The following is a 453,962-nucleotide window of genomic DNA, read 5'->3' on the forward strand; positions in this document are numbered from 1 at the left end:
ACCGGAAGCCTCATCCTGGCCGTTGGCGGCGCTGTATTTCTCGCGGAGCTCGCGGCCGTGCCTGATGTCTTCCTCTTCCTGTTTCTGCAACTTTTCGCTCTTCTTCGTGTCCCGCGGCGGCAGCTGAATGGTTTCCTCCGCCTCAATGCCGGCCTGCAGCTGCCTTCCCCGCTCCATCTCGGCGTCGAACTCCGCGCCGAATAGCAGGGACATGTTCAGGATCCACAGCCACAGGAGCATGACGATGACGCCGCCAAGGGCGCCATAGGTCTTGTTGTAGTTTCCAAAGTTGCCCACGTAGAACCCGAAGCCAAGGGAGGCCAGCAGGAAGACGAACAGTGCGATGCCGGAGCCCATGCTCATCCACTTGAACTTGGGCTGCTTGACGTTGGGTGTTGCGTAGTACAGTACGGCGATGATGGCGACGATAAGCGCGATCATCACCGGCCACTTGGCAATGTTCCATACGGTCAGGAAAACGCCACTGAGGCCGATCAGGCCGCCCACGGCCTCTGCCACCGGGCCGCTGAGCACCAGCATGCCGGCCAGGACGGCAACAATAACCACAGCCAGGAGCGTGACCACCAGCATTGTGCCGCGCAGCTTGATGAAGGGCCTGCCTTCATCCACCTCGTAGACACGGTTCATTGCCCGGCCGAACGCGCCCACGTACCCGGAAGCCGACCACAGTGCGGTGGCAAGGCCGATGACCAGGGTGAATCCTGCCGCTGGGGCGTTTGCCAGGTCTTGCACCACCCCGCCTACCGTGTCAACAGTCTCGGCCGGGACAAAACCGCTGACGATTTGCAGGAGCGCATTGGTGGTCTTCTGCGGGTCGCCAAAGAGCCCTATCAGGGACACAAGCGCCAGGATGGCCGGAAACAGCGACAAGACCGCGTAGTAGGTCAGGGCTGCGGCGAGGTCAGGGCACTGGTCCTTGGTGAACTCGCGCAGCGTCTTCTTGGCGATGTATTTCCAGTTTGGCTTGTCTAATTCCTTGGGGCTATCCGGCTTCCTGGAGTCGTCCGGATCCGGTGCCTGGCCCGCCTTGGCGGTGCTGGTTTCGGAAGAGTCGTGAGTGGCCATGGGGTGTCCTCTCGATTGGGGCCTGAACCTGACAGGCCGGCTCCGCGGGTTGGCGGGGCCGGCCTGTCAGTGGTGCTTATGTGCCTTTGCGGCGCGCCTATTGCCATGCGGGTGCCACGGCGGGCCGTTGGGTGTTTGGCCTAGGTGTTTTTGACGTTGGAGGTGGCGTCGGTGGCGCGGTCTTTGACGTCGGTGGCGGCGTGTTGGCCTTCGGTTTTGACGTTTTGGGCGGCGTCGGTGGCGGTGGCTTTGACGTTTTCCATGGCTTGCTGGGCGGGTTCCTTGAGGTCCTGGGCCATGTCCTTGGCGGCGTCGGTGACCTGGGTGGCGAGGGGCTCGGCGGCGGTCTTGAGCTGCTGGGCTGCCTCGCGTTCCTTGTCGCTGGCGGGGATCAGGGAGGAGATGAGCATCCCGGCGCCGAACGCGATCAGGCCCGCGGCCAGGGGGTTGCCCTGGGTTTTGGCTTTGACCTGGTCCGGGGCGTTGGAGATTGCGGTGCCGGCGTCGGACAGCGTGGAGGCCACGTTGTCCCTGGCCCCGTGCAGGGTGTCCCCGGTGGAGTGCATCGCGTTGCTGGTGTGCCCGGCGCCGGAGTGCATCCGGTCCTGAACGGTGTTGGTGGCTGAGTCTGCTGTGCCCATGATTTTCTCCTTCACGCCGGTGACCGCGTCTTTTACTTTGTCGGTTTGGCGGTGGACGATGTTGGACGGGGTGACTTTGTCGGCGACCGCGTCAACGTTGGTGCCCAGGCGGGCGCGGGTGGCTTCTATGTCTGAACGGATTGCGTCCGGATTATCGCTCATCGGTTTACCTCACCTGGTTTTAGGGTTGGGGGAATTTCGGACAGGGTCTCGCCGGTCTGGGGCAGGCCCTTGATCTGTTTGAGTTCCTTGCGCCCGATCGAGGCCAGGACCGCGGCGGTGATGCCCCAGACCACGGCGACGATCAGGGCGGCCCAGCCCAGGGGCATCAGGGCGCCGAGGGCGAACATCAGGGCCAGGGACAGGAAGACGAGCACGAAGTGCCCGGCCACGCCTGCGCCGGCGAGCATGCCCGAGCCCTTGCCGGCCTTGGTCGCGGATTGTTTGAGTTCGGCCTTGGCGAGTTCCACTTCCTGGCGCATCAGCGTGGACAGGTCGCGGGTCACGTCCCCGAGCAGCTCACCCAGCGAGGCGTTATCAGCCTTCAGGTGCGCCTCACTCGGCGGCATCTCCGGAATAGAACTACTCATCACAGCCCGCCAGACTGGCCATCCCTGGAGCGGTCCCGGGTGAGGGGATCACCTGCCATAGGATCGTCGGCGAGGTCTCGGTTGCCAAGCGGATCGTCGGCAACCCGGTTTCCGGACCACGGTTCTTCAACCAGCTGGGGGCTGTCCAGTGCGCTGGCCGGACGCGTTGGCTCCCCGTAGCCGCTGCCGGGAGCGCCGCCGTCGTACCCTGCGGTGGTGGTGGCCGGCCCGGGAAGCTGGACCGGAGGAGGCGGCACTGTCCCGCCTGCCGGTGCATACGACTCGGTGTACTGGTCCCCGTACTGCGTACCGGAATACCCGGCGCCCGGGTACTGGCCGGCAAGGCCGGCCGTGGTGGTGCCCGTGCCGTACGAGCTTTCGGGGGCCCCTGCGGTCAGTCCGCGGGTGAGGCGTCCGGCCAGGACGCCTGCGCCGGCTGCGACCAGCAGGAACGTGCCGGGGCGGTTGCGGGCGAACCTCTGGACTTCGCCGAGAAGGTCCCCCGGCTGCTTGGTCTCAAGCCAGGAGGCTACCGTTTCGGTGGTGCTGGCAGCCTGACGGACCAGGTCGCTGGCCACGCCCTGCTGGTCCGGTGCAGCGGCCATGCTCTGCAGCTGGCTGGAAATGGAGCGGATGCCTTCCGCTGCCTTCTGCTGCTGCGTTCCCGCCTGGCTTGTCAGGCCCGACTTCGCCTGGTGCAAAAGATCCTGCGCACTGGTCTTCGCCTCGGAGGCCACATGCGCGGCTTCCTCCTTGGCGGTCTGGGCAACGCCCTGGGCGGAATCCTTGGCCGTGCGCGCAACGTCTGCTGCTTCTTCCCTTGCCGCATCCTTGCGGGAAGCCCCGGAGATGTCGCCGGTCTGGGTTTGGCCATAAGGGGGAGTGGCGGCGGACGGGAAGGTGGCGGCGGACCGCTCACCCGGAATTCCTGTGGAGGCCGGCGGGGCCGTGTAGGCGGGGTCCTCGGGCCATTGGTTCTCTGTCATCTTCGCTCTCTCTTTCCAAGAAGGCCGGTTGTTGATCAAGAACCAGCAATACTGGCCGTAAAATAATAAGCATGATTACTAATAAAAGGTAAGTACCCTTGCTAAGCGAGTTGCATTAGGTTCCAAAAGAGTCGGCCGGTAAGGCGATCGCCTGCCGGGTACATCGAAGTGGAAAGTGGTGGGTAGGTTGGAAACAGCTCCATGGATTTGGGTATTGGTTGCCGTCGTTGTGGTGGTGCTGGTGGTTCTGCTGTTGCTGGCAAGCGGGCGGCGCCGCAAGGCGATGCAGCAGAAGCGGGATGACGCACATCGGGAGAAGGCGGCTGAAATCCGCCGCGAGGCCGAGGCCAAGGAGCTCGATGCCCGCGAGCGCGAAGCGAAGGCGATCCGGGCCAGGGCGGATGCGGAGCAGGCACAGGTGGATGCGGCGCGGTTGCGCCAGCAGGCGGACCAGCAGGCCACGGAGGCCAAGTCGCTCCGCGACGACGTGAACGAACGGACACGCAAAGCCGACGAGCTTGACCCTGACGTCACCTTGGACCCCGACGGCAGGGGCGACCGGCGCGACCGTGCCCACCGCGACGGTGCCCACCGCGACGGTGCCGGCCATGCAGACCGTGAGTACGCCGACCGTGAAGATGTCCGCCACGCCAGCCGCGAGGGTGCCAACCGTGAGGGCGCCGCAGGCGGCCGGGCTGACACTGCCGGGGGCCCGGCATTACGTGATGAAGCCAGCCCCGACGCTGAGCGCACCGACGCGGACCGCACCGATGTTGACCGCGCCGACGTTGACCGGGACGGCCGGCGCAACGAGGGCCCCAATCCTGCCGGGGGTGCCCACGGGGACAGGCAGAATCCCCGCCCGGGCATCTAGTCCACGGGCGAAGGAACGTTCCTCGGTTTCAGGACGGGGGAGGGAGCAACTCCTTCCCCCGTTCCCATGCCCGCCAGTACCTCGGTGACTGCCTCGGTGGATGAGAGCCGGGGTTCCCAGCCAAGTATCCGCCGTGCCCGGCCAGTGTCCATGACGGGGGCTCCGGCCGCCATCTCAATCCACCCGGAGTCTGTGGGCTGGAGCCGCAGCCTCCATGCCGCACCAACGACGGCGTGGAGCAGTCCCATGGGGATGGGCAGGATCCTTCGGGCCCGCAGGATGCGGGCAAGTTCCTGGGGTGTCAGGACGGGTTCGGCTGCAACGTTGAATGCCCCGGAGGCGCGCTGGTCAATGACGCGCCAGTAGGCATCAGCCACATCGTCGGCGTGGACCGCCTGGAAGATGAGGTCCTCCGGGACTGGCAGGACAGGCACCCGCAGCCTCCCCGGCAGGAGCCTTGGGATGAGCGGCCCCAGGAAATATCTCCCGATCTCGCTCCCGGCGTCGCGCTGGAAGATCAGGGCCGGGCGCAGCCTGGCTACGGAGATGCCCGGCTCCGCCGACATGAAAGCGTCCAGGGCTTCTTCCTGCTCCGCCTTGTGCCGGCTGTAGTGTGAACCCGGCATGCCCCGGGCAGGCCACGACTCATCCGTCCGGCGATCCTTGGGAGCCTTGCTGTAGGCGCCCACGGACGACGCGCAGACCACCTGTGTCACGCCGGCCTTCCCGGCTGCGGCAAGGACGTTCCTGGTGCCGGTGACGTTGGTCCGGTACAGCTGCTCAAGGTCCCGGTTGGGCTGGATCTGCCATGCCAGGTGAACGACGGCGTCCACTCCTGCCAGCGCAGCGTCCAGCAGGGGCCGGTCGCTCGCCAGGCCCACGTCAAGGGTGTGCCACTCCACCCCTGAATAGGGTGCCCGGCTGGTGTCAGGGCGGCGCCTGCTGATCCCCGTCAACTGCAGGCTTCCCGGTTTTTGGGACAACTCCGCCTGCAGCTTGCGCAGCAGGGCCGTTCCCGCGTTTCCGCTGGCTCCGGTGATGGCGATGTGCATTGGCAGGGACTCCTTGGCGTGGCCGGCTAGTACCGCTTACAGGGCGAGCCTATAACCGGGAGGGATTGTTTTATAAGCAACCTTATGATTTCCTTCTTCTGAGTCTTGCCGCAGGCTTTCGGACCCCCGACCCGAGGGAACCAACGACAATGCCCGAATACCTTCCCGCACTTGCCGCGGATACTACGGCCGCCCACCAACATCAGCCCGAATTCATGGGAAATAGCCCGTCCCGGGCCAAAATGGGACGGCTGCGCCAGACCTTCGAAAACGATCTTGTGCTTGGCTACCTGGACCTGGCCGAGGCCCTGGCCGCCCGCTTCGAGGCCCGCGGACGCGAGCGGGCCGACCTGAACCAGGTGGCCTATCTGGGGCTGGTCAAGGCGGCCCGCGGCTTTGACCAGTCAAAGGGCGAGAGCTTCCCCGCCTACGCTGCCCCCACCATCACCGGGGAACTCAAGCGGTACCTCCGCGACCGCACCTGGGTGGTCCGGCCGCCCAGGCACATCCAGGACCTGCGTTCCCGGATGTTCCGGGCCGAGCCGGAGCTGACCCAGTCGCTGGGACGGAACCCCAGTGTGGCCGAACTTGCAGGGGCGCTCGATGAGGATCCGGCCGCAGTGCAGGAGGCCATCTCGGCGTCCAGCAGCATGCACCCGGACTCCCTGGACGCCGTCAACCCGCATTCGGACGCGCCGTCCATCGGTGAAGTGCTGGCATGCCCCGAAACGCCGCTGGAACGCCTGGAGGAGCTCGCCTGCCTGCGCGACGCGATCCAGGATCTGGACACAGCGGACCGGGAGCTCCTCTACCGCCGTTACTTCTGCGAGGAGACCCAGGTGCAGCTGGGGAAGCGGCTGGGCATGTCCCAGATGCAGGTCTCACGGCGCCTTGCCAAAGTCCTGGTGGAGCTCCAGCGAAGGCTTGAGGGAAGCTTGCACCCGCGGGAACTGGACGCAGTCCGAGGGAACGCAGTCCACGGAACCGGAAGCCATGGCGCAGGTAGGGCAACGGCCTCCGAAGCGTGCTTGCGGGCCCTCCACGGGCCGGGCAATCCTGCCTGGCCGGGCCGGAACCCGGCCCGCAGGGGCACCGCCCAGGCCAGGAAGAAGTAGCAGCCACGCTCCCGCCGGAGCACCGAAGCCGGCCCTCCCCGGGACCGCACGGGAGAAGCCGCAGCAGGCAATCGCAGCGCTATCTTGCCTGCTCAGTGGCTTGGCGCCAAAAGCGGCCGGCAGGTGAGAAAACCGTCCGGCCCCGTTTAGGGGCAGCGGCAGAGGGGAACAGGGAGGGCATGGGAAGCACCGCAACATCCAGGCTCAGGGCTGTCCTTTTCGACCGGGACGGAACGCTGGTGGTCGACGTCCCTTACAACGGGAACCCCGACCTTGTCCGGCCAATGCCCGGCGCCAAAGCCGTGCTCGACGCCCTGCGCTCCGAGGGCATTGCCACCGGCGTCGTCAGCAACCAGTCAGGCATTGCCCGCGGCATGATCACTGCCGCCGAAGTGGCCAGTGTCAATGCAAGGGTGGACGAACTGCTGGGCCCCTTCGACGTGTGGGAAGTCTGTCCCCATGCCGAGCAGGATGGCTGCCCTTGCCGGAAGCCGGCGCCGGGCATGGTCCACAGCGCATGCCGGAAACTCGGCATCCGGGAGGCTGAGGCCGCGCTGATCGGTGACATCGGCGCGGACGTCCGGGCCGCGGAGGCAGCCGGCGCCACTGGAGTGCTGGTCCCGACGCACGTGACCCTTGCCGGTGAAGTGGCTGAAGCCCGCCTGGTGGCGCAGGACCTTGCGGGCGCCGTGCTCCTGCTGCAGGAGGGGCGGTAATGGGGCGCGTCCTGGTGGCGCGCCTGGACAGCATGGGCGACGTCCTGCTGGCCGGTCCTGCAGTCAGGGCCGTAGCCAACGGCAGGATCCCGGACGGCAGCAGGCCCAACCACGTCGTCTTGCTGTGCGGCAGGCAGGGGGAGGCGGCGGCCGGCGTGCTGCCGGGAGCCGCTGAGGTCTACAGCTGGGACAGCCCGTGGATCATGAATCCCGCCCCAAAGATGACCGGACCGCACGCCGACAGGCTGATTGAGTATGTCCGGAACTCCAGGATTACCGAAGCCGTCATCCTCACCTCCTTCCATCAGTCGCCCCTTCCGCTGGCGCTTTTGCTGCGGCTGGCGGGCGTTGAGCGCATAACGGGGGCTTCCACCGACTACGCGGGATCCCTCCTGGACGTCCGGCTCAAACCGGGGGAGGACTTCCCCGAGGACCAGCCCGAGGCGGAACGCGCCCTGGGCATCGCCGAGGCCGCCGGCTTCAGGCTCCCGGCCGGCGACGACGGCAAGCTGCACCTGGCGTCCGTGCCGGATGTCCGGGACCTGGTGGGCGGGGAGCCTTATGTGGTGGTCCACCCCGGCGCGGCCGTTCCCGCGAGGGCCTGGCCGCCGCTGCACCACGCGGCCGCCGTCGAACTCCTCCAAGGCGCAGGGCACCGCGTGGTGGTGACGGGCGGTCCGGGGGAAACGTCGCTGACCGCCACGGTGGCCGGGCCCTCAGCATTGGACCTTGGCGGCCGAACGGACCTGCACACACTGGCCGGTGTCATGGCAGGGGCGGAGGCGGTGGTCACCGGCAACACCGGTCCGGCGCATCTCGCGGCCGCCGTGGGCACACCCGTTGCCTGCCTCTTTTCGCCGGTGGTTCCGGCCATCCGCTGGGCGCCGTACGGGGTTCCGCTGGAACTCCTGGGGGACCAGAACGCAGCCTGCCGGATGACCCGCGCCCGCGTCTGCCCGGTCCCGGGCCACCCCTGCCTGGACTCCGTTTCCCCCGAGGACGTGGTGGCGGCGGTGGAGCGCCTGATGGGCGGAGTGAGCTCTTTCAGTACCCACGTCAGCACCCGTAGAAAGGCCCGCAACAGATGAAGATCCTGCTCTGGCATGTCCACGGTTCCTGGACGGACGCCTTTGTGCGCGGCCGTCATGAGTACCTCCTTCCCGTCCTGCCGGGCGGCGGACCCTGGGGGCTTGGCCGTGCCGGCAGGGACTGGCCGGCATCTGTGCGGGAGGTGGACCTCGCGGCGCTGGACGCGGAGGAGGTTGACGCCGTCGTCCTTCAACGCCCGGAAGAAATCGACGAAGTTGCCCGGCTGCTGGGCCGCCGGCCAGGCGCGGACCTGCCCGCCGTGTATGTGGAGCACAACACCCCCAAGGGCGATTTCCCCAATACCCGCCACCCCCTCGCGGACCAGCGCAGCATCCCGTTGGTCCACGTGACGCACTTCAACAGGCTGGCCTGGGACAACGGCTCTGCGGCTGCAACGGTGGTCGAGCACGGAATCCCGGACCCCGGACAGCTCTACACAGGGGAACTGCCCGAACTGGGGGTGGTGGTGAATGAACCCATCCGGCGCGGACGCGTTACCGGAACGGACCTGCTGCCCGCCTTCGCGTCGGTGGCGCCGCTGCAGGTCTTTGGCATGAAGACCGACGGCCTGGCCGCCGCCACCGGGATAGCAGAGTCCCGGCTGATCCCGAGGGGCGACCTGAAGACCCGGGAACTGCACCGTGAACTGGCCAGGTGCCGGGTGTACATCCACCCGATGCGCTGGACCTCCCTGGGGCTGTCCCTCCTGGAGGCCATGCACCTGGGCATGCCGGTGGTTGCCCTGGCCACCACCGAAGCGCCCCGCGCGGTGCCGCCGGAAGCCGGCGCCGTCTCTGCCGACATCGACGAACTGCTCCGCTGCGCGCAGCGGCTGGTGGCCAATCCGGAGGAAGCACGACGGCGGGGCGTCGCCGCCCGCGAGGCTGCACTGGAACGCTACGGCCTGGGCAGGTTCCAGGACCGCTGGGATGAGGTCCTGGCGGACCTCGTTGTCATCAAGTCCAGCCACCGCCACAACGAACGCCCGGACGAGCGGATCCTTGTTCCGGCGCGGGAGAGGAAGACCCCATGAGAATCTCGATGATTTCCGAGCACGCCAGTCCCCTGGCGGCACTCGGCGGAGTGGACGCCGGCGGGCAGAACGTGCACGTCGCGGCGCTGTCCGAAGCCCTTGCCAGGCGGGGCCACCACGTCACCGTCTACACCCGCAGGGATGCAACGGGGCTTCCCGCCAGGGTCCGGGTGGGCAGCCGCCTTGAGGTGGTCCACGTGGATGCGGGACCGCCGCGCCATGTCCCCAAGGACGAACTGCTGCCCTTCATGGGCGAGCTGGCCGACGGCGTGGCCGGGGACTGGAGCCCGCGGCCGCCGGATGTGGTGCACGGCCACTTCTGGATGTCCGGCCTGGCCGCCCTGGACGCAGCAAGGCGCCCGGATGCCGGGTACCGCATTCCCGTCATCCAGACCTTCCATGCCCTCGGCACCGTCAAGCGGCGGCACCAGGGCGCAGAGGACACCAGCCCGCAGGAACGCCGCTGGCTTGAACCAGGCGTGGGCCGGTCCGCGGACCGGATCATTGCCACCTGCTCGGACGAGGTGTTTGAGCTCAAGGCCATGGGCATCAGCACCGCCAAGATCTCGATCGCCCCCTGCGGTGTGGACCTGGGCTTTTTCTCCGCTGAGGGACCCGTGGATGCCCGCGCGCGCCGGCACCGCATCCTGTCGGTGGGCCGCCTGGTGCCGCGCAAGGGCGTGGATTTGGTGATCAAGGCGCTGCCGTACCTGCGCGAGGCGGGGTTCGACGACGTCGAGCTCCTGATAGTGGGCGGCGGCGGGGACTCCGGGGCGCTCCATGCCGATCCCGAAGTGCGCCGCCTGATGGACCTTGCGGCCGAATTGGGGGTCTCGGAGCAGGTGAGGCTGCAGGGCCAGGTGCCGCGGGGGGCGATGCCGGGGATTTTCCGCAGTGCCGATGCCGTGGTGTGCGCCCCCTGGTATGAGCCCTTCGGCATTGTTCCGCTGGAGGCCATGGCCTGCGGCGTCCCGGTGGTGGCCGCGGCCGTGGGCGGCCTCCGTGACACCGTGGTGGACCACGGGACCGGGCTGCACGTGCCGCCGCGGGATCCCGAGGCCATCGCGTCCGCCCTTGCCATGCTGCTGGACAACCCCACGCTGCGGGCGGAGCTCGGAAATGCGGGCAAGCTCCAGGCCCGCACCAGGTACTCATGGGACCGGGTGGCCGCCGAGACCGAAAAGGCCTATCAGCTGGCGATGGCAGGGGCTCCCGCCGGCCTTGCCCCGATGGAAGGAGCGGCACTGTGACGGCGGAATGGTCCCTTCGTGAAACCGACCTGCGGATGTTGGCCGCCCCGCCGGCCCTGCCCGCGGCGCTGCCCGGATCCGGCTTTGTGGACCCGGTCAGCTCGGACATCGTGTTGACGCACCTGGACAACGTGATGCCGGCGCTGGATTCGCTGCGGAGCCAGTCCAGCCGCCTTGCCGCCTGGGGCGTGGAGCTGGCCCAGCGCCTGCTGCGCGGGCAGCGGCTGCTCGCAGCCGGAAACGGCGGTTCAGCGGCTGAAGCGCAACACCTGACTGCCGAGCTGGTGGGCAGGTTCGACGGCGAACGCGTCCCTTTCTCCGCGATCTCGCTGCATGCCGAATCCTCGGCAGTAACCGCGATCGCCAACGACTACGGCTTCGACGACGTCTTCGCGCGGCAGGTGCGCGCGCACGGCCGGTCCGGTGACGTGCTCATGCTGCTGTCCACCAGCGGCAAGAGCGCCAACCTGCTGCGCGCGGCGGAAGTTGCCGCCCGGCTGAACATCACCACCTGGGCGCTGACCGGCGTCGGCCCCAATCCGCTGGCCGATGCCTGCGATGAAGCCGTGATGGTCGACGCCCTCAACGCCAACGCCCAGGAAGGGCACCTGATCGCCCTGCATGCGATGTGCCGCGCCTTTGACCTGGAAGTGGGCCGGCGCAGCGGCGCCGATGCCGCCCTGTCACTGCGGGGAGGCCGGCCATGAGGATCGTCGTGGTGGGCGACGTCATGCTGGACGTGGACCTGTCCGGCGACGCCACCCGGCTCAGCCCCGATGCGCCCGTTCCCGTAGTGGACGTTTCCGGCGTGAAGCGGCGTGCCGGCGGTGCGGGCCTGGTGGCGCGGATGCTCGCCCAGGACGGCTGGCCCGTGACGCTGGTGACGGTCCTGGGCGATGACGACGCCGGCCGACAGCTGGAATCGCACCTCACCGGAGTGCGGCTCGTTTCCGGTCCCAGCGGTTATGCCTCGCCGGTCAAGACCCGGGTCAGGGCAGGATCGCACCCGGTGGTCCGCTTCGACCAGGGCTGCGGGGAGGTCCCCATCCCGGACGCCAGCCCGGCCATGCTCCGCGCCGTCGAGATGGCCGGCGCGATTGTCGTGGCCGACTACGGCAGGGGCCTGGCGGCAAATCCGCAGCTCCGCGACCTCCTGGCCCGGCTGGCCGGCACCATCCCCATCATCTGGGATCCGCATCCCGCCGGCCCGGATCCCGTGCCGGGCGTCGCCGTGGTGACCCCCAACCTCGCAGAGGCGAGCAAAGCGGCCCAGGCATTGGCGGGGGAACGCCGGCAGGCCCCGGTGCCCGGCGGCCCTCGCCGGGATGTCCACGGGCTGGAAGGGCATTCGCCGGACAGCCGGCCGGAGGACCCGGCTGTCCGGGCCGGAAGGATCCTATTGGAGCACTGGCAAAGCCGCGCCGTCCTGGTGACCAAGGGCGAACACGGCGCGGTGCTGCTGCGGGCAGGCGGTAATTCCCCGGATCCCGTGCCGGCGCCCCGGGTGGAAGCGGGCGATCCCTGCGGTGCGGGCGACCGGCTCGCGGCCAGCCTGGCCGTGCACCTCCTGGCGGGCAGGGACCTCGGGGAGGCCGCCAGGCTCGCAGTCCATGATGCCGCCGACTTCCTGGCCAACGGGGGAGTGTCCGCCTTGCCGGACCCCGGCTCCCGCCCCGACGCCGACGCCGCTTCCGAGGCCGGCTCCGACGCCCCGATTGCGGCACCGCTGAGGCCCCCGACCCCTGTGGGCGGCAAGCGGCGGATCAGCGAACCGCTCCTGCTGGCCCGGGTGATGCGGGACAACGGCGGCAAGGTAGTGGCGACCGGCGGCTGCTTCGACCTCCTGCACGCAGGCCATGTCAGGTCCCTTGCGGCCGCGCGCGAACTGGGGGACTGCCTGATCGTCTGCCTCAACTCCGATGATTCGGTGCGCCGGCTCAAGGGCCCGGACCGGCCCATCATCGGCCAACAGGACAGGGCCGAGCTGCTGCTGGCCATGGAATGCGTGGACGCCGTGATGATCTTCGATGAAGACACCCCGGAAGCGGCCCTGGAGCGCCTTCGCCCCGACATCTGGGTCAAGGGCGGCGACTACAAGGGCGCCCGCCTCCCGGAGGCCGACCTCGTGGAGAAGTGGGGCGGGCGCTGCCTAACCGTTCCCTACCACCCCGCCCGTTCCACCACCGGACTGGCCCACGCCCTCGCCAAGGTGAGCTGACCGGCCGCCGGCCGCCCACCCGCCCCAAAGTTTGTATTCCCCAGTGAAAGGAACACCATGACTGCAGAAGTGAATGTGACTGCCCCGAACACCCCCGGCCGCGTGCTCGTAACGGGAGGTGCCTCCGGACTGGGGGCCGCCGTCGTCGACGCCGTCCTCAAGGCGGGCGGCACGCCCGTGGTGCTGGACCGGGACATCAGCAACGTCTCCGGCGTGAAGGCCTTTGAAGTGGACGTCGCGGACCGTGCGGCCGTGGAAGCCGCCGTCAAGGAAGCCGCCGAATCGCTGGGGGGACTGGAAGCCGTAGTCACCGCAGCCGGCATCGACCGCTGCGGCAAGCTGGCCGACGTCGAAGCCACCGAGTGGGAGAAGGTGATCGGCGTCAACCTGATGGGCACGGTGTCCGTCGTCCGGGCTGCGCTGCCCTACCTCAAGGCGACCCACGGCCGGGTGGTGACCGTTGCCTCCACCCTGGGCAAGCGCGCGGTGGCCGATGCGACGGCCTACTGCGCCTCGAAGTTCGGCGTGGTGGGCTTCAGCCACGCGCTCGCTGCCGAGACCGGCGGAGAGATTGGCGTGACCACCATGATCCCCGGCGGCATGAAGACGCGCTTCTTTGATGACCGCACCGAGCAGTACAAGCCCCAGGACGATTCCCGCCTCAACGACCCCGCCAATACGGCGCAGGCCATTCTGTTCGCGCTGAACCAGCCCACGGGCTGCGAGGTCCGCGAAATGCTGGTCTGCCACGAGGAAGAGGGCTCCTGGCCCTAAAGGCAACAGACCACAAGACCGGAAACGACGGGAGGGACACCATGCCTACCACTGCCATCGAAACAACAACGGACCAAAAATCAGCCGCGCCGGCCGGAATCACCATCCGCAACCCGCGCACCGGCGAGGTCCTCTGGACCGTGCCCGAGGCCGAACCGGACGCCGTGGCCCGGGCGGTGGAGGTCGCCCGCAGCGCTTCGCCGGACTGGGCTTCCACTGCCCCGGCTGAGCGGGGGGCCGCGCTCAAGGCGGCAGCACGCGCGCTCGAGGCTGCCGCCCGGGAACTGGCTGGACTGAATGCCAGCGAAACGGGCCGGCCGGTGGACGAGTCGCTGGCGGGGATCGCTGCCGGAGTTTCCACCCTGGAGCAGTATGCCGAACTCGGTCCGGTCCACCGCGGACTCAGCCTTCGCGGCAATGCACTGGCCTCGGATTACACGGTGGCGGAGCCGCGGGGAGTGGCAGCGCTCCTCACGCCGTGGAATGATCCCGTGGCCGTGGCGTGCGGCCTGATCGGCGCGGCGCTGGTCACCGGCAACACAGTGATCCACAAACCGAGCGAACGCTGCCCGCGGCTCGGCGAAGCCCTGGGGGAGGTCCTGGCGCCGGCGTTCCCGCCGGGTGCCTTCCAGACAATTTCGGGCGGGGCAGGCGTTGGCGCGCTTCTGGCACAGGCGGAAGTGGACGTCATCGCGCACGTGGGCTCCAGCGCCGCCGGTGCCCGCATTGCCACGGCCGGAGCCCTGACCGGCGCGCATGTCATCCGGGAAAACGGGGGGAACGATCCCCTGCTGGTGGACCGCGACGTCGATCCTGTGTGGGCGGCGGAGCAGGCGGCAATCGGTGCCTTCAGCAACAGCGGCCAGATCTGCGTGGCGGTTGAACGGATCTACGTCCACGAGGACATCGCCACCGAGTTTTGTGCCGCCCTGGAGGCGGAGGCAGCACTCCGCAACGGCAACAGCACGGTGGCCCCGCTGGTGGACGGGCGGATGCGGGACGCCGTCCACGCCCACGTGGCCGACGCGCTGCAGCAGGGCGCCCACGCTGTGGAGGGCGGCGCCCTTCCGGACGGTCCGGGCTCCTTCTACCCAGCCACGGTGCTGACCGGATGCACCGAGGCGATGGAGGTCATGAGGGAAGAAACGTTCGGGCCGGTTGCCCCGGTGCAGGTGGTGGAAACGTTCGACGACGGCCTGCGGCTCGCGTGCAGCGGCAGGTATGGACTCGCTGCCACGGTCCTGTCCGGCAATATCGCCCACATCCAGCAGGCGGTGGCCGCCCTTCCCGTGGGCACCGTCAAGATCAACGAGGTGTTCGGCGGTGCCCCCGGCGGCGCGGCCCAGCCCCGCGGCATCAGCGGCGCCGGTTTCGGCTACGGCCCGGAACTGCTGGATGAATTCAGCCGGGTGAAAGTAGTGCACATAGCAGCGCCGCCGGCCGCGGACCCCCGCAAGGACCGGTCGTGAGCACGTTGCCGGAAGCCGGGGACCTCTCGCAGCAGCGGGCACTCGCCGAGTGGCTTCCCGGTCGGCTGGCGGCGGAAAAGCCGGCCATCCTGGTGATTGGTGACGTGATGCTGGACGGCTGGTGGAGCGGCAGCATCGAGCGGCTGTGCCGTGAGGCACCCGCACCGGTCGTGGACATCCAGTCCCGCGAGTCAGTGCCCGGCGGGGCGGCCAACACTGCAATGAACCTGGCCGCCCTCGGGGCGAGGGTGTCCGTTGCCGGCATCATCGGAACGGACGACGCCGGCGCGGACCTCCGGAACCAGCTGGTGGCGGCGGGGATCGACGTCACCTACCTGCTGGACCACCCGGACATGGTCACCACCACCAAGATCCGGATCAGCAGCGGCGGCCAGGTGATGCTGCGCATCGACGACGCGGCCAAGTCCGTGCCCGTCGAAGCGCTGGCGGAGCTGGCCGCGTCGGTGCGGGCCGCCGTCGAGCACCAGGACTCGGTGTTGGTCTGCGATTACGGCACCGGCGTCCTGGCGGACCCTGTCCGCCGTGGCCTGGAAGAGGCCCTGGCGGGCAAAGGGCGCGGGGATGGCGAAGGGCGCCCCATGCTGGTGGTTGATTCGCACGATCCCCGACCCTGGGCGCCGCTCCGTCCGGACCTGGTGACGCCCAACGCGCAGGAAACGGCGCGGATGCTGGACGTGCGGCTGCCCGAGGGGCAGGACAGGGTGGCCGAGGTGGGCAGGCACGCGGATGAGCTGCTGCAGGCTACGGGCGCAAGGGCGGTGGTGGTCACGCTGGACCGTGACGGCACCGTCCTGCTAAGGCCCGACGGCGTCACGCACCGGACGTGGGCCCGTCCGGCGGCGGAGAAGCAGGCGTCGGGAGCCGGCGACACTTTTGTGGCCGCCCTGACCCTGGCCCGCTCAGCGGGCCTGCCGTTGACGGCGGGCCTGGACCTCGCGCAGTCCGCTGCGGACGTGGTGGTGCACCAGCCAGGCACGTCGGTCTGCAGCACGGCACAGCTCAGCCGCTACCTGAAGGCATTCGCGGACACCGCCCTGGGTGCGGATGAACTGGAACGGCAGCTGGAACTGCACCGGGCCGAGGGCCAGCGGATCGTGCTGACCAACGGCTGCTTCGATGTGCTGCACAGCGGCCACACCCGGTACCTCAACCAGGCCAAGCAGCTGGGCGACATCCTGGTGGTGGCGCTCAACAGTGACGGCTCCGTCCGGCGGCTCAAGGGCGCGGGACGGCCCATCAACGGGGTGGCGGACCGGGCTGCCGTGGTGGCGGCCTTGAGCTGCGTGGACTACGTGACCGTCTTCGATACCCCCACCGCGGCCCCGCTGATCCGGCAGCTCCGGCCCGAGGTGTACGCCAAGGGCGGGGACTACACCCCGGAGATGCTGGCCGAAACCCCGGCCGTGGAGGAGTACGGGGGCCGGGTTGCCATCCTGGATTACGTGGCGGAGCGCTCCACCACTGCCGTGGTGAACCGGATCCGCGAAGGTGAAGGGGCCGTGCAGACCAACTAGGGTTGGAGGTTCGAACTGGTTGGTCGGACTGAAGCGGGGCACGGGTAATGGCGAAACGCGGAAAACCGGGGGGCCGCGGCAGCCGTCCGGCGGCGGGCGTGGTGGAAGTGCCGAAGGGGACCCGTCCGAACGGTCCGGTGGAGGGTGTCTACTACATCGACACCGGGGACTGCGAGCTGATCGCGGACCAGGACAACTCCACCGGCTGGCTCCTGAAGATCAACGGCGTCATGAGCTCGCACATCGACCTGGCGGACCCGCTGTTCCTGGACTTCGAGTACATGCGCTGGATGGCCGCGCTGATCGAGTCCCGCTGGCCGCCGTCGGGCGCTTCCTCCGGTGGCGTGCAGAAACGTGAGGCCCCAAAGCTGCGCGGCCTGCACCTGGGCGGCGGCGCCTGCTCGCTGGCCCGCTATTTCCATGCCGTCTACCCGGACGCCCGGCAGGTGGTGGTGGAGCTGGACGGCAAGCTGGCCGGGTACGTGCGCGGCTGGTTCGACCTGCCCAAGGCGCCGCTGCTGCGGATCCGCGTTGGGGAGGCCCGGGAAGTCACCGAAACCTTGACGGCGGATACGCGCGACTTCATCATCCGGGATGTTTTCGCCGGGGCCGTGACCCCGCGCCCGCTGACCACTGCCGAGTTCAACCAGCACATCAAGCGCGTCCTGGCGCCCGGCGGGCTGTATGTGGTGAACTCCGGCGACGCCCCGGACCTGAAAAACGCCCGGGAGGATGCCGCCACCATCGCGGCCTCCTTCAAGCACACCGTCATCATCGCGGACCCGGCCATGCTCAAGGGCCGGCGCTACGGCAACATGGTGATGGCCGGCAGCGATACACCGTTCGGCGACGATCCGAAGCTGGCCCGGCGGCTCCTGGGCGGTGCCGTCCCGGCGCACCTGTGGGACGACGCGCAGGTCAGGGCCTTCGCGGCCGGAGCCCCGGTCCGCCACGACCCGCCCGCCCCGTCCATTGCTCCGTAGCTGCCGTTTTGAGGCCTGAAAACGGCAGTTACGGAGCAATGGAGGAGGGTTTGCCCCGGCCCAGCAGCTTCTCCCGGTGCGCGGCCACCTGTTCGCGGAGCGCCTGGACTACTGCCGCCACCGCAGGCCTGCGCAGCGAGTCCGGCCGAAGCACCATCCAGTAGGGGAGCAGTTCGGCGATTTCGGTGGGCAGCAGGCGGACCAGGTCGTCGTGGAGGTCGCCCATGAAGCAGGGCAGGAAGCCGATCCCCGCTCCGGCCCGGGTTGCCTCCACGTGGACAAAGACGTTGGTGGACGTCACGCCGTCGCGCATCCCGGGCACCAGCCGGCGCGGCGCGTCGAGGTCGTCCACCTGCAGCATCGAATCCACGAAATAGACCAGCGGGTGCTCGTTGAGTTCGGCCACGCTGGCCGGGGTTCCGTGCTCGGCGAGGTAGGCCCGCGAGGCGTACATCCCCAGCATGTACTCGCCCAGCCGCACCGCTTCGGCCCGGTGCACCTGCGGTTCGCCGACCACTACTTCAATGTCCAGCCCCGAGCGCTGCTGCAGCGCCCGCCTGGTCATGGTCACCACCTCTACACACAGCCCCGGGTGGTTCCGCCGCAGCCGCGCCACGGCAGGAGCAGCGATGTAGGCGCTGAACCCGTCCGTCGCGGTCATGCGTACGACGCCGGTAATAGGGTCCGGTTCCTTGCCGGCAGGTCCCAGCGAACCCATCGCCGCCTCCACCTGTTCAGCTACCTGCACCGCCCGGGTGCCCAGGTCGGTCAGTTCCCAGCCGCCCGCTGCCCGTGCCAGCACCCTGCCGCCCAGCGACTTCTCCAAAGCGGCTATCCGGCGGGACACGGTGGTGTGGTTCAGTCCCAAGGATTGTGCCGCCGTCGTGAATTTCGCTGACCGTGAGACGGCCAGCAGGACCAGCAAGTCGTCCGGATTAGTTTCCATATCTGCAATTCTGCACACAAAGGGTGCCTGTTTGGCCATTGAATCGGAAAGTTTCTGCGGCGATACTCATCTGAGCCCATTGAGTGCTGTGGATCACAGCGCGTGTCGACGTGGACACTAAGGAGAAAACATATGAGCGTAGGACAGCGCTCTGCATCATCGGCCGAGGCCGCCCCTAAGGGCGCCGGCCTCAAGAAGATCGTCGCAGCCTCCATGGTTGGCACCGTCGTGGAATGGTACGAGTTCTTCCTCTACGCCACCGCAGCAACCCTCGTGTTCGGCAAGTACTTCTTCCCTGCAACCGGCAACGAGCTGGACGGCATCATCCAGGCCTTCATCACCTACGCCGTGGGCTTCGTCGCCCGCCCGCTCGGCGGCATCGTCTTTGGCCAGATCGGCGACAAGCTGGGCCGCAAGCCCACCCTGCAGCTCACCATCGTGATCATCGGTGTGTCCACCTTCCTGATGGGCTGCCTCCCGGGCTTCGCCGAGATCGGGTACCTCGCACCGGCGCTGCTGGTGTTCCTCCGTTTTATCCAGGGCTTTGCGCTGGGCGGCGAATGGGGTGGCGCCGTGCTTCTCGTCGCCGAGCACAGCCCCAACAAGTCCCGCGGTTTCTGGTCCAGCTGGCCCCAGTCCGCCGTTCCGGTGGGCAACCTGCTGGCCACCTTGGTGCTGTACATCATGTCCTCCACCCTCAGCCAGGAGGCATTCCTGGGCTGGGGCTGGCGGGTGGCCTTCTGGCTCTCGGCCGTGATCGTCTTCGTCGGCTACTACATCCGCACCCACGTCACTGAAGCGCCCATCTTCCTGAAGGCCAAGGAACTGGTGGAGCAGGAGCAGGCCGTCAGCTACGGCGTCTTTGAGGTGGTCCGCAAGTACCCCAAGGGCATCCTGCAGGCCATGGGGCTGCGCTTCGCGGAGAACATCATGTACTACCTGGTGGTCAGCTTCGCGATCGTCTACCTCAAAAGCGTCCACAAATACGACACTTCCTCGCTCCTGTTCGCCCTGCTGATTGCCCACGTCATCCACTTCCTGGTGATCCCGCAGGTGGGACGGCTTGTGGACAGTTGGGGCCGGAAGCCGGTCTACCTCATCGGTGCCGTCGCCGGCGCCACCTGGCCCTTCTTCGCCTTCCCCATGTTCGACACGAAGAATGCGGTCATTATTGTGCTCGCGGTGACCATCGGCCTGTGCCTGCACGCGTTCATGTATGCCGGGCAGCCCGCCATCATGGCCGAGCTCTTCCCAACCCGGATGCGCTACGCAGGGGTGTCGCTGGGCTCGCAGGTCACCTCGATCGTCGCCGGCTCGCTGGCCCCGCTCCTGGCCACCCAGTGGCTTAAGGACACCGGCTCATGGGTTCCCACCGCCATCTACCTGCTGGTGGCATGCGCCGTCACCATCGTGGCGGTGTTGAGCCTCAAGGAAACCAAAGGCATAGCCCTTGAGGACGTGGACAGGGCCGACGCCGAACGCGAAGGCCTGGCGGTAGCAGCCGCCACGCGCTGAGCTGCTTGGGTTTGGCCTGCTCCGGTGCTGCCGGAGCAGGCCGGTTCGTTGACAATTTTTGAACTGGAAGGCTGGGTTAATGGAAAACACGCTGAACGGCCGCAAGGCACTGGTTACCGGTGGAGCAGGCGGCATCGGCGCTGCCAGTGTCCGCGCCCTCGCCGCGCGGGGGGCCAAAGTGGTGATCGCGGACGTAGATGAGGAGGCTGCGGCAGCACTCGCGGACGAGGTGGGGGGCACCTCCTGGGCCGTGGACCTGCTGGACGTGGATGCCCTCTCGGCCCTCAGCCTGGACTGCGACATCCTGGTGAACAACGCAGGAATCCAGCGCATCAGCCCCATCGAGGAGTTTGAGCCGGCCGACTTCCGCCGTCTCGTCACCCTCATGCTTGAGGCGCCGTTCCTGCTGATCCGTGCGGCGCTGCCGCACATGTATGCCAACAACTTCGGCCGGATCATCAATCTTTCTTCGGTACATGGAATACGGGCGTCCCCGTTCAAGAGCGCATACGTGTCGGCCAAGCACGGGCTGGAAGGGCTGAGCAAGGTGACGGCGCTCGAGGGCGGGGCACACGGCGTCACCTCCAACTGCATCAACCCGGGCTACGTGCGCACGCCTTTGGTGGAGTCGCAGATAGCAGACCAGGCCAAGGTCCACGGCATCCCCGAAGCCGAGGTGCTGGCGAAAATCATGCTGACCGAGTCCGCCATCAAGCGTCTCGTGGAGCCGGAAGAAGTGGCCTCCCTGGTCGCTTGGCTGGCGTCCGACCACGCCGGAATGGTGACCGGCGCCAGCTACACCATGGATGGCGGCTGGTCGGCGCGCTAGCAGGGCTCTGTTTGGCACCCAAAAAGCTGGGCCGGCCCGCGGGGCTAGTCCAGCTTTTTGAGCTGCCGGTGGTCGTAGAAGAACACGCCGTGGACGGTGTCCACACCCACGGAAGTGCCCTGCAGGAACACCACCAATCCCTCGCGGCGCCCCTTGAAGGGGTCGTCCGCCACTACGGCATCACCGATTTTGTAGGGAGACCGGGGGGCGAAGGACCTTGTAATCCGGTTCCATGCCTGCACCAGCACGTGGCCCAGGCTGACGGGCTGGCCCAGGCTGGACGGGTCCAGGACAACGGTTTTGACCATGCGTACCACTCCTCGAAAGCGGCAGAGGCCGCTCACCCGCGGTGCAGGTTGCCGGAACGCTCCCAGCAGAGGGCGGCCCTCCCATTCCGGCTAAGCACCTTACGCCTAAGCTAGGCGCTATTCACATCAGTCACACCAGTAACAAGTACTCATTTCCTGGCGGCGCCGACACTTGCCTTCGGATCCCCTGGTTCAACGTTGGCCGTTGACGATGTCGTCCGCGTTCTCGAAGGCCCACGCCACCAGCGGAACCAGCAGGGCACTCAATTCGTAGCCGCGTTCGGTGAGGCTGTAGTCCACCCGCGGCGGAATCACCGGCTGCGCCTCCCGGCGGACCAGGCCGTCCCGCTCCAGCGTCTTAAGCGTCTGGGCCAGCATCTTTTCGCTGATTCCCTCGGCCCGGCGCCGCAGGTCGCTCCACCGCTGCTCACCCTCGGACAGGGCGAGCAGGATCAGGACGCCCCACTTGCTGGTGATGTGGTCCAGCACTGTCCTGCTGGGACACCCCGCCGGGAAGACGCCGTCGGCAAGGGCCACGGGAAGGGGCGCCGCCTGCACGGCGGTCCTGGCGGCACTAACTTTCATGTCAGTACCTTACCTTAAAGTGCGTACTCTCTTTCGGGAAGTATTCCGGAATGGGTGTGGTTGTGAACCATGGCAGACACCCCATCGGAAGGAATTTTCATGAGCATCGTCATCACCGGAGCAACGGGCCAGCTGGGCCGCCACGTCGTCGAAGCACTGCTGGAGCGCAACGTTCCCGCGAAGGACATCGTGGCTGCGGGCCGTTCCGTGGAAAAGCTGGCCGGCTTCGCCGAGAGGGGCGTTCGGGTCAAGGCCATGGACTACGCAGATGCCCGTTCAGTGGCGGCAGCCCTGAAGGGCGCCCAAAAGGTGCTCCTCATCTCCGGCAGCGAGGTGGGCCAGCGGGTGGAGCAGCACCGCACAGTGATCGAGGCGGCTAAGGCAGAGGGCGTTGAGCTGCTGGCCTACACCAGCATCGCCAATGCCGACACCACCGGCATGAGGCTGGCGGCTGAGCACCAGGCCACGGAAGCTATTTTGCGGGAGTCCGGCGTTCCTTTCGTCCTCCTGCGCAACGGCTGGTACCTGGAGAACTACACGGACCAGCTGCCCGGCACGTTGGCACAGGGTGGCCTGGCCGGCAGCGCCGGAGACGGCAGGGTCAGCGCAGCGTCCCGCGTTGATTATGCCCACGCCGCTGCTGCTGTGCTCGTCGCCGAAGACCAGGCGGGCAGGATCTACGAACTGGGCGGTGACAACGCCTTCAGCATGGCGGACCTTGCAGCCGAAATCACCGCTGCCACCGGCAAGGCCATCATCTACCAGGACCTTCCCGCGCCGGACTACGCGGGAATGCTGGCCGGGTTCGGAGTGCCGGAAGCATTCGCGGATATCCTGGCCGATTCCGATCTCGGCATTGCCCGGGGCGACCTTCTTGTCAGCACCGGGGATCTGCGCAGGCTGATCGGCCGCCCGGCAACGTCGCTGTCCGAGGCTGTGCGCGCGGCCGCTGCGGCTGCCTGACCCCATCCCCCGCGCAGCCCCGACGCTCTCTCACTTAACGCGCACTTTGGGCCAACGCCCTCTCACTTAACGCGCACGTTGGGCCAACGCCCTCTCACTTTCCTCAAGCGAGTGAGCGAGCGTTGGGTCATAACCGGCATTAAGTGAGAGAGCGTCGGGTGGGCGTTGGGCCGGGAGGTTCTTTGCTTTAGGGGCCTGTGGTGACCACCGGCAGCGGCGATGTTTCGTCCACAAGCTCCGCCCGCCGTCGTCCGTCACCCCTTACCCACAGCCGGTACGCCAGGACTAGCAGCGCCAGCCAGGTCCCGCCCACGTAGAGCGCGATGCGCGAGTCCTCGAACGCACCCAGGACGGCGATCACCAGCGCCATAAAGGCGATGGTGAGAAGGGAGGCGGCGGGCCACCACGGCGAAGGGAATTCCGACGGCGGCAGGCCAGCCCGCGCGATTTCCCGCTTCATGGCGACGTGCGAGGCGAGGATCATCACCCACACCCAGACGGTGGCGAAGGTGGCGATGGAGGCTATGAGGACAAAAACGTTTTCCGGGATGACGGCGTTGAGGACCACGCCCACCAGGAGGATCGCGGCCATGATCACCACCGTCATCCAAGGGACGCCGTGCCTGGACACTTTGCCGAAGGCGGAGGGAGCGTGGCCTTGGCGGGACAGGCCGAAGAGGATGCGACCGGCGCCGAAGATGTCGCTGTTGATGGCGGACAGCGCCGCGGTGATCACCACGGCGTTGAGGATGTGAGGTGCCGCCGGGATGCCCAGCCCGCTGAAGATCTGGACGAAGGGGCTGCCATTGCTGCCGATCCCGTCCCAAGGGAAGAGGCTCATGAGTACCGCCAGCGTCAGGACGTAGAACAGCAGGACGCGCACCGGAACAGTATTGACGGCCTTGGGGATGACCTGTTTGGGGTTGGCGGCCTCTCCGGCTGTGATGCCGAGCGTCTCGATCCCACCGAACGCAAACATCACGACGGCGAAGGATGCGAGCAGCCCCTCAAGGCCGAACGGGAAGAATCCCCCGTGCTCTACAAGGTTCCCGAGGCCCGGCGCAACAGTTGAGCCTCCGGCCTGGAAGCCGAAAACGATGATGGCCGCACCGCCGGCGATCATGGCGATGATGGCCGCCACCTTGACCAGCGAGAACCAGAACTCCAGCTCGCCGAAGACCTTGACGCTGAGCAGGTTGAGCCCGGCGAGGAAAAGGATGATGGCCAGGATCCAGATCCAGCGTTCAACCTGGGGGAACCAGAAGCCCATGTAGATGCTGAATGCGGTGACGTCGGCGATGGCCACGATCGCCATTTCGAAGACGTAGGTCCAGCCGGTCACAAAGCCGGCCAGCGGGCCGAGGTAGCGGCTGGCGTACTGGCCGAACGAGCCGGAGACGGGATGCCGCACGGCCATCTCGCCGAGGGCCCGCATCACCATGAACACCGCCGCGCCGCCGATGATGTAGGCCAGCAGGACGGCAGGGCCGGCTTTTTGGATGGCCGAGGCCGAACCGTAGAAAAGGCCCGTACCGATCGCCGAGCCCAGCGCCATGAACCGGATGTGGCGCACGTTCAGGCCCCGATTGAGGACGCTTCCGACGGCGGATCTTGCGGTTTGCTGTGCGGCCGGACTTTCGTTCCGGGTTGGGCCTGGTGCTTGTTGCATGCGAATAACCTTCTCGTCATTGGGAGGGGAACCGCTAACCAGCAGACCACTTTGCCGGGCGACGTGATGAGCCTCACGGGGCCTCGGTGTCTTTCATTCCAGATTGGACGGGTCGCTGCCTTTCGGTTTCGGACAGCGCGGGCCATGGACGGGTTATCCACATACGCACGGATACTGGATGATCCTCGCAGGCCCCTCCGGGACGCTGGAGTCATGGGAAGCAAAGCAGACTGGGAAACGGAACACAGAAAAGCTCTCGAGGCAATCCTCCGGGCACTCTATGGTGCCTTGGTGCGGGATGCCGCAGCAGAAAATAGTCCGCCATCGGCCTATGGTCGTACCGTGGATGCGGTTGCCGCGAAGGGCTTTAACTTGGCCCAGCTCGCAGAGTATGTACGCATTCAAGCCAGGATCGAGGCTGTGAAGGTCACGCTCTACGCAGGATATCCGGGTACCCCGGATCCGGTCCCTCCAGCGCCTTCATCGCCGGGGAATGGCCACACTTCAGGGCTCGAAGGTGAGCCCGCGCTCGGCGGCGGCCGCCTCAAGGATCCGGACGGCCTTCGGGCCGATGCCGTGCATTGCCAGCAGCGCCAGGCGGCCCAACGAGGCGGCCTCGGCCAGTGAGGTGACGCCCGCCCGCATCAGGGCACTGTTGGCAGGCCGGCCAACAGGGGGCAGGTCCCCGATCTGTGCAGGAACATCCCGCGTGCTCATGCCTGCCTCGCCGCGGTTTCGATGACTGCGCAGTGGGCGGCCCATTCCTCCGGGCTGCGCCTGGTGAGGTTCGGATCCCCTGGACGCTGCCCCGCCCTGCCGTCGATGAGTTCTCGCAGGATGTCTGCATGGCCCAGGTGATGGGCACGTTCGGCAACCATATGGACCAGGATCTGGTGCAGGGTGACGTTGCGCCGCTCCTCAGGCCACCATGGAACTGCTCCGGGGGCGTCAGCGGGCAATGCTTCGATGGTTGCGTCGCTGTGCGCCGCGGCGAAGTGGTGCAGTTCGATGATGTCCGCTCGGGACTCGTCAGCGGTCGCCCACATGTCCGAATCCGGTGCGGCGCCGTCGTCCAGCCATGGGAGGTGCCTCCCGCTGGGGCGGCCGAACACCACGCCGAAATAGTCCACCTCCACGCTGGCCACATGTTTGACCAGGCCGAGCAGGTTGGTGCCGGTTGGCGTCAGTGGCCGGCGGACGTCGTATTCACTCAGGCCATCCAGCTTGCCGAGCAGGTTGTCACGCCTGACCCGGAGGTAGTGGTGAAGGGTCTCTTTTTCATCCATGACGGGACTTTACCCAACTGCAACGGCTCCAGCGGCTTCGTTCGGGGTCGTGGACGGCCTAAGGCCCAGCGCAGGGCAGCAAGGTTGATGGACGGGCGGCAACTGTCCGGTATACCAGACCTATTGGCCGCGTTCCTCCGTGTGACGAGCCCCCCGGTGGCGCAAGCTTAAGTACGGGATCCCGGATATCGCCGGGCTTTACCGAGGGGCGATGAGGAGGACCGGTGTTAACTACCGAACCAGGGCCGCAGGCCGGCAACGGGATGAAAGCTGCGCCAAAGGCGGCCTCAAAGGTGACGTCCAAGGTCCCTGCCGCCGAAAACACGCTGCGCATCCTCAAACTGCTGGCTTCGCGGCGGGGGCCGATAGCGGCGTCGCAGATCGCTTCATCCCTGGGCCTGCCGCGCTCCAGTGTCTACCACCTGCTGGGCGTAATGGAGGCGAACGGTTTTGTGCTCCACCTGCATGAGGAACAGCGCTACGGGCTGGGCATCAGCGCCTTTGAACTCAGTTCCGCTTACTCCAGGCAGGAGCCCCTGTCGAGGCTGGGCCGTCCGCTGCTTGCCTCCCTCGTGGATGCGGTTGGCGAGAGTTCCCACCTGGCCGTGCTTCATGGCCGGGACGTGCTGTACATCGTGGAGGAGAGGGCCAAAAACCGCCCCTCCCTGGTGACGGACGTCGGCGTCCGGCTTCCCAGCCACCTCACCGCCAGCGGCCGTGCCATCCTTGCGGCGCTGCCCAAGTCCCAGGTGCGTGCGCTGTACCCCAATGCCGCGGCCTTTACCGCCAGGCATGAGGTGGAAGGCGCCATCATGAAGTACTCGGCACTGTCCTCCCACCTGGACCAGGTCAGGCAGCGCGGCTACGCCACCGAACACGGCGAGGTCACGCCCGGTTTCGGCTCCATCGCCGCCGCGGTCACGGACCACCTGGGATGGCCGACGGCGGCAGTCGCCGTGACGTTCCTCGAGGACAAAGTGCCGGCGGAGCAGTGGCCGGTGCTGGCCGCGCGCGTCCAGAAGGTGGCCGACGAACTCTCGGTCCGGCTCCACGGCCGCCCCGCAAAGTAGCCCGGCGCCGGGAGGGGAACAGGTCTGGAATCCCGGACAGCACCCCCTCGAAAGCCCTGTCCGGGCCGTCACGGACGGGCTTTAGTTGATACAGAACCTCTTCGCATCACCGCGAACACCAGACTCGCCCTACACACGAAGGAGCCACCATGGCACCCGCCGATTTCACCACCGGTGCCCGCCCGGTCAAAGCTGCCCGCGGCACCGTGCTCACCGCCAAGTCCTGGCAGACGGAGGCCCCGCTGCGCATGCTGATGAACAACCTGGACCCGGAGGTGGCCGAACGCCCCGATGACCTGGTGGTCTACGGCGGCACGGGCCGGGCCGTCCGGTCCTGGGCAGCGTTCGACGCCATCACCCGCACCCTGGAAACCATGGAAAAGGACGAGACCCTCCTGGTCCAGTCCGGCAAGCCGGTGGGTGTCTTCCGCACCAACGAGTGGGCCCCCCGCGTCCTGCTGGCCAACTCCAACCTGGTGGGTGACTGGGCCAACTGGCCCGAATTCCGCCGGCTCGAGGCCGAGGGCCTGATGATGTACGGCCAGATGACCGCCGGGTCCTGGATCTACATCGGCACCCAGGGCATCCTGCAGGGCACGTTCGAGACCTTCGCAGCCGTTGCCCGGAAACTCGCCGGGGATGAGAACGGCACCCTCGCCGGGACCCTGACCCTGACCGGCGGCTGCGGCGGCATGGGCGGCGCCCAGCCGCTCGCCGTCACCCTGAACGAGGGCGCCTGCCTGATTGTCGACGTCGACGAGACCCGCCTGCGCCGCCGCGCCGGCAAGCGCTACCTCGACGAGGTCGAAACAGACCTCGACGCCGCCATCACCAAGGTGCTCAAGGCCAAGGAAGAGCGCCGCGGCTGGTCCGTGGGCTACGTGGGCAACGCCGCCACCGTCTTCCCCGAAATCCTGCGCCGCCACAAGGCCGGCGAACTCACCGTCGACATCGTCACCGACCAGACCTCGGCGCACGACCCGCTGAGCTACCTCCCAGAGGGCATCACCGTTGAGGAATGGCACCGCGAAGCCGCGGCTGACCCGGAGGGATTCACCAAGAAAGCCCAGGCCTCGATGGCCAAGCACGTCCAGGCCATGGTCGAGTTCCAGGACGCCGGCGCCGAGGTCTTCGACTACGGCAACTCCATCCGCGACGAAGCCCGCAAGGGCGGGTACACCCGCGCCTTCGAATTCCCCGGCTTCGTCCCGGCCTACATCCGCCCGCTGTTCTGCGAGGGCCTCGGCCCGTTCCGCTGGGTTGCCCTGTCCGGCGACCCCGAAGACATCCGCGTCACGGACGAAGCCATCAAGGAACTGTTCCCGGAGAACAAGCACCTGCACCGCTGGATCGATGCTGCCGCGGAGCGCGTCGAGTTCGAAGGCCTGCCGGCCCGGATCTGCTGGCTCGGCTACGGCGACCGCGCCAAGGCCGGCCTGCTCTTCAACCAGCTCGTGAAGGACGGCAAGGTCAAGGCCCCCATCGTCATCGGCCGCGACCACCTCGACTCCGGCTCCGTCGCCTCGCCGTACCGCGAGACCGAGTCCATGGCCGACGGTTCCGACGCGATCGCTGACTGGCCTCTGCTCAACGCCCTGCTCAACACCGCTTCCGGCGCCACCTGGGTCTCAATCCACCACGGCGGAGGTGTAGGCATCGGCCGCTCGATCCATGCCGGCCAGGTCTCCGTCGCCGACGGCACCGACCTCGCCGCGCAGAAGCTCGAACGCCTCCTTACCAACGACCCCGGCATGGGAGTCATCCGCCACGCCGACGCCGGGTACGACCGCGCCCTCGAGGTCGCCAGGGAACGCGGCGTCCGCATCCCCATGAACGAGACACACTAACCAACCCCACATCGATTGCTCCGTACCTGTCGTTTAGAGCCCGCAATACGACAGGTACGGAGCAATCGATCCACAGAAGTAGGAACCATGACCGCAATAACCCACGAACCGCTGACCGTCACCCTCGGGTCCAGCGGCGTTACGCCCGAGGACGTGCTCGCCGTCGCGCGCCACAACGCGAAGGTGACCATCTCCCCGGAAGCCCTGGACACGGTGGCAAAAGTCCGCGCCCACATCGACGAGCTCGCAGCCAGCGACGTCCCGGCCTACGGAATTTCCACCGGCTTTGGTGCCCTGGCCAACCGGCACATCCCGAATGAGCTGCGCACCCAGCTGCAGAAGAGCCTGATCCGCAGCCACGCAGCCGGCATGGGACCGGCAGTGGAGCGCGAAGTGGTGCGCGGCATCATGTTCCTGCGAGCCAAGACCCTGGCGTCCGGCCGCACCGGCGTCCGGCCCGTGGTCCTGCAGACCATGGTGGACGTGCTCAACGCCGGCATCACGCCGCTGGTCCGCGAGTTCGGTTCGCTCGGCTGCTCGGGCGACCTCGCACCGCTGTCCCACTGCGCCCTGGTGCTCATGGGCGAGGGCGAGGCGGAAGGACCCGACGGCGTGACGTACGGCGGCCGCGGCGAACAGCCTGTCGCGGTACTGCTTGCAGAACACGGCATCGAACCGGTCACCCTCGCGGAAAAGGAAGGCCTGGCCCTGGTCAACGGCACCGAAGGCATGCTGGGCATGCTCCTCATGGCCATCGCGGACCTTCGCCAGCTGCTGACGACGGCGGACATCACCGCGGCGATGAGCGTCGAGGCGCTGCTGGGCACCGACCAGGTGTTCCTGCCGGAGCTGCACGCCGCGCTTCGTCCGCATCCGGGGCAGGCCGCCAGCGCCGACAACATGCTGCGTGTCCTGTCCGGTTCCCCCATCGTCGCTTCCCACAAGGTTGGCGACAACAGGGTCCAGGACGCCTACTCGCTCCGCTGCGCCCCGCAGGTTGCCGGCGCCGTGAGGGACACAGTGGACCACGCGGCCCTGGTGGCGTCCCGCGAACTGGCGGCCGCCATCGACAACCCTGTGGTGCTGCCTGACGGAACGGTCAGCTCCAACGGCAACTTCCATGGTGCGCCGGTGGCCTACGTGCTGGACTTCCTGGCCATCGCCGTCGCGGACCTGAGCTCCATCGCGGAACGCCGGACGGACAGGATGCTGGATCCGGCCCGCTCCCACGGCCTGCCGGCCTTCCTTGCGGCCGACCCCGGCGTGGACTCAGGGCTGATGATTGCCCAGTACACCCAGGCCGGCCTGGTCTCGGACAACAAGCGGCTTGCTGTTCCCGCCTCCGTGGACTCCATCCCCAGTTCCGCCATGCAGGAAGACCACGTCTCGATGGGCTGGCACGCCGCACGCAAGCTGCGGAAGGCGGTGGAGAACCTGCGCCGGGTCCTCGCCATCGAGCTGGTGACGTCGGCACGCGCCCTGGACATCCGCAGCCGGCTCTCCGGTGGGGTCCTGACGCCGGGTCCGGCGGGCGCCGCCGTCGTCTCCGCTTTGCGCGGCGTGGTGGACGGGCCGGGGACGGACCGCTTCCTGTCACCCGAGCTCGAGGCTGCCGACAGGCTGGTGGCCTCGGGCGAGGTGCGCAGGGCGGCCGAATCCGCCGTCGGAATCCTCGCCTGAATCCGAAGAATCTTCAGGGCGTGCGCACTCGGCGTCCACTTGGTGGAATTTCATCCGACACGTTCCACCGCGGGGCGCCGAGTGTAGTAGAACTGAAGATGTAGTGAAAGTCACATCAAAGAGGCTGTGGCGCAGAACGTATACAAAGGGGTAGAAGTTCAAATGAAAGCTCGTGGGGCAGTCTTATCAAGGCGAAACGCCCATTCCGCCGCTGTTTCCGACTGGAGGACCCTCAAGGCCGGGGACCACGTGGAGATCATCAAGCATGCGCACGTGGTTGCCGCCGGGGAGGTGGAGGAGGTGTCCCAGAGCGGAAACGTTCTGTGGCTGGTGCCGGCCGGTCCGTCGGAGAAGCAGCTCTTCCTCAAATCCGACGGCGTGCAGGTGCGCCGCGGCTAGCGGCCCCAGGAAGCACAACAACAGAAATCCCCGCCTACTGCTTGCGCAGGGCGGGGATTTCTTTTTGTCCGGGGCATGCCCCGGCAGGATTGCCGGTCAGGCGGCGATGGCCTCGTAGGTTTCGCCGAACGGTACCGATTCGTCCAGGGCTACGGTGTAGCGGCCCGGATGCAGCCGGGTGACCAGGATGCCGCAGGAGGCTTCCTGCGCGGCGACCCCGATCAGCTCGGACACGGCCTCTTCCAGGCCGGCGTGGACTTCGCGCGCGTTGGAAAACTCCAGGTCGATGGACCTGGCTGCCGAGGCGTCGGCGCGGGAGGAAACGGCGGGGACGCGTTCCAGGGTGGCTGTAGTCATTTGGGAGAACTTTCTGTGTTTCATGCCTAAGGGCCCTGCCATTCTACCGGCTGCTCCCGCAAAATGTCAGATGACTGCTCTTTGGCTGCCCCGCTTGCCCCCGTTTTCACCGCCGGGAACGCATCACCGCGGCAGCGTTAACCGGCCTTCACCGCCAGGACCGGGCAGTCGGCCTCCAGCAGGATCCGCTGCGACACGCTGCCCATGATGAGCTTGCCCACCGGCGTCCGCCGGCGCAGTCCGATCACGATCAGTTCGGCATTGTGTTCCTCCGCGGCGTCCAGGACTTCGGCCGCGGCGTCGTGGCCGCGGACCGGCTGCTTGATCACGTGCTGGATGCCCTGGATGGCCAGGCGGTCCTCGATGCTTTGGATCTCCGGCTCCTGGGCATACCGGTTGTCCACCAGCGCGTCGCCCTTGGACGAGTTGATGACCAGCAGCGTGGTGTTGCCCTTTCGGGCTTCGGCAATGGCCTGGGTCAGGGCAGCTTCACCCTCGGGGGTTGGGACGTATCCCACCACGATCGTCATGGTATCTCCTTGTGTTTGCAGGATGCGGGGTTAGGGTGCCGGTGGGGACTAGCCGCTGGTGTCTGCTGCGCCGGAATCGGCGGGAACCAGGGAACGGCCCGCCGGGCGGTTCCGCCGCACCAGTTTGTAGAGCAGCGGCCAGAGCAGGATCAGCCCCACAATGACGTAAATAACGACGGCGATCGGCTCGCTGAAGAGCCCTGCCGGGTCGCCTGCGCTGAGCTGCAGGGTCTTGCGGAGCTGGCCTTCGATGCGCGGCCCCAGGATAACGCCAAGGATGAGCGGCAGCACCGGCAGCCCGAACCGGCGCATCATGAACCCGAGGGCGCCGAGCACCAGCAGGATCACCAGGTCGAACGCCTGCAGGTTCACCGAGTAGGCGCCCAGCGTGGCAAAGAAGAGGATGCCGGCGTACAGGTACGGCCGGGGGAGCTGCAGGAGCTTGGCCCACAGGGGTGCCAGCGGCAGGTTGATCAGCAGGAGCAGCAGGTTGCCGATGAAGAGGCTTGCGATCAGCGCCCACACCAGCGGTCCCTGGCTGGAAAACAGCTGCGGACCAGGCTGGATGCCGTACGAGGTGAAGGCTGCGAGCATGACGGCGGCCGTGGCGTTGGTGGGCAGGCCCAGGGCCAGCATGGGCGTCAGGGTGCCGGCGGCGGCAGCGTTGTTGGCTGCTTCCGGCCCGGCGACGCCCTCGATGGCGCCCTTGCCGAACTCTTCCGGGTGCTTGGTGAGGCGCTTCTCGGTGACATAGGAAAGGAACGTGGGAATCTCGGCGCCGCCGGCGGGGAGGGCGCCGAACGGGAAGCCGAAGGCGGTCCCGCGCAGCCACGGCTTCCAGGAACGGCTCCAGTCCTTCTTGCCCATCCAGGGCCGGCCCACCGGGATCACATGCAGCGGAGTGCGGCGCAGGTGGGCGGCAACCCACAGGGCTTCGCCCACGGCAAAGATGGCCACGGCCACCACCACGATGTCCAGGCCGTCCGCGAGCAGCGGCTGGCCGAAGGTCAGGCGGCGCTGGCCGGTGACCGAGTCCATGCCCACCAGGCCGATGGCCAGGCCAAGTGCCAGCGAGGCGAAGCCGCGGAGCCGGGACGAACCCAGGACCGCGGTGACGGCCAGCAGGGCCAAAACCATGATGGCGAAGTAGCTGGGCGCACCCAGGCTCACGGCGAACTTCACCACGATCGGTGCGCAGACGGCCAGCAGCGCCGTGCCGATGGTGCCCGCAACGAACGAGCCGATCGCCGCCGTCGCAAGCGCCTGCGCCGCCCGGCCCGCCTTGGCCATCTTGTTGCCCTCGATGGCGGTGACCACGGAGGACGATTCGCCGGGGGTGTTGAGGAGGATCGACGTGGTGGAACCGCCGTACATGCCGCCGTAGTAGATGCCGGCGAACATGATGAAGGCGCTGGTGGGCTCAAGGGCGTAGGTGACGGGCAGGAGCAGGGCCACGGTCATGGCCGGGCCGAGCCCGGGGAGGACGCCGACGGCGGTGCCCAGGATCACGCCGATCACGGCGTAGAGGAAATTCATGGGGGTGAGGGCGGTGGCGAAACCGTCCATCAGTGAGGACCAGACGTCCATCAGAGGATTCCTTCCAGGAGTCCGGCGGGCAGGGCGATGCCGAGGCCGAGGTAGAAGCCGTAGAAGGTCAGCAGGGACAGGGCTACGGAGATGAGCCCGTCGCGGATGTAGTGCCGGCTGCCCAGTGCCAAAACGCTGCCCCAGAACAGGACGGTGCCGGAGATGACCCAGCCGGCCCAGTCGATGAGCAGGATGTTCAGGATGAAGGCTCCTGCCAGGGGCAGGATGGTTTTCCAGTCGGCGGGGTGGGTGAGGTCAACATCCTCGCCGCCTTCCGCCTCGCCCTGGCCGCCCCGCATCACGTTGATGGCCAGCAGGACAGCGCATGCCACCAGCAAGCCGGCCACGATGTACGGAACTGTTTTGGGACCCACGGGGTCCGACTGGGAGTACGGGGTCACCAGGCCGTTGGCGTCCAGGAAGACAAGGACGCCGGCCGCGCCGAGCAGGAGGGAAACTCCCAGCTCGGCGCGGCCCTTAAGGCCTGTGGTCAGCGAGGTCACGCCAACCCAAGCTTGGTGAGGACGTCCGCCACCCGCTTGTCCTGCTCGGTAAGGAACGTTTCGAACTTTTCGCCGGTGATGAAGGCGTCCGTCCAGCTGTGGGTCTTCAGCGCTTCCTTCCAGCCCTCGGTCGCGTGCATCTTCTCAAGGGCGGCGATCAGGGATGCCTTGTCCTTGTCGCTGATGCCCGGAGGGGCCACGATGCCGCGCCAGTTGGTGAACACGAGGTCGATGCCTGATTCCTTCAGCGTCGGGGCGTCGACGCCCTCGAGCCGCTTTTCGCCGCTGGTGGCCAGGACCCGGACTTCACCGGACTGGATCTGCTGCAGGTATTCGCCGGCACCCGAGGCTGCAAAGCCAAGCTTGTTGCCCAGGATGGCGGGCAGGAGGTCCCCGCCGCCGTCGTAGGAAACGAAGTTCACCTTGGTGGCGTCGATGCCCACGGCGCCTGCAAGCTGCATGGGCAGCAGGTGGTCCGGGCCGCCCGGTGAGGAGCCGCCGCCTACGGAGATGGAGCCCGGGTCAGCCTTCCAGGCCTTCACCAGGTCGTCGATGGTCTTGTACGGGGAATCCTTGCTGACCATGATGGCGCCGGGCTCTTCGATGAGCCGTGCAAGCGGGGTGGTTTCGGTCAGCTTGGACTCGGACTTGTTGGTGTAGCTGGCGCCCACCACGCCAAGGCCCATGAGCATGGCGAGGTCGCCGTTGCCCTTTTCGTTGACAACGCGGGCAAGGCCCACGGTGCCGCCGGCACCGGCGAGGTTGAAGACCTCTGTGTTGGTGGAGATCTTCTCGTCGTCGAGGACCTTGGCTGCGGCGCGTGCGGTGGTGTCGTAGCCGCCGCCCGGGGTGTTGGGGACCATGATCTGCAGTCCGGTAATGGGCCCGGCAGCAGCGCCGGAGCTTTCCGAACCGGTGGAGCTCTTGCCGGTGGCACCGCAGCCGGTGGCCATCAGGGCGATGCCGGCAGCGACGGCGGCGACTCGCAATGCGCGGATCTGGCGCATGGTGTTCCTCTTCTCAGTAATGCAATTCTCTACAGGATGATCAGCGGACCTGATCTGTGCTTCCGATGCTAGGGCCCGCCGTGACGGACCTCACTCTTGTGTACGCAGAGAAAGTTAAGTTCATTGCGTTCACGTTTCCGGCGCCCCACAGGACAACCACCTCGGCGCCGTACAATGCCCCCGCCGGCGCCTCCCGCCGAAGCCAGGGCGCCGGTGGGATATAGTTCCCGTTACTGCCGCAGGGCCGGCCCGCGCGCCAGGAACAGGCACGGCGCCGGGAACACGCACGGCACCAGGAACAGGCATCAAGAAACAAAAGGAACCCCCGCAGTGACTCGACGAAGAGGAATGTCCCTCGCCGGGCAGTACCTTGTGCTGCAGTTGCTGATTGTCCTGGCCGTGCTGGTGGCGGTGGTGGCCATCTCGCTTGCCCAGTCCGCTGCCGCCTTTGAACGGACTGAAGGCCGCAGGGCCCTCTCGGCCGCGGAAGCGCTCGGCAACAATCCTGCGGTGCGGGCGCTGCTGCCGGACGCCGAGCCGCGTGTCGGTTCAGCGCTTCCCGCTGTAGCCGAGTCGGTTCGCACCGTCTCGGGCTCGTCCCATGTCACGCTCGCGAAGCTGGACCGCACGGTGGTTGCGGCGTCGGATCCGAGCCTGCTGGGGGAGCCGCTGGAACTGGGCGCCAGCAGGGTCATGGAAGGGCGCGCCTGGACCGGTGTGGTGGACCAAGGCGGCAACGCCGTCCTGTCCGCGCACGTTCCGGTCCTCGATGATGCTGGAAAGATGATCGGGATTGCCGCCATCGGCCGCAACTATCCGTCCACCCTTGAACGGCTGGGCGACGCCGTCCCCAACCTCCTGACGTACCTCGGCGTAGCCAGCGTCCTGGGAGTGGCGGGGTCCCTGCTGCTCTCCCGCCGGGTCAAGCGGCAGACCTTGGGCATGGAGCCCAGCGAGATCACCGGGCTGGTGGAAAACCGGGAGGCGATGCTGCACGGCCTGAAGGAAGGCGTGGTGGCGCTGGACCCCAATGAGCGCATCACGGTAGCGAACGACAGTGCGCGGGAACTCCTTGGGCTGCCGCCGGACTGCGTGGGCAGGAAGCTCGGATCCCTTCCCGTGGACCCGGCGCTCAAGGTGGTCCTGACCCGTGAGCAGCCGGACCCGGACCAGCTGGTCCTGGTGGGGGAGCGGCTGGTGGTGCTCAACCGTGTTCCCATCCGGTCCCGCGGCCGGGACATCGGCTCGGTCACTACCCTCCGGGACCGGACGGAGCTGTCCTCCCTCGAACGTGAGCTCGGTGCCACCCGGACCGCCACGGACACGCTGCGTGCCCAGGCCCACGAGTTCGCCAACCAGCTGCACGTCATCTCCGGCCTGATCCAGATCGGCGAATACGATTCCGTGGTGCAGTTCGTCAACGGCGCCACAGTGGACCGGACCAGGCTGAACGACGAAGTGACCAGCCGGATCCAGGACCCTGCGCTCGCCGCACTGCTGATTGCCAAGTCCAGCCTCGCCACGGAACGCGGAGTGGCGCTGCAGCTTGACCCGGCGTCCGCCCTGGCACCGGTCAGCGACGAACTGTCCCGCGACCTCACCACGGTGGTGGGGAACCTGGTGGACAACGCGTTCGACGCCGTGACGGGACTTCCGGAGGCCGCCGTCAGGGTGCTGGTGGAGGACGGCAAGGACCACGTCACCGTCACGGTGCGGGACACCGGACCGGGCGTTCCGGGCGACGCCGTGGAGGACATCTTCCGCCAGGGGTTTTCCACCAAGGAGGCGGGCCCGGCCGAGGGCCGCGGATTCGGGCTGGCCCTCTCGAGGGTGGTCTGCCGGCGCTCCGGCGGGGACCTCACGGTGGCCAACGACAACGGAGCAGTCTTCACCGCACGGCTGAGGAAAGGGGCAGTGAAGCCATGATCAACGTGCTGATCGTCGATGACGACTTCATGGTGGCGAAGGTCCACGCCGGCTTCATCCAGCGGACGCCGGGCTTCGCCGTGGTGGGCGTGGCCCACACCGGTGCACGGGCAGTGCTCGAAACGGAACGGCTGCAGCCGGACCTGGTGCTGCTGGACATCCACCTGCCGGACATCAACGGGCTGGAGCTCATGCACCGGCTGCGCGAGGTGGCCCCGGAGCTCGACGTGCTGGTGATCAGCGCCGCCCGGGAAGTGGAGACCGTCCGCAAGGCCCTCCGCGGGGGCATCGTGCACTACCTCATCAAGCCGTTTTCCCAGTCGGACCTCCAGGAGCGGCTGGAGCACTACCGGAGCGCCTACCATGGCCTGGACTCGGCCAAGGATGTGGCCGAGCAGTCGGACGTCAACCGCGTCTTCGGCCTGGACCGCACGGAGCGGCCGCTTCCCAAGGGCTGCAGCATCGAAACGCTCAAGCTCGTGGAGGCCACCCTCAACGCCGCCGAAGGTGACCTCTCCGCGGCCGAGGTCGCGGAGCAGCTGGGAACCTCCCGCGTCAGCGCCCGCCGCTACCTGGAATACCTGCACGACGAGGGGACGCTGGAGGTCAGGCTCAAGTACGGCGTGGGCCGTCCGGAGCGGCGTTACGTCCTGAAAGGCAGGTAGCCCGGCCCCGGGGATGCGCCCGGTTCAGCGCAGCAGGGTGTCCAGCAGCCGCGCGGCAACCCGGGCGGTCCTGCCATCGATATCAAATTCCGGGTTCAGCTCGGCGATGTCGAGGTGCAGCAGCTTCCCCGACCCCGCCACCTGCCGGCACACTGCGCTGATGACGGGCAGCGGCACGCCGAACGCTGCGGGTGCACTCACGCCCGGCGCCACCGCGGCCGGCAGCACGTCAAGGTCGATGGTCAGGTACAGCACGTCGATGCCGGCCAGGAACCCCGCCACGAAGTCCCGGACGCGCTCTGCCCCGCAGTCCTCGTCCGGCAGGTACTGGACGCCCAGCTCCCGGGCAGTATCGAAGAGGGCGCGCGTGTTGTTGGGTTCGGAAATTCCGACGACGGCGTAGCGGAAGTCGCGCCCGGCGGCGGCTTCCGCGCGGGCCATTTGGAGGAACGGCGTCCCCGAGCTGGGTGCGGGCTCGTCCCGCAGGTCGAAATGGGCGTCCAGGTTCAGGATGCCAAGCCGCTGGCCGCCCTGCACCGCGGCGGACGAGCTGACCCCCAGGTAACTGGCATACGCGGTTTCATGGCCGCCGCCCAGCACCGCGGGGAGTTGCCCGGCGTCGAGCAAAGCAGCGACAGCCCTGCCGGCGCGTTCCTGGCCGGCTTCAAGGGCGCCGCCGGACACCACAACATCCCCTGCGTCGGCCACGGTCCGGTCGAGGTGGAACGCCAGGGGGCCCAGGGCCTGCCGGATGGCTGCCGGCGCGGCCGCCGCGCCGGTGCGGCCCTTGTTCCGGCGCACGCCCTCATCGCTGGCGAAGCCAAGCAGGACGGCCGGTTTTGGCGTGTGGACCGCGCCTTCGCCGCCCGCACCCGCCTCCGCCCCGCCGTGGTAGGGAACCATCGCCTGCCACCAGCGGCGGTGGCTGGCGGCGTCGCCGTCGAACCTGCCCGTCCAAGGCTGGGGCGGGACATCAACGGCAGGTATCGGAGGGGTCATATCCCAAGCTCACCGTAATTGGACAGCGAAAACCAGCAGCGCCGCCGTCGACCTGTCTGGAATCGAAGATCATCAGCGCCTGCCGGCAGCAGGGGCTATTGTGGATCAGTCCCTCCCCGGGGACCGAACCACCTTGCCTGCGCCGAACGGGCGCAAAAAACAGGCCGGAGAACAGCTTTATGTTTGAAGCCCCCAACATCCTGTTTGCCGCCGCCGGCGTCGCAGTGTTCGTGGCCGCAGTGCTCCCCAAGCTGCTGCGCAACATGCCCTTTTCCATGCCGATGGTCTTCCTCGGAGCGGGTATGGCTGCTTTCGCCCTGATCCCCACCCTTCCCGACCCGGACCCCTTGGCGCACAGCGACTTTGCCCTTCATCTCTCGGAAGTGTGCGTGATCATCTCGCTGATGGGCGCCGGACTGGCGCTGGACCGGCCGGTGGGCCGCCAACGCTGGGCCACCACCTGGCGGCTGCTGGGAATCGCGATGCCTCTTTGCATCATTGGGCTCACGCTGCTGGGGCTGTGGTTCCTGGGCCTGGGCCTCGGTGCAGCACTGCTGGTGGCCTCAAGCCTTGCACCCACGGACCCCGTCCTCGCCTCCGAAGTGCAAGTGGGTGAGCCCGCCGACCACGACGACGGAACCGACAAAGAGGACGAGGTGCGCTTTGGCCTCACCTCGGAAGCAGGACTCAACGACGGGCTGGCCTTTCCCTTTGTCTACCTGGCAATCGCCATCAGCATCGTTGGGTCATCCCCGTTGGCGTGGTTCCCGGAGTGGTTCGGCGTGGACGTCCTGTGGCGGCTGGCTGTCGGACTGCTGCTGGGCTTCCTGACCGGAAAGTTGCTGGCACGGATTTTCTTTTCTGCCCGCGCAGACAGCCTGCGGCTGTCCAACCATTCCGAGGGCTTCGTGGCCCTCGCCGCCACGTTCCTGACCTACGGTGCCACGGAGATGGTGGAGGGCTATGGCTTCATCGCGGTCTTTGTCTGCGCTGTGACCATCCGGGCCGCCGAGCACACCCATGGCTACCACCGGGTGCTGCACTCCTACGTGGAGCAACTGGAGCGGCTCCTGACGGTGGTGATCCTGGTCCTGCTGGGCGGTGCGATCGCCCGCGGGCTGCTGGAAGGGATCGGCTGGGCCGAGGTGCTGGTGGCACTGGCATTCCTGCTGGTGATCCGCCCCCTGGCGGGCTGGGTGGGGCTGCTGGGCGGCAAGACCGGCCCGCGGGAGCGGATTGCGCTCTCCTTCTTCGGGATCCGGGGGATCGGCTCGCTGTACTACCTGTCCTATGCGCTGGGCAAAGGAAAGTTCGCTGACCAGGCGGAGTGGCTCTGGGCGTTCGTGGGGCTGGTGGTGGCGCTGTCGATCGTGGTCCACGGCGCCACCACTTCACCGCTGATGAACCGGCTGGACAGGCTCCGCGAGAAGAAGGCCCGCGCAGTGTCCGGTGATGAGGGGCTGGCCCCCAACACCCCCGTGTAGGTCGGCGCAGCGCCGTGCGGGGGTGTGGGTTCCTGTCCGGGCAGCCGCGCTACATCCCCAGGGCGGCCTCGATGGGCCCGACGGCGAAGAACAGCAGGAAGGCAGCCGCCACGGCCCACATCAGCGGGTGGATCTCCTTGACGCGTCCCTGCACGGTGCGGATCAGCACGAAGGCGATAAACCCGGCGCCCAGGCCGTTGGCGATGGAGTAGGTGAACGGCATCAGCGTGAAGGTCAGGAACGCCGGGATCGCAATGCCCCAGTCCTGCCAGTCGATCTTCCCCACCTGGGACACCATCATGAAGCCCACCACCACCAGAGCCGGGGCCACGGCCTCGAAGGGCACCAGGTTGATCAGGGGGGTGAAGAACATCGCCACCAGGAACAGGAGTCCGGTAACGATCGAGGCAATGCCCGTCCGCGCGCCTTCGCCAATGCCGGCGCCGGCTTCCACGTAGATCTGGTTGGAGGACACCGAGGCGCCGCCGCCCACGATGGCGCCGAGGGCGTCCACCTGGAGGACGCGGTCCACGTCGGGGATGTTGCCGTGTTCATCCACGGTGCCTGCCTCGTTGGCCAGGCCCACCATGGTTCCCATGGCGTCGAAGAAGATGCTGAGCAGGATCACGAACGCCAGCAGCGTGGCTGCCACGAAGCCGAGGTGCTCAAAGGCTCCCAAGGGGTTCGCCTTGCCAATCAGGGACAGGTCCGGGGCGGCCCATCCCGTGAATTTGGGCGCCACCAGGGACCAGCCCTGCGGGTTGAAGGTCTTGCCGTCGAAGCTTGGTCCGATGTGCAGGGTCATCTCCAGGAGCACGGAGATGACGGTGGAGGTGATAATGCCGATCAGGATGGCGCCCTTGACCTTGCGGACCACCAGGGCGATGGTCAGGACCAGGCCGAACACGAACACTGCCGTGGGCCAGCCCAGGAGCTTGCCGTCGAAGCCAAGTCCAACGGGCACGGTGGTGCCGGCCACGTCGGGGATGCGGCGGACGAAGCCCGCATTGACCAGCCCGATGAGCGCGATGAACAGCCCGATGCCCACCACGATGGCCGTCTTGAGTCCGTCCGGTACTGCCTTGAAGACGGCGGTGCGGAACCCGGTGAGGACCAGGATGAGCATGGTCACGCCGGACAGGACCACCAGGCCCATCATGTCCGGCCAGGTCAGTCCCGGATTGGTGGCAACGGTGACGGCGACGAAGGCGTTGACGCCCAGGCCCGTGGCCAGCGCGAAGGGGTGCTTTGCCCAGGCGCCCATCAGGATGGTGAGGAGGCCCGCCACGAAGGCCGTCACGGCGGCGACTGCGGTGAACCCCAACGTGGTGCCGCTGGAGTCCGGGCCGGAGAGGATCAGGGGGTTCAGCACCACGATGTAGCTCATCGCGAAGAATGTGGCGAAGCCGCCGCGGATCTCGCGGGAAAGGTTGGAACCGCGTTCGGTGACCATGAAGTACCGGTCCAGGGCAGAGCCTTGCTTAAGCATTTGTCCTCCGGGGGAGTCTGTGGGGATACCTGAATCCTATGGGGGCGGCGGCCGGGCGGCAGGCAATTTCGCCTAGTCTGTAAGGAAGCCAATACAAGGAGCCCCCCAGCATGCGTCCCGTCCGCCGCCGAATCCTGACCTTTGGGCTCGGATTCCTCGTTTCCGCCGCCGCCGTGATGGGCGTTGCCGGTCCCGCCGCCGCGCATGATGCAGCCGAGTCCACCAGCCCCGCCCAGGGCGCCTCGGTCACCGCGCCTCCGGAACAGGTTTCGGTCACGTTCAACAAGAACCCGCTTGGGATTGGCGCGTCCATCTCCGTCAAGGACGCCGCCGGCGCCGAGTGGGCAGAAGGTCCCGTGGAGATCGTGGACAACGTGGCGTCCCGGAAGGTCAGGGCGGGAGCCGCGGCCGGGCAGTACACCGTTGCCTGGCGCGTGGTCAGTTCGGACTCGCACCCCATCGAGGGGACGTTTGTTTTTACGGCCGCTTCCGCCGCGCCGGGCACGTCACCGGCGGCAAGTCCGACGGCGGCCGGTACAGTTCCTGCCACCGCTCCGGCCGCTGGCAACGCCCCCGCCATGGGGACCGCCAGGCCCGGAACCACCGCCGAACCAGCGGACCCGGCGGACGCGGGGGAGCCGTTCCAGTGGAGCATCGTCATTTTCGCCGCCGTGGCGGCGGGGCTGCTGGCCACCCTTGCCGTCCTCGCCCGGCGCAGGCTCACGGCGGGCACGGACGAGGAGGGCTGACGGGCGCCGGCGGGGGCCTTGGCGGGCGCTAGCAGGGCAGGGCCGCGAAGCTCCCGGTGCCCGGAAAGGCAACGCGGTCCGGATGCACTTTGGCGGAAATCGCCTGGCCCACGGTCTTGGCCTGGCGCAGGACCTCTTTGGGCGACGGCGTGATGAGCTCGCCCACGCCCACCAGATAAATGCCGATTGCCCGCATGGCAGCGGTGAGGTTGCGGCCCACGGCGATCCCGAAATCGTTGATCATGCGCCGCAACTGGCTGTGCGCGCAGCGGGTCAGGACAATATGGTCCGCGACCAGGATGCCCGAAGGGGTGTGGACTTCCCACCGCGGAGCGGCGGTTCCCGTCGCAGTCCCGGCCAGCATGGTCAACTGGACGGCGCGGGTAGTGTGCCGCACGTCCACGGCGTGGCTGGCGGCGTAATTGCGCAGGTGCCGCAGGATCTCGTTCCGTTCACGAAGGGTGACGGAGTCCGCCGCGTCGCAGCGTTGAAGCGAAGCTGTGTTGGCCGGCTGTGCGGCGCCAAGGATGTCCAGTCCGTCCACCACTATCGAGTCCACCCCGCGGCGGCACAGCTCGGCGGCCACGGCAAGGCCGGACAGGCCCGTGCCAATGATCACAGTGGTGGTCTGCTCGGTCCCGGCATTCCCAGGCATGCTTGACACTACAGGTTCCCTCCTTCGAAGTTTCGGCAGGTGCAGGCGTCCTCGCCCGCGCGCGTCCCGTTACCCCCAAAGTCCGGCCGCAGTACGTTGGCGGGCACCCTGACGGAAAGAGGCAGTAGGCGTCCCGGACCAACAATGTCCTGAAGACTACAGAACATTTCCTGCGGTGGATAGCCCAAGCCGAAAACACTTTCCTGCCGGTTGAAGGCGCTTTCCCGGACGCCCTGGAGTTCCTGTGGATAACCGGACCTTCCGGGCCATGGACAGGCTTGCTATGGCAGGGGCGACGGAGAATAGTGGGAAGCGGAAGCAGGCCTTTCTTCCCAGCTCAGGCCGGGGTAAGGGTGCACGGGGAACGGTCCGGTTTCTGGCAGAATAGCCGCAACATCAGGCAGTATCGCGAGGAGGCGGCCCCATGGGCGCACCAGAGTTGCATCCGGACCCTCAGGACGGCGGCAGCACTGCTGCTCCCGAGGGAATCGTTGTTGGCGTGGACGGGTCGGACCACGGCCAGTGCGCGCTTGTATGGGCCGCGCGCGAGGCCCGGCGCCGGCGCCGTCCGCTGCATATCGTCACCGCGTACTCCGTACCGATCTTCGCCGCGTCGGGCCTCGACGGCGGCTATGCAACCGTGGACGATTCCGTGATCCGCGAGGGCGCCGAGGCGGTGGTCAAGCAGGCCCTGGACAAGATCTCCACCTACGACATCGATGTCACCGCGTCCGTGGAGAACGGCGATGCCTCCGGCGTGCTGCTGGAGATGTCCAGGACTGCCGAGCTCCTGGTGTTTGGCACCCGCGGACGGGGCGGATTCGTGGGCAGGCTCCTCGGCTCGGTGAGCAGCGCCCTGCCAGCCCACGCCAAATGCCCCACCGTGACGGTCCCGCTGATCTGCTCGGACCGGCTGGGCGAGACCACGGAGGACAGGCGCATCAAAGCCGAGCAGGCCAAAGCCGGGCACCAGCGCGTGGAGAACGTGGTGGTGGTGGGTGTTGACGGCTCGGAGCAGGCACGGGTGGCCGTCCTGGAGGCGGCAGAGGAGGCAGAACGCATGGGCGCCACGCTGCGCGTCGTCTGCGCCGTCCCGCAGTACAGCGGCTCGCTGGCATGGGTGCCGGCCCCCATGGACCGCAAGGCCCTCTTTGCCGACATCCAGGTGACCCTGGACGCCGGCATGGCCTGGCTGCGCAGCCACTTCCCCAATCTCCATGCCGAATCAGAGCTGAAGGACGGCTCGCCGGTTGACGTCCTCGTCGAGGAAAGCCGGCATGTGGAACTTGTGGTTGTGGGTACCCGCGGCCGGGGCGGCTTCACGGGGATGCTCCTGGGCTCAACGTCCGACGGCATACTCCACCATGCCAAGGGCCCCGTCATGGTGGTGCCGGACCGTGAGGACCGCCGCCTGGCGGACCGTGCCAAGTTCGGACCGGTTCTCGGCTCATCCTGACGAGATCCTGCTGCCAGGAGCTTCGCGATGGCTGCCGACCCATCAGGAACGGCCGGGCAGGGACCCGGCCAACAGTCCGGGGACACCGCCCCTGCCTTGATCCTTCGCCTCAGCCAGGTGGACGGGAGCATGCTTCCACAGGTCGGAGGCAAGGCAGCCAACCTCGGTGAGCTGATAGCAGCCGGGTTGCCCGTGCCGGACGGGTTCTGCCTGACCACAGCGGCCTACCGGGAGGCCACCAGGACCGTGCAGGACGGCGCGCTCGCAGAGCTGGGCAGACTCCAGGCTGTCCTTCCCCCTGGAACGCCCGGCGGGACCACGGAACTTGCCGGGATGGCCGGCAAAGCACGCGAGTCCATCCGCGCCACCCCGGTTCCGCCGCGGATCGTTGCCGCCGTCGAGCAGGCATATGAGGCGCTGGGAAAAGCGGCTCCGGTGGCGGTAAGGTCCTCCGCCACGGCAGAGGACCTTCCGTTCGCGAGCTTCGCCGGGCAGCAGGATACCTACCTGAATGTCATAGGCATCGGCGCCGTCCTTGAGGCCGTGCGGGACTGTTGGGCATCCCTCTGGACAGACCGGGCAGTGGCCTACCGGGCCGCGCTGGGGATCAAGCCGCACGAAGTAGCCCTCGCCGTCGTGGTCCAGCGGATGGTTGACGCCCGGGCCGCCGGAGTGATGTTCACGGCCAACCCACTGACCGGCAGGCGCCGGGAAGCTGTCATCGATGCTGCCCCGGGGCTCGGCGAAGCGGTGGTTTCGGGAGCGGTCAATCCGGACCACTATGTTGTGGACACCGAAATGTCCCGGGTCCTCGAGCGGAAACTGGGGGATAAACGCCTCATCGCCCGGCCCCTTCCCGGCGGCGGAACCGAGGTACGGGACATGCCGGGCCAAGCGGACGCAGCCAGCCTTACCGACGAACAGGCCATTGGGCTTGCAGCCCTGGGCATGCAGGCTGAAAGGCACTTCGGTTCGCCGCAGGACACCGAATGGGCCATCGACACCGGCGGGGCGCTCTGGCTGACGCAGTCGAGGCCCATCACCACACTTTTCCCGGTGCCGGAACGCCAGTCCGGAGGTGGAGGAACCAGGGTGTACTTGTGCTTCAGCCTCGCCCAGGGCCTCACCCGCCCCCTCACTCCCATGGGCCTGGCTTCACTGCGGCTCGTTGCCTCCTCCGTGGCCAAAGCCGCAGGGTTCGCAGTCCCGGACCCCCGGCGCGGTCCACCACCGTATGCGGAGGCAGCCCAGCGACTCTACTTCGATCTCACAACGCCGGTCAGGAGCAGCGTGGGGCGGCGGCTCCTTCCACGGGTCTTCGACGTCATGGAAGCCAGGTCCGCCATGGTGCTGCGACAGGTCTTTGCGGACCCCCGGTTTTCGGTAACCCGCAAGACCCCGCTCGGACTCCTGCGCCATGTCCTGCCGGCAGCGGTGCGGGCCCGCGTCCCCGAGGCCGTGCTCCGGGGACTGTTCCGGCCCAAGGCGGCGCTGCGCCGGCTGGACCGCTTCACCCGGCAATTCGCCGAGGATCTCGAATTGGAGGCCGGGGCGGGACCCATTCAGCGGCTCGACCATGCGGAGCGGCTCCTGGGCGGCCGGCTCTTTGCGGTGGTTCCCGCCATCCTGCCCTTGGCCGCGTTGGGATTCGCCATGCTGTGGCTGGCCGGAAAGCTCCTCGGCGGCCGGGACCGCTGGAAGGACCTGGAGAAGGTGCTTCGGGGCCTGCCGCGGAACGTGACCACGGAGATGGACCTGGACCTGTGGCGGCTTGCATCAGCAATCAGGGACGACCGCGAGTCACGCACGGCCTTGGCGGAAGGGCAGCCATCCGAACTGGCGGCGGAGTTCAGGGCCGGCAACCTCCCTGTCGTCCTGCACGCGGGCCTGGTGCGGTTCCTCGACCGCTACGGGCAGCGGGCCGTGGCCGAAATCGATGTGGGCATGCCCCGGTGGTCGGATGATCCCACGCACATCCTGGGTGTCCTTGCCAACTACCTGCGCCTCACTGATCCCGGCATGGCCCCGGACGTGCAGTTCAGCAGGGCGAGCGCCGAGGCAGAGGCCCAGGTGGAGCGCCTGGTTGCCGAGGCCCGGAGCCGCGGCAGGGTGCGCGCGCTGCTGGTTGCTGCCGCACTGCGCCGCACCAGGCTCTTCGCCGGGCTGCGGGAACTGCCCAAGTACCAACTGGTCCTGGGCCTCGCCGAAGTACGCAGGCAGGTGGCCCACGTGGGAGCTGTGCTGGCATCCGCCGGCCAGTTGGAGCACCCGGACGATGTCTTCTTCCTCGATTTCGAGGAAGTCCGGCGTGCCCTGGACAGCGGGGACGCGAATGCAGCCAGCCAGCCGCGAAAGCTGCCCGGACTCGTCCTGGAACGGCGCGCCGCCTACGCCGGCGAACTTGGCCGGCGGCACGTCCCCAGGGTCCTGCTTTCGGACGGAACCGAGCCCGAAGTGCTCCATGCCCCGGCTGCCGGAGCGGCCGCCGGGGCCGGGAACGGCGCGCTGTCCGGCAGCCCCGCATCAGCGGGCTCGGCCACCGGTCCCGCCCGGGTAATTCTGGACCCCATGGGTGCCCGCCTTGAACCCGGGGAGATCCTGGTGGCGCCGTCCACCGACCCCGGATGGACCCCCTTGTTCCTGACTGCCGGCGGCCTGGTGATGGAAATGGGCGGGCCTAACTCGCACGGTGCCGTGGTGGCCCGGGAGTACGGCATTCCCGCCGTGGTGGGCGTTGCGGAGGCCACCTCGCGGCTCGCCACCGGACAAAGAATAACGGTCGACGGCGGCGCTGGAACCGTCGTGCCCGCCTAGCCCCCTGCGGGCCGCCCGGCACGTGTAGGGAGCGTTCCTGAGGCGTACCCTTGGATTATGGGCTCCAAGGACGGAGACGGCCGGACAATGAGCGGCCGGTATGCGCTACCCGGACGCGGCGAGGTCGCGGGACGCGGCATGAACCGGTCCTTTCTGCGCTGGGTTCCTGCCGCGGCCGTCCCTGCAGTGATCGCGGCTGGGGTGCTGGTGGGATCCTTCCCGGCACGGGCCGGCGATCCCCTTCCTGAGAAGACCCCGGCCGAAGTGATCGCCCTGCTCGGTTCCCACACCGCGCACACTTTTTCGGGCACACTGGAACAGTCCTCGGACCTGGGGCTGCCGGAGTTGCCGGCAACCGGTCCTGCATCCGGGCCCGCCTCGGCCGGCGGGGCAGCGTCCGCGATCGAGTTCCTTACCGGCCGCCACACTGCACGGGTCTTCGTGGACGGCAAGGACAAAGCACGCGTCCAGGTAGTGGACCGGCTCGCGGAACGGGACATCATCCGGCGCGGCAGTGACGTCTGGTTCTACTCGTCCAAGGACAATACTGCGGCGCACCTGGCACTGCCGGCCCATGCCAGCGACCTGCCGATGATGGACCCTGGCCATCAGCTTCCTGGCACTTCCCCCACTGATCATGTCCCGGACGGGATGCCCGTTCCGAAAACACCCCAGGAACTGGCAGGGAAATTCCTTGCCGCGGCGGACAGCTCAACTGCCGTGACAATCGGCCCTGACCTCAACGTTGCAGGCCGGCGCGCATACAACCTCGTCCTCGAGCCGCGCACGGAGGGAACACTTGTTGGCAAGGTAGCCATCGCCGTCGACGGGGAGAACGGCATGCCGCTCTCCGTGAAGGTCACCGCGCGCGGCGCGGAGGCGCCGGCGTTCAGCGCCGGATTCACCAGCCTCTCCCTGGAAGCCCCTGATGACGCCCTCTTCAGCTTCGTCCCGCCGCCGGGCAGCACGGTGAAGGAGCTGCAGCCCCCGCATCCCACGCGCTGGCCACTCAGCTCCGGGTTGCCCGGCAACCCCGGAATGCGCCTCACCCCGGACCAGCTCGTTGCCGATGTCCAGGGCAAGGCCCGGCCCTACCTGACGGGGTCGGGCTGGGAGACCGTGGTGAAACTTCCGGCAGGAACCGAAGCCGGAACAACCCTTAGCCAGGTGCTGGCGCAGAATCCGGTGCTGGCCCAGGCCGCCGTCGTTGTTCCTGGCGGGCGGGTGCTCTCCACTGCACTGTTCACCGTCCTGCTCACCGACGACGGCCGCATCTATGCGGGCATGGTTCCGGCGGGCACACTGCAAGCCGCATCCTCGGCCCCGTGACGGGCGCATCAGGGCTTCGTGGACCCTGGGCGTACGGCCTGACCATCGAAACACGGGGATTGACAAAGCATTTCGGCCAGCAGGTAGCCGTGGACAGCCTGGATCTTGCCGTGCCGCCTGGTGCCGTCTTTGGCTTCCTGGGGCCCAATGGCTCCGGAAAGACAACCACCATACGGATGCTGCTGGGCCTCGCGGCCGCTTCCGCCGGCACGGTCAAACTGCTCGGAAAGGAGATGCCGGGCAGTTTCCAGGATGTCCTGCCGCGCGTTGGGGCGCTCGTGGAGGGGCCGGCCTTCTACCCGTTCCTGTCCGGAACGGCGAACCTGCACCGGCTCGATGCCGCAGGCCGGCACGCCGACCCCGCAACGCGAAAGGCAAGGGTGGGCACGGCGCTGGAACGGGTAGGGCTCAGCCATGCCGCCGGCAAGCGTGTCCATGCCTATTCGCTGGGCATGAAACAACGGCTGGGGATCGCCAACGCCCTGCTGTCGCCCCGCGAACTGCTGGTGCTGGATGAGCCCACCAACGGCCTGGACCCACAGGGCACACGGGAAGTGCGGAACCTGGTACGGTCCCTGGCAGCTGACGGAACCACCGTTTTCGTCTCCAGCCACCTGCTGGCCGAGGTGGAACAGATCTGTACCCATGCCGCCGTCATGAGTGCGGGCAGGCTCGTTGCCCAGGGTCCCCTTTCGGACCTGCGCCGGTCAGGCAGTTCGCGCATGCGCCTGGTGACCCCGGACGCGGGCCAGGCATCCACCGTCCTGGTCCGGCTGGGGCTGGCCCCGGAGGAAGGACCGCCCCAGCCGGACGGGCAGGTGCTGACGGCCGACCTTGCCCGCAACGGCATCGGAGCGGCACACCCTGCCCCGGAGGAGCTGGTGGCCGCGCTGGTGCAGGCGGGCGTCCGGGTCCGCGGCTTTGCGGTGGAACGGGAGAGCCTCGAGGACCGGTTTGTCGCCTTGACCGGGGAGGGGTTCGATGTTGCCCAGTAGCGTGCCGGACCAGGACGTGCCGGACCAGGACCAGGAAACATCCGCCGGGGCCGTGGCGCCCCCGCGCGGAGCCGGCTGGTCTCTTCTCGGCTCGGAAATCGCGGTGCTGTTCCGGCGCCGGCGAACCTGGGCCCTGCTGCTGGCACTTGCCGCCATCCCGGTCCTGATTGCGGTGGCCGTCCGGGTCTCCTCGGCCGTTCCCCCCGGGCGGGGTCCGGCCTTCCTGGACCGCATTACGCAGAACGGCCTGTTCGTGGCGTTCACCGCCATGCTGGTGTCCGTCCCGCTTTTCCTGCCGCTCACGGTCGGGGTGGTGGCGGGCGACACCATCGCAGGCGAGGCAAACCTGGGAACGCTCAGGTACCTGCTGGTTGCCCCGACGGGCCGTGTCCGGCTGCTCCTGGTGAAATACGCCGGCGCGCTGGCCTTCTGCCTGACTGCGCCGGTCACGGTGGCCCTCGCCGGGGCCGCCATCGGGGCAGCGCTTTTCCCTGTGGGGCCGGTGACCCTGCTGTCAGGGGACGTCATCCAGCCTTCGGAGGCCGCGCTCCGCCTCCTCCTGATCGCCGCATACCTGGCTGTCTCCCTGGCCGGGCTGTCCGCGATTGGGTTGTTCCTGTCCACCCTCACCGTGGTTCCGGTGGGTGCCATGGCCGCCACGGTGGTGATCTCCGTGGTGTCCCAGGTCCTCGACCAACTGCCACAGCTCGAATGGCTGCACCCGTGGCTCTTCAGCCACTACTGGCTGGGCTTCGGGGACCTGCTCCGCCAGCCCGTACTGTGGGACTCGTTCGCCAGCAACGCACTGCTGCAGGCGGGATACGTGGCCGTGTTCGGCGCGCTCGCGTACGGCCGGTTCGTCACCAAGGACGTCCTGAGCTAACTGCGCGCCTTTGGTGGCGGCCGGCCTAGTAGCGCGCGGCGTACGGGTAGAGCTGCATCCCGGCCATGGCGCTGAGCTGGGTCACCCCGATGCCCTCCTGCGGGTTCAGCGCGTGGACCACCTGCCCGTTCCCGAGGTAAATGGCTACATGGTAGAAGTTCGACGGCGAGCCCCACACCAGCAGGTCCCCGCGCCGTGCCTGGGAGAGGGGAACGTGCGTGGAGGCGGATGCGTACTGCTGTGCGGCCGTGCGCGGGAGGTTCTTTCCGGCGGCGGCGAACGCCGCCTGCACCAGGCCTGAGCAGTCAAAACCGTAGGGGCCGGTTCCGCCCCATTGGTAATAGTAGGGCGCGCCTACCTTCCCCAGGGCGGCCGAGATGGCCGCCTCATAGGTTCCTCCGCCAAGGGACGGGGCGGGTGCCGGGGCGGGGGCGGGCACCGCGGGGGCTGGAGCCGGGGCGGGCGCCGGTGCAGCAGGCGGGGCGGGCGCCGGCGCTGGAGCCGGCGCAGCGGGCGGGGCGGGCGCCGGCGCTGGCGCTGGAGCCGCCGCGGGCGGGGGAGCCGCGGGAGCGGGAAGTGCCGGTGCCGCCGGTGCTGCAGCGGCAGGCCGGTCGCCCGCGGTGGTCCGCTGCTCAGGGGCTGCCGCCTCTGCCGCCGCTTTTTCGGCCGCAGCCGCCAGTGCCGTCAGCCGGGCCTCTTCCCGTTGCCGGTCCAGGGCGTCCACCCGGGCCGATTCCAGTGCCACCGTGGTGTTCCGGAGTTGGGCCAGCTGGTCCACCAGGACAGTGCGCTGTGCCTTGGCGTCCGCCACTGCCTTGGCGGAGGCTGCGTTGGCTTCGTCCGCCTGGGACTTCCGGGTTTCGGCTGTTCGGGCGGCCTCGTCCGCGGCCTTTGTGGCTTCTTCTGCTGCCGCGGTCAGGGAACGTGTTGCTTCGGCGGCGGCGTCTGCAGCCTCAAAGGCCCGGCTCCGGCTGGCCGAGAGCGCCTGTAGGGTGGCTGCCTGCTGAAGGGTTTCTCCGCCGCCGCTGGCCAGCGTGCCAAGCGTGGGGTTCAGGCCGCCGTTGCGGTAGAGGTCGCCGGCCAGCTGCCCCACCTGCCTGCGGGTTTTGTCCTGCTGCTCCTGCGCCGTCGCAGCCCTGGCTGACGCCGCTGCCGCTGCGGAGCTGCGCTGCTGCAGCTCCACAAGGGCTTCGCTGTAAGCGTTGTTGGCCTGCATTGCCACGGCAAAAGCGGCTTGCCGGGACTCAGCGGCGGAGCCAAGGATCCGTTCGATCACTGCCACCTGGTCCGCGGCGGCGGCCTCGTTTGATTTCGCTGCGGCGATGTCGTCCGCCGAGGGGACTTCCGGCGAGGCCGGGATGGAAAAAGAGGGCCGTTGCGGGGCGGGCAGCGCGCCTGCGGGCGCTGCCGCAGTCCCCACCATCACGACGGCGGCACACACCACGGCGGACTTGCCCAGGGTAGTGCGCAGCGACTTGCGAAAGGAATTGTTTGAAACCATCTGCAGGAACCTCGAAGCGGTAGGGCTGGAGGTCCTGGTGGAGGCACAACTGTGCCCCTCTGATGCCCGCCAGCAGTCCGAGGTTACGCGACCCCTTGCACTTTGGCAACAAGAGTCACATCACTAACATAAAACACATCAGTGTCATTTGACCGGACCCGCGGAACGGCGTGTCGCGTCGGACGTTCCGGTTAACCCGGCGGCATGGCTTGGCTAGGCGTGCTGATGGGCCTCGTGCTCGGAATGCGTGGCGGGTTCCAGCTGGAAGGTGCAGTGGTCCGTGTCGAAGTGCGAGCCCAGGCAGGTGACCAGCTTGTCCAGAAGCTGGTCCGCGCCGCGTGCGTTGAGCACCCCGTCCTCCACCACCACATGCGCGGAAAAGACCGGAACGCCGGATGTGATGGTCCAGATGTGGATGTCGTGCACGTCCGTGACGCCTTCGACGGAAAGGATGTGCTCACGGATCATCTGTACTTCCACCCCCTTGGGGCTGGCCTCCAAAAGCACATCCACCACGTCGCGGAGCAGGGACCAGGCCCGAGGCAGGATCAGCAGGGCGATCACCACGGAAGCGATGGTGTCCGCGGCCTGGAAACCGGTCAGCATGATCACCACGGCGGCAGCAATGACAGCGAAGGATCCCAGCAGGTCACCCAGCACTTCCAGGTAGGCGCCGCGCACATTGAGGCTCTCCTGGTGGGCGCCGTGCAGGATCAGGAGGGAGGCCACGTTTGCTGCCGCGCCGAGGATGGCGGCGAAAAGCATGATGTTGGTCTGCACCTCCGGCGCCGCGCCGATCCGGCGCACCGCTTCGGTGAAGATGACAACGGAGATCACCACCAGGATCAATGCGTTGGCCAGCGCGGCAAGCACCTCTGCTCGCTGGTAGCCATAGGTTCTCTGGTCGCTGGCAGGCCGTCCCGCTATCCACGCGGCCAGCAGGGCGATCGTCACGCCCGCCGCGTCAGAGAGCATATGGCCCGCATCGGCCAGCAGGGACAACGATCCGGAAAGGACGGCGCCCACCACCTGGACCAGGACCACGGCGAGCGTGATCACCAGGACAGCCACCAGCCGTTTCCGGTGCCGGCCGGTCGCGGTGATTCCGTGGGTGTGGCCGTGGTCGTGTCCCATGCCTACAAGGCTAGCCCCAGCCGAGCTCGTGCAGCCGGTGGTCGTCTATCCCGAAGTGGTGGGCGATTTCGTGCACCACTGTCACCGCAACTTCGTGGATGACGTCCTCCCGTGAGGAGCAGATCTCCAGGATGGGTTCGCGGTAGATGGTGATCCTGTCCGGCAGCGAGCCGGCGTCCCACCAGGAATCACGTTCGGTCAGCGGCACGCCTTCGTAGAGCCCCAGCAGGACCGTGTCCGGGTCCTCTCCGGGTTTTGGCACGTAGTCGTCCTCGATGAAGACCGCCACATTGTCCATGGCGGCCGCCAGCTTCTCCGGGATGCTGTCCAGGGCGTCCTGGACGGCGGCCTCGAACTCGTCCTCGGGCATGGTGAAGCGAAGGGGCTCGCTGGGGCCTTCAGGAACGGTCGGCAGTCCCGGCGGCAGGCTGGCTGGCATACCTGGATTCTAGCGGGAAGCGGACGGCCCGGCCCCGCGTGCAGCCTTGCTCCTGCGCCGGGTCAGACCCACGCCAACCAGGCAGACCAGTCCGCCAACCAGGCCCAGGACGCCGGGAATTTCACCGAGCAGCAGCCAGGAAATCAGGATGGTGGTTCCGGGCACCAGGTACGTGGTGGCGGCCAGCTTCCCCGCATCCACCAGTGAGAGCGCGTACGCCCAGGTGGTGAAGGCGATCGCTGTTGGAAAGACGCCAAGGTAGGCGAGGCCCCAGGTTGCCTGCGGCGGCGCGGCCTGGACCTCGGCTATGAGCTGGCCGGTAAAGGGCAGGCAACACACCGCGCCCACAAGGATCCCGAACCAGGTGGCTTGTGCTGCAGGAAACTTCCGCAGCACCGGCTTCTGGATGATGACGCTGACTGCGGCGAGCACGGCGGCAAGGAGGCATAGCAGCACGCCTGCCACGTCCGCCGTCGTGCGTTCCCCTGGCGCGGAAGCCTGGCCGGAGCCGAAGGCGATCAACGCCACCCCGGCGAAGGCAACCAGGCTCCCGATGAGCAGCCACCGCGGGAAGCCTTCCTTGAGGAAAATGCCGGCCATGATGGCCACCAGGATGGGGTTGACGTTGATCAGCAGGGCGCTGGTGCCGGCATCAAGGATGTGCTCTGCGGCGTTCAGCGCCGCGTTGTACCCACCGAACCACATCACTCCGTAGGCGAGGATGGGCCACCACTCCCTTCCCCGGGGCAGCAGCCTGCTCTTCAGCAGTTGGGGGAGGACCAGCAGGGCCAGTACGACGGCGGCAATCACCAGCCGGCCGAGCGTCAGGGAGCCGGGGGAAAAGTGTGGGCCTATCGCCCGGATACCCACAAAGGCCGATGCCCAAAGGACTACGGTCACCACCATGGCGGCCACTCCGAGAGCCTTCACCCGGGCGGCGGCGGCTTGGGGAGGTGCAGTGGCGGCAGGGCTGGCGGGGCTGGTTGAAGGCATGAAGCAAATCTAGCCGCGGGCAGGCAGCACTGGCTGGCGGAAATCGGCCATGTCTGGGCAACTTCCTGCCAAAAAGGCGGGCAGCCGTGCAGCCCCGCGACACGGCGCCTCGGCTAGGATGCGGTTTATGGTCTCAAGCCCGGCTCCACCCCGCGATTCTGCACGCCTTGCCAGGAAGGTGACCTGGATCGTCCTCGCGCTGATCGTGGCGGGCTGTGCTGCCTGGTACTCGGTGCTGACGCTGGGGAAGTCACCGGAATCCGCCTCCCAGCCAGGCGGCTCCCAACAGCTGGTCCGGACGGACAGCCACCGGTTGACCAGCCCGGCGGTGGAGAAGGCGCAGCTCGTGGAATTCCTTGATTTCGAATGCCCGTCCTGTGGCTCCATCCATCCGGTGGTGGAGGAATTCAAGGCGGAGTTCGGCGACAGGATCACGTTCGTCCACCGGCACTTCCCCCTGTCGGCCCACCCGAATTCGGGGCAGGCGGCCCTTGCTGCCGAGGCCGCCGGCCAGCAGGGGCACTACCAGCAGATGGCCGACAGGCTGTTCGAAACCCAGTCCCAGTGGGCCGGGAACCAGCAGTCCCAGGCCCCCCTCTTCCGCACCTACGCCGAGCAGTTGGGGCTGGACCTTTCCCGCTTCGATGCCGCCGTCGCCGACCCCGGGACGGAGGAGCGCATCCTGGCCGACGTTGCGGACGGCAAGGCGCTCGGCGTGACTGGAACGCCCACCTTTTTCCTGGACGGCGAAAAGCTCACGCTCACCACCAAGGCCGATTTCCGGCAGAAGCTCGCCGACGCCGTCAAGTAGGACCCGTTCGGCCAGGCCTACCGGGCGCCCGCCCATTCCAGCAGGCGTTCCACCGGCCAGGTGGTGATGATGCGGTCAGCAGGGACTCCGTTCCGCTCGGCACGCTCCGCTCCGTACTGCAGGAAATCCAGCTGGCCCGGCGCGTGGGCATCGCTGTCGATCGAGAACAAGCAGCCGGCCTCGAGCGCCAGCTGGATCAGCGCGTCCGGCGGATCCTGCCGTTCCGGCCGTGAGTTGATCTCGACTGCCACGTTGTGTTCAGCGCAGGCGGCGAACACCTCCTTGGCATCGAAGTCCGACGGCGGCCGCGTCCCCCGGGACCCCTCGACGAGGCGCCCTGTGCAGTGGCCAAGGATGTTGGTGTGAGGGTCCTGGATGCCGCCGAGCATCCGCCGGGTCATGGTCCTGCTGTCCGCGCGGAGCTTTGAATGGACGCTGGCCACCACAATGTCCAGGCGGTCCAGCAACTCCGGTTCCTGGTCCAGGTCCCCGGACTCCAGGATGTCCACCTCGATGCCGGCCAGCAACCGCACTGGGTCCGCCGCCCGGGCGTCATCGACCGCGGTGCGGATGCCGTCGTTGATCGCGTCCACCACGTCCAGTTGCTGCAGGAGGCGCTCCGCTGAGAGCCCGTTCGCGATGGTGAGGTTGGGGGAGTGGTCCGTCAGGGCAAGGTATTCCCTGCCCAGCACCCCGGCGGCCGCCACCATCAGCTCGATGGGGGAGCCGCCGTCGGACCATTCACTGTGGCTGTGCAGGTCGCCCCGCAGGGCGTCCCGGATGGAGGCCCCGGCGGAAGCCAGCGGCTGGGCGCCCTTCTCGCGGAGGTCGGCGAGATAGTCCGGGACCTCTCCCTCTACCGCCTGCCGGATCACCTGGTACGTCCGGTCGCCGATGCCCTTCATCGACTTCAGCTGGCCGTTGCGCGCACGCTCGGCCACTTCCTCCGGCGGCAGCGGGCTGATGGCCGCGGCCGCCTTGCGGAACGCCTGGACCTTGAAGGTGGCGGCGCGTCCGCGCTCCAGCCAGAAGGCAATCTCGTTGAGCGCTGCTACGGGATCCATCCGTCCATCTTGGCCCGTCCAGCCCGCCCGGCGGCGGTGTTTTGGCCGATTTTGGATAATTCCTGCCTAGGCCCTATAGTTTTAGAGTCCAGTTCGGAGAAACGCAAAGGACAAAGACGGAAAGCCTCGCTTGACGCCTTTTATTTTGTTCCGAACGGGTTCTGGCCCCCATCGTCTAGCGGCCTAGGACACCGCCCTTTCACGGCGGCGGCACGGGTTCGAATCCCGTTGGGGGTACGCAAGGAACTGGTCAGGCAGGCAGAAAATGTCTGGTAGGCTGGAAGCCTTGAAAAAAGCGGTAGAGATACCGCGGAAGCAAGAAACGCAAGGCCCTGTAGCGCAGTTGGTTAGCGCGCCGCCCTGTCACGGCGGAGGTCGCGGGTTCAAGTCCCGTCAGGGTCGCTCTGATTGTTGGAAGCAATTCCGGCTCTCATGGTGACTAGTCACCTAGGCTCTGTAGCTCAGTTGGTAGAGCGTTCGACTGAAAATCGAAAGGTCACCGGATCGACGCCGGTCGGAGCCACCACTGGGAAGCATCAGTTCTTCGGAACTGGTGCTTTTCTGCTTAACGGCAGCCCCTTAACGCTTGCCCCGATGTTCCACCCTTGACCTGATGTTCCCGGCCCCGTCCGCGGGCCCCCGCGGGGCCTGCCTTCTGCCGTAAGCCCCGGGCAAGGGATAGGGTTGGGAGCAACAGAAGGGGGAGTGCCTGATGGAATACCAGAACCCACAACCCGAGGCGGCCGTCCAGGGCCGCGCCGTGCCGGTCCCGGCGTCCGCGCTGGGCCGCACCGTGATCTCCGAAGCAGCAGTGGCCAAGGTGGCGGGGATCGCCGCCCGTGCCGTCCCCGGGGTCTATTCCCTGGGGTCCGGACCGTCACGCGCACTGGGCGCCATCCGGGACGCAGTCGGCAGTTCGGACCATGCTGCCGGGGTGCATGCGGAAGTCGGCGAAACCCAGGTGGCCGTGGACATCAGCCTGGTGGCAAGCTACGGGACTCCCCTCCACTCCCTCGCAGACCAGGTCCGGGCCGCCGTCTACCGCGCGGTGGAGGAACTGGTGGGACTCCAGGTCATCGAGGTCAACGTGGAGGTCACTGACGTCTACGTGCCGCCGCCCGTAAAGCCAACTACCCCCGGCCCTACCGAAAGGGAGGCACTGCTGTGAACCTCACCGTAGCCGGTATGGCGATGGGCGCGTTCGTCGCCTTCATGTCCCTGCAGTTCGGCCTGTGGGGCTTCCTTATATCCCTGCTTTTCATGGCGGTCGGGGCGCTGCTGGGCCGTGCCGCGGAGGGCAAACTGGACCTGCGCGGCGTGCTGGATGCCATCATCGGCCGGCGCTCATCCTCATGAGTTCGCCCGCGCCGGCCGTGCGGGCGCAGGTGCTCAACGGCCACAACCGGATCAGTACGCAAGCCCTGACAAGCCTTGCGAAGGCGGCCGCCGCCCAGGCCCTGGGCGTCGACGCCCAGGACGTCAGGGCGGACTGGGCTGACGACGACGGCCTGCTGGCACTGTCCCTCGTCGCGCCGATCAGCGCACCGCCGCTGCGGGCGGTAGCCCTCGACCCCAACCGGGTGGAGGCCTTCGGAGGCTCCATCTGGGACCGTGGCGTCAGCGCCAAGGCCCACATCCTTGCTACCGTGGCCGAGCTCAGCGGCGCACAGCTGAGCCGGGTGGATATCAGGATCAGCGGCGTCAGGATCAGCCAAGGGGGGCGGGTCCAGTGAACCGAACCCGGCAGGGGAGCAGCGCTGAAGCTTCGAACCCGCAGTCACGCGTCCGCAGGGCAAACGGGCCGGACATGGACCGGATTTTGCGGCGGGAAACCCATTCATCACGGGCAGCGATGGCAACTGTCGCCGCCGTCGTCGTCATGGTGCTGGCCGCGTACGGACTCCTGGAAGCTGCCGTGCACGTTATTGGCGAGCCTCCGTGGCTCATCGATCCCCAAGCGGCGGCACAGCGCATCGTTGCCCTGCCCGCAGGGATTTCCCCGCTGCTGCTGGGCGCGATCGGTGCCGTGCTGACGATGGTTGGCCTGGTCTTCTTCCTCAACGGAGTACTGCCCGGACGGCGTGCCAGGCACCTTCTGGTGCCCGGCGGACGTGCCGGGGCCGGACCGGCTGTGGTGGTGGATGATGAGGTCATCGCCTCCTCGCTGGCCCGGCGGGCCCGCCTGACCGCCAACGTGACACCCGAGCAGGTGATGGTGGTGGTCTCGCAGCGGCAGGTTGTGGTGAATGTCCGGCCAACGTCCGGCGTGCCCGTCCGGGAGGAAAGCGTGCTCGCCGCGGTCCAGGACGAGCTCAACGCAATGGGGCTCGATCCCGCACCCGGGGTCCGCATTAACGTGGCGGTGTCCGGGGTGATCGGGGCATGAACAGCACGCCGAGCCTCCTCAACAGGATCCTGCTCGCTGTCCTGGGCCTTAAGTTGCTGGCCATAGGAGTGCTGTTGATGCTGCTGGCAACGGTGCCGGCGGTCGGGCCGTGGTGGCACTCCTGGTCCGTGGGCCTTTGGGACACAGCCAACAGCGCCTTCAACGCCACCCGTCTTCCCGGCCGTTCGGAGAGCTGGCTGTGGATTGTGGTGGCCTTGGCCCTCCTCCTGCTGATCGGCCTCATGGTTGCCTGGATCGCGCAGCAGGGCAAGGGCCGTTCCAACCTGCTGGCTGCCGAGTACGATCCCGGCGACGTTCCCGGAGACGTCCGGATCAGCGGGGGAGTGGCTGAGCAAGCCCTCAAGCAGGCCCTCGCCGGCCGGCCGGACCTGGCCGGTTCCACTGTGGTCACCTATGACGTCAAGGGGTCCCCGGCCCTGAAAGTGCGGCTCCTGCCCCGGCAGGGCGTGGCACCGCACCTGCTCGCAGCTGAGGTGGCGGAACTGCTGGATTCCCTTGAAGCCGTGGTGGGCAGGAAGATTCCTGTCCTCATCCACATCGGCGCCGGGGCGCGGACGCGCTTCGGCAGGGCCGAGCGCGTCCGCTGAAAGACTAGTTCCGGGTGAGGTAGACGGCGCAGTCCACGGGCACCTCATCCATTTGGCCCCATTCCGAGGCCGGCTCCGTGCCGCTGGACAGCTCCACGGAATAGCCCTCAGGGATGGGCGCGGAGGCAAAGCCCATGTTGGCCAGGACCAGCACATCTCCGTTGTGGAAGCCCAGCAGGCCGCTTTCCGGAGCGTGGACCTCGGCCCATTCAAGGGAACCCTTGCCCAGGTTCCGGGCGGACCGGAACGCCAGTGCAGCCCGGTACAGCTCCAGCGTGGAGCCTTCCTCGATTTCCTGCTGGTCCGCTGCGAGCGGACCGAAGCTTTCGGGCTGCGGAAGCCAGGGCGGGGCCGCTTCGCCCTGGAAGGACTGTGAGAAGCCATAACCAGGTAGTTCCGCCGCCCAGGGCAGCGGGACCCGGCAGCCGTCGCGGCCGGTTTCTGCCCCCTGCGTCCTGAAAAAGGTAGGGTCCTGGCGGGCCTCCGGGGGGAGCGTGGTGTGCTCAGGGAGCCCCAGTTCCTCGCCCTGGTACAGGTAGGCGGAACCCGGCAGCGCCAGCTCCACCAGGGTGGCCGCCCGGGCCCGGGCCAGTCCAAGGGCGGCATCCGGCTGCTCATCGTCCGCTGCGATGCCCTTGGGAAAGGTGGTGGGATCCTTGAGGCCGAACCGGGTGGAATGGCGGACGGTGTCGTGGTTGCTCAGCACCCAGGTGCACGGTGCCCCCACGGCTGCGGCGGCCTTCAGGGATGCGTCGATCGCCTCTGACATCCGTTCTGCATCCCACCCGGCCATCAGGAAGTCGAAGTTGAAGGCCTGCTGCATTTCGTCCGGCCGGACGTAAAGCGCCAGCCGCTCTGCTGGTTCCACCCAGGCTTCGGCCACCATCATCCGGTCGCTGCCGTACTCCGACAGGACGCGGTGCCAGTCACGGTAAATCTCGTGCACTCCGTCCTGGTCGAAGAAGGGCGACGGCGGATAAACGGGAGATACGGCGCGGTGGGGTTCTTCGGCATTGGTATGTGCGCCGGGCGCATCGCCTGGCAGCGACGGTTCCCTGTGCACCTCCACTTTGCCCTCAGCCGAGGTACCTTCAACCATTGCCGCCACCCCGTCCCAGTCGGGCAGGCCGGCCTCCTTGACCATGCCGTGCGCAACGTCCACCCGGAAACCGTCCGCTCCGCGGTCCAGCCAGAAGCGGAGTACGGAGCGCATCTCCTCCTGCACTTCCTGGTTGTCCCAGTTCAGGTCCGGTTGCTTCGTGTCGAACAGGTGGAGGTACCACTCGCCCGGGGAGCCGTCCGCTTCGGTGATCCGGGTCCAGGCCGGTCCTCCGAAAATCGATTTCCAGTTGTTCGGTGCCCGGTTGCCGTCGCCGGATCCGGGTACTTCGTCCTTCCCGGGGCGAAAGATGTAACGGTCGCGTTCAGGGGATCCCGGCGGCGCAGCGAGGGCCTCCCGGAACCACGCGTGTTCGTCAGAGGTGTGGTTGGGGACCAGGTCAACGATGACCTTCATGCCCCGCCGGTGAGTTTCATGCAACATCGCATCGAAGTCCGCCAGGGACCCGAACAGGGGGTCAACCTGGCGGTAATCGGCCACGTCATAGCCGCCGTCGGCCTGCGGCGACTTGTAGAAGGGGGACAGCCAGATTGCATCCACGCCCAGCCGTTCCAGGTAGGGCAAGCGGTCCATCACCCCGCGCAAATCGCCCATGCCGTCGCCGTTGCCGTCCGCGAAAGACCGGGGGTAGATCTGGTAGACGACGGCGTCAGTCCACCATTCATGGGAAGCGTCGGAGGCAGGAACGGCCGGGTTGGACATTTGGTTCCTCTCAGATAACTTTTTGATGTAAACGCTTGCATAACCACGAGCAACCTTACTAGTGTGATGGTCACCACATCAACCTCACCTAGCAAGCGCACTGCCGACTTACTTGTCACTCAGCGAGGAGCTTCAAGCCAATGAAAACCCCTAGATTCCTACTGCCGGCTGCAACCGCCGGTGTCCTGGCCCTGTCCCTGACCGCATGCGGCGGCGGAGGCGGCGGCGGGACCACTGGCGGCGGCGGTACCGACGCCGAAAAGAACCTGGACAGCCGGGGTCCCATTACGTACGTCCAAGGCAAAGACAACAGCAATGTGGTGCGTCCCCTGATCGAAAAGTGGAATGCTGCCCACCCGGACGAGAAGGTCACGTTCAAGGAGCAGACGGACCAGGCCGACCAGCAGCATGACGACCTGGTACAGAACTTCCAGGCCAAGAACGCTGACTACGATGTGGCAAGCGTGGATGTCGTGTGGACCGCCGAGTTCGCAGCCAAGGGGTGGCTGCAGCCCCTCAAGGACAAGATGGCCGTAGAAACCAAGGGAATGCTTGAACCCACGGTCGAAGCCGGTTCGTACAAGGGCACTCTGTACGCAGCCCCGGTGTCTTCCGATGGCGGCATCCTGTACTACCGCAAGGACCTTGTGCCGGAAGCACCCAAGACGTGGGACGAGATGATGGGGATGTGCTCCATCGCTAAGCAGAACAACATGGGCTGCTACTCGGGACAGTTCAAGCAGTATGAAGGCCTCACGGTCAATGCTTCCGAGGCCATCAACTCGGCCGGCGGATCCGTCCTTAATGACCAGGGCAAGCCGAACCTGAACACCCCTGAGGCAGAAAAGGGCCTCAACAACCTGGTTGAGGCCTTCAAGAACGGGAACATCCCGGCCGAGGCCATCACCTACCAGGAAGAGGAAAGCCGCCGCGCTTTCCAGGAAGGCAAGCTGCTCTTCCTCCGCAACTGGCCCTACGTCTACAACCTGGCCACCACTGAAGGTTCCTCCAAGGTGAAGGACGTGCTGGGCATGGCTGCCCTGCCGGGCAAGGACGGCCCCGGTGCCTCCTCCCTCGGCGGCCACAGCGCAGCCATCAGCGTCTACTCGGACCACAAGGCAACTTCCCTGGACTTCGTGAAGTTCCTGATCGCGGAAGAGCAGCAGAAGTTCTTCGCCACGAAGGGTTCGCTGGCTCCGGTCTTCGGTGCACTGTATGAAGACAAGGAACTGGTTGCCAAGCTTCCGTACCTGCCGGTGCTGAAGACCTCCATCGAGAACGCTGTTCCCCGTCCGGTAACCCCGTTCTACCCGGCTGTTACGCAGGCGATCCAGGAAAACGCCTACGCTGCACTGAAGGGTGAGAAGCCGGCCAAGGACGCGCTGTCTGACATGCAGAAGTCCATCGAGTCCGCTGGCGCAGGATCGTAGTTTAGCCATGGCAACCGAATTGGGCCCGACGCCGGTAAAGCCGGCGTCGGGCGCCCCCGATGTACACCACGGTCCCAAAGGTGTAGGCGAAGACAACGCGATCCTCAGCCAGGGCAAATGGGCCTCCTGGCTGTTGGCTCCAACGATCATTGCCCTGGGCATCGTCATTGTTTACCCCATCATCAGCGCCATTGTGATGTCCTTCCAGAAGGATGCGGGGCTGGACCCGGTCACCGGGCTGTTCACGGCCGGGGGCCCAGCGGGTATCCAAAACTACGTCAACTGGCTGGGGCAGCAGTGTGCCGCCCCGAACGGTGGTACCGTCGCTTGCCCGCCGGGCACCCTTGGCGGCCAGTTCTGGACCGCCACCGGAACCACCTTCCTCTTCACGGTCATCACCGTGGCCTTTGAGACAGTGCTTGGCTTCTGGATGGCCATGATCATGGCGCGGACGTTCAAGGGCCGCGGCCTGGTCCGCGCAGCCGTCCTCGTTCCGTGGGCCATCCCCACCGCTGTCACGGCCCAGCTGTGGCTCTTCATGTTCGACTTCAACGGCATCATCAACAAGCTGTTCAACGTTTCCATCCTGTGGACAGGCAGCGAGTGGCCGGCCAAGTGGGCAGTGATCATCGCAGACACCTGGAAAACCACGCCGTTCATGGCGCTGCTGATCCTGGCCGGCCTGCAGATGATCCCGGCAGAGGTCTACGAGGCCGCAAAGGTCGATGGCGCAAGTGCCTGGCAGCGCTTCCGCCTCATCACGCTTCCGCTGGTGAAGCCCGCGCTGATGGTGGCCATCCTGTTCCGCACCCTGGATGCCCTGCGTATGTTCGACCTTCCCTACATCCTGACCGGCGGTGCCAATAACACCACCACACTGTCCATCCTGGTGATCAACCAGATCAGGCAAGGGTTCAACTCGGCAGCTGCCTTGTCCACCATTACGTTCATCATCATTTTCCTGGTCGCATTCATCTTCGTCCGCTTCCTCGGTGCGAACGTCGTGGAACAAAGCGGAGCCACCGGTAAGGGGAAGAAATGACAACCACAACTGCCTCCACGGCATTGCGGGCGCAGCAGGACAAGGGCCGCAAGGCCGCCCAGACCCGGGAAAAGTGGGCGAGCGCCCGTACGTACATCAGCGCCGTCGTGATCCTGATCTGGTGCCTTGCACCGGCTTACTGGATGGTGGTGACGGCGTTCCGCGAGGTCGGCTTCACCTACGACACAACGCCTTGGCCGACGCACGTGACCATGGACAACTTCACCACTGCGTTCGATACGTCCTTCGGCAACCAGTTCGGCCGGGCCCTTGGCAACAGCATCATTATCGGTGTGACGGTCACAGTGATCTCGCTGGTGATCGGCGTCTTCGCCGCCTATGCACTGGCACGCCTGAACTTCCGGTTCAAGTACCTCGTGCTGGGGTTCATCCTGGGCGCCTCCATGTTCCCCGGTGTTGCCCTGATCACCCCGCTGTTCCAGCTTTTCACCAACATAGGCTGGATGGGCACCTACCAGGCCCTGATCATCCCGAACATCTCCTTCGTCCTGCCGCTCACCGTCTACACACTGACCTCCTTCTTCCGCGAGATGCCGTGGGAGCTTGAGGAATCAGCCCGCGTTGACGGCTGCACGCAGGGCCAGGCGTTCCGGAAAGTGATCATGCCGCTGGCCGCCCCGGCCATCTTCACCACGGCGATCCTGGCCTTCATCTCCTCCTGGAATGAATTCCTCATCGCCAGCCAGTTGTCGAATGAGGCAACGAAGCCCGTCACGGTTGCCATCGCCAGCTTCGCCGGCGCGCAGCCCAACCAGATCCCCTACACCGCCATCATGGCCGCGGGCACCATTGTCACCATTCCTCTGGTGATCCTGGTGCTTGTCTTCCAGCGCAAGATCGTTGCCGGCCTGACGGCTGGTGCGGTCAAGTGACACGCGACGCTTCCCGCCCCCGCACCCCGGGGGCGGGGGGTGGCCGCCGGCTCCTGAGGTCCGGCGAGGATTTTGACATCATCATCGGGTTCCTCGGCTTCTGGGCACTGGTCCTTCTTGTGGTCACCGTCTGGATGGAGGTGACTGCGCAGCCCGCCCTTGGCTGGGCACTGGGCCTGCTGGCAACGCTTTTGGCGCTGTACGGAATGGTGCGGCTGCGGCGGCGCCTGCCGGAACGGAGATGATACAGCTGGATCCGCTGCCGGCGTCCACCCGGCGCGGTAACACTGCGATGCACGACTGTGTCCAAAATACGATTGGCACGGCGGTATCGCATTAAGCAGGGCGGACACCTGCAGGGAGTACATGAGGGGACACCGTGGCACGCACAACTGAAAGGTCTCAACGGGGAGGCCACAGCGGGGTCAGCATTGAAGACGTAGCGGCCGCCGCAGGAGTGTCCACCGCCACCGTGTCCCGGGCGGTCCGGGGACTGCCCCGGGTGTCCCCGGCAACGCGGCAAAAGATCCTCGACGTCGCAGGAGACCTGGGATACGTTGCCTCCTCCTCCGCGTCCGGCCTGGCCACGGGACGCACCAGGACCATCGGGGTGCTTGCCCCGTTCGTGAGCCGCTGGTTCTTTTCCAAGGCCATCGAGGGCGCGGACCGCGAACTGCACGCCCGCAACTACAACCTTTCGCTGTTCAACCTCGGTGGACACGGGAGCAACCGGGAGCGGCTTTTCAGCAAGACCATGGTCTATAAGCAGATCGATGCCCTGCTGGTGTTGTGTATGGCGCTGACCCACGAAGAGCTGGACCATCTGCAGAAGATCGACATTCCGCTGGTGGTGGTGGGCGGCCATGTCGAAGAGTGCGCCTATATCGGCATTGACGACTATGCCGCTGCATCTGCTGCCGTCCGCCACCTGATCGACCTGGGCCACCGGGATATTGCCCTGCTGCACGGGGACGACGAGACAGACCTGAACTTTGATGTTCCCCGGGTCCGTATCCTTGCGTTCAAGGACGTCATGACGGCCGCCGGCCTCCCCACCCGCCGCGAGTGGGATGAATGGGGTGACTTCACGGTCCGCAGCGGCCAGGAAGCCTTGCGCCGGCTCTGGTCCAAGCCGGGGAAAAAGCCGACTGCCATCTTCTGCGCCTCGGACGAGATGGCCATGGGCGTCATTTTTGAAGCGGCCCGCATCGGCGTGCGGGTCCCGGAGGAACTCTCCGTGGTGGGCATCGATAACCACGATTTCGCCGACGCCATGGGACTGACCACCGTTGGCCAGCGGCCCGATGAGCAGGCAGAGCTGGCCACCAAGATGCTGCTGGACGAACTGGACGGGCAGATCGGCTCCGTGCGGTCCGCCGTCGCGCCCCATGAACTGATTGTCCGAAGGACCACGGCGCCGCCCCAGTCCTGAACGACTGGCCCGCGCGGATGGCGTCAGGAAGCGCGCGCCAGCTGGCGGATGGGGATCCAGCGGGACGCCAGGCGCCGGTAGGCTGCAGCGGCGCCGGTCATGTCCCCCTCGGCGAGGCACTCAATGCCCAGCCGGATATCCATGGGCGAATCGTCCGGGTACACCTTGTCGGCAACAGCCCCATAGTCAAGCTCCACCATCGAATTGACGTGGAACAGTTCCAGCCATTCGGTGAGCTGGGCGAGGTCGTCCAGCATGTCCAGGTCCGGTGCGGCCAGGGCAAGGTTCGCCACGGCGTAGCGTGCCCGCTCCAAGGCGTCGGTAATGGGCGCCCACACCCGGACGGTGACGATCCGGCCGCCGGCCTCCACCACGTCCTTGTGGTCCGATTCCATGAACAGGGAGAACCAGCTGAAGGGGATCCCCCAAGTGGATGCACGGGTGTGCACCCGGACGGATCCGTCGCGGGCTTTGACCTGGTCTATCCGTTCCTGATGCTTGTCCCGCTGCTCCTCGGGGATCAGCAGTTCGGCCAGCGGACCGTGGATGCCCTGCATCAGGGCGTTGGCCGCCAGGCCGGCCCTGAGCACCAACTGGCTGGGGCAGTACAGCAGCACCGGCTCCGCGTCAGCATTGTCGTCGTCGGATGTTTCGCCGGGGGTTCCCGCGGATGATGCCGGGGCAGTGGTGACACGGACCAGGTCCGTGCGTCCCGTGGGGAAGGGGTCGCCGCCGGAGCGCGTGATGCGTCCCAGCGAGGCCAGGAGTTCCGCATTTTCGACGGCGGCGCGGGAGGCCGAGCGCGCGCCCTCCGCCTGGATTGCCTGGCGCTGCTCCTCGGGGAAGGCTTCCAGCGGCTCGTAGACACGCAGGGTGGACGAGAATGGCAGGCCGGCCTGGCCCCGGTAGAGGTTTCCGGTCATCTCGGCCTCCCAACGTGGGTCCAGGATGCTGACATCAGTCCGCCAGTTCCACCAGCACGGGGGCGTGGTCCGAGGCGCCCTTGCCCTTGCGCTCCTCGCGGTCGATCGAAGCGCCGGTCACGCGCGCCGCCAGGGCCGGGCTGGCCAGCACGAAGTCGATCCGCATGCCCTCTTTTTTGGGAAAGCGCAGCTGGGTGTAATCCCAGTACGTGTATACGCCCGGGCCCGGGGTGTAGGGGCGCACTACGTCGGTGAAGCCTGCCGACTCGAAAGCGTGGAAGGCGGCTCGCTCGGGCGGGCTGACGTGGGTGTACCGGTTGTTGACGAAGAGGTCGATGTCCCAGACGTCCTCGTCGAACGGGGCGATGTTCCAATCGCCCATCAGGGCCACCTGGGCTTCGGGGTTCTGCGTGACCAGTTCCTGGGCGTGCGTCTTCAGGCTCTCCAGCCACTTGAGCTTGTACGGCATGTGTTCGTCGTCCAGGGAACGGCCATTGGGGACGTAGAGGCTCCAGATGCGGATACCGGCGCAGGTGGCGGCCATGGCCCGGGCCTCCTGCACGGGGTCCTTGCCGGCCTTGCCGAACGAGGGCTGGTCCAGGAAGGTGCGCTCCACGTCGTCCAGCCCCACGCGGGAAGCGATGGCCACCCCGTTCCACTGGTTGACGCCGAAGTGGGCAACCTCGTAGCCCATCCGCTCAAAGAGTTCCCACGGAAAGTTTTCATCCTTGCACTTGGTCTCCTGGATGGCCAGGACATCGCAGTCGCTGCGCTGAAGCCAGGCTTCGACGCGGTCGGCGCGGGCACGGAGGGAGTTCACGTTCCAGGTAGCAATCTTCACAGTTCCTAACCTACCTTGAGCGCCGGAGATGCGGACCGGGGCAGGGCTCCGAAACGGGGCACAACGGCGCGGACACGCCCGCGCGGTGGGTCCAATCCGCCGGAATCGGGCACCACTGTGCCGTACGACGGCGCAGACCGCCACCCTGCCACGGGCCAGGGCGGCGCGTATGGAAATTAGTAGGAAGTCCGAGTATATTCGCAAACAGGAATGACCTGGATCACATGCGAAGGAGCCTGCAGTCATGGTCCGCGAACTGTCCCATTTTGTCGGCGGCCACCATGCTGCCGGCCTGTCAGGCCGATTTGGCGACGTCTTTGATCCATGCACCGGCGAGGTCCAGGCCCGGGTGCCGCTCGCCGGCCGGGACGAGGTGCAGAACGCAGTAGCTGTCGCGGAAAAGGCGCAGGTGGAGTGGGCGGCCATGAACCCGCAGCGGCGCGGCAGGATCATGCTGCGGTTCGTGGACCTGGTCAACCAGTACATCGATGGGCTCGCCCGGCTGCTCTCCTCCGAACATGGGAAGACCCTCGCCGATTCGAAAGGCGACATCCAGCGCGGCCTGGAAGTGGTGGAGTTCGCTGCCGGCGCGCCGCACTTGCTCAAGGGCGAGTTCTCCACCGATGCGGGCCCGGGGATTGACATCCACTCACTGCGCCAGCCCCTTGGCGTGGTGGCGGGCATCACGCCGTTCAACTTTCCAGCGATGATTCCGCTGTGGAAGTCCGGCCCCGCCCTGGCGGCCGGCAACGCCTTCATCCTGAAACCCTCCGAACGCGATCCCTCCGTGCCCCTCCGCCTGGCCGAGCTGTACGCCGAGGCGGGCGTTCCGGACGGGGTGTTCAATGTGGTGAACGGAGACAAGGAAGCAGTGGACGCCCTGCTCGAGGATCCCCGGGTAAAAGCCGTGGGGTTCGTGGGCTCCACCCCCGTGGCCCAGTACATCTACGCCACGGCTGCGGCCCACGGAAAGCGGGCGCAGTGCTTTGGCGGTGCCAAGAACCACATGGTGGTCATGCCTGATGCGGACCTGGACCAGGCGGCCGACGCCCTCATCGGAGCGGGATACGGCTCAGCCGGCGAGCGCTGCATGGCTGTTTCGGTGGCCGTGCCGGTAGGGGAGGAGACAGCCAACCGGTTGGTGGCCAGGCTCCAGGAACGGATCAAGGCGCTCAAGGTGGGCCCAAGCCTGGACAAGGACACGGACTTTGGCCCGGTGGTCACGGCTGCCGCCAAGGAGCGCATCGAGGGCTACATCCAGGCAGGGGTGGATGAAGGCGCCACGCTGCTGGCCGACGGCCGGGGCTTCAGCGTGCAGGGACATGAAGACGGCTTCTGGATAGGGCCCACCCTTTTCGACCACGTCAGCAAGGACATGGCGATCTACCGCAATGAGATCTTCGGTCCCGTCCTCAGCGTTGTCAGGGCGGCTGATTATGATGAAGCCCTGCGGCTGTGCACTGACAACGAGTTCGGCAACGGCGTCGCGATTTTCACCCGCGACGGTGACGCCGCCAGGGATTTCGCCACCCGGGTGGACGTGGGCATGGTGGGCGTCAATGTGCCCATCCCCGTGCCCATCGCGTATTACACGTTCGGTGGCTGGAAGGCGTCAGGATTCGGCGACCTCAACCAACACGGCGCGGACGCGTTCCGCTTCTACACCAAGACCAAGACGGTGACCACGCGGTGGCCGTCAGGAATACGCAACGGAGCCAGCTTCGTGATGCCGGAAGGAAGCTGATGGCGGCCAGCATGGCAAACAGCGCAGCAGACGGTGCCGGGAGCCCCTCCGGAGCTGCAGGCAGCAACGCCGAGGTGCTGTTCGAGCGCCGCGGCCGGCTGGGGGTGGTGACCCTCAACCGGCCCAAGGCGGTGAATGCGCTTACGGCGGGGATGGTTGGCGCGCTTTTGGAGCAGCTCACCCTGTGGGCGGACGACGACGGCGTTGCCACGGTCCTGGTGCAGGGCGCCGGCAGCCGTGGCCTCTGTGCCGGCGGCGACATCGTGGCAATCTACGAAGACATGCTGGCGGGCGGTGGCAGGACGGCGCATTTCTGGGAGACGGAGTATCAGGTCAATTCCCTCATTGCCCGGTATCCCAAGCCCTATGTGGCATTGATGGACGGGCTGGTGTTGGGCGGGGGCGTTGGCATTTCCGCGCACGGGTCCGTCCGGGTGGTCACCGAGCGCACCCGGACGGGGATGCCGGAAACCACCATCGGCTTTGCCCCCGACGTGGGCGGGACCTTCCTCCTGTCCCGCGCCCCCGGGGAAGCCGGAACCCATGCCGCCCTGACGGGCGCGCATCTGACCGCAGCGGACGCCCTGTTCCTTGGCCTGGCCAGCCACTTTGTCCCGTCCGAAAAGCTGCCTGCCCTGGTGGCGGCGCTGGAGGACGAGACGGCGGACGCCGCCGTCGGGCGTTACCGGGTGGAAGCCCCGCCCTCCGTGCTGGAGGGGCAGCGGGACTGGATCGACAGCTGCTATGCCTCGGACGACGCCGAGGACATTGTGCGGCGCCTGCGCGGCTACCAAGGGGGCAAGAGCGCCGAAGCCCTGCAGGCCGCCGATACCATCGAGGCGAAGTCGCCCACGTCGGTCAAGGTCACGCTGGCCTCCCTGCGCAGGATCAGGGGCCGGACACTGGATGAGGCCCTGGCCCAGGAATACCGCGTGGGCCTCCGGTTCCTGTCTGCGCCGGACTTCCGGGAGGGCATCCGGGCGCAGGTGGTGGACAAGGACCGGAACCCCCGCTGGAAGCCGCCCACCCTGGCCGAGGTGGAACCGGGCCTGGTGGACCGCTTTTTCGAGCCGCTGGGCAGCAGGGAATTGGACCTCAACAGCGTGGACCTGCAGCTAAAGGAGCCTGACCATGCCTGAAAAGTACACTGTGGCGTTCCTGGGCCTCGGCCATATGGGCGGGCCCATGGCCGTGAACCTGGTCAGGGCCGGCTACCCCGTGACCGGCTTCGACGTTGTGCCGGCAGCCCTTGAAGCCGCCCAGGCCGCCGGCGTCCCCACTGCGGCGAGCGCGGAGGAAGCAGTATCCGGCGCGGATGTGGTCCTCACGATGTTCCCCAGCGGCCGGCATGTATTGGATGCCTACCGCGGCAACGCCGGAGAACGGGGGCTGCTGGCGGCGGCGAAGCCCGGAACCATGTTCCTGGACTGCTCCACCATCAACGTCGACGAGGCCCGCGAAGCGGCAGCCCTCGCTGTGGGCGCCGGCCACCGGTCAGTGGACGCTCCGGTCTCGGGCGGCGTGGTGGGCGCGGAAGCCGGCACCCTGACCTTCATGGTCGGCGGGGAGGACGAGGGCGTCGAGCACGTCCGTCCGCTGCTCGACGTCATGGGCAAGCGCGCGGTGCACTGCGGGGGGCACGGCGCGGGCCAGGCTGCCAAGATCTGCAACAACCTGATCCTCGGTGTTTCCATGATCGCCGTCAGCGAAGCTTTCGTCCTGGGGGAGAAGCTGGGCCTGAGCCACCAGGCGCTGTTTGATGTGGCGTCTGCAGCGTCCGGGCAGTGCTGGGCGCTCACCACCAACTGCCCGGTCCCCGGCCCCGTTCCCACGAGCCCTGCCAACCGCGACTACCAGCCCGGTTTTGCCGGAGCCCTCATGGCAAAGGACCTCAACCTCGCCCTCAACGCGCTCAAAAGCACCGGGGTGGCGGCGCGGATGGGCCCGCTCGCAGCAGAAATCTACGATACGTTTGCCGCGGGGGAGGGCGCCGGCAGGGACTTCTCGGGCATCATCACGGACATCCGCAACATGTCCGGGCGCCCGGACGGCGCGGAACCAGACAACTCAAGAACCAGTGCACTGCAGGACGCGTCAGGCGGTGCACCACCAAGCGCAGCACGCAGTGCCGCGCAGGACGACGGGAGCCCGGAGTGACGGAATACACGAACATCCTCGTGGAACAGCGGGGCCGGGTAGGGCTGGTGACGCTGAACCGGCCGCACGCGCTTAATGCCCTCAACAAGGACACCATGGAGGAACTCGTGTCCGCCGTGAGGATCATGGACGCAGATCCGGGCGTGGGAGCCGTGGTCATCACGGGTTCCGGCAAGGCCTTTGCTGCCGGGGCGGACATCAAGGAGATGGCGGACCAAAGCTACATCGATATGTATGCAGCCGACTGGTTCCGCGGCTGGGAGGATTTCACCAGGCTCCGCATTCCCACCATTGCCGCGGTCTCTGGATTCGCACTGGGGGGCGGATGCGAGCTGGCCATGATGTGCGACCTCATCATCGCCGGGGACAACGCCAAGTTCGGCCAGCCGGAGATCAACCTGGGCGTCCTGCCGGGCATGGGCGGTTCGCAGCGGCTGACCCGTGCGGTGGGCAAGGCCAAGGCAATGGACCTGATCCTTACGGGACGGTTCATTGGAGCGGAGGAGGCGGACCGCTGCGGCCTGGTGTCCCGGGTGGTGCCTGCCGAGGATGTCGTGGAGGAGGCCCTCAAGGCCGCTGATGTGATCGCGTCAAAGTCCAAGCCCGCGGCCATGGTGGCGAAGGAAGCCGTGAACGCCGCCTTCGAAACCGGGCTGGCCCAGGGTGTCCTGTTCGAGCGCAGGCTGTTCCACTCCCTCTTCGCCACAGAGGACCAGAAGGAAGGCATGGCGGCATTCAGCGAGAAGCGCCAGCCGGAGTTCAGGCACCGGTAAGGATAGGTCCCAGCCTGTTCACAGGTGCGTAAGGTAAACAAGGCAGGGCAACCTTGAACCGGATGGGGGAGTGGCATGTGGGCATTGGCGGGGGATGCAGGCGGCTCGACGGATAACCTCACCGGCCTGGTAGGCGTCGCCGCCCGCGCCATAGAGCAGCTTGGCGAGTGGGGCGTAGGTGCTTTTACCCTCGCCGAAACTGTGGTGCCGCCCATCCCCAGTGAGGTGATCCTGCCTCTGGCCGGCTACCTTGCCAAGCAGGGGTCCCTGAACCTGGTAATGGTGTTCTTGGCAAGCACGCTTGGGGCCTACCTCGGAGCCTTGTTCCTCTATTGGCTTGGCGCCAGGCTGGGCCTGGAGCGCTCCATCCGGGGGTTGTCCAGGCTTCCGTTGGTGGACCGGGAGGATTTTGAACACGCGGCAGGCTGGTTCCGCCGCCACGGCAGGTCATCGATCTTTTTCGGCAGGCTGCTCCCCGGCATCCGCAGCCTGATCTCGCTCCCGGCAGGGGCATCGCGCATGCCCATGGGCACCTTCAGCCTGTTCACCCTGGCCGGCAGCGGTCTGTGGAACGGGGCACTGATTGGCCTGGGCTACCTCCTGGGCACCCAGTACCAGCTCATCGAGCAGTACTCCAAGTTCCTGAACTACGCGGTCTACGCTGCCCTGGCGATTGCCGTGGCCGCCCTCGTGGTCCGGCGGTTCAAGCGGGAGAAATACCGACGCTGACCAGGATTTCCCCTAGACCCGCATGATCCTCAATCCTCAAAATCGCCGGCGTTCCGGCGGAAGGCCCGGAGGATCCGGATCAAGTGCTCCACGTCGCCGGGATCAAAGCCGGGGGCGCTGAACACCTCGGCGTTGAGGGCCGCCGTCGAACGCTTTGCCAGGGTGCGCCCCTCGGTGGTGAGTTCGATCAGCGTGGTCCGGCCGTCCGTAGGGTGCGGGAAACGGGCCACCAAGCCGGCGCGTTCCAGCCTGTCCACTGCATTGGTGATGGACGTGGGATGGACCTGCAACAGGGCGCTCGCCTTGTTCATGGGAAGCGAACCCTTCCTGGCGAAGCTCAGCAGCGCCAGGAGTTCATAGCGGGCAAACGTGAGGCCGAACGGTTTGAGGATGGACTCGATCCTGGCCAGCAGGATCTGCTGGGTGCGCATGATGGCCGTTATGGCCGCCATCGGAGCGGCCACATCCCCCCAGCCGTGTTCTTCCCAGTTCCGCTGGGCTTCGGCAATGGGATCGCGGGAGAGCGGGGCAGGCATGGAACACCTTTCCTCGGGGTGATGCGGCTCACTTTTTCCTGGCCTTGTGAATATACTAGGACATCCAACGGTTACGTGAGCGGAGGGGACTTATGCCAGTGCAGCCGCAAGGTCCCACCGACGCACTGCCCTTTCCTGACGCGGACCTGATGTACGTGGCGGACCTCCTGCCGCACCACGAACGCGAGAGGTTCCTCAGCGTCCGCGAATTCCTGCAGGCACGGGTGCGCCAACAGTCCATCCAGTATTGGAACCGCGAAGAGTTCCCCTTCGGCCTGCTGGCGGAACTGGGCAGGCATGGCCTCGGCGCGCTTCAGGTGGACGGCAGTTCGGTTCTTTTCAAGGGCCTCATGTACGTGGAAATGGCCCGGGCGGATGTGTCCCTCTCGGCGCTGGCCGGGATCCACAACGAACTGATCGTGGGCACCCTCAACGAGTTGGGCTCCCAGGAGCAGAAGCACCGCTGGCTGCCGGGACTGGAAGCCTTTACCAGCCTGGGGGCCTTTGCCCTGACGGAACCTGGCCATGGTTCCGACATCTCCGGAGGGCTGGAGACGTCCGCCAGGCTGGACGGCGATGAATGGATCCTGAACGGCGCCAAGCGCTGGATCGGTGCAGGAACCATCGCAGACTTTGCCCTGGTGTGGGCCCGGGACATGGCAGACCAGCAGGTCAAGGCCTTCATTGTGGAGACGGACCGGCCCGGCTATGCAGCCACCAAGATCTTCAACAAGATAGGCCTGCGGATCATGCAGAACGCAGACATCACCCTGCGCGACGTCCGCATCCCGGCTTCCAACCTGCTGCCCGGGGCCACCGACTTCGCCAAGGCGAACGACCTGCTCCGGGACTCCCGCGCTTGGGTGGGCTGGCAGGCCGCCGGAATCCAGCTTGCCGCGTTCGACGTTGCGCGGGCCTACTCGCTGAGCCGCCGGCAGTTCGGCCGGGAACTGGCGCGGTTCCAGCTGGTCCAGCAACAGCTCGCTGACATCCTGGGCAATGCCACCGCCTCGCTGGCACTCATGGTGCAGCTGGCCCGCATCCAGGAGGAGGGGAAGCTGGAGATGGCGCAGGCCGCCATGGCGAAGGCCACCACCACCAGGCTTGCCCGGGCATCGGTGGCCATGGGACGGTCCTTGCTGGGCGGCAACGGAATCAGTGCCGACTATGAGATGGGCAAGCTCTTCGGTGACGCTGAAATCCTCTACACCTACGAGGGCAGCTACGAGATCAATTCCCTCATTGTGGGGCGTGCCGTCACCGGGAAGTCGGCCTTCGTCTAGCGGGCCCTCCTGTTTGGCGGCGCCGGGTCCTGGAGGTTCCTGTCGGCGTACACCAGCAGTGCGTCACGAACAAACGCCGCCCCTTCTTCACCCCCGTAATTGGCGGCGAACCTGGCATCGGCCACGTACATTTCCGCCAGTCCGCTCACGTACCCCTTGAGGTCCCCGCCTTGCCCGGCTGCGGGTGTCCCGGGAATGGCTGACAGCCATTCGACCTGCCGCCGGGCCAAGTCCTGGGCCTCAGCGCCATCCGGGGCGGCCCCTGAACCAGCCGCGGCGATCCAGTCGCCGCCGAGCTTTTCAGCAGCGGACTTCCACTCCTGTTTCCCCGCTGCATCCATGCCCCGCCACCAGGCATCGCTCTTTGCGTAGGCATCCTTGCCCCAGCGCTCCTCCACCTCGTCCTTGTACTGTGTGTGGTCAAAGCCGTCGAACATCTTTTCCGCCACCATCCCGCCTCCTCTTTTAATCGTTTCGATTGTTTGCCGGACGGACGCCATCTGCCGCGAAAGCCGATCCTGTTCCTGGCCCAGCCACTCCAGGTGGTGGCTGAGCGCTTCGACCGCGTCTGTCTGCCGGCGGAAGACTTCGGCAATGGCCGGCAGGCCCAGCCCAAGCTCCCGCAGGAGGAGGATCCGCTGCAGTTGCAGGAGGGCGGCGGCGTCGTAGTACCGGTAGCCGTTGCTGCCCACGCGGCTGGGCTTCAGCAGCCCAATGTCGCCGTAATGGCGCAGCGTACGGCTGGTGGTTCCGGCCATCCTGGCGATGTCCTGGATGGCCCAGTCCGGGCCGGCCTTACCTTCCGCTGCATCCATGCTTCGAGCGTAGGGGTTGACGCTGCGTCAAGGTCAAGCAGGTTGTTCGGGAAAACCATGGCCGCGCGGACGGTGCCGGGCTGACCGGTTCCGGGCCTGCGCCACAAGCCTCCTGAACGCGAAAATGAAGACTGCCTCGATGGCGAGCATCAGTCCCACGAGCAGCCATTGCCCGCGGGCGGCGAAAAAGATGCATCCGGTCAGGGCCAGGATGGTCCCCAGCGCGAGGGTGTAGACGGCAAATCCGATGGCGACGCGTGCGCTACGCACACCGGTGCGGAAACCGAAGCCGAGGGGTTCCCCGCCGGGGTGCCCGGGAACGCGGTCAGGCACGGCCGGTCCCAGCCTGTCGAACTCCTCCCAGGGATCCTGGCCCTGGTCCTGTCCTATCACCCTCCAATTGTCCCAAACCCCAGCCGGAATCGGGGGAGAAGCGACGGGGCTGACGTGGGGGAGCAAAACAGCGGCCCCTCCAGCATGATGCTGAAGGGGCCGCTGCCTGGTACAGGGTTTCCCCGGCAGAGCCGGAGGTCACCTAAGCCTTAGAGCGGGCGGATGTTCTCTGCCTGCGGGCCCTTGGGGCCCTGGGTCACATCGAATTCAACCTTCTGGTTCTCATCGAGTGAACGGTATCCGCTGCTGGCGATTGCCGAGTAGTGGGCGAAAACGTCAGCGGACCCGTCATCGGGGGCAATGAAGCCAAAACCCTTTTCGGCGTTGAACCATTTAACTGTGCCTGTTGCCATGGCTGCATTCCTTCGTGTGACTCTGATTCTCTCCCCGGGCAATAAGCCCGAAGTGCGCGGAGAACGTCCCCCGCAGTCCCCAACGTACGGGGCGGAAGCCGCGCTTGCAAGGGTTGGGCAACATTTGGCGAGGTCAACGCATGCCTTCGCGTCGGATGGCGGTGGCAATTGCGGCCGCTCTGGTGTCCACCCCGAGCTTGGCGTAGATGTGGGCCAGGTGCGTCTTCACCGTGGCTTCCGAGATAAAAAGGCGCCGGCCGAGTTCGCGGTTGCTCAGTCCCTCCGTGAGGAGGCTCAGCAGTTCGGCCTCCCGGGGAGTGAGGATTTCCTCCGGATTGCGCAGTTGCTGGAACAGCCGCGACGCCACGGGCGGGCTCATGACGCTCTTGCCCTGGACCGCTCCCCGGATGGCAGCGAAGATTTCCTCCGGAGCTGCATCCTTCAGCAGGTATCCCATGGCGCCGGCATCGACTGCCCGCACAATATCCGCGTCGGAGTCGTACGTGGTGAACACGAGGATCGCCTGGCCACTGTTGCGTTTGCGGATCTTCCTGATGGCCTCGATCCCGTCCATGCCGGAACCCATGGCGAGGTCCATGACCACCACGGCCGGGGAGTGCTCCTGCACCCGCTCCACCGCTTCTTCCCCGGATGCTGCCTCTCCGATCACCTGCAGGTCGGGCTGCGTCCCCAGGAGGGCCCGCAGCCCGCTCCTCACCACCAGGTGGTCGTCCACCAGCAGGACGGTGATCGCGCTCATGCCGGTGCCCCTGCAGTGTCCGCAGTGCCCTGTCCGGCGGAGGGCAAAGGCAACTGGGCGGCCACGATGGTCCCTTCCCCGGGCGCGCTTTGCACCGAAAGAACGCCGCCCAGCTGCTCCACCCGTTGCCGCATGGCCCGCAGCCCATAACCGCCGGCGTCCGACGGCGGTGCTGCCGCCGCCGGGTCGAAGCCTGCGCCGTCGTCGTAAATGTCCAGGGTGACCGCCTCCGGAAGGAAGCCGAGGGTCACGGCGGCTGCGCCCGCGGAGGCGTGCAGCCGGATGTTGGAGGCGGCGCTCTGCACTACCCGCAGCAGCGCGTGGCGGACCTCCGGGGACACAGGACGTGGCTCCCCGGTGACGAGGAGCCTGGCCTCCGGAACATATTGCCGTGCCGCGAGGAGCAGGGCTTCGGGCAGCGGGGACGCGTCCAGGCCCGGGGACGCGAGCTCGTGCACCAGGCTGCGGGTTTCGGACAGGTTGCCCCGCAGCAGCGCAGTGGCTTCGCGGAGATCCCGCCGCGCCGCGTCACTTGGCCAGGCCCGCCCTGCGGCCTCGAGAAGGAGCAGGCTGCTGGCCAACCCCTGGGTGACGGTGTCGTGGATTTCCCGGGAGACCCGTTCCCGCTCGGCGATGGTGCCCGCGCGCCGCTCGCTCGCCGCCAGCTGTTCCTGGGCCAGTGAAACCTCGGCGTGAAGGCGGCGCTGCTCCTCGGCGTCGTGCTGGATCCGGTCATAGATGAGCGTCAGCATGGCGCCCACGGCCAGCGGGCCGAGGAGCATGGCCAGGTCCGTGCCGCCGCTCATCCGGAACAGGCCGGCAGCGGTGGCAGCGGCCGTGATTCCAGCCGCGGCGTACGCCGCGGCGCCGGCCAGGGCGTAGCGGCTGAGGAAGAAGAGCGCAAACGAGCACCAGGCAAAGCTCGGAGCTGCAACCACCAGGACTGCCCAGACTGCCACCAGGGCGAACATCCATGGAGCCCCGGGGTGCCCGCGCCGGGCCAGCACGGCCACGACGGCGTACAACAGGCAGGCGACGGCGGCCAGTCCGAGGACCATCAGGTTGTCCGCCGGGCTGTGCCGCATCACGTAGCGGACCAGCGACGCCACCAGCAGCAGCGCGAAGCCAAGATGAACGGCCAAGCCGATGCCGGCCAGGGACGCCCGGCCCGGCAGGCCGCCTGCGGACGGTACAGCGGACGGGGTGCTGGACCGGACCAGGGAGGGTGGTTGGCTCCCTGCGGAGGCCTCGGCCGGGGATGGAACGGACGCTCGGGTGGGCATGGGGATTCCGGTTCGGGATGGAAGGAACGGTATCCACCATGTTATTGCCCGGGTCCCTGCGGCGTCTCTCCGCCTTTTGGCTGATACGGCTGGCTTTATGGAGCAGCGGTAAGCAGCCGAAGGCCCGATGGCAGGAGGCATCCGGGGCGGAAGGATGGAAAACGTACCCGCTTCAAGCGATGGCCGACCAAAGGAAACACCATGAAAAAGTCCACAAAAGTAGTCGCCGCGGCAGCCGCCGGCGCCCTTGCCCTGACCGCCGGGGTGACGGCTGCCGCGAATGCGGGCGCCGGGCCTGCCCCGTCGGCCGTCCCCGCCGTTGACATCCAGCCTGCGCCCGCCAACGTGGTGCAGCAGAACCGCATTTCGGTGGGCGCCTCGGCCAAGGCTGTCCAGGCCGCGCTGGCTAAGTGCCAGGCGGACAACCTGCCGTTCGTGACTGTGGCGGTGGTGGACCGCTTCGGGACCGTACAGGCACTCCTGCGGGGCGACAATGCGGCCGAACACACGATTGAGGCCGCCCGGGAGAAGGCCTACACGGCGGCAGCCTTCGGGACCCCCACCAGCGAGCTCGCCAAGCGGATCAACGGAACGGGCCCCAGCATCGCGGACCTTCCGGGCACGCTCTTCCTGGCCGGCGGCCTCCCGCTGAAGGTCAACGGTGTTTCGGTGGCCGGCATCGGCGTCGGCGGCGCTCCGGACGGTGCCCTGGATGAAGCCTGTGCTGCAGCCGGCGCTGATGCCATCGCTGCCGCTGCTGCCGGCCAGTAGGCTGGGCGGCGCGGAATGATGCCGGTTTTGAGGTCCGGGGCGCTTGGCCTGGTCCTTTCCCTGGCCTTGTCCATGACGGCGTGCCAGGCGGGGCCGAAGGAGGCCCGCCCGCCGCAGGCTGCTCCGCCGTCGTCCCCTGGAAGCACGAAAGGGGGGCCTCCTGCAACGGCGCCTGCCGCGCCTCCCCCGCCGGCCCTGTCCGCCGGGGAACAGGCGCAACTCGACCAGGACCTCGTCACTGCTGCCAAGGCCAACGACGTCCCGTTGGTCAGGGAGCTGATTCGCCGCGGCGGGAACGTCAACGCCAAGGACGCACTCCAGGACTCGGCTTTCCTGTACGCGGGCGCCGAAGGATTCAACGAGGTGCTCGGATTGACGCTGGCGGCCGGAGCCGACGTCGCCAGCACCAACCGTTACGGCGGCACCGCACTGATCCCGGCCAGCGAGCACGGCCACGTGGACACTGTCCGGATCCTGATCGACGCCGGCGTGCCTGTCAACCACGTCAACAACCTGGGCTGGACCGCCATGCAGGAGGCCATCCTGCTGAACAGCGGCGGTCCCCGCCAGCAGGAGGTGGTCAGGCTTCTCCTTGCAGCCGGCGCCGACCCGGAAATCCGCGATCCGGAGGGCAGGACCGCCCTCCAGAATGCCGAACGCCTGGGCTTTACGGAGATCGCCAACCTGCTCCGTCACCGCGGCTAGGAGTTCAGGCGGCCTCGAGCACGCTGACGTAGTTGGCGATGCCCACGCCGCCCATGTTCTGGACGGCAGCCCGGCGGGGGGCGGCGAGCTGCATGTCGCCCGCGGTCCCCGTGAGCTGCATGGCGGCGATGACGTGCTGGGAGACTCCGGTTGCGCCCACGGGGTGGCCCTTCGCCTTGAGGCCGCCAGAGACGTTGACGGGCAGCTTGCCGTCCCTGTACACCCAGCCTTCTTCGATGGCCCGGGCGCCCTGGCCGGGCTCCGTCAGGCCCATGGCCTCGTACATCAGCAGTTCGGCGATGGTGAAGCAGTCATGGACTTCGGCGAAGTCCAGGTCCGCCAGCCCGACGCCGGCCATCGCCAGCGCGCGCTGCCACGAGGCGCGGGTGGCCTCGAAGGCCACGGGGTCACGGCGGGCCGCGGGGAAGAAATCGTTCGCGTGGCCAAAGCCTGCGAGCCGCACGGGCGCAGTGGCACCGCCGGTTGCGGAGGTTGACAGCACGACGGCGGCGGCACCGTCCGAGACGGGGGAACAGTCCGTGCGGCGCAGGGGATCGGCCACCATGGGGTTCTTGTCCGAGACGGTGCGGCAGAAGTCCTCGCCGAGGTCCTTGCGGAGCTGGGCATAGGGATTGTCCACGCCGTTGCGGTGGTTCTTGGCGGCGATACTGCCCAGGACGTCGCCCAGTTTCCCGTCGCCGTACCGCTTCCCGTAGTGCTTGGCCACCTCGGCGAAGAGCCCGGTGAATCCAGTGGTGGACGCCTTGCCGGCCATGTCATAGTCGGCGCCCAGCAGACCCGCCCCCACAACTTCGGCGCCCGCGTGGGTCATCTTCTCCGCGCCGATCACCAGCACGGTCTTGGCCGTGCCCGCCAGCAGCGACTTGGTGCCCTGCTGGAAGGCAGCGGAACCAGAGGCGCAGGCGTTCTCCACGCGCGTGGCGGGGACGTTCGCCAGGTCGGGGGAGACCTGCAGCGCCAGCGACGACGGGAACGCCAGCGGCATCATGCCGGAGTTGAACTGCCCGAGGTAAATCTCGTCGATCTGGCCGGGCTCGATGCCGGCATTGCTGATGGCTTCGGCGGACACCTGGACGATCAGGGATTCCAGGGTCTCGTCCGTCAGTTTGCCGAATCGGCTGTGGCCCCAGCCCGTGAGCAGGACATCCTTGCCGAACTGTTCCTTGAGGCTCATGCTGAAGCTCCTTCCAGGGCTGTTTCTTCCAATGCGACAGCGAACTCCGCTTCCGTCTTTTCGCGGATCTCCTCCACGGTGACCCCCGGCGCGAGGCGGGTCAGCGTGAGCTGCCGGCCGCCTCCTGGTGCCTGCCCGTTCTTCACAAGGTCAAACACTGCGAGGTCGCTGATGATCCGGTCCACCACGCCGAGGCCGGTCAGTGGAAGCGTGCACTCCCGCACGATCTTGGCCGAACCGTCTTTGGCGTTGTGTTCGGTGAGGACCACCACCCGCGGCGTACCGGCCACCAGGTCCATGGCCCCGCCCATGCCCTTGACCATCTTGCCGGGGATGGTCCAGTTGGCGAGGTCGCCGCTGCCGGAAACCTGCATGGCGCCGAGGATGGCGACCTTCACGTGGCCGCCGCGGATCATGCCGAAGGAGGTGGCGGAATCGAAAATGCTTCCGCCCGGCAATACGGTGACAGTCTGCTTGCCCGCATTGATGAGGTCGGCGTCCTCTTCGCCCTCGTACGGGAACGGTCCCATGCCCAGCAGCCCGTTTTCGCTCTGCAGCACCACCCGCACGCCCTCGGGCAGGTTGTTGGCCACCAGCGTGGGGATGCCGATGCCCAGGTTGACGTAGTCGCCGTCGTTCAGTTCTTCGGCTGCGATGGCAGCCATTTCATCCCTGGTCCAAGCCATGATGATGTACTCCTCGGTGGGTTCGGTTTTCAGACGGCCAGTGGTTCGGCAGCTACGGACATGACGCGCGGCCGGACGGTCCGCTGCTCGATGTCCTTGATCCGGCTGCTGGCCTGGACAAGCCGCTGGACGTACACGCCGGGCGTGACGATGTGGTTGGGGTCCAGTGCGCCTGGTTCAACGATGACTTCCGCCTCCGCGATGGTCAGCAGCCCTGCCGTTGCAATGACGGGGTTGAAGTTGCGGGCGGTGTAGCGGTACGTGAGGTTACCGTCCGTGTCCGCGGTGTGCGCGTGGACAAGCGCGACGTCGGCCCGGATGGCCCGCTCCTGGACGTATGTTTCGCCGTCGAACACCTCGTGCGGCTTGCCTTCGGCAACCAGGGTTCCCACGCCGGTCCTGGTGTAGAAAGCAGGGATGCCGGCGCCGCCTGCGCGCAGACGCTCGGCCAGGGTTCCCTGCGGCGTGAACTCAACCTCAAGCCGTCCGGCCAGGTACTGCTCCGCAAAGAGCTTGTTTTCGCCCACATAGCTTGCGATGACCTTGCGGACCTGGCCGGCCTCGATCAGGATGCCCAGGCCCTTGCCGTCCACACCCATGTTGTTCGAGACCACCGTCAGGTCCTTCACCCCGGAATCGCGCACCGCTGCAATCAGGTCTGCGGGTATGCCGCTGAGGCCGAATCCGCCCACAGCCAGGGTTATGCCGTCCCGCAGGCCCCCTTCCAGTGCGGCGGCGGCAGTTGGCTGGAGTTTGGTCATGGCGTCTCCTCATTGAGTGTCCTGCAGTCATCCACTTTGTGGACAGTTGGTCTGGAAAGGGACAGTACGGGCAGTCTTTGGGGGTGTCAAGGCGGTCGCAGCATGCCGAAACTAGCCCGTTCTACAGTGTGGACGGTACGCTAATCACAATCCACATTATGGACATCAAAGGAGTGAAATGAGCCAAATTCCCGTGCAGGGAGCCCAAGTGGTAAGCCGCATCGCCGGATTGCTGCGGCTGGTCGGTCGCAGCGCGGAGGGGATGTCCCTGGCCGCGCTGGTGCAGGAATCAGGCCTCACGAGGCCCACGGTCCACCGGCTCCTCTCCTCCCTGGCTTCCGAGGGGCTGCTCGACCACGATGCCGGAAGCGGCAACTGGGTTTTAGGGCCCGAGATCCTCCTGATGGGATCAGTGGCGTCGGCTAGGTTTCCGCTGGAGGACATCGCCAGGCCCAGCCTCCGCCGGCTTGCCGAAGCCACCGGCGAGAGTGCGTTCTTCTCCATCCGGCGTGGTTCCGAAACGGTGTGCCTGCTGCGTGAGGAAGGCAGCTTTCCGGTCCGGTCCTTCGTGCTGCACGAGGGCGTGCGGTTCCCCCTCGGCGTGGCCTCCGCGGGCACAGCAATCATGGCCTTCCTGCCCGAGGCCGAGCAGGAGGAGCTGTTCAGCCACTGGGTGGAACACGCCGGCAGTTTCGCCGCCGCCCACACGGAGGAACTGGTCCGGGCCAACCTTGCCCGGACCCGGCTGGCGGGCTACTCGGTGAATCCCGGGCTGGTCCTGGAAGGCAGCTGGGGCATGGGCGCGGCGGTGTTCGATCAGGCCGGCCGGCCCGCCTGGGCCCTCTCACTCACCGGAATCGAGCCGCGGTTCAAGCCCGACCGGCAGGAAGAACTGGGCGGCCTGCTGATGGCGGAGGCCCACCGGATCACGCAGCAGTTGGGCGGCGAGAAGGCCCGCCTGCCCCGCTGAGTCTCGCCTGCCTTCCAGGGCAAAGCACGACGCCGCACCGACCCTCTCGGTGCGGCGCGCCGTCGTGCCTCCCCTGATGGGGGGGAGGCTGCGGCGGGCTACAGCCCGGCCCGCGGCTCCTCCGGACCCTCGCTCTTCCACCAGGTGTCAAAGATGGTCACGGGGACCGTGCGCTTGTGCCGGGTGCGCAGGTACTTTTCTTCAATCGACTTGGCCACGGACTCGGGAACATCCCGGCCTTCCAGGTAGTCGTCGATCTGGTCATAGCTCAGGCCCAGCTCGTCCTCATCGGTGCGGCCCGGCCTGTCGTCCAGCAGGTCCGCGGTGGGCACCTTTTCCCATACTCGGGCCGGGGCGCCGAGCTCGGCCAGCAGGGCACGGTTCTGCCGCTTGTTCAGGCCGAACAGCGGCAGGATGTCCGCGCCGCCGTCGCCGTACTTGGTGAAGAAGCCCGTTACGGACTCGGCGCCGTGGTCCGTGCCAATGACCAGGTAATTGTGTTCTCCGGCAAGGGCGTACTGGGCGATCATGCGGGTCCGCGCCTTGGTGTTGCCCTTGTGGAAGTCGGAAATTTCCGTTCCAACGGTTTTTTCGAACTCATCCTCGAAACCGTCAACCGCCGCGGAGATGTTGAACGTCCACTCCGTCTTGGGCTTGATGAAGTCGAGGGCAGCCTGGGCGTCTTCCTCGTCATGCTGGACGCCGTAGGGCAGGCGAACCGCCACGAAGTTGGCTTCCACCCCCTCGGCCTCTAGCTCCTCGACTGCCAGCTGGGCCAGCTTGCCCGCCAGGGAAGAGTCCAGCCCCCCGGAAATGCCCAGAACGAAGCCCTTGGTATGGGTGGCCTTCAGGTAATCCTTCAGGAACGTGACGCGCTTGCGTACCTCCCCGGCAGGATCGATCCGGGGCTGTACGCCCATTTCTTTGATGATGCTGGCCTGGAGTTCGCGCATGGGGACCAGCCTAGCCAGCAGTGTCAACAACGCTCAAGCATCCACACCGGGCCGCCCCCACTAAACTGGAGTCCATGACTTCCCCCAGTGACACTGCAGTGGATACTGCAGCCGCCCGCGCCCGACTGCTGGAACTGATCAAGGAACTCGCCGTGGTCCGCGGCAAGGTGATCCTCTCCAGCGGAGCCGAGGCTGACTACTACATCGACCTGCGCCGCATCACGCTGCACCACGAGGCCTCCAAGCTGGTGGGCCAGGTGATGCTGGCCCTGGCGGACGACGCCGGGATCGACTTTGAGTGCGCCGGCGGACTCACCATGGGCGCGGACCCGGTGGGTACCGCGGTCATGCACGCTGCAGCGGACGCAGGTCGGACCGTCGACGCGTTTGTGGTCCGCAAGGCGCAGAAGTCCTATGGCATGGGCCGGCAGGTGGAGGGCCCGTCGGTTGAAGGGCGGAAAGTGCTGGTCCTGGAGGACACATCCACTACCGGCGGCTCGGCCCTGACGGCCGTGGAGGGCGTCCGGAAGGCTGGCGGCAACGTGGTGGCTGTGGCCGTCATCGTGGACCGTGATACGGGCGCTAAGGAAAAGATCGAAGCGGAAACCGGTGTGCCTTACCTGTTCGCCTTCGGCAAGGATGAGCTGGGGCTTTCCTAGCCTTTCCCGTTACGTTCGCCTCGCGGGCCGGCCTTGGGCCGCCCACGGTGTGGACCGGGCCGTGGGGCTGCTCTATCATTTGCGGTAACCCTCTATCCCGTACGGAGAACGTGCACCATGCTCCCCCCTGAACAGCCTTTGAGCACCACCGACCAGGTCCAGAACCTGATCCTGGAGAGTGCCGACTTCGAGGACTTCCTCAACGAGCTCGCCCGCTTTTCCGCGCACCAAATGGCCGGCGACGGCGACGACGCGCTCTGCGGCATCACGCTGCTCCGCGACCGCAAGGCTGCCACCATCGGCTGGAGCAGCGATTCGGCCCGGGAAGTGGACCAGATCCAGTATTCGCTCTCGCAGGGACCGTGCCTCACCGCCGCCCAGGAGGAGCGCGAAGTCCACGTTCCGGACCTGTTCGAGGAGAACCGCTGGGGCCCTGACTACGCAACAGCCGTGGCCTCCCACGGCCTCCGGTCCGTGCTGTCCCTGCCTTTCAACCTGCAGGGGGAAGCGAAGGCGGCCCTGAACCTGTACTCCGATGCCCCGCACAAGTTCGATGAGCGTGCCACTGCCAGGGCGCGTGAATTCACCCGGGAGATCTCCCAGGCGCTGCGGCTGGCCGTACGCTTCTCGCTTCACACCGACAGCGCGGCAAACCTCCGGGCCACCCTGGAGTCCCGCACCATCATCGACATCGCGATCGGCATTGTGATGGCCCAGAACAGGTGCAGCCAGGAGGCTGCAGTCGCCATCCTGACAGAGGCGTCCAGCAACACGAACACCAAGCTGAGGGACATTGCCAAGTCCTTGGTTGATTCGGTTGGCGGTGCCGGCACCCGGACCCACTTCCAGGAACCGGGGAAAGTCCAGGCGGACCAGAGCGCATAGCAGGCTCCCTTCCTTGTTACTGACGGGTTGTGCGGGGCTTCGGGGGAGGTTACGCTTACCGAGGTTGAGCCGTCGGCCATAGACACCTCTTTTGGAGTACCTATGGACCGCGCCCTAAATGCCTTTATTAACCTCGATGTCCCCGGCGACATTGTCCGGATCGGTGTCCGGGGAAGCCTGAATCAAGGCTCCCGGCCCGAACTTGCCCACATTATTCGACGGATCAGGCGGATGGGCATCCGCTCCCACATCCACGTTGACCTTTCCGGGGCTGAGCTGGTGGAGTCCGCCGCCCTCGCCGGCCTGCGGAGCGACCTGAATGCCATTGACACCGGTACGCTGCCTGGAATCTACGGCGACGGCGTTTCCCTGGATGTCTCCCGTGGCAGCGGGGATCGGGCCGGGGGCAACGATCCAGATGGACCCGAGCTTGCACTCATCGAAGGGCTGGCCGACGGGGGCGGGGACGCCGAGGACCTTGCCGAGGAGTTTCCGCTGGTGCCCGTCGGCCGCCTGGAAGAGTTGTGCGGCCGGCCCTTGGAAGAGTATTCGGAAGCGGAACTGCTGACCGCGAGTGACTCCATCTTTGCCCTGCTGGACAGCCCGAAGGCGTTCCCGGGTTCGGACCTGCTGGGCCGCTACAACGACATCGGAGAAGAGCTGCGGCGACGCCAGGAGGATTCCGGCGCAGCACTTCCAGCCTCGGAGGGGCAGGCGGCCAGCTGAGCGCCGCTGGCTGCATGGCGTCACTCAATGGTTACGGGCGCCGTCTTGCGGCGGTAACTTCAGGTGTGCCTACGGTAGAGGCGTGCCGTATGAGGGGGAGGTAAGTCCGCAGGACCGGCCCGGGGTTCCGGGGGCCCGGCTGCTGGCGGAAGGTGCTGCCCTCAAACAGTTTTCCCGGCGCGGGTTCCTGTCGGGAGCCGGTGCGTCGGGACTGCTCGCTGCGGACATGCTGCTGACCCGCCAGGTGCAGTCACAGCGCCGGACCAATAGGATCCTGCCCGTTGATGACGGCTTCGCCGATCTCTACTACCGCGATGCCAGTTGGTTCCTTTTTCCCGGCTATAAGACGAGCTGGGAAGAAGCCCAGTGGATCCTCAACTCCCTCCGCGGCGCGCTGAACAAGCGCGCACGGCTTGCCGCCGTCGGGTATTCCAACCAGGGCCTGGACATTGACGAGATCGTGATTGCGGTCATCGAACATGTCCGGGCGCAGAAGCTCACCAAGTTGTTCTTCTACGGCCACAGCTTCGGCGGGATGGTGGCCACCCAGGTGGCCGCGCGCCTGCGGGAGATCCATGGCGTGGAGGTGCAGTTCATCGTTCTCGATTCCAGCCCCTACAGCAAGCATGACGTCCTGGACCAGAGCTGGTTCGACGGCGTCGTGTTCCTTTATGAGCGCGGTTTCCGGTTCCCGTCCACCCTCCGCGGCGGCTACGAGCTGGGGGAGCGGGTCATCCATAAGGACGAACGGAGCTGGCGCCAGATCCTTGACCAGACCCTGGAACAGCTGTCGCCGATCGCCCCGTCCAGCGTGCTCATCCAGTCCGAGTCGGCGTACATCTACCACTTCGAGGGCAGCCGGTTCGCGGACAAACTGGGCGGCGCCAAGATGGCCTACATCGGCAACCCCAGCGACCGCACCGTCCGGTACCAGACGGCCGTGGAGGCCTGGGCCGTAGCTTTCAAGGCGAACATGGTGTCAAGCTCCCTGCAGACAGAGGGCGCCAGGCCGGCCCATGCGAGCCCGGGCTGGAACCCCGGCGTCTACCGGCCCATCCTGGAAGAACTGCTGGATGAGCACTTCCCGCTGCCGCGCGGCGGCTCCCGGGTGACGGTGTTCTAGATCTGGTTCTTCAGGTCCGCCACGGAGTTCAGGATCTGGTTCGGCCGGAAGGGGTAGGCAGCGATGTCGTCCTTGTGGGTGATGCCGCTGAGGACCAGGACGGTGTGGAGCCCCGCCTCCATGCCCGCGATGATGTCCGTGTCCATCCGGTCCCCGATCATGGCGGTGGTCTCGGAGTGGGCGTCGATCTGGTTCATCGCCGAACGGAACATCATGGGGTTCGGCTTGCCCACGATGTACGGCTCACGTCCGGTGGCCTTGGTGATCAGGGCCGCGATGGCTCCGGTGGCAGGCATGGGGCCGTCTTTGGAAGGGCCGGTTGCGTCCGGGTTGGTGGCGATGAACCGGGCGCCCGCGAGGATCAGGCGGATGGCCATGGTGATGGCTTCAAAAGAGTACGTGCGCGTCTCGCCGAGCACCACGAAGTCCGGGTTCTGGTCCGTGAGGATAAAGCCTGCCTCGTGCAGCGCCGTCGTCAGTCCTGCCTCGCCGATGGTGTAGGCGCGGTTTCCGGATTCCGAGCCCCGCACCTGGTCCTTGAGGAACTGCGCGGTGGCCAGGGCGGAGGTCCAGATGTTCTCCTCGGGGATTTCGAGGCCGGAGGAGCGCAGGCGCGCAGCAAGGTCGCGCGGGGTGAAGATGGAGTTATTGGTCAGCACCAGGAAGCGCTTGGAGGTGTCCACCCAGCGCTGGATAAGCTCAGCGGCGCCGGGGATCGGCTGGTTCTCGTGGACCAGCACGCCGTCCATGTCCGTCAGCCAGCATTCAATCTCCTGGCCGCTGCGGTATACCGCCGGTGATCCTTTGACCTTGTCCTCGTCTGCCATGCCTACCTCCGCGTGTGATGCCTGTGATGAAAGCCCGAAAGGTCCAGTCTAGTGTTGAGGGGTGAACCAAACGCCCGGCATGACGTCCGACCCCCAGCAGCCCGAACCTGAGGAGGCTGCCCCTGAAAAGGCGGAGGTCGGCGTCGGGCCCTGGGAAGGCGAACTGCCCGAAGGCGACCACTGGGACCCCGATCTCCTCGCCGACGGCGACCGCCGCAACGTCCTGGACAAGTACCGCTACTGGAAGCACGAGGCGATTGTGGCGGAGCTGGACTCCAGGCGCCACAACTTCCACGTCGCCATCGAGAACTGGCAGCACGACCTCAACATCGGCACCGTGGTGCGGACGGCCAACGCGTTCCTCGCCAAGGAAGTGCACATCATCGGACGACGCCGGTGGAACCGGCGGGGCGCCATGGTCACCGACCGCTACCAGCACGTCCGGCACCACCCCACTGTGCCGGACTTCGTGGCCTGGGCGCAGGGGGAGGGGCTGGCGATTATCGGGATCGACATTTTCCCGGACTCCGTGCCGCTGGAGACGTATGAATTGCCCAGGGACTGCGTCCTGGTGTTCGGCCAGGAAGGACCCGGGCTGACGCCGGAGGTCCACGAGGCTGCCGTGGCCACCCTGTCCATCGAGCAGTTCGGCTCCACCCGGTCCATCAACGCAGCCTCTGCCGCGGCCATCGCCATGCACGCCTGGGTGCGCCGGCACGTGTTCAACCAGCACGTGTAGCTTGCGCCGGGCTTGCGGGTTTGGGATGCGGGCGTAACCGGGAGCACAGGCTGCACGGAAATGACTAGGATGGTGCTAGCCGTAAGCGGTACTCCAGGGTTACCAACCCAAAGACGAACCTCAGCATAGGAGTCAGCATGCCCATTGCAACCCCAGAGATCTACTCCGAGATGATCGACCGCGCAAAGGCGGGCGGCTTCGCATTCCCGGCCGTGAACGTGACGTCCTCGCAGACGCTGAACGCCGCCCTCCGCGGCTTCGCCGAAGCTGAGTCCGACGGCATCGTCCAGGTTTCCACCGGCGGTGCGGCTTACTGGTCCGGCGCGTCCACCAAGGACATGGTTGCCGGTTCGCTGGGCTTCGCGGCATTCGCCCGCGAAGTGGCGAAGAACTACGGCGTGAACATCGCGCTGCACACCGACCACTGCCCGAAGGACAAGCTGGACGGCTTTGTCCTGCCCCTGCTGGCCGCTTCCGAGGCTGAGGTCAAGGCCGGCCGTAACCCGCTGTTCAACTCGCACATGTGGGACGGCTCCGCCGAGACCCTGCAGGAGAACCTGCGCATCGCCCGCGAGCTGCTGGAGCGAACTGCTGCCGCCAAGATGATCCTCGAGGTGGAGATCGGCACCGTGGGCGGCGAAGAGGACGGTGTTGAGAACGAGATCAACGAAAAGCTCTACACCACCGTCGAGGACGCCCTGGCTACCGTTGAGGCATTGGGTGCCGGCGAGAACGGCCGCTACATCACCGCACTGACCTTCGGCAACGTCCACGGCGTCTACAAGCCCGGCGGCGTCAAGCTCCGCCCGGAGATCCTCAAGGACATCCAGGCCCAGGTGGGCGCCAAGATCGGCAAGGACAACCCGTTCGACCTCGTCTTCCACGGCGGTTCCGGCTCTTCGGACCAGGAAATCGCGGACGCCGTCTCCTACGGCACCATCAAGATGAACATCGACACCGACACCCAGTACGCCTACACGCGTCCCGTGGCACACCACATGTTCAAGAACTACGACGGCGTCCTGAAGGTTGACGGCGAAGTGGGCAACAAGAAGACCTACGATCCCCGCGTCTGGGGCGCAGCCGCCGAGGCAGGACTGGCGGCCCGCGTTGTGGAAGCCACCAAGCAGCTCGGTTCCGCCGGAAAGACCTTCTAGGAATGTCCGATGAGTTCCGTAGGAACCTGATGGGCCCCGAGCCCACGCTCCTGCCTGCCGAGACTGAGGTCTACCAGCAGCTCGAAGCGGGCCAGGAAGCCCTGGACCTGGTGGCCAAGCACCCCACATCCTCGCTGTTGTGGGCAGTGCTGGCGGAAGAGGCCTGGGCAGAAGGACGGACCATCGATTCCTACGCCTACTCGCGCGTGGGCTACCACCGCGGCCTGGACTCGCTGCGCCGCAACGGCTGGCGTGGCGTCGGTCCCATTCCCTGGGAGCACGAACCCAACCGGGGTTTCCTGCGGGCACTGTACTCGCTCGGCCGCGCCTCGGCTGCGATTGGCGAAGCGGAGGAGCCGGAACGGATCGAGAAGTTCCTCAACGATTCCGACCCGGCGGCCAAGGCGGCCATCGAAGGCAAGTAACCCGCGTTTATTAAAGCGCGACGGCGGGCGGTCACCTTTTCGAGAAAAGTGGCCGCCCGCCGTCGTTCGGCTTAAGGGTCCGGAGCCGGATTAGCTTGCCTTTTGCAGCCCTGTCCGCGCCATCGCGTCCGCGTAGGCGACCCGCATGTCCTCGAGGTACTCCTCCTGGCGGGCAGGTGAACCGGCGAAGGCGCGGCCGCTGAGGGAGCGCACCTTGTACGTCTTCAGGCCGCGGCGCCAGAGCAGTGGGACTTCGGTTTTCAGGAGCAGGTTGGCCAGGCGGTTGGCTTCCGTGCCGTGGGCAACGATGACCGACGCGCGGGGAACCACCGCCAGGAACTTCAGCAGCGGCTTAAGGCCTGCCGAGATCTGGTCCGGGGTGAATTTGCCGTTCGCCTCGCCCGGGATGTGCCACGGGTGGACGTTCCACGGCATCACGAACTCGGGACGCAGGCCCAGCTTCCACTGGATACCCAGCATCCGGGTGGCGGCGTCCTCGTCCCCGGGGGTGATGAAACCGGACTTGTCTGCCTCGCCGATGTTCGAGTACAGGCTGATGATGCGGCACTCGTCCACATCGTGCATGGGATCGACGTAGGGCACCACGGTGCCGGGCTTGGCATCCTGCAGGGAATCGCACAGTTCGTTGACGGCAGCAACGTTGGGTTCGTAGCGGCGGCTCAGGAGTTGCTCATGGAAGGATTCGGGTGCCAGGGCTGTCATGAAGTGCTTGATCTCCTGCGGGGATTGATGGTGCTTCCGCCGGCGAAAATGGGCGCACGGTGGCACAGCTCATCAACGGCGGTTAATTGGGGTGGGCCGATTCCTGGTCGGCCTTTACCAGTTTAGCAAGCCCAGGCAAACGAAACGCCGGTCGCTTCGAGCCAATACTCATTGGCAGTTGGCCAAAGCCGCCCGGGATGGCTCCGGACGCCGTTCTTTTCGGAACGTAATAACTGCCTGCAGGATCCAGTCACATCCATTGACAGGATTCATCCAGGTTGGTTGGCTTTTGTCACAGCCCGTGATGGGGGACATGGCGGGCTGGTCGCACTCCACCTGCACCGGAAGAGGTACCGCACCGTGAGAAATACCCTGGCAACTTTCAGGACCCTGGCAGTATCGGGAGCCCTGGCCCTGGCGGCACTAGCTGCGCCCGCACCCGCGCTCGCCGTCGGAGAGGGCCCCAACTATGACGGCAACGGCCAGATCACCACATCGAAGCTTGCCACCTACGACCAGATGGTCTCGTTCCTCAAAGACCAGGACGCCCGCCAGTCCGCCATGGAGCTGGAAGTCATCGGCCAAACGGTGAAAGGCCGGGACATCCACCTGGTCAAGTACATTTCGGACCCGGCCAAGCCCACCATCCTCTACCTGACGCAGCAGCACGGCAACGAGCAGCTCACCACCGAAGGTGCGCTGGAGTTTGTCAAGCACCTTGGCACCGGCAAATCGCAGGATGTCCTGGACGGAGTGAACATCCTCATCGTGCCCATGCTGAACGCGGACGGCGCCATGGGCGATGTGAACTTCCCGCTGGACGACTACCTGGCCAAGGGCGACCGGAACATGACCCGCTACAACGCGGAGGAGGTTGACCTCAACCGGGACCACGTGGCCAAGGTCCAGCCTGAGACCCAGGCGCTGCACAACAACGTGATGCGCAAGTACAACGTGGACTACATGATCGACCTGCACCACCAGGGCACCCGCAGCCAGCGGGACGGTGAACTGGTGTCGGGGTCCATCCTGTACCCCACCACCCCCAACGCTGATCCGGCCGTGGTGGAAAAGTCCAAGCAGCTGGGCGCCGTGGTGTTCCACAACGTTGATTCCACCGGCTGGGGCCACCTGGGCAAGTACGTGGGCGGCAGCGCTGAAACCATCAGCCGCAACGGCATCGCAGTGGAATACGGGATCGCAACACTCCTGTTCGAGATGCGCGGCATGTCCGACCACTACCTGGACGGCTACGCCCTGGGGCTCCGGAGCAACGGCTACCTGATCAAGCAGACCGTGACCACGCTGACCGCCACCGCCGCTGCCATTGCTGACGGTTCAATTGCCGACGCCGACACCTCCTTCTGGGACAGCCTCGCCACCCAGGCCTCCCGCCCGGGAGAAGAAGCAGACGACGAGTAGCAGCCCACGCTGACAGTCCGCCGCGGTCCTTACGCAGGAGCCTTTTACCCTGCAGGAAGGACCGCGGCGGCCAACGAGTGGACAAAGTCCCTCATCGGCTAAACTTGGGTGGTAAGAGCCCCGGAACTCTTGCGTCGCTGCACCGCCCCGCGGACCAGCGAAGGCCGGTACGTTCGGGGCATTCTCATGAACGGCGCTGCGCAGGACCGCCACTCAGTGGCCAACCGGGCAGCCCGAACGAATGGGGGAGGATCCCATGCCAGCAATTGTGATCGTAGGAGCCCAGTGGGGCGACGAAGGAAAAGGCAAGGCCACCGATCTCCTGGGCGGCCGTGTTGACTACGTCGTCAAGCCAAACGGCGGCAACAACGCCGGGCACACCGTCGTCGTAGGCGGTGAAAAGTACGAACTCAAGCTGCTGCCGGCAGGCATTCTCAGCCCCAACGCTGTCCCCATCATCGGTAATGGCTGCGTGGTCAACCTCGAGGCCCTCTTCCAGGAAATTGACGGCCTGCAGGCCCGCGGGGCCGATACCTCCAAGCTCCGCGTCTCGGCCAACGCCCACCTGGTGGCCCCGTACCACCAGGTGCTGGACAAGGTCACCGAACGCTTCCTCGGCAGTCGTGCCATCGGCACCACCGGCCGCGGCATTGGCCCGGCCTATATGGACAAGGTGGCCCGCCTGGGCATCCGCGTGCAGGACGTCTTCGACGAGTCCATCCTCCGCCAGAAGGTGGAAGGGTCGCTGCGCCAAAAGAATGAACTCCTGGTCAAGGTCTACAACCGCCGCGGCGTGGTGGTGGACGAGATCGTGGAGTACTTCCTGTCCTTCGCCGAACGGCTCCGCCCGCTGGTCATCGACAGCACGCTGGTCCTGAATTCGGCCTTGGACGAGGGCAAGGTTGTCCTGATGGAAGGCGGCCAGGCGACGTTCCTGGACGTGGACCACGGGACGTACCCGTTCGTCACCTCCTCCAACCCCACGGCAGGAGGCGCCTCCGTTGGCTCGGGCATCGGGCCTACCCGCATCTCCCGCTCCATCGGCATCATCAAGGCGTACACCACCCGCGTTGGCGCCGGCCCGTTCCCCACGGAACTCTTTGACGAGATGGGCATGTACCTGCAGAAGACGGGCGGCGAGTTCGGCGTCAACACCGGCCGTCCCCGCCGCTGCGGCTGGTACGACGCCGTCCTGGCCCGCCACGCCTCCCGCGTCAACGGCTTCACGGACTACTTTGTCACCAAGCTGGACGTGCTCACAGGCATCGAGCAGATCCCTGTGTGCGTGGCCTACGACGTGGACGGCGTCCGGCACGATGAAATGCCCATGACGCAGACCGAATTCCACCACGCCAAGCCCATCTTCGAGTACTTCGAGGGCTGGACCGAGGACATCACCGGCGCCCGTACGTTGGCTGACCTGCCGGAAAACGCGCGTAACTATGTGCTCGCCCTTGAGAAGCTGTCCGGCACGCGCTTCTCCGCAATCGGCGTGGGACCGGACCGGGACCAGACCATCGTGGTGAACGACCTCATCAACGACTGACCGGGGCAGGAATTACGACGGCGGCGGGCCACCCACACGGGTGCCCGCCGCTTTTGTTTTTCCAAAAGTCCGCCAATTTACACAGGGTTTACGCGGTAGCTCTTGTGGGGCGGGGCACCTGGACGACAGACTTATCAGCACCACGTGATGCGATCACCAATTCGTTCGACCAAACCCGCGGGCACAGGCGCAGCGATGTGCATGGACCGGTTCGTGACAAAGACGTCGCTGGACAGGATCCCGCAAACCGGGAGGATTTATCATGGCCGGAAAGTTCGAAGCTTTTGTTGACTCAGAGTTGTTTTTCAGGTTCAGGCTTCTGGCCCCGGATGGAACGGTGATGGCCGTATCCGGGCCCTTTGAGGACAAGTCCGCCCTCGCGGCCGGAATCTCCGCCGTCCGCGAATGCGCGGGCACCGGACTGGTCACCGATCTTTGCCCTGCCGGGGCGGTCACCAGGCCCGCCCCCGCCGCGGCGCCGGCACCGGTCCCCGCAAAGCCGCAGCCCGACTGCGAAGACCAGCGTGTCCCGGCCAGGACGCACCCTTTTGCCATCGTTCAGGGGTCCCGCCGGCAGGCAAACCCGCCGCGCTGGACCACGGCAGCAGCCCGCTGAACCTGCAGCCGGGCCGCCGTCGAAAAAAGTTCCAAAAGTTTTTTCGGAAACGCGTAACCCTTCCGCCCTTCCGGGCGATTACCTCTATGTAGCGCCGGTCTGGAACTTGTCCCCCATCACGTTCCAGGCCGGCTCTTTCACTTTCCGAGGGCAGGGGCAGCTGCCTTGTGGGACCGGCGGAGTACGCGTGGCGGTCCCGGACGGTGATTACTGAGGGGTAAAGTTGTGCGGGGAACCGGGCCTTACGCAGGCCGGACAGCTTCTCCGCTCACACGAACCCCTTTTTGACTGAAAGCACTACGTCCGTGACTGATGCCCTGACAGACGAGGACCTGCGGGACGGGCCCGCCGGGGCAGCCGTCTTCAGCCTTGTCTACCGGACGTATGCATCCCAGGTCCTGGGCTACCTGACAGCCCGGGGAGTCGAAGATCCGGAGGCGGCCATGCAGGAAGTGTTCCTTTCCATCCTGCCGCGCCTCGACTCTGTGCACGGGGGAGCCGCAGGACTCCGCACATTCATTTTTTCGGTGGCCCACGCCAGGATGGTGGACGACCACCGGCGCCAAAGCCGGATGCCCGCCAAACTGCCGTTTGAGCCGGAGCTGGACCAGCGGGAAGATTCGTCGGCTGAATCAGAAGCCCTTGAGCGTATTTCGCCGCAGGAAGTCCTTGGACTGCTTGATTCCTTGCCGCAGGACCAGCGCGACGTACTGTCCCTCCGCCTTGTGGCCGGACTTACTGTCGAGCAGGCAGCGGACGCCATGGGCAGGAGCGAGGGGTCCGTGAAGCAGCTCCAGCGCCGGGCGCTCCTCAAGCTGCGGGACCTTGCGGAAGTGAAGGAGTACCTGAAGCCATGAAACCACAAGCGCGTCACCTCGCCGCCGTTGCGGAGGAGATGCTCCTCGACGCAGGCCTGGCACAGGACGCGGAACTTCGCCGCGCGCTCCTCGCCATAGGCCAGTTGGCGGACCTGCCTGTGCCGGTTCCATCGGGACGGCTGGCAGCGCTGCTGGGCGCCCCCGTTCATGCGGCACTGGATGATGCCCCCGACCGGCGCCGGGATGACACAGCGGACGGCCCGGGTGACGAGCTCGGCAGGCGCCGCCGGCTCCGTTCACACCGTCCGACGATCGTCGGGTTGGCGCTCGTGGCTGGAATGGGCATGGGTGTGGGTACTGTTGCGGCCAGCCCGGCCGGCTCCGCCCCTGCCGGCAGCCTCTCGATACAGCAGATGCTCAAGGACTGGGCGCCGTCCTGGACCATCCGCACGCCCCAGGCCACCACCTCAGGGTTCCTGCAGAAGGGCAATCACGATGACGGCACCGACGTCCCTGCGCAGCGTGACGCCGGGCTGGCCGGCAACGAAGCCCCGCTGGCCGAGGATTCTCCGCTGGCCCTGCAGTCACAGCGATCCGGGCAGGTTTCCTCGCCTCAATCGCCCGGGCAGGTCCGGAACGGTTCGGGGGTACCTTCCGGCGTTAACGGACCGGGCCTGGCGAAGAAGGAACCGGGGAAGAACGGCGGCGAGGCCGCTCAAAACGGCGGGTCAGATGCTGCTTCGCCGGACAGGGCGGACCCGGGCACCGCACCGGATGCAGGCGAAGAAGAATCCGGGCGCGGGGTTGGCCCTGCATCCGGAATTCTTGCCGAGTCCGGCCAGCTGGCAGCAGCACAGCGAGGCGCTGATTCCACTGTCGCAAAGGTCCTGCCGGGGGCCAAGTGGCTGGAAAAGTTCATTCGCTAAGCGGTCCCTGGTTGGCGGGGTGTTGGCCTTACCGCCTGCTTCTCCGCGTAGGCTGGGCCCATGGGCCACACTAACGATCCCGCAGTCATTGAACGCCTGATGCGCACCAAAGGGCGCTGGGCCATCGTTGGCCTCAGCACCAACGAGTGGCGGGCCGCCTTCGATACCGCGCTGTTCATCAGGGACCGCCTGGGCATGGAAATCATCCCGGTCAACCTCCCCGGAGACGCCGTCCACGGCGAAACCGGGTACCGCAGCCTCCTGGACATTCCGGCGTCAAAGCAGCCCATCGACGTCGTCGACTGCTTTGTTAACTCCCAAAAGGTGGGGGCCGTGGTGGACCAGGCGATCGCGGTGGGAGCAAAAGCAGTGTGGATGCAGCTGGGCGTCATCGACGAGGCTGCGGCGGAGCGGGCCAAGGCGGCGGGACTGGACGTCGTGATGGACAGCTGCCCGGCCCAGCAGGCCTGGAAGTTCAACCTCTGACAGGGGAAACTTTCAGCCCTTCATGAACTCCGGATAGTGCCGCTCGGTGACGTCCGGGTGCGCGCGCATCCTGCCCTTGAGCATATTGAGGCCGAATGACGAAAGCAGGGGATTGGCCGGATCATCGGTGATTCCCCTCGCTGCCGCCTTCAGCTCTGGTGGCAGCGGGACAGGATCGATCACGGCATCAAGCCGCGGCGACCAGAAAAAGGGCACGGAATAGCGGTCCACCCCTGGCGGAGGAGCCTGCACGCGATGGATGGTGGCCGCCAGATACCCTTCCGTGGCCACCTCCAGCATCTCGCCAAGGTTCACCACCAACGCTCCGGGTACCGGCTCCACAGGAACCCATTCGGTGGCTCCGGGCGGCAGGACCTCCAACCCGCCCACGCCGTCCTGGAGCAGCAGGGTGACGAACCCGTAGTCGGCGTGCGAGCCCACGCCCTGGTCGCCGGCGGCCTCCACCACTCCTCCCACGTAGTGCACCAGCTTGCCCATCCATGCCGGCGACCCCTGGAACGGCTCGTCGAAGTAGTCCTCCGGAAGCTGCAGGGAAACGGCGATCGCCCTGAGCAGTTCCATCCCCACACGGGACATCAATTCCGCCCACGCCATGGCGGCGGGCCGGAGTTCGGGAAAGGATTCGTCAGGCCAGAGGTTGGGGCCCTGCAGGAGCCAGTACGGCTGGTCCACCGGATACTCCGCTACCGGCGTCCGTTCGGGCGAGTAGTCGATCTGCTCCCGGGCGTCAGCCTTTCCCTGGGTCACTTCGGTGCCCATCCGCGTGTAGCCGCGGAAATGTGGCGAAAGCCGGTTGTCCAGCTTCATGCGTTCTTCCAGCGGCAAGTCAAAGAACCGCCTGATGACGTCCAGGAGGTGTTCAGCCTGCCCGCTGGCCGCGCCGTAGCCGGTGATCTGGAAGAAGCCCACGTTATGGGTGGCATAACGCAGCTGCTCGATGAAGTCCGGGTGGAATGACCCGTCGGCCTGCCGCGCCGTCGCCAGGTCCAGAACAGGTATGGCCCCCTGATCGTGTGACATCTTCGCAGACTAGCACCGGACGCGATGGCTTTATAGGCTTCCTCCATGGACCCGGACGCTCTGAGGAAAATCTGCCTCTCCTTCCCCGGCGCGTACGAGGATTATCCGTTCGGGCCTGAGACCGCCGTCTTCAAAGTCCGCGCCGATGTTGCCGGCAACGGCCGGAACGGGGGCAAGGTTTTCGCGCTCTCCTCAATGGACACGAAGGACGGGTACGTGAACCTCAAGTGCGAGCCGGGCCTGGCGGTTCAGCTCCGCGCCGCGCACCCTGAAATTAACGGGGCCTGGCACATGAACAAGACCCACTGGAACGGGGTGCAGCTGGACGGGGCATTGCCGGACGGCATGATCAGGGACATGGTGGAGGACTCCTATGACCTGGTGGTGGCAGGCCTCACCAGGAAGCAGCAGGAACAGCTGGGCTGGGCCCGCCTGGACGGCGCGGATGGGCAGTAAGGGCGGGGCGGCCGGAGCGCTCAACTATCCCGGCATCGGAAGCACGGAGCAGGGCACCGCGCCTGCGGGCTACCCCGCCGTGCTGAAGGAGGTCAGGGTGGGCACGGGCCTTGCCGTGTACCGGCGCATTGCGGACGGCATCCTGGGCTGGGAGCTGCAGCGGAGGGCAGGGCTCCGCGTCCGTGCCGATTCCCCCGTGGCGGTGCCCGGGGCGCGGGTGGTGAGCGGCTTCGGCGCCGGGCCCTTCCGGCTGGACGCGCCATGCCAGGTGGTGTGGGTCCGGGCACCGGCCGGGGAGGACATGCCGCAGTCCGCCGGATTCGGGTACGGAACGCTGCCCGGGCATCCGGCAAGGGGCGAGGAATCCTTCGAGGTGGAAATCAGCGCCCGCGGGGAGGTGTTTCTGCGGATCCGGGCGTTCAGCAAACCTGCCAACTGGTTCTACGCGGCCGGCGGCATCGTCACGCGGGCGGCGCAGCGCTATGTCACGTCCCGGTACATTGAAGGGGCACGCACTCTCGCCGCGGAAGGAACACCAACGTGATCTTCATTGTCGTTAAGTTCAAGGTCAAGCCTGAATGGTCCGGGCGGTGGCTCGACCTGGTTGCCGACTTTACCCAAGCCACCAGGGAGGAGCCGGGCAACCTGTGGTTCGACTGGTCCCGCAGCGTGGAGGACCCCAACGAGTTCGTCCTGGTGGAGGCCTTCAAGGACGACGCCGCCGGAGACCACGTCAACAGCCCGCACTTCAAGCAGGCCATGGCGGACATGCCCCAGGCGCTTGCCGAAACACCCCGGATCATCAGCCGCCAGCTCGACGGCGAGGGCTGGGACCAGATGGGCGAGCTCGCCATCTAACCTCCATCGATTGCTCCGTACCTGCCGTTCTGGCACTCCTAAACGGCAGGTACGGAGCACTCGATAGCATGAAGGCATGTGGATCGGCTGGATCGAATTCGACATCCTCCTGGGCGACGTCCAAAGCCTTAAGGAAAAGCGCTCCGTGATCAGGCCGCTGCTCGCCGAGATCAGGAGGCGTTTCGACGTCTCGGTTGCCGAGGTGGGTGATCACGACCAGTACCGGCGCTCCCAGGTGGGCGTCGGCCTGGTGGCAGCAGACCGCGCCCACCTCATTGAGGTGCTGGACGCCGTCGAACGCTTCGTGGCAGCCCGGCCCGAGCTGGAACTGCTCAGTGCCCGGCAGCGTGACCACCACAGCGAGGACTAACCCCATCGACTGCTGAGTACCTGTCGTTTTCACGCGCGAAAACGACAGGTACTCAGCAGTCGATGAGGGGTGTGGATAACTTCTGCGGCCTGTCCCCGATTCTGGTCTCATGGACCGATGAAGACGCCCCGCCCGTTGCCGGACGAACTCCGGACCGGCCCCTTCACCCTTGCAGATGCGGCGCTCGCAGGAGTGTCCCCGCGGCGCTGGCGTCATGGGTCGTTGGTGCGCCATGGCAGGGGCATCCGCATGGAACGCACGACGGCGGCGCTCCCCTTGAGTGCCAGGGTGCGGCCCTTCCTTGAGGTCAATGTGCGATGTGCCGCCTCGCACCTCACTGCGGCGGAGATCCTGGTCCTGCCGCGACGCCGGCAGAAAGGGAATCCGGAAATGTTTCACGTCATCAGGCCGGAGGGTGCGGCCCACCTCAACAGGCCGCATGTCATCGTGCACAGAATGAAGCTTTACAGCGACGAGGTGACGGTAGTCGATGGAATTCCCGTGACCACTCCGGAGCGCACCTGGCTGGACATGGCGGAGATGCTGACGGTGGACGAACTCGTGGTCATGGGGGACAGCTGTGTGCGGGTGCCCAGGCCGGAGCTCGAGGGCCGGGACATGCCGTTGTGTTCCATCGGCGATCTTCAGCGGATGATCAACCGGCACAAAGGCAAGCGGGGACTCCGCAAGGCCAAAGAAGCCATAGAGCTCATCAGGGTGGGCTCGGATTCGCCCCAGGAAACACTGCTTCGGCTGGCCGTAGCACGGGCCGGGCTGCCCGAACCCGAGCTGAACGTTCCCGTCATCTCGGAGGACGGCATGAGGCACCACGAGCCGGATCTCTCCTACCGGAAGTACCGGATCGGGATCGAATACGAGGGCGAACACCACGGCGAAGAGGGACAGATTGTGCGGGACATCGACCGGTCCGAGCGCTACGCAGCCCTGGGCTGGACCGAAGTAAGGATCTCGAAGCGCCACATGTTCAACGATGCGAAACCTGCGGTCGCCAAGATCCGGGCAGCGTTGATCCAGGCCGGCTGGCGTCGAGGCGATTAAAAACGACTGCTCCGTATTTGTCGTTCTGAGGGTTCAAAACGACAAATACGGAGCAATCGATCGGAGGGGAGGGTCAGCCGAAGTACTTCGGCAGGGTCCCCTCGTGGGCTTCACGGAGGGCGTCCAGGGACAGGGACTCCACGCCGTTGATCTCCAGGGTGCCGCTGGCCGCATCCACCACGCCGATACGCGTGTGGGCGAAGCCGCGGGCGGTGCACATGTCCGTGAAGCGGACTTCCTCGGAGCGCGGGACGCCCACAACGGCGCGGCCCTGGGACTCGGAGAAGAGCGCCGTGAACAGGTCCACGCCGTCCCGGTCCAGGACATCCTGCAGCGCGATCCGGGCACCCACGCCGTAGCGCAGTGAGGACTCCACCAGGGCAGCTGCGAGGCCGCCCTCGGAGAGGTCGTGCGCGGAGTCGATCATGCCGTCGCGGGACGCGTTGATCAGGATCTCGCCCAGGGCGCGTTCGGCCTCGAGGTCCACCTTGGGCGGCTGGCCGCCCAGGTGTCCGCGCATGTTGGCCCACTCGGAACCGTCAAGTTCCGCGCCGGTGGTGCCCAGCAGGTAGATCGCCTGGCCATCCTCACGCCAGCCCGACGGCGTGCGGCGGGCGACGTCGTCGAGCTTGCCCAGCACTGCCACCACCGGGGAGGGATGGATGGGCGTGGTGCCCGTCTGGTTGTACAGGGAGACGTTGCCGCCGGTCACCGGGATGCCCAGCACCATGCAGGCGTCGGACAGGCCGCGGATGGCCTCGGCGAGCTGCCACATGACATCCGGGTCCTCGGGGGAACCGAAGTTCAGGCAGTCACTGACAGCCATCGGGACGGCACCCGCGGTGGCAACGTTGCGGTAGGCCTCAGCCAGCGCCAGCTGCGCGCCGTGGTACGGATCGAGGTAGGTGTAGCGGCCGTTGGCGTCGGTGGCCAGGGCAACGCCCAGGCCGGTCTCCTCGTCCACGCGCACCACGCCGGCGTCGTCGGGGAATGCCATGGCGGTGTTGCCGCCCACGTAGCGGTCGTACTGGTTGGTGATCCAGGACTTGGAGCACATGTTCGGGGACGCCACCAGTTCGGTGACGGCCGCGGCCAGCTCAGCGGGGGCAGCCGGGCGTCCTGCGTCCTGAACGGAACCGGTGAAGGTGTCCGCCTGCACGGCGTCCTGCCACTCGGGGCGGGCGAACGGGCGGTCGTAGACCGGGCCGTCGTGCGCCACGGTGCGGGGATCGACGTCGACGATCACCTCGCCTTCCCAGGTGATGATCAGGCGGCCGGTATCGGTCACCTCGCCCAGCCAGGAGTACTCCACGGCCCACTTGTCCATCACGGCCTCGAACGCCTTCACGTTCTCGGGCGTGACCACGGCCATCATGCGTTCCTGCGACTCGGACATCAGGATCTCGCCCGGGGTCAGCGTGGGGTCGCGCAGCAGGACGGAGGTCAGCTCAACCTGCATGCCGCCGTCGCCGTTGGAGGCCAGCTCGGACGTGGCGCAGGAGATACCCGCGGCGCCAAGGTCCTGGATGCCTTCCACCAGCGAGCCCTTGAAGAGCTCCAGGCAGCATTCGATGAGGACCTTCTCGGCGAACGGGTCGCCCACCTGCACTGCGGGGCGCTTGGAGGGCTTGGTGTCGTCGAAGGACTCGGAGGCCAGCACCGAGGCGCCGCCGATGCCGTCGCCGCCGGTGCGCGCACCGAACAGGACCACTTTGTTGCCCTTGCCGGAGGCGTTGGCCAGGCGGATGTCCTCGTGCCGCATGACGCCGACGGCCAGGGCGTTGACCAGCGGGTTGCCCTGGTAGACGGAGTCGAACACCATTTCGCCGCCGATGTTGGGCAGGCCCAGGGAGTTGCCGTAGCCGCCGATGCCGGCCACTGCACCATGCATGACGCGGGCGGTGTCCGGGTGGTCGATGGCGCCGAAGCGCAGCGGGTCCATGACGGCCACGGGGCGGGCACCCATGGAGATGATGTCGCGGACAATGCCGCCAATGCCGGTGGCTGCGCCCTGGTAGGGCTCAACGAACGACGGCGAGTTGTGCGATTCGATCTTGAAGGTCACGGCCCAGCCGTCCCCCAGGTTGGTCACGCCGGCGTTTTCGCCGATGCCCACCAGCATGTCCTTCTTCATTTCCTCGGTGACCTTCTGGCCGAACTGGCGCAGGTGGTTCTTGGAGGACTTGTAGGAGCAGTGCTCGCTCCACATGACGGAGTACATGGCCAGTTCCGCGCCGGTGGGGCGGCGGCCCAGGACCTTGACGATCTCGTCGAACTCGTTCTGCTTCAGGCCCAGCTCGGCCCAGGGCAGCTCCGTGTCCGGCGTCTTCGCGGCGTGCTCGACCGTGTCGATATTGAACTTCTTGGTGGTTTCCGTGGTCACTTGTCGCCTCCCACAATCTTGTTCAGGACGGAGGTGAAGAAACCGAGGCCGTCGGTGTCGGACCCGGCGATACCCGTCTCACGGGACACAACAGTCTCGGGGCCGAAGCCGACCTCCACGGCGTGCTCGGGGTGCGGCATGAGGCCCACCACGTTGCCGGCGGCGTTGGAGATGCCGGCGATGTCGCGGCGTGAGCCGTTCGGGTTGAAGCCCACATAGCGGAACACCACGCGGCCCTCAGCCTCAAGGGCGTCCAGGGTCTTTTCGTCCGCGATGTACTGGCCATCCTGGTTCTTGAGCGGGATGGTGATTTCCTGGCCCGCCTGGTAGTCCAGGGTCCACGCGGTGTTGCTGTTCTCGACGCGCAGCACCTGGTCGCGGCAGAGGAACTTCAGGTGGTCGTTCTTGATCATCGAGCCGGGCAGCAGGTGCGACTCGGTGAGGATCTGGAAGCCGTTGCAGATGCCGAGGACCGGCAGCTTGGCGTCGGAGTTGGCGGCGTCGATGATTCTGGACATCAGCGGCGCGAAGCGGGCAATGGCGCCTGCGCGGAGGTAGTCGCCGTAGGAGAAACCGCCGGGAATCACCACGGCGTCCACGTCACCAAGCTGGGAGTCGCCATGCCAGAGTTCGACGGCGGTGCCGCCGGCCAGGCGGATTGCGCGGGCAGCGTCGCGGTCATCGAGCGTTCCCGGGAAGGTGACGACGCCGATCTTCGCGTCCGCGAGGCGCGCATCTGCGGCGACGGCGGTTGCGCCGCCGATCAGGGGAAGTTCAGTCATGTCAGGCCTCGACGACCTCGACGTTGACGACGTCCTCGATGACGGGGTTGGACAGGAGGGTCTCTGCGGCATTGCGTGCCTGGGCCAGGATTTCCTCGGTCACCTCGCCGTCGACGGTCAGTTCGAACCGCTTGCCCTGGCGGACAGCGCTGAAGCTGGTGAAGCCCAGACGGGGGAGAGCGCCGACGATCGCCTTCCCCTGCGGGTCCAGAATCTCGGGCTTGGGCATGACGTCAACAACGATCCGGGGCATCCGGTAACTCCTGTGCGTGAGCTTGGGTAAGGGCGCAGCGGAGTGGTGCCGTCTCACGCCGTACCGGGGTGTCTGGGACATGCTGTGCCAGGCACTGTTTCCTAGACCTTGTGGACGGGCGCTCCGCGAGCTTGCTAGCCCATTCTACCGGCCGCAGCGCCCCACCCTGTATTCGGGCGATTGACGGTGGTTCCGGGGTTGATTTCGGCGTGACTACAGGTATCGGCGGGAGTTCTGGAGTTGTGCGTCCTGCGTCACTAGGATTGCTGGATGGCTGAGAATTCGAAATCCCTGCTGTTGCCAGTGGTTGCCGCAGCAGTGTTCGCCGGGCTGGGCCGGATGGTGCTCCAGAAGATCAAGGCTGACCGGTTCGCCCGGGAGAACCGGGTGGCAGGTCCCGTGGATGAAAAGACCAGGCAGTGGATCAGCGAGGTGGTCCGCACCCCGCGCCGGTAGCGGGAGGCGTTTGCCATCTGAGAACTTGTAAGGGCGTCTTCGGGGCGCCCTTTTTGATGCTCCGCCGCAGTCTCCTGTCTCCCGTGTGACTGGCCAAAATATTGGTTTTGTGTCCTATGTCATATTCAGCTATCACTCTGTACTCTTTGAACCGACTGGTCTCATGGAATGACAAGATCTGTAATTCCGTGTGCCAAGTCAGTCGTTTCGGGCCCCCAACCGTGGCTGGGCCGGTACATCGTGAAAGGTTTGCACGTGAGATCTACTGGAAAGAGCCCCATCCGGGGCGGGGGATTCCGGAAGGCAGCGGCGCTTGCCGTGGGCTTGCCGCTTCTCCTCACCTCGATGGCCATCAGTCCCGCCACCGCGGCGCCTGCCGGGCTGGATCAGGCAGTCGCTGCCAAGGAAACTGCACCTGCCGAATTCAAGGACGGCCGCTACATTGTGGTCCTGGCGGAAGCAGCGGCCGCCGCCTACGAGGGCGGCACCCCCGGGCTGGGCGCAACTAAGCCCGATAACGGGCGGAAGCTGGACTCCGGCAGCGCCAGCTACAGGGCCTACGACGCACACCTGCGCAAGCAGCAGCGGGAGGTGGCGGCAAGCCAGGGGGTGACCCCGGGAAAGCAGTACACGGCCGCCCTGAACGGCTTCACCGCCGAGCTTACTGCCGCCCAGGCCATGGAACTTTCCAAGGATGAGCGCGTGATGGTGGTTGCGCCCGACGTGGAAAACGCTCCTGACTACACCACCACCGACTTCCTCAAGCTGACGGGCCCCGACGGCGTCTGGGCCAAGCAGTTCGGCGGCGAAGCCAACGCCGGCAAGGGCGTGGTGGTTGGCGTCATCGACTCGGGCTATGCACCGGACAACCCGTTCCTCCAGGGCGAACCGGTCCAGCCCCTGAGCGGCCCGGCCCAGGTGGGCGTACCGTACCGCACCGCGGAAGGCCGGATCGCCATGCTCAAGGCTGACGGCACCACCTTCGAGGGTGAATGCCAAAAGGGCCAGGGCACCGGAGCGTCGTTCGACGGCTCCCTGTGCAACTCCAAGGTCGTTGGCGCGAGGTACTTCGCCGATTCGTTCCTGCAATACGTAGCCCCGCAGAACCGGGCCCCGGAGGAACTCATCTCCCCGGTCGACGTCGGAAGCCACGGAACCCACACGGCCACCACCGCTGCGGGTAACGCGAATGTGGAGCAGGTGATTGACGGCGCAAACTTCGGCAAGAGCTCCGGCGTTGCCCCCGCCGCGAAGGTCTCGGTATACAAAGTCTGCTGGGAGGACACCAACCCGGACACCGGCGGCTGCTATTCCTCCGCTTCCGTGGAGGCGGTGGAGGCCGCAATCAAGGACGGCGTGGATGTCCTGAACTACTCCATTTCCGGCAACAACAACAACACCACCGATCCCGTCGCGTTGGCGTTCCTCAATGCTGCCGCTGCAGGCGTCTTCGTGTCCGCATCAGCCGGCAACTCCGGGCCCACGGTGTCCACGGTCAACCACGCCTCACCCTGGCTGACCACGGTTGCCGCATCCACATTCCCCAGTGACCTGCTGGGCACCGTCAAGGTCTCGGACGGCTCGCTCTACCGCGGAGCTTCGATCATGAAATCCGAGGTTGCGGACAAAGCGGTTATCGTCGCCTCGGCCGCGGCAGCAGCCGGAGCCACCAACGCCAACCTGTGCGCCCCGGGCTCCCTCGACGCGGCCAAGGTTGCAGGCAAAGTGGTGGTCTGCGACCGCGGCGTGGTGGACCGGACGGCCAAGAGCCAGGAAGTCCAGGACAAGGGCGGCGTCGGCATGATCCTGGTGAACCTCACCAGCAGCTCCGAGGATGCGGACAACCATGTGCTCCCCACCGTTCATGTCAACGCACCCAAGAGCCTGGAACTGAAAGCCAAGCTGGAGTCCAACCCCGCCTTGACAGTCAGCCTCGTCAAGGGCGACCTCACGGGCCTGCCGGCGGCGCCTGCGCCCCAGGTCGCCGGGTTCTCCTCCCGTGGACCTACCCTCGCCGCCGGCGGTGACCTGCTGAAGCCGGACATTGCGGCTCCCGGCGTGAACGTCCTTGCCGGTGTCTCCACTATCGGCAACAACGGTGACCAGTTCGGCTTTATGTCCGGAACCTCCATGGCTGCGCCGCACATCGCCGGATTCGGGGCCCTGGTGCTCAGCAAGCAGCCCAAATGGACGCCCGCGATGGTCAAATCGGCCATGATGACCACCGCTTACCCGCTGGTGAAAGCCGACGGTACGCCCAATACGGATCCGTTCCAGGGCGGCGCCGGCCACATCGACTCCACCCGGGTCCTGGATCCGGGCCTGGTCTACAACTCAGGCACCAAGGACTGGCTCGGCTTCCTTAACGGCCAGGGCGTGGACACCGGTGCTCCGCAGGCCGGCTCCATTGCGGCCCGCGACCTGAACGTTCCGTCGATCGCGCTCGGCAGCCTGGTTGGGGAAGTACAGGTCAAGCGACAGCTCACTGCCCTGGTTCCAGGAATCTACCGCCCGGAAGTCAACATGCCGGGATTCAACGTCCAGGTTGAGCCGAACGCACTGAACTTCGCCAAGGCCGGCCAGACCCGCGAGGTCACGCTGACCATCCGGAACGTCAGCGCTCCGGTGGGCAAGTTCAGCAGCGGCACCCTGACCTGGAAGGGCCCGCGTACCGTGAGCTCTCCCATCGCAATCCGGCCTGTTGATGCGCAGATCGCCCCGTCCTTCTCTTTCAGCTCCGCTTCCGGCAGCGGGACCGGCACGATGGAACTGGTGTCCGGTTCGGACAGCCCGATCAACGTCGGGGTGGAAGGGCTTGCTCCGCTGAGCCAAACGGCCATTTCCAAGACTCCCGGCGCGTACGCCCCCCGGAACGACGCCCACAACGCGCTGCTTCAGGTGGCAGTCCCGGAGGGAGCCTCTTTCGCCCGCCTGGGCGTCCAGGCGCAATCGGACGACGTCGACTGGGACATGGTGGTCTACGCACCGAATGCTTCGGGCGGCTTGACGGCCACCCAGGTGGCGACAGCTTCGGCCAGCGAGTTTTTGGACCTTGAATCGCCCCGTGCGGGCACGTACTACGTGGTGGCCAACCTGTACTCCACGCCGGACAATGGACCGGCCACCGCTTCCGTCCAGGCAGTGACCTTCGCGGGCGATGCCGGCAACCTCGCGGTGGACCCGAATCCGATCGTGGCCCCGAACGGCACCGCCACCTCCGCCACGCTTTCCTGGACCGGCCTGTCCGCAGGTGCCTACGTTTCGCGGCTCAGCCTGGGCGGGAACGGCATCAGGACGTGGGTCAACGTCCAGGTGGGCGCCGCGCCCACTGCCCCGGCAGGGGCTCCGCAGGTCGCGGTCGCGGACGCAGTACCAGCGTCATAGGAACCTCCCCTTCTTGTAAGGAAAAACAGGATCCCCGGGCGGTCGAACCGTCCGGGGATCCTGCTTTGTGTGAAGGGCCGTGCCGCATCGGGGTCCTAGGTGTTGCCCCATGCCCCGCCGGCACTGCCCAGCAGCGGTGCCATCGCGTTCCAGCGCGCGATTTCGCAGCCGTCCGTCCGCCTGAAAATGGAACTGACAGGGCGGCCATGGAAAATTCCAGTGACCACGGCGATCTGCGGCCCGCCGTACTGCTGGGTGCACAAGCGTGGTGGTCCGGGCTTGGGAAAAAAGATGTCCTCGCCGTACTTCTCCACGGCTGCGAGGGCAGCTTCGGGGTCCGGCAGCGTGCTCCCGGGCTGGTTACGTCCGTCGTCGGCTATGAGCCGAAATACGTGCTCGACGGCGGCCGGATCCTCCTTGAGCCTGACAGTGAGATCGATCATGCGGTCACGCCGGGAACGGTCGGGGACAGTGCGTCCAGCGCAACGGCCAGCCTCTCGCGTAGGGCTGCTGCCTCGGTGGCGAAGGAGCGCTGGTGCTCCACGTAGGCTGCCTTCCCCTGGGGCGTCTCGATGGGAATGGCCGGATAGCCCCACCCCGCCAGGTCGTAGGGAGAAGCCTGCATGTCCATGGCGCGGATCCGCCAGGACAGCTCGAAGCATTCCATCACCAGTTCGCTGGACAGGGCCGGCAGCAGCTTGTAGGCCCACTTGTACAGGTCCATGTTGGCGTGGAGGCAGCCCGGCTGTTCCTGGTGGCGCTGGCTGTCCCGGCTCGGCGCAAACTCATTCAGCGGAACGGCGTCCGGCGTATAAAAGCGGAAGGCATCGAAGTGCGTGCAGCGGATCCTGTTGTCCTCCACCACCTTGTCAGTGCCTGCCGAACCCAGCCGCAGCTGGAGGTATTCATGGCGCAGGTCGAACTTGTCCTGGCGGTAGACCATCGCCCATTCGTGCAGGCCAAAGCAGCCGAACTGGGCCGGGCGTGCGGCGGTCCCCCGCACGATGATGCCGGCAAAGGCAACAGCCTCGCTGCGTTCGGCAAGAAAGGCGTCCCGGTCAAAGGTGACCGCGGTGCTTCCTTCCGGCAGCCCCAGGAAGGCAAGCTCGCCGTCGTCGAGCGTCCTGTAGTGCTTCCAGGCCGTACGTGCGGCCGCTGCCCTGCCCGCCAGGACGTACCCGGCGCCGGGGTGCCAGCGCCGCAGCTGGCCCGGTTTCTGGGTGTAGTAGGTGAACAGGAAGTCTTCCACCGGGTGCTTCTTGCCCGCAGACCTGCGGGCAAGGTAGGGGTCGGCGTAGCGGCTGACGCGCTGGTGGTGGGCCTCCTCCAGCGGCCGCCAAACATCCGCCGCCAGAAGCTTAAGCTCCACCGGCGGCACCCAGGACATCCTTCGCAGCGTCCCAGGCGCTGATTTCGCATCCGTTGGTGCGGGAGAAGGCAGCGTCTACCGGCACGCCGTCCACAACACCAGTCACGGTGGCTTTCTGCGGGCCGCCGTACTGTTCAGTGCAGGCCTGGTCCGTTGCCGGAGCGGAGGGGTTTAACAGCCCGGCGTTTTCCTTCAGCGCAGCGCAGGCCGCATCAGCGGCCGGGTGGACGCTTTCAGCAGCAGGGACACCGTCGGCGCAGACCAGGGTGTAGCTGATCTCCGGTTCCCCCTCGGCTGGAACGACGATGATGGCAAGTTCGGCGTTACCCTTGCCCGGTCCTGACGGCGCCGGCGAAGGCTCGGGAGCCGGGGCAGGGACGGAGGTCTCGGCGTCGGCAGACGGGCTGCCGGACGGCTGCGGGGAACTGGTGGCGGAGGAAGAGGGAGATGCGGAGGGTCCGCCGGTCGGGGTGCTGCCGCCCTGGCCCGGGGAACAGGCCGGGAGCAGCGCCGCTGCCAAGAGCAAGGCAAGCGACTGGACCTGAATTCTGCGGGTGGAGAACATTCCTGCGGGCCTCGCCCCTGTGGAGATCATCGTGCTGGACATCATGCTCGTGGGCGTCCTGTCCCGGGATCGCGGCCTTCCCTTCATGCCGCTATTCTACTGCCGGTCCTGCATCTGGCCGGTGTTGGAGGTGGCCGCAATGAGCCCCATCATGGCCGCATGCAGTTCGCCGACCTGGTCCCTGCTCAACCCCAGCCGTTCCATCATGGTCCCAGGAACATTAAGCGCCTCCTGCCGGAGCGCGGCGCCTTCGGGGGTCAACTCGACGGCAAGGGCGCGCTCATTTCCGTCTGCCCGCCGTCGCGTAATCAGGCCCGCGGCCTCAAGCCTGCGGAGGAGCGGGGAGATGGTGGCCGGTTCCTGGGCGAGGGCCTCGCTGATATTCCGGACAGTCCGGGGGCTCGCTTCCCACAGGCACAGCATCACCAGGTACTGGGGGTGGGTCAGGTTCAGCTTCTCCAGCACCGGCCGGTAGGCGCCCACAACGCTTCGCGCCGCCACCGTCAGGGCGAAACACAACTGGTGTTCCAGAAGCAGGTCCTCGTCCTGCCCCTGGTCACTGTCCGTTGCCGTTGTCATGGATCCTCCGATTGTTAGTGCACTAATTATTAGCGTACACTTTCAGCGGTAGGCATGTCAGGTAAGGAGCCAGTTTCATGGGTAAGGGCAACTCAGCAGGCAAGGAAAACGCTTCGCAGCGCTTCATGCGGGCCACCGGCAGGCTCCGGGCCATCTTCGGCCCCGCGAACCGCTCATCCCTGGGCCACGCCATGACGGATGAAAACCGCAGGCTGCTGGCCCAGCGGGAGGCTGAGACCCAGCAGTGGGAGACCGTGAAGCGGCCGGACGGCAGCACCTACGTGGTCCCCAGGAATCCAGAGGACAAATCCCTTCGCTGACCCCGGCAATGCTGTCCGGGCCGGGAGCCTTTTCCGGCCCGCAGGCATAAAATAAGGGCACTGGCTCCTGCCGGCAGGAGCGCTTTCCCCGATGTCCGGGAAGGGGGTGGAAACAGTGGCACATGTACTCAGTGGTTTCATGAATCTCACCGAGAGGCTGCGGTTCGTCTTTGGCCCGGCCACGCGGCTGGACCCGGATACGCCTGTGGTCCACAAGCATGACGCTTTCGAACAAGCCTCGGAGGAGGACCTCTCGCACTTCGTCGTGGAAACCGATTCGACCGGCCATCACTACGCTGTGCGCCGGGAAGACCTCGAGAAGGAAAGCTGAACCGCCGGCTCAGCCGGGGCATCCCAAACGCAGGAAAGCCGGGCTTCCTCCGAATATCGGAAGGAGCCCGGCTTTCCCGCGCCTGCGGCGGCCCGGCTTGGGGCTGGCTTGCCGGCCGTACTAGCGGCCGGTGCCGCCATAGACCGTCGCTTCGTTTTCGCTGTCCAGGTCAAAGGCCTTGTGGATGACGCGCACAGCCTCGTCCAGGAGATCCGCGTGGGTCACAACGGAGATGCGGATCTCGGAGGTGGAGATCATGTTGATGTTGATACCGGCGTCGGAGAGCGCTTTGAAGAACGTTGCCGAGACGCCGGGGTGCGAGCGCATGCCTGCACCGATGAGCGACAGCTTGCCGATCTGCTCGTTGTACTCGATGCTCTCGAAGCCGATCTGGTCCTGCGCCGCATGGAGGGCCGCCAGCGCGTCGGCGCCTTCCACGATGGGGAGGGTGAACGAGATATCCGTCCGGCCCGTGCCGTGGGTGGAGACGTTCTGCACGATCATGTCGATGTTCGAGTGGGCGTCGGCGATGACCTGGAAGATCGCTGCCGCCTTGCCCGGAATGTCCGGAACGCCAACAACCGTGACCTTGGCTTCGGAACGGTCGTGCGCGACGCCGGAGATGATTGGCTGCTCCAAGGCAACTCCCTCTTGTGTGGTGATCTTGTCTTCGGCGCTGGGGATGACCCAGGTGCCTTCGTGCTGGCTGAATGAGGAACGGACGTGCAGGGGAACGCCGAACCTGCGGGCATACTCCACGCAGCGCAGGTGGAGGATCTTGGCGCCGGACGCTGCGAGCTCCAGCATTTCCTCACTGGAGATCCGCTCGATTTTCTGGGCGGAGGGAACTACTCGGGGATCGGCGGTGTAGATGCCGTCCACGTCCGTGTAGATCTCGCACACGTCCGCCTCGAGGGCCGCCGCCAGCGCCACGGCGGTGGTGTCTGACCCGCCCCGGCCGAGGGTGGTGATCTCGTTGGTGGCCCGGCTCATGCCCTGGAATCCGGCCACAATGGCGATGTTGCCCTTGTCCAGCGCCGTCCGGATCCGGTGGGGATCCACATCGATGATCCGGGCCTTGCCGTGGATGCCGTCAGTGATCATGCCGGCCTGGGAACCGGTGAAGGACTGGGCGGAGGCGCCCAGTTTATTGATGGCCATGGCCAGCAGCGCCATGGAGATGCGCTCGCCGGCGGACAGCAGCATGTCCATTTCGCGGGCCGGGGCGGAGTCTGTCACCTGGGCGGCGAGGTCCAGGAGTTCGTCCGTGGTGTCACCCATGGCGGAGACGACGACAACCACCTCGTTGCCGGCGGCCTGGGCGTCCACCACGCGTTTGGCAACCCGCTTGATTCCGTCCGCGTCCGCCACGGAGGATCCGCCGAACTTCTGCACGATGAGCTGCTTTGTCACCGCACGGCCGGTGGGTAGCCCCTGCGGCTGCGTTGCGTTGTGCACTTCGGTAGTGGGCGTACTCATGCGCGTACCTTCACTGGATCGGTAGGAGTTTGGAGGCCAGGCAGCCTGACGCCTGGTCGGCGCGACTTCTCCCCACAGTTTATCGCCGCCCGCTGCCGGGGGTTGAATTGTGACCATTTCCGGCCGGCTAAGCAGCCCCGGGAGGGCAGGGACGGCGTAGGCTCAGAGCGTCAGAATGCAATGACTGTGGGGGCAGGTGCAGATAGATGGCAATGATTTCTGAGGTACCGGGAGATTCGGGCGGGCCGGTGTCCGACGACGGAATATCGGCACGGGGTGTCAGCCGAAGCTTCGGCGCGGTGCGCGCCGTCGAGCACATGGACTTCAATGCTCCGGCAGGGAAGGTGACCGCCCTGATCGGCCCCAACGGCGCCGGCAAAACGACGCTCCTGCTGATGCTTGCATCGCTGCTGGCGCCGGATGAGGGGACCATCAGCGTGGCAGGCCTGGATCCACTCCGCCACCGCGCGCAGGTCAGAAGGCGCCTGGGCTGGATGCCCGATACGTTGGGCGTGTGGGAGTCTTTGACCGCCCGGGAGATCCTGACCCAGATGGCCCGTTTCTACCGGCTGCCGGCCGAAGGCCTCGGGCAACGGGTGGCCACCATGCTGGAAAGGGTGCGGCTGGACGATCTCGCGGACCAGCCGGCACGGGTGTTGTCCCGCGGGCAGCAGCAGCGGCTGAGCCTCGCCAGGGCACTCATCCACGACCCTTCCGTCCTGCTCCTTGACGAGCCCGCCTCGGGCCTGGACCCGGGCTCGCGGGTGGAGCTTCGCACTATGCTGCGGCAGCTGGCGGCGGAGGGCAAAGCCGTGGTCGTTTCATCCCACGTCCTCGCTGAACTTGACGAGATCGCCGACGGCGCAGTGTTCGTCAACAAGGGCCGCACAGTCCGCCAGCAGACCACGGCGGAAGCAGCCGCCGCGGGCCGGCGGTACGCGATTTCCGGATCGGATCCGGCAGCACTGGCCGCAGGGCTAACGGGGCTGGGAATGGCGTTCCGCGTCGAGGATGGCCGCCGTCCGGGCGTGAGCCTGGTGCTGAATAACGACGGCGATGCGGAGCGCCTCCTGCGGGACCTGGTGCTGGCCGGCGTCGGAATCATTTCCTTTGCCCCCGCCAGCGGGGCCCTTGAAGAGACCTACATGAACCTCGAGGGCGAGCGGCAGTGAGCCAGGCAACCGACAACAGGCAGGACACCTCCGGAAGCGGCGCATCAGCCGCCTATCTTGCGGGAATCAGGAATGTGGTGGTCCTGGAACTGAAGCAGCGCCTGCGTTCGCGCGGCTGGTACATCATGCTGGCCATCTGGTTTGTCCTGACCGGTGTGGTCACGCTGCTGACGTGGGCCAGTTGGAACGCTTCCCAGGCTGCCCAGCGGGCGTATGGAGGCTATGTTCCGCCGGAGCAAGCCGGCCCGGGTTCCATGATCTTTGAAGTGGTGCTGGCATTTGTCTTGTTGTTCGCATTGCTGGTGGCGCCCGCCTTGTCCGCCAATGCCATCACCGGGGACCGGGCGGGCGGCACCCTGGCGATCCTGCAGGTCACCCTGCTCGAACCCGGCCAGATCCTGTGGGGGAAGTTTTTTGCCGCCTGGCTGGCAGCCCTTGCCTTCCTGGTGGCCAGCGCGCCGTTCCTGGTCATCGGTGTGGCTCTTGGGGGAATGACGCCGGGTCACGTGCTGGTGGCACTGCTGATGCTGGCCGTTGAAGTGGGTATCGTATGCGCCCTGGGCGTAGGGATTTCAGCTCTGGCCGGGCGGCCCTTGTTCTCCATCGTGGTGACTTACCTGGCGGTGGCCGGGCTGGTTTTCGGCACGCTGATTTCCTTCGGGCTTGGCACAGGCCTGGCCCAGGGCACCGTCATGGCCAACAACCCGCAGTACCGCCAGTACGCACCCCTGGAGTCCGGGCCGTTTGGGCCGGAGTACACCTGCTCGGGCCCGCTCCGGGAACAGCCTGCCCTCCGTACCGAGCGGGTTGCCTGGCTGCTGGGCATGAACCCCTTTGTGGTGGTGGCCGATGCCATCCCCTACCGCGACCGCACAGCGCAGACGGGTTTCGCCTCCGTCGGGACCATCGAAGGAATCAGCCAGGGCGCCCGGCAGGCCATGGCCGGCCCGGACGGCACCGTCCCGTGCGCCAACGGACTGGTCCAGCCGCCATACCTGGGGCAGAAAACACCGCTGTGGCCGCTTGGGCTGGGGCTTCAGCTGGTGCTGTCCACCCTGCTGATGTGGCTGGGCTGGCGGGCGCTCCGGACGCCAGCGCACAAGCTGGCCAGGGGCGTGCGCATCGCCTAGTCCGGCTCTGGACAGCGCTGGCGTGTTGGGCAACGATAGGACCCAGCCGGCACGTTCGCCGGTCTGAGCCGGGGCTGGGGCCTGTCCGTGGAAAGGCGGGGCTTCCCCATGGCCGACGACGACCAGCCTGCTGTGCATCCAGCCCCCGAACCCTTTTACGAACCGATAGGCGCGAACCCCGGCGGTACGGGCAGCCCCAGCTGGGAGGATGACGACGACGGCGGCCGGGAACAGGTGCGCGGCGGCCGGCCGGGCATGCAGCCGGCGTTGGCTGATGTGGTCCGCAGCATCCGTACCGCCAGGTTCTGGGCGCAGGCGGGCGGCGCTGTCGGAGGAACCTGGGCTGCTGCCGCCGCCGCCGTAGTGATGTTTGCGTCGCTGGGACAGGGGAGTGGCGGGTACAACGCCCCGATGCTGGTGTACGCGCTCGCCGCAACCCTCGTGCCGTCCGTCGCGGCCTTTCTCGCGGTGGCCTGGGGCATGCAGTGCCATGGACAAGCTGCCGCAGCCCGGGAGCCGGCCGTGGGCGGCAGGATCCTCCCGGCGTTGCTGGCCACCACATTCCGTGGGCTCGTCCTGGCCGCCCTAACGTTCTGCGTACTGATGCTGCAGTCGCTGGCGGCCGGTGGATCAGGCGCTGTGGCGGCAGCTGCTGCCGGGGTCACCGCTGTTGAGGGCGCCGTTTTCGGCGCCGTTGGAGTGGGGGTGGCGGCTGCGGTTCGGAAATCGGGACCGGCCCGTGTGGCGGGCTGGGTATTAGCGGGAATCCTGGTGGCTGGCTCGGCCGGTGCTGCTGCCGCCCTGGTGCCGTTGGTCCGGGCGGTGGAACCAGTAACCGTCGCTATGAATGTGCAGTGGGGGCCCGCCGGCACACGCCAGGCCTACGAGTGCTCGGGAGTCCCGGCCGGCGTAGCCGAGGTCTACCATACCGAGCGCATCATGTGGCTGGCCGCCATCAGCCCGTCGGTGGTTTTCCTGGCGCTGGGCGCTGACACCGATCCGGCCGGGGCTGTCCTGGGATGGGTGCCGGCAGCCATTCAGGAAGCAGGGGACGGCACCCAGGTCCCCTGTGTGAACGGGGAACCGCTGACCAGGGATTCGGCCCGGATACCGCTGCCTGTGGTGGGAATTGCCGGCCAGGCCATAGTGGCTGGAGCGCTGCTGGCCGCCGGAAACAGGGCGGCTGTTTCGCGCCGGCGTCCGCGGCCCTGACGCAGGCCGCGCGTGTGCCTCGTGCCGCGCTTACCCGGCCCAGGTCAGGTGAGGGCGTTCCGGCGGCCCTCGAACGCCCTGCCAAGGGTGACCTCATCCGCGTATTCCAGGTCGCCGCCCACCGGCAGCCCGGAGGCCAGCCGGGTCACGGTGATGCCGATTGTCTTGAGCATACGGGCCAGGTAGGTGGCAGTGGCCTCGCCCTCAAGGTTGGGGTCGGTGGCGATAATGACTTCCTGGATGGCGCCGTCATTGAGCCGGGTCAGCAGCTCGCGGATGCGGAGCTGCTCGGGTCCGATGCCCGCAATGGGGTTAATGGCGCCGCCCAGCACGTGGTAGCGGCCCCGGAACGACCGCGTGCGTTCCACGGCCAGGACATCCTTTGATTCCTCTACAACGCAGATCACCGCCGGATCCCGGCGCGGGTCACGGCAGATGTTGCACAGTTCCTGCTCTGTGACGTTGCCGCAGACGGTGCAGAACTTGACCCGTTCCTTGACAGTCGTGATCGCTTCAACCAGGCGCTTCATGTCCTGGGGATCAGCTTCGAGGATGTGGAACGCAAGCCGCTGGGCGGATTTGGGGCCCACCCCCGGAAGGCGTCCGAGCTCATCAATCAGCTCCTGGACAGCACCTTCGTACACGTTTTCCCCTTAATTTGGGATGGATTGCGGGCAGGGCAAAGACTTAGGGCGGGGCCCCGTTTGACCGGGCAACCGTCAATATCGCGGCGTGATGGGACTTCCGTCGGGGGAGCGCTCCTCAATCAGCTTCCCGCCCAGAATACGCTCCACCGCGGCACGTCCGAACACGCCGGACTCTTCGATCGTCTCATCATCTGCGCTCGGGATGTCCTGGACATAGGTGGCAGCAGCTGCCACGGCACGGGCCGGGGCCTTGGCGCGGCCGGCTTCCGCTTCAGGGCTGTTGGAAAGTCGCTGGTAAAGGCTTTGCCGTGCCTGGGCTGCGGCAGCCGAGGACGGCTGAGGAGCCTTGGCCGGGACAGCCTGGGTTGGAGCGGCTGCGGGAGCCGGGGAAGCTGACGCCATGGCGTACTCCGGCGCCCGCGCGGTGTCCGGTGAGGAACTGCCCCCGCCCGGTTCGTCCGTTCCAAACCGTCCGGCGCCTGGAGATGGTGAAGACGGAGCCAGGCCCCAGTCCGGCTCCGGGCTGGCGCCGGCCCTCGTGACGGGGATTGAGGGTGGCACCTGGGCGGTGGCGGGCTCGTAGCGCGGTGTGGCAACCGGCCCGGTTGGTGCCTCGTCCGGCGCCGCCGGGGAGGCTGCCCTGCCCACGTTGCTTTCTTCGCCGACCACCCAGATCCCGGGAGCCTGTTCCACGGCGCGGGTCCAAGGATCATGCGGTGGTGCAGCCGTGCTGGCGGCAGCATCAGGCCCGTGAGGCTGGACGCCCGGGACGTCAACGGGGCCGGAGGTGGCCGGCGACGGCCCCTTTACACCGGAACCGGTGCCGGGGGTGCCCGACGGGCCTGAAGCGGCCGGCACTCCCGAGGGCCGGGACCGGTTGGACGGGGCCCAGTCCAGGGGAGGTTCTTCGTCCAGAGGCGGAGCGTCCTCGTCCCTGGCCGGACCCCAGTCGTCGTCGGAATATGAATAGTCTTCCTCCACGGCGGCGCGGGGCACCGAAACCGGGGCGGAGCCTTCGCCGGCCGCGACCTGCGCAGCGGGTTGTCCGGATGCGGGCCGCACGGCGCCGCTTCCGGGAAGCGGGGCCGAAAGTGCCGCGGCTGCTGCCTGGGGCGCCACGCCTTCCGGCGCAACGCCGTCGGCCTGGCCCGGATCAGCCGGCCCCTGCCCAGGACGTGCCTTTTGCTGGTGTTTTGCGTCCGGCACAGACTGCTGCGGGCTCGCGGAAACGGGCCCGCCTGGGGGGCCCGGCTGCCGTGCGGCATCGCTGCCCGTCGGGGCAGAAGCCGGTGCCAGCCCCCAAGCGACGTCAGCCGAAGTTGTCGCCGCCACCCGGCTGGCGGGCACTTTTGGGTTTGGGTCAGAGCTCGCCTGCGTGCCGCCACCGGCCGACGCAGTGATTTGGCAGTCGATGCCTACGGTCTTGTGGATGGCCTGGCGCAGATTCTCCGAATGGTCCGCCCGGCCGAAGGCTCCGGCAAGTCCGGACGTGGTGAATGCAAGGGTGAGGCTGTGGCCGTCGAAGGCAGCAACCTGGGCATTGGGTTCAACGAGCGCCCAGGTGCTGCGCTTGATTTTGGACAGGGTCTGCAGGACGTCGGGCCAGGCGCGGCGCAAGACCTCCACGTCCCCCATGGGTCCGGGCGCAGCAGCGGGCGCCGGCGGCGCGGACGACGTCTCCGCCTGGCCGGTAGACGGGGATTCTTTGGGCTCGGAGGCGGGCGTCTTGCCGGAAGCCTGCGCCGGGCCGGAACCCGGAGTCTGCATGGCACCTTGCGCCGGGCCGGACGCAGCGTCCGGCCCCACCTGGGGCTGCGGCGAGGCAAAGCCCGGGTCGCGTCCGGCTGGACGATCCGAAGAGGCGGGCGACGGGAGGTTCCCGGCCGAATCTTCTACCGGCCAGTCGCTGGTGCTGACCCGCGGGGCGGTCAAGGGAGAGCGTGGTCCGCCGACCGCAGGGGAAGCCTCCCCGACGGAGCCCGCTCCGGCAGCTGCCGGCGGGGCCGGGGCGCTGGGCGCCGGGCCCGCAACGGCCGGAGCTGCGGGCGCCGCTTTCGCGGCATCCCGAGCCGGACCATTGGCACCGGCGGCGCCAGTTGAAGATTCAGGAGCAGAGGGCCTTGTTTCCGGGGCAGGGGCATTGGACGCCGGGGGAGCGGCAGGGGCGGCGGCCGGTGTGGAGCCGTCCGCAATTGACCCTGCGGGAGCACCGACGTCGTTCCCGGCGTAGTTCAGCCTGCGCTCCACGCGGTCTATCCGGGCGGCCATGCCGCGCTCGTTTTGCTCCGAGCTGGGCAAAAGGATCCGGGCGCACAGCAGCTCAAGGTGCAGCCGCGGGGAGGTGGCGCCGGTCATCTCGGTCAACGCGGTGTTGGTGACGTCCGCGGCGCGAGACAGCTCGGCCGCCCCCAGGTTGTGGGCCTGGTTCTTCAGGCGGGCAATCTGGTCCGCGGGCATGCCGCGGAGAATGGTCTGGGCGCTTTCAGGCATCGCCTGGACGATGATGAGGTCGCGGAACCGCTCCAACAGGTCCTCAACGAAGCGGCGGGGATCATGGCCGGTTTGGATCACCCGGTCCACGGCACGGAAAACGGTAGCGGAATCAGAAGCGGCAACGGCCTCGACCACGTCGTCGAGCAGTGAAGCGTGGGTGTATCCGAGCAGCGCCACGGCAAGTTCGTAGTCCAGGCCGTTCGGCCCGGCGCCCGCCATCAGCTGGTCCAGGACGGAGAGCGAATCACGGACGGAGCCGCCGCCGGCACGGATCACCAGGGACAGGACGCCGGGGGCCACCGGGACGTTCTCCTGGCTGCACAGGAGCTCCAAGTAGGCCATCAGCGGTTCCGGCGGCACCAGCCGGAACGGGTAGTGGTGGGTGCGGGAGCGGATGGTGCCGATGACCTTGTCCGGTTCCGTGGTGGCGAAGATGAACTTGATGTGTTCGGGTGGTTCTTCCACGATCTTCAGCAGAGCGTTGAAGCCTGCGGACGTGACCATGTGGGCCTCGTCAATGATGAAGATCTTGTAGCGGTCCCGTACAGGTGCATAGGTGGCCCGCTCACGGAGGTCCCGGGCATCGTCGACGCCGCCGTGGCTGGCGGCGTCAATCTCTATGACATCCAGCGAACCGGAGCCGCCGCGGGCCAGCTCAACGCAGCTGGGGCACGTGCCGCAGGGGGTGTCAGTGGGGCCCTGGGCGCAATTGAGGCAGCGCGCCAGGATCCGGGCCGAGGTGGTCTTGCCGCAGCCCCTGGGGCCGGAGAAGAGGTAGGCGTGGTTGACCCGGTTTTTCCTCAAAGCCGTCATCAGCGGCTCGGTGACATGCTCCTGCCCGATAACGTCAGCAAACGAATCCGGACGGTATCTGCGGTAGAGGGCGGTAGTAACTGTCACAGAGAAAACCCTACCAATCCGGGCCGACATCCTGCCGCCCTGTGGGGGAATAGTAAAGACCCCCCATGCACCCGCCAGAGCCCATTTACCCTTGCTACCTTCCGGTCCTGGGGGAGTTCAACAGGATGACGCCACATGAGGGGCCGTCAGACACTTTACCTGAACTTCCGGCCCGACTCGAATCGGCCTTCGATCAGCGCCAGCCCTCCACCGGCCAGCTCATAAAGGCTGGTTCCTCATAGGGATGCGCAGCCCGCAGCGCTGCAACGACAGCGCCCAGCAATGCCTGGTCAACCACGCATTCAATCTTGTCCTCGGCCGCCTCCTCCGGTTTCCCCACCTGCCCAAGGTACGGTTCGGAGCCTTCCAGGGGAGTAAAACGGCCCGTCCCGGACATGATGAACGAACAGTGCGAGTAATTGCCGATCCTGCCGGCTCCGGCGTCACCGATCGCCGCAAGGACCCGTTCCGTGTGGGAACGGGGGACGTAGACCACCAGCGCATGCAGCTTATTCATGGTTTCCATCGTGCCCGAATGCAGCCGGCAAACGGACAACACCCGCCCGGGGAATCATGTCAAGATGCCCGCCTAGGTTGGTTCGTGGAATCATTTGGTTTTGCCCGGATGGCGGGTTGGGGTTTGGTGCCTTGTTTCGCGGTTGTCAGGGTTAGCAGTTCGGCGCTAAGTGCCTGGATCTGACGTTGGATGGCGGCCGGGTTCAGGGGCTTGTTTTCCCGCCGTAGTCGGGTCTTCACGTCCCGGGAGACGGTGCCGGTGTCGGCCAGGACGCGTTGGAACGGAGTCGCTGGCCGGTCGTATGTCTTGCTGGTCTTCGCACCGGTGCGGACCTTTGCCAGGAGCTTTTGCTGCGGCCCGAAATGATTCGTCAGCAGCCGCTGGCGCGCCCAGATCCGGTTCAGCAGTTCGAGCTCGGCGGCGGTGTCGTAGCGGTGGTAGCCGACGGTCTGGCGGACGATGTGCCAGTTTTTCTGTTCCACATGCGCGCCGTCGTTCTTGTTCCCGGAGCGGGACCGGGTGAACGTCAGGTTCTCCTGTTCGCACCAGGTCAGCAGCTCCCAGTTGATGAACTCCGCGCCGTTGTCCGAATCGATGCCGAGGATGGGGAACGGGAACGCGGCGGTCGCGTCTTTGATGGCGGCAAAGACCCATTTCTGGGCTTTGTTCCTGACCGAGCGCGTTCGGTCCAGCCGGTGGCGATGTCGGTGATATCCAGCGTGAAGCAGAATTCGCCCCGGCTGTTGCCGCCTTCGTGGCCGACCAGATCGATCTCGACGAACCCCGGCACCGCGTCGTTCCATTCGGCCCAGGTCCGCATCGGGATGGAGTCTTTCAGCAGTGTCCCCGGCTTGGTGTGGGACCGGCCCCGGGGATCGAGTTTTGCCCGGTCCGCCTTGAGCCGGCGGTCAATTGTCGCCGGTGCGATGTGCAGCAACTGCGCCGCCGTAGCGTCGTCGATCTGCAGCTCCTTGAACCGGCGCAGGCGTGGCACCAGGTCCGGCAGCGCGGCCGCGAGCAACCGCCCGCACGGGGTCCCCTGCACCGCCCAGCAGAACCGAAGCGCCTCGATCACCGGCTCCCCGTAGAGCGGAGCCCGCGGCGCCCGGGGCCGGACGGGCTTGAGCACCAGCGCCAGTCGCAGCGCTTTCCGGGCATGGTCCCGGTGCCAGCCCGTCATTGCGCACAACTCGTCAAGAACCTGCTTCTTCCCGGCCCGGTCCGAGCGGGCATAACGGGTGGCAATCGCCTTGGTGACAGCCCTGCGTTCACTCATCGAAAGCTCCATGGCTCACACTGCCGAAGCGGCGGGCGCCACCACGGCGGACACGCCGCTACGCGGGCATTCTCAGATGATTCTTCGAATACCGCTACGCGGGCATCTTTGATGAGTCAACGCGACCCGTTGCTTATCCCGGCAACTCCCCTGAATATGGGTACATACACCGATTGGGGCAATCTCCAGATTGTGAGGTGCGTGGCCTGGCTGAACGGGCCGGACCCGGCAGCTCAACGGTGTCCGGGGAATGGGCGCGTTGGGGGCGTCCATTTCGTGGTTAAGGAGCAGGGCCGCTGTCCTTAGGGCCCGTGGAGGACCAGCCGGTTTCGGCCAATTGGGCGATGCGGAAAACATCAGGTAACCTAGTATCTGCTTTTGATTCAGAAGCAGCTGGAGAATTCGCCTAGCGGCCTATGGCGCACGCCTGGAACGCGTGTTGGGTTAACGCCCTCGGGGGTTCAAATCCCCCATTCTCCGCCGGTGAGGACCTTGCCCCCGTTCAATCGGGGGCAGGGTCCTTTCTTTTGTTGCAGCGATCATCCCGCCTCCGCGGACGGCACGCCAAGCCGGCGAAGCCGTTCCCTGGCGGCCAGCTCGCTTGGACCCCTGCGTCCCAAGGCCAGGCGTACGACGGCGAGAACCAGCTTTGTCGCGAGCCTCACCGGCAGCGGCAGGGGACCCAGCCGGGGAACGTCCAGCCCGAGCATCCGGCGGTACCTTGGCTCCAGGCTGTACACGGCGCCCGCGAACAGGATCCGGTAACCCGGCCGGAGCACCCTGTTCAAGGGCGGGTTGCGGACGAATTCCACTGTCTCTGCCACGCGGGCGTCAACGCGGAGATCACCGCTTTCGTACCAGCGGTCCAGTTGCCTGTGCAATTCCGCCTCGGTGAGCGGCGGGTCTTCCACTCCCATCAGCCGGCCGGCCTGGGCCCACTCCCGGACGTACGCGTCCGGTCCGCCGGGAATCGTGCCTCCCCACAGCTTGTGGGCGGTGAGGAAGGCGTCAGTGAAGGCCAGATGGATCCAGCTGGCCAGTTCCGGATCGTTGGCGCTGTAGGTGCGCTGCGCCCCCTGGCTGTCGCGGTAGCTGCCCTGGACGGCCTCGTGCAGCCGGCGCACCCTCCGTGAGGCGTTCTCGGCGGCCTCCTTGGAGCCATAGGTCACTGTGAAGATCCAGCGGATGGTGTTGGCCAGCCTGCCCAGCGGGTCCTCGCGGAAGTTTGAATGTTCGTGGACGCCGGCAAGGGCGCCGGGGTGCAGGGACTGCATCAACAGAGTGCGGATTCCGGCGACAATGGGCGACATTGAACCGTGCACTGCCCATACCGCGGAACCGGGCAGGTGGTACCCCGGGTCATCGCCCTCCGCAAGATCCAATTGCCACTGCTGAACGCCTTCGGAACCGTTGCTGAAGGTTCGGACCAGGCGCTTCTTGATGGGACTGAGAATGTTCTTGATGGTGCACGCCCTCCTGTGGAGAACTCGGCTGTAGAGCTTATCGTAAGCACCTTTTTAGTGCAGCCGCAGCGACTGGTCCTGTACCACCTGGCGGCGCTGGAAACGGCAGTCTCCACAAAAAACCCCGCAGTGTCCCCGCTCCGGGGTTCACAGGGCTGCGGCCATATGCTCTCATGGTAGGTACCGTCAAGACGCGTGCGGGTGGCCAAGTCCTGGAGTCAGTCTTGTGGGCAATCACGCGGTATCCGGGAAGGACGATAAGAACGCCAAGGGCTTTTGCCTGCCTGTAGCGCGGGCACTGGCCGCCACGGGGGCGCTCGCCATTTCCGTCTGCGCCTTCAACCTCTCCGGCAGCGCTCCTGAAACGGGAACCGCAGCGGCATCCGTTGCCCGTCCGGGCGCCGGTGCTGCGGGGAATTCGACTGGTCTCAGTGCCGGCACCGTCGCTGGTACTGAGGCCACTGGATTTGCCGCCGCGGTACCTCCGTCGGACAGCCTTGTGGCGGCTCCCCGGACAGCCGCGGTCCTGGCCGCTCCCCAAGCCGAAATTGCCTTTCCACGCCCGCTCGTAGGAAGTCTCGGTGAGGATGCTCCGGCGCCGGTCACGGTAGGGCTCTCAGGGGTGGGAAGGCCGCCGGCAGGCTATCTCATGGCGCCCCTCAAACTGCTGATTCCCTCGTCGCCCTTCGGATTCCGCGTAAGCCCGTTGTCCGGGCTGGCAGGGGACTTCCATCTCGGCCAGGACTATTCGGCCTCCTGCGGCACCGCGGTGTACGCGGCGGATTCAGGTGTGGTCCGTGCCGCCGGATGGCATCCATGGGGCGGCGGCAACCGGGTTGAGATCGATCACGGCAACGGACTCGTCACCACCTACAACCATCTCGAGTCCATTGCCGTCCGCAGCGGTGACTTCGTCAATGTTGGGCAAGCCATTGCCCGGGTAGGCACTACCGGGTGGTCGACGGGATGCCACCTGCATTTCGAAACAATCCTCAACGGACGCCACACGAATCCGCTGAAATGGCACCTCATGGCGGTACGCCCGCTTGGCGCCGGGCCCGCTGAGCTGCTGACCTACCTGCCAGTCCCCGGTGTTGCCTCCACGGGGCCCATACGCTGGACCATTCCGGTGGGGCTGGGCAGCGAGGCTCCCTCGGCCGCCCCCTGGGCAAATGTCCCGACGACGGCGGCTGGCTCCTCTGCGCGGCCAGCATCCGCGTCGCTGTTGGTGGCGACGGTCGACACCGGCACGCCGTCCCCCACGCCGACGGAAACTGGAACGCCGTCGCTCACTGACATTGGGACGCCGTCGCCGACTGAGACTGGGACGCCTGCGCCGACTGAGACTGGGACGCCTGCGCCGACTGAGACTGGGACGCCTACCCCGACCGAGCCGGCCCCGGTTGAGCCCGCGCCGACCGAGCCTGCGCCGGTTGAGCCGGCCCCGACCGAGCCTGCGCCGGTTGAGCCTGCCCCGATCGAGCCTGCGCCGATTGAGCCGGCCCCGGTTGAGCCGGCCCCGGTTGAGCCGGCCCCGGTTGAGCCGGCCCCGATCGAGCCTGCCCCGATCGAGCCTGCCCCGATCGAGCCTGCGCCGGTTGAGCCGGCCCCGGTTGAGCCTGCGCCGATTGAGCCGGCCCCGGTTGAGCCTGCGCCGATTGAGCCGGCCCCGGTTGAGCCTGCGCCGATCGAGCCGGCCCCGATCGAGCCTTCCCCGACCGAGCCGGCCCCCATCTAACCGGCGGCATCGGCAACCAGCTCCTCATCGGCGCCCTGAAGTGCGCCGGAAATCCGTGCTGGAAACGCCAAGCCCGGACCAATACCGTGATCCATTGGCAACGAATTCCATGCATGGACAACTTCTTGGGGAAGCCGCCTGTAACTGACCTGTACCGGGTTCCGCTGACCCTGAACGACGGTTCCCCGACCGATTTTGGCAGGTTCAAGGGCAAAGTGGTGATGGTGGTCAACGTTGCCTCCAACTGCGGGTTCACGCCCCAGTACACGGGGCTGGAGACGCTGTATCAAAAGTTCCGGGACCGGGGGTTTGAAGTACTCGGCGTCCCGTGCAACCAGTTCGCAGGGCAGGAACCGGGCAGCGACAGCGAAATCGCCGAATTCTGCCAGCGCAACTTCGGGGTCACCTTCCCCCTCACCCTCAAGGCGGACGTCCGCGGCAGGAACCAGCACCCCCTTTACGCGGAGCTCACCAAGTTCAAAAGCGGGCTGCTGCCCGGATTGGTGAAATGGAACTTTGAGAAGTTCCTGGTCAACAGGGACGGCCAGGTGGTGAACCGCTTCGCGCCAACCGTGGAGCCCGATTCGGCGGAGGTTATCGACGCCGTCGAGGAGGCCCTCTGTTGAAAAAGGGGCGCTTCGCCGAACCGGACGGCCGAAAAGCGCAGTTCTTTCATTTTTTTTCACATCAACTACGGCGATTCACCCAAAGTTTGCCAAATGTCTGATTGGATAAACATTACTGAAGGGTACAAGGGAAGCGCCGTTTCCCACCGACCACAGAGGCAGCAATGGAGCACATCGAGGCCGAACATCCCCGGCCACGCCACTTCCTACTCCACCTGAGCGATCCCCACTTGATGGGAGGTCCGGATCCCCTTTACGGCGTCGTTGACAGCGAAGCACGCCTTATCCAGCTCTTCGAAGAGGTGAAGGCGTCCGGGGCGCGTCCGGAGGCCGTGATCTTCACCGGCGACCTCGCCGACAAGGGCGATCCGGGAGCCTACGTGAAACTGCGGGCAATCGTTGAGCCCGCCTGCGAGGAACTCGGCGCCGAGGTGATCTGGGCGATGGGTAACCACGACAACCGCGAAAACTTCCGGGCGGGACTGTTGGACGAAGCCCCCAATGACGCGCCGGTGGACAAGAGCTACTTCGTCAACGGGCTGCGCGTCATCACCATGGACACCTCAGTTCCCGGTTATCACCACGGCGAGCTGAGCCCGGCGCAGCTGGACTGGCTGACGCGGGAGCTGGACACGCCCGCTCCTGACGGCACCATCCTGGCGCTGCACCACCCGCCCATACCCTCCGTCCTGGATCTCTCGGTCCTGGTGGAGCTGCGTGACCAGGCGTCTCTTGAGGCAGTAGTCCGGAACTCTGATGTCCGCACCATCCTCGCGGGCCACCTGCATTATTCGACGACGGCGAGCTTCGCCGGCATCCCGGTATCGGTGGCGTCGGCCAGTTGTTACACCCAGGACCTCAATGTTCCCGTTGGCGGCACCCGGGGCCAGGACGGCGGGCAATCCTTCAACCTGGTGCATGTTTACGAGCACACCATCGTCCACTCGGTGGTTCCGCTGGGAAGGTCCACGACAGTGGGGGAGTACGTCTCGCCGGAAGAAACCGAGTTCCGGCTGGCCTCAGCCGGGATCCGGATTCCGGAAACCGCCAAGCAGCGGAACAGCGCGAAGCTCAAGCAGCCGAACAGCGCGAAGCTCGGGCTCCCCACAAGCCGGTAGGCCGCCCGCCTACTTTTCCCAGGGCGCCTTGATGGGGAAGTACTTCTCCAGGAAGTCCGTCACCAGTGCGGCGCGCTCGTCGGCATCCACCTCGGGGAAGCTGCCATCGTTCAGGCAGAAGAAATCCATGTTCCGCTTGGCCAGCAGCTTGGGCAGGTAGTTCAGTCCCGTCCGCATGGTGGTGTCCACGTAACGGACCTTCGCCGCCGTCTGGGTTACTGCCCGGCCCGTGAGCAGGGCGTAGTAGTGGTAGAAGGAGTTGGTCACGGAGATGTTGTCCGCCGCCCTGAAGCGGCTGGCCGCCGTCTTTCGGAATTCCTCCGGGAACTCGCGCTCCATCTTCGCCACCACGCTGCGCCGCAGCGGCGCTGCGGTGTGCTCCAGGTGCCGGGTGGTGATGCGGCCGAACCTGTTCCACAACAGCTTGCGGTTGACGCGGGCCGCGTTCTCGAACCCGCTGCGCTCTGCAGCGTTCTCGCCCAGGCCGATCCGGGTTTCGGCCTCGATGAACTTGGTGATGCCTCCCGGGGTGAAGAACAGGTCCGGGCTGACCGGCCGGCCGAAAAACATGTCGTCATTGGAGTACAGGAAGTGCTCGGACAGGCCTTCGATGTTGTGGAGCTGGCACTCCACCGCCTGGGAGTTGTGCGTGGGCAGCACGGAGGGGTCCGAGAAGAACTCCTCACTGCGGACGATGGTCACGGACGGGTGTTCCGCCAGCCACGCGGGTGCCGGTGAATCCGTGGCAATGAAAATGCGGCGGATCCAGGGCGCAAACATGTAGACGGACCGCAGCGCGTACTTGAGCTCGTTGATCTGCCGGAAGCGGGCCTCGTGGTCATCGCCCTCGCCCAGGACAACGTCCTTCTGTTGGGCCCGCCGGGCGGCTATGTACTCAGGGGAGCTGCCGTCCACCCAGGAGAACACCAGGTCGATGTCGAAGCTGATGTCGCTCGCGTGGTCCGCGAACATGTTCTCGATGGTGGGCCAGGTGTGGCCGTAGCGTTCAACGGTGCCTCGGACGGCGTCCTGCCGGAGCAGGGTCCTGCGTGTGAGGGAGTTCTCGATCGGCAGGATGATCTCGTCGCCCTTGAAGGACCAAAGCTCAATCTGGACACCCGCGGAGGCACCGAACTCGAAGCCGCCGGCCGGCTCCACCCGCGGCCGGTACAGGCGGAAGATGCGCGCCTGCCGGTTGGAGGAGAGTTCACCGTCCGCAACCAGGAGGGAGGTTTTCTTCTTGGCGTCCACGGTCATGGAGTAGAAGGGTTCGTCCTGGCAGGCTTCCACCAGGGCGGCCCGGAGCTTCTTCCTGTCTTTCCAGTCCAAGGCAATGACAGGGCGGTCGTTGTTGCCCCTGACCAGCAGGTATGCCAGGCCGGCGTTGGCCAGCACATTCCTGACGAACAGCAGGTCCTCCACCATGGCCTGGTAGGGAGTCCTGTTGTAGTTGATCAGGGCGATGCGGCCCTTGTGCGTAATGACATCAGGGCGCGGGTTGAGGCGCTGCTCAGCTTCTGCGGAGGTGATCTCTGCGTGAAATTGTTCCTCTACGGATGCCTGGCCGCCGTAGTAGACCTCGTCTTGAACCGGTGCTTCTGTAATGGTGGTCTCCGTGCTGCGTATTAGTTAGCGTTCCTATGTGCATGATAGCCCCGCCGGTAAAACGGCAGGGGTTCGGGCAGCCGATGCCCGGAAGGGGCTCAGCCGCCCAGCGCCTCCCGCCAGCTGCGGAGGAAAGCACCGCCGGCGTCGTCATGGATTACGGACGCCGGAAGCCCCAGGTCCTCGGCGGTCAGGACTTGGTACGGTTTTTCCGGGATGCCGTCCGCGGGCCGGACATCCACGTGCTTGACCGGGTGGTCGTTGTGGTGAAGCCAGTCAGCCATGGCATAGTCCGTGCGCGAATCGCCAACGGTCCGCCAGGCCTCCGGGGTGATGCCCTGTGCCGCGAGCAGCTCCACTGCCCGGCTGGCTCCCAGGTCCTTCCCAAGCCGCACCGATTCAATGTCCGTGGAAATGATGGTGGGGTCCACCCGGTAGTCCACCTCGTCGTCGGAATTGGGGGCGTGGTGGTCCAGCCGCACCACTCCCAGCCCGTGGCGGGCCATCAGGTCCATGGCGTCGGCGTCGAAGAGTTTTTGCTCCGCCAGGTACTCGGCACTTGGCACCTCGATGTGCTGCTCCACGGACACCATGGCCCGCTTGGTTTCGTCAAAGAACATGTGCGCTGCATAGTCCTCTGCCACCATCCGCCGGATGTCGTCCCCGTAGGCTGCCGGCACGGCGAGTTCGCGGTCCACGTGGATAGGGCCGGGCCCGGCCGCGGTGTAGCTGAACCAGACGGCGCCCTTCTCGCAGACGGCGTGGATGATGGTGCCTGACGGAATCCCGGCGGCGATCATGGGTTCCATGACCTGTTCCCTGATGAACGCGTCAGAGCGCCCGGTGTTGAAAACAACGGGGATGCCGGCGGCGGCGAGGGCCACCAGGTCGTCGATGATCTCCCGCTTCACATCGCGGGTGACCGGACTTGCCACCGGCCCGTCCACGTCGAGCAGGAGTGCCAGAGGCGGTGTGGCTCGTGCATGGGCTCCTGGTGCGGGCACGGCGGGGGACTCGGATACTGTCATACATCTATTCTCTCAGCAGTGCCGGGGGCGGGCTGTTCCTGGCGGGCCTTGGGCACCGCATGTGACACATGGTCACTGTTTGGCCACAACCTGCAACAGGCACGCCCGGGCACTTTCGCTGGACGTGCAGGATGCCTAGTGTGGCAAGGTGATATTCAAAGCTGTGGGCGAGGGCCGCCCTTACCCCGACCATGGTTACATGACGCCGAAGGACTGGGCCTCGCTCCCGCCGCGGCCCGTCCGGCTGGATGAGCTGGTGACCACCAAACGCACCCTTGACCTGGAAGCGCTGCTGGCCGAGGACTCCACCTTTTTCGGTGACCTATTCCCGCACGTGGTGCAGTACCAGGGAACCCTGTACCTGGAGGACGGGCTGCACCGCGCCGTCCGCACCGCCCTGCACCAGCGCACCGCAATCCACGCTCGCGTCCTGGTGATAGATGGCTAGGAAAAAGCAGCAGGACGTCAGTGTCCTCCACGGCCACCACGTTGTCACCGGCCCCGAACTGCGGGCCACCTTTGAAGCGGCCCGCGACGCCGACGATACAGCGCGCGTGCGCCGCCGGGCGCTGCACGGGGTTGTCCTGGTCCTCCTGATCGGCCTCATCGTTGCGGCCATCATCACCGCGCTGGCCATCATCGACGAACGGCTGAAGTTTCCTGCCGCAGCGCCGGCCGAGGAGGCCGTTTCCACCTGCCCGGCCGCCACCTTTGACTACACCCCCCACGAGCAGATCAACCTCAACGTCTATAACTCCACCAGCAGGCCCGGGCTGGCCCGCTCGGTGGCGGATGAGTTCCTGGCCAGGAAGTTCGTAGTGGGCGCGGTGTCCAACATCGACGCAGGCTACCGTGGCATTGCCGCCGTGGTTTCCGGGGCGGCCGGGCAGGCCGCTGCCTTCAGTGTCCAGCGCAACCTGCCGGGTTCGGACTACTTCCAGGACAGCAGGACAGACGGAAGCGTGGACGTGATCCTCTCCCAGGACTACAAGGCGCTGGCCCCGCCCGAGCTCGTTGACCAGACGCCCGGAAAGCTGGGTTGTCCGCGGGAAAGCCGCCGGGTTGCCGACGACGACAAATGGCCAGTCATCCCCTCTGCAGCGCCCACTCCGTGACGCGGGGTTGGCCGCCCGCCCACTGTGGTGCTGCTTAGCCAGCCACCGCGGGAAGCGGGGCCAGCCGGACGGGGCGGCCGTCGTCGTCGAACCTTGCCCCGGCCCCGAGCTGGATGAAGCGGACCGTCCTGGCCACCCGGGCTTCCAGTTCGGCGGGCTCATCGCTGCCCCTGGCCGCGCTGGAGGACAGCGTGCCCAGGATCAGCTGTGCCTGCTGGTTGACGTCCGCCACAGGAAGGTAGCCCTGCTCCATTCCGTCCCGCAGGATCCCCTGCAGCAGGACGCTCAGCTCGCCCACGTGGTTGGCGAGTTTGGCAAAGGACGACGGCGAGAGCACCGCTCCCATGGCAGGCCCCGGCGGGAGGTGGCGGCGGCTGAGGTCCACCACCTGCGCGCGGACGTACAGCGCGAGCCTGTCCACGGGGTTGTCCAGTCGTCCCAGGGAGTCCCGCAGTTCGGAGAGGAACTTCTCAGTCTCATCCAGGGCGTAGGAAATCAGCAGCTCTTCGATGTCCGCGTAGTAGTTGTAGACGGCGGTCCGGCCCACCCCGGCGTGCCGTGCCACGTCCGTCATGGTCAGCCCGGGCAGGCCATGGGAGAAAAGGAGTTCGCCGAAGGCCGTAAGGATGCGGCGCTGGGTGTCCGCTCGCTGCTCGGCATTACTGGCCGCTGAAATCCTGGGCATACAGACACTTTACCGCCATGTGTCAGTAAACGCCCCGCCCTTTCCTGCCGCACTTTCCTACGCCGGGCAGCCGTCCGGTCCGCAGGCCTCCCCCTCGCCGGAGTTGACCATGACAAGGGGATTGGCTTCCTGCCATGCCTGGTTCAAGGCGGCAGTGAAGGTCTCAACGGGTTGTGCCCCGGAGAGTCCGTACTTCCGGTCGATCACGAAGAACGGGACGCCGCTGATGCCCAGGGACCGGCCCTCCTCGAAATCGAAGCGGACTGCGTCCGCGTACTTGTCCGTGGTGAAGAGCTCATCCACTGCGCCGGGGTCGATGCCGAGTTCGACGCCGAGCGACGCAAGGTACTGCCGGCTGCCGATGTCCTTGCCATGCTCGAAGTGGTCGCTGAGCAGGCGTTCCTTTGCAGCATCCTGCTTGCCGTGGGCAGCGGCAAGGTGGATCAGGCGGTGCGCGGTGAAGCTGTTGGCCACCACCACCGAGTCGAACCGGTAATTCAGGCCCTCGGCCTTCGCCTGGCCGGCAACGTGGCCGAACATCGCCGAGACCTGCTCTGCGGGGATGCCCTTGCGGGAACTCAGGTACTCGAGTTCCGTGCCGTCATAGTGCTCGGGAAGGGTGGGGTCCAGCTGGTAGCTGCGCCAGGTCACGTCCACGTAATCACGGTGCGGGAAGGCCGCCAGGGCAGCTTCGAAGCGCCGCTTGCCAATAAAGCACCACGGGCAGGCAACATCGGACCAGATCTCTATCTTCATGTTGGACGTAACCGCGGATTTCGGGCCGCCATTCCGGAGCCCGGTGTTAGTTGCCGCACAGTGGGTCTTGTCTGCCGCCAATCCTGCGCCATAGTCTGAGTTGAAGGCTAAGCAGATGCCACCGGATGATTCTGAATTAGACCGCGGGACATATCAGGTTCCGCGGACAGTATTGCCCGGCCCGGCTGGGGAGCCAGGCCCGTTCTAGGCGAGGCCAGGAATGCGGATAGGACTGGTTGCAGGACCTTGGATCCCTGTTCCACCGGTAACGTACGGTGGCATTGAAAGAGTAGTGGACAGCCTCGCCAGAGGCTTTGCGGCGGCCGGGCATGACGTCGTGTTGGCAGCTCCCTCGGACAGCACATGCGCTGTCCCCCGGGCTCCGGGCATGCGGCCTGCCCACAGTGACGGACTCGGTTTAGCCATCTCTGAGCTGAGCCACGTAGTCCGGGCGTACGCAGCCATGGGGGACGTGGATATCATCCATGACCACACCCTCACCGGCCCCCTGTACGTGGAGCGGCCTGACCAGGTCCCGGTGGCAACGACAATCCACGGCCCGCTCAGTGCGGACGCAGTGGATATCTACCGTGCCATCGGCCGGAGGGCGGCTGTGATCGCTATCTCCCGGGACCAGTGCTCGCGCGCACCGGAGGTGCCGGTGACGCGGGTCATCCACCACGGGATGGACGTTTCCTCCGTTCCGATGGGGTCGGGGACCGGCGGCTACCTGTGCTTCGTCGGGCGGGCCTGCGCCGATAAGGGACTGCTGGAGGCCATTATGATCGCCAGGGAGGCGGGACTGCCGCTGCGGATAGCGGTCAAGATGCGCGACCCCGACGAAATCCGGTATTTCCGTGAGGTCATCGAGCCCATGCTGGGGCCCAATGAGGACTTCGTCGGCGAAGTGGACGACGCCATCAAGTATCGGCTGATGGGCGAGGCGCTGGCCTTCCTCAACCCGATTCAGTGGTCTGAACCTTTCGGGCTGGTCATGATCGAGGCGCTTGCCACAGGCACCCCTGTAATAGGCACCCGGATAGGTTCCGCACCCGAAATTATCGACCATGGCCGGACCGGGTACCTGGGAAGCACGGAGCAGCTGGCGGGCTTTGTGCATGAGGCGGAGAGCCTCAGCCGTGCAGCTTGCCGAAAGGCCGCCGCGGAACGGTTCAGCGAGGAACGCATGGTGAACGAGCACCTCCGGCTCTTCGAGAAGCTGGTCGCAGGGGAGGCTCCCCCAGGGGTTCCGGATGCGATCGGTTTGCACCAGAATCTTTAAGGGACGGTCTTCCGAACCGCGGTAAGTCCGCCTCCTAGCGAAGGAGCCCTTTCCCTTGACTGCATGGAACGCCGACACCGAGGCCGCCGCATCCGAATCAGGTTCGGTGACGGTGCTGGAAGGATCCTCGTTCTGCATCTCATCCGGCACCGGGGACATCAGTTCAGACACCGGCACGAACGGTGCTTTCTACCAGGACACGCGCATCATTTCCCACTGGATCCTCCGAGTTAATGGCTCCTTGCGTGAACCGTTGGCGGCGCAACGGCCCAAGCCCTTCGAAGCCACCTTCGTTGGGAGGGCCCAGTGGCCGGACGGCCGGTTCGACAGCCCGCTGGTGGTCCGTCAAACCCGCCACATCGGCCCCGGCCTGCAGGACGACATCACGCTGGAGAACTACTCGGCTGAGCCTGTGGAATGCGACATCGAACTCCTCGTTGGTGCAGACCAGGACGATCTTTTCGACGTCAAGGTGGGCCGCACGTCAAAGCATGCCGAGGCCGTCCGCACGGTCCGCGACGGCCAGCTCGTGATTGAAAGCGCCCGCAACGGCCAACGGCGGGGAACGGCCGTCCGGGCCCGCGGCGCCGCCGTCAGCACAGACGGGCTCCGCTTCCGCGCCACCATTCCACCCCGCGGCAAGTGGGCTACCAGCATCATTGTGGTCCCCCTGATCAACGGGCAGGCCCCCGCCGACGCCTTCAGCGAGGACGGGCTGCCGCACCACCGGGAGGGCGCCCGCCGGCACCGGCACTGGGAGCAGAACGTCCCGCTGATCACCGTGTCGGACGCCAACCTGCAGGATCTGCTGAACCGCAGCCAAAGCGACCTGGGATCCCTGCGGATCTTCGACCCGCACCATCCGGAACGGGTAGCCGTCGCCGCCGGCGCCCCCTGGTTCATGGCGCTCTTCGGCCGCGACTCCATCCTCTCCTCCTACATGAGCCTGATGGTGGACCCCAAACTGGCGGCCGGGACGTTGCAGACCTTGGCCGGCCTCCAGGGGACGAAGGTGGACACGGACTCCGAGGAAGAACCGGGGCGCATCCCGCACGAGGTGAGGTTGGGCGTCACCGCGGGGCTGGCGCTGGGGGGCAGCGCCTACTACGGCACCGCTGACGCCACGCCGCTGTTTGCGGCCCTGGTTGGCGAGCTGAGCAGGTGGGGGCAGTCAAAGGACATTGTGGAGCCGTTGGTGCCCCACGTGGACAGGGCTTTGGAGTGGATCGAGAAGTACGGGGACCGCGACGGCGACGGGTTCGTGGAGTACATCCGGCCCAACGACCATGGACTCGTCAACCAGGGGTGGAAGGATTCCTGGGACGGCATCAACTTCGCGGACGGGACCATGGCGGAGGCGCCCATTGCCCTCTGCGAAGTCCAGGCCTACGTTTACTCCGCCTATGTGGGCCGGTCACTGCTGGCCCGCTGGAGCGGCGACCGCGCCCTGGAACAGCACTGGGCTGAACGCGCCGCGGATTTGAAGGCCGCCTTCAACGAGAAGTTCTGGCTGCCGGACAAGGGTTACTTCGCCGTGGCGCTGGATAAGGACAAGCGGCCGGTGGACGCGTGTACTTCAAACATGGGGCACTGCCTCTGGATGGGCATCGTGGATGAGGACAAGGCGGCTTCCGTGGTGGAGCACCTGATGTCCCCGCAGATGTTCACCGGCTGGGGAATCCGCACCCTCAGCTCGGACATGGGCGCCTACAACCCGGTGAGCTACCACAACGGCTCGGTGTGGCCGCATGACACGGCCCTGGTGGCAACCGGGCTGATGCGCTACGGATTCGTGGAAGAGGCGCGCCGGGTGGCCACCGGCATCTTCGAGGCAGCTGAGCATTTTGACGGCAGGCTGCCCGAACTGTTCTGCGGTTTCGACCGCGGCGAGTTCTCCGGACCGGTGGCATACCCCACCGCCTGCTCGCCGCAGGCATGGGCGGCGGCGGCGCCCATACAACTGGTCCGGGCCCTGCTCCGCTTCGACCCCGTCTTCACGCACGGGGTAGTGCACCTGGCGCCGATCCTTCCGGAGGAGGTGGGCGAGTTCCGGGCTGAAAACGTGCTGCTGGACACCGCCCGCATCAACATCAGGGCGTCCGGGACCCACGGCACCGTGGAGGGGTTGCCGCCGGGCCTCAAGCTCCTGGCGGAACCGCGCCCGCCACTGGCTTACCCGGCTGAGTACGTGTAAGAGGGCAGCGGGGGGGCTGGTCACAGGAGGGCTCGCTCCAGCACGAAATCGTGCTCCACGGTATTTCCCAGCCGGAAAGACTTGGTTCCCACCCTGCGGAACCCTGACTTCTCGTAGAAGCGGATGGCCCGCGCGTTTTGGCTGTTGACCCCGAGCCACACACCGGCTGCGCCTGATCCGGCCGCCGCCTGGAGGCTGGCGTGCATCAGCTCCGCAGCGGCGCCCAGGCCGTGGTGCCCGGGATGCACATAGCACTTGCTGAGCTCCACCGACGGCGTCAATGTCAGCACCGCGGACACATCCGGGTCCGCCGCGGGACGGTTCACCAGGAGGCTGTACCCGCGGAGGGCGCCCTCCCCGTCTATCACCAGGACGGTGACGTCCGGGTCACTGAGGTACGTCCGGAAGTGCTGTTCGCTGAGGGTGTTCGCCAGATGCGCTGCTATGTCTTCAGGCGACGTCGACGGCGGGCACGCCAGCGGAAAGGTGACGGTTGCCAGGGCTGCCAGCGCCCCGGCGTCGTCTGTTGTTGCCGGGCGGATGGTGTGGGTCATGCAGGGATTCTACGTGCGTGCCCCCCGGGAGCTACTGCTTGAAGGCGGCGTCGAAGGACGTGCTCGACGGCGGGAAGTCGAACTTCTTGAGGGCCGCGAGGGCTTCGGGGGCGCCGTGCAGGCGGTCCATGCCGGCGTCTTCCCATTCGACGGAGATAGGCCCGTCATAGCCGATCGCGGACAGGGCGCGGAACGAGGCTTCCCAGGGGACGTCGCCGCGGCCGGCGGAGACGAAGTCCCACCCGCGGCGCGGATCGCCCCAGGGCAGGTGGGAGCCCAGGACCGTGTTGCGGCCGGTCTGGCGGATCTTGGTGTCTTTGCAGTCCACGTGGTAGATCCGGTCCTTGAAGTCCCAGATGAAGGAAACGGGGTCCATTCCCTGCCACATCATGTGGGAGGGGTCCCAGTTCAGGCCGAACGCTTCGCGGTGTCCGATCGCCTCGAGGGTGCGGACGGTGGTCCAGTAGTCGTAGGCGATCTCGGACGGGTGGACTTCGTGGGCGAACCGGACGCCGCATTCGTCGAAGACATCCAGGATGGGGTTCCAGCGGTCGGCGAAGTCCTGGTAGCCGGCGTCGATGACCTTTTCCGGGACGGGCGGGAACATGGCCACGTACTGCCAGATGGAGGAGCCGGTGAAGCCGACGACGGTGTCCACCCCGAGTGCCTTGGCGAGCCGGGCGGTGTGCTTCATTTCCTCGGCGGCCCTCTGGCGGACGCCTTCGGGGTCGCCGTCGCCCCAGACCTTGGCGCCCACGATGTCCTGGTGGCGGAAGTCGATGGGGTCATCGCACACGGCCTGGCCCTTGAGGTGGTTGGAAATGGCCCAAACCTTCAGGTTGTACTTTTCCAGTACGGCGAGCTTGGACTCCACGTAGCCGGGTTCGTCCCAGCGCCAGGCGTCCAGATGGTCCCCGGAGACGGCGATTTCCAGGCCGTCGTAGCCCCAGCCGGAGGCCAGTTTGGCCACCTCTTCGAAGGGCAGGTCGGCCCACTGGCCGGTGAACAGGGTAAACGGGCGGGGCATGTCAGGCTCCTTGCGGGTGGGTGGCGGTGGCGGCCGGGTTGGCGGGGGCCAGTTGGATGAGGGCGCTCTTCGCGGCGGCGGATTCCTCCACGGCGTCCAGGATGCGCTGGACGGCCAGCCCGTCCTCGAACGACGGCGACGGCGCGGTTCCGGAGCTGACGGCAAGCAGGAAGTCGCGGACTTCGTGGGTGAAGGTGTGCTCCCAGCCGATGATGTGGCCCTGCGGCCACCACGCCTTAAGGTACGGGTGCTCGGGCTCGTTGACAAGGATCCGGCGGAATCCCTGCTCCCGGGCGGGTGCGGTGGCATCCAGGAACGCAAGCTCATTGAGGTTTTCCAGGTCGAACCGGAGGGCGCCCTTGTCGCCGTAGACCTCAAGCTGGAGGGAGTTCTTCCGTCCGGTGGCCACCCTGGAGGCCTCCACTGAGGCGACTGCTCCCGAGGCGAGGGACAATGTTGCCCAGGCGGCGTCGTCGACCGTTACATCCTCAAGGCCGCCTGCGGGACCGCTCGTGCCGGGGCGCCTGTTCACGAAGGTGTGCAGGCGGCCGGTGACCTCGGTGACCCGGTCCCCCAGGAGGAACAGCACCTGGTCGATGGCGTGGGAGGCGATGTCACCCAGGGCGCCGGAGCCGGCTGTTTCCTTCTTCAGCCGCCAGGTCATGGGCGCCTGGTCGTCAGCCAGCCAGTCCTGCAGGTAGGCGGCACGGACGTGCCGTACCGTGCCGATCCTGCCCTCGGCGATCAGCTCCTTGGCAAGGGCAAGGGCAGGCACCCTGCGGTAGTTGAACCCGACCATCGACTGGACGCCCCTGGCCCGTGCGGCCTGCGCCGCAGCGGTCATTGCCTCGGCCTCCGCCAGGGTGTTGGCGAGGGGCTTCTCCAGCAGCACATGCTTGCCCGCCTCAAAGGCGGCGATGGCGATTTCGGCGTGCATCCATCCCGGGGCGCAGACGTCGATGATGTGGATGTCGTCCCGCTCCAGGACAGTGCGCCAGTCGGTGGCCGTTTCCGCCCACCCGTACCTGCCGGCAGCCTCCGAGACGGCGGCGGCATCGCGGCCAACCAGGACCTTTTGTTCAAACGCCGGGACGTCGAAGAAGCTGGCCACGTTCCGCCACGCGTTGGAATGTGCCTTGCCCATGAAGGCGTAGCCGATCATCGCCACACCCAGTGGCGCCGTGGTTCCCGGTTCCCGGCTCATGCGCCCTCCCCCAGGGTCAGCGTCTCCGGTGCCCAGTCCTCGGGGAGCGGAGCAGAGGCCGGGGCGGAGCTTTCCACGTCCACGAACGTTCCTGAATCCATGGATTCCGAGATGGAGACCATGGCGTCCAGCACATGGTAGGCCAGGCTGCCGGGGGCGCGGTGGGGGACGCCGGCACGCAGCGAACGCGCCATGTCCAGGACGCCCATGCCGCGGCCGTTCGCCGGGCCCGTGGCCGGGATGGTGGTCCAGGCTTCGTCGCCCGCGCGCCAAAGCCTGACGTCGCCGTCGAAGTTGTTGGGATCCGGCAGGGAGATAGTGGCCTCCGTGCCTGTAATCTCCACGAATCCCATCCGCGTGCGGGGAGATTCGAAGGAGAAGACGCTGTGGGAGGACGCGCCGCTTTCGAATTGCGCCATGGCCGAGACGTGCGTGGGGACTTCCACGGTGAACTCCTCGCCGGCCTTGGGTCCGGAACCGATGACGCGGATGTCCTTGGCCTTGGAGCCGACGGCGGCCACCTTGCGGATGGAGCCGAAGGCCTGGACCAGGGTGGTGAGGTAGTAGGGGCCCATGTCGAACAGGGGGCCGGCGCCGTACTGGAACAGGAAGGCGGGGTTGGGGTGCCAGGACTCCGGACCCGGCGTCTGGAAGGTGGTCATGCCGGTCAGGGGCGTGCCGATGTCGCCGCGCTGGATCAGGCGCAGTGCAGTCTGGAGCCCGGCGCCCAGGAACGTGTCCGGGGCGCAGCCCAGGCGAATCCCCGCGGAGTCTGCGGTTTTGAGGAGCCCCAGGCCTGATTCGCGGTCAAGGGAAAAAGGCTTCTCGGTCCAGACGTGCTTGCCGGCGTGTACGGCTGCTGTGGCCACTTCGACGTGGGCTGCGGGAATGGTCAGGTTCACGATGATCTCGACGTCGGGGTGGTGCAGTGCTTTTTCCACCCCGCCCCACTCGGGGATGCCGTATTCGTTGGCCCGGGCTTCGGCGGCTTCCTCGAAGAGGTCCGCGATGACGTGGACCTTGAGGTCGGGGAACGTGGTGAGGTTGTCCAGGTACTGCTTGCTGATGTTGCCCGCGCCGATGACGCCGACGCCCACCGGGCCTTTGCTGGGGGAGGGGGTGCTCATTCGCTGGCTCCTGCGCTGTTGAGGAATGCCAGGCTCTCGGCGATGCCCTGGAAGATGTCTCCCTCGTAGTCGTCGAATTCCACCACGCCCACCTCCAGGGCCTTTGCTGCGGCGATGACGTCAAGGACCTGCACCTTGCCCTTGCCGGCCGGTTGCTGGGCCTTGGTATCCGTGGTCAGGGGGCCGTCCTTGATGTGGATCAGCTTTACCCGGTCACCAAGCCTGGCGAGGATGTCCACCGGATCCTGCCCGCCCACGGCCACCCAGTAGGTGTCCACTTCCAGGACCAGTTCCGGGTCAAGCAGGTCGGCGAAGTATTCCAGGGCGGTCCGGCCTTCGACGAGTGACTCCAACTCCCACTGGTGGTTGTGGTAGCCAACCCGGATGCCGTACTCGGCGCCCTTTTTGGCGGCTTCGTTCAGCTTCTCCGCCGTGGCACGGATGTCCTCGGCCGTCTGCCAGCGGTCGGCGGGGATGAACGGGTCGATCACCGTGGTGATGCCCAGGTCCCTGGCCGCTGCGAAGATTTCGTCCTGGTCCTGGCTGAGCAGCGGGGCATGGCCGGACGGCGCCGTCAGTCCGTTCTCTTTCAGGGCACTGCCCAGCTCCTTCGCGGTGGCCACGAAATTGTAGGGCTCCACCTGGGTGAAACCGATGTCCGCGACCCTGCCGATGGTTCCGGGAAGGTCCTCTTCCAAGGGCCGCCGAAGAGTGTAAAGCTGAAGCGAGTAGTCCATGGCCTGCCCATTCCTTGCTGCTCGATGTTGCATGCGCCGCAGCACATGAGTTGGGTTTTTTACAAATTACGGCGACTTTTGGCGCAAGTCAATCAAAAGTCAAGGATTACTCGAACCAAAGTATTTCCGAATGTGCTATTCCTTAGGTATGGCGATCGTTCCGAGGCAACAACCGCGTCTACAGCAGGAAGCCGGGCTGCTTTCGCGCACCGGTGACCTGTTCCAGCTGCTCCGTGACGGCAAGCCCCGCACGCGGTCCGAACTGGCGGACCTGACCGGCCTTGCCCGGACCACTGTTGCCTCCCGGATTGATGCCCTCCTTGCCATGGGCCTGGTGGGTCCGGCCGGCGAAGCGGCCTCCTCCGGCGGGCGGCCGCCGTCGAAATTTGCGTTTAACGCGGGGGTCAGGCTGGTGCTCGCCGCCGACATAGGCGCAACCCATGCCTCGGTGGCGGCCACCGACCTGAATGCCACCATCCTTGCCAGGCACTCCGAAGCGATCGATATTGGGGAAGGTCCCGAAACCGTCCTGAACCGCGTCATCGAAATAGGGCGCAAGCTGTTGGAAGACGTCGGGCGCCGCGTCGGCGATCTTGCCGGAGTGGGGATAGGACTCCCCGGTCCTGTGGAACACAGCACGGGGCGGCCGGTGAAACCTCCCATCATGCCGGGCTGGGACGGGTTCGATGTGGCCGGATTCGTTGGCCGGCAGCTGGGCACGGTCGTGCTGGTGGATAACGACGTGAACATCATGGCGATCGGTGAGCGGTACGCCCACTGGCAGGAATTCCAGAACGTGTTGCTGGTCAAAGTGGCCACGGGCATCGGTGCCGGCATCATCAGCAACGGCCAAATCCAGCGTGGCGCAGATGGTACTTCCGGCGACCTTGGGCACGTCCGGGTCCCCGACGGCGAGGACGTGCTGTGCCGCTGCGGCAACAGCGGATGCCTCGAGGCCCTGGCATCCGGACCTGCCTTGGCCGGTAAGCTGCGTGCGGAAGGAATCGAGGCCACCACCAGTACAGACGTGGTGGAACTCGCGGCCAAGGGAAACGTCCAGGCCATCCATGCGCTGCGGCAGGCCGGACGGGACCTGGGGGAGGTACTCGCAATTTGCGTGAACCTGCTCAACCCTTCCGTCATTGTGGTGGGCGGAAGCCTGGCACGCGCCGGCGACCAGCTGCTGGCGGGGGTACGCGAGGCGGTTTACCGCAGATCGCTGCCGCTTGCCACGTCCCGGCTCCGCATCGAGCAGTCCAAAGCTCCGGCAGACGCCGCAATACTTGGTGCCAGCCGGATGGTGATTGACCACGTCCTCTCGCCCGAAGCGGTGGAAACCGCCATCCGGACGTCCACCCAGGCTGATTAGGCGCGTCCCCCCCAATTTCCAGGCCTGTACAGTCCGTGCACCCAAGCGCGTAGGCACGCAAGCACCCAAGCACGCAGGCCTCGCCGCGGCATGCCCTCGAATACCGGCAGATGTACCCCGGGATCCAATCGGATACCGAAAAATCCCATCCGATTCTTGTTGACATGGGTCACACTCCATGGAAATCTGCTTACAGCGGCTCGCTTACATACTTTTGACCTATAGCGGTTGAAAGTTGCGGCTGACCGCTTCATCGTCCCGCTGTCCGGTACCTGCGGCCGTCCGATTATGGCCGTGGACCGAATGGGCGGACCAGGCCACCCCGAAAGGAAACTCGTGAAGGCATCCATGCCAGCAAGACGCCGTCGTCTTGCCCAGAGTGTTGCAGCAACCGTAGTTGCCGGTGTCATGCTCGCGGGCTGCGGAAACCAGCCGGCGTCGAAATCGGAATCGACCCAGGCTCCGGCCGCGGCCGTAGCCGATCCCAAGAGCGCAGAAGGCGCCAAGGGAAACATCCATTTGTGCGGCGGCAAAGACGCGAGCGGCATCCACAAGAACACCACGGCGGCCTTCAATGCCGCCAACCCGGGCATGACGGCGAAGTACACGGAGATCGGTGCCACGACGGACGAATCCCGCACGCAGGCCGTCCAGCGCCTTGAAGGCAAGTCCACCGAGTGCGACATCTTCATGACGGACGTGATCTGGACGGCCGAGTTCGCCTCCCAGGGCTGGCTGCTTGACCAGACCGAACTGGTCGAAGGAATCAAGGACAACCTCATCACGTCCACGACGGAGACGGTGAAGTACGACGGCAAGTACTGGGCCGCACCCTTCTACACGAACGCCGGCCTGATCTACTACCAGAAGGACAAGGTGGCCAAGCCGGAAACCTGGCAGCAGCTCTACAAAGAGGCAGCCAAGGCCCCAGGCAACGGGCTGGTCTACCAAGGCAAGCAGTATGAAGGCCTGACTGTGAACTTCCTCGAACTCCTCTACAGCGCCGGCGGCGAGGTCCTGGATGCCAACGGCGAAGTGGCTGTGGACAACGACACCACCCGCAAGGTCCTGAACTTCATGGCCGACGGCATCAAGAACGGTTCCGCGGACCGTGCCGTGCTGACCTACAACGAAGATCCCGCACGCCTGGCCTACGAGTCCGGCAACTTCGGATACCAGCGCAACTGGCCCCACGTCTACCGCCTCCTGAACGCCACCAACCTGGCAGGCACCTTCGGCGTGGCACCGCTGCCCTCCTTTGACGGCTCCGCCAAGCCAAGCGGCGTCCTGGGCGGCTGGAACTTCGCCATCTCCGCCCACTCCACCAACCCGGGCGCAGCCGTGGCCTACATCAAGTTCGCCACCTCCCCGGAGTGGCAGAAGCACGTGGCCATGGACAACTCCCAGGCGCCGGTGAACGAGGCCGCCTACTCCGCCCCCGAAGTCCTGGCCAAGATGCCGTTCGCGAAGGAACTGCTCGACTCGGTCAAGGGTGCCAAGCCCAGGCCGGTCTCCCCGGTGTACCCGCAGATTTCCCAGGCCATCAACAAGAACGTCTACGCGGTCCCGTCCGGCACGGCCACAGCGGATGACGCAACCAAGCAGATGGCTGAAGAGATCAAGACCGCCAAGGCGACCTTCTGACCATGGCACCCCCTGTCCTGACTTCCGGTCGTGGCCGCGTGAGCGGCCACGACCGGGCGGAACGCCGCCTGGCCATCAGGATGACGGCACCGTCCCTCATCCTGATGGCCCTGGTGGCCGCTGTGCCCATCGGCTACGCACTGTGGCTCTCGCTGAACCAGTACAGCGTCCGCCAGGCCGGCCTGTCCCGCTTCGTCGGCCTCGATAACTACATCGCGGCATTGGCGAGCAAGGAATGGTGGGCGGCCTTCGGCCAGACCTTCCTCTTCGCCGGGCTCTCGGTGTCGCTGGAACTGGTGCTGGGAACGGCCATGGCCCTGCTGCTGAACCTTGCCTTCCGGGGCCGTGCGCTGCTCCGCACCATCGTGCTGCTGCCGTACGCGATCGTCACAGTGGTCAGCGCCATCACCTGGGAGACCATGTTCGAACCAAACCTGGGGCTGGTGACCACGGTCCTTTCCGCCCTGGGCCTGCCCGCCGGCGACATCGTCTGGCTGGGTGAACCTGGCTACGCCATGGCCGTGGTTGTCCTGGCTGACGTCTGGAAGACCACTCCCTTCGCGGCGCTCATCATCCTGGCCGGCCTGCAGGTCATTCCGGATGAGACCTACGAGGCGGCTGAACTGGACGGCGCCAGCAAATGGCAGACCTTCCGGGATGTCACCCTGCCCCTGCTGAAGCCCGCGATTGTCCTGGCGGCGATCTTCCGCACTATGGATTCCCTGCGCGTCTTCGACCTGCCGTTCGTCCTGACCCGCGGCGCCAACGGTACCGAATCAATGTCGATGCTTGCCTACAAGGAGCTGCGGGAAAACCGACTGGTGGGTGAGGGCTCAGCGCTGTCCATCCTGACGTTCCTGACGGTCATGGTGGTCTCCATGGTCTATATCCGCTTCGCAGGCAGCAACATCCGCGCCGTCGCCAAGGAGAACTGATGGGTACCCTGCTTGCCGACCGTCCCGCCGATACGTCGGCCCGGTCCAAGGCACCTCGCCGACGTTTGCGGGGGGAAGCCAAACTTCACCCGCTGACGTGGCTCTTCGTCCTGGCCGTCATGGCCTTCTCGCTGGTTCCGTTCTACTGGCTGGTCAATACGTCCCTGAAGAAAGGCGCCAGCCTGGGCAAGGGGGAACTGTTCCCCGCCGAACCCTCGCTGGATAACTACCTGACGGTCCTCCAGAACGCCGAATTCCTGCTGGCGCTGCGGAACTCGGTGATTATCGCCGTCGTCACCACCACGCTGGCGCTGGTGTTCGCATCCTTTGCCGCTTACGCCCTGGCCCGGCTCAAGATGCGCCGGAAGGCGCTGATCCTGACGCTGATCCTGTCCGTGACCACTTTTCCGGCGATCGCCATCGCGGCGCCCATGTTCGCGATCTGGCGGGAGATCGGGCTCTACGACACCCTCGTCGGCCTCATCATCCCCAAGATGACCTTCGCTCTGCCGCTGGCCATTTACACCCTGACGTCCTTCTTCCGGGAAATCCCGCGGGAGCTGGAGGAATCCGCGTACATGGACGGAGCTTCCCCTTTCCAGGCTTTCCGAAAGGTGATCCTGCCGCTTGCGGTGCCGGGCCTGGCCACCACGGCCATCCTGGTGTTCATCTCCGTCTGGAACGAGTTCCTCCTGGCCGTCACGCTGACGACGTCGCCGGACGCGCGCCCGGTCCCGGTTGCCATTGCCTTCTTCAACGGTGCCAGCGAGTTCGACCAGCCCATGGGCACCATCAGCGCCGCGTCCGTCCTGATCACACTGCCCCTTGTCATCCTGGTCCTGGTCTGCCAGAAGAGGATTGTCTCGGGCATGACCGCCGGGGCCGTCAAGGGCTGACTTCCCAACCCCATTTCCATCGCACGAAAAAAGAGAAGGATCTACCTGTGAGCAATCAGCAGCCGGAAACCCTGAAGGTGGGGGTGGTTGGCATCGGATGGGCCGGTCAGCAGCACATCAAGGCCTACAAGGGCATGGATGGCGTGGAACTCGTAGCGGTCGCTGCCATGGAGGCGGACCTCCTGGCCAACCTGAAGGACGAGTACGGCATCCCGCACACGTTCGCCCGCTGGGAGGACCTGATCGACATGGAGGGGCTGGACGCCGTCAGCGTGGCCGTGCCCACCTTCCTGCACGCACCCATCGCCATCGCGGCTTTGGAAAAGGGGCTGCACGTCCTGAGCGAAAAGCCGCTGGCTCGCAACGGCGTCGAAGGCCAGGCGATGGTGGACGCCGCACGCAAGGCCGGCCGCGTGCTGGACGTCGCCTTCAACCACCGCCGCCGCGGCGACATCCAGAAGCTGAAGGGCATCATCGACGACGGTGAGCTCGGCCGGCCGTACTACGCTAAGGCCTCGTGGCTCCGGCGCTCCGGCATCCCCATGCTGGGCAGCTGGTTCACCAATCCGGAGCTGGCCGGCGGCGGTCCGCTGGCCGACATCGGCGTGCACGTACTGGACTACTCCCTGCACCTGCTGGGGGAACCCAAGGTCCTGTCCGTCTCCGCCGCCACCCACTCCGAACTGGGCCCGCGCGGGCTGGGCGGCAACGCCCGCTACTCGGCGATGAAGTCCAGCCACAAATTCGAGGTGGAGGATTTCGCCACCGCGTTCATCCGGCTCGAAGGCGGCGGCACGCTCATCCTCGAGGCGGGCTGGGCGGCCTACCGCGAAGAGAAGGACCTCCTGGACTTCACCGTGTACGGGACCGACGGCGGCGCCGAACTGCGCGCTGTAGGCGCTTCGATGGCACCGGTTGCGGACCTGAGGATCTTCAAGGAGAAGGACGGCGAAAACGCCGACTACGAGGTGGTGGCTGAGCCCGGCCGCGCCCACGACGCCGTCGTCGAGGACTTCGTCAACGCCGTCCGCGGCGGCCCGGAGGCGTGGGGCGCGCATGACGGCTCGGTGGCCCTCAGCCGGGCCCTGGTCCTGGACGCCTGCTACCGGTCCGCACTCGAACACCGGGAAGTTGCGCTCTGACATGACGGACAAACTCAACATCCTGGTCTGGAACGAGGGCGTCCACGAGGCGCAGAATACGCCAGCCTCCATGGCGGAGATGTACCCGGACGGGATCCACGGCGCCATTGCCGCGGGCCTGCGCGGACACCTGCCGGATTCGCAGGTGGCCACCGCAACCCTTGCGGACCCCGAGCACGGACTCAGCGAGGAGGTGCTGGCGGGAACGGACGTCCTCCTGTGGTGGGGACACAAAGCCCACGCCGAGGTCAGTGACGACGTCGTGGATCGGGTGCAGCGCCACGTCCTGGGCGGAATGGGCCTGTTGGTCCTCCACTCCGGCCACTTCGCCAAGATCTTCACCCGGCTCCTGGGCACCACCTGCTCGCTCAAGTGGCGCAACGACGGTGAACGCGAGACAGTGTGGACGGTCAAACCGTCCCACCCCATCGCGCAGGGCGTTCCCAATCCGCTGATCATTCCCAAACAGGAGATGTACGGCGAACTCTTTGACATTCCGGACCCGGACGACCTCATCTTCATCAGCTCCTTTGAAGGCGGCGAGGTGTTCCGCTCCGGCGTGACCTTCACCCGCGGCAAGGGCCGGATTTTCTATTTCAGCCCCGGCGACCAGGACTACCCGGTTTACCACCAGGCTGAAATCCGGCAGGTGCTGGCCAACGGCGTCCGCTGGGCCGCCCAGCCGGACGTCTTCCGCGAGCAACCCGGGGTGGCTAACGCCCGGCGCGGCTGGTACCTCGGGGACGCCTGAGGCACTGCCAAAGAAGTCCGACGGCGGACCGGTTGCCTTTAGATGGCCGGGCCGCCGTCGTCGTTTCCGTCCCCGGGGCGCGGGGGCTAAGGCGTGAGCGTGCGGACAGGCGCGCCCGCCAGCCAGGCCGTGACGTCCTCGAAAGCCCCGCCGTAGAACTGTCGGTAGCTTTCCCGTGTGACGTAGCCGAGGTGCGGAGACAACACGGTGTTGGGCGCCGCGAGCAGAGGGTGCCCCGCCTGCAGCGGTTCCTGGTCGAACACATCCAGCGCCGCCCCGCGGATCCAGCCTTCGGCGAGGGCCTTCAGCAGGGCGTCCTGGTTGACCAGGGGCCCCCGGGCGGTATTCACCAGGATGCCCTCAGGTCCCAGCAGACGGAGTTCCGGCTCGGCCACAATGTTTTCGGAGCGTTCGGAGAGCCGCAGGTGGAGCGTGGCAACATCCGAGAGGCGGAAGAGTTCCTTCTTGGACACCAGGCGGGCGCCGGCCTCCTCCGCTGCCGCGGCCGTCAGGTTCTGGCTCCAGGCCAGGACCTCCATTCCAAAGGCCTGCCCGTACGCCGCGATCCGTCGGCCAATCTTGCCAAGGCCCACCACGCCCAGGGTCTTACCGGCCAGCTCGAAGCCAACGGTGGTCTGCCAGGAGCCTGCACGCAGGGAGTTCTCTTCGGCCGGCAGGTTCCTGGCGAGGGCCAGCAGCAGGGCCCACGTCAGTTCGGGGGCGGCGGCGGGCGAGCCCGGTGTGCCGCAAACGGTGATGCCCTGCTCGGCAGCGGCGGCCACATCCACGGCGGCATTCGCCATGCCGGTGGTCACCAGGAGCTGGAGATTTGGAAGTTTTTCCAGCACCTCCCGCGGAAAGGCGGTCCGCTCGCGCATGGCCACCACCATGGTCACATCCGCCAGCGCGGACACCAGGGCCTCCGGCGAGGCGAAGGGTTCACGGAAGGTCATGGTGGCGACGCCCTCGGCTTCCAGGGCAGCCCAGTCGGCAAAACCATGGGCCACGCCCTGGTAGTCGTCGAGGATGGCGAGGCGGTGCTTCATGGCATTGTCCTTCGTCCCGGGTAACCTTGGCGTGATGTTCATCGTAAGGCAGCGGGTCCTGGCCTTTCCTGGAAGCCCTGCCACTTCCGGCGTGATAGCAATGGGAGTGATGAAACCACCCCCAAACCGGTTCCTGGCCCCGTGAACGGCCGGATCCTCGCCCGGATTCCCAACAGCTGGATCCTGCTGGCCTGCATAGGCCTGCTGGCCCTGAACCTGCGGGGCCCTTTTGTGGCGGTCGCCCCCGTAGTGGACCTGATGCAGGCGGAACTCAACTTCTCGCCGGTCGTGTTGGGGCTCCTGACCAGCATCCCGGTGCTGTGCTTCTCCCTTGCCGCTCCGCTGGCCTCCCTGGCCGCGAGGAAATTCGGTGCCGAGTTCGCGGTGACGCTGACCATCCTCGGCGTGCTGGCCGGCGTCCTGGTGCGTTCGGCGGGAGGGCCCGTGCTGGTTGTGGCCGGGACGGTGCTGATTGGCCTGGCCATCACGGTGGGCAACATCGCGGTGCCGCTGATCATCCGCCGCGATTTCGGGCGGGCCCGGCAGGGGACCGCGATGGGCATCTACACCGCGGCGTTGAACATCGGCTCGTTCCTGACCTCGGTGGCCACGGCACCGCTGGCCAGCCTGGCCGGCTGGCGGTTCGCGCTGGGATCGGTTGCCGTCCTGGCGGTGGTGGCGGTAGTTTTCTGGACCCTCGCCGTGGGCGTGCGCCGCGCCTTCTTCATTGCCCCCGACGACGGCAAGGGCACGCGGTTGCCGCCGGTCGACGGTGCGCGGTGGACCACGGCCGGCCTGACGGCCGGCTTCGCTGGACAGGCCTTCTCCTATTACGGGGTAACCGCCTGGCTGCCGAAGATCCTGGCCGACGAGCTGGGAATGGCCCCTGCCGCGGCCGGTGCCGGATCCTCGCTGTTCCAGATCCTCGCGATCGCCGGCAGCCTGGGTGTGCCACTGGCGGCGCGGTTTGCCCGTACGACTACGGTGGCCGTGGCCCTTGGCCTGATGTGGCTGACGGTCCCCTTGGGCCTGCTGCTGGCCCCCGAATGGTGGTGGCTTTGGTGCTCCCTGGGCGGCGTAGCCCAGGGTGGCGGCATCACGTTGATCTTCATCGCCATCATCAAGATCGCGCGGGACCAGGCGTCGGCAGGGAAGATGTCCGCCGTCGTCCAAGGCGCCGGTTATGCAATCGGTGCGGCCGCTCCTCCGCTGCTGGGGTACCTGCACGGGCTGACCGGTTCCTGGACCGTGCCCATGCTGTTGATCCTGGCGTCGGTGCTGACGTTCTTCCTCACCACCACCCTTTCCGTGCGGAAGGTGCCGAAGAACCGCTGAGGCGAGCGGCGCCGTCGTCGTAAGCTCTCCGTGCCTTCCGACGCTCTCTCACTTAACGCGGGAAATAGTGAATCGCTCTCTCACTTTCCTAAGAAAAGTGAGAGAGCGATCCGGGGTTTCCCGCATCAAGTGAGAGAGCGATCGGGAAACGTAAGGGAGGTGCTCCGTCGCCGGGCCGGCCCTCCGGCTTTCGGAGGTGCCTGTTGCGGAGGGCGTGCCGGCCCGGCGGACGGAAGTCTTGTTCGAACCTACGCTGCCGCGAGTTCTTCGGCGGTGGCTTTTTCGCGGGCTTCGGTGAGGTAGCGGGCGTAGGCGGGGAGGGTGAGGAAGGACGGGAAGTCCTGGGCCAGGGTGACTTCTTCGAAGATGTCGCGGGCGTCTTCGAAGCGGTCGCCGTCGAAGCGTTCGAGCCGGGCGAATTCCTCGTCGAGGAGTTCCTCGATCCAGTGGTGGGTGATGATTTCGCCGTGGTCGGTGATGGCGCGGGCGTAGATCCATTGCCAGAGCTGGGAGCGGGAGATTTCGGCGGTGGCGGCGTCTTCCATGAGGTTGTGGATGGCTACTGCGCCGTTGCCGCGGAGCCAGGATTCGATGTAGCGGATGCCTACTTCGATGTTGTTCCGGATGCCTTGTTCGGTGATGGTGCCGGTGGTCGCGGCGACGTTGATGAGGGCGGCGTCGTCGGGGGTGATGTCCTCGCGGAGCTTCTCCAGCTGGTTGGGCTTGTCACCGAGGATGGTGTCGAACACGTCGCGGCAGACGGGTACGAGGTCGGGGTGGGCCACCCAGGAGCCGTCGAAGCCGTCGTTGGCTTCGCGGGTCTTGTCCGCGCGGACTTTTTCGAGGGCGTTGGTGTTCGCTTCGGGGTCTTTGCGGTTGGGGACGGCTGCGGCCATGCCGCCGATGGCCATGGCGCCGCGTTTGTGGCAGGCGCGGACCAGTTGTTCGGTGTAGGCGCGCATGAAAGGCTGGGTCATGGTGACCTGGCTGCGGTCGGGGAGGACGAAGCGGGGGCCGCGGGTGCGGAAGTTCTTGATGAGGGAGAAGATGTAGTCCCAGCGGCCGGCGTTGAGTCCGGCGGCGTGGTCGCGCAGTTCGTAGAGGATTTCCTCCATTTCGAAGGCGGCGGTGATGGTTTCGATGAGCACGGTGGCGCGGATGGTGCCCTGGGGGATGCCGAGGAGGTCCTGGGCGAGGATGAAGATGTCGTTCCAGAGCCGGGCTTCGAGGTGGTTCTCGATCTTGGGCAGGTAGAAGTACGGGCCTTTGCCCTGGGCGAGGAGGCGGCGGGCGTTGTGGAAGAAGAACAGGCCGAAGTCCACGATGCCGCCGGCGACGGGTTCGCCGTCGATGAGCATGTGCTTTTCGGGCAGGTGCCAGCCGCGGGGGCGGACCACGATGGTGGGCAGGTCGCCGGCGGGGCGGAGTTTGTATTCCTTGCCTTCGGGGGTGGTGAAGTCGATGCGGCGTTCCAGGGCGTCGGTGAGGTTCAGCTGGCCCTTGATGACGTTGCGCCAGGTGGGGGTGGAGGAGTCTTCCATGTCAGCGAGCCAGACCTTGGCCCCGGAGTTCAGGGCGTTGATGGTCATCTTCTGGTCCACCGGTCCGGTGATTTCCACGCGGCGGTCCTCCAGGCCGGGGGCGGGGGGAGCGACGCGCCAGGAGGGGTCGTTGCGGATGTGCTCGGTTTCGCGGAGGAACCTAGGGTCCTGCCCGGCAGCGATCTCCGCCCGCCGGGTCCGGCGGGCCTGCAGCAGTTCCTGCCGCCGGGCCGCCGTCGCCCGGTGCAGCCTGGCCACGAACGCCAGGGCGTCCGGGGTGAGCACCTCGTTCTGCCGGCAGATCGGCTGGGCGGTCAGGGTGATGCCATTGATCGTAAAAGAGTCGGTGAAGCTGTTCATTTCAGTCTCCTGGTGCAAGGCCCATCTGGGTAGCAGTAGGTGTCGTTTTGAGCCTTCAAAACGACACCTACTGCTACTTACTTGGGAAAGATTTAGTGGAACTGGCCCTCTTCGGTCGATCCGACCAGGGCGAGGGTGGATGCGTTCGGGTTGAGCGCGGTGGCGATGTCGTCGAAGTAGCCGGTGCCGACTTCGCGCTGGTGCTTGGTTGCGGTGTAGCCGCGGGATTCGGAGGCGAATTCCTTCTCCTGGAGCTCGACGTAGGCGCTCATCCCTTCCCGGGCGTAGCCGTGGGCGAGGTCGAACATCGAGTAGTTCAGGGCGTGGAAGCCGGCCAGGGTGATGAACTGGAACGTGAAGCCCATGGCGCCGAGTTCACGCTGGAACTTCGCGATCGTGGCGTCGTCCAGGTGCTTGCGCCAGTTGAACGACGGCGAGCAGTTGTAGGAGAGCATCTGGTCGGGGAACTCGGCCTTGACGGCCTCGGCGAACGTGCGGGCCAGTTCCAGGTCCGGGGTGCCGGTTTCCATCCAGATCAGGTCCGAGTACGGGGCGTAGGCCTTGGCGCGGGCGATGCAGGGTTCGATGCCGTTGCGGACCTTGTAGAAGCCTTCCGGGGTGCGGACCGGCTGTCCGCCCTCGCGGAGGATGAATTCCTGGTCGCGTTCGTCGACGTCGGAGGTGATCAGGGTGGCGGCCTCGGCGTCGGTGCGGGCAATGACCACCGACGGGGTGCCGGCGACGTCCGCGGCGAGGCGGGCCGCGTTCAGGGTGCGGACGTGCTGCTGGGTCGGGATCAGGACCTTGCCGCCGAGGTGGCCGCACTTCTTTTCCGAGGCGAGCTGGTCCTCCCAGTGAACACCCGCGGCGCCGGCCTGGATCATGGACTTCATCAGCTCGTAGGCGTTCAGCGGGCCGCCGAAACCGGCCTCAGCGTCCGCAACGATCGGGACCAGCCAGTCCTCGACCGTCCGGATGCCCTCGGAGAACTCGATCTGGTCGGCCCGGAGCAGGGCGTTGTTGATCCGGCGCACCACCGTCGGGACCGAGTTGGCCGGGTAAAGCGACTGGTCCGGGTAGGTGTGGCCGGAGTTGTTCGCGTCGGCTGCGACCTGCCAGCCGGAAAGGTAGATGGCCCGCAACCCGGCCTTGACCTGCTGCACGGCCTGGTTGCCGGTCAACGCGCCGAGCGCGTTGGTGTAGCCGCCGGTCTTGTGCTCCTCGGTGAGCTGCTTCCACAGCTTCTCCGAACCGCGGCGGGCCAGGGTGTGCTCCTCGGAGACGCGGCCGCGGAGGCGGACGACGTCGGAGGCTGAGTAGTCCCTGGTCACACCTTCCCAGCGGGGGTTGGCGGCCCACTCGAGCTCCAGGGCGGCGGCCTGCGATTCTGCGTCCTGGCCGGGCGTCTGCTGGGTGGGCTCAAATGCTGCAGTCATCGTTGATCTCCTTGATTGAGCTCCGGATGGGGTAGGTGGGAACCTCGCCGTTGAGGTTCCCACCGGCTTTTCCGGTGCGGTGTTTCTTTCCGTGACACTTACTTTTCCGCACTTCCAAGAGGCTTACTAGAGATAAATGATGGAAAGAAATGCACTTCTTCACGTATTCTTTAGAAATGTCGCCTGGAAGCTGGAACCGCGAAGCCGCGCCGCCCACCCCGTCCGCCGCGTCTGCCGGACTGGACGTCATCAGCCTTGGCCGCCGCGTGCGCCACCTGCGCAAGCAGGCTGGACTGACGCTCGACAACCTCAGCGCCGCCGTCGGTACTGCGCCCAGCCAGTTGAGCCTGATCGAGAACGGCAAGCGGGAACCGAAGCTCGGGCTCCTGCAGCACTTGGCGTCCGCCCTCAACGTCAGCATCGACCAGCTGCTCGGTGCCGAGCCTCCCAGCCGCCGGGCCGCCTTGGAGATCGAGCTCGAACGCTACCAGCGCAGTCCGCTCTACGAGACGCTGGACCTGCCCAAAATCCGCATCAGCTCGCGGCTTCCGATGGACGTGCTGGAGGCCCAGGTGGGGCTGCTGCATGAGCTGGAGCGCAAGATGAACGAGCAGGTGGCCACCCCCGAGGAAGCGCGCCGGGCGAACGGTGAACTGCGGGCAATGATGCGCGAGCGCGGCAACTATTTTCCGGAGTACGAGGCCGAGGCGCAGAAGGTCCTCAAAGGCGTTGGCTACACCACCGGTCCGCTCAGCCAGCACGTCATCGCGGACATCGCCGAGAACCTCGGATTCACCCTGCACCACGTGGGTGACCTGCCGCATTCCACCCGTTCCGTGACCGATTTGAAGAACCGCAGAATTTACCTGACCCAGAACCAGCGCCAGGACCACGACCCCCGGTCGGTCCTGCTGCAGGCCCTGGGCCACTACGTGCTGGGACACGAAACCCCGAAGAACTACGGCGACTTCCTGGCCCAGCGCGTGGCAACGAACTATTTTGCCGCAGCGCTCCTGCTGCCGGAAAAGGCAACCCTGGAATTCCTGCAGAAGGCGAAGGCCGCCAAGGAAATCGCCGTCGAGGACATCAGGGACGCTTTTGCCGTGTCCTATGAAACGGCAGCCCACCGGTTCACGAACCTTGCCACGCAGCACCTGGGCATCACCACCCATTTCCAGAAAACGCACCAGAGCGGAATCATCTACAAGGCATACGAGAACGACGGCGTGGCGTTCCCGCAGGACCACACCGGCGCCATCGAGGGCCAGCCGTCGTGCAAGGCCTGGACTTCCCGCGCAGTGTTCGACGTTCCGGACAAGTTCAGCGCCTACAGCCAGTACACCGACACGCCATCCGGGACGTACTGGTGCACCGCCCGCACCGAACGTTCAGCCAGCGGCGAGTTTTCGCTCAGCATCGGCGTGCCGTACCAGCACGTTAAATGGTTCCGCGGACGGGAAACCACCGCGCGGGCCAAGTCCACCTGCCCCGACCCGAACTGCTGCAAACGGCCGCCGGCCGAGCTCGCCTCGCAGTGGGCCGGCAACGCCTGGCCCTCCGCCCGGGCCCATTCGCACCTGCTGGCGGCCATGCCGCCCGGCGCCTTCCCCGGCGTCGACGAAACCGAGGTGTACAGCTTCCTTCAGGCGCACTCGGGAACGTGACCCGGACGCTCTCTCACTTGATGTGGATTTCCCTCGGACGCTCTATCACTCTCTTCAGGAAAGTGGACCAGTTCAAAGTGAGCGAGCGTCCCGGGTTTTCCAGCATTAAGTGAGAGAGGATCGGGTCACCCGTGCAGCTCGCGGTAAGCGTCCGCCGCTGCCGGGTGCAACGGAATGCCGGCCGTGTTGATCAGGGAATCCGGGCTCAGGAACTGAACTCCCAGGCTCGAGCGGGGGATGAGCTCCTCCGCATGGCCCACCAGCAGTTCCACGGTTCTTTTCACGGTGCGGGCGTCCAGGTCGCTCCGGCACAGCAGCAGGTTGGTCACCCCCACTGTCCAGACGGCAGGGACGCCCCCGTAGGCGCCCGCCGGGATCAGGACCCGGTCATAAAAGACGCCGTACCTGGACCGCAGCGCCGGCAACAACAGGGAAAGATCGAGGAAGTTAAGACCCACGTCGTCATGGGCAGCAGAGATGGCGGCCGTGGGAACGCCCCCGGACCAGAACAGGGCGTCCACTGACCCCGCACGCAGTGCCGCGAGGCCGTCATTGAGGCCCAGGTTCAGGACGGTGACGGCTTGCCCGGCAGCTCCGGCCCCGCCGGCAGCGACGGAACCAAGCCCCGCGGCCTCAAGGAGGCGGGGAGTGGTGAGGGACGTCCCCGAACCCGGCTCGCCCACAGCCACCGTCCTGCCGGCCAGCTCCCCGATGCCCCGGATCCCGCTGGCCTTCCGGACCACGCAATGGACGTAGTTTTCGTACACCCGCCCGAGAGCCGTAATGCCGGCGTCGGACGTGTTCTTCCCTGCTTCCCTCTGCGCGGCGGCATCAGCGAGGGCGACGGCGAACGTGGCTTTCCCGGCAAGGAGCTGTCCGAGGTTGTCCAGGCTGCCCCCCGTGGTCAGGGCCGTGGCCTGCCGGGCCACCCCATGGCGCTGCAGGGACGCGGCAAGCAGGGTGGCGAACTCCAGGTAGAAGCCGCCCGGTTCGCCGCCCGCAACGGTAACGGCGTCGGGGCTGTCCGCCGGGGTGCAGGCCGCCAGCGCCGGTGGCAGCAGTCCCGCGAGCCCTGCGGCAGCACCGGCCCTGAGGACTTCGCGTCTCGACGGCGGTCTGAAGCGAAAGTCAGGCATGCGGAGCCACCTGCCCCGTGGCGTCCGGACCGCTTTTGGGGACCCGGGGAAACTCCAGGAACGCCGCCAGGCCGTGCGGGTGCGCCTCGCGGAGCAGCAGGCGTCCACCATTGGCCGCGGCCAGCTTTTCGACGATGGTCATGCCCAGGCCGTTTCCGCGCACGTCCCGGTGCTTCGGTGAACGCCAAAACCGCTGGGTGGCAGATGCCCTTTCCTCGGACGAGAGCCCGGGCCCGTCGTCGGACACTTCGATCACCACGGTGGCGCCGAGGTTACGGACGGCAACCGATATCCGGGCGCGGCCGGCATATTTGACCGCATTGTTCAGCAGTTCCCCGGCCATCTGCGCAAGGTCCCCCGCGTCGCAGGCAATCAGGGCAGGCTGCCCGGACGTTCTGTCGAAATGGATGGAGGCGCCGGCACGTCGCGCGGCAGGTCCTGCACGTTCGGCCTCTTCCTGCAGGACAGGGACTGGATCAATGGGCCCCCGATCTCGCCGCGAAGGCGCGCCGCCGGGTGTGCCGGCGGAATCCTCGAAGGCCCGGTGTTCGGCGGCGGCGAGTTTGAGGACGCCGTCAAGGATCTCCTCGACCCTCTCGAGCTCAGTCTCGACGGCGGATGCAGCTGCCTTTTCCCGGGCGGTCTTCAATTCCAGCTGGAGCAAGTCGACGCGCAGCCGGAGCGCACCAACAGGGTTGCGCAGTTCATGGGAGGTGTCCGCAATGAGCTGGCGCTGCGCTTCGATGCTGTCGCTGACGCTTTGCGCCATCGCAGTGAAGGAACGGCTCAGCGCCCTCAGCTCGGGCGGCCCTTCCTCCGGCAGCCGGCTGCTCCGGCCGGTGGTTTCCAGTTCGGCGACGGCGGCATTGAGCCGGTGGACAGGGCGCAGCACCCAGCGGGTCACCCGGGACGCGCCGATGAGGAGCATCGCCATGAGTGCAGCCGCGGCCAGTCCGACGCCGAGCCAGCGTTCGCGGAGTTTCTGCCGGGCAGCGTCCTGGTTGACTTCCAGGACCGCTGCTCCGAGTACCTGGCTGGCGCTTCCAAACGAGCGGGAAATCACCTCGGAGCCCGTGCCGAACGGCTGAAGCGGCGCCAGTGTGGTGTCACTGAGGTTCAGGCTGGCCCTGGCCAAGGCATTCCGCACGTCTGCCCGGTCCTCGCTCAGGCCGCCGGAGCGCAGGGTGCCCTGCTGGAGCCGGACCAGGACTCCTTCGGCGTAGAGCTCCGAGTACCTGTCCATTTCGGCCTGCAACTGGGTGGAATCACCTCCCTCAGTGCCGGCGTCGAACGCAACCTGCGCCAGCCTGTTTAGGGCAGTGGCCCGGTTGATCTGGAGTTCCTGCGTGAGTTCCCGGCTGGCGGAGGCCAGGAGGGCATTGGACGCGATGAGCACCAGGAGGACGGAAAGGATGCTCAGGATCCCGAGGACACGGAGCTTCACGTAGGGTCCGCCTCGACCCTATAGCCGACCCCGCGGACGTTGATGATGAACCCCGGCAGCTGCAGTTTGGACCTCAGCCCGGTCAGGTGCACGTCAAGTGACCGCGAGGAGGCCAGGAACGCATCGCCCCACAGTGCGTCCAGGATCTGTTCGCGGGTCACTACTGACCCTGCATGGCTGGCCAGTAGGGCCAGCAGGTCGAATTCCGTGGCGGTCAGGGGGAGTACCTGTGCGCCGAGGACTGCCAGGCGGCGTTCGAGGTCCACCTCGAGTTCCCCCAGCACGATCCGCCGCTGCGTGTTGCCGGGAGCGCGGCCCGCCCGCCGGGTGACGGCTTCGATCCGGGCCAGGAGCTCCACGAGCTTTACGGGCTTGACGAGGTAGTCATCGGCCCCGGAACGGAGGCCAAGGACCACGCTCCGTTCGTCGTCGCGCGCAGTGAGGATCAGGATGGGAACGTCCGTGACCTGCCGAAGCTTCCGGAGCACCTCGAGGCCGTCCATGCCGGGAAGTCCCAGGTCCAGCAGGATCACGCCGAAGCGCCGGTGCTCCAGGAGTGCGTCGGCGCCCCGGGAAACCCTGGCCGACGCATGCCCGGCGGAAACCACGGCCGCCCCGAGGGCGGATGCCATGGCGTCGTCGTCCTCGACGATCAGCACATCCATTGCCAGTTCCTGTTCCGTTGGGCGGCTTCCGTTTTCAGGGGCGCGATTTCCCCTGCCCGCCTTTGGAGGTTACCCCGTTCGCTTGTTTTCCGCCCGGCCCGGGGCGGTCGCACTGCCCGGCACCGCGGCCTTGGACCCGCTGCCCGCGGGGAAAACCTAAGGAAGTGTTAGGAATTCGGTTTTCGCTTGGGCTGTGCGCTGGCTCACCAATAGCTTTGGTGGGGTCCCCGGGCTTCCAGGGGACGTTCAACGTCGAGGAGGAACCATGAGCAATGCTGCCATGGACAGCACGAAAGTCGGGCCAGGGCGCATAGCCGGGGCCGCGCAGCCAAGGAAGGTTCAGCGATGAGCACCCAGCAAACCGCGGCAGTGAGTGAGTCGGCCGAGACCCGACGGGCGGTCAGCAACATCCTCAAGGGCTCTGCCGGCAACCTGGTGGAGTGGTATGACCTGTACGTCTACACGGTCTTCGCCGCCTACTTCCAGTCCCACTTCTTCAACTCGAAGGACGACCTCCAGGCGGGCCTGGAAGCGATGGCCGTCTTCTCGACGTCGTTCCTCATGCGGCCCATCGGCGCCTGGTTCTTCGGCCGGTACGCGGACCGCAACGGCCGCAAGGCAGCGCTGACCCTCAGCGTGACCCTGATGTCCGCGGGGTCATTCGCCATCGCCGTCCTGCCCACCACCGAGCAGGTGGGCGTCTGGGCATTGATCCTGCTGATCCTGATCCGCCTGGTCCAGGGCTTCTCCGTGGGCGGCGAGTACGGCACCAGTGCCACCTACATGTCCGAGGCTGCCACGTCCAGGCGGCGCGGCTTCTTCTCCAGCTTCCAGTACGTCACCCTGATCGGCGGCCAGATGCTGGCCCTGCTGGTCCTGGTGATCCTGCAAAATGCCATGCCCAAGGATGACCTCACGGAGTGGGGCTGGCGGATCCCGTTCGCGCTGGGCGGCGTCGCGGCGCTTGTGGTCCTCTGGCTCCGGCGCTCTATGGAAGAGACCGTTTCGGAGGAGCAGGTGCAGGCTGCAAGGACCCCGGCCGAAGCGGGAGTTGCCCAGCCCGGCACCATGAAGCTGCTGTTCACGCAGTATTGGAAGCCGCTGCTGGTCTGCATCGGTGTCACGCTCGGCGGCACCGTGGCCTTCTACACCTACACCAACTTCATCCTGAAGTTCATGAACGATACCTCCGGCATCGCCAAGACCGACACCTCGGTGATCAACTTCTGGGCGCTGTTCATCTTCATGCTCCTGCAGCCCGTGTACGGCATGATTTCGGACAAGGTGGGCCGCAAGCCGCTGCTCCTGTGGTTCGGCATCACCGGCGTCCTGTTCACCTGGCCGCTGCTCTCCACCCTGTCCAACACCAAGGATCCCTTTACCGCCTTCCTGCTGATGATGGGTGGCCTGGTGATCGTGGGCGGCTACACCTCCATCAACGCACTGGTGAAAGCCGAACTGTTCCCGGCCTCGATCCGTGCCCTTGGCGTCGGCCTGGGTTACGCGATCGCCAACTCGCTGTTCGGCGGGACCGTTCCACTCATCGGCGCAGCCTTCCAGAAGGCCGAGCGGGTTGACCTGTTCTTCACCTACGTCACCGTGGCCATTGCCCTCTCGCTGCTGGTGTACATCTTTGCGCTGAAGAACAAGAAGGCAACCCACCTGGACCAAGAGCAGGGCCACGCGTGGGTGCAGGAGCGCAAGGACGGCGACAAGGACAAGGACCTGCTGGGCGTCTAGCTCCCGGAGGCGCACCTGCAGCAAGGAAGTACGACGGCGGGTCCCCGCCCGCCGTCGTCCGCCCGCCACGCCACGACGCTCTATCACTTGATGTGGATTTTCCTTCGACCCTCTCTCACTTTCTTCAGGAAAGTGAGAGAGGGTCCCGGGTTTTCCACCGTTAAGTGAGAGAGGGTCCGGCGCGGTCCCGCGAGCCGAGCGAGACCAAAACGAATGCAAAGCGTGACCCTGCCGGCATCGTCACGCGCCGCCGTCGCTGTTTCACTGGGAGGAGGCGGATTCCCGCCTTTGGCATGCCAGGGGAGGCAACAGAGGTGTTTCGTTTTCAGCGGATAATTGCGCTGGGTGCCTTGATGGGACTGGCGGGGTGTGCGGCGCCGGCCCGGCCGCCGGCCCCGGAACTCCTCACGGCCGACGGCGTCGAGCGGGTTTCGGTGGACCGCGCGGACTACGCCGCTGAGCTGCGCTCCTTCCGGGCTTCCGCGTTCGTCCTCGGCGAGGCGCTGCTGGCCGACGGCGGCGACGGCGCCAACGGGAACGTCGTGTCCTCGCCCGGGAGCCTGCTGATTGCCCTCGCCATGCTGCGCGCGGGTGCCACCGGCGGGACCGCGGCCGAGATGGACAGCGTCCTGCAATTCCCCCTTGAGAAGCGCGACGAGGCCATGAACTCGGTCCTCCGCTCGCTGGAAAAGTTCGATGGCGACCCCGGCGCAGTGGATGAGGACAACCCGCCGCGGAAACCGGTCATGCACTCCGCCAACGGGCTTTTCGTCGACAAGGACGTGCCTACCGGGCGGTCCTTCCTGGACACACTGGCCCGGCACTATGGATCGGGGGTGTATCCCGTGGATTTCAGCGACGAAGAAGCAACGAAGCCCGCCATAGATGCGTGGGTGAGCAGGAACACCGGCGGCCGGATCAAGGAGGCCCCGGCGGAATACGACCCCGACAATACCTTCAGCCTGCTCAACTCGCTGTACTTCGCCGCCGCCTGGAGCGCACCGTTCGATCCGAACGCCACCTCCGACCTGCCGTTCACGACAGCCGCGGGCGAGGAAATCGCGGTGCCTGCCATGCACAACGAACTCACGATGAAATATGCGGAAGGTGCCGGCTGGCAGGGTGTGGACCTTCCCTACGCCGACGGTTTCGTCATGCGGCTGGTCCTGCCCGCGGAGACGGCCGCTCCCGACGGCACGGCCGCTTCCCGTGACAGTCGCGCCCGAGCGGCCTTCGACGCGGAGAAACTGACGGAAATCGCGGACACGTTCGATATTGCCCGGCCCGAATCAGTCCAGATCCAGCTGCCGCGCTGGGACCACAGGTCCAGTTTTGACCTCCGCAAGGTCTTCGGGGCGCTGGGACTGGAGAACATGCTCGGCACCACGGAGGACTTCAACAACATCCAGCCGCAGATGATGATCACCCAGGCCGCCCAGGCTGCCAACATCACCGTGGCCGAAAAGGGCACCATTGCCGCCGCGGTGACCCAGATCAACGGAATGGCCACCAGCGCCCCGCCGCAGCCTGAGCGGACCATCGAGTTCGACCGGCCGTTCCACTACCAGATCGTCCACGTTGAAACCGGACTGCCGCTGTTTATGGGAACCGTGGCCGATCCCAGGTGAGCGCGCGCCCCGGGCCTGCCCTCTCCACCGTCCCCGGCCTCAGACGCTCTATCAGCTAATGCGGGAAAATCCTGAACCCTCACGCACTAGGTGCAAGAGGGTTCCGGAAAAACGCGCATTAAGTGAGAGAGGGTCCGGGGTGGGCTGGCGGTTAGCGGGCTCCGCCCTGCCACAGGGCATCGAACGGGGCGCCTGACGCCACGCGGTTGCGGATGCCCGCCGTGACGAATTCCTTGGCCGTCCGGGCAGCCTCCAGCGGCGTGGCGCCCTTGGCGAGTTCCGCCGTCACAGCCGCCGCCAGCGAGCAGCCGGCACCGGAAACCGCCACCTCACCCACCTTGGGCGCGCTGAGGACCTCAAGGGTCTCGCCGTCATAGAAGACGTCGACGGCGTCCGGGCCTTCCAGCCGCACCCCGCCCTTGGCGAGCACGGCGGCGCCGCTGAGCTCATAGATGCGGATGGCGGCGGCCTTGAGGGACTCTACGTCCGTGATATCCAGGCCGGACAGCGACTCGGCCTCGAAGTGGTTCGGCGTGACAAAGGTGGCCAGCGGAAGGATCTGCGCCTTCAGCGCCTGGTCCGTGTCCAGGGCGTGCCCGGGCTCCTGGCCCTTGCAGATCAGCACCGGGTCCAGGACCACGTTTTCGAACCGGCCGGCGGCCAGGGCATCAGCGACTGTGGCGATGGTGGCGGGACTGCCCAGCATGCCGATCTTCACCGTGTCCAGCACCGGACGTCCGGGCTCCGAAGGAGCGGACGACGACGGACCGTACGCGGCCGTCGTCGCCTCCAGTTGGTCCGCGATCACCTGCTGGTCCACCGGTACGAACCGGTGGTTCCAGCTGTCGTTCGGGTTGAACGAAACGATGCACGTGAGGTTGGCGATGCCAAAGACGCCGAGTTCCTGGAAGGTTTTCAGGTCCGCCTGGGCGCCGGCGCCGCCGGTTGCTTCGGAGCCTGCGATGGTCAGGACGACTGCGGGAGCTGTGACGGGCTGGGGTGCGGCAACGGAAACGGAAGTCATGGCACCATCCTGCCATCCGCCGTCGGCCGCGTCTTTGTGCCGCTGTACAGCGACGACAGGCCGCTTGGTGCGAACATACCCGCGTCCCTACGGCGCCGCGACGTCCCTGGTGATCAGGGTAAAGAAGCGGGGTGGCCTCAGCCCTTCAGCGTCCGGTCGAGCAGGGCGCGCAGCTCCCGGAAGTGCCGTTCCGTGACTCCTTCGTGGAAGGCCGAGGTGTCCGCCATGGAGTAGCCGTGGGATGCTCCGCGGTAGACCTCGTTGGATGCCTTAAGTCCTGCAGCCTTCAGGGCTTTCCCCAGCCGGGCCACGGCCTGGGCGTCCATGCTCCGGTCGTGGTCCGCGTGGCCGAACACGAACTCGGCTCTGGCCGTTCCGAGCCGCAGGTGCGGGCTGTCCGGTTCATCCGTGGCCAGCCCGCCGCCGTGGAAGCCGCCGCATGCCGCCACCGCCTCCGGGTGGGATGTTGCGGTGCGCACCGCGAGCCTGGCCCCCATGCAGTAGCCGAAGGTGCCGATGGGACCCGGCGCAACGCCGTCGAGCGCCCTGAGCGCCGAAACCCAGGCATCGATGTCCGCCAGCGCCCTGTCCGCGGTGAGCCGGCCAATCCGCGGGAACGCCGCCTGGCCGGCTGCCTGCCTGCCCTCCGGGGTGGTCATGTCCCCCTTCGGGGCAAGCTCGGCAACAGTCCCGTCCCGGTAGAAGACGTTCGGGGCCAGGACAACGTACCCCCAGCCGGCAACGCGCTGCGCCATGTCCTCGATGCGCGGGCGCAGGCCGAAGGCGTCCATGTACAGGATCACGCCGGGGAACGGCCCGCCGCCGCCGGACGGACGGGCCACCAAGGCTTCCGCGGTGCCTTCCGCGGCTGGGATTTCAATGAGCATGGGGTCAGGATATCGGACGCAATTCCGACGGCGGCGTGCTGGCTACCCGTAGTACCGCGCCAGGGTGTCGGCTTTGAAGTCGAAGAAGGTGCCGTCCTCGATGGCCAGGCGGGCGTCGTCCACCATTTTCACCACGAACCGCTCGTTGTGGATGGAGATCAGCGTGGCGGACACCATCTCCTTGGCCTTGTACAGGTGATGGATGTAGGCCCGGGAGTAGTTGGTGCACGCGTAGCAGTCGCAGCCGTCCTGGAGCGGGCCAAAGTCCCGCTTGTACTTGGCGCCGGAGAGGTTGTACCGGCCGGTCGGCGTATAGAACGCGGAGTTGCGGGCCACCCGGGTGGGGGAGACGCAGTCGAAGGTGTCCGCGCCGTTCTCGATGGCCGTGAAGATGTCGTCCGGTTCGGAGATGCCCAGCAGGTGCCGGGGCTTGTCCTCGGGCAGCTCCTCGTTGCACCACCGGACAATCGTGCCCAGGTTTTCCTTCTCCAGCGCCCCGCCGATCCCGAAACCGTCGAACGGCATGGCGCCCAGGTCCCGGCACGCCTTCCGGCGCAGGTCCTCGTACTGCGCGCCCTGGATCACGCCGAACAGGGCCTGGTACGGTTTGCCTGCCCGGGAGGAGGTCAGCCGGAAGTGCTCCTCAAGGCAGCGCAGCGCCCACAGCCGGGTGCGCTCCAGGGACTCCTCCTGGTAGCCGCGCGAGTTCTGCAGGGTGGTGAGCTCATCGAAGGCGAACATGATGTCCGCTCCGATCCGGTGCTGGACCTGCATGGAGATTTCGGGGGAGAACCTGTGCCGGTCGCCGTTGAGGTGGCTCTTGAACCACACGCCGTCGTCGTCAATATGGGCCAGGCGCTCCTTGCCGGGGGCCACCGCGTCGTCCGGTCCGGGCGCGCCGGCGGCGGCAACAGTCTTCATGTCGATGACCTTCTTGAACCCCGAGCCGAGGCTCATCACCTGGAATCCGCCCGAGTCCGTGAACGTGGGCCCCGGCCAGTTCATGAACGCGCCCAGGCCGCCGGCCTCGTCCAGGATGTCCGCACCGGGCTGCAGGTACAGGTGGTAGGCGTTGGCCAGCAGCGCCTGCGCCCCCAGGTCCGCCATGGCCTCGGGCAGCACGGATTTGACCGTGGCCTTGGTTCCCACGGCAATGAACGCCGGGGTCTGGATCGTGCCGTGGGGCGTGGAGATGGTGCCGGTACGTCCCAGGAACCGGCCCCCGTTGGACGCCTCCTGCGGGGCGGACGGTGGGCAGCTCTCGGCCAGGCGCGTGCCTACCCGGAAGGAAAACTCCGACTGCCGTGACCGTGCTTCATCGCCGGCAGTGCGCGGCCCCGGTTCAAACGGGGCGTCGGCAGGGTGTGGAGCTGGGGCAGGGTTGGCTGGCACCGTACAAGTCTGCCAGCAACCAGCCCCGTCCCGGCAACCGGGCCGGTCAGCTGACCGGTTCCGATGCGGGGTAGTGCTCGGCCCGCCAGGCATCCCAGGATGAGCGGATGGCATCCAGCCTTGCGGCGCCAAGGTCGTAGGTGGAGGCGATGACCAGGGACCCTTCGCCCTCTTCGCGCACGTCCTTGATGGCGGGATGGTCGGCCACCACCAGGAGTCCCTCACCGTGTTCCGCGTAGTCGTGCACCGTGACACCCACCTGGTGGCTGGTCCGGTACCAGACCTTTCCGCTGATCTTCTCGCCGGTCCCCAATGTCAGCTGGTAGCTTTCACCCGGTGCCGGCAAATCCGCCAGGCCGAGCTTCTCGATCGCTGAGCCCTGACCTTCCGTCAGGTGCAGGAACAGGGTGTGGCGCTTGCCGTGGGGGTGGCGTTCCAGGGCGAAGCGGAGCTGCTGGAGGAACGTGAGCCAGCCCTGCGTGATGTCCTCGTCCCAGGCGGCCCACTCGGAATCGTGGTCCATCGCTCCCCGGGTCACGCTGACCCGGGTTCCATTGGGCTCGGGGTGAAGTTCAAAAGTGTCCCCGCCGTGAACGGTGAGGCTGGTGTGGTCCGGCGACTCCTCAACGTCACCGGAGAAGTAGATCTCCTTGATCTCGGCGTCCAGGTCTTCAGCCTGCCAGCCATGCCATTGGGCTACTTTGGACGGTTCCCGCAGCATGGTCCAGACCTGCGGCGCGTCGGCGTTGATCACTACGCTCAGATTGTTGGTCATAGCCCCGAATGTACAACTCCGGCCGGATGCCGGGAAGGGGCAAATTACCTAACCGGGCACCCTGTCCGGGGCGTTGGGCAGCGTCAGGAGCGGACGGCTTCCAGCTCGTTGCTGATCCGTCGCTCGAGTTCGCCCACCCCGATGGTTTCGGAGCCCCCGTGGGCGCGCAGGAACAGCAGGGATTCGAGCCGCAGGAGGCGCCATTCGCGCTCGGCGTCGTGGTTGGAGTTGTCGATGGAGCGGAAGATTTCCTTGTCGTACAGGTTGGGCTCGTTGAGCGAGCGCTGCCGGACCTTCGCCGCCATCCTGGCCTTGAACGGATCCGTTTCCTGGTTTTCCGGGGTCCGGATCAGCTTTTCGTAGACCTCGGCCCGCTCCGCCTGTCCGTCCTGCCGGCAGATGTAGCTGGACAGAGCGAGGGATGCCTCCACGGACGCCCACCGCCCCGGGTTCCCGTCGAAGGGCAGGACATTGAGGAGGTCGGCAACGGCAAGTGCACCGTCGGCATCCTTGAGGGTGATGAACAGTTCGTGGGCGAGGTCGCTCAGGTCCTTCAGGCAGCTGCCGGACTTGAAGTTGACGCCCTTGGCCAGCCGGTCCGCCAGCAGCAACACGCCCTGGGCGTCAGGGTGCGTTTCGGCCGCGGCTTCCACCACTGATTCCGGAGTGCCCTGAGGTGCGGGAATCAGTGCCAGGTCCTCTTCGCTGGGACCGGTCACCGCGGGCGGGACCGGCGGGAGGGGAGGTACGACGACGGCGGGAACGGCGGCAGCGGAGGCAGGCTCTTCGCCGGGCTGCTTGGCTTGCTCCTGCGGCACGTCTCCTGCTGCCGGGGACCCCTCCGCCAGCACCGTGACCGTGGTGCCCACCGCGATGCGGAGGGTACCGCCACCGGACAGGCTGGCGAGGACCATCGCGGGCGCCCCGAAATCGTCCCGTTCAAGCTCAACCTGGTGTATCTCCGCTGTCCGCCCGCCGTCGGGCAGGACAATGTGGCTGCCGGTGGTCAGGGATCCAGCCTGCTGTTCAAGATGGTGACGGGCGGCTGGTGTTTCGGTCATGGGAGTCCTTAAGTTCTCTTGCGGTCCGCCCTACAGTCTACAAAGGCGGGCCCTTAAAATCGGGGACCCCCAGCTTGCTGCCGGGGTGTCAGAAGCCCACGCCGGCGAAGGCCAGGGCCTGGCGGATGAGGGCACCGCGGCCGCCGGAAAACTCCATCTGGACGCCCGGGCTGAGGACTTCCGCGGGGGTCATCCAGGTCAGTTCCAGGGCGTCCTGGCGGGGCTCGCACTCACCGGTCACGGGGATGACATAGGCCAGCGACACGGCGTGTTGCCGCTCATCGGTGAAGCCGGTCTGGGACGGCGCCGGGAAGTATTCGGCCACCGTGAACGGCACGGGGCTGATGGGCAGCTGCGGGAACGCCAGCGGTCCCAGGTCCTTTTCCATGTGCCGCAGCAGGGCGGCGCGGATGGTTTCGCGGTAGATGACGCGGCCCGACACGAGGGACCGGACCATGGTTCCGTCCTCGTCCGCCTGGAGCAGGGTTCCCACTTCGTTCACGAAGCCCAGGGGGTCCAGCCTCACCGGCACTGCCTCCACGTACACCATGGGCAGCCGCCCGCGCGCCTCAAAGAGGTCTTCTTCGGAAAGCCAGCCGGGATTCGGGTCAGGAGTGCGCACGTTCATGGTTAAGTTCTACCCCATGGGACCCTGCTGGCAGGGCGAGGCTAAGCTGCCGGCGGAATGCGTCGGCACGGGCTGTCGTTCCGGCGTGGCCTGTCACCCGTGGCGCCCGGCGATCCAGAGGGTGGCCGGTACGTGCCCGGCGCCGGGCCCGCCCGCGTCGGGATTGGCTACATGGAGGGTGCGTCCGAACGCTTCCTCCGTGAGGCTGACCTGCAGACCTGCCGAGGCGAGGCGTTCCCGCAGGGGTTCCAGCGCGCCGTCGTACTCGAAGCCCAGGCCTGAACGTGCCGGTCCTGAAGCCGGGCGCACCAGCAGGACACCGCCGTTCTTGGTGGAAAAGTCGGCAGTGTCGTCCTGGTCCGGAACGGGGCGCGGGCGCGCCCCGATGTGCTGCAGCGTGCGGGCGGCGGCGGCGGGATCCTCGGTAAACCAGACCCCGGCGACGGCCAGCGCCGGGTCAGCGTCCGCGCACTGCGCAAAGTGGGACGCCTTGTCCGCCAAGAACGTGAATCCGTCGGGGGCCGTGATCCTGCAGGCCTCGCCATGGTCCGCGGTGACGAGTTCCGCGCGGGCGGCGCCGTCCTCCTCTGCCGCGAGATTGGTCCGGCGGGCGAATTCCGCAAGGTCGCCCACCTCCACCGCCAGTGCTGTGGTGCCGTCCTCCGCGGCGCCTGCGGGGACGGTGTGGAGGGCGAGGCGGCCCGAGCCGGCGTCAAAAACCCGCCACCCGGCGTCGTTCTCGGTAATGACCATGCCCAACGCGGTGAGGAGCGTGTCCCAGGAGTCGGGCCGGGAGGTGAAATGAAGGGGGCGGACGCGGAGCATGGCTTGTCCTTCGGGTCGGAACGGGACGCTTAGGGCCCATACTGCCACGTGGGCCGGCGGGTGTCTCGGCGCTTGTCACGGCGGGCTGCAGGAGCACAATAGGGGGCATGGCCGTTGAACTTGAGGAACTGCTGCTGCCGGACGCGGTGGCATGGCGCAACTGGCTCGATGCGAACCACAGCACCAGCCCCGGGGTGTGGCTGGTCCTGCACAAAAAGGGCGGAAACGTGACGGAACTGGACTACGCCGCCGCACTGGACGAGGCACTGTGCTTTGGCTGGATCGATGGCCAGACGCGCCGCCGTGATGAGCACACGTCGCTCCAGCGGATGACGCCCCGGACCCGGAGGAGCCCGTGGTCGGCACGGAACGTCGGCCACGTGGCGCGGCTTGATGCAGCGGGGAAGATGACCGACGCCGGGTGGGCGGCCGTGAATGCAGCGAAGGCTGACGGGCGCTGGGCAAACGCATACGGCGGGCAGGCCGTGGCCGAAGTTCCCGCGGACCTGGCCGCCGCCATTGCCGCGGTTCCCGCCGCCCAGGCGATGTTCGACGTCCTGACCAAGACAAATCGGTTCGCCCTGATTTACCGGGTCAACTCCGCTGTGCAGGCCGCCACCCGGGAACGGCGGATTGCCGGGTTCGTGGAGATGCTGGCGCGGGGCGAGGCTCCGTACCCGCAGAAGAAGCGTCCCGCCCCCACCACGCCGCCCGCCCCCAACTAAGTAGCGCCAAGTGTCGTTTTGAGGCCCCAAAACGACACTTGGCGCTACCCAGTTGGGGTCAGTCGTCCAGGGGGAAGGCCACGCCTTCGCCAACCACGCGCAGGCACAGCTCCATGCCGGGCCGGGCGATGGAGGCGTTCCAGTGCCGGATGGTGATGATCTCGCCGCCTCCGGGGTAGCGGTGGTCCGGGCTGGAGGCCAGCTGTGGCGGGACGGAGAGTTTCAGGCGCACCGTTGTTTCCGGGCCAAAGTAGTCGGTGTCCACCACAACTCCCCGGATGGGCCCGTCCTCGGCAATCCTGATCTGCTCAGGCCTCAGCATCAGCTGCACCCGGCCTTGGACCGGCGGCCTGCGGACGGGGATCGCCCCCAGGGAGCAGGTTGCCAGCGAACCCTCCAGCCAGGCGTCCAGGATGACCGCGTCCCCCAGGAATTCGGCCGTGGCCCGGTCCGCGGGGCGGGTGTACACCACGAACGGGTTGCCGATCTGGGCGAGTTTGCCGCCGCGCATCACAGCCACCTGGTCCGCGAAGGACAACGCCTCGGCCTGGTCATGGGTCACCAGGATGGTGGTGACGCCGGCTTCGTTCAGGACCTTCGCCACTGCCCTGCGGGTGGCTACCCTGAGCCCCGCGTCGAGTGCTGAGAAGGGCTCATCAAGGAGCATCAGTTCGGGCTCGCGTGCCAGGGCCCGGGCCAGCGCTACGCGCTGCTGCTGCCCGCCGGAGAGCTGGTGCGGGCGGCGCTTGGCCATGGCCGGGTCCAGCGACACCATTTCCAGCAGTTCGCTGATCCGTCCGGCCACAGCACGCCGGCCCCCCGGCAGGCGGTCCGGATCGAGCCCGAAGGCGACGTTCTGCCCCACGCTGAGGTGCGGGAACAGGGCGCCGTCCTGGGCCACGTACCCAATGTGCCGTTTGTGCGCAGGCACCCAGACGCCGTCGCCGGCTACTTTGGTGCCGTTCAGCGCAATGCTGCCCGTGTCCGGGTGCTCGAACCCGGCGATTAGCCGCAGCAGGGTGGTCTTGCCTGACCCGGACGGGCCCACAATGGCCGTGGTTCCGCCTTTGGCGACGGAGAGGTTGACGCCCTTCAGGACGGCCTGGTTGCCAAAGTTCTTGGTGACGTCGGTGATCTCCAGGTGGCTGTTGGTGGTGGGCGCCACGGACGGTGCGACCCGCGGCTCCGGCAGCCTCGAGGGGGCTTGTTCTGTCACTGTCCGGCTACTTTCTTGGACTGCTGGAAAAGGAGGTAAGTCATCGGCGCGGAGAGCAGGATCATCAGCAGGGCGTACGGCGCGGCGCCCGCGTAGTCGATCTCGCTGCTCTTGCTCCAAAACTCTGTGGCAAGGGTGCGCGTCCCATTGGGGGACAGCAGGAGGGTGGCGGTGAGCTCGTTGGCGATGGCCAGGAAGACGAGAGCCGCGCCTCCCGCGGCGGCGGGTGCAGTGAGCCTTAGGGTGACCCGGACGAAGGACACGAGCGGAGGCTTGCCCAAGGCCTGGGCGGCCTCGTCCAGTTCCTTCGGAGCCTGGGCCAGGCCTGCCCTGAGGTTGACCAGGGCGCGGGGCAGGAACAGGAGGACGTAGGCAGCCACCAGCACCCCTGCGGTCTGGTAGATCCCCGGCACGATCCGGATGCTCACCGTCACGAAGGCCAGCCCCACCACGATGCCGGGCAGGGAGCTGGTGATGTAGTTGGAGAGTTCCAGGGACTTACTGAACCAGCCGGGGTGGCGGACAGCCAGGTATGCCATCGGAAATGCCACCACGATGGTGGCCGCGGCGCCGGTCAGGCCATAGCCGAGCGTGGCGAGGAGGGCCGGCAGGAACTCGTCCGCGGCCCAGGCGGCGGTCCCGCCGGAGGCCACCCAGCGGAGCACAAAGAACAGGGGGAGGCCGAAGGCCAGTGTGGTCAGTCCCACCAGGAACAGCTGGGCGGGAAACTGGTACGCGTGCAGCGGCAGGCGCAGGGCCTTCGCCTGCGCGCCGGGGCCGATGCGGGCGTAGCGGGCGGTGCCGCGGCTCCTGACTTCGGCCAGCAGCAGGAGGAGGCAGAAGAACACCAGCACGCTGGCCAGCATGTTTCCGGCAGCACCGTTGAAGGTTGACTGGTACTGCACCATGATCGCCGTGGTGAAGGTGTCGAAGCGGATCATGGCGAACGCCCCGTACTCGGCGAGCAGGTGCAGGGCCACCAGGAGCGCACCGCCGGTCATGGCAATGCGGAGCTGGGGGAGGACTACCCGGAAGAAGGAACGCCAGGCGCCGAGGCCCAGCGCGGCGGCCGACTGCTCGATGGCCGGGTCCAGCCGGCTGAGCGCGGCAGCGGCGGGAATGTAGACCAGCGGGAAGTAGGAGAGCGTGGCGATCAGGACTCCCGAGCCCAGGCCGCCGAGCGACGGGATCGCCGAGACCCAGGCGTAGCTGTTGACGAACGCGGGGATGGCCAGCGGGGCGGCCAGGAGCACAGCCCAGATCCGCGCACCGCGCAGGGCGGTGCGTTCCACCAGCCAGGCCCCGGCGACACCGAGGACCAGGCACAGCGGGACGGTGATCGCCGTCAGCAGGAGGGTGTTGAGCAGCAGCTCGGCCACGCGCGGCCGGAAGATGAGTTCGACGGCGGTGTCCCAGCCGGTTGCCGCGGTCATGTACACCACGTAGGCCAGCGGAACGAGCGAAAACAGGGCAATCAGCACCGCCAGCGCGGACAGTGCAGAAACGCCGAAAGGCGGGCGGGGGCTGCTGCCCCGGCCCGCCGTCGTCGAGCTCCCCCGAGGGGGAGCCGAGAGATCAGGAGTCACGGATTTAGAGGAGTCCTGCCGAGGTCATCAGGTCGGTGACCTTTTCGGAGTTGAGCTTGGCGGGATCGACGATGGGGGCCTGGAGCTCCGCGATCGGAACCAGCTTCTCGTTGGCCGGAACATCCGAGGCGATGGCGTACTCGAACGACGTGCCGTCCTTCAGGATTTCCTGGCCCTTCTTGCCGGTGACGAACTTCAGGAACGCCTGGGCGTCAGCAGCCTTCTTGGAGCTCTTCAGGACACCGCCACCGGATACGGAGAGGAAGGCGCCCGGATCCTGGTTCTTGAAGTAGTACGGGCTGACGTTCTTGGAGTTCTCGCCCGTCTTGGCCTGGTCCCCGTAGTAGTAGTAGTGGTAGATCAGGGCGGCATCCACTTCACCGGCGTTGACGGCCTTCATGGCGGTGCTGTTGCCCTTGTAGGCCTTGAAGTTTTCCTTCATGCCCTTGAGCCACTCCTCGGTGGCGGCCTCTCCCTTGAGTTCCAGCAGCGCGGAAACGATGGCCTGGAAGTCGGCGCCGGACGGGGAAGCAGCCCATTTACCCTTCCACTCCGGCTTCGCCAGGTCCAGCATGGACTTGGGCAGCTTGTCTTCCGTGAGCTTGTTCTTGTCGTACACCAGGACGGTGGAGCGGGCAGCAATGCCGGTCCACTTGCCGGTGGAAGGACGGAACTCTGCCGGCACCTGCGCAGCGGTTGCCGCGTCCACGTCCGCGAACAGGCCGGCGTTCTCAACCTGGGTCATGGCGGGGGAGTTCTCCGTCAGGAAAACGTCGGCCGGGGAGGCGTCACCTTCCTGGATGATCTGGTTGGACAGCTCGGTGTCCGATCCCTGGCGCATGGTGACCTTGATGCCGGTCTCCGCCGTGAAAGCGTCGATCCATTCCTTGGTCAGGCTTTCGTGCTGCGCGTTGTAGACGGTGATTCCGCCCGAGTCCCCGCCGGCGGCGGACGAGCCGGTGGCTGCCGGAGTGGAACCGCCGCCGCAGGCGGTCAGTCCGAGGGCTGCGGTGGCGGCGAGGGCGATGCCGGCCAAGGCGCTGTTGCGGATCTTCATTGAGGGGCTGCTTTCTGGGAAAAAGTCAACGGGACCGGAGTCCTCATGGGCCGGGGGATTCGGGAGGCCTACGTGAAAAAGCGTAGGTTAGCCATACCTAAGCCACCAAACCACAATGACCTTATGTGAGCAGGATCACAACAATTACGGAACTGTTGCGTGCCCTAATTGCCCGCGCTGTCCGGGAGGGTTGCTGCGGCCTCCAAAGCCATCCATGCCTGCAGCTGGGTGGAAAGTTCGACGGCGGTGCCCGCGGGGCAGGTTTCCCGTGCCGGCTTGGCGGCATGTACGGAGAAGATGCTTGCGCCGTTCCTTCCGGCGGCCTGGCCGGCTTCCGCGGGGCGCCGACCGGCCCAGAAGGCGCCTGCTGTGTCGGCCACCAGCGTGGCTGCGGTGCTGCGGGTCTGCGGGGACAGCCGGACATCGGCGGCCGCCAGCGCGAGGTAGCGGCAGAGGATCCCGGTGAACAGGCCGCCGTCGCCCGTGCCTTCGCACCGCAGGACGCGGCCCTCGCCGGGGGTTTGTGCGCCGGTGGGGGCCGGCACCGTCAGCAGCTGGTCCACCGCCTCCACCACGACTGCTGCCCGGGCAAGGTTCGCCTCCCCGCCCTGTTCCAGGAGGGCGCCCAGGACGGGGCCCTGGTTATAGGTGTAGACCGCCCGTTCAAGCACCACTTCGCCGGCCGCATTCAGCCGCGCCCCGTCAAGGTACAGGCCCTGGTCCGGGTCGAAGAGGGTGGCCCCCAGCCAGTCCAGCAGCGCCTGTGCCTTCCCGGGGCTGCCCGTCCGGGCGAAGTAGAGGGCGACCGGCGCCGTGGCCGGGGTGTTCTTGAAATCCCGCGCCTTGCTCCAGAAAGCGCCGCCGCCCAGGTCGGCGGTGCACGCGGCCTCGAACTGGAGGGTGAGGGACTTCCGGACGCGCGCGTTGCGCCCGCGCCCCGGCCTGCGGGTCTCCTCGGCCAGCTTGTCGAGCCGGTGGGTGGCAAGCGCCAGCCAGGCCATGTCGTCGTAATAGCTGTTGACGAACGTGAAAGCGTTCCGCAGTCGGATGCCGGTGACCAGGCGGGAGGCGAGCCGCCCGGCGCTGGGGTGTTCCGGGCCGTTGAACCGCGCGGCCGGGGTGGCGCCGTAGCCGAGTTCCCGCCGCCCTGCATCAACCAGGCAGTCAACGTAATGGGCCTGCCACCAGTAATGCCAGGAGCCCGGGAGTGCGCCCTTCGGATCCCTGCGCCAGGAAGGTGGGGGCCACTGCACGGCACCGAGATGGGTGCCCGGCAGGAACAGGAGCCTCCTGCCGAAGAGCGTGGTCACCGATCGTGCAGCTTCATTTGCCCTGCCGTGCCAGTGGGAAAGATCCTGGCGGTCAGGGGCGGGCTCCGGACGCGTCATGAATCCCACCCTAGCCCGCTTCCTCCAGCCGGCCAGGAAGGCCCCGGTGATGCAGGCCTCGCGTATTTCAGTTAACATTCACTAACTAACCTCCGCGGCCGCCCTGCCATGGGGGACGCGCATCAAGGAGGATGTATGAACGTCAATGGCACTGTGGCGCTGGTGGCCGGGGGTGCCTCCGGCCTGGGGGCGGCAACAGCCCGGCGCCTGTTCGACGACGGCGCTTCCGTGGTGCTGGTTGACCTCCCGTCGTCGGCAGGGGCTGCCCTCGCAGAAGAACTGAACGCGGCCGGCGCTCCAGGCAGGTCCGCCGTCTTTTCACCCGCGGACGTGACCAGCGAGTCCGAGGTCCAGGCCGCCGTCGCCGCCGCGGGCAGCCTTGGCCCGCTGCGGATCGTGGTGAACTGCGCCGGGATCGCCACCCCCGGAAAGGTCCTGGGCCGGGACGGCGTGCTTCCGCTCGAGGCCTTCAACCGGGTCATCCAGGTGAACCTCATCGGCACCTTCAACGTGCTGCGCCTCGCAGCGGCAGCGATGGCAGCCACCGAGCCGGCCACTACGGTGCTGGGCGGGCCCGAGCGCGGCGTGATCATCAACACCGCCTCGGTCGCGGCCTTCGAAGGCCAGATCGGCCAGCCGGCGTATGCGGCCTCCAAGGGCGCAGTGGCGGCCATGACGCTGCCAATCGCCCGGGAACTGGCCCGCTCGCTGGTCCGGGTGGTCACCATCGCGCCAGGCATTTTTGAGACGCCCATGATGGCCGGCCTGCCGCAGGAGGCGCAAGACTCCCTGGGCGCGCAGGTGCCGCATCCGTCACGGCTGGGCAGGCCCGGCGAGTACGCGAACCTGGTGGCGCACATCGTGGACAACGCCATGCTGAACGGGGAAACCATCCGCCTGGACGGCGCCATCCGGATGGGCCCGAAGTGAGCATGGAAACACAGCCCGAGCTGCCCTCAGCGGACTTCTTCGCCTTTGAATCCCTCCTGGGCCAAAAGGAACGGGACAAGCTCGCCGAACTGCGGGATTTCCTGGCCGCCGAGATTGCGCCGTACGCAGGGGACTGGTGGAACAAGGCCGAGTTCCCCGCGCACATCCTGCCCAAACTGGCTGCCCTTGAACTCAGCACGCCCGCCCAGCGCGGCTACAGCAACCTGTTCGCCGGCCTGGTCATCGCCGAGATGACGCGCGTGGACACCTCGATTGCCACTTTCTTCCTGGTCCACCACGATCTGTTTGTCCAGGCCCTGTACGACTTCGGGTCCGCGGACCAGAAGCAGCGGCTGCTGGCGGACGCCTCGGAATTGCGCATCACGGGTGCCTTCGCCCTGACTGAGCCCAACCACGGCTCGGACGTGGCGGGCGGCATGGAGACGCGGGCCAGGCGCATCTCCTCTGTGACAGGCGAGGCGGACGACGACGGTGATGCCTGGGTGCTGAACGGCGCCAAGCGGTGGATCGGCAACGGGACGTTCTGCGACTACATGCTCGTGTGGGCGCTGGATGAGGCGGACGGGTCGGTCCGCGGGTTCATCGTGGACGCCACGTTGCCGGGCGTCACGCGGACCCGGATCGAGAACAAGATTGCCCTGCGGACGGTGCAGAACGCGGACATCCTCCTGGCGGACGTCCGCGTGGCCGAGGCGGACCGGTTCGCGTCCGTCAGCAGCTTCGAGGACACCAAGGAGCTGCTGCGGGGCTCGCGGATCATGGTCGCCTGGCAGGCCGTGGGCCAGCAGCTGGCCGCCTTCGACGTCGCCCGGCAGTACGCCCTGGAGCGCAGGCAGTTCGGCCGCCCGCTGGCACAGTTCCAGCTGATCCAGCAGCAGCTCGTGACGATGCTCGGCAACGCCGTGGCGAGCATGGGCATGATGGCCGCCCTCGCGCGGCTGCAGGATGACGGCGCCGCGGACATGCCGCAGGTGGCGCTCGCGAAGTCATACCTGAGCGCGCGGATGAGGGAAACTGTGGCAATGGGCAGGTCCATCCTGGGCGGCAACGGCATTGTGACCGATTACCGCATGGCCAAGATCTTCTCCGACGCCGAGGCCATTTACACCTACGAAGGGTCCTTCGAGGTCAACACCCTGATTGCGGGCCGCGCCATCACCGGGGTTTCGGCCATCGCCTAATCCTCGCGGGTGTACGGAAGCTTCTCGCCTGCCTCGACGCGCACGTCCAGCGAATTGTTCCGCACCGGCATGGGGCACGTGCCGTACGGGGTGAAGGCGCTGGGATAGTTGATGGCGCGGTTGAAATCCAGCACCACGGTCGCATTTCCGGATGAATCCGTTCGGGGCCGCGGCAGGGACAGCTTGCGCCAGTCAGCTGTTTGTCCCGGCGGGGCGGCGCCGTTGGTTTCGTCATGGAAAGTGACGGACAGCGCCCCGAGTTTTTCCTCCTCCGCCTGCAGCCGGCACTCGTGGGCGCTGCCGACGCGGAACACCACTTCACCCACGGTGCGGTGGATGCCGTCCACCAGGGGGTTGGCCGTGGCGATCGGCACGCCCACGGGCCGGGGATAGGGTTCGAACCTGCCCGCCACCTCCCACTCCGGGTTGTAGTCGAACGTTGGCACGCCAGCGAATCCGGTGAGCACGGGGGAGGCCGAGTCCCGGGTCCGGATGGCATAGCGCCCGGCCCGCATGGCCAGTTCCACCACCACCTGGTCCCCGCCAGGTCCGCCGAACTGCACCCACATCAGCGACTCCTCATCGGCGAGGGCCGCGGAAATCGTCCCGGACACCGGTTCCCCTGACTCCACCAGGGACAGGCCGTCGGCGGGCACCGCGGTGAGTTCCGCGGTCGTACCGTCCGTCGACCAGAGCCCGGGAGCAAGTTCGACGGCGGCGGGGGAGTTCTCAAGCCACTGGAACGAGGTGAGGGTCAGCCAGCCGTGGCGGGCGGCGAGGGCTTTGTTGCGGTTGTCGCGGAAGCGCTGCCAGCGCTCCACCTTGGCTGCGGGGAGGGTGCCCATGGTTCCTTTCACACGGTCGGATTGCCATACCCTACAACCGCACCGCGCCGGCGTTCATTCCACTTTGATACGGTCCGCCCTGTTGAATAGGTGGCGTGGACATACTTGCTGGAGTAAGCACCGAATGGCTCAAGGCCCTGACCTGGATCACGGCAGTAACAGTCGGCGTGGCAATCCTCCTGTGGCGGCCGCGGCGGCCCGACCTGGCGGGTCTGGCAGCCCTGGTGGTGTTCATGGCAGCCAGTGCCGGCGCGGGGATCTACGTCCTGAACCACCTGGGCGACGGCCGCTGGGGCGGTGACCAGCAGTCAAAACTGAGCCCGCCTCCGCTCACTGACGCACCGATGGTGGGGCAGTTCCTGGAACCGCTGGAAGGGATGCTGGGCGGCGTTACCGACGGCATCAACGAGTTCGTGGACTTCCGGTCCGCGTTGCCGGTGGCGCTGGATTTCTTTGTTGCCGCGGGCTGGGCGCTCGCGCTTTCGGTGCCCCTGGCGCTGGTGGCCATGGTAGTCACCGCCAGGGCAGCCAAGCGGCTCAAGGCAGAATTCACAGGCTATAAGTCTGAAGTTGAGCAACTCCGGAAGGAGCTCGAACTCGTCAAGCGCCACGTAGGTTACCAAGCGCACGACATTATCTGAGACGGATTCCCCTATGCCGCCGAAGTGCGGGTAGCATCTTTAGCTAGTTACGTGGCTCACAGTATCCAGCGCAGTGTACGAGCCAAGTCCGAACCCTCGAAAGATAGTTTCCATGGCTCACACTGCAACGAATCCCGAAACCGATCTTGCCTCCGAACTGAGGGCAGACGTCCGTCGCGTCTCCACCCTGCTGGGAGAATCGCTGGTCCGCCAGCACGGACCTGAGCTCCTTGACCTGGTGGAGCAGGTGCGCCTCCTCACCAAGGAGTCCAAGGAAGCGGCCCGCGGCGGTGCGGACGCCACCGGTCCCTGGAGCGCGCACGACGTCGTGGCCCAGGTCCGCGAGCTCCTGGGCTCCCTGCCCATCGGGCAGGCCACCGACCTGGTCCGCGCCTTCGCTTTCTACTTCCACCTCGCCAACGCCGCCGAACAGGTCCACCGGGTGCGGGGGCTGCGCACGCGCGCTGAAAAGGACGGCTGGCTGGCCAAGACGGTTGCCGACATCGCTGACCAGGCCGGACCGGCGGTGCTGCAGGAAGTGGTCAACGGGCTGGACGTCCGCCCCATCTTCACCGCCCACCCCACCGAAGCCTCGCGCCGGTCCGTGCTGGACAAGATCCGCAAGCTCTCCGACGTGCTGGCCCGGCCCACCGCAGAGGGCACCACTGCACGCCGGCGCCAGGACCGCCAGCTGGCCGAAATCATCGACCAGATGTGGCAGACGGACGAGCTCCGCCAGGTTCGGCCCACGCCGGTGGACGAGGCCCGCAACGCCATCTATTACCTGGGCAGCATCCTCACCGACGCAATGCCGGAGATGCTGAGCGAATTCTCCGACCTGCTGGGCGAGCACGGAGTAACCCTTGCATCCCAGGACGCCCCCATCCGCTTCGGCTCATGGATCGGCGGCGACCGGGACGGCAACCCCAACGTCACCGCCGCGGTCACCCGGGAGATCCTGCAGATCCAGAACCAGCATGCGGTCCGCATCAGCATCGGCATGATCGACGAACTGATCTCCATCCTTTCCAACTCCACCGCGCTCGCGGGGGCGGACCCGGAGTTGCTGGAATCCATCGAGGCCGACCTGCAGAAACTGCCCGGCCTGGATAAGCGGGTGCTGGAGCTCAACGCCCAGGAGCCCTACCGGCTGAAGCTGACCTGCATCAAGGCCAAGCTGATCAACACCGGCAAGCGGGTGGCGGCGGGCTCGCACCACGAACACGGCCGCGACTACAGCGGCACCGGCGAACTCCTGGCGGACCTGGAACTGGTGGAGCTCTCTCTCCGCAACCACTCGGCGTCGTTGGCTGCCGACGGCGCACTGGCCCGGGTGCGCCGCGCCATCGCCTCGTTCGGACTCCACCTGGCAACCCTGGACATCCGCGAGCACGCCGACCACCACCATGACGCCGTTGGCCAGCTGATGGACCGCCTGGGCGGACCCGGCCTGCGCTATGCGGAACTCAGCCGCGAGGAACGCTTTGAGGTGCTCGGTTCCGAGCTCGCCTCGCGCCGGCCGCTGTCCGGGCACCCGATCAAGCTCGACGGCGCCGCTGACGGCACGTACGACGTCTTCCGTGAGATCCGCCGCGCCCTGCGCACGTACGGCCCGGACGTCATCGAGACCTACATCATCTCCATGACCCGCGGCGCCGACGACGTCCTGGCCGCGGCCGTCCTGGCCCGTGAGGCCGGCCTGGTGAACCTCTTTGGCGAGAAGCCCTACGCCAGGCTCGGGTTCGCGCCCCTGCTGGAGACCGTTGAGGAGCTGCGGGCCTCCGCGGAGATCGTTGACCAGCTGCTGTCCGATCCCTCCTACCGCGAACTGGTGCGCCTGCGCGGGGACGTCCAGGAAGTCATGCTTGGCTACTCGGACTCCAACAAGGAATCCGGCGTGATGACCAGCCAGTGGGAAATCCACAAGACCCAGCGGAAGCTGCGGGACGTCGCCGCCAAGCACGGCGTGCGCGTGCGCCTGTTCCATGGCCGCGGCGGGTCGGTGGGCCGCGGCGGCGGACCCACGTACGATGCCATCCTGGCGCAGCCCAACGGCGTGCTCGAAGGCGAGATCAAGTTCACGGAACAGGGCGAGGTCATCTCGGACAAATACTCCCTGCCCGAGCTCGCCCGCGAAAACCTTGAGCTGTCCCTGGCCGCCGTGCTGCAGGGCTCGGCCCTGCACAAGGACCCGCGCACCTCCGCCGACCAGCGGGAACGCTACGGGCACGTCATGGAGACCATCTCCGACGCCGCTTTCGACCGCTACCGGAACCTGATCGACAACCCCGACCTTCCGGCCTACTTCATGGCCTCCACCCCGGTGGAGCAACTGGGCTCGCTGAACATCGGCTCCCGCCCGTCCAAGCGGCCGGATTCCGGAGCGGGCCTCGGCGGCCTGCGTGCCATCCCTTGGGTGTTCGGCTGGACGCAGTCCCGCCAGATCGTCCCCGGCTGGTTCGGCGTGGGCTCCGGCCTCAAGGCGGCCCGCGAGGCCGGCAACGCGGCGCAGCTCGTGGAAATGTGGGAGAACTGGCATTTCTTCCGGTCCGTGCTCTCCAACGTGGAGATGACCCTCGCCAAGACGGACCTGGACATCGCCGGCTACTACGTCTCCACCCTCGTCCCCGAGGAACTGCATCACATCTTCCGGTCCATCCGGGAGGAGTATGAGCTGACAGTATCCGAGGTGCAGAAGCTGACAGGCGAGAACCTGCTCCTGGATGCCCAGCCCACGCTCAAGCGTTCACTCGAAATCCGGGACCAATACCTGGATCCCATCAGCTACCTGCAGGTGGAGCTCCTGCGCCGCGTCCGGGCTGAAGCGGCTGAAGCCGCTGATGGCATCAGCGGCGCCGAAATTGACGAACGCCTCCAGCGCGCCATGCTGATCACCGTCAACGGCGTGGCAGCCGGGCTCCGGAACACGGGCTAGGCGTTCTGGCGTTGCGCCATCACTCTTGGTTGCTCCCGTGCCGGGAAGCAACTAAAAGTGATAGCGCATCCGTAAGTGGCCGCTGCTGCCCCTACAGGCAGCGGACCTTCGGGTTGTAGGTTGCCAGCACACCGTCCGGGTTACCCTGCCAGAGGTAGGCGTGGAGGTCGTAGTGGATCGGCATGCCAGGGGCGTGGCCCAGCATGGGGCCGTCAAAGTCCTTGCCAAACATGGAGGGCCGGTCGCTGTCGGTTCCCAGGTCTTGGTCCTCGTCCACCTTGAACCATTCTGCGGCCACCAGCCTGAGTTGGCCCGCGCTGTTGGCTGCGTACGTCAGTGCGTCCGGGGTCAGCGGGTCCATCTGGCCGAACTGGCTGAAGTTGACGTAGTGGAAGCCCATGCCTGGAACACATTCACCCACTGCCTCGTACCCGGCCATTACGGCTGCGTCAACGTTGCGGTACTGGACCGTGGCTTGGCGAACCGCCGCCAGGTCGCTCTGGCCCGAGCCTGCTGAAGCGGCACTGATGCCCAAAACCGAGGCCAGGAGGACCGCAAATGTGGTGGCAAAAGCGCGAAGGATATTCCGTCTCATGTTCCGTCTTCTTTTCTCGTTGTTGATACTGAAGATGAGACCGCGGGGCTAGTGTAGCCCCGCCGTACCGGAGACCGCCATGGGTGATTTGGATCCACTGCCGGACGGGCTTTTCGCAGGCTATTGATTAGGGTTGAAGGCATGCCCTCCTTCCAGACCCGCCTGAAGATCACCGGACTTCGGCCGGGTAACCCGCCTGAAGCCGTGATGGACGCTGCGGTGGAAGCGCTGGGAACCCGCCACCATGTGGAGTCGAACCAGCTGCAGATTGCCGGCGGGGTGCCGCAGCTGAACCTGCGGTTCCTCGTGGAGGCCACCGAGTACAGCGGTGAGAACCAGCGGGCGCGGGAATCGGCAGCCATGATGCGGGACGCCGTCGAACGCGTTGCCCTCACCGGTTCGCTCACGGTGCTGCGCCGCAACCGCGGCCGCTGGGCTCCCGTGTAGGACCCGCTGCCACTGGGCCCGGTGTCGTCCAGCGCTCAGCCCAGAGGGCCCGGTTCCTCCACTGGTGACCGGCTGCCGCGCCGCCGGGTCACGATCACGCCGACGGCGGCGCCCACCACCAGGCCGAGCGCCACTCCAATCAGCGAGCTGGCCCAAAACGGCAGCTTGGTTGCCGAGCCCGTGAAGTAGCCCAGGCCCACCAGCCAGCATGCCCACAGCACTGCCCCGATGCCCGCGCACAGGCTGAATCCCGGCGCGGAGACGTTGGCTATGCCGGCAGCGGCCGAGGTGGCCAGCCGGCCGCCCGGGATAAACCTGGCACCGATGATGGTCCCGTAGGTGGACGAACGGCCGGCTTTGGCGATGGCTTCGTGGATGCCCTGGTGGACCCGCCGGCCCCACTTCCACCGGTCCAGCACGTGACTCAGCCGCCGCCGGAAGAGCTGGAAAACCACCATGTCGCCGATCCAGGAGGCCACGGCCGAGAGTATTACCACCAGGAAGACGTTGGCGCGTCCGTCCGCGGACAGGGCGCCGGCGGTGATCACCACCATTTCGGAGGGAACGGGCGGGAAGATGGCATCACCGAGAACCACGGGGATGATCCAAAAGTAGATCGCCGTCCCCCAGCTCTCAGCGCTGCCGAAGTCCATGGCCCAACTGCCGGCCGGCCAGGAAGTACCAGTACGGCCAGGCGATCCAGGCGGCTGCTCCCGCCGCGACGCCGGCACCGCCAACCCCGTAGCGGATCCAGCGGGGAAGCTGCTCCACGGCGGTGAGGCCGGCCACGGGCAGCGCCACCAGCAGCGAACCTCCAATGGCCTGCCCCAGTCTGGCGAGCTTCCGCGGGTACCCCCCGGAGGCCAGGAGCTCCCGGTGTGCCAGCAGGAACCAGCCCGCCTGGACGGTCATCGCCGCGACCGAAATGACGGTGGAGCTCTTGAAATCGAGCTGCCTGGAAACCAGCAGGAACGAGCTTGCGGATCCGGCCGCGCAGGAAGCAATGACCACCCACTTGCCGGCCTCGGAGGCGCCCGTCCGGGGCAGCCGGCGGTGGACCTGGAGGATTACGGGGATGGCCACCAGGTTGAATACGGCGCCCGTTGCGTCATTGATGGTGCCGAAGACATAGGGTCCGTTGCGGGGGACTTCCACGGCAAACATGGCGCCCAGGGTGGCCACTCCCACCGCGCCCAGCCCGGCTGCTGCGTACGCAAAACGGGCGGCTGTCCGATCGCCGGGTATTTCGATGAGCGCGTCCATTGTGCTTCCTTGCCTTGGCCCAGGTATCCCTCAGGATAGTCCCGTCGGCACCCGCCATCCAGAGGACGGAGCGGCCAGGCGCGGCCGGTCAGCTGCGGGCGGGACCGGCAGTGCTGAGTTCAAGCCGGCTGCGGTACTCCACGGGCTTTCCCGCGATGGGGTCAACAAACCGGATGCCGCGGGCCAGCAGCTGGAGCGGCCGGCTGTAGTCGTCCGGTGCCTTGTCCAGCAGCTCCGGATAGAACGCGTCGTTGATGATGCCCAGGCCGAGTGAAGCCATGTGCACCCGCAGCTGGTGGGTCTTTCCGGTATGCGGCTCCAGCCGGTACCGCGCGAGGCGCCGGGGACCGCCCGATGCCGCGGCCGTGGCGCCGGAGGCACCCGGGGAAGCGCCGGCGTCGAACGTTTCCAGCCGCTCGATCCGGGTTTCCGCGTTGGGTTCACCGTCCACCACTTCGGCGAGCAGGTAGCTGCGGGACTTGGTCATCCGGTTGCGCACCACCACGGGAAATTCGACGGCGGCATGGCCGGGGGCAGGGTGGGCGGCGGCCACGCACTCGTACTCCTTCTGCACCTGGCGCTTCTCGAAGAGCACCTGGTACTTGCCGCGGGTCTGCGGATTGGTGGAGAACAGCAGTACCCCGGCGGTCATGCGGTCAAGCCGGTGCATGGGAATCAGGTCCGGCAGTTCCAGCTGGTTGCGCAGGCGCACCAGCGCCGACTCCTGGATGTAGGTGCCGCCCGGGGTGGTGGGCAGGAAATGCGGCTTGTCCACCACCAGCAGGTGCTCGTCCTGGTGGAGGATGCTGATGTCCACCGGGATCCGCGTCTCCGGCGGCAGGCTGCGGTAGTACCAGATGAAGGTGTGGTCCTGGAGGGGAGTAGCCCGGTCCAGCGGCACCCCGCCCTCGCCAACGATCTCGCCGGCGTCGAACCTGTCCTCGATGCCCTGCGGATCGATATGCCCCCAGCGGTGCATCATGTAGTCCATTGCGGTGTCCCACGGGCCCTCTTCCGGCAGGCGCAGGCGGGTGGCGTTCACGCCGTCGCGCACGGGGAGGGGGGATTGCATCACCGGTCCATTCTACCGGCGCGCGTTCCTGCCCGTTCGGCGAACTAAAACCGACGACAAAAAAGTTCTTGACAATAAAAATTGTCGGTGGCAATACTGGAAGCATGTTGGAGATAGCGGTTATTGAGGACCCGGCAGCGGCCGAGGTGTCACTCGATCCGATCCGTACCCGGATCCTTCGGGAGCTGGTCCAGCCGGCATCGGCCACCCGGCTCGCGGTCAGGCTGGCGCTGCCGAGGCAGAAGGTCAACTACCACCTGAAGGCCCTGGAGAAGCACGGGCTGGTGGAGCTGGTGGAGGAGCGGCGCAAGGGCAACGTGACCGAGCGCGTCGTCCAGGCCACGGCCTCGTCCTACCTGATCTCGCCCCAGGCGCTGGCCTCGATCTCACCGGATCCGGGCCGCTTTTCCAGTCATTTCTCGGCGTTCTGGCTGCTGGCGCTTGCGGGCCGGATGGTGCAGGAGCTGGGCAAGCTGATTGCCGGCGCGGCCGCGGCCCGCCAGGAGCTGGCCACGTTCGCGGTGGACGGCGAAGTCACCTTCCGCACCGCGGCCGACCGCGCAGCCTTCGCCGAGGAGCTCGGCGTGGCAGTCACCCGACTGGTGGACAAATACCACGACGGCGACGCCCCCCGCGGGCGGCGGCACCGCCTCGTGGTGGCCCTTCATCCCGTCCTCAAGCCGCTCAAGGAAACAACGGAAACCCCCTCAGGCAAGGAGCAGGACAATGACTGACAACCGCAACTTCGAAATCGTCTGCGACACCGAGCTTCCGGGCACGCCGGAGCGCGTGTGGGAGGCTGTGACCACTGGAACGCCCGCGTGGATGTTCCCCACGGACCAGTGGCCGGACGTCAAGACCGTCAAGGAATACCCGACGCACCTCGTGTCCAGGATGGAGGGGCCGGACGGCTGGTTCAACCAGCTGGAGCACGTCCTGGAACCGCTTGACGGCGGTGGCGCCCGCCTCCACTACGTCCACAGCGGGATCTTTGCGGACAGCTGGGACGAACAGTACGACGGCGCCTCCCGCCACACCGAGTTTTACCTCCACACCCTGGGCCAGTACCTGCAGTACTTCGACGGCCGGCCCGTGGTATTCACGGACATCCAGGCGCCGGCGGCGTCCCAGTCACCAGACGGCTTTGCCCGGCTGCGCGGCGCGCTGGGCCTGGCGTCCGCGGAGCAGGGTTCACGCCTGGACGTGGAGCTCGACGGCATGGGGAGGCTTTCAGGGGAAGTGGACTTCTCCAATGAGCACTTCCTTGGCCTGCGGACATCCGAGGCCATGTACCGCTTCTTCGGCCGCAACGCGTGGGGCGCACCCGTCGGGATGACCGTCCATGATTTCAGCGGTGCAGGGGATTCCGAAGCCACCGCCAGGGCATGGGGCAACTTCCTGGCGAAGGTGTACGCGTAGGGCTGCCGCCGGGACGCGCACCGCTGGCGACAGCCGAGGGTCAGGCAATGGCCACGGCCGGGGCGTTCCTGAGGGTGCGCCGGAGCTGCGGGGCGGCATCCAGCCGGTCCTGCGCTGAACGCAGGGCCAGGACTGCGGTCTCCAGCTTCTCCGGCGGCAGGGTAAAGGGCACCCGGAGGTAGCGTTCGAAGGCGCCGCCAACCCCGAAGCGCGGCCCTGCCGCCAGCCGGATTCCAAAGTCGGGGGCTATGACTGTCAGCGCAGTGCTGATGGGGGCCGGCAGCCTGCACCACGCCGAGAGGCCGCCGGCAGGGTACGCCACCTCCCATTCGGGCAAGTGGCCGGCGAGGAGTTCCAGGAGCGCGGCCCGGCTGTCCCGGAGCGCGGCTAGACGGGCCGGCAGGGGCTCGTCCAAGGCCCTGACCAGGTGGGCGGCGGCCAGTTGCTCCATCAGGGGTCCGCCCAGATCCAGCGAGGTCCGCGCTGCCGCAAAGCGCTGGACCAGGTCCGGAGTAGCCCGGATCCAGCCTGTGCGGAGGCCGCCCCAATGGGATTTGCTGAGCGAGCCGATGGTTACCACTGCCGGGCTGAAAGCCGCGACGGGAGTGGTCCCGGCGCCGTCAAGGTTCAGCTCCCGGAGGGTCTCATCCACCACCAGGACGGTGCCGGCGGCCGCGGCCGCGCGGACCAGCCGGCGGCGCTGGAGGTCCGGCATCAGTTGGCCCGTTGGATTGTGGAAGTCCGGAACCACGTACGCCAGCTTGGGCCGCTGCTGCTGCAGTGCCGCCTGGATGCTGTCCATGTCCCACCCCGGCCGGCCCCCGGAGAATGCCACCGGAACGGGGCGGCACCCGGCCGCCCGGATGGCATCGAGGGCGTTCGGGTAGCTGGGGTGCTCCACCAGCACCCGTTCCTGCCGGCCGGCAAGGGCGCGAAGGACGATGTTGAGGGCATGCTGCGCGCCCGACGTCACCAGGATCTGGTCCGCGGTTGTGGGCGCTCCGGCCGCGGTGTAGCGCGCCGCCACTGCCTCCCGCAGGGGGAGCAGGCCGATGGCGTCGTAGCCGAAGCCGGGGAGCAGAGCCGGGAGTTCGGTGAGGGCGGCCGCGAACGCGCGGTGCACCACCTCTCCGCTGGCGGGAAGGGAGGCATAGGCGAGGTCGATCAGTCCTTCCGGGGCAGCCAGTCCGGGGGCGGTGAGCGCCGGGTCCTTGCGCGCCGGGCCTGTGAATACCGTGGTGCCTGCCGGGGTCACCGGCGGGATCCGTGTCCGGCTCCTGCTGCCTTGGCCGCCGGTAAGGAAACCCTGGTCACGGAGCAGGCCGTAGGCGGCAGTCACCGTGGTCCGGCTGACGCCCAGGACGTCGGACAGCGCCCGCTCGCTGGGCAGGGCCGTGTCCAGGGCCACCCGCCCGTCGAGCACCAGCAGGCGTACGACGTCGGCCAGCTCGCGGTAAGCGGCCGCGGCACCAACGTTCCACTCGCCCAAGAGACGGGCAAGGCCGGCGGCGGTGAGGGATGACATCAGGCCAGTATTTCAGACTGGCTATGTAAATCAAGGCCAGTTTTCTGACAGGGTCGTGTGTATGTTGACCCGCAGACTTCTTCAGCTCTTTACCGGCCTTGCCATGTACGGCATCTCCCTCGCCATGTTCATCCGCGCCGGGCTGGGCCTGGACCCGTGGGATGTCTTTCACCAGGGTGTCGCTGGCAGGACCGGGCTCAGCATCGGTGTGGTGGTCATCATCGTCAGTTTCCTGGTGCTGCTGCTGTGGATTCCGTTGCGGCAGTGGCCGGGGTTCGGAACCCTCTGCAACGCCGTCCTGGTTGGCTTGTTCGCGGACATCGGTCTCGCCCTGATTCCCGCGTTCTCCCACCTGGGCGGACAGGTGGGCCTGCTTGCCGGCGCGGTGCTGCTGAACGGCATCGCTTCGGCCTGCTACATCGGCGCCCGTTTCGGTCCCGGCGCACGGGACGGACTGATGACCGGGCTGGCGAGGCGTACTGGCTGGTCTGTCCGGGTGTCCCGCACGCTGATCGAAATTGTTGTCCTCGCCGTCGGCTGGTTCCTTGGTGGCTCCGTGGGAGTGGGGACTGTTGTGTACGCCCTTGCCATCGGCCCCCTGGTCCAGCTCCTGCTGCCGGTCTTCATGGTGACCGCTGCACACGCCGACGCTGGAAGCGGCGGCGACTCCCGAAGCGCAGCCCCGGAGCCGCTTGCCAGCACCAACTGAGGCGGCAGGCGGGGGCGGGGAATCCTAGGCCAACAGGGGCTGGCATGTGGGGCAGAAGTAGATGTCCCGTTCCTCGTCGCCGTTCAGCTTGCCCAGCACCCCGCGCCGGATGGGTGTTCCGCACTTGAGGCAGGCCTGGTGTTCCCTGCGGTACACCCAGTAGCCGGGCCGCCCCGCCATCCTGCCCACCGGCAGGCCCCTGGCGTTGAGGATGGTGACCCGGCGGCCGGGGCCCAGGTTGACTTCCAGGAGCTGCTTGGCGTCGGTCATGAGGGTCCGCAGGTCCGCCACCGAGGACACCGGCGAGGCGGGGTGCACCCCGGAGAGGAAGCACGCCTCGCACCGGTAGATGTTGCCGATCCCGGCAAGGTTCCTCTGGTCCAGGAGGGCCACGCCCACGGGGACGTCCGGGGCGGAGCGGATCCGCCGTTCTGCTTCGTCCGGGTCCCAGTCCGGGCCCAGCAGGTCCGGGCCCAGGAATCCCACGATGGAATCCTCGCTTGCGGTGGCCACCACTTCCACGATGCCCAGCGAGAATCCGACGGCGTCCGCAGCCGCGGTCCGCAGCACGCAACGGGCCGTGTAGCCTGGTTTCCGCCACTTCCCCCCGGGCGGGTAGACCTGCCAGGTCCCTTCCATCTTCAGGTGGGAATGGATGGTGAGCCTCTTGTCGTCCGGTCCCACCACGCGCATCAGCAGGTGCTTGCCGCGCGCGACTACCTCGGCCACGGTCCAGCCGGCAAGGTTCAGCGTGGCGAAGCGCGGAACGCGGAAATCGGAGCCAAGCAGTGTCTGCCCTGCCAGTGCCTGGTGCAGCTGGTTGGCTGCACGCCAGACGGAGTCGCCCTCAGGCACGGATCCTCAGCCCCTTCGGGGTGGAGTAGGCGCCGGCGGAGCTGAGGGCTGCAGCCACCGGGGTGTCCAGGATGCCGTGGCCGTTGACCTTCTCCATGATGAGTTTGTCCACGGCCCCGCGGGTCACCACGCCCACCAGGGCTGCGCCTGCCGCCGCCAGCACGGCATCATCGCCGCTGAAAGCCAGCAGGGTCTTCCCGCCCCTCTCCACGTACAGGACCAGCGCCCCATCCACCAGCACCACCAGGGCGCCGGCTTTCCGCCCCGGACGGTGCCCGGTGCCGGCGTCGTCCTGGAGGGCGGGCCAGGGGAGGGCTGCACCGTACGGGTTGGCCGGGTCCGTGGCGGCCAGGGCAAGGGCAACCGGCTCGGGCTTGGCGAGCTGGCTGTCCTCTGAGTACGAGCGCAGCCGGTCAACAGTGGCCGGAACGGCGAATTGGGCCGCGCCCAGGTGCTCAATGAAGTAGCCGCGGCGGCAGCGCCCTGCCTCCTCCAGCCTGGCCAGGACTTTGTACATCAGGCCGAAGCCGCCCAGGATCTGTTCCGCCATCACGGATCCCCTGGTGACCACCCCGTAGCGGTCCAGCAGGAGTTCGGCAGTGGCGCGGGCGTGGATGGTGGCGTCCAGCTCCGGCTGCGGAAGGGCGGACCAGCGGCCGGCAGCCATCGGGGGAGTTGCGGCCGCCCCGGCCAAGGCGCCATAACGCCCGCCCGCCAGTCCCGGCGAGCCCACGAGCCCGCTTCCGTGGGAACGGCCCAGCCTGCTGAGCCGCGGAGCCCTGGCCCGCGGTGCCCGTGCCACCTGCCGATGCGCTGTATGTCCACCGGCAATCAGGGCGCGGACCGGGGCGAAGGTGTCCCCGGTGATCCGGCCTGCCCAGGCCAGGTCCCAGAGCGCCGCGACCACTTCCTGGTCGCTGAGCACGGAGTCCATGCCGCCGGCGACGTCCGTCAGTTGCCGGAAGAAGTAGCCGCCGCCGTTGTTCCGCAGGTGGTCCAGCAGCCGCTGCTGGGCATCACCGGGTTCGTACTCGACTGCGGGGCTCAGGGTCAGTTCCGCGGAGTCGGCGAGGTGAAGGCTGATCCAGCCGTCATTCCCGGGCAGGGCGCCTGCGCCGGACCAAAGGATTTCCCCGGCGGCCATGAGCTCGTCCAGCATGGCCGGCTGGTAGTTGGACACCCTGCTGGCGAGGATGAGCGGCTCCCACGCGGATGCCGGAACAGGAATTCCGGAGAGCTGGTCAACGGCCGTGATGATGCCGTCCAGGCCCCGCAGCGAGGGCTGGCCGCGGCCACCGCCTGGCGTGCGGACATGCTGCCAGGCGGGGAGGAAGCGCCCGTAGGCTGCCGCGTCCACTGGTTCCACTTCCGCGCGGAGGGCCGCCAGCGAACGACGGCGGAGCTTCCGCAGGACCTCGGCGTCGCACCATTCGCTGACGGCAGCATGGAGGGGCAGGTGCGGCGAGGGCAGGTCACCTGCCGGCGGGGGGCCCGGGTCCACCACACCAGGTTCCACGCCATCGGCGGGAGCGGCTTCGCCGCCGACCCCGCCCTCCCGGGGGGCTTCCGGCTGTGCGGCATGCGGCCGGAACTCGCCCTCCACCACGCGCCCGTCCGCGGCCAGGCGCTTCAGGGCCGTGCTGACGACTGCCACACCCAGGCCCAGCCGCGCTGCGGCCTCGGCGGCGGTGAAGGGTCCATGCGTGCGGGCGTAGCGCGAAACAAGGTCGCCGAGGGGGTCCGCCACGGGCTCGATGAAGGCGAGCGGGACGCCCATGGGCAGCGGAACGCCAATGGCGTCGCGGAGCCGCGCGGCGTCTTCAACGGCGGCAAACCGTTCCACGCCGCCGATGTTTACCTTGATGGCGCGGTTGGCCCGCTGCAGGGCGGTGAGGTGGGCAGCGGCTTCTGCGGGTTGGGCGTGCGCGGTGTTGGTGGGATCTGTGTTGGTGGGCTCTGTGTTGGTGGGCTCTGTGTTGGTGGGCTCTGTGTTGGTGGGCTCTGTGTTGGTGGGCTCTGCGTGGGTGGGCCCGGTTTCGGCAGGCTCAACCACGCCGGCAGGCTCAACCACCGGTGCAGGCTCAACCGCCGCGGCAGGTTCCAGCCGGGCGGCTACTTCCTCCGGTGCCAGGGGGCCAAGGAGCCGCAGCAGGTCGGCGACGCCCTCCATTCCCCGCACCCGCCGGTCCTGGGCCAGCCGCTGGAGCTCGCGCTCGGTGGCCTCGATGACCTTGGGATCCAGCAGTTCGCGAAGTTCCACCCGCCCCAGCAGCTCGTTGAGGAGCGTGGAGTCCAGGGCGAGTGCGGCAGCCCGGCGCTCAGCCAGCGGGGAGTCGCCCTCGTAGAGGAACTGTGCCACGTACCCGAACAGGAGGGACTTGGCGAACGGCGAGGGCTGGGAGGTGGTGGTCTGGACAATCCTCAGCTCGCGCCGCTCCACCGACGCCGCGATGTCCTTCAAAGCGGGAAGGTCATAAACGTCCTGCAGGCATTCACGGACGGTTTCCAGCACGATGGGGAAAGTCGGGTACTTCCGTGCAACATCGAGCAGTTGCGCGGAGCGCTGCCGCTGCTGCCACAGTGGCTGCCGCTTGCCGGGAGTCTGCCGCGGCAGCAACAGGGCACGGGCGGCACACTCCCGGAACCGCGACGCGAAGAGCGCGCTGCCGCCCACCTCTGCGGTGACGATCTGTTCCAGCTCCTCGGGGTCGAACAGGAACAGCTCCGCTCCCGGCGGCTCATCCTCCATCATGGGCACCCGAAGCACGATCCCGTCGTCGGCGGCCATGGCGGAGCCGTCCATCCCATAGCGCTGGTGGAGCCGCTGCCCGACGGCGAGGGCCCAGGGCGCGTGCACGGGCATGCCGAAGGGGCTGTGCAGGATCACCCGCCAGTCGCCCAGCTCGTCGTGGAACCGCTCCACCACCAGCGTGGTGTCGTTCGGTACAACCTCGGTGGCCAGTTTCTGCTCTTTGAGGTACTGGATCAGGTTGTTTGCCGCGAAGGCGTCCAGGCCGCTTGCCTCGCAGCGCTCGGTGGCAGGGCCGACGTCGGACGCTGACAGTTCGCGGACGAACGCGCCGAGGGCGCGCCCCAGGTCCACGGGCCGGCCCAGGGAATCGCCCTTCCAGAAGGGAAGCTTGCCCGGCTGGCCAAAGGCCGGGGAGACAAGCACGCGGTCGTGCGTGATGTCCTCGATTTTCCAGCTCGTCGCGCCCAGGGCAAAGACGTCCCCCACCCGTGACTCGTACACCATTTCCTCGTCCAGCTCGCCGACGCGCCGTCCTCCCTTTGGCGCGGGCGCCGGCTTGCCGTCAGCAGAAGGGGATGCGGCACCTTCCACTTCGGTGCCGATGATGTACACGCCGAAGAGGCCACGGTCCGGGATGGTTCCGCCGGAGGTCACGGCCAGGCGCTGAGCCCCCGGCCTGCCCTCGATGGTGCCCGCGTTGCGGTCCCAGATGATCCTGGGACGAAGCTCGGCGAACTCGTCCGACGGGTAGCGGCCGGCCAGCAGGTCAAGGGTGGCTTCGAAGGCGGAGCGGGGGAGGGACGCGAAAGGGGCGGAGCGCCGCACGGTGGCGAACCATTCCTCAACGTCGATGCTGCCAAGGGCGGCGGCAGCGACGGTCTGCTGGGCCAGGATGTCCAGGGGATTGGCGGGGATGCTGAGGCGCTCGATCTTGCCGGCCAGCATCCGCTCCACGGTGATGGCTGTGTGGACGAGGTCGGCACGGTGCTTTGGGAAGAGGACACCCTGGGAGACTTCGCCCACCTGGTGGCCGGCGCGGCCCACCCGCTGCAGGCCGCTGGCAACGGACGGCGGCGATTCCACCTGCACCACCAGGTCCACGGCACCCATGTCGATGCCCAGTTCCAGGGACGAGGTGGCCACCACGCACCGCAGCCGCCCGGACTTCAGGTCGTCCTCAATGAGCGCACGCTGGTCCTTGGAAACCGAGCCGTGGTGCGCGCGCGCCAGCACCGGATCCGCGCCCGCCGAGCTTCCCGCCTGCGCCATCATGTGCGCGGGCGTGGCCGTGGAGGCGGGAATCCCTGACGCCGCCGGTGGGGGGACCGGATCATCCCAGCCGCCGCCCACGGCCACCAGCTGCCGCTCAGCGTAAATCTCGTTGAGCCGTGCCGTGAGCCGCTCGGACAGCCGGCGGGAGTTGGCAAAGACGATCGTGGACTGGTTGGCGAGCACCAGGTCCACGATCTTCTCTTCCACATGCGGCCAGATGGATGCCTGCGGCTGCAGTCCGGAGGCCGGGCCCGAGTCAAAAGCGCCGGCAGCGCCCTGGAGGTCGGACATGTCCTCCACGGGAACCGAGACTGTGAGGTCCCAGTTCTTCTTGGCGGGCGGGGCCACGATTTCCACCGGTGCCGAACCTGCGAGGAACTGCGCCACGAGCTCCTTGGGTTCCACCGTGGCGGACAGGCCGATGCGCTGCGCCGGCTTGGGCAGCAAGGCATCCAGCCGTTCGAGTGAGACGGCCAGGTGGGCGCCGCGTTTAGTCCCGGCCACCGCGTGGACTTCATCGATGATGATGGTGTCCACTTCGGCCAGCGTTTCCCGTGCCCTGGAGGTCAGCATCAGGAACAGCGATTCCGGGGTGGTGATGAGGATGTCCGGCGGGCTGGTCAGCAGCGTCCGGCGGTCCGCGGCAGTAGTATCCCCCGAGCGCACGCCCACGGTGGTCAGCGGTGCCGGCAGGCCGAGCCGCTTGGCGGTCTGGGTGATGCCGATCAGCGGCGAGCGGAGGTTCCGTTCGACGTCCACGCCAAGGGCTTTCAGCGGCGAGATGTAGAGGACTCGGGTCTTGCGCTTGGGGGCCCGTATCCGCTTGCCTTTGGCGGGGGCCTTTTCGCCCGTGGCAGCGGCAGCGCCGGATGCGGCGGCATGGCGCTCGGCAGCCTCCGTTTCTTCGGTGGAGGCGATGAGCAGCCGGTCCAGCGCCCAGAGGAAAGCGGCAAGGGTCTTACCCGAACCGGTAGGAGCCACCACCAGGGCGTGCGAACCTGAGGAAATCGCCCGCCACGCGCCCTCCTGTGCGGGCGTCGGCCCTGGGAAGGCGCCGAGGAACCAGTCCCTGGTGGGCCGGCTGAACTGTGCCATGGCGGCGGCGCCGCCGGCATTCCCGCCGGCATTCCCGCCGGCAGTCCCGCCATTGGTGTTTCCAGTTTGGGGGCCCTGTTCCTGGATCATGCCTCCATCATGCCCCAAGCCACCGACACTGATGCCGGCCGTGCTCCGGCCTTGCCGCAGGCCTCCCCGATGCCTGGCTCAAGCCTTTCCTGCGGCCGGAAGGTCCTTGGTGGCGGGCCCTTCCAGGAGCTTCCCGTCGCTGCTGAAACGGGAGCCGTGCAGTGGGCAGTCCCACGTCAGCTCGCTGTCATTCCAGTGCAGGATCCCGCCGAGGTGGGTGCAGACGGCGGACAGCCTGCACGTGGTGCCGGCAACGGTGGACACGGCCACTGGTTTGGGTCCCTCGCGGTAAACCTTGCCCTCGCCTTCGGCCGGAACCACCGGCGCGGGCTCAGCAGGCTGGCTTTTGTCCCTCCGCAGGCCCTGGGCAGCCACCTGTCCCCAGCCGGAGGCCAGCTTGGCTGCTACTCCCGCATTTAGGGCGACGGCGGACAGGGCGCCGGAGGGTGCGGTAACGCGGTGGTGGATGGTGTTCGCCCATGGCACGTTCCCGCCCAGGATGTCAGCGGAAATTCCGACGGCGGCGGCCACCGCGTTGGTCATGCCCCACTTGTTGTAGCCGGTACCGAAGTAGATATGGCCTTTGCCGCGGGGGAACTTGCCGAAGAAGGGCATGAGGTTGGTTGGCAGGTAATCCTGCGCGGACCAGGTATGGGTGGCAACCGCGCCGGGGTAATGCCGCACGGCCCAGTCGAGGAGGCTGCCCAGGTGGTGTTTCTCGGACCTGGCCCTGCCCACATGGTGTCCGTGCCCGCCCACCAGCAGCAGCCGCCGGCCGTCGGCCTCATAGTCCCGCAGCGAATGGGTGGGTTGTTCCACTGAGAGGTACATTCCCGGTGGAGGCGCCTGGTCCTCCTGCAGCTGCAGCGCCGCCGCGTAGGAGCGGCTGGGTGTGAGCTTGGCGAAGTACAGGCCGCGGTCCAGCACCGGGATGCCGGTGGCCAGCACCACCTGGTTGGCGGTGACGTTGCCCTGGGCTGTGTGGACCGTGGCGGGTCCGGCGCCCGTGACATCCCGGAGCCGCACGCCGCCCACGACCGATCCGCCCCGGCTGCGAAGGTCGGACACCAGGACGTCCAGCACCTCCATCGGGTTGATCTGTGCCTGGTCCGCCAGGCGCACGGCGCCGTGAACGGCAAACGGCAGTCCGGCGTCGCGCACGTATTCCATGTCCAGCCCGGCGGTGGTGCCGGCACTGACCTCTTCGCGGAGCTTTTCCGTGCCCTGGGGGGACGCGGCGTAGGTGTAGGCGTCCCTCCGCTGGTACGGCACTCCGTTCTCGTCGAGGTAGCGCAGGAGCCAGGCCTGGCCTTCGCGGTTGCCGTCCACATATGCCTGCACCTGCTTCCGCGAGTACTGGCGGGCGAGCTGTGACAGGAAGGTCCCCTGGAGCAGGGACACTTTGGCGGTGGTGTTTCCTGTGGTGACTGCGCCGGGGTACCTGGCCTCCAGGACGAGCACTTTCTGCCCCGAGCGGGCCAGGAGGAGTGCCGTGACGAGGCCGGTGAGTCCGGCGCCTGCCACCACGGTGTCATAGCTGCTTCCGGGTTCGAACGGGTCCGTTGTGAAAGTGTCCGCCCGATCCAACCAAATCGACGTCATGCCTGCTCAGCCTGCCTTTTGCTCCAGGTCCTGGTGGGCCATTTGTGATGGGTCTGTTATGAATCCCAATCTGTTTACTAAGTATACTTATGATGTCGGGGTTTAAGTCTATGGTCAGGCGGCAGCCCGGCAGCCACGGTGTGAACATAACGGCAAACAGGAGAGATCATGACCAGCATGAGTTCCGACGGTCGCGCGGTGGACCGGACCAACATTCAAAAGACAGCCCTTGCGGTGGGTGCAGTCTTCTTCTTAGTGGGCCTCCTGGGGTTCATTCCAGGCGTCACCACCAACTACCAGGCCCTGGGTTTCGCCGGACATGGTTCGGAAGCGCTGCTGCTGGGGATTTTCCAGGTGTCGGTGCTGCACAACATTGTCCACGTGCTCTTCGGCGCGGCCGGCATCGCGATGGCCCGCAGCGCCGTGCAGTCCAGGAATTACCTGGTGGGCGGCGGTGCCATCTACCTGGTCCTCTGGATCTACGGCCTGCTGATCGGCAAGGACACCGCGGCGAACTTTGTCCCGGTGAACACCGCGGACGACTGGCTGCACTTCGTCCTTGGCGTGGCAATGGTTGGCCTGGGAGTCGCCCTGTCACGGGGCACCGCCCGCGCGGGACGCCCCAGCACTGCCACCAGGTAAGCACCACGCACGTCAGCAACCACGCACGTCAGTAACCACGCACGTCAGCAACACAGCACAGACAGCTGCAGGCGGCCCGGCACTCGCCGGACCGCCTGCAGCTTTCCTTGGACTGTTTCCGGGGGGAACGTCAGGCCGGCTGGAACGGCCCGATGGTCAGCAGCGTGATTCCGGCATTGCTGCAGGCGCGCGTGGGCTGGGCCAGGAACAGGGAGTCGGTGTCCTCGGGCGGGTAGATCCGGTAGCCGGCGGCGTCCACCATGGCGCAGTCCGGGTAGTTTCCGGCCTGGGTGTAGCGCAGCACGGCGGAGCCGGTCTGGCCGGGTGCCAGGAGGACGTCGGCCGGTGCGGTGGTTTCATCGCGGGTGGCGGGAGCGCCGATGGGGGCACCGGCGCCATCCGCTGCCAGGGAGACGCCGGCAAAGCCCTGGAGGATGCACGGTTCTGCGCCGGTGTTGGTGAGGTTGAGCTTCATGTAGACACTGCCGGCGGCCCCGCCCCCCGACGCATCGGTAGCAGCCGTAAGCCCTGCCGCCTTGCAGCGGGCAGGTGCACCCGGCGCCGTGGTCACTGAGCCGGTGGGCGTGCCGGACGACGACGGCGGTGCCGACGTCGTGGGAGCGGCGGACGTTGCGTCCGGGCTGGCTGAGCTGGTGCCTGCCGGCGGAGTCGTCTGTGCCTGCGACTGGCCCGGACTGCAGGCACTAAGCATCAATGCCGCCGACGCGGCAGCCGTGGAAATGACCAACCCCTGGAAAATTCGCTGAGACCTCATGGCACCACCTTCGCCGCAGCAGGAGCCCGCGTCAACGACGCCACGAGGCCGCACGGCATTTTGATGCCCGGATCGTGATGATCCGGGCATCAAGGCGGACTACTTGCGCCGTGCAGCGCTCCGGACGAACGCCGCGCCGCCCAGCACCAGCCCGCCGACCCCGGCCGCCAGGCCCGCCCAGCTGCGCGCGTCGGCACCGCCATCTGCACGTGCCGCTGCGCCGCCGTCGGCGACTGCTGCGGCATGTTCTGTTCCGGGGCCGCCGGCGCCGGCTGCCCCGGTGATGGTGACCGACGGCGCGGGAGCCTTCAGGGAGTGCGGGTCCTGGCCGTCCTTCGCGATCTCGGACCAGTCGGTCTGCCCCGCCTCGCAGGTCTGGAGGGTGGGGAAATACAGCGTTGTTCCGGCCGCATCGGGGAGTTTCACGGAAAGGACCAGAGTGTCCCGAAGCTGGTGTTCCAGGGGTGCTTTGGCTGTGTAGACCACCTGGCTGGTCCGCTTGGTGATTGAGGAGCCGTCGGCGAGCTTCCTGGGCTCGGCGAGCTGCTCGGTCACCTTCTCCGCCGTCCAGTTGGGGTTGACGGTGGGCTGGGCATCGTTCAGCTCCGCAGGGAGCGTGATGGCCACCTTGGTGGTACCCGATCCGTCGCAGCCGTGGGGGACCGCGAAGGTGAGCAGGGCGTAGGAGTTGGCCGAGGTCTTGTCCGGCGTTACGCCGACATGTGCGGCGGCACCGCCCGCGGCCGCCAGCAGGAGCATGGCAGCACCTCCGGTTGCGGCGGAAGTTTTCAGGGCACGGCGAAGGAATGGGGTGTTCATGGGTTGCCTTTCTGGCGCACGCCGGAACGGCCGGGGTGCGTAGGTTTTCGGGGTTCGCGCCGGAAGGATCCGGCGGGGTCAGGAGGAAAGCGCGACGGCGGAAGGCGGGCCGCGCCGGCTGTCCTGCCGAAGGTTGCGCCAGGGACGCAGCGGCACGGCGAAAGGTGCGAAAGGAAACAAAGGCGCGGCGCCGCCGTCGCACGCTGCCGGCCGGGGGAGCGCCACGAGGGGCCGAAGCCAGGCAGCAAGCGCCCACAGTGCGTCCTCGCCCTTGGCGAGAAGGAGCGCGGACCCCAGCGTCGCCAGGATGTGGGCCGCAAGCATCAGCGGGCCGGACGCTGCCCCGGCCCCCGAGATGTGGTCCAGCGGCAGCGCAGCGGCTCCGGCCAGGTGGCTGCCGTGAGCTGCCTTGGCGCCGGATTCGGCGGCGGCTGCGGGGATGCTGAAGGCACCAAAGACCTCATGCAGCGCCAGCTGCCCGGCACCCAGAAGCGCCATGACGGCGGGGAAACCCAACCGCAGGCGGGTGGCTGTGGTGCTGCCGAGTGCAGTCAATGCCAGCACTGCCAGCATGACGGTGGGGGCCGGCAACGCGCCGCCGCCCGCCAGGTGTGCTCCGGCGGCAAGGGTCAGGATGGCGGTCGCCATGGCTGAAGACCGGAGGAAGTGGAAGGGGACGCGGGTACGAAGCGCATCCACGGATGGTCCCCTTCCGGCCTGAAGTCAGTCGTACAAATTGTATCCGGGGCCTGCCCGCGCCTGTGGCGGCAGGGGAGGCGCAGCCCTGAGCGGCGGCCATGTACCGCCTCTTCAGGGCCGGGTTAGACTGCCTGCGTAACTGTTGGCGATGTTGAGGAGAAGTTCATGGACTACACCGGAAGCCAGTCAGAAAAGGTTGTTCCCGCTGGTGAACTTGGCCGCAGCCACATCGGCCAGACGATCAGCTTCCAGCCCAACGAGTTCACCATCGTCTTTGGAAAGCTCGCGGGAATCGCCCGCACGGAGGCGATGGTCTACCTGTCCCTGACGGGGGTCGGAAACGGCACGCACCTGAAGGATGAATACGACCTGCCGCTTACCCACGACGTTTATGTGCCCGTGGACGTCATCACGAACGCTGAGTCCACCATCAAGGACCTTTTCGGCAAGGTGCAGGAAAACCTGCGCGGCGCGGGCCACAAGGGCGAGGACAAGACGGACCGGCTGTAGCAGGCAGCCGGGATCAAGCCCGCGCGGGCCCCGTGGAGGCCCGCACCGTAAGGTGCGTGGGCATCACGGCAAGCTGCCGGCTCGAGCGGCCTGGAACAGGATTCAGCTGGGAAAGCAGCATGGATACAGCCACCCGGCCGGCCTGCTCGATTGGGCTGGAAATGGTGGTCAGCGGGGGGTTGCAGAAATCTGCGCCGAAGATGTCATCCGAGCCGACGATGCTGATGTCCTCCGGTACGCGGATTCCGCGCTCGCGAAGCCGTTGGAGCATTCCGATGGCAAGAAGGTCATTGAACACGATGCACGCCGTGGCGCCGGTGCGCACGGCCGCGTCTGCCGCGGCTGCGCCCGAGGTTGTTTTGGGCGTGTAGGGGCCAATGCGGTGGGTTTCCATTCCGCGTTTGGATGATTCCTCCTCGAAGACCTTCCACCGTGCCCGGTTGGACCAGGATGTTGGCGGGCCGCTGACGTAGCAGACGCGGTGGTGGCCCAGGGACGCCAGGTGCTCCAGGGCCTGGATGATCGCGGAGGGCGTGTCGATGACAACCGTTGGAGCGCTGGTGGACGCCCGGTTGATTGTCACCAGCGGCTGGGTCTCGGAGACCTCGGCCAGTTGCGCATCAGTCAAACGGGAGGCTGCAAGGATGAACCCGTCAGCAGACCGCCGCATTTTGTGGAGCGCTTCAAGCTCCATTTCATTGGACTCCTCGGTATCTACCAGCAACTGCGTATACCCCGCAGCCTTGAGCTGGTGCTGGGTGCCCCGGATGATGTCGAAGTAGAACGGGTTGGTAATGTCCGGCACCAGGACGGCGACGGCGTTGGTGCGCCCTGAACTGAGTCCCTGTGCCTGTGAGCTGGGCACGTAGTTCAGCTGAGCGGCCGCTGCTTCGATGCGTTCCCTGGTGTGGCGGTTGACCCGGTCCGGCTTGGAGAGGGCCCGCGAAACCGTTGATGTGGCCACCCCCGCGAGTTGGGCGACGTCCCGGATTGTTGGGAGTTTTTCCGCGCCCGCGCGGCCCTCCGGCGGCCCCTCCGTGCGAGCTCCCGGCGTTGTTGCAGTCATTGGCCCAATCCTTTCGTGCCGAGAAGGCGCCGGTCCTTCATCCGCGGTGGAGTGGCCGTACCTCAATGGAAACATCTTTTGGCAACTTTTGGCAACCGCTTGCCGCATGTGTTGCCGCTCCCTAGACTGGGTTTCGAATCGCCTGCAGTGATGTGCGCCACTTGACGTTGTGGCCATGTGGGTGTCCAAGAGGAGAAAACAATGAGGTTTAAATCGTCTTCCGGGCTCGCGGCTATCGTTACGGCTGCGGCATTGGCATTGACCGGCTGCGGCGGCGGCTCCGGCACTACTGATTCGTCCACCAGCGCGGACGGAAAGGTGGACGGAACGGGCAAGACCCTCAACGTCCTCGTCGGTGTCTTGAGCCAATACCCGGAACAGCAGAAGCAGTGGCAGAGCGACATCGCGGCAAAATTCAAGGCTGAAACCGGCGCCGACGTGAAGTTCGAGACCTTTGCCTCGGCCAACGACGAACTGACCCGCATCCAGACCTCAGTGGTATCGGGGCAGGGCCCGGACATCTACGGACTGGGCACCACCTTCACGCCGACTGCCTTCGCCACCAAGGCATTTGTCACCCTGTCCGACGACGACTGGAAGAAGGTGGGAGGCAAGGAACGGTTCAACAAGGCTGCCCTGGGGATCTCCGGGCCGGACGAGGAGCACCAGGCCGGCATTCCGTTCGTCAGCCGCCCCTTCGTGATGGCGTACAACAAGGAACTGCTGGCCGCCGCCGGAATTGAAAAGCCGGCCACTTCGTGGGATGAGCTTGCGGAGCAGGCGAAGAAGATGACCAAGGACGGCACCTACGGCCTGGCCACCGGCTACAAGGACAATTACGACCCCTGGAAGTTCATCTGGGCGATGTCCGTCCAGGCCGGCAACCCGATCGTGGACGGCAACAAGCTCAAGCTCGACGACCCCACCGTCAAGAAGGCCTACGAAACCTACTTCGGCTGGCTGACAGAGGACAAGATCGTTGACCCGGCTTCCGTGGGTTGGAGCAACAGCAACGCAGTCGCGGCCTTTGCCAGCGGCAAGGCCGGTTACCTGATGATGACCACCTCAAGCTCCCTTCCCACCCTTGAGAAGTCGGCCGTTGCGGGCAAGTACGAGTACGCACTGATGCCCACAACGCCTCCGGGCGAGTCCAGCTCCAAGAACGAGGACGCAGCGAGCATCCTGTCCGGCGACAACCTCGTGGTAGCGGACTACTCGAAGCAGAAGGACCTGGCCTTCGCGTACATCAAACTCATCACCTCAAAAGAGGAACAGCTGAACTACCAGAAGATCTTCGGCGACCTGCCGGCCAACGCCGAGGCCCTGGAGGAGCTGGGCGGAAATGCGAAGCTCAAGCCCATCACCGACGCAGCCGCGAAGTCCAAGGCGACGCCGTTCACCGGAGCCTGGGGCGACATCCAGCTGGGCCTGCTGAACGTCACGGTCCAGTCCGTCCCTGACCTTGCCGCCGGCAAGGTGGACAGTTCTGCCCTTGAAGCACGGATCAAGGACTCCCAGAGCAAGGGCCAGGCCTCCCTGGACCGGGCCTCCAAAGGATAAATTGTGATGTCAACTGACGCATCCAACGAAGTCCGGCTTGCGGCGGAGTCCGCCGCAAGCCGGGCGGCCCGCTCAGCCGCTGACACCGCCGGCACAGAGCCGGGCGGGCAGAAGAGCCCGCGCCGCAAAGGCCTCAGCGAACGAAACCGCCCACTGTGGATGCTGATCCCGGGCGGGGTACTGATGATCATCATCATCGTCGTGCCGCTGTTGCTGGGCATCTTCATGTCCACCCTCAACCTGGACCAGTACACACTCCGCAAGTGGATCAGTTCGCCCTTCATCGGCGTCGAAAACTTCGTCGAAGCACTGACGTCCTCACCCCTCCTCCACGCCACCTGGCTGAGCGTCAGCTACTCGCTGCTGGCAATGGTCGTGACCCTTCCGCTGGGCATAGCTGCCGCCGTCGCCACACAGAACGCGTTCAAGGGGCGGGCCGTGATCCGGTCCATCTTCCTGATCCCCTACGTGCTTCCGTCGTTCGTGGTGGCGACCGTCTGGCGCACCATGTTCCAGCCGGACGGCATCGTGGACAAGGCCTTGGGGACTGTCGGCATCGAGGCCGGCCTGTGGCTGAACGGGCCGCAGACCTTCTGGACGCTGGTCCTGGTCCAGATTTGGGCCTCCTGGCCCTTCATCTACCTGCTCGCACTCTCCGGGCTGCAGTCCGTGGACCATGAGGTCCATGAGGCCTCAGCCCTGGACGGCGCACTGTGGTGGAACAAACTGCGCTACGTCATTTTCCCCTACCTCAAGGGGCCGCTCTCGCTCGCTTTCCTGATCGGCATGCTGCACCACATCAACAACTTCACGCTTCCCTATGTCCTCTTTGGAGTTCCGGCCCCGGCCGACGTGGAAGTGCTCCCGATCCTTACGTACGTCACCAGCTTCCAAAGCTTCCGTTTCGGGCTGAGCGCTGCCATGGCTTTCGTTTCCCTGGTCCTGATCGCCATTCCGCTGTTTGTCTACCTGCGCGCCGTCAAGCTCGACGACGCCGAGTCACCTGGAGCCAAGAAATGAGCATCTCCACTGCCACCCGGCGGAGTCAGGCCACCGCGGACATTCCACGTCCGGGATCGAAGAAACAGCACGAAGTCCTGCGGCTGCTCCCGGGGCCTTTGCTCACCATCATTCTCGTGTTCCTCGGTGCCCTCGTCCTGATCCCCGTTTTCTACATCTTCCTTGCGTCCGTTAACTCGGACATCGGCGTGGCCAACGGAGAGTTCTGGCCGTCAAGCTTCACCCTGGAGAACTACTCGAAGATCTGGACCAGCGTGGGACTGGCTACCGGACTTGCCAACAGCGTCCTCGTGGCAGGCGCAACAGCCGTTGTTTCGGCAGCGTTGTCCGTCTCAACCGCGTTCGTCCTGGTCCGCTACAGCTTCCGGGGCCGCCTCACCATCCTGCGCGGCCTCCTTGCACTGCAGTCTGTGCCGGGAACCCTGATGGTGCTGCCCGTGTTCGTCCTGTTCTCTTCGGCCGCCACCTACTTGGGAATCCAGGTCATCGGAACCCAGTGGGGACTCTTTGTCACCTACCTGACGTTCGCCATGCCGTTCTCCACCTGGGTCATGGTGACCTACCTGCGCGGACTTCCCCGGGAACTTGAGGAAGCAGCCAGGATCGACGGCGCCAGCAACGTGGGTGTCCTGTTCAGGATCATCCTGCCGCTGAGCTGGCCCGGCATCGTGGTTTCCGGCATCTTCGCCTTCCTGCTCGGCTGGAACGACGTCCTGTTCGCTTCCGTCATGACCCGGCCCGAAAGCCAGACCGCGGCCGTGGCACTGCAGATCTTCGGTGCGTCCCAGGAAGGCGGCGCCATCCCGTTCTACGGCCAGATGATGGCTGCGGCCCTGGTATGTGCCGCCCCCGTGGTCATTCTTTACCTGATTTTCCAGCGTTATCTAGTGGGCGGACTTACCGCCGGAGGAGTTAAGTAACCATGGTTCCAGCCACCCAGGTCTCGTGGGCCCTGTCCGGATTCGGCGACGAAATCGACGACGACCCCGCGGTGCAGATCGCGGTGCTGCAGGCACTCGGTGCCAGTTACATCGAAGTGCGCAGCGCGTGGGGCACCAACATCGTGGACCTGTCCGATGACCAGCTCGCGGAACTCGCGGGGCTGCTCAAGGAAAAGGGCATGCAGGTTTCCGCGATTGCCTCGCCGATCGGCAAGGTGGACGTCAGCCTCCCCGTTGAACACGAAGTGGAGCGGCTGCGGCGGGCAGCCAATGCTGCCAAAGTCCTGGGTGCCAAGTACATCCGGATCTTCTCCTTCTACTACGGCGAATCCGTTCCGGTGGACAGCATCCGTGACGCGGTCATCGAGCGGATGAGGGCGCTCGCCGCTGTTGCCGAGGAAGAGGGCGTGGTCCTGCTGCACGAAAATGAAAAAGACATCTTCGGGGACGTTCCGGACCGCGTGCTGGACATCATCGAAAGCGTGAATTCACCGGCGCTGAAAGTGGCGTGGGACGCAGCCAACTTCGTGCAGGTGGGCGTGAAGCCCTTTGATGAGGCCTATGCGAAGCTGCGCCCGCACCTGGAATACCTCCAGGTCAAGGACGCCCTGTTCTCCAACGGACATGTGGTCCCCGCAGGGGAAGGCGACGGCGACCTGCTGCGCACCGTCGAAGCGCTTAAGGCTGACGGTTTCACCGGCTTCGCCTCCCTGGAGCCGCATCTTGCCGGAGCCCACGGCCTTGGCGGATTCTCCGGCCCCACAGCATTCGGTATTGCTGCCCGGGCCTTTGCAAAAGTCACAGCGGAAGCAGGAGTGCAGACAGTATGAGTGAGACGTTGAAGGTTGCCATCACGGGTTGCGGCGTCATTGGCAGGACCCACGCGGTTGCCCTGCAGGAGTTCCCCGGCGCCAGCATTGTGGCGCTGGTGGATGCTGTCCCGGACGCCGCTGTTGCCCTTGCGGACTTCATCGAAAAGAGCGGACGCCCCAGGCCCTCCGTGCACGCGTCCCTTGCTGACGCCTTCGCCGCCGCAGACATCGACCTGGTGGCGCTGGCCACCCCCAGCGGCCTGCACATCCAGCAGGGCCTCGAAGTCCTGGCTGCCGGCAAGCACGTTGTCATCGAAAAGCCCCTCGACGTGGACCTGAGCCGCGCCCAGGAGATCGAGGCGGCAGCGAATGAAGCCGCACGCCGCGGGGTAGTCGCTTCCGTCATCAGCCAGCACCGCTTTGACCAGGCCAGCGTTGCGGTTGCCGATGCCGTGGCAAAAGGCCGGTTCGGCCGGCTGACGTCCGCCATCGCTTCTGTTGCCTGGTGGCGCGGGCAGGGCTATTACGATTCCGGTGACTGGCGCGGCACCTGGTCAATGGACGGCGGTGGCGCCTTGATGAACCAGGGCGTCCACACGGTTGACCTGCTGCTGTGGTTCATGGGCCGCCCGGTTGAGATCCACGCGCACACGGCCCGCCTGGCACACGAACGCATCGAGGTGGAGGACACCGCCGTAGCTACCGTGACGTTCGAAAACGGCGGCCTGGCAGTACTGCATGCCACCACCGCCGCATACCCGGGCCTGACAGTGCGGGTACAGCTGATGGGCTCCGAAGGCTCCGCAGTGGTGGACAACGACCAGCTGCACTACTTCCACGCCAAGGACGCCGGCGGCCCTTCGGCGGATATGGGGCTTCAGGGCGGCGGCAACCAGGCGCGGGAAGAACTCGCCAAGTACCCGGCAGAGGATTACGAGGCCAAGGACCCCACGGTGTACCCGGCCGGACACATCCGCCAGTACCGCGACATCCTCGGGGCCATCACCGAAGGCCGCCAGCCGGGGGTCACGGTGAGCGATGCAGTCAATGCCCTGGCCGCCGTGCGGGCCGTCTACGTCTCCGCCACGCTCAACCAGGCGGTCCTTTTCGACGACGTCCTGGCCGGCAAGTACAACGACCTGGAGGTCCGCACGGGCTCCACTGCGACAGAAAGCGCCTGAAGCGATGAAATTTTCAGTATTTACAGCCTCCACGCCGGACTGGACCCCCGAGGAAGCCGTGAGCCACCTTTCGGGCCAGGGCTGGGACGGCATCGAGTGGCGGATCACAGACCAGGCGGAGGCGCCCGAGCCAGGTTTCTGGGCCGGCAACAAAGCGACGATCCCGCTCACCGGACTCGAAGACAACCTTGGGCGGGTGGCAACCATTACCCGCGACGCCGGGCTGGAGTTCTCCGGAATCGGCGGCTATGCGCGCTGTGACAACCACGACGACGTCGAGCGCATGCTGGCAGCTACGGCCGCCTTGGGCGCGGGCCAGGTCCGCGTCACCACGCTTCCGCTGGGAACGGCGGCGTGGGGTAACGAAGGACCGAGCGGGATTCCTTATCCTGCCCTGTTTGAGGCAGCCCGCCATGACTTCGAATGGGTGGCCGAACGGGCAGCCCACCATGGCGTCAAGGCACTGGTGGAACTGCACCACCGCACCATTACCGCATCCGCGTCCTCGGCGCGGCGCCTGCTGGAGGGCCTCGACCCCCGGCACGTGGGGGTCATCCACGACCTCGGCAACCTGCTGATCGAAGGCCAGGAAGACTACCTTCCGGCCTTCGAACTGCTGGGCGAATACCTGGCACACATCCATGTCAAGAACGCCGTCTGGGTCCGCCAGGACGCAACGGACGAATCAGGTGCCGCCGTGTTCAGCAACGAATGGGCACCGCTGCAGTCCGGACAGGGAAGCGTCCTCGAATACTTCAAGGCGCTCGCGGCCCATGGCTATGACGGGTGGGTCACGGTGGAAGACTTCTCCACGGAGTTGCCCCTTGCCGAACGTACTGCCGGCAATCTCGACTACCTGCGGCGTACGGCGGCCCTCGCCGGGCTCACCGCAGGGGCCGGGGCGCGTTGACGCCATGGCACATTCAATGGCAGCCCACCCCGACCGGCTCCTGCCCGCAGACCCCGGCGTTCGGGAGATTGCCCGTTCGCTCTACAGCCTCGTGGCCGGCCTCCCGATCATCTCCCCGCACGGACACGTTGATGCCGCCGTCATCGAACAGAACCTGCCCTTTCCGGATCCCGCCGCGCTCCTGGTCACCCCGGACCACTATGTGACCCGCTTGATCCATGCCGGCGGCGTCCCAATGGACCAGCTGGGCCTTGGCGGCTCCGCTGCAGGCTCCCGGCAGGTCTGGCGCAACTTTTGTGCCGCGTGGCCGCAATTTGAGGGCACGGCCTCGGGGTACTGGATCCGGCAGGAATTCGAGCACGTGTTCGGTTTGCATGAGGAGCCCACCGCCGAAAACGCCGACAGGATCTACGACGCGATCTCGGCCAAGCTTGCCGAACCAGGCTTCAGGCCCCGGCAGCTGTTCAAGGAATTCAACATCGAGGTGCTCGCCACCACCGACGATCCGCTGGACACACTGGACAGTCACGCGGCCCTGGCCAAGGACCCGGCCTTCGCCAGCCGTGTCCTGCCCACCTTCAGGCCGGACCAGTACCTCAACATTGCCCATCCGGCCTGGCAGGACAATGTGGAGCGGCTCATCGCTGCCGGTGGAGGCGGTTCGGGGTACGCCGGCTACATCAGCGCGCTGGAATCACGGCGGCGCCACTTCGTCGAAAACGGGGCGGTATCCGCCGACCACGGCGTCCGTACGCCGGCCACCCTTAAGCTGGACCGCTCCGAAGCGGAACGGCTGTTCGAACGGGCGCGTGCGGGGAACGCGCGTCCGGAGGACCGCGACGCTTTCGAAGCCCACATGATCTACGAGATGGCACGGATGTCCGTCGAGGACGGGCTGGTCATGACCATCCACCCGGGTTCGTACCGCAACCACCACGGGCCTACGTTCGAATCATTTGGCGCGGACACGGGCCACGATATTCCGTTCGCGATCAACTACACCGAGGCCATCCGGCCCCTGCTCCAGGACTTCGGCACGGCCAAGGACTTCCACCTGGTGCTGTTCACCCTGGACGAGACCGTGTTCTCGCGGGAGCTGGCGCCGCTGGCGGGGTTCTACCCGTCCGTCTACATCGGCGCCCCGTGGTGGTTCCTGGATGCGCCGGATGCGATGCTGCGGTTCCGGTCCGCCGTCACGGAAACTGCCGGTTTCTCGCGCTCCTCGGGATTCATCGACGACACAAGGGCTTTCTGCTCCATCCCGGCACGCCACGACACGTCACGCCGGATCGAGTCGGCCTTCCTGGCACGCCTGGTAGCCGAGCACCGCATCAGCGAAGAGCGCGCCCGCGAACTGGTCGTGGACATCGTTGACGGTTCGCCGAGGAGGGTCTTCAAGCTGTGAGCATTGAACTGCCACCACAACCAGGGTCCGCCGCCGGGGACCTTCCGCAGTTGAACCGCCGCCTGCACCAGTTAGCCAAGGCTCCAGTGCGGATTGTCCACCTTGGCCTGGGCGCCTTCCACCGCTCCCACCAGGCCTGGTACACGCAGCAGGCGTCCGATGCCCCGGACTGGGGCATCGCAGCCTTCACCGGCCGCCGTCCCGATGCTGCTCTGGCCCTCGCTGAGCAGGACGGCCTGTTCACCCTGGTGGAACGTGCTGACGACGGCGACTCCTACACCGTCGTCGGCAGCATTGTGGAGGCCGTGGACGGCGCCGACGTGCAGCGCCTGGCGGATCTGGTGGCCGCCCCCGGTACCGCCGTCATCACCCTGACGATCACGGAAGCCGCCTACGGCATCGGTTCCGGCGGCCGGCTGGACCTCACCGCGCCTGGCGTAGCTGCCGACCTTGCCGTGCTCTCCTCCGGCAAGGGCCAACCGACGACGCCGCTGGGCCGCCTCGTGTTCGCCCTCGCCGCCCGCCGGGCTGCTTCTGCGGGACCGCTCGCTGTGGTCTGCTGCGACAATCTCGCCAACAACGGCACCATTGCACACCATGCCGTCACGGGCATGGCCGAGGCCTGGGATGCCGACCTGGCCGGATGGATCGATGCCAACGTCAGCTTCGTCAGCACCTCGGTGGACCGGATAACACCGCGCACCACTGACGCCGACATCGCGGCCGTCCAGGCCGCCTGCGGGTATCGCGACACCTCTCCGGTGGTGGCCGAGCCCTTCGCCAACTGGGTGCTCAGCGGGGACTTTCCCGCCGGGCGTCCGCACTGGGAAGATGCCGGCGCGGTCTTCGTGGACCACATCGAACCCTATGAGAACCGCAAACTCTGGCTCCTGAACGGGGCCCACTCCCTGCTCGCCTACGCCGGCCAGCTCCGTGGCCATACCACTGTCGCGGAGGCCTTGGCGGACCCGCGCTGCCTGCAGGCCGTGGAGAGCTTTTGGGACGAGGCGGAAACCAACCTCACGGAACAGGAGGGTGACGGGGTCGACCTGCAGATCCCGGCTTACCGCGCGGCCCTGCTGGCGCGGTTCCGCAATGCCCGGATTGCCCACCACCTGGCACAGATCGCAATGGACGGCAGCACCAAGCTGCGCATGCGTGCCGTCCCCGTTTTGCAGGCGGAGCGTGCCGCGGGACGCCCGGGCGCAGCCGCCGCGCTGATGATCGCTGCGTGGATGGACTACACGGCCGGCGGCGCGGTCCAGGATCCGCTCGCGGGCGAGGTTGCCGCAGCCAACTCACTCCGGGGCAGGGAGCGGATCCGTGCCCTCCTGTCCTTGGTGGATCCTGCCCTCGCCGGGGACACCGGCGCAGTGGACCTGGTTGAGGGCCTCTGCGGGACGTTTGAGCCGCGGACTGTCCCGCGGTAGTTGTGCAAGCACGCACATCTGCCTGGCGCCGCGGATGCCGCGGATGCCGCGGCCGCCAAACAGCCGGCAACCACCGGCTGAGCCCCTGCCAATCCACCAAGTACCGCTCCATCGATTAAGAAAGCCTGGATCTGTTGTGAAAATCATTGCTGCCGATGTGTTTGTGACCAGTCCCTCCCGTAACTTCGTGACGCTGCGGGTCACCACGGAGGATGGTGTGACGGGTATTGGGGATGCGACGTTGAACGGGCGGGAGCTTGCGGTCGCCGCGTATTTGAAGGAGCATGTGGCGCAGTTGCTGATCGGGAAGGATCCGCACCGGATCGAGGATACGTGGCAGTTCCTGTACCGGTCCGCGTACTGGCGCCGGGGTCCGGTGACGATGGCGGCGATCGCGGCGGTGGATATGGCGTTGTGGGATATCAAGGGCAAGGTGGCCGGGATGCCGGTGTACCAGTTGCTGGGCGGGGCGTCGCGGAACGGGTTGCGGGCGTACGGGCACGCGTCGGGCGCGGATTTGCCGTCGTTGTTTGATTCGGTGCGGGAGCATCTGGAGCTGGGGTACAAGTCGATCCGGATCCAGACGGCGGTTCCCGGGATCAAGGCCGTGTACGGGGTGGCGGCGCAGGCGCAGGCTTCGGGGGAGCGGTATGACTACGAGCCGGCCGGGCGGGGTGCGTTTCCGGTGGAGGAGGACTGGGACACCCGTGCGTACCTGCGGCACCTGCCTACGGTGTTTGAGGCGGTGCGGAATGAGTTCGGTCCGGAGATCCCGTTGCTGCATGACGGGCATCACCGGATGACGCCGATCCAGGCGGCGAAGCTGGGCAAGACGCTGGAGCCGTATGACCTGTTCTGGTTGGAGGACTGCACCCCGGCGGAGAACCAGGAGGGCCTGCGCCTGGTCCGGCAGCACACCACCACGCCGCTGGCGATCGGGGAGATCTTCAATACCGTGTATGACTTCCAGACCCTGATCAAGGAACAGCTGATTGATTACGTCCGGGCTGCGTCCACGCACTTCGGCGGGATCTCCCCGTTGAAGAAGGTGATGGATTTCGCCGCGCAGTACCAGATCAAGTCCGGTTTCCACGGGCCCACGGACATTTCCCCGGTGGGCTTCGCGGCGCAGCTGCACGTGGGCCTGGCGATCCATAATTACGGGATCCAGGAGTACATGCAGCATTCGGACAAGACCAACGAGGTGTTCGAGCAGTCCATGACGTTCGTGGACGGCTACCTCCACCCCGGGGACAAGCCCGGCATCGGCGTCGAGTTCAATGAAGAAGCCGCAGCCGCCTACCCCTACCAGCAGGCCTACCTGCCCTACAACCGCCTCATCGACGGAACGGTCCACGACTGGTGACCACGTACAACCCCGAAACCAAGCTCCGCATCATCGTGATGGGGGTGTCCGGCTGCGGCAAGACCACCATTGGCGACCTCGTCGCCCGGGAACTCGGCGTGCCGTTCCTCGACGGCGACTCCCTCCACCCTGTGGAGAACGTCGCCAAAATGGCGGCCGGCACGCCCCTGACGGATGACGACCGCTGGCCGTGGCTCGCCACGGTGGGCACCGAGCTGGCCAACGCGGGCGACGGCGGCATGGTCCTGGCGTGCTCCGCCCTCCGGCGCAGCTACCGCGACGCCATCCGGGCCCAGGCGCCGGATACCGTCTTCCTGCACCTGCACGGGAGCAAAGAGGTCCTGAGGGCGCGGACTGAAGGGCGCACCGGCCACTTCATGCCGCCGGCCCTCCTCGACTCCCAGCTCGCCACGCTGGAACCGCTCCAGGCTGACGAAGCGGGCGTCGTCGTCGACATCGCTGCCGGCGTGGACGAGGTGGTGCGGGAGGCACTCGCCGGAATTGCCGTCGTCGCGCGCTCCAAAACTGGTGGCTCCGGCGGCGCTGCCGGCAGTGCCGGTGCCCCCGGCACCCGGCCGCGGCAGTTCGACGTCGACCTCCAGGCCGCGCCGTTCAACCTCGACGACGACGCCGTCGCCTGGGTGGAATCCACTCTGGCCGGCATGAGCCTCGAGGAAAAAATCGGCCAGCTGTTCATCAACCACAACAACGACTACTCCCCGAAGTACCTCGATGGCGTGCTGGAGAACTACCACGTGGGCGGCATGCGGTACCGGCCGGGCCCGTCCGCGGCAGTGCAGGAGCACATCCGGTATGCGCAGTCGAAGACCCGCATCCCTTTGCTGGTGGCCTCCAACCCGGAAATGGGGGGAGCCGGAAGCTGTGACGACGGCACGTTCGTGTCCACGCACCTGCAGGCCGGCTCCCACCCGGACAAGGCCATCGCCCGGCAAATGGGACAGGTGGCCGGGGTGGAAACCGCGGCGCTGGGCTGCAACTGGGCGTTCGCGCCGATCGTGGACATCCACTACAACTGGCGGAACACGGTGATCTCCACCCGGTCCTTCGGGAATACCCCCGAGATCGTGGTGGAGCGCGCCAAGGAATACTTCGACGGCATCAGCGAGTCCCCGACGGTGTGCGCCATGAAGCACTTCCCGGGCGACGGCGTGGACGAGCGCGACCAGCACGTCGTCACGTCCTACAACACGTTTGGCTACGAGGAGTGGAACCGGACCTACGGGCACGTGTACCGCGAGATGATCGGGCACGGCGTGCAGTCCATCATGGTGGGGCACATCGGCGCCCCGGAGCTGTCCCGGCATTTCCGGCCGGGCATGGCGGACGCGGACATGCTGCCGGCCACGCTGTCCCCGGAGCTGCTGCAGGACCTGCTCCGCGGTGAGCTGGGGTTCAACGGACTGGTCCTTACCGACGCCTCGCAGATGGTGGGCCTCACCCAGGCCATGAAGCGCCGGGACCTGGTGCCGGCCACCATCGCCGCCGGCTGCGACATGTTCCTCTTCTTCCGCAATCCGGCGGAGGACTTCGGCTACATGCTGGACGGCGTCAAGTCCGGCGTCATCACCGAAAAGCGCCTCCACGACGCGCTGCGCCGGATCCTTGGACTGAAAGCTTCCATGGGACTGCACCGCAAGCCGGCGGACCAGCTGGTTCCGCCTCCTGCGGCGCTGGCCGTGATCGGCAGCGCGGAACACCGGGCTGTTGCGGCGGAAATCGCGGACAAGACCGTCACCCTGGTCAAGGACACTGCGCACAACCTGCCCATCACGCCGCAGACGCATCCGCGGATCCGGCTGTACGGGATCTCCGGCGGGGCGGATTTCACCCGCGCCGATCCGCTGGCCTACCTGGACACCGTCAAGGAAGAGCTGCAGGCCGCCGGCTTCGAGGTGCACTTGTTCAAAACCGCGGACCAGCGGGAGGCTGCGGGGGAGACCGGTGTTAACTTCATGTCGATCATCTCCGAGGAAGCCACCGGCGACTACGCGGACAAGTACGACGCCGCTTTTGTGTTCGCGAACGTCAAGGGCTTCGCGCAGGAAGCGGCGATCCGGATCAAGTGGTCCTCGCCGATGGCCGCGGAGATCCCGTGGTACGTCACCGAGGTTCCCACGGTGTTTGTTTCGCTCAACCAGCCGAACCACCTGATCGATGTGCCGATGGTCAAGACGGCGATCCACGCCCACGCAGGGTCCCGCGAGGCCATCCGGGCCACCATTGAAAAGATCCAGGGCAAGTCCGCATTCCAGGGCACGTTCAACGACAACGTGTTCTGCGGTTCCTTCGACACCCGGCTCTGACCGGCGCACTAAAAAAGGAAAGCCCCTCCATGAGGGGCTTTCCTTTCTTGCTGATAGCAGGACGCGGCTAGATCCACTTCGGTGCGGCGGGCGTTCCTTCCGCCGCACCCGCGCCGGTGGCCGTGACCCCATGCGACCCCCGGCCGGCGGCCCATTGGACGACGGCGGGCAGCGGCCCCGTGATGATCGTCGGGTCAGCGGCGCCCGCATCGCCGAACGCCAGGTCCGTACCGTCCACCTTGACAAGGAGCCCGGCATCCGTGCCGCGGGTGTGCCAGGCGCCGGTGATGTCCTTGAGCAGGCGTTCCAGGACGGGGGCAGGGATATCGCCGAAAGTGGCGCCGTTGTCCAGGTCCACGGCGTGCATCCAGACCTCGCGGGTGCGCATCCACACGGTTTCCTCCGCCGGGACGATGCGGCCCTGGGCGGTCTTGACCTTGTGGTGCCAGGCGTCCGCGGGCAGGTCGCGCCATTCGACGTTCAGGTGCACGGCTGAGTGGTCGAAGAGGTGCCGCAGGGCGATCGGGGACAGGGTGGACCCGAAATCGATTTCGTGGTTCCGGGCCTCGGGCGAGGAGTACATGGGGTTTTCCACGCCGGTGGCGGCCCATTCGATCAGCCGCGCGATGGCGCGGGCGTTGTAGCCCACGTGTGCCACGACATGCCTGCGGGTCCAGCCGGGAAGGAGGGTGCCGCCGTCGAGCTCTGCGTCGGAAAGCTCGTTGAGCTTGCGGGCGAAGAACGCGGTGCCCCGGCGCGCCTGGAGCAGTGCCTCCAGGAGCGCCGGGTCGGTGGCCTGGTCGTGGCGGGCAACCATCAGGCTTCCTTGACCACGCGGTTCTTCAGCTGGCCCAGGCCCTCGATGGTGGTCACCAGGACCTGGCCTTCCTGGAGGTAGCGCTTGGGGTCCTGCGCGTGGCCCACACCGCCGGGGGTGCCGGTGGCGATCACATCGCCCGGGTTCAGCGTGATGATCGTGGAGATGTAGGAGACCAGGAATTCTGGGGTGAACACCAGGTCCGAGGTGGGGGTGGATTGCTGGACGTCGCCGTCCACGGCGGAGGTCATGAGCGGTCCGGGAGTGAATTCGTCCTTGGTGACCAGGGCCGGGCCGAACGGGGTGGACTTCTCCCAGGTCTTGCCCTGCAGCCACTGGATGGTGCGGAACTGGTAGTCGCGCATGGAGATGTCGTTCAGGACGGCGTAGCCGGCGATGTGGTCCGCGGCGTCGGCCTCGCTGATCCGGCGGCCCTGCTTGCCGATGACGACGGCGAGTTCGGCTTCCCAGTCCACGGTGTCCGATTCCTGCGGCAGGGCGAGGTCGTCGTTGGGGCCGATCAGGGACTCGGCGTACTTGGCGAACAAAGTGGGGTATTCGGGCACTTCCCGGCCCATTTCCTTGATGTGGTTGCGGTAGTTGTGGCCCACGCAGATGATCTTCCCCGGCGAGGGCACGACGGCGGCGAGGTCCGCGCCGTCGAGGGCGTGCGTTGCGCCGCTGGCCGCCGCAGCGGTGGTTTCCCAGGCGGGGTCCTGCAGCAGGGCGCCGACGTCGGCGAACCCGGAGATCTCGGTGAGGGTGTCGCCGTCCTGGCGGACCGCCACGGTGCCCTTGGTTCCTGTGCTGTCAGCAGTGCGGAGGGTGAGGAGTTTCATTACTTGCTGCGTCCTTCGATGTAGGTGCGGTTGAAGTTCAGGCGCTCAAAGATGGGGGCGTCGCTGAAGCGGAACAGATCAAATTCACTCTCGGCCTGCAATGACCAGGCGGCCCAGGACGGGACCACGAAGAGGTCGCCCTTGGCCAGCTGCCGGGATTCGCCGTTGAGGACTACGGAGCCGGTGCCTTCGAAGACCTGCCAGACACTCGAGCCGACCTCGCGGACGGTCTCGGTGGCGGCGCCGGCGCGGAGGCGGTGGAACTCGGCGCGGATGGTGGGCATGACGTCGCCGCCTGTGGTGGGGTTGGTGTAGCGGACGGCGGCGTGGCCCTGGGACACGGTGGCCGGGTGGCCCTCGTCTTCCAGCAGCAACTGCTCACGCAGGGCCGCGTCCGTGTACTTCCACCTGTACGCGGCGATGGGGGAGCTGGTGGTGTCCTCCAGGCCCGAGAGCGGGCGAAGGCCCGGGTGGGCCCAGAGGCGCTCGGACCGGGAGATGTCCGGGGTGGCCTCGTCCGTGACGCGTTCGGTGCCGAACTCGAAGAACCCGGCGTCGGCGTAATGCACGAACGGGATGTCCAGGCCGTCGATCCAGGCCATCGGCTCGTCGGTGTCGTTGTGGTGGCCGTGGAAATTCCAGCCCGGGGTGAGCAGGAAGTCGCCGCGGGACATCCGCACCGGGTCCCCGTTCACCACGGTCCACACGCCTTCGCCCTCGACGACGAAGCGGAAAGCGTTCTGCGAGTGGCGGTGCTCCGGTGCGGTTTCGCGGCCGCCCAGGTACTGGATCGCGGCCCAGAGCGTGGGCGTGGCGTAGGCGGTTCCGCCAAGGCCCGGGTTGGCCAGGGCAATTGCGCGGCGCTCCCCGCCGCGGCCCACCGGCACCAGGTCACCGGCACGGGCGGCCAACGGGTAGAGGTCGCTCCACCGCCACACGTGCGGCACTGCCTTGGGGGACGGGACCATCGGCATCAGGTCACCGATCTCCGTCCACAGCGGGATCAGGTTCTCTTTGTCGAAGTCCTTGTAGAGCTGCTCCAGCTGGGCAGCCTCCTCCGGCGTCGGCTCCGGGACGGTGATCCCCGCGGCCACTGATTCATGGGTCGTGTTCTCGGCGCTGATGGACACGTGGGCCTCCTTTGTGGGTCAGAACAGTTTTTTGGCGTGGCTCGACTCTACGGAAGAAGGTGGTGTGACCCCCAGCATATTCTGCTCTTCAGAATTGGTGCGCTTTACTCTGGCCCTGTCAGTCCGGCTCTGCCGGGTTTGCCGCGATGTCGATTTCCAGCTGCCTGCAGCATTCGCGCAGGGCCGGTACCAGCCCGGCGTCGAACACCGTGCGGAAACGGGTGGCGGGTGTGGCAACGCTGAGGGCGCCCACAACCTGCCCGTGCCGGTTGTGCAGCGCCATGCCCAGGGCGCTCACACCGTCCTCAGTGCCCTCAAAGTTGGCTGCAAAACCGTTGCCGCGGATGGACTCCAGCTCGCGCAGGAATCCCGGATATTCCTCGTCGGGGATGGTGTCCCCGCCAATCTCGGCGTTGTTGCTGCGGAAGAGCTGGTCCAGCAAACGCGGTTCCAGTTCCGCCAGCATGGCCTTGCCGCCGGACGTCTTGTCAGCAGGCATCACCGTCCCCTGCCGGTCACCTACCCGCAGCACGTTGGTCCCCTCCACGGTCGCCAGGAATCGGACTTTGGTGCCAACCCGCACCATGAGGTTCACGGTCTCGTTGAGCCGCGCGGCGAGCAGTTCCATATGGGGCTGTGCGAGCGAGCGCAGCAGCCTGGTCCAGCTCAGTCCGGCGGGGCCGACGCCCATGGCGGGACCCGGAACATAGCGACGGGTTTCGTCCTGCACGGCGAAGCCGCGGTAGACCAGCATCGCCAGGAGCCGGTGGGCCGTGGAGGGGGCCACTCCCAGTTCCTCGGCCGCATCCTTCAGCCGGAGGGCGCCGCCGTCGCGCAGGAGCTGGAGGAGCTGCAGCGCGTTGTCCACCGCCTCGATGGAATAGGTGGGGCGCTTCTGCACGGGCTTTTTCTGCACATCAGAATTGTATTGTGGTTCATCTTCGGTGGCCATGACAGTAGTGGGATGAATCACACACTTCCCGCTGCAGCGACGCACCGGTTCTCGCCGGGGGATCCCACCCCCACGTCCAATGACGGGCACGGCCGGTTCTCCAAGGCCTCGGCAGCCGCAGTCCTTGTCTGCTGGCTGCTGGTGGTCTTCGACGGCTACGACCTCATCGTCTACGGCACTGTCCAGTCCTCCCTCATTTCCGAAACCGGCTGGGGCCTGACCAAGGCAACCGCCGGGACGGTGGGCTCCATGGCCTTCCTGGGCATGATGATCGGCGCGATCTTCGCCGGCCGCATGGCCGACTCGTGGGGCCGCCGCCGGACCATCCTGGGCTGCGCCATCGTTTTCTCCGTCTTCACTGTTCTTTGTGCCTTCGCTCCCAGCGCCGCCATTTTCGGGGTCCTGCGGCTCCTGGCCGGCATCGGGCTTGGCGGCCTGGTGCCGTCCGCGAATGCCCTGGTGGCGGAACTGGTCCCCACCAAGTGGCGCTCCATCGTGGCCACCCTGATGATGTCCGGCGTCCCGATCGGCGGTTCCATTGCTGCCCTCGTGGGCATCCAGCTGATTCCGGCCTTCGGCTGGCAGTCCATGTTCCTGGTGGCCGTGCTGGCCCTGGTGGTCGTGGTGCCGCTTGGGCTCAAGTACCTGCCCGAGACGCTTGCACCCGTGGGCGCAACGGACAGCGCGAAAGGCAAGGCCGAAAAAGCTGCCCGCCGGTTTGGCGCAGCCAAGGAACCGTCCGGCTTCTCCTTGCTCCTCCGCGCACCCTACCTGGGCATCAGCATGCTCTTCGCGGTTGCTACCATCGCCACCCTGTTCGCGTGGTACGGGCTGGGCACCTGGCTGCCCAACCTCATGCAGCTTGCGGGCTACAACCTGGGCTCCGCCCTGACGTTTGCCCTGGCCCTGAACCTCGGTGCAGTGGCCGGCTCAGTGATCACGGCCTGGGCCGGTACCCGCTTCGGACCAATTCCGACGGCGATCGCAGCTGCCGCCGTCGCCGCCGTCGCGCTTGTGGTGCTGGTGAGCGGACCGCCTGTGTCCGTCGTCTACCTCATGCTGGTGCTCGCCGGCGTCGGAACCCATGGCACCCAGTGCCTCATCATCGCCGCGGTGGCCAGCCACTACCCCGCCCATTTGCGGGGGACGGCGCTTGGCTGGGCCCTGGGCACCGGCCGGATTGGCGCCGTCGCAGCTCCCCAGGTGGGCGGCCTCCTGCTGGCGGCCGGACTGGGTGTCAACTCCAATTTCCTTGCCTTCGCCGGTGCGGCCGCCGTCGCTGCGGTCCTGCTGACCGCCGTCGGCATCAACCTCAAGTCCAAAATCCCAACTTCCCCTTCAAGCCCAACAACAGGAGCAAGCAATGTCTGAGCACGCCACGTCCACCGATGTCCTGGTGATCGGAGGGGGGATGGCCGGCGTGGCCGGCGCCCTCGCACTGCGCGAAAACGGTGCCAGCGTGACCCTCGTGGAGCGCGCCCCCGAGTTCGGCGAGGTGGGCGCCGGACTGCAGATGGCACCCAACGCCTCCCGCATCCTCCGCCGCTGGGGCCTGCTCGAAAAGGCGCTGGAAATAGGCGTGCAGCCCAAGCACCTGGTGTTCCGCGACGCCGTCACCGGCGAGGAGCTCACCCGCCAGACGCTCAACGGTGAATTCGAGGAACGTTATGGCGCTCCCTACGTTGTGATCCACCGGAGCGACCTGCACCGGGTCCTGCTGGAAGGCTGTGAAGCGGCGGGCGTCAAGCTCGTCAACGACGTCATGGTCGAAAGTGTTGAGACCGTGGGCGGCCGGGGCGTGGCGCATACCGCAGCCGGAGTGGACTTCGAGGCCGACGTCGTAATCGGCGCCGATGGCCTGCGGTCCACGCTGCGTCCGCTCGTGGCAGACGACCAGCCCGTCTCCTCCGCCTACGTGGCGTACCGCGGCACCGTGCCCATCACCGAAAACACGCCCAAGGCCGACCTCGAGGACGTCATCGTGTACCTCGGGCCGGACTGCCACCTGGTGCAGTACCCGCTGCGAAAAGGCGAACTGCTCAACACTGTTGCTGTCTTCAAGTCGCCGTCCTTCGAGCGCGGCGAGGAGCAGTACGGGGGAGTGGACGAGCTCGAGGCTGCGTACAAGGACTGCGTTCCCGCCGTCCAGGAGGCACTGAAGAACCTCGCCACCGGCATCCGCTGGCCCATGTACGACCGCGATCCGATCGAGAACTGGGTGGCCGGCCGCATGGTCCTGATGGGCGACGCCGCGCACCCCATGCTCCAGTACCTCGCCCAGGGAGCGTGCCAGGCCCTGGAGGACGCTGCCGCGCTTCAGGATGCGTCCGTTGGCACCGTCTTCACGGCGGACGGCGTCAACCCCGACGGCTGGGACGAGGCCATCCGCGACTTCAACAAAGTCCGCGCCGGCCGGACCGCCCGGGTGCAGCGCACCGCCCGCGTCTGGGGCGAGTCATGGCACGCGTCCGGCCTCGCGCGCACCCTGCGCAACCTGCTGTTCAAGAGCCGGAAGGACAACAACTTCCAGTACAACGACTGGCTGTATGGGCAGGATGGCGACGGCGTTCCCGCCGCAGCCACGAAGCGGATCGCGCAGGAGGCGGCCGCGTAGGTCCGCCGGCAAGCCAGCCCCCACGGCAGCAGCGGACGACGGCGGGACCCTCCGCCGTCGTCCGCTGCTGTGTGCCAGTGCCTCGCAGGTCAGCCTGGTTGCCGGGCGTGGGCGGCGCTTAGTAGGCCTTGACGCGCTGTTCGACGACGAGGTGGATAAGAGCGAAGACGCCGTCCTCCTCGATGGCCGCAAGGGCTGCATCGAGTGCGGCGGGGATGTCCTTGTCCTTGGTAACAGTGACCCCGAAACCGCCGAAGGCCCTGGCCATCAGGCCGAAGTCCGGATTCTTCAGTTGCGTGCCGGAGACGCGCGACGGATAGTGCCGCTCCTGGTGGGTGCGGATGGTCCCGTACTCCTGGTTGTCCATGACGATCACCAGCGGCGTGGCACCGTACTGGACCGCCGTCGCCAGCTCCTGGCCGTTCATCAGGAACTCGCCGTCGCCCGCAATGGTGACCACCCGGCGTGCCGGTTCCGCCAGCGAGGCCGCGATGGCCGAAGGCACGGAATACCCCATCGAGCCGTTACGGGCGCTGATCATGGAGGCGTACCGGCGGGTTGGGAAGTAGCGGTGGGCCCAGTTGGTGTGTTCGCCGGCGCCGAAGGTCACCATCGCATCCTCCGTAAGCCGTGGCACGAGGTTCGCCATCAGGGTGTCCATCCGCGCCCGACCCGGTGCCGGAGAGGCCGGGGGCAGGGCGGCGAACCTTTGCTGCTCCGTCCGCATCCGCCCGGTCCAGGCTTTCCACTCCGCCTTGGCCGGCAGGCCGATGCCCGCGAGGTCGCGTACGAAGGCTTCCGGCTTGGCCAGGATTTGCCGGGAGACCGCGCCCGACCGGCCGCGGAGCGAGGGATCCACGGTAACCAGGAAGTTCTTTTTGCTCCAGTCCTGCCGGCAGACGAACCCGTCCGTAATAACATCGCCCGGCACCGTCCCCACAAAGACCAGCAGGTCGGTTTCCTCCAGGAGATCGTAGGTGGGGCGGGGCCGGCCATAGCCAATAGGGCCAACGTAGGAGGGCGAATCGAAGGGCACCGTCCCCTGTGTCCGCCATTCCGCAGCTGCCGGGATATGGTGCCGCTCCAGCCAAGCGGTCAGCTGGTCTGCCGCCGCCTGGGTCCAGTCGTTGCCGCCGGTGACGAACAGGGGCCTGCTCGATTCTGCCAGTGCAGCCCGGAGGGCGATAGCATCCGTGCTGCTCATGCCACCGGAGGCCACGGGAATGGCGGGATGCAGCGCAGGGTCGATCTGCTGCCGGATGACGTCCTCGGGCAGCCCCACCACCACGGGCCCGGGCCGGCCGCTCATGGCCGCAAACATGGCTTCCGCCACGATCTCGGACGCCCGTTCTGCGTGGTCGAGGACCATCACCCGCTTGGCGCCCGTGTCGAACCAGGACTTGATGTCGAACTCCTGGAAGGCCTCCCGGTCCCGGTGAGCGAAGGGGATCAGGCCCACAAACAGAAGCATGGGGGTGGAGTCCTGCCATGCCGTGTGCAGGCCAACATGGGCGTTGGCGGCGCCTGGACCACGGGTCACCATCGCCACGCCGGGGCGCTGGTTCATCTTGCCGTCCGCTTCAGCCATGTAGGCGGCGCCGCCCTCATGCCTGCAGACGATGGTTGCAATATCCGATGCGTGCAGGCCATCCAATACGTCGAGGAAGCTCTCGCCCGGCACTACATAGGTGCGCTCCACTCCGTGCGCGGCCAGCGAATCAACTATCACATGGCCCGCGGATTTGGTTGCTGGTTCTGGCTTCTCCGCAGGGTTTGCCTGCAGCTTGTGCTGCGCGGAGGATTCGACGGCGGCGCGCGGGACGCGCGGTTCGGTCAGGGTTGCTGCTGCGGGTTCCGTTGTCATGGTCTTTCTTTGTTGTTCGGTTATCTGATGGGTGTGGGGTTGGCGATGACGGGGGAGAGGCCGGTGTGGCCTTCGCGGGTTTCGGCGATTTCGCGGATGCGGGTGCGGCAGGCGTACCAGCCGACGACCATGAGGGCGGAGGCGATGGCGGTGACGAGCATGGTGAGGGGGGAGTCGATGAAGACCATGATGAGGACGCCGGCGAGGAAGAGCAGGGAGAGGTAGCCGGTGTAGGGGGCGCCGATCATGCGGAAGGAGGGGCGTTCGAGCCAGCCTTTGTCGGCCCAGCGTTTGAGCTGGATCTGGCACAGGACGATGGTTGCCCAGGTCATGATGATGCCCACGGAGGCGACGTTGAGGACGATTTCGAAGGCCTGGGCGGGGACGAGGTAGTTCAGGGGGACGCCCAGGAGGGAGACGGCGGCGGTGATGGCGATGCCGCCGTAGGGGACGCCTGCTTTGTTCATGCGGGAGGCGAAGCGCGGGGCGGAGCCGTTGACGGACATGGAGCGCAGGATGCGTCCGGTTGAGTAGAGGCCGGCGTTGAGGGAGGACAGGGCGGCGGTGAGGACGACGAGGTTCATGATGACGTCCACGCCCTGGATGCCGATGGAGCCGAAGAAGGTCACGAAGGGGCTGACGCCCTTTTCGTAGGAGGTGTAGGGCAGCAGCAGGGCCAGGAGGATGACGGAGCCGACGTAGAACACGGCGATGCGGAAGACCACGGAGTTGATGGCTTTGGGCATGATCTTTTCGGGGTTTTCGGTTTCGCCGGCGGCGGTGCCGACGAGTTCGATGGAGGCGTAGGCGAAGAGGACGCCCTGCATGAGGATGATCATGGGGAGCAGGCCGTTGGGGAAGATGCCGCCGTTGTCCGAGAGGAGGCTCAGGCCGACTTGCTGGCCGTCCACGGGGGTGCCGAAGATGACGAAGTAGGTGCCGGCGATGAGGAAGATGACCAGGGCGGCGACTTTGATCAGGGCGAACCAGAATTCCATTTCGCCGAAGACCTTCACGGAGACGAGGTTCAGGGCGAGGACCACGATCAGGGCGGTCAGTGCCCAGGCCCATTGCGGGACGGCTGCCATCCAGGGGATGTAGTTGCCGAAGAAGTTCATGTAGAGGGCGGCGGCGGTGATGTCCACGATGGTGGTGGTGGCCCAGTTGATCCAGTAGAACCAGCCGGAGACGAACGCGGCTTTTTCGCCGAAGAATTCGCGGGCGTAGGAGACGAACGAGCCGGAGGAGGGGCGGTGCAGGACCAGTTCGCCCAGGGCGCGCAGGATCAGGAACGCGAAGAACCCGCAGACGGCGTAGGCGATGACCAGGGACGGGCCCGCGGCATTGAGCCGGCCGCCGGCGCCGAGGAACAGGCCGGTGCCGATCGCACCGCCGATCGCGATCATCTGGATCTGCCGGGGCTTGAGGTTCTTGTGGTAGCCCTTGTCCTCCGCATGCAGGGCGGTCTCGGAGGCATGGGCGTGCCCGCCGTCGATGATGTGGTCTGCTGCAACCTCGTCGTTGGGGTTGTGGGGCATGGTTGATCCTTTCGATCCGGGGAAGATCTGACTGGGTGGGGAAAAGTTGTGGGGAGATACCTTCACATGGCAGGCAGGAAAACGCAGATCAGAAAACTGACCAGCCGGTGCGGTCGGAAAGGTCGGCGAGGGCGGCAGTGCCGGCAAGGGAATTGCCTTTGCCGTCGAGCCGGGGACTCCACACACAGATGGAGCACTCGCCGGGAACGATGACCAAAATGCCGCCACCCACACCGCTTTTGCCAGGAAGGCCCACGCGGTACGCGAACTCTCCGGCAGCGTCGTACATGCCGCAGGTCAGCATGATGGAGCCAACGCGTTTGGCATCGCTCGGGGACAGGACGGGTCCCGCCGTTCCCCGGCCTTCCCCGGCCAGGAAAAGCCCTGCCTTGGCGAGTTCAACGCAGGTCATCATGATGGAGCAGTGGCGCACGTAGTTCTCCACCACTGCTTCCGCCGGTCGCTTCAGGTTGCCGAAGTCCTTCAGGAAATGCGCCAGCGCCAGGTTGCGGCTGCTGCCCGAAAGCTCACTGGCGGCTGCCGCTTCATCGATGTACGGCCCGCTGATGCCCGCCTGCGCGGTGAGGAACCGCAATACCCAAGCGGCGGCGTCGTATGTTCCTTCCATCAGGTGGTCCGTGACCACCAAAGCGCCGGCGTTGATGAAGGGGTTCCGCGGGATCCCGTGTTCCGCCTCCAGTTGGACCAGCGAGTTGAACGGGGTCCCTGATGGTTCACGCAGGACCCGGGACCACAGCCTTCCGGTGGTGTCGCCCTGCAGGGCCATGGCCAGCGTGAACACCTTGGAGATGCTCTGGATCGAGAAGGGGACATCCGCGTCGCCGGAGCTGAAGACCTGGCCGGAAGTGGTGGCAACGGCTATGCCGAACTTGTTGAAGGGAACGTCCGCAAGGAACGGGATGTTCGCCGGGACAGACCCTGTCTCCCGCCGCGGCCGGTGGTTCCGCACGAGGTCGTGGAGGAGGGGGCCGAGCGGTGGTGCCGCAATCGCTACGGTCATTTCCGGCCCGCTTTTCGATTGGATGTTTCAGCCCATTCCTGGATGTGCAGCAGGGCAACCAGCGAGTCCCGGGGGTTGCCGAAGTCCAGTCCCGTCACTTTGGATACCTTGCTGATGCGGTAGTAGACGGTGTTTTTGTGCAGCTTCATCCGCTGGGCGCATGCGGCAACATCAAGGGAAGCTTCGAAGTACACCCGCAGCGTTTCGGCCAGTTCCACGTCCTCAGACAGGAGGGCCGAGAGGCTGCGGTGGCGGAAAGCCGAAGACGCGAAATTCTGCACTGCTTCGCGGAAAAGGATCTCTCCCTCAAAATCGTCCACGGTGGCCACTGACGACGTTGTGGACCTTCCCACGCAGCTCAACAGTGCTTCTGCCATCCGGGTGACCGAGTGGATGGAGAGCAGGTCCGGGGCCACCGGGCCTACGGCCGCAAACGGGGTGATGCCAAGGTGCTTGCGTGCATCCCGGACGATGGACTCTGCAAGGCCCCGGAGTCCCGGTTCCGCCGCTGCAGACTGCAGGCCGGGGACAATCACTGCGGTGTCGCCTTTGAACTGCCCCACGATTGCCGAAGCTTTGTAGGCAGCGGCGTGGATGGATGCCAGGTTGGCAAGCTCGCCGTGCTTTAGTGCGGCGTCATCGGCTTCCACCTCGGAGATCCCGATCAGGATCAGCGCGGCCGGGCGGTCAGCGGAGATCTTTTCGCTGTGCGCGCTGGCTGCTGCCTCCGCGGGGCCTGAAAGGATCCGGGCAATGCGGTCTTCCCTCATGTGCACGGATTGCTGGTTGCGGTAACGGATCAGCTCAGCCGAGGTACGGGCAGCGGAACCCTGCAACACCTGGTCAACGTCCGGGCCGAAGCCGTCGCCGGTCTCCTGGAGCCAGATGTAGCCCATGATCCTGTTGCCGGCGAAAAGGGTGATGGCTACGCGTTCGCGCAGTCCGTCCTGGGGCCTGGCGGGTACACGCACGGGGAACCGGGTGCCATGGAGTTCACGGTAGGCTCCAAGGTCCTTGAGCAGCAGCTCGTATTTCCGTGGCCCGCGCCTGGCCAGGATGGAGGCTTTGCGCAGCTCGTCAATGTCGTTGGAAACGGTGGAATACGCCAGAACCTTGTTGGCCGCGTCCTCGATCACCACGTGGCTGGAGGTGAGCCGGGCAGTGGTCTGGGCGATCGCGAACAGGTCTTCTTCCAGCAGCGTCAGGACTTCGCTCTGATAGCTGGGCGGCTGGATCCTGTCTTTTGCGATAGACAGCAGGCGGTCCCAGTCGGCCGCGGGGTCCACCAGGAGCAGGCCGGTACCGGCGTCGCGCAGCAACTCTTCGGCTTCGGACAGCTCCTGCCGGCTTCCCTTGACGGCCACCACCGGCGGCGGGTTCCGCAGCAGCCGGCGCAATGCGGGCAAAGCCGACCGTCCGCGGACTCCAATCAGCAGGACAAACGCCCTGTCGCCGTCGAGCTTTTCATCCTCGGCGTCCATGATCAGGAAACGTTCCACCGCGGAGCCGTCCGCCGGCCGGAGGATGAGGCTTCCAAAGCCCAAGGGGAGATCCGAAAGGATATCGTCCACCGTCACCGCAGTCATGGGTTCCTTCTGGTCGATCTGGCCGGACGGCTCTGTCCGGTCAGCCCATCGTATCCACCGCTGAACACGGAAAATTTGTGAGGAAATCCCAATTCGGCGGGTGCTTTTCGGTTTCTTTTCCAATGTATTTGCTTCACCGGACTCCAACCCCGTGCCGGGTACCCGACGCAGGACGCCGGAGCGGGAACTGATCCACAAACCAAAAGGGCCCCGCTTCTCTTTCACAAAGAGAAGCGGGGCCCTGCTACTTGGCGGTGACGGTGGGATTTGAACCCACGTTGGCTTTTACACCAAACAACATTTCGAGTGTTGCACCTTCGGCCGCTCGGACACGTCACCAACCTCAATAGGGTACCGGAGCGAGGCGCCCATCCCCAAAACGGGGCCGATCACGCCTGGCCCGCTATCGCCCGGGCAGAGGTGGCCCCAAGAAGATTCAAAAACTTTTTCGCAGCGGTGGGCTGAGGGCCTAATAATGTCGGACCCCCTCGCGATGATGGGGGTATGGAATCGAACGCGGCGGTGGTGCAGGGGGAGGAAGCGGTTGACGCTTCTGTTGCTGCGTTTATGGCTGCGCTGGCTGGCGGAGGCCTTGCCGCGGGCGGGCCTGCCGTTTCCGGTGGCCGTGGCGGGGGCGTTGATGATCCGTTGCAGCGGGTTGCTGATGCGGCGTTGGATGTCCTGGGTGGGGTGGCGCGGTCGGAAGCGAAGTTGGCGGCGGTGAAGGCAGTGGCCGCGGCGGCCCTTGCCGGGGCGACGAAGGCGATGAATCCTCCGCCCGGGTCCCCTCACGAGGCCACGGCGCAGGACCGGAGCCTGGTGGCGGAGGTCGGGTGTGCGCTGGCCATCGGTGACCGGGCCGCCGGTGCTTTGCTGGCTGAAGCCCATGCCTTGACCGCGTCGCTGCCCCGGACCCTGGCAGCCCTGCAGGGCGGGACGATTTCCTGGGCGCATGCCCGGACCATGGTGGACCAGACCGTCGGCCTTGGCCCGTCCGGGGCGGCGGCCCTGGAGGCCCATTTCCTGGACCCGGACGCCCCGGGGGCGGTCCGCGGGTGCCCGGTGGGGGAGATGCCGGCGTACCGGTTCAGGGCCAAGGCGCGGGGGTGGCGGGAGCGGCACCATCCGGAGAGCCTGGCGAAGCGGCACGCCAAGTCCCTGGCGGATAGACGCGTGGAGTACTGGCCGGATAATGATGCGATGGCCTGGGTGGCCGCCTACCTGCCCGCGGACCAGGCGTCCGCGGTCTGGAACCGGCTGACCGCCATTTCCCGGGGGATGCAGGGCCCGGAGGAGGCCCGCACCCTGACCCAGCTCAGGGCCGACAATTTCGCCGAGGCGCTCCTGGGCGGCGGGAACATCTCCCGGGTTACCGGGCACAGCGAGGCAACCAGTGCCGGGCACGGTGAGACGGGAAGTTCCTGCGGCGCGGAGGTGGCAGGTCCCGGCCCGTCGTCGTCGATTCGGCCGCAGGTGCTGGTCACCGTGCCCGTGTTTTCCCTGATGGGCTTGACGGACGAGCCGGCGGTGCTGGACGGGTACGGACCCATCCCCGCCTCGATGGCCCGGGACCTCGTCGCCGACGGGGCGGATTCGTTCTACCGGGTGCTGGTGGACCCGCGGGACGGCGCGCCCCTGGAAATCGGCCGCACCAGCTACCGGGTGACCAAAGCCATGCGGAACTGGCTCAGGCTGCGCGACGGAAAATGCCCCTTCCCCGGCTGCAGCAACCCCTCCCTCGACAACGAAGCCGACCACCTCCTCGCCTGGCACAACGGCGGCACCACAGGAGTCTCGAACCTCGGACAGCCCTGCCCGAAACACCACAAACTCCGCCACACCAGCGGCTGGAAACCCACCCCCGCCACCACAACCGCACCACCCGGCTGGACCTCACCCGGCTGGACCTCACCCACCGGCCGCCACTACACAAGCGAACACCAGGACTGGGAACCACCCCACTGGCCGGAACGGGCTGTGCCGGCAGGGCTCCGCGCGCTTGATGACAGTGCGGAGATGTGGCCACCGCCCAACGACCTTTCGGGGGTGTCGCCGCCCAACAACCTTTCGGGGGTGTCGCTGCCTGATGACTTGTCTGATGCTTGGCCTCCAGCGGCCGGCCGGTCGCTCCAGGACCTGTATCCAAAGGAGGAGTTCCCCGAGGACACTTTTGCTGACTGGTTCGTGCCTGGGTACCAGCAGCCCAAGGACCCGCTGCCCGAAGATGTTTGGTGGGAGATGGCCTGCCAGGCAAGCGCTGGCGTCACGTAACGAAGCCCTCTCCGCAATCGTGATGGTGAGGCCTGCCCGGACTGTGCCTCCCGACGGGGAGGAAGCGACGGGGAGGATGCGACGGGACAAGGGGACTGCCGCCGTCCAGCTTTCCCGCGCGCACGTTGACGGCTAGATTCATCAGCAAGATGACTAATCAATCCAGTCCAGCGCATCAATCCAGTCGCACGCACGCAACCGCCTACTGGACCACAGCCAGGGAACATGGCGAGCTCCGGCCCGAGGAGCTGCCTGCCCGCGGGTCGGACGAGGCCCTGGTCCGCGCCCTGTACTCCGGCATCAGTAAGGGCACGGAAATGGTGGTCCATGCAGGCGCTGTTCCGCCCCGGGTTGCCGAGGAGATGAGGGCACCCCACCAGGAGGGACACTTCCCCGGGCCGGTGAAGTTCGGGTACCTCTCCGTCGGGGTTGTCGAGGAGGGTCCGGAGGGCTGGGCGGGGCAGCGCGTCTTCTGCCTTAACCCCCACCAGGACCGCTACGTGGTGCCGGTCAGCTCACTGACGAAGATCCCTGATGACGTGCCCTCCCGCCGGGCAGTGCTCACCGGCACGGTGGAGACCGCCGTGAACGCATTGTGGGAGGCGGGTCCGCGGCTGGGAGACCGGATTGCGGTGGTGGGAGCCGGGCTGGTGGGCGGCATGGTTGCCACCCTGCTGAGGACCTTCCCGCTGCAGCGCTTGCAGCTGGTGGACCTGGATCCGGGCCGGAAGCACCTGGCGGACTCCCTGGGCGTGGACTTCGCCCGCCCGGATGACGCCCTGGCCGACTGCGACATCGTTTTCCACTGCTCTGCATCCCAGGAAGGCCTGGAGCGGAGCCTGCAGCTCGTGGGCGACGAGGGGGACGTCATCGAGATGTCCTGGTACGCCAACCGCGAGGTAACCCTGCCGCTGGGGGAGGACTTCCATGCCCGGCGGCTGTCCATCCGGGCCAGCCAGGTGGGTGTGGTGGCGCGTGCGCGCCGCCACCGCAGGACCAGCGCCGACCGCCTGGACCTCGCCGTCTCGCTGCTGAAGGACCCCGTCTTCGATGCTTTCCTCACCGGTACTTCGCGGTTCGCCGAGTTGCCCGGCACGGTGCAGGACCTCGCCCACGGGAAGCTTGAAGCCCTGTGCCACGTCATCGAATACCCCACCGACGAAGGCGGCGGGAACAAAGACCGCGGGAACAAAGACCCCGAGAACAAAGACCCGCACCAGACCCGAGAAGACCAGAGGTAGTCCCATGTTCAGCCTGACCGTCCGCCGCCACTTCATGATCGCCCACAGCCTGCCCCGTGAGGCGTTCGGGCCGGCCCAGGCCCTGCACGGGGCGACTTTTGTCGCCGAGGTGTCCTTCCGCCGTCGGACGCTCAACAAGGACGCGATCGTGCTGGACATCGGCGCCGCCGGCACCATCATCGAGGAGGTCCTGGCAGGCCTGAACTACCGCAACCTGGACGAGCATCCGGATTTTGCGGGCAAACTCAGCACCACTGAGGCGCTCGCGGAATACATTGCCCATTCAGTTGCGGAAAAGCTGCAGAATGACGACGACGGCGGCCGGCTTGAGGCAATCGACGTCACCCTGCGGGAGAACCCGGATGCCTGGGCCACCTACTCGCTGGATCTCCCGGCAGCGGACTCTCCAGCAGCCTGATCCCGTGCCCCGCATCCGCCTGCTGGTACCCGGCAACATCCACCACCATTCCGGCGGGAACGTCTACAACGCGCGGCTGGTGCAGGGCTTGGAGGCCTTGGGGACAGAGGTCGAGGTGATCGCAGTGGACGGCTCCTGGCCGGAAGCCAATGCCCACGCTCGGCGCCGGCTGGGCAGCCTGCTTGGCGCCTGGGAACCGGACGCAGGACTGCAGGGCACCGTGATCCTCGTGGATGGGTTGATTGCCATGGGCGCGCCGGATGAGCTGGAATTCGCGGCCAAAGCCGGCCGGGAAACCTGGGTGCTGGTCCACATGCCTGCCCCCGCCCGCTACGGACTTGAGGCAAGGTCCCTGCGTGCCGCCACCGGGGTGCTGTGCACCAGCACCTGGGCCAGGAATGTCCTGGCGGCACGCCATGGCCTACATGGGTTGAAGGTCGCCCTTCCCGGCACCGACCCGGCTCCGCTGGCCCCGGGCTCCACGCCGCCCCATATCGTTGCCGTGGCCGCACTCCTGCCCAACAAGGACCAGTTGCTTGTGGTTGGAGCACTGGGCTTGCTGCAGGACCTCGACTGGACGGCAGCCCTGGTGGGTTCGGACCGGGCAGACGCGGAATACACCGGCAAGGTTCGCGCTGCCGTTCAGGCGAACGGCCTGGGCGGACGGATCCGGCTCACCGGCGAGCTGACGGGCCCGGCGCTCGAAAACGCATGGCTGCGGGCAGACCTCAGCCTGCTGGTCTCCCGCGCTGAGGCCTTCGGCATGGTGGTCACCGAGTCGCTCGCCCGGGGTATCCCGGTGATCGTGCGCGAGGGGACGGGCGCCGTCGAGGCCTTGCGCCTGGGCGCACCGGGTACGGACGACGACGGCGGCCCGCTTCCCGGGGCGAAGGTCGCCTTCCCTGCCGATGACGACCCTGCCAACCCGGCCCTGCTGGCCCAGGTCCTCCGCAGCTGGCTGGAGGACACCGCAACCAGGGCTTCCTGGCGCGAAAGGGCGGTTCAGGCGAGGAGCACGCTGCCGGGTTGGGACCGGACAGCGGCCGTGGTGCTGGACGCCATCAGAAGTTAGAGCCGGTGCCCGGCGAAGAAATCACGCAGCAGCCCGGCACACTCCGCCTCGCGCACCCCGGGATAAACCTCAACCCAATGATTCAGGCGGCGCTCGCGGAGCACGTCGAACACGGATCCTGCCGCCCCCGCTTTTTCATCCCAAGCCCCGAAGACCACCCGCGGAATCCGGGCCAGGACAATGGCGCCGGCGCACATGGCGCAGGGCTCCAGGGTCACCACCAGCGTGCAGTCGGCGAGCCGCCAGCCGTCCCCGCTGCCGCCGTCGAGCACTGAAAGCTGGCGCAACCGTTCTGCCGCCTCCCGGATGGCAACCATCTCGGCGTGGGCGGTGGGATCACCAAGCTCCTCCCGCTGGTTCCGGCCGGAACCCAGCACGGCGCCGTCGGGCCCTATGACCACCGCACCAATCGGCACATCCTCCGTAGCAAGGGCGCGGCGGGCCTCGGCCAGGGCAAGGCCCATCCACGCGTCGTGTTTTTTATCTGCGGAGACCATGGCTCAATGATAGTTTCGTGGGATAACCCGAGCCCGTGACGCCCCAGACGCCGGGAGGCACAGTGAGCACCGTCCGAGACCGCATGGACAAGTGGATCAAGCCCTATGCCGCCTTGTGGCTGACCCTGATCATCGGCGGAACACTGGTGGTCACCTTGGCCCTGCTCGGTGCGGAGGTATACGCGAATGTAGTGGACGAGGAGGGGCTGGCCAGCCTGGATATTCCCGCGCTGGAATACTCCCAGTCGCTGCGGAATCCCGAGGTGGACGCCTTCGCCACCGGCTTTACCAACGTGGGCGGGGGGATCGGCATGCCCATTCTCGCCAGCATCCTCACCGCGTGGCTGACATTACTGAGCAGGACGTGGCGGCCCATCGTCCTGGTGGGCGGCGCTGCCCTCGTTTCCACAACTGCCACCACCCTCGGCAAGCGACTGGTCGGCAGGACCCGTCCGGACCATTCGGAGGCGGTGCCGCCCTATGAGACCACACCGTCCTTCCCGAGCGGACACACGCTGAACACAACTGTGGTGATAGGCGTCCTGGTCTATCTGATGTGCCTCCAGTTCCAAATCCTGTGGGCTAGGATCGCCGCGATAACGGCCGGAGCCATCTTCATCATCGCCATGGGCCTGAGCAGGGTTTTCCTGGGACACCATTGGTTGACCGATGTGATGGCCGGCTGGTTCCTTGGCCTTGCGTGGGTGTCCATGGTGATCCTCGCCCACCGGCTGTTCCACCTGATACGCCGCCGCGAGCACGCGGGCCCTGCGCCCACGTTTGAACACCCCGTCCTCCGCGAGGACCACACCGGGGAGCCGGAGGCCAGCGGCGAACGGCCGGGGAGGGGGCCGGCGGCCGGGTGATAGTTTTGACCAATGCGCACTCTCGTTGTGGACCACCCGCTGGTCGCCCATAAGCTCACTGTCCTCCGCGACAAAAACACTCCGTCCCCGGTCTTCCGGCAGCTGACGGAGGAGCTGGTGACGCTCCTCGCCTACGAGGCAACGCGCGAGGTCCGCACCGAGCCAGTCACCATCGAAACGCCCGTCAGCACCACCGTGGGCACGGCGTTCACCAAGCCCACCCCCCTGGTGGTGCCCATCCTGCGCGCGGGCCTTGGAATGCTCGAGGGCATGACCAAGCTCGTCCCCACAGCTGAAGTGGGCTTCCTCGGCATGGCCCGTGACGAGGAAACCCTGGACATCATCACGTACGCTGAGCGCCTGCCCGAGGACCTTACCGACCGGCAGATCTTCGTCCTGGACCCCATGCTGGCCACCGGCGGGACGCTGCGCGAAGCCATCAAGTTCCTGTTCAAGCGCGGCGCCTCTGATGTCACCTGCATCTGCCTGCTTGCTGCTCCGGAAGGACTGGCGAAGCTGGAGGAAGAACTCTCCGGCGCCAACGTCACCATCGTGCTGGCCTCCATCGACGAAAGGCTCAACGAGAAGTCCTACATCGTTCCCGGCCTCGGCGACGCAGGCGACCGGCTGTACGGCATCGCAGGCTAAGGACATGGCAGGCTAAAGCCAGGCCTTTCCTGTTCCCGGCCGCAGGGCTAGCCTGTGCGGATGGACTGGAAACTGGAACTGGTGTTTGTCCCTGTGTCCGACGTGGACCGGGCCAAGGATTTCTACGTCAACAAGGTGGGGTTCAATGCCGATTTCGATCAGCGGCCCACGGACTCCATCCGCTTTGTCCAGCTGACTCCTCCCGGCTCGGCCTGCTCCATCTGCATCGGGGAAGGGCTCACGGACGCGCCTCCGGGTACCGGCTCGAACCTCCAGCTCGTGGTCAGCGACATCCAGGCTGCCTACGAGCACCTGAAGGGCAACGGGGTGGACGTGAGCGAAGTGGACGTGCAGGACTGGGGCCATTTTGTGTACTTCGCGGATCCGGACGGGAACCGGTGGGCCGTCCAGTACATCCCCGGCCGGGAGGCGGGGGAGCAGCAGAAGTAGGTTACTGCATCCCGCCTAGTACCAGTTGTTCGACAAGTGGAAGTTCAGTGCACCACACGGCGACTGGTAGCGCTCCTGGATGTAGTTCAGGCCCCAGTTAATCTGCGTGCGATAGTTGGTGAGGTAGTCGGCTCCGGCGCTGGCCATCTTCTCAGCCGGCAGGGACTGGACGATGCCGTAGGCGCCGCTGCTCGGGTTGGTGGCCGTGGTGGTCCAGTCCGATTCCTTGGTCCAGAGGGTCTGCAGGCACTGCATCTGGTCCGGAGCCCAGCCATAGGAAGCCAGCTGGCCTGCGGCGTACGCCTGGGCGCCTGCGGGATCATTAACCGCGACGACGGGCGCGGGCTCGGGTGCCGGGGCCGGAGCGGGTTCCGGCGCAGGAGCCGGTGCGGGCTCGGCAACGGGAGCAGGTTCGGCTGCCTGCGGGACAACGTTGATCTGCTCGGCTGCGGGCTCAGGCGCAGGGTTGGCCCGGATTTCGCTCTGCTCCATGCTCAGCTTGGAATGGGACTCCGAAGCCTGCGCCCCGGTGGCTGCCACGCGGGCACCCGTGTCGGTGGCCTGGCCCGCAGCGCCAACTCCAACAAGGAGGGCGCAGGATGCTGCCAGCAGTCCGGCGCGCCGGCCGACGGAGGGGAATTTGCCTGCTGCACGCGTGGAGCGTGCATCCGTGCCTGAATTCGGGCGTGGTTTTACAAGGAACTTGGACATAATAGATCGCCTCTCACACCTGCGGAGTTAGCTGTCGGGTTCGGATGAGGGCATCCGGCCGCACGGAAAAAACACGTGCAGGCTTAACCCCAAGGGCAGTCAGTGCCCGGGACGGTGGGTCCCCCGCCTCTGCCGTTGTTCAAGAGGAATCCGGGAAGTGGCAGAGCTTGGCGTCAACCCGGGATATGCGGCCCGAACGGGGACCGCACCCATTCGACGGTACAGGAGTTCAGCGCATAAGTCACATTTTGGTAACGGAGGTCACGATGACGGCGCGCCGCCTTGTGCCATTCCCCGCATGAGGGGTAGCCGCAGGGCGAACTGCGTGCGGCCGGGTTGCGACGTCACCGTTACCCGTCCGCCGTGGGCCTCAACAATGGACTCGACGATGGACAAGCCCAAACCGCTGGTTCCTTCAGCGGCGGACGCACCGGGCGCGCTGGTCCCCGCACGTGCCGCGTCTGCGCGGGCAAACCGGCGAAGACCTGGTCCACGAACTCCGGCGGTATGCCGCCGCCGTCGTCCGTTACGGTCACCACTGCGGCGCCCTCCGGCGTTTTCTCCACCCCCGTTACCACCGTGGTTCCCGGAGGGGTGTGCTTGCGGGCGTTGGAGAGCAGGTTCATCAGCACCTGCCGCAGCTGGGACGGATCCCCGTTCACCACCACCGGCTCGTCGGGGAGCTCCAGCCGCCAGGTGTGCCCTGGCGCCATGACCTTCTCATCGCTGACGCCTTCCACCACCAGCTGGGTCAGGTCCACCTCGGCAAGCTTCAGCGGCTGGCCCTCGTCGAGCCGCGCGAGCAGCAGGAGATCCTCCACCAAAGCGGTCATCCGTTCCGACTGGCTTTGCACCCGTGCCAGCGACTTCTCCCCGTCCGGAGTGAAGTTTTCCGTCATTCTCATCAGTTCGGTGTAGCCGCGGATGGCGGTCAGCGGCGTGCGCAGCTCATGGGAGGCGTCAGCCACGAACTGCCGGACCTTGGTCTCGCTCTTCTGCCGCGCCTGCAGCGCATTCGCAACGTTGTCCAGCAAGAGGTTCAGCGCGTGCCCCACGCTGCCCACCTCAGTTCCAGGGTTGGAGTTCGACGGCGGGACGCGAACGGCAAGTGCCACCTCGCCGGCGTCCAGGGGCAGCTGCGAAACCCGGGTGGCCACCTCGGAGAGCTGTTCAAGGGGCTTCATGGTGCGGCGGATCAGGACCGTGCCCACCAGCCCGATCAGGAGCAACCCGCCCAGCGAGACGAACACGAAGGTCCACACCAGGGACGTCAGCGTGCTCTCCTTGGCGGCCAGGGGGAGCCCTGTGACCAGGACGTCGCCGAAACTGGTCTTGACCGCAATCAGCCGGTAGTCACCGTTTGAGAGCGTGCGGTCAACGGGCCGGGCATCGGTGGCCAGTGCGAGCAGGACCTGCTTGTCCTCGGAGGACAGCGCAGAGCGCGTAGTGTCCGGGGCCAGGAAGCCGGCGCTGTTGACCTGGCCGTTGAGGATGCGGGCGTTCAATGTTCCCACGCTTTGTCCGCGGGAATCCAGGGGGTCCCTGCCGTTGAAGCCGCCGGAGGGAGGCCGGCCGGGATCGTTGGAGCGGGCTGCGGCCTGGCTCAGCTGCTCGTCCAGCTGGCGGGTGAGGAAGGAGTCCATCGAGGCGTAGCTGGCTACGCCCACCGCACCGCAGATGGCGATCAACAGCGCCATGGCCAGCAGGATAAGGCGTGTGCGCAAGTGCCAGGTGGCGGGTTTGAGCCAGCTCCGGGGCTGCGGCTCCGCGGTGTGCACGGAGGTCATGGCGCGCCTACTCCGCCGGCTTGATGACGTACCCGGCGCCCCGCACGGTGTGGATCATGGGCGGGTGCACGGCGTCCACTTTCTTGCGCAGGTAGGAGATGTAGAGTTCCACGATGTTTGCCTGGCCGCCGAAGTCGTAGTTCCACACCCGGTCCAGGATCTGGGCCTTGCTGATGACGCGCTTTGGGTTCTCCATGAGGTATCGCAGCAGCTCGAACTGGGTGGCCGTCAGCTGGAGCTCCTCGCCCGCGCGGGTCACCTCCCGGGTGTCGACGTTGAGCACAAGGTCTCCCACTACCAGTTCCGCAGTGTCCATGGCGGCAACTCCGGAGCGCTGGACCAGCCGGTGCAGCCGCAGCAGGACTTCCTCCATGCTGAAGGGTTTGGTCACATAGTCGTCGCCGCCGGCAGCGAGGCCCACGATCCTGTCCTGGACCGCGTCTTTGGCGGTCAGGAAAAGCGCGGGAACCTCGGGTGCGAAAGCGCGGATCCTGTTCAGGACCTCGACGCCGTCGAACCCTGGAATCATGACGTCCAATACCAGGACGTCGGGGCGGAAGTCCTTGGCCAGCTTCACCGCTTCCGGGCCGTCGGCAGCTACTGCCACGGACCAGCCCGCCATGCGCAGCCCCATGCTCATGAGTTCAGAGAGGCTGGGTTCGTCATCCACGACGAGGGCCCTGATGGGGGAGCCGTCCGGATGGGTGAGTTTGGGGAGGTTGTTTGTCATGGAGTGCGACGTGGCCATGGGACAACTTTCCGATTATTGGTTTAAGCCCGGCTATGGCATTCCTGTGACCAAGCTGTGAATCCCAGCCTAGCGAGCTGGATGCCGGAAATGCGGCTGCTCCTGCGTGGCCGCTGCTGCGGGATTGCCGTCGCGCGGCAGTTTTCCGGGAAAATTTCTTGTCCGAAAACGCGGGCGGCTGGACACGCCAGCAAGGCGGTGAGTGGGATTTCCCTATCAGTCCCAGTCTTGAATATTTTCGACGGGAAGCACCATGCTGTCGAACAAAATTCTGCCTAGGGGCGGAATCGGACGCCTCCAAGGGATAACAAGCGTTATTTTTATGGCTCCGCCAGAATCGTGATTTGCGGCACATTAGCCCAGTTCGTCTCATTATGCGGACGATCGCGTCCATTGTTACTTGCAAGTTGGCATTGTTACGCTGCACACTTCCAATGTGAACAAGAACTCAACAGCACCTGCAGACGCAGAATATTGGCCCAGCACATCCGCTGCTGCCGACATGCGCTGTTGTCGAATGCACGCCTGACCTTCCCACCCTCCGAAGTTCTTAGGCATTCGCCCCCAGCCCAGCGTCGGGCGCCCCTCCCCAGTTCGCATTGCGGGGAAACCCAGCATTCGGGCCGTGATGACGGCCATTCACATTGAGGTAAGCACTTATGTCAGTTGCATCCGGATACGTCCACATCTCTGTCCGTAACGCCGCCAAGGCGGGCCAGCAGACCGGCCTCCGCCCCGGCTTCGGCCCCCGCCCTGCCCTTGCTCCCTCTGCTTCCGGAAGCAACTTTCCCGCCCAGGGCTACGCGCCCCAGGGCTATAACCCCAATTCCTACGGGCAGCTCCGTGCCGTCCAGCCTGCCGAGGCGGCACCGATGACGGCCCCCACTCCCGTAGTGGCCGGTCCGGCTGCTGTCCGGCCTGTCGCCAGTGACAACGTAGCCCGCGGATTCGTGCTCTACATGGGCATCGACGAGGAAACCGCGGCGGCCGCCGGGACCTCCATCGCCAAGCTGGCCCAGGAAATCCGCGCCTACGCCCAGTCCCTGGTGTCCGGGGCCGAAAGCTACGCAGCCGTCGCCGTGGCCCCCGCAGGCACTCCCGGTTCCGCGCTCGATGTCGTCCGTTCCACGTTCGGTGACCCCACCGTCAACACCCGCCCGCGCACTGACGCCGCGCGTCCCGCGCAGGCCCAGGAGCCGCGCCCGTCCGGTGTCCTGATCGACCTCGCCCGCCGCGAAGTCCACCTGGACGGCGAGTCCCTCAACCTGACGTTCAAGGAGTTCGAGCTCCTGAACTACCTTGTGGAGAACGGAACCCGCACCGTGGGCCGCGATGAGCTCCTGGAAGGCCTCTGGCGCAACGCCGAAGAGGTCCCCAACGAGCGCACCATCGACGTCCACATCCGCCGGCTGCGCTCCAAGCTGGGCCGCCTCGCCAACACCGTGCGCACCGTCCGCGGCCAAGGATACCGGTTCTACGAGCACCCCGAAGTGGTTGTCTGGGCCGCTCCTGAATACTCGATCTAGGTCTTTTGCGACCGCGCCAAAGCGGCTTTCTGCCGTGCCTTAGACACCTCCTTCGTTCCTCAGTCGGCGATGCGGCACTACGCAGAAAGTCGCTTTCGCGCGTCCGGACCCTGTGAGCACTGGCCTCCGCAGCTGCCGGGGCTGGGGTCATCGTGCACTTCATTGGCGGGCTATAGGCTAGGGCCATGAGTGGGCACCATCTTCGACGGCTTGTGATCATGCGCCATGCCAAGGCCGACTGGCCGGGCGGGGTGGCCGACCACGAGCGTCCGCTGGAGGAGCGCGGCCACCGGGAGGCGCCCCTGGCCGGCCGCTGGCTGCTCAAGCACAACATCGTCCCGGACTTCATCCTCTGCTCCAGTGCCCTGCGGACCAGGCAGACCTGCACCTGGGTGTGCTCGGAGCTGGGGGACAAAGCGCCCACCCCCAAGCTTGAGGACGGGCTGTACGCTGCCTCAGCACTTCGGATGCTGACGGTCATCAACCACGTTCCGGACACCGTGACCACATTGATGGTGATTTCACACCTGCCGGGGGTCCAGGACCTGGCAATGCACCTCGCCTCGCGGGATTCCGACCACCATGCCTACATGGACGCTGCCACCCGGTACCCCACCAACGCCCTCACCGTCCTGGAGACGGAGAAATCCTGGGCCGAACTGGACGGACAGGACGCCCGCATCACCAAGTTCAAGGTTCCCCGGGCCCACTAACCTGGCGCCCATCCTGCCGGGCCGGCAGGAGTTACCGGCGCGGCGTGGTTTTGGCCCTCGTTTTCGGCGGCGTCCTGGCAGGGGAAGCGGACGACGACGGCCGGTTGGCGGCGCTTGAAGGCACCCGCGCGGGCGCGCGGAGGCCCCCTGCCTGCTGGGCCGGTTTGCGCTGGGCTGTTCCCTTGGCGGCCGGCCTGCCCGCCGCCGTCCGGCCCTTCACGGAAGCGTCCCTGCCGGCCGTGCCCCTTGTTGCCGTGCCCTTTCTTCCGGGGCCCCGTCCAGCCGTACTCCGTCCAGCCGTGCCTTTCCGCGACAGCGCGTGCAGCCGGCGCCCGCGGGGCCAGGCCGCACCGAGGAACAGCACGAGCAGGGTAACCACGGCTGCAGTGGCAGCGCCGAAAAAGTAGTTGTCGGGGTCGTCAGTGGGCAACGGCGTTCCGACGAACGAGGACTGGCCGGCGAAAGCCAGTTCCCACGTGCTGACGAAGGCGAGGGAAAAGCCGATGGTGAGGCTGGTGCCCGCGCCGGCCACGAGCAGGGCTAGGCGCCGCCCCCGGTTCAGGATCTCCGTGATGCAGGCCAGGCACGCCAGCGCCAGGACACCGAGGAACGCAATGAATACCGGCTCGGCTAGCGTCATCCCGGTCAGCACCAGCAGGCCGGCCGCAACAACACCGGAAATAACCGCGAACTTTCCGCTCTTCCCCATGGGTCCAATCATCCCTGAGCTGAGGGTTGCTTCAGCACGTAGCCGCGCATGATGGCCATGATTGCTGCAACGCTTTGGTCACGCGTCCGCTCGGGGTGGTATGTCTGGCGGTCCAGTCCCACCACGAAGCAGGCCCCGAAAATGGCGGTTTCCAGGCTGCCCCGGGAAACCGACGGGTCCACCGGGTATGCCTGCGCCACCTTCTCCACTGCCTCCCCGATCACGCCGAGCAGCTCGCCGCGAAGGACGGCGAAGGTGCCCTGCCACTCGCTGGGCGTACGCCAGTTTTCGCTGACCCAGAGGCGCGCGAAGGACGGGTAGTCCGCCATGAAGTCCAGGGCCTGTCCGATCATTGCCTCCATGGCCAGCAGCGGGTCGCTTGCCCGGGGGCCAGCCCCGGCTTGGCCCCCGGGCTGGCCTGCTCCCTGTTCCGGTGCTCCCAGGAGGCGGGCCTTCAGGATGTCCACCCCATGCCGCAGCAGCTGCGCGATGAGCTCCGACTTGCTGCCGAAGTTGTAGTAGACGGTTCCCTTGGAGACGCCTGCCGCAGCGGCGATCTCATCAACCGTGACGCCGGCCGCACCCCGCTCGCCGATGAGTTCCATGGACGCCTCGAAGAGTTTCTGGCGCGTAGCGGTAGTCCGGGCGGTGCGCAGGCTCTTCGCCGCTACCGGTGGTTCCGTGCTCATACCGCAATCTCAGGTTTCAGCGTCTTCAGGGTCCAGTACTTATTCCGGCGCACCGCAACCGTGGACATGGCCGCCCCCAGGGCGGTATAGCCCACCAGGCCCAGGACCGTGGGTGCGATCATGGTCAGGTCCCCGCCATAGACCAGGTGCCGCATCCCGGCCACTACATAGCCCATGGGCAGGACCTCATGCACCACGTGGAGCGGCTGCGGAGTGGTTTGCCACGGGAAGGTCCCGCCGGAGGACACCAGCTGCAGGACCAGCAGGATGAGCACCACGAGTTTCCCCGGAGAGCCGAGCAGCGCCACAACGCCTTGGATGAGGGCACTGAACGCCATTGCTGCGGCCAGCATAAAGAACCACATCAGGACAGGGTGGGCGGGATTGAGCCCCAGGGCAAGATTCACGACCAGGGTGAGGAGGGTTGCCTGCACCGCCGAGACCGCCAGGAACGGGAGCCAGCCGCCCAGTGCGATCTTCCAGGACGCCGCATTGGACGCCAGCGCCCGCTGGGTGATGGGACGCATTGCCTGGACCAGCATGAAGATGCCGATCCACAGCGCGAGGGCGAGGAAGAACGGTGCCAGCCCGGCCCCGTAGGACTCGGCCTTGGCCTGTGAGACGTTGCTGACCGCCACAGGGTCTGCCATGACGCGGGAGATGTTGCTCTTCTGGGCGTCATCGGGGTTGGGCACCTGCCCGGCGCCTTTGCCGATTTCGTCCGCCAGCGTGCGTGACCCGCCCGCTGCTGTCCCGGCACCATTCATCAGCTGGGCCGCCCCGGCATCCACACTGCTTGCTCCGTCAGCAAGACGGCCGGCCGCGTCGAGCGCGGCCTGTTCTCCGGTGGCCAGTGCGGCAGCCCCGGTGTGCAGCTGGTCGGCGCCGGACGAAGCCTGCGACACGGCGTCCCTCAGTGCCGGCGTGCCAGCGGCGAGCTGCGCCGCGCCGGCACTGACAGACTGTGCCCCGTCCGCCAGTTGCTGGATCTGGGCGGCATCTGCCTGGATTCCCGTTTTGGCGGCAGCCATTGGGCTCGAGCCGGCTGTGGCGTCGAAGTCGGCCAGGATGCTGTCGGCCTGCTCCTGCGTAAGGACGCCTGCCGCGATAAGCCTGCTGTTTGATTCCAGCACTCGTGTCCGGAGCCCCTGGTCTGCGGCTTCCAGTTGGGCTGCAACGTTCTGCACCTTGGCGTTCAGCTGCGCGTTTCCGGCTGCCACCTGGGCTGCACCGGCGGCGAGGGTACGGGAATCGGTGGGCAGCGTGGACGTCTTGTCCTTGAGCGTGGAGAGTCCGCTGCTGAGCTGGCCTGCGCCGTCGGTCAGCTCGTTGGCGCCGTCGCGCAGCTTGGCCTGCCCGGCATAAAGCCCGCCGGCGCCGTTGCTCAGCTCGGAGGTGCCCTCATGGAGGGCGGCGGCTCCGTCGCGGAGCAGCGCCACGCCGTCCGCCACCTGGCCCGCGCCGTCTGCCGCCTTGACCATCTGTGTGTGGATGGTGCCAAAACCCGTCAGCAGCTGGTTGGCCGTTTCCTCGCCCACCTCCGTGGCAACGGTGCTGTGGACGGCAGTGGTGAGTTTATCCACGATGGTGCTCAGGAGGTAGTTGTTGGCATCGTTGGTGGTGACGTTCAGCATTGCCTGGCTGGCGGAATCGAAACTGCCGGGGGACACCAGGTTGGCCGAAAAGTCCCGGGGAATTTTCAGGGCGAACGCGTATTCGCCGTTGCTGACACCTTGGTCCGCCTCTTCCGTGGTGGCTACGGGTATCCAGTGGAACACGTTGCCGTCCACCAGGCTGTCCGCCACCTTCGCCCCCGCGTCAAGCCGCGTTCCGTCGCTGGCCGGGGCTCCGGCGTCCTCAACAACAAGGGCTGCGTCGACGTGGTCGAGGTTGCCATAGGGATCCCAGTTTGCGTAAAGATAGACGGCGCCGTACAGCAGGGGGACCATGGTCAGCGCGAGGATGGTCAGCTTCGGCAGCAGCCCGCCGGTCATCCTCTTGAGTTCGGAGCGGGCCAGCCGCAGTATCGTCATTTGGCAACCTCTGTTTCGAGTTCAGCAGTTTCCGCGGCATCCCCCGTGGCGGCGTTGCCGATGGCAACGCTGGGTCCGTTCCACGACGGCGGGAGGGCGCCAACAGTGGCGACGACGGCGAGCGGCCGTCCGCCGTCGAACGCCAGCCGCTGGAGCCGCGGCAGCCACTCGGAGTCACCGTGCCGGTCGGGGGAATCGACCACCAGCAGGTCCGTGCGCGGATTGGCCAGCGCAAGCGCGGTCAGGAGCTCGAGCCGCCGGCCCGGATCCAGTTGCTCGGTCCAAAGGCCGGCGATGTCCTCGAAGCTGTTCACCTTCAGCCACGGACTGCTGAGCAGGGCGCCCCGGTAGCGGCGCGGGATCAGGGCCAGGTCCTCCGTGACAAGGTCCCGGACGCTGAGGTGCTGCTCCGGCTCGTTGACGCCCGGGGAATCCACCAGGGCGCTCGCCAGCCGGCGCGGCTTGACCCGCTCGCTGCCGTCCCAGGTGATGCGGCCTCCGGTTGCCGTCATCCTGCCGCTGAGGACCAGCGCAAGGGCCGTGCGGCGGTCCTGCCGTCCGCCGGTGGCCAGCAGGAGTTCACCGCGGTTAACGTGGAGGGAAGTGGCCGGAAGCAGGGGGTCCCTGCGCCCCCTGACCGAGAGCAGCTGAGCTGAGAGCAAGATTGGCCTTTCGCAGAATGCGTCCAGCTCCAGCCTAACTAAACTGACCGGTCAGTTCAAATAGCGGCTGGTTCGACGCCCTACAGGCCGTATTTCTCCAGGAGCCGCAGCCAAACCTCACTGATCGTGGGGTAGGAGGGGACCGCATGCCACAGCCGGTCAAGCGGGACCTCGCCCACGACGGCGACCGTAGCGGCGTGCAGGAGCTCGGCGACGTCCGGGCCGGCGAACGTGGCGCCCAGCAGTACCTTCCGGTCCTCGTCGACCACCAGCTGCGCCCACCCCTCATAGTTCTCCGAATGCAGTGAAGACCCGGCCACCTGGATGGGGAGTTCCACCGAAGAGGCGTTGTAGCCGTCCTCGCGGGCAACTTCCAGCGTGCGGCCTACGGTGGCAACCTCAGGATCGGTAAAGACGACGTTGGGTACGGCATGCTGGTTGGCGGTCTGGGAATAGCGGCTCCAGTCCGCCGGCCGCCCGGTCAGTTCGCCCTTGGCCCGGGCCGTGATGGCGTCGCCCGTCGCCCGCGCCTCGTACTTTCCCTGGTGCGTCAGTAGGTTCTTGCCCGCCGCGTCACCCACCGCATACAGCCACGGGTCGTCGCCCGGGATGCCCTCCACCAGGCCGGAACTATCCGTACTGAGGGTCAGGCGGCCGTGGCTGTCCGGCTCGATGCCGACGCTTTCCAGCCCCAGGCCCTCAAGGGCGGGGTGCCTGCCCGTGGAGACGAGGACCTTGTCAGCGATGACCGTTGACCCGCCGGCCAACTGCAAACTGAAGGTGCCGTCGTCGTTCGCAGTGATGCCCTCCGTCACGGTATTGAGCCGGATGTCCACGCCGTCCGCGCGCAGGCCCGCGGCAACCAGACTGGCTGCCTCCTCCGGATAGTTCCCCAGCAGCCTGCTGCGCGCCACGAGCGTCACGGCGGATCCGAGGCGGGCGAACGCCTGGGCCAGCTCCGTCCCGGCAACACCCCCGCCCAGGACAGCCAGCCGCTCCGGAATTTCGCTGGCCGAGGTGGCGTCCCGGGTTCCCCAGACCTGCACGTCCTCAAGCCCTTCGATCGGGGGCATGTTCGGCATTGACCCTGTGGCCAGCACCACCGCGTGTCGCGCCCGCAGCAGGTGGGAGGTGCCGTCCAGCCCCGCAACCTGGACCGCCTTGGGAGCCGTAAGCCAGGCATGGCCCCTGATGAGGTCGATGCCGGAGTCCTTGACCCAGGCAACCTGGCTGTCATCCTGCCAGTTGGACGTGAAATGGTCCCTGCGCTTGAGCACTGCTGCAGCATCCAGGGTCCGCGTGACGGCTTCCTTGGCGCCCGGCGTCGTCTGCGCAGAGTGCAGCGCCGTTCCGGGCCGAAGCAGGGCCTTTGACGGCATGCATGCCCAGTAGGAGCACTCGCCGCCCACCAGCTCCGCCTCCACCAGCACCACGGAGAGGCCGCCCTGGACGGCGCGGTCCGCAACGTTTTCCCCCACGGCGCCTGCGCCGATCACCACAACGTCAAATTCCTGCTTCACAGGCTCGGGCATCATGGGGACAGCCTACGCCCGGGAGAATGCGGATGTGGGTCAACGCAAAAGGTCCGCACCGGCGAACCGGTGCGGACCTTGTTGGTGCGCCCAAAGGGATTCGAACCCCTGACCTTCTGTTCCGTAGACAGACGCTCTATCCAGCTGAGCTATGGGCGCATTCCGTGTTCCTGGAGAAGAACCGCTCTCCCTGAACCTCGAATTACTTTACGCGAGGGTTGGCTGGGATGCCAAATCGAGGGGCGTGTAATCTCGGCTACTAGACCGGTATAGGTGACCTTCGTCACTTTGTCGTAGAATTTCAGCTTGAAGTTCCTTGATTTCCCGCGGAATTCCATTTCTGTGGCCTCAAATCGTCAGCATACGTCCCAAAAACCCCAGTGGTCCGGACCATAGCATTTAGGACACACCGATGAACCCGAGGAAGGGAACCGAAATGGGCGATCTGGCGCAGAAGCCGCTGCTTGAGAAAGCACCCACCACACATGCCGGTCTGCTGGCGTGGGTCGAAGAGGTTGCAGAGCTAACGCAGCCGGACCGCATCTACTGGGTGGACGGGTCCGAAGAGGAAAACACCCGGCTGACCGATGAACTGGTGGCAGCCGGCACCCTGACGCGGCTGAACCAGGAACTGTTTCCGAATTCCTTCGCTGCCTTCTCCGACCCCGCAGACGTAGCCCGCGTTGAGGAGCAGACGTTCATCTGCTCGGAAAACAAGCGTGACGCCGGGTTCACCAACAACTGGATGGCTCCCGCCGAGATGAAGGAAAAGCTGCGCGGGCTGTTCGCCGGCTCCATGCGCGGCCGCACCATGTACGTCATCCCCTTCGTCATGGGCCACCTTGACGCTGAGGACCCCAAGTTCGGCGTCGAGATCACGGACAGCGCCTACGTTGTTGCCTCGATGCGGATCATGGCCAACATCGGAACCGCGGTGCTGGACAAGATCACCGAGACCAACGCGTTCTTCGTCCCTGCCCTGCACTCGCTGGGGGCCCCGCTGGAACCCGGCCAGGCCGACGTCGCATGGCCCTGCAACCCGGACAAGTGGATTGTCCACTTCCCCGAGGAACGGTCCATCTGGTCCTTCGGCTCGGGCTACGGCGGCAACGCCCTCCTGGGCAAGAAGTGCTACGCCCTCCGCATCGCCTCCGTGATGGCCCGCGACGAAGGATGGCTGGCTGAGCACATGCTCATCCTCAAGCTCACCTCGCCGGAGAAGAAGTCGTACTACCTGTCGGCGGCCTTCCCGTCGGCCTGCGGCAAGACCAACCTGGCCCTCCTGGATCCCACCATTGAAGGCTGGGAAGTCGAGACCCTCGGCGATGACATCACCTGGATGCGGATCGGCAAGGAAGGCGAACTGCGCGCCACCAACCCGGAGGCCGGCCTGTTCGGTGTCGCTCCGGGCACCGGCTGGGGCACCAACCCCAACGCCATGCGCGCCATCGCCAAGGGCCACAGCATCTTCACCAACGTGGCCCTCACGGACGACGGGGGCGTGTGGTGGGAGGGCATGACGGACGACGTTCCGGCCCATCTCACCGACTGGGAGGGCAACTCCTGGACTCCGGATTCGGACAAGCCTGCCGCCCACCCGAACTCCCGGTTCTGCACGCCCATCTCCCAGATCGACATGCTGGCCGAGGAATACTACAGCCCCGAAGGCGTGGAGCTTTCCGCCATCCTCTTCGGCGGCCGCCGCAAGACCACGGTTCCCCTGGTGACCCAGGCCCGCAGCTGGACAAACGGCATCTTCATGGGCTCCACGCTCTCCTCGGAGACCACGGCCGCCGCCGCCGGCCAGGTGGGCAGGCTCCGCCGCGACCCCATGGCCATGCTCCCGTTCATCGGCTACGACGCCGGCGACTACCTCAAGCACTGGATCAGTGTCTCGGGGAAGGCCAACCCCGAGCGGCTGCCGCACATCTTCCTGGTGAACTGGTTCCGCCGCACCGCCGACGGCGGCTTCGCCTGGCCGGGCTTCGGGGACAACGCCCGGGTCCTGAAATGGGCCATCGAGCGCATCGAGGGCAAGGCCGCTGCCGTGGAGACGCCCATCGGCTACGTTCCCACCGGTGACTCGCTGGACCTCACGGGCCTGGACCTTACCCACGCACACGTGGAGGAGGCCGTCCGCGTGGACCGGGAGGAATGGGACGCCGAGCTGGCGTCCATCGAGGACTGGTACGCGCAGTTCGGCGATTCACTCCCGGACGCGCTGCGTGCCGAGCTGGACGCCCTGAAGGGGCGCATGGCTGACCACAGCTGACCAGCCGGCATCAAGCAGGCATAACGACGGCGGCGCCGCACCTTTTGGGAAAAGGTGCGGCGCCGCCGTCGTTTCCCACCGGCCCGCCGTCGATTGCTCCGCACCTGTCGTTATGGAACTCCAAAACGACAGGTACGGAGCAATCGATTCAGCTGGCGAGCCAGATGTCGGGGCCGAACACTTCGTAGTGGATCCGGGTGGCCGGGATGCCGGCGTTGATGGCTTCGTTGCGGATGTTCTTCATGAACGGCAGCGGGCCGCACAGGTACAGGGACGCATCCGCCGGCAGATCCACCTCACGCAGGGACATGAAACCTTCCCTGGCTCCGTCCACGGGCTCTTCGAGCCACAGCTGAAGCTCGGCGCCGTCCAGGCGCTCGACGTCGTCCGTCATCTGGCTGCGCAGCGCCCAGCTGTCCAAGGTGCTTTCCGCGTGGAGCACCAGCACCTGCCGTTCGGACCCGGCCTCTGCCAGGGACCGAAGGATGGAAGCGGTGGGGGTGCAGCCGATGCCCGCGGACGCCAGCACCAACGGCCCGTCGCCCTCCTTCAGGGTGATCTCGCCGTAGGGGTTGGAGATCTCCAGGACGTCGCCAACCTGCACGTTGTTGTGGAGCACGGGGGAGACCTCGCCGCCGTCGTCAAGCTTGGTGGTGAAGCTTCGGCTGGTGCCGGCCTCGCCGGAGAGCGAGTACTGGCGCACCTGGCGAAGGCCTTCCGGCAGGGTCACCTTGACGCTGATGTACTGGCCGGGAAGGGCCGGGGTGACCGGGGTGTCGTCGGCCGGTTCGAGGGTGAAGGTCATGGAGCCTGCGCCGGCGGGGGTCTTGGCCGCCACCCGCCACGGCATCCACATCCGGTCATTGGCCTGGGCGGCGTAGAGGCCCTTTTCGAGCTTGATCAGGGCGTCGGCCATCAGCCAGTACACCTCGGTCCAGGCGTCCGCGATTTCCGGGGTGATGACCTCCGCCAGGTCCTCGGCGATCGCGGCGAAGAGGTGCTCGTAGACCACCTGGTACTGCGGTTCGGTGATGCCCAGGGACGCGTGCCGGTGGGCAATGCGGGAGAGGACGGTCTCGGGAAGGGTGCCCGGGTTGTTGACCAGGTGGGTGGCGAAGGCCGCGATACTGCCTGCCAGCGCCTGCTGCTGGTTGCCGGAGCGCTGGTTGGAGCGGCTGAACAGGCCGTCCAGGAGTTCGGGGTGGGCGGCGAACAGGCGGGCGTAGAAATTGGGGGTGATAGCGCCGATCCGGGATCCGACGAGGGGCAGCGTTGCTTCAATGACGGGGCGGGATTTTTCCGAGAGCATGGGAACTCCTGAGGTAGTGACCGGGGCCTTCGTCCGGCCTTTGCGAATACCTGCATTCAAAATGCTGGTTTTCATACCCAATTTCTACATCTTGTAGAAGATGGAAGCAAATCGTCCGGTAATACAGGCCTGGCCCGGGTATCAGAGCCCCGGGCGGAGACCGATCATGCTGAAGACCGGGGCCATTTGGCCGGACACGGGGAGGTCCGCAATGTTGACGGAATCGAGTTCGTGGTAGAACGCCTCGCGCGCCCGGGACAGCGCGGAGCGGAGCCGGCATTCGTTGATCAGGGGGCAGTTCCCGCCGGGAGCCACGCAGTCTGCCGCGTCGGTCCGGGTATCGAGCTGCCGCAGGACCTGCCCCACGGTGGCATTGCGGCCGGCGTGGCTAAGGCGGGAGCCGCCGGTCCGGCCGCGGACCACCTCGAGATATCCGAGGGTGCGCAGCTTCGCCATCGCTTTGCTGACGTGGTTGTAGGGCGTCCCTACGGAGTCGGCGATGTTCTGCGTGGTCAGCAGGGCACCCGCGGGAGCTGCCGCAAGCACCATTAGGGCGCGCAGGCTGACGTCGGCGAAGGCGTTGATCTTCATGGCGGCGCGGCCGGTCTAGTCCACCCAGATCGCGGGCTCGCTGGCGTCGGCCGCCAGCTCCCCAAATTCCCATGTCTGGGTACCCGCGTTCGCCGAGTAAGGCAGCACGGCAGCAAAGACAGAGCCGTCGCGGTGCTCCGCCGCCACGTGGATGGCGTCCGAGTCCTCCTCCACCAGCAGGATGTCGCAGACCACGGCGGCAGCCCGGAAGTCCTCCCGGTTCTGCCGTAGCAAAGCTGTGAGGTCGCTGATCATGGCGTCGGCATCAAAGTCGCCGTCCGAACCTTCCGCGGCATCTGCCGGCGAGACGGCCACCAGCCGCACCTCGCCGTCGTTCTGGACGGTCAGGGCGAAGGGCAGGAAGCCGCCGCTGCGGTGGAGTTGCTCCTGGGCGGCACTGACGCCCGTGCCCAGGAGGTTCTCCAGATCCGTGGCGGTGGCTTCCGGCACCGAGCCGCGCCAGGAGCCCTGTTCTTCGGAGCCCGGCTCCGGGGTCTGTGTCACGCTTGCCTACGCCCGGACAATCGACAGGACCCGGTCCCGGACCCGTTCCATGGTGGCGCGGTCGGTCGCCTCGGCGTTAAGCCGGAGGAAAGGTTCGGTGTTGGACGGACGCAGGTTGAACCAGTAGCTGCCGTCATTGGCCGTGAACGTGCTGCCGTCCAGGGTGTCGATGGTGATGTCCTCGTCCGCGAAGGCAGCGCGTACGCGCTCGACGGCGGCGGGCTTGTCGTCGACCTCGGAGTTGATCTCGCCCGAGCTGACGTACGGCTCGTACTCGCGGCCCAGTTCCGAGAGGGGGCCGTCCTGTTCGCCCAGGGCTGCCAGGACGTGCATGGCCGCCAGCATGCCCGTGTCCGCGTTCCAGAAGTCACGGAAGTAGAAGTGGGCTGAGTGCTCCCCGCCGAAGACCGCGCCTTCCTCCGCCATGACCGCCTTGATGAAGGAGTGGCCCACGCGTGTGCGGACTGCCCGGCCGCCGTCGTGCTCCACGAGCTCTGACACGGCGCGCGAAGTGAGGAGGTTGTGGATGATCGTGGGGGTTGCCTCGCCCAGGGCCTTGGCGCGGGCAATCTCGCGGCGCGCCACCATGCCGGTAATGGCCGACGGCGACACGGGCTCGCCCTTCTCGTCCACCACGAAGCAGCGGTCGGCGTCACCGTCGAACGCCAGGCCGATGTCCGCACCGTGTTCCACCACTGCCGCCTGCAGGTCGCGGAGGTTCTCCGGTTCCAGCGGGTTCGCAGGGTGGTTGGGGAAGGAACCGTCCAGCTCGAAGTAGAGGGGGACGATGTCCAGGGGCAGCTTGGGGAGCAGGGTGTCGCCCAGCACTGCAGGGGTGGTGAGGCCTGCCATGCCGTTGCCGGCGTCCACAACAACCTTCAGCGGCCGGGAACCGGACAGGTCCACGAGCTTGCGGAGGTATTCGGAATAGTCCTTGAGGACGTCGCGGACACCGATGAGGCCGCGCTTCGCCGCGGCCGGGATGGTGCCGGTGTTGAGGTACTGCTCGGCGAGGGCCTGGATGTCCTTAAGGCCGGATTCGGAAGAAATGGGAACGGCTCCGGCCTTGGACATCTTGATGCCGTTGTAGCCGGCCGGGTTGTGGCTGGCGGTGAAGGTGGCGCCGGCACGGTTCAGGTAACCGCAGGCGAAGTACAGTTCGTCCGTGGAAATCAGGTCCAGCAGCTCAACGTTGGCGCCGCGGGTGGCTGCGCCGTTGGCGAAGGCCTTGCTGAATTCCGGGGAGGACGGGCGCATGTCGCCGCCCACCAGGATGGTCTGGCCTTCGAGCTGGAGGACGTCCACGAAGGCGGCGCCCACGGCTTCGACGATTTCGGCGGTGATGGACTCGCCCACGATGCCACGGACGTCGTACGCCTTGAAGGATGCCGAAAGGTCAAAAGTCGTTGTCTGTTCGCTAGTCACGGGCTTTATCTTACGTGGGCCGCGGAAGTGGCTGTGGAGGACGGGTGGGGGCCGGCGTATGTGACGCGAAGCTGCGGTGGCGGGGTTTCCACATAGGGCGCTCCGGTGTGCCTCGTGTCGGAGGCGGCTGGGATACTGAATCAATGGTCGATAACCAGCACGCCACCAACCTCATTGAACCCGCAACCGTTCCTGAACCGGCAAATGCCGGCGTCCTTCCTTCTTCGGCAACCCACGCGCAGGCGCTCGCCGTTCTCCGTGAGCTGGTGGGCAACCCGGCGGCCGGTTTCCACGAGGGCCAGTTTGAAGCCATCGAGGCACTGGTGGATGACGGCCGTAGGGCTTTGGTGGTGCAGCGTACGGGTTGGGGAAAATCGGCAGTCTATTTCGTGGCCTCCCTGCTCCTGCGCCGCCGCGGGGCCGGACCCACGCTTATCGTGTCGCCACTCCTCGCCCTCATGCGGGACCAGGTAGCCGCGGCTGCCCGGGCAGGAGTGCGTGCCGTGGCCATCAACTCCGCGAACCAGCTGGAATGGGACACCGTCCGCGAACAGCTCGCCGCTGACCAGGTGGACGTCCTGCTCGTGTCCCCGGAACGGCTGACCAACCCCTCCTTCCGCGAAAACCAGCTTCCCGAACTTATCCGGCGCACAGGCCTGCTGGTCATCGACGAGGCACACTGCATCTCAGACTGGGGCCACGACTTCCGGCCCGACTACCGCAGGATCGCCGACCTGATAACCCAGTTGCCGGATTCGGTTCCCGTGCTGGCCACCACAGCCACCGCCAACTCCCGGGTGGTTCACGACATCGAAGAGCAGCTCGGCGCCGGCGTCCTCACCATCCGTGGTGCGCTGGGCAGGGATTCGCTGCGGCTGGGAGTCCTGTCACTTCCTGATGCCAAGCAGCGCCTGGGCTGGCTGTTGACGCATCTGGCCGACCTTCCCGGCAGCGGCATCATCTATACGCTGACGGTGTCCGCGGCGGAGGACACAGCGCGCCTCCTGGCGGAGGCCGGCCACGAGGTGCTGGCCTATACCGGGCGCACGGACCCCGCAGACAGGGAACGCGCCGAACAGCTCCTGAAGGACAATGAGGTCAAGGCGCTGGTTGCCACGTCCGCGCTAGGCATGGGTTTTGACAAGCCCGATCTCGGCTTCGTGGTCCACCTCGGAGCGCCGTCCTCGCCGGTGGCTTACTACCAGCAGGTTGGGCGTGCCGGCCGTGGGGCGGCGAACGCCGATGTCCTGCTCCTGCCGGGTGCCGAAGACCGGGACATCTGGCAGTACTTCGCCACGGCTTCCATGCCGTCGGAGGAAAAAGCCGCCGCCGTCCTCACGGCGCTCGCCGAAGCAGGCACCGCACTGTCCACAGTTGCCTTGGAAGCCAGGGTGGACCTTCGACGCACTCCGCTGGAACTGCTGTTGAAAGTCCTCTCAGTGGATGGCGCCGTGGAGCGGGTGGGCGGTGGATGGCGGTCAACTGGCCGGCCCTGGGCATACGACGCCGAGCGGTACCGGCGGATAGCTGAGGCCCGCGTGGACGAGCAGGACTCCATGGTGATCTACCAGGACACTGCCGGCTGCCGGATGGAATACATCACGTCCGTGCTTGATGACGAGACCGCCCACGCCTGTGGCAGGTGCGATAACTGCGCCGGCCGGTGGTTCCCGGCGGAGATTGCCGAGCAGGCCACCGCGGCGGCCGGCCAGACCCTCAGCAGGGCGGGCGGAGTACTGGAATCGCGGCTGCAGTGGCCCAGCGGCATGGACCGCCTTGGTGTTCCGGTGAAGGGGAAGCTCAAACCTGCAGAAGGAGTCTCCGAGGGGCGGGTCCTCGCACGGCTGACAGACCTGGGCTGGGGCGGGGCATTGCGGGAGCTGTTTGCGGCCGGCGCGGGGGACCGGCCCGTTGACCCGGGCATGCTTCAGGCATGCGTCCAGGTACTGCGCGAATGGGCCGGCGGTGACCCGCGCAACCCTGCGTGGAGCGGTGCCGGACGGCCGGCCGCCATTGTCAGCATCCCGTCGCGGGGCAAGCCTGAGCTGGTGGGGTCCCTTGCGAAGGGAATTTCGGAGATCGGACGCATCCCGTACCTCGGCGAGCTTCAGTTGGCCCACGGTGGCCCCACGGGAAACCGCGGGGGCAACAGCGCCTACCGGCTGGCGGGGGTGTGGGACCGTCTGGTGGTGGGGCCGGAGCTTGAGGCCGCGCTGGGCTCGTTGCAGGGCGGCAGCGTGATGCTGGTCGATGACATCGTGGACAGCAGGTGGACGCTCACCGTGGCGGGCCGGGCTCTTCGCCAGGCCGGGGCTGGTGCTGTGCTTCCGCTGGTGCTGGCCCAGGCGGGCTGACTCTGGGCTCGCTAACCTAATCCGGCAGGGCTTGGACCCCGCAGGGCCTGGACGCGCTGCGCTTGGACCCCGCAGGGCCTGGACGCGCCGCGCTTGGACCCCGCAGGGCCTAGACCCGCTGGGCCCCGCGCCGGCTGACTTCCGCTCCGGCATGCCGTGGCAGGAACAGGCTGTCCGCCGTGCTCGCCAGCATCAGCACCGCCATGGCGAGGAATGCGCCGCGGAAAGGTCCGGCGGAATGAGCTGGAAAGCTGTTGAGCCCGTCGAACAGCCGGATGAGCAAGGCCCCAATGGCAATGCCCGCAGCAGTGGCGAGCTGGACCAGGGTGGCAGACACAGTATTTGCCGAGGTGAGCTGCGCCGGCGCGATGTCGGCGTACTGGACCGACGCGTAGGCGGAGAACCCGATTGAGCGGAAGGCGCCGCTGCAGACCAGCAGGGCAAACGTCAGCGGCTCTGGCGTTTCTGCCGTGAGCAGGGCGCAGAGGATGAACGTGGCTGCAGAGGCAAGGGAGGCGAAGACGAGCATCGCCTTGAAGCCAAAGCGCCGGATCAGCGGCGTGGTGGCCGGCTTGATGCCGATGTTGCCGATGAAGACGGCCGCCACCATGGCACCTGCGTGCAGCGGGGACCAGCCGAACCCGGCCTGGAACATCAGCGGCAGCAGGAAAGGGACGGAGCTGATGGCCAGCCGGTAGGCGAACCCGCCGGTGGCCATCGCCCTGAACGTGCGGGTGCTGAACACCCCGAGGTCAAAGAGTGGATTGGGGGTCCTGCGCATCCAGAACACGGCGCAGGCTGCAGCCGTCACGCCGAAACCTGCGCTCAGGGCCGCCCAGGGGGCGGCAGGATGGGCGCTCACCAGTTCAAGGCCAGCCACCAGGGCGCCCACGCCCAGCGTGGTAAGGGACAAGCCCACCCAGTCCAGCCGCCGTCCGCCGTCGCCCGCGGCAGCAGGAACCAGCCGGAGTGCCGCCAGCAGTGCGGCCACACCCAGCGGGAGGTTGATCAGGAAGATCCAGTGCCAGGAAAGATAGGTGGTCAGGGCCCCGCCTACCAGCGGTGCGAGCACTGGCGCCAGGAGCCCGGGCCACACCAGGAACGCAGTGGCGCGCAGGAGGTCCGCCTTCGGCGTCCCGCGAAGGACCAGCAGGGTTCCCACCGGCACCATCATGGCGCCGCCGAATCCCTGCGCGGTCCGGCTGAGGGTGAGGGCAACCAGGTCCTGGCTGAGCGAACAGGCCAGGGATGCTGCCGTGAAGATCGCAATGGCAAGGCAAAAGATGCGTCGGGCACCAAAGCGCTCAGCCAGCCAGCCGCTGAGCGGGATACCCATGGCAACGGTCAGCAGGTACGCCGTCATGGTGATGTTGACGTCCGCGGCGGGCACCCGGAAGTCGGCAGCGATGTTGGGGATGGCCGTGGTGAGGACTGTGCCGTCAAGGAACTCCATGAAGAAGGTGGCGGCCACCAGGAGCGCCAGGCGGGGGCTCCACGCCTGCACCGTGCCGTGCGCCTCATCCACCGTGTCGCTTGCTGCCATCCGACAATCCTGCCACCGCCGGGACGGGCAAGGCGCCGGGTGTCCGTCCCACGGACGGATACGTCCGGGGCGTTGAACCTGCCGGGGAACGCAAAAGGCCCCGGTCCAGGACCGGGGCCAAACGCGGAGACGGGGGGATTTGAACCCCCGGTGGAGTTGTGCCCCACACTTCATTAGCAGTGAAGCCCATTCGGCCGCTCTGGCACGTCTCCAATTGCTATTCCTAGCCCACCAAGGATACGCAGAACGGGGCATGCAGTGCAAAACGGATCGCCCGGGCCTCCAAAGGACTCCCCGGCTGCCCGGTGCGGGCTTCACCCCGGCGGCTGTCCGCCCCGGACCATCCTGATTTCGCGAAGGTCTTCCCACCCGGGAATCACGTCGGCGGCGCCGTCAGGTTCAAACCCGAAGTGCCGGTAGAAGCCAATGGCGCGCTGGTTGTCGGCGGCCACCCACAGGCTCGCCGCCTCATTGCCCAGCGCTGCCGCCAGGAGGCGGCGGCCCAGGCCCAGCCCCTGGTGCGACGCCAGCAGGTACAGCCCCCACAGTTCCAGGTCCCCGGACGACGGCGGCGCAAACCCGTGCGACGCGGCCCCAGGCTCCCTGCGGATGCCGGCAAACCCAACTACCGTGCCGCCGTCGGACGCCACCCAGGCATGCGCGGGTTCGGCGGCTTCCAGCAGGTGGCGCCACAGCTGCAGCCGCGAACCGGTCTTCTGCGAGGCCAGGAACCCGTCGGACAGCATCCCGCGGTAGGTCTCCTGCCAGCAGAGGACGTGAACCTCGGCCAGCCGCTCCACGTCGGAGGCCGCCGCCCGCCGCACCTCGAGCGCCATCGCTACGAGGCCCCGCCCGCCAGTGCCTTCCACAGGAAGTGCTGGCTGCGGGCCTGCAGCGCCGCAGCCTGCCGGTTGTCCGACGCCCCTGCGTGGCCGCCCTCCAGCGCCTCGTGGAACCAGACGTTGGGGATGCCCATGGCCAGCATGCGGGCTGCCATTTTGCGCGCCTGGACGGGGCCAACCCGGTCGTCGGAGGTGGCCGTCCAGATAAACGTTTCCGGGTACTCAACCCCGTCCTTGAGCAGGTGGTAGGGGGAAAAGGTCTTGATGTACTCCCACTGTTCCGGGACGTCAGGGTCGCCGTATTCGGCAATCCAGGAGTGCCCGGCCGAAAGCCTGGTGTAACGGCGCATGTCCAGCAGCGGCACGCCGCATGAGACAGCTCCGAAAAGCTCCGGGTACCGGGTAAGCATGTTGCCTACCAGCAGCCCCCCGTTGGACCCGCCGACGCAGCCCAGCCGCTCCCGTGAGGTGACTCCCCGGGACAGAAGATCCCTCGCAACGGCCGCGAAGTCCTGGTACGCCTTGTGCCGATTCTCCTGCAGCGCCGCCCGGTGCCACGACGGCCCGTATTCGCCGCCGCCGCGGATGTTTGCCACGACGTAGACGCCGCCCCGGGAGTGTGGTGCCCCGCCGTCCGCGTTTGGCGCACCGGACGTGCGCCGTTCCAGCCAGGCCCTGCCCACCGTGCCGCTGTACGCCGGCGTGCGCGAAACCTCGAATCCGCCATATCCGGAAAGCTGGGTGGGGTTCTGCCCGTCCAGGGCCAGGTCCCGGGAAGCCACCTGGAAATACGGAACCCGGGTCCCGTCGTCGGACACGGCGAAGTGCTGCTGCACTTCATAGCCGCCGTCATCGAAGAACGACGGCGACGCCTTGACCACCGCGTGCCGGCTCACCACGCCGGGGGGACCGGACGCCGCACGCTCCAAGCTGCCGCGCAGCAGCGTGGTAGGGGTGGTAAAGCCCGTGGCGACGAGCCAGAAGTCGTTGCCCGCACCGCCGTCGGCCTCGTCTTCGTCGTCCACTGCATAGGCGTTGACGTCATGCAGCGGCGGGCAGGCATCCAGCGGCGACGACGCCCACGCGGCCTGGGCATTGTGCGTTGGCCGGAAGGGATCCAGCACCCGGATTTCGGAGGACACGTCCTTCAGGAGGTTCAGCAGCAGGAAGTCCCGGGTCCAGCTCCAGGACTGCAGGGACGTATTCGCATCCGGGGTGAACAGCACGGCCAGGTCGGCTGAACCGGCCAGGTAATCCTCGAACCGGGCAGCGAGGAGCGAGCCCGCCGGGTACGTTGACGTGCCAAGCACCCAGTCCTGGCGCGGCCGGAACAGCAGCCATTCCCGATGCGCGCTGACATTCACATCGGTGGGCACGTCGATCTGGACCCAGGATCCTTCACGCAGCACCAGGTTCCTGCGGTTGAAGAAATCGATGTAGTCAACGGCGAAGGTGCGCTCAAAACCGGGGGTGGAATCGTGGGCAACCACGGCCATCATGTGGTGCTCGGGGACCTCGAACAGCCGCGGCGCTCCGGCCAGGGAATCCCCGCGTTTGAGCGTGACGGCCGTCCGGGCGTAGGAGGAAGCGGTCTTCGGCAGCCCGTCGGCGGTGGAGGCCACCAGCAACGTTTCCGCGTCCAGCCAGGAAACGTTTCCCTTCGCCGTCGGCAGGTCAAAACCGCCCTGGGCGGGGTCCACGAAAGTCCTGCCCTCCACGTCGAATTCGCGGTACCGGTTGGCGTCGCCGCCGTCGGGGGAGAGGGCAAGAAGTGCATGCCGGTACGGTTCCCCGGAAGCGGGGCGCAGGAAGGTGGCGCCGTGGAAAACCCATTCCTGGCCCTCGGCTGCCGCCAGCGCGTCGACATCGAGCAGCACATCCCACTCGGGGGAATCCGTGCAGTAGCTCTCCCAGGTGGTGCGCCGCCACAGGCCCTTGGGGTTCTTCGCGTCCTTCCAGAAGTTGTAGTACCAGTCACCGCGCTTCCCCACCATGGCGATCCGGTCCGTGGAGTCCAGCACCTCCAGGATGCTGCCTTCCAGTCCGGCGTAGTCCGCGTCCTCCAGGAGGTCCTCCGTGCGCGAATTCTGCTCTTTCACCCAGGCAAGCTGTTCCTCGCCGTAAATGTCTTCGAGCCAGGCGTTTTCGTCAGTGGGCTCGGGCGCGATGTCCCGCGGGCCGGTTCCGGAGGGGTTGCCGGTTCCGGAGGCGGGCGCTGGATCAGCTTCAGTGGTGGTCATGCGCCCCATCCAAACAACACCGCGGACGGCTGGCAAGTCAAGCGTTCAGCCCACACTCTGTTTCCAGCCCGTACGCTGGAGGGCGTGGAAAAAACGCAGAGCATCCGGACCGCCATCATCGGCGCAGGTCCGCGGGGCACCAGCGTGCTGGAACGCCTGCTTGCCCGCCGTGCTGCGCAGACCGCTTCCGGTGCAGGAACGGTGCGTCTCCACATCGATGTCGTCGACCCCTTTCCGGCGGGCCCCGGGCACGTGTGGCAGCCGCAGCAGTCCCGGCTGTTCCTGATGAACACGCAGTCCTTCTACCCCACGCTGATCCCCGAGGACCCTGACCTGGCGCCGCCGGTCGCAGGAACCACCTTCGACCTGTGGCGGGCGCGCCAGCAGCGCAACCCCTCGCCGTCCCTAAGCGGGGAGGACCTCGCTGAACTGGCCGCCCTGGGCCCGAACGGCTTTCCCAGCCGGGCCCTCTACGGCCGTTACCTTCGCAGCACGCTGGAGGAGCTGACGTCCAAAGCGCCCGACGGCGTCACCATCGACTTCCACGAAACGTCGGCACAGTCCGTGCGCCCCGCGGGGGACGGAACGTTCGACGTCGGCCTGGCCACTGGAGACACGCTGCGCACCGACGCCGTGGTGCTTGCGTTGGGCCACGTCCCGTCCCGCCTGAACCCCGAACAGCGCGAACTGCAGGCGTCGGCCAAGCGGTTGGGCCTCCGATACTTCCCGCCGGCTGTACCTGCGGACGTGGACTGGTCCCTGGTTCCCGCAGGGGAGCCCGTCCTGGTCCGCGGCATGGGCCTGAACTTCTTCGACACCATGGTGCAGCTGACCGAGGGCCGCGGCGGAAAATTCATCAGCAACGGAACGGCGCTCCGGTACGAGCCGTCGGGCCAGGAACCGCGGATCATTGCCGCCTCCCGCCGGGGAACGCCCTACCGGGCGAAAGCTGCCCTGGACGGCTACTACCCGGCGTCGGTCACCCTGCGCTACTTCACCGAAGCGGCGCTGGAACGGTTCCGCACCGCAGGAATCCGCCCGGCGTTCGACCACGATTTCTGGCCGCTCCTGCACCGTGACGCTTTGTGGGCGTACTACTCCACCCTGGTGCGTTCCCAGCCGAACGCGGTACCGGATCCGGCGGCCTTCCTCGCCGCCCTTGATGAGGCGCTGCATCCGCACGCGCACAGTGCCGCGAACTGGGAAGACAGCGTGGAGAGCGTGCTGGCCGTGCACGTGGGGCCACGGCACCGGCTGGACCTGCCGGCGCTCGCCGCACCCCTTGCCGGACGATCCTTTGCCTCACGCACCGAACTCGATGCCGCCGTCGTCGACTACCTGCTGGACGACGCCCGCCGGTCCGCGCTCGGGGAAGATGACCCCGTGAAGATGGCCATTGGGGCACTCCACCACGGGCGCGCCGTGCTGAAGACAGCAGTGGCCGACGGCGGCATCACCGATGAATCCTGGGTGGCGGGACTGCGTGGCTGGTTCGAGTCGTTTGTGGAAGGACTCGCCAGCGGGCCTCCGGCCCTGCGCTCCGAGCAGCTGGCGGCGCTGGCCAGGGCGGGGGTGGTGAGCTTCGTGGGTCCAGACCCCAAGTTCTCAGTGGACCGGAAGAACGCCGCCTTCACGGCGTCGTCACCTTGGGTGGCCGGAGCTCCGGTGGCTGCCCGGACCATGGTGGAGGCGCTCGCGCCCGGTAACCGGGTCTCGGCCAGTGATTCGCCGGTGCTGGAGCAGCTGCTGGCGGACGGCCTGGTCCGGCCGCGGCTGATGATGACGGTGGAGGGTGCCCCCGTACAGTCCACCGGCCTGGATGTGGTGCCGCATCCCTACCGTCCCGTGGCAGCCAACGGCTCGGTGACCGGAGGCCTGTACGTGCTGGGACTCCAGCTCTCATCGGTCCAATGGGGCACGGCCATCGCCGCCGAGGCCATCCAGCCCGGCGGCCCAAACTACCGCAGTGGCCAGCGGACCCTTCGCGACGCGGACGAAATCGCCGGGGCAATACTCGCGCTGTAACTGCCCGGAGGTTGCTTCAAGCAGTCGGAACCCGGCGCCCGCAGGCTTTTGCCGGCAAAACGAAGGACCCCTGCCGGCCAGCATGCTGGCGGACAGGGGTCCTGTTTCGCGGAAGGTAAGAGATTCGAACTCTTGGTACGGGGTTACCGCACACTAGTTTTCAAGACTAGCTCCTTCGGCCGCTCGGACAACCTTCCTCACCCAGTAGTGTTTCATAGGCACTTGCCTGCAACAAAACAGAACCCGGAACGCGTCCGGTGCACACTGGTTGCACGCAGTATTCAGTCAGAAACGGGAGTGTTCCATGAAAGGCGTCTACATTTCGGAGCCTGGCGGCCCGGAAGTTCTGGAGGTCCGCGAGGTGGAGGCCCCGGTACCGGGTCCCGGAGAGGTGCTCATCGACGTCGTGGCGGCCGGCCTGAACCGGGCGGACGTGCAGCAGCGGAGGGGTTTGTACCCGCCGCCTCCCGGCGCATCGGAAATTCCGGGCCTTGAAGTATCCGGCCGGATCGCCGGGTTCGGTCCCGGCGTCACAAAGGCATTCTCCCTCGGTGACAAGGTGGTGGCGCTGCTGGCCGGCGGCGGGTATGCGCAGCAGGTGGCGGTCCCGGCCGAGCAGGTCCTTCGGGTGCCCGACGGCGTTGACCTGGTGACCGCGGCCGCCCTTCCCGAGGTTGCGGCCACTGTCTACTCCAACCTGGTGATGACGGCCCAGCTGCAGGCAGGCGAGACCGTCCTGATCCACGGGGCAACGGGCGGGATCGGCACCATGGCCATCCAGCTCGCCAAGGCGCTCGGCGCCAAGGTTGCCGCAACTGCAGGATCCGACGAAAAAGTGAGCACGGCGAAAGCCTTCCTGGGGGCCGACATCGCCATCAACTACGCCGAGGAGGACTTTCCGGAAAGCCTTCGCCGCCAGAACGGGGGCAAGGGCGCAGACGTGATCCTCGACGTCGTGGGCGCCAAGTACCTGGCCCAGAACGTGGACGCGCTCGCTGACTACGGACGCCTGGTGGTGATTGGACTTCAGGGCGGAAGGAAGGGGGAGCTCGACCTAGGGCAGCTGCTGAAGAAGCGCGCCGCCGTCGTGGCCACCGCCCTGCGGCCGCGGCCGGTAGCGGAAAAAGGCGCCATCATGAACGCCGTCCGCGACGCCGTGTGGCCGCTGGTCAGCAACGGATCGGTCAGGCCGCTGGTGGCAAAGACGTTCCCGCTGGACCAGGTGCGCGCCGCCCACCGGTATTTCGACACCGGCGACCACGTGGGCAAGGTCCTGTTGGTCATGTAGGTCCGGCACACCGACGCCCGCCAAGTACAAGGAACAGCATGTCCATCCGCCACAGCCTCCTCGCCCTGTTGGAGGACCAGCCCCGCTACGGCTACCAGCTGCGGGTTGAATTCGAGAACCGCACCGGTGCCACCTGGCCTTTGAACATTGGGCAGGTGTACACCACGCTGGACCGGCTGGAACGCGATGCGCTGGTGGCCAGGGACGGCGACGACGGGAACGGCCACGTGGTGTACAGCATCACCGCAGCCGGCAGGACCGAAATCCGGAACTGGTTCGCGGCACCGGTGGAGCGGAACAACCCGCCCCGCAACGAACTGGCCATCAAGCTGGCGCTGGCCGTCACCCTGCCCGGCGTCGACGTCAAGGCCGTCATCCAGAGCCAGCGGGTGTCCTCCATGAAGTCGCTGCAGGACTATTCGAAGGCCCGCCGGGACATGGCGCTGAACCAGCGCGCCGGTGACACCGCGTCGCTGCTGGTCCTGGACTCACTCATCTTCCAGGCGGAGGCGGAAGTCCGGTGGCTGGACTTGTGCGAGGCCAGGATGATCCAGCAGGGACAGGGGAAATAGGTCACACAATTGGGTCTTTTTGAATGACCCGGACAGGCATACCGTAAGTCCCAGGAACCGTCCGGCCGGGCGGTGGAACAAACGGAGGAAGCTCATGACAACGCACGTCGCCGACTGCAGCGTAACGAACTGTTCCTTTAATGACCACACCAACTGCAACGCCGCCGCCATCACGGTGGGCGGCGCCGAAAACCACGCCCGCTGCGCCACGTTCATCGAGACCGGGATCCACGGCGGACTGCCCAAGGTCCTTGCCGACGTCGGGGCGTGCCAGCGCGCCGAGTGCGTCCACAATGACCACCTGATGTGCAAGGCCACCGAGGTCCACGTCGGCCCCGGCGCCGACAACGCTGACTGCCTCACCTACTCACACGCGTAAGGGGGCCGCTTTACGCAGTTCCCACGAGCCAAGGCCTCCGCCCGGACCTTCCGGACGGGGGCCTTGCCTGCGTTGACGCAGGCACAACTGGCAGCCCGGGTCCGGTCGTTCGTCGCCGCGTCCACTCCGCTCGCCGCACGTTTCTGCGGCAGCCGGCAGAATGCCTCCGGATTGTGACTGCGGCTTGGTAGGGTGCGTGACAGAAGACGCATAACAATCTCAAGGAGGAGACATGGCCGAAACGCCTGATCAGCGGGGTAGTGCATCCGGAGGCAGGGGCGTGGCCGCCACCGACCCGGCGCTGCCGCCGACAGCGGTGGATGAAGCGGTCCGGGAGGCTGAAGAGCGGAAATGGACACCGGGAAAGATCGCGCTGTGGGCTGCGATTGCCCTCCTCGGCGGCGTGGCATGGTTCATGCTGGCCATCATCCGCGGCGAAACCGTGAACGCCATCTGGTTCGTGTTCGCCTCCGTGTGCACCTACCTGATCGGCTACCGCTTCTACTCCAAGGTCATCGAGCGCTACATCACCAGGCCTGATGACCGGCGTGCCACTCCGGCGGAGTACAAGGCCGACGGCAAGGATTATGTCCGGACGGACCGCAATGTCCTGTTCGGCCACCATTTTGCCGCCATCGCCGGCGCCGGGCCGCTGGTGGGCCCGGTCATCGCGGCCCAGATGGGCTACCTGCCGGGCACTATCTGGATCATCATCGGCGTCGTCCTTGCCGGCGCCGTCCAGGACTACCTTGTGATGTTCTTCTCCATGCGCCGCGGCGGCCGGTCGCTGGGCCAGATGGCCCGCGAGGAACTGGGCGTCATCGGCGGCACGGCCGCCCTCATCGCCACCCTGCTCATCATGGTGATCATTGTGGCCATCCTGGCCCTCGTCGTCGTCAACGCCCTGGGCGAGAGCCCATGGGGCGTCTTCTCCGTCGGCATGACCATTCCGATTGCGCTGTTCATGGGCATCTACCTCCGCTACCTGCGGCCCGGCAAGGTGATGGAGGTTTCGCTGATCGGCTTCGTCCTGCTGATGGCTGCCATTATCGGCGGCGGCATCGTGGCGGAAACCCCGTGGGGCGCGGACATCTTCAGCCTCGACAAGGTGACCATCGCCTGGGGCCTGATCATCTACGGCTTCATCGCCGCCATCCTGCCCGTGTGGCTGCTCCTGGCACCGCGTGACTACCTCTCAACGTTCATGAAGATCGGCGTGATCGTGATGCTGGCGCTTGCCATCATCGTGGTCCGGCCGGAGATCACCGTTCCCGCGTTCAGCGAGTTCGCCAGCAGGGAAAACGGTCCGGTGTTCCCGGGCGCCCTGTTCCCGTTCCTGTTCGTCACCATTGCGTGCGGTGCCTTGTCCGGCTTCCATGCACTGATTTCGTCCGGTACCACACCCAAGCTGGTTGAAAAGGAGCGGCAGACCCGTTTCATCGGCTACGGCGGAATGCTGATGGAGTCCTTCGTGGCCATCATGGCCCTGGTGGCGGCAATCTCGATCGACCGCGGCCTTTATTTCGCCATGAATTCCCCCGCGGCGCTGACCGGCGGCACGGTGGAGACAGCAGCCACCTGGGTCAACAGCCTGGGCCTGGCCGGGGTGAACATCACGCCTGACCTCCTGAGTGAAACCGCCGCCAACGTGGGTGAAGAAAGCATCGTTTCGCGTACCGGTGGCGCTCCCACCCTGGCCGTGGGGCTCGCCCACATCATGCAGCAGTTCATCGGCGGCACGGCCATGATGGCCTTCTGGTACCACTTCGCAATCATGTTCGAGGCCCTTTTCATCCTCACCGCTGTGGACGCCGGCACCCGGGTTGCCCGGTTCATGCTGCAGGATTCGATCGGCAACTTCATCCCCAAGTTCAAGGAGCACTCCTGGCGTCCCGGGGCCTGGCTCTGCACCGCCATCATGGTCGGTGCCTGGGGCGCTGTGCTGCTCATGGGCGTCACCGATCCGCTGGGCGGCATCAACACGCTGTTCCCGTTGTTCGGCATCGCCAACCAGTTGCTTGCCGCGATTGCACTATCCGTGTGCCTGGCCATCGTGGCGAAGCGGGGAACGTTCAACTACCTGTGGATCGTCGCGCTGCCGCTAACGTTCGCCGCCGTGGTCACCATCACGGCGAGCTACCAGAAGATCTTCTCGTCCACCCCGGCTGTCGGCTACTTCGCCAACAACGCGGCCTTCAGCAAGGCCCTGGCCGAGGGCAAGACCTCGTTCGGCACCGCCAAGACGGTCCCGGCCATGGAGGCCGTGGTCAGGAACACGGCGATCCAGGGCTGGCTGTCTGTGATCTTCGTGGTGCTGAGCATCATCGTGATCGCGACGGCGCTGCTCGCCACTGCCAAAGCGTTCCGCAACCGCGGGGACGCCGCCGCCACGCGCGGCAACGAGGACCCCGCCCGCCCGTCGCGTGTCTTCGCCCCTGCCGGACTCATTCCCACTCCTGCCGAGCGCGAGTTGATGGCTGAATGGGAGAAAGTCCCGGCGGAACTGAGGTTCGAAAGGGCGGGCCACCACTCATGACGGCCGGACTCGTTGTGCTCAAGCGGCGGTTCCGCGGCTTCGCCCAGTACTTCAGCGGAGTCCTGGGCGCGGACGCCTACGCCAAGTACCTCGAGCACCACAGGGCGGCCGGGCACGGGGAGGCGCCCCTCACGGAGCGCGAGTTCTGGCGCGACCGGACCGACCGCCAGGACAGCAACCCCCAAGGCCGGTGCTGCTGATTGAGCTTGCAGCGTACAAGCCGCCGGGAGGGATCATCCAGGGGTTCCGTGTGGATCGCTCATGAGAGTATGAACGCATGAGCGATCCACGAGACACTCAATCAGCCGAGGACCTCCCGGTAGAAGGCACTCCCATCGATGAGTGGCAGCCGCCGGTGCCCCCGCCGTCCGCACCTGCCGATCGCAGGAAGCCCAAGGGCAGCAACATCCAGGACCTGGTGGATGAACCGGCCAAAGTCATGCGGATCGGAACCATGATCCGGCAGCTCCTGGAAGAAGTGAAGTCTGCACCGCTGGATGAGGCTGCGCGGGGCAGGCTTGCTGAGATCCACGCGCGCTCCATCAAGGAGCTGGAGGACGGGCTGGCTCCTGAACTGGTGGAGGAACTGGACAGGATCAGCCTGCCCTTCCCCGACGAGGGCACGCCTTCCGACGCTGAACTCCGGATAGCCCAGGCCCAGCTTGTCGGGTGGTTGGAGGGATTGTTCCACGGCATCCAGACGGCCATCGCTGCCCAGCATGCGGCCCGGGAGAATGCGGCCGCGCAGATGCAGCTCCGGCAGCTGCCGCCCGGCACCATGATCGCCCCGGGAGTGGTCATCGGCGAGAACGGGGAACCGCAGCGCGCCGGCGCCGGCGCGCGCTCCGGAAGCCCTGCTCGGCCTGGCCAGCGGGACGACCCGGACCACGGTCCCGGACAATACCTGTAGGCTCCGCTTGGGCTTTTTCAGCGCCGCCAGGCAGGGGCGCAAGGACGACGCGGAGCTGGGCCAGGGGCTATGGCGCCGGGCCCATGACCGTTTCCAGCGGGGACTGGACCGCTTCCACCAGGTTCTTGAGGGCGTGGAGGACGACCAGCTGTACGCCGAATTGCTGGAGATCGCCAATGAACTGGCCAGCCTCCTCGAACGGGTACGGCTGGTATGCATGGAAGCGCAGCGGCGTTCGCCCAACGACAGCCTCAACATCCCTGCGGCCCTTTCCGGGGTTCACCGCGCCCTGTCCAAAGCCGGCAACTCCCTGGCGACGACGGCGGAAGCGGCCGCCATGCTCCGGCTCGCCGTGGGCCCCGTCCCGGTAGGTGCAGCCTCGGTCCGCCGCCGGGCCGAGTCCGTATTCCAGCAGGTGGCCGACGCCGAACGGCACCTCAGCGAAGAGGGTTCAGGACCGCAGCAGTTGGGTATTCCCGGTTAAGCGCCTGGCTTACTTCGGGCCGATACCCGCCGGGCGGAGCCGATAGTTTGGCAGGATGGACGAATGACTCTTTCACCTACCTTGACCTTTAATGACGGAAACACCATCCCCCAGCTCGGCTACGGCGTGTGGCAGGTTGAGGATGGCGTGGCTGAAAAGGTGGTCCGCCAAGCGTTTGAAGCGGGCTACCGCCACATCGATACCGCCAAGATCTACGGCAACGAGGCGGGCGTGGGCCGGGCGATCGCCAGTTCCGGGCTGTCCCCGGAGCAGCTCTTCATCACCACCAAGCTCTGGAACGCAGACCAGGGATATGAGTCCACGCTGGCCGCCTTCGAGGAATCCATGGACAGGCTCGGGCTGGAGACCCTGGACCTTTACCTGATCCACTGGATGCAGCCCAAGCAGGACAAGTACGTGGACACCTGGAAGGCCCTGATCGAGCTGCAGAAGCGCGGCCGGGTCAAGTCCATTGGTGTTTCGAACTTCACTGTCGAGGGCCTGCAGCGGCTCATCGACGAGACCGGCGTGGTTCCGGCCATCCACCAGATCGAGCTCCACCCGTACTTCAGCCAGCGGGAACTGCGTGAGTTCGGCGCGGCCAACGGGATTTTGACGCAGGCCTGGTCACCGCTGGGCCAGGGCGGCGAGCTGCTGGACGACGGAACGGTCGCCTCGATCGCAGCCAAGCACGGCGCCACGCCTGCGCAGGTTGTCATTGCCTGGCACCTCGCAATCGGCAACGTGGTGATCCCCAAGTCCGTCACCGAGTCCCGGATCCGGGAAAACTTCGCAGCGCTCGGGGTCAGCCTGGATTCCGGCGACGTCGAGGCCATCAACGCGCTGGACCGCTCCGCCAACGGCGAAGGCCGCATCGGCGCGGACCCCGCAGTTTCCGACTTCGCTTAGCCGGCGGCCGGCACCCGCGCCATGGTGCCAGCCCCGCAAACCGCCCCGGCCTGTCCAACAGGCCGGGGCGGCCCGCGTTAAACGGGTGCGGCAAGTAGCCGGAGCATGTCAGGCGGCAGTGCGGATGTGCTCGACTGACACTGCGTCAACGACGGCCCAGCCATCCTCTTCGCGGCACTGCCGGCTGGCGAAACGCTCCGCCTCGGCCAGCGTGTCAAAGACCTCGGCCCGGGCACGGCCGCAGTCGGCGTCGAAGTACGTGACGTGAAATTCCTGTACCAGTTGGTTTTCCATGAATCCAGTCTGCAACCGGGGTCTGACATTCTTCGGAATCATCCCCGCGTGTTGCTGTGACCGTAGACCTAAGTAGAAGAACCGGTCCCTATTTGGAAGTTTCGGGCTGGCAGGTAGAGCCAGGGTAGCCCCGCCAAGGGCGTCCGAGCTGCCAGAACATTAAACGTGGTGGGAATCCGGCTCACGAAGCTAAGGAAGATACGCGCAGCGGAGTCTCCTTCGCTGGCCTGGTCGCAATCATCTCCCACACTGGCTATGTGCCGTACGAATTTTCGCGGTCGTCCGGTCCGGCTGAACAGGACCTTAACAAGTGTTAATTTGTGCATGAAGGGGACAGCCCGCCGGCCGCTCAACCCGCGTGCCTGTAGTGACTTCGACTTGGGTTACTCGGTTTGTCCGTCCGCCCTCGTCAGGGTGACCATGTAGCGGTCGTCCCCTTCGATGCCGTCGTTATCGATCGATTCCAGGTTGAAGTACTGCACCTCCACCCGGTAGGTGCCCGGTGGCACCTCCACCTTTCCGCCGCTCATGCCGTTGTCCGTGGGTCCCGATACCTCCACCACTCCGCTGGGGACCTCCAGGATTCCCGTCATGACCCTGTCCACGCTGCCGATGAATGACCGCTCCGAGTCGAGGCGGAGCAGAACGGGTGCGTTGAAATCGCGCGCTGTGCCCACGGCGACATAGCGGTCGCCCTGGACGAACATGGATTCGATGGTTTCGTCCGTCCATTTCGCCCAAAGATCCGAGAAGTCCGCGGTCGAGTCCGAGACCGTGAACTGGTGGTAATCGGTGAAGAGGTTGAATTCGGCGTCCATGCTGGCTCCTACCCGTCGTTGATCTGGACCATCAGCTCCTATCTGAACGAGGAGGCCCACGACTGGCCCGCCGACCGCGCCAGTCGCTGCAACTGGTCCCAGGAAGATGGCGTGGCCTCGCAAATCTTGAGGGCTTGATCAAGAAAGGCCAAGGCAGATTGCATGCCCGCCGATGAATCGAGGCCCGCATTCTGGGCCGAAATGTCGCTGATCTTGCGGACGAGCAACTCGTCCGAGCCCATGTCGGGCTGGCTGCACGAGTATTCGGCTGCTTCGTAAACCTGCCGTGCGGCCCACGCGGCCTCCTGAGCGTCATCAGACAGCCATGTCCTGATCGCGTACGCCAGTGCAGCAGCGGCGTTTTGCGCGTACCCCATATCAAACAACCATGGCTCGTCATCCGTAGGTCCGAATGCGGCGGCTTCGGAAGCCAACGAGCTGACGACGGCATTGTCTTTGGAAACAGCGCCCCAGACGGAGTCGAGGATGTCTCGTGCCCGCGATTCATTGGCGCTTTCTTCAGCCCTGCGCCAGTAGCGCTCCTGCAGGGGAACCAGGCTATCCGCGCATGCCGCAGCGAAGGCCGTCTTGGCTCTCTTATCGAGGTGTGAAAGCCGCTCCTTCAGGGCCGCCTCGTCGTAAACCTCTGTTAACAACTCGTCACCACTTTGCTGTAGTCGGGCTAGTGACGCATTCAGCGCGCCGTTTGACAGCTGTCACTTCCGCATGGCCTGTCTGCGAGACGGCAATCATATCGTCACCCCGGCCGTTGCCCTCTGTGCCCGTGTGAGGTCGCAACCACCCGAGGCCAGAACATTGACCCCCTCCTTGGTGCTGAGGGCAGCTGTCGTCCGCATATTCTGAGCGATGGGATCAAGGAGGCTGTCGATAGACGTTTGCCGCCAGTCATCTTCGCTGAGCCCGCTTGGGTCCGTGTTGACCATTGCTGCCTAAAGTAGGCGCCAAGAGAGCGATTCGAATGTACATCTACATATCGGACTGACGGGTTCCCTGATTCTTTGAATACTGCCGGGGCGCCTCGTCCCTGTCCTAGCCCTGTAGTGGAGAAAGGCCGGATATCTGTACTGGCCACTTTCCCGCCAACCCCGAATCGACCGGCGACTGCCACGATGGCGGCGTTGACGATGGCTCCGGGGCAGGACGAGTGGCGATTGTAGGCAAGAGAGCTGCCCGTACTGATTGCGGTGTCACCTTGGCCAATTGTCCGGCAGTATTCCAGGAATAACGGAAGACTTTTACAGAGTTACACGTGTCTCAGTTGCCCAGCCGAAGGACCCGCTCCTGCGCGAGCATCGCCGTCCGCTCGGCTCTGTCCGCGGCACGCGCTGCCTGCTTGGCCTCCGCAGTGGTGGCAGCCAGCACTTTCTGCGTGCGCTCCAGCCGCTCTTCAACGCCCTTGAGCCTGGCACGGAGCTCGGCTGCCTCCTGGACGAGTTCCGTGATCCCGGTCCGTGCCTGGTCCGCCTGGTCCTGCAGCTCCCGCGCCGCCCGGGCAGCCTCAGCCTCTGCCGCCTGCGCCTCCGCCAGGGCGGCTTTGGCTTTCTCCAATGCAGGCGGTGACGCTGGACGCGGCGCCTGGCGGACCGCCTCAAGCCGCGGCCTGTCCGGCGTGGCACGGGCGGTGCCCGCCGTCGTCGTGCGCGTCTTCCTGCTTACTGTGGCTGATGGCGCAGGGGGCGGAACCGGGGCGGCCGGCGGCAGCGCGGAGGGCACGGCCACGGCCCCCTCCACATCGGCGGTGTTCATTCCGTCGGCGGACAACGCCTTCAGGAGGCGCCCGCTCCGCACGGCGGCCGCTGCCCCTTCATCGGCCGTCAGGGCCCGAAGGGTCTCCTCCACGTCCCCCGCTACGGCATCGCTGATGCCCCGGCCCTGCTCCCTGGCAACGGCACGGGCGGCCTCGACGGCGGCAGCAAGCAGGGTGCGGCGCTCACGCCCCAGCTCCCGCAGCGCCCCGGCGTCCAGCGACGACTGCGCTTCGCGCATCCTGCCACCCAGGGCCGCCAGCTCCGCAAGGACACCAGGCTGGTGCAGCGCCAGCATGTTGACGGTCCAGGCGGCAGCTGACGGCTTCGGCAGGGCGCGCACGGCTGCCCCAAGTTCCTTGTCCGACCCGGCAGCCTCCTTGGCCGCGACGGCGCGCGCCGCAACGAAGTCTTCCAGCGGCTTGGCATAAAGCCCGCTCGCGATCCCAGCCAGGGCCACGTCTTCCATGCACGCCATCTTAGGTGCCGCGACTGCCGCGGGCTCACGCCCCGCGGCCGACCGCGCCCGCTGCCGGCGTTCAGTCCTTGCGGCGGGGGAGGACGAGGATTGCGTCGTCTACAGGACGTTCGCCCGATGCGTCGGAGGAATTGTTGACGACCTGCCCTCCCACGGCCATGGTGGTGGATCCGCCGCCGTCGAGGTTGATTGCCTCCACCATGCCCAGCGACGTGGCCACGTCTGCCGCTTCTTTGATGCTCAGCCCAAGGGATGCCGTCTGGCGTCCCTCGGCGGTCACGGCCGTGCCCCGGGAGCGTTGACGGCGGTGACGGTGCCCTGGCTGTCCAGCACCACTTCCAGCCCCCGCCCGGACGGTGTGGCGGAGCCGAAGTCCTCGGTGAAAGCAATGACCTCATCGGGGTCCGTGCAGGTGTAGTCGTGCCCGAGGACGGTGGGAGCATCGGCCGTTCCGCCGCAGTTCCGGATGCGCCCCGGGACACGGTTGATGCCGTCCAGGGCCAGCCGTGCACCCTTGGCGGCCTTGCCGCGTCGTTGCTCTCCGGGGGGCGCCGGCCTTTGGGTTCCAGGACGAAGTAGCCGCCGTTGATGCCGGCGAGCGCACCATCGGCAGCCGCCAGCGGGCTGGTGGTTTCCCGGTTGACCAGGTCGGGGCCGAACGTCGGGTGAATTCGCCGGGATGGCCACTTCAGCCGTCCAAAAAGGGAAGGGTTGGGGGTTCCGCGGGTAATCGACGTACAGGTCAGGCGGGGGGCCGGCTCCGTCGCGTCGCGCGTTTCGTGCAGGTCCCGGGCGCCGAGGTGAAGTTCGACGGCGGGAAGGGCTGGGCGTCCCCGGATGGGAGGGGCGGGGTGGCTGCGGAGGGGCCGGCGGTGGCAAGGAAGGCTCCGGGAAGCCCGGGGATTAGGGCGGTAATTGCAGCCTTGACCGGGAGTTTGTGGGGGGATTCCATGCTGCGACCCTGGTCAGGCGCTTAACCGGAGGAAGAAGCCAAACGCCGGTGTTCAGCAGGTTGTGGCGGACTGTTCGCGGCTCGTTTCCACTGGCAGCTGCTGTACTGTTTCACCGCATGTTTACCGGCGGGTTCCCCCGGAGTTCCCGGCGGGAGGCGTCCTGTTCAAGGCTCCAAGGGACGTTGGCAGCATGCCCTTGATCCTGCCTGGAAACTCCCGTCTGATAGACCGCCGCCTCTTCCTCTCCGGCGTGGCCGGTGTCTCCGCCGCCGCCGCGCTGGCTGCCACCCCGGCCACCAAGGCCGACGCGGGCACGACGCCGGCGCGGAGCAAGGATGATCCCTTCACGCTGGGAATCGCATCCGGCGATCCCACGCCTTCCGGCGTGGTGCTGTGGACCCGTCTCGCGCCGAAACCGTTCGAGCCGAACGGCGGCATGCCTCCCGGCCACCCCGTCGTGGAGTGGCGTCTGGCCACCGACGCCGGGATGCGCAATGTTGTCCGGGACGGCAGCGCACACGCCCCGGCGCAGTTGGGGCACTCGGTTCACGTGGAGGTGGAGGGCCTGGAACCGGACAGCGAGTATTTCTACGAGTTCAAGTTCCGTAACCACTGGTCCCCTGTGGGCCGAACCAAGACCCTGCCGGCCCCCGGGGCCGATGTCAGGCAGCTGGATTTCGCCTTCGCCTCCTGCCAGAAGTGGGATGACGGCTTCTTTCCGTCCTACAGCCACATGGCAGCAGAGGACCTGGACTTCGTGGTGCACCTGGGCGATTACGTCTACGAGTACGAGATCGGGGCCGACGGCGGCCTGCGCCGCACGCCAGTTCCCGCCGCCGCGCAGCCGGCCCCGCAGACGCTTGAGCAGTGGCGGGCACGCTACGCCCTCTACAAGTCGGATCCCGACCTGCAGGCTGCACACGCCCGGTTCCCGTTCATCGTGACCTGGGATGACCACGAGGTCCAGAATGACTACGCCGGAGGCTGGGAAGGGCAGACCCAGGCCTTTACCGCAGTGCGGGCCGCGGCCTACATGGCGTACTACGAGCACCAGCCCTTGCGGGCGCGGTCGCTGCCCCAAGGCACGGACATGCAGCTTTACCGGCGGCTGCGCTATGGCCGCCTGGCTCAGTTGGACGTCCTGGATGGACGGCAGTACCGCGACGCTCCGCCCTGCGGCTGGGGCGAAGCCCAGGCATGCGAAGCGGCCTACGACCCCGCCATCAGCATGCTCGGCCCGGAGCAGGAACAGTGGCTCTATGCCGGGCTGCGCGACTCAGACGTGCGGTGGAACATCCTGGGAAACAACGTCATGGTCTCCCGCCTCGACCACGATGGCGCCGCGGGTGAGTTGCTGTGGCATGACGCCTGGGACGGCTTCCCGGCGGCCCGCAAGAGGCTGCTGGACGTGATCGCCGGGCCCGCGGTGCGCAATGCCGTGTTCGTCACCGGCGACTGGCACTCCACTTTTGTCAACGATGTTCACTTGGACTTTGACCGGCCGGACTCCCCGGTGGTGGCCACCGAGTTCGTCGGCACCTCCATCAGCACCAACGGCGACGTGCCAGTCTACGGGCCCTACTACGAGCCCATGATCGGGTTCAACCCGCACATCAAGTTCTTCGACGGCGACCGGCGGGGCTACGTCCGGTGCCAGGTCACTCCGGAGCGCTGGCGCACCGAGCTTCGCATGGCAACCGGGGTGGGCAGCCGGGCCGCCGGGCAGTACACGCATGCGGTGTTCGAGGTCGAAGACGGCACACCGGGCGCGGTTCGGGTGTCGTAGCAGCTACCCCGTCTGCTACTTCTCCGGCCAGAACCGCTGCACGCCTGCCGCGGCCTGCCGCAGCTGTCCGCCGTCGAGCGTTATGGAACTTTCCTCCATGCCGAAGTCGATCCACTGGGCCACCAGGCGCAGGTCGCCGGCGGGCGGAAGCGGCCAGAGCCAGAGGGTGCCGCTGCCGGCCAGCTCATCGGGGGCTCCGCTGCCGCCACCGTTGTTCAGGACAAGGGTAGGGGGTTCCGGCTCCCCGGTGCTGCCCATAAACCCGTGGGGGCCGCGGGCTCCCGTGCTTGCCTTGGATCCGTCGGCGAACTGAACGCCGAACATCAGCCCGGAGAAGGGCACTGTGCCGCGGCGGAGGCGCATGCCCGGCTGGAAGAACAGTGCATGCTTGTCGGCCCAGTCATCCTCGTCTTCCTCGCCGCGGCGAATGATCCAGGACAGGTTGAAGGAACAGCCGGTGGAGAACACCTCCGCACTTCTGAGCGCCATGACCATCGCGGGACTGTGGTGAAGAAACTTGCCGACGTGGACCACGGCCGGCAGTTCATAGGACGGGGGAGCGGCCCACGGAGGCGGCTCGAACCTGGGGGCGGAGGGCCTGGGACCGGACGCCGGGATGGGAAAGTCCTGGAAGAAGGTCACGGTGAGAGTCCTCGGGTCCGTTGGCTGCGACCGACCAGCGGAACGGCGGCAGCGCCGCCCTGGATCCCCAATCCGTCCTTGCCCGGCCAGTCTAGCCCTGCCCGGCCATCCCCGCCGGGAACCACTCCTTAGGGTGTGCTGCGGGAGGGGACCGAATCCCGGTCCCCTCCCGCAGCCATGATTCCTGCTGGCTCAGGGGCGGGCCTCGAACACGAAGAGTTCAGTGCCGGCGGCTTCCTCGCCGTCATCGGGGGCGGCGAACAGGCGCAGAACACCGCCATCAGATTCCAAGGCAACGGGGTTGCGGGTCATGGAGTGTCCGGCGGTGGAGAACTTCTGGAAGGGAACCTCGTGGATGATGGTTCCGTCTGCAAGGTCGGTCAGGGCGAGGCCGCCGAGCTCGAACGGTTTCCCGTCAGCAGTCTTCAGGCCGGTAACGCCCGAGCAGAGCTGGTGGCCGGCACCGGCGTACTCGCAGTCCTGGTAGTCAATGAAGTGGCTGGGGTTTGCCTGCGTCCCCAGGAGCGCGCCTTGGCTGTTCCAGGTGAACAGCTTCCGTGAACCCCAGCTGACGCCACTGATTCGGTTGGTCTTGCGGTCGGCGACGACCCCTCCAACGTGGTCCGCTTCGCGGAACTGCTCCGTGACCTGGTAGGTGTCAGGGTCGATAGTGTAGACGATTGAGCTGCTGTTCGGCCGGTATTCGGCGACGGGAACCCAGACGTTCTCGCCGTCGAAGTCGGTGCCGCCCGGGTGGTAGATCGTGTCCTCGCCCAGGACGATGTCTTTGAGCAGCTTTCCCTGCCGGTCGAGGACGAAGACGTGGCCACGGCCCTTGCCGGTTGTGCGGTCGTAGCCGTCAACGGGCGAAGGGTAGCGCACTGTCGGTTCGAGGATCTCGACGCTGCTGAGGAAGATTTTGTCGCCCACCAGCGACATGCCCTGCGGGTGGAAGGTCGGGAAGTCCAGCTTGAGCTTCTGGACCTGTTCCCACTGGGTGTTGCGGTCCACCTTGGTGAAGGCCTCGGCTTCTGCCGTGAGGCCCTTGGGGGCCTGCCCGTTGGTGGCAACAGCGGAGGTTCCGGCTGCCAGGGTGGCCGCGGCGACGGCCGCAATGGCCAGGACTCGCTTCATCTTCATGTCTGCTCCAGGTGCGTGTTGGGGGTGCCCGGTGGGGCCGGGCGCGATCAAACGTAGGCGCCCGGGATGGCGCGGCAGACAACGGCAGGTGTCGGGGGGATGAAGCCGGCGGCCAGCGCGGGGGATGCCCCGGGGATTTCAGCTGCCTGTTGCCCTACACCCACTTCTCGGTGCGGATGCGATTGGACAAGCGCCTCGCTGCCGTGACCGGGCTTGGAATCGACGGGCGGAAGCTCATGGACCTGGACCGGCACGGCATCAACTGGCGGCTGGACCCGCGCCTGCGGGAAGACCAGCAAACGGGGGAGCGGGTCTATGCCAGGAACAACATCGACCGAGGGCACCTGGTCCGCCGGGCCTCCGCCGTGTGGGGTGACACCCTGGCAGAGGCCGCACAGGCCAACGAGGACACTTTCCACTACACCAACGCCGCTCCCCAGGCGGCAAAGTTCAACCAGGGCCTGGAACTGTGGCTCGGGATGGAGTCCTACCTGCTGGATCATGCAGCCGGGCACCGGAGGAGGATCGTGGTCTTCACGGGTCCGATCTTCAGCGACGTCGACCCGGTTTACCGCGGAGTGGACATCCCGTTGCGATTTTTCAAGGTTGCAGCCCTTATCCATGAAGGTGAACTGGCGGCCACCGGTTACGTTGTGGACCAGACTCCGCAACTGGCGGAATTGCCGGACGTGCCGCGTCCCGGCGCACTCGACGGCACCCCGCCCCTGGGTCCGTTCCGTAGCTTCCAGGCACCGATCCGTGACATCGCCGAATTGACGGGGCTGGATTTGGAGCAGTTGGCCGCCGTTGATCGAATGCCGATCGCAGCGACGCTCGGAGCAGCCGCCATTGGATCAAGCTGGCGGGAACTGGCGGCAATGGAAGACCTGGATCTTGACTTCGACCTCGAGTTCTAAAAAGCTGCAGCGCGCCCAACAGCGGAACGGCAAAGGTCGTTCAGGTAGTCGGCCAAGGCAACAGGTTCCTGGCCGGGGCCTGCAATCATCAGCTCCCCGTGCCGCGTCAGGACCATTGCATCGCCACGGGGTTCCTCGCCCATCCTTACGGCGAGGATGAACTGTTCGTAGCGGTCGGCCAGGCTCGGGCAGCTGACGGGCAGTAGCCTGTGTGCGCCGCGGATGACCTGAACCGGGTGGTTGCGGACCATGCGGCCGGAGCCGTCCACCACCACCTCCGCCACCGCCGTGTTGGAAGCAGCGGCCTTTAAGGGGTGGTCCTGTTCCAGGCTGCCCAGAATGTAGGCGGGTGCCCATTGGCGCCCATGCGGATCGCTGACCGGTACTGGCGTCCTTCCGGCGACCCGGAGCGTGGCCACAACACCACCCACAAGCTCGGCAAAACGGGGTTCAAACCGCATCCGCAGATCCGGGCCCGGTGCTGGCAGCAAGTCGGCCAGGGAAGGGGCCGTGGCTGTGTTTCGGTGGAATGCGCGTCCGGGAAAGCCTGCGGGAATAGCCATGCCGGTCTCCTGTCCGAGGCCCCTCTGCCGGAGCCTTCACACCAGAATGCGGCGAATGCCTGCCGGCTGTAAAGCATCTGCGCGGATCCAGGCAGGACGAAAGCCATAAAAGCAAGGGAGGGAAGCCGGGGAACTGCCCAGCAAACCCGCCTGACGATTAAACGAGCGAAAAACACCCAGAAACTTTGGTTTCTAGGTGTAAACACCGCAAGACTCGCCCCTACCGGCCACAGACCAATGGCAAAGTAGAACGCTTCAACCGCACCCTCACCACGGAATGGGCCTACGCCCGGGAGCACTGACCGGCTTCAGGAATGGGCTGCACGCTTCCCTGGGGAAAACGTCCGGGACTGAGCTGTCCTGCTGATCAGGGGCGTTTCAGCCACTGAGCGTAAGGCTCGCCGCTGCCTCGCCGTCAGCTGTTTGGGCTTCGGCGTGGGCTGCGTGTCTGACTTCAGCCCGAGGCGGGCGCCGGGCTTTGGCCAGGGCGATCAACAAAGTCAGGATCGTGACCATCCAGGTAAGCCCGGTGAGGAAAACCAGGGCGATCGCCGCTAACGGGTGCATGGCGAAGTCTAGGACGGCATGACCGGATACTCTGGCGCAACTCAGCAACACCTGGGCACGAAAAAGGTGCGCCCCGTTCGCTGAGCGCACCCTTCTCGTAAAAGCGGTTAGTCTTTGAAGGCGTCCTTGACCTTTTCGCCGGCCTGCTTCACATCGCCTTTGGCCTGGTCTGCCTGGCCTTCAGCCCGCAGGCTGTCATCGCCGGTGGCGTTGCCCGCAGCTTCCTTGCCCTTGCCGCCGGCTTTCTCGGCAGCGTTCTCAATCTTGTCGCCTAGTCCCATGGTGTTTCCTCCTCTGGTTGGCAGCCGTTCGCATTCGGCTGCACCCATACTAAGCATGCTGATGATCTGGTTGGCAAGCCAAAGAAGTCATGCTTGCCTGTGCGCCGTTAGCCTTTTCGGCCCGGCAGCAGCAGGAGTGCGTCGCCGACCGGGCGTTCGCCGGCGGCGTCCGAGGGGGAGTTCACGACCTGGCCGTTCTGGACCATGGTGGTTGATCCGCCGCCGTCGAGGTTGATGGCGTTGACCATGCCCAGGGAGCGGGCGACGTCGGCGGATTCCTTGATGCTCAGGCCCAGGCTGGTGGTCTGGCGTCCGTCGGCGGTTACCAGCAGGGTGCGGCCCTGGGCGTCAGTGCCGGCGATGGTGCGGGGGTTGCGCTTGTGGACCCAGCCGTAGAAGAAGCTGTTGCTGTCGTTGGTGCGGACCATGCCGTCACGCTTGGCGGTGACGTTGAGCTGGCCGTTTTCGACGAGGGTCGGGCCGCCGTTGACCACGTCCGTGGTGGCCCCGGTCTTCAGGGTCTTGCCGCTCTCGTCGAGCAGGTCCGTGTCGATTTTCAGCTTGGCGCCGGGCACTGCCAGGGCGGCGAGCTTGTCCGCGTCCGCCCCGATGGCCTGCAGAGCCTGCCCGCCGGCCGGGAGGGTGGTGCCGCGGGCGTGGTTGACGGCCGTGACGGTGCCGTGGGCGTCGAGGATGACTTCGAGTCCCGGCCCTGACGGGGTGGGGCCGAACTCGGGGGTGATCGCTACGATTTCGTCCGCGTCCGTGCAGGTGAAGTCGTGCAGCGGCAGGTTGGTGGGGGTGTCGTCGGTGCCGCCGCAGTTGCGGATGAGACCCGGCACGCGGTTGATTCCGTCCAGGGGCAGGGATCCCGTGTTGGCGGCGCCCGTGACCGTGCCGTGCCAGTGCAGCCGCTGGACGGAGCTGCTGTTCTCGTCGAGGACCAGGGAGGGACGGTCTCCGACGGGTTCGCTGAGGACCTTGCCGTCGTGGACTGCTGCGCCTGCGGGATCACCGGGGGCGCCTGCCGCCGGGTCCATAACGAAGTAGCCGCCGTTGATTGCCGCAAGTGCGCCGGCGCCGGCAGCGAGTGAGCTGGTGGTTTCGCGGTCCTGGAGGTTCGGACCGAACGAAGAGGTCAGGTCGCCGCGGAATTCCTTCGGGTCAATGGTGAGCACCTCCAGCTTCCAGGGCCCGCGGTCGTCCTCGCTGGAGCCGGCGTCGCCGTCCCAGCCGGTGTAGATGACCGAGGACTTGTAGCCTGCCGCCTTGATCTGGTCGACGGTGGCGGCCCCGTCAGCCTTGGCCGCGAACTGTCCGGCGCGGACCCGGTAGCCGAGGTCACCGCCGGCGTCGGCCAGCTGGGGTGACTGGACGTGCTCGACCCGGGCTGTGACGCCGGCCGCGGTGAGCCTGTCAGCGACCATCTGGGCCTGCGCCTGGGAGGACAGCGCCGAGGAGGGCGCGTCAGGGTCCGGTGAGGTGGACGGGACAGCCACTTCGGCGGTCCAGAAGAAGTCCGGGTTCGGGGTGCCCCGGGTGATGGAGGTGCGGGTCAGGCCCGGGGCCAGTGTGGTCACGTTCCGGGTCTCGGGAAGGTCCGGCGCGCCGAGGTCAAGGTGACCGGGCTGCGATGGTGCAGAACTCTGCTGATCCTGCGTCGGAGCCAGGGGCGCCGCGGTGGAAGCGCCGGCCGGGGCAAGGAAGGCAAGGGGAAGGGACACGGCCAGCGCGGTGACGGCCGCACGGCGGTGGCGGCCCGTCGTGAGGACGCGGCGGGTGGTTGAGGAGCTCATTGTGGGGCCTCTTAAGGTTGGGGTCTCAACAGGAGCTTTCAAGTTACTGATCGGTAATTAACCGGATGTGGCTGGGAGGTTAACTGGGGATGCGGGTATGGATCGCCCCGACGCAACAGACGGCCGACGACACGGGGCAACCCGGAATAGCCGCATGGCAACCTGAAGATTTACGGCTTCTTTGGGAGATTGTGTTTTGGGCCCGCTCGGAGGAGATGGCGAGTCCCCGCCCTCACGATCGCTGCCCTGCGGCTCCGGCAACGTTTGAAGCATGTTAACTCCCGGTTCATCGCCCCCTTGATTCCCCTTGACTGAATGGACCGGACATCGCCCAGACCCTCAGGAGACATTGTGTCCCTTTCTCGTGCAACTTCCCGCCGTCGCTTCCTTACCTTGAGCGGGGGAGCGGCTGCGACAGCAGCCATTTACGGGTTCTCCACCGCCCCGGCATGGGCGGAGCCGCGCTTCCCGCAGAATCCGTTCACCCTGGGAGTCGCCTCGGGCGACCCCACCCCGGACGGCATCGTCCTGTGGACGCGGCTGGCACCGGAACCGCAGGCAGCTGACGGGCTCGGCGGAATGCCGCCGTATCAGCTCGAAGTGATCTGGCAGGTCGCAACCGACCCGGAGTTCCGCACTGTGGTCAAAGCAGGAAGTGAGTCGGCCACGCCGGAGCTTGCCCACTCCGTTCACGCCGAGGTCGTGGGACTGAACCCATCGTCTGACTACTGGTTCCGCTTCCGTGTCGGCAACGAGGAAAGCCCGGTCGGGCACACCCGCACGGCGCCGGCGGCCGGGTCGGATCCGGGCAAGATCACCTTCGGCCTGGCCTCCTGCCAGTCCTGGGCCGGAGGCCGCTACGCCGCCTACCGCACAATGGCTCAGGAGGACCTTGACCTGGTCGTGCACGTGGGGGACTACACCTACGAGGGCAAAACCCACGAAAGCCTGGCCGACTTTCGAAACAACCATGCCAAGTACAAGAGCTCCCCTGACCTGCAGGCCGCGCACGCCAGGTTCCCCTTCGTCGTCACCTTTGACGACCACGAAGTTGAGAACAACTGGGCCGCGGGCGTGTCCCAACCGGACAACGAGGCCTCCAACGAACCCCAGCGGTTCCTCCAGCTGCGCGCCAACGCTTTCCAGGCCTATTACGAGCATCTTCCGTTGCGCCGCCCGCAGCGGCCCACCGGCCCGGACATGGTCCTGTACCGCGGCCTGGACTACGGCAACCTGGCAAGGTTCCACGTCCTGGACACCCGCCAATACCGCTCCGACCAGCTGACCGAGAACTTCCCCGGCGGCCCGCAGCACCCCGACGTCTATGACCCCTCACGCACCCTGATGGGTGACGCGCAGGAGCAGTGGCTCTTCCAGGGGCTCGTGTCCTCCCCGGCACGCTGGAATGTCATCGCCCAGCAGACGATGATGGCCCAGTACGACTACGACCCGTCCGAGGTGTTGTCCGTGAACCACGACCAGTGGGACGGCTACGTCGTCTCACGCAACAGGCTCACCAACTTCATCAACCAGCAGAACCCTGCCAACCCCGTGATCCTGAGTGGTGACTGGCACGCTGCCTTCGTCAACGACGTCCTCCTCGATTTCGCTGATCCGGCCTCGAAAGTCGTCACTACCGAGTTCGTCGGGACCTCCATCAGCTCCGGTTGCGGATGGGCCCAGTCCATCAAGAACGCCCTGCCCAACAACCCGCACACCCGTTACATCAACCCGGATAAGCGGGGCTGGACCCGCTGCACCGTCACCCCGGACGAGTTCCGCAGCGATTACCTCACCGTGGCCTCAGCCGCAGACACTACGTCTCCGGCTGTCGTGGACGCGTCCTTCGTGGTCAGCAATGGACGACCAGGGGCCCAGCGAGCCTGAGCGCCCGGAGCGCGGGGCAGGTACTTCAGGGCTGCCCCGCTCGTCTGCCGGCTCAGCGCGTTTCATTGCCTGATCGCGATGATGACGGGGTCACTGTTTGGTAGAAGCGGAAGCGCCACGAATACGCAGCTGAGGTCGGCGGGCTACGTACTGGTGCCGGAACCCAGATGGCTGCCCGGCAGCAAAGTGTGCCATAAGTGTGCCCTGCCCTCGGGCAGCAGCACCCGGTTAACCAGCGAAAAACCCCGGAAACCCCCGAAAACAGGGGCTGTCCGGGGTTTATCCCGAGCTTCCTATCAGAATCGAACTGATGACCTTTTCATTACGAGTGAAACGCTCTACCGACTGAGCTAAGGAAGCACCGCATGATCCTCCGGCGTAACCGGGCGCCTCATGCAAGAGTCAACTGTAATAGAGTCCCCGCGCCCGGGTCAAAATGGACGGCCGGGGAGCTGCTGAGGCCTTCAGCACACCGTGTTGTCGGTGGGAACCTTTCCGCTGACAAGGTAGGCGTCAACCGCATCCTCGATGCAGGCGTTGGACCGGCCGTAGGCGGTGTGGCCTTCGCCTTTCCAGGTCATAAGTGCCGCATTGCCCAACTGCTTGCGCAGCGATGACGCCCATTCCACCGGCGTGGCAGGGTCCCCGGTGGTGCCGATCACCACGATGGTGGACCCGCCGTCGTATTCCACCGGGGCGGGCGTGCGCACGTTCGGGTACGGCCAATCGACGCAGTTGGTGCCGCCATAGGCAAAGAAATACCCGAAGGTGGGGGAGTCCTGCATCAGGCGCTGCTGTTCGGCACGCATTCCGGCGGTGTCGGACACCATGGGGTAGTCAAGGCAGTTGATGGCGTTGAACGCAAAGGTCGAGTTGGACGTGTAGGTCCCGTTGGGTGAGCGGTCTGCGCCGAGGTCCGCGAGCCGCAGCATAAGGCTTACATCCCCGGTCATTGCCGCGTCCAAAGCCTGGGTCAGGGCGGGCCAGCTCTGGTCGTTGTACAGGGGCGTGATGAGGCCGCTCACGAACGTGGTGGCATTGACTACACGGCCGTCCTTTGCCGTGCGCGGAGTCTGCTGGACGGCGGCGATCAGGTCCCGGATCTGCTGGACGCCCGCCTCCACGTCTCCGCTCAGCGGACATCCGTCCTGGCCCTGGCAACTGGCTACATAGGCCCGAATGGCCTTTTCGAAGGCGCGGGCCTGGCCGCTGGTCAGCTCCTCATTGCTGATGGACGGATCCAGGGCACCGTCGAGGACCATCCGGCCCACGTTGTCAGGGAAGAGCGAAGCGTACGTGGACCCCAGGAACGTGCCGTAGGAGTACCCGAGGTAGTTGAGCTTTGCATCATTGACCACGGCCCGGAGGATGTCCAGGTCCTTCGCGGAGCTGACGGTGTCGATGTGCGCCAGGACCGGGCCGGTTTGCTCCCCGCACTGGGTGGCAATCGCTTTGTTGTCCGCCAGGGCGGCAGCAAGTCCGGCATCCGTTTCGAGGTCGTAGACCTTCGCCCTGGCTGCGTCCCGTTCAGCGTCCGTCATGCAGGTCACGGGGGCGGACCGCTTCACGCCCCGGGGGTCGAAGCCCACGACGTCGAACGAATCACGAACAGCCTGGGAGAAATGGGTTCCAGCGGCATCCTTGACGAAGTCGTAGCCGGAGGCGCCGGGACCGCCCGGATTGACCAGGAGGCTCCCGGCCTTTTCCCCCGTGCTCGAAGCCCTCAGCGCTGCGAGCTGGATCGTCCCGCCGTCGGGATTGCCGTAGTCCATGGGCACTGTCACCTTGGTGCACTGGAACTCGCCCTCGCACGGCTCCCAGACGACTTCCTGGGAATAGAACTTCTCCAGCCCGGCGGGAGCAGACGCAACGATCGAGGGGTCGGCCTTGGCGGTGGCAGCCTCCTGGCTGCGGTCGCCGCCACTGAGGAGGCTGCAGGACGCCAGAACCATGGCAAGAACCATGGCCCCAAGTGCGCGGAAGCCAAGCGCCACGGGTCGCGGCCGTGCGGGCAGGGGGCGGGCAGTCATCGGTCTCCTTGAAGGACTAGATCAGGCTGGCTGCCATGGACTCAATGGTCAACAGCGGTGCAACGTTCGTGGTGGTGATGCGTTCGCGGGCTTTGTTGATGGCATCCATCCGGGCAAGAGTGGATTCCGGCGTGGAGCGGCTGGCGAAATCCTCCAATTCGCTCCTCAACTCAACGTTTACCAGTTCCACAGCATTCCCGAACTGGATGATCAGCACATCCCGGTAAAAGGAGAGGAGATCGGTCAGCGTCCGGTCAAGGGAATCCGTGATGGACCGCTTGGCCCGGCGCTTCTGGTCTTCCTCCAGCTGCTTGACCTGGCTGCGCATGGCAGGCGGGAGCGTCCCGGACTCGGGTGCGCCCAGTGTTGCCAGCAAGGCGGCCTTCTCCGCAGCGTCCCGTTCTTCGTTGGAACTGTTGGCCTCCGCTGTGGCGATCTTGACGAGTTTGTCCGCCATCATCACGGCAGCCGTAACCCCCCGCAGGCCAAGCGGAAACCGCACTGTTTCCAGCCGGCGTTCCCTGGCCGCAGGATCACGGGCGAGGCGGCGGGCGATGCCCACGTGGCTTTGAGCTGCCCGCGCGGCGCGCTCCGCGAGGGCCGGATCCACGCCGTCGCGGTGGACCAGCAGGGCGGCGACGTCCGCAGCCGGCGGCAACCGCAACGCCACGCTGCGGCAGCGCGACCGGATAGTCACCAGGACGTCGGCCGGGGACGGTGCGCACAGCATCCACACAGTCCGGGGAGTTGGTTCCTCGATGGCCTTGAGCAGGACGTTCGTGGTGCGCTCGGCCATCCGGTCCGCATCCTCCACCACGATGATCCGCCACCGGCCGGCCGAGGGCCGGTTCCCGGCGGTGGCCACCAGTTCACGGGCTTCGTCAATGGTGATCGTGACCTTCTCGGTGCGGACGAAAGTGACGTCCGAATGGGTCTCGCCCAGGATGGTCAGGCACGCCGCGCAGCGCCCGCAGCCCCGCAGGCTGACGTCCTCCTGGTCGCAGTTCAGTGCTGCGGCAAACGCCTTGGCCGCATTGGAACGCCCGGAACCCGGCGGGCCGGTGAAAAGCCACGCATGCGTCAGTCCCTCGCCGCTGGAGGCCTGCCGCAGCTGTTCGACGACGGCGGGCTGGCCCTGAAGGTCGTCCCACACCGTCACGGGGCGCCCCCGACCGCCGTGGCCCGGGCCTGGGGTGCGCCCGCCGGTGTTTCGTCCTGTTCGGCCAGCAGGGTATCCACCCGCTCGAGGATCCGGGCGGAAAGCCTGCTGACGGAGTCATGGGCGGGCAGCACGAGGTAGGACTCCGGACGGCGCTGCGCCAGCTCCAGGAAGGCCTCACGGATCCGGAGGTGGAACTCGTCAGCTTCGGACTCCAGACGGTCCTCCGCCGTCTCGCCGGCCGTGCGGCGGCGGCGGCCCACCGCTGGATCAACGTCCAGCAGGACGGTGAGATGGGGCTGCAGGCCGGACGTGGCCCACTCGTTGAGGGACCGTACGGCGTCTTCGCCCAAGGCACGTCCTGCCCCCTGGTATGCCACCGACGAATCGATGTACCGGTCCGTCAGGACTATGTCGCCGCGTTCAAGCGCAGGCCGAATGACTTGGCTTGCGTGGGCTGCCCGGGAAGCGGCGAAAATCAGGGCTTCTGTGTGCGCATCAATCTCACCGTGTCCGTGGTCCAGCACAAGGGAGCGCAGTTTCTCGCCGACGGGGGTTCCGCCCGGCTCGCGGGTCAGCAGGACGGTCAGGCCACGGGATTCGAGGGCTTCGGCAAGGCGCGCAGCCTGCGTGGACTTGCCCGCGCCGTCGCCGCCTTCGAACGCGATGAAAAGACCGGCCCTCTGTTTGCTCACCACCCAAGCCTACCGACCCCCGCTGGCAATTCCCGATTCAGCTGTGGATTCCCGCGGGGGCCACGAACCGGGTAACGGCTTTCCGGGCCGTCCCCGGCGGACAGTACGCTGTCACCATGAGTCTTTCCGAACAGCAGGCGGCGGCCCTGTCAGCCGAGACGGTTGTGGTTGCGGCCGGGCGTCCCCCACGGGAACGGGACCAGCCGGTCAATCAGCCGATCGTCCTTTCCTCCACATACTTCGGCACCGGGGCACTCGGCGACGGCGACCGCGGCTACGGCAGGTATTCCAATCCCACCTGGGACCCCTTCGAAGAGGCGCTCGGCCAGCTGGAGGGCTCAGAACTGCCGGGACTCCTCTATGCGTCAGGACTCGCGGCCGTCAGCTCGGCGCTCTCCCTGGTCCCTGCCGGGGGAGTGCTGGTAATGCCCACGCACAGCTACTCCGGGTCGCTGGTCATGGCCGCTGAGCTCGCCCAGAAGGGCTTCATCGAGCTCCGGACAGTGGACATTGCGGATACTGCCGCCGTGAAGGAGGCCCTTGCTCCCCGCGGCCCCGCTGCGGGGCCGCACGCCCGGCCGGCGGCGATGCTGTGGCTCGAAAGCCCCACCAACCCCATGCTCGGCATTGCGGATGTCTCCGTCCTGGCCGACGCCGCCCACGCCGTCGGGGCCATCGTCGTTACGGACAATACTTTCTCCACACCCCTGGTGCAGCAGCCCCTGCTGCTCGGATCCGACGTCGTCCTGCACTCGGTGACCAAGTACCTCGCGGGCCATTCCGACGTCGTCCTTGGCGCCCTGGTCACCTCCAACCCGGACATCCGGTCCGCGCTGCTCCATCACCGGATTATCCACGGCGCCATTGCGGGGCCCTTCGAAGCGTGGCTGGCGCTGCGCGGCCTGCGGACGCTGGCGCTGCGGATAGAACGGTCCCAGGCTTCTGCAATGGTCCTGGCGGAGCGGCTTGGCGACCACCCCGCGGTCGAGACCGTCCGGTTCCCCGGCCTGTCCGCGGATCCCGGCCACGAACGCGCCAAGGCGCAGATGAAGGGCTTCGGGTCCATCATCTGTATCCAGGTACGCCCGGCCGCGGGAATGAGCGGCGCTGACGCCGCCGACAAACTGGTTGGCGCAGTCCGGCTGTGGCTGCCTGCCACATCGCTGGGAGGTGTGGAGTCACTCATCGAACGCCGACGGCGGCACACCGCTGAGCCGGCCAGCGTCCCGGAGAACCTGGTGCGGCTCAGTGTGGGAATCGAGAACGTTGAGGATCTCTGGGCCGATGTGAAGCAGGCGCTGGACTCGCTGGACGGCTAGGCTTGGGCTTGTGGACGTTGAACTCGTTATCATCCAGCCCGTTGAGAAGGCCCTGTTCTTTATCCTTGCCCTGGTTTCGCTGGGGCTGGAGCTCTGGGCCGTGGCGGACTGCGCCCGGCACCGTGCAAACGCGTTCGAGGCCACGGGCAAGCGGACCAAGACCTTCTGGCTGGCACTGACCGGCGGCGCGGCCCTGATCGGCGCCCTTTCGTTGTACAGCGGTGGTGGCGGCGCATTCTTCGGAACCTTCGGGCTGTTCGGGCTCGCCGCCGTCGTTGCTGCGTCGGTTTACCTGGCTGACGTACGGCCGGCCGTGAAGGATGCGGGCAGGGGCGGCAGCCGCAACACGGGGCCCTACGGCCCCTGGTGAATTAGCCGGGGTGAATTAGCCGGTGTGAATTAGCCGGCGCCCCCGCCGGCCAAGGGTGCCACGGCATCCCAGTCAACGGTGAGCTCCCCGAGCCGCCACCGCGAAGGCCCGTCATGGACTGGCCAGCCAGTGTCCCGCAGGTTCCTGCACATGCCTTGCCAGCGCTGCCTGTTCCCGAAGGTCGCCAGCGGCGCGCACTCGAGCCAGGCCCGGTCCATGGCCTGCATGAGGGCGTGCACCGGTTCGCCCGGAACGTTGCGGTGAATCAGCGCCTTGGGCAGCCTTTCGGCAACGTCGGAGGGAAGGAGGAAGCTGCCGAACCTGACGGAGATGCTCAGGGATAGCGGCCGCTCCGCATCCAGTGCCACCCACGTGACCCGCCGCCCGATCTCGTCGCAGGTGCCGTCGATGAACAGGCCGCCGGGGGCCAGCCGGTCCTGCACCAGCCGCCAGATTCCGGCCACGTCCGCTTCCTCGTACTGCCGCAGGACGTTGAACGCACGCACCAGGGCCGGTTTGCCGGGCACGGGCAGTTCGAAGCCGCCCACACGGAAGCTGAGCCCGGGCCGCTCCAGGGGGATCGCCGCGCGGACCCGTTCCGGTTCGATTTCGATTCCAAAGACCTGGACGTTCCGGCGGACGGCAGAAAGCCGTTCATAAAGCTCGACGGCGGTGGCCGGCGCAGCGCCGTAGCCCAGGTCCACCACCAGGGGATCCGCTGCATTGCGGAGCCGCCAGGCCTGCGGTCCCGTCAGCCAGCGGTCCACCCGGCGCATCCGGTTGGGGTTGGTGGTGCCGCGGGTGATGTTGCCAACCGGCCTGCCGGGCCTGCCGGTATTCCTGCCCAAAATCTGGGGGGCGGTCACCCGTTCAGCCTTTTGCACCACCGCCCAACCATATCCCTGAAGCAATTGGTGACACCTAACCGGGCGACGCATGTAACGCTGGGCGGGCGGCAACACTGCTCGGCTAGGATGAAAATCATGACTTACAAGCTGATCCTGCTGCGCCACGGCCACAGCGAATGGAACGCCAAGAACCTGTTCACCGGCTGGGTGGACGTTGACCTTAACGACCAGGGCCGCGAGGAGGCAGCACGCGGCGGGGAGCTGCTGGTTGAGAATAACGTTCTCCCGGACATCCTGTACACGTCGCTGCTGAAGCGTGCCATCAACACCGCGAACATCGCCCTGGACAAGGCCGACCGCGGCTGGATCCCGGTGAAGCGCGACTGGCGGCTGAACGAACGCCACTACGGCGCGCTGCAGGGCAAGGACAAGGCGCAGACCCTTGCCGAGTACGGCGAGGAGCAGTTCATGGAATGGCGCCGCTCCTATGACACCCCGCCGCCGCCCCTGGATGACAACTCGGAGTTCTCGCAGGCGCACGATCCCCGCTATGCAGACCTCGGAGACGCCCTTCCCCGCACCGAGTGCTTGAAGGATGTCCTGGTCCGGCTCCTGCCGTACTGGGAATCGGACATCAAGGAAGACCTCAAAGCCGGCAAGACCGTCCTGGTCACGGCCCACGGAAACTCCCTGCGCGCACTGGTCAAGCACCTGGACGGCATCAGCGACGAAGCCATCGCCGGCCTGAACATTCCCACCGGCATCCCGCTGGTGTACGACCTCGACGAAAACTTCCAGCCGATCAAGCCCGGCGGAACCTACCTTGACCCGGAAGCGGCGGAACAGGCCATCCTGGCAGTCGCCAACCAGGGCAAGAAGTAAGCAGTACGTACGACGGCGGGCCGGTCACTTCACGTGACCGGCCCGCCGTCGTTATTCCGCAGCGTTGACGTCAGCTGTGTTCGGTCCCGGTAGGCTGCCACGCGCCGGTCACCAAATAGGTGACCTTCTGGGCGACGGAGACACCGTGGTCCGCGAAGCGTTCAAAGTACCGGCTCGCGAGTGCGACGTCCACCGTGGTTGCCGGCGACTCGGCCCACTCAGGTGCTGCGATGGCCTTGAACACGCTGAGGTGGAGATCGTTGATGGCGGTGTTCGCCTTCAGGATGTCCCGGGCAACCTCAAGGTCCCGGGTTTCCAGCAGGACCGTCAACTTGTTCGCAATTTCTTTGTCCAGCTCGGCCATGCGCTTGAACGTGCCGGTCATGGATTCGGGGATGACGGTGGACGGGAACCGCAGGCGTGCCAGCTGGGCGATGTGCCGTGCAAGGTCTCCCATGCGCTCGAGGGAAGCGCTCATTCGCAGCGATCCGACGATCATCCGGAGATCGCTTGCCACGGGCCCCTGCAGGGCCAGGATGTCGATTGCCCGTTCATCCAGGCTGTTCTGCAGGAAGTCGATGCGGGCATCCGCAGCGATGACGTCCTGCGCAAGGTCTACGTCCGCCACCTCGAAGGAGGTGGTGGCTTTGTCCATGGCCTCGCTGACCAGCCGGGAGATCTCCACCAGCTGGTCACCGACCTGGGTGAGCTCTTCCTGAAAAACCTTACGCACGTAGGCGTCCTTTCCTTGTAACTCCCGCCGGTCCCGGTCCGGGCAGCAGGAATCGCGTCGCCGTTCGGCACTCCAACTACCTAGAATGCCAAAGTTCGGTAAACGGTTAAGCCCTTGCAGGTGAACGTTAGTTGAACCGTCCGGCCAAGGGGCCGGGACGCGCCGATATGCCTTCACCTACAGCATAAGGTGGAGCTGTGGATCCTATGCTTATCGGCCTGGTGGCCGGCCTTATCGGCCTGGCGCTCGGTACGTTCGGCGTGCTCGCTTTCCGGGTCAGCGAGAAACAGCGGCAATTGCTGGACGTGGACGCCGGGGAGCTCGCCCTGCCGGCGGGCGCCGCGGAGGTGCTTGCCGTCGTCGGACGCGCCTTTGTGGTGGTGGACGCGGTGGACGGTGTGGTCCGTGCCAACCCGGCCGCCTATGCCTACGGCCTGGTCCGCGGCCACACGGTGGTCCACAAGGAACTGCTGGACATGACGGCCGGGGTCCGCCGCGATGGCGTCATCCTGGAAAGGCAGCTGGAACTTCCCCGCGGCCCGCTCGGCCAGGGAACCATCATCGTCCAGGTCCGGGCGGCAATGCTCGGGGAGGAATACATCCTGCTGCTTGCGGACGACCGCACCGAGATCACCAGGACAGAAGAGATCCGGAACGATTTCGTAGCCAACGTTTCCCACGAGCTGAAGACGCCGGTGGGCGCCATCTCCCTGCTGGCCGAAGCCCTGGAATCCTCGGCAGACGACGAACTGGCCGTCCGGCGCTTCGCCAAGCGAATGCACAAGGAATCCGGCCGGCTCGCCGCATTGGTGCAGGACATCATCGAGCTTTCCCGGCTGCAGGGCGCAAGCGTCACCCAGCAGGGCCGCCCGGTTGACGTCAATGCGGTCATAGCCGAGGCCGTGGACCGGTCCCAGCTCCCCGCGGAGAGCAAGAATATCCGCATTGTGGTGGGTGGCCGGACCGACGCGAAGGTCTTCGGGGACCAGGACCTGCTGGTGACCGCCCTGCGCAACCTGATCGATAACGCCATCAGGTACTCCCCGGAGAACACCCGGGTAGGGATCGGTGTGCGCAGCAGGGAAGGGCTGGTTTCCATTTCCGTTACGGACCAGGGCGAGGGACTCAGCCCCGAGGACCAGGAGCGCGTCTTTGAACGCTTCTACCGGGTGGATTCGGCCCGGTCCCGCCATACCGGCGGGACAGGCCTTGGCCTGAGCATCGTCAAGCACGTCGCGTCCAACCACGGCGGCGAAGTGACCCTCTGGTCCCAGCCCGGGCAGGGCTCCACGTTCACCCTCCGGCTTCCCGAGATGGAGGGCCAGGAGGGCGGGGAAGAAACACCTCCGGCCGCTGCCCCCGCCCGGGCGGGGACCGCAGGGTCCGAAAAGCCAACTGTTACCCAAGTACCCGGCGCCGCAGGCGCCACCGAACGAGGAGCAAACGCTTGAGCAGGATCTTGATTGTCGAGGATGAGGAGTCGTTCAGCGATCCGTTGTCCTACTTGCTGGGCAAGGAAGGTTTCGAGGTGGAGGTCGTGGACAATGGCCTGGACGCCATCACCGAGTTCGACCGGAACGGGGCGGACCTGGTGCTGCTGGATTTGCAGCTGCCCGGGCTCTCCGGCACGGAAGTGTGCCGCCAGCTCCGCCAGCGGTCCAGCGTCCCGGTAATCATGTTGACGGCCAAGGACGCGGAGATCGACAAGGTAGTGGGACTGGAACTTGGCGCGGACGACTACGTCACCAAGCCCTACTCCTCCCGCGAACTGGTGGCCAGGGTCAGGGCGGTGCTGCGGCGCCAGGGCGAGCCGGAGGAACTCATTTCTTCCACCGTGCAGGCCGGGCCTGTCCGGATGGATATTGAACGGCATGTGGTCAGCGTTGGCGGCGAGCAGGTGCTGCTGCCCCTGAAGGAGTTCGAGCTCCTCGAAATGCTCCTGCGCAATTCAGGCCGGGTGCTGACCCGCGGCCAGCTCATCGATCGGGTCTGGGGCTCTGACTATGTCGGTGACACCAAGACCCTCGACGTCCACGTGAAGCGGCTTCGCGGAAAGATCGAGCCGGACCCGTCAGCGCCGCGGTACCTGGTCACCGTGCGGGGGCTTGGCTATAAGTTCGAGCCCTAGAAAGGGTCGCCCGGCGACAGGCATGCAAAAGGAGGGGCCCTGCGGCCCCTCCTTTTGCATGCCTGTCCTGCAGTGGGCTCAGCCCGCAGCCTTAGTGGCCGGTCCCGCCTGCGCTTTCCGAAGCGGACGGCGACGGCGTGGCCGATGTGCTCGGCGAGGGCGTGCTGCCGGCCGGCAGGTACTCCTTGTACTCAGGCAGCGTTGCATCCAGGACGGGGACCTTCACCGTGTTGCTCACGTTGGTTCCGTCCTCGGTGATCTTGACGTCCACGAGGGAGCCCGGGATTCCTCCGGTGGTGCTGAGGATGGCTTCGTCCGAGCTGTCGTTCAGCAGCGTGTAGGAGTTCGCCTTGACCGGCACCTCGGTCTGTGAGCCCTTTGCGCCGTTGACCGTGAGCGTCACGTCCTGCGAAGAGGAGTTGTAGACGGCGCCGATCAGGCGGCCCGGCTGGTCCTCGCCGGAGGAAATGATCAGGATATTGCGCAGCTGGATCGGGCCGAGGTCGGTGACGATGCCGTCCGATGCAGCGTACCGTTCGCTGGTCTGCTGGGGCGTGATGTAACCGCAGCCGGCGGTCAGCAGGCCCACGCCAAGGGCGCCTGCCGTCAGTGCCAGTTTGCCGCGCTGGGCCCGGGTCATCGCAGTGAAACGCACGTCGCGTACTCCTCAAAGAGTCTTGAAACATTAATCACGCATAGCCTATCCGCAAAGCACGCCAAACGAGGATTCGGAGCTGTCACATCGGCCTTCCCCAGGACCCCGCACATGCACTATTATCCGCGTTCGTCAAGGGGGTGAAGGGGGCCGATTTGGCCCGTTTTCCGCGTATTTCTGCGGTTCGGCGCCCTCTTCCGGGCCGGTCATATGCCTGAATCGTGATAAACTGGTCAGCGGGAAAGGGGAAATGTCCACATGGTATTTGAGGTCGGCGAGACAGTAGTTTACCCTCACCACGGTGCTGCGAAGATTGAAGAAATCAAGATGCGCACCATCAAGGGCGAAGAGAAGATGTATCTCAAGCTCAAGGTGGCTCAGGGTGATCTGACCATTGAAGTTCCAGCAGAGAACGTTGACCTTGTTGGGGTTCGGGACGTAGTGGGCAAGGAAGGCCTGGAGCACGTGTTTGATGTGCTTCGCGCCGAGTTCACCGAAGAACCCACCAACTGGTCACGCAGGTACAAGGCAAATCTGGAGAAGCTTGCTTCCGGTGACGTCATCAAGGTTGCAGAGGTCGTCCGCGACCTGTGGCGCCGGGATCACGACCGGGGCCTTTCCGCAGGCGAGAAGCGAATGCTGGCCAAGGCCCGGCAGATTCTGATTTCAGAACTGGCGCTGGCTGAAAAGACCGACGAAGAGAAGGCTGCAAGCGTTCTCGACGAGGTCCTGGCTTCCTAAGAATTGAACCCCGGGGGCACCCAAGTGCCGCCGGGGCTTCTTTTTGCCCAAAAACAGGCCGCGGGGATTCCTCCCGAGGTGTTCAGGCGCCGGCGCCCTGCAGGGACGTAGGCTAGTCCGCATGAGCGAAACACGCACCCGCCTGGTCACCGCGGTGATCCTGGTGGCAGCAGGTTCGGGGCAAAGGCTGGGTTACGGCATGCCCAAGGCGGCGGTACCCCTGGGCGGCGAGCCCATCCTGATGCATGCCCTGCGCGGCATTGTCGCATCCGGAGCGGGCAGCCAGGTGTGCGTTGCGCTGCCCCCGGGAGACGACGCCCTCCGCCGCCTGTGCGAGGACTTCCGGCAGGAACTGGCCGACGGCGGCCCCCTTCTTTCCATTGTCGACGGCGGCAGCACCCGTGCGGATTCCGTCCGGGCCGGCATGGCAGCCCTGATGGACGGCATAGAAGCGGTGCTGGTGCACGACGCCGCGCGCGCCCTCACCCCCGAGTCCGTCTTCCACCGCGTGACGGACGCCTTGGCCGCGGGGGCCGCGGCAGTCATACCTGCCGTAGCGGTAGTGGACACTGTCAAGACGGTAGCGGCCACTACTGGCCCGGACAGCGAACTGGCCCCGGAGGTTGTCACCGGGACCGCGCCCCGCGAGGAACTCCGCGCGGTGCAGACGCCGCAGGGCTTCCAACTCAACACCCTGCTGAAGGCCCACGAAGCCGCGCGGGCCCTTGGCCCGAAAGAGTCCGACGCCGTCACCGATGACGCAATGCTCGTCGAAATGCTCGGCATCCCCGTCCACGTGGTCCGGGGGTCCACGCAGTCCCTAAAAATCACCACGCCCTTGGACCTGATCCTCGCCGAGGGGCTCCTTGAGGGTCCCCTGGGCGCACGCTGGGTGGAAGGCTAGGGATGGGACCTGCGGACATGGTCATCCCCCGAACCGGAATCGGGCTGGACGTCCACGCCTACGCCACGGAGGACCAGCCCCGCCCGCTGTGGCTGGGTGGACTCCTCTGGCCGGGTGAACGTGGCCTGGCCGGGCACTCCGACGGCGATCCGGTGGCCCATGCCGCCGCCGATGCGCTGTTTTCCGCCGCCGGGATAGGAGATTTGGGCACGCACTTCGGTACGGACCGGCCGGAATTTGCCGGCGCCTCCGGCGTCGCATTGCTGGCCGAGGCTGCGCGGATCGTCCGGGCTGCCGGGTTTGAGATTGGAAACGTTGCTGTCCAGTTCGTCGCCAACCGGCCCAAGTTCGGCCCGCGGCGGGAGGAATCCCAACAAGTCCTCAGTGATGCCGCGGACGCGCCCGTCAGCGTCACTGCCACCACCAGCGACCACCTCGGGTTCACCGGCCGTGGTGAAGGCATCTCCGCGGTGGCCACCGCACTGGTCTACCCGAGGCCGCACCTTCCCATCAGCTAATCTGGAGCGGTGACCCTGCGCTTCTATGACACTGCCTCCGCCGAAGTCCGGAACTTCGTGCCTATCGTCGAGGGCAAAGCCAGCCTCTACTACTGCGGGGCCACCGTGCAGGGCATGCCCCACGTTGGCCATATCCGCTCGGCCATTGCGTTTGACCAGCTCACCCGTTGGCTGGCCTACCGCGGGTTCCGGGTCACGGTGGTAAGGAACGTCACGGACATCGACGACAAGATCCTGGCCAGGTCCGAGGCCTCCTTCGCGCCGGGGTTCACCCCGGAACCCGGGGAAGTGCCCGAGGAAGAGTGGTGGGCGCTTGCTTACCGCTACGAGCAGGAATTCCTCAAGGCCTACGACACGCTTGGCGTTTCCCGGCCAACGTACGAGCCCCGCGCCACCGGCCACATCCCCGAAATGCACGCCCTCATCCAGCAGCTGATCGACCGCGGGCACGCCTATCCTGCCCCCGACGACTCCGGTGACGTCTACTTTGACGTGCGTTCCTGGAGCAAGTACGGCGCACTGACCCGGCAGAACATCGATGACATGCAGGCAGCCCCGGACGTCGAACCCCAGTTCAGCAACAGGAAGAAGGACCCGCGCGACTTCGCCCTGTGGAAGGGGTCCAAAGAAGGAGAGCCGACGACGGCGAGCTGGGCTTCCCCGTGGGGTGCGGGCCGCCCGGGCTGGCACCTGGAATGCTCCGCCATGGTCACCAAGTACCTCGGCTCCGAATTCGATATCCACGGCGGCGGCCTGGACCTCCGGTTCCCGCACCACGAAAACGAGCTCGCCCAGTCGCAGGCGGCCGGCCACGCGTTCGCCAACTTCTGGATGCACAACGGCATGGTCACCTACGAGGGCGAAAAAATGTCCAAGTCCATTGGCAACACCATCAGTCCTGCCGAGATGCTGGAACTGGCGTCCCCCAGGGTGGTCCGCTACTACCTTGGCCAGGCCCACTACCGCTCGGTGCTGGACTACCGTCCCACGTCCCTCCAGGAGGCCGCCGCCGCCGTCGAACGCATTGATGGTTTCATTGCCAAGGCGACCGCCCGGTTCGGTACCGGCTCCGGCACAGCTGCCGGCCACCAGAGCTCCTCCGCGGAAACCTTGCGCACCTTCACCGAAGCCATGGACGACGACCTGAACGTCCCGCGTGCGCTGGCCGCCCTGCATGAGACGGTCCGGACCGGCAACACTGCCCTTGCCGAAGGCGATGACCCCGCGGCCCGTCTCGCGTTGAACACGGTGGCAGTCATGACCGACGTCCTCGGGCTGAATGCCGTGGCAGGTGCCGATGCCGGCAACACCAAGGACAAGGCCGCCCTGGACGTCCTGGTGCAGGCCCAGCTGGAAGCCCGTGCTGCGGCAAGGGCGGAGAAGAACTGGGCGGCCTCGGATGCCATCCGAGACACCCTCTCCGCTGCCGGCATCCTGGTGGAGGACGGCCCGGACGGGGCAACCTGGAGCCTGAAGCGCGACTGACCGGCGCGTTTCCCGAAGCGGCCGTCCCCCTTAGCAGCCGATTTTTCTTCGATCAGTAGACTGGTAGGCAGACTCAGTCAACACAATCAAGGGTGGAACACAATGGCCAACAATGGTCGCCGATCGGTTAAAGCGAAGAAGGGCCCAACCATCGGGACCGGTGGCCATGGCCGCAAGGCCCTGGAAGGCAAGGGCCCCACGCCCAAGGCGGAGGACCGCCCGTACCACAAGGCGCACAAGGCCAAGCAGCTCTCCGAGCGGTCCGCGGCCAAGCGCAATCCGGGTGCCCGCAGCGCCGGAGCGGCCAAATCCGGCCCCAAGGGCCGTGCCACCGAAGAAGTCGTTACCGGGCGCAACTCGGTGGTCGAGGCGCTCCGCGCCGGCATTCCTGCCAAGGCACTGCATGTGGCCATTCGCATCGAAATGGACGACCGCGTCAAGGAGTCCCTGAAGCTTGCCGCCGAGCGGGGCATTCCGCTGCTCGAAACCGGAAAGCCTGAACTGGACCGGATGACCGACGACGCCGTCCACCAGGGGCTGGTGCTGCAGATCCCGCCGTACGACTACCAGGACGCGTACGAACTGGCAGAGGAGACGGTTGGGAAATGGAAGAAGGGCCACGTCCCCAACGCCCCGCTCTTCGTTGCCTTGGACGGCATTACCGATCCCCGCAACCTTGGCGCCATCATCCGCTCGGTCTCCGCTTTCAGCGGCCACGGCGTCATTGTGCCGGAACGCCGCTCGGTAGGCGTTACCGCCTCGGCCTGGAAGACCAGCGCCGGAGCCGCTGTCCGCGTGCCCGTGGCGCGGGCCTCAAACCTCAACAACGCCCTGAAGCAGTTCAAGTCCATGGGAATCTTCGTCCTGGGCCTGGACGGCGACGGCGACGTCTCCTTGCCGGACCTCACCCTCGCAACCGAACCGGTGTGCATCGTGGTGGGTTCGGAAGGAAAGGGACTCAGCCGCCTGGTCCGCGAGAACTGCGACCAGATCGTCTCCATCCCCATCGATTCCGCAATGGAGTCACTCAACGCCTCCATGGCCGTGGGCATCTCCCTGTATGAGGTCTCCCGGCAGCGCGCCGCAAAGTAGGCGCCGGGTCATGGTCATGCCGCTTTTCGACACTGCTTCCACCATGGACGCCTCCACGGCGGTTCCGCTCGGTGTCAGTGTTCCGCGCGCCGACGTGGACGGGACAGGCAGCCACCACGCAGGGCGGGCCAACGTGGCGTGCTATGCGCCGGGCGTATCCAGCCTGGAGATCGTCTACGCCGCCCCGGGCGGGGAGTGGCGGACCCAGGCACTGCCCAACGTCACCCACGGCGTCCACCACGGCATCGTCGAGGACCTTCCGTACGGATCCCGCTATGGTTTCCGGCCTGCGTCCGGCGAGCAGTCCCTGCCCTTTGCCGCGCCCACCAGCGAAATTGAGGACGACGCCGGCCAGCCGCTGCTGCTCGATCCCTACGGGCGCGCCGTGGACCAGCAGGCCGGCTTCCTGGCCAGCGTGCGGATGGCAGGCGACTACGACTGGGGAACCGACGAGCGGCTGCGGCTGCCGTGGCGCAACACGATCATCTATGAAGCCCACGTCCGGGGACAAAGCATGCTCCACCCCGACGTCCCCGAAGAACTCCGCGGAACCTACGCCGGCATGGCCCACCCTGCCATCATCGAGCACCTCACAAGCCTGGGCGTCACCTCGGTGCAGCTGCTGCCCGTGCACTTCCACCTGGACGAGCCGCACCTGCAGGACCTGGGGATGACTAATTACTGGGGTTACAACACAGCGGCTTTCTTCGCCCTGCACCCCGGCTACGCAACGCGTGCCGCCCAGAAGGCCGGGCCGCAGGCTGTCCAGGACGAGTTCAAGTCAATGGTTAAACGCTTCCACGCCGCCGGGCTGGAAGTCATTTTGGACGTCGTCTACAACCACACGGCCGAGGGCGGCCCCGACGGCCAGACCCTGAGCTTCCGCGGACTGGGCGAGCAGGCGTACTACCGCACTGACGGGCACGGGAGATACGTGGACACCACGGGCTGCGGAAACAGCCTGAACTTCGGTGAGTCCCGCGTGGTCCAGATGGTCCTGGACTCCCTCCGGTACTGGGTGGATGAGTTCCACATTGACGGCTTCCGCTTTGACCTCGCCGTCACCCTCTGCCGGAACGCGGCCAACGAGTTTGACCCGCGGCACCCGTTCCTGGTTGCCGTCGCCGCCGATCCCGTCCTGTCCGACGTGAAGCTGATTGCCGAACCCTGGGACGTGGGCCACGGCGGCTGGCAGACCGGGCGTTTTCCTGTCGGCTGGGTCGACTGGAACGACCATTTCCGGGACGCGGTCCGTTCCTTCTGGCTCACTGACCGCGCCGCCCTGGATGCTGGCGGGCACGGCGGGCCCATGGCCAAACTCGCGGACTCGCTGTCCGGTTCCGCCGCCCTCTTCCAGCCTTCCGGACGTTCCCGCCTGGCGTCAGTCAACTTCATCACCTCCCACGACGGCTTCACCCTCAATGACCTGGTCTCCTTTGACCGCAAGCACAACGAGGCCAATGGCGAGGAGAACAGGGACGGGCACGGGGATAACCGGAGCTACAACCACGGCGTGGAAGGTCCCACCGAGGACGGCGCGATCCTCGCCAAGCGTGCCCAGGCCCGCCGCAACTTGATGGCGTCCATGCTGGTTTCCCTGGGCGTTCCCATGATCACCGCCGGCGACGAACTGGCGCGGACCCAGCAGGGAAACAACAATGCCTACTGCCAGGACAACCCGCTCGCATGGCTGGACTGGACCCTTACTCCCGAGTCCCACGAAATGCTCCGCAGCACCAAGCGCTTCATCCGCCTGCGCAAGGAGTTCCTCGCGGCCCAGCCCCACGACTTCCCTGTCCGGGACGAGCAGTCCTACCTGTACTGGTTCGACCAGAACGGCCACCCGATGTCCATGGAGCGCTGGAACGATCCCCACAACCGCGTCCTGCAACTCCTCCTGGGCTCGGACAACGGCGGCTTTGCGGGGTTGATGGTGGTGAACGGCAGCGCTTCGGACCTGCAGGTCACGCTGCCGCGCGTTCCGGCCGGGACCACAGCCCCGCGGATGTTCGAGCTCCGGCTGACTACCTCGCCACTGCATGAGGCACGCCAGGGCGGGCAGGTTGCCTCGGGGGAGAAGGACCTTGTGGAGGCCTATTCCATCAGCATCTACCGCAGCTAGGCACCCGGGATTTCCAGAATGCGCAACCGTTCCGTCCTGCCCCTGTTGCTGGCGGGCCTGATGGTGCTTGCTTTCCTGGCCTTCGGCGGCACGGGCTTCCTCGGCCAGCTGACGGAAACTACGACGCCGGAGGGCACCTCCAGTGCCATGCCTGCGCCCGGCGCCGGGCCCGGGACCAGCGCCCCTGGACAGGATAACCCTTCGGGGCTGCCGGAGGTTCGTGAGTCCGCGCTCCCGGTGGAGGGCCGCAGGGTTCTCGAACTCATCCGCGCGGGCGGACCGTACCGCTACAGCCAGGACGGCCAGGCCTTCGGTAACTTCGAGCGCCTCCTGCCACGGCGGGACAGGGGCTATTACCGCGAGTACACAGTGCCAACGCCCGGGGAATCGGACAGGGGAGCGCGCCGCATCGTGGCCGGCGCCGACGGCGAGAAGTACTACACGGACGATCACTACGAGTCATTCAGATACATAGCGGAAGGCAGCTGAGCAAAGCCATGAAGATCTACTCCGGCGACACCTGGACCCTTGAGGAGCTGCAGGAGCAGGTGGCCGACGCCGGACGCCGCAGCCTGGTGGTTCCCGCAGCCGACAGCAAGAAGGCTGTCCTGGAAACCTTCGGCGAGGTCCTTAACTTTCCCGAGCACTACGGCGTCAACCTCGACGCGCTCAACGATTCACTGCATGACTTCGCGGACAGCATCACGGATAACGGCAACGCTCCGGTCACGGTCCTGTGGCAGGTGGCTGCCCCCTTCCGCAGTGACAGGGCATTCGGGATCATCTGCGAGATCCTCCAGGACGCCGAGCGCTATGCGGGCAAGGACCTGGCGGTCACCGCCGTCCTGCTTTAGGTGCGTTCTTCGTGGCCCGTGTAGGTCGCAAGGAGATCCAGGGCCCTGCCGCCGTCGTCCTCTGCAGCCAGTCCCTTGCGCATGCTGTCCGCCTTCTCCCTGCCGGCCGGGAACGGCGGCAGGAGGGGGATTTCAGGATCTGTCAGTACCTCGATCACCACTGGCCGGTCTGCCGCGAACGCCTGCTCCCAGGCATCGCCAAGAAGCCCAGGATCCTCCACCCGGATGCCTTTCAAACCCAATAGGTCCGCGTAGCCCGCGAACGGAAAGTCCGGCAGTTCCTGGCTTGCGGCGAACCGCGGCTCGCCCTCGGACTCCCGCTGCTCCCACGTCACCTCGGTGAGTTCCCTGTTGTTGAACACGCAGACCACGAACCGCGGATCGACCCACTGGCGCCAACGGTGGGCGACAGTCACCAGTTCGGCGATGCCGATCATCTGCATGGCGCCGTCACCGGCCAGGGCCACAACCGGCCGGTCCGGCTGCGCCAGTTTCGCGGCAATGCCGTAGGGGAGGGAACACCCCATGCTGGCCAAGGTTCCGGAAAGGTGCGCCGGGACGCCCGGCGGAAGGACCAGTTGCCGGGCATACCAGTAAACGCAACTGCCGACGTCGATGCTCACCAAAGCGTTCCCGGGCAGCCGGCCGTTCAGTTCCCGGACCACCCGCTCGGGATTCACGGGGCTCGCCGGGACGGCAGCCCTTTCCACGGCCAATGCCCGCCACCGGGAGACTTCCCGCTCCACGTCGGTCCGCCATTGCCCGGGGGCGCGCGGTTGCAGCCTTTCCCCCAGTGCCTGCAGCGCCACAGCGGCGTCGCCCGCCAAACCCACCTCAACCGGGTAGCGGTTGCCGATTTTCCGTTCGTCGATGTCGATCTGGACAGCCCGGGCCGCGCCGGGCGGAGGATAGAACTCCGTCCAGGGATCATTGGAGCCCACAATCAGCAGCGCATCGCAGTTGCCCAGCAGGTGCGCGCTGGCGGTGGTTCCCAGGTGTCCCATGGTGCCCGCCGCAAACGGCAGGGTCTCATCCATGTAGGGCTTGCCAAGCAGGCTTGTGGCGATTCCGGCGCCAAGCTTTTCGGCCACCGCCAGCACCTCCCCGGCGGCGTGCCGCGCCCCCTGGCCCACGAGCAGCGCGACCCGTTCCGAGGAGTTCAGGAGCGCTGCCGCAGCCTCCAGATCCTGATCCCGGGGCGTCCTGGTCGCTGTGCTCCACGAGGGCGCGGTGACCACAATGCCGTGTTCCTGTTCCAGCTCGGGCGCCGGTGCCGACTGGATGTCATGCGGGACGATGACCACGCAGGGCGAGGAGGTGGCCCTGGCGGTGCGGAAGGCCCGGTCCAGGACCATGGGGACCTGCTCCGGTGCGCTGACCTGCTGGACGAACTGGGCGGCCACGTCCTTGAACAGGACCGTAAGCTCGATCTCCTGCATATAGGCGGACCCCAGCACCGTGCGGCTTTGTTGCCCTACGATCGCCACTACCGGAACGCCGTCGAGCTTGGCGTCGTAGAGCCCGTTCAGCAGGTGGACGGCGCCGGGGCCCTGGGTGGAGGTGACCACCCCCACCCCGCCGGTGTACTTGGCGTGGCCCACCGCCATGAAGGCAGCCGTCTCCTCATGACGGGCCTGGACGAACTCGACCCGGCCTTCGGCGCGGCGCAGTGCGCCCATGAAACCGTTGATCCCGTCGCCGCTGTAGCCGAAGACGCGGTCCACCCCCCAAATGCTGAGGCGTTCCACGATCACGTCGGATACAGTGCGTTCGGCCATGGGTTCCTCTCGGAGGGTTCGGGGCAGGTGCCTTAGGCGTTGACGATCAGTCCCAGCTCGGCCTTCGAAGCGAGGGCGTCATGCCGCGGCAGGACCCGGACGGTGTACCCGAACGGTCCCGACCGGTCGATCACCAGCGAGCCGCTGAACAGGTGGCGCCCGCTGCCGAGGTCTTCCTGTACCTTCAGTTCCATCACGGTGATGTCGGTGAGGGTGTCGCTTTCCTCGGCCCTTCCATAGGCCACTTCCACGGATACGTCCTCCGGGGTGAGGCTGTGCAGCGCCACGTAGGCGTTGACCTGGAGCGTGTCGCCGATCTGGGGATCCTCGGAGACGCCCACGGAGTCCACGTGCTCCACGTGCACCAGCGGCCATGCCGAACGTACCTTTGCGGTCCAGGCCGCCAGGGTGCGGGCCTGAGAGTAGGAGTTGGCAGAGGCGTTCCGCCCCGCCTCCGCGGCCGGGCGGTAGAGGATGTTCACGTAGTCGCGGAGCATGCGTTCGGCGGAGACGGCCGGACCCAGGTGCGAGAGCGTGTGCTTGATCATGGAGACCCAGTGCGTGGGCACCTTCTCGGCCCCCGACGTCGAAGGGCCTGCTGCGCCTGCGCCGGCCGATACCGTGCTGCCGTAGAAGCGCGGGGCCACCTGGGTTTCAAGCAGCTCGTACAAAGCTGCTGCCTCGATGTCGTCGCGTTCCTCCGGCGATGCGCCGTTGTTGGCGGTGGGAATCGCCCAGCCGTTTTCGCCGTCGTACATTTCATCCCACCAGCCGTCCAGCACGGAGAGGTTCAGCGACCCGTTGAGCGCGGCTTTCATGCCCGATGTTCCGCAGGCCTCCAGCGGCCGGAGCGGGTTGTTGAGCCAGACGTCGCAGCCGGGGAACAGCGTCCGGGCCATCGCGATGTCGTAGTTGGGCAGGAAGGCGATGCGGTGGCGCACTTCGGGGTCGTCGGTGAACCTGACCAGGTCCTGGATCATCTTCTTGCCGGCGTCGTCAGCGGGGTGCGACTTGCCGGCAATGACCAGCTGGATGGGATGCTCCTTGTGCAGGAGCAGTGCCTTCAGGCGCTCAGGCTCGCGCAGCATCAGGGTGAGCCGCTTGTAGGTGGGAACGCGGCGGGCAAAACCGATGGTCAGGATGTCCGGGTCCAGGACATTGTCCGTCCAGCCCAGCTCCGCATCAGCGGCCCCGCGCTTCTTCCAGGAAGCCCGCAGGCGGCGGCGGACGTCCTCCACCAGGGCCGCCCGCATCTCGCGCCGCAGCGCCCAGACATCTGCGTCGCTGACGTTGTAGGCGAGGTCCCACCGGCCGTTGGCTTCGGCTTCGCTGCCGAACTGGTCACGGGCGAGCTGCGAAATGCGGCTGTCCACCCACGTGGGCACGTGCACGCCGTTCGTCACGGACGTGATGGGCACCTCGGAGTGGTCGAAGCCCGGCCACAGGGCGGAGAACATCCCGCGGGAAACTTCCCCGTGCAGCTTTGCGACGCCGTTGGCGCGCTGCGCGAGGCGCAGGCCCATGATGGCCATGTTGAACACGGACGGGTTCCCGTCAGCGTAGTTCTCGCGGCCGAGTTCCAGGATCCTGTCCGTGGGAACGGCGGGTGCCAGGCCGGCCTGGAAGAAGTGGTGGATCTGGGCGATCTCGAACCTGTCGATGCCTGCCGGGACGGGGGTGTGCGTCGTGAAAACAGTGGACGCCCTGCCGGCTGCAAGGGCCTCGTCAAACGTCAGCGCCTGCTCTCCGGCCATGAGTTCCTGGATGCGTTCGATGCCAAGGAAACCGGCGTGGCCCTCATTGGTGTGGAACACCTCAGGGGCCGTAGTGCCGGTGAGCTGCTGGAAGGCGCGCAGGGCCTTGACCCCGCCCATGCCCAGCAGCAGCTCCTGCTGCAGGCGGTGGTCTCCGCCGCCGCCGTAGAGGCGGTCGGTGATGCTGCGGGCGGCGTCGTCATTGCCGGGGACGTTGGAGTCCAGGAGGAGCAGGGGGACGCGTCCGACGTCGGCCCGCCAGATGTGTGCCAGCAGGCGCCGGCCGTTGGGCAGGGGGAGCGAGATCTGCAGGGGGCGTCCGATGCCGTCCGGCGAAGGCTCGCGAAGCAGCGTGAGCGGCAGCCCGTCCGGGTCCAGGACCGGGTACGTCTCCTGTTGCCAGGCATCCCTGGACAGCGACTGCTTGAAGTAGCCGGCCTGGTACAGCAGGCCGACACCGATCAGCGGCACTCCAAGGTCCGAGGCCGCCTTCAGGTGGTCGCCGGCCAGGATTCCCAGGCCGCCTGAATACTGGGGGAGCACCTCGGTGATGCCGAATTCGGGCGAGAAATAGGCAATCGATGCAGGGGCATCCGGGCCGAGGCCCTGGTACCAGCGCGGCTCCTCGAGGTACCGGTCAAGGTCCTCCTCAGCGGCCCGCACGCGTTCCACCACCGCGCGGTTCGCGGCAAGCTGCTGGAATTCTTCGCGGCTAACCATCCCCAGGAAACCCACCGGGTCCTGGCCGCTTTCCTCCCAAAGGCGGGGATTCAGCCCCGCGAAAAGTTCCCGCGTAGGGCGGTGCCAGGACCAGCGCAGGTTGCTCGCCAGGCGGGCCAGCGGCCGGATGGGTTCGGGGAGGACGGTACGGACGGTAAATCTGCGGATTGCCTTCACCTGCGTCACACTAACCGACAACATGGGCGGCCGGAACCAGCGCCGGGTTTCTTTTGGGTAAATGACGGGGGACGCGCAGAAACTGGTGCGCAGGCTTAGCAATCTTGCTCTTTTCTCGCTAACGTCGAGCCTGTGACGACTAACTCAGGAACCAGCGCCGTATCAATGAAAATGTCGACCGGCTCCATCACTGATGGGCTGCGGTTCGGACGATTCCCGATCACCGCCGTGCAGCCCGTTGTGGAGGATGGAAAATTTCCGGCCAAGGCCTTGCCCGGCGAGGGAATCGTGGTGGGCGCCACCGCTTTCCGCGAAGGGCATGACCAACTCGGCGTCAGTGCCGTGCTCTTCGACCCCGAAGGCAATGAGCGCCAGAGGGTCAGGCTCGCGCCGCCGCGCGGGGAACGCGGCATGGGAACGGACCGCTGGGAAGGCGTGCTCACGCCGTCGGAAGAGGGGAACTGGTCCTTTGCCATCGAGGCCTGGCACGACCGCTACGGCACGTGGCACCACAACGCCGAGGTGAAGGTGGCCGCCGAAATCGACGTGGAGCTGATGCTGGCCGAAGGATCCGCGCTGCTCGGTGAAGCATCCGAAGACGACTCCCGCAGCGACTGGGACAGGGGCGTTCTCCGTGCGGCAGCCGACAGGCTCGCCGACACGTCGCTGAGCACGGAGGAGCGCCTCGGGGCCGGCTTCGGCCACGACGTGGCCGGCGTTGTGGCGCACCAGCCCATCCGCGAACTGGTGACCGTCTCCGAAAAGTTCCCGCTGAACGTTGAACGCGACCGTGCCGGACGGGGCGCCTGGTACGAGTTCTTTCCCCGCTCCGAAGGGGCCGTCAAGGATCACACCACAGGCACCTGGACCTCCGGAAACTTCCGCACCGCCGCCAGGCGGCTTGATGCCGTCGCCGCCATGGGCTTCGATGTTATCTACATGCCGCCCATCCACCCCATCGGCGTGCAGCACCGCAAGGGCCCCAACAACACCTTGATCGCCGGCCCGAACGATCCCGGCTCGCCCTGGGCAATCGGCGCGGCCGAAGGCGGCCACGATGCCATCCATCCGGACCTCGGCACCTTCGAGGACTTCGACGCCTTCGTGGCGCGGGCAAACGAACTGGGCCTGGAAGTTGCCCTGGACCTCGCGCTCCAGGCGGCTCCGGACCATCCCTGGGTACAGTCGCATCCGGAGTGGTTCACCACCCGCGTGGACGGCAGCATTGCCTATGCCGAGAATCCGCCGAAGAAGTACCAGGACATTTATCCGCTCAATTTCGATAATGATCCCGAGGGGCTTTCAAACGAAATTCTGCGGATTGTGCTGCTGTGGGTGAGCCACGGCGTAAAGATTTTCCGCGTGGATAACCCGCACACCAAGCCGGTGTGGTTCTGGGAATGGCTTATTGCGCAGGTAAACAAAGAGGTTTCCGGCGTGGTGTTCCTGGCCGAGGCGTTCACGCGCCCAGCCATGATGCATGCGCTTGGCCGCGCGGGGTTCCAGCAGTCCTACACGTACTTCACCTGGCGGAACACCAAGAAGGAGATCGAGTCTTACTTCACCGAGGTGAGCCACGAGTCAGCGGCCTTCTTCCGCCCCAACTTCTTCGTCAACACCCCGGACATCCTCACTGAATACCTGCAGTTCGGCGGGCCGGCGGCGTTCAGGATCAGGGCCGCCCTGGCAGCGACGGCCAGTCCGTTGTGGGGCGTCTACGCGGGCTACGAGCTGTTCGAGCATGTGGCCAGGCCCGGCGCGGAGGAGTACATCGACAACGAAAAGTTCGAGTACAAGGAACGCGACTGGGACGCCGCGGCGCAATCCGGACGGACCCTCGCCCCGTACATCACCAGGCTCAACGAGATCAGGCATGCCCACCCCGCGCTGCAGGACCTGCAGAACCTGACCGTCCACCACAGCACGGACGACGCCACGGTGGTCTACTCCAAGCACAAGACCCTTCCTGACGGGTCCAAGGACACCCTGATCGTGGTGGTCAATGTGGATCCGCACGGGACCAGGGAATCCACGGTCTCGCTGGACCTGGCGGCCCTTGAACTCGACGCCCGGGACCTGACGCATAACGGCGGCTTCCACGTGGATGACCTCATCTCCGGTGAAAGCTGGGAGTGGGGCGAGTACAACTACGTCCGCCTCGACCCGCACGTGGAGCCCGCGCACATCCTGCGCGTGAGGAGAATGCATCAGTGAATTTCAATCCGCAAAGTTCCGGCCAGCATTTCACTCCCAAGAGCACGTTCGAGCTAAATGCCCCGGGCCTTCAGCATGATCCGCTGTGGTACCGGAAGGCCGTGTTCTACGAAGTACTGGTCAGGGCTTTTGCGGATGCCAACGGTGACGGTTCGGGCGACTTCTCCGGCCTCATTGACAGGCTTGACTACCTGCAGTGGCTGGGCGTGGACTGTCTCTGGCTGCCACCGTTCTTCCAGTCACCGCTGCGCGACGGCGGCTATGACATCTCCGACTACAACTCGGTCCTGGACGAGTTTGGAACAATCAGTGACTTCAAGCGGCTGGTTGCCGAGGCCCACGCCAGGGGCGTCCGGGTCATCATCGACCTGCCCCTGAACCACACGTCGGACCAGCACCCGTGGTTCCAGGAGTCACGCAAGGACCCGGATGGCCCCTACGGGGACTTCTACGTCTGGAGCGACACTGACGAGAAGTACCAGGACGCGCGCATCATCTTCGTTGATACGGAGGAATCCAACTGGACCTTCGATCCCATCCGCCGCCAGTTCTTCTGGCATCGGTTCTTCAGCCACCAGCCCGACCTGAACTTCGAAAACCCGAAGGTCATCGAGGCATTGTTCGATGTGGTCCGGTTCTGGCTGGACCAGGGAATCGACGGTTTCCGGGCCGATGCCATCCCCTACCTGTACGAAGAGGAGGGGACCAACTGCGAGAACCTTCCGGCCACCCACGAGTTCCTCCGCAAGCTCCGCACCATGGTGGACGAAAGCTATCCCGGGCGGGTCATCATCGCCGAGGCCAACCAGCCGCCGAATGAAGTGGTGGAATACTTCGGGACGGAAGAAGAGCCCGAATGCCACATGGCCTTCCACTTCCCGATCATGCCGCGGCTGTACTACGCGCTCCGGGACCAGAAGGCCGCCCCGATCATCGAGACCATGCATGACACCCCCGAAATACCGGACGGGGCACAGTGGGGCACCTTCCTGCGGAACCATGACGAACTGACCCTGGAAATGGTCACCGCGGATGAGCGGGCGGCCATGCTGGGCTGGTACGCGCCGGACCCCCGCATGCGTGCCAATATCGGCATCCGACGCAGGCTCGCGCCCCTCCTGGACAACTCCCGCGCTGAGATCGAGTTGATCAACGCCCTGCTGCTTTCGCTGCCCGGAAGCCCGTTCCTGTACTACGGGGACGAGATCGGCATGGGCGACAACATCTGGCTTGAAGACCGCGATGCCGTGCGTACCCCCATGCAGTGGAACCCGGACCGGAATGCCGGCTTCTCCAACGCGGATCCGGGCAAGCTCTACCTGCCGCCCATCCAGTCCCTGGTGTACAACTACAGCATGGCCAATGTGGAGGCTGAGGCGGCCCATTCCGGTTCGCTGCTGCGCTGGACCCGTCAGATCCTCAGCGTACGCAAGAACCACCCCGCCTTCGGCCTCGGCGGGTTCAAGCACGTCGATGCCGACCACGACGCCGTACTGGCCTACCTCCGCGAACTTCCGGACGGCAACTCGGCGGGCGCCGTCGCGGAGACCATCCTGTGCACCTTCAACCTCTCGCAGCATCCGGTCGCGGCCCAGTTGAAGATCCCGCAGTTCGCCGGACGGGGGTTGCGCGATGTCTTCGGCGGCCAGCCGTTCCCCGGCATCAACGAGGACGGAAACCTGACCCTGACCCTTGGCAGCCACGACTTCTTCTGGTTGCGGATCCGGTCCGCTGCATCCAACCCGTCGTCTCCGTACACGCAGGCAATTCCGATCCTCTCGATTGAGAACTGAGATATGAACCAGCCAATCCTCACCCCCGCCCTCACTGCCCTCCTCCAGGAATGGCTGCCACGGCAGCGCTGGTTCCCGGTCAAGACACCCGACTTCGAGATGTCCCAGGCCGGCAGCCTGGGGCTTGAGGATCCCTCGGGCCACGCCGGGCTGGCCGTCTTCCTCCTGAGCGTCACCACGAAGACGCCCGACGGCGGCAGGCGGACGGCCGTTGTCCAGGTTCCCTTGAGTTTCCGGCAGGCGCCGGCTGCCGGAATGGAACGTGCCCTTGTGGGGCAGGCCGCCGGCATGGATCCATCCCGGACCTGGGTCTATGACGCCGTCCACGATCCCGACTTCGTGGGCAGCTTGCTGGAGCTCATCCGGAACAGGGAAAAGGCGCCGAACGGAGCCGCGGCCGGCTTCCGGGTCGAGGGGGAGCGGCGGCTGCCCACCAGCCGCGGCGTTGTGAAGGTGCTGTCAGGTGAGCAATCCAACAGTTCAGTCATTGTGGACGACGGCGAGTCTGCCGCCATCCTGAAGGTGTTCCGGGTGCTGTCCGACGGCACCAATCCGGAAGTTGAAGTGGGTGCTGCCCTGACGGCTGCCGGCACGTTGGAAGTTCCCGCCACCCTTGGCTGGGTGCGCGGCGAATGGCTGGCCCAGGCGGCAAACGGAGCGGCAGCCAACGGCGCGGGCCCGCGGTATGTCCAGGGCGAACTGGCTGTGGCGCACGAGTTCCTGGCGGGCGGCCGGGACGCATGGCTGCTGGCCGTTGACGCCGCCCGGTCCGGCACTGACTTCACGGCAGAAGCCCGCGCGCTCGGTGCGGCCACCGCCACCGTCCACCAGCGGCTGGCCGAAGCGCTGGGCCAGTCAGCGGAGCGCCAGCCGGGCCAGGTCATCGCTCCCGCAGTAGCCCAGCGCGTCCGCCAGGCATGGGCGGAAGCCGGAAGCGCCGTCGGCCCTTACGACGACGCCCTGACCGCACTGCTCGACCAGTTGGACCACGCACCGGCCGGCCCGCTGCAGCGCATCCACGGGGACCTCCACCTGGGCCAGATCCTTCAGGTCCCGGGGCACGCGGGAAGCCCTGCGCGGTGGGCCATCCTCGATTTTGAAGGCGAACCGCTGCGGCCCGTCGCAGAACGCAACGTCCCGGACGTTCCCCTGAGGGACGTCGTCGGAATGCTGCGGTCTTTCGATTACGCGGCCGGAGCAGCCCAGCGCGAACAGGAAGGGGCGCAGGTCCCGGCCAACTGGGTTGACGACTGCGCGGAGGCCTTCCTGGCAGGGTACGCGGCGGTGACGCCCGGGACCGTGGACAGGGAGTCGCCCCTCTTTGTGGCATTGTGGCTGGACAAGGCACTGTACGAAGTAGTTTATGAATTGCGTAACAGGCCCGACTGGTTGGCGATCCCCGTGAACGCCTCCCGGCGGCTCCTGGGCGGTAACGGCGCCGGCGATCACGCCGGCGCAGCATCGGAAGGTAACGAAATGACAGGCTCAGCACGAACTGACCGGCCGGGAGCGCCGCTCCATGTGGACGAGGGCACCCTGGGCAAGATTGCGAACGGTGAACACCACGCACCCCACTCTGTCCTGGGCGCGCACCTTGACGATTACGGCCACGTGACTATCCGTACGGTGAAGCACCTCGCGGAAGCAGTGACCGTGATTACGCCGACGGGCGAAGTGCCGATGGAACATGAAGCCCATGGCGTTTGGGTGGCAGTCCTTGAACCGCTGCAGCACGGGCACGTCCCCGACTACAGGCTGTCGGTCACCTACCCGGGTGCCGAACCGGTCACCATGGACGAGCCCTACCGCTACCTGCCCACCGTGGGCGAAGTGGACCTGCACCTTATCGGTGAGGGCCGGCACGAAAAGCTCTGGGAGGTGCTCGGCGCCCACGTCCAGCACTACAAGTCCGCCATGGGGGACGTAGACGGTGTTTCGTTTGCCGTCTGGGCACCCAACGCGCAGGCGGTCCGCGTCAAGGGTGACTTCAACGCCTGGGACGGCCGCGAGAACTCCCTCCGTTCGCTGGGCTCCTCGGGGGTATGGGAACTCTTTGTGCCGGGCGTTTTGGCAGGGGCGTGCTACAAATTCGAAATCAGGACCAAGGCCGGCCACTGGGTGGAGAAGGCAGACCCCCTGGCTTTCGGTACCGAAGTGCCCCCGCTGACCGCTTCCCGGGTGGTTGAGCCTTCGTACGCCTTCAAGGACGACGAATGGATGGAGGCGCGCGCCCAGCGGGATCCCCACAACTCGGCGATGAGCGTCTACGAGGTGCACCTCGGTTCCTGGCGCCTGGGCCTCAGCTACCGGGAGCTCGCCAAGGAACTGGTTGACTACGTCAAGTGGCTCGGATTCACGCATGTGGAGTTCATGCCCGTGGCAGAGCACCCCTTCGGCGGGTCCTGGGGCTACCAGGTCACCTCCTACTTCGCCCCCACCTCCCGTTTCGGCCACCCGGATGAGTTCCGCTACCTGGTGGACACCCTCCACCAGGCGGGGATCGGCGTGCTGCTGGACTGGGTCCCGGCCCACTTCCCCAAGGACGCCTGGGCGCTTGCGCAGTTCGACGGCGAGCCCCTGTACGAGCACGCAGACCCGAACCTGGGCGAGCACCCTGACTGGGGCACCCTGATCTTCGACTTCGGCCGAACCGAAGTCCGGAACTTCCTGGTGGCCAACGCCCTGTACTGGCTGGACGAATTCCACATTGACGGCCTGCGCGTGGACGCCGTGGCTTCCATGCTCTACCTCGACTACTCGCGGCAGGACGGGCAGTGGCAGCCCAACAGGTTCGGCGGCAGGGAAAACCTGGAAGCGATTTCCTTCCTCCAGGAAGTCAACGCCACGGTGTACAAGACGCACCCCGGCGCTGTGATGATCGCCGAAGAGTCCACCGCGTTTCCGGGCGTCACCGCTCCCACCAGCCATGGCGGCCTCGGCTTCGGCCTGAAGTGGAACATGGGATGGATGCACGATTCGCTCAAGTACATTTCCGAGGAGCCGATCAACCGCAAATGGCACCACGGCACCGTCACGTTTTCCATGGTCTACGCCTTTACGGAAAACTTCCTGCTTCCCATCAGCCATGATGAGGTAGTCCACGGCAAGGGCTCCATGCTCCGCAAAATGCCTGGCGACCGCTGGCAGCAGCTCGCAAACCTGCGCGCTTTCCTCGCCTACCAGTGGGCGCACCCCGGCAAGCAGCTGATCTTCATGGGCACCGAGTTTGGCCAGGAAGCGGAATGGTCCGAACAGCATGGGCTCGACTGGTGGCTTGCCGACATCCCAGCACACAACGGCGTGCAACTGCTCACCAAGGACCTCAACGAGCTCTACAGTTCCACGCCGGCGCTGTACACCAGGGACAACGAGCCCGGGGGCTTCCAGTGGATCAACGGGGGAGACGCGGACCGGAACGTCCTGTCCTTCATCCGTTGGGACAAGGAGAACAACCCGCTGGTTTGCGCCATCAACTTCTCCGGATCGCCGCACGTCGGCTACACCCTGGGGGTTCCGGAGGCCGGTGCATGGACCGAAGTGCTGAACACGGACGCCACCACTTACGGCGGATCCGGTGTCCTCAATTCCGGTGCGCTGAAGGCAACGGACCAGGGACAGGACGGGCAGCCGGCAACGCTGAGCGTCACCCTCCCGCCGCTGGGGGCCGCCTACTTCAAGCCGGGAGCTCCGGCGGCCGGCTAGCAGCCGGTCCCCGATGAGCGGGGAAGGCCCGGAATCCGCGTGGTTCCGGGCCTTTTCCTGTCTCCAGTACGGGGCGCGGAAGGCCCTCTGCGGCCCGGTTGGCGATCTGGAAAAAGTGGTGGTAGAGTTTATTTCCGCGCTGCTCCACGGAGTCAGACGGAAAAACCGACACTCAAGCTTTTGGCTGAAGAGAGTCGCGGACGCCGGTTTGACAAGTGAGAAGCCAGCGGGTAAGTTTGAAAAGTTGCTCCGGAGCGATCCACGGTGGTTTTTTGCTGGTGGTGGTGCCGGGTGTGTCTGTTGTTTGAGAACTCAATAGTGTGCCAAGTTTGTTGATACCAATTGTTTTAGTGATTGGTTGAATTGACCGGGTCATCCGCCCCTGTGGGTGGTCTGGTTTTTACAGCTGGTTTCAAATTTTGTGCAGCCTTTTTGTCCCGTTTTCCCGGGGCTGGGGGTTGTGTCTGTTTTACTTCAACGGAGAGTTTGATCCTGGCTCAGGATGAACGCTGGCGGCGTGCTTAACACATGCAAGTCGAACGATGAACCTCACTTGTGGGGGGATTAGTGGCGAACGGGTGAGTAACACGTGAGTAACCTGCCCTTAACTCTGGGATAAGCCTGGGAAACTGGGTCTAATACCGGATATGACTCCTCATCGCATGGTGGGGGGTGGAAAGCTTTTTGTGGTTTTGGATGGACTCGCGGCCTATCAGCTTGTTGGTGAGGTAATGGCTTACCAAGGCGACGACGGGTAGCCGGCCTGAGAGGGTGACCGGCCACACTGGGACTGAGACACGGCCCAGACTCCTACGGGAGGCAGCAGTGGGGAATATTGCACAATGGGCGCAAGCCTGATGCAGCGACGCCGCGTGAGGGATGACGGCCTTCGGGTTGTAAACCTCTTTCAGTAGGGAAGAAGCGAAAGTGACGGTACCTGCAGAAGAAGCGCCGGCTAACTACGTGCCAGCAGCCGCGGTAATACGTAGGGCGCAAGCGTTATCCGGAATTATTGGGCGTAAAGAGCTCGTAGGCGGTTTGTCGCGTCTGCCGTGAAAGTCCGGGGCTCAACTCCGGATCTGCGGTGGGTACGGGCAGACTAGAGTGATGTAGGGGAGACTGGAATTCCTGGTGTAGCGGTGAAATGCGCAGATATCAGGAGGAACACCGATGGCGAAGGCAGGTCTCTGGGCATTAACTGACGCTGAGGAGCGAAAGCATGGGGAGCGAACAGGATTAGATACCCTGGTAGTCCATGCCGTAAACGTTGGGCACTAGGTGTGGGGGACATTCCACGTTTTCCGCGCCGTAGCTAACGCATTAAGTGCCCCGCCTGGGGAGTACGGCCGCAAGGCTAAAACTCAAAGGAATTGACGGGGGCCCGCACAAGCGGCGGAGCATGCGGATTAATTCGATGCAACGCGAAGAACCTTACCAAGGCTTGACATGAACCGGTAATACCTGGAGACAGGTGCCCCGCTTGCGGTCGGTTTACAGGTGGTGCATGGTTGTCGTCAGCTCGTGTCGTGAGATGTTGGGTTAAGTCCCGCAACGAGCGCAACCCTCGTTCTATGTTGCCAGCACGTGATGGTGGGGACTCATAGGAGACTGCCGGGGTCAACTCGGAGGAAGGTGGGGACGACGTCAAATCATCATGCCCCTTATGTCTTGGGCTTCACGCATGCTACAATGGCCGGTACAAAGGGTTGCGATACTGTGAGGTGGAGCTAATCCCAAAAAGCCGGTCTCAGTTCGGATTGGGGTCTGCAACTCGACCCCATGAAGTCGGAGTCGCTAGTAATCGCAGATCAGCAACGCTGCGGTGAATACGTTCCCGGGCCTTGTACACACCGCCCGTCAAGTCACGAAAGTTGGTAACACCCGAAGCCGGTGGCCTAACCCCTTGTGGGAGGGAGCTGTCGAAGGTGGGACTGGCGATTGGGACTAAGTCGTAACAAGGTAGCCGTACCGGAAGGTGCGGCTGGATCACCTCCTTTCTAAGGAGCACCTACAGATTGTTCGTGCCGTGTATGCGGTGCGGGGGTTTGTCAGGAGTACAGCCCGTTGCGCAGACGCAAGTTCTGCGGCGGGTGCTCAAGGGTGGAATATCAACGAATAGCGGCTGCCGGTTCTTTCCGGTGCTTAGTACGGTTCCTCTTTGCGGGGGTTCCTGGAAGGGTGCTGGTGGGTGCGGGTGGTTTCGTGTTTGGCACACTGTTGGGTCCTGAGGCAACAGGGCCGTGGTTCCGTCGCGTTTTGCGGGGCGGGGGTTGCGGGTTTGTTTGTTTCTGGTTTCCTGGCTGCACCGATCATGCATGTTGTGTGTGTGGGGTGTGTGGTTTGGGGTTGTTGTTTGAGAACTACATAGTGGACGCGAGCATCTTTTATAAGAAGCAATTTCCAAGAATATGAACCTGGATCTGTTGTGCTGTCTTTCGGGATGGTGCAGTGGTTTTCGTGGTTCTCTCGAAAATTAGCGTTTTTGATCTTTTGTGGTCAAGTTTTTAAGAGCACACGGTGGATGCCTTGGCATTAGGAGCCGAAGAAGGACGTAGGAATCTGCGATAAGCCTGGGGGAGTCGATAACCGGACTGTGATCCCAGGGTGTCCGAATGGGGAAACCCCGCCGAGCGCGCGAGTGACTCGGTGACCCGCATCTGAACACATAGGGTGCGTGGAGGGAACGCGGGGAAGTGAAACATCTCAGTACCCGCAGGAAGAGAAAACAATAGTGATTCCGTTAGTAGTGGCGAGCGAACGCGGATCAGGCTAAACCGTTCCATGTGTGATAGCCGGCGGGCGTTGCATGGTCGGGGTTGTGGGACTTTCCATACCAGTTCTGCCGGGCTGGTGGGGTGTGATGTGCAGGCATAGGTGAACGGTCTTGAAAGGCCGGCCAGAGAGGGTGTTAGCCCCGTAACCGTAATGTTGTGTACCGCCTGTGAGAGTATCCCAAGTAGTACGGGGCCCGAGAAATCCCGTGCGAATCTGTCAGGACCACCTGATAAGCCTAAATACTCCCTAATGACCGATAGCGGACCAGTACCGTGAGGGAAAGGTGAAAAGTACCCCGGGAGGGGAGTGAAACAGTACCTGAAACCGTGTGCTTACAATCCGTCGGAGCCAGTCTGATTCTGGTGACGGCGTGCCTTTTGAAGAATGAGCCTGCGAGTTAGTGTTACGTCGCGAGGTTAACCCGTGTGGGGCAGCCGTAGCGAAAGCGAGTCTGAATAGGGCGTTGCAGTGGCGTGATCTAGACCCGAAGCGAAGTGATCTACCCATGGCCAGGTTGAAGCGACGGTAAGACGTCGTGGAGGACCGAACCCACTTCAGTTGAAAATGGAGGGGATGAGCTGTGGGTAGGGGTGAAAGGCCAATCAAACTTCGTGATAGCTGGTTCTCCCCGAAATGCATTTAGGTGCAGCGTTGCGTGTTTCTTGCTGGAGGTAGAGCTACTGGATGGCTAATGGGCCCTACAAGGTTACTGACGTCAGCCAAACTCCGAATGCCGGTAAGTGAGAGCGCAGCAGTGAGACTGTGGGGGATAAGCTTCATAGTCGAGAGGGAAACAGCCCAGACCACCAACTAAGGCCCCTAAGCGTGTGCTAAGTGGGAAAGGATGTGGAGTTGCGAAGACAACCAGGAGGTTGGCTTAGAAGCAGCCATCCTTAAAAGAGTGCGTAATAGCTCACTGGTCAAGTGATTCCGCGCCGACAATGTAGCGGGGCTCAAGTACACCGCCGAAGTTGTGGCATTCAAATATTAGCTAAGCCCTTGTGGTTCAGGCGTTTGGATGGGTAGGGGAGCGTCGTGTGGGCGGTGAAGTCGCGGTGTAAACCAGCGGTGGAGCCTACACGAGTGAGAATGCAGGCATGAGTAGCGAAAGACGGGTGAGAAACCCGTCCGCCGAATGATCAAGGGTTCCAGGGTCAAGCTAATCTGCCCTGGGTAAGTCGGGACCTAAGGCGAGGCCGACAGGCGTAGTCGATGGACAACGGGTTGATATTCCCGTACCGGCGAAAAACCGCCCATGCTGAACAGGGGATACTAACTGCCCGAGACCTGCCTGACACCCCTTGTGGGTGAAGGGTTTTGGTGGAGCGCAGGACCTGATCCTGGGAGGCAAGCGTATTAACAGGTGTGACGCAGGAAGGTAGCCGAGCCGGGCGATGGTTGTCCCGGTCTAAGGATGTAGGGCGAACGGTAGGCAAATCCGCTGTTCATGATGCCTGAGATCTGATGGGACCCCCGTTTGGGGGGATTCGGTGATCCTATGCTGCCGAGAAAAGCATCGACGCGAGGTTTTAGCCGCCCGTACCCCAAACCGACACAGGTGATCAGGTAGAGAATACTAAGGCGATCGAGAGAATTATGGTTAAGGAACTCGGCAAAATGCCCCCGTAACTTCGGGAGAAGGGGGGCCCCAACCTTGAACACCACTTGCTGGTGGGAGGGGATCGGGGCCGCAGAGACCAGGGGGAAGCGACTGTTTACTAAAAACACAGGTCCGTGCGAAGTCGCAAGACGATGTATACGGACTGACTCCTGCCCGGTGCTGGAAGGTTAAGAGGACCGGTTAGCCGCAAGGCGAAGCTGAGAATTTAAGCCCCAGTAAACGGCGGTGGTAACTATAACCATCCTAAGGTAGCGAAATTCCTTGTCGGGTAAGTTCCGACCTGCACGAATGGAGTAACGACTTCCCCGCTGTCTCAACCATAAACTCGGCGAAATTGCAGTACGAGTAAAGATGCTCGTTACGCGCAGCAGGACGGAAAGACCCCGAGACCTTTACTATAGTTTGGTATTGGTGTTCGGAGTGGCTTGTGTAGGATAGGTGGGAGACGTTGAAGCCCGGACGCCAGTTCGGGTGGAGTCATCGTTGAAATACCACTCTGGTCACTTTGGACATCTAACTTCGGCCCGTAATCCGGGTCAGGGACAGTGCCTGATGGGTAGTTTAACTGGGGCGGTTGCCTCCTAAAAAGTAACGGAGGCGCCCAAAGGTTCCCTCAGCCTGGTTGGCAATCAGGTGTCGAGTGTAAGTGCACAAGGGAGCTTGACTGTGAGAGAGACATCTCGAGCAGGGACGAAAGTCGGGACTAGTGATCCGGCGGTACATTGTGGAATGGCCGTCGCTCAACGGATAAAAGGTACCTCGGGGATAACAGGCTGATCTTGCCCAAGAGTCCATATCGACGGCATGGTTTGGCACCTCGATGTCGGCTCGTCGCATCCTGGGGCTGGAGTAGGTCCCAAGGGTTGGGCTGTTCGCCCATTAAAGCGGTACGCGAGCTGGGTTTAGAACGTCGTGAGACAGTTCGGTCCCTATCCGCTGCGCGCGCAGGAAATTTGAGAAGGGCTGTCCTTAGTACGAGAGGACCGGGACGGACGAACCTCTGGTGTGTCAGTTGTACTGCCAAGTGCACCGCTGATTAGCTACGTTCGGATGGGATAACCGCTGAAAGCATCTAAGCGGGAAGCTCGCTTCAAGATGAGATTTCCATACACCTCGTGTGTGAGAGGCCCCCAGCCAGACCACTGGGTTGATAGGCCGGATGTGGAAGCGAGGACTAACGACTCGTGAAGCTGACCGGTACTAATAGGCCGATAACTTACACCACACACCACACCCGTGAAACCGGTTCAAAAGCGGTTCCACACCAGGGTTGGTAAAAAGATAACAAGACTGCTTGCGTCCACTATGTGGTTCCCGAACAACAAACCATTTGTTGCAGGGAACACCAACTGAATAACAACACCACCCTGCCCTCACACGGGCAGGAAAGCATGTTGTAACCACAACACTTCCCACCCCCCGGGACACCCGGGCGGACGGGTAACAAGGTTACGGCGGTCATAGCGTGGGGGAAACGCCCGGTCCCATTCCGAACCCGGAAGCTAAGACCCACAGCGCCGATGGTACTGCACCCGGGAGGGTGTGGGAGAGTAGGTCACCGCCGGACATACATTCAAGCAGGGCCCTGACAACAACGTCAGGGCCCTGCTGCATTTAACCCCCGGGTTACAACCACCAGCTCGCCGGCTACCCGCAGCCAAGGGCCGCGGCGTGGGAGGCCACGCAGACGGTAAAGTTGGGCACCATGGACAGCCTCTTCAGCCACGCGCAGGAACCCACCGGGAACGACGACGAATCGGCCCCCGAGGCACTGGGCCCCGTGGTGAACACGGTGATAGTTCCGGGAAGCGTTGGCCATGCCTTCGCGGGCTTTACGGACCACACGCACCTGTGGTGGCCCCTGGAATCGCACGGCGTCTACGGTGCAGGCTCCTACGTGGAATTCGAGGAGAACCTCATCCTGGAGACAGCCGACGACGGCCGGACCACCATTTGGGGAACCCTTGATGACTGGCAGCCGCCATTGTCATTCCATGCCACGTGGCATCCCGGCACCACCGCGCTGTGGTCCACTGAACTCCTCGTCGCCTTCCGTGCCGTCGCGGACGGCACCGAGGTCCGGGTCTTCCATGAGGGGTGGGAAGGTGCCGAAGATCCAGCCGCCACCAGGGCGAAGTATGCCAGCGACTGGCCGGGGATCCTTGCGCGGTACGCTCGTTTCATGGGTGCTGCAGGCACCCCGGGCGCATAGGGTCAGGCCCCCGTCCCAGCCCGGCCTAGACTGGGGGAACACGCGCTACGAGGGACGGAGGCTTCGTGGGAAGCATAGTGGACGAGCTGGAAGCCATCCTTGCGCCCGGGCAGATAGAGGTGGGCGAGGCCGCGCTCCGCAGGTACGCCGTGGACCAGGCCCCCATCATCGACTTTCAGCTGCCGTTGGCCGTGGTCTTCCCGGAATCCGTGGCAGACGTCCAGGCCGTCGTCCGCGCCTGCGCAGGCAGCAGTGTTGCCCTCGTGGCCCGCGGCGCGGGGACGGGAGTCTCCGGCGGGGCCCATGCCACGGAGAACTGCATCATTCTTTCCTTGGAGCGCATGGACCGCATCCTCGCCCTCAGTCCGGATGACGAAACGGCAGCGGTGGAGCCCGGCGTGGTGAACGCAGCCCTCAATGAGGCTGCCGCCATGCATGGGCTGATGTACGCGCCGGATCCAGCCAGCTTCCGCAGCTCCACCATCGGCGGGAACGTTGCCACGAACGCCGGCGGGCTGCGGTGTGCGAAATACGGGGTCACCAGGGACTCGGTCCTCGCGCTCGACGTGGTGCTGGCTGATGGGTCGCTCATCCATACCGGCCACCAGACGTTCAAGGGCGTGGCCGGGTACGACCTCACCAGCCTGTTCGTGGGGTCCGAGGGCACGCTCGGCATCGTCGTCGGGGTCACGGTCCGCTTGAAGTACCTGCCGCAGGAGGTTCACACGGTCGCGGCGTTCTACCCGGACTTCCGGCAGGCTGCCGCGGGTGTCCTGGCCGTCGGCAAAGCACGGGTGCAGCCCGCCATCATGGAATTGCTGGATGGCGGTACGCTGGCCCAACTCGATGACATCCACGGCTCTGACCTCACCGCCCGGGGCCGGTCACTGCTCCTGATCCAGACAGACGGGTTCGGTGCAGCCGCGGAGGCCCAGGTAGTGCGGGACGTCCTCCGGGCCGGGGGCGCAGCTGTCACCACCGAGGCCAGCGCCGAGGCGGAGCGGTTGGTGGAGCTTCGCCGGCACAGCAGGGGAGTGGAGGTCGACGACGAATACCGCGTGGGCGAGGACGTCGCCGTGCCCCGTTCCCGGCTGGTGGATTACGTTGCCGCCCTGGAAGCGATGGCCGTGGACCACGCCGTACACCTCAAGGTGGTGGCCCATGCCGGCGACGGAAACCTGCACCCCACCTTCTGGATCGACCGCACGGGCAACAGTGTGGACGCCGGCGCCATGGAACGGCTGCAACGGGTCCTGGACGAGTCCATCACAGCCGCGCTCGAAATGGGCGGGACGATTACGGGCGAGCACGGAGTTGGCCAGTACAAATTGCGTTGGCTGGGCCAGGAGCAGGCGGAGCCGGTCCGGGAACTCCAGCGCAGGATCAAGGAACTGTTTGATCCTGCGGGCATCCTCAACCCCGGGAAGGCTATCTAGCGTTTGGCGTGCGGTTCAGTCGTCCGAGTCGGGGTACTCGTCGATTGACTCGTCTTCGCCGTAGCGCGACTCCTCGGTCTCCACTTCGAGGATCTTCAACAGCTCCGTATCCGGGTTCAGCATGATGGCGGCCTCGTCCCGGCGGTGCCGCAGGATTGAGTCGATGTAGGACTGCACGGCCTCCGCCAGCGGGATGTGCCGTTCCTGCTTTTCGGACATGTACCAGCGGTGTTCCAGGACTTCGTGCACCACTTCAGCGGGTTCGAGCTTGCCGGAAAGGTCCCGCGGAATGGACCTGACGATCGGCTCGAAGATCTGGCTGACCCAGAGGTGGGCGCTGTATTCCTCGTCCATGCCCGGGTTGTTGTCTGCGCGGAACGAATCCATGTCATTGAGGAGGCGGCGGGCCTGGTTCTCCTGGGCGTCGATGCCCGTAAGCCTCAGCAACCGCCGCTGGTGGTGCCCCGCGTCCACCACCTTGGGCTGCAGCTGGATGGTGGTGCCGTTCTGGGTGGTCTTGATGGCGTATTCCTCGACATCGAAGCCGAGTTCGTTGAGCCGGCGGATCCGGGCGCTGACCCGCCAGCGCTCACCCAGTTCGAAGGACTCCTTTTCAGTAAGCTCCTGCCACAGGCGGCGGTAGCTGTCCATGATCAGCTCGCTGGTGGCCACCGGGTCCACCTTTTCCTCGATCAGCCCGCCGTCGAGCAGGTCCATCAGCTCGCCCGCAATGTTCACCCGTGCGATCTCGAGGTCATATTCACGCTGGCCCGTGGACAGGTCCGGGTACAGCTCGCCGGTCTCCGCGTCCACCAGGTAGGCGGCAAACGCCCCGGCGTCGCGCCTGAACAGCGTATTGGAAAGGGACACGTCGCCCCAGTAGAAGCCGATGAGGTGGAGGCGCACCAGCAGCAGCGCCTGGGCGTCGATAAGGCGCGTCAGCGTGTCCTTGCGGAGCATTTGGGAGAACAGGGCGCGGTACGGCATGGAGAACTTCAGGTGCCGGGTGACCAGCACCGGGTTCAGCGGACGCCCGTCCAGGGTGGTGCGGCCGGTAATCACGGCCACCGGCTCCACGCAGGGGACATCCAGCCGGGCCAGCTTGCGGAGCATGTGGTACTCGTGCCGGGCCACGTGCTCCGACGTCTCCTTGATGGCGATGACGGAGCCGCCAAGATGGGCGAAGCGCACGATGTGGCGGGAGATGCCGCGCGGCAGTGCGGCCAGGTTCTCTGCGGGCCAGTCTTCCAGGGCAATGTGCCACGGCAGGTCCAGGAGCTCGGGGTCCGCGGCCGCCGCCGTGATGTTCAGCGAGCTGGAGACCGAGGCTGCCTTGCCGTCGTCAGCACTGGCGGCCACAAACCGCGGCAGCTTCCCGATCTGCCCGTAGTCGGTGGGTTCGTCGTGCCACTGGGCGCTGTATTCCTCGGTCATGGCTCAATTCTTCCGTACATCGGGCGGCCCGCTAAATTCTCCTGGGCCGCAGTTAAAGGCCGACGGCGGCCCGCACCATTGCGTAAAGGTGCGGGCCGCCGTCGGTTTGGCTTTTGCTGGGAATCAGTCGCCGAGGCGCAGGCCGGTCTTGGTGTCGAACAGGTGCACGTGGCCCGACTGCGGACGGACGTAGATGACCTCGCCCTTCATCGGGGGGCGGCGGCCGTCGACGCGTGCCACGATGTCGTGGTCCTTGCCGTCAAGCGTGGTGTGGCCGTAAACGTAGGCGTCGGCGCCGAGCTCTTCGACGACGTCGACCTCAACCTTCAGGCCTTCACCCTGCGGCGCGGTCTCAAGGTCTTCCGGCCGGCTTCCAAGGGTAACGGTGGAGCCGTGTGCTTCCTCGAGGACGTCGCGCGGCACGGGGTAAACGGTGCCGCCGAACTGCACGCCGCCGTCCACCACGGGGAGTTCCAGCAGGTTCATGGCGGGGGAACCGATGAAGCCGGCAACGAAGACGTTCTTGGGACGGTCGTACAGGTTGCGCGGCGTGTCAACCTGCTGCAGCAGGCCATCCTTCAGCACGGCAACGCGGTCGCCCATGGTCATGGCCTCGACCTGGTCGTGCGTCACGTAGACGGTGGTGACGCCGAGGCGGCGGGTCAGGGATGCGATCTGCGTACGGGTCTGCACGCGGAGCTTGGCGTCAAGGTTGGACAGCGGCTCATCCATGAGGAACACCTGGGGGTTACGCACGATGGCGCGGCCCATGGCGACGCGCTGGCGCTGGCCGCCGGAGAGTGCCTTCGGCTTGCGGTCCAGGTACTGCTCAAGGTCAAGGAGCTTGGCGGCTTCGCGGACGCGCTCGGCGCGCTCTTCCTTGGAAACACCTGCGATCTTCAGGGCGAAGCCCATGTTGTCAGCCACAGTCATGTGCGGGTACAGCGCGTAGTTCTGGAAAACCATCGCGATGTCGCGGTCCTTCGGGGGAACATCGGTGACGTCGCGGTCACCGATCAGGATCCGGCCGGCGTTGACGTCCTCAAGGCCTGCGAGCATGCGCAGGGAGGTGGACTTGCCGCAACCGGAGGGTCCAACGAGGACCAGGAATTCGCCATCGGCGATGTCGATGTTGAGCTTATCGACGGCGGGCTTATCTGTGCCCGGGTACAGACGCGTAGCGTTATCAAAAGTAACTGTAGCCACAGTTATCAATCCCTTCACCGGCAGGTACGTGCCGGACGATCCGTTGTGAATGGTTCATGTTTGTTCAGTTTTGTGCTGCTGACGCTCCCGGGTCGAGGCCGAGGAGCGCCGAGTGACGCCGCACGGTTCTTGTGCGCCACATCACATGCAAGAGTATGTCAGATGTTTCAACAATGGTTGCAAATGTTACGGTCATCACATGTGAGCTTGCGCATGCCCGGGCCGGGCTGCACTACCCCTGCGCGGCTGCGGGGTCCTCCTCTGCCACGGCGATGCTCCGCTCCTGGAGCAGCACCTCCAGCAGTTCGGCAATATGGACCGGAGCCTCAACGCGGTGTTCGGCCTGGGTGAAGTCAAGGCCCACCTTGACGCCTACGTCCCCCGGCTCCAGGCGCGCCAGGGCGTCTTCGTCCGTGGTGTCATCGCCGGCGAACAGGACACCGGTAGCTCCGGTGATCTGCCGCAGGAAGGTGACGCCCTCGCCTTTGGACGCGTTGACCACCGAGGTCTCAAGGACCCGCTTGCCGTCCTTGAGGAACACCCCCTTCCGGTCCTGCAGCAGGGAGCGGGCAGCAGCCACGGCGTCTTCGGCGACATCATCGGCGGCGAGGCGGGTATGGAGGACCACCCCTGCGGGCTTGTCCTCAAGCGTGGTGCCGGGAGCTTCCCTGACGATGTCCTCCAGGACGGTGCGCACCTCGGCCAGGAGGGCCTTTTGCCCTTCATCGAGCGTGAGCCCGGCGGATCCCGGACCCAGCCATGCCTCGGCGCCATGGCTGCCGATGAGGAGCGTGTCCACCGGAGGGGAGGCGACGGCGCGCAGGCTGGCGAGGGCGCGGCCGGAGATGAGTGCCGTCGTCGTCCGTGGAAGCACGGCGAGGCCGGCGAAGGCGGCCGCCGAGCGCGGCAGCGGCCGGGCGTCGTCGGCGCGGCCGACGATGGGCGCCATCGTGCCGTCGAAATCCATGGCCACGAGCAGGTGCTCGGTCCCGGCGATCCGCCGGATGGCTTCCCGGAGCTCGGGGGACAGCGAAAGCCGGTCCTTGGCGTGGCGGGCGTCATGAGTCATCGCGGACCACCTTTTCGTTGAGCGCGCGCAGGAAGTCGGCGGACCAGTGGTCCACGTCGTGCTCGAGGATCTGCTTGCGCATGGCCCGCATCCGCCGGGACGCGTCCCGCTGTTCCAGGTTCACGGCACGCATGATGGCGCCTTTGAGGCCGTCAATGTCATGCGGATTAATCAGCAGTGCCTGCTTGAGCTGGTCGGCTGCACCGGCGAACTCACTGAGGACCAGGGCACCGTCGTTGTTGGTGCGCGCCGTCACGTATTCCTTGGCCACAAGGTTCATGCCGTCCCGAAGAGCCGTCACCAGCATGACGTCGGCAGCAAGGTACAGCGCCACCATCTCCTCCACCGGATAGCTGTGGTGCAGGTAGCGTACGGCGGTGTTCTCGATGGTGTCGTACGTGCCGTTGATATGGCCCACCGTGCCCTCCACCTCCTCGCGCAGGAGGCGGTACTGCTCAACGCGCTCGCGGCTGGGGCTGGCCACCTGGATCAGGGTGGCGTCGCCAACGGAAAGCTTGCCGTCCGCCAGGAGCTCCTCAAAGGCCTTCAGCCGGTGCCGGATGCCCTTGGTGTAGTCCAGGCGGTCGACGCCGAGCAGGATCGTCTTGGGGTTCCCGAGGTCCTGCCGGATCTGGCGGGCCCGCTCAATGATGTCCGGGTTGGAGGCCAGTTCGGTGATCTGCCGGACGTCAATGGAGATGGGGAATGCCTGCGCCCGGGCAATGTGCGTAACGGCGCCGTCCTGGCCCTTCACATGGACCTGCTGCTGCTTAACGCTGGCGCCGAGGAAGCGGCGTGCGGAGCGCATGAAGTTTCCGGCATCGCTGGGCCGCTGGAAGCCCACCAGGTCGGCACCGAGGAGCCCGTCAATGATGGCCTGGCGCCACGGCAGCTGCGCAAAGATCTCCGGCGGCGGGAACGGGATGTGGTTGAAGAACCCGATCCGGAGGTCCGGCCGCGCTTCGCGCAGCAGGCGCGGCACCAGCTGGAGCTGGTAGTCCTGTACCCACACCGTGGCGCCGTGATCGGCGTGGCGCACGACGGCGTCGGCGAACCTCCTGTTGACCTTGCGGTAGGCGTCCCACCACGTACGGTGGAACTCCGGCGGGGCGATGACGTCGTGGTACAGCGGCCAGAGGGTGGCGTTCGAGAACCCCTCGTAATAGAGCTCCACTTCGTCGGTGCTGAGCTGGACGGGGACCAGGTCCATGCCGCCGTGGCTAAAGGGTTTGACTGTCTCGTCGGGGGCGCCGTGCCACCCTACCCACGCGCCGTCAGTCTTGGTCATCATGGGGGCCAGCGCAGTCACCAGCCCGCCGGGGGACCGGCGCCAGCCGGAGCCGTCATCCCCGCTTTCCCCGGGTGCGCAACGGTCCACCGGCAGCCTGTTCGACACCACCATGAAGTCGTACTTCGTGGCTCCGCCGTGGGCGGAGCCGGCGGTGCCGGACGTAGATGTTGCGGAAGGTTTTTCCTGGACGGGTGTTTGCATTGCGGCCCCCTGGGGTTGCTTGTGCCTCTCAGCCCACCCTAACGGGACGGAATCTTCCGTGCTATTCGTCCGTTGGTCAACCCGGCGGTTAGTTGAAAGCGCAAGCTCCCAGCTTTCTCCCCTAAAATGTAGGAGTTGCCACGAAGTGGTCCCCCCACGTCAACCGACCCAAGGAACACATGAGCCCCGCAAACGAAGTACGTAAGTCCAAGGCTGAGCGCACCGCGGAGGCGCGGGAAAAGGCGCGCCAGATCCGTGAAGCGCAGCTGAAGAAGGACAAGCGCAACAAGCTGCTCATCGGCTGGGGCATCGTGGCCGCCGTCGTCGCCATCCTGGCTGTCGTTGCGCTGGTGGTGACCACCAGCATCAGGCAGAACACCCCCATCGCCGACCAGGGTCCGGTGCCGGCCAACGCCAACGTCAACGGCGGCGTGACCCTGCTGGCCAACTCCGAAGTGAAGAAGACGGACCCGGCCACGGTGGACATGGCCAATCTTCCGGCCAAGCCTGAAACACAGCCCAACCCCGTGGTGGCGCCGGGGGCCGAGGCCGAAGCGGGACAGCCGGTCAAGGTCATTGCATACATCGACTTCATCTGCCCCGTTTGCCTCCGGTTCGAGGAAACATACAACGAGGCCCTGACCAGCCTTCGCAATGAAGGCAAGATCACTATGGAGTACCGGCCGCTGGGCTTCCTGGACCGCCAGTCCAGCACCAACTACTCCTCACGTTCCGCGAACGCCGCCGCGTGCGTTGCAGACAAGGCCCCCGGGAAGTACGCGGATTACATCAATATCCTCTTCGACAACCAGCCCGCCGAGGGCGGAGCCGGCCTGTCTGATGACAAGTTGAAGTCCCTGGCCAGCGACGTTGGCGCAGACATCAACAGCTGCGTGGACGACAAGACTTTCCGTCCCTACGTCAAGTACTCCACCGACCTTGCCGCAAACTCCGGCATCTCGGGGACGCCCACCATCTTCATCGACGGCAAGAAGTGGGACGGCGCCTCGGACCTGAACGCCGAGATCCAGGCGGCCATCGACGCCAAGGCCTAAGAGCCCAACGGCACATCGGCGGCCCGTTCCGGATTCTTCCCGGAACGGGCCGCCGTCTTTAAGGCCGGTATGGGGCCTTGGCGCGGGCGTTTTTACCACCGGCGCCACTTGGGCTAACCTTATCTAGCGCCGTTCAGGCGCCAGCCCGCAGGGGCACGCCTCCTTAGCTCAGTTGGCCAGAGCACCGCTCTTGTAAAGCGGGGGTCGTCGGTTCGAATCCGACAGGGGGCTCCACTACCCTCTCCTCTCCGGACGGCTAAGCTGGTTCTATCCCGAACATCAGCCTGCTGATAAAAGGAGTGTGGGTGCCATGCCCAAGACCGGAAAGAACGGCCACGCCCGCAAGGATGAGCTGCCCTCGACCCTGCAGCGCTCCGGGCGGAAGGCCCAGGACACGTTCGCCAAAACCTACGATTCAGCCCTTGAGAGCTACGACAATGACGAGCAAAGGGCCGCCCGGGCAGCCTACGCCTCGCTCAAGCACAGCTACGAGAAGGTGGGCGACCACTGGGAGCCGAAGGAAAAACGCGGCCCCTCGGACAAACGGGCCGAAGGGGGCGTGCGGTCCTCCGAGCCCACCGCGGGCGGCGTGAACGCGAACGCCTCGAAGGAACATCTCTATAAGCTCGCGCAGGAGCTGCACATCGACGGCCGTTCGAAGATGGACAAGGACGAACTGGTCAAAGCCATCCAGAAGGCCAACGATGCGGCTACGCGGAAGGCCCGCGGCTCGTAATTTCCCTTCTGCCTGCCCTTGCCGTACAGCCCCTGCAGGGTGTCGAATCAGAGGACATGTTCAGCCCGGTTGGATGGCGAAGGCGCCAGGAGGTTCCCATGTCGGTCAGAGGCACCAAGGACTCAGCCAGGACAGCGGCCGGAAGGAACGGACCCGAGTCCCGACGTGCCGATGCCTCCGCCGGAATCGCAGCAGAGGAGCCCGCCAAAATCCGGAACGTGGCGCTTGTAGGCCATTCAGGTGCCGGGAAGACCATGCTGATCGAGGCGCTGCTCGCTGCCAACGGCATGATCACCCGCAAGGGATCCATTCCGGACGGGACCACCGTCAGCGATTCCGACCCCGCCGCGGTCCACCAGCAGCGCTCAGTGACCCTGTCGCTGGTGCCGCTGCTGGTTGACGGCATCAAAGTGAACCTCCTGGACACCCCGGGTTACCCGGATTTCATCGGCGAACTCCGTGCAGGACTCCGCGCCGCGGATGCCGCCCTGTTCGTGGTGTCCGCGGTCGACGGAATCGACGCCACCACCACCGCGCTGTGGGATGAATGCGAGCACATGCGCCTGCCCCGTGCCGTCGCCATCACCCGCATGGACCACCCGCGGGCAGATTACGACGGCGTCCTGGCCGCCTGCCGGAAGTCCTTCGGCGAGGGCGTCCTGCCGCTGTACGTTCCGGTCCGGACGGGCGCTGAGGTCACCGGCCTGCTCGGCCTGCTGTCCGGGACGGTCAGCGATTACTCATCCGGGGAGCTGTCCGCAACGATGCGCGAAGCGACCCCCGACGAACTTGCGGCCGTCGGTGCCGCCAGGGGGGACCTCATCGAGGGGATCATCGGCGAGAGCGAAGACGAAACCCTGATGGACCGCTACCTGGCAGGCGAGGACATCGAAACCGACGTCCTTGTCGCTGACCTGGAAACCGCCGTCGAGCGCGGGTCCTTTTTCCCCGTCCTGTCCACGTCGGCCGTCAGCGGACTGGGGACCGCGGAACTGGTGGAGGTCCTGGTCCGGGCCTTCCCGCCTCCGTCGGACGGCCGGGTGCCCGAGGTGACGGACCTGGCGGGCGCGCCCGCCGGGCCCTTGTCCTGCGATCCGGAGGGCCAGTTGGCGGCAGAGGTGGTCCGCACCTCCATCGACCCGTTCCTGGGCCGGATCTGCCTGGTCCGGGTTTTCTCCGGCACGCTCCGGGAGGATGCTCCGGTGCACGTTACCGGCCAGGGCCTGGCCGACCGCGGCCACCAGGACCACGACACGGACGAACGCGTTACGCACCTCTACTCCCCGCTCGGTGCCTCGCTGCGGCCTGTCCCGCACTGCGTGGCGGGGGACATTTGCGCGGTGGCGAAACTGGGAAGCGCCGAAACCGGAGACACCATCTCCGGCCGGGACCGGCCGCTGCTGCTGGCCACCTGGGAGATGCCCGAGCCGCTGCTGCCCGTGGCCGTGGAGGCTGATTCGCGCAGTGACGAAGACGCCCTGGCGCGCAGCCTGGGGAAGATCGCGGCCGGCGATCCCACCTTGCGGGTGGAACGGAACCAGGAAACGCATCAGCTCGTCCTTTGGTGCATGGGGGAGGCCCACGCCGAGGTGGTGCTGGACAGGTTGCGGGACCAGGGCGTGAAGCTGCATACGGTGGACGTGGTGACGCCCTTGCGTGAAACTTTCTCGGCCCCCGCCGCCGGCCATGGGCGGCACGTCAAGCAGTCCGGCGGCCACGGGCAATATGCTGTCTGCGATATTGACGTGGAACCCCTGCCACGCGGCGGGGGCTTCGAATTCGTGGACAGGACGGTGGGCGGCGTGATCCCGGGGACGTTCATCCCGTCCGTGGAGAAGGGCGTCCGTGCCCAGATGGAAAAGGGGGTCAGCGCGGGCTTCCCGGTGGTGGACCTGCGGGTGACGCTCACGGGAGGCAAAGCGCACAGCGTGGATTCCTCCGATGCCGCATTCCAGGCCGCCGGGGCGCTGGCCCTGCGCGAGGCGGCGGCAGCAGGGCGGATCCAACTCCTGGAGCCGGTGTCATCGGTGGTCATCACTGTGACGGACGAGCACGTGGGGTCCGTGATGAGTGACTTGTCCGCCAGGCGCGGCAGGCTCACCGGAACCACCTCCTCCGGTGACGGCCTGACCGAAATCAGCGCTGAAGTCCCGGACCAGGAACTGCTGCGCTATGCCGTCGATTTGCGGGCCCTCACCGCGGGATCCGGGCGCTTCCGCCGCCGGTACCTGCGGCATGATCCGGTACCCGCCAGCTTCAGCACCCCGTAGCCGCACCTGCCATGAACGACGCAGCCAGGAAGATCCAGCGCGTCTACCTGACGCTGACCCTGGGAAACACCCTGGCGGCCTCGTTCATCTGGGGCATCAACACGCTCTTCCTGCTGGATGCGGGCCTAAGCAACCTGGAGACCTTTGCCGCGAATGCCTTCTTTACGGCCGGCATGGTGCTGTTCGAGGTGCCGACCGGAGTAGTGGCGGACAGTTGGGGCCGCCGGGTTTCCTTCCTGCTGGGCACACTCACGCTGGCCGGGTCCACCTTCCTGTACTACCTGCTGTGGCAGTTTTCAGCCCCGTTCTGGTGGTGGGCCGTGGTCTCGGTCCTGCTGGGCCTGGGCTTCACCTTCTTCTCCGGCGCAGTGGAGGCCTGGCTGGTGGACGCCCTGAGTTTCGCCGGTTACGAAGGCGGGCTGGAAACGGTGCTTGGCCGGGGGCAGATGGTCTCCGGCGTTGCCATGCTGGCGGGCTCCGTGGCCGGCGGGGTCATTGCCCAGGCCAGCAACCTCGGTGTTCCGTTCCTCGTTCGGGTGGGCGTGCTCACCGCCATGTTCGCCGTGGCCTTCCTGCTCATGCACGACGTCGGCTTCACGCCTGAACGTTCGGCCCATCCGCTGCAGGCCACCCGGGCAGTATTGCGGGCATCCGTGGACAACGGACTGAAGAACCCGCCCGTCCGCTTCATCATGCTGGCGGCCCCGTTCACCGAAGGGGTGGGCATCTACGTTTTCTATGCCCTGCAGCCCTACCTGCTTCAGCTTTTCGGAGACCCGCGGGCCTATGCCATAGCGGGCCTGGCGGCGGCCCTGGTGGCAGGAGCGGACGTCGTCGGCGGATGGATGGCGCCCCGGGTCCGGAAACTGGTCCGGCGGCGGACCAGCGTGCTGATAGCCACGAACGTGGCCAGTGCACTCATCCTGGTGGTGCTCATGTTCACCAGCGTCTTCTGGCTGGCGTTGGTGCTCCTGGCACTCTGGGCAATCGTGTCCTCGGCCGGCACGCCCGTCCGGCAGGCATATCTGAACGACATGATTGCCTCGAAGCAGCGTGCCACAGTGCTGAGCTTCGATTCCCTGCTGGGCTCGGCCGGGGGAGTGGTGGTGCAGCCGCTGCTCGGCCGGACCGCGGACCTCTACGGCTACCCGGCTTCACTGGCCGTGGGTGGGGCAGTGCAACTGATTGCGGCTCCCTTTATCCTGCTCAGCCGTCGGCAGCGCTCGCCGGCGGATGTTGCTACCGGAGTCGCGGCAGCGCCCTGAACAATGCCCGTAAGCCATGCCCGGGACAGCAGGGGGCGAAGTGCCGCGGGCGCCTAACGTACGTGAGGGACCCCCGGGTCCCGGACGTGATCCGGAACCGGTCAATATAGATGAATTTGTGAACGCTAACAAGAGTGTCCTCGCGGAAACTCCGAAAACCTTTGACCTCATTGACTTCTTCTTTGTTAGCGTTCACACTTGCTGCAGCACTTAGCTCGACCCTGACCCTACAAAACCGGTAATGAGGCCTCTGCCTCCCGGATGGAGGCAACCCCATGCCAGCTGCGTTGTTCACTTCCAGCTCCGACGTCCACCCCGACCACTGCGTGATCGGGGTGGACTACGGAACCCTGTCAGGCCGTGCCGTGGTGGTGCGGGTCCGCGACGGCAAGGAGCTCGGCAGCGCCGTCCATGAGTATCCCCATGCAGTGGTGACCGGCTCCCTGCCCAAAGACGTGGCGGGCGACGACGGAGCACGGCTTCCCGGGGAATGGGCGCTTCAGGTGCCCAACGACTACAGGGACGTCCTGCGCATAGCCGTTCCCGCCGCGGTGGCCGCCGCGGGGATCGACCCGGCCGCCGTCGTCGGTATTGCCACCGACTTCACCGCCTGCACCATGGTGCCCGTCAAGGCCGATGGCACGCCCCTGAACGAATTGCCGGGCTATGCCAACCGGCCGCATGCCTACGTGAAGCTCTGGCGCCACCACGCCGCCCAAGGGCAGGCCGACCGGATCAACCGGCTGGCCGCCGAACGGGGCGAAGAGTGGCTTCCGCGGTACGGGGGCCTGATCTCCTCCGAGTGGGAGTTCGCCAAAGGCCTGCAGCTGCTGGAAGAGGATTCGGAGGCCTACGCCGCCATGGACCACTGGGTGGAGGCGGCCGACTGGATCGTCTGGCAGCTGTGCGGCCGCTACGTCCGCAACGCCTGCACCGCCGGCTACAAGGGCATCTACCAGGACGGGCGGTATCCCTCGGCGGATTTCCTGGCCGCCCTGAACCCGGACTTCAAGGACTTTGTCAGTTCCAAGCTGGAGCACGCCATCGGGCGGCTGGGGGACGCCGCCGGCACCCTGACGGCGGAGGCGGCAGCCTGGACCGGGCTGCCGGAGGGCATCGCCGTGGCCGTGGGAAACGTTGACGCCCACGTCACGGTCCCTGCCGCCAAGGCAGTGGAAGCCGGCCAGCTGGTGGCCATCATGGGCACCTCCACCTGCCACGTCATGAACGGCAACGAACTGCGGGAAGTGCCGGGAATGTGCGGGGCAGTGGACGGCGGCATCGTGCCGGGCCTGTGGGGCTACGAGGCCGGGCAGTCCGGCGTGGGGGACATCTTCGGCTGGTTCACCAAGTACGGCGTCCCGCCCGAATACCACCAGGCTGCCAGGGACGGCGGGCTGGGGATCCATGAGTACCTCACCGAACTGGCGTCGCGGCAGGCCATCGGGGAGCACGGCCTGATCGCACTCGACTGGCACTCGGGCAACCGCTCGGTGCTGGTGGACCATGAGCTGTCCGGCATCGTGGTGGGCCAGACCCTCGCCACCAGGCCCGAGGACACCTACCGCGCCCTGCTGGAAGCCACGGCCTTCGGAACCCGCACCATCGTGGACGCCTTCCGCGACGCCGGGGTTCCGGTCAGGGAATTCATCGTGGCCGGCGGCCTGCTCAAGAACAGGCTCCTGATGCAGATCTACGCGGACGCCACCGGCCTTCAGCTGTCCACCATCGGCTCGGAGCAGGGTCCGGCCCTGGGATCCGCCATCCACGCCGCCGTCGCCGCCGGAGAATACGCTGACATCCGGGAAGCTGCCGCCGCCATGGGTTCCGAACCCGGTGAGGTCTACACGCCCATCCCGGAAAACGTGGCCGCTTACGAGGAACTCTTCCAGGAGTACAAGGCCCTGCACGACTACTTTGGCCGCGGCGGCAACGACGTGATGCACCGGCTCAAGGCCATCCAGCGCAAAGCTGCCCGGACCGCCCTGCCCGGTGCCGGCTCCGCCGCCGAAACGGCCGTGGAGGTGTCCGCATGAGTGCAGGGAATGGAACCGGAACCGGGATCCTGGAAACCATCGCCCGGGTCCGTGAAGAAGTGTGCGCGCTGCATGCCGAGCTGACCCGCTACGAACTGGTGGTGTGGACCGCGGGCAACGTTTCCGCCCGGGTGCCGGGCACCGACCTGATGGTCATCAAGCCCTCCGGGGTCGCCTACCAGGACCTGACCCCGGAGCAGATGATCGTGACCGACCTGCACGGCACGCCCGTCAGGGGCACCAACGTCGGTGGCGGCGGCACGGTGGACTGGGGCAACCCGCCGCTGTCTCCGTCGTCGGACACAGCAGCGCACGCCTACGTCTACCGGCACATGCCGGAGGTGGGCGGCGTGGTGCACACCCACTCCACCTACGCCACCGCCTGGGCTGCGAGGGGGGAGGCCATCCCGTGCGTGCTGACCATGATGGGCGATGAGTTCGGCGGCTCCATCCCGGTGGGCCCGTTCGCGCTGATCGGCGACGACTCGATCGGCCACGGGATCGTGGAGACGCTGAAGAACTCCAATTCACCGGCTGTCCTGATGCAGAACCACGGTCCCTTCACCATCGGCAAGGACGCCCGCTCCGCCGTGAAGGCCGCCGTGATGTGTGAGGAGGTGGCCCGCACCGTCCACATTTCCAGGCAGCTGGGCGAGCCCCTGCCCATCGACCAGGGCTCCATCGACTCCCTCTATGCCCGCTACCAGAACGTCTACGGCCAATAAAAAGCACAGGCCAGTAATCCAGCGCCGCCACATCACTTCCCAGGAGAATCCATGAGCACCGCAGCAAACACTTCCCTCGACGGCTACGAGGTCTGGTTCCTCACCGGCAGCCAGCACCTGTACGGGGAGGAAGTCCTCAAGCAGGTGGCCGCCCAGTCCCAGGAGATCGCCAACCAGCTCAACGCCAATTCCGCCGTCCCGGTCAGGATTGTCTGGAAGCCTGTCCTCACGGATTCGGACGCCATCCGGCGCACGGCCCTGGAAGCGAACTCGGATGATTCCGTGATCGGTGTAACCGCCTGGATGCACACGTTCAGCCCGGCCAAGATGTGGATCCAGGGCCTGGACCTGCTGCGCAAGCCGCTGCTGCACCTGCACACCCAGGCCAACCGGGACCTGCCGTGGGCGGACATCGACTTCGACTTCATGAACCTGAACCAGGCCGCGCATGGAGACCGCGAGTTCGGGTACATCCAGTCCCGCCTGGGCATCGCCCGGAAGACCGTCGTCGGGCACGTCTCCAACCCTGACGTGGCACGCCAGGTGGGTTCCTGGCAGCGGGCCGCCGCCGGATGGGCCGCAGTCCGCACCCTGAAGCTGACCCGCTTCGGCGACAACATGCGCAACGTCGCCGTCACCGAAGGCGACAAGACCGAGGCGGAGCTGCGCTTCGGCGTCGCCGTGAACACGTGGTCCGTCAACGAGCTCGCCGAGGCCGTGCACGGCGCGGCGGAGGCCGACGTCGACGCCTTGGTGGCGGAATATGAGGACCTTTACGACGTGGTGCCGGAGCTCCGCGCAGGCGCGGCCAGGCATGAATCGCTGCGGTACGGGGCCCGGATCGAACTCGGCCTGCGCAGCTTCCTGGAGGCCAACGGCTCCGCCGCGTTCACCACGTCCTTCGAGGACCTGGGCGCCCTGCGCCAACTTCCCGGCCTCGCGGTGCAGAGGCTCATGGCCGCCGGGTACGGCTTCGGCGCCGAAGGCGACTGGAAGACCGCCATCCTGGTCCGCGCCGCGAAGGTGATGGGCGCAGGCCTGCCCGGCGGTGCCTCGCTCATGGAGGACTACACCTACCACCTGGAACCCGGGTCCGAGAAGATCCTGGGCGCGCACATGCTGGAAGTCTGCCCTTCACTCACGGCATCGAAGCCGCGCCTGGAAATCCACCCGCTGGGCATCGGCGGCAAGGAAGACCCGGTCCGCCTGGTGTTCGACGCCGATGCCTCCCCGGGCGTCGTCGTCGCCCTGTCCGACATGCGGGACCGTTTCCGCCTGGTGGCAAACGCCGTCGACGTCGTTCCCCTGGAGCAGCCGCTGCCCAACCTGCCCGTGGCCCGCGCCCTGTGGGAGCCCAAGCCGGACTTCGCAACCTCCGCCGCGGCATGGCTCACCGCCGGCGCCGCCCACCATACCGTTCTCTCCACCCAGGTGGGCATGGCAGTGTTCGAGGACTTCGCCGAGATCGCCAAAACCGAACTGCTGACCATTGACGAAGGCACCTCCATCCGGCAGTTCAAGAAGGACCTCAACTGGAACGCCGCCTACTACAAGCTGGCCGGCGGGATCTGATCCCGTGGCACGGCTGAGCTCCCGGCCCCTGCCACGGACTAGAACGCCGTGACGCGCGGCAAGCCTCGCCGGCTGCCGAGGCTTGAGGACGTGGCGGAGCTGGCCGGGGTCTCGCACCAGACCGTGTCACGGGTGGTCAACAACCACCCCAACGTGAGCGCGGGGACGCGGGAAAGAGTGGAAGCGGTGATAGCCCGGCTTGGCTACCGCCGCAACACCGCAGCCCGGAGCCTGGTCACCCGGCGCTCGCAGACCATCGGGGTCCTGGGCAGCGAGCTCTCCCAGTACGGTCCTGCCAATACATTGCTGGGCGTGGAACGCGCTGCAAGGGACGCGGGATATTTCGTCAGCGTCGCCGCGTTGCGGGAGGTCAGCCGTGACGCGATCCTTGACGCCGTCAGGCACTTCCTGGACCAGTCGGTGGACGGCATCGTGGTGATCGTTCCGCACCTTGAGACGCTGGCGGCGCTGGCGGAACTTCCCATCGGAGTGCCGGTGGTGGCCGTGGGACCCGATGGGAACGACACGGTTGGCGGCGTCAGGGTGGACCAGCGCCGCGGGGCTGAACTGGCCGTGCGGCACCTTATCGGGCAGGGGCACGTCCGGATCGGGCACGTCGCGGGGCCGCAGGACTGGATCGATGCCGTGGCGCGCGCCGACGGCTGGCGGTCCACCCTTGCCTCTGCCGGACTCGATACGGACCTGATCATCGAAGGTGACTGGAGCGCCGGCAGCGGCTACGAAATCGGCCGGCGGATCGCGGCGACCCGCCGGGCAACTGCCCTCTTCGTGGGCAACGACCAGATGGCCTTGGGAGTCCTGCGCGCACTGACCGAGGCCGGCATCAAGGTGCCGCAGGACGTGTCCGTGGTGGGCTTCGACGACCAGCCCGAGGCCGGCTACTTCAGTCCGCCGCTGACGGTGGTCCGGCAGGACTTCGAGGAACTGGGCCGGCGGTGCATGCAGATGATGTTCACGGCGTTCGACGGCACGGAAGGACCCCGGACACTCGTGGTGGAGCCGGAACTCGTCCTGCGCAGCAGCACGGCGCCGCCCGCCTGAAAAGTCCGCCCGGAGACCGGGCCGGCAGCTGATTTAATCCGGGGGAGACCGCCGCGAAACGTGGCCACAACAATCGCTGCGTAGGTTTCATTGCATGACGGACACCCTGCTCATCCGGCTCCGCGACTGGCTGCTGGATACGTTCACCTACGAATCCGAGTCCAATGCCGCCGGCGCCATGGCCGACGCCAGCCGGTGGGGCTGGCTTCCGGCCTTGAGTGGAGTGTCCCTGGGCGCCGACCAGGCCCGGTCCGAGCATGCAGGAACAGCGGGTGGAAGCGGCGGAATGTCTGCTTAGCCACACTATTGCGCCAGTAGGGCGATAATGCCCTAAACTGCTGCACTGAGGTGCCTGAATGGCGCTGCGCAGCAACGAAAGTGAACAGGCTATGGCTACCGATTACGATGCTCCACGCAAGCAGGAAGAAGAGTCGCCCGCCGACTCTCTTGAGGCCCTCCAGGCGTCGCGGAGCGGCAACGCGCAGACAGCGGTTATCGATGTCGACGAGAACGACACTGCCGAGGGCATTGACCTGCCGGGTGCGGATCTTTCCAACGAGGAACTGACGGTCATTGTTGTTCCCGAGCAGTCCGATGAGTTCACCTGCTCGTCGTGCTTCCTGGTCCGCCACCGCTCGCAGGTTGCCCGGGAAAAAGACGGCCTGAAGTACTGCCGCGACTGCGAAGGCTGACCCTTCTTCCGGATTGCCCGGCGCCGGCCACCCCCTTCGGGTGACCGGCGCTTCTTGTCTCCTGCCGCCGTCGTTATCCCGGTAACGGCAAGGTGCCGGAACAATGCCGAAAGAACACGGAACGGGTTCCAAACGGGCCGGCGGGAAGCCATGTTTCGGCTCTCGCTATACAGGGGCGTGATGAAGGGCGCCGCGGGTTAACGGTTGCGTGGCGAAGCGGCAACAAACCTCGTTTCGCGCCGTAAACGCTCCTACTCTTGAGCTATCCATTCGCTCCACACATGGGTGGCTCCAAAATGAAAAAGTTCTACACCTGGCTGGCTGCCATCCTCCTGGCGGCCGGGCTGGGAATCGTGGTTCCGGGTCCCGCCTCCGCTTCCACCTCCTACTGCGGGCTCGTATGGGGGTCTTTGGCCAAGGCCGACCAAAGCATGAGCACCGCCACCGTCACCAATGTCCGGACCGGGCAGCACTACTGCTTCGACAGGATGGTGGTGGACCTCAACGGCGCCGTTGCGGGTTATACCGTGCGGTACGTTCCACAGATAGTCCAGGACGGGTCCGGCTTTGCCATCCCCGTCCGGGGGAACGCGCGCCTGCAGGTGACGGTGAACTCGCCCGCCTACGACGAGGACTACAACTCCACCTACAACCCGCCGAACCAGGCTGAGCTCTCAAACGTTGCCCGCTACCAGACTTTCCGCCAGGTGGTCCTTGCCGGCAGCTATGAGGGCTACACCAGCATCGGGCTGGGCGTACGGGCCCGCCTGCCGTTCCGGGTCTTCACCCTGGACGGGCCGGGCTCCGGGTCGCGCCTGGTGGTTGACGTGGCGCACTACTGGTGACAGTCAGGCAATCAGCACCGAAGGTGCCGTTCCCCCGGTTTCCAGGGGAACGGCACCTTCCTTCGCCGGCGGTGACGGCCTCCGGAAGCCTCCGGAAGCGTCCGCGCCTTACTCCGGGACCACCAGTGCGGGGGTATCCCGCTTAAGGGTCTCGCCGCGGAAGAAGCCGGGGCGGACCTTGGCCATGATGAGCATGACGACGGCACCGGACGCCAGGATGCCGACGCCCAGGACAAAGACCAGGCCCACCCCGAACACCTCCGAGCCGCTGCCGAACTCCGGCGCCCAGCTGTCCACGGCGGTCTGCAGGAACACTACGAACAGGCCCACGCCGCCCAGCACCGGGCATACCAGGCGGAGGAGGAAATGGCGCATGCTGTTGAACAGGCTGTGGCGGAAGTACCAGGCGCAGGCCAGGGCAGTGAGGCCGTAGTAGAAGCAGATCATCAGCCCGAGCGCCAGGATGGTGTCATTGAGGACATTCTCGCTGACCACGTGCATCACGGCGTAGAAGCCCGCGGACATGATGCCGGCGGCAACCGTGGCGAAGCCCGGCGTCGCAAACTTCCTGCTGACCCGGCTGAACGGCTCCGGAAGCGCGCCGTAGTACCCCATGGCCAGCAGGCTGCGGGACGGCGACATGAACGTGGACTGCAGGGACGCGGCGGAGCTGGACAGCACTGCCATGGACATAAGGATGGCGAACGGACCCATGATGGGAGAGGCCAGTGCCGTGAAGATGTTTTCGTGGATCTCGGTGTTGTTCAGGCCGTTGCCGGTATCACCTACGCCGGCGAACATCATGGTGGCGATGCTCACCGTCAGGTAGATCGCCAGGACGATCACGGCGGTCAGGGTTCCGGCCAGTCCTGCCGTCCTCTTGCCGTTGGAGGTTTCCTCATTGACGGTCAGGCAGACGTCCCAGCCCCAGTAGACAAAGATGGACAGTGAGATGCCTGCGGCGATCTGCCCGAAGGTCTCGATTCTGGTGACGTCGAACCACTCCCAGCTGAACGGGATGGCAGTGTCAGAGGCGGACCAGTTGGCGAAGGCCATGCCTACAAAGAGACCCAGGACAAGCAGCTGGAATCCCACCAGGCTGTACTGGACCAGCTTGGTGGTGTGCAAGCCGCGGTAGCTGACCCAAACGGCCAGGGCCACAAACACAAAGCAGGTCAGCACGTTCAGGGCCTTGTTTGCCGCCAGGTCGGCGAGCTCCGGCGAGCCCGTCAGCTGGGAAAGGAAGAGGTAAAAGAAGTCGACGGCGACTCCCGCGAGGTTGGAGAGCACAATGATGTTGGCCGCCAGCAGGCCCCACCCGCCCATCCAGCCAACCCACGGGCCGAAGGCCTTGGTGACCCAGGTGAAGGTGGTGCCGCTGTCCGGGGAATCGGCGTTGAGTTCCCGGTAGGCAAGGGAGACCAGGATCATGGGGATGAAACCGATCAGGAAGATGACGGGCAGCTGGAGCCCGGCTTCGTTGACCGTGGGGCCAAGGGCGCTGGTCAAGGTATAGGCGGGGGCGATGGTGGAAATGCCCAGGACGACGACGGCGAGGAGTCCCAGCTGCCCGCCCTTCAGTCCTTTGGGGCTCGTGCCGGCGGCTGCCGGTGAGGGCCTCCCGGAGCCGTAGGCGGATGTGCTGGTGCGGATGGTCTCGGTCATGGCACCACTTTCTGGAGAAGTTGAGACGACGGTCACTATATGAATGGCGTTCATTTAGTATGGAGGGGAGCGCCTCAGGAAGCAAGGAAAATAATGAACGGCGTTCTTTTGTTTCGGTTGTGAGCGATTTAGTAAGCTCACTGAGAAATTCCCCGCGAGCCCTCGGCCGTGCCCGATGGTGCTGGTAGCGTCGGGCTTACTGGACCAATTGAGGAGGATGCATGAAAGCTTCACCGACACTGACCAACAACCTGCAGGCCGTGCTCGCCGACCTGATTGAACTGCATATCCAGGGCAAGCAGGCGCACTGGAACATTGTGGGAACCAACTTCCGCGACCTCCACCTGCAGCTGGATGAGATCGTTGACGCTGCGCGCCAGTTCGCCGACGACACCGCCGAGCGGATGCGGGCCCTCCACGCCCTGCCTGACGGCCGCAGCTCCACCGTGGCCGGGTCCACCAGCCTGGCCCAGTTCCCTGACGGCCTGATCAGCACCAAGGATGCGATCGAGCGGATCGTGGCTGCCCTTGAGGCTGCCGTTGGCACCATGCGCAAGGTTCACGATGAGGTGGATGAAGAGGATCCCACCACCGCGGACCTGCTGCACGAGTTCATCGCCAAGCTGGAGCAGTTCGCCTGGATGGTCAATGCTGAAACCATGAAGCCCACCGCGAGCGTTACGGCGCCGGACTCCAAATAGCAGCACCCGCGGCGAAGCGGCCTGCCCGGCGCCCGCAGCCGGAGCCACACGCTCCGGCTGCGGGCGCTTTGCTGTCTCCGGCGGGGGCGCGCCTTGCGGCCTTCAGTTGGCTGCCTTGGGCACCTTCCGGAGTACGACGGCGGCGAGGACTGCCGCCGTCGCCATCAGTACCAGCCCAATCGCTGCGGTGACGTGCACCCCTGACTCGAAGGCCGAGCCGGCGGCCTGCCGGAGGGTGCTGGCCATGGGGCCCGGCAGGCCGGCCGCCAGTTCCATGGCTCCAGCGAGGGTCTCTCGGGCGTGCGCGGTGCTTTGGGCGGGGGCGGTTTCTGCCAGGCCGGCCGGAAGCCGCAGGTTGTGCTGGTAGGAAGCCGTGAGGATGGAACCCAGCACGGCGGTTCCCAAAACGGCGCCAATTTCGTACCCCGTCTCGGAAATCGCTGCCGCCGCCCCGGACTTTTCCGGCGGCACGCTTCCCAGGATGAGATCGTTGGAGATGGTCTCCGCCGTCCCCACGCCCAGTGCAAGGACCAGCAGCGCGCCGAGGAGCAGCGCGGGCCCGCCCCCGGTGCTTCCGAAAGCCACCATGCTGTAGCCGGCGGCGCTCATGGCGAGTCCTGCCGCCACCACGAAGCCCGGCCGTACTTTCCTCACCGCCGGCACCACGGCAAGGCCCGACACCATGGTGGCCACGAGTGCCGGGACCATGGCCATTCCGGCAGCCGAGGGGGACATGCCCTCAATGAGCTGGAGGTGCTGGGCGAGGAAGAGGATAAAGCCGTTGAATGAAAACAGGGCCAGGATATTGGCAGTGATGGCCATGCTGAACACCCTGTTCCGGAACAGGGGCAGGTCCAGCAGCGGACTGTGCAGCCGCTGCTGCCTGCGTACGAAGGCCGCGCCCATTGCCAGGCCGAGCGCCATGGTTAAGAGGGCTGTGGCGCCCGGGCCTTCGGTGGCCAGGTCCTTGATCCCGTAAACCATGGGAACCATGGTGAACAGGGAGAGCAGGATGCTGGGCACGTCCACCCTGCCCGGTGACGGGTCCCTGGACTCCGGGATGAAGGCCGGGCCCAGGGTCAGGAGCGGCAGCATGATGGGCACTGCCACCAGGAGTACGGCTCCCCACCAGAACTGTTCCACCAGCCAACCGCCCAGGATGGGCCCCAGTGCGGCGCCGCCCGAGAATCCGGCGGCCCAGATGGCGATGGCCAACCTCCGACGGTTGGGGTCCGGGAAGATGTTGCGGATCAGGGACAGCGTGGCGGGCATCAGCATGGCGCCGAAGAAGCCAAGGAAAGCCCTGCCTGCGATGAGCCATCCGGCGCTGGGGGCAAAAGCGGTTGCTGCCGAGACTGCGGCAAAGCCGATGCTGCCGATGACCAGCAGGCGGCGCCGGCCGATCCTGTCGCCCAGGCTTCCCATGGCAACCAGCAGCCCGGCCAGCACCAGCGGGTAGGCGTCCACAATCCACAGCAGTTCTACCCCCGAGGTGCGGAGGGCGGCGGCAATGGCAGGCAGGGCGAAGGACAGGGCCGTGTTGTCCACGGCTACCAGCAGGACCGGGAACATCAGCAGGCCCAGCGCCAGCCAGTCGCGCCAGCTGCCCCCGGGCAGGCCTGGCGCGGGCAATGCGGTTGGAGCCGGGCGGATGGTGCTCTGTTGGGAGGCGGCGGGCATGATCATGCTTTAACTATACCGTCTGGACGGTATAGTTAAGAAACAGCTTCGTGACCATGCATGATGGGAACCATGGCCAGAAAACCCGTTGCGCGAGATGCCGTCCTGGATGCCTTCGAAGAACTCCTGATCGACGTGGGGGAGCGGGCTGCCACCCTGGACGCGGTGGCCAAGCGCGCGGGCGTCTCCAAGGGGGGCCTCCTGTACCACTTCCCCAACAAGGAAGCGCTGATCGCCGCCACCCTTGAACGGCTGGACCGCCTGGCAGGGGAGGACCTCGCCGCCATGGCCTCCGCGCCGGAGGGGGCGGCGGCATACTTCATCAAGTCGTCGCTGTGGTCCGATACTCCAATGGACCGCTCCTTTGTTGCCGTGACGCGGCTGGCGGAGGTGGCCCACGAGGAAGCCCGCCGCCGCTTCGCCGCCATCCAGCAGCAATGGCTGGAGCTTATCGGACAGGACGTGGGCACGCCCATGGCAAAGGCAGTGCTGTACATGGGGGACGGGCTGTACTTCAACGCCATGTGGGAAAGCGGGCCGTCCGGGAAGGCGGGGAGCAGGCGGGCGGACGTGGCGGAACTCCTGTCAGCCGTGGAGCGGCTACGGGGCTAGCTGACATTTGCCCCCGGGCCCGCGGCATAGGAGAATTGTGCTGTGTGCGGGCCGTTACCCGTACGCCAAGACAACCCAAATGAATAGCCTTTGATCTGCGGCGGGAGAGTTCTGCCAGAAGGTACAAGCAGGCGCCGTAGGAGCAATACCTCCCCAGGAATCTCACAGGCCCATGTACCGCCGCGGCGAGGCACCTCTGGAAAGCAGCACGCCGTCCGCTTTGAGGTCCGTTCCCCGGATCCCTTGACTGACGTGCTCACCGACGGTGCAAGCGGTGCCCGCGTGTTCAGGCAACGCGGAAACTCTCAGGTACAGATACAGAGCGGGGAGGACCCGAATCGATGTGGCGTATCCTGCGCCGCCTTAGTTATGGAGTTCCTCGTGACTGTATCTCCGGCCTCCGCCGTTCCGGCCACTGCCACCCCGGCAACTGCCGAACCCGCTTCTGCCGCCACCTTTGTTGACCGGCACATCGGCGCAAGGCGCAAGGCCGACGTCGAAACCATGCTCAAGGCCGTGGGCTACGACACCGTGGACGCGCTGGTTGATACCGCCGTCCCCAAGGACATCCGGCAGGACTCTGCGCTGGAACTGGCAGGTGCGCTGAGCGAGGTGGAGGCCCTCACTGAGCTCCGCCGGCTGGCCGGCAAGAACAAGACCGCGGTGCAGATGATCGGCCAGGGCTACTACGACACCGTCACGCCGCCGGTGATCCGCCGCAACATCCTCGAGGGCCCGGCGTGGTACACCGCATACACCCCGTACCAGCCGGAGATTTCCCAGGGCCGGCTCGAGGCGCTGCTGAACTTCCAGACCATGGTGCAGGACCTGGTGGGCCTGCCCATCGCCAATGCCTCCCTGCTGGACGAAGCAACGGCCGTGGCCGAGGCCGTGCTGATGATGCGGCGGGCCAATAAGAACGCAGATGCCCGGGACGGCAAGACTGTGCTGGACGCCGACTGCCTGCCGCAGACCATTGCCATCGTGAGGGGACGGGCAGAGGCACTGGGCTTCGAGGTGGAAGTGGCCGACCTTTCCAACGGACTTCCCAACGGCGCCATCAATGGTGTGGTGCTCCAGCAGCCGGGCGCTTCCGGCCGCGTCTTTGACCACGCCGCAGTGATTGCCGACGCCAAGAGCCGCGGGGCGCTGGTGACCGTGGCCGCCGACCTCCTGGCCCTCACCCTCATCACGCCTCCCGGCGAGCAGGGCGCGGACATCGCCGTGGGCTCCGCCCAGCGCTTCGGCGTCCCGCTGTTCTACGGCGGCCCGCACGCGGCCTACATGGCTGTGCAGAAGGGCCTCGAACGCTCCATGCCGGGCCGCCTCGTCGGTGTCTCGAAGGACAACGCCGGCGTTCCCGCCTACCGCCTGGCACTCCAGACCCGCGAGCAGCACATCCGCCGCGAGAAGGCCACGTCCAACATCTGCACCGCCCAGGCGTTGCTGGCCATCGTGGCTTCGATGTACGCCGTGTACCACGGCCCGGAGGGCCTGAAGGCGATCGCCCAGTCAGCACACTCCCACGCGAAGATGCTGGCCGCGTCCCTCAAGGCCGCCGGTTTGGACGTGCTGCACACCAGTTTCTTCGACACCGTCACCGTCTCCGTGCCGGGCAAGGCTGCCGGGATCGTCGCTGCCGCCGAAGCCACGGGCATCAACCTGCGCCTCATCGACGCGGACACGGTGGGCTTCTCCGCCGATGAAACGACAACATCAGAAATTGCCGCCGGGGTGCTGAAGGCCTTCGGCGTCCCGGCCGCCGCGGACGGCGAGGGAGAATTCGCGCTGGACGCCGCCGTCGTGCGTTCCTCCGGGTACCTGCAGCACCCGGTGTTCAACACGCACCGTTCCGAAACCCAGCTGCTGCGCTACATCAGGAAGCTATCGGACCGTGACCTTGCGCTGGACCGCACCATGATCCCGCTGGGCTCCTGCACCATGAAGCTGAACGCCACGGCCGAGATGGAAGCCATCTCCTGGCCGGAGTTCGCCTCCATCCATCCGTTCGCCCCGGACTCCCAGACGGAGGGCTGGCGCGAACTGATTGCCGACCTCGAGGCGCAGCTGACCGAGATCACCGGGTACGACCAGGTGTCCATCCAGCCCAACGCCGGCTCGCAGGGCGAGCTCGCCGGCCTGCTGGCGATCCGCGGCTACCACCACTCCCGCGGGGACCAGCAGCGCAACGTCTGCCTGATCCCGGCATCGGCGCACGGCACCAACGCCGCGTCCGCAGTCCTGGCCGGCATGAAGGTGGTGGTGGTGGCCACGGCACCGGACGGAACTATCGACCACACTGACCTGTACGCCAAGATCGAAGCCAACAAGGATGCCCTGTCCTGCATCATGATCACGTACCCGTCCACTCACGGGGTGTATGACGCCGACGTCCGTGAAGTCTGCGACGCCGTCCACGCAGCCGGCGGCCAGGTATACATCGACGGCGCCAACCTCAACGCGCTTGTCGGCCTCGCCCAGCCGGGCAAGTTCGGCGGCGACGTCTCGCACCTGAACCTGCACAAGACCTTCTGCATCCCGCACGGCGGCGGAGGACCCGGCGTCGGACCCGTTGCTGCCAAGGCACACCTGGCACCGTTCATGCCCGGCAACGCCGCCACCTGGACCGAAGGCAACGACGTGCCGATTTCGGCGTCAAAGTACGGCTCCGCGGGCGTGCTCCCCATTTCCTGGGCGTACGTGAAGCTGATGGGCGGCCACGGACTCACCGAGGCCACCAAGTCCGCGCTGCTGGCAGCGAACTACGTCGCAGCCCGCCTGAACGATTTCTTCCCGGTCCTCTACACCGGCGAAGGCGGGCTTGTGGCACACGAGTGCATCCTTGACCTGCGCGAGCTCACGGCACGGACCGGGGTCACGGCCGAGGACGTGGCCAAGCGGCTCATCGACTACGGCTTCCACGCCCCCACCCTGGCCTTCCCCGTCGCGGGGACGCTCATGGTGGAGCCCACGGAGTCCGAGGACCTCGGGGAAATCGACCGCTTCATCGAGGCCATGATCGCGATCCGCGCCGAAATCGACCAGGTGGCGGACGGTGACTTCACTGTTGCAGACAGCCCGCTCCGGAACGCTCCGCACACGGCCGCGGCGGCGATCAGCAGCGACTGGGACCGCGCCTACCCCCGCGAGCAGGCCGTATTCCCGGTGAAATCGCTTAAGCAGGACAAGTACTTCCCGCCGGTGGGCCGCATCGACGGCGCAGCGGGGGACCGGAACCTGATCTGCTCCTGCCCGCCGCTTTCCGAGTTCGAAAACTAAGGACACGCTCCATGGCTGAGAAGCACACTGCCCTGTACGACGAGCACAAGAAGCTGGGCGCATCCTTCACCGACTTCGGCGGCTGGCAGATGCCGCTCAAGTACAGCTCCGAGCTCGCCGAACACCGCGCCGTCCGGAAGAGCGCCGGCCTGTTCGACCTCTCCCACATGGGCGAAGTCTGGGTGACCGGGACGGACGCGGCCGCCTTCCTGGACTACGCGCTGGTGGGAAAGCTCTCCGCCATGCCCGTGGGCAAGGCCAAGTACTCGCTGATCTGCCAGGAGGACGGCGGCATCATCGACGACCTCATCACGTACCGCCGTCCCGCATCCGCCGGGAGCGCAGAAGGCAGTACCGACCGCTTCCTGGTGGTCCCCAACGCCGGCAACGCCGCAGTGGTGGCTGCTGAGCTTTCCAAGCGGGCTGCCGGGTTCGATGTGGAGGTGGATGACGCCTCCGCCGTGACGTCACTGATCGCCGTCCAAGGCCCCATGGCGCAGGAACTGCTGCTCCGACTGGTCCCCGCAGCCCGGCACAGCCAGGTGACGGAACTGAAGTACTATGCCGCCGTCGAGGTCCCGTTCCTGGTGGGCGGCGCCGGACTGGACCTGCTGCTCGCACGCACAGGCTACACCGGCGAGGACGGGTTTGAGATCTTCGTGTCCAACGACGACGCCCCCGGCCTGTGGCAGGCACTCGTCGCCATTGCCGAGGACGGGGAGCTGACGCCCGCCGGGCTGGCCTCGCGCGACTCACTCCGGCTTGAGGCAGGCATGCCGCTCTACGGGAATGAGCTCTCCCTGCAGGGCGATCCCTTCGCCGCTGGCCTGGGACCCGTCGTCGCACTGTCCAAGGAAGGCGACTTCGTGGGGAAGGCGGCGCTCGCCGCGAAGAAGGACGCCGGCGCCGGCTCCACCACAGGCCGAAGGCTCGTCGGGCTCAAGGGACTCGGCCGCCGTGCAGGCCGGGCCCACTATCCGGTCCTCAAGGACGGCAAAGTGGTAGGCGAAGTCAGCTCCGGCCAGCCCTCACCCACCCTGGGGTACCCCATTGCCATGGCCTACGTGGACGTTGAGTTCACCGCTGTTGGCACCACCCTGGATATCGACCTGCGAGGTAAGGCAGAGCCGTTCGAAGTCGTCGACCTGCCGTTCTATAAACGCGCCAGGTAGGGCGCCTCCCCGTGGTCACCTTGGCCGGCAAGATCGTGGTTGCGTCCGCGTCGGCGGACCGGACATTTTCACGCCTGCTGCTCCTTCGTCGCTTTGACGCAGGCTTTCGAAAAGTCCGGCTCCGCTGACGCTCAGCGGGTCCTTCGCTCAGGTGAGTGGTCCAGGCGACTGGGTGGATTCCGGAGACGTGCTCCCCGCCATTCCCCTCGCCTCGCAAGCTCGGCCAGGGAACCCGAACGGCGTGGGCCCGGGCACGCGGAGGAATTCGGTCACCCGCCACCCAACCCCGCCACGAACTCTCTAGTTAGGAACCAAGCGCATGGCTGTTGGCGTTTTTGATCTGTTTTCCATTGGGATCGGACCTTCGAGTTCTCATACTGTGGGGCCGATGCGGGCTGCTGCTGTTTTTGCTGAGGAGCTCAAGGGCTCGGGGGTGCTGGCGGGGGTGGCGTCGTTGCGGGTGGATTTGTATGGGTCGTTGGCGGCGACGGGCCATGGGCATGGGACGATGACGGCCATTTTGCTGGGTTTGGAGGGGTTCCATCCGGAGCTGATTTTGCCGGAGGAGGTGGAGGAGCGGCTGGCGGCGATCGCGGAGACGGGGTTGCTGCAGCTGGCCGGTGCGGTGGCGTTGCCTTACGGGGTGAAGGATATGGTGCTGCGGCCGTTGACTGTCCTGCCGCGGCACACGAACGGGATGACGTTCACGGTCACCGACGCGTCCGGCGAGGTTCTGCATGCGGCGACGTTCTTTTCGGTGGGCGGGGGGTTCATTGTCCGTGAGGGCGAGGAGGACGCGGCCCAGCTGGAGCTGGAGGAGTCCAAGAAGGAGCTGCCGTTGCCGTTCCGGACCGCGGCGGAGTTGCTGGAGCATTGCCGGGAAACCGGGCTGGGCATCAGTGATGTGATGCGGGTGAACGAGGAGGACAGCCGCACCCCGGGGGAGATCCGGGCGGGCCTGCTGCACATCTATTCGGTGATGGAGGGGTGTGTGGCCGCGTCGCTGAAGCGTGAGGGGGTGCTGCCGGGCGGGTTGAAGGTCCGCCGCCGGGCCCCGGACTGGTATGACCGGCTGCGGAAGGAAAGCTCCCGGCCGGCCGGGTCCGAGGACGAAGGCGACGGGGCCGAGTTCCATGATCCGAAGTATTGGCAGGAGTGGGTTAATTTGATCGCCCTGGCGGTCAATGAGGAGAACGCCTCGGGCGGGCGGGTGGTCACGGCGCCGACGAACGGGGCGGCGGGGATCATCCCGGCGGTGCTGTATTACGCGCTGCATTTCGCGCCGGGGATGGAGAACGCGTCCCGGGTGGACCGGGAGGATGTGGTGGTGAAGTTCCTGCTCGCCGCGGGCGCGGTGGGGGTCCTGTACAAGGAGCAGGCGTCGATTTCGGGGGCTGAGGTGGGCTGCCAGGGCGAGGTGGGCTCGGCGTCGTCGATGGCCGCCGCAGGGCTGGCGGAGGTGATGGGCGGGACTCCGGCGCAGGTGGAGAACGCCGCGGAGATCGCGATGGAGCACAACCTGGGCCTGACCTGTGATCCGATCGGGGGCCTGGTGCAGGTGCCCTGCATTGAACGGAACGCGATCGCGGCGGCGAAGGCGATCAACGCGGCGAAGATGGCGCTCTGGGGCGACGGCTCGCACCGGGTTTCGCTGGACGAGGTCATCGTGACCATGCGCGAGACCGGCAAGGACATGAGCTCCAAATACAAGGAAACGGCCATGGGCGGCCTCGCCGTCAACGTCGTCGAATGCTGACAGCGTTGAACCTTCAGTTGTGGGCCGCAGCCCACCAGTTCAAGGTGGACGCAAAGACCAGCCAGGCAATGTAGGGGAGCAGCAGCAGTCCCGCGGTCCGGCTGATGGGGCCGAAGTAGAGGACAGTCACCGTGACCGCGGCGATCAGGGCCACGATAATGGCCAGCGCCAGCCACAGGGCAGCCGTACCCATAGCGGGATAGAGACCGAAGAACACCGGAGTCCAGGCAAGGTTCAGGCCCAACTGGACCGCGTAGGCCGTTAACGCCGGCCTGGTCTTGGGAGCCCTCTTCCGCCACACCAGCCAGGCAGCCGCCGCCATGGCTGTGTAGAGCAGGGTCCATACCGGGCCGAAGAGCCAGTTGGGCGGGGACCAGGGCGCCTTGTCAGCCGTGGCGTACCATCCGTTCACGTTGTCAATGGTGGAGAATCCGCCGAGCCCAGCCACCAGGAAGGATGCCGCCAGGAATCCGGCCAGCACCGCTGCCTGGACCCGCGCGCTGTACGGCTGGTCGCTTGCATCCGGCGGGGATGACGACTCTTCACGGTTCGGCTGCATGCCTCCACCCTTGCCAACCGGTCCACCCGAGTCAAGGGCACGGGCCACGGCAGGCACGGGCCGGCTGCTGAAAAGCCGGGACGGCATCAGGCTTTAGACTTGAGGCTGCATGTCCGCACGCAGACACGAGTACCGAACCGCGCACGAAACCGATTGGACACGGCCCCCTTGCGAGAATTCACCGCACGATTCGCCACCGCCGAGGAAATTGAAAACTGGGACAAGCACGTCACGGCCAATCCCAACGGCGGCAACATGCTGCAGTCCGCCGCATATGCCTCAGTCAAGAACGCCAGCGGCTGGAAAGTCCGGTTCCTAGTGCTGGAGAACGCGGCAACCGCCAGCTACAACCTGGTACTCGAAAAGAGTTTCCCGCTGCTCGGCCGGCTTTGGTACCTCATCAAGGGCCCGGACCTGGCAGCAGCTGATGACCTGAAAGCAGCGCTGGAAGCCTGTGCGGCTTTCGTCCGTAGCCGGAAGCTCAACGTCTTCACCATCAAGATCGAGCCGGACGTCGTCGACTCCGACGAGGCCCAGGCCCACCTGCAAGACGCAGGCCTGGTCAAGGCACCCAACATCCAGTCCAACGACTCCACGGCCCTGCTGGACATCTCCGGACCGGAAGAGGCAGTGTTCAAGGCCATCTCCTCCCGCGCCCGCAACGCCATCCGCCGCGCTGAGCGGGAAGGCTGCGAAGTGGTCCGCGAAGAACACGGCCCGGAAACCTACCGGGCCCTTTATGACCTCATGGCCGACACCGTCAAGGCCAAGGGCTCCATGCCCCTGCGCAGCTACGAGTACTACGCAGCCTTCTGGGACGAATTCTGCAACCGGGGCCAGGGCAGTTTCTTCTTCACCTACGAGGACGGAAAGCCCAGCGTGGGAGCCTTCGTCATCAATTACGGGGCCAAAGCCACCTATAAGGACGGCGGCTCGACCCAAAACCGCAAGCAATACGGTGATTCCCACCTGGTGCAGTGGGCCGCCATCCGCCGCATGCAGGAGCTGGGCTGCACGGAATACGACTTCTGCGGGACCCCGCCGGCTTCCCGGATCAAGGACAAGACCCACAACCTGTACGGCATGGGCATGTTCAAGACCAGCTTCACCAAGACGGTCACCGACTTCGTGGGATGCCACGACTACGTTCTCTCGCCCTTGAGACACCGGCTCTGGGTCAACGGAGCAGAGAAGGTCTTCCGCCGGATCGAAACCGCCCGCACCGGCCAGCAGTTCTACTGACCGCGAGCAGGAGCGCCCCCGCCGGCTGCCCTGCCCATCCCGACCGACCTCGCCCGCCGCCCGCCATTTGCCAAGCCTCTTATCCGTGAAGAAGGTAACTCCTTGAATGCAGTCCCCGCCGCCGATCTCGAGTTCGCCGTGCTCAGCGATGCCGAATTCGAGCAGTTCGCGCTGAAGCACCCGCAGAACAGCTTTCTCCAGTCCGTTGACTTTGCCCGGTTCCAGCGCGCCAGGGGACAGCAGGTGGAGCTTTTCGGGGTCCGGCAGCACGGCGAACTGGTTGCAGCGGGGAAACTGAACTACACCACCACCCGGCTGGGGTACACAGTCTGCGAATGCGCCAAGGGACCCCTGATGGACTACACGGACCCTGACCTGGTGCGTGCCGTCGTCGGACTCCTCCGCAAACGCGCGGCGGAGCGCAAAGCCGCCGAACTGCGGATCTCCCCGAACCTCAGGTACATTGCGCGTGACGCCGATGGTGCCGAGCACCCCGAGATCGAGGACAACAGGCCGCTGGTGGCACAGCTCGGCGGGCTGGGCTTCCGGCACCAGGGCCTGGACATGAACTTCGTGAACGTGAACTGGATGTTCATCAAGAACCTGGAAGGCATCCAGGACGCGGAAGAACTGATCATGGGCACCAGCTACCGGACCCGGAAGGCCATTCGGAAGGCCGAAAAGAACGGCGTCTTCCTGGAACAGGCCACCCTGGACACCCTGGACGAGTTCTACGGCGCCCTGAGCCGGGCCGGTGACGAAAAGGGCTTTGTTTACCGGGAACGCGCCTACTACGAGCAGCTGCTCAGCACCACGTCGCCTGAGTTCACCAAGCTCATGATGGCCAAGATCGACATCCCCGCCTACCGGAAGTCCATCACGGAGCGGCTTGCGGCGGAATCGGCCACCGCTGATGAACTGCGCGAGGAGGTGGCGGAGACAGGCAGCAAGAAGAAGAACAACCGCCTCAAAGTGGTCCAGGACCTGGTGGACAGCTACGAGCGAAGCCTGAAGGACATCGAACGCTTTCCCGACTCGGTGGGCGTGGCCACGGTGGCCGCCATCCACTTCGTCTGCTACGGCGACGAGGTGGTCTGCGTCATCGGCGGCACGGTGCAGGACTACATCTACTTCAACGGCGCTACCTCGCTGTACTGGGGAATGATGCTCCACGCCCTCGAAAAGGGGTACCCGCGGTACAACTTCTACGGGACGTTCGGCATCTCAGGCCAAGACGAGGAAGGCCACGGGGGCTACGCCTTCAAGAAGGGCTTCGGCGGGGAAGTGGTGCAGCTCCTGGGCGACTTCGTGCTGCCCGTCCGGCCCGCCGTGTTCCACGCCAACAAGCTGGCCAGGATGGCAGCCGGCGCCGCACGCGCCGTGCTGGGCAAGCTGCCGCTGAAGCGCTCCGCCTGACGCCGCCTGCACACCACCACAACGGGAGGAGGGACAATGACTGAGCGACCCGAGCGCCCCGGCGCCGGATCCCCGAAGGCCAGGCCGAACACGGACGGCCTGCCCAAGACCGAGCCGCTGACTCCCTCCCAGCTGCGGCAAAACGCTGCGGCCAGGAGAATGCTGCGTCGCCTGGTCCAGGGTGAAAACCCGCCCACGGCTCCCCTGAGCATCGTGGACAGGCTCACCGGCAGCCCCTACGCGAATCCCACGATCCAGGTGGGAGGGGTGGACACCTCCGCCCGCAAGACCCTGGACTTCGCCCTGCACCTGGCAGAAACCATGTTCCGCTATGGTGCGGGCGCCCTGGAAGTGGAGACCAGCATCATTGCCGTCACCGCCGCCCTGGGGCTGAAGAACATCGAGGTGGACATCACCAACCAGTCCGTTGGCATCAACTACGCCCCGAAGGACCAGACACCCATCGCACTGCTGCGTGTGGTCCGCTCCTGGACCAACAACTACGCCGGCCTGGCCAAGGTCCACCAGCTGGTGACCGACATCGTCGCCGGGGGAGTGGGCCGGGACGAGGCAATCCGGCGCCTGGACGAGGCCATCACCAGCCCCAAGCCGTTCCCGCGCTGGATGGTGACGGCGGCGTTCGGCGTTTTCGCAGCGGCATTCGTTGCCGTGCTGGGCGGCGGACCGGTGTCCTCTGCCATAGCGTTCGCAGCCAACATCGGAGTGAGCCTGCTGGCCCGCCAGCTGGGCCGGTGGCGGGTTCCCGACTTCTTCATAACGGCCAGCTGCTCTTTTGTGGTGACGCAATTGGCGCTGGTCCTCTGGCAGTTCGGCCTGACAACATCGCCGGCCATCGTGGTGGTGGGAGGCATCCTCCTGCTCCTGCCCACGGGACGCCTCGTCTCCTCAGTGCAGGACGCCATCAACGGCTTCCCTGTTACGGCCGCGGGACGGTTCCTGTCCACACTGCTCACCTTTGGAGCCATCGTGGCAGGCATCGCCGTCGCCTTCGTGGTCGGGGAGCTGACCGGCATGCAGCGCATTGACGTGACGCAGACCTTTCCGCCGGCCTACGACCTGTGGGTGCTGGTCATCCTTGTTGCCGTGGCGGTGATGGCCATCGGGGTCACGGAACAAACCAGCTGGCAGCTCCTGCTCCCCACCGCGGCGGTGGGGGTGGCCGGCTACTTCGTGCTGCTGGGCGGCGGACTGCTGGGCATCGGGGACCGGTTCTCTCCCGCCCTGGCCGCAGTGGCCATCGGCCTGCTGGCCCGCGTCGTTGCCCTGAGGATGGGCGCCCCCCAGCTGGTGGTGGCCGTGCCCGCAGCGCTGATCCTGCTTCCGGGCCTCACCATCTTCCGGTCCATGTACGTGCTCACCATCGAGGAAGCCGAGATCCTGCTGGGTGCCGGCGGGATGCTCAACGCCGGAGCCATTGTCCTGGGAACGGCCGGCGGGATCGTCCTTGGCGACACGCTGGCGCGGCCGCTGACCCGCAGCCTTGCCAGCAACGAGCGGCGCCGCGCCCGCCGCCGCTGACCGGCTGCCAGGATCTGCCTGGCTGGATCTTCCTGTTCAGATCTGCCCTACGGGCAATTTCTTCTCCGCCTGGAAATCGTCCTCAACACGGCCTTTCGCCCAGTAACCGGACAGGGACACCTGCTTGCGTTCAAGGCCGCGCTGTACAAAGAGCACATCACGCAGCGCCTTCATATAGCCGCGCTCGCCGTGGGCAAAAACGTCCACCCGGCCAGCGGGCCAGTCCGCCCCTGCCACCGCCTGCACCAGCAGGCCGCTTTCGCCCGCAGGGACGCCTCGACGGAACAGCCAGTGGAGCTTCACTCCTGCGGGGGCGGCAATCTGCTGCATGTCGGCGTCGGAATCGACCTCAAGGAAGGCGAGGCCGGCGGCTTCAGCCGGCAACGACTCTATGCACGCCGCAATGGCGGGCAACGCCGCCTCGTCCCCGGCGAACAGGTACCAGTCAGCGTCCGGGGCAGGATTGTACGCCCCTCCCGGACCGGTGAAGGTCAGAATGTCGCCCGGCCGGGCCTTCGCCGCCCACGGTCCTGCCAGCCCTTCGTCGCCGTGGACCACAAAATCGATGGCGAGCTCCCTGGCCAGGGGATCCACCCAGCGGAGCGTGTACGTGCGCGTGAAAGGCCATTGTTCCCGCGGCATGCTCTCGCGGATGCTCCACAGATCCAGCGGGGAGGGGTAGGCGACGCCCGGTTGCGGGAAGACAATTTTTACGTACCGGTCAACGAAGCCGTTGTTGACGAAGTCCGCAAAACCGTCCCCGCCGGCAACAATCCGCACCATGTGGGGCGAGAGCTGTTCCCGGCGCAGAACTGCGAGGTTGACCTGCGGGCGGCTCTTCTTGGTGGCGCTGGTGGCGGCGGGAACAATGCTCATAAGGCAAGCCTAAGCTAGGCTACCGGCGGAAGCTCCCAGGTTACGCCCGGGGCACCCTGCTCCCGCAGCAGCTCGTTGACGCGGCTGAACGGCCGCGAACCGAAGAAGCCGCGGGACGCGGACAGGGGGCTGGGATGCGCGCTGGACACGGCCGGAACCCCCGGCAACAGCGGACGCACGCTCTCCGCGTCCTTTCCCCACAGCACGGCAACCAGCGGCAGGCGTGACCCGTCCGGAGCCCGCCGCCCGGCCACGGCCTGGACGGCCGCCGTCGTAATCTCCTCCCAACCTTTCCTGCGGTGCGACCCTGCGGCTCCGGCCCTTACAGTCATCACGCGGTTCAGCAGCAGCACACCCTGCCCGGTCCAGGCGGAAAGGTCGCCGTGGACCCTCGCGGGAATTCCCAGATCCGCCTCCAGCTCCCGGTAGATGTTCGCCAGGCTCCGCGGGATGGGCCGGACGTGCGGATCAACGGAGAAGGCCAGGCCGACGGCATGCCCCGGCGTGGGGTACGGATCCTGCCCCACCATCAGGACTTTCACCTCCGCGAGGGGCTGGCGGAAAGCCCGCAGGACGTTCGACGGCGCCGGCAGCACCGTGTGCCCGGCCGCCTCTTCGTCGGCAAGGAAAGCGAGCACGCCGCGGAGTCCGCTTTCCACGCCCGCCAAGGCGTCTGCCCAGTCAGGCGCCATCAGCTCCTTCAGCGGCAGCTGCGCCAGTTCGGCGAAACCCTGCCCGCGCGCCGGATCCTGCGCCAGTTCGAAAAGGGCATCTGATTCAAACACCGTCCCATTCTCGCAGGGCGGCCGCCGGCCCCGGTCCGGCAGGCCGCCCGGCACAAATGACAACAGTGTTATTCGTCCGTAGCATGGGGGTCAGACATTTTACGTAACCAGCAAGGGAGAGTGCGCCGTGGCGGAACCAGCTCGGGAGCACCTGCCGGAGCAGGAACAGCGGAACGCCCTCCTGCCGGATTTCACGCTGCGGGATTCCCCCCTGAGCGAGCGTGACCAGCAGATGCTCGCCCTTGAACGGCAGTGGTGGAAGTACGCCGGTGCCAAGGAACAGGCCATCAGGGAACTCTTCGATCTCTCCGCGACACACTACTACCAGCTCCTCAACGCCCTGATCGATACCGAGGATGCGCTCGCGCATGACCCCATGCTGGTCAAGAGATTGCGTAGACTACGTACGTCGCGTCACCGTGCACGCACTGCACGGCGCCTGGGGTCCGACGCATAAGACGCTCACGCTGGTTCCTCAGCAGCAACACACAAGGATGTCTCTTTCCCATGACCAAATACGCCCGCGATGAATTCGACAAGGTCCCGGAGACCGCGTCGCGACAAGGTGTCCATCGCACAGCCTCTGCTCCGTCACGGGTCCGGCTGTGGCCCGTCCTGGCGGTGGGATGCGTTGCCCTGGCCATCGGGCTGGTTTCCTTCCTGATCCTGCCCAAGCTGGGGTTTGCCGGTCCGGCAAGCCAGGCCTCGTCGAGCCTCGAAGCAACACCGCTGGCCGGAACGGGGTCGACGCCCTCCGCCGCGCCGGACGCGTCCGTCACTCCCCCCGCTGAGCCCTCCGCCGCGCCTGAAACCGCCGGATCCGAAACGGTCCCCGCTGCCGGGACAGGGTCCAGTAGCCGCCCCACGGCGCAGGCTGCGTCCGTAGACAAAACCCAGCCTGTGGCGGTCTACAACGCCGCCGGGACCGCCGGGCTGGCAAGCCGAGTAGGCGGAACCGTGCAGGCGGACGGCTGGCCCCTGGGACAGGTAGGGAACTGGGCGGGAGCGCCGCAGCAGGGCTCCATCATTTTCTACTCCGGCCCAGCCCAACGGGCCAACGCGGAAGCCCTCGCGGAACTCCTGGGCGTCCCCACCGTGGTGAGCAGCACCGACTTCCAGGTTCCCCTGGTGGTTGTGCTGGGCCCGGGGTACCGGTAAGCCGGGTTCTTCCATCAGCCGCGCTGCCTTGGGCCACACCCGGTCCGGGGCCCGGCGTTACGCCTGAATAACGTTTGCCGACGGCACCGCCGGGGGCCTGCGGCACCGACCCGCATTGGCTAGAGTAAATCCCGGGCTACGGCCCGGCGCCGGGGCACCCCCGCAGCATCCCGGACCTTACGGAAAGAGTGGTCACCATGGCACGAGGAACCGTCAAGTGGTTCAACGCGGAAAAGGGCTACGGCTTCATCACCGTTGACGGCTCCAGCGACGACGTCTTTGTCCACTGGTCTGCTATCGAAGGCGAAGGTTACCGGGCACTGGACGAGGGACAGCGCGTGGAACTTGAAGTCGGCGAAGGCGAGAAGGGCCCACAGGCGGAAAGCGTCCGGCCGGCCGAGTGAAGCATCTGATTGTCCCCGCCGGGACCCTCCGTCCTGCGTTTGCCGCGGCCCTCTGCTGCACGCTGGCCCTGACCGCCTGTTCCGGGGTAACCGGAAACGCACGCCTGGAAACAACGGAAGCCTCCGGTGACGGGACGCTGCGGGTAGGCCTCATCCTGGACAATGCGGGGGAGGGCAGCTTCCTGAACGCGCCCCAGGCGGCCGCCGCCAAGCTCGCAGTCAAAGAGATCAACGCTGCCGGTGGGCACAAAGGCCGGCCCGTGGAGCTGCTGCCCTTTGAAGCCGGCCAGGATGCAGCGTCGCAGGCCCAGGCTTTGGTCCAGGCCAAGGCGGACGTGGTGATCGGCCCCACCGACTCCAGCCACGCCAAGGCCGTCGTGGACATCCTCTCCCGGGCCAGGACGCCGCTGATCTCGCCGGCCAACACCGCGGCCGGGCTCAGCACCATCCCCAGCGGCGGATACTACTTCCGGACGGCGGCCGCCGACGTCGCGCAGGGACCCGTGCTGGCCAAGCTCGCCAAGGACGCGGGCGCCGCCACCATCTCCCTGATGTTCCAGGAAGGCGCCTACGGCAGCGACGTCTCCGCCGCCGTCGCCGATTCCGCAGAACAGGCCGGACTGGAAGTGGTTGCCACAGCCGGGTTCAAGCCGGGTGAAGCGGGAAGCGCCGCTGCCGCCGCCCGCGGGGCGGAACCCGACGCCGTCATCCTGGTGGCCCGCGACGGCGCGCAGGGCGCCCTGGCTGAACTCAACAACGCCGCCCTGGCCGGCTCGAAGATCATCCTCAGCGACGGCGCGTTCGGCCGGTATGCGTCCAAGCTGGGTACCAAAGCCCTGGAGGGTGCCCGCGCCGTTGTTCCCGGCGAGCTGCCATCCGCCGCCTTCCAGGAAAGGCTCCTGGGCATCGATCCCGGCCTGAAGGACGTGTCCTTCGCCGCGGAAACGTACGACGCCGTGACCCTCGCAGCCCTCGCGGCAGCCAAAGCAGAGGACGACTCGGGCCGCTCAATTGCAGCGAACCTCATCGCCGTGTCAGGCGGGACTGCCGCCGGCAAGGATGGCGGGACTGCAACGGTGCCCGGCACGCCCTGCCCCAGCTACAAGGAGTGCCTGGCGGCGAAGGCCTCCGGTACCGGCATTAATTACGACGGCGAATCCGGCCCGGTTGCCTTCGACGCCAACGGTGACATCACCTCGGCGACGTTTACGGTGTTCACCTACGGGGCAGACAACAATCCAACGCCCACCGGCCGTGAAACTGCAGGCCGCGCCGGCTGATCGCCCTCGGCGTAGAGATGCCTGCCAGGGCGCTTTCCGCGCGTCATTCGCTTGCACTCTCCCGTGGGGAGTGCTAATTATTGAGTTAGCACTCTGACGTACCGACTGCTAAAGCAAAGCTGGTTCCGGCCGGCGGCGCGCGGCACCGGGCGAGGAGCGAAGAAACACCTCACTGGAGTGAGGCCCGCACCCGGGGGCATACAGAGGCCGCCGGCAAAGGGTCGTCCGTCGCGGGCACTGCAGCGAAGGTTCATTCTTAACGACTGTCCCGAAAGGACTACTGCCGTTATGGCCAAGATCATTGCATTTGATGAAGAGGCACGCCGCGGCCTTGAGCGGGGCCTGAACATCCTCGCCGACGCCGTTAAGGTCACCCTCGGCCCGCGTGGACGCAACGTCGTCCTCGAAAAGAAGTGGGGCGCCCCCACGATCACCAACGATGGTGTTTCCATCGCCAAGGAGATCGAGCTGGACGATCCCTACGAGAAGATCGGCGCCGAGCTGGTCAAGGAAGTTGCCAAGAAGACTGACGACGTCGCCGGCGACGGAACCACCACCGCCACCGTTCTGGCCCAGGCCCTGGTCAAGGAAGGCCTGCGCAACGTTGCCGCCGGTGCCGACCCGCTGTCCCTCAAGCGCGGCATCGAAAAGGCTGTCGAAGCCGTCACCCGCGAGCTCCTGGCTTCCGCCAAGGAAATCGAAACCAAGGAAGAGATTGCCGCTACGGCATCCATCTCCGCAGGGGACGAGGAAATCGGTGCGCTGATCGCCGAAGCCCTGGACAAGGTGGGCAAGGAAGGCGTCATCACGGTCGAGGAATCCAACACCTTCGGCCTGGAACTCGAGCTCACCGAAGGCATGCGCTTCGACAAGGGCTACATCTCCGCCTACTTCGTCACCGACGCGGAGCGCCAGGAAACGGTCCTCGAAGACCCGTACATCCTGATCGTCAACTCCAAGATCTCCAACGTCAAGGAACTGGTTGCTGTCCTCGAAAAGGTCATGCAGTCCAACAAGCCGCTGCTGATCATCGCCGAGGACATCGAGGGCGAGGCCCTGGCCACCCTGATCGTCAACAAGATCCGCGGCACCTTCAAGTCCGTTGCCGTCAAGGCTCCGGGCTTCGGTGACCGCCGCAAGGCACAGCTCGCCGACATTGCCGTCCTCACCGGCGGCCAGGTCATCTCCGAGGAAGTCGGACTCAAGCTGGAAAACGCCGGCCTGGAACTCCTGGGCAAGGCACGCAAGGTTGTGGTCACCAAGGACGAGACCACCATCGTTGAAGGTGCCGGCGACGCCGACCAGATCGCCGGCCGCGTGTCCCAGATCCGCGCCGAGATCGAGAACTCCGATTCGGACTACGACCGCGAGAAGCTGCAGGAACGCCTGGCCAAGCTGGCCGGCGGCGTTGCAGTGATCAAGGCCGGTGCCGCAACCGAGGTTGAGCTCAAGGAGCGCAAGCACCGCATCGAAGACGCAGTGCGCAACGCCAAGGCCGCTGTTGAAGAAGGCATCGTTGCCGGTGGCGGCGTGGCCCTCATCCAGGCCGGTGCCAAGGCATTCGCCAACCTGCAGCTGTCCGGCGACGAGGCCACCGGTGCCAACATTGTCCGCGTTGCCATCGATGCTCCGCTGAAGCAGATCGCCTTCAACGCCGGCCTGGAGCCGGGCGTTGTGGTTGACAAGGTTCGCGGCCTGCCCGCAGGACACGGCCTGAACGCCGCAACCGGTGAGTACGTCGACCTGCTGGCTGCCGGCGTGAACGACCCCGTCAAGGTAACCCGCTCTGCCCTGCAGAACGCGGCTTCCATTGCCGGCCTGTTCCTCACTACCGAAGCTGTTGTTGCCGACAAGCCGGAGAAGAACCCGGCCCCCATGGGCGGCGGCGACGACATGGGCGGCATGGGCGGCTTCTAAGCCCTCCTGCCGGGCTTTGTCCCGCTGGAAACGAATGCGGCCCCCTCTCTTGAGGGGGCCGCATTTGTGTTCCTGGAGAGTGCCTGGCTTTTACTTCCGGGCGCTGGACAGCATTCCCTCGACTTCCCTCTTGAAGGCCTCTGCCGCTGCCTGGGGAGTCAGGCGGTCGTAGAGAACCTCATCGGTGTACCGCTTGATGACGTTCTGTACGCTGCCCGCGCCCACCGGAGGAACGGGCGGCGCGTCCTTCATATCCGGAGCAATGTCCTTCAGGAAGCCCACCACGGTGGTGTCTGCCGGTTTCAGGGACGGTGTGATGCCCTTTACGATCTCCGTGTTGGTGGGCACGCCGCGGTCCGTCATCAGGATTGCGCCGGCTTCCGGGCTGTTCGCCAGGTAGTTGATGAAGGTTGAGGCGGCTTCGGTGTGCTTTGACCGTGAGGAAGCGGACCAGAACATGGTGGGCTTGTAGTACATGCCGTTCTCAGCGGCAACACCGTCGAGGCTAGGCGCACGGAGCATCTTGATGCTGCTGCCGGTAGTGGACCCGAGCGATCCGAGCTGGTTGGTCCACCACCATGCCATCCCCACCCTGTTGGTGCCGAAGAGGCTTTCTTCCAGGCCCGCGCCGGAGTCCTCGGTAGCCACCGTGGCCGGCGGGCTTGCCTTGGAGTCGCGCTGTTCCTTGAGCCGCTCCCAGAAGGAAGCGGCCGTTGCAGTGTCGAAATCGAGCTTGCCGTCCTCGGAGTAGAGATTCTCCCCATGCTGGCGAAGCCAGATGATCAGGTCTGCCTCGTTGCTGCCATATGCTGCGCCGTAGTTCTTGCCGTCTCCGGCGGCGCTGATCTTCGTTGCAGTCTCAATGAAGTCGTCCCACGTCCATGAGGTGTCATCCGGAAGCGGAACGTTTGCTGCCTCGAAAACCTTCGTGTTGGCCATGATGACGTAGGCGTTCCGGCCGGTGCTCAGGCCGTATTGGGCGCCGTCGTACTGGCCCGAGGCCAGGGCTTCCTTGTCGAGTTTGGAGGTATCAATGCCGCTTTGCTTGGACAGATCCAGGAGCGCCCCGCGGCCGCCGTATTCGGCAATGTACTTCTGGTCCATCTGGATCACGTCCGGCGCGTCGTTGGCCGCGGTCTTGGTGGCCAGCTTGTCCCAGTAGCTGCCCCATTCGCCCGGCTCGGACTCAATCCTGATGTTCGGGTGTTCCGCTTCAAAGGCATCGATGACCTTTTCGGTCTGGGCGTTGAGGTATTCGTTCCCCCACCAGGCGAAGCGCAGGGTTACTTGCTCATTGCCCTCGGAGCCGGAAGAGGAACCGCAGCCTGTGGCAAGGAGGGAAAGGGCGACGGCTGCTGCGCCGAGCTGGAACCTTCTCCGGCGGAGGGTTGGAATCGTCATTGATATGCCTTCCTAATGGCGGGGCGCTTCTCTTGGGTGGACGCTGGCGTCGGGTTGTCGGCAGTGCCGGCCGCTGAGAAAACGCTTTCTCATGTCAGTAGTGCGATTCTGCCTGCCTGCCATTGCCCGCGTCAAGCATTTTCGGTAAACGCTTTCCGTCAGGTCAAGGCCTGATCCGCCTGGCGGCCCGGGTAGGGCGCGTGTGCGGCGGAGGTACGGTACGGCATCGTACGGTGGCAAAGGCCCGGTTTGTCCTGCCGGTCTGGGAGGATGGACCGGTGACAATTACTGCAGCGGCCGACGGTTCGGCCTTGGGAAACCCCGGTCCGGCCGGCTGGGCCTGGTACGTGAACGACGATTGCTGGCGCGCCGGAGGATGGCCCCACGGGACGAACAACCAAGGCGAGCTGATGGCGGTCCTGGATCTGTTGCGGGCCACGGCCCACCTTCCCCAGGAGGACCTGCACATCCTCTGCGACAGCCAGTACGTCATCAATTCGATCACCAAGTGGATGCCGGGATGGAAACGCAAAGGCTGGCGCAAGGCCGACGGCAAGCCGGTCCTCAACGTGGATTTGCTCAAGGAGCTGGACCGGGAGCTCGCCGGCCGGAAGTACACCTTCGAATGGGTCAAGGGGCATGCCGGGCATGACTTGAACGAAGCCGCGGACGAGCGCGCCAGGGCGGCCGCGACCGCCTACCAGCAGGGGGTGGCTGCCCGGTCCGGGCCCGGTTTCCCTGGCGCCCACCACGCCCACCATCCGCCGGCGGCCAAGGATACGCCGGAGGCCGCCCCCCGTGCACCCCGGGAAGCCGCGACCTTGCCAGGAGCCTACGAGGAGCCGGACCTGTTCAGCCAGCTGGACAACGGCGCTTTCGGCGGACCGGACGCCGCTGCCCAGCCAGGTGCCGCCGTGCCGGAGGCCTTGGTGGAGGAACTGGAGCGCGAGCTGCTGGGCCCCCTGGTGCGGGGGGACATCGGCCGGACGGCTGTCCTGCTGCACCCCGATTTCATGGAGATCGGAAGCTCGGGCAGGGTGTGGACCCGGGACGCCATGATGATGGCGCTCGAGGAGGACCCGGGCGAGCGGACAGACATTGAGATACTTGGCGCGGACCGTATTGGCGCTGACGCGGTCCTGCTGACGTACCGCAGCTACGCGCGCTCCGGCACCACGCTCAGAAGCTCACTGTGGGTGCTGGACGGCGGCCGCTGGCGGCTGCGGTTCCACCAAGGTACTCCCGAGGCTTAGCCGGCTCCTGGGTATCTACCCGGTCAGCTGAACCGCTGCGTGTTGCCCTGTTCCGCCTGTGCGTAGGTGGCAGCCGCGGAGGCAAGCGCCGTGTTGATGGACGCCAACGAGGCCTCCACGCGTCCCTGCGTGATGGTCCATTCCGTGATGAGCGCCTGGAAATTCGTGGCGGCGGTGCCCCGCCATGACCCCTGGAGCTCGTCCAGCCCGCGTTTCATTGCCTGGACGTCCGCGCTGATCCTGTCCACTGTCGCCTGGACACTGGCGGACTTCAGCTGAAGGAGTTCGGTGTCGACGGAAATGATGCTCATGGCCGTGCCTTTCGCTGTGGGGGCAGCTTTCGCCTGCGGGGCCCGGCTGGTCCGGACCGCTGATAACGAGCGTAGGGAGCAGGCCCCTGGAGCCGCTACGGTCCGGCGCTATATGTGGACAACCCCGCCGTCGCTGCCTGTTCCGCCTCGGCAGCTGCCCCGGTATTCAGCGCGTCATCACGGTGCGGAAGGCTGACCACCAAGGTCGCGCCGCCGCCGTCGGTATTTTCCACCCGGACGGAACCGCCGTGGGACCCTACAATTGCGGCCACAATGGCCAGGCCGAGTCCGCTTCCGCCCGTTTCCCTGGTCCGTGAGGTGTCCGCCCGGTAGAAGCGCTCAAAGACCTTGGAGGCGTCCTCTTCGGAGATGCCGGGTCCATGGTCGCGCACTTCAATGACCGAGCGCAGCTGTCCGTCCTCCCTGGCGCGCACCCCCACCGCCAGTTCGATCGGGCTGCCCTCCGGCGTGTAACGCAGGGCATTGCCCACGAGGTTCCCCACCACCTGTCGGAGTTTGGCTTCGTCCCCCAGCACCGGGGCAGCCGCGGCAGGTCCGCCGTCGAGCCCGGTCAGCGAAATCGCCCGCGAGCGGTCGCTGGCCTGCGTGTCCACCACGGCGTCATGGGCGAGCAGCTGGAGGTCCACGGGCTTCTGCTGCAGCGGCCGCTGCTCGTCGAGGCGGGCCAGCAGGAGAAGGTCTTCGACCATTGAGCCCATGCGCTTGGCTTCGCTTTCAATCCTTCCCATGGCTGTGGCCACGTCTTCCTCGGTGGTCAGTGCGCCGTGCCGGTACAGCTCAGAGAAGCCACGGATGGTGACAAGCGGGGTCCGCAGTTCGTGGGAGGCGTCAGCGGCGAACCGCCGCATCCTCGCCTCCGAGGCCGTACGTGCCGCGAAGGCCGTCTCAATGTGGGCCAGCATGGCATTAAGCGACCTGCTGAGCCGTCCCAGTTCAGTGCCGGGATTTTCGACGTCGACACGGCGGGAAAGGTCACCGGCGGCAATGGCCGCCGCCGTCTTTTCCACCCGGGCCAGCGGGCGGAAGGAGCGGGACACGGTCCAGCTCGCGATCAGGGAGGCCAGCAGCAGGGTCAGCAGGCCCACCCCGGTCACCACCAGGGAGGCATGTTTGAGGACATCGTCCACGCTCTGCAGGGGCAGCCCGATGACCACCACAGCGGTGGTCTGGTTGTTCTGCACCGGCACGGCCACCACCCGCCAGTTCTGCCCGTCCGTACCGCGCACCTGATAGGGAACGGCGCCGCGTTCCTGCGCCTGCTGCACCGTGACGGAGCTGATGTCCGGACGGCTCTCAGGGTCGCCGCCGAACGGATACGGCTCCTCGCCTGGCGCGAAGAGAATAAGTGAGTAGTCAGTGGGAACCATCGGGTTGGGCGCCTGAAGCGGGGTGAAGGACCGCTGCTGCCGGGCCAGGTCTACCGCCGCGGTGAGTTTGTCATCCACCTGTGCCTGCAGGTAGCTGTGGAGCAGGGCCAGCGTTCCCGCTCCGGTCACCGTCAGGGCAACTATCAGCAGCGCCATGATCATGGCCACCAGTTGCGTCCTCAGCGAGGCCGACTTCCATCGCTGCAGCAAGGTCAGCGCTTTTCAGCCGTCCGAAGCACGTAGCCCACACCGCGCTTGGTCTGGATCAGGGCGGGAGCGTCGGGATCGATGTCCACCTTGCGGCGCAGGTAGGAGATGTACGACTCCACGATGGAGGCATCACCGTTGAAGTTGTATTCCCATACGTGGTCCAGGATCTGGGACTTGGACAGCACCCGGTTGGGGTTGAGCATGAGGTACCGGAGCAGCTTGAACTCGGTGGGGGAGAGCTCGATCACCGTGCCGCCGCGCCGCACTTCGTGGGCGTCGTCGTCGAGCTCCAGGTCGTCGACGCGGATGACGGCGTCGTCATCCAGCAGCGGCTGCGTCCGGCGCAGGACGGCGCGGATACGGGCCACCACCTCGTCAAGGCTGAACGGCTTGGTGACGTAGTCATCCCCGCCGACGGTGAGGCCTGTGACCTTGTCCTCGGTATCGTCCTTCGCGGTCAGGAACAGTACCGGGAAGTGCTTGCCCGAGGCCCGGAGGCGGCGGGTGACGGTGAAGCCGTCCATGTCCGGAAGCATGACATCCAGCACGGCCAGGTCCGGGGCATGGGTTTCGGCAGCCGCCAGGGCGTCCCGGCCGTTCGCGGCCGAGACAACCTCGAAGCCGGCAAACCTTAGCGAGGTGGACAGCAGCTCGCGGATGTTGGGTTCATCGTCAACAACAAGGAGCTTTGCCTCGGGACCGTTCTTGTTCATGCTCCCATTCTGCTCCCAGAGTCTGTGAGTTTTCTGGATGCATGGTGAATGTTGCATGGGCGTCCGCGGCGCGCAGTAAAGTTGGTGGCGCCGCCAGGGTCCCCTGCACGGGAGTGCGGAGGACCCTGGCTTTGGGAATCACTTCAAAGTGATCAGCTGGTCAGGTGCCAGATTTCCCTGTCTACTGCGGGATGTCCACATTCGCGGGGTGACCGCCGTAGCTCTTGTCGTCATACGCAGCGCCGCCCAGGCTGCAAAGCTGGGCGGCCGTGGTGCCTGAGGGAGCCGTGGCCAGCGAGTCCTTGTTGACGCCATCAACCGTGACCTGGCTTGAGTACAGCGAGTTGTCGGCTTCCTTGCAGACGAGCACGATGATCTTGAAGTCGCGCGGGTCTACAAAGGTCAGGCTGACGTTCGTGCCCCCCACGACGGTCACTGCTTGGGGCACTGCCGTGTCGTGCCCCGTTGGTGTGGTGGTCTCAACTACCCAGTAATTGCCTTGGAGAACCTGGCTGAACGAGCACTTGCCGTCGGCGCCGGTGGTGCAGGTTGTGGCGGGGGTTACGGCCAGGTCTGTTGCCGGATCAAAGGTTCCGCCGACAGGTGCGGCATCGTTGTAGAGCGTGAAGACGGCACCGGCCAGTGGGGAGGCCGGCGAGTCGTCGTCGGTCTTCAGCACGTTAATGTCGGCGCACTTGGACGTGGCGACGGATATCGGGGCGATGAAGTCCTTCAGAGCCGCTGTAAATGAATCTGAGGAGCGGCTCTTCAAGTACGCACTGCTGAACGGCAGGCAAGGGTCCGTGCCGACGATACCGGCAGCGGTCAGGTTGATGGCTGCTTCGCCGAAGGTCCGGACACTCAGATCTCTCGGAGCGTTGGGTGCGATGGGGTCCGTAACCACAGCGGTGTTGATTGAACCCTCGAAAGTTCCGGTCAATGGCTGGACTTTGCCCCAGCAGGGGGTCGCGTTGGCTGCCTCGCAGAGCGTCCGGGCACCGGTGGTGATCCACCGGTGGAATCCAAGAATCGGATTCACGCCGCCTTGGGACAGGTCATATTTGATCAGGACATCGCCGGCCGTACGGACGGGGGTCACACCGTTGGAGGACAGCACAGACGACTGGTTGAATTCGAAGTCCATGTTGGTAGTGCCATTTGGTTCCTGGACCCGCTCCCACGCGAGGTATGCGTACGTGCTGCCGTTGGATTCTTCCACGAACTTGGCGTAGAAGCGTGTCAGGTCGCTCTTGTTGTTGGGGATGGATCCGTCGACGACGGACGGTACTGCGGTGTCTTCCTTCGTGCCTGTACCGAATGAATTGTCTGTCTGGCCGGTTGGAAGATCGAGACCGCAACCACCGGTCAACGTTGAACAATCAATGCCGATGTTCGCCCAGTCTTTGATGTCGCCTGTGTCGACGACCAGGTTGCCGTCCTGAGCGTTTAGTTGGGCTCCGGAGAGCGTGGCCTGAGCCGACGTGACTCCGGTAAGGATCAAAGCCAGACAAGCCATGCCTGCGCCCAAGCGGGCGCGCGTTATATTCTCCATTGAATTACTCACTTCTGGGAGTGGCGGATGGTGTGACGGTCGGCGCGGACCTGTGGTCCGGCACCGGGAGGTCCCCCAGCATCCCTCTCCAAGAATCTGATCGGATGGCGCCCGCGCGTCGGGTGCCCGCCGGCTACTCCGGTGGTCGCGTCTTTGCGGCACGGAGCGGGCAGGCAGCACGGAGCCAAGTGTTATAGCTTGGGGGTGCGCGGGTGGATCGGCTGGGGCGACTGCGCATGCACGCGTCCTCATACACGGGGAAAGCCATGAGGCTTCGCCCATCCTGATCTGAGTTCAGGACCTTTTACCAATGTGTAACCCAGCGCTCTGAGCGTAGCCCGGGGATAACGGGATGACAACGTCCGGAAGAGATATTGACCAAATATTGCCCGAGGGTTCATCAAAGCTGACATGCGGCTCCACGCTGCGATCCCGTCCATGGAGGCGGGCACCTACCTGTGCGAGCCGTTGGGGACCGCGAGGTTCTCGGTCTAGCCGGTGAACACGTCCGTGGCGGTCAGGGTCCCGGGCGAACTCCCCCGCGGGCACGCCTTCCATTACCGCTACGCCCTCGCCGCAGCGAAGACACGGGCATATTGGAAGCAGAAACCACGGGCATCGGAAGCATTCAGCCACGCGAGCCGGTGCGGCACGGACAACACGTTTGCGGGCATCCCGTGACATACCCGGTAGGTGGCGACTTAGGCCCCGGCGGGATTCTGTTCCACATCCTTGGCATCCATGATCCGGTAGGCATAGCCCTGTTCCGCCAGGAACCGCTGGCGCTTCGCCGCGAATTCCTGGTCCAGGGTGTCCCGGGCAACGAGCGAATAGAAACGCGCCGCCCTGCCGTCCTTCTTGGGCCGCAGGAGCCGGCCCAGGCGCTGCGCCTCCTCCTGCCGCGAGCCGAACGAACCCGATACCTGGATGGCCACCGATGCTTCCGGAAGGTCGATGGAGAAGTTGGCCACCTTGGAAACCACGAGCGTCTGGATGTCCCCGGCCCGGAAGTCGTCAAAAAGCTTCTGGCGTACCTTCACGGAGGTGTCGCCCTTGATCACCGGCGCCTGCAGGCGCTCGCCGAGGTCATCGAGCTGGTCGATGTACTGGCCGATGACCAGCAGCTGTTCACCGGCATGCCGGGCCACCAGCTGTTCCACTACGTGCGTCTTGGACTCGGAGGTGGCGCAAAGCCGGTACTTGTCCGCATCATCGGCCATGGCATAGGCAACCCGTTCGTCCTTGGGCAGGTCGACCCGGACTTCCACACAGTCTGCCGGCGCGATGTAGCCCTGGGACTCAATGTCCTTCCAGGGGGCGTCGTACCGCTTGGGCCCGATAAGGCTGAACACCTCGCCCTCGCGGCCGTCCTCGCGCACCAGGGTTGCGGTAAGGCCCAGCCGGCGCCGTGCCTGGAGGTCGGCGGTCATCCGGAAAATCGGTGCCGGCAGCAGGTGCACCTCGTCGTAAATGATCAGTCCCCAGTCGTGGCCGTCCACAAGCTCCAGGTGCGGGTACAGGCCGCCGCGTTTGGTGGTCAGCACCTGGTACGTGGCGATGGTCACCGGCCGGACTTCCTTGACCGCTCCTGAGTATTCGCCGATCTCGTCCGCGGTGAGGGACGTGCGCTTGAGCAGCTCGTCCTTCCATTGCCTGGCGGCTACCGTGTTCGTGACCAGGATCAGGGTTGTGGTGGAGCCGGTAGCCATTGCCGCGGCGCCCACCAGGGTCTTCCCGGCTCCGCAGGGAAGCACCACCACGCCGCTTCCCCCCGACCAGAAGTTGTCGCTCGCCATCTGCTGGTACGGCCGCAGCTTCCAGCCATCCTCGTTGAGCGCGATCAGGTGCGGGGTACCGTCCACATACCCGGCCAGGTCCTCCGCCGGCCAGCCGATCTTCAGCAGGAGCTGCTTGAGCTGCCCCCGCTGGGAGGCGTGCACCACAACGGTTTCACCGTCGATCCGGGGCCCCAGCAGGGGCTGGATCTTCTTGGCCCGGATCACTTCCTCCAGGACGGGGTAGTCGTCCGTCCGCATGACCAGGCCGTGCTGCGGGTCCTTCTCCAGGCGCAGCCGCCCGTACCTGGACATGGTTTCTTCAACGTCGATCAGCAGCGAATGCGGAACCGGGAAGCGCGAGTACTTCAGCAGCGTGTCCAGCATCTTTTCCGCATCCAGCCCGGCGGCGCGGGCGTTCCAGAGCCCCAGCGGTGTCAGCCGGTAACTGTGCATGTGCTCCGGTGCCCGTTCCAGCTCGGCGAAGGGCGCGATGGCATGACGGGCTTCAGTTGCCAGTTCATGGTCCACCTCAAGCAGGATGGTTTTGTCACTCTGGACAATCAGGGGTCCGTCGTTCACGCAGGGAAATCCTTCACTGGCGCAGTTCCTCTGCAGCCTCAATGTCGATGATGCGGTGGATGGACAGTACGCGTTCTGTTTCCTTTGCAGGATCAAACACCCGGACGCGTCCGCCGCTTACTGATAGCGGAACAACTACTTCCAGGCTGGCATTCCCCAGCCCGTCCACCACGTTCATGCTGATCCGCTGCTTGAGCCTGATGGCCCGCTGCAGGGCCTCAAGCCCCAGCTGGGTTCCGGCCTCGCCGTCCCGGTGTCCGGAACCGCCGCGGTGTCCGACGGCGGCGCCCACCTGGCGCAGGACCGCGAGCTGTGCGTCCACCTCCTCAGCCCCCGGCGCCGTCCGCGGGGCGGTGTAGACAGGGCGCAGGTGGTCCTGCGGGGTCGGGGCTGCCCGGAGCCGGACCACCGGTTCGTCCGCGCCGTCCACGGAGGGGGAGAGCCCCAGGGTGCGGAGAACCTGGGCGGTTTCCCGCGGTGGCGCCGAGGAAACCAGGACGGTGGGAGCAATCTTCACCAGGTTCAGGCCGGACGCCTTCGGCCCGGAGAGAAGCTCCAGGAGCGCGGCTTCGTCTTCGCTCTGGATAAAGCTGGCAGCCGCCCCCACCCGCAATCTTCCGTGCCGTGAGGCCGTGTCCTCCACAAGGTATTCGAGTGGCTGGGGCACGGCGGTGGCAGAGTGCTCACGGAGGAACTCCAGGATGCCGGCGGCGTCCTGTCCGCTGTCCAGGGCCCGCTTGATGGAGCCGGCGGAAAAGCGGTAGGTGGTTGCCGGACCTTGGCCTTCCGCGTCAGCCATCAGCAGCAGCTTCCCGGTCAGTTCGGGGGCCAGGTACCCCGGGGCGACGGCAGTGAGGTCGGCCTGCAGTAAAACGTGGGTGACAGCTGCCGGCAGGTGCTCGCCCAGGATGGCAAGCGCGGCTTCAGGGTTGTCTTCCGCCAACGCGCTTCCAAGCTGGCTCAGGGCTCCGGATCCCACCAGTCCAAGGAGCTCGGCTTCGGCGAGCACGCCGCGGATCATCGAGCTGAAGCGCCTGGCCATCCTGGGCTGTGCCCACTCTGCGCGCTGGAGAACAGCTGCGGCATCAAGTACTGGTGCGGTCCCGTCCGGGGCGCCTGCCTCGGCAGTCAGCTCATCCAGGATCTCCAGGATGCGTTTGCGGACCACCGGGGCATCAGGCCGCTGCGCTTCGGCTGACAGCGCGATGACGGTGCTGCCGGAGGCGGAACGGTGTGCCGCCGGCACGCTGCGCGTTCCATTGACGGGCTGGCCCACCAGGGACGGCACGCGCTGGCTGGACAGCCAGGCGTTCACCAGCCAGAGCCACTGTTCCTGCCGCGGCAGGACGAGCCATTCCAGCTGCGGAGGCTGGATCCAGGACGAGGAATCGACATCCAGGCGGATGAGTCCGGCCAGTGCGGTCAGCTCCAGCAGGATTCCCGCGTGCTGCAGGTCGATCCGCAGCAGTTCGGCAAGGCGCCTCATCTCGCGCACTCCCACACCGCCGCTGCGCAGCGTGACCAGCGGTTGCTCCCCTACAGCGTGGAGCAAATCGCTTACCAGGCGCAGCGTCTCCGAGATGGCGCTGAGTGCTGCGTTCCGGCGCAGCGCCGCTGAGGTCCGGCCGAGTTGGGGGACCGGGGGCGACAACGTGAAATCGTCGATCACCGCACCGCCGCGCAGCGAGATCCCCACGCTGTGCGGCAGCTCGACGTGCGCCGCGTCCAGCGGCACCAGCAGGCCCCGCGCCAGGAGCCAGTCCACGGGCCCGACGTCGGATCCTTCCGTGGCGATTGAGGCCTTCCGTTGGGCCTGGGGGACGGCACCCATGGCCCAGTTCCGGAACCTGGCGAGCAGCGCCGTCGTCCGCTCCGGGGCAGTGGACAGTATGCTCTGGAGAGCCTCGGGGGAGGAGGTCCAGTGCTGCAGCGCCAGCGCCGCCTCCATGGGGGTGGTGGCATCGTGGATGGCAACACCGCTGCGGTGCAGTTCGGACACCAGTTGCACGGCCCGCTGCGCGAAGGCCGGCTGAAGGCGGACCAGCTCGGTGTAGCTCCTGCCCAGCCCGGCGGGATAGATGCCCACCACGTCCTTCAGCGAACCCACCGGGAGGTAGTAGTGGTGTTTCGCCGCGGATGCCGGGGTGCCGTGCGGCGGCTCGGCGCGGTGCACCAGCGCAAGTTCCTGCAGCGAATGCAGGATCCGCTCCACCGAGGCTGCCGAAGACCCGGAAATCATCTTCCGGAGTCCCGCGGCGGACGCGCTGTGGCCGGTGTCCGTATTGGTGCACAGGTGGAGGGTTTCGAGGACCTGCATCTGCGGACGGTTGAGGCGTTCAAGTGCCCGCTGCACGCTGAGCCGGGCACTTGCCCGCGCGGCAAGGGCGGGGAAGTCCGGAACGGGGGGCGAAATGAGGTCCGGCCGCGCATCGAACAGCGCACGCAGTGAATCGTCGCTGCGTGCCTCCAGCTCCTTGCTCAATGCGCGAATGAGGGACATCAGTCCAACGTTACCGCCGGTCCGGGTTTGCTGCCCGGCGGCGCCCGGCAACGCTGTCCAGAACCAGGAACAGCATCAGGAGGAACGCAAGCGGCAGGCCGTAAAGCGCCGTATAGGTGACCCAGGCCGGAGCCACTGAGCCGGCAAAGGCAAGGGCCATCACGCTGCCCACTGCCACCAGGGAAAGCACGGCCACAGCCGCGGCGATGATCATCAGGGCACGCCGGTAGCGCGAGGGTGTCATGGACGTAACGCTACCCCTCCTGCCGCACCGGGAGTGAATGGTGCTGAAGGAGGCAGCCGGAAGGTTGCACTGGGCCGTTGAAAGCGTCAATAGGGCGGTGGGCAGGATAACCTTGAGGGATAGACCAACACGGTCCGCAGCCGCCATACCTTGAACCCGCATTGCAGTGCGGATGCGGTGACGGCTGGCCGTGTCAGAAGACGTCAGAACGAAGAAGGTTGATTACGTGCCTACCGGCAAGGTCAAGTGGTATGACAAGGACAAGGGCTTCGGGTTCCTCGCAGGCGAAGACGGCCAGGAGGTATTCCTGCCCAAATCGTCGCTGCCCGAAGGCGTAACAGAGCTCAAGGCAGGCACCCGGGTTGAATTCGGGGTAGCCGACGGACGCAAGGGCGCCCAGGCCCTGGGGCTGCGCGTCCTGGACAAGACGCCCTCGATCGCCAAGGCCAAACGGCCCAACGCCAAGGAACTCGCCCCGCTGGTCCAGGACCTGGTGACCGTGCTGGACAATCTCTCCGGAACCCTCTCCGCAGGCAAGTATCCGGAAGGCAACAAGGGCAAGGCCATCGCCGCTGCCCTGCGTAAGGTTGCCGACGAGCTGGACGTTTAGGCGCCGATGAACCCGGAAGCTGAACAGCCGGTGGCCGCCGCCCAGGACCAGGACGGTCCGACGGCGGGGGCTGCTGCCGCTGCCAACCCTGCGGCTGCGGGGGCCAAGGCCATGTCCAAGCGCCGCGCGGGTGTTCCGGTGTGGCGGACAGGCAAGCCTGATGCCTTCCTGGCTGCAGCCGTGGACACCGCCCGCACCGCCATCGAGGGCATCACGGCACCGGCTACGATCGGCCAACACCTTGCGGCCAAGAGCGAAGGCGACCGCCTGGTGACCCATCTGTTTGAGTCGAAGCTGGCCGGTTACCTGGGCTGGCAGTGGTACGCGGTGCTCACCCGTAACTCCCGCTCCAAGGTCGTCACCGTCAACGAACTCGGCCTGCTGCCGTCGGAGGATTCGATCCTTGCCCCGGAATGGGTGCCGTGGGCGGAACGTGTCAGACCCGAGGACGAGCAGGAGCCGGAGCAGGTGCCGGCCCAGGAGCCGGAACAGGGCCAGGAATCCGGGGAGGAAAAGCCCGGCGACGGTGGACAGCCCGGCGACGAAGCAAGGACTTCCTGACCACACACGAACGGCGCCGTCCGGGATGATCCCGGGCGGCGCCGTCGTACGTTAAGGCTGCCGGCCTACTTGCGCAGTTCGCCCACCACGTAGTCGATGCTCGCCAGCAGGGCAGAGACGTCGGACGGCTCGATGGCCACAAACGTGGCGATGCGCAGCTGGTTGCGGCCCAGCTTCCGGTACGGCTCGGTGTCCACGATGCCGTTGGCCCGCAGGACCTTGGCCACCACGGCCGCGTCCACTGAATCGTCGAAGTCAATCGTGGCGATTACGTTGGAGCGCTCGTCCGGGTTGGCGACGAACGGCGTGGCGAATTCGGAGGACTCCGCCCAGCTGTAGATGCGTCCGGCAGAATCTGCAGTCCGCGCCGAAGCGAAGTCAAGCCCGCCGTTCGCGTTCAGCCACTGCACCTGGGCGTCCAGGGTCACCAGGGTGGACAGCGACGGCGTGTTGTAGGTCTGGTTCAGGCGGGAGTTGTCAATGGCCGTCTGGAGGTCCAGGAAGTCCGGGATCCAGCGGCTGGTGGACTTGATCCGGGCCGCGCGCTCCAGTGCAGCCGGCGAGAACAGGCCAAGCCACAGCCCGCCGTCGGAGGCAAAGTTTTTCTGCGGGGCGAAATAGTAGACGTCGCTCTCCGCCACGTCGACGTCCAGGCCGCCGGCTGCCGACGTCGCGTCAATAAGGACCAGTGAGCCCTCATCCGCGCCAGCCACGCGCTTAACGGGGGCGGACACGCCAGTGGACGTCTCGTTCTGCGGCCAGGCATAGGCATCAACGCCCGCCTCAGCCTGCGCAGCAGGGCGGGTTCCCGGCTCGGATTTGATGATGGAGGAGGCATCCAGGAAAGGTGCCTTGTTGGTGGCTGCCGCGAATTTCGAGCCGAATTCACCGAATGAGAGGTGCTGCGCCTTCTTCTCCACCAGGCCGAAGCTGGCGACGTCCCAGAACGCCGTGGAACCGCCCACGCCCAGCACCACCTCATAGCCTTCCGGGGCACGGAAGAACTGGCTCAGGCCTTCGCGTACGGACCCCACCAGGTTCTTGACCGGTGCCTGCCGGTGGGACGTTCCCAGGATGGTCTTCGATGCGGCGGACAAGGCATCGATCTGCTCCTGCCGGACTTTGGAGGGACCGGCGCCGAACCGCCCGTCCTTGGGCAGGAGGTCGGCGGGAATAGTGATGCTGGTTTCGCTCACAGGTGCTCCAATTTCGGCGTGGACGGGGTGTTGGTCCGGACGGATGTGGGTGCCAGGCAGTCGCGGCGACTGTGACTCGGGCCCTCCCTCATTCTGCCTGAACAGCTGTTTCAGCGGGAACCGGGACCGTCATAGTCCAGACATTGAGACAGGGCCCCTGCCCGCGCCGTCAACTATTCGGACAAACTCAAAATAGGCTAAGCTTTCCAACGGACCACGCTGCATGTGAAGGCGGTACGGTGGGACAACGCAAGGTACTGCGCTCGAGGAGCTGAGCTGGATGACGGATCTGATCGACACTACGGAGATGTACCTTCGGACCATCTTGGAGCTTGAGGAAGAAAACATCGTTGCCCTCCGGGCCCGGATCGCGGAGCGGCTGCGCCACTCCGGGCCCACTGTGTCGCAGACCATCGGCAGGATGGAACGGGACGGCCTGGTGGTTGTCTCCGGAGATCGGCACCTTGAACTCACGGAGGTGGGCCGGAAGCGCGCCACCGAAGTCATGCGGAAGCACAGGTTGGCGGAGCGGCTCCTGGCCGATGTCATCGGGCTGGACTGGGCCTACGTCCATGACGAAGCCTGCCGCTGGGAGCACGTCATGAGCGAACGGGTGGAACGGCGCATTTACGAAATGCTGAACCATCCCACTGAGTCCCCGTATGGCAATCCCATCCCGGGATTGGCGGCCCTCGGGGGCGAGGCGCAGGCCGCTGCGGACGCGGCGGTCAGCCTGCTTGAGGCCATGAAGACCTACGGCCCGGCGTCTGAGGTGACAGTCAGCCGCCTGGCAGAGCCGATCCAGGTGGAACCCGAGTTGTTGGTCCAGCTTGATGAAGGCGGAATCCGGCCCGGTGCCTCGGTCTCGCTGGAGCGGGTGGGGGAGTACATTTCGGTCCGCGTCCCGGGCATCGAAGGGGCCCTGGAGCTGCCGCCGGAAGTCGCGGCGCACGTCTTCGTGGCCGTACGCTAGGGACCGCTTGAGGCCTCCCGGCTACCCCAACGGGTGCCGGTTACGCAAAGATAACGGAATTGTTACTTTGGGACTTTTGCCCCTATAGTTAAACCCAAGCGTTGATACTAAAGCGTTACCTGATCTGGAGCCGAGCTCTGCCAGCGGATCAGGTGCACGAGTCATTACTGGCAGAGGCGGGGGAACCACAAACGGCAGCCGGGGGACTGCCTTGGGGTGAAGTCCGTCAGCAGCAAGCCTCTTCCAGTGAAGGATCCTCCGTGGATACCTCTGTGCCGAAGCTTGCTTACGGCGGACCGGGTCTTTGAACTCTCTGACCCGAATCCGACAGCTAACTTCGCAGGCTTTCCAGAGAGGAACCCTTCTTGTCCATGCAGACCCCCAGGGGACGCCGCCGCGCAGCGGTGCCCGCTTCGACGCCGCGGGTTGTTGAAGTCATCACCACGGAACGCCCCCGCGATCCCCACCGTGATGCGCGCCGCCGTCGTGGTCCCTTCCGCCAAGTCACCGAGTTCGCTGCTGCGAGCGGAATCGGCCAGAAGGCCGGAATCGCACTCGCAGCCACAGGCCTGGTGCTGACCGTGACGGTGCCGGCCACCAGCCCCGTGATGGCCACCGACGCTCCCGGTGTTACTCCGATGGCAGCCTCAGCCGTCACGCCGCAGCCGCAGATCTCAGCCGAGGCCGGTGCCCAGATCGATTTCAGCCGTTCCGCCGTGGTCACCCAGGCGGATCCGGACGGCAAGCTCAAGCAGCTTCTCAGTGCCCAGTCCGCCGGCTCGGTGTCACGTGCTGCCTCGGCAGGAAGCCTCGGCGCTCCACTGGCCACGCTGACCACAGCGTCCCCCTTCGGCTACCGCGTCAGCCCGATCACCGGTGGCTCAGGCGACTTCCACCGCGGCCAGGACTATGTGGCCCAGTGCGGTACGTCGGTCTTCGCTGCCGCCACCGGTACCGTGACCTTCGTGGGCTGGCACCAGTTCGGCGGCGGAAACCGCGTTGTGGTGGACCACGGCAACGGCCTGGAAACCACGTACAACCACCTCTCCTCCTTCAGCGTGAGGGAGGGGCAGACCGTCTCGCGCGGGGACGTAATTGCCCTTAGCGGGACCACGGGCGCCTCCACGGGCTGCCACCTCCACTTCGAGGTGCAGGTCAACGGCGAAGTGGTCGATCCGACTGGCTGGCTGTAGTCAAGTGACGGTGAACTATCAGATGATCGTGACTTGCCGTGACCTGAATGTGACATTCACTCAAAACTGCTGTACCGTCTAACTCGCGTCAACTTTTCCGAAGTTGACGCTCTTGTGCGGATTGCCTAACTCTGCCACCGCTCAAGGTCCGTTCGCATTTCATCGTCTGGCAGGGGCGGGGGAACCAATTTTGGTCTTGGCTTTGGCTAAGACCTTGGGGTTAAGTCGCAAAACTTCCTTGGAAGCAGCGCGGCCGGGTGACTCCCATCCGAATCCGACAGCTCACCTCGCAGGCATTGGGAGAGGCTACCTTCGTGTCTTCACGCAATAATTCTGCGCGCCACCGTGCGCAAACGGTTCGTACCAACCCCTTGGACACTATGTCCAAGGCTGTTAGTGCCAATGCCGGGACAGTAGGTCGCCAGGCTGCCGTTATCGCCGCAGCTTCCGGTCTTATCCTCAGCATGGGCCTGCCCGCCAACGCAGCGGACACCACCGCTGGTGTTTCCGCTTCCACCGAGTCCGGCTCCGCGCAGGCTGCCCTGGCAGTCACCGCAGCCCCCACGGCCACCGTGTCGTTCGAGCGGCCCGTGGTCAAGACCACTGCCGCCCCGAAGCCGGAGCGGGTGCGCCCACAGTCCACCGCCACGGAAACGGGCGCAGCGTCGAGTTCGGAGTCTGCAGCGGACAAGCTGGCCAAGACTGTCTCTTCCGCTTCCACCTCAGGCATTGCTGCCATCGCCTACACGGGCATTGGCAGCCCCTACGTCTGGGGCGGCACCAGCCCGGTCACCGGATGGGACTGCTCCGGCTTCACCCAGTGGGTTTACGCCCAGGCCGGCATCAGCATCCCCCGCGTCAACGCCTGGACTGCCATGACCCCCACCTCCACCCCGCAGCCCGGCGACCTGGTCATGCAGAACGGCGGAGCGCACGTCGGCATCTACGTCGGCAACGGCATGATGGTCAGCGCGCTCAACCCCTCCCAGGGCACGCTGCTCCACGCCGTAGCCGCCACCGGCACCTCTTCGTTCTTCACCATCAGCAAATAGTTCTTGGACCCTCGGGTCCAAGAACTATTTCTTTGCTCCACCACGCTTTCCGCTAACACCACATCCCCGTTCGGGGCGTGCCGGCGTACCCCCAAGATGCCGGCGCGTCCACATCCCTTGGTGCCCACAACGGCCTGAGGAAAACGAAAGAGAGAACTGATGACTACTCGTGCTACCGCACGGCATCGCGCCGAGGTCACCAAAACCAGCTCAATCGCCATCATCGCCAAGGCTGTCGGCGAGAACGCCGGCGGCGTAGGCCGCCAGGCCGCTGTCATCGCCGCCGCTTCCGGCCTGGTACTGACCAGCGGCATCGCGGCGAACGCTGCCGACTCCAACGTCCAGCGCGACTCCGCTCCGGCTTCCACCCTGGAAGTTGAATCCGCCGTCGAAGCCCCCATCTCCGCGGCCTCCACGATCAACATCACCTTCGAAAAGCCCGCCGTCACCACCACGCCGGCCCCGGTTATCGAAGAACCCGCACCTGTCGAGGTCCAGGAGGCCGAGCCGGCCCCCGTCGCCCAGCCTGCTGCTCCCAAGGTCACGGCCAAGGTTTCCACGGCCTCGGCCCCGGCCGCCGCTCCCACTGCTTCCGCCAGCGGCAAGGGTGCAGCCATCCTGTCGGCTGCATACGCCCAGCTGGGTGTTATGCAGGACTGCACCATGCTGGTCACGAACTCCCTGGCAGCAGTGGGGATCAACTTCCACGACTGGCCTGCAGGCTACCTCTCCCTGGGTCGCACCGTCAGCGCTGCCGAGGCGCAGCCCGGCGACCTGATCTACTACGCCGACGGCGGTGCCGGCATGGCACACATTGCTGTCTACGCAGGCAACGGCCAGGCCGTCCACGGTGGCTACAACGGAAACCAGACGGTGGTCTTCAGCGCCAACGTCGGCTCCGGCCCCGTGTTCATCCGAGTGAACTGACCCGCCAGTTCCGGCGGTCCGACCAGGACTCAAAAGAACCCTTGCCCTCACGGCAAGGGTTCTTGCCTTTTAACTGCCGGCTGCTCCAGCCGTTCAGTATGCGCCGCCTGACTGGATCGACACGACCGTTCAGGGAAAGGGCGATTAGCCGATCGCGCGCTTCTATGTTTACTCTTGTGGTGTCGATCCATAGCCCGGACATGCCGAGGGCAGCCGGCCCTCGTGCCCCTGGACGGGTGCGGCCGTGAAGAGGTACGTGCATGCGCACTCTCGTTCTGAATGCTGGGTATGAGCCCCTGGCGGTGATCACTTTCCGCCGGGCGCTGGTGCTTGTGCTCACGGGCAAGGCCAGCGTGGTTGCCGAAGGCGATGATCCCGTGGTGGGACCGCAGGAAATCCTGGGCCGTCCCTCGGTGATTCTCCTGAACCGTTACATCCGGCCGAGGTACAACCAGGCCACTGCTGTCAGCCGCCGCGGAGTGCTCAGGCGCGACGGCCACAGATGCGCGTACTGCGGTAAAGCGGCCCACACCATCGACCACGTCCACCCCAAGTCCCGGGGCGGCGAGGACTCCTGGGAGAACCTGGTGGCGGCCTGCCTGCGCTGCAACAACGTCAAGGGCGACCATACGCCGGCGGAAATGGGCTGGAAACTGCGTTTCGTCCCGGAGCCACCGCATGGAACCATCTGGCAGATCAAGGAACTTGAGAAGCCCACTCCAGCCTGGGATCCGTTCCTTCTGCCGGAGCGGGCCGCCTGACCGGAACCTTCGGCACGCCCGCAGCGCCGCCGATGGCTAGGCTGGGGGCATGGAACAGAAGCGGCTGGACTTCAATGCAGTGATCCTGGCCGGCGGCCGGTCTTCCCGGTTGGGCGGGGTGCCGAAACAGGGCTTGGTTTTCCATCATGACACCCTCCTCCAGCGCGCCCTGGCCGCTGCAGCGGATGCTGCGCGGACGGCGGTGGTGGGCCCGGACGCCGGACATTCTGTCCCCGGGGTGCTTTTCTGCCGGGAAGAGCCGGAGTTCGCGGGGCCGGCAGCTGCCATCTCCGCCGGACTTGACGCCTTGGCCCGGGACGGACACGAGGCGGAGTTCACTTTGGTGCTGGCGTGTGACATGCCGCTGGTCCGGGACGCAGTGGAGGCACTGGTGGCGGCCATGGTTTCGACGAACGCAGACGGCGCCATGGCACGCGCGGAAGACGGCCGGCTCCAGCCTCTGGCCGGTTTTTACCGCACGGCTGCGTTAAAAACCTCGGCGGCGCAGCTCTCGTCCCGTGGCGCCCTTATTAACGGCTCCGTGCGCTCCCTCCTTGCTAGTCTGGAGGTGCAGCCTGTCACCGTCCCTGCAGGTTCCACGGCAGACGTGGACACCTGGGATGATGCCGCCGCACTAGGGATTGCCGCCGGCAACCAGGACAAAGGCCAGGACCGGCGCAGCCGCAGTTAAATAGGGAGGCACGTTCGTGAAAAGCCAGGATGAAACGCTGGAGGAGTGGTGCAGGTCCCTCCTCCAGGCCTATGAACTGGAGGACGTCCAGGTGGACGTCAACGCCATCCTTGCCTTGGCCGGTGTGGCCGCCCACTCGGTGGTCCGTCCGGCCGCGCCCCTGACGACGTTTATTGCCGGGTATGCCGCCGGCCTGGCGTCCGGCTCGGGCCGGGCACCCAATGCTGCTTCCATGGAGTCCGCCCTGGCCGTGGCCCGTTCCCTGGCTGCCGACTACGATGCTGAAGCCGCCGGGGCTCCCGGCGAATGACGAAGGAGTCCCAGCAAGCAGCGGATGCTCCCGGGGGCGGGCAGCCGAGGCACCTCGACCATACGTGGGAAGAAGCCCGGCAGGCAGCTTTCGACGCCGGCACTCCAATCCCCGCCGGCCCTGTTCCCCTGGAGCTGGCCCTCGGACGCAGGCTGGACCAGGACATTGTGGCCCTGCAGGTGATGCCCCACTATGCGTCATCGGCGATGGACGGCTGGGCCGTTAATGGCACGGGGCCGTGGATCCTGGTGGATGCAGGTTTGCCGCTGGCTCCGCACCAGGCCAGTCCCATTGCCACGGGGGGACTCATACCGCCCGGGGCGAAGGCGGTGCTGCGCAGCGAAAGCGCCCGCCTGGACAAAGACGAAGACGGGCTGCCCGTCCTGGTGACCGGCGGCACTGCCCGCCCTGGCGAGCCCCGTGCAGGCCAGCATGTCAGGAAAGCAGGGGAGGAGGCCTCGGAAGGGGACATCCTGGTCAAGGCCGGCGTGGTGCTGAACCCTGCGCACCTGGCCCTCGCAGCCCTGGCCGGTTATGACGAACTTGTGGTCCAGGGAAAGCCCCTGGTCCGGCTGCTGCTGACCGGTTCTGAAGTGGTTGGGAGCGGCCTGCCGGTTCCGGGGCAGGTGCGTGACACCTTCGGCCCGCAGCTACCGGCCGTGGTGGGCATGCTGGGCGGGCTGCCGGGCGGACAGCAACGGATCGGCGATTCGTACGCTGAATGGCTGGCGGCACTGGAGGACGTGGTCCCCGGGGTGCCGGGCGCGCCGGACCTGCCGGCCGACGTCGTCATCACCACAGGCGGGACCGGAAAATCCGGCACCGACCACCTTCGCCGGGCCGTGCGGGAGCTGGGCGGGCGGCTGATCATTGACGGCGTGGCCATGCGTCCCGGACACCCGGCCGTCCTGGCCGAACTTCCGGACGGGCGGTTCGTGCTTGGACTGCCGGGTAACCCCCTTGCAGCCATGATGGCACTTTCCACGGTGGGGGCCCCGCTGCTCGCGGCGCTGGGACACCGCACGCTGCCGGCCGTGCAGGAGGTTCCCTGCGGAACCACCCTCGACCCCGAACCCGGGCGCACACGCCTGGTCCCGTTCCGCCTGCTTTACGGCATGGCCTCTCCCGCCCAGCACACCGGCCCGGGCATGATGCGCGGGCTGGCTTCAGCGGACGGCGTTCTGGTTGTGCCTCCCCACGGGGTGCAGCTGGGAGAGCTGGTGCCCGCCTTTGCCCTTCCGTGGGGGCCGCCCATCCCGGCGCCGCCCGAGCCCGCCGCCAAGACGAAGGCGCGCACTGCCGGACGGACGGGCAAGCCGGCCGCCAAACCGGCGCCGGCCGGCCCCGTAGACTGGAGCGCACTCCTTGGCTGAGGCCTGCCAACGTGCTGCAGCCACGCTGGCATCGCCCCAAGGCAGTTGCGATGATGGACACATGGACAGGAACGGTGGGATATGGGACGCGTGACCCAGCGCCGCAAGGTGCACAAGTATGTGCTGGACGGTTCCCCGAACGCCCTCGAGTTTCCGGTCCGGTACCGGGAGGACGTCCTGGCGGTGGAAGAGCCGCTGGAAATCCGGCTGGGAAGCCTGTCCTACTCGGTAACCATGCGCACGCCGGGGGATGACTTCGACCTCGTGGCCGGGTTCCTCGTGTCAGAGGGCGTCATCTGGGAGTCCGGGCAGCTCGTTTCGCTGCGCTTTTGCGCCGGGGAAGACGAAAACGGGGTGCAGACCTTCAACGTGGTGGAGGCCCAGTTGCGGCCCGACGTGGAGCTTCCTTCCATCGGCCGGCACGTCTACACCTCCAGTTCATGCGGCATCTGCGGGACCGACTCCATAGAATCCGTCCGGAAATCCTCGCACTTCAACCCCGCCGGGGATCCGCTGAGCGTCTCCGCGGAGGTGCTTGCCTCGCTTCCGGGCATCCTCCGGGAGTCCCAGCGCCTCTTCGATGACACCGGCGGCGTCCATGCTGCCGGGCTCTTCAAGATAGGGGACGACGGCGGCCCCCAGCTTCTGTGCCTTCGGGAGGATGTGGGGCGGCACAATGCGGTGGACAAGGTTGTGGGGTGGGCCCTGAGGGAAGGTTTGCTGCCGCTTCGCGGCACCGTGCTCCAAGTCTCCGGCCGGGCATCCTTCGAGCTGGTCCAAAAGGCTGCGCTCGCCGGAATCCCCGTCCTCGCTGCGGTCAGTGCGCCGTCGAGCCTTGCCGTCGAACTCGCCGAGGCCAGCGGAGTGACCCTCGCCGGCTTCAGCAGGGGAACCAGCCTTAACATCTATGCCGGTGACGGAAGGATACGGCGGCCGGTGGCCGCGGCGCCGCCGTCGTAAGCTTCGGCCGCCGTCGTAAGCTTGACTTGCGCGCAGGTCAGCGTCCGGGATGCGTTTTCCGAAAGGGTTGGTAAACGGGCTACCAGCGGGTAGATTTATCCATCGAATGGACAGCATGGTCCAGTCCCAACCGCTGAAGAGGGCCCACATTGCATGACGACCGCCGGATAACGGAAGTCCGCCTCCAAAGGTTCGTGCGTGAACGGATTAGCCCGGCGGTCTACGGCCGGAGCCTTCCCCTTACCCTGAGCAGCTGGGATGCGCCCGATGAGCCAGTCCCCGCGCTGGAGGCAATGCGGCAGGACTTCCAGCCCCAGGAACACGGGGCTCCCTGGGGGAAGCCTTGGGGGACCAAATGGCTCCGGCTCCAGGGCGAAGTCCCCGAATCGTGGGGCACCGGGCCGGACACCACTGTTGAAGTGCTCGTGGACCTCGGTTTCACCACCGAAATTCCCGGCTTCCAGTGCGAAGGCCTGGCCTGGCGTCCGGACGGCACCACCATCAAGGCTGTCTCGCCCAGGAACCAGTACATACCGCTGAAGCTGCTGGGTGGCGGCATGGCGGTGGACTTCTACGTGGAAGCCGCCGCGAACCCGGACGTCGCGCAGGGCTGGACCTTCGCCCCCATGCCGTACGGTGACAAGTCCACGGCCGGGACGGCGCCGCAGTACCGGCTGGGGAACATCGCCATTGCGGAACTGAACCAGGCGGTCTGGGAACTCCAGCAGGATATCCGGACCCTTTCCGGCCTGATGGCGGAACTGCCCCTGGAACTGCCGCGGCGGCATGAGATCCTCCGCGCCCTTGAACGCATGATGGACGTCATGGACCCGGACGATGTTCCTGGCACCGCCGCAGCGGGACGTGAAGCACTTGCCGAAGTACTGGCCCGGCCGGCCTATGCCTCAGCCCACCAGCTGGTGGCCACCGGCCACGCGCACATCGACTCCGCCTGGCTCTGGCCGGTGCGCGAGACGGTCCGCAAGTGTGCACGGACCTTCTCCAACGTGGTGTCCCTGATGGATGAAAATCCGGACTTTGTGTTCTCCTGCTCCTCGGCGCAGCAGCTGGCCTGGATCAAGGAGCTCTACCCTGAACTGTTCAGCCGTATCCGCGAGAAGGTCCGCTCTGGCCAGTTTGTCCCCGTGGGCGGAATGTGGGTCGAGTCGGACACCAATATGCCCGGCGGTGAGGCCATGGCACGCCAGTTCGTGGAGGGCAAGGGCTTCTTCATGGCGGAATTCGGCGTTGAGTGCCACGAAGCCTGGCTGCCTGATTCATTTGGCTATTCTGCTGCGCTGCCGCAGATCGTCAAGTCTGCCGGCAGCCGCTGGTTCCTGACCCAGAAGATCTCCTGGAACCAAACCAACAAGTTTCCCCACCACACCTTCAACTGGGAGGGCATTGACGGCACCAGGCTCTTCACCCACTTCCCGCCGGTAGACACCTACAACTCGGAGCTGACCGGCCGCGAACTGGCACACGCGGAACGCAACTACCGGGACCATGGGCGCGGCACCGTGTCCCTGGTGCCGTTCGGCTACGGCGACGGCGGTGGCGGACCAACGCGGGAAATGCTGGCGGCAGCGTCGCGCGCCGCCAACCTGGAAGGCTCGCCCAAGGTCCGGATCGGCTCGGCCGAGAGCTTTTTCACGCAGGCGGAGGAAGACTACCCCGTCCTGCCTGTCTGGGTTGGCGAGATGTACCTCGAACTGCACCGCGGAACCTACACCAGCCAGGCCAGGACAAAGAAGGGCAACAGGCGCAGTGAGCACCTGCTGCGGGAGGCCGAACTGTGGTGCACCACGGCCGCGGTCCGTGCCAGCGGCGGATACGCCTACCCGGCCGCTGAGCTCAAGCGGCTGTGGCAGCTGGTGCTGCTGCAGCAGTTCCATGACATCCTTCCGGGCAGCGCCATTGCCTGGGTGCACCAGGATGCCGAGCGCAACTACCAGGCAATCGGTGAAGCCCTTGAAGCAATCATCAGCCAAGCTGCCGCCGCCACGCTGGGCAAGGGCGAGCGGACCTTCCTGCTGAACGCAGCGCCGCATGCCAGGGCCGGCGTTCCCGCCCTGGCTGCGGGCGAACCTGCCGCGCCGGCCGGAGAGGTCCATGCCAAGGCCCATGACGGCGGCTACATCCTGGACAACGGCGTCATCCGCGCGGTGCTGGACGGTAGCGGGCTTCTCACGTCATTGGTGGATCATGCCACCGGCCGCGAAGCCATTGCGCCGGGCCAGCGCGGCAACCTCCTCGAACTGCACCGGGACACGCCCAACGAATGGGACGCCTGGGACATCGACGGGTTCTACCGGCGCAACGTCACGCCGCTGACCCAGGCGGCATCCGTGCGGTTGAGCCGGGAAGGGGCAGAGGCTGTCGTCACGGTGGAGCGGCTTGCCGGCGCGTCCCCCGTTACGCAGCACATCAGCCTTGCGGCCGGCAGCCCGTCCCTTTCCATCACCACATCCGTGGACTGGCAGGAACGCGAAAAGCTGCTCAAGCTCGGGTTCGCCCTGGATGTCCGGGCGGAGAGGTCTGCGGCGGAGACGCAGTTCGGCCACGTCTTCCGGCCCACGCACACCAATACGTCCTGGGAAACGGCAAAGTTCGAAATCTGCGCACACCGGTGGATCCACGTGGCCGAGCCGGGGTATGGCGTGGCCATTTCCAACTCCTCCACCTACGGGCACGATGTCACGCGGAGCATCAGGGAGTCCGACGGCGGCACCACCACTACCGTGCGGCTCTCACTGCTGCGCGCCCCGAAGTTCCCGGATCCCGACGCCGACCGCGGGCTTCATGAACTCACCGTCACCATCCGTCCGGGAGCCGGTATTGCCGATGCCGTGGAGGAAGGCTACCGAACCAACCTCGTGCCCCGGCTGGTCCACGGCGCTTCGCCGGTGGAACCGCTCTTCTCCGTGACGAATCCTGCGCTCGTCATTGAAGCGGTCAAGCTGGCCGAGGACGGGTCCGGCGATGTGGTTGTCCGCCTGTACGAGTCACTGGGCGAGCGCTCTGCGGGGAAGCTCACGGCGAACTTTCCGGTGCGGCGCGTCACTGCCGTCGACTTGCTGGAGCGCCCGGTCCCCGCACCCGGAGTGGAAACGTGCCGGGACGGAGCGGATCTGGTTTTGCGACCGTTCCAGCTGGTGACCCTCAGGCTTGCCAGGGAGACTCGCCCGGCCCCTAAATGAGCATGAGGGGCGGGGGGCTTGGCGCCCCGAAAACAGCGTTAAATAGGCTGAGTGGGGGCGGTCCCCAACGTCCCGCCACCACTCATCCCCCCAATGCATGCGAAGGCCCCCGGAACGCAAGCGTTCAAGAAATATCCCCGTTCGCAAACGCCATGCGCTCCACCTTCACACATTCATGATTGTTTCACATTCTAATGTTTTTGTGAAAGCCCGCTTTGTTACTTTTCGGTATATGTCCTTTTGGTGGACAAAGGCCTGCCGCTGCGCACCCGCGCCGCCCAGATCAGCGCCAGCCCAACCACGTAACACAGCACGGCGGTGTAGTTGACCACGAACATGATGGCGCCCCATCCCGGAGGCACCAAGGGAAACAGCAGGCTGAGGCCAATCGCCACGCCGCCCAGGGCAAGAAGGGCGGCTGCCACCCGCACCAGCACCGGCAGCCGGCTCCGGACTGCCCGCACCATGGCGGGCAGCAGGACGAGGCCTACATATGCGGGGTAGGCGCGGCCGGCGGCACCGTAGTACTGGGCCAAGATGGCGTTGTGCTGGTTTCTGACCGACGGTGCCGACAGTCCCGCCGATGAACCGGTGGTGTCCATAAGGAAGAACACCGCTGTCATCACCAGCGAAACGACCGCCAGCACCATCATGCCGGCCTTTCCCGTGATGAGCCGGTACGCGCCTTCAGCACCGAAGCCGCGCGTGACGCGTATCCCGATGAAATAGATGGCGGCAAAGATGATGAAGCGCAGCAGCAGGTTGGCAAGGTTGATGCCGCCCAACGCCTGGTCGATGGCTACGTACGGCGCCTCGATGCTCAAGAGGATGGCTGCGGTCATCAGGGCGAAGATATAGAAGAGCGACCTGTTCTCGCCGCGCAGGGCGCTGGGGAGGCGGGCAGCCGCAACAAGGCCGCAGATGGCAAGGGTGGACCACTGAAGAATTTCGATCATCCCAGGTTCTCCCAGATCTTTTCGGTCTGCGCCTGGTCTTGCTCCTGGCGCCGCAGTACCTTGCCCAGTGCCTGCAGCCTGTCGCCGGCCAAGGCGGTGAGGTCGCCGTCGGACAGGCTGTCCAAGGCCCGCTGCCGGGCGCCGGCCGGCCAACCGGCCTCTTCCTCCGTGATGAGGCCGGTAGCCACCAGCCCGCCTGTGGGTCCGACGCCCGCGGCGAGGGACGTGGCTATGGCCAGTTCAGGGGACAGCCGGTTCGCGGTCAGCTGGGCAGAGTAGTTCTGGGGCGCAACCCCCGTGGCAGCCGATACGCGGTGCCGCAGTTCGCCGTCGTCGATTGCATCAACCCAGTTCTTGACCGACGTGGAGTGCGGCGCCGCAGAGAGCGGCAGGGGCTCCTTCCCGGGGGCGGCTGCTTCCATCGCCGGCCGCGCCAGCAGTGCCTGCAGGAGGTCGGCCGTGGAAATCTGGCTCACCAGTTCACACCGGGTGGGCGGAGGCAGGGGACCGGCCAGGTCCCGGTAGGCCTCGAAGGTGGCGAGGGCCGCAACAGGATTGACGCCGTAGGCGCGGCTGATGCTCACGACAGTGCCCACGGCGACTTTCCCGCGGACCAGCTGCTGGGCGAGCGTGGTCCGCTTGATCCCGGAGATCCTGCAGACATCTGCCGTGCTGGCGTCCGGCGCAATGCCTTGCAGCCAGCGCTGGAACGCCTTGGCGGGGATGGTCATGGAGGGCTCTCTGCAGAACGGGTGTTTCGTTGATTTTAGCCTGCCCCTTGAGTCCCGGTTTTACCCGCGCAGCCGTTTCGACTATGCTTGATGGTCGAGCCCGTTGGTCCGTACACCCCCCAAGTCCGGACCAGCGGGTTCTTTCATGTCCTGCGGCCCGCGCACCTTCCTCCCGGGCAATCGGCATGGCCCTGCCGGCCGGTTTTAGGCAGAAAACACGCTGCGCAACAGCGGCGAAAGGATGGATCAATGACTGCAACCCTTGTAGCCAAGGACGTTTCCGGCGGTCATGACCACCGGCAGCTTTTCTCCGGGCTTTCCCTGACCGTCGCGCCCGGGGACGTAGTGGGCGTGGTGGGTGCCAACGGAGCCGGGAAGTCGACGCTGCTCCGGCTTCTGGCGGGCGTGGACGAGCCGCAGGACGGCTCGGTCAGTCTTGCCCCTGCCGACGCTTTCGTGGGGTGGCTTCCCCAGGAGCATGAACGGGTGCCGGGTGAAACCGTTGCGGGGTACATTGCGCGGCGCACGGGTTGTGCACAGGCCACGGCCGACATGGAAGCCACGGCGGAGGCGCTCGGAGCAGGTGCCCCGGGAGCCGATGATGCCTATGCACTGGCTTTCGACCGGTGGATGGCTTCGGGTGCGGCCGACCTGGACGACCGGCTTCCAGCGGTATTGGCGGACCTTGGGCTGGAGACCGGCCCGGATGCGGCCATGACGGCCCTTTCCGGCGGGCAGGCCGCGCGGGTTGCGCTGGCTGCGCTGCTCCTGAGCCGGTTTGACGTGGTGCTGCTGGATGAACCCACCAATGACCTTGACCTGGAGGGCCTCGACAAGCTCGAGGACTTCGTCAAAGGCCTGCGGGGCGGTGCTGTGCTGGTGAGCCACGACCGCGAGTTCCTGGCCCGCTGTGTCACCACGGTGGTGGAACTGGACCTGGCGCAGAATGCCGTGGCAGTCTACGACGGCGGCTATGACGCCTTCCTCGAGGAACGCGCCGTTGCCCGGCGGCACGCCCGCGAAAAGTACGAGGAGTTTGCGGCCACCAAGGCCGACCTGGTGTCCCGGGCCCGGACCCAGCGTGAATGGAGCTCCCAGGGCGTCCGGAATGCCATGAAAAAGAGCCCGGACAATGACAAGATCCGCCGCGCCGCCAGCACCGAGTCTTCAGAGAAGCAGGCCCAGAAAGTGCGGCAGATGGAGTCCCGCATTGCAAGGCTGGATGTGGTGGAAGAGCCGCGGAAAGAATGGCAGCTCCAGTTCTCCATCGGCAAGGCACCCCGCTCCAGTTCCGTGGTTGCGACGCTCCGCGATGCCGTGGTCCGGCAGGGCGGCTTCACCCTGGGACCCGTCAACCTCCAGCTCAACGCGGGGGAGCGGATTGGCATTACCGGACCCAACGGTGCCGGGAAGTCCACCCTGCTGCGGCTGCTGCTGGGCGGCATCGAGCCCGATTCCGGCAGTGCCGCCATGGGGGCCTCCGTGGCCATTGGCGAGATTGACCAGGCCCGCGGGCTGCTGGCCGGCAACCTGACCCTGGCTGACGCCGTCGAGGCAGTCCTGGTGGATCTGACCGCGGCCGAGGTCCGCACCCTGCTTGCCAAGTTCGGCCTAAGGGCGGACCACACGTCCCGGACCGTCGACTCCCTGTCGCCGGGCGAGCGGACCCGGGCCGCGCTCGCGCTGCTGCAGGCCCGCGGCGTGAACCTCCTGGTCCTGGACGAGCCCACCAACCACCTTGACCTTCCCGCCATCGAGCAGCTGGAGGAGGCCCTGGAAAGCTACGATGGTGCCCTGCTTTTGGTGACCCACGACCGGCGGCTCCTGGAAAACGTGCGGCTGGATGTACGTTGGAATGTGGATAACGGCGTCATTACGGAAATGCCGGGCGCCAGCGCCCCGAAAGGCACCAGAAAATGAGTATGGACCGGGTGGCCTGGAGCTCCCTCTACAACATCGCCCGCGCTACGAACGGCTCCAAGCCGTTCTCCAAGGAGCTCCTCAAGCGCGTGTTCGGCTTCGCCCGGCCGCATCGCGGAAAGCTCACCGCCTTCGTGCTGCTGTCCATCGTGATGGCGGTCCTTGCGGTGGCCACACCCGTGCTCGCAGGCCAGGTGGTCGACGCGATCATCGCGAAGGCGGACGCCGGAACGGTGATATGGCTGGCGGTGCTGATCGCGGTCGCAGCCGTGGCAGAAGCCGGGCTTGGACTGGTGACGCGCTGGCTGTCCTCTTCGATCGGTGAGGGCGTGATCCTGGACCTGCGCACCAAGGTTTTCGACCACGTGCAGAAGATGCCGATAGCGTTCTTCACGCGCACCCGCACCGGCGCGCTGGTCAGTCGGCTCAACAACGATGTGATCGGCGCGCAGTCGGCTTTCGCCGGCACGCTCTCCGGCGTGGTCAGCAACGTGGTGGCGCTGGCCTTGACGCTGGTGGTGATGCTGAACAAGTCCTGGCTGGTGACTGTGCTGGCCATGATCCTGCTTCCGATCTTCCTGATCCCGGCCCGCCGGATGGGTTCCCGGCTGGCGGAGCTGCGCCGCGAGGCCGCCGAACACAACGCCACCATGGGCACGCAGATGACGGAGCGTTTCTCCGCCCCCGGCGCCACGCTGGTAAAGCTCTTCGGCCGCCCGGACGAAGAATCCCGTGAATTCGCCCTCCGGGCCGGCCGGGTGCGGGACATCGGCGTCCGCACGGCAATGCTCCAGTTCACCTTTGTCACGGCACTGACCCTGGTCTCCGCACTGGCTCTCGCCCTGGTCTACGGCCTGGGCGGATGGCTGGCGCTCGGAGGCCAACTCGCCGCAGGCGACGTTGTTGTGCTGGCTTTGCTGCTTACCCGGCTCTACGCCCCGCTGACCGCACTCTCCAATGCCCGGGTCGAGATCATGAGCGCCCTGGTCAGCTTTGAGCGCGTGTTCGAGATCCTGGACCTCAAGCCGCTCATCCGGGAAAAGCCGGATGCGGTGGAATCGCCGCGCGGCCCGCTCTCGGTGGAGTTCGACAACGTCCGCTTCTCCTACCCCTCTGCGGACAAGGTCTCCCTGGCTTCACTCGAAGACGTCTCCATCCTTGACACCCGCGGCGGGGAGGAAGTCCTGCACGGTATCAGTTTCCGGGTGGAGCCCGGGCAGACCGTGGCGCTGGTGGGCTCCTCCGGCGCCGGCAAGTCGACCATCGCGCAGCTGCTGGCCCGGCTCTACGATGTGGATTCCGGCGCCGTCCGCTTCGGCGGCGTGGAGCGGGGCGCCGGGGTGGATGTCCGCGACCTGACCTTCGACTCCATGCGGCAGACCTTGGGCATGGTCACGCAGGACGGCCACCTCTTCCACGAATCCATCGCCTCCAACCTTCGGCTTGCCAGGCCGGATGCCACGGAAGCGGACATGTGGGAGGCCATCCGGCAGGCCAGGCTGGAAACCATGATCCGTTCCCTGCCGGACGGGCTGGACACCGTGGTGGGGGAGCGCGGCTACCGGCTTTCGGGCGGTGAACGGCAGCGCCTCACCATTGCGCGGCTGCTTATCGCCCAGCCGCGGGTGGTCATCCTCGATGAAGCAACGGCTGCCCTTGACTCCACCAACGAAGCGGCCGTACAGGCGGCACTGGGGGCCGCGCTCGAGGGGCGCACCGCCGTCGTGATTGCGCACCGACTGTCCACGGTCCGGGCCGCGGACGCCATCCTGGTAGTGGAGGACGGCCGGATCGTGGAACGCGGGACCCACACCGAACTGCTTGCTGCCGAAGGGCGGTACGCCGAGCTTTACCGGACGCAGTTCAACGAGGCCACGGCAGTAGCCCAGGAAGCAGTTCCGGAGTTCTAGGCTCCCAAGGGAGCGCTGCCCGGCCTGGCGGCGAGCTCGGGCAGGATGTGGTCCGTCAGCAGCGGTGCCAGGTCTTCGACGGGTTCCGTGCCGCTGCCCACGGCAGCCAGGTCCAGCCAGCGGATTTCTTCGATCTCCGCCGAGGGGCGGGCCGCCCATGTGCCCGGCGCAGTGAAGACGGTGGCTTCAATATCAGTGGCGACCTCGTTCGCGGCATCGGCAATCCAGACGCCCATCAGCTGCAGATCACGTGGGTCGAGGACGATGCCAACTTCTTCAGCCAGCTCCCGGGCTGCCGCCTGGACAGCTGTTTCGCCGGCCTCCGGCTTCCCGCCCGGGTGCATGAACATTGCCGTGCCGCGCTTCCTCACCGTGAGGAGCCGGCCGGCGTCGTCGAACACGCAGACGGCGGAGACCACAATGCGGTCCTTCATGCGGCAACGCCCGGGATCCGGACCAGATGCGAGGCCAGCAGCAGGTCCTTCTTTGGGCCCTTCACGTCCCACGTGTAGCTGAAGCTGTTGGCGTCCCCATAGGTGTAGGCGACGCGGTAGGTGTCGGGATCGCACCAGTGCTGGTCCAGGTTCGCCTCCGGAGTGAAGCTCATGGTGTGGAAGGGTCGGCCGTCCGGGAAGAAAACGTCCAGTGCGTCCGGGCGGGCTGTGCTTTTCAGCAGGTATTCGCGGGAAGCGGGGCCTGTAAAGGACGGCCAGCGCATGGTGCCTTCCTCGCGAAGGGCCAGGCCGTCGTCGTCCGTGGGAGCAAAATGCGCGACGCCGGAAAAGGTGCCGCGGGTGCCCTCCGCGCGGTCCAGCAGGTCCCGCTGGACGGCCCACCGTCCCGCCTCTGCGGCGCGGCCGGGCCCGTTGGCGCCAAGGAGGTAGGCGCGAAGCCGGAACTCCGGGGAAGGATCGTTCAAGTGCCCTCGATTGGAATCGAACCAACGACACCGGCTTTAGGAGAGCCGTGCTCTATCCACTGAGCTACGAGGGCTTGCGTCCGTAGGATCGGCGGGCCAGTCCGGCCGGACACGGATACAAGCATACAAGGTGCGGGGCCGTACTACGCTCAAGGCATGAGTTCAGCGCCGTCCGCCGCCCCAGCCTTCGCCTTCATTCCGGACACCACCTCCACACGGCAGTACATCGGCGCGTGGTCCGTCCTGAGCGTGCTGCAATATTTCGCGGCGGAGGCGGCAGTGATCGGAGCGTGGGCAGGACCCGCCGCCTACGACCTCCGGACCGGCTATATCAGCGACCTCGGGGCACTGAACTGCGGAATTTATGACGGCCGCCAGGTGTGTTCCCCGCTGAACTGGCTGATGAACGCCTCGTTCGTGGTCCAGGGCCTGGGGATGCTGCTGGGTGCTGTTTTGCTGACGTCCGGGCTGCTGTGCGTGGCGGCCCGGGCGGATCTGCGGGCGCAGCCGCGGCGGCGGCCCTGGATGGCGGCTGTCTGGGTGCGGATCCTGACCGGGGCGGCCGGGGCCGGGACTGTGATCGTGGGACTGGTGCCGGAGGATGCGGGCTCCAGCTGGCACCTCGTGGGCGCTGTGGTGTACTTCCTCACCGGGGCGGCCGCCCTGTTGGTGCTGGGCGTCCTTTGGCTGCGGAAGACCGCTTTCGCCTGGTTCATCCTGGCCTGCGGCGCTGTTTCCTTCGCTGCTTTGGTAACCGGCGGGCTGACGCGCATGGACGTGCCGGAGCCGGGCACGCTGGAGCGGCTGATGGGCTACCCGGTCACGGTGGGCATGGCCACCGCAGGCTTGGTGATTGCGCACCGCGTGCACCGGCACCGCAAGGAGGTCCGGGCCCGGGCTGCGGTCAGCTAGCTGCCTTCGGCTTCCGGGTACCGAGGACGACTGCGGCAGCGCCCGCGAGCACCTTCAGGACCAGCAGGACCCAGCCGGCAACGGTGAGGCCGGATGCAAGGGCAACTTGGCCGGCGTCGGGTGTTTCTGCTCCCAGCATGCCGTCGATAGCCACGTTTGCCCAGAGCCGCACCACGACGAAGAGCAGCGGGAGAGCCCAAAGCGCCCAGCGCAGCGCCTTCCGGGCAACGTTCGTGCTGATCAGCAGCAGCCACGTGAACCCGAAGATCAGCGGAAACAGGGTGCCCGCCGTCTTGTGCACGTAGTTGAGCTGACCGCGGGCGTCCGCGTCCATGGCGGCCTGCAGCGTGCCGACGTAGGAGGGGTCGAAACCGCCAATGAGGGAGTCCGGCATGGCCAGGCCGCCGGAGAGTTGCCGGAGCTGGTCCAGGGTCAGCAGGTGCAGGTACCAGAAAAGGAACAGGCTGGCCACGACGCCCGCGATGAGGATGAGGTTGCTGTTGCTTTGGGCTTTTTGCGGGGTACGGGCCGTGGTGGGGTTCACCACGGGCGGGAGGTGGTGCTGGGGTACCGCCGCCCTGGAACCGTGCTTCTTGATCCGCTGGGCAGGTGTCTTGGCCATGGCACCATTATCGCGCCCCATAAACTGAAGCCATGACCATTGGCCGGCACAGCGCTGTTGAACTTGACCCTTCACTTGACGACTATCAGCTTGCGGCCGCCTTGGTGCGCGAGGCCGGCCAATTGGCGCTCCTGATGCGGATGGCAGGCCTGCAGTCGCAGCAGAAAACTTCCATCTCGGATGTCGTGACAGCGGCCGACCATGCAGCGGAAGCCTATGTCCTGGAGCAGCTGCAGCGCTGCCGGCCCCAGGACGGCATCCTGGGTGAGGAAGGCGCGTCCGTGCAGGGCAGCAGCGGCCGCACCTGGGTGATTGATCCCGTGGACGGCACCTACAACTTCCTGCACGGCTCCACATACTGGTGCTCGGCCATCGCCCTGAAAGACCAGTCCGACGTGGTGCTGGGCGCCATCTTCCAGCCGGAGGAGGACAAGCTCTGGCTGGGTGGACGGTCGCACCCCGCCACCCTGAACGGCGAACAGCTGACGGTTTTCCACGACAACAGGGGAGAGCGGAACGCGACCGCCGTTGCCGAGCTGGGGGCAGCCACCTATATCCACCCCAGCTGGCTGATGGACCCTCTCTGCGCCATGCCCTGGCATGCGGCGGCAACATCGGCCGCTGCCCTGCGGATGCTCGGCTCCGGCTCCTGCGACCTTGGCAGGGTAGCGGATGGGCAGATCGGCTGCTGGTTCCAGCACAGCTGCCCGGAATGGGACTGGCTGCCCGGCAAGGCGATCGTGCGGGCCGCCGGAGGTGCTGTGGACACCGTGCGCGTGAACGGGCTGGAATGGTTCATGGCAGGAGGCGCGACGGCGGTACGCGAGTTGCGTGCGGCCCTCGCGTCAGGTTCGGTGGCCTAGGGGCATGCCACAGCCCAGGCACGGCACGCACCCCTCAGCGCTATGTGGATAAAGCCCCGTAATCCACAGCCTGGAACTGGGTGTCGGCCCCACCGCCTAGACTTGTAGGCACCATGGATATGTTGTTTGACCCGTACTCTGACGGACCGTTCAAGGCCGCTTCCGCAGCGGCTTCCCGCACCAAGTCGCGACCTGACGGCGCTACGGCGGCTGGTCCTGGCGGTTCTGCGCCCTGGGAGAACCGGCCAGGTGCGGGCCTTGCGGGCAGCAACCACGAGCCTGATGCTCAGCACGGGGAGGGGCATCGCCACGGCAATCGCAGGCCGGACGCAGCCCAGCTCCTGGAGGGGTTGAACCCGCAGCAGGAAGAAGCGGTCAAACACGTCGGGCCCGCCCTGCTGATCGTGGCCGGCGCCGGTTCGGGCAAGACCCGTGTGCTTAGCAACAGGATCGCCTACCTGATCGCCACCGGACGTGCCCACCACGGCGAAATCCTGGCCATCACCTTCACGAACAAGGCCGCGGCGGAAATGCGGGAACGCATCGAAAAGCTCGTGGGCGGACGTGCCAAGATCATGTGGATTTCCACGTTCCATTCATCCTGCGTCCGCATCCTTCGGCAGGAGGCGGCAAATGTCGGCCTGAAGTCGAACTTCTCCATCTACGACTCCGCGGACTCGCTCCGGCTCGTCACCCAAGTATCCAAAGCCCTGGACCTGGATCCCAAGAAGTTCGCACCCAAGGCCATCCAGCACAAGATTTCCGCCTTGAAGAACGAACTCATCGATGCTGACTCGTACGCCTCTGCCGCGAACTACAACGATCCTTTCGAGCAGGCCGTAGCCGATGTCTTCAAGGGCTATACCCAGCGGCTGCGCCAGGCGAATGCCATGGACTTTGACGACCTCATCGCGGAGACCGTCTACATGTTCCGGGCTTTCCCCGCGCTTGCTGAGTCCTACCGGCGCCGGTTCAGGCATGTGCTTGTGGACGAATACCAGGACACCAACCATGCCCAGTACGCGCTGGTCCGGGAAATCGTGGGGGAAGGTCCGGGTGCGTCAGAGCTGACGGTCGTGGGTGATTCCGATCAGTCCATCTACGCATTCCGCGGCGCCGACATCCGCAACATCGTCGAGTTCGAAAAGGACTATCCCGAGGCCCGGACCATCAAGCTGGAGCAGAATTACCGTTCCACCCAGAACATTCTCAGCGCAGCGAACTCCGTCATCTCAAGGAACCCGAACCGTCCCGAGAAGCGGCTGTGGACGGCGGAGGGGGACGGCCACAAAATCATCGGTTATGTGGGCGAGAACGAGCACGACGAAGCCCAGTTCATTGCCAAGGAGATTGACCGGCTCCAGGACGAAGACAACCTCCGTCCCGGCGATGTCGCTATTTTCTACCGCACCAATGCCCAGTCCCGCTCCATCGAAGACGTCCTGGTCCGCGTGGGCCTGCCCTACAAGGTGGTGGGCGGCACGCGCTTCTACGAGCGCAAGGAGATCAAGGACGCCCTCGCCTACCTGCGCGTCCTGGTCAACCCGGACGACGACGTCAACCTCCGCCGGGTGCTTAACGAGCCGAAAAGGGGCATCGGAGACCGGGCCGAAGGCGCCGTAGCGGCACTGGCCCAGCGCGAGCGGACCTCCTTTATGGACGCTGCACGCCGTGCTGACCAGGCTCCGGGAATGGCAACCCGGTCCGTGAACGCCGTCCTCGGTTTTGTGAAGCTGCTGGATGACCTCGCCGAGGTGGCTGCCGGTTCAGGCGCCGCGGCGGCATTGGAGGCAGTCCTGGAGCAGACCGGCTACCTTGCCGCGCTGCGCTCCAGCACTGACCCGCAGGACGAGTCGCGGGTGGAAAACCTGGCGGAACTCGTCGCCGTCGTCCGTGAGTATGAGCAGGAGAACCCGGAAGGGTCGCTGGGCGCCTTCCTGGAACAGGTCTCGCTGGTGGCAGACGCAGACCAGATCCCTGACGCGCCGGGAGCAGACATTGATGCCGCCGTGGCGGAAGCCAAACGGCTGGGCGTAGTCACGCTGATGACACTGCACACCGCGAAGGGCCTCGAGTTCCCGGTGGTGTTCCTGACCGGCATGGAACACGGACTGTTTCCGCATCAGCGCTCGGCCACGGACCCCAAGGAACTGGCCGAGGAACGCCGGCTTGCCTATGTGGGCCTAACCCGCGCGCGGAAACGGCTCTATGTCACCCGCTCCGAGGTCCGCAGCATGTGGGGGCAGAGCCAGTACAACCCGGCCAGCCAGTTCCTCGAGGAGATTCCCGCCGAACTCCTGGAGTGGAAGCGCGAGGGGACCAGCAGGCAGGGCGGCTGGGGGAGCAGCGGTTCCATCGGCTCCAACCGCTACAGCGGGTCCTTCTGGGGCGCGGGAACCGCGCGCGGTGCGTCGGCTGATGCCTCGGCCGGCTTCAATGCGGATGTTCCCGCCGCCATCGCGCGGAACCGCGTTCAGCCGCAAAAGGAAATTGTGGCGGTCAGCGTTGGGGACAAGGTCAACCACACCAGCTTCGGCAACGGAACAGTCCTGGCGCTTGAGGGAGCGGGGGACAAGACAGTGGCCAAGGTGAAGTTCGACGTCGGCGAGAAGCGGCTGCTGCTGCGCTACGCCCCGCTGACAAAGCTCGATGCCTGACAGTCGCATAAGCCGCTCACCCCTTCACGGGCAAGGAACCATACCCCTTGCCGGTGCCGGGGCCCAGGGCTAAGGTTCAGGGACCGTCCCGCAGCAGCCGCAGGACCAGTCGGAGCAGGTCCAATGAAAATCCTTTTCGCCAGCCAGGCAATAGACGGGCATTTCAATCCCATGACGGGTGTTGCCGTATGCCTCAAAGAACGCGGCCATGAAGTCGCGTGGTACACCGGTCCCGTCTTCAGCCAAAAACTCCGGGAACTGGACGTTCCGCTCATGCCTTTCAAGCGGGCCATTGAGCACCGGGCGGACAACCTGTTCGAGCTGTACCCCGAACGCGCCAAGCTCAAAGGCCCGCGGGCTATCGGGTTCGACGGGGAAAAGATCTTCGCCAGCAACGTCAGCAACTTCTTCGAGGACATCCGCGAACTGGAACAGGACTTCTCCTTTGACGTGGCCGTGGTTGACAGCTCCATGTTTGTCCACCGCCTCGTCTCGCACCTGATGGGTAAACCGCTGGTGAACTTCGTTGCCATTCCCAACATGGAAAGCGACCCGCAGGTACCCCCGCTCTTCTTCGGTTTCAAGCCCCCTCGCAACGCGGTGGAGAGATCCGTCCAGGCCGCCGCGGGCGTCCTGTCCGATAAGGTGATTCTCCGGCCCGCCGGCCTCAGCTACCGCCGCCAGCTTGCCGTTTACGGCCAGAACGTCCCGAAGCGCGGTCGGCTGACGGACGAGCCCTACAAGACTTCAAAGGCAGTGATCCAGACCGGGCCGGAAGCGCTGGACTTCCCGCGGCGGAACAGGAATCCCGCGGTGCATTATGTGGGGGCACTCCTGCCCTACAGGCTGCCGGGAACTGCAGCGCAGGCATCCGGTGATGAGGCGCAGGTGGCGGACCCGTGGCCGCAGTACCCGCGCACGTTGCTGGTGACCCAGGGAACGGTGGACAACGTGGACCAGGACAAGCTCATTGTTCCGGCGCTGGAGGCGGTAAAGGACATGGACGCTTTGGTGATCGTTGCCACCGGTGGGCGTGGAACAGAAGCCCTCAAGTCCCGCTACCCGCAGCCCAACATTGTTGTCCGCGATTTCGTGGATTTCGCGAATGTCCTGGATTTCACGGACGTCTTCATTACCAACGGCGGCTTTGGCGGAGTGCAGCTCAGCCTGTCCAAGGGAGTGCCCATGGTGGTGTCCGGAATCAACGAGGGCAAGAGCGACGTCAACGCCCGGGTGGAGTATGCGGGCGTTGGTATCAGCCTGAAAACCGAACGGCCCAGACCATCCCGGATCGCCAAAGCAGTGCGCGAAATTCTCTCGGATCCTGCCTGGCGGGCCCGGGCAGGGAACATGCGTGACCAGTTTGCCGCCGGGGATCCCGCCGCTGTTGCTGCCGGCGTCGTAGAAAAGGCGGCCGGCCTGCGGGCAGAATGAAGGCCGCGGTGAAGCATAATGGAGCCCATGCGACGGACTGTTTGGGGGATGCTCGCCGCCCTTTTCCTGCTGGGTGCCACAGGGTGCGCGGTGACGGTGGAAGACCGCGGGTATGTAGCACCGCCGCCGCTGCCACCAATGCAACAGCTGGAGCAGGCAGCGCTGGTTGACCCGGAGGACTACTCCGGCGGAGCTGATGGCGTTGTTTCGTTCATCACGGAAGACCGAACTGTGGCATGCTCCCTCACGGCTGCCCGCGGGCCGCACATCAACCTCCCTTATGAGCAGAACAGCTTCAGCGACAGCGAAAACAACAAGCTGGCCATTGTGCCGGTGGCCCACTGCGAACTGGCCAGGTACCCCAAGCCGCAAACGGAAGACGTGGCAGACGACTGTGCGGCAACGAACCTCGGCTACCTGGGCGGCGTTGCGCTGCTGACGCCTGACGCCGCAACGTATGGCGAGTGCCGTTCCGGCGTCACACAAATGGAGGCAGCGTACGGCCCCCGGGGCAGCAAGGCAGGACCGCTGGCGCAGCTGACTGTCCTGGCGGACGGGAAAATCCTCGAACGCAACGGGCTGCGCTGCTCTGCCTATAACGGCGGCGTAGCGTGCGGAAACGTGTCCGCAGGGGTCGGTTTCTTCGTGTCGCCGGATCATTACGAACTGATCGCAGGACCGGCCGCAAGCCCCCCGGCGGCGACGGCAGGGGCCTCAAAAACCCCGTAATTCCGGGGTTTTTCTACGCTTCATAGAATAGTGTCCTTACTCACATAAGGGGTAGTCTGGGACGGGCCGGTCCTCCCAAAGGACTAGAGTTCCCAGTGGAGCATCACGCCGCGTGGCTCGTTTCCGACAGGCCGCCGGTGCGTGCAATTCCGCAGCCCGGTCATCGTCTTGCGATGGTGTCCGACTGTACAGAAACTACTTCGACGTAGAAGGACACTAAACCGTGGACCTGTTTGAATACCAGGCGCGCGATATGTTCGAGGCGCACGGTGTACCCGTGCTTGCTGGCATCGTGGCGTACACCCCAGAAGAAGCAAAGGCAGCTGCCGAGAAGATCGGCGGCGTTACTGTCGTTAAAGCACAGGTCAAGGCTGGCGGCCGCGGCAAGGCCGGCGGCGTCAAGGTGGCAAAGTCCGCGGATGAGGCACTTGAACACGCCACCAACATCCTGGGCATGGACATCAAGGGCCACACCGTCAAAAAGGTGATGATTGCCCAGGGTGCGGACATTGCCGAGGAGTACTACTTCTCCGTCCTGCTGGACCGGGCCAACCGCAACTACCTGGCCATGTGCTCGGTTGAGGGCGGCATGGAAATCGAACAGCTCGCCGTCGAACGCCCCGAGGCGCTCGCCAAGATCGCCATCGACCCCGCCGTGGGCATCGACCAGGCAAAGGCCGACGAAATCGTCGCAGCCGCAGGCTTCGCTGAGGAACTCCGCGGCAAGGTCGCCGCAGTGATCCTCAAGCTCTGGGACGTCTTCAAGAAGGAAGACGCCACCCTGGTGGAGGTCAACCCGCTGGTCAAGACCGGCGCCGGCGAAATCGTCGCCCTCGACGGCAAGGTCTCGCTCGACGAGAACGCCGAGTTCCGCCACGCAAAGCACGCCCTCCTCGAGGACAAGGACGCTGCTGACCCGCTTGAGGCCAAGGCAAAGGCGCAGGACCTCAACTACGTCAAGCTCGACGGCGAAGTGGGCATCATCGGCAACGGTGCAGGCCTGGTGATGTCCACCCTGGACGTCGTCGCCTACGCCGGGGAGAACCACGGCAACGTGAAGCCCGCCAACTTCCTGGACATCGGTGGTGGAGCATCCGCAGAGGTCATGGCCGCCGGCCTGGACGTCATCCTCGGCGATGAGCAGGTCAAGTCCGTCTTCGTGAACGTCTTCGGCGGCATCACCGCCTGTGACGCGGTAGCCAAGGGCATCGTCGGTGCATTGGCCGAACTGGGCCACTCCGCGAACAAGCCGCTGGTAGTCCGCCTTGACGGCAACAACGTTGAGGAAGGCCGCCGCATCCTGGTCGAGGCGAACCACCCGCTGGTTACCCTGGCCGCAACCATGGACGAGGGCGCCGACAAGGCAGCCGAGCTCGCCAACGCAGCTAAGTAAAGGGACGCACCATGTCTATCTATCTGAACAAGGACTCCAAGGTCATCGTCCAGGGCATCACCGGCGGCGAAGGCACCAAGCACACCGCCCTGATGCTCAAGGCCGGCACCAACATCGTGGGCGGCGTCAACGCCCGCAAGGCCGGCACCACCGTCCTGCACGGCGACAAGGAAATCACCGTCTTCGGCACCGTCAAGGAAGCCATGGCGGAAACCGGCGCTGATGTCTCCATCGTCTTCGTGCCGCCGGCGTTCACCAAGAGCGCCGTGGTCGAAGCCATCGAGGCCGGCATCGGCCTGGTCGTTGTGATCACCGAAGGCGTGCCGGTCCAGGACTCCGCCGAGTTCTGGGCGCTGGCCCAGTCCAAGGTGGACGCCGACGGCAACCAGGTCACCCGCATCATCGGACCGAACTGCCCCGGCATCATCACCCCCGGCGAGGCGCTGGTCGGCATTACCCCGGCCAACATCACGGGCAAGGGTCCCATCGGCCTGGTTTCCAAGTCCGGAACCCTGACCTACCAGATGATGTACGAACTGCGGGACCTGGGCTTCTCCACCGCCATCGGCATCGGCGGCGACCCCATCATCGGCACCACGCACATTGACGCCCTGGCCGCGTTCGAGGCTGACCCCGAGACCAAGGCGATCGTGATGATCGGCGAAATCGGCGGCGACGCCGAAGAGCGTGCAGCCGACTTCATCAAGGCCAACGTCACCAAGCCGGTCGTCGGCTACGTTGCAGGCTTCACCGCTCCCGAAGGCAAGACCATGGGCCACGCCGGGGCCATCGTTTCCGGTTCCGCCGGAACCGCCCAGGCCAAGAAGGAAGCCCTGGAAGCCGCTGGCGTGAAGGTCGGCAAGACGCCGTCCGAAACCGCCAAGCTGCTGCGCGAAGTCTACGCAGCGCTCTAACTCCCAGTAACAAACAACGCGGGGTCACTCCCGGCCCGATCCATCCCCTGGATTGGGCGCGGAGTGACCCCGCGTTGCTGTTTAACGTGCGACTTAACGTACGACGGCGAACGGTCGCCTTTCCCAGCGAAAGGTGACCTCCCGTCGTCGTACTTTTTGCCTGTCAGACCTTGGCTCCGCTGAGGAGTTCGTCCAGCCGCTCGTAGCCCTCGCTCATGCCGCCTTCCATTCCTGACTGGGCCATCCCGTCCCGCGCCTCCTGGCTTGGGTAGACGGAGTGGCCCCGCAGGCGGCACCGTCCATTGCCGAGGTCCTCGAAGGTCATGAATTCCAGGCTCACCACGTCCGGGTAGCCGCCGAACTCAAAGGTCTGGATGGCGAATTCGTTCTCGCGGACCGTGTGGAAGATGCCCCTGAACTCGTAGGGCACCCCTTCGGGCCCGGTGTGCAGGTAGCTGTAGCTGCCGCCGGTCCGGAAATCGTAGTGGTCGATTTCCATCTTGTAGCCCCGCGGGCCCAGCCACTGGACGATCAGGTCCGGTTCCTTGTGGGCCCGGAAGACGTCCGCGACGGGGAAATCAAACTCGCGCTCGTAGTCGATGAAGGGGACGCCCTCAGGAACGCTGAGTTTCAGGGAATTACTCATGATGACTCCTTGGAGATGGATCGCTGCTGGCCGCAGCATTTGATCTAAGTACGGCGTCGAGGCTCCGGAACTGCCCTTCGCGGACCAGCCTGTACTGGTCGATCCAGGCTGTCAGCGCCTCAAGCCGCGCAGGGTTCAGGTGGACGGGCCGGCGCTGCGCATCCCTGGTCCGGGTGACCAGTCCCGCCTGCTCGAGTACCTGGATATGTTTTGAGACCGCCTGCTTGGAGATCTCAAACGGTTCCGCCAGTTCGTTCACGGTGGCCTGGCCCCGGCTGAGCCGGGCGATGATGCTCCGCCGCACGGGATCGGCCAAGGCCATGAAGGCCGAGTCCAAGGCTGCGCTTTCGGAGTTCATCAGGTCCCTTCCTTATTCAACCTTTTCTTTTATCAACCTTGAGGTTGTTTAAGTCTATGCCTGTTCCGGCGGCTGTTCAAGATCCCCAGAGGCGCTCTTGCCGCAGCTTGAACAACTTTGTTAGTATGTCAGTACAAACTTTCAAAGGAGAGAAAGTGCCACTCGTTCGTATCGATGTAAATCTGGGCCGCAGCCGGGAGGACCTGCAGCAGTTGAGCCGGGGAATCCACGACGCCATCCTTGCTGAATACGGCATCCCGGAGCGCGACTACTTCCACATCCTCACCGAGCATCCCGCCGGGCAGATCTTTGCCCAGGATGCCGGACTCGGTTTTGAGCGGACAAGTGGTGTGGTGATGATCCAGATCTTCACCCAGGGCGGACGGTCGCAGGAGGCAAAGCAGCGCCTCTTTGCCGCCGTGGCGGACAAGCTCGCTGGGGTGGGGATCGCCGGCGAGGACGTGTTCATTGGCTACGTGGAGAACACCGCCGGCGACTGGTCCTTCGGCTTTGGCCGCGCCCAGTACGTTACCGGCGAGCTGGCTGTACCCCGGAAGTAGGGCGTCGTCTTCTGCTCGCGGGACCCTTCCGGCTCCCCCTGGGGAGCCCAAAACTGCCGCTATGGCAACTTGTAAACATGTCAGTACAAACCTTTGACAGGACATTGATTCTAGGGCAAAGTAGTGGGTGTGACCCCGCTCATGGAGGGGCCAGCCAGGCACCGGAGCTCTAGCTGTTTGAGGTAAGAGTTCAAACTAGAAAGGTCCGCAAACACCGTGACCCACGAACTGCTCACGATCGGGCGCATCAGCGTTGATATCTACCCGAACGACATTGGGGTGGACCTGGAGGACGTGACGTCCTTCGGCAAGTACCTCGGCGGATCGCCGTCGAACGTTGCGGTAGCGGCCGCCCGGCATGGCCGCCGGACCGGGGTGATTACCCGTACCGGTGACGACGCTTTCGGCAAGTACCTCCACAGGGAACTGAAGAAGTTCAACGTTGACGACGCCTTCGTCACCCCGGTCAGGGAATGGCCCACCGCGGTGACGTTCTGTGCGATCAAGCCGGCTACGGACGAGTTCCCGCTCTACTTTTACGGGCGTTTCCCTACCGCCCCGGATCTGCAGATCAAGGCCGAAGAGCTTGACCTGGACGCTATCCGCGACGCGCGGATCTTCTGGTCCACCGTGACCGGCCTGTGCCAGGAGCCCAGCCGAAGCGCGCACATTGCCGCTCATGAGGCCCGCCCGCGCGCCGGCCTCAAGGAAGGCCAGTTCACCATCCTGGACCTGGACTATCGGCCCATGTTCTGGGCCTCCGAAGAGGAAGCCCGGGAACAGATCGGCCGGATCCTGCCGCACGTGACCGTGGCCATTGGCAACGACAAGGAATGCGCGGTGGCCGTTGGGGAGGGGACGCCTGATGAGCAGGCTGACCGGCTGCTGGCAGCCGGTGTTGAGATTGCCGTCGTGAAGCTTGGCGCCGAGGGTGTGATGGCCAAGACCCGCACGGAGCGTGTTGTTTCTGCGCCGGTACCGGTGGAAACCGTCAACGGCCTGGGTGCCGGCGATTCCTTCGGCGGCGCCTTCTGCCACGGCCTGCTCTCGGGCTGGCCGCTTGCCCGGGTCCTGGATTATGCCAACGCCGCAGGTGCGATCGTCGCGTCCCGGCTTTCCTGCGCCGACGCGATGCCGACGCCGGAGGAGGTCACCTCGCTGCTTGCCGAACGCGGCCGCCTGGTTCCTGGTCAGTTTGCCACCGAAGGAGCAGCGCTGTGACCCTCACCCCCCTCGCCTCGAACAATGCCCTGGACGACGACCCCCGCCGTTATGCCCACTTGAGCACCATCCGGCTTGAAGACCCGGACGCCATAGCCCGGGCCGCGAAGGCGCGGCGCCGCCACCCCGGCCTGAAATACGGCAAGCAGAACTTCATTGTGGCTGCGGACCACCCCGCGCGCGGCGCCCTCGCCGTCGGTTCGGATCCCGTGGCCATGGCAGACCGCCGGCAGTTGCTGGACCGGCTGCAGATTGCGCTGGCCAACCCGGCCGTGGACGGTGTGCTTGCCTCGCCGGACATCATGGACGACCTGCTCCTGCTGGGTGCGCTGGACGGAAAACTCGTTTTTGGCTCGATGAACCGCGGCGGGCTCGCGGGCCTGGTCAACGAATTCGATGACCGTTTCACCGGGCACACGGCTGCTGCCCTGGAAGCTCTTGGTGCCGATGGCGGCAAGATGCTGACGCGCATCTGCCTGGGGGACCCGGATACGGTCGTCACCCTCGAGGCAACGGCCAAGGCCATCGATTCGCTTGCCGAGCGTAAGCTGATCGCCATGGTGGAGCCGTTCCTGTCGGTCCGGGAAAACGGCCGCGTCCGGAACGACCTCTCAACGGACGCCGTGATCAAGTCCATCGCCATCGCCGAGGGTCTGGGCTCCACCAGTGCCTACACGTGGATGAAGCTTCCCGTTGTTGCAAACATGGAACGGGTCATGGCAGCTACCACCATGCCCACCGTCCTGCTGGGCGGGGACCCGGACAGCAGCCAGGACGAGGTCTTCGCAAGCTGGCAGGCAGCCCTCGCGCTGCCCGGGGTGCAGGGTCTCACAGTGGGACGGACCCTCCTGTACCCGGCCGACGGCGATGTTTCCGGCGCCGTTGCCACCGCCGCCTCGCTGCTGAACCACACCACCCCAAACCGAACCGAAGAAGTATCGGAGTAGCCTCCCCATGGGAACAACATCAGGAACTGCAACGCGCAGAATGACGGTCGCCCAGGCCGTGGTGGAATACCTTTCCAAGCAGTACACGGTGGACTCCGTTGGCGGCGTTGAGTACCGCGAGCGGCTGATTCCGGGGACCTTTGGCATCTTCGGGCACGGGAACGTGGCCGGTGTGGGCCAGGCGCTGAAGCAGTACCAGCAGCTGGACCCGGCCATCATGCCCTACTACCAGGGCCGGAACGAGCAGGCCCAGGTGCACCAGGCCGTGGGGTATGCCCGGCACACCCGCCGCCGACAGACCTTCGCGGTCAGCACCTCGATCGGTCCGGGTTCCTCGAACCTGCTGACCGGTGCCGCCCTGGCCACCACGAACCGGCTGCCGGTGCTGCTGCTGCCGTCCGACACGTTCGCCACCCGTGCCGCGGATCCGGTGCTGCAGCAGCTGGAGCAGCCTTACGCGTACGACCTGACCGTGAACGATGCGTTCCGGCCGCTGTCCAAGTTCTTTGACCGGGTGACCCGGCCGGAGCAGCTGTTCTCCGCGTTCCACCACGGCCTGCGCGTCCTGACGGACCCGGCAGAGACCGGCGCGGTGACCATTTCGCTGCCGCAGGATGTCCAGGCCGAGGCGTTTGACGTGCCTGCGGAGTTCCTGGCCGAGCGGGAGTGGCGGATCCGCCGCCCGGACGCGGACGACGACGACATCGCCCGCGCCGCAGCGGCGATCCGTGCCGCGAAGCGCCCGCTGATCATCGCCGGCGGCGGCGTCCTGTACGCCTACGCCAACGACGAACTCGCGAAGCTCGTGGAGCTGACGGGCATCCCGGTGGGCAACACGCAGGCGGGCGTCGGCGTCCTGCCCTGGGACCACACGTTCTCCCTGGGGGCGATTGGTTCCACGGGGACGACGGCGGCGAACGCCATCGCTGCCGAGGCGGACCTGATCATCGGCATCGGCACCCGGTACGAGGACTTCACCACCGCGTCCCGCACGGCCTTCCAGAACCCGGACGTACGGTTCGTCAACATCAACGTCGCCCCGATCGACGCGTACAAGCACGGCACCACGCTGCCGATCGTGGCCGACGCCCGCAAGGCACTGGTGAAGCTCAACGCAGCTTTGGGTGGCTACCGGGTGGGTGCGGACCTGGAACAGAAAATCAAGGCTGAGAAGAAGCGCTGGGACGCCACCGTGGACGAGGCCTTCGACACGCGCTATACCCCGCTGCCGGCGCAGAACGAGATCATCGGCGCAACCTCCCGGGCCATGGACGCGCAGGATGTTGTGATCTGTGCGGCCGGTTCCCTGCCCGGTGACCTGCACAAGATGTGGCGGGTCCGGGACCCGTTCGGCTACCACGTGGAATACGCGTACTCCTGCATGGGCTACGAAATCCCGGGCGGCCTCGGCGTCAAGCGCGCGGCGCTGGCGGAAGCCGCCAAAGGCGGAACCCGGCGCGACGTCGTCGTCATGGTGGGGGACGGCTCCTACCTGATGATGCACACCGAACTGGTCACCGCCGTCGCCGAACGCATCAAACTGATCGTGGTGCTGATCCAGAACCACGGCTACGCCTCCATCGGCTCGCTCTCCGAGATGCTCGGCTCACAGCGTTTCGGCACCCAGTACCGGGCCCTGGACGAAGAACAGCACAGCTTCGACGAAGGCGAGACCCTGCCCGTGGACCTGGCCCTGAACGCCGAGTCCCTGGGCGTGAAGGTCATCCGGATCGAACCGGGGGAGAAGGTCATCGCCGAACTCGAACAGGCCATCCGCGACGCCAAGGCCGCCCCGGAACGCGGCGGCCCCATCCTGATCCACGTCGAATCCGACCCGCTGCTGGACGCCCCGTCCTCCGAGTCCTGGTGGGACGTTCCCGTCTCCCAGGTATCAGAACTGGACTCGACGAAAGCGGCCTACCAGACCTACACCGACCACAAAGCCCGCCAGCGCAAACTGCTCGGCTGACACTCCACCCCGGCACAGCCACAGACCAAGGAAGTCCACACATGTCAACGACGACCACCACTGTCATCAACCACTTCATCAACGGCGCCGAGACCGCCGGCGAGGGCGACCGCACCACCAACGTCTACAACCCGGCCACCGGCCAGGTCAGCGCAGAGCTGCGGCTGGCGAACCGGGCGGACCTAAACGCCACCGTTGCGGCCGCCCGCAAGGCCGCCGATACCTGGGGCGACATCTCCCTGGCCAAGCGCACCGCCGTGCTGTTCAAGTTCCGCGAGCTCGTCGCCTCACACATCGATGAGCTCGCCCAGCTGATCACGGCCGAGCACGGCAAGGTCCTCTCCGACGCCAAGGGCGAGATCGGCCGCGGCCTGGAAGTCATCGAATACGCGTGCGGCATCCCCACCCTGCTCAAGGGCGACTACTCGGACCAGGTGTCCACCGGCATCGACGTCTTCAACTTCCGCGAACCCCTTGGCGTGGTCGCCGGCATCACCCCGTTCAACTTCCCGGTGATGGTCCCGCTGTGGATGGCCCCGATGGCGATCGCCACCGGCAACGCGTTCATCCTCAAGCCCTCCGAACGCGACCCCTCCGCCTCCATGCTCCTGGCCAAGCTCTGGAAGCAGGCCGGCCTGCCCGACGGCGTGTTCCAGGTCCTGCACGGCGACAAGGAAACCGTGGACGGGCTCCTGACCCACCCGGACGTGGACGGCATCTCCTTCGTCGGCTCCACCCCGATCGCCCAGTACGTCCACGAGACTGCCACCAAGCACGGCAAGCGCGTCCAGGCCCTGGGCGGGGCGAAGAACCACGCCATCGTCATGCCCGACGCCGACCTGGACAACGCCGCGGACCACCTCGCCGCCGCCGCGTTCGGCTCCGCCGGCGAACGCTGCATGGCCATCTCCGTCGCCGTCGCCGTCGCGGACGCAGCCGACCTGATCGTCAAGAAGGTCGAAGAACGCGCCCTGGCCGTGAAGGTCAACAACGGCACCGAGCCCGACGCCGAAATGGGCCCGGTGATCACCCCCGCTTCCAAGGAACGCATCGTCCGGATCGTCACCGAAGCCGAACAGGCCGGCGCCGCCATGGTCGTTGACGGCCGCGACCTCGTGGTCCCCGGCCACGAGGACGGCTTCTGGGTGGGCCCCACCGTCATCGACCACGTCAGGACCGAAATGACCGCCTACACCGAGGAAATCTTCGGACCGGTCCTCGTCGTGGTCCGCGTTGACAGCCTCGAGGACGGCATCAACCTCATCAACGCCAACCCGTACGGCAACGGCACCGCCATCTTCACCTCCTCCGGCGCCGCAGCCCGCAAGTTCCAGCGCTCGGTGACCGTCGGCATGATCGGCATCAACGTGCCCCTGCCCGTTCCCGTGGCTTACCACTCCTTCGGCGGCTGGAAGGCATCCCTCTTTGGCGACAAGCACATCTACGGCCCCGAGGGCGTCTCCTTCTACACCCGCGGCAAAGTGGTCACCTCACGCTGGCCCGAAACCCACCACGCCTCCGGCGCCTCCTACAACTTCCCGTCCAACTAGTCCCCACCCCGACAACCACCATCGACTGCTCCGTACCCGCCGTTTTGAGCGTCCAAAAAGACACCTGCGGAGCAATCGATGAGGAGGAACGCACAATGACTGAGAACAAACTGATCATCGGCACGGCGCCGGACTCCTGGGGCGTCTGGTTCCCGGACGACCCCAAGCAGACGCCGTGGGAACGGTTCCTCGACGAGGTTGCCGAATCCGGCTACAAGTGGATCGAACTGGGCCCTTACGGGTACCTTCCCACCGACCCCGCGCGGCTGGCCGAGGAGCTCAAGCAGCGCGACCTCAAGATCTCCGCCGGTACTGTGTTCACCGCTTTCCACCGCGGACTGGACCAGTGGGAAACCGCGTGGGAGCCCGCCCGGAAGGTTGCCGAACTGACTGCAGCCATGGGCGGCGAGCACATCGTGGTCATCCCTGCCATGTGGCGCGACGACGTTACCGGCGAGGCAGTGGAAAGCGGCACCCTGAACGACAAGGCCTGGGGCGACCTCTTCGAGGGCCACAACCGCCTGGGCAAGACGCTCCTGGAGGACTTCGGCCTGAAGCAGCAGTTCCACTCCCACGCGGATTCCCACGTGGGAGCCCAGGAGGACATCGAAACCTTGCTGGCTGCGACTGACCCGAAGTATGTGAACCTTTGCCTGGATACGGGCCATGCCGAGTACTGCGGCGCATCAAGCCTGGAGCTCATCAAGAACTACCCGGACCGGATCGGCTACCTGCACCTGAAGCAGATCAACCCGGAGATCCTCAAGAAGGTCAACGAGGAAAACATGACCTGGGCTGCCGCCAACCTGGCAGGCGTTATGACCGAGCCGCCGAACGGCCTGCCCGACCTCCGCGCCGTAATCGAAGCGGTCGAGGGCCTCAACCGCCCCATCTTCGGCATCGTGGAGCAGGACATGTACCCGGTGGACTTCGACGTGCCCATGCCGATCGCCAAGCGCACCCGCAACTACCTGCTGTCCTGCGGTTCCCGAACCACCGTCAACTGACAACAAGACAGCCCGCATCCGTTACAGACACAGAAGGACGAAACAATGACTCAAAACCTCCGCGTCGCCGTCATCGGCGCCGGGCGCATGGGCGCCGACCACATCCAGCGGCTCAACACCCGCATCCACGGTGCCGAGGTTGCCGCCGTCGTCGACGTTGACCTGGCCCGTGCCCAGGCGGCCGTTGAAGGCATTCCGGGAGCCGTTGCCCTTGCTGACGCCGAGGAAGCGCTCAACAACGGCGACGTCAATGCAGTACTCATTGCCACCCCTGGTTTCCTGCACGAGGACATCCTGCTCAAGGCCGTTGCCAAGGACATCCCCATCCTTTGCGAGAAGCCGCTGACCCCGGATGCCGAGTCCTCCTGGAAGATCGTCCAGGCCGAGGTTGCACTGGGGCACAAGCGCATCCAGGTCGGCTTCATGCGCCGGTTCGACGCCGAATATGCAGCCCTTGGCCAGATCATCCGGAACCACGAACTGGGTGAACTGCTGATGCTGCACCACCAGCACCGCAACCCCACCACGCCGGCCGGCTTCACCAATGAGATGCTGATCAACGACTCCGTTGTGCACGAGTTCGACGCCATCAGGTACTTCACTGGCGAGGAGATCACCAGCGTCCAGGTCCGCCTGGGCAAGGCGACCAAGAACGCGCCCGCGGGCCAGCACGACCCCCAGCACGTCCTGCTCGAGACCGAGTCGGGTGTCCTGGCCGACGTCGAAATCTACGTGAATGCCAAGTTCGGCTACGAAGTGGCCACCCAGGCTTCCTTCGAAGAGGGCATCGTCAGCATCGGAGGAGACAAGGGTCCCTACACCCGGAGCGCCGGCCACTGGGGCGGCAACGTCACCCCCGGCTTCGAGGAGCGTTTCGGTGCGGCATACGACGTCGAAATCCAGTCATGGGTGGACGCGGCACTTAAGGGCGAGATCGGCGGTCCCACGGCCTGGGACGGTTACGCCACCGCAGCCTGCTGTGAAGCAGGCGTCGAGGCGCAGAAGAACGGCGAAAAGGTGGCCGTGAAGCTTGCCCCCAAGCCGGACCTCTACAAGTAGGACAGAAAGGGGATGGAGCGATCCGTCCCCTTTTCCGTCTCCAACCCTTTACCGATCCACAACGGAGTGTTTTTTCGTGAAAATCGCACTTGACCCTACGCCCTTCCACCCCTCGCACAGCCTGCTCGAGTTCCCAAAGGTGGTTGCGGACCTCGGCTACAAGTACATGCAGATGACCCCGCACGCGGACTTCATCCCCTTCTACAACCACCCCAAGGCCGATGACGAACTGGTGGGTCAGCTCAGCAAGGCCTGCCGGGACGCGGGGATTGAGATTGCGTCCGTGCTGCCGGTCCTCCGATGGTCAGGACCGGACGAGGATGCCCGCGAAGCAGCAGTCCGCTACTGGAAGCGGGTCATCCAGATCACGGTCGACCTCGGCGTCGGCACCATCAACACGGAGTTCAGCGGAAGGCCGGAGAAGGCCGAGGAGTCCGAGCGGGCCTTCTACCGTTCCATGGAGGAACTCCTGCCGATCATTGAACGCGAGGGCCTCGACCTGCTGATCGACCCGCACCCGGACGACTTTGTGGAGGAAGGCCTGGCAGCGATCCGGGTGATCAGGGGGCTGAACTCAAAGAACGTAGGCCTGGTCTACGTCGCCTCGCACAGCTTCCACATGAAGAACGCTCCACTGGACATCATGCGGGCAGCGGGGGACAAGCTGCGGCTGGTCCATGTCGCCGACACCATGAACCACCACGCCTCGCACGGGCTTCGGTACATCACCAACCCGCCGGGCAATCCCGTCCGCGTGCACCAGCACCTGAAGATCGGTGACGGCGACGTGAACTGGGATGAATTCTTCGGCGGACTCAAGGAAATCGGCTTCCTGGACCGGGATGACACTGTAATGGTCTCCAGCGTTTTTGCGGAGGACGAGAAGGCTGATGAGGTTTCCCGGTACCAGCTGGAGACGATGAAGGCCTACATCGCCAAGGCGAAGTAGTGGAAACGCGGATGGAACACAGCAAAGGAATCTTAACGGAGCCCGAAGCCCCGGACGCGGCTATCGGCGGAGGAGCACCTGCAAAGGCCTATCAATCCGATCCGAAAAAGTTCATGCGGAAGGTGGCGCTGTTCTCCACCTTCGGCGGCCTGCTTTTTGGCTACGACACCGGAGTCATCAACGGCGCCCTCCCATTCATGCAGCGCGACCTTGGCCTTACACCGCTGACCGAAGGACTCGTGACATCGACGCTCCTGTTCGGTGCAGCCTTTGGCGCCATCAGTGCCGGCCGTCTGTCTGACCGTTTCGGCAGACGCAGAACCATCATGGGGCTGGCGCTGATCTTCGTCGTCGCCACCATCTTCTGCACCATCTCGCCCAGCACTGAACTACTGATAGCGGCCAGGACCCTGCTGGGGCTCGCCGTGGGCGGCGCGTCGGTAATCGTGCCCGTGTACCTTGCGGAGATGTCGCCGGCGGCCCAGCGTGGCCGCATCGTCACGCAGAACGAACTGATGATCGTCACAGGCCAGTTCATCGCCTTCACGTTCAATGCCGTCCTGGGCAACGCCTTCCCGGAAGAGGCCAACATTTGGCGATGGATGCTCGTGATCGCTACGTTGCCGGCTGTGGTGCTGTGGTTTGGGATGCTGGTCCTGCCGGAAAGCCCGCGCTGGCTGGCGTCTGCCGGCCGGTTCGGTGCTGTTCTGGAAGTATTGCGCTCCACCCGCGCTGCCGGGGACGTATCGGCGGAGTTCGACGAAGTGCGGCAGGCGGCCCGCGAGGACTACCAGGCCAGACTCGGAACGGTCAAGGACCTTACCGTTCCCTGGATCCGCAGGATCTTCGTGGTGGGTCTCGGCATGGCGATCATTAACCAGATCAGCGGCGTCAACGCAATCATGTACTACGGAACGTCCATCCTGTCTTCATCAGGATTCGGCGACCAAGGCGCACTGATCGCAAACGTTCTCAACGGCATCACCTCCGTAGTGGCCGTCGTTATAGGCATGTACCTGATGTCGCGTGTGCCTCGCAAACCCATGCTAATTGTGGGACTTTGCGGCACGGCCACATCCCTGCTGGCCATCGCGATGATCTCTCTGGCCCTGCCGGAAAGCACCCCTCGCGGCTACCTGGTATTGCTGTTCATGGTGACGTTCCTGGCCTCTATGCAGGGCTGCATCGGCACCGTGACCTGGCTGACCATGTCCGAGATCTTCCCGATGCATGTCCGCGGCGTCGCCATGGGAATCTGCGTTTTTGTCTTGTGGATGGTCAACTTCCTCATCGGCTTCTTCTTCCCGCAGATGGTTTCGTGGATCGGAGTTTCGGCTACCTTCCTCATCTTCGTGGCACTGCAGATCTGCGCGATCGCGTGGGTCAAGCGGGTGGTACCGGAAACGAAGGACAAGTCGCTTGAGGAGCTCGAACACCTCTTCAAAGAGCGTTCCGGCATGAACGCCTAATCCCCCCAACGCAAGGCACACTCCGTGCCAAAAGAAGCGCCCGACGCCGGCTGGCGTCGGGCGCCTTTCATCTTTGGAAGCAGGCCAAAGCCAGGATATCGGCGACACGCCGCCGATTGTGGCCGACATTCAGGACAACCCCGCCGGGAGAGACAGCAGAAAGACAGCAGGAGGAGCGGCGCGTGTGCGCCACCCCTCCTGCTGTGCGGGTTTGTTGTGCGATCAGGCCGTCAGTTTCAACGAAGCCGAGAGCGTTGCGTCTGCGTCCAGGAGAACCTTGGCCGCAACTTCCAGCCCTTCGATTCGGCCCAGTTCGACATCTTCGTGTTCGATGTTGACGAGCATGTTCGGGTCCACTTTGTGGAGGGCGCGGAGGAACTCGGCCCAGTAGGCGGTGTCGTGCCCCTTGCCCAGCGCGACAAAGTCCCAAGCTGCAGGCCTGGGCCATTCGTTAGCCCACTCGTTGCCGCCGAGGTTCGTCCGGTGTTCTTCCGGGGAGAGCCGCCGGAACCGGTTGTCCAAGACACCGTAGAGTGCGGCGGTTTCTTTGTTGATCCGTACATCCTTCGCCGCGGCCTGGAATACCAGCGGCCCCAATTCGCGGACAACGGTTATGGGGTCCATCTGCTGCCAGAACAGGTGGGAGGCGTCCAGTTCCACACCGATGTGTGTCGCTCCGGTCAGCTCCACGAGCTTATGCACGTCGGCCGGGTTGAAGACCAGGTTCTGCGGGTGCAGCTCCAGGGCAACCTTCACACCGTACTCCCGGGCCAGTTGGTCTGTTTCCTTCCAGAATCTGGCAGCCACGCCCCACTGGTAGTCCAGAACGTCCAGGGCGGCTGAGTTCCAGGCGTTGACGATCCAGTTGGTGACGGTGGCGCCGGGCTCTCCGCCGGGCAACCCTGACATTGTGACCACCCGGTTCTGCCCAAGGCGGTGCGCGAGGCGAATGGAACGGCGGATGTCTTCGGCATGCTTCTCGCCGATCTCGCGCTTGGGATGCAGGGGGTTGCCGTTGCAGTTCAGGCCGGCGATTGACACCCCGGTACCCTCGAAGATCGCCAGGAAGTCATCGCGGGCTGCGTCACTTTCCAGGATCTGGTCCATGGCGGGCACGTGGACCGCAGGCAGGAACCCGCCGGTGTTGATTTCGATCCCGGTGAGGCCGAGGTCGGCGATGACCTTCAATGCCTCGGGAAGGGGCCGGTCATGCAGGATCGCGTTATAGACACCCAGTTTCATAGCGAAATCTTCTTTCCGTTGTTGAGGGCGGACTCGGTGACGGCGCCGAGCAGTTCCATGTTGCGGACGCCCTCGTCGAAGGTGGCACACCGGGGGAGGGACTCTGCTTCGCTGATGCCGGCAACCTCTTCGAGGAATGCCCGTGCCTGGTAGCCGAACGCATCGTTTTGACCGAAGCCCACTTCCGGGGCGTCCATGGCGAGGCCGCCGGCGATGTAGGGGTGGCCTGGGCCGAGGATGACCTGCCGGTAGCCGTTTTCGTTGCCGGAGTCGTCGTTGAGGAAGAGCTGGATCTCGGACGGCCGGCGCTGGTCGAACTTGGCGGCGCCGTTTTCGCAAAACACCTCGAACTGCAGGCTGTTGGCGTGGCCGGCGGCAACGCGGGAGACTTCGAAGCTTCCCGCGCCGACGGCAAACTCTGCGTTGAAGGCTGCGTAGTCGTCGTTCTCGACGGCTTCGAAGGTGTCGCTGACGGCCACGTGGTCATGGCCCATCACTGCGGCCAGCGGCAGCGGACGCTTGCCGATGACGGTGCTGAGCTGTCCGCCGGAGATGGATTGAATATCGCCGCAGAGGAACTCAGAGACGTAAGCCAGATGGGACCCGACGTCGGCAAGGGCACCTGAACCTGCGCCACCCTTGTACCGCCAGCTCATGGGGGCGAAGGGGCTGAAGCCATAGTCGGTCCAGTACCGGCCGCTGAAATGCAGGACGTTGCCGAGAACCCCGTTCCGGATGAGGTTGCGAATGTAGGCGATGCCCGGTGTACGGCGGAAGGTGAAGCCAATGCGGGCGATGCTGGACGCATTTCGGGCGGCGTCGGCCATTGCGCGGGCATCGTCCATCGAATCACTCAGGGGCTTTTCGCACAGCACGTGCTTGCCGGCGGCCAGCAAACCCTCAACAACCTCGCGGTGGAGGGAATTGGCGATGACCACGCTGACCACGTCGATGTCATCGGCTTCAGCGATTGCCTGCCATGAGGTGTCGTTACGCTCGTACCCGAATCGGCGGGCGGCCAGGGAGCCGAATTCAGCATTGACGTCGCCGATGGAAACCAGGCGCACCGGAGGAAGCGTCGGGCTGTACAGGGCGGATGCCGTCCGGTACGCGGCAGCGTGCGCCTTGCCTGCCATGCCTGCGCCGATGACTGCTACACCGAGGCTTTCAGCCATTGATTTCTCCTTTGAAATTCAGCCGCAGCGGAATCGCCAGCGGCATTTTGTAGCGCTACAATTTTTACGCTGACCTTGAGCGTATCCATGTCCATATGTCCTGTCAATTGTTCGCCGGGATATTCTCAACCGAGAGAAGAAAGGCATTTCCATGACGCATGATCGCCTGACAAACCGGCGCCCCACCATCTATGACGTGGCCAAGCATGCGGGAGTCTCGCCATCGCTGGTTTCGCTGGTGCTGCAGAATCCGGTGCGCGTTAGCGAGAAGCGCCGCAATGCAGTGCAGGCGGCGATCTCGGAACTTGGCTACCGTCCCAGCCGGGCAGCCACGACGCTAGCCAGCAGCCGGACAAAGAGCATAGGACTTGTCATAGATGACTACCGGAACCTTTGGTTTGTCGATCTGCTGCGGGGTATGGAATCCGTGCTGACGGAGGGTGGCTACCAGGTGATGCTGGCCGATTCCCGCCCTGGCGCAAACCGTATCAGCGAGGCTGTGGACGGACTGCTGGCCATGCACGTTGATGGCCTGGTCATTGCTGCCGAGCCCACTTTGTCCATGCTGACCGGTGCGGGGGTGCCCACTATCGTGGCAGGCTGGCGAAACGGCGTGCCTGAGGGCATGGACCTGGTAACGAATGATGACGACGCCGGGGGCGCCATGGCCGCCGCCCACCTGTTGGACCTCGGACACACCAGGATCGGGCACCTGTCCGGGTCCGGTGGTGCCGCTGCCCACCGAAGGGCCGGCTTTACTGGGCATCTCCGGGAGGCTGGTGTCGAGGTTTGCGTCGTCGGGGAGGCGGGGGGCACGTCTGAAGAGGACGGTTACGAATCGGCACGCTGGCTGCTGGAGCACCATCCGGACACGACTGCCATTTTTGCAGCAAACGACACCATGGCAGTGGGCGCCCTCGGGGCCATCAGGGTCCGCGGACTGTCGGTCCCGCATGAGATTTCCGTCATCGGATACGACAACTCACAACTGGCCAAGTCGCGGTACCTGGACATCACCTCCGTGGATAATCGCAGTGATCTTGTGGGTATTGAGGTCGCGCGCCGTCTGCTGGCCAGGCTTGAGGATCCTGCCGCCGTACCTCAGCGGACCCTGATCGATCCTGCCCTGATGGTCCGCTCGACTACAGCCACTGCGCCGTCCTCAAGCGCCCAACCATCTTCTTTGAAGTAAAAACATACTAATGTCAGGACAAAGTCTTGACATGGGTGATCCCGATCACCCATGATCTCTGTAGAGGGCCTCGAGTTCCTGCAGAGAGGCAGGGCCGCAACCCTTATCAAAGGAGATATATCGTGAAGAAGTTTTCCTGGCGGAAGGCGACCCTCGTGGCGGCCGTCGTTCCGATGCTGGCACTGAGCGCTTGCTCCAGCGGCGGAGGCAAGTCGGCAGACACTGCAAACTCCGGCTCATCGGGGCAGGTGGCAACCACCGCCCGCATCAAGGTGGCCCTGATCACCCATGCAGCAGCAGGCGACACCTTCTGGGACATCGTCCGCAAGGGGGCGGAGGAAGCATCGGCTAAAGACAACGTTGAGCTCCTCTACACCAGCGATCCTGAAGCCGGTCGCCAGGCGCAGCTCGTCCAGCAGGCAATCGACCAGAAGGTCGATGGCATCGCCGTCACCCTCGCCACCCCGGATGCCCTGAAGGACGTCCTGAAGAAGGCCACTGATGCCGGCATCCCGGTGGTGAGCCTCAATGCAGGCGAGAGCATCTCGTCACAGCTCGGCGCATTTACCCACTTCGGGTCCAACGAGAAACTCGCCGGCGAGGCCGTGGGGACCCGGTTGGCCGCCGAGGGCTTCAAGCACCCCGTATGCGTAATTCAGCAGCAGGGCCACGTTGGTCTGGAAGCACGCTGCGCAGGCGTCAAGGCCAAAGTTCCGGGAGCGGAGATACTGTACGTCGACGGCAAAGACATGACCGCAGTCCAGTCCACCGCCACCGCGAAGCTCCAGGCCGCCAAGGATGCCGACGTCATCATTGGCCTGGGCGCACCGATCACCCTGACGCTGCTCAAGTCCGTCGCGGATGCCGGCAGCTCTTCGAAGGTTGCCAGCTTCGACCTGAACGCAGATCTCGCGCAGAAGATCGTGGATGGTGCCGTGATCTTCACCGTGGACCAGCAGCCGTGGCTCCAGGGCTACATGTCGATTGATTCCCTGTGGCAGGCAAAGCGCGGCGGCTTCAAGCTCGGCGGTGGACAGCCTGTCCTGACCGGCCCGACCATTGTCGATAAGTCGAACGCTTCAGACGTCCTCAAATTCGCCCAGCAGGGCGTCCGCTAGATCCAGGACTCAGGCCGTGCGGAGGGTATCCGCCGCACGGCCTGACCAACAAGGAGTTCTTCCAATGGCAAATACAGCAACCCTGCCTCCGGCACCAGCCGCAGCAGCCGGGCCGCGCGGCGATGAGCGAGTCGGACAACGGAACCCGTTCCAGAAGCTCCTGGGCCGCCCTGAAGTTGGCGCTCTCGTAGGAGCAGTGGTCCTGTTCGTTTTCTTCGCGCTGGTTTCTTCGACCTTCACCCAGCCCAACGCCCTGGCAACCATTCTTTACGGCAGCTCCACCATCGGGATCATGGCCGTCGGTGTGTCGCTGCTGATGATAGGCGGCGAATTTGACCTTTCCACCGGCGTGGCCGTGATCTCATCAGCGCTGACCGCATCCCTTTTCAGCTGGAATTTCTCCATGAACGCGTGGGTAGGCGTTGCCTTGGCGCTCGCAGTCTCGCTGGCCATCGGGTTCATCAACGGCTGGATCCTGATCAAGACCAAGCTTCCCAGCTTCATCGTCACCCTCGCGACGTTCCTGATGCTTACCGGCCTGAACCTGGCATTGACCAGGCTTATTGGCGGCAGCGTGTCCTCGCCGTCCATTTCCAAGCTGGACGGCTTCGAATCGGCCCGTGCCGTGTTCGCCTCGTCGATCAGCATCGGTGGCGTTGAAGTCAAAATCACCGTGTTCTTCTGGATCATCCTGGTTGCCATCGCATCCTGGGTACTGCTGCGCACCAAGGTGGGCAACTGGATCTTCGCAGTGGGCGGCAACGCCGACTCCGCACGCGCCGTGGGCGTGCCCGTGACGAAGACCAAGATCGGGCTGTTCATGGCGGTCGGGTTCTGCGGTTGGATCCTCGGCATGCACAACCTGTTCGCCTTCGACGCCGTGCAGTCGGGCGAGGGCGTGGGCAACGAATTCCTCTACATCATCGCCGCCGTGATCGGCGGCTGCCTCCTCACCGGTGGCTACGGTTCAGCCGTGGGAGGTGCGATCGGTGCCTTCATCTTTGGCATGGCCAACAAAGGCATTGTCTACGCGCAGTGGAACCCGGACTGGTTCAAGTTCTTCCTCGGCCTGATGCTTCTGCTGGCTACCATCGTCAACCTCATCGTCAAGCGCCGCGCGGAACTGAAGTAAGGGGCGAAGGAAATGAACGCCAAAGCAATCGACCAGCAGACCCTGCTCAAGAACGAAAAGGATCCGCTGACGCACACCCCTGTTCATTTGCTCTCCCTGGAAGGTGTAGGGAAGCACTACGGCAACATCATTGCCCTTCGTGACGTCACCATGGCCGTGGACAACGGCCGCGTCACGTGCGTTCTGGGAGACAACGGCGCCGGTAAGTCCACGCTGATCAAGATCATCGCGGGCCTGCACCAGCACGACGAAGGCTCACTGTACGTCATGGGTGACGAACGGAAATTCAGTTCCCCTCGCGATGCCCTCGATGTCGGCATCGCGACGGTCTACCAGGACCTCGCGGTGGTTTCCCTGATGCCCATCTGGCGGAACTTCTTCCTCGGCTCGGAGCTCACCACCGGGTTCGGCCCGTTCAAGAGCCTCGATGTCCAGAAGATGAAGGACATCACCAAGAAAGAGCTCGCCGACATGGGCATCGACCTGCGCGATGTGGAGCAGCCCATCGGCCAGCTTTCGGGCGGCGAGCGCCAGTGTGTGGCCATTGCCCGGGCAGTGTACTTCGGAGCCAAGGTCCTGATCCTGGACGAGCCGACGGCGGCCCTGGGCGTCAAGCAGTCGGGCGTAGTTTTGCGCTACATCCTCCAGGCGAGGGACCGGGGCCTCGGGGTCATCTTCATCACCCACAACCCGCACCACGCCTTCCCCGTGGGCGACCGGTTCCTCCTGCTCAAGCGGGGCAAATCCATCGGCTACTACGACAAAAAGGACATCACGCTGGACGAGCTCACGGCCCAAATGGCTGGCGGCGCGGAACTTGCCGAACTTGCCCACGAGCTCGAACAGCTCGGCGGCCACGGCGACATCGTCAAGGAAGTCCAGGCCGAGGTTGCCGACGTCACTGAAATCGCGGAATCTGCCAAGGAAAGCAGCCCGCGGCACGTGTAGCACCCCGCCGGGGGCCCGACGGCAAATGCCCGATGGGCCCCCTCGCTCTGCCATTCGTGTGCGCACTGAACATTAGACAGGAAACAGCATGCCGATCCGGGTGGGCGTCATTGGCGCCGGCATTATGGGCGCAGACCATATCAGGAACCTTTCCGCCACCGTCAACGGTGCGGAAGTCACCTTCGTGGCAGACCTCGACGCCGGACGCGCAGCTGCTGGTGCGCCGCCGTCGGCCCGGACCACGACGGACCCCTCGGAGCTGATCAACTCCAGCGAGGTGGACGCCGTCGTTGTCGCTTCGCACGACTCCACCCACGCCGGACTGGTGCTGGAATGCTTCGAAGCGATGACGCCCGTGCTTTGTGAAAAGCCGCTGGCCCCGACGCTCCTGGAGAGCCTTGACGTGGTGGAAGCTGAGGCGGACATCGTCGCGGCGACCGGTGCCAGGCTGCTGTCCATGGGCTTTATGAGGCGCTTCGATCCCGGCTACGCCGCCCTCCGCGAATCCACGCGGCTTCGGAGCCACGGCGAACCCCTGATTGTCCACTGCACCAGCCGCACGGTAGCCTCGGGCCCCGGCACCAGCTCGGAAACGGCCATCACCAATTCGGCCATCCACGAGTTCGATATCATCCCCTGGCTGCTGGACTCGCCCATCACCGAAGTTGCATGGCAGGCGGGGCGCAGCTCGCGGCACAGTCCTGGAGAACTGCAGGACCCTGCCGTGATGCTCCTCCGGACGGCCGACGGAACCCTGGCGACCCTGGAACTGTTCCTGAACTCGCAGTACGGCTATACCACCGGGTGCGAAGTTGTTTCCGAGGGTGGCACCGCTGCCCTGCCCGAACCCGCAGCCCTGGTGGTCCAGCGCGAGGGCCACCGCACGGCCGATATCCCTGCTGACTGGCGCCCGCGTTTCGCCGACGCCTACCGGCTGCAGCTCCAGGCCTGGATTTCCGCCCTCGAAAGGGGCGAGCCCGCACCGCTCGCCACCGGAGAAGACGGCCTGCGGGCATCGCAGGTTGCCCAGGCCATGATCCGGTCGCTGCACAGTGACGGAGCCTTCACGAAAGTAATCTACTGATGGCCGTTCCCGTCATGCCGGCATCACGCGTCCCGGATTCGAAGGGCGCACCCTCCCTGCGGTGGGGAATCATGGGGCCCGGGTGGATTGCAGAGCGGTTCACGGAGTCAGTGCAGGCGCATTCCCGCCAGGTGATTGCCGCCGTCGGCTCCCGCTCCGTGGCCCGCTCCAAAGAGTTTGCCGGGAAGTTTGGCGTGCCGGCCGCGTACGGAAGTTACGAGGAGCTCGCAGCGGCTCCCGATATCGACATTGTTTATGTCGCCACACCGCACAATTTCCACCACAGCGCAGCCCTGCTCGCGCTCGAAGCAGGCAAACACGTCCTGATCGAAAAACCCATAGGGCTCAATGCGGACCAGGTACGGGACATCGCCGCGCGGGCCGGGTCCGCCGGCGTCTTCGCCGCCGAGGCGCTGTGGAGTTTCTTCCTGCCAAAATTCGACGTCATCCGGCAGATCCTCGAAGCCGGGACGCTGGGGACCGTGACCACTGTGCTGGCGGAATACGGCGAGTACTTCGACCGCAGCCACCGCATCTTTGATCCAGCGCTGGCCGGGGGTCCGCTGCTGGACCTCGGGACCTATCCCTTGGCGCTTATAACCGAAATCCTGGGCTCCCCGGAGCAGATGCATGTCATTGGCCAGCAGCACGAGTCCGGGGTTAACGCGCAGGTTTCGGCGATCATGCACTTCCCGGGCGGCAGCCAGGCAGTCATGAACACGCAGCTGCATAATTTCACCCCCACGGCTGCCACCATTGTCGGCTCCCAGGCAACACTGACCATGGACGGACCATTCAATATGCCCGGCGGTTTCGAGCTGCGTTTCCCCGACGGGACACGGCGGCGCTACAGCGAGCCGGCGGGCGGGCACTTCGAGGGCCTGCATTTCGAAGCCGCAGCAGTGGCCCGTTGCATCGCGGCCGGACAGGCAGAAAGCCCCCAGCGTCCACTCGCAGCCTCCATCCGGACCATGGAAGCCGCCGACCAAATCCGGCGCCGGCTCGGCATTAGCTTTCCGGGCGAATGACCCCCCGCTTAACCGTCTCTTCACACACCCGAAAGGATGAGCCCTTGGCTTACATCACCCAGAACCCCACGGCAGTCCCGGTACCGGTACGGATAGGGCTCATCGGCTCCGGCTGGATGGGCGCATTCCATGCCGACAGCGTTGCCCGCCGCGTCCCCGGCGCGGTCCTGACGGCCATTGCCGACCCCAACATCGAGTCCGCCCGGAGCCTTGCCCTGGAACTGGGCACCACCAAGGTCACGGCCAGCGCCGACGACATCTTCGCGGATCCGGAGGTTGACGCCGTAATCATCGCCAGCCCGGCACGGTTCCACTCGGCACTTATCACCCAGGCGGCCGCCGCCGGGAAACACGTTTTCTGCGAAAAGCCGGGCGGCCAGGGGCTGGCGGAACTCGACGCCGCCTTGGCAGCCGTGGACGCTGCCGGCGTGCACTTCCAGATCGGATTCAACCGCCGTTACGCCGAAGATTTCCAGGCAGCAAAGAAGGACCTCGCCGCGGGCATCGCCGGGACCCCGCAACTCCTGCGCTCGCTGACCCGTGATCCGGGGAACGGAAGCATCCCCCATGCCGCCAGGGTCCCGGCCTGGACCATCTTCCTCGAAACCCTCATCCACGACTTCGACACCCTCAACTGGTTCAACGAAGGGGCCGAACCCGTGGAGGTTTACGCGGTGGCCGATGCGCTCGTGGAGCCCTCGCTCCGTGACCAGGGGTTCCTGGATACAGCGGTGGTGACGATCAGGTACAGCAACGGTGCGTTGGCGGTGGCCGAGGCGAACTTCAGTGCGCTGTACGGGTACGACATCCGCGGCGAAGTCTTCGGCTCCAAGGGCATGGTCCAGGCCGGCCGGGCCACGGAGACGGCCGCCCGCCGCTACACCGCAGAGGGGCTGTCCGCGGACACCCCGCGGCTCAACGTCGAACTCTTCCGCCAGGCCTACACGGACGAACTGGCGGACTTCGCCGGGGCGGTCCGTGCCCGGCGCGACGGCGGCGTGCCATCGCCGTCGTCCGGTTTCACCCTGACGCCGGGCGCTGCCGACGCCCGCCGCGCCCTGGCAATGGCGCTGGCCTGCATCGAGTCCGTCAAGAGCGGCGCCCCTGTTGCCGTCGCCGGGAAGACAGCCGTCTGATGCGCCTGGCAGTATGCGCCGAGATGGTCTTCCTGGACCTGCCGTTTGTGGAACGGGTGCGCAGGATCCACGAGGCGGGATTCGACGTCGAGCTCTGGGACTCGCGCGGAAAGGACATCCAGGCGCTGAAGGCTACCGGGGCGGTCTTCTCCTCCATGACGGGCTACGTATCGGGCAGCCTGGTGGACCCGGACACGGCCGATGAGGTGGTGCGGACGGCTGAATCGCTGATCCCCACCGCCCTCGAACTGGGCGTCAGCCGCATGGTGGTGCACCCGGCTGAACTGGTGGAAGGCCGCGCCGCCCGCCCGGTGTACCGCTCCACCGGCCGTATGTGGGCCACGGGCGCCAGAACCCTGCAGCGGCTTGGCGCCCTGGGCGAAAAACACGGTGTGACGTTCTGCCTGGAGAACCTGAATACCATCCTTGACCACCCCGGCATCCCGCTGGCGCGGGCCAAGGACACCCTCGCACTGGTGGAGGCTGCCGGGCACCCGAACGCCAAACTGATGCTGGACCTGTACCACGCGCAGCTGGGGGAGGGGAACCTCATCGAACTCGTGAGATCGGCCCTGCCGCACATCGGTGAAGTCCAGGTTGCGGATGTGCCCGGCCGCTGCGAGCCCGGAACCGGAGAAATCAACTACGCAGCCGTTGCCCGGGCCCTCGCCGATGCCGGCTACCACGGCACGGTGGGCATGGAGGCGTGGGCCAGGGACGGCAGCGCCGCAGCCCTCGACGCCTTCCGGACCGCCTTTACCGTCTATGCAGAGGAAAAACAATGAAGGATGTAACCCTTGGCCTGGTAGGCGTGGGCCGGATCGGCGTGATGCACGCCGGCAACATCGCGGGCCTCAACGGGGTGCTGAACCCCAAGGGCATCAACGTCAGGCTCCGGCTCACCGACGTGGCCGAAGAGCACGCGCGAACGGTGGCAGCCGGCCTGGGCGCCGAGTTTCTTCCGTCCGTCGAAGCCCTCCTTGCCTCCGGCATCGATGGCCTGGTGGTGGCTACAGGCACCGCCACCCATCCCGGGCTGATCAAAGCAGGGGTGGACGCGGGCATCCCGGTATTTTGCGAGAAACCGGTGGCAATGAATGTGGCGGATGCCCTGCCCGTGCTGGATTACATCCGCAGCAAGCACGGTGTGGTCCAGATCGGCCACCAGCGCCGCCTTGATGCCGGCTACCTGGAAGCCAGGCGGGCATACCAGGCCGGCGAACTGGGCTGGATCCACTCGCTGCGGGCCGTCACCTGTGACATGGCACCGCCTCCTGTGGAGTTCCTGGCCACCTCAGGGGGCCTGTTCCGCGACTGTTCCGTCCACGATTTTGACATCCTCCGCTGGCTGACGGGCCGGGAGATCGTTGAGGTGTACGCGAAGGGCTCCAACAACGGGGACCCGGCCATCGGCGCTGTGGGGGACGTGGACACAGCGCTCGCGCTCGTGACGTTCGACGACGGCACCGTGGGCACTGTCTCAGCGACGCGTTACAACGGGGCCGGCCACGACGTCCGCCTGGAAATCCAGGGTTCCAAGGGATCGCTGACGGTGGGCCTGGATGAAAAAACCGCCATGGCGTCGGCCGAGCCCGGCGTGGGGTTCCCGTCCGGTGAGCCGCACAGGACCTTCGCCGAGCGCTTTGACCAGGCCTACCGGTCCGAAATGGCCGCGTTCGTTGAGCTTGCCCTTGGCCAGCGTGACAACCCCTGCACACCGGAGGACGCAGTCGCCGCCTCCCGGGTGGCGGACGCCGCCCAGGAATCGCTGGCCAGCGGTGTCCCGGTGAGGGTGGAACAAGCCACGGCGGGCGTGCGCTGAAACTCCTGGTGCGGGACCTTGCCGTGGGTTGCTAGGGTCCCGCGCCGGGATCTGAGGAGCTCCGGACCACCAGGGCCGGTTCGAGCTTGCGCGTGACGGCAGGGCCGGCGGAACCAGCAAGCCGGTCCAGCATGACCTGCGCCGCCACCCGGCCGAGTTCCCCGGCGTGCTGGTCGATGGACGTCAGTCCAATGAGGGGCGAGGCGGCCAGCTCGATGTTGTCGCAGCCCACGATCGCCACATCGTCCGGGACCCTCAGCCCGTGCGTAGCCAGGGCCTCCATGATGCCGATGGCCGTGAGGTCGTTGTGGGCAAAGATCGCGGTGGGCAGCACGGCGCCGGAAGCCAGGAAGCGTTCCATGACGTTGCGCCCGCCGCGCTCGGTCATGTCGCTGTGCACCAGCATCGGCTCAAGGCCGAACTGCTTCATCGCGTGCAGGTAGCCTTCGCGGCGGTCGGTGTACGGCAGCCAGTCGGAGATATCCACGTGGGCGATCCGCCGGTGCCCCAGCCCGTGCAGATGCTCCACGGCGAGCGCTCCGGAGCGGAAGTCATCCGTCAGGACTGAATCGACGCCGTCGACCTTTAACTCCCTGGTGATGACGACGGCGGCCGTCCCGCGCAGGGCGGCCTCCAGTTCACCGGCCGAGCCGGTGTATCCGGCCAGGATGACCCCGTCCACGCGGAGGTCCACGAAGTTCCTCACGGCTTCCAGTTCGGTGCCGGGATCAGCGGAGCCGACGGCGACCATCACCTGGTTGCCGCTGCCGGCGAGGCCCTCGGCAATGCCGTCGTAAATGTCTGCGAAGACCGAGTTGTGCAGGTCAAGGAAGAGGACGCCCAGGGTGTTGGTGCGGTGGCTCGCGAGGCGGCTGGCAAGCCGGTTGGGGGAGTAGCCCAGGGCGGCGGCGCTTTCCAGCACCGCCGTCCGTTTGGCGGCCGAGACTTTGGGGGAATCGCGCATCACCAGGGAGACGAGGGCGCGGCTCACCCCTGCCTCACGTGCCACGTCCTCCATGGTCACGGAGCGGGCGGGGGAAGTCTGCTTCACAAGTCTCCACTATGCCATTGGCAGTCCTGCGCCCCTGCGCACACTACGTTCCGAACGGCAGCCGGGGGTCGATGTCCTGCCCGTCCCACGTCTGGCGCACCCAGCCGTGGTGGGGATCGTCGCTGATAAGCCATTCCCGCACCGGTCCCGGTCCGGCCATCACGTTCAGGTAGTACAGGTCGTAGCCGGGTGCAGCCATCGCCGGACCGTGCCAGCCGTAAGGAACCAGGACAACGTCGCCGGTGCGGACCTCGGCGGACACGTCGATGGGGCGCTCATCGGAGGCGTAGACGCGCTGGTAGCCGATGGCATCGGCGTCGGCCGGGGCAGCCGAGCCGGCGGCCACCCGCGTCTCGAAGTAGTAGATCTCCTCCAGGTGCGTCTCGCCGTCCTTTTCCTCGTCATGCTTGTGAGGCGGGTACGAGGACCAGTTTCCGGCGGGAGTAAGGACCTCGCAGACGATAAACCGGTCAGCTTCCAGCGCGGCGGGCGTGCCGAAGTTGTGGACCTGGCGGGAGCAGTTGCCCGCCCCGCGCAGTTCCACCGGCGTCTCGGCGGCAGTCACCAGGCGGGTGGGGTACGAGTCCTTGGCGGGTGCGGTGGCAACTGCCACCCGGCCGCCGTCGGCCGAGCTGATGGTGACCCCCCGCCCCGTGCCGGAGTAGAGAACGTCGCTGGGGCCGTGGAACACCGAGGCACGGCCTTCCAGCTGGTACTCGATGCCGTCCACCGTGACGGTAAAGGATCCATTAAGGGGCACCACAATGCGCTCCTCAGCGGCGGCGGGAAGGACGACGTCGGCCCCGGCGGCGAGGGTGCCCACCTTCAGTCCGGTGTGTGCCCAGCCGTCCACGGCAAGGGAGGAATCGGAGGTCCCGATCGAGACGTCCCATTTGCCGTCGGCGGCGGTGCCCAGGGGGTAGACCCAGTTGGTCATGGAGTTGGCTCCTTGCGTTAGCGCTGTACGAGTGTCATTTCAAAGCTGTAGGAATCACCCCGGTACACGTGGTGGCCGGTTTCCACGCGCCGGCCGGTGTCATCCGTGGCAGTACGCTCCATGGTGACCAGCGCGGATCCGGGCGCAGTGTCCAGGAGGGAGGCCTGGTAGTCGTTGGCCACCACGGCGCCGATGCGCTGGTTGGCGAGGCGGAAGTTCACGCCGCCGCGGCGCAGGATGGCGTACAGGCCTTCCCCGGCCAGCATCGCTTCATCCATGTCGGTGATGTCATCACGGACCCAGTTCTCCATGAGCGCCAGCGGTTTGCCCCCCACCTTGCGCAGCCTGGTGAAGTGGTAGACCTTCGAACCGGCAGGGAGCTGCAGCGTGGCCAAGGTGGCGTCGTCCGCCTCCACGTGGGAGAAGCTCAGGACGTCCGTGGTCGGCTTCTTGCCGTTATTGGTGAGGTCGTCGTAGAGGCTGGAGAGCTCGAGCGGACGGCGCACCTGGCTGGAAACCACCTGGGTTCCCACGCCGCGTTTGCGCACCAGCAGGCCGGACCGGACAAGTTCGTCCATGGCCTTGCGCATCGTGGGACGGGAAAGGTTCAGCTGTGCCGCCAGGTCGATCTCGTTGTCGAGCCGGCTGCCGGGTTCCAGGACCCCGCTGAAGATGGCCGCTTCTATGCCCTGCACCACCTGGTGGTAGAGCGGGACGGGGGAGGAGCGGTCGATGCTGAGACCCAGGTTGTTCGCCACGGTACTTCCCTTACGTTCCTGTTGCGGGGCGCCTTCGCCCGGGCGGGGCATGGACGGCCGCTTTGCCACTATATGTTCGCTTGATAGGACATACTTTTTCCTCCTCCGATCCTAGCAGGCGCTGTCCGAGGGTCAAGGGATTGGCCATGCAGTAGCGGGAGCGCGCCAGAAACGAATCATGTACTGACATTAGGACTTTGTGTTGACATGAATCGTTAGAGCGCTCTAACGTAGGTGGGACGCATCACATTCCTGACCGCTACCGCAGTTCCCCGAGAGAATCTGAGAGGCAACAATGCTGTTGCAGAAACAATCGCTGACCGCCCCCGGCGACCGGCGCCGCGGCTATCTCGCCCGGCTCACTGTCATCTCCACCCTGGGCGGCCTGCTCTTCGGCTACGACACCGGCGTCATCTCCGGCGCCCTGCTGTACATGAACGACTCCCTGAACATGACCGCCGTCGAGGAAGCCACGGTGGTCAGCGCCCTGCTGTTCCCCGGCGCCGCGGTGGGTGCGCTCACCGGCGGCCGCATGGCGGACAAGCTTGGCCGCAGGGGTTCCCTGCTGGTCTGCGCCCTGCTGTTCCTGTTCGGCGCCATTGGCTGTGCCATCGCCCCCAACGTGCCGTTCATGATTGCGGCGCGCATCCTGCTGGGCCTGGGGGTCGGCGCGGCGGCCGTCACCTGCCCGCTGTACCTGGCCGAAATGGCACCGGCCCACCTGCGCGGCCGCATGGTCACCATCAACGAACTCATGATCGTCACCGGACAGATGCTGGCGTTCGCCATCAACGCCCTGCTCGATGCCCTGATCCACGACACCGAAGTCTGGCGCACCATGCTGGGCATCGCGTCCCTTCCCGCCCTAGCGCTGCTCGCGGGAATGCTGATGCTGCCCGAGTCGCCCCGCTGGTATGCCATCCGCGGCCGCCTCGAGGACAGCCGCCGCGTCCTCAACCTCAGCCGAAGCCCTGAAGAAGCCGCCAGCGAGTTCCAGGAAATTGCCGAGGCTGCAAAGACGGCCAAGGACGAACGCGGCCACGCCTGGCGGGACCTGCGGGACAACCCCTGGATGCGCCGCCTTCTCTGGATCGGCATTGGCCTCGCCGTGGTGCAGCAGGCCACGGGCATCAACACCGTGAACTACTACGCCCCCACCATCCTCGAAAAGAGCGGGCTCGGCGTCAGCGCATCCCTGGTGGCCACCATCGGCGTCGGCGTAACCTCGGTGCTGATGACCATCCTTGGAATCTGGCTGCTCGGTTTTATTGGCCGGCGGAAAATGCTGATCGTCGGCTTCTCCGGGGTGGTGGGCTCCCAGGCCCTGCTCGCTGTGGTTTTCCTCCTGCCCCAGTCGGACCTCGCCAGCTACACCATCCTCGCCGCCATGATGCTGTTCGTAGCGTTTGTGCAGTGCTTCATCGGCACCTGCGTGTGGCTGCTCCTCTCGGAAATGTTCCCGCTGGCCATCCGCGGCTTCGCCATGGGAATCGCGGTGTTCGCGCTGTGGACGGTCAACGCCGCCATCTCCTTCCTGTTCCCGATCGTGGTCGAGGCGCTTGGTTCCACCGGAACCTTCGGCCTGTTCGTCCTGGTGAACCTCGCATCCCTGATGTTCGTCAGCAAGTTCGTCCCGGAGACAAAGGGCCATTCCCTCGAGGATCTCGAAGCGCACTTCCGTCACGGCGAACCCGTCCGGGTTCCCGCCTAGCACCTTCACCAACGCGGGGTCAGATTCAGCCCATTCCGGTGCTCCGGAGAGGCGGAATCTGACCCCGTATTGCTTTAGGTTTAGACCGTGAACCTCTCCGGAAACCTGGGCCCCCACCCGCACAACCTCGAAGTCCAGGACCTGGAAAGCTTCGACCGGCTGGTCAGCGCAGGGGCCCTGGACATGCACGGCTGGCATGCACAGTCCCTGGACCTTCGGGGGAGGACCGCAGCGCTGGAAGGCATGCACGTGGAGGGTGCCATCTTCCTCGGCTGCACGTTCGATGACGGCACGGAGGACCTGCTCCGGCAACGGGGTGCGCTGATCTTTCCACGGCTTGAGGCGGTACCGTTCAACCCCTACCGGGCCACCCTATATACGCCCCAGGAGCTTTACTCCGGGCTGCCGCTCTCCCCGTATGAGCAGCTGCCGGATGCCCGGATCTATCAATGGAGCATCCATGATGGCCACCGGCACCGGCTGGACGCCACCCTTGCTTCGGCACTTCATGACCATGCCATCGGCGACGCCCTGGACGAGCTGGCCAGGACGGGGCCCTGGCAGGACCGCGCCATGGTTGGGGTGATGGGCGGACACGCCGCGCAGCGTGGCAGCACCGGTTTTGCCCAGGCCGCCCTGCTGGGCCGGCTGCTGGCACAGGACGGTCGCGTCGTTGCCACAGGCGGAGGGCCGGGGGCCATGGAGGCGGCGAACATGGGAGCGTACCTCAGCGAGGCGTCCGACGCCGAGGTGCAGGCGGCGCTGGACACGCTCGCCTCCGTCCCGGGGTTCCGTCCCTCGGTGTCCGCGTGGGCTCGTGCCGCCGCCGCCGTCGTCGAACGCTTTCCCGGCGGAACGCCGTCGCTCGGCATCCCCACGTGGTTCTACGGGCACGAGCCGCCCAATTATTTCGCCACGCACATCGCCAAATACTTTGCCAACGCCATCAGGGAAGCCATCCTGCTGGAGCTGTGCAAGGGAGGCATCGTCTTCCTTCCCGGGGCCGCGGGCACGGTGCAGGAAATCTTCCAGGACGCCTGCGAGAACTACTACGGCGCGCGGGAAAAGGTCACGCCCATGGTGCTGGTGGGCAGGCACCACTGGGAGCACCAGTACCCCGCATGGCCCATGCTCCGCAGCCTGGCTGCCGGCCGGGTGATGGAAGACCACATCTTCCTGGTGGACTCGGTGCAGGATGCGGTGGAGGTGCTGCGAAGCCAGTTGGGGCCCGGGCAGGCCGCCTGAGGCCCGGCCGGCATGCGGGTCCGGCTGGTCAGAGGTCCTTGCGGCACTGGGCCTTGCCCAGCTCAAAGAGCCCGTTGAGGTCTCCGGCGGACAACCCCTCGGGTGTGCCGATTTCCGGGTACATCAGTTGCGTGGGGTCCTCCACATGGTCAAGTCCCATGACATGGCTGAGCTCGTGGAGGATCACGGCCCTGGCATAGAGGTGGCCGTCCGGGTTAAGGAGCTCATTGGCGATCTGCGGTGAGTCCAGGTCCAGGCCGCCGGTCACAAAGGCCTTGGGGCCGTCGTCGTAACTGAAGTGGGTGCTGCCTCCGGTGCCGATTACCTTGCCCTTCAGCTGCGGGGCCGAGTCCGGGGTTGTCCAGGCGATGAGCAGCGGTGCCCAGCGCTCGCCGTAGGCCTCCGGCTGGTAGGGCGGCCGTTGCGGGGATGGCTGTTCCCGGGTGGTTCCGTCATAGATGAACTGGATGCCCGTGGCGGCCGAGATGGTGGTGATGGCCTCCATGATGAGCTGCTGGGCGCCGGCCGGTGCCAGCTCGTCATTGACCACATAGTGCAGCGGCCTGCAGGGGGAATACCCCACGGGGCTGCCGTCCCCGTTGACTGCGAGGAAGCGGTAGGAATCGCCGCCCGGCGGGGGCGGGCTGGCGGCGGCCAGCGGGGCGTCCGACTCCTCGAATCCCGGAGGCGGCGTCTTCGTCCGGCCCTCAGCCGGGGGTGCCTGGCCGGCATGTCCCGTGGGGTGGGTGTCCTGCTGGCCGCTGGACTCCCCGGACTGTCCGCTTGGTTGGCCGGTTCCCGGGCCGATGCGGACATCCAGCAGTTCCTTGAAGCGCGGATCGCTGACTGCCAGGGCCGCACCAAAAACTGCCACTGCGGACAGTGCGGCGATGACCAGGAGCCTGGCTATCCCGCGTGCGCCTCGGCGGACCCTGGCCCGCGCATGGCGGGACCCCTCGCGGCGGTCCTCCACTAGGCTGCGCCCATTAGCATGCCACCGCTAACCCACCACGGTGCCGAAGACCAGCCCCAACAGGTAGGTGACTGCCGCGGCGCCCAGCCCAATGGCAAGCTGGCGCAGCCCGCGCGTCAGGGGTGACGTGCCGGACAGCAGCCCAACGGTGGCGCCGGTGACCAGCAGGGCCAGGCCCACCAGGGCGCCCGCAACCACCAGCGCCGGCACACCTGTCAGGCCGACCACAAACGGCAGGATGGGTACGATGGCGCCGGACGCGAAGAAGCAGAAGCTGGACAGGGCCGCGCCCCACGCGGTGCCCACCGCCTCATGCTGGTCATCGACGTCGGGCAGTTCCGGCTGCAGCGACAAGCTGGGATCGCAGTCACAGGGCAGCAGGCCGGTGCGCTCGGCCACCCGGTGTTCCGCGGCTTCCTGGGTCATGCCCCTGGCCAGGTACACCAGGAGCAGTTCGTTGTGCTCAAGGTCCAGTTTGGGAGCGGCTACCAGCGTGACCTGCGTGGGCCGGGTTGCCGCCAGCAGTTCACGCTGGGAACGGACGGAAATGAACTCACCGGCGCCCATGGACATGGCGCCGGCCAGGAGGCCGGCAATGCCGCTCAGCAGCACCACGCTGCTGGCCACGCCGGAAGCGGCCATGCCCATCACCAGGGACAGGTTGCTGACCAGGCCGTCATTGGCGCCGAACACCGCTGCCCGGAAAGTTCCGGCCAGGCGGTTGCGCCCCCGTGTGGCCAGTCCGCGGACCACTTCCTCGTGGATCTGCTCATCGGCCGCCATGGCATCCGTGGCGTTGGGGTCCTTGGCGTACGGGGAGCGGCCTTCGGCCCGCTGGGCCAGCGCCAGCACGAACACAGAGCCGAAGTGCCGGGCCAGGAAACCCAGCAGCCGGCTGCGGAGGGATGCGCGCCGGGGCTTGCCCGCGCGGTCCCCGAGCAGGCCCAGCCAGTGTGCTTCATGGCGGCCTTCGGCCTCGGCCAGGGCCAGGAGGATTTCACGTTCCTCACCCTGGCGGCTCTGCGCCAGGTCCCGGTAAACAGCGGCCTCGGCGCGCTCGTCCGCGAGGTATTGCCGCCAGCGTTTAATGTCCGACGGCGACGGCCCGGACTGCCGGTTCGGCCCGGATCCTTCCGGTGCGGCCGGGAGGGACGACGGCCGGGGCGCGGCGTTTCGGTTGTTCTGGGCGTGCGGAGACACGGACACTCCTGGGCTGGATGGGGCATGGTTCGGCCCCATTGCAGTGCCAGCTTACTGCGAAAATCCGCGGATTTTTGGCAGGTAATCCTCCCTCGGACATTTCGGTCCGCCTTAAATTCGGTGCCGCTTCCGCGGGTCCCGCCAGCCGGTTTCATGCGCTATTGACCCGTATGCCGGGCGGTGCTGTGATGAAAGTGTGGCGCGGCCCGCGCCCTCACTGAAAGAGCACGTCAGGCGAACAAACGGAGGTTCAATCATGGGTACCACCGGACAGCACCCGGACATGCCGCACCTTGATGCCGTGGAGGCGGATCCTGCCTACGACTACGCCGAGGATGCACCGGTAGATGAGGACGACTGGGACACCGAGGACGATCTCCTGGACGAGGAGGAACCTGTGGTCCAGGTGCCTCCTGTCGTGATCGACGCAGAGGACCGAGTGGTCCCCCTGGAGGACCCCGACGAGGTCCGCGAAGCCGAGTAGGACTGACGACGGCGGCACCTCCTTCGCTGGAACGCGACAGGAGGTGCCGCCGTCGTCGTTTGCCTGGTGCCGGCGCCCCGGAGCGGGCCTGGCAGCCGGCCCGCCGGACCTAGCGGACGGCGGTGGGAACCGGCGCCTCTTCGCTGTCCTGCCCGGCCACCCGGCGCTGCCAGTTGCGCATGACCTGGGGGTCGGTGGGCCTGGTCAGCAGGGACACCGCAATGTAGACCACCGCTGAGGCCAGGAGGCCGTAGTAGATGGGCTCGTTGGCGTAGATGCCGTCAAGCGGCGCCTTGGCGTTGACTTCAAGGATGATCATGGTGCCCAGGGTCACCACGGACCCTACTGCCATGGAGGCCGCGGCGGCCAGGCCAGTGCCGCGCTTCCAGACCAGGCCGCCCAGGATTGCCACGAGGAGGCCGCCCACCAGGATGTCGTAGGCGATGGTCAGGGCTGCCACCACGTCCTTGGTGATGATGGCGATGACGATGGCCACGATGCCAAGGGCGAGGACCCACGTGCGGTTCGCTTTGACGTCGTGCTCCGGGTTGTCCGTGTCTTCGGTGTTGATGGTCTTGCCGAACCAGCTGGCGACGAAAGGCAGGACATCTGCGCGGGCCACGGTTGCAGCGGCAATGAGGGCGCCGGAAGCCGTTGACATCATTGCGGCCACGGCTGCCGCCAGGACAAGTCCGCCGATGCCTACCGGCAGCAGGGTCTGTGCCACCTCGGCATAGACATCGTCCTTCGCGGCGATCTCAATGTCGGAGAGGGCCACGCTTGCGGCCATGCCGATCAACGCGCCGGCAACACCATAGAGGATGCAGTAGATGCCTGCAGTGGCGCCGCCCCACCGGGCCACAGTGGGGGTCTTCGCCGTGAAGACCCGCTGCCAGATGTCCTGGCCGATCAGCAGGCCCAGAGTGTAGACGACGAAGTAAGTGATGATGGTCTGGACGCCGATGCCGTCAATCTGGAAGAAGCTTTCATCCACGCGGCTGCGGATGCCTTCAAAGCCGCCCGCAGCATTCAGGGTGAACGGCAACATCAGGAAGAAGATGCCTACGGTCTTGATGATGAACTGCACCTGGTCCGCCAGGGTGATGGACCACATGCCGCCGATTGTGGAATAGACCAGCACGATGGCGCCGCCGACGGCGATGGCCATAGCCCGGTCCCAGTCGAAGAGCACCACGAAAATGGTGGCATAGGCGCCGGTGGATGTGGCGCACAGCATCAGCGTGTAAGCGAGCATCACGATGCCCGAGGCTTCGGTGGCCCTGCTGCCGTAGCGCAGGGTGAGCATCTGGGAGACCGTGTAGATCTTCAGCTTCTGGATGGTCCCGGCGAAGAGCAGGCTCAGCAGCAGGACGCCGGCGCCGATAGCCACTACCAGCCACATGCCGGAGATGCCGAACTTGTAGCCGAGGCCTACACCGCCGACCGTTGAGGCCCCGCCCAGGACGACGGCGGCCATGGTGCCTGTATAGAGGAAGGGGCCGAGGCGGCGGCCGGCAACCAGGAAGTCGCTGTTGTTCCTGGTGCGGGACTTGCCCCACCAGCCGAAGGCCAGCATCGCGAGCAGGTACACCACCACGATGGCGATGTTGATGACACTTAGGTCCATGTTGGCTCCTTGGAGCGTGTTGGCAGCGGGGCTGCAGTCCGGGCACCGGGGAGCCGGGCAGCTGCTGCGGAGATGGGGGAGGTTCCGGGCTATTGCCCTATAGGCAACAATGGTTGTCTCAAGTTAGGCTGTGATGGTGGTAACAGTCAAGGGAGGTTTGGCGTCGCCGCGGCGCGCACGCAAGGGGCGCGTCACAGGCAGGGCTGGCCATTAGGATTGCTCCAGAGCGGAGCCGGACGGCCGGCCATGAAAGGTTCGTAGATGAAGGCACTGCCAGTTGAGCCGAGCAACGTTCCGGTAGCCATCGGTTCCAGGATCCGTGCGGCCCGGCAGTCCCAGCGGCTCACCATACAGCAGGTGGCCGACGCTACGGGCCTGACCAAGGGATTCCTCAGCCGGGTTGAGCGGGACCTGACGTCGCCGTCCGTCGCCTCGCTCGTGACACTTTGCCAGGTGCTGTCGATTTCGATCGGCGACCTGTTCGCGGCCCCGGAAACACACCTGACCAAACGCAACGAAGGGCCAAGGATTTCCCTCGGCGGCGAAGGCATCGTGGAGCGGCTCCTCACCGCCCGCTCGGAGCGGCGCATCCAGATCATCCAGGCCTGCATTGAACCGCACGGGCGCGGTGAGTCCGAGCTCTATGCCGTGGACTGCGACGTTGACGTTCTCCATGTGATCAAGGGGAGGATCCGCCTGATCCTCACCAACGAGGAATACGACCTCGGCCCCGGAGACACGGTCACCTTCCCGGGCCGTGAGCCGCACACCTGGATCAACCCCACGGACAAGCAGGTTGAGGTGCTCTGGGTCCTGGTTCCCGCCGCCAGCCGTTAACCCCACAACTAGGTAGCGCTAAGTGTCGTTTTGAGCGTTCAAAACGACACTTAGCGCTACTCAGACGGGTGAGGCTCTGTAAACATGCGGTGCACATAGGAAAACCCGGGTGTATGATGGCAGTCACAACAGTCCCTCAACTCCTCGAAGGAGAGGCCTCCAGTGGAAGAGCTGCGCATCGAAGCCAACGGCAACCTAGGCCCCATTGATTCATCCCGCATCCCTCGCTACGCGGGTGCTGCCACCTATGCGCGGCTGCCGCGGCTGGACCAGGTGGCCAAGGCCGACGTCACCGTGGTGGGCGTGCCGTTCGATTCGGGCGTGTCCTACCGTCCGGGAGCCCGCTTCGGCGCCAATCACGTCCGGGAAGCCAGCCGCCTGCTCCGCCCGTACAACCCGGCGTGGGACGTGAGCCCCTTCGAGAACATCCAGGTTGCCGACGCCGGGGACATGGCGGTCAACCCGTTCAACATCAACGAAGCCATCGAGACCATCCAGCAGAACGCTTTGGACCTCACGGCCGGAGGCAGCAGGCTGGTGACCCTCGGCGGTGACCATACGATTGCCCTGCCGCTCCTCCGCGCGGCGGCTGAGCGGGCCGGGGGACCGGTGGCGATGCTGCACTTCGACGCGCACCTGGACACCTGGGACACCTACTTCGGCGCCGAATACACCCACGGCACCCCGTTCCGCCGGGCCGTCGAGGAGGGCATCCTGGACACGGAAGCCATCAGCCACATCGGCACCCGCGGCCCGCTGTACGGCAAGAAGGATCTCGACGACGACCACCGGTTCGGGTTCGGCATCGTCACCTCCGCCGACGTCTACTACCAGGGCGTCCTGGAAACCGTGGCCAAGGTCCGGGACCGGATCGGCAACCGCCCGTTGTACATCTCGGTGGACATCGACGTCCTGGACCCTGCCCATGCTCCCGGCACCGGCACGCCCGAAGCCGGCGGCATCACCAGCAGGGAGCTGCTGGAAATCATCCGCGGCTTCCGCGGAATGAACCTGGTGGGCGCCGACGTCGTGGAGGTGGCCCCGGCCTACGACCACGCCGAGATCACCGGCGTCGCCGCCAGCCACGTTGCCTACGAGCTTGTCACGCTGATGGCAGACAACGCCGTGGAAGGCGACCGTTTCGGCTCAGCGACGGGCTACGCCGCCCAGGCGCTCGGCCAGGAGGTCCGCCGGCCGGCAGGCTTCGCACCGGCGGGCAAGGAGTAGCGGGGATGGTCGAGCACGATCCGGGCAAGGCGGCGGTGCCGGCAGCGAAGGGTCCGGTTACGGGTGCCCGCAACGGCGGGGACCTCGTCGTCGAGACACTGGAAGCCCTGGGCGCGAAAACGGTGTTTGGCATCCCCGGGCAGCATGCGCTGGGACTGTTTGATGCGATGGGCCGGGGCAACCTGCAGTTCGTTTCCTCTCGGGTGGAGAACAACAGCGCCTTCGCTGCGGACGGGTACTCGCGGGCCACCGGTGAAGTGGGCGTCCTGTTCCTCTCCACCGGCCCGGGCGCGCTGACGTCGCTGGCCGGGCTGCAGGAGGCCTATGCCACAGGGGTGCCGATGGTGGTGGTGGCGAGCCAGATTCCGCTGGAAGGCCTGGGCGCCCGGCGCAAGGGCATGCTGCACCAGCTCGATGACCAGAAGGCGTCGGCCGCGAACGTGACGAAGAGCCAGCGGCTGATCCAGCACGCGTCCGGCATCCCGTCGGCCATCCAGGACGCCTGGACCGAGGCAATTTCCTCGCCCCAGGGGCCGGTGTGGCTCGAGATTCCGCAGAACGTCCTGCTCGATCCGATCATGGTGCCGCCGGTGGAGGACGCGCTCGCCGAAGCGGCGGACAATCCGCCGCGGGTGGAGCTGGTCCGCGAAGCGGTGAAATGGCTGCAGGCCGCCGAGCGCCCGGCCATCATTGCCGGCGGCGGTACCCGCCGGGGCCGGGCTGAGAAGTCGCTGCTCTCCATTGCGGAGAAACTGCGTGCCCCCGTGATCTGCACCCCGGGCGGCAACGGCGCATTCCCCTGGAACCACGAGCTCTCGCTGCAGTCCTGGATCGAGGACCGCTACATGACCGATCTGCTCGAGGACGCCGACGTGCTGGTGGTCATCGGCTCCTCGCTGGGCGAGGTCACGTCCAACTACTTCACTTTCGAGCCGCGCGGCAGGATCATCCAGATCGACGCCGAACCCCGGGTCCTGGAGTCCAACCGGCCCGGGCTGGGCATCCGCGCGGACGCTGGGCAGGCACTGGCTGCCCTGGACGAGGCGCTGGAGGTGGAGCCTGCGCATTCCAGGCCCAACTGGCACGGCACCTCTCCGGAGGACCTGGTCAAGGAATCCCTGGCGAAAGTCCGGGCGCGCCTGGAATCCCAGGACCTTGCCAAGGAGCTGAAGTTCATGGCCGACATCCGGGAAGCGGTCCCGGCGGACATGCAGACCTTCTGGGACATGACCATCGCCGCCTACTGGGGCTGGAGCTGCTGGGACGCCCGGGAGGGCCAGTTCCACTCCGCCCAAGGCGCCGGCGGCCTGGGCTACGGCTTCCCGGCGGCGATCGGCGCCGCCGTGGGGCTGGAAACAGTCGGCAAGCCGGGCCGGGTGCTCGCCGTCTCCGGCGACGGCTCGTCCATGTACTCCATCGCGGAACTGGCCACGGCGAAGCAGCACAACGTGCCGGTCACCTGGCTGATCGTGGACGACGGCGGCTACGGCATCCTGCGCGAATACATGGTGGGCGCCTTCGGCAAGGCAACCGCCACCGAGCTGGCCCGCCCGGACTTCGTCAAACTCGCCGAAGCCTTCGGCGTGCCGGCCACAAAAGTGGCGCCGGAGGACGTGGGGGAGGCGCTCAAGGCGGGCTTCGCCGGTGACGGGCCCAACGTCGTCGTGGTGGAAACGCTCCTGAAGATGTTCGCCCCAACCCATCTCCCCGCATAGGGCCCACTCAACCGAATACGCAGGAAAAGGGTCCCGGCCTCCGCAAGGAGCCGGGGCCCTTCGTTTTCCCACTATCCGCCCTTTAGTTTCCTGAAGCAACCAAATGGGTATATAGTTGCTTCAGGCAAACAAGTAAGGAGTGTCTGTAGCAATGGCAGTTGCACCGGATACGGCGGCCGATCTCGTCTACCAGATCTTCGATCTCCAGCGCGCGGTGCGTTGCATCGCCACTGCCGCAGTCCGCGGGCAGGAGACCGGAGTCGCACTCCAGGGCGTCCTCCGGTTCGTGGGGGAGGGGGAGTCGCGCGCCACGAGCCTGGCCGAGCGGCTGGGAGTCAGCGCGCCGGTCCTCAGCCGCCACATCGCGGACCTGGAGGAGCACGGCCTGGTGGTCCGCAGGCAGGACCCCGACGACGGACGGGCACAGTTGGTTGCCCTCACGCCCCTGGGAGCGGACAGGCTCCGGAGCATCGAGGAGCAGCGGACGGCAGCCCTGCAGGACTACCTGCGGGACTGGAGCGAGGAGGACGCCGGCAACACGGCGAAAACCCTGCACAAACTCACCGAATCACTCAAGAAATCAGCCCGGGCAACGGCGGCCGGCACCATCACCACCCCCTAGGAGCAAAACCTATGGCAACCACAGCCGCCCGGGTCACCATGTTGAGTGCACCCGCCGCACCGCCCGAAATGTCCCACCGCCAGATCATGGAAGCGCTCACCGGCCTCCTGGCCGCCTTCTTCACGGCGATTCTCAGCAGCACGATCGTGGCCAACGCCCTGCCGACCATCATGTCCGACCTGCACGGAACCCAGACCGACTTCGCCTGGGTGATCACCGCAGCGCTGCTGGCCAACGCCGCCACCACGCCCATCTGGGGCAAGCTGGCTGACCTCTTCAACAAGAAGCTCCTGGTCCAGCTCAGCATCATCATCTTCGTTGCAGGTTCCGTCATGGCAGGCCTCTCCGAAACCATCCCGCTGCTGCTGGGTGCGCGGGTCATCCAGGGCGTAGCCATGGGCGGCCTGACGGCATTGGCCCAGGCCATCATCGGCACCATGATCCCGCCGCGGAACCGCGGGAAATACTCCGGTTACATGGGCGCGGTCATGGCAGTGGGCACCGCCGGGGGACCGTTGCTGGGCGGTTTCATCGTGGACAGCCCGCTGGGCTGGCGCTGGACCTTCTTCGTGTGCGTGCCGCTCGCCGTCGTCGCCCTGATCCTCCTGCAGGTCACCCTCAAGATCAGCCATGTCCGCCGGCCCGCCAAGATCGACTGGCTCGGTTCCGTCCTGCTCACCTCCGGGGTAAGCCTGCTGCTGATCTGGGTCTCCTTCGCCGGCAACCCCGCGTACTACGACTGGATCTCCTGGGAGTCCGCCCTCATGGTCGGCGGCGGAATCATCCTGCTGGCGCTGCTGGTCCTGGTGGAATCCAAGGTGGAGCAGCCGATCATCCCGCTCAAGATCATCTCCGAACGCACCACGGCCCTTGCCATCCTCGCCTCCGTAGCCGTGGGTATCGCGATGTTCGGCTCCTCAACCTTCCTGGGGCAGTACTTCCAAGTGGCCCGCGGCGCCACCCCCACGGAGGCCGGACTCCTTACCTTGCCCATGATCGCGGGCAACCTGGCGGGTTCAGTGGCTTCCGGACTCCTGATCAGCCGCACCGGAAAGTGGAAGGGCTACCTGATCGCGGGATCCGTCTTCCTGATCGGCGGGCTGGGACTGGCAGGCACCATGGACCACACCACGGAGCTCTGGCACGCCGGAATCTTCACCGCGGTGCTGGGCCTTGGCCTGGGCATGCTGATGCAAAACCTCGTGCTGGCAGTGCAGAACACGGTCCGCGCTGCGGACATTGGAACGGCCAGCGCCTCCGTGGCGTTCTTCCGGTCCGTGGGCGGTGCCATTGGCGTCTCCGTCCTGGGCGCCATCCTGGCCAACAGGGTCAGCGAACTGGCCACCCGGGGACTGGCGGCGGCCGGCATCCCCGTCCAGGGCGGCGCAGCGGGCTCCAGCATGGACCTGGCGCACATGCCGGAACCCGTCCGTGACATCATGCGGGCCGCCTACGGTGACGCCACCGCGGAAGTGTTCCTGATTTCAGCCGCCGTGGCCGTCGTCGCCCTGGTGTCCGTGCTGTTCATCAAGGAAAAGCCGCTGCGGCGGACCGTGGACATCCAGCCGGCGCCGGAGCCGGCGCGGGAGCAGGAAAGCACGACGGCGGAGCCCGCCCCGGCGGGCAGGTAATGCAGGCAGTAATCCCCACGGATGATCTTTTGCGGGGCCTGTTTCACCGCGGGGAGGAGTTTCGTAGAGTGGGAAAGCCAAGGATGTCAGCCCCGGCTGCTACTACTTAAGCCTCGTGCTTTTCCGAACCCATTCTTCGAACCCATCCTAAGGACCCATGGGCATGCTCCTGACTCTGATACGACGGTTTTCCAGGCCGTACATGCCGTACATTGTGGCCGTCATTGTGTTTCAGCTGGCGTCCACCATGGCGGCGCTGTACCTGCCCAGCCTGAACGCCCAGATCATTGACGAAGGGGTTTCCCGCGGGGACACGGACTTCATCTGGCGCACCGGCGCCGTGATGCTGCTGGTGGCCTTCGTCCAGGTGGGCACCGCCATCGCCGGTGTCTACTTTGGGTCCAAAGTCGCCATGGCCATGGGCCGCGACCTCCGGCGCGGCGTGTTCCGCAAGGTCACCAGTTTCTCGGCCAGGGACGTCAACGCCTTTGGTGCCCCCACGCTCATCACCCGCGGGACCAACGATGTCCAGCAGGTCCAGATGCTCGTCCTGATGGGACTGAACTTCATGGTGGCCACCCCCATCATGTGCGTGGGCGGCATCATCATGGCGCTGCGCGAGGACCTCAACCTGTCCTGGCTGGTGTGGGTTTCCGTGCCCCTCCTGACCGTGGTGGTGGGCTACCTGGTGGTCCGGCTCATTCCGCTGTTCCGGTCCATGCAGAAGAAGATCGACCGCATCAACGCCGTGCTGCGGGAACAGATCATTGGCATCCGGGTTGTCCGGGCCTTTGTGCGCGAACCCTATGAAACCGGGCGCTTCGGCGAGGCCAATAAGGAACTGACGGACGTCTCGCTGAAGATCGGTTCCCTGTTTGTCCTGATGTTCCCCGCCATCAGCATGATCCTGCACCTGTCCACCGCCGCCGTGCTGTGGTTCGGCGGGCAGCGGGTGGACTCCGGCGAGATGCAGGTGGGCGCCCTCACCGCCTTCCTGCAGTACCTGCTCCAGATCCTGATGGCCGTCATGATGGGCACCTTCATGGCGATGATGATTCCGCGCGCCTCCGTATGCGCAGACCGCATCGGTGAAGTGCTCGACGTCGAACCCTCCATCCACGATCTGGAACGTCCGGAGGCGCCCGCCATGCTGAGCGGCGTCGTCGAGTACCGGAACGTCACCTTCGCCTACCCGGGCGCTGAATCGCCCGTGCTGAGCAACATCAGCTTCACGGCGCGTCCCGGGCAGACCCTCGCCATTATCGGTTCCACCGGGGCCGGCAAAACCTCGCTCCTGTCCCTCCTGCCGCGGCTCTACGACCCTGTGGAAGGGGAGGTGCTGCTGGACGGTGTTCCCGTGGACAGAATGGACCGGGCGGAGATCACCAAACGCGTTGCCCTGGTGCCCCAGCGGCCCTACCTCTTCTCCGGCACCATCGGGCACAACCTGCGGTTCGGAAAGACCGAAGCCACGGACCAGGAACTGTGGGAGGCCCTGGGCGTGGCGCAGGGCGATGAGTTTGTCCGCGCCAAGAAGAACGGGCTCGGCTCGCGCATCGCCCAGGGCGGCACCAACGTCTCCGGCGGCCAGCGCCAGCGCCTGTGCATCGCCAGGGCACTCGTTACCAAACCCCGGGTGTACCTCTTCGACGATTCCTTTTCCGCCCTGGATGTTGCCACGGACGCCCGGCTCCGTGCCGCCCTCAAACGCACCACCTCGGATGCCACGGTAATCATCGTGGCCCAGCGGATCTCCACCATTACCGAGGCCGACCAGATCCTGGTGCTGGACAACGGGCGGATCGTTGACCGTGGGACGCATGAGGAACTCCTGGAAACCTCGCCCACCTACCAGGAAATCGTTGAATCCCAGCTGAGCGTGGAGGAAATGGCATGAGCGCCCCCAAGAAGGACTCCACGGACAGTCGGGGAACAGCGTCAGCCCAGGACGAGCTCGACGCCGGGCAGGCGGCCGCACCCGTCGAGGACGACGACTTCGTTGAGGAGGAGTACACTCCTTCCGAATCGGACGGGGACATGTTCGGCGGGATCCCCGCCAAGAAGGCCGAGCACTTCTGGCCGTCCGCCAAGCGGTTGATGGGGCTGCTGAAGCCGGAAGCCCTGGGGATCTACGTGGTGGTGGGCATGGTGGTAATCGCCGTGGTCCTCAACGTCATCGCCCCCAAGATCCTGGGCCAGGCCATGGACGTGATCTTCGCCGGCGTGGTAGGCAAGCAGCTTCCGCCGGGCGTCAGCAAGGAACAGTTTGTGGACGGGCTGCGCCGGCAGGGCCAGGACAACTTCGCGGACATGGTGTCCCGGATGGAACTGGTGCCCGGCGCCGGCATCGACTTCGACAAGCTCACCCTGCTCATCGCGGTGGTCCTGCTGATGTACTTCGTGGCCAACATCTTCCTTTGGCTGCAGGGCTATGTGCTCAACCGCATCGTGATGAAGGTAATCCGGCGGCTCCGCGATGATACGGAGAAGAAGCTGAACCGGCTGCCGCTGAACTACTTCGATACCCGCCAGCGCGGCGACGTGCTCTCCCGGGTGACGAACGACGTCGACAACATCCAGCAGGCGCTCCAGCAGGCCTTCGCCCAGCTGGTCAACTCGCTGCTGACGGTGGCGGGCATCGTGATCATGATGTTCGTCGTGTCCTGGCAGTTGGCCGTGATCGCCCTGGTTGCGTTGCCGCTTTCCGGCGTCGCGGCAGGCATGATCGGGGTGCGCAGCCAGAAGCTCTTCGCAGCCCAGTGGAAGAACACAGGAGCCCTCAACGGGCAGATCGAGGAATCATTCTCCGGCCACGACCTGGTGCGGGTCTTCGGCCGGGACGCGGACATGCTGGAACGGTTCGAGGAACGCAACGAGGCCCTGTACAAGGCCAGCTTCGGGGCACAGTTCGTGTCCGGCATCATCTTCCCCGTGATGCAGTTCGTTTCCTACCTCAGTTATGTGGGCATCGCCGTCGTGGGCGGCCTCCGGGTTGCTTCGGGTTCCATGTCCCTGGGCGATGCCACCGCGTTCATCCAGTACTCGCGGGAGTTCACGCAGCCGCTGGGCCAGATGGCCGGCATGGCCAACATGCTGCAGTCCGGGGTGGCGTCCGCCGAGCGGGCCTTCGAGTTCCTGGACGCAGACGAGCAGGACACGGAGACCGCCACCGAGCACCTGCCGGCCAGGACCGACGGCCACGTCGACTTCAAGAACGTCACCTTCAGCTACACCGAGGACAAGCAACTCATCGAGAACCTGTCCTTTACTGCCGAGCCGGGAAACACCGTGGCCATCGTCGGGCCCACCGGGGCGGGAAAGACAACCCTGGTGAACCTGGTGATGCGGTTCTACGAGCTCAATGCCGGGTCCATCATGCTGGACGGCGTGGACATCACCCACCTCAGCCGCTCCGAGCTCCGGTCCAAGGTCGGCATGGTGCTGCAGGATGCCTGGCTGTTCGGCGGCTCCATCTACGACAACATCCGCTACGGAAACCTTGAGGCCACCGAGGAGCAGGTGATGGCGGCCGCCAAGGCAACCTTCGTGGACCGCTTCGTGCGGGCCCTGCCCGAGGGCTACAACACCGTGATCGACGAGGAAGGCAACAATGTCAGCGCCGGCGAGAAGCAGCTGATCACCATTGCCCGCGCCTTCGTCGCGAACCCCTCACTGCTGATCCTCGACGAAGCCACGAGCTCCGTTGACACCCGCACCGAGCTGCTGGTCCAAAAGGCGATGGCGGCCCTGCGCACGGACCGCACCAGCTTCGTCATTGCGCACCGGCTCTCCACGATCCGCGATGCGGATACCATCCTGGTCATGGAAAACGGCAAGATCGTGGAACAGGGCAACCACAAGGCCCTCCTCGCCGCGCAGGGCGCGTACTACCGCCTGTACAGGTCCCAGTTCGCCGGAGCGGACGCGGAGGACGTCCCCGTGGACGATTCGACGGCGGTGCACAGTTGAGCACGCAGGAGGCGCCCGCGCAGCAGGCCACCCCGGCGCAGCCAGAATCCGCGGGCGGCCGCCGGATCGAGGTCCTGGTGCCCATGCGCTGGGGTGACATGGACGCGTACGGGCACATCAACAACGTCCAGATCGTCCGGATGCTGGAGGAAGCCCGGATCGCGGCCTTCGGCCCGCCCCGGGGCGCGGGGCTGCCCGGCATCGAACCCCACGTCTCACTGTTCAACGATGTCCCGGACGGAACCATGGCCCTGGTGGTGGACCACAAGATCCGGTACGTCAGGACCCTTGAATACCGCAACGTTCCGGCCGTGGTCCTGGTGTGGATCGGGGCCGTCAAGGGGGCCAGCTTCGATATCCACTACCTGGTCCAGGATCCGGTCACCAGGGAGGACTGCGTGAAGGCGAGCAGCCACCTGGCGTTCGTGGACGAGGCCACAGGCCGGGTCCAGCGGCTTACCCCTGAACAGAAGGAACGGTTGGCTCCGTTCACGGCCTGAGCCGGACTGCGGGCGCGCAGGGTACCGCCACCCATTGCGCAGCGGTGGCCCGCACCGGAAACTGAAACCCCAACCAAGGAGCAGAGAACATGGCACAGAAAAAGACCTGGAAGGACATGCCTCCGTCTGCCAAGGCCGGCACCATTTTGGTGGGCATCGCTCAGGTGTCGCTTCTGGTGGCAGCGCAGCGGGACATCTCCAAGCGCCCTGCTGCGCTGATCAACGGTCCCAAGGCGGCGTGGCGGGCGGCGTCCTTCATCAACTTCATCGGTCCCATGGGCTACTTCATTTTCGGCCGGAAGAAGCCCGTCAAGGCCATGTAGGGAGCCAAGCGGGGACGGCCGTTCACAGTCCGTTGAGCGCCCGTCCAGCTTGACCCTGTAAATTTGAATCCATGACCCCCGCCTCCACTGCTGCCATGACCCGCGCCCTCGGCATATCAAAGGAGATTGAGGACGCAGCCTGGTTCGTTTTGGGCCCGGGGCTGCTGGGGAAACCGTCCGCCCTTGATGGCCGCACACTGACCTGGACGGCCGATGCGGCCGCTGAGCTTCTGGAACGGCTGGAACGCGGGACGCCGGACCCCAAGGCCCCCATGATGACCAACCTCCGGCAGAACCTGGAGGGGGCCTCGCGGGAAGCGAAGCAACTGGCCGTCGAACTGTTGTTCCTGCAGTCCCTCCCGCTGGCCCATGAGGTGAAGTCACTGAAGGTCAAGCGCGCCCGCGTGGCCGAGGCCGCCTCCTGGCTGGAGCCCCCGCTGGAGCTTCCGGAGGAGCTTTACGAGGGCATGACGGACCATGGTGTCATCAGGGACCGGACGGCGGAGTTCAACTGGACCATCTGGGACCACCTGAAATGGCTGTGCCGGTTTGTGCAGCACGTGGACCAGCAGCCCACGGCGTCCATCGCGGCAGCCCTGCAGGACCCGCTCGAGTTCCACCGGCTGGCGGCCGCCACACCGGGCGACCAGCCCGCCATCCGCCGCAGCATCGAGTTCCTCACCTGTCCCAGCTACTTCGAGCCCGTGGTGGCGGACGTGGAGCGGCAGGAGATCCGGGACGCCTTCGCCTCGCTGGTGGGCGGCGCGAAGGGGGACGCCGAAGAGGACGTCACCGCTGACATCCACCGCATCCGCCTTCACCTTGACGAGCAGGCCGGCCAGCGCATCGACTGGTACTCCCGCCAGCTCGTCAGCCAGTGGCGCAAGGTGGGCGACCCCGGCCGGCGGGCCTGGCTGCTGCGCACGCACAGCGACAACACCGAGCTCCTCACAGCCTGGCAGGGCGAGGAGAAGGCGACCCTCGACGTCGAACATCTCCGCCTGCTGGACCCCGGCGTTACCGCAGGGCTGGTCCAGCACGCCGTGGACGAGGACTACAAGCACCTCGGCTACGTGGAGCGGGAGGACACCAAGACTGCTGTCTTTGCCTTCCTGACGGTCATGAAGCCGGGGGACCTGGTGCTGTACCAGCACGCCGGCACCGTGAGCCTGGGGGTGGTGCTCGGGGAGCCCGAACACAACGACGACAACCGGCGCCTGCGCCGCAAGGTCCGCTGGTTCGACGAGGGACACACCACCACCAGCCTGCCGCGGCACGTCCAGCGGCAGCTGGCCACCGCCGGAATCGTCGTGGACGTTACCAAGGTGGTGCAGGCGCTGCAGGCGCTCCTGCCGGCCGAAGCGGAAACAGAGCCCGACGGCGATGCTGAAGCTGCCGCCGTCGTGCCTCCCGTCCAGGAGGGCTTCCGCCCGCTGACCCGCGAGTTCGCCGACTCGCTGCACATGGAGCTCGAGCCGCTCCAGGAGATCGCCGAGCTGCTGGAGGAGAACCGCCAGCTGGTCCTGTATGGGCCGCCGGGGACCGGCAAGACCTACCTGGCCAAGCACCTCGCCGCCGAACTGGCGGATGACACCACGGACGAGCGGGTCAAACTGGTCCAGTTCCACCCCTCCTACGCGTATGAGGACTTCTTCGAGGGATACCGGCCGGACAAGACCGACGAAGGCCAGGTCTCCTTCAAGCTGGTGGCAGGGCCGCTGCGCCGGCTCGCGGAGGAAGCGGCGAAGCCCGGCAACGAAAACAAGCCGTACTTCCTGATCATCGACGAGATGAACCGCGCCAACCTGGCCAAGGTGTTCGGCGAACTGTACTTCCTGCTGGAATACCGGGACGACCGGATCTACCTGCAGTACAGCCCCAACGAGCCGTTCACGCTGCCGGACAACCTCTACATCATCGGCACCATGAACACGGCAGACCGTTCCATCGCCATGATGGACGCCGCCATCCGCCGCCGGTTCTCCTTCATCGAGCTGCACCCGCAGACCGAGCCTGTGAAGGGCTCCCTGCTGCGGTTCCTCCAGGCCCGGCAGCTCGACCTCACGCCGGCGCTGCTGCTGGATGCCCTGAACAGTGCGATCGACGAGTGGGACCGGGACCTGATGATTGGCCCGTCCTACTTCATGAAGCCCGCCGCCCAGACCCCCGCCGGGCTCCGCCGGATCTGGAAGTACGAGCTCATGCCGCTGCTGGAGGAGCACTACCACGGCCAGCTGACCCGGGCGCAGCTGGAGGAGCGCTTCGGGCTGGACCAGCTGCTGGGACGCCTTGCGGCCCGCTGACCCCGGCACGTCTGTCCGGCACCTGGTGCTGGATGAACTGTCCCGCGGCATCGTGGAGCGGCTGGACCCGGCCAGCGCGTCCTTCCTGAATTCCAGCGGCCTGGCCAAGGCATCACCCATGGGCCTTGGGCTGTACCGGATCGAGCCGGTGGGCAAGGTGGGTTCGGTGCGCACGGCCACGGTGCAGCTCGACGTGCGTCCCAAGGACCGGCTGGGGCTCAGCCGGCTCCTGTTCCTGCTCAGCTACGCCGGCGAGCAGGGCTTCCGCCCCGATTCGGTCTCAGCCGTGGAGGACCGGGAGCTGTGGAGCGCGCTGGCGGAGTCGCTGGCGCAACTGGCCGAACGTGCCCTGGGACGCGGCGTCCTGCAGGGCTATCTCACCGTGGATGAATCGCTCCGGACGGTCAAGGGACGGATCAGGATTTCGGACCAGATTTCCCGGCGGCCCGGCATGCTGGTGCCCCTGGAGGTGTCCTACGACGAGTTCACCGAGGACATTGCCGAGAACCGGATCCTGCGCGCCGCGCTGGAACGGATGGGCCAGGTGCCGCGCGTCCGCCCCGAGGTGCTGAGCCGGCTGCGCCAGCTCAAGGGAAAGCTCGACGCCGTTACGCGCCTCCCGGCAGGAGCACCGCTGCCCCGGTGGAAAGCCACCAGGATGAACGTCCGCTACCACGCGGTCCTGCGCCTGGCGGAGCTGATCCTGCGCAACGCCTCCGCGGAAGCCGGGGAGGGCAAGCAGCAGACGGCCTCGTTCGTGGTGGACATGGCCCAGGTGTTTGAGGATTTTGTGGGCACGGCGCTGCGGGAAGCGATGTCCGCCTACCCGGGCGAGCTCCGGCTCCGCTTCAATGCGCTCCTGAGCGAGGCGGTGCATGACGCTGACCGGCTGTCGGTGCGCCCGGACGCCGTCCACCTGCTCGGCGGCCGGCCGGTGGTGGTCTACAACGCCAAGTACACCGCGGCTTCGGATACGGGTGCTTCCCTGACGGCGGACCACTACCAGATGCTGGCCCACTGCACCGCGCTGGCGGTGCCCACCGCATGGCTGGTCTACGCCGGGGCCGGGGAAATGAAGCTCCGCCGCATCCTCAATACGGACATCGACATCGTGGAATTCCCGCTGGACCTGTCCAGGCCGCCGTCGGAAATCCTCGCGTCCGTCCGTGAACTCGCGCGCCAGTCCTGGGGCGAGGTGGTCCGGGTTTCAACAGGTGCCGAACAGGTTACACCGGAACCCGGAACGTAAAGGTGGTCCCCTCGCCGAGGGTGCTGTCCACACCGATGGTTCCGCCATGGGCCTCGATGATCGCCTTGCTGATCGGGAGGCCGAGGCCGACGCCGGGGATGGCCGTCCGGCGGACCGTGCTGGAGCGGAAGAACTTGGCGAAAACCTCGGAGGCGTCCTCGGGGCTCATGCCCATGCCGGTGTCGGTGATCCGGCAGGCCAGATGCCCGTCCTCCTGCTCCAGGGAGACCAGCACGCTGCCGCCGTCCGGGGAGTACTTGATGGCGTTGGACACCAGGTTGTCCAGGACCTGGGAGATCCGGGCGCCGTCCACGTGGGCCTCAAGCCGCTCGGGGGTCTGCGCCTGCAGCACCACTCCCGCCGCTGCCGCCCGGGGCGTGGCCGAGGAGACGCTGGACCGCACCAGCTCGGCGACATTCACGGCCTCCGGCGTGACGATCAGCTGCCCGTTGCGGCTGGACAGCAGGTCCGAGACCAGGGTCAGGAGCCGCTCGGAGTTCCGGCGGATGACCTCGAGCATCTCCCGCTGCGCCTTCGCCGGTTCGTCAGCCAGCAGGAGTTCCACGTAGCCCAGGATGGAGGTCAGCGGCGTCCGGAACTCGTGGGAGACGCTGGCGACGAACTCGTCCTTCGCCGTCAGGGCGTTCACCAGGTCCGTCACGTCGCTGAACGCGACCACCGAGCCGGCGAAAGCGCCGTCGTCGTCCTTCATGGCCCGTGCGGTGGTCACGACGGCGCGCTGGTCGCTGCCCGAACCCAGCCACACCAGGTAATCCGTAAAGGTTTCGCCCAGGACGGCGCGGCGCACCGGACGTTCCTCCACGGGAACCAGCGTTTTCCGGTCCGCCCCGAACACCAGCAGCTGGGACTCGTTCGGGTCGGCTATGTCCTTGGGCCGGGCCAGTTCGTGGTTTGCCCGCTGCTTCCTGTTCATCAGGACATCGTGCCCGTCCGCATCCACCGCGAGGACGCCCAGGTGGACAGTTTCCAGGACGGCATTCAGCAATGCCTCCTGGCGCTGGCTGGTCCGAAGGTTGGCCTGCAGCTGGGCGTCCTTTTCCTCAAGTTCCTCCTGCTGCCGCATCATGCTGAGGGTCAGGACACTCACGGACGCGCCGATTCCGAGCGCTATCACAGGAAGCAGCAAAGAGCGGGCCAGGTCCTGGGGCGTAAAGTCCCCCTTCAGCAGCAGCGGAACCCAGATGATGGCCAGCGGCCCCAGGAAGGACAGCCACAGCGCGGCCCGGGGATGGTATCCGGACGCGCACAGCCAAATCACCGGGAAAACGGCCAGCAGGCTGATGCCCGCCAGGCTCTCCTGCCCGCCCTGCCGGCCCACCCCGATGGAGACAAAGTCCAGCAGCGGAATGGCCAGGAAGCTCGTGTAGGGCAGCCGCTCCCAGGGAACCACGTAGCAAAGGCCCATGATGGCCAGCTGGGAGATCACGAAGGCGGCAAAGAGCGGATTGTCCATGGTGCCCGGGAAGAAGGCCCACACCAGGAACACCGTCAACAATGTGGTGATGAACAGCGGCATCTGGCTCAGCCCCACCCGCTGGGTCAGGCTGTACTCGTGAAAGGGCCGCCGGAAGAACCTCAACTTACCCGAAGCCCACGCCACCGGGGCGGTCATGGCGTGCACACGTAGGGGAGCGGGGTGAGTGGAGCCATACCAGCAGGATATCGGCAGCCAGCTATACTTCTGACGTTGGCTGCTGAGGGGGCGCTATGAGTGATGCACGAGTGGGACTGGTCATCGAGGATGACCACGACATCCGGGAATTGGTACGCACGGTGCTGTCACAGGCCGGTTTCGAGGTGAGCGTTGCCAGCAGCGGGGCAGAAGGCGTCCTGATCGCCAAGAACCTCAGCCCGGACGTCATCACCCTGGACCTTGGGTTGCCTGACATCGACGGCTTCGAGGTTTCCCGGCAGATCCGTGAATTCTCCGATGCCTACATCGTGATGCTCACGGCCCGCACCGAGGAACTGGACACCCTGATCGGACTGGAGTCCGGGGCCGATGATTACCTCACCAAACCGTTCCGGCCCAGGGAGCTGCGTGCACGCATCGCAGCGATGATGCGCCGTCCCCGTTCCGTCCCGGACCCTGCCGACGCGCTGTCCGGGGACAACCCGGCTGATGCGGGAGCCCATCCCGAGCGCGGCAACTTCAGCCACAACGGGCTGGAACTCAGCTACTCGTCCCGGACCGTGGTTGTTGACGGCAAGGAAATGAACCTGACCCGCACGGAATTCGAACTCCTGCACGCGCTCCTGGAAGCGGGGCGGACCGTGCGGACCAAATCGGACCTGGTGCGGCGGCTGCGGGACGAGGATTACGACGTCGGCAGTTACATCAGCGAGGCCGACGAACGGTCCGTCGAGGTGCACATGGGGAACCTGCGGAAGAAGCTGGGCGACTCGCCCCAGAAACCGCGGTGGCTGCAAACCGTCCGGGGAGTTGGCTACCGGCTCGCGCCGGAAGCGCACTGAGCCTGAAGGCGGTGCGTCGTCTGCCGGCTGCAATGGTTGATCGGCCGCAGGAAGGCGACGGCCAGCCGGGGCAGGAGGACGGCCACGTCAGCCTTGCTGGCCTCGGTACGGATTTCGCCCTCCAGTTCCATGGCCAGGCAGGCCAGCCGCTCCGCACCCACCATCTGGCTGGCGGTCTTCAGGCTCAGGACCGCGTCCACTGAACCTTCCAGGTCGCCGGTGGTCAGGGCAAGGCGGAGCCGCCCAATGCGTTGCGGCAGGAACTCGATAAAGTTCCCCACAAAGACCCTGCAGTATCCCTCATCCTCTTCGAGTTCTTCGCGGAGCCGGTCGAGAACGGACTGGTCCACCAAGGGCCGGGGGGCATCATCGGCGGCGCTCATGGCGGTCCTTTCGGCGGGTGCGGTCCATTCCTGGAGGTGGCGTCTAAGTGGGGCTCGGATGTCACATCAGGTTAGGTCTGTTGCCTTGGCGGGGCAGGTTTTCCCGAAGAGAATTGTGCGTTTCTTGATGGGACTGCAGTTGTTCCGAAGCGGCCTGGAACACGGACCTGATGTCCTACCTTTCCTGCCCGGCCGGACCGGCTTCAGGGCTGCCCTGCTGGCGCGTCGGAGCTAAGCGCGGAGGGCGCTGGCAACGGTGCCTGGTGAGGGGTCAGCGGCGGGTTTCCAGGAACTGCACCAGCTCCGCCTCGAGGACCGAACTGTCTTTGAGCTCGCACTCCCACACCGTCAGGACGTCCCAGCCGGCCTCCTCGAGCAGGCGGCGCTGGCTGGCATCCCGGTCGCGGGTCCTGGTGCGTTTGGCGGCCCAGAATTCCGCGTTGGCCTTCGGGGCATGCTGACCGGCCCGGCATTCGTGGAAGTGCCAGAAGCAGCCGTTGATGAAGATGACTTTGCGGCGGCCGGCGAAGACCAGGTCCGGGTTTCCGGGCAGGCGGGTGCCCCCGGACCTGCCGTGCAGCCGGTACCGGTAGCCCTTGGCGTGGAGGAGCCTGCGCACCAGCAGCTCGGGCTTGGTGTTCTTGCCCCGGATCCGGGACATGTTCCAGCTGCGTTGCTCAGGGGTGAGCTTGTCCGCCATGCTTTGAGTCCAGGAGCTCCTAGATTTCCCGTTCGGGCTGTTCGCCGAACTGGAAGTGGCGGCCGCTGACGGACGTGGGTTCAATTTCCACGTAGAAGTCCTTCAGCGTGGGAACCCAGGTTTTCAGGCCCAGTTCCTCCACCGCCGCCAGTTCCGCGGAGTTGCTCAGCACGCGTGCCTTTCCGCGCAGCACCACGGACCATGCCTCCTCGGAGAGGATGCCGTCCGTTTCGAAGAGGACAGAGGAGTTAATGGTGAGCTGGGCAAGTTTGTTGCCCGGCGCCGTCCTCAGGTAAAGCTTCCGGGCGGAGGTGACGTAGTTGACCGGGAAGATGTCCGGTTCACCGGCAACCGATACCACGAGCCGTCCGTGCTTGGTTCCCTCCAACAGCCGCCAGGACTGCTCGTCGTCGAGTTCCAGCACGGGTTGTCCATCTGCATGTTCAAACATCATGCAGCCATTCTTCTACGTTATGTAGAAATATTCCAGAGGTTTGATGAATTTACTCCTTGTGATGAGGTGGCCGTTCCATGCCGGGAGCAGGTTGCCCGCCAGGCAAGGGGCGAGACCTGCACTTTCAGGCGGCGCCCGCACTCCGGGCAGTAGCGTGGCGGTTCCAGCTGCAGCCGCGCGGCACACACCTGGTGGAGGGCGCGGCCCGGGCGGGCGTCCGACGGCGGGGTGCCGCCGCCGTCGGACGTTGCCTTCCTGAGGGGCTTGCCGCAGAGGGCGCAGAAATTCGCGTCGGCAGGATCGTTCGGCGGGGTGCTCATAAGGTCTTCTGGAGTTCCTTGATGGGCATGTTGAGGTCCACCAGGAGGTTGAGGTCGGCGGCTGCGGGGCGGCCCAGGGTGGTCAGGTAGTTGCCGACGATGACCGCGTTGATACCGCCCAGGAGTCCCTCGCGGGTGCCAAGGTCGCCGAGGGTCAGCTCGCGGCCGCCGGCGTACCGCAGGACCGTGCGGGGCATGGCCAGGCGGAAAGCAGCGATGGCCCGGAGGGCGTCCTTGCCGTCCATGATCTGCTGGTTTTCCAAAGGGGTTCCGGGCCTGGGATTAAGGAAGTTCAGGGGGACCTCATGCGGCTCCAACGCGGCCAGCTGGGCCGCCAGCTCGGCCCGCTGCTCAAGTGTTTCGCCCATGCCGATCAGCGCTCCGCAGCACAGTTCCATTCCGGCGTCCTTGACCATGGCGCACGTCTCCAGCCGCTCCTCGTAGCTGTGGGTGGTGACCACCTGGGGGAAGTAGCTGCGTGCTGTTTCAAGGTTGTGGTTGTAGCGGTGCACGCCCCAGCCGGCCAGCTGGTCCACCTGGCGCTGGGTGAGCATGCCGAGGGAGCAGGCGATGTTGATGTCCACTTCCTCGTTGATGCGGTCGATGGCGAACTTGATCTGGTTCATGAGCTTGATGTCCGGCCCCCGGACAGCTGCCACGATGCAGAACTCGGTGGCCCCGGTGGCCGCGGTTTCCTTGGCGGCCTTGACCAGCTCCGGGATGTCCAGCCAGACGCCGCGGACCGGGCTGTCGAAGAGTCCGGACTGGCTGCAGAAGTGGCAGTCCTCCGGGCAGCCGCCGGTCTTGATCGAGATGATGCCTTCCACCTCCACCGCCTCTCCGCAGTGCCGGAGGCGGACCTGGTGGGCAAGCTCCAGGGCGGCCGGGACTGCGTGGTCGGGAAGCCGGAGAACCTCCACCAGCTGCGCTTCCGAGAGGCCGGTTCCGCCCTCCAGGACCTGCCGCCGGGCGGTCTCGAGGATGGGGTATTCCGCGTGGAATGGCTGAGTCATCATTGCAGTCCTTTGTTTTGGGCGGGGCCTCCTAGACGACGGTAATTCGGTGGCTGCTCCCCGTTTTTGTGGCAGGGCAACAATGCGGGGCGGCCGAGGTTGTTAACAGGGGCGGTCAAATGCTTAACGCTGCCGAAACAATGCGGTGACCGGCCTGTCGATCTTGCTGGATAGCGTCGCATCAGGCCCTTTAGCAACGAAAGCGAAGCACATCATGAGCAACGACAAAGAAACAACGCAACTGCTGGAACCGCCGGCACAGCCCGGCGCCGCCGTCGTCGGAAGCGCTCCCGCAGCCAGCCCGGCGGCCAACGCTGCGGCGCTGAACGCCACCAAGGAAAGCCTCGAGGACTACACGCTCCGGTTCGCGCCGCGCTCCTACCGGAAGTGGAGTGCCGGCGTGGTGGCCACCAGTGCTCTGGGCGGCATCGCCTACCTGGCGGACTTCTCCATCGGCGCGAACATCGGCATCGCGTACGGCACTGTCAACGCCATTTTCGGCATCCTGGTGGCCGCCGTGATCATCTTCGCCACCGGCTTCCCGCTGGCCTATTACGCGGCACGCTACAACATCGACCTGGACCTCATTACCCGCGGTTCGGGCTTCGGCTATTACGGGTCTGTGGTCACCAACGTCATCTTCGCGACGTTCACCTTCATCTTCTTCGCCCTCGAAGGCTCCATCATGGCCCAGGGCCTGGAGGTGGGACTGGGGATTCCCCAGTGGCTGGGGTACGCGGCATCCACCGTGATCATCATTCCGCTGGTGATCTACGGGATGAACACCCTGGCCAAGCTGCAGGTGTGGACCACCCCGCTGTGGCTGCTCCTCATGGTGGTGCCGGTGGGGTACCTGCTGGTCTCGCACCCGGAGAGCATCGACACCTTCTTCGCCTACACAGGGGAATCGGGCGACGGCGGCCCGAACCTTGCGTCCGTCATGCTGGCTGCCGGCGTGTGCCTGTCCCTGATGGCGCAGATTGCCGAGCAGATCGACTACCTGCGCTTCATGCCGCCGCGCACTGAAGCAAACAAGGGGGCGTGGTGGCGCGCCGTTATCCTGGCGGGGCCGGGCTGGGTGATTTTCGGGGCGGTCAAGCAGATTGTTGGCCTGTTCATTGCCATCTACCTCATCGCCACGCTGGATCCCGCAGCCTCTGCGACTGCCAACGAGCCGGTGCACCAGTTCCTGGGCGTCTACCGGGAGA

General features: G+C 66.1%; 408 protein-coding genes, 11 tRNA genes, 3 rRNA genes, 1 other RNA gene, 3 pseudogenes and 4 riboswitches (2 of these 430 only partly in view). Of the genes and pseudogenes, 245 read left to right on the forward strand and 181 right to left on the reverse strand.

Annotated elements, in window-relative coordinates:
- The 4 genes from SMD14_RS02325 to SMD14_RS02340 all read right to left on the reverse strand — a co-directional run.
- Positions 1-1,086 carry the 5' portion of a YihY/virulence factor BrkB family protein gene (locus tag SMD14_RS02325; protein WP_157239500.1) on the reverse strand. Its footprint begins 114 nt before the window's first position, so 1,086 of the gene's 1,200 nt are visible here — the first part of the coding sequence; it begins with the start codon at positions 1,084-1,086; the stop codon falls past the left edge of the window.
- A 140-nt stretch (positions 1,087-1,226) separates the two neighbouring features.
- Positions 1,227-1,889, reverse strand: coding sequence for a DUF3618 domain-containing protein (locus SMD14_RS02330; protein WP_321215179.1), 663 nt, complete (start codon positions 1,887-1,889; stop codon positions 1,227-1,229).
- Positions 1,886-2,317, reverse strand: coding sequence for a phage holin family protein (locus tag SMD14_RS02335; protein WP_321215180.1), 432 nt, complete (start codon positions 2,315-2,317; stop codon positions 1,886-1,888). Before SMD14_RS02335 ends, SMD14_RS02330 begins: the two co-directional genes overlap by 4 nt.
- Positions 2,317-3,303: a hypothetical protein gene (locus tag SMD14_RS02340; RefSeq protein ID WP_157239498.1), complete on the reverse strand. Its 987-nt coding sequence runs from the start codon at positions 3,301-3,303 to the stop codon at positions 2,317-2,319. Before SMD14_RS02340 ends, SMD14_RS02335 begins: the two co-directional genes overlap by 1 nt.
- A 214-nt stretch (positions 3,304-3,517) precedes the next feature.
- On the opposite strand from SMD14_RS02340, the gene SMD14_RS02345 reads away from it, so the two are divergent.
- Entirely contained in the window at positions 3,518-4,177 is a 660-nt protein-coding gene (locus tag SMD14_RS02345) for a hypothetical protein (protein ID WP_321215181.1), read from the forward strand.
- On the opposite strand, the gene SMD14_RS02350 is transcribed toward SMD14_RS02345, so the two are convergent.
- Positions 4,174-5,229 carry an NAD-dependent epimerase/dehydratase family protein gene (locus SMD14_RS02350; RefSeq protein WP_321215182.1) on the reverse strand — a complete coding sequence of 352 codons (1,056 nt, stop codon included), beginning with the start codon at positions 5,227-5,229 and terminating at the stop codon, positions 4,174-4,176. The genes SMD14_RS02345 and SMD14_RS02350 overlap by 4 nt on opposite strands.
- A gap of 215 nt (positions 5,230-5,444) precedes the next feature.
- Between SMD14_RS02350 and SMD14_RS02355 the strand changes: the two genes are divergently transcribed.
- The 11 genes from SMD14_RS02355 (at position 5,445) to SMD14_RS02405 (ending at position 17,411) form a co-directional block, all read left to right on the forward strand.
- Positions 5,445-6,344: a sigma-70 family RNA polymerase sigma factor gene (locus SMD14_RS02355; protein WP_409339702.1), complete on the forward strand. Its 900-nt coding sequence runs from the start codon at positions 5,445-5,447 to the stop codon at positions 6,342-6,344.
- A 179-nt stretch (positions 6,345-6,523) separates the two neighbouring features.
- Positions 6,524-7,060, forward strand: coding sequence for an HAD-IIIA family hydrolase (locus SMD14_RS02360; protein WP_157239492.1), 537 nt, complete (start codon positions 6,524-6,526; stop codon positions 7,058-7,060).
- Positions 7,060-8,148: a glycosyltransferase family 9 protein gene (locus SMD14_RS02365; RefSeq protein WP_157239490.1), complete on the forward strand. Its 1,089-nt coding sequence runs from the start codon at positions 7,060-7,062 to the stop codon at positions 8,146-8,148. Before SMD14_RS02360 ends, SMD14_RS02365 begins: the two co-directional genes overlap by 1 nt.
- The gene (locus SMD14_RS02370) at positions 8,145-9,182 is read left to right on the forward strand and encodes a glycosyltransferase (protein WP_321215184.1); all 1,038 of its coding nucleotides are present in this window, start codon (positions 8,145-8,147) and stop codon (positions 9,180-9,182) included. Before SMD14_RS02365 ends, SMD14_RS02370 begins: the two co-directional genes overlap by 4 nt.
- Positions 9,179-10,432, forward strand: a complete 1,254-nt coding sequence (locus SMD14_RS02375) for a glycosyltransferase (protein WP_321215185.1) — start codon at positions 9,179-9,181, stop codon at positions 10,430-10,432. The genes SMD14_RS02370 and SMD14_RS02375 overlap by 4 nt, the downstream gene beginning before the upstream one ends.
- The gene (locus SMD14_RS02380; protein ID WP_321215186.1) at positions 10,429-11,139 is read left to right on the forward strand and encodes an SIS domain-containing protein; all 711 of its coding nucleotides are present in this window, start codon (positions 10,429-10,431) and stop codon (positions 11,137-11,139) included. The genes SMD14_RS02375 and SMD14_RS02380 overlap by 4 nt, the downstream gene beginning before the upstream one ends.
- Positions 11,136-12,650, forward strand: a complete 1,515-nt coding sequence (locus SMD14_RS02385; RefSeq protein ID WP_321215187.1) for a PfkB family carbohydrate kinase — start codon at positions 11,136-11,138, stop codon at positions 12,648-12,650. Before SMD14_RS02380 ends, SMD14_RS02385 begins: the two co-directional genes overlap by 4 nt.
- Positions 12,651-12,707: 57 nt before the next feature.
- Positions 12,708-13,424: an SDR family oxidoreductase gene (locus tag SMD14_RS02390; protein WP_157239483.1), complete on the forward strand. Its 717-nt coding sequence runs from the start codon at positions 12,708-12,710 to the stop codon at positions 13,422-13,424.
- 41 nt (positions 13,425-13,465) lie between these two features.
- A complete protein-coding gene (locus SMD14_RS02395) occupies positions 13,466-14,893 on the forward strand; it encodes an aldehyde dehydrogenase (protein WP_157239481.1) in 1,428 nt (475 codons plus the stop codon).
- On the forward strand, positions 14,890-16,428 hold the full coding sequence (rfaE2, locus tag SMD14_RS02400; protein WP_321215188.1) for a D-glycero-beta-D-manno-heptose 1-phosphate adenylyltransferase: 1,539 nt from the start codon (positions 14,890-14,892) through the stop codon (positions 16,426-16,428). Before SMD14_RS02395 ends, rfaE2 begins: the two co-directional genes overlap by 4 nt.
- Before the next feature lie 47 nt (positions 16,429-16,475).
- Positions 16,476-17,411 (forward strand): spermidine synthase, encoded by a 936-nt coding sequence (locus SMD14_RS02405; RefSeq protein WP_157239480.1) that lies wholly within the window; start codon positions 16,476-16,478, stop codon positions 17,409-17,411.
- Between the two features lie 28 nt (positions 17,412-17,439).
- Here the strand turns inward: SMD14_RS02405 and SMD14_RS02410 are convergent, their stop codons facing one another.
- Positions 17,440-18,357, reverse strand: coding sequence for a LysR family transcriptional regulator (locus SMD14_RS02410; RefSeq protein ID WP_321215189.1), 918 nt, complete (start codon positions 18,355-18,357; stop codon positions 17,440-17,442).
- Positions 18,358-18,489: 132 nt separating this feature from the next.
- On the opposite strand from SMD14_RS02410, the gene SMD14_RS02415 reads away from it, so the two are divergent.
- Together SMD14_RS02415 and SMD14_RS02420 are read left to right on the forward strand one after the other, a co-directional pair.
- On the forward strand, positions 18,490-19,872 hold the full coding sequence (locus SMD14_RS02415; RefSeq protein WP_157239476.1) for an MFS transporter: 1,383 nt from the start codon (positions 18,490-18,492) through the stop codon (positions 19,870-19,872).
- A gap of 79 nt (positions 19,873-19,951) precedes the next feature.
- Positions 19,952-20,701, forward strand: coding sequence for a 3-hydroxybutyrate dehydrogenase (locus SMD14_RS02420; RefSeq protein WP_157239474.1), 750 nt, complete (start codon positions 19,952-19,954; stop codon positions 20,699-20,701).
- Positions 20,702-20,745: 44 nt separating this feature from the next.
- Here the strand turns inward: SMD14_RS02420 and SMD14_RS02425 are convergent, their stop codons facing one another.
- Complete coding sequence (locus SMD14_RS02425; RefSeq protein ID WP_157239472.1) at positions 20,746-21,009, reverse strand: hypothetical protein; 264 nt, start codon at positions 21,007-21,009, stop codon at positions 20,746-20,748.
- Positions 21,010-21,201: 192 nt separating this feature from the next.
- Positions 21,202-21,594 carry a helix-turn-helix domain-containing protein gene (locus SMD14_RS02430; RefSeq protein ID WP_157239470.1) on the reverse strand — a complete coding sequence of 131 codons (393 nt, stop codon included), beginning with the start codon at positions 21,592-21,594 and terminating at the stop codon, positions 21,202-21,204.
- Positions 21,595-21,693: 99 nt separating this feature from the next.
- Here SMD14_RS02430 and SMD14_RS02435 point away from each other — a divergent pair, with 99 nt between their 5' ends.
- The gene (locus SMD14_RS02435) at positions 21,694-22,557 is read left to right on the forward strand and encodes an SDR family oxidoreductase (protein ID WP_321215190.1); all 864 of its coding nucleotides are present in this window, start codon (positions 21,694-21,696) and stop codon (positions 22,555-22,557) included.
- A 187-nt stretch (positions 22,558-22,744) separates the two neighbouring features.
- Here the strand turns inward: SMD14_RS02435 and SMD14_RS02440 are convergent, their stop codons facing one another.
- The 3 genes from SMD14_RS02440 to SMD14_RS02450 form a co-directional block, all read right to left on the reverse strand.
- Positions 22,745-24,226 carry an amino acid permease gene (locus tag SMD14_RS02440; protein ID WP_321215191.1) on the reverse strand — a complete coding sequence of 494 codons (1,482 nt, stop codon included), beginning with the start codon at positions 24,224-24,226 and terminating at the stop codon, positions 22,745-22,747.
- A 504-nt stretch (positions 24,227-24,730) separates the two neighbouring features.
- A complete protein-coding gene (locus SMD14_RS02445) occupies positions 24,731-24,943 on the reverse strand; it encodes a hypothetical protein (RefSeq protein WP_321215192.1) in 213 nt (70 codons plus the stop codon).
- Complete coding sequence (locus tag SMD14_RS02450) at positions 24,940-25,512, reverse strand: DinB family protein (RefSeq protein WP_321215193.1); 573 nt, start codon at positions 25,510-25,512, stop codon at positions 24,940-24,942. The genes SMD14_RS02445 and SMD14_RS02450 overlap by 4 nt, the downstream gene beginning before the upstream one ends.
- A gap of 263 nt (positions 25,513-25,775) precedes the next feature.
- Here SMD14_RS02450 and SMD14_RS02455 point away from each other — a divergent pair, with 263 nt between their 5' ends.
- The 4 genes from SMD14_RS02455 (at position 25,776) to SMD14_RS02470 (ending at position 30,508) form a co-directional block, all read left to right on the forward strand.
- On the forward strand, positions 25,776-26,582 hold the full coding sequence (locus SMD14_RS02455; RefSeq protein ID WP_321216331.1) for an IclR family transcriptional regulator: 807 nt from the start codon (positions 25,776-25,778) through the stop codon (positions 26,580-26,582).
- 149 nt (positions 26,583-26,731) lie between these two features.
- The gene (locus SMD14_RS02460; RefSeq protein WP_157239461.1) at positions 26,732-28,429 is read left to right on the forward strand and encodes a urocanate hydratase; all 1,698 of its coding nucleotides are present in this window, start codon (positions 26,732-26,734) and stop codon (positions 28,427-28,429) included.
- 87 nt (positions 28,430-28,516) lie between these two features.
- Positions 28,517-30,109 carry a histidine ammonia-lyase gene (hutH, locus tag SMD14_RS02465; protein WP_321215194.1) on the forward strand — a complete coding sequence of 531 codons (1,593 nt, stop codon included), beginning with the start codon at positions 28,517-28,519 and terminating at the stop codon, positions 30,107-30,109.
- Between the two features lie 162 nt (positions 30,110-30,271).
- On the forward strand, positions 30,272-30,508 hold the full coding sequence (locus SMD14_RS02470) for a hypothetical protein (protein WP_157239457.1): 237 nt from the start codon (positions 30,272-30,274) through the stop codon (positions 30,506-30,508).
- A 96-nt stretch (positions 30,509-30,604) separates the two neighbouring features.
- On the opposite strand, the gene SMD14_RS02475 is transcribed toward SMD14_RS02470, so the two are convergent.
- The 5 genes from SMD14_RS02475 to SMD14_RS02495 form a co-directional block, all read right to left on the reverse strand.
- A complete protein-coding gene (locus SMD14_RS02475) occupies positions 30,605-30,865 on the reverse strand; it encodes a hypothetical protein (RefSeq protein ID WP_321215195.1) in 261 nt (86 codons plus the stop codon).
- A 137-nt stretch (positions 30,866-31,002) separates the two neighbouring features.
- Positions 31,003-31,395: a universal stress protein gene (locus SMD14_RS02480; protein ID WP_157239454.1), complete on the reverse strand. Its 393-nt coding sequence runs from the start codon at positions 31,393-31,395 to the stop codon at positions 31,003-31,005.
- A 48-nt stretch (positions 31,396-31,443) separates the two neighbouring features.
- The gene (locus SMD14_RS02485) at positions 31,444-32,982 is read right to left on the reverse strand and encodes a tripartite tricarboxylate transporter permease (RefSeq protein WP_321215196.1); all 1,539 of its coding nucleotides are present in this window, start codon (positions 32,980-32,982) and stop codon (positions 31,444-31,446) included.
- Positions 32,982-33,485 carry a tripartite tricarboxylate transporter TctB family protein gene (locus tag SMD14_RS02490; protein WP_321215197.1) on the reverse strand — a complete coding sequence of 168 codons (504 nt, stop codon included), beginning with the start codon at positions 33,483-33,485 and terminating at the stop codon, positions 32,982-32,984. Before SMD14_RS02490 ends, SMD14_RS02485 begins: the two co-directional genes overlap by 1 nt.
- Complete coding sequence (locus SMD14_RS02495; RefSeq protein ID WP_157239450.1) at positions 33,482-34,492, reverse strand: tripartite tricarboxylate transporter substrate binding protein; 1,011 nt, start codon at positions 34,490-34,492, stop codon at positions 33,482-33,484. Before SMD14_RS02495 ends, SMD14_RS02490 begins: the two co-directional genes overlap by 4 nt.
- Before the next feature lie 348 nt (positions 34,493-34,840).
- Between SMD14_RS02495 and SMD14_RS02500 the strand changes: the two genes are divergently transcribed.
- Together SMD14_RS02500 and SMD14_RS02505 are read left to right on the forward strand one after the other, a co-directional pair.
- Complete coding sequence (locus SMD14_RS02500; protein WP_321216332.1) at positions 34,841-36,418, forward strand: sensor histidine kinase; 1,578 nt, start codon at positions 34,841-34,843, stop codon at positions 36,416-36,418.
- A complete protein-coding gene (locus SMD14_RS02505; RefSeq protein ID WP_104996630.1) occupies positions 36,415-37,083 on the forward strand; it encodes a response regulator in 669 nt (222 codons plus the stop codon). Before SMD14_RS02500 ends, SMD14_RS02505 begins: the two co-directional genes overlap by 4 nt.
- Before the next feature lie 24 nt (positions 37,084-37,107).
- Here the strand turns inward: SMD14_RS02505 and hutG are convergent, their stop codons facing one another.
- Entirely contained in the window at positions 37,108-38,082 is a 975-nt protein-coding gene (gene hutG, locus SMD14_RS02510; RefSeq protein ID WP_321215198.1) for a formimidoylglutamase, read from the reverse strand.
- 179 nt (positions 38,083-38,261) lie between these two features.
- Between hutG and SMD14_RS02515 the strand changes: the two genes are divergently transcribed.
- Complete coding sequence (locus SMD14_RS02515) at positions 38,262-39,566, forward strand: sodium:proton antiporter (RefSeq protein ID WP_157239446.1); 1,305 nt, start codon at positions 38,262-38,264, stop codon at positions 39,564-39,566.
- Between the two features lie 49 nt (positions 39,567-39,615).
- Here SMD14_RS02515 and SMD14_RS02520 read toward each other — a convergent pair whose 3' ends face one another.
- Complete coding sequence (locus tag SMD14_RS02520; protein WP_157239444.1) at positions 39,616-41,055, reverse strand: NCS2 family permease; 1,440 nt, start codon at positions 41,053-41,055, stop codon at positions 39,616-39,618.
- Positions 41,056-41,165: 110 nt separating this feature from the next.
- Here SMD14_RS02520 and SMD14_RS02525 point away from each other — a divergent pair, with 110 nt between their 5' ends.
- A complete protein-coding gene (locus tag SMD14_RS02525; RefSeq protein WP_321215199.1) occupies positions 41,166-41,804 on the forward strand; it encodes a copper resistance protein CopC in 639 nt (212 codons plus the stop codon).
- A gap of 28 nt (positions 41,805-41,832) precedes the next feature.
- Here SMD14_RS02525 and SMD14_RS02530 read toward each other — a convergent pair whose 3' ends face one another.
- Complete coding sequence (locus SMD14_RS02530; protein ID WP_321216333.1) at positions 41,833-42,459, reverse strand: FAD-dependent monooxygenase; 627 nt, start codon at positions 42,457-42,459, stop codon at positions 41,833-41,835.
- Between the two features lie 424 nt (positions 42,460-42,883).
- Here SMD14_RS02530 and SMD14_RS02535 point away from each other — a divergent pair, with 424 nt between their 5' ends.
- The 5 genes from SMD14_RS02535 to SMD14_RS02555 all read left to right on the forward strand — a co-directional run bounded on the left by SMD14_RS02535 (position 42,884) and on the right by SMD14_RS02555 (position 49,936).
- Positions 42,884-43,915 (forward strand): universal stress protein, encoded by a 1,032-nt coding sequence (locus SMD14_RS02535; protein ID WP_321215200.1) that lies wholly within the window; start codon positions 42,884-42,886, stop codon positions 43,913-43,915.
- A 27-nt stretch (positions 43,916-43,942) separates the two neighbouring features.
- On the forward strand, positions 43,943-46,729 hold the full coding sequence (locus SMD14_RS02540) for a PEP/pyruvate-binding domain-containing protein (protein WP_321215201.1): 2,787 nt from the start codon (positions 43,943-43,945) through the stop codon (positions 46,727-46,729).
- 138 nt (positions 46,730-46,867) lie between these two features.
- Positions 46,868-48,058 carry a hypothetical protein gene (locus SMD14_RS02545; RefSeq protein WP_321215202.1) on the forward strand — a complete coding sequence of 397 codons (1,191 nt, stop codon included), beginning with the start codon at positions 46,868-46,870 and terminating at the stop codon, positions 48,056-48,058.
- Positions 48,059-48,117: 59 nt separating this feature from the next.
- On the forward strand, positions 48,118-49,053 hold the full coding sequence (locus SMD14_RS02550) for an ABC transporter ATP-binding protein (protein WP_409339703.1): 936 nt from the start codon (positions 48,118-48,120) through the stop codon (positions 49,051-49,053).
- Positions 49,040-49,936, forward strand: coding sequence for an ABC transporter permease (locus SMD14_RS02555; RefSeq protein ID WP_321215203.1), 897 nt, complete (start codon positions 49,040-49,042; stop codon positions 49,934-49,936). The genes SMD14_RS02550 and SMD14_RS02555 overlap by 14 nt, the downstream gene beginning before the upstream one ends.
- A gap of 25 nt (positions 49,937-49,961) precedes the next feature.
- On the opposite strand, the gene SMD14_RS02560 is transcribed toward SMD14_RS02555, so the two are convergent.
- The 4 genes from SMD14_RS02560 to SMD14_RS02575 all read right to left on the reverse strand — a co-directional run bounded on the left by SMD14_RS02560 (position 49,962) and on the right by SMD14_RS02575 (position 54,003).
- A complete protein-coding gene (locus SMD14_RS02560) occupies positions 49,962-51,437 on the reverse strand; it encodes a C40 family peptidase (protein ID WP_321215204.1) in 1,476 nt (491 codons plus the stop codon).
- A gap of 213 nt (positions 51,438-51,650) precedes the next feature.
- A complete protein-coding gene (locus SMD14_RS02565; protein ID WP_321215205.1) occupies positions 51,651-52,571 on the reverse strand; it encodes a cation diffusion facilitator family transporter in 921 nt (306 codons plus the stop codon).
- Positions 52,572-52,581: 10 nt separating this feature from the next.
- Positions 52,582-53,010 (reverse strand): metallopeptidase family protein, encoded by a 429-nt coding sequence (locus SMD14_RS02570; RefSeq protein WP_157239432.1) that lies wholly within the window; start codon positions 53,008-53,010, stop codon positions 52,582-52,584.
- A gap of 9 nt (positions 53,011-53,019) precedes the next feature.
- Positions 53,020-54,003, reverse strand: a complete 984-nt coding sequence (locus SMD14_RS02575; protein ID WP_321215206.1) for a DMT family transporter — start codon at positions 54,001-54,003, stop codon at positions 53,020-53,022.
- A 127-nt stretch (positions 54,004-54,130) separates the two neighbouring features.
- Between SMD14_RS02575 and SMD14_RS02580 the strand changes: the two genes are divergently transcribed.
- Positions 54,131-54,814 carry a thioredoxin domain-containing protein gene (locus SMD14_RS02580; protein ID WP_321215207.1) on the forward strand — a complete coding sequence of 228 codons (684 nt, stop codon included), beginning with the start codon at positions 54,131-54,133 and terminating at the stop codon, positions 54,812-54,814.
- Positions 54,815-54,831: 17 nt separating this feature from the next.
- On the opposite strand, the gene SMD14_RS02585 is transcribed toward SMD14_RS02580, so the two are convergent.
- Positions 54,832-55,878 (reverse strand): PHP domain-containing protein, encoded by a 1,047-nt coding sequence (locus SMD14_RS02585; protein ID WP_321215208.1) that lies wholly within the window; start codon positions 55,876-55,878, stop codon positions 54,832-54,834.
- Positions 55,879-56,042: 164 nt separating this feature from the next.
- Between SMD14_RS02585 and SMD14_RS02590 the strand changes: the two genes are divergently transcribed.
- The 8 genes from SMD14_RS02590 to SMD14_RS02625 all read left to right on the forward strand — a co-directional run bounded on the left by SMD14_RS02590 (position 56,043) and on the right by SMD14_RS02625 (position 58,872).
- Positions 56,043-56,115, forward strand: a tRNA-Glu gene (locus tag SMD14_RS02590).
- Positions 56,116-56,206: 91 nt separating this feature from the next.
- Positions 56,207-56,280 (forward strand) — tRNA-Asp (locus tag SMD14_RS02595).
- A 48-nt stretch (positions 56,281-56,328) separates the two neighbouring features.
- Positions 56,329-56,404 (forward strand) — tRNA-Phe (locus SMD14_RS02600).
- 186 nt (positions 56,405-56,590) lie between these two features.
- On the forward strand, positions 56,591-57,046 hold the full coding sequence (locus SMD14_RS02605) for an Asp23/Gls24 family envelope stress response protein (protein WP_321215209.1): 456 nt from the start codon (positions 56,591-56,593) through the stop codon (positions 57,044-57,046).
- On the forward strand, positions 57,043-57,234 hold the full coding sequence (locus SMD14_RS02610; protein WP_104996645.1) for a hypothetical protein: 192 nt from the start codon (positions 57,043-57,045) through the stop codon (positions 57,232-57,234). The genes SMD14_RS02605 and SMD14_RS02610 overlap by 4 nt, the downstream gene beginning before the upstream one ends.
- Entirely contained in the window at positions 57,231-57,611 is a 381-nt protein-coding gene (locus tag SMD14_RS02615; protein WP_321215210.1) for a hypothetical protein, read from the forward strand. Before SMD14_RS02610 ends, SMD14_RS02615 begins: the two co-directional genes overlap by 4 nt.
- 74 nt (positions 57,612-57,685) lie before the next feature.
- A complete protein-coding gene (locus SMD14_RS02620) occupies positions 57,686-58,264 on the forward strand; it encodes a hypothetical protein (protein WP_321215211.1) in 579 nt (192 codons plus the stop codon).
- Positions 58,261-58,872, forward strand: a complete 612-nt coding sequence (locus SMD14_RS02625) for a hypothetical protein (protein WP_321215212.1) — start codon at positions 58,261-58,263, stop codon at positions 58,870-58,872. Before SMD14_RS02620 ends, SMD14_RS02625 begins: the two co-directional genes overlap by 4 nt.
- Positions 58,873-58,876: 4 nt before the next feature.
- On the opposite strand, the gene SMD14_RS02630 is transcribed toward SMD14_RS02625, so the two are convergent.
- On the reverse strand, positions 58,877-60,694 hold the full coding sequence (locus SMD14_RS02630) for a glycoside hydrolase family 13 protein (RefSeq protein WP_321215213.1): 1,818 nt from the start codon (positions 60,692-60,694) through the stop codon (positions 58,877-58,879).
- A 140-nt stretch (positions 60,695-60,834) separates the two neighbouring features.
- Here SMD14_RS02630 and SMD14_RS02635 point away from each other — a divergent pair, with 140 nt between their 5' ends.
- The 5 genes from SMD14_RS02635 (at position 60,835) to SMD14_RS02655 (ending at position 65,491) form a co-directional block, all read left to right on the forward strand.
- Positions 60,835-62,124 carry an ABC transporter substrate-binding protein gene (locus SMD14_RS02635; protein ID WP_157239421.1) on the forward strand — a complete coding sequence of 430 codons (1,290 nt, stop codon included), beginning with the start codon at positions 60,835-60,837 and terminating at the stop codon, positions 62,122-62,124.
- A gap of 7 nt (positions 62,125-62,131) precedes the next feature.
- Positions 62,132-63,166 (forward strand): carbohydrate ABC transporter permease, encoded by a 1,035-nt coding sequence (locus SMD14_RS02640; RefSeq protein ID WP_157239420.1) that lies wholly within the window; start codon positions 62,132-62,134, stop codon positions 63,164-63,166.
- Positions 63,163-64,059 carry a carbohydrate ABC transporter permease gene (locus tag SMD14_RS02645; RefSeq protein WP_157239419.1) on the forward strand — a complete coding sequence of 299 codons (897 nt, stop codon included), beginning with the start codon at positions 63,163-63,165 and terminating at the stop codon, positions 64,057-64,059. Before SMD14_RS02640 ends, SMD14_RS02645 begins: the two co-directional genes overlap by 4 nt.
- On the forward strand, positions 64,056-64,304 hold the full coding sequence (locus SMD14_RS02650) for a hypothetical protein (protein WP_321215214.1): 249 nt from the start codon (positions 64,056-64,058) through the stop codon (positions 64,302-64,304). Before SMD14_RS02645 ends, SMD14_RS02650 begins: the two co-directional genes overlap by 4 nt.
- Before the next feature lie 134 nt (positions 64,305-64,438).
- Positions 64,439-65,491, forward strand: a complete 1,053-nt coding sequence (locus SMD14_RS02655) for a LacI family DNA-binding transcriptional regulator (protein ID WP_321215215.1) — start codon at positions 64,439-64,441, stop codon at positions 65,489-65,491.
- A 23-nt stretch (positions 65,492-65,514) separates the two neighbouring features.
- Here the strand turns inward: SMD14_RS02655 and SMD14_RS02660 are convergent, their stop codons facing one another.
- Together SMD14_RS02660 and SMD14_RS02665 are read right to left on the reverse strand one after the other, a co-directional pair.
- Positions 65,515-66,414 (reverse strand): hypothetical protein, encoded by a 900-nt coding sequence (locus SMD14_RS02660; RefSeq protein WP_321215216.1) that lies wholly within the window; start codon positions 66,412-66,414, stop codon positions 65,515-65,517.
- Between the two features lie 34 nt (positions 66,415-66,448).
- Positions 66,449-67,255 (reverse strand): exodeoxyribonuclease III, encoded by an 807-nt coding sequence (locus tag SMD14_RS02665; RefSeq protein ID WP_321215217.1) that lies wholly within the window; start codon positions 67,253-67,255, stop codon positions 66,449-66,451.
- Positions 67,256-67,499: 244 nt separating this feature from the next.
- Here SMD14_RS02665 and SMD14_RS02670 point away from each other — a divergent pair, with 244 nt between their 5' ends.
- The 5 genes from SMD14_RS02670 (at position 67,500) to SMD14_RS02690 (ending at position 72,658) form a co-directional block, all read left to right on the forward strand.
- Positions 67,500-68,999 carry a CoA-acylating methylmalonate-semialdehyde dehydrogenase gene (locus SMD14_RS02670; RefSeq protein ID WP_321215218.1) on the forward strand — a complete coding sequence of 500 codons (1,500 nt, stop codon included), beginning with the start codon at positions 67,500-67,502 and terminating at the stop codon, positions 68,997-68,999.
- A gap of 11 nt (positions 69,000-69,010) precedes the next feature.
- Entirely contained in the window at positions 69,011-70,138 is a 1,128-nt protein-coding gene (locus SMD14_RS02675; protein WP_321215219.1) for an enoyl-CoA hydratase/isomerase family protein, read from the forward strand.
- Entirely contained in the window at positions 70,131-71,156 is a 1,026-nt protein-coding gene (gene mmsB / locus SMD14_RS02680) for a 3-hydroxyisobutyrate dehydrogenase (RefSeq protein WP_321215220.1), read from the forward strand. Before SMD14_RS02675 ends, mmsB begins: the two co-directional genes overlap by 8 nt.
- Positions 71,153-71,929, forward strand: a complete 777-nt coding sequence (locus SMD14_RS02685) for an enoyl-CoA hydratase (RefSeq protein WP_321215221.1) — start codon at positions 71,153-71,155, stop codon at positions 71,927-71,929. The genes mmsB and SMD14_RS02685 overlap by 4 nt, the downstream gene beginning before the upstream one ends.
- A gap of 75 nt (positions 71,930-72,004) precedes the next feature.
- A complete protein-coding gene (locus tag SMD14_RS02690; RefSeq protein WP_157239413.1) occupies positions 72,005-72,658 on the forward strand; it encodes a DedA family protein in 654 nt (217 codons plus the stop codon).
- Between the two features lie 29 nt (positions 72,659-72,687).
- Here SMD14_RS02690 and SMD14_RS02695 read toward each other — a convergent pair whose 3' ends face one another.
- Positions 72,688-73,194 carry a MarR family transcriptional regulator gene (locus SMD14_RS02695; RefSeq protein ID WP_321215222.1) on the reverse strand — a complete coding sequence of 169 codons (507 nt, stop codon included), beginning with the start codon at positions 73,192-73,194 and terminating at the stop codon, positions 72,688-72,690.
- A gap of 92 nt (positions 73,195-73,286) precedes the next feature.
- Between SMD14_RS02695 and SMD14_RS02700 the strand changes: the two genes are divergently transcribed.
- Positions 73,287-74,477 carry an acyl-CoA dehydrogenase family protein gene (locus tag SMD14_RS02700; protein WP_321215223.1) on the forward strand — a complete coding sequence of 397 codons (1,191 nt, stop codon included), beginning with the start codon at positions 73,287-73,289 and terminating at the stop codon, positions 74,475-74,477.
- Here the strand turns inward: SMD14_RS02700 and SMD14_RS02705 are convergent.
- The 5 genes from SMD14_RS02705 to SMD14_RS02725 form a co-directional block, all read right to left on the reverse strand.
- Positions 74,474-75,292, reverse strand: a complete 819-nt coding sequence (locus tag SMD14_RS02705) for a TipAS antibiotic-recognition domain-containing protein (protein ID WP_321215224.1) — start codon at positions 75,290-75,292, stop codon at positions 74,474-74,476. The genes SMD14_RS02700 and SMD14_RS02705 overlap by 4 nt on opposite strands.
- A 33-nt stretch (positions 75,293-75,325) precedes the next feature.
- The gene (locus SMD14_RS02710; protein ID WP_321215225.1) at positions 75,326-75,685 is read right to left on the reverse strand and encodes a hypothetical protein; all 360 of its coding nucleotides are present in this window, start codon (positions 75,683-75,685) and stop codon (positions 75,326-75,328) included.
- A 149-nt stretch (positions 75,686-75,834) separates the two neighbouring features.
- Entirely contained in the window at positions 75,835-76,038 is a 204-nt protein-coding gene (locus SMD14_RS02715) for a cold-shock protein (RefSeq protein ID WP_013599688.1), read from the reverse strand.
- Positions 76,039-76,171: 133 nt separating this feature from the next.
- Positions 76,172-76,798 (reverse strand): response regulator transcription factor, encoded by a 627-nt coding sequence (locus SMD14_RS02720; protein WP_321215226.1) that lies wholly within the window; start codon positions 76,796-76,798, stop codon positions 76,172-76,174.
- Positions 76,795-78,081 carry a histidine kinase gene (locus SMD14_RS02725; protein ID WP_321215227.1) on the reverse strand — a complete coding sequence of 429 codons (1,287 nt, stop codon included), beginning with the start codon at positions 78,079-78,081 and terminating at the stop codon, positions 76,795-76,797. The genes SMD14_RS02720 and SMD14_RS02725 overlap by 4 nt, the downstream gene beginning before the upstream one ends.
- 201 nt (positions 78,082-78,282) lie before the next feature.
- Between SMD14_RS02725 and SMD14_RS02730 the strand changes: the two genes are divergently transcribed.
- Both SMD14_RS02730 and SMD14_RS02735 read left to right on the forward strand, forming a co-directional pair.
- Positions 78,283-78,852, forward strand: a complete 570-nt coding sequence (locus SMD14_RS02730) for a heme-binding protein (protein WP_321215228.1) — start codon at positions 78,283-78,285, stop codon at positions 78,850-78,852.
- 15 nt (positions 78,853-78,867) lie between these two features.
- A complete protein-coding gene (locus SMD14_RS02735; RefSeq protein ID WP_321215229.1) occupies positions 78,868-79,557 on the forward strand; it encodes an ankyrin repeat domain-containing protein in 690 nt (229 codons plus the stop codon).
- 4 nt (positions 79,558-79,561) lie between these two features.
- Here SMD14_RS02735 and SMD14_RS02740 read toward each other — a convergent pair whose 3' ends face one another.
- The 3 genes from SMD14_RS02740 to SMD14_RS02750 are packed head-to-tail and all read right to left on the reverse strand — an operon-like array spanning position 79,562 to position 82,199.
- On the reverse strand, positions 79,562-80,752 hold the full coding sequence (locus SMD14_RS02740) for an acetyl-CoA acetyltransferase (protein ID WP_321215230.1): 1,191 nt from the start codon (positions 80,750-80,752) through the stop codon (positions 79,562-79,564).
- Positions 80,749-81,438 carry a CoA transferase subunit B gene (locus tag SMD14_RS02745; protein WP_321215231.1) on the reverse strand — a complete coding sequence of 230 codons (690 nt, stop codon included), beginning with the start codon at positions 81,436-81,438 and terminating at the stop codon, positions 80,749-80,751. Before SMD14_RS02745 ends, SMD14_RS02740 begins: the two co-directional genes overlap by 4 nt.
- Positions 81,439-81,467: 29 nt before the next feature.
- Complete coding sequence (locus SMD14_RS02750; RefSeq protein WP_321215232.1) at positions 81,468-82,199, reverse strand: CoA transferase subunit A; 732 nt, start codon at positions 82,197-82,199, stop codon at positions 81,468-81,470.
- Positions 82,200-82,377: 178 nt separating this feature from the next.
- On the opposite strand from SMD14_RS02750, the gene SMD14_RS02755 reads away from it, so the two are divergent.
- The gene (locus SMD14_RS02755) at positions 82,378-83,169 is read left to right on the forward strand and encodes an IclR family transcriptional regulator (protein WP_321215233.1); all 792 of its coding nucleotides are present in this window, start codon (positions 82,378-82,380) and stop codon (positions 83,167-83,169) included.
- Between the two features lie 98 nt (positions 83,170-83,267).
- On the opposite strand, the gene nadE is transcribed toward SMD14_RS02755, so the two are convergent.
- Positions 83,268-84,122: an ammonia-dependent NAD(+) synthetase gene (gene nadE / locus SMD14_RS02760; protein WP_321215234.1), complete on the reverse strand. Its 855-nt coding sequence runs from the start codon at positions 84,120-84,122 to the stop codon at positions 83,268-83,270.
- 74 nt (positions 84,123-84,196) lie between these two features.
- Between nadE and pyrE the strand changes: the two genes are divergently transcribed.
- The 4 genes from pyrE (at position 84,197) to SMD14_RS02780 (ending at position 87,515) form a co-directional block, all read left to right on the forward strand.
- The gene (gene pyrE / locus SMD14_RS02765; protein WP_157239391.1) at positions 84,197-84,781 is read left to right on the forward strand and encodes an orotate phosphoribosyltransferase; all 585 of its coding nucleotides are present in this window, start codon (positions 84,197-84,199) and stop codon (positions 84,779-84,781) included.
- Between the two features lie 117 nt (positions 84,782-84,898).
- Positions 84,899-85,666, forward strand: coding sequence for a GAF and ANTAR domain-containing protein (locus SMD14_RS02770; RefSeq protein WP_157239389.1), 768 nt, complete (start codon positions 84,899-84,901; stop codon positions 85,664-85,666).
- A gap of 102 nt (positions 85,667-85,768) precedes the next feature.
- A complete protein-coding gene (locus tag SMD14_RS02775; protein WP_321215235.1) occupies positions 85,769-86,392 on the forward strand; it encodes a hypothetical protein in 624 nt (207 codons plus the stop codon).
- An 82-nt stretch (positions 86,393-86,474) separates the two neighbouring features.
- Complete coding sequence (locus tag SMD14_RS02780) at positions 86,475-87,515, forward strand: alpha/beta fold hydrolase (RefSeq protein ID WP_321215236.1); 1,041 nt, start codon at positions 86,475-86,477, stop codon at positions 87,513-87,515.
- Here SMD14_RS02780 and SMD14_RS02785 read toward each other — a convergent pair.
- Positions 87,512-88,342 (reverse strand): HAD-IIA family hydrolase, encoded by an 831-nt coding sequence (locus SMD14_RS02785; RefSeq protein WP_157239385.1) that lies wholly within the window; start codon positions 88,340-88,342, stop codon positions 87,512-87,514. The two genes, SMD14_RS02780 and SMD14_RS02785, sit on opposite strands and share 4 nt — an antisense overlap.
- A gap of 79 nt (positions 88,343-88,421) precedes the next feature.
- Between SMD14_RS02785 and SMD14_RS02790 the strand changes: the two genes are divergently transcribed.
- The 3 genes from SMD14_RS02790 to SMD14_RS02800 all read left to right on the forward strand — a co-directional run bounded on the left by SMD14_RS02790 (position 88,422) and on the right by SMD14_RS02800 (position 90,663).
- Positions 88,422-89,081, forward strand: coding sequence for a TrmH family RNA methyltransferase (locus SMD14_RS02790; protein ID WP_321216335.1), 660 nt, complete (start codon positions 88,422-88,424; stop codon positions 89,079-89,081).
- Positions 89,082-89,218: 137 nt separating this feature from the next.
- Positions 89,219-90,238 (forward strand): class II fructose-bisphosphate aldolase, encoded by a 1,020-nt coding sequence (gene fbaA, locus SMD14_RS02795; protein WP_321215237.1) that lies wholly within the window; start codon positions 89,219-89,221, stop codon positions 90,236-90,238.
- 2 nt (positions 90,239-90,240) lie between these two features.
- Positions 90,241-90,663, forward strand: coding sequence for a DUF3151 domain-containing protein (locus SMD14_RS02800; protein WP_321215238.1), 423 nt, complete (start codon positions 90,241-90,243; stop codon positions 90,661-90,663).
- A gap of 90 nt (positions 90,664-90,753) precedes the next feature.
- Here the strand turns inward: SMD14_RS02800 and SMD14_RS02805 are convergent, their stop codons facing one another.
- On the reverse strand, positions 90,754-91,386 hold the full coding sequence (locus SMD14_RS02805) for a uracil-DNA glycosylase (protein ID WP_157239380.1): 633 nt from the start codon (positions 91,384-91,386) through the stop codon (positions 90,754-90,756).
- 360 nt (positions 91,387-91,746) lie between these two features.
- On the opposite strand from SMD14_RS02805, the gene SMD14_RS02810 reads away from it, so the two are divergent.
- From SMD14_RS02810 to SMD14_RS02835, 6 genes are all read left to right on the forward strand, one after another.
- Positions 91,747-92,808 carry a M14 family zinc carboxypeptidase gene (locus SMD14_RS02810; RefSeq protein WP_321215239.1) on the forward strand — a complete coding sequence of 354 codons (1,062 nt, stop codon included), beginning with the start codon at positions 91,747-91,749 and terminating at the stop codon, positions 92,806-92,808.
- A gap of 256 nt (positions 92,809-93,064) precedes the next feature.
- Positions 93,065-94,354 carry an adenylosuccinate synthase gene (locus tag SMD14_RS02815; protein WP_157239378.1) on the forward strand — a complete coding sequence of 430 codons (1,290 nt, stop codon included), beginning with the start codon at positions 93,065-93,067 and terminating at the stop codon, positions 94,352-94,354.
- Between the two features lie 340 nt (positions 94,355-94,694).
- Positions 94,695-94,970: a hypothetical protein gene (locus tag SMD14_RS02820; RefSeq protein WP_321215240.1), complete on the forward strand. Its 276-nt coding sequence runs from the start codon at positions 94,695-94,697 to the stop codon at positions 94,968-94,970.
- Positions 94,971-95,275: 305 nt separating this feature from the next.
- The gene (locus SMD14_RS02825; RefSeq protein WP_321216336.1) at positions 95,276-95,827 is read left to right on the forward strand and encodes a sigma-70 family RNA polymerase sigma factor; all 552 of its coding nucleotides are present in this window, start codon (positions 95,276-95,278) and stop codon (positions 95,825-95,827) included.
- Complete coding sequence (locus SMD14_RS02830) at positions 95,824-96,714, forward strand: hypothetical protein (protein WP_321215241.1); 891 nt, start codon at positions 95,824-95,826, stop codon at positions 96,712-96,714. The genes SMD14_RS02825 and SMD14_RS02830 overlap by 4 nt, the downstream gene beginning before the upstream one ends.
- A 60-nt stretch (positions 96,715-96,774) precedes the next feature.
- Positions 96,775-97,200, forward strand: a complete 426-nt coding sequence (locus tag SMD14_RS02835; RefSeq protein WP_157239357.1) for a CoA-binding protein — start codon at positions 96,775-96,777, stop codon at positions 97,198-97,200.
- A gap of 12 nt (positions 97,201-97,212) precedes the next feature.
- Here SMD14_RS02835 and SMD14_RS02840 read toward each other — a convergent pair whose 3' ends face one another.
- Positions 97,213-98,241 carry a 2-oxoglutarate and iron-dependent oxygenase domain-containing protein gene (locus SMD14_RS02840; protein ID WP_321215242.1) on the reverse strand — a complete coding sequence of 343 codons (1,029 nt, stop codon included), beginning with the start codon at positions 98,239-98,241 and terminating at the stop codon, positions 97,213-97,215.
- A gap of 45 nt (positions 98,242-98,286) precedes the next feature.
- Here SMD14_RS02840 and SMD14_RS02845 point away from each other — a divergent pair, with 45 nt between their 5' ends.
- From SMD14_RS02845 to SMD14_RS02865, 5 genes are all read left to right on the forward strand, one after another.
- Positions 98,287-98,697 (forward strand): MmcQ/YjbR family DNA-binding protein, encoded by a 411-nt coding sequence (locus SMD14_RS02845; RefSeq protein ID WP_157239354.1) that lies wholly within the window; start codon positions 98,287-98,289, stop codon positions 98,695-98,697.
- Entirely contained in the window at positions 98,687-99,241 is a 555-nt protein-coding gene (locus tag SMD14_RS02850; RefSeq protein ID WP_321215243.1) for a DUF1990 domain-containing protein, read from the forward strand. Before SMD14_RS02845 ends, SMD14_RS02850 begins: the two co-directional genes overlap by 11 nt.
- On the forward strand, positions 99,238-99,555 hold the full coding sequence (locus tag SMD14_RS02855) for a putative quinol monooxygenase (RefSeq protein WP_321215244.1): 318 nt from the start codon (positions 99,238-99,240) through the stop codon (positions 99,553-99,555). The genes SMD14_RS02850 and SMD14_RS02855 overlap by 4 nt, the downstream gene beginning before the upstream one ends.
- A 76-nt stretch (positions 99,556-99,631) precedes the next feature.
- Complete coding sequence (locus SMD14_RS02860) at positions 99,632-99,925, forward strand: DUF503 domain-containing protein (RefSeq protein ID WP_321215245.1); 294 nt, start codon at positions 99,632-99,634, stop codon at positions 99,923-99,925.
- A 249-nt stretch (positions 99,926-100,174) separates the two neighbouring features.
- The gene (locus tag SMD14_RS02865) at positions 100,175-100,984 is read left to right on the forward strand and encodes a hypothetical protein (RefSeq protein WP_321215246.1); all 810 of its coding nucleotides are present in this window, start codon (positions 100,175-100,177) and stop codon (positions 100,982-100,984) included.
- Between the two features lie 73 nt (positions 100,985-101,057).
- On the opposite strand, the gene purL is transcribed toward SMD14_RS02865, so the two are convergent.
- Genes purL through purS form a run of 3 tightly spaced genes read right to left on the reverse strand, consistent with a single transcriptional unit; the run spans position 101,058 to position 104,402 of the window.
- Positions 101,058-103,367, reverse strand: a complete 2,310-nt coding sequence (gene purL, locus SMD14_RS02870; RefSeq protein ID WP_321215247.1) for a phosphoribosylformylglycinamidine synthase subunit PurL — start codon at positions 103,365-103,367, stop codon at positions 101,058-101,060.
- Positions 103,364-104,149 carry a phosphoribosylformylglycinamidine synthase subunit PurQ gene (purQ, locus tag SMD14_RS02875; protein WP_321215248.1) on the reverse strand — a complete coding sequence of 262 codons (786 nt, stop codon included), beginning with the start codon at positions 104,147-104,149 and terminating at the stop codon, positions 103,364-103,366. The genes purL and purQ overlap by 4 nt, the downstream gene beginning before the upstream one ends.
- A gap of 1 nt (position 104,150) precedes the next feature.
- Positions 104,151-104,402: a phosphoribosylformylglycinamidine synthase subunit PurS gene (gene purS / locus SMD14_RS02880; RefSeq protein ID WP_157239345.1), complete on the reverse strand. Its 252-nt coding sequence runs from the start codon at positions 104,400-104,402 to the stop codon at positions 104,151-104,153.
- 270 nt (positions 104,403-104,672) lie between these two features.
- On the opposite strand from purS, the gene SMD14_RS02885 reads away from it, so the two are divergent.
- Positions 104,673-104,858 carry a hypothetical protein gene (locus SMD14_RS02885; RefSeq protein ID WP_321215249.1) on the forward strand — a complete coding sequence of 62 codons (186 nt, stop codon included), beginning with the start codon at positions 104,673-104,675 and terminating at the stop codon, positions 104,856-104,858.
- Positions 104,859-105,203: 345 nt separating this feature from the next.
- Positions 105,204-108,242, forward strand: a complete 3,039-nt coding sequence (locus tag SMD14_RS02890; RefSeq protein ID WP_409339739.1) for a S8 family serine peptidase — start codon at positions 105,204-105,206, stop codon at positions 108,240-108,242.
- 95 nt (positions 108,243-108,337) lie between these two features.
- On the opposite strand, the gene SMD14_RS02895 is transcribed toward SMD14_RS02890, so the two are convergent.
- The 4 genes from SMD14_RS02895 to SMD14_RS02910 form a co-directional block, all read right to left on the reverse strand.
- Positions 108,338-108,685 carry a serine protease inhibitor gene (locus SMD14_RS02895; protein ID WP_321215251.1) on the reverse strand — a complete coding sequence of 116 codons (348 nt, stop codon included), beginning with the start codon at positions 108,683-108,685 and terminating at the stop codon, positions 108,338-108,340.
- On the reverse strand, positions 108,682-109,629 hold the full coding sequence (locus SMD14_RS02900) for a 3-methyladenine DNA glycosylase (protein ID WP_321215252.1): 948 nt from the start codon (positions 109,627-109,629) through the stop codon (positions 108,682-108,684). Before SMD14_RS02900 ends, SMD14_RS02895 begins: the two co-directional genes overlap by 4 nt.
- Positions 109,601-110,176 carry an SSI family serine proteinase inhibitor gene (locus SMD14_RS02905; RefSeq protein ID WP_409339740.1) on the reverse strand — a complete coding sequence of 192 codons (576 nt, stop codon included), beginning with the start codon at positions 110,174-110,176 and terminating at the stop codon, positions 109,601-109,603. The genes SMD14_RS02900 and SMD14_RS02905 overlap by 29 nt, the downstream gene beginning before the upstream one ends.
- Positions 110,177-110,272: 96 nt before the next feature.
- The gene (locus tag SMD14_RS02910) at positions 110,273-110,755 is read right to left on the reverse strand and encodes a MarR family transcriptional regulator (RefSeq protein ID WP_321215254.1); all 483 of its coding nucleotides are present in this window, start codon (positions 110,753-110,755) and stop codon (positions 110,273-110,275) included.
- 77 nt (positions 110,756-110,832) lie between these two features.
- Here SMD14_RS02910 and SMD14_RS02915 point away from each other — a divergent pair, with 77 nt between their 5' ends.
- Together SMD14_RS02915 and SMD14_RS02920 are read left to right on the forward strand one after the other, a co-directional pair.
- Positions 110,833-111,075 carry a hypothetical protein gene (locus SMD14_RS02915; protein WP_157239332.1) on the forward strand — a complete coding sequence of 81 codons (243 nt, stop codon included), beginning with the start codon at positions 110,833-110,835 and terminating at the stop codon, positions 111,073-111,075.
- A 115-nt stretch (positions 111,076-111,190) separates the two neighbouring features.
- Positions 111,191-111,406, forward strand: coding sequence for a hypothetical protein (locus tag SMD14_RS02920; RefSeq protein WP_104999594.1), 216 nt, complete (start codon positions 111,191-111,193; stop codon positions 111,404-111,406).
- A gap of 120 nt (positions 111,407-111,526) precedes the next feature.
- On the opposite strand, the gene SMD14_RS02925 is transcribed toward SMD14_RS02920, so the two are convergent.
- Positions 111,527-112,885 (reverse strand): aspartate kinase, encoded by a 1,359-nt coding sequence (locus SMD14_RS02925; RefSeq protein WP_157239329.1) that lies wholly within the window; start codon positions 112,883-112,885, stop codon positions 111,527-111,529.
- 206 nt (positions 112,886-113,091) lie between these two features.
- Between SMD14_RS02925 and SMD14_RS02930 the strand changes: the two genes are divergently transcribed.
- From SMD14_RS02930 to SMD14_RS02940, 3 genes are all read left to right on the forward strand, one after another.
- On the forward strand, positions 113,092-114,057 hold the full coding sequence (locus SMD14_RS02930) for an ABC transporter ATP-binding protein (RefSeq protein WP_321215255.1): 966 nt from the start codon (positions 113,092-113,094) through the stop codon (positions 114,055-114,057).
- Complete coding sequence (locus SMD14_RS02935; RefSeq protein ID WP_321215256.1) at positions 114,054-115,187, forward strand: ABC transporter permease subunit; 1,134 nt, start codon at positions 114,054-114,056, stop codon at positions 115,185-115,187. The genes SMD14_RS02930 and SMD14_RS02935 overlap by 4 nt, the downstream gene beginning before the upstream one ends.
- 108 nt (positions 115,188-115,295) lie before the next feature.
- Positions 115,296-116,399, forward strand: coding sequence for a hypothetical protein (locus SMD14_RS02940; protein WP_321215257.1), 1,104 nt, complete (start codon positions 115,296-115,298; stop codon positions 116,397-116,399).
- A gap of 44 nt (positions 116,400-116,443) precedes the next feature.
- Here SMD14_RS02940 and recR read toward each other — a convergent pair whose 3' ends face one another.
- From recR to SMD14_RS02970, 6 genes are all read right to left on the reverse strand, one after another.
- Positions 116,444-117,043 (reverse strand): recombination mediator RecR, encoded by a 600-nt coding sequence (recR, locus tag SMD14_RS02945; protein ID WP_050056466.1) that lies wholly within the window; start codon positions 117,041-117,043, stop codon positions 116,444-116,446.
- Between the two features lie 75 nt (positions 117,044-117,118).
- Complete coding sequence (locus tag SMD14_RS02950; protein ID WP_321215258.1) at positions 117,119-120,469, reverse strand: DNA polymerase III subunit gamma and tau; 3,351 nt, start codon at positions 120,467-120,469, stop codon at positions 117,119-117,121.
- 21 nt (positions 120,470-120,490) lie between these two features.
- Positions 120,491-120,587: signal recognition particle sRNA small type (ffs, locus tag SMD14_RS02955), an RNA gene on the reverse strand.
- A gap of 45 nt (positions 120,588-120,632) precedes the next feature.
- Complete coding sequence (locus SMD14_RS02960; protein WP_321215259.1) at positions 120,633-120,956, reverse strand: hypothetical protein; 324 nt, start codon at positions 120,954-120,956, stop codon at positions 120,633-120,635.
- A gap of 59 nt (positions 120,957-121,015) precedes the next feature.
- Positions 121,016-121,438 (reverse strand): hypothetical protein, encoded by a 423-nt coding sequence (locus SMD14_RS02965; RefSeq protein ID WP_321215260.1) that lies wholly within the window; start codon positions 121,436-121,438, stop codon positions 121,016-121,018.
- Between the two features lie 68 nt (positions 121,439-121,506).
- Positions 121,507-122,244, reverse strand: a complete 738-nt coding sequence (locus tag SMD14_RS02970) for a hypothetical protein (RefSeq protein ID WP_321215261.1) — start codon at positions 122,242-122,244, stop codon at positions 121,507-121,509.
- Positions 122,245-122,627: 383 nt separating this feature from the next.
- Between SMD14_RS02970 and SMD14_RS02975 the strand changes: the two genes are divergently transcribed.
- A tRNA-Ser gene (locus SMD14_RS02975) sits at positions 122,628-122,712 on the forward strand.
- Positions 122,713-122,771: 59 nt separating this feature from the next.
- On the opposite strand, the gene SMD14_RS02980 is transcribed toward SMD14_RS02975, so the two are convergent.
- On the reverse strand, positions 122,772-123,662 hold the full coding sequence (locus SMD14_RS02980; RefSeq protein ID WP_321216208.1) for an oxygenase MpaB family protein: 891 nt from the start codon (positions 123,660-123,662) through the stop codon (positions 122,772-122,774).
- A 259-nt stretch (positions 123,663-123,921) separates the two neighbouring features.
- Between SMD14_RS02980 and SMD14_RS02985 the strand changes: the two genes are divergently transcribed.
- The 3 genes from SMD14_RS02985 (at position 123,922) to SMD14_RS02995 (ending at position 127,177) form a co-directional block, all read left to right on the forward strand.
- Complete coding sequence (locus tag SMD14_RS02985; protein ID WP_321215262.1) at positions 123,922-125,433, forward strand: peptidoglycan DD-metalloendopeptidase family protein; 1,512 nt, start codon at positions 123,922-123,924, stop codon at positions 125,431-125,433.
- A 113-nt stretch (positions 125,434-125,546) separates the two neighbouring features.
- Positions 125,547-126,059: a glutathione peroxidase gene (locus tag SMD14_RS02990; RefSeq protein ID WP_321215263.1), complete on the forward strand. Its 513-nt coding sequence runs from the start codon at positions 125,547-125,549 to the stop codon at positions 126,057-126,059.
- Positions 126,060-126,223: 164 nt separating this feature from the next.
- On the forward strand, positions 126,224-127,177 hold the full coding sequence (locus SMD14_RS02995) for a phosphodiesterase (protein WP_321215264.1): 954 nt from the start codon (positions 126,224-126,226) through the stop codon (positions 127,175-127,177).
- A 9-nt stretch (positions 127,178-127,186) separates the two neighbouring features.
- Here SMD14_RS02995 and SMD14_RS03000 read toward each other — a convergent pair whose 3' ends face one another.
- Together SMD14_RS03000 and SMD14_RS03005 are read right to left on the reverse strand one after the other, a co-directional pair.
- Positions 127,187-128,602: a stealth family protein gene (locus tag SMD14_RS03000; RefSeq protein ID WP_409339704.1), complete on the reverse strand. Its 1,416-nt coding sequence runs from the start codon at positions 128,600-128,602 to the stop codon at positions 127,187-127,189.
- Positions 128,603-128,880: 278 nt separating this feature from the next.
- Entirely contained in the window at positions 128,881-129,810 is a 930-nt protein-coding gene (locus SMD14_RS03005; protein WP_321215265.1) for a hypothetical protein, read from the reverse strand.
- A gap of 148 nt (positions 129,811-129,958) precedes the next feature.
- Here SMD14_RS03005 and SMD14_RS03010 point away from each other — a divergent pair, with 148 nt between their 5' ends.
- On the forward strand, positions 129,959-130,258 hold the full coding sequence (locus SMD14_RS03010) for a type II toxin-antitoxin system VapB family antitoxin (RefSeq protein WP_199775313.1): 300 nt from the start codon (positions 129,959-129,961) through the stop codon (positions 130,256-130,258).
- The gene (locus tag SMD14_RS03015) at positions 130,251-130,925 is read left to right on the forward strand and encodes a LytR C-terminal domain-containing protein (RefSeq protein WP_321215266.1); all 675 of its coding nucleotides are present in this window, start codon (positions 130,251-130,253) and stop codon (positions 130,923-130,925) included. Before SMD14_RS03010 ends, SMD14_RS03015 begins: the two co-directional genes overlap by 8 nt.
- 34 nt (positions 130,926-130,959) lie before the next feature.
- On the opposite strand, the gene SMD14_RS03020 is transcribed toward SMD14_RS03015, so the two are convergent.
- Positions 130,960-131,610 carry a TetR/AcrR family transcriptional regulator gene (locus tag SMD14_RS03020; RefSeq protein ID WP_157239310.1) on the reverse strand — a complete coding sequence of 217 codons (651 nt, stop codon included), beginning with the start codon at positions 131,608-131,610 and terminating at the stop codon, positions 130,960-130,962.
- A gap of 57 nt (positions 131,611-131,667) precedes the next feature.
- Positions 131,668-132,366, reverse strand: a complete 699-nt coding sequence (locus SMD14_RS03025) for a DsbA family oxidoreductase (RefSeq protein ID WP_157239309.1) — start codon at positions 132,364-132,366, stop codon at positions 131,668-131,670.
- 220 nt (positions 132,367-132,586) lie between these two features.
- On the opposite strand from SMD14_RS03025, the gene SMD14_RS03030 reads away from it, so the two are divergent.
- Positions 132,587-133,648 carry a glycosyltransferase family 4 protein gene (locus SMD14_RS03030; RefSeq protein ID WP_321215267.1) on the forward strand — a complete coding sequence of 354 codons (1,062 nt, stop codon included), beginning with the start codon at positions 132,587-132,589 and terminating at the stop codon, positions 133,646-133,648.
- Positions 133,649-133,703: 55 nt separating this feature from the next.
- The gene (locus tag SMD14_RS03035; protein WP_157239305.1) at positions 133,704-135,842 is read left to right on the forward strand and encodes a glycogen debranching N-terminal domain-containing protein; all 2,139 of its coding nucleotides are present in this window, start codon (positions 133,704-133,706) and stop codon (positions 135,840-135,842) included.
- A 20-nt stretch (positions 135,843-135,862) separates the two neighbouring features.
- Here SMD14_RS03035 and SMD14_RS03040 read toward each other — a convergent pair whose 3' ends face one another.
- From SMD14_RS03040 to SMD14_RS03060, 5 genes are read right to left on the reverse strand one after another with little or no spacing between them, the layout of a single operon-like run.
- On the reverse strand, positions 135,863-136,396 hold the full coding sequence (locus SMD14_RS03040; RefSeq protein ID WP_321215268.1) for a GNAT family N-acetyltransferase: 534 nt from the start codon (positions 136,394-136,396) through the stop codon (positions 135,863-135,865).
- A 31-nt stretch (positions 136,397-136,427) separates the two neighbouring features.
- Positions 136,428-137,423, reverse strand: a complete 996-nt coding sequence (locus SMD14_RS03045) for a sugar phosphate isomerase/epimerase family protein (RefSeq protein WP_321215269.1) — start codon at positions 137,421-137,423, stop codon at positions 136,428-136,430.
- Position 137,424: 1 nt separating this feature from the next.
- A complete protein-coding gene (locus tag SMD14_RS03050; RefSeq protein WP_321215270.1) occupies positions 137,425-138,627 on the reverse strand; it encodes a Gfo/Idh/MocA family oxidoreductase in 1,203 nt (400 codons plus the stop codon).
- Entirely contained in the window at positions 138,624-139,754 is a 1,131-nt protein-coding gene (locus SMD14_RS03055) for a Gfo/Idh/MocA family oxidoreductase (RefSeq protein ID WP_321215271.1), read from the reverse strand. The genes SMD14_RS03050 and SMD14_RS03055 overlap by 4 nt, the downstream gene beginning before the upstream one ends.
- A complete protein-coding gene (locus tag SMD14_RS03060; RefSeq protein WP_321215272.1) occupies positions 139,751-140,491 on the reverse strand; it encodes a sugar phosphate isomerase/epimerase in 741 nt (246 codons plus the stop codon). The genes SMD14_RS03055 and SMD14_RS03060 overlap by 4 nt, the downstream gene beginning before the upstream one ends.
- Before the next feature lie 148 nt (positions 140,492-140,639).
- Here SMD14_RS03060 and SMD14_RS03065 point away from each other — a divergent pair, with 148 nt between their 5' ends.
- The 6 genes from SMD14_RS03065 to SMD14_RS03090 all read left to right on the forward strand — a co-directional run bounded on the left by SMD14_RS03065 (position 140,640) and on the right by SMD14_RS03090 (position 147,228).
- Positions 140,640-141,860 (forward strand): ROK family transcriptional regulator, encoded by a 1,221-nt coding sequence (locus tag SMD14_RS03065; RefSeq protein ID WP_321215273.1) that lies wholly within the window; start codon positions 140,640-140,642, stop codon positions 141,858-141,860.
- A 348-nt stretch (positions 141,861-142,208) separates the two neighbouring features.
- Positions 142,209-143,504, forward strand: a complete 1,296-nt coding sequence (locus SMD14_RS03070) for an ABC transporter substrate-binding protein (RefSeq protein WP_321215274.1) — start codon at positions 142,209-142,211, stop codon at positions 143,502-143,504.
- A 2-nt stretch (positions 143,505-143,506) separates the two neighbouring features.
- Positions 143,507-144,439: a carbohydrate ABC transporter permease gene (locus SMD14_RS03075; RefSeq protein ID WP_157239289.1), complete on the forward strand. Its 933-nt coding sequence runs from the start codon at positions 143,507-143,509 to the stop codon at positions 144,437-144,439.
- The gene (locus tag SMD14_RS03080; protein WP_321215275.1) at positions 144,439-145,335 is read left to right on the forward strand and encodes a carbohydrate ABC transporter permease; all 897 of its coding nucleotides are present in this window, start codon (positions 144,439-144,441) and stop codon (positions 145,333-145,335) included. The genes SMD14_RS03075 and SMD14_RS03080 overlap by 1 nt, the downstream gene beginning before the upstream one ends.
- Positions 145,336-145,382: 47 nt before the next feature.
- Positions 145,383-146,477, forward strand: a complete 1,095-nt coding sequence (locus SMD14_RS03085; RefSeq protein ID WP_321215276.1) for a Gfo/Idh/MocA family oxidoreductase — start codon at positions 145,383-145,385, stop codon at positions 146,475-146,477.
- A 1-nt stretch (position 146,478) separates the two neighbouring features.
- Positions 146,479-147,228: a ThuA domain-containing protein gene (locus tag SMD14_RS03090; protein WP_321215277.1), complete on the forward strand. Its 750-nt coding sequence runs from the start codon at positions 146,479-146,481 to the stop codon at positions 147,226-147,228.
- Positions 147,229-147,314: 86 nt separating this feature from the next.
- On the opposite strand, the gene SMD14_RS03095 is transcribed toward SMD14_RS03090, so the two are convergent.
- Positions 147,315-148,274 carry a D-2-hydroxyacid dehydrogenase family protein gene (locus SMD14_RS03095; protein ID WP_321215278.1) on the reverse strand — a complete coding sequence of 320 codons (960 nt, stop codon included), beginning with the start codon at positions 148,272-148,274 and terminating at the stop codon, positions 147,315-147,317.
- Positions 148,275-148,415: 141 nt separating this feature from the next.
- Here SMD14_RS03095 and SMD14_RS03100 point away from each other — a divergent pair, with 141 nt between their 5' ends.
- Positions 148,416-149,609 (forward strand): MFS transporter, encoded by a 1,194-nt coding sequence (locus SMD14_RS03100; protein WP_321215279.1) that lies wholly within the window; start codon positions 148,416-148,418, stop codon positions 149,607-149,609.
- Positions 149,610-149,857: 248 nt separating this feature from the next.
- Here the strand turns inward: SMD14_RS03100 and aceB are convergent, their stop codons facing one another.
- Both aceB and aceA read right to left on the reverse strand, forming a co-directional pair.
- Positions 149,858-151,510, reverse strand: coding sequence for a malate synthase A (aceB, locus tag SMD14_RS03105; protein ID WP_321215280.1), 1,653 nt, complete (start codon positions 151,508-151,510; stop codon positions 149,858-149,860).
- A 92-nt stretch (positions 151,511-151,602) separates the two neighbouring features.
- A complete protein-coding gene (gene aceA / locus SMD14_RS03110) occupies positions 151,603-152,946 on the reverse strand; it encodes an isocitrate lyase (protein ID WP_104996733.1) in 1,344 nt (447 codons plus the stop codon).
- A gap of 149 nt (positions 152,947-153,095) precedes the next feature.
- Here aceA and SMD14_RS03115 point away from each other — a divergent pair, with 149 nt between their 5' ends.
- Positions 153,096-154,610 (forward strand): XRE family transcriptional regulator, encoded by a 1,515-nt coding sequence (locus tag SMD14_RS03115; protein WP_157239277.1) that lies wholly within the window; start codon positions 153,096-153,098, stop codon positions 154,608-154,610.
- Positions 154,611-154,735: 125 nt separating this feature from the next.
- Here the strand turns inward: SMD14_RS03115 and SMD14_RS03120 are convergent, their stop codons facing one another.
- From SMD14_RS03120 to SMD14_RS03130, 3 genes are read right to left on the reverse strand one after another with little or no spacing between them, the layout of a single operon-like run.
- On the reverse strand, positions 154,736-155,746 hold the full coding sequence (locus tag SMD14_RS03120; protein WP_321215281.1) for a TAXI family TRAP transporter solute-binding subunit: 1,011 nt from the start codon (positions 155,744-155,746) through the stop codon (positions 154,736-154,738).
- A complete protein-coding gene (locus SMD14_RS03125) occupies positions 155,739-157,190 on the reverse strand; it encodes a HAMP domain-containing sensor histidine kinase (protein WP_321215282.1) in 1,452 nt (483 codons plus the stop codon). Before SMD14_RS03125 ends, SMD14_RS03120 begins: the two co-directional genes overlap by 8 nt.
- Entirely contained in the window at positions 157,187-157,855 is a 669-nt protein-coding gene (locus tag SMD14_RS03130) for a response regulator transcription factor (protein WP_321215283.1), read from the reverse strand. The genes SMD14_RS03125 and SMD14_RS03130 overlap by 4 nt, the downstream gene beginning before the upstream one ends.
- A gap of 345 nt (positions 157,856-158,200) precedes the next feature.
- On the opposite strand from SMD14_RS03130, the gene SMD14_RS03135 reads away from it, so the two are divergent.
- The gene (locus SMD14_RS03135) at positions 158,201-159,595 is read left to right on the forward strand and encodes an MFS transporter (protein ID WP_321215284.1); all 1,395 of its coding nucleotides are present in this window, start codon (positions 158,201-158,203) and stop codon (positions 159,593-159,595) included.
- A 353-nt stretch (positions 159,596-159,948) separates the two neighbouring features.
- Positions 159,949-161,223 carry a serpin family protein gene (locus tag SMD14_RS03140; protein ID WP_321216210.1) on the forward strand — a complete coding sequence of 425 codons (1,275 nt, stop codon included), beginning with the start codon at positions 159,949-159,951 and terminating at the stop codon, positions 161,221-161,223.
- A 151-nt stretch (positions 161,224-161,374) separates the two neighbouring features.
- Here SMD14_RS03140 and SMD14_RS03145 read toward each other — a convergent pair whose 3' ends face one another.
- From SMD14_RS03145 to SMD14_RS03175, 7 genes are all read right to left on the reverse strand, one after another.
- Positions 161,375-162,247, reverse strand: a complete 873-nt coding sequence (locus SMD14_RS03145) for a hydroxymethylpyrimidine/phosphomethylpyrimidine kinase (protein ID WP_321215285.1) — start codon at positions 162,245-162,247, stop codon at positions 161,375-161,377.
- 137 nt (positions 162,248-162,384) lie between these two features.
- Complete coding sequence (locus tag SMD14_RS03150; RefSeq protein WP_321215286.1) at positions 162,385-163,134, reverse strand: dienelactone hydrolase family protein; 750 nt, start codon at positions 163,132-163,134, stop codon at positions 162,385-162,387.
- 42 nt (positions 163,135-163,176) lie between these two features.
- Positions 163,177-164,526: a tRNA guanosine(34) transglycosylase Tgt gene (gene tgt, locus SMD14_RS03155; RefSeq protein WP_370460446.1), complete on the reverse strand. Its 1,350-nt coding sequence runs from the start codon at positions 164,524-164,526 to the stop codon at positions 163,177-163,179.
- 46 nt (positions 164,527-164,572) lie between these two features.
- Complete coding sequence (locus SMD14_RS03160; RefSeq protein ID WP_321215287.1) at positions 164,573-165,301, reverse strand: SRPBCC domain-containing protein; 729 nt, start codon at positions 165,299-165,301, stop codon at positions 164,573-164,575.
- Between the two features lie 83 nt (positions 165,302-165,384).
- A complete protein-coding gene (locus tag SMD14_RS03165) occupies positions 165,385-166,362 on the reverse strand; it encodes a DUF6707 family protein (protein WP_321215288.1) in 978 nt (325 codons plus the stop codon).
- A gap of 88 nt (positions 166,363-166,450) precedes the next feature.
- Entirely contained in the window at positions 166,451-166,990 is a 540-nt protein-coding gene (locus SMD14_RS03170; RefSeq protein WP_157239255.1) for an NUDIX hydrolase family protein, read from the reverse strand.
- A gap of 93 nt (positions 166,991-167,083) precedes the next feature.
- Positions 167,084-167,815 carry a VOC family protein gene (locus tag SMD14_RS03175; protein WP_321215289.1) on the reverse strand — a complete coding sequence of 244 codons (732 nt, stop codon included), beginning with the start codon at positions 167,813-167,815 and terminating at the stop codon, positions 167,084-167,086.
- 107 nt (positions 167,816-167,922) lie between these two features.
- Here SMD14_RS03175 and SMD14_RS03180 point away from each other — a divergent pair, with 107 nt between their 5' ends.
- Positions 167,923-168,540 carry a YdeI/OmpD-associated family protein gene (locus SMD14_RS03180; protein WP_321215290.1) on the forward strand — a complete coding sequence of 206 codons (618 nt, stop codon included), beginning with the start codon at positions 167,923-167,925 and terminating at the stop codon, positions 168,538-168,540.
- Between the two features lie 58 nt (positions 168,541-168,598).
- Here SMD14_RS03180 and SMD14_RS03185 read toward each other — a convergent pair whose 3' ends face one another.
- The 4 genes from SMD14_RS03185 to SMD14_RS03200 all read right to left on the reverse strand — a co-directional run bounded on the left by SMD14_RS03185 (position 168,599) and on the right by SMD14_RS03200 (position 173,787).
- A complete protein-coding gene (locus tag SMD14_RS03185) occupies positions 168,599-169,756 on the reverse strand; it encodes an ABC transporter ATP-binding protein (protein WP_321215291.1) in 1,158 nt (385 codons plus the stop codon).
- Positions 169,753-171,342 carry an iron ABC transporter permease gene (locus SMD14_RS03190; RefSeq protein ID WP_321215292.1) on the reverse strand — a complete coding sequence of 530 codons (1,590 nt, stop codon included), beginning with the start codon at positions 171,340-171,342 and terminating at the stop codon, positions 169,753-169,755. Before SMD14_RS03190 ends, SMD14_RS03185 begins: the two co-directional genes overlap by 4 nt.
- A 4-nt stretch (positions 171,343-171,346) precedes the next feature.
- Positions 171,347-172,399, reverse strand: a complete 1,053-nt coding sequence (locus tag SMD14_RS03195; RefSeq protein ID WP_321215293.1) for an iron ABC transporter substrate-binding protein — start codon at positions 172,397-172,399, stop codon at positions 171,347-171,349.
- Between the two features lie 164 nt (positions 172,400-172,563).
- Positions 172,564-173,787 carry a glycoside hydrolase family 76 protein gene (locus SMD14_RS03200; RefSeq protein ID WP_321215294.1) on the reverse strand — a complete coding sequence of 408 codons (1,224 nt, stop codon included), beginning with the start codon at positions 173,785-173,787 and terminating at the stop codon, positions 172,564-172,566.
- Positions 173,788-173,922: 135 nt separating this feature from the next.
- Between SMD14_RS03200 and SMD14_RS03205 the strand changes: the two genes are divergently transcribed.
- On the forward strand, positions 173,923-174,717 hold the full coding sequence (locus tag SMD14_RS03205) for an SDR family NAD(P)-dependent oxidoreductase (protein WP_321215295.1): 795 nt from the start codon (positions 173,923-173,925) through the stop codon (positions 174,715-174,717).
- 2 nt (positions 174,718-174,719) lie between these two features.
- On the forward strand, positions 174,720-175,919 hold the full coding sequence (locus SMD14_RS03210; RefSeq protein WP_321215296.1) for an acyl-CoA dehydrogenase family protein: 1,200 nt from the start codon (positions 174,720-174,722) through the stop codon (positions 175,917-175,919).
- Here SMD14_RS03210 and SMD14_RS03215 read toward each other — a convergent pair.
- Positions 175,916-176,764 carry a DUF1684 domain-containing protein gene (locus SMD14_RS03215; protein ID WP_321215297.1) on the reverse strand — a complete coding sequence of 283 codons (849 nt, stop codon included), beginning with the start codon at positions 176,762-176,764 and terminating at the stop codon, positions 175,916-175,918. The two genes, SMD14_RS03210 and SMD14_RS03215, sit on opposite strands and share 4 nt — an antisense overlap.
- Positions 176,765-176,859: 95 nt before the next feature.
- On the opposite strand from SMD14_RS03215, the gene SMD14_RS03220 reads away from it, so the two are divergent.
- Together SMD14_RS03220 and ppc are read left to right on the forward strand one after the other, a co-directional pair.
- Positions 176,860-177,405 (forward strand): hypothetical protein, encoded by a 546-nt coding sequence (locus tag SMD14_RS03220; RefSeq protein ID WP_321215298.1) that lies wholly within the window; start codon positions 176,860-176,862, stop codon positions 177,403-177,405.
- A 112-nt stretch (positions 177,406-177,517) separates the two neighbouring features.
- The gene (ppc, locus tag SMD14_RS03225; RefSeq protein ID WP_321215299.1) at positions 177,518-180,340 is read left to right on the forward strand and encodes a phosphoenolpyruvate carboxylase; all 2,823 of its coding nucleotides are present in this window, start codon (positions 177,518-177,520) and stop codon (positions 180,338-180,340) included.
- A gap of 91 nt (positions 180,341-180,431) precedes the next feature.
- Here ppc and SMD14_RS03230 read toward each other — a convergent pair whose 3' ends face one another.
- A complete protein-coding gene (locus SMD14_RS03230; protein WP_157239237.1) occupies positions 180,432-180,935 on the reverse strand; it encodes a hypothetical protein in 504 nt (167 codons plus the stop codon).
- Positions 180,936-181,076: 141 nt separating this feature from the next.
- Between SMD14_RS03230 and SMD14_RS03235 the strand changes: the two genes are divergently transcribed.
- The gene (locus SMD14_RS03235; RefSeq protein ID WP_157239235.1) at positions 181,077-181,382 is read left to right on the forward strand and encodes a hypothetical protein; all 306 of its coding nucleotides are present in this window, start codon (positions 181,077-181,079) and stop codon (positions 181,380-181,382) included.
- Between the two features lie 35 nt (positions 181,383-181,417).
- Here SMD14_RS03235 and SMD14_RS03240 read toward each other — a convergent pair whose 3' ends face one another.
- From SMD14_RS03240 to SMD14_RS03250, 3 genes are all read right to left on the reverse strand, one after another.
- Positions 181,418-182,035, reverse strand: a complete 618-nt coding sequence (locus SMD14_RS03240; protein WP_157239233.1) for a DedA family protein — start codon at positions 182,033-182,035, stop codon at positions 181,418-181,420.
- Positions 182,016-182,645 carry a hypothetical protein gene (locus SMD14_RS03245; protein ID WP_321215300.1) on the reverse strand — a complete coding sequence of 210 codons (630 nt, stop codon included), beginning with the start codon at positions 182,643-182,645 and terminating at the stop codon, positions 182,016-182,018. Before SMD14_RS03245 ends, SMD14_RS03240 begins: the two co-directional genes overlap by 20 nt.
- Before the next feature lie 88 nt (positions 182,646-182,733).
- Positions 182,734-183,717 (reverse strand): RluA family pseudouridine synthase, encoded by a 984-nt coding sequence (locus tag SMD14_RS03250; RefSeq protein ID WP_321216211.1) that lies wholly within the window; start codon positions 183,715-183,717, stop codon positions 182,734-182,736.
- Positions 183,718-183,821: 104 nt separating this feature from the next.
- Here SMD14_RS03250 and SMD14_RS03255 point away from each other — a divergent pair, with 104 nt between their 5' ends.
- Entirely contained in the window at positions 183,822-184,451 is a 630-nt protein-coding gene (locus SMD14_RS03255) for a helix-turn-helix domain-containing protein (protein WP_321215301.1), read from the forward strand.
- Positions 184,444-185,136: an SRPBCC domain-containing protein gene (locus tag SMD14_RS03260; RefSeq protein WP_321215302.1), complete on the forward strand. Its 693-nt coding sequence runs from the start codon at positions 184,444-184,446 to the stop codon at positions 185,134-185,136. The genes SMD14_RS03255 and SMD14_RS03260 overlap by 8 nt, the downstream gene beginning before the upstream one ends.
- A 40-nt stretch (positions 185,137-185,176) precedes the next feature.
- Here SMD14_RS03260 and SMD14_RS03265 read toward each other — a convergent pair whose 3' ends face one another.
- Positions 185,177-186,661 (reverse strand): PLP-dependent aminotransferase family protein, encoded by a 1,485-nt coding sequence (locus SMD14_RS03265; RefSeq protein WP_321215303.1) that lies wholly within the window; start codon positions 186,659-186,661, stop codon positions 185,177-185,179.
- A gap of 61 nt (positions 186,662-186,722) precedes the next feature.
- On the opposite strand from SMD14_RS03265, the gene SMD14_RS03270 reads away from it, so the two are divergent.
- Entirely contained in the window at positions 186,723-187,370 is a 648-nt protein-coding gene (locus SMD14_RS03270) for a hypothetical protein (RefSeq protein WP_321215304.1), read from the forward strand.
- A gap of 24 nt (positions 187,371-187,394) precedes the next feature.
- On the opposite strand, the gene SMD14_RS03275 is transcribed toward SMD14_RS03270, so the two are convergent.
- The 3 genes from SMD14_RS03275 to SMD14_RS03285 all read right to left on the reverse strand — a co-directional run bounded on the left by SMD14_RS03275 (position 187,395) and on the right by SMD14_RS03285 (position 195,036).
- A complete protein-coding gene (locus tag SMD14_RS03275; protein ID WP_321215305.1) occupies positions 187,395-188,225 on the reverse strand; it encodes a DNA-formamidopyrimidine glycosylase family protein in 831 nt (276 codons plus the stop codon).
- Positions 188,218-193,344, reverse strand: coding sequence for a DEAD/DEAH box helicase (locus SMD14_RS03280; RefSeq protein ID WP_321216212.1), 5,127 nt, complete (start codon positions 193,342-193,344; stop codon positions 188,218-188,220). The genes SMD14_RS03275 and SMD14_RS03280 overlap by 8 nt, the downstream gene beginning before the upstream one ends.
- Before the next feature lie 168 nt (positions 193,345-193,512).
- Positions 193,513-195,036 (reverse strand): FAD-dependent oxidoreductase, encoded by a 1,524-nt coding sequence (locus SMD14_RS03285; protein ID WP_321215306.1) that lies wholly within the window; start codon positions 195,034-195,036, stop codon positions 193,513-193,515.
- Between the two features lie 168 nt (positions 195,037-195,204).
- Between SMD14_RS03285 and SMD14_RS03290 the strand changes: the two genes are divergently transcribed.
- Positions 195,205-195,678, forward strand: a complete 474-nt coding sequence (locus tag SMD14_RS03290; protein ID WP_321215307.1) for a DUF4383 domain-containing protein — start codon at positions 195,205-195,207, stop codon at positions 195,676-195,678.
- 130 nt (positions 195,679-195,808) lie between these two features.
- On the opposite strand, the gene SMD14_RS03295 is transcribed toward SMD14_RS03290, so the two are convergent.
- The gene (locus SMD14_RS03295; RefSeq protein ID WP_321215308.1) at positions 195,809-196,249 is read right to left on the reverse strand and encodes a DUF4232 domain-containing protein; all 441 of its coding nucleotides are present in this window, start codon (positions 196,247-196,249) and stop codon (positions 195,809-195,811) included.
- Between SMD14_RS03295 and SMD14_RS03300 the strand changes: the two genes are divergently transcribed.
- The gene (locus tag SMD14_RS03300; protein ID WP_321215309.1) at positions 196,242-196,445 is read left to right on the forward strand and encodes a hypothetical protein; all 204 of its coding nucleotides are present in this window, start codon (positions 196,242-196,244) and stop codon (positions 196,443-196,445) included. The two genes, SMD14_RS03295 and SMD14_RS03300, sit on opposite strands and share 8 nt — an antisense overlap.
- A 107-nt stretch (positions 196,446-196,552) precedes the next feature.
- On the opposite strand, the gene SMD14_RS03305 is transcribed toward SMD14_RS03300, so the two are convergent.
- Positions 196,553-197,272 carry a YcnI family protein gene (locus SMD14_RS03305; protein ID WP_321215310.1) on the reverse strand — a complete coding sequence of 240 codons (720 nt, stop codon included), beginning with the start codon at positions 197,270-197,272 and terminating at the stop codon, positions 196,553-196,555.
- A 78-nt stretch (positions 197,273-197,350) separates the two neighbouring features.
- Positions 197,351-197,920 carry a hypothetical protein gene (locus tag SMD14_RS03310; protein WP_409339715.1) on the reverse strand — a complete coding sequence of 190 codons (570 nt, stop codon included), beginning with the start codon at positions 197,918-197,920 and terminating at the stop codon, positions 197,351-197,353.
- Between the two features lie 216 nt (positions 197,921-198,136).
- Between SMD14_RS03310 and SMD14_RS03315 the strand changes: the two genes are divergently transcribed.
- Positions 198,137-198,481, forward strand: a complete 345-nt coding sequence (locus SMD14_RS03315) for a hypothetical protein (RefSeq protein ID WP_157239215.1) — start codon at positions 198,137-198,139, stop codon at positions 198,479-198,481.
- A 13-nt stretch (positions 198,482-198,494) separates the two neighbouring features.
- Here SMD14_RS03315 and SMD14_RS03320 read toward each other — a convergent pair whose 3' ends face one another.
- On the reverse strand, positions 198,495-199,547 hold the full coding sequence (locus SMD14_RS03320; protein WP_321215312.1) for a LacI family DNA-binding transcriptional regulator: 1,053 nt from the start codon (positions 199,545-199,547) through the stop codon (positions 198,495-198,497).
- 201 nt (positions 199,548-199,748) lie between these two features.
- Here SMD14_RS03320 and SMD14_RS03325 point away from each other — a divergent pair, with 201 nt between their 5' ends.
- The 10 genes from SMD14_RS03325 to SMD14_RS03370 all read left to right on the forward strand — a co-directional run bounded on the left by SMD14_RS03325 (position 199,749) and on the right by SMD14_RS03370 (position 212,496).
- Entirely contained in the window at positions 199,749-201,107 is a 1,359-nt protein-coding gene (locus tag SMD14_RS03325) for an ABC transporter substrate-binding protein (RefSeq protein ID WP_197432423.1), read from the forward strand.
- Between the two features lie 6 nt (positions 201,108-201,113).
- Positions 201,114-202,127: a sugar ABC transporter permease gene (locus SMD14_RS03330; protein WP_321215313.1), complete on the forward strand. Its 1,014-nt coding sequence runs from the start codon at positions 201,114-201,116 to the stop codon at positions 202,125-202,127.
- The gene (locus SMD14_RS03335; RefSeq protein WP_157239209.1) at positions 202,124-203,047 is read left to right on the forward strand and encodes a carbohydrate ABC transporter permease; all 924 of its coding nucleotides are present in this window, start codon (positions 202,124-202,126) and stop codon (positions 203,045-203,047) included. The genes SMD14_RS03330 and SMD14_RS03335 overlap by 4 nt, the downstream gene beginning before the upstream one ends.
- A 2-nt stretch (positions 203,048-203,049) precedes the next feature.
- The gene (locus tag SMD14_RS03340; RefSeq protein WP_321215314.1) at positions 203,050-203,898 is read left to right on the forward strand and encodes a sugar phosphate isomerase/epimerase family protein; all 849 of its coding nucleotides are present in this window, start codon (positions 203,050-203,052) and stop codon (positions 203,896-203,898) included.
- Positions 203,895-205,061: a Gfo/Idh/MocA family protein gene (locus tag SMD14_RS03345; protein ID WP_157239205.1), complete on the forward strand. Its 1,167-nt coding sequence runs from the start codon at positions 203,895-203,897 to the stop codon at positions 205,059-205,061. Before SMD14_RS03340 ends, SMD14_RS03345 begins: the two co-directional genes overlap by 4 nt.
- A 4-nt stretch (positions 205,062-205,065) precedes the next feature.
- Complete coding sequence (locus SMD14_RS03350; RefSeq protein WP_321215315.1) at positions 205,066-205,971, forward strand: TIM barrel protein; 906 nt, start codon at positions 205,066-205,068, stop codon at positions 205,969-205,971.
- Between the two features lie 4 nt (positions 205,972-205,975).
- Positions 205,976-207,376 (forward strand): glucuronate isomerase, encoded by a 1,401-nt coding sequence (gene uxaC, locus SMD14_RS03355; RefSeq protein ID WP_321215316.1) that lies wholly within the window; start codon positions 205,976-205,978, stop codon positions 207,374-207,376.
- Positions 207,373-208,806 (forward strand): mannitol dehydrogenase family protein, encoded by a 1,434-nt coding sequence (locus SMD14_RS03360; protein WP_321215317.1) that lies wholly within the window; start codon positions 207,373-207,375, stop codon positions 208,804-208,806. The genes uxaC and SMD14_RS03360 overlap by 4 nt, the downstream gene beginning before the upstream one ends.
- A 136-nt stretch (positions 208,807-208,942) precedes the next feature.
- Complete coding sequence (gene manD / locus SMD14_RS03365) at positions 208,943-210,172, forward strand: D-mannonate dehydratase ManD (protein WP_321215318.1); 1,230 nt, start codon at positions 208,943-208,945, stop codon at positions 210,170-210,172.
- A gap of 38 nt (positions 210,173-210,210) precedes the next feature.
- Positions 210,211-212,496, forward strand: a complete 2,286-nt coding sequence (locus SMD14_RS03370; RefSeq protein WP_321216213.1) for a gluconokinase, GntK/IdnK-type — start codon at positions 210,211-210,213, stop codon at positions 212,494-212,496.
- Between the two features lie 67 nt (positions 212,497-212,563).
- On the opposite strand, the gene SMD14_RS03375 is transcribed toward SMD14_RS03370, so the two are convergent.
- The 4 genes from SMD14_RS03375 to SMD14_RS03390 form a co-directional block, all read right to left on the reverse strand.
- Positions 212,564-213,313, reverse strand: coding sequence for a maleylpyruvate isomerase family mycothiol-dependent enzyme (locus SMD14_RS03375; protein ID WP_321215319.1), 750 nt, complete (start codon positions 213,311-213,313; stop codon positions 212,564-212,566).
- Positions 213,313-214,152 (reverse strand): fumarylacetoacetate hydrolase family protein, encoded by an 840-nt coding sequence (locus SMD14_RS03380; RefSeq protein WP_321215320.1) that lies wholly within the window; start codon positions 214,150-214,152, stop codon positions 213,313-213,315. Before SMD14_RS03380 ends, SMD14_RS03375 begins: the two co-directional genes overlap by 1 nt.
- Positions 214,152-215,282: a cupin domain-containing protein gene (locus SMD14_RS03385; protein ID WP_321215321.1), complete on the reverse strand. Its 1,131-nt coding sequence runs from the start codon at positions 215,280-215,282 to the stop codon at positions 214,152-214,154. Before SMD14_RS03385 ends, SMD14_RS03380 begins: the two co-directional genes overlap by 1 nt.
- A 118-nt stretch (positions 215,283-215,400) precedes the next feature.
- Positions 215,401-216,234, reverse strand: a complete 834-nt coding sequence (locus SMD14_RS03390; RefSeq protein ID WP_157239196.1) for an IclR family transcriptional regulator — start codon at positions 216,232-216,234, stop codon at positions 215,401-215,403.
- Between the two features lie 12 nt (positions 216,235-216,246).
- Between SMD14_RS03390 and SMD14_RS03395 the strand changes: the two genes are divergently transcribed.
- The gene (locus SMD14_RS03395; protein WP_321215323.1) at positions 216,247-217,605 is read left to right on the forward strand and encodes an aromatic acid/H+ symport family MFS transporter; all 1,359 of its coding nucleotides are present in this window, start codon (positions 216,247-216,249) and stop codon (positions 217,603-217,605) included.
- Positions 217,598-218,848 (forward strand): FAD-dependent oxidoreductase, encoded by a 1,251-nt coding sequence (locus tag SMD14_RS03400; protein WP_321215324.1) that lies wholly within the window; start codon positions 217,598-217,600, stop codon positions 218,846-218,848. Before SMD14_RS03395 ends, SMD14_RS03400 begins: the two co-directional genes overlap by 8 nt.
- 118 nt (positions 218,849-218,966) lie before the next feature.
- Here the strand turns inward: SMD14_RS03400 and SMD14_RS03405 are convergent, their stop codons facing one another.
- The 5 genes from SMD14_RS03405 to SMD14_RS03425 all read right to left on the reverse strand — a co-directional run bounded on the left by SMD14_RS03405 (position 218,967) and on the right by SMD14_RS03425 (position 225,196).
- A complete protein-coding gene (locus SMD14_RS03405; protein ID WP_321215325.1) occupies positions 218,967-220,712 on the reverse strand; it encodes a thiamine pyrophosphate-dependent enzyme in 1,746 nt (581 codons plus the stop codon).
- A gap of 20 nt (positions 220,713-220,732) precedes the next feature.
- Entirely contained in the window at positions 220,733-222,250 is a 1,518-nt protein-coding gene (locus tag SMD14_RS03410) for an amino acid permease (protein ID WP_321215326.1), read from the reverse strand.
- A gap of 88 nt (positions 222,251-222,338) precedes the next feature.
- Positions 222,339-223,271, reverse strand: a complete 933-nt coding sequence (locus tag SMD14_RS03415) for a glutaminase (protein WP_321215327.1) — start codon at positions 223,269-223,271, stop codon at positions 222,339-222,341.
- A complete protein-coding gene (locus tag SMD14_RS03420; protein ID WP_321215328.1) occupies positions 223,268-224,857 on the reverse strand; it encodes a helix-turn-helix domain-containing protein in 1,590 nt (529 codons plus the stop codon). The genes SMD14_RS03415 and SMD14_RS03420 overlap by 4 nt, the downstream gene beginning before the upstream one ends.
- Positions 224,858-225,106: 249 nt before the next feature.
- Positions 225,107-225,196 (reverse strand) — tRNA-Ser (locus SMD14_RS03425).
- 165 nt (positions 225,197-225,361) lie between these two features.
- On the opposite strand from SMD14_RS03425, the gene SMD14_RS03430 reads away from it, so the two are divergent.
- From SMD14_RS03430 to SMD14_RS03445, 4 genes are all read left to right on the forward strand, one after another.
- Positions 225,362-227,128 (forward strand): DUF222 domain-containing protein, encoded by a 1,767-nt coding sequence (locus SMD14_RS03430; RefSeq protein WP_321215329.1) that lies wholly within the window; start codon positions 225,362-225,364, stop codon positions 227,126-227,128.
- 149 nt (positions 227,129-227,277) lie between these two features.
- On the forward strand, positions 227,278-228,369 hold the full coding sequence (locus tag SMD14_RS03435) for a zinc-binding alcohol dehydrogenase (RefSeq protein ID WP_321215330.1): 1,092 nt from the start codon (positions 227,278-227,280) through the stop codon (positions 228,367-228,369).
- Between the two features lie 4 nt (positions 228,370-228,373).
- Positions 228,374-228,787, forward strand: a complete 414-nt coding sequence (locus SMD14_RS03440; RefSeq protein WP_321215331.1) for a 6-carboxytetrahydropterin synthase — start codon at positions 228,374-228,376, stop codon at positions 228,785-228,787.
- Between the two features lie 4 nt (positions 228,788-228,791).
- On the forward strand, positions 228,792-229,859 hold the full coding sequence (locus SMD14_RS03445; protein ID WP_321215332.1) for a glycosyltransferase family 4 protein: 1,068 nt from the start codon (positions 228,792-228,794) through the stop codon (positions 229,857-229,859).
- Here the strand turns inward: SMD14_RS03445 and SMD14_RS03450 are convergent.
- A complete protein-coding gene (locus SMD14_RS03450; protein WP_157239183.1) occupies positions 229,856-230,356 on the reverse strand; it encodes a nucleoside deaminase in 501 nt (166 codons plus the stop codon). The genes SMD14_RS03445 and SMD14_RS03450 overlap by 4 nt on opposite strands.
- A gap of 83 nt (positions 230,357-230,439) precedes the next feature.
- Here SMD14_RS03450 and SMD14_RS03455 point away from each other — a divergent pair, with 83 nt between their 5' ends.
- The 3 genes from SMD14_RS03455 to SMD14_RS03465 are packed head-to-tail and all read left to right on the forward strand — an operon-like array spanning position 230,440 to position 232,320.
- The gene (locus tag SMD14_RS03455; protein WP_321216214.1) at positions 230,440-231,222 is read left to right on the forward strand and encodes a phosphatase PAP2 family protein; all 783 of its coding nucleotides are present in this window, start codon (positions 230,440-230,442) and stop codon (positions 231,220-231,222) included.
- Between the two features lie 12 nt (positions 231,223-231,234).
- Positions 231,235-231,870 carry a uracil phosphoribosyltransferase gene (gene upp / locus SMD14_RS03460; protein WP_157239181.1) on the forward strand — a complete coding sequence of 212 codons (636 nt, stop codon included), beginning with the start codon at positions 231,235-231,237 and terminating at the stop codon, positions 231,868-231,870.
- Positions 231,871-231,930: 60 nt separating this feature from the next.
- Positions 231,931-232,320 carry a glyoxalase superfamily protein gene (locus SMD14_RS03465; protein WP_321215333.1) on the forward strand — a complete coding sequence of 130 codons (390 nt, stop codon included), beginning with the start codon at positions 231,931-231,933 and terminating at the stop codon, positions 232,318-232,320.
- A gap of 15 nt (positions 232,321-232,335) precedes the next feature.
- On the opposite strand, the gene SMD14_RS03470 is transcribed toward SMD14_RS03465, so the two are convergent.
- From SMD14_RS03470 to SMD14_RS03480, 3 genes and pseudogenes are all read right to left on the reverse strand, one after another.
- Positions 232,336-233,031, reverse strand: a complete 696-nt coding sequence (locus SMD14_RS03470; protein ID WP_157239177.1) for a hypothetical protein — start codon at positions 233,029-233,031, stop codon at positions 232,336-232,338.
- Positions 233,032-233,036: 5 nt separating this feature from the next.
- A riboswitch (cyclic di-AMP (ydaO/yuaA leader) is annotated at positions 233,037-233,197 on the reverse strand.
- 95 nt (positions 233,198-233,292) lie between these two features.
- Positions 233,293-234,818, reverse strand: a pseudogene (locus SMD14_RS03475) (ATP-binding protein).
- A gap of 7 nt (positions 234,819-234,825) precedes the next feature.
- Complete coding sequence (locus SMD14_RS03480; RefSeq protein WP_157239174.1) at positions 234,826-235,566, reverse strand: response regulator transcription factor; 741 nt, start codon at positions 235,564-235,566, stop codon at positions 234,826-234,828.
- A gap of 659 nt (positions 235,567-236,225) precedes the next feature.
- Here SMD14_RS03480 and SMD14_RS03485 point away from each other — a divergent pair.
- Both SMD14_RS03485 and SMD14_RS03490 read left to right on the forward strand, forming a co-directional pair.
- On the forward strand, positions 236,226-237,092 hold the full coding sequence (locus SMD14_RS03485) for a winged helix-turn-helix domain-containing protein (protein ID WP_321215334.1): 867 nt from the start codon (positions 236,226-236,228) through the stop codon (positions 237,090-237,092).
- Positions 237,093-237,277: 185 nt separating this feature from the next.
- Positions 237,278-237,805: a histidine phosphatase family protein gene (locus tag SMD14_RS03490; RefSeq protein WP_321215335.1), complete on the forward strand. Its 528-nt coding sequence runs from the start codon at positions 237,278-237,280 to the stop codon at positions 237,803-237,805.
- Between the two features lie 31 nt (positions 237,806-237,836).
- Here the strand turns inward: SMD14_RS03490 and SMD14_RS03495 are convergent, their stop codons facing one another.
- The 6 genes from SMD14_RS03495 to SMD14_RS03520 all read right to left on the reverse strand — a co-directional run bounded on the left by SMD14_RS03495 (position 237,837) and on the right by SMD14_RS03520 (position 243,589).
- A complete protein-coding gene (locus tag SMD14_RS03495) occupies positions 237,837-238,514 on the reverse strand; it encodes a hypothetical protein (protein ID WP_321215336.1) in 678 nt (225 codons plus the stop codon).
- Between the two features lie 8 nt (positions 238,515-238,522).
- Positions 238,523-239,203 carry a TetR/AcrR family transcriptional regulator gene (locus tag SMD14_RS03500; RefSeq protein WP_321215337.1) on the reverse strand — a complete coding sequence of 227 codons (681 nt, stop codon included), beginning with the start codon at positions 239,201-239,203 and terminating at the stop codon, positions 238,523-238,525.
- Positions 239,200-241,236, reverse strand: coding sequence for a YhgE/Pip domain-containing protein (locus SMD14_RS03505; RefSeq protein ID WP_321215338.1), 2,037 nt, complete (start codon positions 241,234-241,236; stop codon positions 239,200-239,202). Before SMD14_RS03505 ends, SMD14_RS03500 begins: the two co-directional genes overlap by 4 nt.
- A complete protein-coding gene (locus SMD14_RS03510; protein WP_321215339.1) occupies positions 241,233-241,898 on the reverse strand; it encodes an ABC transporter ATP-binding protein in 666 nt (221 codons plus the stop codon). The genes SMD14_RS03505 and SMD14_RS03510 overlap by 4 nt, the downstream gene beginning before the upstream one ends.
- 80 nt (positions 241,899-241,978) lie before the next feature.
- Positions 241,979-243,430, reverse strand: a complete 1,452-nt coding sequence (locus SMD14_RS03515; protein WP_409339716.1) for a dihydrolipoyl dehydrogenase family protein — start codon at positions 243,428-243,430, stop codon at positions 241,979-241,981.
- 82 nt (positions 243,431-243,512) lie between these two features.
- Positions 243,513-243,589, reverse strand: a tRNA-Arg gene (locus SMD14_RS03520).
- A gap of 277 nt (positions 243,590-243,866) precedes the next feature.
- Here SMD14_RS03520 and SMD14_RS03525 point away from each other — a divergent pair.
- Positions 243,867-245,702 (forward strand): phosphoenolpyruvate carboxykinase (GTP), encoded by a 1,836-nt coding sequence (locus SMD14_RS03525; RefSeq protein ID WP_321216215.1) that lies wholly within the window; start codon positions 243,867-243,869, stop codon positions 245,700-245,702.
- Positions 245,703-245,850: 148 nt separating this feature from the next.
- Here SMD14_RS03525 and SMD14_RS03530 read toward each other — a convergent pair whose 3' ends face one another.
- The 4 genes from SMD14_RS03530 to SMD14_RS03545 form a co-directional block, all read right to left on the reverse strand.
- Positions 245,851-247,011: a globin domain-containing protein gene (locus tag SMD14_RS03530; RefSeq protein WP_321215341.1), complete on the reverse strand. Its 1,161-nt coding sequence runs from the start codon at positions 247,009-247,011 to the stop codon at positions 245,851-245,853.
- 141 nt (positions 247,012-247,152) lie between these two features.
- On the reverse strand, positions 247,153-247,602 hold the full coding sequence (locus SMD14_RS03535; protein WP_157239159.1) for an Rrf2 family transcriptional regulator: 450 nt from the start codon (positions 247,600-247,602) through the stop codon (positions 247,153-247,155).
- Positions 247,603-247,617: 15 nt separating this feature from the next.
- On the reverse strand, positions 247,618-248,106 hold the full coding sequence (locus SMD14_RS03540; protein ID WP_321215342.1) for a hypothetical protein: 489 nt from the start codon (positions 248,104-248,106) through the stop codon (positions 247,618-247,620).
- A gap of 6 nt (positions 248,107-248,112) precedes the next feature.
- Entirely contained in the window at positions 248,113-249,531 is a 1,419-nt protein-coding gene (locus SMD14_RS03545; RefSeq protein WP_321215343.1) for a phosphomannomutase/phosphoglucomutase, read from the reverse strand.
- Between the two features lie 143 nt (positions 249,532-249,674).
- Between SMD14_RS03545 and SMD14_RS03550 the strand changes: the two genes are divergently transcribed.
- Positions 249,675-251,885: a RecQ family ATP-dependent DNA helicase gene (locus SMD14_RS03550; RefSeq protein WP_321215344.1), complete on the forward strand. Its 2,211-nt coding sequence runs from the start codon at positions 249,675-249,677 to the stop codon at positions 251,883-251,885.
- Positions 251,886-251,994: 109 nt separating this feature from the next.
- Here the strand turns inward: SMD14_RS03550 and SMD14_RS03555 are convergent, their stop codons facing one another.
- From SMD14_RS03555 to SMD14_RS03570, 4 genes are all read right to left on the reverse strand, one after another.
- Positions 251,995-253,428, reverse strand: a complete 1,434-nt coding sequence (locus tag SMD14_RS03555) for an MFS transporter (protein WP_321215345.1) — start codon at positions 253,426-253,428, stop codon at positions 251,995-251,997.
- Between the two features lie 124 nt (positions 253,429-253,552).
- A tRNA-Ser gene (locus SMD14_RS03560) sits at positions 253,553-253,640 on the reverse strand.
- Between the two features lie 102 nt (positions 253,641-253,742).
- The gene (locus SMD14_RS03565) at positions 253,743-254,297 is read right to left on the reverse strand and encodes a GNAT family N-acetyltransferase (RefSeq protein WP_321215346.1); all 555 of its coding nucleotides are present in this window, start codon (positions 254,295-254,297) and stop codon (positions 253,743-253,745) included.
- On the reverse strand, positions 254,267-256,510 hold the full coding sequence (locus tag SMD14_RS03570; protein ID WP_321215347.1) for a prolyl oligopeptidase family serine peptidase: 2,244 nt from the start codon (positions 256,508-256,510) through the stop codon (positions 254,267-254,269). The genes SMD14_RS03565 and SMD14_RS03570 overlap by 31 nt, the downstream gene beginning before the upstream one ends.
- Positions 256,511-256,594: 84 nt before the next feature.
- Here SMD14_RS03570 and SMD14_RS03575 point away from each other — a divergent pair, with 84 nt between their 5' ends.
- Entirely contained in the window at positions 256,595-258,535 is a 1,941-nt protein-coding gene (locus tag SMD14_RS03575; RefSeq protein ID WP_321215348.1) for an FAD/NAD(P)-binding protein, read from the forward strand.
- Between the two features lie 109 nt (positions 258,536-258,644).
- Here SMD14_RS03575 and SMD14_RS03580 read toward each other — a convergent pair.
- Positions 258,645-258,732: transfer RNA gene (locus SMD14_RS03580), tRNA-Ser, on the reverse strand.
- 107 nt (positions 258,733-258,839) lie between these two features.
- Here SMD14_RS03580 and SMD14_RS03585 point away from each other — a divergent pair.
- The 8 genes from SMD14_RS03585 (at position 258,840) to SMD14_RS03620 (ending at position 265,613) form a co-directional block, all read left to right on the forward strand.
- Complete coding sequence (locus SMD14_RS03585; protein WP_321215349.1) at positions 258,840-259,823, forward strand: NAD(P)H-quinone oxidoreductase; 984 nt, start codon at positions 258,840-258,842, stop codon at positions 259,821-259,823.
- A 38-nt stretch (positions 259,824-259,861) separates the two neighbouring features.
- Positions 259,862-260,395, forward strand: a complete 534-nt coding sequence (locus SMD14_RS03590) for a PadR family transcriptional regulator (RefSeq protein WP_321215350.1) — start codon at positions 259,862-259,864, stop codon at positions 260,393-260,395.
- A 94-nt stretch (positions 260,396-260,489) separates the two neighbouring features.
- On the forward strand, positions 260,490-260,774 hold the full coding sequence (locus tag SMD14_RS03595; protein ID WP_157239147.1) for a DUF1540 domain-containing protein: 285 nt from the start codon (positions 260,490-260,492) through the stop codon (positions 260,772-260,774).
- Between the two features lie 232 nt (positions 260,775-261,006).
- Positions 261,007-263,310 (forward strand): carbon starvation CstA family protein, encoded by a 2,304-nt coding sequence (locus SMD14_RS03600; RefSeq protein ID WP_321215351.1) that lies wholly within the window; start codon positions 261,007-261,009, stop codon positions 263,308-263,310.
- Positions 263,307-263,510: a YbdD/YjiX family protein gene (locus tag SMD14_RS03605; protein ID WP_157239143.1), complete on the forward strand. Its 204-nt coding sequence runs from the start codon at positions 263,307-263,309 to the stop codon at positions 263,508-263,510. Before SMD14_RS03600 ends, SMD14_RS03605 begins: the two co-directional genes overlap by 4 nt.
- Positions 263,511-263,587: 77 nt before the next feature.
- Positions 263,588-264,220, forward strand: a complete 633-nt coding sequence (locus SMD14_RS03610; protein WP_157239142.1) for a bacterial proteasome activator family protein — start codon at positions 263,588-263,590, stop codon at positions 264,218-264,220.
- Positions 264,221-264,227: 7 nt separating this feature from the next.
- Complete coding sequence (locus SMD14_RS03615; protein WP_157239140.1) at positions 264,228-264,704, forward strand: hypothetical protein; 477 nt, start codon at positions 264,228-264,230, stop codon at positions 264,702-264,704.
- Between the two features lie 63 nt (positions 264,705-264,767).
- Positions 264,768-265,613 (forward strand): aldo/keto reductase, encoded by an 846-nt coding sequence (locus SMD14_RS03620; RefSeq protein WP_157239138.1) that lies wholly within the window; start codon positions 264,768-264,770, stop codon positions 265,611-265,613.
- Between the two features lie 108 nt (positions 265,614-265,721).
- On the opposite strand, the gene SMD14_RS03625 is transcribed toward SMD14_RS03620, so the two are convergent.
- The 6 genes from SMD14_RS03625 to SMD14_RS03650 form a co-directional block, all read right to left on the reverse strand.
- Positions 265,722-265,907 (reverse strand): hypothetical protein, encoded by a 186-nt coding sequence (locus SMD14_RS03625; protein ID WP_157239136.1) that lies wholly within the window; start codon positions 265,905-265,907, stop codon positions 265,722-265,724.
- Between the two features lie 383 nt (positions 265,908-266,290).
- The gene (comJ, locus tag SMD14_RS03630; protein ID WP_321215352.1) at positions 266,291-266,725 is read right to left on the reverse strand and encodes a competence protein ComJ; all 435 of its coding nucleotides are present in this window, start codon (positions 266,723-266,725) and stop codon (positions 266,291-266,293) included.
- Between the two features lie 38 nt (positions 266,726-266,763).
- A complete protein-coding gene (locus SMD14_RS03635) occupies positions 266,764-267,381 on the reverse strand; it encodes a DUF416 family protein (RefSeq protein ID WP_321215353.1) in 618 nt (205 codons plus the stop codon).
- A 619-nt stretch (positions 267,382-268,000) separates the two neighbouring features.
- The gene (locus SMD14_RS03640) at positions 268,001-268,960 is read right to left on the reverse strand and encodes a hypothetical protein (protein ID WP_321215354.1); all 960 of its coding nucleotides are present in this window, start codon (positions 268,958-268,960) and stop codon (positions 268,001-268,003) included.
- 70 nt (positions 268,961-269,030) lie between these two features.
- The gene (locus SMD14_RS03645) at positions 269,031-269,249 is read right to left on the reverse strand and encodes a phosphodiester glycosidase family protein (protein ID WP_321215355.1); all 219 of its coding nucleotides are present in this window, start codon (positions 269,247-269,249) and stop codon (positions 269,031-269,033) included.
- On the reverse strand, positions 269,246-269,656 hold the full coding sequence (locus tag SMD14_RS03650) for a hypothetical protein (RefSeq protein WP_321215356.1): 411 nt from the start codon (positions 269,654-269,656) through the stop codon (positions 269,246-269,248). Before SMD14_RS03650 ends, SMD14_RS03645 begins: the two co-directional genes overlap by 4 nt.
- Before the next feature lie 456 nt (positions 269,657-270,112).
- On the opposite strand from SMD14_RS03650, the gene SMD14_RS03655 reads away from it, so the two are divergent.
- Positions 270,113-271,708: an alkaline phosphatase D family protein gene (locus SMD14_RS03655; protein WP_321215357.1), complete on the forward strand. Its 1,596-nt coding sequence runs from the start codon at positions 270,113-270,115 to the stop codon at positions 271,706-271,708.
- Positions 271,709-271,723: 15 nt separating this feature from the next.
- Here SMD14_RS03655 and SMD14_RS03660 read toward each other — a convergent pair whose 3' ends face one another.
- Both SMD14_RS03660 and SMD14_RS03665 read right to left on the reverse strand, forming a co-directional pair.
- A complete protein-coding gene (locus SMD14_RS03660; RefSeq protein WP_321215358.1) occupies positions 271,724-272,350 on the reverse strand; it encodes a hypothetical protein in 627 nt (208 codons plus the stop codon).
- A gap of 192 nt (positions 272,351-272,542) precedes the next feature.
- A complete protein-coding gene (locus SMD14_RS03665) occupies positions 272,543-273,490 on the reverse strand; it encodes a DUF6454 family protein (RefSeq protein WP_321215359.1) in 948 nt (315 codons plus the stop codon).
- 149 nt (positions 273,491-273,639) lie between these two features.
- On the opposite strand from SMD14_RS03665, the gene SMD14_RS03670 reads away from it, so the two are divergent.
- Positions 273,640-274,407, forward strand: coding sequence for a DNA/RNA non-specific endonuclease (locus SMD14_RS03670; RefSeq protein WP_321215360.1), 768 nt, complete (start codon positions 273,640-273,642; stop codon positions 274,405-274,407).
- Here SMD14_RS03670 and SMD14_RS03675 read toward each other — a convergent pair.
- Entirely contained in the window at positions 274,404-274,868 is a 465-nt protein-coding gene (locus SMD14_RS03675) for a hypothetical protein (RefSeq protein WP_321215361.1), read from the reverse strand. The two genes, SMD14_RS03670 and SMD14_RS03675, sit on opposite strands and share 4 nt — an antisense overlap.
- A 302-nt stretch (positions 274,869-275,170) precedes the next feature.
- Here SMD14_RS03675 and SMD14_RS03680 point away from each other — a divergent pair.
- Positions 275,171-275,269 (forward strand): annotated as a pseudogene (locus tag SMD14_RS03680) (integrase core domain-containing protein); the annotation flags it as partial.
- A gap of 375 nt (positions 275,270-275,644) precedes the next feature.
- Here SMD14_RS03680 and SMD14_RS03685 read toward each other — a convergent pair.
- On the reverse strand, positions 275,645-275,818 hold the full coding sequence (locus SMD14_RS03685) for a CsbD family protein (RefSeq protein ID WP_321215362.1): 174 nt from the start codon (positions 275,816-275,818) through the stop codon (positions 275,645-275,647).
- A gap of 107 nt (positions 275,819-275,925) precedes the next feature.
- Positions 275,926-277,614, reverse strand: a complete 1,689-nt coding sequence (locus SMD14_RS03690) for a phosphodiester glycosidase family protein (RefSeq protein WP_321215363.1) — start codon at positions 277,612-277,614, stop codon at positions 275,926-275,928.
- A gap of 351 nt (positions 277,615-277,965) precedes the next feature.
- On the opposite strand from SMD14_RS03690, the gene SMD14_RS03695 reads away from it, so the two are divergent.
- Positions 277,966-279,501: an alkaline phosphatase D family protein gene (locus SMD14_RS03695; protein ID WP_321215364.1), complete on the forward strand. Its 1,536-nt coding sequence runs from the start codon at positions 277,966-277,968 to the stop codon at positions 279,499-279,501.
- Positions 279,502-279,788: 287 nt separating this feature from the next.
- Here the strand turns inward: SMD14_RS03695 and SMD14_RS03700 are convergent.
- From SMD14_RS03700 to tmk, 4 genes are all read right to left on the reverse strand, one after another.
- Positions 279,789-279,861, reverse strand: a tRNA-Thr gene (locus SMD14_RS03700).
- A 104-nt stretch (positions 279,862-279,965) separates the two neighbouring features.
- A complete protein-coding gene (locus SMD14_RS03705; RefSeq protein WP_157239115.1) occupies positions 279,966-281,531 on the reverse strand; it encodes an alpha/beta hydrolase in 1,566 nt (521 codons plus the stop codon).
- Positions 281,532-281,547: 16 nt separating this feature from the next.
- Positions 281,548-282,690, reverse strand: coding sequence for a DNA polymerase III subunit delta' (locus tag SMD14_RS03710; RefSeq protein WP_321215365.1), 1,143 nt, complete (start codon positions 282,688-282,690; stop codon positions 281,548-281,550).
- Positions 282,687-283,385 carry a dTMP kinase gene (gene tmk, locus SMD14_RS03715; protein ID WP_321215366.1) on the reverse strand — a complete coding sequence of 233 codons (699 nt, stop codon included), beginning with the start codon at positions 283,383-283,385 and terminating at the stop codon, positions 282,687-282,689. Before tmk ends, SMD14_RS03710 begins: the two co-directional genes overlap by 4 nt.
- 116 nt (positions 283,386-283,501) lie before the next feature.
- Here tmk and SMD14_RS03720 point away from each other — a divergent pair, with 116 nt between their 5' ends.
- Positions 283,502-284,704: an aminotransferase class I/II-fold pyridoxal phosphate-dependent enzyme gene (locus SMD14_RS03720; RefSeq protein WP_321215367.1), complete on the forward strand. Its 1,203-nt coding sequence runs from the start codon at positions 283,502-283,504 to the stop codon at positions 284,702-284,704.
- Positions 284,705-284,714: 10 nt separating this feature from the next.
- On the forward strand, positions 284,715-285,074 hold the full coding sequence (locus SMD14_RS03725) for a DUF2516 family protein (RefSeq protein ID WP_321215368.1): 360 nt from the start codon (positions 284,715-284,717) through the stop codon (positions 285,072-285,074).
- Between the two features lie 29 nt (positions 285,075-285,103).
- Here SMD14_RS03725 and SMD14_RS03730 read toward each other — a convergent pair whose 3' ends face one another.
- Positions 285,104-285,961, reverse strand: coding sequence for a class I SAM-dependent methyltransferase (locus SMD14_RS03730; protein ID WP_409339705.1), 858 nt, complete (start codon positions 285,959-285,961; stop codon positions 285,104-285,106).
- Positions 285,962-286,057: 96 nt separating this feature from the next.
- On the opposite strand from SMD14_RS03730, the gene SMD14_RS03735 reads away from it, so the two are divergent.
- On the forward strand, positions 286,058-286,804 hold the full coding sequence (locus SMD14_RS03735) for a phosphoglyceromutase (RefSeq protein ID WP_104996822.1): 747 nt from the start codon (positions 286,058-286,060) through the stop codon (positions 286,802-286,804).
- Between the two features lie 70 nt (positions 286,805-286,874).
- On the opposite strand, the gene phoU is transcribed toward SMD14_RS03735, so the two are convergent.
- Positions 286,875-287,537, reverse strand: coding sequence for a phosphate signaling complex protein PhoU (phoU, locus tag SMD14_RS03740; RefSeq protein ID WP_321215370.1), 663 nt, complete (start codon positions 287,535-287,537; stop codon positions 286,875-286,877).
- Between the two features lie 206 nt (positions 287,538-287,743).
- Here phoU and SMD14_RS03745 point away from each other — a divergent pair, with 206 nt between their 5' ends.
- Together SMD14_RS03745 and SMD14_RS03750 are read left to right on the forward strand one after the other, a co-directional pair.
- A complete protein-coding gene (locus SMD14_RS03745; protein WP_157242698.1) occupies positions 287,744-288,988 on the forward strand; it encodes a cell wall metabolism sensor histidine kinase WalK in 1,245 nt (414 codons plus the stop codon).
- Positions 288,985-289,665, forward strand: coding sequence for a response regulator transcription factor (locus SMD14_RS03750; protein ID WP_050056313.1), 681 nt, complete (start codon positions 288,985-288,987; stop codon positions 289,663-289,665). Before SMD14_RS03745 ends, SMD14_RS03750 begins: the two co-directional genes overlap by 4 nt.
- A 91-nt stretch (positions 289,666-289,756) precedes the next feature.
- On the opposite strand, the gene SMD14_RS03755 is transcribed toward SMD14_RS03750, so the two are convergent.
- Positions 289,757-290,305 (reverse strand): hypothetical protein, encoded by a 549-nt coding sequence (locus SMD14_RS03755; protein WP_157242697.1) that lies wholly within the window; start codon positions 290,303-290,305, stop codon positions 289,757-289,759.
- Between the two features lie 273 nt (positions 290,306-290,578).
- Between SMD14_RS03755 and SMD14_RS03760 the strand changes: the two genes are divergently transcribed.
- From SMD14_RS03760 to SMD14_RS03795, 8 genes are all read left to right on the forward strand, one after another.
- Positions 290,579-291,061 (forward strand): CarD family transcriptional regulator, encoded by a 483-nt coding sequence (locus SMD14_RS03760; RefSeq protein WP_011690592.1) that lies wholly within the window; start codon positions 290,579-290,581, stop codon positions 291,059-291,061.
- Between the two features lie 121 nt (positions 291,062-291,182).
- Entirely contained in the window at positions 291,183-291,965 is a 783-nt protein-coding gene (ispD, locus tag SMD14_RS03765) for a 2-C-methyl-D-erythritol 4-phosphate cytidylyltransferase (RefSeq protein ID WP_321215371.1), read from the forward strand.
- Between the two features lie 2 nt (positions 291,966-291,967).
- The gene (ispF, locus tag SMD14_RS03770) at positions 291,968-292,483 is read left to right on the forward strand and encodes a 2-C-methyl-D-erythritol 2,4-cyclodiphosphate synthase (RefSeq protein WP_157239110.1); all 516 of its coding nucleotides are present in this window, start codon (positions 291,968-291,970) and stop codon (positions 292,481-292,483) included.
- 9 nt (positions 292,484-292,492) lie between these two features.
- Positions 292,493-293,968, forward strand: coding sequence for a cysteine--tRNA ligase (cysS, locus tag SMD14_RS03775; RefSeq protein ID WP_321215372.1), 1,476 nt, complete (start codon positions 292,493-292,495; stop codon positions 293,966-293,968).
- Positions 293,969-294,070: 102 nt separating this feature from the next.
- A complete protein-coding gene (rlmB, locus tag SMD14_RS03780; protein WP_157239108.1) occupies positions 294,071-295,060 on the forward strand; it encodes a 23S rRNA (guanosine(2251)-2'-O)-methyltransferase RlmB in 990 nt (329 codons plus the stop codon).
- A 10-nt stretch (positions 295,061-295,070) separates the two neighbouring features.
- Positions 295,071-297,182 carry a glycogen debranching protein GlgX gene (gene glgX / locus SMD14_RS03785; protein WP_157239106.1) on the forward strand — a complete coding sequence of 704 codons (2,112 nt, stop codon included), beginning with the start codon at positions 295,071-295,073 and terminating at the stop codon, positions 297,180-297,182.
- 18 nt (positions 297,183-297,200) lie between these two features.
- Positions 297,201-297,671, forward strand: a complete 471-nt coding sequence (locus SMD14_RS03790) for a ribonuclease domain-containing protein (RefSeq protein WP_321215373.1) — start codon at positions 297,201-297,203, stop codon at positions 297,669-297,671.
- An 8-nt stretch (positions 297,672-297,679) separates the two neighbouring features.
- A complete protein-coding gene (locus tag SMD14_RS03795; RefSeq protein ID WP_104996833.1) occupies positions 297,680-298,036 on the forward strand; it encodes a barstar family protein in 357 nt (118 codons plus the stop codon).
- Here the strand turns inward: SMD14_RS03795 and SMD14_RS03800 are convergent.
- Positions 298,033-299,814, reverse strand: coding sequence for a thiamine pyrophosphate-requiring protein (locus SMD14_RS03800; RefSeq protein ID WP_321215374.1), 1,782 nt, complete (start codon positions 299,812-299,814; stop codon positions 298,033-298,035). The two genes, SMD14_RS03795 and SMD14_RS03800, sit on opposite strands and share 4 nt — an antisense overlap.
- Positions 299,815-299,846: 32 nt before the next feature.
- Complete coding sequence (gene glgP / locus SMD14_RS03805; RefSeq protein ID WP_321215375.1) at positions 299,847-302,465, reverse strand: alpha-glucan family phosphorylase; 2,619 nt, start codon at positions 302,463-302,465, stop codon at positions 299,847-299,849.
- Positions 302,466-302,636: 171 nt separating this feature from the next.
- On the opposite strand from glgP, the gene SMD14_RS03810 reads away from it, so the two are divergent.
- The 8 genes from SMD14_RS03810 (at position 302,637) to SMD14_RS03845 (ending at position 318,218) form a co-directional block, all read left to right on the forward strand.
- Positions 302,637-304,679: an alpha-1,4-glucan--maltose-1-phosphate maltosyltransferase gene (locus SMD14_RS03810; protein ID WP_321216216.1), complete on the forward strand. Its 2,043-nt coding sequence runs from the start codon at positions 302,637-302,639 to the stop codon at positions 304,677-304,679.
- Positions 304,676-306,472, forward strand: coding sequence for a maltose alpha-D-glucosyltransferase (gene treS, locus SMD14_RS03815; protein WP_321215376.1), 1,797 nt, complete (start codon positions 304,676-304,678; stop codon positions 306,470-306,472). The genes SMD14_RS03810 and treS overlap by 4 nt, the downstream gene beginning before the upstream one ends.
- A gap of 3 nt (positions 306,473-306,475) precedes the next feature.
- Complete coding sequence (locus tag SMD14_RS03820) at positions 306,476-310,174, forward strand: 1,4-alpha-glucan branching enzyme (RefSeq protein ID WP_321215377.1); 3,699 nt, start codon at positions 306,476-306,478, stop codon at positions 310,172-310,174.
- Positions 310,175-310,648: 474 nt separating this feature from the next.
- Positions 310,649-312,171: ribosomal RNA gene (locus SMD14_RS03825) — 16S ribosomal RNA — on the forward strand.
- A 497-nt stretch (positions 312,172-312,668) separates the two neighbouring features.
- A 23S ribosomal RNA gene (locus SMD14_RS03830) occupies positions 312,669-315,795 on the forward strand.
- 225 nt (positions 315,796-316,020) lie between these two features.
- Positions 316,021-316,137: ribosomal RNA gene (gene rrf, locus SMD14_RS03835) — 5S ribosomal RNA — on the forward strand.
- Together the 16S, 23S and 5S rRNA genes form the textbook arrangement of a ribosomal RNA operon.
- A gap of 138 nt (positions 316,138-316,275) precedes the next feature.
- Positions 316,276-316,782 carry a hypothetical protein gene (locus SMD14_RS03840; protein WP_157239097.1) on the forward strand — a complete coding sequence of 169 codons (507 nt, stop codon included), beginning with the start codon at positions 316,276-316,278 and terminating at the stop codon, positions 316,780-316,782.
- A 65-nt stretch (positions 316,783-316,847) separates the two neighbouring features.
- Positions 316,848-318,218 (forward strand): FAD-linked oxidase C-terminal domain-containing protein, encoded by a 1,371-nt coding sequence (locus SMD14_RS03845; protein ID WP_321215378.1) that lies wholly within the window; start codon positions 316,848-316,850, stop codon positions 318,216-318,218.
- A 15-nt stretch (positions 318,219-318,233) separates the two neighbouring features.
- Here the strand turns inward: SMD14_RS03845 and SMD14_RS03850 are convergent, their stop codons facing one another.
- The 4 genes from SMD14_RS03850 to SMD14_RS03865 form a co-directional block, all read right to left on the reverse strand.
- Positions 318,234-319,652, reverse strand: coding sequence for a DUF4032 domain-containing protein (locus SMD14_RS03850; RefSeq protein ID WP_157239094.1), 1,419 nt, complete (start codon positions 319,650-319,652; stop codon positions 318,234-318,236).
- A gap of 123 nt (positions 319,653-319,775) precedes the next feature.
- Positions 319,776-320,858 carry an ABC transporter ATP-binding protein gene (locus SMD14_RS03855; protein ID WP_018762103.1) on the reverse strand — a complete coding sequence of 361 codons (1,083 nt, stop codon included), beginning with the start codon at positions 320,856-320,858 and terminating at the stop codon, positions 319,776-319,778.
- Between the two features lie 232 nt (positions 320,859-321,090).
- Positions 321,091-321,927: a trehalose-phosphatase gene (otsB, locus tag SMD14_RS03860; protein WP_321215379.1), complete on the reverse strand. Its 837-nt coding sequence runs from the start codon at positions 321,925-321,927 to the stop codon at positions 321,091-321,093.
- Positions 321,917-323,419, reverse strand: a complete 1,503-nt coding sequence (locus SMD14_RS03865) for a trehalose-6-phosphate synthase (protein ID WP_157239090.1) — start codon at positions 323,417-323,419, stop codon at positions 321,917-321,919. Before SMD14_RS03865 ends, otsB begins: the two co-directional genes overlap by 11 nt.
- Positions 323,420-323,598: 179 nt before the next feature.
- Between SMD14_RS03865 and SMD14_RS03870 the strand changes: the two genes are divergently transcribed.
- From SMD14_RS03870 to SMD14_RS03925, 13 genes and pseudogenes are all read left to right on the forward strand, one after another.
- Positions 323,599-324,474 carry a thioredoxin domain-containing protein gene (locus SMD14_RS03870; protein WP_157239089.1) on the forward strand — a complete coding sequence of 292 codons (876 nt, stop codon included), beginning with the start codon at positions 323,599-323,601 and terminating at the stop codon, positions 324,472-324,474.
- A gap of 157 nt (positions 324,475-324,631) precedes the next feature.
- A tRNA-Thr gene (locus tag SMD14_RS03875) sits at positions 324,632-324,708 on the forward strand.
- Positions 324,709-324,784: 76 nt separating this feature from the next.
- Positions 324,785-325,210: a ChaB family protein gene (locus SMD14_RS03880; protein ID WP_157239087.1), complete on the forward strand. Its 426-nt coding sequence runs from the start codon at positions 324,785-324,787 to the stop codon at positions 325,208-325,210.
- A 98-nt stretch (positions 325,211-325,308) separates the two neighbouring features.
- Positions 325,309-327,480, forward strand: coding sequence for an elongation factor G-like protein EF-G2 (locus tag SMD14_RS03885; protein WP_321215380.1), 2,172 nt, complete (start codon positions 325,309-325,311; stop codon positions 327,478-327,480).
- Between the two features lie 11 nt (positions 327,481-327,491).
- Entirely contained in the window at positions 327,492-328,745 is a 1,254-nt protein-coding gene (locus SMD14_RS03890) for an MFS transporter (protein ID WP_321215381.1), read from the forward strand.
- A 275-nt stretch (positions 328,746-329,020) separates the two neighbouring features.
- Positions 329,021-330,781, forward strand: a complete 1,761-nt coding sequence (araB, locus tag SMD14_RS03895; RefSeq protein ID WP_321215382.1) for a ribulokinase — start codon at positions 329,021-329,023, stop codon at positions 330,779-330,781.
- Positions 330,778-331,506, forward strand: a complete 729-nt coding sequence (locus tag SMD14_RS03900) for an L-ribulose-5-phosphate 4-epimerase (protein WP_157239074.1) — start codon at positions 330,778-330,780, stop codon at positions 331,504-331,506. Before araB ends, SMD14_RS03900 begins: the two co-directional genes overlap by 4 nt.
- Positions 331,507-331,557: 51 nt before the next feature.
- Positions 331,558-333,078 carry an L-arabinose isomerase gene (araA, locus tag SMD14_RS03905; protein ID WP_321215383.1) on the forward strand — a complete coding sequence of 507 codons (1,521 nt, stop codon included), beginning with the start codon at positions 331,558-331,560 and terminating at the stop codon, positions 333,076-333,078.
- Positions 333,068-333,130: pseudogene (locus SMD14_RS20255) on the forward strand (hypothetical protein); the annotation flags it as partial. The gene araA and the pseudogene SMD14_RS20255, both read left to right, overlap by 11 nt.
- Positions 333,127-334,140, forward strand: coding sequence for a LacI family DNA-binding transcriptional regulator (locus tag SMD14_RS03910; protein ID WP_321215384.1), 1,014 nt, complete (start codon positions 333,127-333,129; stop codon positions 334,138-334,140). The pseudogene SMD14_RS20255 and the gene SMD14_RS03910, both read left to right, overlap by 4 nt.
- Positions 334,141-334,234: 94 nt before the next feature.
- Positions 334,235-334,438 carry a hypothetical protein gene (locus SMD14_RS03915; RefSeq protein ID WP_157239070.1) on the forward strand — a complete coding sequence of 68 codons (204 nt, stop codon included), beginning with the start codon at positions 334,235-334,237 and terminating at the stop codon, positions 334,436-334,438.
- A 91-nt stretch (positions 334,439-334,529) separates the two neighbouring features.
- A complete protein-coding gene (locus tag SMD14_RS03920) occupies positions 334,530-334,832 on the forward strand; it encodes a DUF4193 domain-containing protein (RefSeq protein WP_018762118.1) in 303 nt (100 codons plus the stop codon).
- A gap of 296 nt (positions 334,833-335,128) precedes the next feature.
- The gene (locus SMD14_RS03925) at positions 335,129-335,677 is read left to right on the forward strand and encodes a hypothetical protein (protein WP_321215385.1); all 549 of its coding nucleotides are present in this window, start codon (positions 335,129-335,131) and stop codon (positions 335,675-335,677) included.
- Positions 335,678-335,785: 108 nt separating this feature from the next.
- Here SMD14_RS03925 and SMD14_RS03930 read toward each other — a convergent pair whose 3' ends face one another.
- A complete protein-coding gene (locus SMD14_RS03930; protein WP_321215386.1) occupies positions 335,786-337,342 on the reverse strand; it encodes an APC family permease in 1,557 nt (518 codons plus the stop codon).
- Positions 337,343-337,563: 221 nt separating this feature from the next.
- Between SMD14_RS03930 and SMD14_RS03935 the strand changes: the two genes are divergently transcribed.
- Positions 337,564-338,043, forward strand: a complete 480-nt coding sequence (locus SMD14_RS03935) for a Dps family protein (protein WP_157239065.1) — start codon at positions 337,564-337,566, stop codon at positions 338,041-338,043.
- A gap of 102 nt (positions 338,044-338,145) precedes the next feature.
- On the opposite strand, the gene SMD14_RS03940 is transcribed toward SMD14_RS03935, so the two are convergent.
- On the reverse strand, positions 338,146-339,723 hold the full coding sequence (locus tag SMD14_RS03940; protein WP_409339717.1) for an MFS transporter: 1,578 nt from the start codon (positions 339,721-339,723) through the stop codon (positions 338,146-338,148).
- A 72-nt stretch (positions 339,724-339,795) separates the two neighbouring features.
- Here SMD14_RS03940 and SMD14_RS03945 point away from each other — a divergent pair, with 72 nt between their 5' ends.
- The 4 genes from SMD14_RS03945 to SMD14_RS03960 all read left to right on the forward strand — a co-directional run bounded on the left by SMD14_RS03945 (position 339,796) and on the right by SMD14_RS03960 (position 346,542).
- Positions 339,796-340,335: a helix-turn-helix domain-containing protein gene (locus SMD14_RS03945; protein ID WP_321215388.1), complete on the forward strand. Its 540-nt coding sequence runs from the start codon at positions 339,796-339,798 to the stop codon at positions 340,333-340,335.
- 91 nt (positions 340,336-340,426) lie between these two features.
- Positions 340,427-340,525: riboswitch (glycine riboswitch) on the forward strand.
- 179 nt (positions 340,526-340,704) lie between these two features.
- A complete protein-coding gene (gene gcvP / locus SMD14_RS03950) occupies positions 340,705-343,614 on the forward strand; it encodes an aminomethyl-transferring glycine dehydrogenase (protein WP_321215389.1) in 2,910 nt (969 codons plus the stop codon).
- Positions 343,615-343,625: 11 nt separating this feature from the next.
- The gene (gcvT, locus tag SMD14_RS03955; RefSeq protein WP_321215390.1) at positions 343,626-344,786 is read left to right on the forward strand and encodes a glycine cleavage system aminomethyltransferase GcvT; all 1,161 of its coding nucleotides are present in this window, start codon (positions 343,626-343,628) and stop codon (positions 344,784-344,786) included.
- Positions 344,787-345,105: 319 nt separating this feature from the next.
- Positions 345,106-346,542 (forward strand): L-serine ammonia-lyase, encoded by a 1,437-nt coding sequence (locus SMD14_RS03960; protein ID WP_321215391.1) that lies wholly within the window; start codon positions 345,106-345,108, stop codon positions 346,540-346,542.
- A 13-nt stretch (positions 346,543-346,555) separates the two neighbouring features.
- On the opposite strand, the gene SMD14_RS03965 is transcribed toward SMD14_RS03960, so the two are convergent.
- Positions 346,556-347,101, reverse strand: coding sequence for a TspO/MBR family protein (locus tag SMD14_RS03965; protein WP_321215392.1), 546 nt, complete (start codon positions 347,099-347,101; stop codon positions 346,556-346,558).
- 168 nt (positions 347,102-347,269) lie between these two features.
- On the opposite strand from SMD14_RS03965, the gene SMD14_RS03970 reads away from it, so the two are divergent.
- From SMD14_RS03970 to SMD14_RS03980, 3 genes are all read left to right on the forward strand, one after another.
- A complete protein-coding gene (locus SMD14_RS03970; protein ID WP_321215393.1) occupies positions 347,270-348,343 on the forward strand; it encodes a peptidoglycan bridge formation glycyltransferase FemA/FemB family protein in 1,074 nt (357 codons plus the stop codon).
- A 102-nt stretch (positions 348,344-348,445) separates the two neighbouring features.
- Entirely contained in the window at positions 348,446-349,759 is a 1,314-nt protein-coding gene (locus SMD14_RS03975) for a peptidoglycan bridge formation glycyltransferase FemA/FemB family protein (protein WP_321215394.1), read from the forward strand.
- A gap of 36 nt (positions 349,760-349,795) precedes the next feature.
- Positions 349,796-351,298 (forward strand): threonine/serine exporter family protein, encoded by a 1,503-nt coding sequence (locus SMD14_RS03980; protein ID WP_321215395.1) that lies wholly within the window; start codon positions 349,796-349,798, stop codon positions 351,296-351,298.
- Between the two features lie 36 nt (positions 351,299-351,334).
- On the opposite strand, the gene SMD14_RS03985 is transcribed toward SMD14_RS03980, so the two are convergent.
- Together SMD14_RS03985 and SMD14_RS03990 are read right to left on the reverse strand one after the other, a co-directional pair.
- Positions 351,335-352,174, reverse strand: a complete 840-nt coding sequence (locus SMD14_RS03985; RefSeq protein WP_321215396.1) for a siderophore-interacting protein — start codon at positions 352,172-352,174, stop codon at positions 351,335-351,337.
- A gap of 14 nt (positions 352,175-352,188) precedes the next feature.
- Positions 352,189-352,959: a uracil-DNA glycosylase gene (locus SMD14_RS03990; protein WP_321215397.1), complete on the reverse strand. Its 771-nt coding sequence runs from the start codon at positions 352,957-352,959 to the stop codon at positions 352,189-352,191.
- Between the two features lie 127 nt (positions 352,960-353,086).
- Between SMD14_RS03990 and SMD14_RS03995 the strand changes: the two genes are divergently transcribed.
- From SMD14_RS03995 to groL, 5 genes are all read left to right on the forward strand, one after another.
- Entirely contained in the window at positions 353,087-353,416 is a 330-nt protein-coding gene (locus tag SMD14_RS03995) for a DUF3263 domain-containing protein (protein WP_321215398.1), read from the forward strand.
- A 50-nt stretch (positions 353,417-353,466) separates the two neighbouring features.
- Positions 353,467-354,117: a LytR C-terminal domain-containing protein gene (locus tag SMD14_RS04000; RefSeq protein ID WP_321215399.1), complete on the forward strand. Its 651-nt coding sequence runs from the start codon at positions 353,467-353,469 to the stop codon at positions 354,115-354,117.
- Between the two features lie 197 nt (positions 354,118-354,314).
- Positions 354,315-354,521, forward strand: a complete 207-nt coding sequence (locus SMD14_RS04005; protein ID WP_157239046.1) for a cold-shock protein — start codon at positions 354,315-354,317, stop codon at positions 354,519-354,521.
- Complete coding sequence (locus SMD14_RS04010; protein ID WP_409339706.1) at positions 354,518-355,801, forward strand: ABC transporter substrate-binding protein; 1,284 nt, start codon at positions 354,518-354,520, stop codon at positions 355,799-355,801. The genes SMD14_RS04005 and SMD14_RS04010 overlap by 4 nt, the downstream gene beginning before the upstream one ends.
- Positions 355,802-356,089: 288 nt before the next feature.
- Positions 356,090-357,718, forward strand: a complete 1,629-nt coding sequence (gene groL / locus SMD14_RS04015; RefSeq protein WP_157239045.1) for a chaperonin GroEL — start codon at positions 356,090-356,092, stop codon at positions 357,716-357,718.
- Positions 357,719-357,808: 90 nt separating this feature from the next.
- Here groL and SMD14_RS04020 read toward each other — a convergent pair whose 3' ends face one another.
- Positions 357,809-359,119: an extracellular solute-binding protein gene (locus SMD14_RS04020; RefSeq protein WP_321215400.1), complete on the reverse strand. Its 1,311-nt coding sequence runs from the start codon at positions 359,117-359,119 to the stop codon at positions 357,809-357,811.
- 278 nt (positions 359,120-359,397) lie between these two features.
- Here SMD14_RS04020 and SMD14_RS04025 point away from each other — a divergent pair, with 278 nt between their 5' ends.
- Positions 359,398-360,372, forward strand: coding sequence for a ribonuclease HI family protein (locus tag SMD14_RS04025; RefSeq protein WP_321215401.1), 975 nt, complete (start codon positions 359,398-359,400; stop codon positions 360,370-360,372).
- 23 nt (positions 360,373-360,395) lie between these two features.
- Here the strand turns inward: SMD14_RS04025 and SMD14_RS04030 are convergent, their stop codons facing one another.
- From SMD14_RS04030 to SMD14_RS04060, 7 genes are all read right to left on the reverse strand, one after another.
- Positions 360,396-360,683, reverse strand: a complete 288-nt coding sequence (locus SMD14_RS04030) for a WXG100 family type VII secretion target (RefSeq protein ID WP_139028136.1) — start codon at positions 360,681-360,683, stop codon at positions 360,396-360,398.
- A 95-nt stretch (positions 360,684-360,778) separates the two neighbouring features.
- Positions 360,779-362,281 carry a cell wall metabolism sensor histidine kinase WalK gene (locus tag SMD14_RS04035; protein ID WP_197432420.1) on the reverse strand — a complete coding sequence of 501 codons (1,503 nt, stop codon included), beginning with the start codon at positions 362,279-362,281 and terminating at the stop codon, positions 360,779-360,781.
- A 2-nt stretch (positions 362,282-362,283) separates the two neighbouring features.
- Positions 362,284-362,994, reverse strand: a complete 711-nt coding sequence (locus SMD14_RS04040) for a response regulator transcription factor (protein WP_139028140.1) — start codon at positions 362,992-362,994, stop codon at positions 362,284-362,286.
- A gap of 181 nt (positions 362,995-363,175) precedes the next feature.
- On the reverse strand, positions 363,176-364,510 hold the full coding sequence (locus tag SMD14_RS04045; protein WP_321215402.1) for a prealbumin-like fold domain-containing protein: 1,335 nt from the start codon (positions 364,508-364,510) through the stop codon (positions 363,176-363,178).
- Between the two features lie 737 nt (positions 364,511-365,247).
- Entirely contained in the window at positions 365,248-366,903 is a 1,656-nt protein-coding gene (locus SMD14_RS04050; RefSeq protein ID WP_321215403.1) for a DNA repair helicase XPB, read from the reverse strand.
- A 13-nt stretch (positions 366,904-366,916) separates the two neighbouring features.
- Positions 366,917-369,403 carry a helicase-associated domain-containing protein gene (locus SMD14_RS04055; protein WP_157239041.1) on the reverse strand — a complete coding sequence of 829 codons (2,487 nt, stop codon included), beginning with the start codon at positions 369,401-369,403 and terminating at the stop codon, positions 366,917-366,919.
- A gap of 10 nt (positions 369,404-369,413) precedes the next feature.
- Positions 369,414-369,647 carry a hypothetical protein gene (locus tag SMD14_RS04060; protein ID WP_321215404.1) on the reverse strand — a complete coding sequence of 78 codons (234 nt, stop codon included), beginning with the start codon at positions 369,645-369,647 and terminating at the stop codon, positions 369,414-369,416.
- Between the two features lie 226 nt (positions 369,648-369,873).
- Here SMD14_RS04060 and SMD14_RS04065 point away from each other — a divergent pair, with 226 nt between their 5' ends.
- Together SMD14_RS04065 and SMD14_RS04070 are read left to right on the forward strand one after the other, a co-directional pair.
- Positions 369,874-370,257 (forward strand): cold-shock protein, encoded by a 384-nt coding sequence (locus tag SMD14_RS04065; RefSeq protein WP_104996883.1) that lies wholly within the window; start codon positions 369,874-369,876, stop codon positions 370,255-370,257.
- Between the two features lie 6 nt (positions 370,258-370,263).
- Positions 370,264-370,818: a DUF3027 domain-containing protein gene (locus SMD14_RS04070; RefSeq protein ID WP_157239038.1), complete on the forward strand. Its 555-nt coding sequence runs from the start codon at positions 370,264-370,266 to the stop codon at positions 370,816-370,818.
- A 65-nt stretch (positions 370,819-370,883) separates the two neighbouring features.
- On the opposite strand, the gene serC is transcribed toward SMD14_RS04070, so the two are convergent.
- Entirely contained in the window at positions 370,884-372,014 is a 1,131-nt protein-coding gene (serC, locus tag SMD14_RS04075) for a phosphoserine transaminase (protein ID WP_321215405.1), read from the reverse strand.
- A gap of 280 nt (positions 372,015-372,294) precedes the next feature.
- Here serC and SMD14_RS04080 point away from each other — a divergent pair, with 280 nt between their 5' ends.
- From SMD14_RS04080 to SMD14_RS04125, 10 genes are all read left to right on the forward strand, one after another.
- Entirely contained in the window at positions 372,295-372,987 is a 693-nt protein-coding gene (locus SMD14_RS04080) for a metal-dependent transcriptional regulator (protein ID WP_321215406.1), read from the forward strand.
- 118 nt (positions 372,988-373,105) lie between these two features.
- A riboswitch (cyclic di-AMP (ydaO/yuaA leader) is annotated at positions 373,106-373,348 on the forward strand.
- Between the two features lie 10 nt (positions 373,349-373,358).
- Positions 373,359-374,180, forward strand: a complete 822-nt coding sequence (locus SMD14_RS04085) for a M23 family metallopeptidase (protein ID WP_157242685.1) — start codon at positions 373,359-373,361, stop codon at positions 374,178-374,180.
- A gap of 112 nt (positions 374,181-374,292) precedes the next feature.
- Positions 374,293-374,490, forward strand: a riboswitch (cyclic di-AMP (ydaO/yuaA leader).
- Positions 374,491-374,560: 70 nt separating this feature from the next.
- A complete protein-coding gene (locus SMD14_RS04090; RefSeq protein WP_157239035.1) occupies positions 374,561-375,232 on the forward strand; it encodes a C40 family peptidase in 672 nt (223 codons plus the stop codon).
- A gap of 159 nt (positions 375,233-375,391) precedes the next feature.
- A complete protein-coding gene (locus SMD14_RS04095) occupies positions 375,392-376,159 on the forward strand; it encodes an NlpC/P60 family protein (RefSeq protein ID WP_157239034.1) in 768 nt (255 codons plus the stop codon).
- Positions 376,160-376,419: 260 nt separating this feature from the next.
- Entirely contained in the window at positions 376,420-376,920 is a 501-nt protein-coding gene (locus SMD14_RS04100; protein ID WP_104996890.1) for an HNH endonuclease, read from the forward strand.
- A 49-nt stretch (positions 376,921-376,969) separates the two neighbouring features.
- Positions 376,970-377,611, forward strand: coding sequence for an NTP transferase domain-containing protein (locus tag SMD14_RS04105; protein WP_321215407.1), 642 nt, complete (start codon positions 376,970-376,972; stop codon positions 377,609-377,611).
- Between the two features lie 16 nt (positions 377,612-377,627).
- Entirely contained in the window at positions 377,628-377,921 is a 294-nt protein-coding gene (locus SMD14_RS04110; RefSeq protein ID WP_199775326.1) for a DUF6457 domain-containing protein, read from the forward strand.
- The gene (locus SMD14_RS04115) at positions 377,918-379,294 is read left to right on the forward strand and encodes a molybdopterin molybdotransferase MoeA (protein ID WP_321215408.1); all 1,377 of its coding nucleotides are present in this window, start codon (positions 377,918-377,920) and stop codon (positions 379,292-379,294) included. The genes SMD14_RS04110 and SMD14_RS04115 overlap by 4 nt, the downstream gene beginning before the upstream one ends.
- Positions 379,295-379,375: 81 nt before the next feature.
- A complete protein-coding gene (gene fdhD, locus SMD14_RS04120) occupies positions 379,376-380,254 on the forward strand; it encodes a formate dehydrogenase accessory sulfurtransferase FdhD (RefSeq protein ID WP_321215409.1) in 879 nt (292 codons plus the stop codon).
- Positions 380,255-380,403: 149 nt separating this feature from the next.
- The gene (locus SMD14_RS04125; protein WP_321215410.1) at positions 380,404-383,454 is read left to right on the forward strand and encodes a glycoside hydrolase family 38 C-terminal domain-containing protein; all 3,051 of its coding nucleotides are present in this window, start codon (positions 380,404-380,406) and stop codon (positions 383,452-383,454) included.
- Positions 383,455-383,672: 218 nt separating this feature from the next.
- Here SMD14_RS04125 and SMD14_RS04130 read toward each other — a convergent pair whose 3' ends face one another.
- Together SMD14_RS04130 and SMD14_RS04135 are read right to left on the reverse strand one after the other, a co-directional pair.
- Entirely contained in the window at positions 383,673-384,410 is a 738-nt protein-coding gene (locus tag SMD14_RS04130; protein WP_321215411.1) for a hypothetical protein, read from the reverse strand.
- Entirely contained in the window at positions 384,407-385,141 is a 735-nt protein-coding gene (locus SMD14_RS04135) for a hypothetical protein (protein ID WP_157239029.1), read from the reverse strand. Before SMD14_RS04135 ends, SMD14_RS04130 begins: the two co-directional genes overlap by 4 nt.
- A gap of 249 nt (positions 385,142-385,390) precedes the next feature.
- Here SMD14_RS04135 and SMD14_RS04140 point away from each other — a divergent pair, with 249 nt between their 5' ends.
- Entirely contained in the window at positions 385,391-387,061 is a 1,671-nt protein-coding gene (locus SMD14_RS04140; RefSeq protein WP_321215412.1) for an ABC-F family ATP-binding cassette domain-containing protein, read from the forward strand.
- On the forward strand, positions 387,058-388,971 hold the full coding sequence (locus tag SMD14_RS04145) for an ABC transporter ATP-binding protein (RefSeq protein WP_157239027.1): 1,914 nt from the start codon (positions 387,058-387,060) through the stop codon (positions 388,969-388,971). The genes SMD14_RS04140 and SMD14_RS04145 overlap by 4 nt, the downstream gene beginning before the upstream one ends.
- Here the strand turns inward: SMD14_RS04145 and SMD14_RS04150 are convergent.
- The 3 genes from SMD14_RS04150 to SMD14_RS04160 all read right to left on the reverse strand — a co-directional run bounded on the left by SMD14_RS04150 (position 388,968) and on the right by SMD14_RS04160 (position 389,964).
- The gene (locus SMD14_RS04150) at positions 388,968-389,405 is read right to left on the reverse strand and encodes an NUDIX domain-containing protein (RefSeq protein ID WP_321215413.1); all 438 of its coding nucleotides are present in this window, start codon (positions 389,403-389,405) and stop codon (positions 388,968-388,970) included. The genes SMD14_RS04145 and SMD14_RS04150 overlap by 4 nt on opposite strands.
- A complete protein-coding gene (locus tag SMD14_RS04155) occupies positions 389,402-389,890 on the reverse strand; it encodes a DUF6314 family protein (protein ID WP_321215414.1) in 489 nt (162 codons plus the stop codon). Before SMD14_RS04155 ends, SMD14_RS04150 begins: the two co-directional genes overlap by 4 nt.
- A 1-nt stretch (position 389,891) precedes the next feature.
- Positions 389,892-389,964 (reverse strand) — tRNA-Arg (locus SMD14_RS04160).
- Between the two features lie 82 nt (positions 389,965-390,046).
- Here SMD14_RS04160 and SMD14_RS04165 point away from each other — a divergent pair.
- Positions 390,047-390,802: a DUF998 domain-containing protein gene (locus tag SMD14_RS04165; RefSeq protein ID WP_321215415.1), complete on the forward strand. Its 756-nt coding sequence runs from the start codon at positions 390,047-390,049 to the stop codon at positions 390,800-390,802.
- Here the strand turns inward: SMD14_RS04165 and SMD14_RS04170 are convergent.
- Positions 390,795-391,424 (reverse strand): hypothetical protein, encoded by a 630-nt coding sequence (locus tag SMD14_RS04170; protein WP_321215416.1) that lies wholly within the window; start codon positions 391,422-391,424, stop codon positions 390,795-390,797. The genes SMD14_RS04165 and SMD14_RS04170 overlap by 8 nt on opposite strands.
- Positions 391,425-391,456: 32 nt before the next feature.
- Here SMD14_RS04170 and SMD14_RS04175 point away from each other — a divergent pair, with 32 nt between their 5' ends.
- From SMD14_RS04175 to sucD, 6 genes are all read left to right on the forward strand, one after another.
- Positions 391,457-392,287 (forward strand): inositol monophosphatase family protein, encoded by an 831-nt coding sequence (locus SMD14_RS04175; RefSeq protein ID WP_157239022.1) that lies wholly within the window; start codon positions 391,457-391,459, stop codon positions 392,285-392,287.
- Between the two features lie 119 nt (positions 392,288-392,406).
- Positions 392,407-394,944, forward strand: coding sequence for a DNA helicase PcrA (gene pcrA, locus SMD14_RS04180; protein ID WP_370460768.1), 2,538 nt, complete (start codon positions 392,407-392,409; stop codon positions 394,942-394,944).
- 123 nt (positions 394,945-395,067) lie between these two features.
- Positions 395,068-396,378, forward strand: coding sequence for a nucleotide disphospho-sugar-binding domain-containing protein (locus SMD14_RS04185; protein ID WP_321215417.1), 1,311 nt, complete (start codon positions 395,068-395,070; stop codon positions 396,376-396,378).
- Between the two features lie 18 nt (positions 396,379-396,396).
- A complete protein-coding gene (locus SMD14_RS04190; RefSeq protein WP_321215418.1) occupies positions 396,397-397,107 on the forward strand; it encodes a hypothetical protein in 711 nt (236 codons plus the stop codon).
- 223 nt (positions 397,108-397,330) lie between these two features.
- Positions 397,331-398,500: an ADP-forming succinate--CoA ligase subunit beta gene (gene sucC / locus SMD14_RS04195; RefSeq protein ID WP_321215419.1), complete on the forward strand. Its 1,170-nt coding sequence runs from the start codon at positions 397,331-397,333 to the stop codon at positions 398,498-398,500.
- 11 nt (positions 398,501-398,511) lie between these two features.
- On the forward strand, positions 398,512-399,414 hold the full coding sequence (sucD, locus tag SMD14_RS04200) for a succinate--CoA ligase subunit alpha (RefSeq protein ID WP_157239019.1): 903 nt from the start codon (positions 398,512-398,514) through the stop codon (positions 399,412-399,414).
- Positions 399,415-399,577: 163 nt separating this feature from the next.
- On the opposite strand, the gene SMD14_RS04205 is transcribed toward sucD, so the two are convergent.
- Positions 399,578-400,060, reverse strand: coding sequence for an SRPBCC family protein (locus SMD14_RS04205; protein WP_321215420.1), 483 nt, complete (start codon positions 400,058-400,060; stop codon positions 399,578-399,580).
- Entirely contained in the window at positions 400,053-400,418 is a 366-nt protein-coding gene (locus SMD14_RS04210) for a metalloregulator ArsR/SmtB family transcription factor (RefSeq protein WP_321215421.1), read from the reverse strand. Before SMD14_RS04210 ends, SMD14_RS04205 begins: the two co-directional genes overlap by 8 nt.
- A gap of 155 nt (positions 400,419-400,573) precedes the next feature.
- Here SMD14_RS04210 and SMD14_RS04215 point away from each other — a divergent pair, with 155 nt between their 5' ends.
- From SMD14_RS04215 to SMD14_RS04255, 9 genes are all read left to right on the forward strand, one after another.
- Positions 400,574-400,978: a tautomerase family protein gene (locus SMD14_RS04215; RefSeq protein WP_321215422.1), complete on the forward strand. Its 405-nt coding sequence runs from the start codon at positions 400,574-400,576 to the stop codon at positions 400,976-400,978.
- 216 nt (positions 400,979-401,194) lie between these two features.
- Positions 401,195-402,199 carry a 5-dehydro-2-deoxygluconokinase gene (gene iolC, locus SMD14_RS04220; protein WP_321215423.1) on the forward strand — a complete coding sequence of 335 codons (1,005 nt, stop codon included), beginning with the start codon at positions 401,195-401,197 and terminating at the stop codon, positions 402,197-402,199.
- Positions 402,196-403,146, forward strand: coding sequence for a deoxyribose-phosphate aldolase (locus SMD14_RS04225; protein ID WP_321215424.1), 951 nt, complete (start codon positions 402,196-402,198; stop codon positions 403,144-403,146). The genes iolC and SMD14_RS04225 overlap by 4 nt, the downstream gene beginning before the upstream one ends.
- 40 nt (positions 403,147-403,186) lie before the next feature.
- Positions 403,187-405,115: a 3D-(3,5/4)-trihydroxycyclohexane-1,2-dione acylhydrolase (decyclizing) gene (gene iolD, locus SMD14_RS04230; protein WP_157239015.1), complete on the forward strand. Its 1,929-nt coding sequence runs from the start codon at positions 403,187-403,189 to the stop codon at positions 405,113-405,115.
- Between the two features lie 41 nt (positions 405,116-405,156).
- Entirely contained in the window at positions 405,157-406,665 is a 1,509-nt protein-coding gene (locus tag SMD14_RS04235) for a CoA-acylating methylmalonate-semialdehyde dehydrogenase (RefSeq protein WP_157239014.1), read from the forward strand.
- Between the two features lie 95 nt (positions 406,666-406,760).
- Positions 406,761-407,672, forward strand: a complete 912-nt coding sequence (locus SMD14_RS04240) for a sugar phosphate isomerase/epimerase (RefSeq protein ID WP_321215425.1) — start codon at positions 406,761-406,763, stop codon at positions 407,670-407,672.
- 45 nt (positions 407,673-407,717) lie between these two features.
- The gene (locus SMD14_RS04245) at positions 407,718-408,731 is read left to right on the forward strand and encodes a Gfo/Idh/MocA family oxidoreductase (protein ID WP_321215426.1); all 1,014 of its coding nucleotides are present in this window, start codon (positions 407,718-407,720) and stop codon (positions 408,729-408,731) included.
- 76 nt (positions 408,732-408,807) lie between these two features.
- The gene (locus tag SMD14_RS04250) at positions 408,808-409,680 is read left to right on the forward strand and encodes a sugar phosphate isomerase/epimerase (protein ID WP_321215427.1); all 873 of its coding nucleotides are present in this window, start codon (positions 408,808-408,810) and stop codon (positions 409,678-409,680) included.
- An 11-nt stretch (positions 409,681-409,691) separates the two neighbouring features.
- Positions 409,692-411,149: a sugar porter family MFS transporter gene (locus SMD14_RS04255; RefSeq protein WP_409339707.1), complete on the forward strand. Its 1,458-nt coding sequence runs from the start codon at positions 409,692-409,694 to the stop codon at positions 411,147-411,149.
- 222 nt (positions 411,150-411,371) lie between these two features.
- Here the strand turns inward: SMD14_RS04255 and SMD14_RS04260 are convergent, their stop codons facing one another.
- A complete protein-coding gene (locus SMD14_RS04260) occupies positions 411,372-412,391 on the reverse strand; it encodes a sugar phosphate isomerase/epimerase (RefSeq protein WP_321215428.1) in 1,020 nt (339 codons plus the stop codon).
- Entirely contained in the window at positions 412,388-413,566 is a 1,179-nt protein-coding gene (locus SMD14_RS04265; RefSeq protein WP_157239009.1) for a Gfo/Idh/MocA family protein, read from the reverse strand. Before SMD14_RS04265 ends, SMD14_RS04260 begins: the two co-directional genes overlap by 4 nt.
- A gap of 151 nt (positions 413,567-413,717) precedes the next feature.
- Here SMD14_RS04265 and SMD14_RS04270 point away from each other — a divergent pair, with 151 nt between their 5' ends.
- The 9 genes from SMD14_RS04270 to SMD14_RS04310 all read left to right on the forward strand — a co-directional run bounded on the left by SMD14_RS04270 (position 413,718) and on the right by SMD14_RS04310 (position 423,026).
- Positions 413,718-414,758, forward strand: a complete 1,041-nt coding sequence (locus SMD14_RS04270) for a LacI family DNA-binding transcriptional regulator (RefSeq protein ID WP_321215429.1) — start codon at positions 413,718-413,720, stop codon at positions 414,756-414,758.
- Positions 414,759-414,880: 122 nt separating this feature from the next.
- Positions 414,881-415,876: a substrate-binding domain-containing protein gene (locus tag SMD14_RS04275; protein WP_321215430.1), complete on the forward strand. Its 996-nt coding sequence runs from the start codon at positions 414,881-414,883 to the stop codon at positions 415,874-415,876.
- A 64-nt stretch (positions 415,877-415,940) separates the two neighbouring features.
- Entirely contained in the window at positions 415,941-417,008 is a 1,068-nt protein-coding gene (locus SMD14_RS04280) for an ABC transporter permease (RefSeq protein ID WP_157239007.1), read from the forward strand.
- Positions 417,009-417,020: 12 nt separating this feature from the next.
- Positions 417,021-417,956, forward strand: a complete 936-nt coding sequence (locus SMD14_RS04285) for an ATP-binding cassette domain-containing protein (RefSeq protein WP_157239006.1) — start codon at positions 417,021-417,023, stop codon at positions 417,954-417,956.
- Between the two features lie 88 nt (positions 417,957-418,044).
- Positions 418,045-419,040, forward strand: coding sequence for a Gfo/Idh/MocA family oxidoreductase (locus SMD14_RS04290; protein WP_321215431.1), 996 nt, complete (start codon positions 418,045-418,047; stop codon positions 419,038-419,040).
- On the forward strand, positions 419,040-420,068 hold the full coding sequence (locus SMD14_RS04295; protein ID WP_321215432.1) for a Gfo/Idh/MocA family oxidoreductase: 1,029 nt from the start codon (positions 419,040-419,042) through the stop codon (positions 420,066-420,068). The genes SMD14_RS04290 and SMD14_RS04295 overlap by 1 nt, the downstream gene beginning before the upstream one ends.
- Before the next feature lie 44 nt (positions 420,069-420,112).
- Entirely contained in the window at positions 420,113-421,204 is a 1,092-nt protein-coding gene (locus SMD14_RS04300; protein ID WP_321215433.1) for a Gfo/Idh/MocA family oxidoreductase, read from the forward strand.
- On the forward strand, positions 421,204-421,989 hold the full coding sequence (locus SMD14_RS04305; protein ID WP_321215434.1) for a TIM barrel protein: 786 nt from the start codon (positions 421,204-421,206) through the stop codon (positions 421,987-421,989). The genes SMD14_RS04300 and SMD14_RS04305 overlap by 1 nt, the downstream gene beginning before the upstream one ends.
- Positions 421,986-423,026 (forward strand): Gfo/Idh/MocA family oxidoreductase, encoded by a 1,041-nt coding sequence (locus tag SMD14_RS04310; protein WP_321215435.1) that lies wholly within the window; start codon positions 421,986-421,988, stop codon positions 423,024-423,026. Before SMD14_RS04305 ends, SMD14_RS04310 begins: the two co-directional genes overlap by 4 nt.
- Before the next feature lie 31 nt (positions 423,027-423,057).
- On the opposite strand, the gene SMD14_RS04315 is transcribed toward SMD14_RS04310, so the two are convergent.
- Genes SMD14_RS04315 through SMD14_RS04325 form a run of 3 tightly spaced genes read right to left on the reverse strand, consistent with a single transcriptional unit; the run spans position 423,058 to position 425,772 of the window.
- Complete coding sequence (locus tag SMD14_RS04315) at positions 423,058-424,077, reverse strand: LacI family DNA-binding transcriptional regulator (RefSeq protein ID WP_321215436.1); 1,020 nt, start codon at positions 424,075-424,077, stop codon at positions 423,058-423,060.
- A gap of 43 nt (positions 424,078-424,120) precedes the next feature.
- Positions 424,121-425,014 (reverse strand): 5-deoxy-glucuronate isomerase, encoded by an 894-nt coding sequence (gene iolB, locus SMD14_RS04320; RefSeq protein WP_157238999.1) that lies wholly within the window; start codon positions 425,012-425,014, stop codon positions 424,121-424,123.
- A gap of 17 nt (positions 425,015-425,031) precedes the next feature.
- A complete protein-coding gene (locus SMD14_RS04325; protein ID WP_321215437.1) occupies positions 425,032-425,772 on the reverse strand; it encodes a GntR family transcriptional regulator in 741 nt (246 codons plus the stop codon).
- Between the two features lie 295 nt (positions 425,773-426,067).
- Here SMD14_RS04325 and SMD14_RS04330 point away from each other — a divergent pair, with 295 nt between their 5' ends.
- Both SMD14_RS04330 and SMD14_RS04335 read left to right on the forward strand, forming a co-directional pair.
- Positions 426,068-427,483 (forward strand): sugar porter family MFS transporter, encoded by a 1,416-nt coding sequence (locus SMD14_RS04330; protein WP_321215438.1) that lies wholly within the window; start codon positions 426,068-426,070, stop codon positions 427,481-427,483.
- Positions 427,484-427,570: 87 nt separating this feature from the next.
- Entirely contained in the window at positions 427,571-428,728 is a 1,158-nt protein-coding gene (locus SMD14_RS04335) for an LOG family protein (RefSeq protein ID WP_321215439.1), read from the forward strand.
- A gap of 28 nt (positions 428,729-428,756) precedes the next feature.
- On the opposite strand, the gene SMD14_RS04340 is transcribed toward SMD14_RS04335, so the two are convergent.
- Positions 428,757-429,701, reverse strand: coding sequence for a matrixin family metalloprotease (locus SMD14_RS04340; protein WP_321215440.1), 945 nt, complete (start codon positions 429,699-429,701; stop codon positions 428,757-428,759).
- Positions 429,702-429,728: 27 nt separating this feature from the next.
- The gene (locus tag SMD14_RS04345) at positions 429,729-430,901 is read right to left on the reverse strand and encodes a VIT1/CCC1 transporter family protein (protein WP_321215441.1); all 1,173 of its coding nucleotides are present in this window, start codon (positions 430,899-430,901) and stop codon (positions 429,729-429,731) included.
- Positions 430,902-431,157: 256 nt separating this feature from the next.
- Between SMD14_RS04345 and SMD14_RS04350 the strand changes: the two genes are divergently transcribed.
- On the forward strand, positions 431,158-431,385 hold the full coding sequence (locus SMD14_RS04350) for a hypothetical protein (RefSeq protein ID WP_157238996.1): 228 nt from the start codon (positions 431,158-431,160) through the stop codon (positions 431,383-431,385).
- Positions 431,386-431,494: 109 nt separating this feature from the next.
- Here the strand turns inward: SMD14_RS04350 and SMD14_RS04355 are convergent, their stop codons facing one another.
- Complete coding sequence (locus SMD14_RS04355; protein ID WP_157238995.1) at positions 431,495-433,012, reverse strand: sodium:solute symporter; 1,518 nt, start codon at positions 433,010-433,012, stop codon at positions 431,495-431,497.
- A gap of 261 nt (positions 433,013-433,273) precedes the next feature.
- Between SMD14_RS04355 and SMD14_RS04360 the strand changes: the two genes are divergently transcribed.
- The 11 genes from SMD14_RS04360 (at position 433,274) to SMD14_RS04410 (ending at position 447,388) form a co-directional block, all read left to right on the forward strand.
- Entirely contained in the window at positions 433,274-433,849 is a 576-nt protein-coding gene (locus tag SMD14_RS04360; RefSeq protein WP_321215442.1) for a cupin domain-containing protein, read from the forward strand.
- A gap of 162 nt (positions 433,850-434,011) precedes the next feature.
- On the forward strand, positions 434,012-435,076 hold the full coding sequence (gene speB / locus SMD14_RS04365; RefSeq protein WP_321215443.1) for an agmatinase: 1,065 nt from the start codon (positions 434,012-434,014) through the stop codon (positions 435,074-435,076).
- Positions 435,077-435,081: 5 nt separating this feature from the next.
- Positions 435,082-436,791, forward strand: a complete 1,710-nt coding sequence (locus tag SMD14_RS04370; RefSeq protein ID WP_321215444.1) for a thiamine pyrophosphate-binding protein — start codon at positions 435,082-435,084, stop codon at positions 436,789-436,791.
- Between the two features lie 151 nt (positions 436,792-436,942).
- On the forward strand, positions 436,943-437,413 hold the full coding sequence (locus tag SMD14_RS04375; protein ID WP_321215445.1) for a MarR family transcriptional regulator: 471 nt from the start codon (positions 436,943-436,945) through the stop codon (positions 437,411-437,413).
- An 11-nt stretch (positions 437,414-437,424) separates the two neighbouring features.
- Positions 437,425-439,044: an MFS transporter gene (locus SMD14_RS04380; RefSeq protein WP_321215446.1), complete on the forward strand. Its 1,620-nt coding sequence runs from the start codon at positions 437,425-437,427 to the stop codon at positions 439,042-439,044.
- Between the two features lie 163 nt (positions 439,045-439,207).
- Complete coding sequence (locus tag SMD14_RS04385) at positions 439,208-440,941, forward strand: ABC transporter ATP-binding protein (RefSeq protein ID WP_321215447.1); 1,734 nt, start codon at positions 439,208-439,210, stop codon at positions 440,939-440,941.
- Positions 440,938-443,013, forward strand: a complete 2,076-nt coding sequence (locus tag SMD14_RS04390) for an ABC transporter ATP-binding protein (RefSeq protein ID WP_321215448.1) — start codon at positions 440,938-440,940, stop codon at positions 443,011-443,013. Before SMD14_RS04385 ends, SMD14_RS04390 begins: the two co-directional genes overlap by 4 nt.
- A gap of 83 nt (positions 443,014-443,096) precedes the next feature.
- Positions 443,097-443,513 carry a thioesterase family protein gene (locus tag SMD14_RS04395; protein ID WP_157242675.1) on the forward strand — a complete coding sequence of 139 codons (417 nt, stop codon included), beginning with the start codon at positions 443,097-443,099 and terminating at the stop codon, positions 443,511-443,513.
- Positions 443,514-443,602: 89 nt separating this feature from the next.
- Positions 443,603-443,836: a PLDc N-terminal domain-containing protein gene (locus SMD14_RS04400; RefSeq protein WP_321215449.1), complete on the forward strand. Its 234-nt coding sequence runs from the start codon at positions 443,603-443,605 to the stop codon at positions 443,834-443,836.
- 71 nt (positions 443,837-443,907) lie between these two features.
- Entirely contained in the window at positions 443,908-446,139 is a 2,232-nt protein-coding gene (locus tag SMD14_RS04405) for an AAA family ATPase (protein ID WP_321215450.1), read from the forward strand.
- A complete protein-coding gene (locus tag SMD14_RS04410) occupies positions 446,126-447,388 on the forward strand; it encodes a 5-methylcytosine restriction system specificity protein McrC (protein WP_321215451.1) in 1,263 nt (420 codons plus the stop codon). Before SMD14_RS04405 ends, SMD14_RS04410 begins: the two co-directional genes overlap by 14 nt.
- Here the strand turns inward: SMD14_RS04410 and SMD14_RS04415 are convergent.
- Entirely contained in the window at positions 447,366-449,021 is a 1,656-nt protein-coding gene (locus tag SMD14_RS04415) for an ATP-binding protein (protein ID WP_321215452.1), read from the reverse strand. The genes SMD14_RS04410 and SMD14_RS04415 overlap by 23 nt on opposite strands.
- A gap of 95 nt (positions 449,022-449,116) precedes the next feature.
- Between SMD14_RS04415 and SMD14_RS04420 the strand changes: the two genes are divergently transcribed.
- Positions 449,117-449,884, forward strand: a complete 768-nt coding sequence (locus tag SMD14_RS04420) for a response regulator transcription factor (protein WP_321215453.1) — start codon at positions 449,117-449,119, stop codon at positions 449,882-449,884.
- On the opposite strand, the gene SMD14_RS04425 is transcribed toward SMD14_RS04420, so the two are convergent.
- The 4 genes from SMD14_RS04425 to bioB all read right to left on the reverse strand — a co-directional run bounded on the left by SMD14_RS04425 (position 449,857) and on the right by bioB (position 452,757).
- Positions 449,857-450,267, reverse strand: a complete 411-nt coding sequence (locus tag SMD14_RS04425; protein WP_157238984.1) for an Hpt domain-containing protein — start codon at positions 450,265-450,267, stop codon at positions 449,857-449,859. The two genes, SMD14_RS04420 and SMD14_RS04425, sit on opposite strands and share 28 nt — an antisense overlap.
- Positions 450,268-450,538: 271 nt before the next feature.
- Positions 450,539-450,967, reverse strand: coding sequence for a very short patch repair endonuclease (locus SMD14_RS04430; protein ID WP_321215454.1), 429 nt, complete (start codon positions 450,965-450,967; stop codon positions 450,539-450,541).
- A gap of 19 nt (positions 450,968-450,986) precedes the next feature.
- A complete protein-coding gene (locus SMD14_RS04435) occupies positions 450,987-451,421 on the reverse strand; it encodes a pyridoxamine 5'-phosphate oxidase family protein (protein WP_157238983.1) in 435 nt (144 codons plus the stop codon).
- A gap of 316 nt (positions 451,422-451,737) precedes the next feature.
- On the reverse strand, positions 451,738-452,757 hold the full coding sequence (gene bioB / locus SMD14_RS04440; RefSeq protein WP_321215455.1) for a biotin synthase BioB: 1,020 nt from the start codon (positions 452,755-452,757) through the stop codon (positions 451,738-451,740).
- A gap of 211 nt (positions 452,758-452,968) precedes the next feature.
- On the opposite strand from bioB, the gene SMD14_RS04445 reads away from it, so the two are divergent.
- Positions 452,969-453,962 carry the 5' portion of a hypothetical protein gene (locus SMD14_RS04445; protein ID WP_321215456.1) on the forward strand. It continues 734 nt past the right edge of the window, so only the first 994 of its 1,728 coding nucleotides appear in the window; the start codon lies at positions 452,969-452,971; its stop codon lies beyond the right edge, outside the window.

The sequence above is a fragment of the Pseudarthrobacter oxydans genome (assembly GCF_034258515.1).
Taxonomy (GTDB): domain Bacteria; phylum Actinomycetota; class Actinomycetes; order Actinomycetales; family Micrococcaceae; genus Arthrobacter.

Excerpts from the sequence above, each read along its gene's own strand:
- SMD14_RS02330 (WP_321215179.1), bottom strand. The coding sequence starts at position 1,889 with ATGAGCGATAATCCGGACGCAATCCGTTCAGACATAGAAGCCACCCGC.
- SMD14_RS02335 (WP_321215180.1), bottom strand. The coding sequence starts at position 2,317 with ATGAGTAGTTCTATTCCGGAGATGCCGCCGAGTGAGGCGCACCTGAAG.
- SMD14_RS02340 (WP_157239498.1), bottom strand. The coding sequence starts at position 3,303 with ATGACAGAGAACCAATGGCCCGAGGACCCCGCCTACACGGCCCCGCCG.
- SMD14_RS02350 (WP_321215182.1), bottom strand. The coding sequence starts at position 5,229 with ATGCACATCGCCATCACCGGAGCCAGCGGAAACGCGGGAACGGCCCTG.
- SMD14_RS02355 (WP_409339702.1), top strand. The coding sequence starts at position 5,445 with ATGGGAAATAGCCCGTCCCGGGCCAAAATGGGACGGCTGCGCCAGACC.
- SMD14_RS02360 (WP_157239492.1), top strand. The coding sequence starts at position 6,524 with ATGGGAAGCACCGCAACATCCAGGCTCAGGGCTGTCCTTTTCGACCGG.
- SMD14_RS02365 (WP_157239490.1), top strand. The coding sequence starts at position 7,060 with ATGGGGCGCGTCCTGGTGGCGCGCCTGGACAGCATGGGCGACGTCCTG.
- SMD14_RS02370 (WP_321215184.1), top strand. The coding sequence starts at position 8,145 with ATGAAGATCCTGCTCTGGCATGTCCACGGTTCCTGGACGGACGCCTTT.
- SMD14_RS02375 (WP_321215185.1), top strand. The coding sequence starts at position 9,179 with ATGAGAATCTCGATGATTTCCGAGCACGCCAGTCCCCTGGCGGCACTC.
- SMD14_RS02385 (WP_321215187.1), top strand. The coding sequence starts at position 11,136 with ATGAGGATCGTCGTGGTGGGCGACGTCATGCTGGACGTGGACCTGTCC.
- SMD14_RS02390 (WP_157239483.1), top strand. The coding sequence starts at position 12,708 with ATGACTGCAGAAGTGAATGTGACTGCCCCGAACACCCCCGGCCGCGTG.
- SMD14_RS02395 (WP_157239481.1), top strand. The coding sequence starts at position 13,466 with ATGCCTACCACTGCCATCGAAACAACAACGGACCAAAAATCAGCCGCG.
- SMD14_RS02405 (WP_157239480.1), top strand. The coding sequence starts at position 16,476 with ATGGCGAAACGCGGAAAACCGGGGGGCCGCGGCAGCCGTCCGGCGGCG.
- SMD14_RS02410 (WP_321215189.1), bottom strand. The coding sequence starts at position 18,357 with ATGGAAACTAATCCGGACGACTTGCTGGTCCTGCTGGCCGTCTCACGG.
- SMD14_RS02415 (WP_157239476.1), top strand. The coding sequence starts at position 18,490 with ATGAGCGTAGGACAGCGCTCTGCATCATCGGCCGAGGCCGCCCCTAAG.
- SMD14_RS02420 (WP_157239474.1), top strand. The coding sequence starts at position 19,952 with ATGGAAAACACGCTGAACGGCCGCAAGGCACTGGTTACCGGTGGAGCA.
- SMD14_RS02425 (WP_157239472.1), bottom strand. The coding sequence starts at position 21,009 with ATGGTCAAAACCGTTGTCCTGGACCCGTCCAGCCTGGGCCAGCCCGTC.
- SMD14_RS02430 (WP_157239470.1), bottom strand. The coding sequence starts at position 21,594 with ATGAAAGTTAGTGCCGCCAGGACCGCCGTGCAGGCGGCGCCCCTTCCC.
- SMD14_RS02435 (WP_321215190.1), top strand. The coding sequence starts at position 21,694 with ATGAGCATCGTCATCACCGGAGCAACGGGCCAGCTGGGCCGCCACGTC.
- SMD14_RS02440 (WP_321215191.1), bottom strand. The coding sequence starts at position 24,226 with ATGCAACAAGCACCAGGCCCAACCCGGAACGAAAGTCCGGCCGCACAG.
- SMD14_RS02445 (WP_321215192.1), bottom strand. The coding sequence starts at position 24,943 with ATGAGCACGCGGGATGTTCCTGCACAGATCGGGGACCTGCCCCCTGTT.
- SMD14_RS02450 (WP_321215193.1), bottom strand. The coding sequence starts at position 25,512 with ATGGATGAAAAAGAGACCCTTCACCACTACCTCCGGGTCAGGCGTGAC.
- SMD14_RS02455 (WP_321216331.1), top strand. The coding sequence starts at position 25,776 with ATGAAAGCTGCGCCAAAGGCGGCCTCAAAGGTGACGTCCAAGGTCCCT.
- SMD14_RS02460 (WP_157239461.1), top strand. The coding sequence starts at position 26,732 with ATGGCACCCGCCGATTTCACCACCGGTGCCCGCCCGGTCAAAGCTGCC.
- hutH (WP_321215194.1), top strand. The coding sequence starts at position 28,517 with ATGACCGCAATAACCCACGAACCGCTGACCGTCACCCTCGGGTCCAGC.
- SMD14_RS02470 (WP_157239457.1), top strand. The coding sequence starts at position 30,272 with ATGAAAGCTCGTGGGGCAGTCTTATCAAGGCGAAACGCCCATTCCGCC.
- SMD14_RS02475 (WP_321215195.1), bottom strand. The coding sequence starts at position 30,865 with ATGACTACAGCCACCCTGGAACGCGTCCCCGCCGTTTCCTCCCGCGCC.
- SMD14_RS02480 (WP_157239454.1), bottom strand. The coding sequence starts at position 31,395 with ATGACGATCGTGGTGGGATACGTCCCAACCCCCGAGGGTGAAGCTGCC.
- SMD14_RS02485 (WP_321215196.1), bottom strand. The coding sequence starts at position 32,982 with ATGGACGTCTGGTCCTCACTGATGGACGGTTTCGCCACCGCCCTCACC.
- SMD14_RS02495 (WP_157239450.1), bottom strand. The coding sequence starts at position 34,492 with ATGCGCCAGATCCGCGCATTGCGAGTCGCCGCCGTCGCTGCCGGCATC.
- SMD14_RS02500 (WP_321216332.1), top strand. The coding sequence starts at position 34,841 with ATGTCCCTCGCCGGGCAGTACCTTGTGCTGCAGTTGCTGATTGTCCTG.
- SMD14_RS02505 (WP_104996630.1), top strand. The coding sequence starts at position 36,415 with ATGATCAACGTGCTGATCGTCGATGACGACTTCATGGTGGCGAAGGTC.
- hutG (WP_321215198.1), bottom strand. The coding sequence starts at position 38,082 with ATGACCCCTCCGATACCTGCCGTTGATGTCCCGCCCCAGCCTTGGACG.
- SMD14_RS02515 (WP_157239446.1), top strand. The coding sequence starts at position 38,262 with ATGTTTGAAGCCCCCAACATCCTGTTTGCCGCCGCCGGCGTCGCAGTG.
- SMD14_RS02520 (WP_157239444.1), bottom strand. The coding sequence starts at position 41,055 with ATGCTTAAGCAAGGCTCTGCCCTGGACCGGTACTTCATGGTCACCGAA.
- SMD14_RS02525 (WP_321215199.1), top strand. The coding sequence starts at position 41,166 with ATGCGTCCCGTCCGCCGCCGAATCCTGACCTTTGGGCTCGGATTCCTC.
- SMD14_RS02530 (WP_321216333.1), bottom strand. The coding sequence starts at position 42,459 with ATGCCTGGGAATGCCGGGACCGAGCAGACCACCACTGTGATCATTGGC.
- SMD14_RS02535 (WP_321215200.1), top strand. The coding sequence starts at position 42,884 with ATGGGCGCACCAGAGTTGCATCCGGACCCTCAGGACGGCGGCAGCACT.
- SMD14_RS02540 (WP_321215201.1), top strand. The coding sequence starts at position 43,943 with ATGGCTGCCGACCCATCAGGAACGGCCGGGCAGGGACCCGGCCAACAG.
- SMD14_RS02545 (WP_321215202.1), top strand. The coding sequence starts at position 46,868 with ATGAACCGGTCCTTTCTGCGCTGGGTTCCTGCCGCGGCCGTCCCTGCA.
- SMD14_RS02555 (WP_321215203.1), top strand. The coding sequence starts at position 49,040 with ATGTTGCCCAGTAGCGTGCCGGACCAGGACGTGCCGGACCAGGACCAG.
- SMD14_RS02560 (WP_321215204.1), bottom strand. The coding sequence starts at position 51,437 with ATGGTTTCAAACAATTCCTTTCGCAAGTCGCTGCGCACTACCCTGGGC.
- SMD14_RS02565 (WP_321215205.1), bottom strand. The coding sequence starts at position 52,571 with ATGGGACACGACCACGGCCACACCCACGGAATCACCGCGACCGGCCGG.
- SMD14_RS02570 (WP_157239432.1), bottom strand. The coding sequence starts at position 53,010 with ATGCCAGCCAGCCTGCCGCCGGGACTGCCGACCGTTCCTGAAGGCCCC.
- SMD14_RS02575 (WP_321215206.1), bottom strand. The coding sequence starts at position 54,003 with ATGCCTTCAACCAGCCCCGCCAGCCCTGCCGCCACTGCACCTCCCCAA.
- SMD14_RS02580 (WP_321215207.1), top strand. The coding sequence starts at position 54,131 with ATGGTCTCAAGCCCGGCTCCACCCCGCGATTCTGCACGCCTTGCCAGG.
- SMD14_RS02585 (WP_321215208.1), bottom strand. The coding sequence starts at position 55,878 with ATGGATCCCGTAGCAGCGCTCAACGAGATTGCCTTCTGGCTGGAGCGC.
- SMD14_RS02605 (WP_321215209.1), top strand. The coding sequence starts at position 56,591 with ATGGAATACCAGAACCCACAACCCGAGGCGGCCGTCCAGGGCCGCGCC.
- SMD14_RS02615 (WP_321215210.1), top strand. The coding sequence starts at position 57,231 with ATGAGTTCGCCCGCGCCGGCCGTGCGGGCGCAGGTGCTCAACGGCCAC.
- SMD14_RS02620 (WP_321215211.1), top strand. The coding sequence starts at position 57,686 with ATGGACCGGATTTTGCGGCGGGAAACCCATTCATCACGGGCAGCGATG.
- SMD14_RS02625 (WP_321215212.1), top strand. The coding sequence starts at position 58,261 with ATGAACAGCACGCCGAGCCTCCTCAACAGGATCCTGCTCGCTGTCCTG.
- SMD14_RS02630 (WP_321215213.1), bottom strand. The coding sequence starts at position 60,694 with ATGTCCAACCCGGCCGTTCCTGCCTCCGACGCTTCCCATGAATGGTGG.
- SMD14_RS02635 (WP_157239421.1), top strand. The coding sequence starts at position 60,835 with ATGAAAACCCCTAGATTCCTACTGCCGGCTGCAACCGCCGGTGTCCTG.
- SMD14_RS02640 (WP_157239420.1), top strand. The coding sequence starts at position 62,132 with ATGGCAACCGAATTGGGCCCGACGCCGGTAAAGCCGGCGTCGGGCGCC.
- SMD14_RS02645 (WP_157239419.1), top strand. The coding sequence starts at position 63,163 with ATGACAACCACAACTGCCTCCACGGCATTGCGGGCGCAGCAGGACAAG.
- SMD14_RS02660 (WP_321215216.1), bottom strand. The coding sequence starts at position 66,414 with ATGACCGGAAACCTCTACCGGGGCCAGGCCGGCCTGCCATTCTCGTCC.
- SMD14_RS02670 (WP_321215218.1), top strand. The coding sequence starts at position 67,500 with ATGGTCCGCGAACTGTCCCATTTTGTCGGCGGCCACCATGCTGCCGGC.
- SMD14_RS02675 (WP_321215219.1), top strand. The coding sequence starts at position 69,011 with ATGGCAAACAGCGCAGCAGACGGTGCCGGGAGCCCCTCCGGAGCTGCA.
- mmsB (WP_321215220.1), top strand. The coding sequence starts at position 70,131 with ATGCCTGAAAAGTACACTGTGGCGTTCCTGGGCCTCGGCCATATGGGC.
- SMD14_RS02690 (WP_157239413.1), top strand. The coding sequence starts at position 72,005 with ATGTGGGCATTGGCGGGGGATGCAGGCGGCTCGACGGATAACCTCACC.
- SMD14_RS02695 (WP_321215222.1), bottom strand. The coding sequence starts at position 73,194 with ATGCCTGCCCCGCTCTCCCGCGATCCCATTGCCGAAGCCCAGCGGAAC.
- SMD14_RS02700 (WP_321215223.1), top strand. The coding sequence starts at position 73,287 with ATGCCAGTGCAGCCGCAAGGTCCCACCGACGCACTGCCCTTTCCTGAC.
- SMD14_RS02705 (WP_321215224.1), bottom strand. The coding sequence starts at position 75,292 with ATGGATGCAGCGGAAGGTAAGGCCGGCCCGGACTGGGCCATCCAGGAC.
- SMD14_RS02715 (WP_013599688.1), bottom strand. The coding sequence starts at position 76,038 with ATGGCAACAGGCACAGTTAAATGGTTCAACGCCGAAAAGGGTTTTGGC.
- SMD14_RS02720 (WP_321215226.1), bottom strand. The coding sequence starts at position 76,798 with ATGAGCGCGATCACCGTCCTGCTGGTGGACGACCACCTGGTGGTGAGG.
- SMD14_RS02725 (WP_321215227.1), bottom strand. The coding sequence starts at position 78,081 with ATGCCCACCCGAGCGTCCGTTCCATCCCCGGCCGAGGCCTCCGCAGGG.
- SMD14_RS02730 (WP_321215228.1), top strand. The coding sequence starts at position 78,283 with ATGAAAAAGTCCACAAAAGTAGTCGCCGCGGCAGCCGCCGGCGCCCTT.
- SMD14_RS02735 (WP_321215229.1), top strand. The coding sequence starts at position 78,868 with ATGATGCCGGTTTTGAGGTCCGGGGCGCTTGGCCTGGTCCTTTCCCTG.
- SMD14_RS02740 (WP_321215230.1), bottom strand. The coding sequence starts at position 80,752 with ATGAGCCTCAAGGAACAGTTCGGCAAGGATGTCCTGCTCACGGGCTGG.
- SMD14_RS02745 (WP_321215231.1), bottom strand. The coding sequence starts at position 81,438 with ATGGCTTGGACCAGGGATGAAATGGCTGCCATCGCAGCCGAAGAACTG.
- SMD14_RS02750 (WP_321215232.1), bottom strand. The coding sequence starts at position 82,199 with ATGACCAAACTCCAGCCAACTGCCGCCGCCGCACTGGAAGGGGGCCTG.
- SMD14_RS02755 (WP_321215233.1), top strand. The coding sequence starts at position 82,378 with ATGAGCCAAATTCCCGTGCAGGGAGCCCAAGTGGTAAGCCGCATCGCC.
- nadE (WP_321215234.1), bottom strand. The coding sequence starts at position 84,122 with ATGCGCGAACTCCAGGCCAGCATCATCAAAGAAATGGGCGTACAGCCC.
- pyrE (WP_157239391.1), top strand. The coding sequence starts at position 84,197 with ATGACTTCCCCCAGTGACACTGCAGTGGATACTGCAGCCGCCCGCGCC.
- SMD14_RS02770 (WP_157239389.1), top strand. The coding sequence starts at position 84,899 with ATGCTCCCCCCTGAACAGCCTTTGAGCACCACCGACCAGGTCCAGAAC.
- SMD14_RS02775 (WP_321215235.1), top strand. The coding sequence starts at position 85,769 with ATGGACCGCGCCCTAAATGCCTTTATTAACCTCGATGTCCCCGGCGAC.
- SMD14_RS02785 (WP_157239385.1), bottom strand. The coding sequence starts at position 88,342 with ATGGCAGACGAGGACAAGGTCAAAGGATCACCGGCGGTATACCGCAGC.
- SMD14_RS02790 (WP_321216335.1), top strand. The coding sequence starts at position 88,422 with ATGACGTCCGACCCCCAGCAGCCCGAACCTGAGGAGGCTGCCCCTGAA.
- fbaA (WP_321215237.1), top strand. The coding sequence starts at position 89,219 with ATGCCCATTGCAACCCCAGAGATCTACTCCGAGATGATCGACCGCGCA.
- SMD14_RS02800 (WP_321215238.1), top strand. The coding sequence starts at position 90,241 with ATGTCCGATGAGTTCCGTAGGAACCTGATGGGCCCCGAGCCCACGCTC.
- SMD14_RS02805 (WP_157239380.1), bottom strand. The coding sequence starts at position 91,386 with ATGACAGCCCTGGCACCCGAATCCTTCCATGAGCAACTCCTGAGCCGC.
- SMD14_RS02815 (WP_157239378.1), top strand. The coding sequence starts at position 93,065 with ATGCCAGCAATTGTGATCGTAGGAGCCCAGTGGGGCGACGAAGGAAAA.
- SMD14_RS02820 (WP_321215240.1), top strand. The coding sequence starts at position 94,695 with ATGGCCGTATCCGGGCCCTTTGAGGACAAGTCCGCCCTCGCGGCCGGA.
- SMD14_RS02830 (WP_321215241.1), top strand. The coding sequence starts at position 95,824 with ATGAAACCACAAGCGCGTCACCTCGCCGCCGTTGCGGAGGAGATGCTC.
- SMD14_RS02835 (WP_157239357.1), top strand. The coding sequence starts at position 96,775 with ATGGGCCACACTAACGATCCCGCAGTCATTGAACGCCTGATGCGCACC.
- SMD14_RS02840 (WP_321215242.1), bottom strand. The coding sequence starts at position 98,241 with ATGTCACACGATCAGGGGGCCATACCTGTTCTGGACCTGGCGACGGCG.
- SMD14_RS02845 (WP_157239354.1), top strand. The coding sequence starts at position 98,287 with ATGGACCCGGACGCTCTGAGGAAAATCTGCCTCTCCTTCCCCGGCGCG.
- SMD14_RS02850 (WP_321215243.1), top strand. The coding sequence starts at position 98,687 with ATGGGCAGTAAGGGCGGGGCGGCCGGAGCGCTCAACTATCCCGGCATC.
- SMD14_RS02860 (WP_321215245.1), top strand. The coding sequence starts at position 99,632 with ATGTGGATCGGCTGGATCGAATTCGACATCCTCCTGGGCGACGTCCAA.
- SMD14_RS02865 (WP_321215246.1), top strand. The coding sequence starts at position 100,175 with ATGGAACGCACGACGGCGGCGCTCCCCTTGAGTGCCAGGGTGCGGCCC.
- purQ (WP_321215248.1), bottom strand. The coding sequence starts at position 104,149 with ATGACTGAACTTCCCCTGATCGGCGGCGCAACCGCCGTCGCCGCAGAT.
- purS (WP_157239345.1), bottom strand. The coding sequence starts at position 104,402 with ATGCCCCGGATCGTTGTTGACGTCATGCCCAAGCCCGAGATTCTGGAC.
- SMD14_RS02885 (WP_321215249.1), top strand. The coding sequence starts at position 104,673 with ATGGCTGAGAATTCGAAATCCCTGCTGTTGCCAGTGGTTGCCGCAGCA.
- SMD14_RS02890 (WP_409339739.1), top strand. The coding sequence starts at position 105,204 with ATGGCCATCAGTCCCGCCACCGCGGCGCCTGCCGGGCTGGATCAGGCA.
- SMD14_RS02895 (WP_321215251.1), bottom strand. The coding sequence starts at position 108,685 with ATGATCGATCTCACTGTCAGGCTCAAGGAGGATCCGGCCGCCGTCGAG.
- SMD14_RS02900 (WP_321215252.1), bottom strand. The coding sequence starts at position 109,629 with ATGTCCTGGGTGCCGCCGGTGGAGCTTAAGCTTCTGGCGGCGGATGTT.
- SMD14_RS02905 (WP_409339740.1), bottom strand. The coding sequence starts at position 110,176 with ATGTTCTCCACCCGCAGAATTCAGGTCCAGTCGCTTGCCTTGCTCTTG.
- SMD14_RS02910 (WP_321215254.1), bottom strand. The coding sequence starts at position 110,755 with ATGACAACGGCAACGGACAGTGACCAGGGGCAGGACGAGGACCTGCTT.
- SMD14_RS02915 (WP_157239332.1), top strand. The coding sequence starts at position 110,833 with ATGGGTAAGGGCAACTCAGCAGGCAAGGAAAACGCTTCGCAGCGCTTC.
- SMD14_RS02925 (WP_157239329.1), bottom strand. The coding sequence starts at position 112,885 with ATGAGTACGCCCACTACCGAAGTGCACAACGCAACGCAGCCGCAGGGG.
- SMD14_RS02930 (WP_321215255.1), top strand. The coding sequence starts at position 113,092 with ATGGCAATGATTTCTGAGGTACCGGGAGATTCGGGCGGGCCGGTGTCC.
- SMD14_RS02940 (WP_321215257.1), top strand. The coding sequence starts at position 115,296 with ATGGCCGACGACGACCAGCCTGCTGTGCATCCAGCCCCCGAACCCTTT.
- SMD14_RS02950 (WP_321215258.1), bottom strand. The coding sequence starts at position 120,469 with ATGTCGGCCCGGATTGGTAGGGTTTTCTCTGTGACAGTTACTACCGCC.
- SMD14_RS02960 (WP_321215259.1), bottom strand. The coding sequence starts at position 120,956 with ATGAATAAGCTGCATGCGCTGGTGGTCTACGTCCCCCGTTCCCACACG.
- SMD14_RS02970 (WP_321215261.1), bottom strand. The coding sequence starts at position 122,244 with ATGGAGCTTTCGATGAGTGAACGCAGGGCTGTCACCAAGGCGATTGCC.
- SMD14_RS02990 (WP_321215263.1), top strand. The coding sequence starts at position 125,547 with ATGGACAACTTCTTGGGGAAGCCGCCTGTAACTGACCTGTACCGGGTT.
- SMD14_RS02995 (WP_321215264.1), top strand. The coding sequence starts at position 126,224 with ATGGAGCACATCGAGGCCGAACATCCCCGGCCACGCCACTTCCTACTC.
- SMD14_RS03000 (WP_409339704.1), bottom strand. The coding sequence starts at position 128,602 with ATGGTGGAGGACCTGCTGTTCGTCAGGAATGTGCTGGCCAACGCCGGC.
- SMD14_RS03005 (WP_321215265.1), bottom strand. The coding sequence starts at position 129,810 with ATGACAGTATCCGAGTCCCCCGCCGTGCCCGCACCAGGAGCCCATGCA.
- SMD14_RS03015 (WP_321215266.1), top strand. The coding sequence starts at position 130,251 with ATGGCTAGGAAAAAGCAGCAGGACGTCAGTGTCCTCCACGGCCACCAC.
- SMD14_RS03020 (WP_157239310.1), bottom strand. The coding sequence starts at position 131,610 with ATGCCCAGGATTTCAGCGGCCAGTAATGCCGAGCAGCGAGCGGACACC.
- SMD14_RS03025 (WP_157239309.1), bottom strand. The coding sequence starts at position 132,366 with ATGAAGATAGAGATCTGGTCCGATGTTGCCTGCCCGTGGTGCTTTATT.
- SMD14_RS03030 (WP_321215267.1), top strand. The coding sequence starts at position 132,587 with ATGCGGATAGGACTGGTTGCAGGACCTTGGATCCCTGTTCCACCGGTA.
- SMD14_RS03040 (WP_321215268.1), bottom strand. The coding sequence starts at position 136,396 with ATGACCCACACCATCCGCCCGGCAACAACAGACGACGCCGGGGCGCTG.
- SMD14_RS03045 (WP_321215269.1), bottom strand. The coding sequence starts at position 137,423 with ATGCCCCGCCCGTTTACCCTGTTCACCGGCCAGTGGGCCGACCTGCCC.
- SMD14_RS03050 (WP_321215270.1), bottom strand. The coding sequence starts at position 138,627 with ATGAGCCGGGAACCGGGAACCACGGCGCCACTGGGTGTGGCGATGATC.
- SMD14_RS03055 (WP_321215271.1), bottom strand. The coding sequence starts at position 139,754 with ATGAGCACCCCCTCCCCCAGCAAAGGCCCGGTGGGCGTCGGCGTCATC.
- SMD14_RS03060 (WP_321215272.1), bottom strand. The coding sequence starts at position 140,491 with ATGGACTACTCGCTTCAGCTTTACACTCTTCGGCGGCCCTTGGAAGAG.
- SMD14_RS03065 (WP_321215273.1), top strand. The coding sequence starts at position 140,640 with ATGGCGATCGTTCCGAGGCAACAACCGCGTCTACAGCAGGAAGCCGGG.
- SMD14_RS03070 (WP_321215274.1), top strand. The coding sequence starts at position 142,209 with ATGCCAGCAAGACGCCGTCGTCTTGCCCAGAGTGTTGCAGCAACCGTA.
- SMD14_RS03075 (WP_157239289.1), top strand. The coding sequence starts at position 143,507 with ATGGCACCCCCTGTCCTGACTTCCGGTCGTGGCCGCGTGAGCGGCCAC.
- SMD14_RS03080 (WP_321215275.1), top strand. The coding sequence starts at position 144,439 with ATGGGTACCCTGCTTGCCGACCGTCCCGCCGATACGTCGGCCCGGTCC.
- SMD14_RS03090 (WP_321215277.1), top strand. The coding sequence starts at position 146,479 with ATGACGGACAAACTCAACATCCTGGTCTGGAACGAGGGCGTCCACGAG.
- SMD14_RS03095 (WP_321215278.1), bottom strand. The coding sequence starts at position 148,274 with ATGAAGCACCGCCTCGCCATCCTCGACGACTACCAGGGCGTGGCCCAT.
- aceB (WP_321215280.1), bottom strand. The coding sequence starts at position 151,510 with ATGAACAGCTTCACCGACTCTTTTACGATCAATGGCATCACCCTGACC.
- aceA (WP_104996733.1), bottom strand. The coding sequence starts at position 152,946 with ATGACTGCAGCATTTGAGCCCACCCAGCAGACGCCCGGCCAGGACGCA.
- SMD14_RS03115 (WP_157239277.1), top strand. The coding sequence starts at position 153,096 with ATGCACTTCTTCACGTATTCTTTAGAAATGTCGCCTGGAAGCTGGAAC.
- SMD14_RS03120 (WP_321215281.1), bottom strand. The coding sequence starts at position 155,746 with ATGCCTGACTTTCGCTTCAGACCGCCGTCGAGACGCGAAGTCCTCAGG.
- SMD14_RS03130 (WP_321215283.1), bottom strand. The coding sequence starts at position 157,855 with ATGGATGTGCTGATCGTCGAGGACGACGACGCCATGGCATCCGCCCTC.
- SMD14_RS03135 (WP_321215284.1), top strand. The coding sequence starts at position 158,201 with ATGAGCACCCAGCAAACCGCGGCAGTGAGTGAGTCGGCCGAGACCCGA.
- SMD14_RS03140 (WP_321216210.1), top strand. The coding sequence starts at position 159,949 with ATGGGACTGGCGGGGTGTGCGGCGCCGGCCCGGCCGCCGGCCCCGGAA.
- SMD14_RS03145 (WP_321215285.1), bottom strand. The coding sequence starts at position 162,247 with ATGACTTCCGTTTCCGTTGCCGCACCCCAGCCCGTCACAGCTCCCGCA.
- SMD14_RS03150 (WP_321215286.1), bottom strand. The coding sequence starts at position 163,134 with ATGCTCATTGAAATCCCAGCCGCGGAAGGCACCGCGGAAGCCTTGGTG.
- SMD14_RS03160 (WP_321215287.1), bottom strand. The coding sequence starts at position 165,301 with ATGACCAACAATCTGAGCGTAGTGATCAACGCCGACGCGCCGCAGGTC.
- SMD14_RS03165 (WP_321215288.1), bottom strand. The coding sequence starts at position 166,362 with ATGACCGAAACACCAGCCGCCCGTCACCATCTTGAACAGCAGGCTGGA.
- SMD14_RS03170 (WP_157239255.1), bottom strand. The coding sequence starts at position 166,990 with ATGAACGTGCGCACTCCTGACCCGAATCCCGGCTGGCTTTCCGAAGAA.
- SMD14_RS03175 (WP_321215289.1), bottom strand. The coding sequence starts at position 167,815 with ATGCTCCGCGTCCGCCCCCTTCATTTCACCTCCCGGCCCGACTCCTGG.
- SMD14_RS03180 (WP_321215290.1), top strand. The coding sequence starts at position 167,923 with ATGGCCGTTGAACTTGAGGAACTGCTGCTGCCGGACGCGGTGGCATGG.
- SMD14_RS03195 (WP_321215293.1), bottom strand. The coding sequence starts at position 172,399 with ATGAAGATCCGCAACAGCGCCTTGGCCGGCATCGCCCTCGCCGCCACC.
- SMD14_RS03200 (WP_321215294.1), bottom strand. The coding sequence starts at position 173,787 with ATGACGCGTCCGGAGCCCGCCCCTGACCGCCAGGATCTTTCCCACTGG.
- SMD14_RS03205 (WP_321215295.1), top strand. The coding sequence starts at position 173,923 with ATGAACGTCAATGGCACTGTGGCGCTGGTGGCCGGGGGTGCCTCCGGC.
- SMD14_RS03210 (WP_321215296.1), top strand. The coding sequence starts at position 174,720 with ATGGAAACACAGCCCGAGCTGCCCTCAGCGGACTTCTTCGCCTTTGAA.
- SMD14_RS03215 (WP_321215297.1), bottom strand. The coding sequence starts at position 176,764 with ATGGGCACCCTCCCCGCAGCCAAGGTGGAGCGCTGGCAGCGCTTCCGC.
- ppc (WP_321215299.1), top strand. The coding sequence starts at position 177,518 with ATGGCTCACACTGCAACGAATCCCGAAACCGATCTTGCCTCCGAACTG.
- SMD14_RS03230 (WP_157239237.1), bottom strand. The coding sequence starts at position 180,935 with ATGAGACGGAATATCCTTCGCGCTTTTGCCACCACATTTGCGGTCCTC.
- SMD14_RS03235 (WP_157239235.1), top strand. The coding sequence starts at position 181,077 with ATGCCCTCCTTCCAGACCCGCCTGAAGATCACCGGACTTCGGCCGGGT.
- SMD14_RS03240 (WP_157239233.1), bottom strand. The coding sequence starts at position 182,035 with ATGGACTTCGGCAGCGCTGAGAGCTGGGGGACGGCGATCTACTTTTGG.
- SMD14_RS03245 (WP_321215300.1), bottom strand. The coding sequence starts at position 182,645 with ATGGACGCGCTCATCGAAATACCCGGCGATCGGACAGCCGCCCGTTTT.
- SMD14_RS03250 (WP_321216211.1), bottom strand. The coding sequence starts at position 183,717 with ATGCAATCCCCCCTCCCCGTGCGCGACGGCGTGAACGCCACCCGCCTG.
- SMD14_RS03255 (WP_321215301.1), top strand. The coding sequence starts at position 183,822 with ATGTTGGAGATAGCGGTTATTGAGGACCCGGCAGCGGCCGAGGTGTCA.
- SMD14_RS03260 (WP_321215302.1), top strand. The coding sequence starts at position 184,444 with ATGACTGACAACCGCAACTTCGAAATCGTCTGCGACACCGAGCTTCCG.
- SMD14_RS03265 (WP_321215303.1), bottom strand. The coding sequence starts at position 186,661 with ATGTCATCCCTCACCGCCGCCGGCCTTGCCCGTCTCTTGGGCGAGTGG.
- SMD14_RS03270 (WP_321215304.1), top strand. The coding sequence starts at position 186,723 with ATGTTGACCCGCAGACTTCTTCAGCTCTTTACCGGCCTTGCCATGTAC.
- SMD14_RS03280 (WP_321216212.1), bottom strand. The coding sequence starts at position 193,344 with ATGGCACAGTTCAGCCGGCCCACCAGGGACTGGTTCCTCGGCGCCTTC.
- SMD14_RS03285 (WP_321215306.1), bottom strand. The coding sequence starts at position 195,036 with ATGACGTCGATTTGGTTGGATCGGGCGGACACTTTCACAACGGACCCG.
- SMD14_RS03290 (WP_321215307.1), top strand. The coding sequence starts at position 195,205 with ATGACCAGCATGAGTTCCGACGGTCGCGCGGTGGACCGGACCAACATT.
- SMD14_RS03305 (WP_321215310.1), bottom strand. The coding sequence starts at position 197,272 with ATGAACACCCCATTCCTTCGCCGTGCCCTGAAAACTTCCGCCGCAACC.
- SMD14_RS03310 (WP_409339715.1), bottom strand. The coding sequence starts at position 197,920 with ATGGCGACCGCCATCCTGACCCTTGCCGCCGGAGCACACCTGGCGGGC.
- SMD14_RS03315 (WP_157239215.1), top strand. The coding sequence starts at position 198,137 with ATGGACTACACCGGAAGCCAGTCAGAAAAGGTTGTTCCCGCTGGTGAA.
- SMD14_RS03320 (WP_321215312.1), bottom strand. The coding sequence starts at position 199,547 with ATGACTGCAACAACGCCGGGAGCTCGCACGGAGGGGCCGCCGGAGGGC.
- SMD14_RS03325 (WP_197432423.1), top strand. The coding sequence starts at position 199,749 with ATGAGGTTTAAATCGTCTTCCGGGCTCGCGGCTATCGTTACGGCTGCG.
- SMD14_RS03330 (WP_321215313.1), top strand. The coding sequence starts at position 201,114 with ATGTCAACTGACGCATCCAACGAAGTCCGGCTTGCGGCGGAGTCCGCC.
- SMD14_RS03335 (WP_157239209.1), top strand. The coding sequence starts at position 202,124 with ATGAGCATCTCCACTGCCACCCGGCGGAGTCAGGCCACCGCGGACATT.
- SMD14_RS03340 (WP_321215314.1), top strand. The coding sequence starts at position 203,050 with ATGGTTCCAGCCACCCAGGTCTCGTGGGCCCTGTCCGGATTCGGCGAC.
- SMD14_RS03345 (WP_157239205.1), top strand. The coding sequence starts at position 203,895 with ATGAGTGAGACGTTGAAGGTTGCCATCACGGGTTGCGGCGTCATTGGC.
- SMD14_RS03350 (WP_321215315.1), top strand. The coding sequence starts at position 205,066 with ATGAAATTTTCAGTATTTACAGCCTCCACGCCGGACTGGACCCCCGAG.
- uxaC (WP_321215316.1), top strand. The coding sequence starts at position 205,976 with ATGGCACATTCAATGGCAGCCCACCCCGACCGGCTCCTGCCCGCAGAC.
- SMD14_RS03370 (WP_321216213.1), top strand. The coding sequence starts at position 210,211 with ATGGGGGTGTCCGGCTGCGGCAAGACCACCATTGGCGACCTCGTCGCC.
- SMD14_RS03375 (WP_321215319.1), bottom strand. The coding sequence starts at position 213,313 with ATGGTTGCCCGCCACGACCAGGCCACCGACCCGGCGCTCCTGGAGGCA.
- SMD14_RS03380 (WP_321215320.1), bottom strand. The coding sequence starts at position 214,152 with ATGAAACTCCTCACCCTCCGCACTGCTGACAGCACAGGAACCAAGGGC.
- SMD14_RS03390 (WP_157239196.1), bottom strand. The coding sequence starts at position 216,234 with ATGGCCACCGAAGATGAACCACAATACAATTCTGATGTGCAGAAAAAG.
- SMD14_RS03395 (WP_321215323.1), top strand. The coding sequence starts at position 216,247 with ATGAATCACACACTTCCCGCTGCAGCGACGCACCGGTTCTCGCCGGGG.
- SMD14_RS03400 (WP_321215324.1), top strand. The coding sequence starts at position 217,598 with ATGTCTGAGCACGCCACGTCCACCGATGTCCTGGTGATCGGAGGGGGG.
- SMD14_RS03405 (WP_321215325.1), bottom strand. The coding sequence starts at position 220,712 with ATGACAACGGAACCCGCAGCAGCAACCCTGACCGAACCGCGCGTCCCG.
- SMD14_RS03410 (WP_321215326.1), bottom strand. The coding sequence starts at position 222,250 with ATGCCCCACAACCCCAACGACGAGGTTGCAGCAGACCACATCATCGAC.
- SMD14_RS03415 (WP_321215327.1), bottom strand. The coding sequence starts at position 223,271 with ATGACCGTAGCGATTGCGGCACCACCGCTCGGCCCCCTCCTCCACGAC.
- SMD14_RS03420 (WP_321215328.1), bottom strand. The coding sequence starts at position 224,857 with ATGACTGCGGTGACGGTGGACGATATCCTTTCGGATCTCCCCTTGGGC.
- SMD14_RS03430 (WP_321215329.1), top strand. The coding sequence starts at position 225,362 with ATGGAATCGAACGCGGCGGTGGTGCAGGGGGAGGAAGCGGTTGACGCT.
- SMD14_RS03435 (WP_321215330.1), top strand. The coding sequence starts at position 227,278 with ATGACTAATCAATCCAGTCCAGCGCATCAATCCAGTCGCACGCACGCA.
- SMD14_RS03440 (WP_321215331.1), top strand. The coding sequence starts at position 228,374 with ATGTTCAGCCTGACCGTCCGCCGCCACTTCATGATCGCCCACAGCCTG.
- SMD14_RS03450 (WP_157239183.1), bottom strand. The coding sequence starts at position 230,356 with ATGGTCTCCGCAGATAAAAAACACGACGCGTGGATGGGCCTTGCCCTG.
- SMD14_RS03455 (WP_321216214.1), top strand. The coding sequence starts at position 230,440 with ATGGACAAGTGGATCAAGCCCTATGCCGCCTTGTGGCTGACCCTGATC.
- upp (WP_157239181.1), top strand. The coding sequence starts at position 231,235 with ATGCGCACTCTCGTTGTGGACCACCCGCTGGTCGCCCATAAGCTCACT.
- SMD14_RS03465 (WP_321215333.1), top strand. The coding sequence starts at position 231,931 with ATGGACTGGAAACTGGAACTGGTGTTTGTCCCTGTGTCCGACGTGGAC.
- SMD14_RS03470 (WP_157239177.1), bottom strand. The coding sequence starts at position 233,031 with ATGTCCAAGTTCCTTGTAAAACCACGCCCGAATTCAGGCACGGATGCA.
- SMD14_RS03480 (WP_157239174.1), bottom strand. The coding sequence starts at position 235,566 with ATGGCCACGTCGCACTCCATGACAAACAACCTCCCCAAACTCACCCAT.
- SMD14_RS03485 (WP_321215334.1), top strand. The coding sequence starts at position 236,226 with ATGTCAGTTGCATCCGGATACGTCCACATCTCTGTCCGTAACGCCGCC.
- SMD14_RS03490 (WP_321215335.1), top strand. The coding sequence starts at position 237,278 with ATGAGTGGGCACCATCTTCGACGGCTTGTGATCATGCGCCATGCCAAG.
- SMD14_RS03495 (WP_321215336.1), bottom strand. The coding sequence starts at position 238,514 with ATGGGGAAGAGCGGAAAGTTCGCGGTTATTTCCGGTGTTGTTGCGGCC.
- SMD14_RS03500 (WP_321215337.1), bottom strand. The coding sequence starts at position 239,203 with ATGAGCACGGAACCACCGGTAGCGGCGAAGAGCCTGCGCACCGCCCGG.
- SMD14_RS03505 (WP_321215338.1), bottom strand. The coding sequence starts at position 241,236 with ATGACGATACTGCGGCTGGCCCGCTCCGAACTCAAGAGGATGACCGGC.
- SMD14_RS03515 (WP_409339716.1), bottom strand. The coding sequence starts at position 243,430 with ATGCCCGAGCCTGTGAAGCAGGAATTTGACGTTGTGGTGATCGGCGCA.
- SMD14_RS03525 (WP_321216215.1), top strand. The coding sequence starts at position 243,867 with ATGGGCGATCTGGCGCAGAAGCCGCTGCTTGAGAAAGCACCCACCACA.
- SMD14_RS03530 (WP_321215341.1), bottom strand. The coding sequence starts at position 247,011 with ATGCTCTCGGAAAAATCCCGCCCCGTCATTGAAGCAACGCTGCCCCTC.
- SMD14_RS03535 (WP_157239159.1), bottom strand. The coding sequence starts at position 247,602 with ATGAAGATCAACGCCTTCGCCGACGTCAGCCTGCGCGCCCTAATGGTG.
- SMD14_RS03550 (WP_321215344.1), top strand. The coding sequence starts at position 249,675 with ATGGTCGATAACCAGCACGCCACCAACCTCATTGAACCCGCAACCGTT.
- SMD14_RS03555 (WP_321215345.1), bottom strand. The coding sequence starts at position 253,428 with ATGGCAGCAAGCGACACGGTGGATGAGGCGCACGGCACGGTGCAGGCG.
- SMD14_RS03570 (WP_321215347.1), bottom strand. The coding sequence starts at position 256,510 with ATGACCACCACTGAAGCTGATCCAGCGCCCGCCTCCGGAACCGGCAAC.
- SMD14_RS03585 (WP_321215349.1), top strand. The coding sequence starts at position 258,840 with ATGAAAGGCGTCTACATTTCGGAGCCTGGCGGCCCGGAAGTTCTGGAG.
- SMD14_RS03590 (WP_321215350.1), top strand. The coding sequence starts at position 259,862 with ATGTCCATCCGCCACAGCCTCCTCGCCCTGTTGGAGGACCAGCCCCGC.
- SMD14_RS03595 (WP_157239147.1), top strand. The coding sequence starts at position 260,490 with ATGACAACGCACGTCGCCGACTGCAGCGTAACGAACTGTTCCTTTAAT.
- SMD14_RS03600 (WP_321215351.1), top strand. The coding sequence starts at position 261,007 with ATGGCCGAAACGCCTGATCAGCGGGGTAGTGCATCCGGAGGCAGGGGC.
- SMD14_RS03605 (WP_157239143.1), top strand. The coding sequence starts at position 263,307 with ATGACGGCCGGACTCGTTGTGCTCAAGCGGCGGTTCCGCGGCTTCGCC.
- SMD14_RS03610 (WP_157239142.1), top strand. The coding sequence starts at position 263,588 with ATGAGCGATCCACGAGACACTCAATCAGCCGAGGACCTCCCGGTAGAA.
- SMD14_RS03620 (WP_157239138.1), top strand. The coding sequence starts at position 264,768 with ATGACTCTTTCACCTACCTTGACCTTTAATGACGGAAACACCATCCCC.
- SMD14_RS03625 (WP_157239136.1), bottom strand. The coding sequence starts at position 265,907 with ATGGAAAACCAACTGGTACAGGAATTTCACGTCACGTACTTCGACGCC.
- comJ (WP_321215352.1), bottom strand. The coding sequence starts at position 266,725 with ATGGACGCCGAATTCAACCTCTTCACCGATTACCACCAGTTCACGGTC.
- SMD14_RS03640 (WP_321215354.1), bottom strand. The coding sequence starts at position 268,960 with ATGGAAGACGTGGCCCTGGCTGGGATCGCGAGCGGGCTTTATGCCAAG.
- SMD14_RS03655 (WP_321215357.1), top strand. The coding sequence starts at position 270,113 with ATGCCCTTGATCCTGCCTGGAAACTCCCGTCTGATAGACCGCCGCCTC.
- SMD14_RS03665 (WP_321215359.1), bottom strand. The coding sequence starts at position 273,490 with ATGAAGATGAAGCGAGTCCTGGCCATTGCGGCCGTCGCCGCGGCCACC.
- SMD14_RS03675 (WP_321215361.1), bottom strand. The coding sequence starts at position 274,868 with ATGCGGTTTGAACCCCGTTTTGCCGAGCTTGTGGGTGGTGTTGTGGCC.
- SMD14_RS03685 (WP_321215362.1), bottom strand. The coding sequence starts at position 275,818 with ATGGGACTAGGCGACAAGATTGAGAACGCTGCCGAGAAAGCCGGCGGC.
- SMD14_RS03690 (WP_321215363.1), bottom strand. The coding sequence starts at position 277,614 with ATGAGCTCCTCAACCACCCGCCGCGTCCTCACGACGGGCCGCCACCGC.
- SMD14_RS03705 (WP_157239115.1), bottom strand. The coding sequence starts at position 281,531 with ATGACTGCCCGCCCCCTGCCCGCACGGCCGCGACCCGTGGCGCTTGGC.
- SMD14_RS03720 (WP_321215367.1), top strand. The coding sequence starts at position 283,502 with ATGAGTCTTTCCGAACAGCAGGCGGCGGCCCTGTCAGCCGAGACGGTT.
- SMD14_RS03735 (WP_104996822.1), top strand. The coding sequence starts at position 286,058 with ATGACTTACAAGCTGATCCTGCTGCGCCACGGCCACAGCGAATGGAAC.
- SMD14_RS03745 (WP_157242698.1), top strand. The coding sequence starts at position 287,744 with ATGCTTATCGGCCTGGTGGCCGGCCTTATCGGCCTGGCGCTCGGTACG.
- SMD14_RS03755 (WP_157242697.1), bottom strand. The coding sequence starts at position 290,305 with ATGACCCGGGCCCAGCGCGGCAAACTGGCACTGACGGCAGGCGCCCTT.
- SMD14_RS03760 (WP_011690592.1), top strand. The coding sequence starts at position 290,579 with ATGGTATTTGAGGTCGGCGAGACAGTAGTTTACCCTCACCACGGTGCT.
- ispD (WP_321215371.1), top strand. The coding sequence starts at position 291,183 with ATGAGCGAAACACGCACCCGCCTGGTCACCGCGGTGATCCTGGTGGCA.
- ispF (WP_157239110.1), top strand. The coding sequence starts at position 291,968 with ATGGGACCTGCGGACATGGTCATCCCCCGAACCGGAATCGGGCTGGAC.
- rlmB (WP_157239108.1), top strand. The coding sequence starts at position 294,071 with ATGGCCAACAATGGTCGCCGATCGGTTAAAGCGAAGAAGGGCCCAACC.
- glgX (WP_157239106.1), top strand. The coding sequence starts at position 295,071 with ATGGTCATGCCGCTTTTCGACACTGCTTCCACCATGGACGCCTCCACG.
- SMD14_RS03790 (WP_321215373.1), top strand. The coding sequence starts at position 297,201 with ATGCGCAACCGTTCCGTCCTGCCCCTGTTGCTGGCGGGCCTGATGGTG.
- SMD14_RS03795 (WP_104996833.1), top strand. The coding sequence starts at position 297,680 with ATGAAGATCTACTCCGGCGACACCTGGACCCTTGAGGAGCTGCAGGAG.
- SMD14_RS03800 (WP_321215374.1), bottom strand. The coding sequence starts at position 299,814 with ATGGCCGAACGCACTGTATCCGACGTGATCGTGGAACGCCTCAGCATT.
- SMD14_RS03810 (WP_321216216.1), top strand. The coding sequence starts at position 302,637 with ATGTCGACCGGCTCCATCACTGATGGGCTGCGGTTCGGACGATTCCCG.
- SMD14_RS03820 (WP_321215377.1), top strand. The coding sequence starts at position 306,476 with ATGAACCAGCCAATCCTCACCCCCGCCCTCACTGCCCTCCTCCAGGAA.
- SMD14_RS03840 (WP_157239097.1), top strand. The coding sequence starts at position 316,276 with ATGGACAGCCTCTTCAGCCACGCGCAGGAACCCACCGGGAACGACGAC.
- SMD14_RS03850 (WP_157239094.1), bottom strand. The coding sequence starts at position 319,652 with ATGACCGAGGAATACAGCGCCCAGTGGCACGACGAACCCACCGACTAC.
- otsB (WP_321215379.1), bottom strand. The coding sequence starts at position 321,927 with ATGACTCATGACGCCCGCCACGCCAAGGACCGGCTTTCGCTGTCCCCC.
- SMD14_RS03865 (WP_157239090.1), bottom strand. The coding sequence starts at position 323,419 with ATGCAAACACCCGTCCAGGAAAAACCTTCCGCAACATCTACGTCCGGC.
- SMD14_RS03870 (WP_157239089.1), top strand. The coding sequence starts at position 323,599 with ATGAGCCCCGCAAACGAAGTACGTAAGTCCAAGGCTGAGCGCACCGCG.
- SMD14_RS03880 (WP_157239087.1), top strand. The coding sequence starts at position 324,785 with ATGCCCAAGACCGGAAAGAACGGCCACGCCCGCAAGGATGAGCTGCCC.
- SMD14_RS03885 (WP_321215380.1), top strand. The coding sequence starts at position 325,309 with ATGTCGGTCAGAGGCACCAAGGACTCAGCCAGGACAGCGGCCGGAAGG.
- SMD14_RS03890 (WP_321215381.1), top strand. The coding sequence starts at position 327,492 with ATGAACGACGCAGCCAGGAAGATCCAGCGCGTCTACCTGACGCTGACC.
- araB (WP_321215382.1), top strand. The coding sequence starts at position 329,021 with ATGCCAGCTGCGTTGTTCACTTCCAGCTCCGACGTCCACCCCGACCAC.
- SMD14_RS03900 (WP_157239074.1), top strand. The coding sequence starts at position 330,778 with ATGAGTGCAGGGAATGGAACCGGAACCGGGATCCTGGAAACCATCGCC.
- araA (WP_321215383.1), top strand. The coding sequence starts at position 331,558 with ATGAGCACCGCAGCAAACACTTCCCTCGACGGCTACGAGGTCTGGTTC.
- SMD14_RS03915 (WP_157239070.1), top strand. The coding sequence starts at position 334,235 with ATGACGGACACCCTGCTCATCCGGCTCCGCGACTGGCTGCTGGATACG.
- SMD14_RS03920 (WP_018762118.1), top strand. The coding sequence starts at position 334,530 with ATGGCTACCGATTACGATGCTCCACGCAAGCAGGAAGAAGAGTCGCCC.
- SMD14_RS03925 (WP_321215385.1), top strand. The coding sequence starts at position 335,129 with ATGAAAAAGTTCTACACCTGGCTGGCTGCCATCCTCCTGGCGGCCGGG.
- SMD14_RS03930 (WP_321215386.1), bottom strand. The coding sequence starts at position 337,342 with ATGACCGAGACCATCCGCACCAGCACATCCGCCTACGGCTCCGGGAGG.
- SMD14_RS03935 (WP_157239065.1), top strand. The coding sequence starts at position 337,564 with ATGAAAGCTTCACCGACACTGACCAACAACCTGCAGGCCGTGCTCGCC.
- SMD14_RS03940 (WP_409339717.1), bottom strand. The coding sequence starts at position 339,723 with ATGCCCGCCGCCTCCCAACAGAGCACCATCCGCCCGGCTCCAACCGCA.
- SMD14_RS03945 (WP_321215388.1), top strand. The coding sequence starts at position 339,796 with ATGGCCAGAAAACCCGTTGCGCGAGATGCCGTCCTGGATGCCTTCGAA.
- gcvP (WP_321215389.1), top strand. The coding sequence starts at position 340,705 with ATGGAGTTCCTCGTGACTGTATCTCCGGCCTCCGCCGTTCCGGCCACT.
- gcvT (WP_321215390.1), top strand. The coding sequence starts at position 343,626 with ATGGCTGAGAAGCACACTGCCCTGTACGACGAGCACAAGAAGCTGGGC.
- SMD14_RS03960 (WP_321215391.1), top strand. The coding sequence starts at position 345,106 with ATGGCTGTTGGCGTTTTTGATCTGTTTTCCATTGGGATCGGACCTTCG.
- SMD14_RS03965 (WP_321215392.1), bottom strand. The coding sequence starts at position 347,101 with ATGCAGCCGAACCGTGAAGAGTCGTCATCCCCGCCGGATGCAAGCGAC.
- SMD14_RS03980 (WP_321215395.1), top strand. The coding sequence starts at position 349,796 with ATGACTGAGCGACCCGAGCGCCCCGGCGCCGGATCCCCGAAGGCCAGG.
- SMD14_RS03985 (WP_321215396.1), bottom strand. The coding sequence starts at position 352,174 with ATGAGCATTGTTCCCGCCGCCACCAGCGCCACCAAGAAGAGCCGCCCG.
- SMD14_RS04000 (WP_321215399.1), top strand. The coding sequence starts at position 353,467 with ATGACCAAATACGCCCGCGATGAATTCGACAAGGTCCCGGAGACCGCG.
- SMD14_RS04005 (WP_157239046.1), top strand. The coding sequence starts at position 354,315 with ATGGCACGAGGAACCGTCAAGTGGTTCAACGCGGAAAAGGGCTACGGC.
- groL (WP_157239045.1), top strand. The coding sequence starts at position 356,090 with ATGGCCAAGATCATTGCATTTGATGAAGAGGCACGCCGCGGCCTTGAG.
- SMD14_RS04020 (WP_321215400.1), bottom strand. The coding sequence starts at position 359,119 with ATGACGATTCCAACCCTCCGCCGGAGAAGGTTCCAGCTCGGCGCAGCA.
- SMD14_RS04030 (WP_139028136.1), bottom strand. The coding sequence starts at position 360,683 with ATGAGCATCATTTCCGTCGACACCGAACTCCTTCAGCTGAAGTCCGCC.
- SMD14_RS04040 (WP_139028140.1), bottom strand. The coding sequence starts at position 362,994 with ATGAACAAGAACGGTCCCGAGGCAAAGCTCCTTGTTGTTGACGATGAA.
- SMD14_RS04045 (WP_321215402.1), bottom strand. The coding sequence starts at position 364,510 with ATGGCTTGTCTGGCTTTGATCCTTACCGGAGTCACGTCGGCTCAGGCC.
- SMD14_RS04055 (WP_157239041.1), bottom strand. The coding sequence starts at position 369,403 with ATGTCCCTCATTCGCGCATTGAGCAAGGAGCTGGAGGCACGCAGCGAC.
- SMD14_RS04060 (WP_321215404.1), bottom strand. The coding sequence starts at position 369,647 with ATGACACCCTCGCGCTACCGGCGTGCCCTGATGATCATCGCCGCGGCT.
- SMD14_RS04070 (WP_157239038.1), top strand. The coding sequence starts at position 370,264 with ATGAACCCGGAAGCTGAACAGCCGGTGGCCGCCGCCCAGGACCAGGAC.
- SMD14_RS04080 (WP_321215406.1), top strand. The coding sequence starts at position 372,295 with ATGACGGATCTGATCGACACTACGGAGATGTACCTTCGGACCATCTTG.
- SMD14_RS04085 (WP_157242685.1), top strand. The coding sequence starts at position 373,359 with ATGCAGACCCCCAGGGGACGCCGCCGCGCAGCGGTGCCCGCTTCGACG.
- SMD14_RS04090 (WP_157239035.1), top strand. The coding sequence starts at position 374,561 with ATGTCCAAGGCTGTTAGTGCCAATGCCGGGACAGTAGGTCGCCAGGCT.
- SMD14_RS04095 (WP_157239034.1), top strand. The coding sequence starts at position 375,392 with ATGACTACTCGTGCTACCGCACGGCATCGCGCCGAGGTCACCAAAACC.
- SMD14_RS04100 (WP_104996890.1), top strand. The coding sequence starts at position 376,420 with ATGCGCACTCTCGTTCTGAATGCTGGGTATGAGCCCCTGGCGGTGATC.
- SMD14_RS04105 (WP_321215407.1), top strand. The coding sequence starts at position 376,970 with ATGGAACAGAAGCGGCTGGACTTCAATGCAGTGATCCTGGCCGGCGGC.
- SMD14_RS04115 (WP_321215408.1), top strand. The coding sequence starts at position 377,918 with ATGACGAAGGAGTCCCAGCAAGCAGCGGATGCTCCCGGGGGCGGGCAG.
- fdhD (WP_321215409.1), top strand. The coding sequence starts at position 379,376 with ATGGGACGCGTGACCCAGCGCCGCAAGGTGCACAAGTATGTGCTGGAC.
- SMD14_RS04130 (WP_321215411.1), bottom strand. The coding sequence starts at position 384,410 with ATGATCGAAATTCTTCAGTGGTCCACCCTTGCCATCTGCGGCCTTGTT.
- SMD14_RS04135 (WP_157239029.1), bottom strand. The coding sequence starts at position 385,141 with ATGACCATCCCCGCCAAGGCGTTCCAGCGCTGGCTGCAAGGCATTGCG.
- SMD14_RS04140 (WP_321215412.1), top strand. The coding sequence starts at position 385,391 with ATGACTGCAACCCTTGTAGCCAAGGACGTTTCCGGCGGTCATGACCAC.
- SMD14_RS04145 (WP_157239027.1), top strand. The coding sequence starts at position 387,058 with ATGAGTATGGACCGGGTGGCCTGGAGCTCCCTCTACAACATCGCCCGC.
- SMD14_RS04150 (WP_321215413.1), bottom strand. The coding sequence starts at position 389,405 with ATGAAGGACCGCATTGTGGTCTCCGCCGTCTGCGTGTTCGACGACGCC.
- SMD14_RS04165 (WP_321215415.1), top strand. The coding sequence starts at position 390,047 with ATGAGTTCAGCGCCGTCCGCCGCCCCAGCCTTCGCCTTCATTCCGGAC.
- SMD14_RS04170 (WP_321215416.1), bottom strand. The coding sequence starts at position 391,424 with ATGGCCAAGACACCTGCCCAGCGGATCAAGAAGCACGGTTCCAGGGCG.
- SMD14_RS04175 (WP_157239022.1), top strand. The coding sequence starts at position 391,457 with ATGACCATTGGCCGGCACAGCGCTGTTGAACTTGACCCTTCACTTGAC.
- pcrA (WP_370460768.1), top strand. The coding sequence starts at position 392,407 with ATGTTGTTTGACCCGTACTCTGACGGACCGTTCAAGGCCGCTTCCGCA.
- SMD14_RS04185 (WP_321215417.1), top strand. The coding sequence starts at position 395,068 with ATGAAAATCCTTTTCGCCAGCCAGGCAATAGACGGGCATTTCAATCCC.
- SMD14_RS04190 (WP_321215418.1), top strand. The coding sequence starts at position 396,397 with ATGGAGCCCATGCGACGGACTGTTTGGGGGATGCTCGCCGCCCTTTTC.
- sucD (WP_157239019.1), top strand. The coding sequence starts at position 398,512 with ATGTCTATCTATCTGAACAAGGACTCCAAGGTCATCGTCCAGGGCATC.
- SMD14_RS04205 (WP_321215420.1), bottom strand. The coding sequence starts at position 400,060 with ATGAGTAATTCCCTGAAACTCAGCGTTCCTGAGGGCGTCCCCTTCATC.
- SMD14_RS04210 (WP_321215421.1), bottom strand. The coding sequence starts at position 400,418 with ATGAACTCCGAAAGCGCAGCCTTGGACTCGGCCTTCATGGCCTTGGCC.
- iolD (WP_157239015.1), top strand. The coding sequence starts at position 403,187 with ATGACGGTCGCCCAGGCCGTGGTGGAATACCTTTCCAAGCAGTACACG.
- SMD14_RS04235 (WP_157239014.1), top strand. The coding sequence starts at position 405,157 with ATGTCAACGACGACCACCACTGTCATCAACCACTTCATCAACGGCGCC.
- SMD14_RS04240 (WP_321215425.1), top strand. The coding sequence starts at position 406,761 with ATGACTGAGAACAAACTGATCATCGGCACGGCGCCGGACTCCTGGGGC.
- SMD14_RS04245 (WP_321215426.1), top strand. The coding sequence starts at position 407,718 with ATGACTCAAAACCTCCGCGTCGCCGTCATCGGCGCCGGGCGCATGGGC.
- SMD14_RS04255 (WP_409339707.1), top strand. The coding sequence starts at position 409,692 with ATGGAACACAGCAAAGGAATCTTAACGGAGCCCGAAGCCCCGGACGCG.
- SMD14_RS04260 (WP_321215428.1), bottom strand. The coding sequence starts at position 412,391 with ATGAAACTGGGTGTCTATAACGCGATCCTGCATGACCGGCCCCTTCCC.
- SMD14_RS04265 (WP_157239009.1), bottom strand. The coding sequence starts at position 413,566 with ATGGCTGAAAGCCTCGGTGTAGCAGTCATCGGCGCAGGCATGGCAGGC.
- SMD14_RS04270 (WP_321215429.1), top strand. The coding sequence starts at position 413,718 with ATGACGCATGATCGCCTGACAAACCGGCGCCCCACCATCTATGACGTG.
- SMD14_RS04280 (WP_157239007.1), top strand. The coding sequence starts at position 415,941 with ATGGCAAATACAGCAACCCTGCCTCCGGCACCAGCCGCAGCAGCCGGG.
- SMD14_RS04285 (WP_157239006.1), top strand. The coding sequence starts at position 417,021 with ATGAACGCCAAAGCAATCGACCAGCAGACCCTGCTCAAGAACGAAAAG.
- SMD14_RS04290 (WP_321215431.1), top strand. The coding sequence starts at position 418,045 with ATGCCGATCCGGGTGGGCGTCATTGGCGCCGGCATTATGGGCGCAGAC.
- SMD14_RS04295 (WP_321215432.1), top strand. The coding sequence starts at position 419,040 with ATGGCCGTTCCCGTCATGCCGGCATCACGCGTCCCGGATTCGAAGGGC.
- SMD14_RS04305 (WP_321215434.1), top strand. The coding sequence starts at position 421,204 with ATGCGCCTGGCAGTATGCGCCGAGATGGTCTTCCTGGACCTGCCGTTT.
- SMD14_RS04310 (WP_321215435.1), top strand. The coding sequence starts at position 421,986 with ATGAAGGATGTAACCCTTGGCCTGGTAGGCGTGGGCCGGATCGGCGTG.
- iolB (WP_157238999.1), bottom strand. The coding sequence starts at position 425,014 with ATGACCAACTGGGTCTACCCCCTGGGCACCGCCGCCGACGGCAAATGG.
- SMD14_RS04330 (WP_321215438.1), top strand. The coding sequence starts at position 426,068 with ATGCTGTTGCAGAAACAATCGCTGACCGCCCCCGGCGACCGGCGCCGC.
- SMD14_RS04350 (WP_157238996.1), top strand. The coding sequence starts at position 431,158 with ATGGGTACCACCGGACAGCACCCGGACATGCCGCACCTTGATGCCGTG.
- SMD14_RS04355 (WP_157238995.1), bottom strand. The coding sequence starts at position 433,012 with ATGGACCTAAGTGTCATCAACATCGCCATCGTGGTGGTGTACCTGCTC.
- SMD14_RS04360 (WP_321215442.1), top strand. The coding sequence starts at position 433,274 with ATGAAGGCACTGCCAGTTGAGCCGAGCAACGTTCCGGTAGCCATCGGT.
- SMD14_RS04370 (WP_321215444.1), top strand. The coding sequence starts at position 435,082 with ATGGTCGAGCACGATCCGGGCAAGGCGGCGGTGCCGGCAGCGAAGGGT.
- SMD14_RS04375 (WP_321215445.1), top strand. The coding sequence starts at position 436,943 with ATGGCAGTTGCACCGGATACGGCGGCCGATCTCGTCTACCAGATCTTC.
- SMD14_RS04380 (WP_321215446.1), top strand. The coding sequence starts at position 437,425 with ATGGCAACCACAGCCGCCCGGGTCACCATGTTGAGTGCACCCGCCGCA.
- SMD14_RS04385 (WP_321215447.1), top strand. The coding sequence starts at position 439,208 with ATGCTCCTGACTCTGATACGACGGTTTTCCAGGCCGTACATGCCGTAC.
- SMD14_RS04390 (WP_321215448.1), top strand. The coding sequence starts at position 440,938 with ATGAGCGCCCCCAAGAAGGACTCCACGGACAGTCGGGGAACAGCGTCA.
- SMD14_RS04395 (WP_157242675.1), top strand. The coding sequence starts at position 443,097 with ATGCGCTGGGGTGACATGGACGCGTACGGGCACATCAACAACGTCCAG.
- SMD14_RS04400 (WP_321215449.1), top strand. The coding sequence starts at position 443,603 with ATGGCACAGAAAAAGACCTGGAAGGACATGCCTCCGTCTGCCAAGGCC.
- SMD14_RS04405 (WP_321215450.1), top strand. The coding sequence starts at position 443,908 with ATGACCCCCGCCTCCACTGCTGCCATGACCCGCGCCCTCGGCATATCA.
- SMD14_RS04415 (WP_321215452.1), bottom strand. The coding sequence starts at position 449,021 with ATGACCGCCCCGGTGGCGTGGGCTTCGGGTAAGTTGAGGTTCTTCCGG.
- SMD14_RS04420 (WP_321215453.1), top strand. The coding sequence starts at position 449,117 with ATGAGTGATGCACGAGTGGGACTGGTCATCGAGGATGACCACGACATC.
- SMD14_RS04425 (WP_157238984.1), bottom strand. The coding sequence starts at position 450,267 with ATGAGCGCCGCCGATGATGCCCCCCGGCCCTTGGTGGACCAGTCCGTT.
- SMD14_RS04430 (WP_321215454.1), bottom strand. The coding sequence starts at position 450,967 with ATGGCGGACAAGCTCACCCCTGAGCAACGCAGCTGGAACATGTCCCGG.
- SMD14_RS04435 (WP_157238983.1), bottom strand. The coding sequence starts at position 451,421 with ATGATGTTTGAACATGCAGATGGACAACCCGTGCTGGAACTCGACGAC.
- bioB (WP_321215455.1), bottom strand. The coding sequence starts at position 452,757 with ATGATGACTCAGCCATTCCACGCGGAATACCCCATCCTCGAGACCGCC.